We start from the raw sequence: 451,616 nt of genomic DNA, 5'->3' as shown, positions 1-451,616 counted from the left end.
AACGCGCGCAAGCATCCGTGGTGGTACGACGAGCCGTACCGCAGCATCAACCGCGATTACCTCAAGCTGAAAATGCGCCTGACCCCGTACATGTACGGCCTGGTGCACGATGCCGCGCAGACCGGCGCGCCGCCGGTGCGCGGGCTGATGTGGGAGGACCCACGCGATCCGCACGCACAGGACGAGACCTACAAGAACCAGTTCCTGCTCGGCCGCGACCTGCTGGTGGCGCCGGTGTACCGCAGCCAGGCGGCCAGCCGCGGCTGGCGGCGCGACATCCATCTGCCGGCCGGCGGCTGGATCGACTACTGGGACGGCCGCCGCGTGCAGGCCGGCGCCGATGGTCGCCAGCTCGATCGCCAGGTCGACCTGGCCACGCTGCCGCTGTTCGTGCGTGCCGGCGCGATCCTGCCGATGTATCCGGCGATGCTGTACGACGGCGAGAAGCCGCTGGACGAGGTGACCTTCGACCTGTATCCGCAGGGAGCCTCGCAGTACACGCTGTACGAGGACGACGGCAACACCCGCCGCTACCAGCAGGGCGAGTCCAGCACGCAGGCCGTGCGCGTGCAGGCGCCGGCGCAGGGCAGCGGCCCGGTGCAGGTATGGATTGATCCGGTGCAGGGCCGCTACGCCGGACAGCTGCCGCAACGCCGCTACGCCCTGCGCGTGCTCGCGCGGCAGGCGCCGCGGTCGGTGCAGGTCGGCGAACGCGCGCTGCCCGCGCTCGCCGACGCCGCGGCCTTCGCCCAGGCCAGCGAAGGCTGGTACTTCGACGCCAGGGAGCGTCGCGGCACGGTGCACGTGCGCACCGCCGTGCAGGACATCCGCCAGCCGTTGCAGCTGCGGCTGGACTTCCCGGTGGCCGCCGCTGCGGCCGACGACGCCTATCCGGCTGCGCCGGAGCTGGGCCGCGCGCTGCCCGCCGACAGCCTGCTGGTGGTCAACCGCCCGGCCGAGGAGCCCGGGCACCCGCTGGAGAACGCCTTCGACGACGACCCGGGCACCTGGTTCCGCAGCGTGCGCAACCAGGCCGTGCGCACCGGCGCGCACGAATGGGTGATCGGTTTCGGCGAGCGCAAGATGATCGACGGCATCGAGCTGGCGCCGCGCAACGACAAGAACTGGAAGCACGGCCAGGTGCGCGACTACGAGGTCTATCTGGGCGACAGCAACGGCGAGTGGGGCGAGCCGGTGGCGCGCGGTCACCTGCGCCTGCAGGAGGGCGTGCAGCGCATCGACTTCCCGGCGCACGCCGGCCGCCTGCTGCGCTTCCGCGTGCTGAGCGTGCAGAACCCCGAGGGCGACGGCGCCGACAGCAACGACCCGATGGTCGTCGCCGCGCAGCGCCGGCCGCGCGCCTTCGATGCGCTGCAGCCGCGCGACGTCGGCCCGATCGCGCTGTCCACCTTCCACATCCTCGAGCACCCGGCGCCGGAACGGCCGGCGCAGCAGCGCTATCTGTCCGAGCTGGCGTTGCCGGCGGCGCTGGCCGGTCGCGTGCGCGCCGACCAGGCCTTGCGCGGCGATGCCGGCATGCGCATGAACGGCCTGCAGTTCCACCGCGGCCTGGGCGTGGGCGCCGACAGCCGCCTCGACCTGCGCCTGCACGGCGACTGGCGCCTGCTGCGCGCCGACCTGGGCATCGACGACGCCTGCCGCAGCGCCGGCGGCCTGCAGTTCCAGGTCTGGGGCGACGGCCGCCTGCTTTACGACAGCGGCCTGGTCAGCGCACCGGGCGTGGTCAAGCCGGAACTGGACATCCGCGGCCTGTCCACGCTGAGCCTGCGCACGCTCGGCGCGCAGGGTCCGCAGCCTGCCCAGGTCTGCGCCAACTGGGCCAACGCCGTGCTGATCGGCCAGGAGGGCGACACCGCCAGCTTCGTCGCCCCATGACCGCCCCGTAACACCGCTCCTCCCCCGCCTTTCCCGACTGCGGCCGCCTGGCCGTGGCCCGGGAGCGCTTTGCCCGCCGATTCCGCGTTCGCGCCGCACCCTGCCAGGAGAGAACCCCGATGTTGCCCGCCCGTCACCGCCATCCCCGCTGTCGCCCGCTCGCTCCGTTGACCCTGGCCATCGCCGGTGTCCTGCTCGCCGCCTTGCAGCCCGCCGCCGCGCAGGACAGTCAGGCCGCCACCGACCTGGCCCGGGTCGAGGTCACCGGCTCCAACATCCGCCGCACCGACGTGGAGACCGCCTCGCCGGTGCAGGTGATCAGCAAGCAGGACATCCAGGCGATGGGTGCGCGCACGTTGCTGCAGGTGCTGGACAACCTGCCGGCAGCGCGGCCGGCGCAACAGGACGCGCGCTCGCTGTTCACCGGTTCCGATGGCGCCTCGCAGGCCAATCTGCGCGGCCTCGGCGCGCAGGGCACGCTGGTGCTGTTGAACGGCCGCCGCCTGTCGTACTACGGCGCGCCGGCCGGCTTCCAGACCCAGTTCGTCAACATCGATGCGATCCCGGCCGCGGCGATCGAGCGCATGGAAGTGCTCACCGACGGCGCCTCGGCGGTGTACGGCACCGACGCGGTGGCCGGCGTCATCAACGTGATCACCAAGCGCAACTTCCAGGGCGCGGAGATCAATTTCAGCAACGACACCTCCACCCGCATCGACTCCTACGGCGAACACCAGGCCAGCATCACCGCCGGCTTCGGCGACCTCACCGAGAACCGCTTCAACGTCTATGGCGCAGTCAACGTGTACCGGCGCGATGCGATCCCGCTGCGCGACTTCTACGACAAGCGCCCGGCGCAGTACTACGTCAACAATCCCAACTACCTGACCAACCTGCGCCTGGGCGTGGGCAGCAAGCCGGGCCAGTTCAATCCGGGCAGCTACTTCGCCTTCGACCCGGTTACCGGCCGCCGCGTGCAGGAAGCCGCACCGGGCTGCCAGAACGTGCTGACCAGCGAGGCCGCCGGCCCGCGCTGCGTGTGGGAAACCTGGTTGAACAACGAGATCGACGCCGGCGCCAAGTCAGAACGCAACACCGCCTACCTCAACGGCACCTTCCTGGTCGGCGCCAGCACCGAACTGTTCGCCGAGGCCACCTACACCGACATCGACCTGCGCGCCAACGGCGGCACCCCGCGCGCGTTCAACACCACCACCGGCAACCCCACCAGCTGGTTCTCGCGTAACACCGGCAACACCGTCAACCAGTTCCTGTACCCGTTCCTCGGGCCCAACAACGAGTACAACCATGCCAGCCCGCAGTTGAAGGCGATGATGGGCGGCGTGGTCGGCCTGCAGTACCTGCTGCAGGACGCCGGCCCCGACTACTTCGGTCAGCGCAACACCGACCAGAGCTACCGCGTGCTCGGCGGCGCGCGTGGCAGCCTCGGCGACTGGAACTGGGAAACCGCCTTCGCCACCGCCGGCACCCACTCTGTCACCTACCAGACCGTCAACCTCAACGTAAAAGGCTTCGAGAAGCCGTTCGGCCCGTTCACCATCGACCCGGGCACCGGCCGGGTGATCATCTCCGACCACCCGGCGTACAGGTTCGGCGAGATCAGCGCCGCCAACGCTGCGCTGATCCGCGAGGCCTTCCCCACCTTCGACATCGAATCGTGGACGCGCCTGCACACCCTCGACGGCAAGATCGAAGGCCCGCTGTTCCAGCTGCCGGCCGGCGAGATGCGCGCCGCGTTCGGCTTCAACGCCAGCCGCGAGACCTTCTACACCCCGGGCAACCCGGACGCGGCCAACGGCCTGATCACCCAGCAGGGCGGCTCCTGGTTCGACGGCAAGCGCAACACCTATGCGTTGTTCGCCGAGACCGTCGCGCCGATCACCGACAAGCTGGAACTCGACGCCGCGTTGCGCGCCGACAAGTACCCGAACTTCAGCACCAACCTCGCGCCCAAGGTCGGCTTCAAGTACCAGGCCTTCGAGCAACTGCTGCTGCGCGGCACCTATTCCACCGGCTTCCGTGCGCCGAGCCTGGCCGAGTCCGGCAGCGGTGGCGTCTATGCGCAGCTGGGCGGCTATCGCGACGAGGTGCGCTGCGGCGAGACCAACGCCATCGCCAACCTGCTGCTGCAGTCGCGCCGCAGCGGCGACGTGGACCTGGGCAAGAGCCTGCTCAATGCCGACTGCAGCCGCACCGTGGCGCGCATGACCCAGCCGAACCCGGACCTGAAGCCGGAGAAGGCCAAGATCGCCACGCTCGGTTTCGTCTACGAGCCGGCCAACTGGCTGTCGGTGTCGGCCGACTACTGGTTCATCTACCGCGACAACGAGATCGTCGCCCCGGACTACCGCCGCGCCGGCGACATCACCGCCATGACCCGCTCGCCGATCACCGACAGCGACCGCGCCAATCTCGCGCAGTTGGCGGCGATGTGCGCCGATCCGGCCAGCGGCGTGGCCTGCCCGGGCACGCTGCCGGGCTACAGCGTGGGCAATGTCGCCAGTGTGGTCGGGCAGTACCGCAACCGCGGCAAGACCCTGGTCGACGGCTTCGACATCGACGCGCGCAGCCGCTTCTCGCTCGGCCAGTGGGGCGGGCTGAACATCGGCCTGGCCGCCACCATCGCCAACCGCAACCGCTTCTACATGGACCAGGACAGCGGCTGGTACTACGGCGACGTGGTCGGCTACTACAACAACCCGCGCCTGCGCGCCACGCTCAACGCCGACTGGACCTACCGGCAGGTCACCACCAGCATGTTCGTCAACTACGTCGGCGGCACCAAGTGGGCCACCGACCGGATCGATGCCGAGGACAACAACCCGCAGACCTGCACTGCCGGCTACCTCAAGCTGCAGCCGAGCAAGTGCGATGGCGCGCCGTCGTGGTGGACCGCCAACCTCAGCGTCACCTGGCGCCCGGACGACGCCTGGAACCTGAGCTTCACCGTCAAGAACCTGTTCGACCGCCTGCCGTTCTACGATCCGAACAGCTTCCTGGGCGATTCCAGCGACTACGCCACCATCTTGGCCGCGGCTACAGCGTGACCATCGGCTACCGCTTCAAGTGAGCGCACCTGCAGCAGCATGCGTGCCGGCCGACGCCGGCGCGCATCCAAGAGGAGACCACACCGCATGAAACGACGCGACTTCATCGCCGCCGGCGCTGCCATCGCCGCCAGCAGCCTGCTGCCGCAGACACCGGCCTGGGCGCGCAAGCGCACCCTGCGCCTGGCCATGATCGGCACCGGCATGCGCGGCCAGGTACTGCTGACCGAACTGCTGCGCCGCGACGACGTGGACCTGGTCGCCCTGTGCGACAGCGAGCCGATCATGCTGGGCCGCGCCATGGCCAAGGTCGCCAAGGCCGGCAAGCCCGCGCCCACCGCCTACGGCCAGGACCGCGACGCCAATGCATGGAAGCGCGTGCTGGCGCACAAGGGCCTGGACGGCGTGATCGTCGCCACGCCCTGGGAGTGGCATGCGCCGATGGCGATCGCGGCGATGCAGGCCGGCGTGGCGATCGGCTGCGAAGTGGTGGCCGGCATCACCCTGCAGGACCACTGGGACGTGCTCAACGCCCAGCTCGCCACCGGCACCCCGTACATGCTGCTGGAGAACGTCTGCTACCGCCGCGACGTGATGGCCGCGCTGCAGATGGTGCGGCAGGGCCTGTTCGGCGAACTGGTGCACCTGCAAGCCGGTTACCAGCACGACCTGCGCGGGGTGAAGTTCAACTCCGGCGACCCGGACCAGCCCTACGACAGCGGCGTGGAGTTCGGTGCCAAGGGCTGGAGCGAAGCGCGCTGGCGCACCGCGCATTCGGTGCAGCGCAACGGCGAGCTGTACCCCAGCCACGGCATCGGCCCGTGCGCGATGTACGCCGGCATCAATCGCGGCAACCGCTTCACCCACCTCAACGCATTCGCCAGCAAGGCCCGCGGCCTGCACGACTACACCGTGGCCAAGAGCGGCGGCAGCACCCATCCCAGCACCAAGGTGGCGTTCAAGCTGGGCGACGTCGTCACCACCACCCTGGCCTGTGCCAACGGCGAGACCATCCTGCTGCAGCACGACACCTCGCTGCCGCGTCCTTATTCGATGGGGTTCCGCGTGCAGGGCACCAAGGGCCTGTGGATGGACCTCAACCAATCGATCCACCTCGAAGGCCGCAGTCCGCCGCACCAATGGGAAGCCTTCAAGCCCTACCAGGACCAATACGAACACCCGCTGTGGACGCGCTACGCCGCCATCGCGGCTGGCGCCGGCCACGGCGGCATGGACTGGTTCGTCATCCATGCCTTTGTCGAAGCACTGAAGGCGAGGGCACCGATGCCGATCGACATCTACGACGCGGTGACCTGGAGTGCGATCACCCCACTCTCCGAACAGTCGATCGCCAGCGGCTTCCAGACCGTGGCCTTCCCGGATTTCACCGCGGGCGCGTGGCGCCAGCGCACGCCGATCTTTGCGTTCGACGGCGCGTATTGAGCGGGATGCCGTGGTGGCATGCGGTCGCGACGCCGGGCATTGCCCGGCGTTTTCCGTTCTGGCGCTGCGGGTATCGGCGCTCGGTGCCATTGCAGCGCGAGTGGACGACGAACCCCCGCGCTTTGCCCGCAGCCGGCAGACACGCGACAATGGACAGCCGATGTCCGGCGGTTGACGGCATCGCGAAACCTACAAGAAAACATACGCCGCCGTACTGTCGGTGCTGCCTATTTCCCCCTGCCAGAGGTCATCCGTCGCGTCATGTCGAATACGCCCAAGATCCTGTACACGCTCACCGATGAAGCCCCGTACCTGGCGACGCAGTCGCTGCTGCCGATCGTCGCCGCGTTCGCCGGCACCGCCGGCATCGCCGTGGAGACCCGCGACATTTCGCTGGCCGGCCGCCTGATTTCGCAATTCCCCGAATACCTGCGCGAGGACCAGCGCATCGCCGACGACCTGGCCGAGCTGGGCCAGCTGGCGACCACGCCGGAAGCCAACATCATCAAGCTGCCCAACATCAGCGCCTCGGTGCCGCAGCTCAAGGCCGCGATCAAGGAACTGCAGCAGCAGGGCTATGCGCTGCCGGACTACGTGGACGAGCCGAAGGACGAGAAAGAGAAAGAAGCAAAGGCGCGCTACGACAAGGTCAAGGGCAGCGCGGTCAATCCGGTGCTGCGCGAGGGCAATTCCGATCGCCGCGCGCCGGCCTCGGTGAAGAACTACGCACGCAAGCACCCGCACCGCATGGGCGCATGGAGCGCCGAGTCCAAGTCGCACGTGGCGCATATGGACGCCGGCGATTTCTACGGCAGCGAGCGTTCGGCGCTGATCGAGCAGCCCGGCAGCGTCAGGATCGAACTGGTCGGCAAGGACGGCACGGTGTCGGTGCTGAAGGAAAAGACCGCGGTGCAGGCCGGCGAGTTGATCGACGCGGCGGTGATGAGCAAGCGTGCGCTGGCCGCCTTCGTGCAGGCGCAGATCGCCGATGCCAAGCAGCAGGGCGTGCTGTTCTCGCTGCACCTGAAGGCGACGATGATGAAGGTCTCCGACCCGATCATGTTCGGCGTGGTGGTCGAGGCGTTCTACCGCGACGTGCTGGACAAGCACGCCGCCACGCTCAAGCAGGTGGGCTTCGACGCCAACAACGGCATCGGCGACCTGTACGCGCGCATCGCCAGCCTGCCCGAAGCGCAGCGCACCGCGATCGAGGCCGACCTGCAGGCGCTGTACGCGCAGCGTCCGGGCCTGGCGATGGTCAACTCCGACAAGGGCATCACCAATCTGCACGTGCCCAGCGACGTGATCGTCGATGCGTCGATGCCGGCGATGATCCGCGACTCCGGCAAGATGTGGAACGCCGAAGGCAAGCTGCAGGACACCAAGGCGGTGATTCCGGACCGCTGCTACGCCGGCGTGTACCAGGCGGTGATCGAGGACTGCAAGCAGCACGGCGCGTTCGACCCGGCGACCATGGGCAGCGTGCCCAACGTCGGCCTGATGGCGCAGAAGGCCGAGGAATACGGTTCGCACGACAAGACCTTCCAGATCCCGGTCGACGGCACGGTGCGTGTCACCGACGCCGGCGGTGCGGTGCTGCTGGAGCATGCGGTGGAAGCCGGCGACATCTGGCGCATGTGCCAGACCAAGGACGCGCCGATCCAGGACTGGGTCAAGCTGGCGGTCGAGCGCGCGCGTCTGAGCGCGACCCCGGCGGTGTTCTGGCTGGATCCGCAGCGCGCCCACGATGCGCTGATGATCCAGAAGGTGGAGCGCTACCTGCAGGACCACGACCTCAACGGCCTGGACATCCGCATCCTGCCGCCGGTGGAAGCCACCGCGTTCTCGCTGCAGCGCATCCGCAAGGGCGAGGACACCATCTCGGTCACCGGCAACGTGCTGCGCGACTACCTCACCGACCTGTTCCCGATCATGGAGCTGGGCACCAGCGCCAAGATGCTGTCGATCGTGCCGCTGATGGCCGGTGGCGGCCTGTTCGAGACCGGTGCCGGCGGTTCGGCGCCCAAGCACGTGCAGCAGTTCGTCGAAGAGAACTACCTGCGCTGGGATTCGCTGGGCGAGTTCCTGGCCCTGGCCGCGTCGCTGGAGCACCTGGGCCAGCGCCACCACGACGCCGCCATCGGCGTGCTGGCGCGCACCCTGGACCAGGCCAACGGCCAGTTCCTGGACAACGACAAGTCGCCCTCGCGCAAGGTCGGTGGGCTGGACAACCGCGGCAGCCACTTCTATCTCGCCATGTACTGGGCGCAGGCGCTGGCCGCGCAGGACGAGGACGCCACGCTGAAGGCGCGCTTCGCGCCGTTGGCCAAGCAGCTGACCGAGCAGGAAGCGGCCATCGTCGCCGAGCTCAACGGCGTGCAGGGCCAGCCGGTCGACATCCAGGGCTACTACCGCCCGAACCTGGACCTGGTCAGCAAGGCGATGCGGCCGAGCAAGACCCTCAACGACGCGCTGGCGACGTTGAACGCCTGATCGCCCGAACTGGATGTGACGCAAAGGGCCGCCCCTCGGGGCGGCCCTTTGCGTTTTCGGCGCAGGAAGCGTCCGGTAGGAGCGGCTTCAGCCGCGACAGGACGTTCCCGGTAAGGCCGGTCGCGGCCGAAGCCGCTCCTGCGGCCGACCTGGGTTCGGCTCGATCCTGGCGAAGCAGACCGCTGGATGTGCCCACGAGGCGGCGCGTGGCAGGGTGCCCGACGCCCGCGTGTCGCCGCCACCTGGGTACACTGCGGGCATGCCCTCCACGCCGCTGCCGCTGCCGTCCGAACGCCGTGCCCTGGTCATCGGCCGCATCGTCTTCGAGGCGTTCGAGGACTACCACGCGCGCTTCGCGCAGATCTCTTCGCGTGCGCGCCAGCGCTTCGAGGCGCGCGACTGGAGCGCGGCGCGCGAGGATGCGATCGAACGCATCGCCCTGTACGACCAGTGCATCGCCGAATGCATGCTGCGCCTGCGCGCGGTGTTGCTGGGCCAGGCGCACGACCGCGCGCTGTGGATCCGCGCACGCGACCACTACGCCGAGCTGATCGCCGCGCTGATCGACCAGGAGCTGTACAAGACCTTCTACAACACCCTGACCCGGCGCTTCTTCCGCACCCAGGGCGTGGACGCGCAGATCGAGTTCGTGGCGCTGGACATCGAACCCACCGACGCCATCACCCACCCGGTGGCGCGGCACAACTACGTGGTGTCCGAGGCGCGGCCGGTGGATGCGTTCGTGCGCGTGCTCGGCGATTACCGCTTCGACGTGCCGTACGCGCACCGCACGCGCTGCGCCGCAGCGATCGCGGTGCGGCTGCAGGACGACCTCGCCCACTGGGGCGAGAACCCGGTGCGCGGCATCGAACTGCTGGAGACGGTGTTCTACCGCGAGCGCCGCGCCTACCTGATCGGCCGCGTGTTCGGCGAACACCGTTTCTCGCCGTGCGTGATCGCCCTGGTCAACGACGAACAGGGCCTGCGCGCCGAGGCGGTGCTGACCAAGCGCAACGACGTGGCGCAACTGTTCGGCATCTCGCGCAGCTATTTCCAGGCCGACCTGTCCACCGTCGGCGATGCGGTGGTGTTCCTGCGCAGCTTGCTGCCGCACAAGCCGATCGACGAGCTGTACACCATGCTCGGCCGCGCCAAGCAGGGCAAGACCGAACGCTTCCGCACCTTCTTCCGCCACTTTCAGGCGCATCCCAACGAACATCTGGTGCATGCCGAGGGCACGCCGGGCATGGTCATGGCGGTGTTCACCCTGCCCAGCTATCCGCTGGTGTTCAAGCTGATCCGCGACCGCTTCGCCTATCCGAAGACGATGAGCCGCGAGGAAGTGGAGGAGAAGTACGCGCTGGTGTTCAACCTCGATCGCGTCGGCCGCCTGCTCGACGCCCAGCCGTACCGCTCGCTGCGCTTCCCGCGCGCACGCTTCGCGCCGGCGCTGCTGCAGGAGTTGATGGAGGGCTGCGCACGCAGCCTGCGCGAGGACGGCGACGATCTGATCGTCGAGCTGTGTTACGTGCAGCGGCGCCTGCGCCCACTGAACCTGTACCTGCGCGAGCAGGGCGCCGAGGCCGCGCGCGAGGCCGCGCTGGACTACGCGCAGGCGATCAAGGACATGGCCCGCAACAACATCTTCCCCGGCGACATGCTGCTGAAGAACTTCGGCGTGTCGCGGCAGGGCAGGGCGGTGTTCTACGACTACGACGAACTGTGCCTGGTCACCGACTGCAACTTCCGCGACTGGCCGCAGCCGCGCAACGAGGAAGAGGCGATGTCCGCCGAACCCTGGTTTCACGTCGCCCCGCGCGATGTGTTCCCGGAGCGCTTCGCGATGTTCATGGGCCTGCCCGCGGCTTCGCTGGAGGCAGTGCGCCACGCGCACGGCGAGCTGTTCGATCCGCAGTGGTGGCGCGACCTGCAGGCGCGGCTGCGCGAGGACGACTATCCGGACGCGCCGCCTTACCCGGACGCGCTGCGCCTGGCCTGAGTTGCCGGTGGGCCGCCAGTGCGGTGTAATCGGCGCCTCATCTCAGGCAAAGGAATGCGCGATGCACCGTCGATCCCTCCGTTCGTGGTGGCGCTGGAGCGCCGTGCTGTCGCTGCTGCTGGCATTGACTGCCGTCGCCGCAGACGGGGTCGGCCCCGGCGCGGTGCGCAAGCAGATCGAGAGCAGCATGCTGGTGAGCGGCACCATCGACATCGAACCCAGCGGCACGGTGTCGGCGCTGGCGCTGGACCAGCAGGAGCGCCTGCCCGAGGGCGTGGTGGGCTTCGTCCGCAACAGCGTGATGCAGTGGAAGTTCGAGCCGGGCATGCGCGATGGCAAGCCTGTGCCGGCGCGCGCGCCGATGACCCTGCGTTTGGTTGCCAAGCTGCTACAGGGCGATGACTACCAGGTCGAGATCCGCGGCGCCGATTTCAGTCACTACGATCCCAATGACCGCAGCGTGGTGACCTCGATCCAGATGAAGCCGCCGGCCTATCCGGAAGCCGCCTACAGCGTCGGTGCCGCGGGATCGGCATACCTGGTGCTCAAGGTCGGCCGCGATGGTCGCGTCGCCGACGCCGCGGTGGAGCAGGTCAACCTGCGCGTGGTGGCGTCCGAGCGGCAGATGCAGCAACTGCGCGACGTGCTGGGCAAGAGCGCGCTGGGTGCGGCGCGCAAGTGGACCTTCCGCCCGCCGAGCGAAGGCAAGGACGTGGATGCGCCTTACTGGACCGTGCGCGTGCCGGTCGACTACGCGCTGCGCGACGATATTCCCCAGGGCGCACCGTCGTCCTATGGCCGCTGGACCAGCTACGTGCCCGGCCCGCGCCAGCGCGCGCCCTGGATCACCGGCGAGGACGCGACCGGCTTCTCGCCGGACCTGTTGCCGGCCGGCGGCGTGTACATGGCCGACGGCGCCGGCCCGCGCCTGCTGACGCCGCTGCAGGGCGGCTGAGCGGCGACGGGTCGCCTGGTCTAGGCCGGACTGCCCCGCGCAGGCCACCCGCCGACGTTAGCGCGCCGCGCGGCGGTCGTCGTCGCGGCGTCGCGTCGAGACGACCAGCACTGCCAGCAACAGTCCGGCCAGCAGCAGCGACGCACCGACCGTGCCCAGGTCCAGGCCACCCTTGCCGGCCGGCTTGCTGAGCAGATCGCCGAGGGTGGCGCCGAACGGGCGGGTCAGCACGAACGCCGCCCAGAACAGCGCCGTGCGCGAGACCCGGGTGAACGCGTAGGCCAGGGCGATCGCCGCCAGCAGCGCCGCGATCAGCAGCGCGCCGCCGGCGAAGCCCAGCCCCGAGCTGTCGGCCAGGTAATCGCCCAGCGCGGTGCCCAGCGTGTTGGAGACCAGGATCGCCAGCCAGTAGAAGACCTCGGCGCGGCCGCTGCCGATTCGCTCGACCGACAGGCTGCGTTCGCACAGCCACCAGGTCGCCAGTACCGTGACCAGCAGACTCACCAGCAGTAGCGCGCCCTGCGCGTAGCCCAGGCCCAGGCTGCGGTCCATGTAGTCCGACAGCGTGGTGCCGGCGGTGCTGGTGGTCAGGATCACCCACCAGTAGCGCCACGGCTGGAATTGGCGCGCGCGCAGCTGCGCCCACAGCGAAACCAGGAAGACCGCCAGCAGCAGCACGCTGCTCAGCGCATAGCCGATGTCCAGGGTCATCGACAGCAGGTCGCCGCCGGTCTCGCCCAGAGTGGTGGCGCAGATCTTCATCACCCAGAAGCCGAGGGTGACCGGGGCGACCTTGCTGACGGCGGTGTTGGCGGTGACGGGCATGGCGGCGGACGTGGCGGGGCGAATGCCGCCCATCTCACCCGCGCCTACGTCGAAAGACCGTCGGACCCTGTATCGGCACGTCGCCGGGCATGACCGATGGCCACAAACGCGAACGCCCCGCCGAAGCGGGGCGTTGCGGTCGAACCGGCGCTGGACTCAGCGCTTCATCGAACCGAAGAACTCGTCGTTGGACTTGGTGTTCTTCATCTTGTCCAGCAGGAACTCCATCGCCGCGATCTCGTCCATCGGATGCAGCAGCTTGCGCAGGATCCAGATCTTCTGCAGCAGTTCCGGCTCGATCAGCAGGTCCTCGCGGCGGGTGCCGGAGCGGTTGATGTCGATGGCCGGGTACACGCGCTTCTCGGCGATACGGCGGTTCAGGTGCACTTCGCTGTTGCCGGTGCCCTTGAACTCTTCGTAGATCACCTCGTCCATCTTGCTGCCGGTCTCGACCAGCGCGGTGGCGATGATGGTCAGCGAGCCGCCTTCCTCGACGTTGCGCGCCGCGCCGAAGAAGCGCTTCGGGCGGTGCAGGGCGTTGGCGTCGACGCCGCCGCTGAGCACCTTGCCGGAGGACGGCACCACGTTGTTGTAGGCGCGGGCCAGGCGGGTAATCGAGTCGAGCAGGATCACCACGTCCTTCTTATGTTCGACCAGGCGCTTGGCGCGCTCGATCACCATTTCGGCGACCTGCACGTGACGCGCGGCCGGCTCGTCGAAGGTCGAGGAAATGACCTCGCCGCGCACGGTGCGCTGCATTTCCGTCACTTCTTCCGGGCGCTCGTCGATCAGCAGCACGATCAGGTGCACGTCCGGGTGGTTGGTGGTGATCGCCGTGGCCACCTGCTGCATCAGCATGGTCTTGCCGGCCTTGGGCGGGGACACGATCAGCGCGCGCTGACCCTTGCCCTGCGGCGCCATCAGATCGAGGATGCGGCCGGAGATGTCTTCCGAGGAACCGTTGCCGCGCTCCAGGGTGAAGCGCTTGCGCGGGAACAGCGCGGTCAGGTTCTCGAACAGGACCTTGTTCTTGCTCGCTTCCAGCGGCTCGCCGTTGATGGTGTCGACGATCGACAGCGCGAAGTAGCGCTCGCCGTCCTTCGGGAAGCGGATGCGGCCGGACAGGTGGTCGCCGGTGCGCAGGTTGAAGCGGCGGATCTGGCTGGGCGAGATGTAGGTATCGTCCGGGCCGGCCAGGTAGCTGGCCTCGGCCGCACGCAGGAAGCCGAAGCCGTCCGGCAGGATTTCCAGCACGCCGTCGGCGGCGACGCCTTCGCCGTGGCGGGTCAGCACCTTCAGCAGGGCGAAGATCACGTCCTGCTTGCGCGCGCGGGCCACGCCGTCCTGGATGTTGAGCTGCTCGGCGATGTCCAGCAGCTTCTGCGCCGGCATCTTCTTCAGATCGCTCAGCGAGTAGATCGGGAAGCCTTCCGGCACGCTGGCGTGCGGGCGCGGCACGAACGGCTCGTTGCCGCCGTTGTCGCTGGGCAGGCCGTTGTCCTGGAAGCGGTCGCCGCCGCGCTGGTTGCGGTCGCGGTCGCGGCGATTGCGGAAGCGATCGCGGCGGTTGCCCTGCTGGTTGTTCTGGTTGTTCTGGTTGTTCTGGTTGTTCTGGTTCTGATTGTTGAAGCGGTTGTTGTTGCCGCCGTCGCGCGGCTCACGGCCTTCGCGCGGCTCGCCGCCTTCGGACGCCTGGCCGCCGCCGCCCTGATGGGCCGGCGCGTCGCCGCCGCCGTGGCTCTGGCCGCCGCTGGCGGCCGGGGCTGGGGCCGACTCCGGGGCCGCGGCGCGCGGCGCCTCGGTCTGGACGGGCGCAGGCGCGGGCGCGGGATTCAGCGGCAGGGTCGGCTGTGCCGGCGCGCCGTGCTCGGCGGCGCCTTCCGCACCGCTCGCGGCCTTGCTGACGCGCGGCTTGCGCACGCGCTTCTCGGCGGGGGCGTCGGCGCTCCCGGGTTCGGACATGGTGTGATCGGACAAGTGGTGTTCCTCGCTAAGAGTGCGAGCGCCCAGCGTGGGGGCATACGGGGTTGGGAGGAGGTCTGGGAGAGAATCTTCCAGAGGGGGTGCGGTGTGCGAATGCCACCGGATGCATCGACACTATCACCGCCACGCAGGCACGGCAAGCAGGCGTTCGTGGGCGATTCAGCCGCCGGCGATGCAGCGCCGGCGGGACTGCCGCGGCGCCGCTCCGGTGGCGGAGCGGTGCCGGCAGCGGGCGTCAGGCGGCGCTGCTGCCCAGGGTCTTGTCGATCATCTGGGTCAGTTGGCCCTTGCCGACCGCGCCGATCTGGGTGGCCTGGATCTGGCCGTTCTTGAACAGCAGCAGCATCGGGATCGAGCGCACGTGGTACTTGATCGCGGTGGCGCGGTTCTCGTCCACGTTGACCTTGGCGACCTTGAGGCGGCCGTCGTAGGCGTCGGCGAGGTCGTCCAGCACCGGCGCGATCATCTTGCACGGGCCGCACCACTCGGCCCAGAAGTCCACCAGGACCGGCTCGTCGGACTGCAGCACCGTGGCATCGAAATCGGCGTCGCCGACGTAAAGGACCTTGTCGCTCACTTTGGGGGTTCTCCTGGGCCAATGCGACTGGCCGGACCGGGTGGCCGCCGCATTGCGGTAAACTGGGGCATTGCGCGGCGATCTCAAGGGATTCCCCCTGTCGCGCGACCCGGCATGGAAGACGCCAGTGTGCGACGCTGCCGGGACCGATGCAAGCCGCGACCTTACGCTTCGGGCGGGGTGGCCTCACGAAGATGGAATGATGAGCGACAAACCGCTGACCGATGTGACTTTTTCCGCGTTCGACCTGCATCCTGCGCTGCTTGCAGGCCTCGAAAGCGCCGGCTTCACCCGCTGCACCCCGATCCAGGCGCTGACCCTGCCGGTGGCCCTTCCGGGCCGCGACGTGGCCGGCCAGGCCCAGACCGGCACCGGCAAGACCCTGGCGTTCCTGGTGGCGGTGATGAACCGCCTGCTCAGCCGCCCGGCGCTGGCCGACCGCAAGCCGGAGGATCCGCGCGCGCTGATCCTGGCCCCGACCCGCGAACTGGCGATCCAGATCCACAAGGACGCGGTCAAGTTCGGCTCCGAACTGGGCCTGCGCTTCGCCCTGGTCTACGGCGGCGTGGACTACGACAAGCAACGCGAACTGCTGCAGCAGGGCGTGGACGTGATCATCGCCACCCCCGGCCGCCTGATCGACTACGTCAAGCAGCACAAGGTGGTGTCGCTGCACGCCTGCGAGATCTGCGTGCTCGACGAAGCCGACCGCATGTTCGACCTGGGCTTCATCAAGGACATCCGCTTCCTGCTGCGGCGCATGCCCGAGCGCGGCACCCGCCAGACCCTGCTGTTCTCGGCCACCCTCAGCCACCGCGTGCTGGAGCTGGCCTACGAGCACATGAACGAGCCGGAAAAGCTCGTGGTCGAGACCGAGAGCATCACCGCCGCGCGCGTGCGCCAGCGAATCTACTTCCCCTCCGACGAGGAGAAGCTGACCCTGCTGCTGGGCCTGCTCTCGCGCAGCGAGGGCGCGCGGACCATGGTGTTCGTCAACACCAAGGCCTTCGTCGAGCGGGTGGCGCGTTCGCTGGAGCGCAACGGCTACCGGGTCGGCGTGCTGTCCGGCGACGTGCCGCAGAAGAAGCGCGAGACCCTGCTCAACCGCTTCCAGAAGGGCCAGCTGGAGATCCTGGTGGCCACCGACGTGGCCGCGCGCGGCCTGCACATCGACGGGGTCAAGTACGTCTACAACTACGACCTGCCGTTCGACGCCGAGGACTACGTGCACCGCATCGGCCGCACCGCGCGGCTGGGCGAGGAAGGCGACGCGATCAGCTTCGCCTGCGAGCGCTACGCGATGAGCCTGCCGGACATCGAGGCCTACATCGAACAGAAGATCCCGGTCGAGCCGGTCACCGCCGAGCTGCTGGTGGCGTTGCCGCGCACCCCGCGCGCGCCGGTGGAGGGCGAGGCCGCCGAGACCGAGGGCGAGGAGAGCATCGGCGAGATCTTCCGCGAGGCCCGCGCCCAGCGCGAGGCCGACGAGCAGCGTCGCGGCGGCGGTCGCGGCAAGCCCGGCGGCGGTCGCAGCGGCCCGGGCGGCCGTGGCGAATCGTCGCGCAGCGCCGACGGCAAGCCGCGGCGTCCGCGCACGCCGCGTCCGGCCGATGCCACCGCCGCTGCGGCCGACGGCACTGCGCCGGCTGCCGCCGCGCCGGCGCCTGCCCCCAAGCCGCCGCGCGCTGCGCCGGCCGAGGGCGCAGCGCCCGCGGTCGAAGGCGAGCGTCCGCCGCGCAAGCGCCGTCGCCGTCGCGGTGGGCGCCCGCTGGAAGGTGCCGAGGGTGCACCGGCCGGCAACGGCAGCGCCGCGCCGGCGGCCGCGGCCCCGGCCAAGCCGGTGCAGGTCGTGGCCACCCCGGTCAAGGCCGCGCGCCAGGCCGATCGCGGTGCGGCGGCGACCAACGATTCGTTCCTGACCCGCCTGGGCCGCAAGCTGCGCTCGCTGGTCTCCAGCTCCTGAGCAGGACCGGCCGTCCGCCGCGTGCGACGCGCGCGGTGGACGAACACCCCAGCCGCTCCGGCATAATCGCCGGATGAGCGTTCTGCGGTTCGACAATGTCAGCAAACAGTACGCCGGCGGCCACGCGGCGCTGGTGGACGTCAGCTTCGAGGTCGAGGAGGGCGAGATGCTGTTCGTCACCGGCCATTCCGGTGCCGGCAAGAGCACCCTGCTCAAGCTGATCCATCTGAGCGAGCGGCCCTCGCGCGGCGCCGTGCTGTTCGGCGAGCGCAACCTGCTGAAGGTGCGCGGTCGCCGCGTGCCGCTGCACCGGCGCGAGGTCGGCGCGGTCTACCAGGACCACCGTCTGCTCACCGACCGCAGCATCGCCGAGAACGTCGCGCTGCCGCTGATCCTGCGCGGCACCCGTCGCGCCGAGATCGGCAAGCGCGTGCGCTCGGTCCTCGAGCGCATGGGCCTGGGCCACCGCGAGAAGGCGCTGCCCTCGCAGCTGTCGGCCGGCGAGCAGCAGCGCGTCGGCATTGCCCGGGCGATGGTCGGCGAACCGCGGCTGCTGGTCGCCGACGAACCCACCGGCAATCTCGACCCGACCCTGGCCGCCGAGATCATGCAGCTGTTCGCTGAACTGCCGGCGCGCGGCACCAGCGTGCTGGTGGTCAGCCACGACCTGGCCCTGCTCAAGCAGATGCGCAAGCGCGTGCTGATCCTGGACCACGGCCGCCTGATCGACGACATCTCGCCGCAGGACCTGGCCGAATGAGCGCGCGCAACGCCGGCGCCGCGGCGCCCTCGCGGCTGGGCGTGTGGTGGGACCACCACCTGCACAGCATCGTCTACAGCCTCGGTCGCGCCATGCGCAAGCCGTGGGCCACGCTGCTGACCATGGCGGTGATGGCGCTGGCGCTGACCCTGCCGCTGGGCCTGTCGATCGCCCTGGACAACCTCAAGCAGTTCGCCGGCAGCGTGCAGCAGTCGCGCGACATCAACGTGTTCCTGAAGACCGACGTCGACGCCGCCGCGGCGCAGGCGCTGGCGCAGACGCTGCGCGGCCGTGGCGACGTGGCCGCGGTAACGCTGCGCACGCCGGCCGAGGGCATGGCCGAGCTGCGCGACAGCGCCGGCCTCGGCGAGGCGCTGGACGCGCTGCAGGACAACCCGCTGCCGACGCTGCTGATCGTCACTCCGGCCGCGGCCGACGACACCCCGCTGGCGACGGCGCTGACCGCGCTGCCGCAGGCCGACCTGGTCCAGCACGACGCGCTGTGGCGCAAGCGTCTGGATGGCTGGCTGCATTTTGGCGAACGCCTGGTGCAGGTGCTGTCGCTGCTGCTCGGCGCCGGTGCGGTGCTGGTGGTCGGCAACACCGTGCGCCTGGACATCCAGTCGCGGCGCGAGGAGATCGGCGTGCTGCAGCTGCTCGGCGCCAGTGACGGTTTCATCCGCCGCCCGTTCCTGTACCTGGGCGCCTGGTACGGTTTCGGCGCCGGAGTGCTGGCGCTGGGCCTGCTCGCCGCCTCCGGCATGGCCCTTGGCCAGCCGCTGGCGGCACTGGCCGACAGCTATGGCAGCCACTTCGTGCTGCACGGGCTGGATGCGCTGCACGCCGGCTTCGTGCTGCTCGGCACCCTGCTGCTGGGCTGGCTCGGCGCCTGGCTGGTGACCGGCCACTTCCTGCGCCAGACGCGGCCCACCGACACCTGAGGCGCACATGGCCGGGCACGAGCTCAAGCATCTGATCAGCGCCGCCCCCCGGGTGATGGTGGTCGATGGCTCGAAGCTGGTGCGCAAGCTGATCGCCGACGTGCTGCATCGCGAACTGCCCGACGTGACCGTGGTCGGCTGCGCCAGCATCGCCGAGGCGCGCGCCGCGCTGGAGGCCGGCCCGGTCGACCTGGTCACCACCTCGCTGGGGCTGCCCGACGGCGACGGCCTGACCCTGGCCCGCAGCGTGCGCGAAGCCGCCGGCCAGGCGTACGTGCCGGTGATCGTGGTCTCCGGCGACGCCCAGCAGCACCTGGTCGAACGCCGTTTCACCGAGTACGTCACCGACTATTTCGACAAGGCGCTCGGCCACGAGGCGCTGGCCACCTTCATCCGCGGCTACGTGCAGCCGCAGCCGGTGGCCGGCGCCACCGTGCTCTATGTCGAGGACAGCCGGGTGGTGGCCGAGGCGACCAAGCGCATGCTCGAGCGCCAGCAACTGCACGTGGTGCACGTGCTCAGCGCCGAGGACGCATTCGCGCTGCTCACCGCCGAGTCGCTGGGTCGCACCACCCGCCGCATCGACCTGGTGCTGACCGACGTCACCCTCAAGGGCGAGCTCAACGGCCGCGACGTGGTCCAGCGCATCCGCGTCGACTTCGCCTACGGCAAGCGGCGCATGCCGGTGCTGGTGATGACCGGCGACAGCAACCCGCACACCCAGTCCGAGCTGCTGCGCGCCGGTGCCAACGACCTGGTGCAGAAGCCGATCGAAGAGCGCCTGCTGGTCACCAAGGTGCTGTTCCAGTTGCGCCTGGCCCGGCTCGACGAGATCGCCGTGAGCTTTTGACCCCGATGTCCCGAACCTGGAAACGATGAGCAACAACGAAGACGAAAGCCGGATCCAGCTGGAGCCGTCATGGAAGGCGCAGGTGGGCGACTGGCTGCTGCGCCCGGAGATGCGCGAGCTGGCCACGTTCCTGCGCCAGCGCAAGGCCGCCGGCGCGCGGGTGTTCCCGCCGGGGCGGCAGATCTTCGCCGCCTTCGACGCCACCCCGTTCGAAAAGGTGGAGGTGGTGATCCTCGGCCAGGACCCGTACCACGGCTACGGCCAGGCGCACGGGCTGTGCTTCTCGGTGCTGCCGGGGGTGCCGGTGCCGCCGTCGCTGCTGAACATCTATAAAGAGATCGAGGACGACCTGGGCATCCGCCGGCCGGACCACGGCTGCCTGCTGCCGTGGGCGCAGCGCGGCGTGCTGCTGCTCAACGCGGTGCTGACGGTGGAGGAGAGCCGGGCTGGCGCCCATCAGGGCAAGGGCTGGGAGGGCTTCACCGACCACGTCGTGGAGACCCTCAATCGCGAGCGCGAGGGCCTGGTGTTCCTGCTCTGGGGCAGCTATGCCCAGGCCAAGGGCAAGGTCATCGATACCCGCCGCCACCGCGTGCTGAAGGCGCCGCACCCCTCGCCACTGTCGGCACACCGCGGCTTCCTCGGCTGCAAGCATTTCTCCGCGGCCAACGAGTACTTGAAGCGCCGGGGCGCCGCCCCCATCGACTGGAGTCTGCCGCCGCGCGCGGAGCTGGAAGCGGCGCTGCGCGGCGCCTGAACCCCGGTTGGACAGGGCGCGGCGTCCACCGCATGTGGACGCCGTTTTCGCGAACTGGATGGTAGTTTGGTGGTCAGAAGATGGAAGCCGCGATGCTTCCAGATTGTTTCAGTGGCTTGTGCTGCAGTGTCATTCCTGATTCATATGTTGCATAAATAGAACACAGGAACTTTTTACTGTACCCAGCAGTCCAATTAGTAGACTGCTAAGATGAGCCCTATGAGCCAGACTCTTACCTCCAACGCTTTGGTTGCCAACAACCTCCCGATTCCCAGTCCGCTCGGTTCGCTGGATGCCTACATCGGCGCCGTGCACCAGATCCCGGTGCTGACGTCCGACGAGGAACGCGCACTGGCGGCGCGGTACCGCGACCAGGAAGACCTGGATGCGGCCCGCGAACTGGTCCATTCCCACCTGCGCTTCGTGGTGCACGTGGCCCGCGGCTACAACGGCTACGGCCTGCCGCTGGGCGACCTGATCCAGGAAGGCAACATCGGCCTGATGAAGGCGGTCAAGCGCTTCGACCCGGACATGGGCGTGCGCCTGGTCAGCTTCGCGGTGCACTGGATCCGTGCCGAGATGCACGAGTACATCCTGAAGAACTGGCGCATCGTCAAGGTCGCCACGACCAAGGCGCAGCGCAAGCTGTTCTTCAACCTGCGCAAGTCCAAGACCCGCCTGGGCTGGATGAACGCGGCCGAGGTCACCGCGGTGGCCAAGGACCTCAACGTGTCCGAGCGCGAGGTGATGGAGATGGAGTCGCGCCTGTCCGGTCGCGACATTGGCTTCGATGCGCCGTCCGACGAGGACGACGACCACGCGCCGCCGTCGCCGGCCGCGTACCTGATGGCCAACGAGGAAGATCCCTCGCAGGCCTACGAACGCGCCGACAGCGAGGACAACCAGCTGCAGCTGCTGCGCGAAGGTCTGGCGGAACTGGATGCGCGTTCGCGCGACATCATCAAGCGCCGCTGGCTGGATGCCGACAGCAAGATCACCCTGCAGGAACTGGCCGATGAGTATGGCGTGTCGGCCGAGCGCATCCGCCAGATCGAGGCGAACGCGCTGAAGAAGATGAAGGCGCTGTTCGTTGCCTGAGTCGCCTGCGGCAATCCCTTGCAACGCGCGAAAGGGCCCGGCATCGCCGGGCCTTTGCTGTTTGTGCCTGGGCTCACTCGCGGATCGGCGACTGCTGACGCGCCCTCGATTGGCTACGACTCCGGCGGTCGTGCCACCGGCAGATGCCAGCCGTAGCGGATCGCCATGAAGCGCAGGCCGAAGCACAGCACCGCACCGACCGCCAGGCCCCAGGGCTGCGGCAGATGCAGCACCTGCGCCGCGGCGACCACGCCGCCGCCGAGCAGGGCCGCCACCGCGTACAGTTCGGCCTGCAGTACCACCGGCGTGCGCGCCACCAGCAGGTCGCGGACGATGCCGCCGCCGATGCCGCTGAGCATGCCCAGCAGGGTTGCGCTCAGCGGGCCCAGGCCGAACGCCAGCGCCTTGCTGGTGCCGTACACCGCGAACAGCGCCAGGCCCATCGCATCGAAGATCTGCACCGGATTGCGCAGGCGCTCGACCGTGTGGTGGCGGTAGAACGCCAGCAGCCCGGCCAGGCAGGCGACACCGAGATAGCGCACGTCGGCCAGCGCTGCCGGCGGGGTGGCGCCGATCAGCACGTCGCGGGCGATGCCGCCGGAGACCGCGGCCGCGCACGACAGCACCAGCACGCCGAACAGGTCCAGGCGATGGCGCACGCCGACGGTGGCGCCGCTGATCGCGAACACGAAGGTGCCCAGCAGGTCGAGCAGGAACAGGAAGGTCGCCAAGACGGGCACTGCGCTGCAGCAAAAAGGCCGGCTAGGATCGCAGCCCGGCCCTGCAGTGTCACCTGTCCTTGGATGGCGCGGCCTGTGCCTGCGTTGCCTCGGCTGCGGGCGGGTCGCCGAGGATGATGCGCGCAGCACGCTGGTAGCTCCAGTACGCCCAGGCCCAGTTGAGCAGCACCACCACGCGGTTGCGGAAGCCGATCAGGAAGAACACGTGCGCGGCCAGCCAGAACCACCAGGCCAGCACGCCGGAGAGCTGCAGCCGGCCCAGGTGCACGATCGCGGCCATGCGCCCGATGGTGGCCAGGTTGCCGTAGTCGGCGTAGCGGAACGGCACGCTGGCGGTATCGCCGCGCAGCCGCCGGCGCAGGGTGTCGGCGACGTGCCGGCCCATCTGCTTGGCGGCCGGCGCCACGCCGGGAACCGGACGGCCGTCGGCCTGCTGCACCGCGGCCAGGTCGCCGGCGACGAACAGTTCCGGATGGGCCGGCACGCTCAGGTCCGGCTGGACCTGCACGCGGCCGCTGCGGTCCAGCGGCGTCTGCAGTGTCTTCGCCAGCGGCGAGGCGGCCACGCCGGCGGCCCAGACCACGGTGCGCGCCGGCACGAAGGTGCTGCCCAGGCGATATCCGCTGGCGTCGATGTCGGCGACCGGCACGCCGGTCAGCACTTCCACCCCGAGCTTTTCCAACTGCTTCTGCGCCTTGGCCGAGAGGTGCTCGGGGAAGGAGGACAGCACCCGCGGGCCGGCCTCGATCAGCCGCACCCGCGCCTCGGCCGGGTCGATGCGGCGGAACTCGTGCTTCAGCGTGTGCCGGGCGATCTCGGCCAGGGTGCCGGCCAGTTCGACGCCGGTGGGGCCGCCGCCGACGATGGCGAAGCTGAGCCAGGCCGCGCGCGCGGCGGGGTCGGTTTCCGCTTCGGCGCGCTCGAATGCCAGCAGCAGGTGCCGGCGCAGTTGCAGCGCGTCGTCCAGGGTCTTCAGGCCCGGCGCATGCGCCGCCCAGTCGTCGTGGCCGAAATAGGCGTGGGTGGCGCCGGTGGCGACCAGCAGGTAGTCGTAGGCCAGCGTCTGGCCGTCGGCCAGGCGCACCTGCCGCGTCTGCTTGTCGATGTCGACGACCTCGCCCAGGCGTACTTCGACGTTGTCCTGGTGGCGCAGGATCTGCCGCAGCGGCGCGGCGATGTCCGGCGCCGACAGGCCGGCGGTGGCGACCTGGTACAGCAGCGGCTGGAACAGATGATGGTTACGGCGGTCGATCAGGGTGATGCGCAACGGCGTCCTGGCCAGGGCGCGGGTGGCCCACAAGCCGGCGAAGCCGCCGCCGATCACGATCAGGTGCGGCACGCGTGTGTTGTCCATGCAGGACTCCAGGAGGGGGAGAGGAAAGGAGGCGTCCGGTGTCGGCGCGACGGTCGTGGGCGCGCGTGGCGCACCGATCCACGGAAACGCGCGCGGCCAGTGGGGCGCTGCGCGATCGTCGAGGGCCGGACCTGCATGCTCGTATAGTAGCGCGATGCCAAGCGCGGTCAGCGACAGGGAGGACGCACGGTCATGCCAGCGACAGTGAAGCCGCGCGCGTCGGCGCCGCCACAGGCGCCACTGCCGTCGCGCTGGCGCAGCCTGCTGTTCTGGGCCAAGACCCGCGCGCTGCAACTGCGCCGCGCACTGCACGATCTGCGCGGCGGTCCGCGCCGGCATCGCCGCGACGCCGGCCTGGCGATCGCCGACGGCAGCTGTGCCGAATCGGTCACCGCGCTGTGGCCCGACAGCGAGGAGACCGCACCGCAACTGGTGGCTGGCAAGATCCACAACCTGCGCCTGGCCGCGCGTGCGCTGCACGGCGTGGAGGTGCCGGCCGGGGCCACCTTCAGCTTCTGGCGCCAGCTCGGCCGTGCCACCCGCCGCCGCGGCTTCGTCGCCGGCCGCGAACTGCGCGAGGGCTGCCTGGTGCCGTCGATCGGCGGCGGCCTGTGCCAGATGTCCAATGCGATCTACGACGCGGCGCTGCGGCAGGGCCTGGAGATCGTCGAGCGGCACCGCCACACCCAGGTGATTGCCGGCTCCCTGGCCGAGCGCGACCGCGACGCGGTGGTGTTCTGGAACTACGTGGACCTGCGCCTGCGCGCCGCCGCGCCGTGGCGGCTGGAGGTGTGGCTGGATGGCGAGACGCTGCACGTGCGCATCCGCGGCGGTGCCGCGGCGCCGGCGGCATTGCCGTTGCCGCCGCTGCAGCGGCGCACCGCGGCCGCCGGCGTCGGCGCCGCCAACGACTGCACCCGCTGCGGCCGCAGCGCCTGCCATCGGCATGTGGCGGCGGTGCCGGAGGGCTTGCACCGCACCTGGCTGGTCGACGAGGACTGGCCTGAGTTCGCGGAAGACCGCCGGCGCCGGCAGCAGCCGGGCGACCGGGTGCTGGCATTGCCGCGGCGCAGCGTCGCGGCAGTGCGCGCGGCGTTGCTGCGGCGCTGGTGGCTGTGGCGTGGGATGCCGTTGCCGCAGGCGCGCCAGCGCGCGCAGCGCATCCGCCTGCGGGCGCTGCGGCACCGGCTGGGCGCGCGCGACGTCGACCTGGTGGTGCCGCAGGGCCTGTTGCCGGAATTGTGGCTGGCCGACGAGCTGCAGGGTCGGCGCTGGGACGTGTGCATGACCGCCTTGCCGATGCATCTGCTGCAGGCCCGCCTGGACGCGGCCGCGCAGCGGCATCCGCACAGTCCCACCTTGCGCGATTTCCGCGCCGATCCGGCGCTGATCGAGGCCGAGCGTGCGGCGCTGGCGCAGGCGCGGCAGTGGATCACTCCGCACCGCCAATTGCTGGCGCTGGCCGGCAGCCGTGGCCTCGCGCTGCAATGGCAACGACCCGCCCTGCCGGTGGGCGCGGCTGAGCTGGCGGGCGCCTCCGCAGACACCGCGCCGCGGGTGCTGTTGGCCGCCTCGGCGCTGGCGCGCAAAGGCGCCTACGAACTGCGCGAAGCGTTGCGTGGGTTGCCGCTGCTTTTGCTGCTGCCGCCCGGTGCGCAGGAGGCACCGGACTTCTGGAATGGCATCGCGGTACAGCGGGTCGCGTCGATGGCCGAAGGCGTGCACGCGGCCTCACTGGTGCTGCTGCCTGCGTGGATCGAACAGCAGCCGCGTGGGCTGCTGCTGGCCATGGCGCTGGGCAAGCCGGTGATCGCCACCGCCGCCTGCGGCCTGTCTCCGGATGCTGGCGCATGGCGCTGCGTGGAGGCAGGGGACAGCACGGCATTGCGCGCGCAAGTGGTCGACGCATTGGGGCTGGTGGACTGAGCGAAAAGCGAAACGCGTGGGCGTCAGGGCCGCCGTCTGCTTTGCCACGGTGATCGGATGCGCGTTCGTCTGGAGCAGCTTCAGAGCCGCCCTGCTTGGCGACGCGTGCCACTGCCGCGTAAGAGCGGCTTCAGCCGCGATGAGGCATTACCGGTAATGCCCGTCGCGGCTGAAGCCGCTCCTACGGAAGCGGATTGCGTGCGTTGCCGACGATTTGCGGCCTCATGCAAGGCCGGCGCATCGCGGGCTCGACGCGCGCTGGCGCTCCAGCGATTTACGCCAGTGGTGTACTGAAGGACTTGCGCCGCACACCGCGCGCCTGCCTCAGTACAGATCCTGCGGATCCACATCCAGCGACCAGCGCACCCGCCGGGCATGTGGCAGCGCGTGGATCGCCGGCACCGCTGCGTCCAGCACGGCATGCAGCGCGCGCCGCGTGTTCGCCGACAGCAGCAACTGGGTGCGCTGGAACCCGGCGCGGCGCGGCATCGGCGCCGGCATCGGACCGAAGCGCTGCACCTCGTCCTGCGCCGGCAGCAGCGCGCGCACCGCGGCGAGGAAGGCGTTGGCGTGTTCGACCTGCTTGGCCTCGGCGCGCAGCAGCGCCAGGTGCGCGAACGGGGGGAAGCCTGCGGCCTCGCGCTGCTCCAGTTCCGCCGCGGCGAAGGCGTGGTAGCCGCCGTGCACCAGGGTCTGCAGCAGCGCATGCCCGGGGTGGTGGGTCTGCAGCCAGACCTCGCCCGGCCGTGCCGCGCGGCCGGCGCGGCCGGCGACCTGGATCAACTGCTGCGCCAGCTTCTCGCTGGCACGGAAATCGGCCGAGAACAGGCCTTCGTCGATGCCGACCACCACCACCCGGCTCAATTGCGGCAGGTCGTGGCCCTTGGCCAGGATCTGCGTGCCGACCAGGATGCCGGGCGCAGTGCCGAGCGTGGCCAACTGCGTCTCCAGCGCATCGCGGCGTTGGGTGGTGCTGCGGTCGATGCGTAGCACCGGCACGTCCGGGAATGCCTGCACCAGGCGTTCCTCGAGGCGTTCGGTGCCGATGCCCTGCGGCTGCAGCGCCAGGCTGCCGCAATCCGGGCAGGCCAGTGGCGCCGGCTGCCGTGCGCCGCAGTGGTGGCATTGCAGGCGCCGGCCGCCGGCGTGCACGGTCATCGGCGTGGCGTGCAACGGGGTGCTGCAGCGCTGGCACGGCGCGGTCCAGCCGCAGTCGTGGCACAGCAGCACCGGCGCATAGCCGCGGCGGTTCTTGAACACCAGCACCTGGCCGCCATCGGCCAGTGCCGTGCCGATCCCGGCCAGCACCTCCGGCGACAGCCCGTCCTGTAGCGGGCGCTTGCGCACGTCGAGCACGCGCACCGTCGGCGGTTTGGCGTCGCCGGCGCGGCGGGTCAGGCGCAGGTGCGCGTAGCGGCCGCCGGTGGCGTTGTGCAGGCTCTCCAGCGACGGCGTGGCGCTGCCCAGCAGCACCGGCACGTCCAGCGCCTTGCCGCGCACCAGGGCGAAATCGCGGGCGTGGTAGCGGATGCCGTCCTGCTGCTTGTAGCTGCCGTCGTGCTCCTCGTCGACCACGATCAATCCGGCCTGCGGCAGCGGCACGAACACCGCTGAGCGGGTGCCGACCACCACCTGCGCCTCGCCGCGCCAGGCGGCTGCCCAGACCCGCGCGCGTTCGTTGTCGTTGAGCCCGGAATGCAGCGCATGCACCGGCACGCCGAGGCGGGCGCGGAAGCGCGCCAGGGTCTGCGGGGTCAGGCCGATCTCCGGCACCAGCACCAGCGCCTGGCGGCCGCGCGCCAGGCAGGCGGCGATCGCCTGCAGGTAGACCTCGGTCTTGCCGCTGCCGGTGACGCCATCGAGCAGGAACGGGGCGAAGCCGGCGGCGCCGACCACCGCGTCGATCGCCGCCTGCTGCTCGACGTTGGGCACCGGCCCGGGCTGCGGCTGCGGCGCCGCGGCGCTGGCCGGCACGGCGATGCGTTCGGCGTGGCCGCGCTTGGCCAGGGCGCGGGCGGCGCTGCGCCAGTCATCCATCGCCTGGTCCAGCCGGTCCTCGTCCACGGCGCCGTCCGCCAGCAGCGCGGCGAAGCGGTGCGGGCGGGTGCCGGCGCGGGCGCGGTGGCTGGCGCCGGCCTCGGTCAGGCGCCAGGCCCAGGCGTGGGTGTCGGGCAGCGGTTCGCCGCGGCGCAGCGGCACCGGCAGGGCGGTCGCCAGCACCTCGCCCAGCGGCGCGTGGCTGTAGCGCGCCAGCCAGCGCAGCGACTCGGCCAGTTCGCCGTGCAGCAGCGGCGCCGGGTCCAGCCAGGCCAGTGCCGCGCGTAGGCCATCGGCGTCCTCCACTTGGCCGATCGCCGCGACCACCCCGCTCAGTTCGCGATTGCCGAACGGCACCTGCACCCGGCGGCCGACGTCGCCGTCGGCGACCGCGCCGCCGGGCGGCGGCAGGTAGTCGAACAGTTGCGGCAAGGGGACGGGCAGGGCGACGCGGAGCGTGGCGGCAGGGGACGGCATCCACCTAGTCTAGGGCGTGTCACCGATCCCCGAGTACGCCGCGCCTGCCAGACCCAACCCGAAGGGCCGCGGTTGCGCACGCCCGTGGCCGCGTCATCGCTCGGGCGGGGACGGACGTCCACTTCCTCGCTCTTCCTTGCCACAGGCACGCGCAACCGCGGCGCGGCATGCTCGGGGATTGGCGACACGCCCTAGCGGCCGTGGCAAGTGGCTTCCGGGCGCCAGGAGTTGCGCGCGATTGCTGCCCGCAAAGTGATAAACCGGTCGTAAATAGCCGCCGCGCTTGGAGAATCGAATTTATCCACATCCGCTGTGGATAAAGCTGTGCATGAAGGGCATGCTCCACGCCGTGAAGACGGACTCACAAGCCTCTGCCACGAGTTGGACAAAAAAGCGCCAATCGCATTTATTCTTTTCAGAACAACAACTTGGCCGTGAAACACAGATGCAACATGGTTTCGCGGGGGCTTGACAAGACCTGTCGCAGGCCAATTCCAGGCGCTGTGCACAACCCGCCGTCGCGGTGGCCGCGGATGAGCCGATCGCGGCGCGTCTGTCAAGCGCGCGGTGCGGCGGCCGCCTCGCTATCATCGCGCCGATGATGGAGTTCCGATGACCGCCACGTCCCCTTCCGACGGCGTGGCCGCACCGCCCGCCCTGGCCGCGTTTCTGCGCGGGATCGAACGCCGCGCCGCGGTCCTGGCCGACCTGCAGAGCGGCCGTCCCGAACGCGGCCTGCCCGCCCTGGCGGCCGCGATGCGGGCCTTCCGCAGCCACGCCGCGGCGCTGCCGATGGCCGACTGGCCGCTGCGGTTCTGGAAGCTGCTCGGCGCGGTGCCGACACTGCGCCAGGCCGATGCCACCGAGGGCGCCTGGCCGGCGCCGCTGGCCCATCTGCGCAGCCTGCAGCCGGCCGACCGCCTGGCGCTGCTGCTGCGCATCGTCGCCGGGCTGGACGAGCCGCTCGCCGCACAGGTGCTGCAGCTGTCCACCGAGGATTACCAGCAGGCGCTGGCGCGGGTCTGCCCGCGCGATGCCGCAGGCCGCCCGGATGCGGCAGGCTGGCGCGCGTTGGCCGATGCGGCGCAGCAATGCCTGCGCGACCTGCCGCCGGCGCGATTGCAGGCCCTGGCGCAGCTGCGCGATGCGGCGATCGCCGGCAGCACGGCGCCCGCTGCCGCGGCGGCGCCCGCATCGGCACCTGCTGCGGCCGCCGCGCGCCCGCGCCGCCGTGGTGCGCGCCCGGCCCTGCGCACGCGCCTAGCCGGGGCGGTGATCGCCGTCGTGGTCCTGGCCCTGGTCGGTACCGTGTTCTGGGATCGCCTGCCCTGGCACCGTTCCCGTGCCGCGGCCGCGGCCGGCGGCAGCGACGCGAGCCTGGCACTGGGCGATACCGGCCCGGTGCAGGTGGAAGTGCTGCCGCCGGAGTCGGACACTGCCAGCGCGCCACCGCTGCCGGCCGAGCCGCCGGCGCCGCTGCCGGAGCCGGCGATCTACGACCTGGACTTCTATGCGTGGTACGCGGCGGGTGCGCCGCCGCCGCGGATCGAGCGCAGCGCCCCCAGCGCCGCCGACCTGGCCGAGGCGGCCGACGCCACGCCGGCCGCCGCCGTGGCCACGGCCGTCACGCCCGCGGCGGCGGCGGCCACGCCACCGGCGCTGACCCCAGCGCAGTTGCGCGCACGCCAGGCCGCCTGGGACGCGCTGCCGGCGGCGGCGCAGGCGCGGTTGCGCCAGGTCGCCACGGCCTTCGCCGGCCTGCCGATCGAGCAGCAGCACAGCCTGCATGCGCAGTTCGCCGAGATGGACGCGCTTGAGCGCCACGGCTGGTTGCTCGGCCCGGAACTGGGCGCCGAGTTCTGGGCGCTGCAGCCGCTGTTGGGGTACGTGCCCGAGGCGCAGCGGCAGGCGCTGCTGGGCCTGCTGCGCAGCCTGCCGCCGGACCAGCGCGAGCATCTGGCGCTGCTGTCGCAACGCACCCCGCCGCAGGACCGCGCCGCCTTGCGTCGCGACCTGCTGGCGCAGAGTACCGACAGCCGTGGCGCCTGGCTGAAGCAGCGCGCCGCGCGCTGAGCCGCGCGCGGCAACGCAGCGCCAACACCCGGCGGCAACGCAGTCATCCGCCGCAGCGGGTAGAATGCGCGGCCTCCGCCACCCGGTGCCGGCGCTGTCTGCGCGGCCGCAGTCGGCGGGATCGCCAGAGTCTTGCAATGTTTTCGTCTTCCACCCCGGCCTCGGTCCGGGGCCGCGAATTGCGCACCACCGCGCAGCTCGCCCTGCCGCTGGTCCTGGGGCATGTCTCCACCGGCCTGATCAGCTTCGTCGACAACGTGATCGCCGGCCACCACGGCACCCGCACGCTGGCCTCGGTGACGGTCGGCACCGCGTTGCTGTGGCTGCCGATGATGATCCCGATCGGCACCCTGATCGCCCTGACCGCCTCGGTGTCGCAGCTCGACGGCGGCAAGCGCCAGGCGCAGATCGGGCCGCTGTTCCGCCAGGCGCTGTGGCTGTCGGTGGGCCTGGGCCTGCTGATGTTCGCGTTTCTGAGCGTGATGCCGATGGCGCTGCCGCAACTGGGCATCGCCCCGGAGATCGTGCCCGGCGCGCGCGACTTCCTACATGCGATCCGCTGGGGCGTGCCGGCGCTGGTGCTGTATTTCTGCATGCGCTACCTCAGCGAAGGCATGCACTGGACGCTGCCGACCATGCTGCTCGGCTTCGGCGGCCTGCTGTTGCTGGCGCCGCTTGGCTATGCGCTGACCTTCGGCCTGTGGGGCCTGCGCGAACACGGCGCCGGCGGCCTGGGCATGGCCTCGGCGATCACGATGTGGGCGCAGGCGCTGTGTTTCGCGGTCTACCTGGCGCGGTCCAGGCGCTTCGCGCCGCTGCGCCTGTTCGCGCAGTTCGAGGCGCCGGATCTGCGCGCGATCGCCGGCTTGCTGAAGACCGGGCTGCCGATCGGCGTGACCATCCTGATGGAAGGCGGCCTGTTCATCGTCACCGCGCTGCTGATCGCGCGGCTCGGCGAGGTGCCGGCGGCGGCGCACCAGATCGCGATCAACGTGGCGCAGTTGTGCTTCATGGTGCCGATGGGCGTGGCCGAAGCGACCACGGTGCGGGTCGGCCGCGCCGCCGGCGCGGGCGATGCGGTGGGCGTGCGCGGCGCGGCCTGGGCCGGCTATGCGATCGTGCTCGGCACCCAGGCGCTGTCGGCGCTGGTACTGCTGGTCGGCCACGACGCCATCGTCGGCATCTACACCAGCGACCTGGCGGTGGCGGCGCTGGCCTCCACGCTGCTGTTGTACGCGGCCACCTTCCAGTTTCCCGACGGCGTGCAGGTGCTGTCGGCCGGTGCGCTGCGCGGCCTCAAGGACACCCGCGTGCCGATGCTGCTGGCCCTGTGTTCCTACTGGGGCCTGGGCATGCCGCTTGGCGCCGGCCTCGGCCTGTGGCTGGGCTGGGGACCGCAGGGCATGTGGATCGGCCTGATCCTGGGCCTGACCGCGGCGGCGGTGATGATGGGTGCGCGTTTCCGCTGGAGCAGCGCGCGGCTGTCGGGCGCCTCGGCGGCCCCCTGACTTCAGACGCATGTGCGGCGCCTGACGCAGCCGGTATGCTGCGCAGGCGCAAGACGCCTACCTTTCGGAGTTTTCCATGAACCAACCCGTGCGTCGCAGCCCCGTCGCCAACTTCTTCGTCGGCCTGTGGGATGTGATGAACTTCACCCGCCGGTTGATCTTCAACCTGGTGTTCTTCGGTTTCCTGTTGCTGATCCTGCTGGCGATGGTGTTCGCCATGGCGCGCGGCGACGGCGGCAAGGCGCTGCGCGACCGCACCACGCTGCTGATCGCGCCGGAAGGCAAGCTGGTCGAACAGTTCAGCGCCGACCCGGTCAGCCGCGCGCTGGCCAAGGCGATGAACGACAAGGGCGCGCAGGAGATCCAGTTGCGCGACCTGGTGCGCGCGATCGAGGCGGCCAAGACCGATCCGAAGATCGAGCGTGTGGCGCTGCGCCTGGACAAGCTGCAGCCCAGCGGCTTCGCCTCGATGCGCGAGGTGGAGAAGGCGCTGCAGGACCTGCGCAGCTCCGGCAAGCAGATCGTCGCCTACAGCGACAACCTGAACCAGTGGCAGTACCTGCTGGCCGCGCAGGCCAACGAGGTCTACCTGGACCCGATGGGCTCGATGACCCTGGAAGGCCTGGGCCGCTACCGTCAGTATTTCCGCGAGGGCCTGCAGGACAAGCTCGGCGTGGACGTGCACCTGTTCAAGGTCGGCGAATACAAGTCCGCCGCCGAGCCCTACGTGCTCGACGCGGCCTCGGCGGCGTCCAAGGAAGCCGACCTGTTCTGGATGAACGATGTGTGGCAGCGCTACGTGGCCGACATCGCCAAGGCGCGCAAGCTGGCGCCGGAGCAGATCAACGCCGGCATCGACACCATGCCCGAGGGCGTGGCCGCCGCAGGCGGCGACCTGGCCAAGTTCGCCCTGCAGCAGAAGCTGGTGGACGGCCTGAAGACCCGCGAGGACGTCGAACAGTTGCTGGCCAAGCGTGGCGTCGCCGACGACGATGCCGACACCGGCTATCGCAACGTCGACCTGGACGGCTACCTGCAGCAGTTGGACCTGCGCCGTTCGCCGGTGGATTCGCGGCCGCAGGTGGCGGTGGTGGTCGCCGCGGGCGAGATCAGCGGCGGCGAACAGCCGGCCGGCCGCATCGGCGGCGAGTCGACCGCGGCGCTGCTGCGCCAGGCGCGCGACGACGACGCGGTCAAGGCGGTGGTGCTGCGCGTGGATTCGCCCGGCGGCGAAGTGTTCGCCTCCGAGCAGATCCGCCGCGAGGTGGTGGCGCTGAAGGCCGCCGGCAAGCCGGTGGTGGTGTCGATGGGCGACCTGGCCGCGTCCGGCGGCTACTGGATCAGCATGAACGCCGATCGCATCTATGCCGACCCGTCGACGATCACTGGCTCGATCGGCATCTTCGGCATGATCCCCAACATCACCCGCACCCTGGACAAGATCGGCGTGCACACCGACGGCGTCGGCACCACCCGTTTCGCCGGCGCGTTCGACATGACCCGGCCGATGGATCCGGCGGTGGGCCAACTGATCCAGTCGGTGATCAACAAGGGCTATGCCGACTTCACCGGCAAGGTCGCGCAGGCGCGCGGCAAGTCGGTCGAGGCCATCGACCAGGTCGCACGCGGCCGCGTGTGGAGCGGTGCGCAGGCCAAGGAGCGCGGGCTGGTGGACGCGTTCGGCGGCTTCAAGGACGCGGTGGCCGATGCCGCCGCGCGCGCCAAGCTGGGCGGCCCGGACAAGTACCGGGTGCGCTACGTCGAAAAGCCGGCCACGCCGTTCGCGCAGTTCGTCAGCGGGTTCGCCGGCAGCCGCCTGGGCGTGTGGATGCTGAGCGACTCGGCGCTGGGCCACGCCCTGCTGGCGCGCAGCATGCCGGAACTGGACACCCAGCTGCGCTTCGTCAAGGACGCGGCCGACACCCGTCCGGGCGCACCGGTGAAGGCGCTGGCCTACTGCTTCTGCGGTCTGTAAGCCGGCCCCGCGCCGGCAGCGGCGCGCTCATGCGAGCGCGTCGCCTGCTTCCTGCAACGCCGGCCCCCGTGGCCGGCGTTGTTCATTGCGCGGTCGCGGCGTCCAGCGCGGCGTTTTGCGTGGCCGCGGCGCGGTCGAGCGTGGCCTGGGTCTGCCTGGCGCGGTCCAGCGGCTGGGCGATGGCGCTGCGCAACGCGCTGGCCTTCGGCGGTGGCGGCGCATCGGGCGGTTGCGGCGGTGCCGGCTTGCATGCGGCCAGCAGTGCGAGCAGCGGCAATGCCAACGTCATCCTGCGCAGTGGTGCGGACATGGCGGCGACCTCCTCGAGGGTGGAGGTATCATCCTACGCCTCCCATGTGAGCAGACAGGCACGCGCATGCAGCACCGTTGGCGGCTGGACGGACAGACCGCGCTGATCACCGGCGCCAGCGCCGGCATCGGCCTGGCGATCGCGCGCGAACTGCTCGGGTTCGGCGCCGACCTGCTGCTGGTGGCGCGCGATATCGACGCGCTGGAAGCGGTGCGCGACGAACTGCGCGAGGCCTTTCCCGAGCGCGAGATCCTGGCGCTGGCCGCCGACGTCGCCGACGACGAGGACCGCCGCGAGATCCTGGACTGGGTCGAGGACCATGCCGACGGCCTGGACCTGCTGATCAACAACGCCGGCGGCAACGTCAGCAAGCCTGCGGTGGACTACACCGAGGACGAGTGGCGCGGCATCTTCGAGACCAACCTGTTCTCCGCGTTCGAGCTGTCGCGCTATGCGCATCCGCTGCTGGCGCAGCATGCGGCTTCGGCGATCGTCAACGTCGGCAGCGTGTCCGGGCTGACCCACGTGCGCAGCGGCGCGCCCTACGGCATGACCAAGGCGGCGTTGCACCAGCTCACCCGCAACCTCGCCGCCGAATGGGCCGAGGACGGCATCCGGGTCAATGCGGTGGCGCCCTGGTACATCCGCACCCGCCGCACCTCCGGCCCGTTGTCGGACCCGGACTACTACGAGCAAGTGATCGAGCGCACGCCGATGCGCCGCATCGGCGAACCGGAGGAAGTGGCGGCCGCGGTCGGCTTCCTGTGCCTGCCGGCGGCCAGCTACATCACGGGCGAATGCATTGCGGTGGACGGCGGGTTCTTGCGCTACGGGTTCTAGCGGCTGCGCGGCGGCTGTGTGCGCGCCGGGCGCCGGCCGAAAAAGGCGCAGTGCAGCAGGCCCCGGGCGTATGTCGTCGGGACTGAAGCCCCTCCTATAAGGTGGGTGCGCGCTTACCGCGGTGGATCGGCTGCGGGGTAATCCGTAGGAGTCAACTGTCATGCACCTGCGATGACAGGAGGAGCGTACGGGGCCTGATCGCGCGCGATGGCATTGAGCCAGCGCAGGAACTTGTGCATGCAGGCGACGATGGCGACCTTGGCCGGCTTGCCCGCTGCGCGCAGACGTGCGTAGGTGTTGGCCAAGGGGGATTTGGCGCGGATGCTGGCCCAGGTGGCCATGTACAGCACGCGCCGCACGTCGGCACGTCCGCCTTTGATGCGGCGCTGGCCTTTCCAGCAACCGCTGTCGTGATTGAACGGGGCCAGCCCGACCAGGGCAGCGAGCTTGCGTGGCGGCAGCGTGCCTAGTTCTGGCAGCCGCGCGGCCAGAACCGCGCGCAGGATCGTGCCGAGCCCAGGCACCTTGGGTAGGCTTGAGCAGGTCTTGCCCTGCTGCTCGATCTCCTGCGTCAACGTCTGGATCTGCTGGTTCAGCAGGGCGATCACCTCTCGGCAGCGGTGTTGCACCTTGGCGCTGGTGATGTGCTCCAGGCGCCGCCGATGGACATCACGCTGGCTCACCAGGGTGGCACGCAGATCCAGCAGTTCGCGAAGAGATTGCTGGTGCTCGGGTGCCACGGGCGTGGGCATGGTCGGGATGTGCTGGGCGGCGATGGCCAGCAGGCGCGCGTCCAGGGCATCGGTCTTGGCATGCAGGCCCAAGGCCTGGGCGAGCTTGCGCGGACGATCGGCGGCCATCCGCACCACGGGCAGGTCGGCCTGCCGCAACACTTGCAGCACGGCATGTTCGTAGCCGCCACTGGCTTCCAGCACGATCCGCTCGCAGCCCAGCTCGGCCAGGCGCTGGGCCAGCGCACGCTGCCCCTGTGGCGTATTGGGTTGGGTCCAGGTCTGCTCGTCCGGCAGGACATGAATGACCAGTTCGGCCTTGGATACATCGATCCCGACATGGCGTCGCATAGACGTTCTCCGCAGTAGACTTATGGACGAGAGCGCTCCTGCCGATGCCCATGCTTGTGGAGTTCGAGCTCGTCACTCGGGCAACTGTTCGGGCTTGTCAGGCAGGAGAACCGGAGTGCGGCGGCGCTGACTCCTACTCGTGCTTGCTGGCACTGCGGCTAAACGGCCTGCCGCACTCCGCTCTCACCTGCAACGATAGACCCTTATTTGACACAAGCGGCTTAAGCCGCGACCAGGCTTTCCCGATAACGCCCGGTCGCGGCTGAGCCCCTCCTACGCAACCAGGCGCACACCCATGCGCGAGCGAGATGGATTACGGCGCGGGCGGCTCTACGCCGCAGTTGCTGGCCTCGAGCAGGTGCTGGCGGCGTTCGAACTCCGCGTGCAGCGCTTCGGCATGCTCGGGCACGGCGAAGCGCCAGTGCGTCTCGGCTTCGGTCACGTAATTCTTCCAGGCATCGCACAATTGCTCGGCGGGCAGCGGCTGGCACTGGTCGCGTAGCACTTCGCAGGCGCTGCCGCCGGCCTGGTTGGGGCCGCCGTCCAGGTCCGTCGTGTGCAGCGGCACGCAACGCGGCGGCGGTTCGGCGACCTCGCCGATGTAGGACGATTGCTCGCGGGTGGTGCAGGTGTACAGCGATGGCGGTGGCAGCTTTGGAGGCGGTGGCGGTGCAGCCGCCGCGGTATCGGCCGGGGCCGGCGCGTCCGCAGGCGTGGCATCGTTCGTGGCGCTCGCCGGGGGCGATGATGGCGCGGGCTTGGACGCGAGCGTGGTCGGCAGTGCGGCGCTGCTCACGCCCTGCATGATCTTCTTCTGCTGGCGCATGCCCTTGGGACAGGGCTGGTTCTGGATGGTCAGGTTGTCCTGCGCGTCGGTGCAGCGATAGAACACCACCGGTTCGGCGCTCGCAGCGCCGGCACACGTCAGCACCGAAATCAGGCAGAGCGCACGGCGCATCAGGTGCCGCCGCAATCGCGTGCCAGGCGTGCGTCGATGCCGCGCTGTTCGGTCTCCATCGCGCGGCGCTCGCTCTGCAGTGCGCTGTTGTAGCGACGGATCAGCTCCCAACGGCGGTCGCTCAGGCGCGCACAGACCTCCTGCTCGGGCAGCGCCGTGCAGGTGTCGCGGATCATCGTGCTGCCGGCCGGCACGATCACGCCGGCGCCGGCGGCCACCCCCGGCGGCGGTGGTCCGGGCGGGCGCGGTGCACCGGACGGAGGCGGTCCCGGCGGGGCGGGCGAACGGCCATCGGGGCCGCGCCCGGACGGCCGCGCGTACGGGCCCTCGGCGTAACCGTAGGCCCACAGCGGCACCCAGCGCGGATTGCCGGCGTTGTCGTCGCTGGTGTAGCGCTTGCCCTCCGGGGTGACGCATTCGTACATCGGCTGCGGCGGCTGCACGGTGACGATGCGCAGTTCCCGCTGCGGCAGCGGCGCAGGCGAGGCCTCGCCACGTGCCGGATCGGTGCTGATGGTGGTGGTCGGCCGCGGCGGCGGATCGCGTGGACGCTGCATGTCCAGCACCTGCTGCTGGCGCGCGTTCTCGCAGGGCGCGTTCTGCAGGCTGACCGCGCCGGAGGCGGCGATGCAGCGGTAGATGCGCACCGAGCCGGTGCTGCCGTCGCTGCTGACCGTCTGCGTCTGTTGCGCCCAGCCGACGCCGATCCAGGGCGAGAGGCTCAGCAGCAGCAACGGGCGAAGAAAGCAGCGCATGCGCGCATCTTGCGCGCCTTGGGCGGCCAGGGAAAGGGCGGGCGAGCGGGGATTCAGGGCGCGGTGGCGCGGGTGGATGCGCAGCGGGGTCTTGTCGTGCATCGGGCAGGCCGCGGGTCGGCCAGGGCGCTTCCTGCAGCATCTCGCAGCTGCTGTACGGGGCCGCCGGCCTCGGCCAGCGCGCACTCGTGCAGTACTGGCGCGTTGATCTGTCGCTGCGAGGCTTCGCCCGACCCTCATCCGGCCCTTCGGGCCACCTTCTCCCAATGGGAGAAGGGAACAGCTAGCCCCTCTCCCGTCGGGAGAGGGGTTGGGGTGAGGGTCCGGCGCGAAGCGACTCGTGTAGTTTGAGTGCACCAGGCTGCGCCCGCACCCTCATCCGGCCCTTCGGGCCACCTTCTCCCAATGGGAGAAGGGAAGAGCTAGCCCTCTCCCGTCGGGAGAGGGATTGGGGTGAGGGTCCGGCGCGAAGCGACTCGCGTAGTTTGAGTGCACGAGGCTGCGCCCGCAACGTCATCCGGCCCTTCGGGCCACCTTCTCCCAATGGGAGAAGGGAACAGCTAGCCCCTCTCCCGTCGGGAGAGGGGTTGGGGTGAGGGTCCGGCGCGAAGCGACTCGCGTAGTTTGAGTGCACCAGGCTGCGCCCGCACCCTCATCCGGCCCTTCGGGCCACCTTCTCCCAATGGGAGAAGGGAACGGCTAGCCCCTCTCCCGCCGGGAGAGGGGTTGGGGTGAGGGTCCGGCGCGAAGCGACTCGCGTAGTTTGAGTGCACGAGGCTGCGCCCGCACCCTCATCCGGCCCTTCGGGCCACCTTCTCCCAATGGGAGAAGGGAACAGGTAGCCCCTCTCCCGCCGGGAGAGGGGTTGGGGTGAGGGTACGGTGCGCGAAGTGCACATGTGGCTCCATCGCGCCGTTGCCGCCAGGCGTCAACGCACTGGAGGGCGATGTGGGTGCTGAAGGCCAGCGCCTCAGGCGCGCAGGATCTCGCCGCTGGCGGCGTCGCGGATCGGGGTCGGCTGGGCCAAGCCGCCGGTCTCGCCATCGATCAGACCATCGAGGTCGCGCAGTACCAGCGGATCCAGCTCGCTGCGCTGTCGCGCCGGCGGCTCGCCGCCGCGGTTGGCGCTGGTCGACACCAGGGCACCGCCCCAGGCGCGGCACAGCGCGGCCACCAGCGGATGCGCGCTGATGCGCACGGCGATGCCCTGGTGCGCGCCGGTGACCCACGGCGGCGCGTGCGCGGCGGCGGGCAGGATCCAGGTGTGCGGCCCCGGCCAACTGGCCAACACCGCGGCCAGCCGGTCCGCTGGCAACGCGGACAGGTCCAGCAGCGGACGCAGCGGATCCAGTTCGGCGGCGACCACGATCAGGCCCTTGTCCACCGGCCGCTGCTTGATCCGCAGCAGGCGGGTCACGGCGGTCTCGTCGTGCGGATCGCAGCCCAGGCCCCACACCGCTTCGGTGGGGTAGGCGATCACGCCGCCCTGGCGCAGGACGGCGACGGCATGGCTCAGCGACAGGTCGGTCATGCGCGCATCATGCGGCACGTCCTCGTCTAAGGACAATGAGGGTCGGATGGGCGGGACTCGGGATTTTCGCAAGTCTCCGGCCGTTCGCCTTTCTGTGGGAGAGGGGCAGCCCCGACACCTTGCCGATAACGCGTCGGGGCTGAAGCCCCTCCCACAGACAGCCGCGGTGTCGCGGTTCTTCATGCGCTGAGAGACGCCGTGGGCACCGCGAGAAGACGGCTCAGCGGCCGCGCTCGTACTATCCGAGGTGGCGCATCGGGCCACCCTCGGTCATCCCGCAGAGCGGCTCAGCCGCCCTTGGCCACCGTCTTCTTGGCGGCCTTCTTCACCGCTTTCTTGGCGGTCTTCTTCGCGGCCTTCTTGACCGCCTTCTTCGCCGCCGGCTTGGCCGGCGCGTCGGCGGCGGCCTTCTTCGCCGCGCTCTTCTTCGGCGCGGCTTCCTTCTTGGCGGCGGCCTTCTTGGCGCCGAAGCCCTTGCGCACCGGCTTGCCGGTGTCCTCCAGTAGCTTCTGCACTTCGTCCAGGCTCAGCGTGGCCGGCTCGCGATCCTTGGGGATCTTGCCGTTGAGCTTGCCGTCGCTGATGTACGGGCCGAAGCGGCCATTCAGCACCTGGATGTCGCTGCCGGGGAATTCCTTGATGATGCGGTTGCGCGCGATCTCTTCCTTCTCCTCGATCAGGAACACCGCCCGGGCCAGATCGATGGTGTAGGGGTCGTCTTCCTTCTTCAGTGAAGCGTAGACGCTGCCGCGCTTGGCGAACGGGCCGAAGCGGCCGATGCCGACGCTGACCTCCTCGCCCTTGTCCTGGCCGAGGCTGCGCGGCATCAGGAACAGCTCCAGCGCCTCCTCCAGGGTGATGGTGTGCATGCTCTGGCCGGGACGCAGCGAGGCGAACTTGGGCTTGTCCTCGGCGTCCTCGGCGGTGCTGCCGATCGCTGCATACGGCCCGAAGCGGCCCAGGCGCACGCTCACCGGCTTGCCGGTCTTGGGGTCGGTGCCGAGCTCGCGCGCACCGCTGGCTTCGGCGCGGTCGACCGATTCCTTCTTGTCCTCGACCAGTTCCTTGAACGGCTCCCAGAAGCGCGACATCAGCGGGACCCACTCCTCCTCGCCGCGCGAGACCGCGTCCAGCTCGTCTTCGAGCTTGGCGGTGAAGTCGTAGTCCACGTACTGGGTGAAGTGGCTGGACAGGAACTTGGACACCGCGCGGCCGACGTCGGACGGGCGGAAGCTGCGGCCTTCCATCTCCACATACTTGCGGAACAGCAGGGTCTGGATGATCGAGGCGTAGGTCGAGGGACGGCCGATGCCGTACTCTTCCAGCGCCTTCACTAGCGCCGCTTCGGTGTAGCGCGGCGGCGGCTGGGTGAAGTGCTGCTCGGCCAGGATGCGTTCCAGCGGCACCCGGTCGCCGGGCTTCATCGCCGGCAGCTTGCGGCCCTCGTCCTCGTCCTCGGCGCTCTTGTTGTCCTTGCCTTCCTCGTACACGGCCAGGAAGCCGGGTACCACCACGGTGGTGCCGCTGGCGCGGAACACGTGCTCGCTGCCGGCCGACAGGTCCACGCTCACGGTGTTGAGCGTGGCCGGGATCATCTGGCAGGCCACCGCGCGCTTCCAGATCAGTTCGTACAGCTTGCGCTCGTCGTCGGTGAGGAAGCGGGCGACCTGCGACGGGGTGCGCAGCGCCGAGGTCGGGCGCACTGCTTCGTGCGCTTCCTGGGCGTTCTTGGACTTGGTCTGGTAGGTGTTGGGCTGGTCCGGCAGCGAGGCGATGCCGTAGTCGCGGGCGATCACGTCGCGGATCTCGGCCAGCGCGTCCTGCGACAGGTTGACCGAGTCGGTACGCATGTACGAGATCAGGCCGACCGTGCCTTCGTCGCCGATCGCCACGCCTTCGTACAGCTTCTGCGCCACCTGCATGGTCTTGCGGGTGGTGAAGCCGAGCTTGCGCGAGGCTTCCTGCTGCAGGGTCGAGGTGGTGAACGGCGGCGCCGGGCGGCGCTTGCGCTCCTTGCTGGCCACGTCGGTGACGTGCAGCGCGCCCTGCGCGGCCTGCTGGATGCGCAGGCGCGCGGCCTCGGCGGTGTCGCCGTCGGTGATGGTGAACTGCTCGAACTTCTGCCCGTCGAGCTTGATCAGCTTGGCGTTGAAGTGCTGCGAGGGGTGCGCGCAATCGGCGGCGATGGACCAGTACTCGCGGGCGACGAAGGCTTCGATCTCCTCCTCGCGCTCGACGATCATGCGCAGCGCCGGCGACTGCACGCGGCCGGCGGACAGGCCGCGCTGCACCTTGCGCCACAGCACCGGCGACAGATTGAAGCCGACCAGGTAGTCCAGCGCGCGCCGCGCCTGCTGCGCATCGACCAGGTCGCCAGCGATCTGCCGCGGCTGCGCCATGGCCTCCTTGATCGCGCGCGGGGTGATCTCGGTGAACACCACCCGGTGCAGCGGCTTGCCCTTGAGCAGCCCGCGCTCCTGCAGGATCTCGGCGATGTGCCAGCTGATCGCCTCGCCCTCGCGGTCCGGGTCGGTCGCCAGGTAGATGTCTTCGGCCGCCTTGGCCGCCTTGGCGATGGCCTCCACGTGCTTCTCGTTCTTGTCGATCAGCGCGTAGCGCATCGCGAAGCCGTCGTCCGGATCGACCGCGCCTTCCTTCGGGATCAGGTCGCGCACGTGCCCATACGAGGCCAGGACGTGGAAATCCTTGCCGAGGTATTTGTTGATCGTCTTGGCCTTGGCGGGCGATTCGACGATGAGCAGGTGCTTGGACATGGCGGGTCGGGCTTCGATGGGCGTGGGCGGACGCCCTGGGGGCGGTAGGGTGGCGCAATTGCTCCGGTTAGTGAAGCGTTGCGGTCTCGCAGAGAAGCCGACGCCCGGGGCGGAACCCCCGGGCGTTCAGCAACGGCGCTTATTTATTAGTGGACATGTCCGGTGCCCGCTGTCAAGCCGGCGCCGGCCGGACGGGCCGCCGCGCGGCCCCCGGAGGCCGCCGGACTCAGTGCCAGCCGCCCTTGGCGGCCATGCCGATCGCCAGGATCACCACCAGCAGCGCGCCGGCCATCAGCAGGCCGAACAGCGACAGAATCACCACGGTGACGGTGCCCAGCTTGCGCTGCTGCCATTCCGGATGGTCGGTGTAGGCCCACTTGTCCACCACCAGGGTGTCGCAGAGCATGTCGTGCAGGGCCTGCTTGCGCTCGGTGAAGGCCGCCATCAGGTAGCCGATGCCCACGGTCAGGCCGCTCAGCATGAAGCCGAAATAGCGGCCGATGCCGCGGGCCACGGTGATGCGGCTGCCATCGGTGCGCACCACCTTGATGCCGACCGCCATCTTGCCCAGCGTGGCCTGCTTGGTGGAGGCGTGGAACAGGCCGTAGTACAGGGCCGAGATCGCCAGCGGCACCAGGTACATCATCAGCAGCATGATGATGCCGGCGGCGGAGGTGAAGTTAGGCTCGCTGCCGACGCGGTTGAACCCCATGAAACCGAGGATCACCACGAACTGGATCACGTTGGAGACGATGCCGACCAGGAACGCGTCGATCAGGTAGGCGGCCACGCGCTTCCAGAAGCCGGCCTGCACCACTTCGCCGCCGCCGACCACCCGCGTGCCGCTGTCCAGCATGGCGCTGGGCGCCGCGTAGGGCGACGCCGCCTCGGCGGGCGCGGTCCAGGCGTCGGGCACGGCCGGGGGCGGGGCGGGCGGCGGCACGTCTGTGCCGATCTCCGAGGGCGGCAGCGCAGGTGCCGGGGGCGGCGCCTGGGCCAGGCCGAGCTCGTCGACGAACTCGGCCAGGGTGCGCCATTCGCTCAGGCCCTCGCGCCAGACCAGGGTGGACAGCCCGATCTCGCTGCGCTGGAAGCGCTGTTGCAGGTCGGCGGCCGCCAGCGGGCCATGGCGCTGCTGCGCCGCATCGGCGTAGTACCACTCAGTCATTCTGTTCCCCGGGAGTTGCAGTCGAAAACGGTGCGCCGGTCAGCCGCCGCGGCAGTGGACCGGCAGGACGCGATCGTCCAGGTCGGAACTGCAGTTCCAGGCGGACGTGCGCTCATCGTAGTCCAGCCACAGCGCTTTGCCATCCAGGCGCTTGGTGCCGGGCAGGTGCAGCGTGGCTTCCAGGCCGCAGTGGCCGTTGTCGAAGCGGCCGATCCGCACCTGCGCGATGGCGTCGCCGGCATAGCTCTGCGGGGTGCCGAAGCCGGTGTCGCCGTTCACCGGACAACGGTGCTCCTGCGCCGTGAATGCGCCGATCTGGTCCTTCAGCGGCGCCAGGGTGCCAAGCGCCTGTGCGACCTTCGCGCGTGCCAGATAGTCCTGATAGGCAGGCAAGGCGATCGCCGCGCCGATGCCGAGGAAGGCCACCAGCAGCACGCCGGCGACGGTGCCGACGATGGCCATGATCGCGCAGCCGGACAGGCCGCTGCGTGGCGGGGTAGCAGCGGGGCCTGCGGAAGCGGCCGCCTGGAGCGTCGGCGGCAACGGCGGCGGGGTGGGGGCGTCTGGCAGGCCCAGTTCGGCGGCGAGCGCATGCAGCGGCCGCCACTCCGGCAGGCCTTCGCGCCAGACCAGGGTGTCGCGCTGCAGGTGGCCATCGTGCAGGCGCTCCAGCAGCGCCGACGTTGGCAACGGCCCATGCCGCTCGCGGGCGGCATCGACGTAATACCAGACCGCCAATGGGGAGGTGTCTTCGTGCATCCGTGCGCGACCGTCAGCGGCTCAGTGGACCGGCTCCGGCTCGTCGACGAACATCTGCGTTTCCATCCACGCGTACGCCGCCTCGGCACCGGGTTGATTGAACAGCACCATCAGCACCACCCACTTCAGGTCGTCCAGGTCCAGTTCGTCCTGGTCCAGGGCCATGGCCCGGTCCAGCACCAGCTCGCGCTGGTCGCTGTCGAGGATGCCGTGCTGCTCCAGGAACAGCAGGAAGCCGCGGCATTCCACGTCGAGCTTGTCCAGTTCCGGGCCGTGGTAGATGCGGATCGGACCGTCGATGCGCGGCTGCGCCACGGCCGGGCGCTGGTCGGCCAGGGCGTCGAGCCAGTCGAACGCCTTGCTGATCTCGGTGGGGCTGAAACCGGCCTGGATCAGGCCATTCTGGAGGGAGTCGCGATCGCGGACCGGATCCGCGTCTTCGCTGAAATAGTGTTCGAACAGGTACAGCAGGACATCCAGAATGCTCTCTTTCATTGCCCCTCGGCCTGCGTCGCGAGACGCTGTGGAGGTGAAGAAACTAGGGTTTGCGGGTGTAACGACCGCGTTCGACCGCCACGTAGCCATCCAGTTCCATGGCCAGCAGCATGGAGGACGCCGCTGCGGCCGTCAATCCGCTGCGTGCGATGACTGAATCCATACAGATGGGGTCGTGGCCCAGCGCCTGCCACAAGCGCTGGTAGTCGGGGTCGGAGAAGGCCGGCGTGGCGCCGCGCGTGGTGCTGGCTCCCTGTGTGGGGGCGTTCAGGCGCCCGCGCAAGGCGTCGGCCAGTTCGGCGGCCAGCGGGGCGACGCCGGCCACGACCTCCTCGGCGCGTTCCACCAGCCCGGCGCCGTCGCGGATCAGTCGATGGCAGCCGCGTGCCAGCGGATTGTGGATCGAGCCGGGCAAGGCGAACACCTCGCGCCCGGCCTCCGCCGCCAGCCGCGCGGTGATCAGCGCGCCGGAGCGGGTGGCCGCCTCGATCACCAGGGTCGCCAGGCTCAGCCCGGCGATGATGCGGTTGCGCGCCGGGAAATGGCCCGCCCGCGCCGGGGTGCCGGGCGGATGCTCGCTGACCACCGCGGCGCGTTCGGCGATCTGGTTGCGCAGGGCGGCATGCTGCCGCGGATAGGCCAGGTCGGGACCGGTGCCGACCACCGCCACGGTCAGTCCGTCGGCGCGCGACAGCGCCGCCCGGTGCGCGGCGGCATCCACGCCGCTGGCCATGCCGCTGGTCACCGCGAAGCCGGCCGCGGCCAGGGCCAGGGCGAAGCCGTAGGCGTTGTCGCGGCCGCCGGCGCTGGGTGCGCGGCTGCCGACCACGGCCACCGCCGGATGCCACAGCACCATGGGATCGCCGTCCACATACAGCGCCAGCGGCGGGTTGGGCGTGCGCCGCAGCAGGGCGGGGTAGTCGGGATCGTGGCAACCGAGCAGGTGCCGGCCCGGCTGCGCCAGCCAGCGTTCGGCGGTGTCCAGCGCTGCGCGATCGGGACACTGCAGCGCGGCGATCTGCGCCGCATCCAGGCCGGCGGCATGCCAGGCGGCGGGACCGGCGGCCAGCGCCGCCGCCGGGCTGCCATGCCGCTCCAGCAACTGCCGGCGCGGGGCGCTGGTGCCGCCGGCCAGCGACAGGATCAGCAGGGCCGGATCGGCGGGTGCGTCGAAGGAGGTGGTGGCCGAATGGGACATGCGCCCAGGCTAGGCCGCAGACGCAAACGGCGCCCTCGGGCGCCGTCTGCAATCGCTGTAGGGGGATGCCCCGATGGCGGGTCAGCGCGCGTCCGGATGCTTGACGTCGTAGCCGACCCGGGTCGGCTTGATGCCGTCCATCACCAGCGCGTAGCTGACCTTGTCGAAGGTGCGGAACACCATCGCGTGCGCGGCGTACTCGTCCGGCAGCGCCACCGTGGTGCCGCTGCCGCCGGTGAAGCCGTCGTCGGCGCGCGAGGTATTGGGATGGCGCACGCGGTCGTTGACCCGGTTGCCATGGCGCCACAGCGACACCACCGTGCCGTTGTCGATGCCTTCGCGGCGGCCGCCGGAGATGGCGATCACGTCGCGCGGACCGGCCGCGCTGAACGCGTCGGCCACCGCCAGTACCCGCAGGCCGGCGGCCAGCGCCTGCTCGGACGGCGGATGCGGCACGAACTGCAGATCGTAGGGCTGCGCCTCCACCGGGATCAGGCGGTCGCCAGCGCGCACTTCGCGGGCGTTGTCCTGCAGCAGCAGGGCGGTGGCCTGGCGGCCGTCGGGGGAGACCCGGGCGACGGTGCCGATGTTGACCTGGGCCAGTTCGTAGCCGAGGGTCTCGCGGCGCTTGTCCGGCGGCACGAAGGTCTGCCACAGGTTGCCGCTGCCGGGGGTGCTGCGGCCTTCGGCGTTGAGGTCGTCGCTGAGCTTGGGCAGCAGGTAGCGCACGGTCGGACGGACCACGGCGTAGCGCTGCCCGGCCTGGGCCTGGCCGAGGCCGACCGCGTAGACCAGTTGCCCGTCGGTGGCGCGCAGGCGGTTGTCTTCGGTGCCGACCACGTAGGGCAGGTCGTCGATGCGGTCGACCACGCGCAGGTTCTTCAGGAACGGCTCCACCTGCGCCAGCGGGATCGCGTCGATCGGCGCGTCCTGGCGCGGGCCCGGCTTGACCTCGGCGTGCGCCACACGGTCCAGGTAGGCCAGGCTCAGCACGTCGCCGGGGTAGATCAGGTGCGGGTTGTGCACCTGCGGATTGGCCTGCCAGATCTCCGGCCACAGCCAGGGCTTGCCGAGGAAACGCCCGGCGATGTCCCACAGCGTATCGCCCTTGCGCACCACGTAGGTGTCGGGGTGTTCGGCGGCCATGCTGGCGGAAGCAGCGTAGGTCGCCACGGTGAGCATCGCCACGGCGACGACCGTACGGAGTCGATTGAACATGAGCGCGGAGCCTGATTCCCCAACAGGTTGGCGCACTATAGTGCAGAACCCTGGTGCGGGCGCAAGCGCCGGGCGCAGAAACGGGTAGAATTCGCAGGCCTTGCCGAATCGTCCGGCGCCCCCATCTTGGGTACCGCTATGGCCCTGCTCCCCATTCTCGAATTCCCCGACCCGCGCCTGCGCACCAAGGCAGTGCCGGTCGACGCCGTTGAGGTCACCTCCGCGGCCTTCCAGCGCCTGCTCGACGACATGTTCGAGACCATGTACGACGCGCCCGGCATCGGCCTGGCCGCCAGCCAGGTGGACGTGCACAAGCGCTTCATGGTCATCGACGTCAGCGAGGAGAAGAACGCCCCGCAGGTGTTCATCAACCCGCAGATCGTGCAGCGCGACGGCGAACAGGTGTACCAGGAAGGCTGCCTGTCGGTCCCCGGCATCTACGCCGACGTGACCCGCGCCGACGCCATCACCGTGCGCTATCTGGACCGCCAGGGCCAGCCGCAGGAACTGAGCACCGACGGCCTGCTGGCGGTGTGCGTGCAGCACGAGATGGACCACCTCGACGGCAAGCTGTTCGTCGACTACCTGTCCCCGCTCAAGCGCGAAATGGTCCGCAAGAAGCTGGCCAAGGCGCGCAAGCACGTGGCGTGAGGCCGGGAACCGGGAATGGAGAAACGGGAATCGTAAGCGCGGTGCCCGTGCCATTTCCGGGTCCGCGCGCTTTTCCCATTCCCCATTCCCCATTCCCCGGTTCCCAGCCTCCATGAAACTCGTCTTCGCCGGTACGCCGGACTTCGCCGTGCCGTCGTTGCGCGCGGCTGCGCAGCGCCATGAAGTGGTCGCGGTCTACACCCAGCCGGACCGGCCCGCCGGGCGCGGCCGTGGGCTGACCCCGTCGCCGGTCAAGCTGGAGGCGGTGGCGCGCGGCATTCCGGTACTGCAGCCGCAGACGCTGCGTTCGCCGGAGACGCTGCAGGCGCTGCGCGCGCTGCAGCCGGACCTGATCGTAGTGGTGGCCTACGGGCTGATCCTGCCCAAGGCGGTGCTGGCGATCCCGACCCATGGCTGCTGGAACGTGCATGCCTCGCTGCTGCCGCGCTGGCGCGGCGCCGCGCCGATCCAGCGCGCGATCGAGGCCGGCGACAGCGAGACCGGGGTGTGCCTGATGCAGATGGAAGCGGGGCTGGATACCGGCCCGGTGCTGCTGTCGCAGCGCACCCCGATCGGCGCCGACGAGACCGGCGGCCAGTTGCACGATCGCCTGGCCGCACTGGGCGCGCAGGTGCTGGCCGATGGCCTGGGCCTGCTGCGTGCCGGTCTGCGCCCGGTGGCGCAGCCGCAGCCGGAGGCGGGCGTCACCTATGCGCACAAGCTGGACAAGGCGCAGGCGCGGCTGGATTGGCAGCAGCCGGCGGCGCAGTTGGCGCGGCAGGTGCGCGCCTTCGATCCGTGGCCGGTCGCCGAGGCGGTGCTGGCCGGCGAGCGGGTGCGGGTGCACGGCGCGATCGCGCTGGACCTGGCCCACGGGCAACCGCCGGGCACGGTGCTGACCGCGTCCAGGCAGGGCATCGATATCGCCTGCGGCCAGGGCGCGCTGCGCCTGCGCGTGCTGCAGCGCGACGGTGGCAAGGCGATCACCGCCGCCGACTACCTCAACGCGCGGCGCGACCTGCCGGTCCTGGCGTAAGGCGTCGGCATGCCTGCGTACGCTGTGTCGGGCCTGGCAGGCGCGTCTGTAGCCGCGTCCTCGCCGGGGCGTGGACGCGCGTCCACTGCTGCCCCGCGCCTGCGCACCGTCCGCGCGGGCGACCACTGTGCGGCATGCGCACGAAGCGGCGGCACGTCCCGGAGCGCATGCCGATGACCGCGACGCCCAACGCTGCGTGGCCGCCGGGCGTGGCCCCGCGGGTGCTTGCCGCCCGCGTGCTGACCGCGGTGATCGACCGCGGCCGCTCGCTCAAGGCCGAACTGGGCGTGGCGTTGCCGACGCTGCCGGATCCGCGCGACCGCGCGCTGGTGGAGGCGATCTGTTTCGCCGTGCTGCGCCGTCGCCCGGCCTACGAGGCGGCGCTGCGCATGTGGCTGCAGAAGCAGTTGCCGCAGCGCGACGCCGAATTGCGTGGCCTGCTGCTGGCCGGCTTCGCCCAGCTCGATGCGCTGGGCCTGGCGCCGCACGCGGCGCTGTCGGCGACGGTGGAGGCGGCGCGCGCGCTGGATCGGCCGCGCCAGGCCGGGCTGGTCAACGCGCTGCTGCGGCGCGCGCTGCGCGACGGGCTGCCGGCGGTCGCTGCCGACGCGGGCTGGCCGTTGTGGCTGCGCGATGCGCTGCGCGCCGACTGGCCGCAGCAGGACGAGGCGATCTTCGCCGCCAGCCAGCAGCCGGCGCCGCTGTGGCTGCGGGTCAACCGCCAGCGCGGCACCCGCGACGCCTACCTGCAGGAACTGGCCGCGGCCGGCATCGCCGCCCAGGCCTCGCCGCTGCTGGCCGATGCGATCCGGCTGGAGACACCGCTGGCGGTGGGGGCCTTGCCGGGCTTCGCCGAGGGGCGCGTGTCGGTGCAGGACGGTGCGGCGCAACAGGTCGCCGACGTGCTGGCGCCAGCGCCGGGCGCGCGCGTGCTCGACGCCTGCGCGGCCCCCGGCGGCAAGTCCGCGCACCTGCTCGAACGCGATCCCAGTCTGCGCCTGACCGCGCTGGACGTGGACGCGCGGCGCCTGGCGCGGGTCGGCGAGACCTTCGCGCGCACCGGCGCCGGCGCGCAGGCGCAGTTGCAGGTCGCCGACGCAGCGCAGCCGCAGGATTGGTGGGACGGCGTGCCGTTCGACGCGGTGCTGCTCGACGCGCCGTGTTCGGCCACCGGCATCGTGCGCCGCCAGCCGGACGTGCTGCTGCACCGCCGGCGCGAGGACGTGGTGGCGCTGCAGGCGCTGCAGGCGCGCCTGCTCGACGCCGCCTGGCAGGTGCTGCGGCCGGGCGGGGTGCTGGTCTACGCCACCTGTTCGCTGCTGCAGGACGAGAACGCGCGGCAGGTGCAGGCCTTGCTGGCGCGGCAGCCCGGTGCGGCGCTGGAGGACCCGGGCGAAGCCTGCGGGCATGCCTCCGGCGGCGGCCGCCAGCGCTTCCCCGGCGAACAGGACTGCGACGGTTTCTACTACGCGCGGTTCCGCAAGACGGCATGAACCGGCGCCGGTATCATCGCTTCCCATGCTGAAGACCCGCGCCTCCCGAGAGTTCTGGTTGTTGGCCATCCTGGCGGTGCTGGTGCTCGGCGCCGGCCTGGGCCTGCGCGATCCGCATCCGGCCGACGAACCGCGCTTCGCGCTGGTCGCCAAGCAGATGGTGGAGAGCGGCAACTGGCTGTTCCCGCACCGCGGCACCGAGCTGTACTCGGACAAGCCGCCGATGCTGATGTGGCTGCAGGCCAGCTTCTACACGCTGTTCGGCAACTGGCGGGTGGCGTTCCTGCTGCCGTCGCTGCTGGCCGGGCTGGGCACGCTGGCCTGCGTCTACGATCTCGGCCGGCGCCTGTGGACGCGCCGCGTCGGCATGTACGCGGCCTACGCGCTGCTGTTCGCCTTCCACTTCACCTACCAGGCGAAGAAGGCGCAGATCGATCCGCTGGTGGTGTTCTTCATTACCCTGGCCAACTACGCGCTGCTGCGCCACCTGTTGCGCGGGCCGGACTGGCGGTTGTGGGCGCTGGGCTGGTTCGCCGCCGGGCTGGGCACGATCACCAAGGGCGTGGGCGTGCTGGCGCTGCTGATGCTGCTGCCGGCTGCGGCGGCGTCGCTGGCGCACTGGCGCGGCGTGCGGGTCGGCCTGCGCGATCCGCGTTTCTGGCTGGGGCCGTTGGCGTTCCTGGCGGCGGTGTCGATCTGGCTGGTGCCGATGGTCGCCACCGCGCTGTCGAGCAACGCGCCCGAGTACCGCGCCTACCTCAACGACATCCTGTTCCGGCAGACCGCCGGGCGCTACGCCAAGTCCTGGGATCACGCGCACGGGCCGCTGTACTTCTTCGGGGTGATGCCGAGCATGTGGCTGCCGGTGCTGCTGGCGTTGCCGTGGGCGATCCCCGCCTGGGCGCGGCGCCTGCGCCGGCGCGACGCGCGCTACCTGCTGCCGCTGGCCTGGTGGGCGCTGCTGGTGCTGTTCTTCTCGATCCCGACCGGCAAGCGCGATGTCTACGTGCTGCCGGCGTTGCCGATGCTGTGCCTGGCGATGGGACCGCTCATTCCAGGGCTGTTGCGCAAGCCCGGGGTCAAGCGCCTGCTGCTGGCGTTCACCGCGCTGCTGACGCTGGCGCTGGGCGGCGTGGGCGCGGCGATCCTGCTGGGGCACGGCTTCCGCGCGAAGATGATGGAAGACCGCGGCATCGACCTGGCCACCGTGCAGGTGCTGGCCTGGATCCTGCTGGCGATCGGTCTGTGGGGCGTGGCCAGCCTGGCCGCGTTCGCGCGGCGCCGCCCGGAACTGGCGACGGTCTCGACCCTGACCATGGTCTGGGTGATGGCCGGCTTGCTGGTGTACCCGCTGATCAACATGTCCAGCTCGGCGCGCGGGGTGATGGAGTCGGTGGGCCGCCGTATCGGCCCGCAGGCCGAACTCGGCCTGGTCGCCTGGAAGGAGCAGAACCTGCTGATGGCCGACCGCCCGGCCACGACCTTCGGCTTCGTGGTGCCCTGGGACGAGCAACTGCGTCGCGGCATCGCCTGGCAGGCGCAGGCGCCGCAGCGGCGCTGGCTGCTGGTGCAGGAAGCGGCGATGCTGGGCTGCGTCGACCGCAATGCGAGCATCCTGGCCGGCGTGTCCAACCGGCGCGACTGGTGGCTGGTCCCGGCCAGCGCCGTGCACGGCCACTGTGTGGTCACCCAGGACGACCGCGACCGCCTGCGCGAGCAGGACAAGGACCGCTTCGAATGAGCCGCACCCGCGCACCCCGACGGTGTGCTGCGACTGCCGGTGACGGCCAGCGCGTCGCGCGGGCCGGGGAGCGCGCATGCCGTCTCCCCTGATTCGGGTGATCAGCCGCGACAACGGCGGCGGCCTCAGTCGCGACCTGCAGGTGGTCGCCGACCTGCTGCGCGAGACCGGCCGCTACCGCGTGGAGGTGCTGGGTTTCGGCACCGTGCGCATGGCCAATCGGCTGCGCGAACTGCGCCTGTTCCTGCGCAGCCTGCTGTTCGGGCGCGCCGACCTGCAGATCTTCCTGGAGCGGGTGTATCCGCGCTGCCTGGGCAGCGGTCTGCGCAATGCCTTGATCCCCAACCCGGAGTGGTTCCGGCACAAATGGCTGCGCTGCCTGCCGCGCTTCGCCCAGGTGCTGTGCAAGACCCGCCAGGCCGAGCAGCGGTTCTCCACGATGGCGCCGACCGCCTTCATCGGCTTTTGCAGCGACGATTGCTACCGTCCTGAGGTCCCGCGCGAGCGCGCCTGCCTGCATGTGGCCGGGCGCAGTTCGGCCAAGGGCACGGCGCTGCTGCTGCAGACCTGGGCGCGGCACCCCGAGTGGCCGCGGCTGACGGTGGTGCAGAGCGCGAAGAAGTCCCACCCGATCGAGGCCGAGAACATCGACTACCTGACCGGCTACCTGGACCAGCAGGAACTGCGGCGGCTGCAGAACGCGCACCGCTTCCACCTGTGCCCCTCCGAGGTGGAGGGCTTCGGCCACTACATCATGGAAGCGCTGAGCGTGGGCGCGGTGGTGATCACCACCAACGGGGCGCCGATGAACGAGCTGGTGAGCGCCGACCGTGGCGTGCTGATCGATCCGGTCGGCGAGGGGCCGGACAATTTCGGCGTGCGCTACCGGATCGAGGCCGCTGGCCTCGAACAGGCGATGGCGCAGGCGCTGGTGCTGTCGCCGATGCAGTGCGACGCCCTGGGCACCGCCGCGCGCGGCTTCTTCGAGACGCGCCGGCGCGAGTTCGGCGAGCGCCTGCGCGCGGCCGTGGCCGATCTGCTCGGGGAGGCGCCGCCGCCCGCCGCACCGGCCAGCCGCGGCGCCGATCGCGAACAGGTCAGGCCGGGTTAGGGAAGCGCCCCGGATCATCGCCGACCACCCCCACCCCGACGGCTTCCCTCCTTGATGTCCCAGCCCATCGCGCCACGCCATGCCGTTTCCGCGTTCTCGCGCCAGTCCCTGGCCGAGCGAGGCGCGGCGCTCGCGCTGCTGTGCCTGCCGGCGCTGGTGATCAGCATGCCCAGCGGCCTGCTGCCGTTCGGCCTGCTGCTGCTGGCGACCAGCCTGCTCGCATTGCCGCAGCTGCGCCAGTCGGTCGCGCCGATGCAGCCGTCGCTGCGCTGGCTTTGGATCCTGGCGCTGCTGGTGATCGGGCTGTCGCTGTGCTCGGTGCTGTACTTCGGCCAGCCGCTGAAGGACATCGACAACCGCACCCGTTTCCTGGTGCTGCCGTGGGCGGCGCTGTGGACCTATGCGCTGCGGCCGCCGCAGCGCCTGCTGTGGTGGGGCGCGCTGCTCGGCATCCTCGCCGCCCTGGTGCTGGCCAGCGTGCAGGTACTGCAGGGCCAGCCGCGTGCCGAGGGCTGGACCAACGCCATCGTGCTGGCCGACGTGGTGCTGATGCTGATGGTGCTGGCGGTGTTCTGCCGGCCGCGCGGCCAGTGGCCGTGGGCCGCCGCCGCGGTGGTGGCCGGCGGCATCGTCATCCTGCTCAGCGGCAGCCGCGGCGTGTGGCTGGGCGTCCTGCTGCTGCTGGTGGTCAGCGCGCTGTGCCTGCGCTGGCGCGACAGCGCGACCCGGCTGATGATCCTGGGCGCGTGCACCGCGCTGGCGGCGGTGCTGGTGCTGAGCGTGCCGGCGTTGACCAAGCAGACCCGCCTGGCCGAACTGCACCACGACGTGCAGCGCTACGAACGCGGTGACAGCGATTCCTCGGCCGGCGCGCGCATCGAACGCCTGCAGGTGGCGGCGGCGACCTTCGTCGAACACCCCGTGGTCGGGGTCGGCGTGGGCCGTTTCGACAACGCCATGCTGCGCCTGCCCGACTGCCGCAAGGGCTTCGTCGAGCGCTGCCACCTGGGCCACGCGCACAACGACCTGGCCGAGTGGAGCGCGACCCAGGGCCTGCCCGGTACCGTGCTGATCCTGATGGTGTACGGGGTGCCGCTGTGGCTGCTGCTGCGCCTGTACCGGCGCCGGCCGCAGCCGCATTTCCACGGCGCGGCGGCGGCCGGGATCATGGTGGTGGTGGCCTACGTCCTGTGCGGCATGACCCAGTCGATGTTCGCGCACCAGGTGAGCACCGGTTTCTATGTCGCCCTGGTCGGCGTGCTGATCGGGCTGGCCGCGCGCGAGGCGGAGCCGGCATCGGGCGCTGAAGGCGCCACGCGAAGCCGGTAGACTGCCGATCCCGCATCGCCGGGCGGCACGGCGCCGGGCGCCGACCGCCGGCACCGCGCCTGACTTCCGGATACCGCGCGCCATGGCCGACGCTGCCGCCGCCACCCTGCCGCTGAGCCTGGTGGTGATGACCTACAACGAGGCCGACAACATCGCGCGCTGCCTGGACAGCGTGCCGTTCGCCGCCGACAAGCTGGTGGTGGACTGCGGCAGCACCGACGACACCGTGGCGATCGCCCGCGCGCACGGCGCGCGCGTGGTCGAGCAGGCCTGGCTGGGCTTCGGCCCGCAGCGCAACTTCGCCTCCACCCAGGCCGCGCACGACTGGATCCTGGTACTGGATGCGGACGAGTTCCTCTCCGACGCGCTGCGCGCCGAATGCCTGGCGCGGCTGCCGCAACTGCTCGCCGAGGACCGCGTGGACGCGGTGTGGCTGCGCCGCAGCACCTGGTACATGGGCGCGCCGATGCGCTGGTACAAACCGATGGTCGGCGAGCGCCTGGCGCGGCTGTACCACCGCGGCCGCGCGCGCTGGAGCGATGCGCGGGTGCACGAGTCGCTGCGCTTCGACGGCGCCAGCGCCGCGTTCGCACCGCCGTTCAACCACCTGCACAACCCGACCCTGGTGCACAAGCAGCTCAAGGTGCTGCGCTACGCCGAACTCAAGGCGCTCGGCTGGCGCGACAAGCGCAAGCCGGTGAGAATGTGGCAGAGCCCGTTCGTGTTCGCCGGTGCCTTCCTCAAGGATTATCTGCTGCGGCTGGCGTTCCTCGACGGCTGGCGCGGCTTCGTGGTGGCGCAGACCGCGGCCAGCTACGCGCTGTACAAGCGCATGCGCTACTACGAGATGCAGATCAACCCGGCCTCGGTGGAGCAGGCGCGGGCGCAACTGCAACGGCACGATCTGGAGCACTGATGAGCAAGCACTATCTGCTGTACGGGTCCGAGCGCTATGCGCTGGCGATCCTGCGCCCGCTGCAGGCGGCGATCCGAGCACGCGGCGACCAGGCGGCATGGTTCTTCGACGGTCCCGGCGCCGAGGACCTGAGCGCCGACGAGCGCCACCTGGCGACGGTGGAGGAGGTGCTGGCGTGGGATCCGTATGCGGTGATCACCTCCAGCAACGCGGTGCCGCATTTCTTCCCCGGGGTGAAGGTCGAGACTTTCCACGGCTTCGACGCCGGCAAGCCGCGGCACATCTATGTGCGCGGCTTCTTCGACCTGTACTGCACCACCGGCCCGCGCGACACCGCCGCGTTCGGCGCGCTGGCGCGCAAGCTCGGCCACTTCGCGGTCAAGGAAACCGGCTTCCCCAAGATCGACCCGTTCATGCGCGAGATCGGCGCGGAACTGGCGCCGGTCCGGCAGCCGCCCGTGATCCTGTACCACTCCACGTTCTCGCCGTCGTGGAGCGCGGCCGGCATCCTCCACGACGAGGTCGCGCGGCTCTCGCGCAGCGGCGAATGGCGCTGGATCGTCACCTTCCATCCGAAGATGGACCCGGCGATGGTCGCGCGCTACCGCGCGCTGGAGAGCGAGTATCTGCGTTTTGCCGACAACGACAACATCCTGGAGCTGTTCCCGCAGGTGGACATGATGTGCTCGGACACCTCGTCCGCGCTCAACGAGTTCCTGCTCACCTACAAGCCGGTGGTGACCTTCAAGAACCGGCGTCCGGGGCCGCAGCTGATCGACATCGACGATCCGGCACAGTTCGAGCCGGCGATCCGTCGCGCGCTGCAGCGGCCGCCGGAACTGATGGCGGCGATCCGCGAATTCGCCGATGGCTTGCATCCCTACCGCGACGGCCAGTCCAGCGAGCGCGTGCTGCAAGCGATCGACGACTTCGTCGCCGAGGGTGCGCGCAACCCGCGGCGCAAGCCGCTGAACCTGTGGCGCAAGCTGAAGATCCGCCGCCGCATCGGCTACTGGGGCCGCGGCGCGCGTCGCTGACGCGCACCGCCGTCGCACCGGCTCACCAGCGCAGCCGTCGCTGCGCCCAGTTGCCGGTACAGCGCCCGCGCCTGCGCGTCCGGCAGCAGCCGCACGCGCAGCGGCGGTTCGCCGTGGCGGGCGCCGGCGGTGTCCAGCCACAGCGTCGCGGTGCCGCACCAGCGGTCCAGCGGCGAACGGCTCAGGTGCAGCGTCTGCAACTTGTCCAGTTCGGCCAGCCGCCACCAGCGCCGCCACCAGCCGCCGCGCACCGCCACGTAGCGCGCGTCCAGGGCGTAGCCCATGCGCTGCGCCTGGCGCCAGGACTTGAACGCCGACCACGGTAGCCACAGCAGGCCCAATGCGGCCCAGGCGCCGAGCGTGGGCCACAGCCCGGCGCACAGCAGCGGCACCAGCAACAGTGCCGGCAGCGACAGGCGCCACCAGTGGCGCGTGGCGATGCCGTGCCAGTGCGCTGGCGGCCAGGCGATCTGCGGCAGCAGCCGCTGCAGCAGCGCATCGCAGGCGGCCGGCGTGGCCAGCGGCGCCAGTTCCGTCAGTGCGTGGTCGTGGCCGTGCCCGTGGTGCGACTGGATCACCGCGGTGTCGATGTGCAGGCTGCGCCGCCGCAGCAACCGCTGCAGCACGCTCTCGTGCAGGGTCCAGGCCTGGATCCGGCGCCGCGCCACGCTGCTGCGCAAGCGCGTCAGCAGGCCGCGCTCCACGGTCAGCCGGCGTTCGCTCTCGCTCAGCCGGAAGCCGTGGTACTGCACGATGGCCAGCCCCATCGACAAGGCGCGCATCAGCAGCAACAGCGTCGCCAGCATCAGCGCGAAGGTCACCGCGCCGGCCATCCAGCCCAGTTGCAGGTGCGTGGCGTAGCCGAACAGTTGCCGCCCGTAGTGCTCGATCGCGTTGGAGATCATGCGCTCGGGGAACAGGTGGTAGGTGGCGCCGAACGCGGTGAGCAGCACCACCATGCCGCGGTTGGAGATCAGGCCCTGGCGCAGCACCTCGGCGGTGGGCAGGGCCAGCAGCAGCTCGCTGTCCGGCACGGCGGGCGCGGCGCCCGCGTCGTCGCCGGCCTGGGCACGCTCGCCGGCAGGCGCGCGGTGGCGGATCTGCTGTTCCAGCGCCAGCGCCTGATCCAGCCGCAGCACCCGCATCTGCGCCTCGGGCTTGGTGCCGCCGGCCGATTCCAGCCGCACCTCGGCCACGCCGAACAGCCGGTGCAGCAGCGACTGGTGCACCACCACGTTGTGGATGCGCGCGAACGGGATCTCGCGCAGGCTGCGTTCCAGCCAGCCGCTGCGGATGCTCAGGCTGTCGTGGCCGATGCGGTACTGGTAGGTGAGATAGCGCAGCAGCGACACCGCCACCAGCCCGCTGCACACCGCCAGCATCACCAGGTGATCGGCGTGATCGCGGTGGCCGTCGCGGCTGCCGAACACCAGCAGCGCCAGCAACGGCAGCAGGAAGTGCCTGAGGTGCTGCAGCAGCACGAACAGCCACGACCACGGATGCAGGCGCCGCACCGGCGTGGTGCGCTCGGTGTCGGCGAGGTCGCTCACAGCGCGTCGTCGTCGTGGTCGAGCTGGTGCGCCAGGCGTTCGCGCAGGCGCTGCGCGTCGGCCTGGTCCAGGCCGGGCACGGCGACCGCGGTATGCCGGGTGCCGGCGGTGTGCACGACCAGGGTGGACAGGCGCAGCGCGCGTTCCAGCGGACCGCGGCGCAGGTCCAGGTGCTGCACGCGCGAGATCGGCACGTGCGTTTCGCTCTGCCACAGGCGCCCGCGGAATACGTCCAGGCCCTGGGCATTCAGTCGCCAGCGGATGCGCCGGTGGCGGACGAAGCCGACCCAGGCGCCGCACAGGCTGCCCACCGCCGCCGCCACGGCGCCCAGGGCCAGCGCATGCAGGCTGTGCAGGCTGAGGCCGACGATGCCGGCGGCGACCACCAGGCTCAGCCCGAGCATGCAGCCGCCGCCGAGCGCGGCCAGCCAGGCACCGCGCAACGGCACCGGTTGCCAGTCGGCCGGCGGCCAGTCCGCGGGTGCTGGGGTGGCAGCGAAAGCGCTCGGCGCGGGCGCGGCGGGGGAGTCGTCCATGGGCGGCGGTGCGATCACGTCGGGGTCTCGGGGCGCGGGCGCGCGGCGTGGCCTGCGATCCTAACGCGGCGATGGCGGGTGTGCGCTGTCCGCGGCGCGGTTTCCGTCCCGATCCGCGCAAGCGGTGGGGGTGCCGATCTGCGCCGGTGGTTCAGCGCGCCGCGCGCAGCAGCGCGTCCACGTCCAGCGCGTGGCCGGCGCGGGCCGCCTTGGTGCGCAGGTAGCCTTCGTTCTCGGCAGTAATCGTGCCGGTGACCGGGATGCGCTCGGTCACCTCGATGCCGGCCGCGCGCAGGCGCTCGGCCTTGTTCGGGTTGTTGGTGAGCAGGCGCACGCGGCCGATGCCCAGCCCGCGCAGCATCGCCACGGCGCTGCCGTAGCGGCGCTCGTCGGCGCCGAAGCCCAGTTGCGCGTCGGCGTCGATGGTATCCAGGCCGTCGTGCTGGTAGCCGTAGGCGCGCATCTTGGTGGCGATGCCGGTGCCGCGGCCTTCCTGGTCCAGGTACAGCAGCACGCCGCCGCCCAGCGCCTTGAGCTTGGCCAGGCCGTGCCGCAGCTGGTCGCCGCAGTCGCACTTGAGCGAGCCGAACAGGTCGCCGGTGAGGCAGGAGGAATGCACGCGCACCGGGACCGGCGCGCTCAGGTCGGGCTGGCCGATCACGATCGCGACCTGGTCGCGCTGCGCCACGCCGCCGCGGAACACCACGAATTCGCCGGGTCCCAGGTCGCGCAGCGGCACCTGGGTGCGGGTGACCAGGGTGTAGCTGTCGGAGGCGGCGAGGGCGCAGCCGTGTTCCAGGTCATCCAGGCGCAGCGACTGGCAGCCCTGGAAGGCGCTGCTGTCCGCGCCCAGGTCGGCCGCGACCATCGCCGGCAGCAGCAGGCCCAGGCGCGCGATCTCGGCGGCGCCGGCATCCAGCGCGTCGCCGGGCTGCCACTGCGCCGGCACCGGTCCGTCGCGCAGGTAGGCCAGCGCCGCCAGCGCGTCGTAGGACTGCCCGGCCAGGGCGATGCGCGCGCCCTGCGGCGCATCCAGGCCCAGCACCTGCGCGCGCGGCGGCGTCACGAACAGGTAGTGCCGCTGCCCGGTGGCCTCGGCGAAGCCGAGGTAGGACGGTTCGGTGCTGCTGTCCAGCGCCATCACCGCACGGGTGCGGCCGTTGCCGTCGTCGAGCAGGACCGGGCGCCCGGCACGCAACTCCGATGCCGCGCGTTCGCTGCGGATCGCGGCAGGATCGCCGAAGGCGTGCGCGGAAGGGGCGGTGGGGCTGGTCATGCACGACTCCAGATGGGGGATCGGCGGCGCCGCTTCAAGGCTGCCGCATCCGGTCGCGGCGGCACCGGCGCGGCGCCGGCAGGCGCATGGCGCCCGGCGCCATTGTCGCGCGCTTTGCCTGTACCGCCAGCCCGCGGGCGATGGAACGCACTGTGCCCGCTCGTACTCCGCCGCCGATGCAACCGGATGCAGCGTTTCCGGCAATGCCGCCGGCGCTTGGCGGGTGTGCACGCGCCGCCGGTTGCTTGCTACTGTGCGGCATCGCGTCCCTCCGGCCCCACGCCCGCATGCAACTCGTCGATTGCACCGAACCGCGCCACGCGATGGCGATCCTGGAGATCTTCAACGACGCCATCGTCAACTCCACCGCCCTGTACGACTACCGGCCGCGCCCGCCGGAGAGCATGGCGGCCTGGTTCGCGACCAAGCGCGCCGGCAACTTCCCGGTGCTGGGCCTGGAGGACGCCGACGGCACGCTGGTCGGCTTCGCCAGCTACGGCACCTTCCGCGCCTGGCCGGCGTTCAAGTACAGCGTCGAGCACTCGGTCTACGTGCACCGCGACCATCGCGGCCGCGGCGCGGGGCGACGCTTGTTGCAGGCGCTGATCGAGACTGCGGAGGCGCGCGGCGTGCATGTGCTGGTCGGCGGCATCGACGCCAGCAATGCCGGCAGCATCGCCCTGCACGAGCAACTGGGCTTCGTGCACGCCGGCACCGTGCGCGAGGCCGGCTTCAAGTTCGGACGCTGGCTGGACCTGGCGTTCTACCAGCGCATCCTCGCCGGCCCGGCGCAGCCGCACGACGATTAGCGCCGGCTCGGCACGGGTCGAGTGCCCTAGTGCGGATGGCGCTCGGTGGCGTAGGGATTGGGCTCGGCCGGGTCCGGGCGCAGGGTGTAGCGCTTGTAGGTCCACTGGTACTGCGCAGGGTCGCGCCGCGCCACCCGCTCGACGCCCGCATTGAGCGCGGTGGCCGCGCGCAGCGGGTCGGCATCGGCGATGTCCGGCGGCGCCGGCTGCACGTGCAGGGCGAACTCCAGGTCGTTGCCGACGCGCTCGCACCAGGCGAACAGCACGGTCGCGCCGGTGCGCTCGGCCAGGCGGTTGACCAGGGTCATCGTCAGCGCCGGCACGCCGAAGAACGGCGCGAACACGCCATCGCCGGCCTTGGGCTGCTGGTCGGGCAGGATGCCGACCGCGCCGCCGTCCTTGAGCGTCTTGAACAACTGCCGCACCGCCGGGCCCTCGGCGCGCACCTGGCGCACCCGCTCGCCGCTGCGGACCAACTGCAGGAAGGCATCGCCGACCGCCGACTCCGGCGCCTTGTAGACGATGGCGATGTCGCCGCGCGAGGTCAGCCACTGGTTGAGCAGCTCCCAGTTGCCGAAATGCGGCGCAGCCACGATCACCCCGCGGCCGGCGGCCAGCGCCGCGTCGTACAGCTCCTGCCCGTGGCGCAGTCGCAGTCGCGCCAGGTTCTGTTCCGGCGGCCGGGTCCACAGCGCCAGGGTCTCGAACGCCTGCCGCGCGGTCGAGCGCAGCACGTCGCGCTGCAGGGCGACGCGCTCGCTGGGCAGCAGTTCCGGATAGGCCAGCTCCAGGTTGCGCCGGACCACCCGGCTCTCGCGCGCGTCCAGGCGCAGCCACAGCCCGGCCAGGCCGTCGGCCAGGCGGCGCAGCCACGGCCACGGCAGGCGCGCCACGGCGGCGGCGCAGCGATACAGCAGGGAAGCGAGCGTGGCGGGTTTCATCGGCCCAGTTTATCCGCTCGGCGCATCTGGCCTGCCCGACGGGTGTCGCGGATCGCCGCCTGCGTGCCTTGTCGCTTTCTCAATCTCCCCCATTCGGCGATGATGCCGCACGATCGCAACCGTTCGTCGCGGCGCGACCAATCCCCAATCCCCATTCCCGCCTTATGCTCTCGCTGATCCAACGTGTCACCCAGGCCTCGGTCAGCGTCGATGGCGAGGTCGTGGGCCAGATCGGGCCCGGCCTGCTGGCGCTGGTGGCGCTGGAGCCGGGCGACGACGAGGCCAGGATCCGGCGCATGGCCGAGCGCTTGCTCGGCTACCGGGTGTTCTCCGACGCCAGCGGGCGCATGAACCGGTCGCTGCGCGACACCGGCGGCGGCCTGCTGCTGGTCAGCCAGTTCACCCTGGCCGCCGATACCGGCTCGGGCATGCGGCCCAGCTTCACCACCGCGGCGCCGCCGGCCGAGGCTGAACGCGGCTTCAACCGGTTGCTGGAGGTATGCCGGGCGCAGCACCCGCCGGGGGTGGAAACCGGCCGCTTCGGTGCCCATATGGTCGTCAGCCTGGTCAACGACGGCCCGGTCACTTTCCTGCTCCGGCCGTAGACGCCGGCGCGTTCCTGGCGGAGCCGTTCAGACTCCTCGTCCGGCAAGCGGCGGTCCGGGCTGTTATAATGCTAGGTTCACTCATTCACCTACCTGCCGGTGGCGCGAGCACTCATGGCCAACGAACGTCCTGCCCAGCAATCCGACATCAAGCAACTGATCAGCAAGGGCCTGGAACAGGGCTATCTGACCTACGCGGAAGTCAACGACCATCTTCCCGACGATCTGGTCGACCCCGAACAGATCGAAGACATCATCGGCATGATCAACGGCATGGGCATCGATGTCCATGAAGTTGCGCCCGATGCCGAAACCCTGCTCCTCAACGACGGCAACACCGGCAACCGCGAAGTCGACGACACTGCGGCCGAAGAAGCCGCCGCGGCGCTGACCGCGCTCGACACCGAAGGCGGCCGTACCACCGACCCGGTGCGCATGTACATGCGCGAGATGGGCACAGTAGAACTGCTGACCCGTGAAGGCGAGATCGCCATCGCCAAGCGCATCGAGGAAGGCCTCGGCCAGGTGCAGGCCGCGCTGGGCGCGTTCCCGCTGGCGGTGGAGACCCTGCTCGAGGACTACGAACAGCACAAGGAAGGCAAGAAGCGCCTGGCCGAGATCGTGGTCGGCTTCAACGACCTGATCGAGGAAGAGCCGGCCCCGCCGGTCGCGGTGTCCGACGACGACAGCGCCACCGATGCCGATGCCGACGAGGATGACGACGAGGACGTCGACACCGCCGAAGAAGATGCCGGCCCGACCGGTCCGGACCCGGCCGAGGTCGCGCGGCGCATGGAAGTGCTGGCCACCGAGTACGCCAAGTTCAAGAAGGCCCACGCCAAGAACGGCGCCGAGCACAAGCTGGTCACCAAGCTGCGCAACGACATCGCCGAGGTGTTCGTCACCCTGAAGCTGCCGCTGCCGCTGACCGACGTGCTGGTGCGCAAGCTGCGCGACACCATGGCCCAGGTCAAGGACCACGAGCGCCGCGTGCTGCATCTGGCCACCCACGTGGCACGCATGCCGCGCAAGGACTTCATCCGTTCCTGGGAAGGCAACCAGACCAACGTGGCCTGGGTCGACGATGCGCTCAAGCGCAAGCAGAAGTGGTCGTCGGCGCTGCGCGACGTCAAGGACCAGATCATCGCCGAGCAGGAAGCCACTGTGGCGGTGGAGCAGGCCACCTACCTGAGCCTGGCCGAGCTGAAGGAAATCAGCCGCGCCATGGCCTATGGCGAAGCCAAGGCGCGCAAGGCCAAGAAGGAAATGGTCGAGGCCAACCTGCGCCTGGTGATCTCCATCGCCAAGAAGTACACCAACCGCGGCCTGCAGTTCCTCGACCTGATCCAGGAAGGCAACATCGGCCTGATGAAGGCGGTGGACAAGTTCGAGTACCGCCGCGGCTACAAGTTCTCGACCTACGCCACCTGGTGGATCCGCCAGGCGATCACCCGCTCGATCGCCGACCAGGCGCGCACCATCCGCATCCCGGTGCACATGATCGAGACGATCAACAAGTTGAACCGCATTTCCCGGCAGATGCTCCAGCAGTACGGCCGCGAGGCCACCCCGGAGGAGCTGGCCAAGGAAATGGACATGCCCGAGGACAAGATCCGCAAGGTGATGAAGATCGCCAAGGAGCCGATCTCGATGGAAACCCCGATCGGCGACGACGAGGATTCGCATCTGGGCGACTTCATCGAGGACACCAACGTGGAGTCCCCGATCGAGAACACCACCAACATCAACCTGTCCGAGACCGTGCGCGACGTGCTCGCCGGCCTGACCCCGCGGGAAGCCAAGGTGCTGCGCATGCGCTTCGGCATCGACATGAACACCGACCACACCCTCGAGGAAGTCGGCAAGCAGTTCGACGTGACCCGCGAGCGCATCCGCCAGATAGAGGCCAAGGCGCTGCGCAAGCTGCGTCACCCGAGCCGCTCCGAGCAGCTGCGCAGCTTCCTCGACATCGACTGATCGAGCGCGGTTCGCGGCAACGAAAAAGCCCCGCCAGGTGCGGGGCTTTTTTGTGGGTGCAGATGCAGGATCGAACGGTGCGCCGCATCCTTTGTAGGAGCGGCTTCAGCCGCGACCGCTTTACCGGGAACGCCTGGTCGCGGCTGAAGCCGCTCCTACGACCGACACATACGGCGCCGGATCGCCGGCGCCCCTGTGCAGGTCGCATCCGCTTACGCGAATGCCTTGCTGCCGCGCATCACCGCCAGCACGTCGTGGCAGGCGCCCATGGTGTGGTAGTCGGTCTTGCCGGCCGGGCTCTTCTCGTCGCTGTAGCTGCGGTTGTCGCGGCTGAGGATGCGGAACCAGGCGCCGTAGCGGTGGTCGACCAGGTGGTCCCAGGAGTACGCCCACAGCGTGTCGTAGGCGGCGCGATACGCGGCATCGCCAGTGGCGGCCAGCAGCCGCGAGGCCGCGGCGATGGCTTCGGCCTGCACCCAGAAGTACTTGTCGTCGTCGCAGAAGTAGGTCGGCGCCGCGGCCACGTCCGGCACGCCGACCACCGGCGCCTCTTCGGTGCCGGAGGCGAAGCCGTAGACGATGCCGCCATGCTGCGCGTCCCAGCCGTGCGCCAGGGCGGTGTCGAACAGGTGCCGCGCGGTGGGCAGCAGCCACGCCGGCGCGGTGCCGGTGGCGGCCTGCAGGTGCCCGTGCAGCAGCACCAGCAGCTTGGACCACTCGACCTGGTGGCCGGGCTGGAAGCCCCACGGCCGGAACAGGTGCTTGGGGTTGTCGCGGTTGTAGTCCCAGTCCACCTGCCAGTCGGCGTCGTAGTGCTCCCACACCAGGCCGCCGGCCAGTGCCGCCTGGCGGCGGGTGATGTGGTCGGCCAGCAGCAGCGCGCGCTGCAGGTAGCGCGGCTCGGCGCTGGCCTCGTAGGCGGCGATCAGCGCTTCGCACAGGTGCATGTTGGCGTTCTGGCCGCGGTAGCTGGAGAACGTCCACTCCGGCGTGGCCTCGTCGCGGTACAGGCCGGCGGCGGCATCCCAGTAGCGGGTTTCCAGCAACTGCCAGGTCTCGTCCATCCACGCGTCGGTGTCCAGGCCGGCCTTCTTCGCGGTGGCGTAGGCCAGCAGCACGAAGGCGGCGCCGTAGGCGTGCTGGGTGCGGTCTTCGGCCACGCCGTCGCGCAGGGTCCACACATAACCGCCGCTGGCGGTATCGCGGTGCACCTCGCGCAGGTAGCGCAGGCCGTGGCGCGCGGCGTCCAGGTACTCGGCGGCCAGCGGCGAGTCGGCGAATTCGATCGCCGCCATCGCGTAGTTGAAGACGAAGCGGGTGCTGCTGACCAGGTGGCGATGGCCGGCGTCGTACACGCTGCCGTCGTCGCGGAAGTAGTGGAAGAAGCCGCCCGCCGGGTCGATCGCGCGCGGGTGGTAGAAGGCCATGGTGTCGGCGATGTGCGCGCGCAGGACGGCGGCGTCGGCGAAGTCGGGCAGGGGCGTGGCGGGCAGGTTCATACGGTTGGCTGGCGAGCTGGGTGAGGGAAGGGAAGACAACGGCGCACGGCGGCAGCGTGTGCGCCGCCGTGCCGGAAACGGATCAGTGGATCAGTGCATCACGCGCGCGGTCGGCGCGGTGGTCGGCGCGGTCGCCGCCAGCTCGGCCGACAGGCGCGAACCGCGCAGGCCGTACCAGACGATGTAGGCGTAGCACAGCAGCGGGATCACGAAGGCATGCTGGATGCCGATGGCGTCGGCCAGCGCGCCCTGCGCCAGCGGCACCAGGGCGCCACCGACGATGCCCATGATCAGCAGGCTGGAGGCCTTGCTGGTGAGCACGCCCAGGCGTTCGATGGCGACGGTGAAGATGGTCGGGAACATGATCGAGTTGAACAGGCCGATCGCGATCACGCTCCACATCGCCACGTGGCCGGTGCTGAGCATGGTGGCGATCAGCAGCAGCGAGGCGATGCCGGCGAAGGTCGCCAGCAGCTTGCGGGCCGGGACGAACTGCAGCAGCGCCGCGCCGGCGAAGCGGCCGACCATCGCGCCGCCCCAGTAGAACGGCAGGTAGTGGCTGGCAGCGGCTTCGGTCAGGCCGCCGGTGGTGGGGCCGGAGATGTAGTTGATCAGGAAGCTGCCGATCGACACTTCCGCGCCCACGTACATGAAGATCGCCACCACGCCCCACAGCAGGTGCGGGTGGCGCAGCGCGTCGGCGAAGCTGTGATGCGATTCGGTGCTGGCATCGTTGTCCTCACGCAGCGACGGCACCCGCATCACCAGCACGAACACCGCCAGCAACAGCAGGCCGCCGGCCAGCATCAGGTAGGGGATTTCCACCGAGCGTGCCTGCTCGATGCGATAGGCGGACAACTGCTCGGGATTCATCGCCGCCAGCTGGTCGGCACCGAGCACCGCGCCGGCCAGGATCAGCGGGCCGATCAGCCACGGGAACACGGTGGTGCCCAGCGAGTTCAGCGCCTGGGCGAAGTTGAGTCGGCTCGGCGCCTTCTCCGGCGCGCCGATCAGGCTGATGTACGGATTGGCCGCCACCTGCAGCAGGGTGATGCCGCTGGCCAGCACGAACAGCGCGGTCAGGAACAGCGGATAGGACGGCAGGCGCGCGGCCGGGTAGAACATCGCCGCGCCGATCGCCGCCACCACCAGGCCGATGACGATGCTGGCCTTGTAGCCGGTCCGCGACACCACCGCGCCGGCCGGCACCGACATCAGGAAGTAGGCGCCGAAGAAGGTGAACTGGATGAGCATCGACTGCGCGTAGTTCATCTGGAACACGGCTTTCAGATGCGGGATCAACACGTCGTTGAGGCTGGTCAGGCCGCCCCAGGTGAAGAAGATCATGCTGACCACCGCGATGGCGGCGGTGTTGGACAGCGGGCGACGGCTCATGCAGCGACTCCGGGAACGGGCGAGAGGGCGACCCGGCTGCTGGCGCGCAGGCACAGCCGGGCGGGGGCGATGGTAAGCGCAGGCAGGGCCTGGCGGTGGCGCAGCGCGTCCAGCACCAGGCGCGCGGCCTGCATGCCGCGCTCGCGCGGGGCGACGGCGACGGTGGACAGCGGCGGGGTGGCGACGGCGGCTTCGGGGATGTCGTCGAAGCCGATCAGCGCGTAGTCGCGGCCGGCGATGCGGCCACGTTCGGCCAGGCCGCTGGCCAGGCCCAGCGCGACCACGTCGTTGTAGCAGACCAGCGCGGTCGGCAGCGGGTCGCGCGCGCACAGCGCGCCGGCCTGGCGCGCGGCTTCCAGCCGGGTCGGCGCGCATTCGATCAGCCACGCCGGGTCGACCGCGATGCCGGCGGCGGCCAGCGCCTCGCGGTAGCCGGCGCGGCGCTCGGCGCAGGAACTGGACTGGCGGTGGCCGCCGAAGAAGGCGATGGTACGGTGGCCCTGCGCCAGCAGGTGTTCGGTGGCCAGGCGCGCGCCACGCCGGTTGTCCAGCGCCAGCAGCGGCCAATCGCCGTCCAGCGCACGATTGAACAGCAGCACCGGCAGGCGCGGCCCCAGCAACTGGCGCAGGCGCGCCGCGTCGGTGTTCTCGGTGGGCGAAAGGATCATCGCCGCCGGATGGTGTTCGATCAGCGAGGCCAGCACGGTCTGCTGGCGCTCCGGCGATTCGCCGGTGCTGCCCATCAGCATCACGTAGCCGGCCTCGGCCAGCGCTGCGTCGACGCCACCGGCGAACTCGGCGAAGAATGGATTGGCCAGGTCGTTGACCACCAGCGCCACCGCATTGGACGCGCGGCCGCGCAGGCTGGCCGCGCCGCGGTGGTAGACGTAGCCCTGGCGGGCGATCTCCGCCGCCACCCGCGCGCGCGTGTCCGCATGCACCAGCGGGCTGTTGCGCAGCACCAGTGACACGGTCGCCCGCGACACGCCGCAGGCAGCGGCGATGTCGGACACGGTGACGCGTTTGTCGGAGGAAGAAGGCGCCACGGCGCATTAGACCGGTTCAAAAGGTCGCTCATCCTGCGCTGTCGTCACCGGATCCGCATTTTGCAGTGCAGCAAGGCATTGCAGTGGCTTTGTGCTATCCGTTTGGATCGATTCGATACGGGGAGCCTGCCATGCGCAGCTCGAGGACGCTGGGCGGCGCTGCCGCACTGCTGCTGGCCGCGCTGTGGCCGATCGCATCCGCCGTCGCAGCGGCGGGCGGTGACGCCGGCGAGCGTGCGGTGGCCGCGGTGGACCCTTTCATCGGCACTGGCGGCGAGGGCCACACCTATCCCGGCGCCACGGTGCCGTTCGGCATGGTCCAGTTGAGTCCGGACACGCGCATCCAGCCGCGCAAGGACGCCTACGGCTGGGCGGCCGGCTACCGCTACGACGACCGCAGCCTGGTCGGTTTCTCGCATACGCATTTCTCCGGCACCGGCCACTCCGACCTGGGCGACGTGCTGCTGATGCCGATCAGCGGCGCGGTGCGGCTGGAGCGTGGCGACCCGGACACACCCGGCAGCGGCTACAGCGCGCGCTTCCGCCACGACGACGAGCGCGCCGAGCCGGGCTACTACGCGGTGACCCTGGACGACTACAAGGTGCGCGCCGAACTCACCGCCAGCGCCCGCGTCGGCGTGCACCGCTACACCTACCCGGCCGGACAGCCGGCGCACGTGCTGCTGGACCTGCGCACCAGCCTGTACGACTACCCGGGCAAGATCAGCTGGTCGCGGCTGCGCCTGCGCGCCGACGGCACCGTCACCGGCTTCCGCGAGACCCGCGGCTGGGCGCCGGGGCGGCAGCTGTACTTCGCCCTGCGCTTCTCGCAGCCGTTGCGCGGCCATGCCTTCCACAACACCGAGCAGGACATTCCCTACAAGGGCTTTCCGCCTCCGGGCGACAACGACCCCACCCAGCGCGCGCAGATCGAAGGCCGGCAACTGGTGGGATCGTTCGACTTCGGCGACGCCCTGCGCGGGCCACTACTGGTGAAGGTGGCGATTTCGCCGGTCAGCGAGGACAGCGCCATCGCCAATCTCGACGCCGAAGTGCCGGGCTGGGATTTCGACGGCGTGCGCCGCGCCGCGCGTGCGCAATGGGCGCAGGCGCTGGGCGCGGTGGAGGTCGACGCGCCGCCCGCGCAGCGCACCCAGTTCTACACCGCGCTGTACCACAGCCTGCTCGGCCCGACCCTGTTCATGGACAGCGAGGGCCGCTATCGCGGGCCGGACAACGCCGTGCACCAGGCGCAGGGCTACACCCACTATTCGACGTTCTCGCTGTGGGACACCTACCGCGCGCTGCATCCGCTGCTGACCATCGTGCAGCCGCCGCAACGCACCAACGACATCGTCAACTCGCTGCTCGCGCACCAGCGCGAAAGCCCCTACGGTGTGCTGCCGGTGTGGGCGTTCCACGGCCTGGAGACCTGGTGCATGATCGGCTACCACGCGGTGCCGGTGATCGCCGACGCGTACATGAAGGGCATCCGCGGCTACGACACCGACGCCGCGCTCAAGGCCATGGTGGCCAGCGCCAACTACGGCCCCTACGACGGCATCGCCCAGTACCGCGAACTCGGCTACGTGCCGATCGACGAGGAAGGCGAGGCCGCCTCCAAGACCCTGGAATACGCCTTCGACGACTGGACCATCGCGCGCATGGCCAAGGAGATGGGCCGCAGCGAGCTCGCCGCCGCCTTTGCCAAGCGCGCCGGCAACTGGCGCAACGCCTTCGATCCGGACACCGGCTTCATGCGCGCGCGCCAGCGCGACGGCAGCTTCCGCACCCCGTTCGATCCGGACGCCAGCGGCTACGGCACCGACTACACCGAAGGCAACGCCTGGCAGTACTCCTGGTACGTGCCGCAGGACGTGGCCGGCCTGGCGCGTGCGCATGGCGGCGACGACAAGCTGCTGGCGCGGCTGGACCAGGTGTTCGACGCCAAGGTCGATCCCAAGGTGTTCGCGCACATGGAGGACATCACCGGGCTGATCGGCTGGTATGCGCACGGCAACGAGCCCAGCCATCACGTCGCCTATCTGTATGCCTACGCCGGGCAGCCCTGGCGCACCCAGGCGCGGCTGCAGCAGATCATGCGCAGCCAGTACGCCGCGCGCCCGGACGGCCTGGCCGGCAACGACGACATGGGGCAGATGTCGGCCTGGTACGTGTTCACCGTACTAGGCTTCTACCCGGTGGCGCCGGCCAGCAACCAGTACATCCTCGGCCGCCCGTTCCTGCCGCGCGCCACCCTCGCGCTGCCCAACGGCAAGCGCTTCACGGTGATCGCCGATGGTCTGGACGATGCGCATCCCTACGTCGGTGGCGTCACGCTCAACGGGCGTCCGTTGAACCGCGCGTTCCTGCGCCATGAGGAACTCATGGCCGGCGGCGAACTGCGCTTCACCCTGCAGGCCACGCCCAACACCGCGTGGGCGGCGGCCGGCGCCGAGCGTGCCTATTCGATGAGCGAGTGAAAAGGCATCTCCAGTATTTGGGGAGGTGTCCCGTAGGAGCGGCTTCAGCCGCGATGAGGCATTACCGGTAAAGCCTGTCGCGGCTGAAGCCGCTCCTACAGGGGCTTGCGGCGAGCCTGCCGGGTGCACTGTGGGAGGGACTTCAGTCCCGAAGCATTTGCGCCATCGGGAAGCACATCACTTCGCACGTCGCGGCGGCATGACAGTTAAGTCCCAAGGGCCGGCGGCGTCCGGCTGGAGTTTAGTGGCAGTAAGTTCGGAGAAGCGTTGAAGCCGCGCCAGGGTGAGTCTGAGCATGGATGACGGCCGAGGCCTCTGCGCCGCGCTGAGTCCTCGTGCGCGACGCAAGCGCGAGCGTCAGTATCGCGTGAATTCGGCGTGACATGCGTCGCGTTTGGCGTTGCGCAGCGTGCGCCGCTACGCCCCGTCACCCCGCGTCGCATCACATGCACGCGTATTTAATGTCATCCACACATTCCATTTGCGGCGTTCGTGGTCTTGTAGCGCGGCTGCATCGCATCGCGCGGACCGGGTGCGCCGGCACCGTCGCGATGACTGCAAGCGCGACCGCGTGCAGGCCTGTCCCATTCCGATGCCGTTGCCATGCGACGGCGCGATCGGCGCTGCCGGCAACGGCGCGCAGAGGCGACGTGTCCTTCTCATTCGTCGAACGGGATCTTCCGAATGCATGTCTGCCTGCTGTCCCTCTTTCCTCCTCACGATGCGGCCGCGCTGGACGCGGCCATGGCGGCGGCGCAGGCACAGGGCTGCGATCACATCGTCTTGCCCAATCCGTTCGCGCAGGATGCACAGGGCCGTCTTCACGACCCCACAGCCGACGACGCGGCGGGCCAGACACAGTTGCGCCACTGGCTGCAGCGCGCCGAGCAGCACGGGCTGCGCGTGCTGCTGGATCTGCGCATCGACGAGATCGGCGGCGGCAGCCGCCTGCTGCAGGAACACCCACACTGGTTCCGCGCGCGCAGCTCGGCGCTGCCGGATCCGCGCGCCGAACGTGCCGCGCCGGATATTGCGGTGGGCCGCTTCGCCTCTGCGGAAGAAGGGGCGGGACTGGCGCAGTGGTGGAGCGCGCGCCTGGTCGACTGGCTGCGCAGCGGCGTGGCCGGCTTCCGCGTGCTGCAGCCAGAGCGCATTCCGGCGCCGTTGTGGCGCACGCTGATCGACGGGGTCCACGCACAGGCGCCGCAGGCGCGGCTGCTGGCCTGGACGCCCGGCTTGGGGCTGGACGCCTTGCGCGGCCTGGCTGGCGCCGGCTTCGATGCCGCGTTCTCCTCCCTGGCCTGGTGGGACGGCCGCGGCGACTGGTTCTTCGATGAAGACAGCGCACTGCGTGCGCTGGCCCGCCGCGTGGTCGCTACCGTCGACGCCGAGACGGCTTCGGATACGCCACTGCCCTTGCCGCGCGCGCAGCGGCAGCGCCTGGCCGCCGCCTTCGGTGGGACCTGGGCGATCGCCGCGCAGGACACATCGACGGAACACGGGCAGACCGCGCCTGCGCAGCACGGATCCACCGAGAGCGATGCGTCCACGCCGGTCGCATCGCTGCGTCTGCGCCCGCTGCTGCGCGACGGCGCGCTCACCGCGGTGGCGGTGGAACCGCTGGACGCCGCGCCATGGCTGGTGCTGCTCAACAGCGACCGCGACCACTTGCTGCCGGTACCGGGGCCGGCGCTGCTGCGCCTGCTCGGCGACAGCGAGGGCCTGCTCAGCGACCATGGCGAGCCGATCCAGGGCGAGCAGGGCGGCACCCTGGAAGCGGGCGAGGTGCGCATCTACCGCAGCCTGCCGGCGCGCCCGGTGCTGACCGCCGCGCGCGCACGCACACCGGCCGAGGTCGCCGCCGGCGAGGCGCGGGTGTGCATCGAGGCGGTGACGCCGTCGGTCGACGACGGGCGCTTCCCGGTCAAGCGCACCGTCGGCGACCGCGTGTGCGTGGAAGCCGATGCCTTCTGCGACGGTCATGACCGCATCGCGGTGGCGTTGCTGTGGCGCGCCGCCGATGCGCGCACCTGGTCCAGCACGCCGATGCGCGCGCTCGGCAACGACCGCTGGCGCGGCGAGTTCCCGCTGCAGCGCCTGGGCCGCTACGAATTCCGCATCGAGGCCTGGCGCGATGTGTACGCCACCACCCATGCCGACCTGGAAAAGAAGCGCGCCGCCGGCACGCTGCTGCCGGTGGACGTGCAGGAGGCGCTGGTCCAGGTCGAGGCGGCGCGCGGGCGCAGCCGCGGCGCGCTGGCCACGCGGCTGAAGGCCATCGCTACCCGCATCGCCCGCACCGATGTCCTGGCCGAGAAGGCGCAGCTGCTGCTCGAGCCCGAGACCGCCGAGGCGATGGCGCGCGCCGACGCCAAGCCGTTCCGCACCGAATACCCGATGACCTTCCGGGTCGAGGCCGAACGCCGCGCCGCGCACTTCGCCAGTTGGTACGAACTGTTCCCGCGCTCTCAGAGCGGCGATCCGCAGCGCCACGGCACCTTCGACGACGTGATCGCGCGGCTGCCGCACATCCAGGCGATGGGCTTCGACGTGCTGTACATGCCGCCGATCCATCCCATCGGCGAGAAGAACCGCAAGGGCCGCAACAACGCGGTGACCGCCGAGCCGGGCGAACCCGGCAGCCCGTATGCGATCGGTTCGGCCGAGGGCGGGCATACCGAGGTGCATCCCGAGTTGGGCGGGCTCGAGGGCTTCCGCCGCCTGCGCGCGGCCGCGGCCGCGCACGGCCTGGAGCTGGCGCTGGACTTCGCCATCCAGTGCGCCCCAGACCATCCGTGGCTGCGCGATCACCCGGACTGGTTCACCTGGCGCGCCGACGGCTCCATCCCGTACGCGGAGAACCCGCCGAAGAAGTACCAGGACATCGTCAACGTCGACTTCTACGCCAGCGGCGCGGTGCCGGCGCTGTGGAACGCGCTGCGCGATGCGGTGCTGTTCTGGGTCAACGAAGGCGTCACTCTGTTCCGCGTCGACAACCCGCACACCAAGCCGTTCCCGTTCTGGGAATGGTTGATCGCCGAGGTGCGCGGGCGCCATCCGCAGGTGGTGTTCCTGTCCGAGGCCTTCACCCGGCCCAAGCCGATGTACCGGCTGGCAAAGGTCGGCTTCTCGCAGTCCTACACCTACTTCACCTGGCGCCAGCACAAGGCCGAACTGCAGGCCTACATCGAGGAACTCAACAGCGGCGCGCCCAGCGAGTGCTTCCGTCCGCACTTCTTCGTCAACACGCCCGACATCAATCCGCTGTTCCTGCAGCACAGCGGGCGCAGCGGGCACCTGATCCGCGCCGCGCTGGCGACCACGCTGTCCGGGCTGTGGGGCATGTACCAGGGCTTCGAGCTGTGCGAGGCCACGCCGCTGCCGGGCAAGGAGGAATACCTCGACTCGGAGAAATACCAGTTGCGCGTGTGGCCCGAGCGCGCGCCGGGCGACATCGTCGAGGAGATCACCCGCCTCAACCTGCTGCGCCGCCAGCATCCGGAGCTGCAGTCGCACCTGGGCACGCGCTTCTACGTCGCGCACAACGAGCAGGTGCTGTACTTCGGCAAGTTCCTCGATGAAGCGCATCTGGCGCGCGGGCGCAGCCTGGTGCTGGTGGCGGTGAGCCTGGATCCGCATGCGGCGCAGAACGCGCAGATCGAAGTGCCGCTGTGGGAGCTGGGCCTGCCCGACCACGCCAGCGTCGCCGTGCGAGACCTGTGGGACGGCCACGACTTCACCTGGTACGGCAAGACCCAACACATCCGCCTCGATCCGTCGCGGCCGTTCTCCCTGTGGCGCATCCGCGCCGGAGTTCCTGCATGAATGTCGCCGCGCCGTCGTCTCCCCAACTCGAGCCGCGCGCACCGGCCGGCGATGCGCGCTGGTACAAGGACGCGATCATCTACCAGGTGCACGTCAAGTCGTTCTTCGACTCCAACGACGACGGCATCGGCGACTTTCCCGGGCTGATCTCCAAGCTCGACTACATCGCCGACCTGGGCGTGGACACGATCTGGCTGCTGCCGTTCTACCCCAGCCCGCGCCGCGACGACGGCTACGACATCGCCGAGTACATGGCGGTGCATCCGGACTACGGCAGCATCGCCGACTTCCAGCGCTTCGTGGAGCAGGCGCACGCGCGCGGCATCCGCATCGTCACCGAACTGGTGATCAACCACACTTCCGACCAGCATCCCTGGTTCCAGCGTGCGCGCATGGCCCCGGCCGGCTCGCCGGAGCGCGCGTTCTACGTGTGGTCCGACAGCGACCAGGACTACGCCGGCACCCGCATCATCTTCTGCGACACCGAGAAGTCCAACTGGACCTGGGACCCGGAAGCCGGCCAATACTTCTGGCACCGCTTCTACTCGCACCAGCCGGACCTGAACTTCGATAACCCGGCCGTGTTGGAAGCCGTGCTGGAAGTGATGCGTTTCTGGCTGGACCTGGGCGTGGACGGGCTGCGCCTGGACGCGGTGCCGTACCTGATCGAGCGCGATGGCACCTCCAACGAGAACCTGCCCGAGACCCACGCCATCCTGCGCCGCATCCGCGCCACGCTCGATGCCGAATACCCCGACCGCATGCTGCTGGCCGAGGCCAACATGTGGCCGGAGGACACCCAACAGTACTTCGGCGAGAACGCCGACGAGTGCCACATGGCGTTCCACTTCCCGCTGATGCCGCGCATGTACATGGCGATCGCGCGCGAGGACCGCTTCCCGATCACCGACATCATGCGCCAGACCCCGGAGATTCCGGAGAGCTGCCAGTGGGCGATCTTCCTGCGCAACCACGACGAGTTGACTCTGGAGATGGTCACCGACTCCGAGCGCGACTACCTGTGGCAGACCTATGCCGCCGACCGCCGCGCGCGCATCAACCTCGGCATCCGCCGGCGCCTGGCGCCGCTGCTGGAGCGCGACCGCCGCCGCATCGAGCTGATGACCTCGCTGCTGCTGAGCATGCCCGGCACGCCGGTGCTGTACTACGGCGACGAGATCGGCATGGGCGACAACATCCACCTCGGTGACCGCGACGGCGTGCGCACGCCGATGCAATGGTCGATCGACCGCAATGGCGGTTTCTCGCGCGCCGATCCCGCGGCGCTGGTGCTGCCGCCGATCATGGATCCGCTGTACGGCTTCCAGGCGGTGAACGTGGAGGCGCAGCAACGCGACCAGTATTCGCTGCTGACCTGGACCCGGCGCATCCTGTCGGTGCGCAAGCGCTACCGCGCATTCGGCCGCGGCACGCTGCGCTTTTTGTATCCCGGCAATCGCCGCCTGCTCGCCTACCTGCGCTGCCACGAGGACGAGACGGTGCTGTGCGTGGCCAACCTCTCGCACACGCTGCAGGCGGTGGAACTGGACCTGTCCGAGTTCGAGGGCCGGGTGCCGGTGGACATCCTCGGCGGCGGCAGCTTCCCGCCGATCGGGCGCCTGACCTATCTGCTCACCGTGCCGGCGTTCGGGTTCTATGCCTTCCAGTTGGTCGGCAACGCGACCCTGCCGGACTGGCACGTGCCGGCGCCGGTGCCGCTGCCCGATTACCAGACCCTGGTACTGCGCAGCACCGTGGACAGCGCCGGCCTGCAGTCGCATCTGCCGACGCTGGAGCGCGACATCCTGCCGGCGTGGCTCACCACCCGGCGTTGGTTCGCGGCCAAGGACCGCGCGCTGCGCAGCGTGCGCATCGCACGGCGCACGCCGCTGTCCGGCGGCGACGGCCTGACCCTGCTGGAGATCGAAGCTGAGCTGGACGACGGCGCGCACGAGCGCTACATCCTGCCGTTGGGCATCGTCTGGGAGCGCGAGCAGCCGAGCGTGCTGGCCGAGCAACTGGCGCTGGCACGCGTGCGCCACGGCCGCGAGGTCGGCTACCTGACCGATGCCTTCGCGCTGAAGCCCTTCACCCTGAGCATGCTCGCCGCGCTGCGCGACAATGCGGAACTGCGCGTGGATGGCGAGGCAGGCAATGAAGCCGGCGCCGAGCGCATCCGCTTCTGCCCGACGCCCGCATTGCAGCGCGTGAACATCCCTGCCGACCCGGAGATCCGCTGGCTGTCTGCCGAGCAGAGCAACAGTTCGCTGATCGTCGGCGACGCGGCGGTGTTCAAGCTGCTGCGCCGCGTGTCGGCCGGCATCAACCCGGAGATCGAGATCGGCGAGCGCCTCACCGCGCTGGGCTACGCCAACGCGGCGCCGCTGCTGGGCCACGTCGCCCGCGTCGAGGCCGACGGCAGCGAGACCACGCTGGCCCTGCTGCAGGGCTTCGTGCGCAACCAGGGCGATGCGTGGCGCTGGACCCTGGATCACCTGTCGCGTAGCGCCGAGGAATACGACGCGGCACAGGACGATGCCGCGCGGCTGGAGATCGTGGCGAGCTACGACGCCTTTGCGGCGATCGTGGGACGGCGCCTGGCGGAACTGCATGCCTTGCTGGCGCAGCCCACCGATGCACCGGCCTTCGTGCCGCAGAGCGTGGATGCGACCGCCGCACAGCAGGTGGTGAATGGCGTGGTGCACGAAGTGCAGGCCATGTGGGACACGTTGCTGGCGCACCGCGATGCCAACGACGACCCGGCCGAACACGCCGCGGTCGACAGCCTGCTGGCCGAACGCGCGCACCTGGATGCCTGGTTGCAGCAGGCGCCTGCGCTGCTGTCCGGCGCACTGCTGACCCGCGTGCACGGCGATTTCCATCTCGGCCAGATCCTGGTCGCGTTCGACGACGTGGTGCTGATCGACTTCGAAGGCGAGCCGGCCAAGTCGCTGGACGAACGCCGCGCCAAGGCCAGCCCGCTGCACGACGTGGCCGGCTTCCTGCGCTCGCTCGACTACGCCAGCGAAGTCTCCGCACGCGGCGAGGAGGGCACCGCCGCGCGTGTGGGCGTCGGCCTGGATACTGCGCAGGAGGCGTTCCTGGCCGCGTTCCGCAGCCGCGCCAGCGCCGCCTTCCTGACCGCCTACCGCGCCGTGCTCGATGCCAGCCCGCATCCGTGGGTGGCGCCGGCCGCATTCGAGGCCACCACCTTGCTGTTCCAGATCGAGAAGGCCTGTTATGAAATTCGCTACGAGGCCGCCAACCGCCCGGCATGGATCATGGTGCCCATACAGGGACTGTTTCGCATACTCGACCGCTTTCCCGCGCCCCAGGAGTCGATTCGATGAGTGATGCCGTCCACGTCTGGGACGACGCGACGCAACGTGCCTTCGCCACCGCGCGCCATGGCGACCCGTTCGCCGTGCTGGGTGTGCATCGCCTCGGCAACGCGCGGGTGCTGCGCAGCTACCAGCCGGGCGCCGATGCGGTGGTGGCGGTGCTGGAGGACGGCAGCGAAGTGCCGCTGCAGCACGGGCCGGAGGGCTTCTTCCACGCCGAGCTGCCGCACGAAGGCCGCTACCGCCTGCGCATCCGCTGGCCCGGCGGCGAGCAGGACACCGCCGACGCCTACGCCTTCGGCCCGCAGCTCAGCGACTTCGACCTGCACCTGATCGCCGAAGGCCATCACCTGCACCTTGCCGATGCGCTGGGCGCCAACGTGGTCGAGGTCGACGGCGAACGCGGCACCCGCTTCGCGGTGTGGGCGCCGAACGCCTCGCGCGTGGCGGTGATCGGCGACTTCAACAGCTGGGACGCGCGCCGCCACCCGATGCGCCTGCGCCACCAGGCCGGCGTGTGGGAGCTGTTCGTGCCCGGCGTCGGCCCCGGCGCGCGCTACAAGTTCGCCCTGCGCGGCCCGCGCGGCGAAGAACTGCCGGCCAAGGCCGACCCGGTCGCGCGCCAGGCCGAACTGGCGCCCGGCACCGCCTCCATCGTCGCCGACCCCGCGCCGTTCCAGTGGCGCGACGACGCCTGGATGGCCACCCGCGCGCGCCGCCACGCCCCGCAGGCGCCGATCAGCGTGTACGAAGTGCACGCCGGCTCGTGGATGCACGCCACCGACGGCAGCATGCTCGACTGGGACGCACTGGCCGAGCGGCTGATTCCCTACGTGGCCGACATGGGCTTCACCCACATCGAACTGCTGCCGGTCACCGAGCATCCGTTCGGTGGCTCCTGGGGCTACCAGCCGCTGGGCCTGTTCGCGCCCACCGCGCGCTTCGGCAGCCCGGAGGGCTTCGCCCGCTTCGTCGATCGCTGCCACCGCGAGGACATCGGCGTCATCGTCGACTGGGTGCCGGCGCATTTCCCCACTGACGCGCACGGCCTGGCCCACTTCGACGGCACCGCCCTGTACGAACACGCCGACCCGCGCGAAGGTTTCCACCGCGACTGGAACACCCTCATCTACAACCACGGCCGCCGCGAAGTCTCCGGCTTCCTGATCGCCAGCGCGTTGGAGTTCCTGCAGCGTTACCACGTCGACGGCCTGCGCGTGGACGCGGTCGCCTCCATGCTCTACCGCGACTACAGCCGCAACGCCGGCGAGTGGGTGCCCAACATCCACGGCGGCCGCGAGAACTACGAAAGTATCGCCTTCCTGCGTCGGCTCAACCAGGTGGTGGCCGAGCAGGCACCCGGTGCCATGACCATCGCCGAAGAATCCACCGCCTGGCCCGGCGTCACCGCCGACCTCGCCCACGGTGGCCTGGGCTTCGACTACAAGTGGAACATGGGCTGGATGCACGACAGCCTGCACTACATCGAACTGGACCCGATCTACCGCCGCTACCACCACGGCGAGATGACCTTCAGCATGGTCTACGCGTATTCCGAGCGTTTCATGTTGCCCATCTCCCACGACGAAGTGGTGCACGGCAAGCGCTCCCTGCTTGGGCGCATGCCCGGCGACGACTGGCAGCGCTTCGCCAACCTGCGCGCCTACCTCGGCTACATGTACACCCACCCCGGGCGCAAACTGCTGTTCATGGGTTGCGAAATCGCCCAGCCCACCGAGTGGAACCACGACGCCGCGCTGCCCTGGCACCTGCTCGACCAACCCAACCACCGCGGCATCCAGCGCCTGGTCCGCGACCTCAACCGCCTCTACGCCGAGCACCCCGCACTGCATGCCCGCGACGACGAACCGGAAGGTTTCGCCTGGGTCATCGGCGACGACGCCGGCAACAGCCTGTTCGCCTACCTGCGCAAGGCCCGCAGCGGCGACACCCCGCTGCTGGTGGTGGCCAACCTCACCCCGCAGGTGCATCACGGTTACCGCATCGGCGTCCCCCGCGGCGGCCGCTGGCGCGAGCTGTTGAACTCCGACAGCGAAATCTACGGCGGCAGCAACATCGGCAACGGCGGCAGCGTGCGGGCCGAGAACGTCGGTGCGCATGGGCATCCGGCGTCGCTGGTGCTGACCATTCCGCCGCTGGCGGTGCTGGTGCTGGGAGTGGAGGAATAGGGCGAGAAAGCAGAAGGGGCCGCGGCGAGTGGGCGGAAACAGCCGGCTTTTCGGAGAGAAGCCGGCTGTTGTGGGAGGGACTTCAGTCCCGACGCTTTCCCGACCCACTGTCAGCACCTGAGCCGCAACCCCATGAGGATGCCAAGGATGCGCACCGATCAGGTGCAATCCTTGCCGCCTAACGCGCTGAGGCCACAGGCCGAGCGCAATTCTCGGCCCCGTCTACCGCCCCGGGCAGACAGCCCACCGCCCCGACCGGTAAACTCACGCCCGTCTCGGCGCCTTCCTCTGCATGCACGCCAGAGGCGCCAAGCCGGCGGCCGACGCATCGCCCGCCCGCTCCGGACGCTTCCGGGCCTATAGCTCAACGGTTAGAGCAGAGGACTCATAATCCTTTGGTTCCAGGTTCGAATCCTGGTGGGCCCACCAAAAACAAGTCCAAGGATGTCCAGATCGCCCCAGGGCCCGCAGGAAATTACCTGTAAATAGCTACTTACAGTCCGCTGAAGTCCAGCGGTGTCCAGTTGCATCCGGCAATAAAGTGAGTCAGGCTGTGAGTCGCAGAGCGGCAGTGGGTCGCTCCGACTCACAAACTTCTGACTCACATGCTCACGGACGCCAAGCTTCGCGCGCTGAAACCCCGGGAGACCGCCTTTCGAGTGGCCGACTCGAACGGCCTGTGCATAGAGGTGCGCCCCACCGGCTCAAAGGCGTGGCGCTACCGTTATCGCTATGCCGGCAAGCCAAGCATCGTGACCATCGACGAATACCCGGCCATGTCACTGATGCAGGCACGCGCGGAGCGCGACAAGCTGCGCGTGCTGCTGAAGGGTGGAGCCAACCCGGCCCATGTCGCGCGCGTCGAGCGAGCCGTCCAGGCCGAGCGCATGAACACCACGTTCGGCGCCATCGGACTGGAGCTGCTGACCAAGCGCGCAAAGGAAGGCCTGAGTCCCGGCTCGGTCAAGCGCGAGCGCCGGCTGATCGAGAAGGATCTGGCATCCATTACCGACATGCCCATCACCGAAGTGAGCGCCCCCATCCTGCTGGCTGCCCTGCGGAAGCTGGAGCAGCGCGGTGTCATTGAGACTGCTCATCGGGCCCGTGCCCATGCCGGCCGAGTGTTCCGCTACGCCATCGCCACGGGCCGCGCCGAAAGGAACCCGGCCGACAACCTGGCCGGCGCCCTGGAGCAACCCCAGACCAGGCACTTTGCCAGTCTCACGGACCCCGAGCAGATTGGCCATCTTTTGCGCGCACTGTGGGCCTACCAAGGCGCCGCGGTGACGCAGGCAGCCCTCAAACTTGCTCCCATGCTCTTCGTGCGTCCCGGCGAGCTGCGGCATGCCAAGTGGGCCGATATCGACCTGGGTGCCGCCGAGTGGCGCTACATCACCAGCAAGACCAAGACGCCACATATCGTTCCACTGTCAAGCCAGGTCGTGACCGTGCTGCAGGATTTGTGGCCGCTCACCAAGCGCAGCGACTACGTGTTCCCTGGCGTCCGCAGCTCTGACAGGCCGATGAGCGAGAACACAATCAATGCTGCCTTGCGCAACCTTGGCTTCGATGGCGAGACCATCGTCGGTCACGGCTTTCGCGCGATGGCGCGCACCGTCCTGGATGAGGTGCTGGGCTTCCGCCCCGACTACATCGAGCACCAGCTTGCGCATGCCGTACGCGATCCGCTGGGACGTGCCTACAATCGCACCGCACACCTTCCAGAGCGCAAGAAAATGATGCAGGCGTGGGCTGATTACCTGGATGGTTTACGGAACTCCGGGGAGAAGGTCGTGCCTATTCGCAAGAAGATGGCGTGAGTTGACGTTGGATTCGGGCCTCGTGCTGGCGTTCTTTTTCGCGGCACCGAGTGCTTTTCCAGATACTTCAATTGAAGCGAGAAAGGGAACTGATGTCGCGGTATAGTGAGATTCCGGTGATCGATTTGTTCGCCGGGCCAGGAGGCTTGTGCGAAGGATTTTCGTCCATCCTTGACGAAAATGGCGTGCGGCGTTTCTCCGTCAAGGTATCCGTGGAGAAGGACCCGATCGCCCATCGGACGCTGCTGCTGCGGGCAATCTTCCGCAAGTTCCCCAAGGGCAAGGTCCCCGACTGCTACTACGACTACGTTCGCGGCAAGATCACCCGCGAGGCGTTCCTTGACCACCCCGATATCAAGGATGCTGCCGAACACGCCGCCAGGGAGGCGCGCTGCGCGGAACTCGGCGTTACGCCGGCCAAGGAGGTGGACGGCTGGATCCGAGAGGTTCTGGGTACGCGGACCGACTGGGTACTTATTGGCGGCCCCCCGTGCCAGGCGTACTCGATGGCGGGGCGGTCGCGCCTGCGCCGTAAGGACCCGAAGAAGTTCGAGGCCGACGCCAAGCACTTCCTCTACACCGAATATCTGCGGATCATCCAGGAGTTCGCCCCCGCCGTCTTCGTAATGGAGAACGTCAAGGGAATGCTCAACTCCACGAACTCGGGCAAGCGCATTTTCGAAAAAATCCTCGCCGACCTCAAATCGCCGCGGGGGAACCTCAGCTACGAGGTCCGCTCGCTCGTGGTCCACAAGACCGAAGGGGAGGAGCTCGACCCCAACGACTATGTGATCGAGGCTGACGATTACGGCATCCCGCAGAGCCGCCACCGTGTCATCCTCTTCGGTATCCGCTCCGACGTGGCCGAGGCAACACCAGCGCTGGCCGAGAGCCCCGAGCGCTTCCTGCTCACGAAGGTGGAGAAGAAGGTGGGCGTGAGCGCCGCACTCGCTGGCTTACCGCCTCTGCGCAGTCGCCTGTCCAGGGAGCCGGATTCGCAAGAGGCTTGGGTAAGAGCCCTGCGGGAAGCGCCGTCATCGCTCAAAGGCTGGCGTATTCCAGTACGCAGCGATATCGAGGCGGCCATGGAAAAGTTCATCAAGGAAGCTGAGAAGCAGACAACCTTCGGCGCGAGCTTCATCCCCAAGGATGTGGCTCCAGGCGAGGCAATGCCCAGGCCGCTGCGGGAGTGGTTTCTGGATAACAAGCTTGGAGGCGTCCTGCAACACGAAACACGCAGCCATATGCGATCTGACCTGCACCGCTACCTGTTCGCAGCGTGTTTCGCAGCCACGCAGAACTACCCTCCTGACCTGCGCAACTTTCCGCCAAATCTCCTTCCCGACCATGTGAACGTGGACGAGGAGACGATCCCATTCAAGGATCGTTTTCGCGTGCAGATGGGCAAGTTTCCATCGTCCACGGTAGTGGCGCACATCAAGAAGGATGGGCATTACTACATCCATCCGGACCCTGCGCAATGTCGTAGCTTGACGGCGCGCGAGGCAGCCCGCCTGCAGACCTTTCCAGACAACTACTTCTTCGAGGGAAACCGCACCGAGCAATACGGGCAGATCGGCAACGCGGTCCCGCCACTGCTGGCCAAGCAGATCGCTGAGATCATCTACGCCTTCATGTCGTCGCCGCGCAAGTAGGCGGCGAGCGCAGCCTCAGCACTCGACTCGAAAGTCCCGCGACTTGGCCAGGTTCCACGCTTGGTTCCACACGCGCCGTGCAACTCATGCCGCCTTCGCTTGCTGGGCCCATCCCGTGGCGAAGGAAGACCGCGTAGATGACCATGTTGGCGTCGCAGAAGTCGTGCGAATGGCATACGTCTGGCGCCACCGTCTCAGCTTCGACCACTGGCCCGTTATAGCGCGCGGACGGACCCTTCACCGCCATCGCCCAAGCTCTCGTCGTCGTCAGTCCGATTCCACAAATCTTGAATGTGGAGCGTCGAGCCCGTCATGCTCAAAGCGGCCGGCAGCGGCTGGACATTGGGAACACGCGCGTGTTCTTCGATGAGGCGCTCGTGAACATCGCGCATGGACCAAGCGGAAGGGCCAATCTCCATACGCGCGCGAACAAACTGCGGCCACGTCGCCATCGCCAGACCGGGCGCTTCCGTCTTGACGCCGTAGCCTTGCGTGCGGACCGACGACCTTGAAATGGCGAAGAGCAGCGTGCTTCTGGCGGCCTCGCCTCGCTTTTGCTTCAACCGCAGCGACATGTCGAGCGCCGAGACGCCGTTTTCATTAAGCCATGACTTGACCTTGCCCGACCAGTCCACCAGCTCGGCAGAGAGATTGGCGGCTTTGCTGCGGAGCTGGCGCACGTCGTTGGTCGAATAGTCCTGCCACTTCAACTGGAAAAGGCCCACGTCGCCGGTTTGCTTGTCGTAGATGATCGCGTCGATGTCCGTGAGGACCGCGCCGCCGCGGCGGAGTTTGAGGTTCCCAGGGAAGCGGATGTATCGCTTGCCGCCGAACATCCCATAGAGATGCTCGCGCATCCACTCCTCGCGGTCGGCGGCGATGGCGTGCTCTGTCCGCGGGTCCAGCCAGTGATGCTGGGTCTTGGCGGCAGTGAAAGGGTTTCGGGTGAGGCACGACACCGGCCGCAAGATGAACCCATTGCCCAGATCAAAGAGCAAAGGGATCAAGGGCGTCGAATGGTCTGCAAGCTTCTTGGCTTGCTCCGCTGTCATCGCCAAAGCATTGAAAGCGGCATGGACCACTTGCTCAGGCCTGCCGCTCATGAAAGAGATTGACTCTTCGAGGGCATCCCTCGTACCCCAAATGGTCAGGCTTTGCGCGACGGACACTTGAGGGAAAAGCTTCTTGGCGACCGAAACGTAGCCGAAGTGCTTGGCGTGTAGGCTGATGAGCGCTGCGCCGACGCCGGCAATGTCGCCGCCGGTGATGGAGCCCAGCTTTGCGTCGGGATGGATGCCAGAGTCCTCGCGCCAAGGCGTCGCCAGAGCCAGAGCCTTGGCCATGTAGTGCTTGTCTACCTCGATGCGGGCGTCATAGGCCACCATCACCCCATAGCCTGTGTCCCATGGCCTCACGAGCGGCTTGATGAGCTCCTCGATGTCGGGCCGGAGCCAACGCCTCACCGGCGCGTTGACCAAGGCCACGTAGTTGCCTGGCATGTCGGGGAAGCGTATGGCATCTCGCATGGAGGCCATCGTCCAGCCGGCGCTTGACGATGGCAATCGGGCCTCGGAAGTCTTGAGGCGGTCAGACTCTACGAAGTCGGCGAATTGCGCGCGCGCGTCCTCGGTCATGCGCATGCGGAAGTCTTCGCTGTCCCGGGCAATCTCCATGATGCCGCGCTCGCCCATGTCGGCCAGGCGGCGCGCGAGCGACACCTTGCCGAACTCTTGCATGAGGCCGGCGGCGAAGCCGCGAGACTCGCGCGTGCTCTCCATCATCGGGAACGCGCCGGGTTGATCCAGCGGTTCGAAGAGCTCTGCGACGGCCCTGTTCCATCCCCAATACATCAGGTCCAGAGACTGCCCGGTTTTCGCGTCTTTTACGCTGTCTGGATAGGCGGTGATGCTCCAGTAGTCCATCGCGCGGACAACCTCGATGAACAAGATGAACCTGCCCAGGCGGTCGCTCGGCAGCCGCTGCAGGATCGCCGACAGGTGGGCATCTGCCAGAGCTCTGAGCGCTTCGACGGCTGACTCGGTCATGCTCAGCCTCGCGTCGGCGCGCCGATTTCGCCGAAGGGTTCGCCACCCTCGATCCACGAGCTCATGGCGGCTTGCAGGCCCGCGGCGGCTTCTGTGTCGCGCGTCGAGCATTCCCAGACGCACATCACCCGCCAGCCGAGTGCTCGCAGATTCTCGACCGCGCGGCGGTCGCGCGCTACATTCGCCTCAAGCTTGGCCTTCCAGAACTCCGGCCGCGTAGCCGGCATCCTGGCGAATCGGCATCCCTGATGCATGTGCCAGAAGCAGCCGTGGACGAACACGGCCACCTTGCGTCCCGACATCACGATGTCGGGAGCGCCAGGCAGGTCGCGCCGATGAAGCCGAAAGCGGTAGCCCGAGGCAAAGAGCATCCGGCGGATGATCAGCTCGGGCTTGGTGTTCTTGCCCTGGATGCCGGCCATCATCCGGCTGCGGTCAGCGGGAGATACGACATCAACCATGAGCTTGTCCTGAGAGGGGAGAGCGTCGCATGGCGATTGGCGGTCCGCAGGCCTACTTCACTTCAGGGATGTTGGTGGCCGGGGCCGAATAGCTCGCACTCATCACGGCCTCCTTGCACTCGGGTCGCTTGGCCCACTCGGAGACCATCTTGCCGCCGGAAGACGAGTGCAGCACATCGTTGACCTCCTTGGCCCAGATGGCGATTTGCGCGAGCAGCTCGGGAGACGCCGCCTGCTTGGCCCAGATGCGCTCGAGGTCGATGCGGTCGCCGAGCTTCTCGGCCACCAGCGACACCGTGTAGGCCGTCACGTTGGCCTGGAAGGCCTGGAACATCGGCCGCAAGAGCTTCTGCGCGTCGCGGTAAATCTTGGCCTTGGCGATCATGGTCTTGAAGTCGGCGACACTGGGCAGCGGCGCCTCTTGGCCGTCGGCTGGCGTCAGGCCCGCCATGAACCTGTCGAAATTCTTCTGCGAGCCGAGGCTGACGATGTCGGGCTTCTTGTCCCAGGCGGTGATGTATTTGGCCAGGTCGGTCTTGGTGATGCGGCGCGCCGGCGGGATGGCCTCCTTCAACGCTCGGAGCTTGGCTGGCGTGGTTCCTTCGCGGGCCAGCAGGGTGTTGTAACTGCCTGAGGCGCGTTCGTAGAACCACTGGCCCACGCCATCGGGGCAGTAGACCGAGCGCGAGAGCTTCTCGATCTCGACGTGGAAGGGTTTGTTGGCTGACAGGTCCGATTGCCGTACGGCGTTCTGACTGTTGGCAAAGCGCGAGATGTCGGAGACGAGCGCCTCTTCCTTGGCCGAGTCCTGGGCACGCATGACGATGATTTTGGCGGGCACCCGCACGCGGCTGAGATCCGTGTCTGGATACTTTTTCTTGGCGAAGTAGATCGACGCGGTGGTCTGGCCGCCGTTGACGATTTGCAGGCCCTTGAGCCAGGCGATGCCGGCCGAGCCGTCGCCGGGTTTGCCTAGTCGCATCTCGTCGGCCACGATGACGATGCCGTTGTTGTAAGCCATGAATCGCTCGGGCGCTGAGCGCAGCGTGTTCTGGATGCCTGCGTTGACGCCCTTGCCCTTGACGCTCAGGAACGACCGCACATTGGCCTCAAGCAGGCGCGCGCCGAACTTCTCGTAGAGCAAGCGCAGCGCCTCGGCCGGGACGGCTGTCAGGGCGTAGTCGTAGTCATCGTTTTCGCCAGGCACGAACACGCAGGGCAGGGGCGCGCCCGAGACTTCGGTGAAATCGACCAACAGCTCGTCGCGCGGCTTGCCCTCGGACCAGTGGCGATGCAATCGCTCGATATCCATCACTTCCAGGCGCACGGCTTTGCCGCCTATGTCGCGGGTCTTGAAGCTCTTGGACTTGGCGACGCGGTCGGTGATGACGTAGACGCGGATCTGCTCCAGGTCGTCGTAGATGGCCTGCAGCGTCTCGGCCAGCGAGCGCACGTCGCTGGACGGATCGAGCTTGGGCGCCATCTTGCCCTCGGCGCACAGTGTCAGAAAGCGTAGACACTGCTCGACGGCGGTCTTGGTTTCCGAGTCCGGCACGGGCGTTGGGACATCGACGTTGGCGTAGAGGCTCACGAACAAGTCGAGCTGGTCGCCTTCTTCGGACAGCGAATAGCCGCTCAGGCGCAGGTTTGCGTTGCCGACCTTGCCCTCGAAGTGGCACTCGACCGGCTCGAACGTCATGCCGATGTCCGACATGTGGTCCATCACGATCCCGGAGAATACCAGCTCCTCATACAGCGCGCCGTCTCGCATTTGCGATCGGACGGTGGCCTGCGTTTCGCGCAGGAATTCAGGCAAATTCATTCTTGGATCGCTCCCAGCTTCTTCAATGCGCCCTCGGTGCCGACGTTGTCACCCGGTGCCTTGTCGAGGTCGATTTCATACATGGCCTTCATGATGCCACCAGGCACCGAGCCCGCGGTCATGCGGGGGAAGTTGGCTCCGACCTCCACGACGCGGGTGCCGGCCTGCTCGAACTTCCTTGGATAGCGGTCGGCGTGTGAGTCGAAGTAGCCGGCCGCGAGCAGTCGCTCGGACAGCAGCCTCTCGGCCTCGCCGTCGCCCTTGATCGACTGCCGCATGGCCTCGACGATCCCCGGCAGGTTCTGTCCGCTCTCCGACTGGCGCAGGCGCGCGCCGGCCACAAAGAGGGGTTGGCGCGAGGAGTCGTCGAGTTGTTCGAGCGAGCCGATCCTGGCAGGGAAGCCCGTAGCCGAGAGCGTCGCTTTGACCTCCAAGGCTCCGGCGCCGATCTCGAAGTCCTGGATGCCGTCGAATGGCCCAACCCACGATTCCATGGCCGTGACCGGCGCGACGCCCGCCTCGATGATGGCCCGCAGCAGCACGAGCTCGCCGATGAGGCCAACCTCAGCCTCGGGGCTCAGCGCTTGGCTGCCCTTGCGCATGAACTCCTGCCAAGCTCCGACGCGGCCGATGAATACGCGCAGGAGTTTGTTTTCGTCGGAGCCGGCCGCGACCGAGTCGTCCATAGCGCCCACTACATCGCACGCCATGGACGCGAAGAGCTCCGCGCTGCCGGTCGACTTACGGGTCAGCGCGAGCCACAGCTTGCCACTGCTGTCGGGGTGCGCGCGCTCGACGGCAAAGCCCTGGCCCTCGGGCAGCTTGTCGGCGGCGGCGAGCTTCGCGCTGGGAAAGCACACCAGAACTGCCTCGGCGTTGTCCGGCGAGCGCCTGCCGGCCCGAAGCTGCAGCGGCCCTGCGGAGGGCAGGGCGATGGCTTGCCAGCCGGGCTCGGCATCGACGCTGGTGAGTGACGACCAAGCCACCAGGAATTCGTTACTCGGACGGGCCATATTGCTGATTCCAGTAGAGGAGATTCACTTCGTATTCCACCCGGATACCGCTCTCGGCCGCTGGGAAGGAGATGGCAAAGGCCATGATGGGCTTTTCCCAGCCAGGCACGATGAGGTTCTCGGGAGCCTTGGCCTTTCCCTTGTAAGGCGACAGTGTGTAGAGCAGCAGCAGACCGCGGTCGGCTTCGCCGCCGAGCCGGTCGCGCGCCTCGCGGATGCCTTTGCCGCTGGGGCTCGTGGGTGGGTTGATGCGGCCCCTCGCCGGATCGGGCTTCCACGCTGCGCGGGTGCGGGCAAGGGCGTCGCGCCAGACGTCGTCGCCGATGTCGATGCCCTCATCTTTCGGATCGGTCAGAACGCCGATGGCGAACATCGTCGGGTCCTTCGTGCCCGGTGGCTCGGGATCGTCCGTCTTGCGCGTTTGAAGTGACTTAGGCTCGAAGCCGCCGGGGAAGACATGGGGCTCGCCAACGCCGTCGCCGCCGGACAGCAGGGCGACACTCCACTTCTTCAGCTTGCCGATGTCGAGCATCTTTGTGATGAAATCGGAGAGCACCGCAGCCTTGGCGCTTGTGGCGTTTGGGTGTGTTGTGTACGCAGCCAGGAATGCCAGGACTTGGGACACATCCACGTCCTTCCAGAGACGTGCGCCGGGCCAGAAGTCAGGCTCGCCGTCGCGATCGTATCTCGGAGCATCCTCGAACTCGGTGCCAAGGCCCGCCACCAGCGCGTCGGCCGCGTTGAGGTTTGCTTGTTGGATCCCCGCGTTGCGGTGGAAGAGGATGGTCTGCGGCCGCGTGCCACTGTAGGTCAGCGACAGCGTCTCCGCGTTGCGCATCTTCAATGGCGAAGTGACCGTGAGAATCTCGTGCGACATGACCTTCAGGCCGTATTGCTCGGGCGTGAGCTTGGCCTTGGCCATGAAGTCAAACTCTTCGCGCAGCTCCTCTGAGGCCTCAGCGATATGTCCGAACCACTTGACAAGGTCCGGCGACGTGTAGAGCCGGCAGAGGTCCAGGTATCCCGGGCGGTAGCCGAACCAGCGACCCATCTGCATAAGCGTGTCGTACATCTTCGTTGTGCGAACAAAGTAGCTGGTGCAGAGGCCTTCGAGGGTCAGGCCCCGCGCAAGCTTGTCGCCCCCGACAGCGATGACCTTGAGCGCAGCACCCGGCGTGGCGTAGTCGAGCGCATCCTTGGCCGTGCCGTTGATTGAGCGGACGACGATGTCGTCGAGTACGTCAGGAAGCTTGGCGAGTACTTCATCCCAAGAAGGCATTGGAGGAGGTAACTCTTCGGGCGTCGAGAGTTCGGCGACCTTATCGCGGGTCGGAACGAAGTCTTTGTCCCAGAGCTCGCGCATCTGCGCGAGCAGTTCCTTGGTGTCGCTACCACGGGTGATCTTTTGTCGCATCCGGCGCACAACCTCCTCGACTTGCTCGCGCACATGGCCCTGCACCGAAACATAGCGGGTGACATGGATCAGCATGGAGCTGTGCTCGAGTCCTTGGCCGCGCAGTTCACGCGCTGCGCAGGCCAGGACGAAAGATTGGATGGCGTCGCGCAGGGACCTGGGGATGGTCTCCTGGCCGTTGTGGACCGGAACGTGGGTCTTCTTGTGCTTGGGCGGCATCCATCCGGCCTCGGCTTCCGGATCGTAGTGGTCGAGGATGCTGCGCGAGAGCGGCAGCGCGCCGACGCGGCCTTCCTTGGTGAGCTTGCCGAACATGCGGGCTGGGCCGACGTAGTTCGACGGCGCCGCTAGGTTGATGATGAAGGCCTTCGGAAAGAGATCGGGGCCTTCGGCGATGGTCGCGCCTTTGTGGTGGATGTAGATGTTGGCAAAGGGCGTGGCCGTGTAGCCCACATAGGCCTTGCGGCTGAACGAGTGCAGGACCCGGCGGATGAGGCTGTTGATGGTCTTGGGCGAGTGCTCCTCGTCCGGCGTGCCGTCTTCGTTGAAGAGCTGCTCGCCTGTGTCCACCGACGCGTTGTCCGCCTCGTCATCGATCACCAGCAGCGGCAGCTTGGTCACGAGTCTCCAGTCCTTGCCGTCCGGGATCGGATGCTGGAGCGGGAGCGAGTAGGAGAGTGGGTGATACGTGTCGGCCACCCGCTTCTGAATCCACTTGAGCAGCTCGGTCAGCACCGTCTTTTGCTTCTTGACCACGAACACCCAGGGGCGCTCCTCAGGCGAGATGCCGTTGAAGTGCTTGGCGATGGCCTTGCTGAAATCCCCGTTCTCCGCGCGCGTCGTCGCCGAGTTGGTCTTGAGGTCTTCGCCGAACGCGGCCACGCCGATGGAGGCTCCGGGATCGCCGCCTTGCGTCGTCTCGTAGCCCAGGAAGCCCTCTTCAAGACGAATCTGGGTTTGCGAGCGCAGGTTGTTGTGCAGTCCCGCGAGCACGATGATGATCTTGTAGCCGGCGTCGGCGGCCTTGTTGATGAGGCCAGTGTAGTTGCTGGTCTTGCCAGACTGCACATGCCCCACGACCAGCCCGCGCCGATCCCACGGGTCGGCCCGCAGCGGGTCTTCGAGGAGGCCCAGGATGTCGCTGGTGGATTCGTCGAGGCCATCGACCACCACGTCCGAAAGCTTCGACTCCTGATAGTCGCGGTAGCGGCGCCAGTAGTGCCAATCCTTCTTGCGGGCAGCGTTGAGCCACTCGATGTGGCCGGCGTCATCCTTGAGAGTGGTGGCCTTGCCCATGCGGTGACTGAACCGCTGGATCAGCGTGGAAACCACCTTGGCCTCGTTGAGCGGCACGGGCGGATCGCTGGCGAACATCGCGGCGGCGAGCTTCACCTTCTCGGCGATGTAGGCCGGCGTGATCCTGGAGGAGTCCTTCTCCGCCTTCACCAGCCGCTGCGCGGTGGCGATGACATCTTCCAGCAACTGTGCCCGTGCTGCTGCCTCTTCTGCTGCAGTCATTTCTTATCCCCTAGTTTTGCGATGAGCGCCGGATACTTCTGGAACGGCTCTGTGCGCAACATCGACCTCCGTGCCTCGTCGATACTCAGGCCCTTGCGTTCAATCAGGTCGTCAAAGAGCACGCTTGCGACCTCAATCACTGCCGCGCTGGGCTCTCCCTCAAAGCCGGTGCGCGGAGTCTCCTTGTCCTCGGCGGTGTCCAGCCAGATACGCTGCACTGGCACGGTTTCCTCGATCACCCGAAGCATCGACCTGATCAAGGGGGCGAGCGTCCCAGCGCTTTCCATGACGGCAGCAACCGATGGATGCGCCTCATCGATTCGGTAGCGCATGCCGGCCTTGACCCGGTCGACGCGCCAGGCCTGTTCAATAGGAACGTTGCCCTTCGCGGGCGCAGGTGTACCGCGGTAGGCGAACACACGCCTTGCTCGGTCGCGGGTGTTCTCAGCCAATGACGTCAGCCAAGGTCGTAGTGATACTGGCGGACGAGCCATTGATTTGCGGACGTCGATCTTCCAGTCGGCGTCCGCGGTGTTTGGTATGTCCAGGCGAATGCGCGCCAGGCGGTGAGCTTCCTCGCGATTCCACGCGCGCGAGTTGCCAAGGCCCAGCCAGCCCCCAGCGACCAGCAGGCGCTCGTTGCGATAGACGTAGAAGCCCTGCTGCGCGGTCCATCCGGAGGGGCCAGCGCTATCTTCAAATTCCTTGCCCGTCAGCTTGTCGCGGTGTGGAAGGACATGAGCCTGCACAGTGACCGTTCCATAGGCGGTGGAATGGTGGGCGATCGGAGACGACCAAGGCTTCGCCGGGTGCCCAGACATGAAGGGATCCCATGGCGCCACGGCGCGCCCGTTGATGAGTAATCTGAGCTTAGGCCTTGATCCTTGCAGCAAACGGTGGAAGACCATCGCCAGATGCGACTCGATCGCGTCGATGAGGTCGTGGAAATCTTCAGAGGTGTAGCCGGTGGTGACGATGCGGTCCAGCGTCTCCCACAGCACAAGGGTCCCGGCCCTTCTGCCCTTCAGGCTTGAGATAAAGGGCTTGGACCCTTTTGCCGGACCTTCGAACAGAAGCCAGCCGCCATCGGGATCTGCTGCGAGCTCGTCGAGGTCCCAGCGCAGGCAGCTCATGGCACCACCTTTGACGGTGGCGACGGTGAGCCGGCGGCACTGTGAGAAGGATGCGGTTTTCAGACCCATGCCGAAGCGCCCGAGGTCTTGCGCCGAGCGTGCGTCCAGGGGGTTCTTGTCGCCAAGGCGCATGGCGCTTTCAAGCTCGGCATCACTCATGCCACGCCCATCGTCAAGGATGGTGATCCTGCTTTGAGCGCCTTCCCAGGCGAAGTCGAGCCGAACCTCGGTGGCGCCGGCCGAAATGCTGTTGTCGATGATGTCAGCCAACGCCGCGCCGGCAGAATAGCCGAGCCCCCGCAGGGACTCGAGCATCGCCATCGCGCGCGGCGGCGCACTTCTTGTCTTGCTGCTCATCGCCAATAATCCTTCTTTGGCCATATGCGCTCAGGAGTGGCCGCTTTCATGGTCTAGCCGCCTTACTGTGGTCAGCTTCGGCCGAACCGCCTGGGATTAGTGCGCGCTCCTCAGGCTCGGACGCTAGGCTAAGACCGAGCTCGGTCAGGAACTGTTCGAGGCGCGCCGGGTGACGGAGCCGCCCAAGGGCCTTGGCCTCGATTTGCCGAATGCGTTCGCGTGTCACGCCGTAGCACGCTCCAACCTCTTCAAGCGTCATCGAGTCGAGGAGGCCGATGCCATAGCGCATGCGCACAACATTCGCTTCCTTGAGCTTCAGTGTGCTCAGGAATCGGTCTACAGAATCGCCGAATTGGATATCCTCGACAAATTCAGCAGCATCGCGCACGGCGAATTGTTCTTTGGCGTGGACAGCAATGAGGTTGTCGATATCAGGCAGATCATGGAGAGGAAATGGCTCCAGATCCATGCTGGCGAGTGCCTCGACTTTGTGAATCGGCATTTCGACGAGCGCAGAGATTTCTTCGAGAATTGGAGCGTGTCCATGGCGGAGCTCGAAATCCTTGGCAGTCTGCGCAATCCGCCTGATTTTCTCGTGCACGTGTACGGGAAGGCGGATGATATTGCCCTTGTCGGCCAAAAAGCGCCCGACATGCTGGCGAATCCACCAGGTCGCATAGGTCGAGAATTTGAAGCCTCTTCGCCAGTCGTATCGATCCACGGCCTTGATGAGCCCCATGTTTCCCTCCTGCAGCAGGTCGTCGAGCGGTTGACCGCTGGACAGATACTTCTTGGAGATGGAGTACACCAGCTTCAGGTTGGCGACCACCATCTGGTCGCGCGCGTGCCGGTAATTCGTCATCGCCTGGGTAAATGCAAGGGCAGCATCGGCCTCGCCAGCCAGGTCCGAGTTGGCGAGCTCCATGAGAAAACCTCGAGTCAGGCCAAGCGAAGCTAGAACCCGTCGGCAGGATTCCCACGTTGGTGTGTTCTGTCTCTCGTCGACGGCCAGCCCCGACAGGAGCTGCGCGTTGGCGCAAAAATCCGCAAGCTCGTTGGTGTCTTCCTTGGTGTCCAGCCCGGACTGCAAGTATCGCTCGTCTTCGGTGCCTGTAGCCTCGCCCTCGAGATCAGGCAATTCCAGCGCTGCTTCCAGGCTGACGGCTGCGTCGATATCGGCAATGGGCACGGCTCCAGCTTCCAGCAGATCGGCCTGCGAGGCAAAGTGCATGCTTCGAAGGGGCCTCGCGCCTTCAGCTACCTGGCGGGCTGCATCCAGTAGGGTTGCGACGCCCGAGGGCCATGCCGCCAGCGCGTCAAGCGCCTTCTCGACACCAAGTTCCATGGCTTGACCCAGCGCGACTTCTGCTTCAGCCGTGAGCAGAGATTGCCGCCTGAGATCCCGCTGGTAAAGACGTAAGGGCTCATTGCGGCGCGCGGCCAGGTTATCCAGGAACGCCAGGGCTTCGGCGACTGCCTCCTCTTCGTTGGGTTCCTCATCGGGCGCGATGAAGACCTCAAAGCTCTCGTGGGGAGCTGAACATTCAAAGCGCTCGTCGGCTTCTGCGCCGAGGTCGTTGATGACCATGGTCAGCAATTTGCCGGCTTCGACATTGGGGTTGCCATCGTTGTTGTTTATCAAGTCCTCAATGGAAAAACGCGGAACGCTCCCTTCGCGGACGGCGCGAAGCAAGACCAGGCGCAGTCGTTCACGGGCCTCGGCATCATCGGGCCTGGGTAGAGGGGTCGCGCAGTCGGGAAGAAACGCCTCGAAGTCGTCCCAGTCGGCGGACGTATCGATGGGCTGATGCTCAGTGATTGCCGCCTGGATTTCAACGGCGGCTATCGCGAGGGCCGGATCACCCTCGGGAGGGGCTTGTTCTTCTTCAGCTTCCCAACCGCTCAGATCGAAATCGGAGCCATCGTCAACAGCAACCAATGCAATTCCTGTCGCGGCAGCTTCCAGTGGCGTGGTTTCGACACGTGCAGTGTTCTTGTTGATTTCGGGTACGGCGAAGTCGAGGAGCGAAACATGGTCAGCCGTATGCTCAGGCTTGCCAGGGGCAACATCAACGCGCTCGAAAGCCGCCTCAATGGCCGAGGCGGCTTCAGTTGCTCCAGCCGCCTCGGCGATGCTGAGGGCGTTACGCCCCAGCGGATCAAGCAAGCCAGCGTCGGCGCCAGCGGCGAGCAACATCTTGCAAATCGCAGGCTTGTTGCGAGCCGCCGAAAGCATCAGAGGCGTTTGCCCCTTCTCGTCGCGCGCGTTGAGGTTATCTCCACGTTCGATGTGGATTCGGACTGCGCTTTCGACACCTGCCACGATTGCCATTCTGAGAAATCGGCTCATTGGGCGGGCATCTTGGACAGTCATGTCCGTCATGCGCATACCTCTACCCGGATTGTCCCAACGGAAATTTCCGAGCCTGGTTGAGGATGTCGTCCCTCCAGTTCGAAATTTTTGCCGTGTCCGAACGGCGTATTCATTCTTGAGGCCGCCATGGCTCTACTAGGTTGAACTTTTGCAAATTCTAACTGAATCTCCCAGCATGCCAGGTAGCAAGAACTGATGGCCGTGATGGGTGTTCGTAGCGTTTGATCTGCGACGGGCCCGTGCCGCCACCGGGTCCCATGCGATCCTCTGGCGCGCGTTGAGAGAGCCGGTTGAGCTTTTCAAGAGGTTGCCGGGAGGCCTCGGGAAAGCAAGATGTCTACTCATGCAGTGCGCACGACTTGTACAGTTGCCCTGACATGAGCCACGGATGGTCGAATGGCCGCTGGAAAGGACATTGCCAAGGGAGCTTTGCTGAGCGTTGGATACTACGCCGCGTTCTTGCTGGCTTGGCGATGCTCCGTGGATCAGTGGTACTTGCCGGCAGGCTTGCGCGTTGCCAGCCTGCTGTTCCTGCCTGTGCGGCGATGGCCATGGTTACTGGCGGGGGACGCGGCGGCTCTGCTGGTGCTGCGCGTGCCGAGGGTTGAGGACTGGGGTGCCAGCGCTATCTGGGCCTACCTGAGTCCGTTCCTCTTGATGCCCGCGGTCTCGCTGCTTCCCATCACAGCACGCTTCCATATTACCGATTTGACGCGCAAGGACTGCTGGCTGCTACCGCTCGCGCTGGTGACCGCATTGTGGAGCACGCTGTGCAACATGGCGCTCAATACCGCGCTGGGCGGCCCATCGGGGCCGGCGCCGATTGACACGCTGATCCGGTACTGGCTGGGCGACTACCTGGGCACATTGATGTTCGTTCTACCGGCGCTACTTTGGGTGCGCCGCGACGAAGCCTTGCGCCAGCGGCCGCATTTGCTGCATGAAGGCCTGGCGTCCGTCACGGTAGTGGTGCTTCTGTTCGTCGCTATCACCCTCATCAGCGACACCGTGCTGCGGCAGTTCCTCAGAGTGTTGCTGGTTGTGCCCGCCATCGCGCTCACCCTGCGCCACGGGTGGCGCGGAGCGGCACTGGGCGTGGTACTGGCGAACGTCGCGGTGGCCCTATCGCTGCCCAAGACCGTCGAAGCTGGCGTGCACGACCCACAGGCTTTCGCTGTGCAGATACTGCTCGCGGTCACCGCCACCGGCCTGTTTGCGTTCGGCTCGCGCATCTCTGCCGCCTACCGGCAAGTGCGCGATTTCGGGCGGGTGCGGGAGCAGGCAATGGAATTTGCACAGGCCGGCTATCTGTCTGCCGAGCGCACGTTACGCAAACGGGTGGTCGACTACACCGACCTCACCGTGCAGATCAATCGGATGCGCAGGGATGTCGTGGAGTACCTGCGTTCCCAGGGGCACCACGCGGCGGCAATGCAGATGACGCGCACCGGGGTGATCCAGGCGCAACTGCTCGATGAGTACGTCACGGCCCTCTATCCGCTGGGCATCGAAACGCATGGCTTGTACCACACGTTGCGCTCGGTCAGCTTCGCCAACCTGTGCAACACGGAGTTCCGCTGGCGGATGCGCGGCGATCCGCGACAGCTTTCGCTGGGACTGCAGCTGGTGGCCTATCGCTGCGTGCTCAACGCCGTGGAAACGTTGCCCGTTGCGCGAACCCACCTGATCCAGGCGCGGGTATGGCGGGTACGGGGCATGCAGGGGATCGTCGTGCGCATCACCGCCGATGCGTCCGTGCTCAACGCTGTCCGCCGCGAACACCCCGAGTCTGATCGGGAACTGTTGGTCCGGCTCAAGACGCATGGCGGCACCTGCCGGCGCCGCCATGCGTTGGCCTTGAGCTTTCTCGTCTCCGAGCGTGTGGGCGTTGGGATCAATCTCGCGAAGTGACCACCCAGGCATCGCCCTTCGCATCCGATCGCAACCAGACCACGAGATCCCCGGTCTGGTAGACCACGCGCCCCGGTGCGTCAGGCGTGGCCGACAGCGACACGCGGGCCAAGTCCTTGCCCATGGGAAGCACCCACAACGTCTCGTTGATTCGCCCGACCGCGGCCCGGACCACGCCGGTGGCGTCGTTGATCTGCAGATAGGTCACGCCGTCGCGTTGGAACTCGTAGATCCGCCACGCCGAATCGGTGGCGAGGTTGGCCGCGCGGGGCGCGCTTTCACCCAGCCCGGTGGCCGCCGGCACGCCGTGCCCACCCGAGGGGCAGCACGATTGCGCATGGGCCTGGAAGGACAGGGCCGCTCCTGCGACGACGACAACCAATGCCAGGGTCTTTGCTTTCATCTCCATCACACTGTTCCTTTTCCCCTGCTGGGGAATGTCCGCCTGCAGTTCAGGCACGACCACGGTACGTGGTCCGCGCTTCGGCGCGGTTGACAAGCGCAGTGGCTCAGTGTGAATTGGATTGACGCAGGGTGATGACCCGATATTGGCCTTGGTTGCCGTAGCGCTGCCCCTTCTTCTCGAAGTCGGCGCACAGTCTGTCTTCGCCGCAGGGCACTAGGTCGGCCCGTGCGACGCGATCCAGGTACGCTATTTCCGCCCGGCGTTGTTCGGCCTCGGCCAGTGTCGCCTTGGCGCTGTAGAGCACGTACCCCACGCTGCACAATCCCATGACGGCCGCCGCCAGCATGGCAATGGATCCCATCCACATGCGGCGCATTGCCGTGGCTTCCAGGGAGTGCTGCGCTTGCGCGTAGCGCTGGGTGGCTTGCTGCAGCGTCTGGCGCGCAGCGGTCAGCGTGCGATCGAATCGCTCGGCCGCCGGATCCAGTGCCACCGAGAGCGCCTGTTGCGTCAAGTGCGTCAGCCGTGGCAGCGCGTTCTCCACCACGCGATTGACGCTCCGGTCGGCGTTGCCGACCGCGCCATTGAGCACCTGCAGCTGCCGGGAGATCTGGTCTTGCAGGCTTTGTTCCCGTACTTGCATCGTTGCGATCAATGCCGCCATGGCCTTGATCGTTTCCTGCAGCGCCTCGTTGGAAGTTCCGCTTTCCGGTAGCGCGGGCGTGCTTGGCGTATCCATCGTGTCCCTCTTGAAAATTCCACTCACCGCAGGATCGGGCTGCGATTACCCGCCGCCTCCGCCGCCTCCTCCCCCACCACCGCCGCCACTGCCTCCACCACCACCGCCCCCTCCATCACCGCCGCCACCGCCCCCTCCCGGTGCGCCACCTTGCATCATCGGCCCGCTGGCGAACTGCGGCAGGGTCATCACCATCACAGGACCACGGCTGGTCTGCACCTCGGCCGACGTGTCCAATCCCAGCGACTGCATCGCCGTGACCTTTTCCGTCGCTTCCTGCATGGCCTTGGCCTCCAGATGCTCATGGCCCTGTTGCAGCAGGGCATGAGTGAGGGGACTGTTCGAGATCCGGTTCAAGGCCTGCTCGATGGCCGCGTCGTTCTTGGAATCGATGGCATGCAGTAGATCGTCCACATCACGATCGCCAGTGATCTCCTTGCGCTGGGGCAACTGGGGATCGTCCGCCTCGCCGGGCCTTTGCCCCGCGGCAGAAGCGGCATCGCGCCGCGCCGTGGCCGGCTGCGGCTCGAACGCTGCGTGCTCGGTTGGTGCAGGGGCGCGCGCATCCTGCTGACGGCGAGCATCAAGGTCTGCGAGGGGACGATCGTCTCCCCGCTCCCTACGCTCCTGCCTTTCCTGTTCCAGGCACTTTTCCTGCTGGAGGTCTTTTTCGAGCTGTATCCGGAGTGCGCGCATCGTTTGCAGCGTCTCCTCCCAGGTTTCGGCTCTTTCCTCCGGCACAGGAGCGGCGCGCGCATTCTGTCCATCCGCTGGTGCATCGCGGCGCTGCTCGCGGGCGGTTTCGTCGCCTTCGATGCCGCCGCTGGCGCGGTCGGCACCGCGCGTTCCCGAGGAAGACGCGAGTGCGAGTCCGTGGTCGACCACTGGCCTGTCCGATGGTGGCATCGTGAGCGTTGGCATGCGCGGGTCTTCGGTGCGCTCCGCAGCGAGCGGCAGGGCCATCGACGCATCCAACGCTGTCTCCGTGGCCTGGGCGTGTCGCTCCTGCACAGGCGCTTCCAAGGCCTCATCGCGCCGTTGCAGTGGAGCGTCCTCGTGCAGGGCCGACGCGTATGCGCTCGGCAAGCGCTGCTCGGGTGGCTCCTGCGCATCGGTGGGGTGCATGGCCGATGCGTGCGCGATCACCGGCGCTGCCGGATGCTGTGCATCTTGTGCGCGACCTTCCTGGGCTTGGTGTTCGTGCGTACCTTGCGAAAATGCCTCGGCCTCCTGGGGTTGCCGAGACGGCGCCGGTTGCTCGTCGGTGTCTTGGGCGAAGCGCTCCTGGGCACCAAGTGGCTCCTGGGTGCGCGACTTGGCATCCTGGACGTGTCGCTGTTCCTGCCCGGGCGGCAGCGCGTTATTGGCTTGGCGCCGCTCCGGTCCGTGCGGCAGCGGCATGGCGTCCTGCGACGGGCGCGGCGCCTGCCCGTGCGGAAAGGCTTCCTGGGCCTGTCGCTGCTCCTGCGCTGCCGGCGCGGCCTCGGCCTGGCGTCGTTCCTGCTCGCGCGGCAACGCATCCTGGGTGGGACGCTGTTCCTGCTCACGCTGTTGGTCGGTTTCGGCCTGGCGTTGCTCCCGTTCGCGCTGTTGCGTTTCCTGGGCCTCGCGTTGCTCATGCTCGCGCTGCTGGGCTTCCTGGGCCTGGCGCTGTTCCTGCGTGCGTTGCTGGATTTCCTGCGTCTGGCGTTCTTGTTGTTCGCGCTGCTGCAGGTCCCGGCTTTGACGGTCGAGCGCGGTATGCGCCTCAAGCGCCTGGGCCGCATGCGCTTGTTCCTCGTGGGACGCCTGCGCCAGTGCGTGCTCGCGCGCCTGCCCGGCCTGCTGCTCTTGGGCCTGGCGCTCCTGCTGTTCGCGCTCCTGGCGTTGCTGCGCGGCGCTTGCCGCCTGGGTCTGTGCCTGCATGTCGAGCGCATGCTGCGGGCTGGAAGACGGGTTGGAGGACGCGCCATCCGAGTCTGCCGACCCGTCGGAGGTGCGCGCCGTCGACGCCAGCCGCGACGCCGGAGTGTCGGAGGTCGGTAGGGCTGGCTGGTGCGCCCGCACCTCTTGCAGCGCCAGCCGGATGTCCTCGGTGCTGGTGACTGCCGCGATGCGATCCACCCCGTCGGCGCCGCGCTGGAGATGGGCGATCGGGCTGTCGGCACCGAATACCCCACCGGGGCCGCGCTGCAGCTGCAGCGCGCCATCGCCGGAGAGTCCTTGCGACTCGCGTGTGCGCTGGGTGGCGAGATCGATGGCCTCGCGCCAGTCCGGATGGAGTTCCGTTCCGACGATGCGGTACCGGTAGAGCGTGTGCTCGGCTTGCAAGGCCTGCGGCGAGGGTGGCGACTGCCGGATGGCTGCCAGGGCCTGAGCGTGTTCGGCCAGGGCCGGTTGCAGCATAGCCCGTGCGGTGTCCAGCTCCAGTGCCCGATTGCCATCGGCGGGGACGCCATCGGCGGACCAGTGGCCCTCTGCATCGCGGCGGTACTGCTGGCCGTTCGAGGTGGTCAAGGCATCCGGATCGGGCAATGCCCGTTGCACGGCCGGCGACATCGGATAGCCATCAGCGGCCCAGCCGCTGCGGTGGTAAGCCAGTTCATAGCGCGCGGCGATGGCGCCGGGACTGTTGGCGACGTTGCGCGCGACGACGGCCGCGGCCTGGGCGTCCAGCTCGGCCGCCCGCGGCGGCGACGCGGTTTCCGACTGGTAGATGCCGCGGTCGTTGGCACCAGAGACGCCGATCTTGGCCTGGCGATGCCACTGACCATCGGCTGCGCTGCGCGTCCAGTCTGCCGGGGCCAGGCTGGGGAGGTCGCTGTCGTTGGCCGGCAGGCGGCAGGGATCGTCCGGTTCCGGCGCATCCTTGAGCGCCAGCGCCGCCGCGGCGTTGGTGGCGAGGTAGTTCAGCTCGCGCGCCTTCTCGTAGCTGGCCATGATCGGCATGGCGGTCGGATTGTTCACCCCGTCAGGGGTGGTGTCGGCCATGCCCTCGCGCGACCAGGCGCGGCCGTCGAACGACCAGTGCGTCCCATCGCGGTCCGTCTGTTGGTAGATCTTGCGGTTGTCCAGCAGGTCGGCGGCTTTTTCCCCGGCCTTGCTCATGAAGTACGCGTCGGCCGCGATCAATACCATCGGCCCGGCGCCGGAGCTTCCGAGTGCATAGGCAGCTGCGGTGCCGCCGGCCCAGCCGCCTGCGTTGCGGCCTGCGAAGTGGGCCAGTTCCGATTGGGCCGCGAGCGGGTTGTCCTGGCCGTACAGTTCGCCGGCACGGCGCGCAGTGATAGCGGTGTCCGCGGCGCTGGCGAGCAGCCCGGCACCGCGCAGCAGTTGGCCGGCCGAGTGGTCGCCCGCCAGGAGTTCGACGGTGGCGAAGCCGCGTTGCGACAAGGGCTTGTACGTGTTCGGTGTGGCGCCCGCCAGGTGGTAGGCGCCTCGCGGAACGCCACCGATGCCTGGCAGATCGTCCCCCAGCACCTGCTTGACCAACACGGTATTCGGCGCGGACAAACTCACGTTCCCCGCTTGTTCGGCGTGCGTCACCGCCATGCGGAATTCCGCGCGGCCGGCGATCTCCCTGGCGGCAGGTTCGCCTGGCGCGGCGACCAGATTGGCCGAGCCGGTGCGCGCAGCCCCGATTACCTTCACGATCCGGTGCTCCGAGTGCGTGATCGCAGCCCATTCGGATTCGACGGCACCCATCGAACGAAGTGTCTTCAACTGATCCGCGTGTTCGGCACGGTATTGATCGAGGTCGGAAAGCGTCCTGCGATTCTGCGCGTTGGCCTCGTCCTTGGTCAGCCTGTCCGGCGTCGTCGTGTAGGCATCGCCGTTGATCAGGGCAATCTTGAGGGTGTCCTGCAGTTCATTGACCTGGGCGGCCACGCGCCTCAGCGCGGCGGGATCGCTGTTCAGCGCAGCACGGCCGTCGGGAGAATTTCGGATATCGTCCAGATTGCGGGTGATTCCATCCGTATAAGAACTACGCGTCCTCCCTCGGTGCGGCGAGGTTTCGAGATCGTCGGCTAGCTCGCCATCCACTGGCAGATACAGGCGGTTGACCGATGCGTCTTGGTCGATCAGTCCATGTTCGACCAACGTCTTGAGCAAGACATGTTGGCGGAAAAGGCTCTGCTCAAGGACGTGATGGCTCTGCAGCATGACACTAGTGGATGGCACGTCTTGCGACTCCCAAGCACTCGAGGGGCAACACGAGTCAGCAACCGGCGGCGTCTATGAGCCGAACGCCGCGCGTCCTTGGCGATTTGCCGAAACCACTGTCAAGCAAGGCATCACGCAAGACCTGGTCACAAAAAGCATCCGCTGTATAGGGCGTCCGGAAGACGTGCGCGGATCCAATCACTTCTTTCTTGAATGCAAAGTCGGCGCCGCCAGCAATGCTGTAATACTTCCCGTTCGGATATCCCGTCAGGACCTTGACCGTTGATGCTGCCTCGTCGATCGCATCCAGCATCCTGACCACCTCGCACAGGTAATGCGGCGGTGCATGCGAACCATCTTCCAGCAGGAACTCACACGGCACGAATGCAAACCCTTCGGGGTCCACCGCTTGGAACACATGTTTAAGCGGCTCAGACACCAGCCAATAGTCCTTGAATCCACTGTCCAGGTCGCGCGGCATGTCGCCCATCCGATGGTCGTAGCGCAAGCGCGGTGCTTCCTGCAGCATGGCCAGTCCGCCGCTTTCCGGGGGGCTGCTCAGATAGGCTGGAAACGGCACGGCCTTTTCGTTCACGAACTCCACTCCATGCCCCCGACCACCGCCTCGCATGTCTGGTTGAAGGATGTAGAACTCGCCCTTCTCTGGTTTGTTTTGGGTTGTCATTTGAGTTTCAGCCGGTTCCTTGCATGGGCCGAGCAATCGACCGTTTCTCTCCATCGTCGGCCATTCAACTATCGCTAGGAAGTTGGGTGAGCGTGCCTAGGATGCCAGTTCAAGTGGCGATGCGCATTAGGAAAAGTCTGACGGCCTCACTTGCACTGAGCCAGCGCCGTGATCCGGTACTTCTCCGCGAAGCTCTGTGGGTCGCCGTTGAGAAAGCCCCCGGGTTCAGGATGTCGAAGCCATTCGGGCGCCGCTGGGGCCAAGCTTGGGAAGTCGCTGTCGTTGCTCGTCCCATGGTCAACAAACCATGATGCTGGCGCAGATCTGGATCTGCTGGGCGATCCTTATAAGCCCGCGATTCGACGAAATTTCAAACCCATATCACCTCCTTGAAGCTGGTTGGTACCGGCTTCGCGTATGACGCTGCGCCGGTAGCGTCCTTGCAGGAGCAAATGAGCATGAGGAGCAAGGTCGAGCTGATCTATTGCGTGATGGTCGTGGCTACGGCTGTTCTTGCTGGTGTCATGAAATGCACGGCGGCTGCGGCCTGCAGCAGATGTGGTGACTTGTTCGATTCGTTCGACTGATCCCCAACCCACCCTGGTACCTCGCACAAGACCCGGCATCGTCCGGGCCTTGTGCGTTTGTGCCGTCAACAACGAGGAGACAGAAATGCACTTGATCGAAACGATGGCCTACGCCGGAGAGATACCCTGGCACGGCTTGGGTAACCGGCTGGCACCGCGGCAGCCCATCGATGTATGGAAGCGGCAGGCGGGCATGGACTGGAAGATAGAGGAGGCGGAGGTGCGCTACGTTGCTGGTAGCCACAACCTTGGCGTGATCCATGCCTTCCCGGAGCAGAAGGTGCTTTACCGCTCGGATACGCGTTTACCCCTGTCGGTGGTGTCCAAGCGCTTCCAGGTCGTGCAGCCGGGCCAGATCCTGGAGTTTTATCGGGATCTGACCTCCAGCAACGGCTTCGAACTGGAAACGGCCGGGGTGCTGCGCGAGGGCCGCAAGTTCTGGGCGCTGGCCCGGACTGGACAGAGTGCGACGCTGAAAGGACGGGACAAGGTAAATGGCTACCTGCTGCTGGCTACCGCCTGCGACGGCACGTTGGCGACCACGGCGCAGTTCACGTCGGTCCGGGTGGTCTGCAACAACACCCTGTCCATCGCACTGGGCAACGCCTCCGGAGCCATCAAGGTGCCGCACCGCAGCCAGTTCGATCCGGACGTGGTGAAGCGCCAGCTGGGCATCACTGTCTCGTCCTGGGATGGCTTCGTTGCCCGGATGAAGGCACTGGTGGAAAGACCGGTGGATCCGGACTCGGTGGAAGGACTGTTGCGCCGGGTGCTGACCTATACCGGGCCGGACGGCAAGGCCACTGTGGTCAACGAGCAGGCCATGGCCAATGTGCGCTCGCTGTACGAGGGCGGCGGACGTGGTGCACTGATGGCCTCCAGCCGCGGGACGGCCTGGGGCCTGCTCAACAGCGTGACCGAGTTCGTCGATCACCATCGCCGCGCGCGTAGCGATGATCACCGCCGGGACGCGGCTTGGTTCGGACCCGGTGCCCAGCTCAAGCAACGGGCCTGGGACGAAGTGATGAAGCTGGTGGCCTGATGCGCACCCGGTCAGGCTTGCGTACGGTCGCTGTTGCCCGGGCAGCTCCGTCCGAAGGGGCTGCCCGGATACGGGAGGACCAGGCCATCGCCCGCGCGTTGCGCATTCTGGAGCAGCGGGTCGGGGAGTCCGGACGCTTGCTGAGTGACCCGATGACCTGTAGTGCGTTCTTCCGGCTACGGCTGGGCAGTGAGGAGCGCGAGCACTTCGAGGCCGCCTTCCTCAATACCCGACATCGGCTGATCGCAGTGGAGCGCTTGTTCTCCGGCACGGTGGATGGGGCGGAAGTACACCCGCGCGTCGTGGTGCAGCGGGCGCTGGCGCTGAACGCATCAGCGGTGTTACTGGCCCACAACCATCCCAGTGGCAACACCGAGCCCTCTGCGGCCGACCGCGCGCTGACGGCGCGGCTGAAGGCCACCCTGGGGCTGGTCGACGTTCGCCTGCTGGATCATTTCGTGGTCACCGCCAGCGAGGCGATATCGATGGCAACCCGGGGATGGGTCTGACGGCCCATAGTCAGAGATGGCATAACGCCCGGCCCATGGGGGCCGGGCGCGGAGCTGTGTGAATTCGTCCCTCGCGCGTGTCAGTCCTTTTCAGCCAGCGCCTTGAATGCCTTGGGCTGCTCCCGCTTGGGTAGCTGTAGCACCTTCAGCAGCTTGGATAACAGGGCGGGATCCTGGACCAGCGCGGGGATCAACGTGGCCAGCGCATCCCTCCGTTCCTCATCGGCCTTGGACAGCGCCAGGATGGCATCAGCCATGGCCGCATTGTCAGCCAACAGGTAGGCCACCGGCACATCCAGCACCTGCGCCAGCGTGCCCAGGTTGTCGAAGCCGATGGCGGTGACCTGATGCTCGTAGCGGTTGATCCGCGACGAACCCTTGTCCTTACCCAGGCCCATGCGATCCCCGAGCGCGCGCTGGCTCAGGCCACGCAACTGCCGCGCCTGCAACAGGCGAGCAGCAAACAAGGCGCGTGGCGAGGAATCGGGCACCGGACAACGAAAAAGCGGGGATGGCCCGAATCATGACGAAGCCTCTATCGGTGTGGCAGACTCTATCTAGCAAATAGAGGGTGGGTGTCAAGCCAACAGGGAGGCCGCCCCAGTGCGGCAAGCAATACGGAACAGGGGGGGGCAGTCAGGTGGCGACGCCATCAATTCCGCGTTCTCGGCACTGACCGCGGATCAACGCTCAACTGAGATTGCAAACCACCGCCTTCGAGACGCGTGGGCGGGCGCTTCGTACTTGCGTGAGGCCAATCGGGCAGATCCATCAACTCAAACCATCTTGAACAAGGAGAGCTTGACCATGAAGAAGTACCCACTGGGCCTTGCCCTGATTGGCATGTCGGTCGTGTTGACGGGATGTGGCTCGCAGGCCGACTGCACCAGCAGCGAGGTGCAGGAAACCTACCTGGGCATGGTGGGCAATCTAAACGATCAGGATGCTGTGGAAATCCTCAAATCATCGGTGTTCAAGAGCGTCGTTACCCAGGACGTGGACAAGGACACTGGATATCGCGCCTGCGCCGCAAAAATCGTCATGGAAAGTGAAGCGGGCACCCGCGAGCGGAGTATCAGCTATCAGATCGAACAGGTCGAATCCGGGGATGCCAACTTCAAGGTCTACGCGGACAGGACCGATCTTGGGCAGGTCTCCTACATGGCGACAGTGCTTGCCAAGGAGAATCGTGCCAACAAGAAGACGAAAGAATTGACCGACGCGGCTGTAGCAAATCCATACATTCTGGCCACCGAGCAGGATGCTCGAGCGGCTGGAATTTCGGTTGGGCATCGGTTCTTCGGGAATCGCGTAGATGAGTCATCGGTGCGTGTCACCCCGCTGGACATCGATGGAGATGGCGTCGTGGAATTCCTGACGGCGATGAAGATCAACTACGCAAGTGGCGATTCGAAGTGGTACGCCTTCGCGTCACATCAATATCCCAAGGGGCCAGGGAAGAAGAACGCGGTTGAGTTTGCCGGTGAGGGTGCAGTAGAGGCGCTTGGCATGGAGCCGTCGAGCTACGAAATGCAGGGGAAGAGCTTGGTCGTCACGATGGCTGATGGCTCGAAGGAGTCGCTTGCTTACCACACGAGCACCGAGGCCTACCGACTTTACATCCAGATGAATGGAGGTAATCCTTCGGCTCCTGTCAGGCCTTCCGCCATGTCCGTGGCGGCGGCTCCGGGCACGGCCCCGACGGCCGCTACGGCCTCGGGCGCCGTGCCCAGTGTAGATGTCATCGACGCTGCGATCGCCGCGCAGGCCAGGCAGGACGGGGGCAGCGAGTACAAGGAAGCCCGAAAGTCCGTCGAAGCTGACTTGACCGGGGACGGCAAGCCAGAGGTGGTGCTGCTGTACACGTTGGAAGGCCAGGGAGGCAGCAATGGTGCCGTGAGCTACCTGGCGGCGTTCCAGCGTCAGGAAAGTGGTCAGCTGCACTTGGTCAGCACGACATCGGTCGCAGGCCTTGGTGTGGCGGCGCAGAGCCTGCGCGTAGAGGATGGCACGGCGCACGTGACGCTGCTTGCGCCGGGTCCTGACGATCCGGACTGCTGCCCGTCGATGAAGGAGGAGGCACTCTACGTCCTTCATGGAAGCAAGTGGTTACAGGTACAGCCATCGCTCTGATGTGCATAGATGCCCAAGTGAAGAGAGCGAATGCTCTCTTCACTTGGCGCTCGGAACTCCCTTCTTTTTTCTACAGACTTCCACATCCCAAGTACGTCGGACGCGCGACTAGGGACCGAACGCGGCGCAGCTGACCTTCGCCATGGACCTCGACCTGCTTCCTGCGCACCAACCAGTCCATGGCCCGCAGGAAGCGCAACGGCGCCAGATCAGCGACGCGTTCCACCTCGTCGAAGAACGACTCGTCGCTGGAGCGTAGCCGGCGTGCATTCCATACAGATTCCAGAACCCGCCTGGCATCCTCAGCACGGGTCGCTTTTCGAGGCGCACGCGCGCTGTCCACTGAGGCCGCCTTCTGCGCGGGAATAGAGCGAACTGCCTGTACAAACACCATGTAGTGCTGGGTGAGAGACCAGTCCACGATCGTCCAGGCACGCTCCACCATCTCCAGGCTGATCTGGCCAGCTTCCCCGCACACGACATGGAACACGGCCGCCAGGCGCAGCGTGTTCTCCCAAGCACGGGATACCGACGGCCCGATCGCCTTATAGTGGGCGGGGCAGAAATGCTTGATCTGCTCTTTCAGCATGCGCATTCGCACGGCTGCATCCTTGCTCAGTTCGACGGCCACCCGAGGGCTATCACCTGGGCACTGCTGCGCCAAGTTGATCAGTTCCTTAAGGGCGGCCTGTAGGCGGTCGTTGTGATCGGCGCCACTATCGCGCAGGGTCAACGGCGGCTGCGGGGTAGGGAAGCGCTCCTTGTCATGGCAGGCGAGCAGGAAGCGCGCCCACAGGCCCTGCTCGTATGTACGCCCACCGTCCTTGAGCAGATCCTGGTGGGGGGCCATAAGCACGAAAATACATTTAAATGTTGTCTGCTCTTGAAAAAGTGGTACTAGAAGTGCACTTGACCCCGCTCTTTGATTGAGATGCCGGTTTGGGTCGGGGTAAGCCCCGCACACCCTCGACATGCGTACATCGATCTGGTCGTGATGATCATCAGCGGTGAGGAAATTGGGTTCGTGCCAGGCAGAACTGTCCGACAGTGTCACGCGATGAGGCAGTGCCACATATCGCTGGCACTAGGCTGCCGCATCTCTAGGCCTTGGGGGACTGTCCCTTGGCTACAGATAGGCCATGGATAGCAGCAGGGCGGCCATGACCCGATGCGGCTCTCCGATAAGAAGACAGGTTCTAGGTTCACTTCTTGCGTAGAGACCTATCTCTGAGTGCGAGCTGGCGTACTCAGTAGGCGCTGAACGTGCGCTTCTGGCCGCACTTAGCCGAGTGCTTCCGACCTGAAGCGGACGTCGACCAAGGCAACTTCTAGAGCCTACGGTGAGGCGCAGGCACACCGAGACTTGAAACACATCCGTCGGCGTTGTCGAATAGGAGTGTTTAGGCGTTTTGTTTCCGGCCGGCTGAGCGGCTCCTGCCTCTCGGTAATGTGCGCTAGCCTAGACTTGGCCATCCTAGTGCTAGCAGTTCTAGCAGGCAGGTTGTCCACCGGTTCCGGCAATGCATGCTTAGACGCTTAGGCGAATCACGGGAAATTTGCGTCCTTTGCGGACTGTCCCACTTCAAGTGCAGAAAGTTCCGCTCGGAATTTCTCATGGTCGGCAAGACCGAGGGTGAGGTTCAGTCTTTTGCCAGAGCTTGCGTTGTAGCCAAGGTCGAGCGCAAAAATGTGCGAACGGGTCCAAGTAACTCAGGGCGACGTCCCCCCGCTTTCAGTAGCGGGGCTCTTTAGAGTCCGGGTTTCATCGTAGCGGCTTTGGCTGCTAGCTGTTGGGCATAGGCGGCCGGGGGCAGGCCGCCCAAGATCTTCTTCGGTCGCTCCTCGTTGTATTCCCGTCGCCAGGTCTCGATCTCGGTGCGGGCGTGCAGCAGCGTCGGGAACCAGTGCTCGTTGAGGCATTCGTCGCGCAGGCGGCCGTTGAAGCTCTCGATGTAGGCGTTCTGGTTCGGCTTGCCTGGCTGGATCAAGCGCAGCTGCACACCGCGCTCGTGGGCCCACGTCACCATCGTCTTGCCGCAGAACTCCTTGCCGTTGTCGGTGCGGATCACCTGCGGCAGACCCCGTGTCAGCGCCAGCCGATCCAGCACCCGGGCCACGCCGTGACCAGAGATGGCCCGCTCCACCTCGATCGCCACTGCCTCGTGCGTGGCATCGTCGACGATGGTCAGGGCCTTGAGCACCCGGCCCTCGGCGGTGCGGTCGAACACGAAGTCCATCGACCAGACCTGGTTGGCGGCTTCAGGCCGAAGCAACGGCTGGCGCTCGCCCAGCAGCACCTTCTTCCGCTTGCGCCGGCGCACCTGCAACCTGGCCTCCTGATACAGCCGTTCCACCCGCTTGTAGTTCACCGGCCACTGCTCCTGCCGCAGTTTCAGATAGATCATCCCGACGCCGTAGCGCTTGTGCCGCTGCGCCAGCGCCAGGATCCGCTCGCGCAGCTCGACGTTGCGATCCGGACGCGGGACGTAGCGCAGCGCGCTGGCGCTCATCCGCACCACGGCCAGAGCCCGTCGCTCCGTGAGCCCGCGCTCCATCAGCTGCCGCACCAGCATCCTGCGCGCCGGTGCGGTCACCACTTTTTTCGCAGGGCATCCTTGATGACGTCGTTCTCGAACAGCTGCTCGGCCAGCAGCTTCTTCAGCCGCGTGTTCTCCGCCTCCAGCTCCTTGAGCCGCTTGGCCTCCGGCACGCTCATGCCGCCGAACTTGCTGCGCCACAGGTAGTAGGACGCCTCGCTGAACCCGTGCCGCCGGCACAGGTCCTTCACCGCCACGCCGGCTTCGGCCTCACGCAGAAAGCCGATGATCTGCTCTTCGGAAAAGCGCTTCTTCACGTCCAATCTCCGTCTCGTTGGGGATTGGACTCCAAATCGCCGTGCTACTCAAAACTGGGGGGACGTCGAGGGAAGAAATAATGAAGATTCGGCATATCGAAATCGCTAATTTCCGCAAGCTCCAAGCGGTCCGCGTCGACCTCACGGACGACACCACCCTTCTCGTTGGAGCCAACAACAGCGGAAAGTCCTCTGCGATGCTTGCGTTGCGTCGATTCCTTGTCTCGCATAAGAGCACATTCAGGCTGCTCGATTTTACCCTCTGTCACTTCCCCACGATTGATGCGATGGGAAAGGCATGGGAAGCCGCCCCTGCGGGGAGTCAACCACCGGTGGTTGATCCGTGGATGGCTATGGTCCCGATGCTTGACCTATGGCTGTCTGCAAAAAACGGTGAACTCCACTTCGTCAAGGACCTCATTCCATCCTTCAGTTGGCGTAGCGGGCTTGTAGGTGTGCGGTTCCGGCTCGAGCCGAAGGACATCATCGCGCTGTACAACGATTTCCGGTCGGAACGCGAGCGGGTTCATGCGCTGGAGGCAGAGGCCGCCAAAGATGCTGGCAAGGCGGCGTTGACGCTCTGGCCGAAGGACCTTACCGATTTCCTCACCAGGCGGCTTGGCGCGCATTTCGAAATGCGCTGGTACCGCCTTGATCCGGCCAAGCTCGTCGAGCCGGACAAGGTGACACGAGAGGCGGTGCTCCAACCCCTCGGGCCGTCGACCGTGCCTATGGAGGCCAACCCGCTTGCCGGTCTGGTTCGGATTCACGAAATCAATGCCCAGCGCGGATTCGGTGAACTGGACGGAAGCGAAAGCGAGGATTCAACATCGGCGGGACGGTCTGGACGACGGTTGTCCGAGCAGCTGCGGGCTTATTACAAGCGGCACCTCGACCCGGAACAGTCACCCGGACCAACAGATATTGAGGCCCTCCGGGCGATGGACGCGGCCCGCGTCGCGTTCGATGTTAGGCTCGCTGCGAGCTTCAGGCCGGCGTTCCAGGAAGTCGAATCGCTAGGGTATCCGGGGGCCAACGACCCGACGATACATGTGGCGACACAGCTGAGTGCGGCCGACGGAATCAATCACGAATCGGCCGTGCTCTTCGAACTCGACTCTGTTGGTGGCGCGGCCGGCGCGCCACCGCTTCGGCTTCCTGAGACCTCCAACGGACTCGGATACCAGAACCTCATCTCGATGATCTTTCGCTTGATGAGTTTTAGGGACGCCTGGCTGCGCAAGAGTAAGGCAGCGCTCGCATCTGACGATGTGGTCGTCGAGCCAATCCACCTCGTGATGATTGAGGAGCCGGAGGCGCATCTTCACGCTCAGGTGCAGCAGGTGTTCGTACGCCACGCCTATCATGTGCTTACCAATGATCCGTTGTTGAAGAAATTTCCCGGCCTCTCGACGCAGTTGGTGGTGAGTTCGCATTCGAGCCACATAGCTCACGAACTCCCGTATGCGTCACTCCGGTACTTCAGGCGCCTTCCGGCAGGGATGCATGGAAAACAGGTGCCGGTGTCGACTGTTTCGAACCTCGAGGCCGTCTTTGGGGATGACACCAACACGAAACGGTTTGTCACCCGCTATCTGCGCTCACAGCATGCGGACGTGTTCTTCGCGGACGCGTTGATACTCGTCGAGGGCGCCGCCGAACGAATTCTGCTCCCGCACTTTATTCGCAACCGATTTTTGCAGCTTCACCAGGCATACGTCACCTTGCTGGAGGTAGGCGGCAGTCACGCCCACCGTTTGCGTCCGTTGCTCGACGCTCTGGGAATCCCGTGCCTTGTCATCACCGACATCGACGCGTTGAGCGGCAAGGCTTCCGTGCAGGTCAAGCGCAACGCAGGGCAGGTTACGGGAAACCCGACACTGCGAAACTGGTTGAAGTCAAAAAACAAGAAGAGTGGGATTGATGGCCTGCTTGACCTATCAGAGGCTGATAAAGTCATAGTTTCCGACGACCTCTACTCCATTCGCATGGCCTACCAGACGCCGGCCTATGTAGCAGTGCCAGCCGGGGCTGCGCCGCATGAGGTGTTGCCAGGAACATTCGAGGACGCGCTGATCTTCGCCAATCTTGCGCATTTTTCAGCCGCAAAGGGCAAAGGAATGATAGGTGCGGTGGTGCGGGAAGTTGCAAAGGCAGTAAGTGGCGACGCCCTCGCCGCTGGGTTGTTTAATGTCATCGGTGATGGCGACAAGGCCGGGTTCGCACTCGGCGTCCTTTATGACACCAAATTTGAGGCCCTCATTCCTCCGTCCTATATCGAAGAGGGCCTTTCTTGGCTTCAGGAGCGCATCGTCAAGAAAAAACACGAGATGCTTCTGGTGTCCGTTCCTGTAGAGGACGGCGCGCATGAGTGAGGTGCCCGACAGCTTGGTCGACAACGAGGTCGACGTGGTCATTGACCAGTGCTTGCATCTGGATGCCCCGCAGAGCTTCTTCATGTACGCCGGGGCCGGCTCCGGCAAGACGCGCTCCCTTGTTGATGCAATTGGAAAACTCCGGCTGCGCGAACGCGAGCGGCTGGTGTACAAGGGACAACGGATCGCGGTCATTACCTACACAAATGCCGCACGCGACGAGATTCTCCGGCGAATTGAATTTGACGCTCTGGTCGACGTCTCGACCATTCACAGTTTTGCCTGGCGCCTCATTAAGGGTTTCGACGATGAAATCAGGACATGGCTGAAGGTTTCTATTGCCAAATCGATGGCGAAACTTGCAGATGCAATGGGGCGTGCACGTGAAGAGAACAAGACATTTCTCAAGAACAAGGCCGATTTCGAGCGAAAGGAAAAGCGTCTCGAAGCGCTCGATTCGGCGCTGTCGTTCCACTACAGCGCATCAGGGACAGAGCGCCTGCGGGGGTCCCTGACGCACCAAGAAGTTATCGGCATGGCCGGAGACTTCCTGCAAAAACACCCGCTGCGCGAAGTCCTCGTCGACCTCTATCCAGTCGTTCTCATTGATGAGAGTCAGGACACGCACGAGGAAGTTATGGAGGCGCTTCTCTCGATCCAAGCACACGCAAGCGACCGGTTCGCCCTCGGGCTTCTCGGTGACACGATGCAGCGAATCTACACTCATGGCATGCCTCGTCTCGAGGAGGTGGTACCAAGAGAATGGGCGAGGCCTGCAAAGGTGATGAATCACCGGTCGGCCGAGCGCATTGTCCGTCTCGTTAACACTATCCGCTCGGAGGTAGATGGGCAGAGGCAACGCGCTCGCCATGACAAGCCCGGTGGATTTGTGAGGATCTTTATCACCGGCCTTGGTGCAACCAAGACACTTGAGCTCGAGGAGGAGGTGGCTTGCAGGATGGCTGAGATCACCGGCGCTGCCGAGTGGGGGCTCGGGCCTGAACACCGCAAGACTCTCGTTCTCGAACATCGTATGGCGTCCCGGCGGCTCGGATTCGATGACGTTTTCGGGCCTTTGTATGAGACCGAAACACTGAGGACATCGCTCCTGGACGGTGTGCTGGGACCTGTCAATTTTCTTTTAGACGACGTTCTACCTATTGTGGACGCGGGCCTCTCCGGTGACGAGTTCGCACTGGTCGACAGCATTCGGACACGCTCCCCCCTCTTTGATGGTAAAGCGCTTGCCGGACACGCCGACCAGTTGGATGCGGTCCGAGCCGCAGGCGATGGTGCACGTCGCTTGACCGAGCAACTGTGTGATTGCGACCCCCCACTGCGCGAGGTCATCAGCGGACTGCAGGAGAGCGGGCTGCTGGCCGTTCCAAATGAACTCCTCCAAGCCCTTAACACGCAGGAGCCTGACGACGGGGCCGCTCCCGAAGACGACCACCAGGCACAACAAATGCGCGCTTGGCGCAGAGTGCTGCTAGCACCATTCTCCCAGATTCGCGCCATGGCCCTTTATGCGAGGGGATTATCTGCATTCGATACGCACCAGGGGGTAAAGGGACTTGAGTTCCCGCGAGTGTTGGTCGTCATTAGTGACGATGAGGCGAACGGGTTTACCTTCAGTTATGACAAGGTCCTAGGCACCAGGGCCACCGATAGAGACGCAGAGAAGGAAGCCGGAGGAGGCGATTCCCAGCGCGCCCAAACACGCCGCCTTCTATATGTGACCTGCAGCCGGGCGGAGCATAGCCTGGCTCTGATGGTCTACGCCCAGAATCCTGGGGCCGTCCGTGATGAGGTCATCCGCAAAGGGTGGTTCGGTGCGGATGAGGTGGTCCTCATCTGACGGTGCGGCGAGCCGCGGTCCGATTCGGGGCAAGCACGGCCCCCCACCAGCCGAGGTCAACCGCAACAACGCGGTTTCGGGCACCGGCCAACACATCTCCCTCCTCTTCTGCGTCTTGCCACCGTTGGAGGCCGGCGTACCGGCGGTGTCAAGCAAGCTATCCCCTTTTTTTTCATTGCTCGGGAGTGATTCTCATGCTTTTACAGCGTCCGCCGGAGCAGGTCAGCTACATCAGCGCGGCGCGGGCGGGCTATCCCAAACCCGCTCGGGCGTGGTTTAGTGCCAGCAGACGTCGCAAAATCTCCTCGTCGGCCATCCCCGGGGTGTAGTCCGCCCAGCCGTAGGCTTCGGCGACAGCCTTGTCCAAGGCTTCATGCAGCAGCGTCAACCAGTTGGGCCGTCCGTTGTAAAGGTTGGTCAAGGTGCGCTTCCTCAGCTCAGGGGCCTTGTCTAACTTGTCCGGCTTGAGCACAGGCCGCATAGGAAAGCCAGCCTTCTCTTCGCCGGGAGTGCGTACCCAATCGACCCATTCTTGAGGGTTTAGCCAAGCGTCGCGTGATTCAACCAACGCCTTCACCGCCACAGCGATTCGTTGCGCGCTCAGTTCTTCCCCATATGCTTCCGCAGGAACATCCGGCGTCATGCCCTCCGGGAAGGGAAACGTTTCAAAGGAAGTCGTATGCGTGTAGCGTGGATCGTTCCCGACCCCCAGATTTGTTCCTTGTCTTAGCGCCCAGACTTCATGAATGCGGGACTGAAGAATTCCCATGGAGGTGTCGTCATCGCGTGCGACAACAACTAGTGCATCGCCAGGCACCACGCCAGCAGGTGCCCAGACGCACAAGTGGTGTTTAGAAACGCGAGGGATGGCGATGAAGCGTGGAAGCTCACTCAGAGCGGCGAACATCTGCGGGCGGGGCCAGAGCAGCAGCCACCATGGGTAGTCTGCGTTTCGCCTTGCGTACGCACGATGGAGGCGAACATTGGAGATTGCCGCAAACGGCTTCTCGAACATTGCGGCCGAGATCTCGTCCCTTGTGCCGAAGTTGACGATGAATCGGTCAAGCGGCCTCGATGTAATGTCGTCAGCAATCCAGTACGGTCTAACCACATCGGCCATCGGCTCGCCGCGAAGATTGGCCGGTTCATTCAGCAGGCTTCGCGCCTCGTCGCCCATTAGGTTGAAAGAAGCATCGGGTAGCCCCAGTTCTTCACGACGCTTGCGCTGCAAGGATGCCGACGGCGTTACACCCTGAAACGACATGCCGAGATTCTGCGTAATGCGATTGGCCTTGGTGATGTCAGCTATGTCTTTCCCGCCCGCGGTTAGGTCGGCATAGATTTCGCCTACGGGTTTTCCATTTAGCACGGCGCCCGCACGGTTGCCAAATCCTGTCATTGACACTCGTACGGCTGCGCCATTATCCCACCATTCTTCATCACTCCACGCGAGGAAGATGCGCGTGGTTTTCAAAATGCGTTGCAATACTTTACGATTTGCTCCACCACGAATCGAGTTGGTCGAAACCAATCCTGCGGCCTGCAGATCTCCGGCTTCGATCTGATCGCGCGCCTTCTCCAGCCAAAAGCATACCAAGTCCGCCCCGCCTGGCACGCGGCCGTCATAGACCTTGCGAACCAGCTTGGTGTACGCCACCCCCAACTCGCCCTGCATCTTCTTGTCACCGAGGAATGGAGGGTTGCCGACAACGACATCCGCCTTCGGCCACTTAGCCTCCGAGCCATCCGCGTTCAATAGCGCATCTCGGTTCTCGATACCGTCCAACGGCTTCAGGATGGGATTGATGCTGTGCTGCCAACCATTCTGGCGGCACCACTGAATGTCGCCGATCCAGACGGTCACCCTGGCCAGTTCGGCGGCGAACTCGTTGATTTCCAATCCGAGGATGTTGTGCGGACCCGTTTGCATGGCGACCTCACCATGCAGGCCCAATTCCTGGGCTTGCACATGCGCTTGCTTTTCTACGTCCCGCATCGCCTTCAGAGCGAGGTACAGGAAGTTGCCTGAGCCACAAGCCGGGTCGAGCACGTGGAACTGGTTGAGGCGCAGGAGGAAAGCGCGGTACAGGGCTTCGCCCTTCCGGAGGGCCTCGTTGGCACGGTATGAATTTCCGCGTCCCTTGACCATGCCGAACTTCGGCGCCAACTCGGCGATCTGCGTGCGTACCGAATCCCATTCGGTCAGCAGCGGCTCGCGCACCAGCGGGTCCACCAGCTTGGCGATGGTGCCGGTGTCAGTGTAGTGAGCGCCCAAGGGCGCGCGCTGCTCGCCTAAACCGCGCTCGAACAGGGTGCCGAAAATGGTCGGATCGATGGCCCGCCAGTCCATGTCGGAGGCCGCCCGCCGCAGGGTGTCAACGTCGGACGCTGTCAGATTAGGCGCGGCGATGTCACTGAACAGCCCTCCGTTGAACCATTGGATGTCGTGGTCGCCATACTCGCCCTTGGGCTTTCCCATGGCCTTGAAAAGCGTTTCGATCCGCTTCGCGGCCTTGATCACATCCGTGCCGGCGTTGGTCAGCAGGTTGGTGAAGATTCCTTTAGGCAGTAGCTCCTCGTCCTCGGCGAACATACAAAACAAGCATTGCACGAGGAAGTGGGCCACCTTGTCGCGGTCCTCGCCGCGATGGCGCATCGCTTCGGCCAAGTCCGCGAAACGCTTGGCGGCCTCTGCCGTGATGGCGGCAGAGGACTTCTCTGGGCGCAGCTTGCCCGGGTCGGTCCACACCCAGCGCAAGCGCTGGCGGACGGCCTCGTCGGCCAAGTCTTCGATGAGGATGGTCTCCGGCTCGTCGGGGTAGCCGGTGAATGCCTTGTGGATGACGATGCGCTCGCGGTCGCACACGATCAGTAGGGGAGGATTCTCAAGTTGCAGTGTGTAGTCCGTGAGCTGCTTCAGCGCATCTTTCAGGTTTCGGCCCGGCTTCTTGTTCTCCCACGCGAAATGGCCGCGCTTCCACACGTCAGCCCAACCATTACCTCCGCCGGACTTCTCTGCGCCACGCTCGAACTGGTATTCCCCCTTTTTGAGGGGCTCATCCACCCCAAGCAGCCGACACAGGTGCGAAAAGTGCAATTGCGCGCCTTCGCGTTCGTTGAAGTTGTGGCCCTTCCAGAGGCCGATAAACTCTTCCGGCGTCATTCCGACGGCTTCCCCATGTCCCATGAACGACTGATTATGCCTGAGACGAAGGCCCGACCCATGCAGCGCTCTGTGATGACTGTGGCTGAGCGCACTTGCAGCCTATGGGGACGACGTTCGAGCCGGTGCACAAGGCGTCCAAACGATACGTCCAACTCTGCATCAGGTCTCACGATATTTGGACTAGGTTAACTTATATACGCACCCGCGCGATTTCCTGCAGATGTCTACAATATTCCTGTTTTAAACGTTGACACCTGCTTTTGGGGCGAGCAACCATCTACCTGCTGCGGCAAATTCCGCAGCCGGGTTTGGTCTCCCGAAATCACTTGGCGACTCCCACTCAAATGGAGGACGTCATGTCCGGTAGCGCTTCCGCCCTTTCAAAGACCAAATCCCCTCGCCGCGCCGCCAAGGCTCCACCCTGCTGGCTCAAGCTCGAATCGCCCGACCCCCTGGACGCGATTGCCGCCGAGCCGCTGCCTGGCGCGTCGGCGCCGCCGTTGTGCCCCGAGACCGGCAAGGACCCAGTGCCCAGGCGCTCGATCCCGCGTCGGCCCACGCAGTGCACCATTGGCTATCGCCATTACGACGTGGAGCGCGATGGCATGCGAGTTGGGCGGCAGGTGCCCAGCCTGCGCTTGCATGGCCTGTGGCTGGAAGGCCTCGGCTTCGCGGTGGGTGGCAAGGCGCGAATCACGATGGCTAATGGCGCTCTGCTGATCACAGTAGTGCAGGTGGCGCCGCCGCCCGTGGCGAAGAAACGACGCTCGTGCAAGGTGGCGCCGTAGCCGCCAAGTTTTGAAGGTGGGTTGCCGGGGCGGAGCCATGAGCCGAAGCGTTTGACGGTGGAGATGACGCGTGCCGGTCGCGTCGTCGCTACACGTCGGTCCTTGAACGGAGGTTGCCTCCCATACGTGGGGAATCGGCCGCCCCGGTGGGCGATGCGGACGTCGTGCGGCGATTGGCCGCCATAATCACCGCAGAAAGGGCGGTGATTGTGCCAAGGAGGCCGAAGCGCCCAGGCATCGTTGCCGATGCAGTAGGCCGAGGACATCGCCTATAGGTTTCCAGCAAATTCCACCATTGCCAGGCGCGTCGGCCATCGCGCCCGGCGCGTTCGCCAGCTCAGCCCGCCTCGGCGCCCACTGCACCGCATCTCTGTCGTGATGCATGTGCCCGACCATTCGGCACCCGGCGTCTGCGCGGGAGGATCGCGCACGCATCGAACGATTTACCCGAATATCAGCTATTTGAAATTTATTCGTTTTGCAGGTATTTTGCTTTTAGCTGGATGACGGGTACCACCCCAATGTCGACACGCCACGTTCTGGTCACCGCGACGCAACTAGGCGCGACGCTGCAGGCCGCACGCAAGGCCCAGGGACTGACCCAGTCCGCACTGGCCGGCCGTCTCGGCCTGAGCCAGTCGCGCGTTTCCCATCTTGAACTGAACGCCCATGCGTTGAGCGTCGAGCAACTCTTGGCTTGGTGCGCGGCGCTGGGGTTGGAGTTGACCATCGGCACCCGCGACGACCCCGCCGCCGCCAACTCGCGGGCGGAGTGGTGAGATGGGGCGTCGATCGCACAGCCGCAGCCTCTCCATCTGGACCAATGGCGTGCGCCTGGCGCGCTGGACGCTGCCTGCGCGCGGGGACATGGAACTGCACTACGACGCGGACTGGGTTGGTGCCGACATCGGCCGGCCGCTGTCGCTGTCGCTTCCGTTCAACCTGCAGAACCAGCTGCTCAAGGGCGAGAAGGTCTTCAACTACTTCGACAACCTGCTGCCCGACAGCGATGCGATCCGCCGGCGCGTGGCGCAGCGCTTCCGTGCGCCATCCACCGATCCGTTCGATCTGCTGAGCGCGGTCGGACGCGATTGCGTAGGGGCCGTGCAGATCCTGGGCGAGGACGAGGTTCCGCAAGATGTCGAACGTATCGACGGCGTACCGCTGTCCGAAGAGGACATCGAACGGCACCTGATCGAAACCGTCTCGCCGCACGGCGTTGCCGGCCACCGCGATCCGGATGCGGACATGCGCATCTCCCTCGCCGGCGCGCAGGAGAAGACCGCGTTCCTGTGGTGGGACGGTAAGTGGTACGCGCCGCGCGGCGCCACGCCGACCAGCCACATCTTCAAGCTGCCGATGGGCCTGGTGGGCGGGCGGCGCGCGGATTTCAGCACTTCCGTCGACAACGAATGGCTGTGCCTGCGGCTGTTGAAGGCGTATGGCTTGAACGTGGCCGATGCGCGCATCGCCCGCTTCGGCCAGCAGCGCGTGCTGGTGGTGGAGCGCTTCGACCGGCGCCTGGCGCCCAATGGGCAGTGGCTCATGCGCCTGCCGCAGGAAGACTTCTGCCAGGTCGAAGGCTGCTCGCCGCTGCGCAAGTACGAGAACGAAGGCGGTCCAGGGCTCAAGGCCTTGTTCGGCACGCTACGCCAGTCGGTCGATGCCGAGGCCGACATGAAGACGCTGATGGCCGCGCAGGTGCTGTTCTGGTTGCTGCGCGCGCCCGATGGTCATGCCAAGAATTTCAGTATCCAGCTGCTGCCGCGTGGCCGCTTCCGGTTGACCAGGCTGTATGACGTGATGTCGGCCTATCCGGTCTTGGGCGACGGCCCCCATCAATGGTCGCCTTACGACATCAAATTGGCCATGGCGTTGCTTGGCAAGAACAAGCATTACGCGATGCACAGCATCCAGCGCAGGCACTTCAGCAGCACGGCGCAGCGGGTCGGCTATGGGCCGACGGCCGAGCCGCTCATCGAGGAGATCCTAGCGCACACGCCGGCCGCCATCGCCGAGGCGCGCGCGGACCTGCCGCAGGATTTCTCGCCGCGCGTTGCCGACGCCATTCTCGGCGGGCTCGCGCAGGCTGCCGCCGTGCTGGAAGGGATGGCCGCCTAGCTGGGCGAGCAACTGCCAGTGGGCAATTGCAATCCGGATGCGGTCCAAAACCTATGTAGTGCGAGATGTACTTTGGTGCCGGCTTCTCCGCCATCCAAGCCGTGTGGATGTTCGCTGGGTGTATGACAGGCGGGCTTTGCAGGGGAGTCTCCATTTTCAAGATGCGCGGGGCCGGGCCGAAAGCAATGGCGTGCGGCCGGAAACTATTCGAGTACGGAGGGCGGTGCCGCCGGCCGTTGGAACGCGGGCGCTCAGTCGCGCTCGAAGCGCTGCAGTTCGTCCAGTTGCGCCAGCGCCTTGCGCAGGCTGCCGCCGCTCAAGGAATCGTCCATCTTCCGGCCGAGCTCGGCGCGGTGCGGACGGCGCGCCCAGCGGTGGAACCACCAGGTGCCGAGCAGGCCGGCGATGCCGATGCCGTAGCCGCTCCACACCAGCGCGGGGGCCTTGGCCAGCAGATCGACATCGCCCAGGCCAGCCAAGGTCTGCAAGACCGCGATCCACAGGAACCACCACGGTAGACCGGCGGCCATGCCGCTGCGGATGTACAGCGTGCGTGCGCGCAGCAATTGCTTCTGGATGCCGAGCACCGGCTGCGCATAGTCGATGTTGCCGAGTCGCCCCAGCACCACGCCGGCCGCGACGATCGTCAGCACGCCATACGCCTGCACCAACACGCCGGCGACGATGGAGGAAGCATGTGCTGGCTGGCTCATCCACAGCAGCGACGCGAGCAGGACGAACGCCATGCCGAACAGGATCTGCATCGCCTGGCCCCAGTACAGTGGGCGCAGGCTGCCGCGCGTCCTGTCCAGTTTGCGCTCGCGCAATGCGTGCAGCTTCAACGTGTTGTCCAGTTGCAGCCGACGGTCCAGCGATTGCCAGGCCGATTTGAAGTCGTCGAGTTCCATCATGGTCTCCATGGCGTGGTTTAGCGAAATTCGTCGCGGATGCGCTGTTTCAGGCGTCCGATCTTGGTGGAGACATTGCTTTCGGTGATGCCGAGGATCTGGGCGATCTCGCGTTGCGGGCGGTCTTCGAGGTAGAGCAGCAACAGTGCGCGGTCCAGCGGTGGCTGGCGGGCGATGACGTCCTGCAGCAGGCGAAGCCGCTGTTCGTTCTCCGGGTCCGCGGCGTTGCCGTCGGCCACGTCGTGGAGGGTTTCGTCCAGCGGCATTGCGTCGTGGCGCTGCCGCAGTTCGCGGTTGCGCAGGTGGCTGATCGCCACGTTCAGCGCGATCCGGTACATCCAGGTGCTGACGCTACGCGCGGGGTCGTACGTGGGCCAGGCGTGCCAGAGCTGTGCCGCGATTTCCTGGGCCAGATCGGCCCTGTCCTCGGCACCGCGCGCATAGCTGCCGGCGACCTTGAACACGATGCCGGAATGGCGCTGCAGCAGCGCGCTGAAAGCATCTCGGGCGTCGTTCGCGGTCATGGCGGTTGCGATGGTATCCATTGGTTCACCGGCGCGGCCTTCGCGCCCTTCGCAACCATGATTCGCACCAGCGCACGGAATCTCACACCGCGCCAGCAAGAATCTTCAACTGGTCATTGCGCGGAAGGACGTTGGATCAAGCCGCGCCGCAGCGCGGCGTCGGCTTGAATGCAGCGTCAGGCTGCTTGTCGGCCAGTGGCAATGCCAAAGCTGCCGGTGCTGCAGCGCGTTGCGCTGCCCTTGTCGTCGCGACACGTCGTGTCGCCGAAAGAGTGCGTCGCGCCGCGAACCACGTTGCCCTAGTCGCTACGGGTCGTGATATTGCCGTAGGAGTCTGTGCTGCTGCGCGTCACGCTTCCGTCGTCGCCGCGGCAGGTTTTGTTGCCGTAGGAGTCCGTGGAGCAGCGAATCGTGTTGCCCCGGTCGTCACGGGTCGTGGTATTGCCGTAGGAGTCCGTGCTGCTGCGCGTCACGCTTCCGTCGTCACCACGGCAGGTTTTGTTGCCGTACGAGTCCGAGGAGCAGCGAATCACGTTGCCCTGGTCGTCACGGGTTGTGGTATTGCCGTAGGAGTCTTTGCTGGTGCGCGTCACGCTTCCGTCGTCGCCGCGGCACGTTGTGTTGCCGTACGAATCCGTCGAGCAGCGTGTTGTGTCGGCAAGTGCGCTCGACGTTGCCAGCAGTCCAGCCAAAAGTGCGAGTGTGGTCATCTTCATTTGAAACCCCCTGAGTGTGTTGAGCGATTCAGCGCTTGTCAGTGTAGCGGTTGCAGACGGTCAGGCAGATCGCTCTGTCGTCTCCGATCGCTCCTCGTCGCTGGGCGGTTCAGCGTCAATCTTCTTCGTATTCAACGTGGCGCAGTGGCGCCAGAGCGCGTGTCCATCCGCAGACGAACTGTTGCGCAGCAGCATGCAACCCCATAACAGGCGTGTTACATCTAGCCGTGTTGGATCGATCCAAAGCCGTTGATGCAGCGCATCCTTGGGGGAGACGGCGGGTAGGGATCGCGTGCGACGAGTTTGTTGACGCCTGCTCTCCAGTCCGCATGCATCTGCGGTCGTGAAGCTGTGCTGGATGCAGACTCAAGCGGCGATCCCTCTGGCGATCCGGTCCACGTTGCGCGCCTTCGCTGTGCGCCGTTGCCACCGGAAATGCGTGACGCCACGCGTCGCGGCACAACCGACCGAGAGAGTTTGGGGAGCCTGCCATGCCAATCCGTCTGCGCTTCGCGCACCTGTCTGAATCGTCTTGCAGGTGGGTGGCGTCGCTCGTTGCCTCGGCGTTGCTGTGCGCGGGAACTGGCGCGGCACGCGCGGCCGATGCCGATTTTGCGTCCTCGTTCGAGCGGGGCGAACCTGCGCCAGCTTCGGCGGCGCAGTCCGACAAAACAGGCGTGAGCGTCGCCATCGGCAACGGCCCTGAACAGCCCTACGCGGCCAAGGCCGGCATGGGTTACACCTGGCTGCATGCGCTGCACTATCGCGCCAAAGCGGCCGGGCGCGCACAACTGTTTGCGGTGGATCTGCCGGTGGAGCCGGACACGGTGCTGTCGTGGATGGTGCTGCCGGAGGTCGTCGATGGCGAGACGGTGGCGTCGACCGGCGTAACGGTGGATCTGCTGTTCGACGATGGGCGCCGCTTGTCCGAGTTGGGCGTGGAGGATCAGCACGGGGCGCTGGTCAGTGCGGCGGGGCAGGCGGCGTCGAAGACGCTGTATCCGCAGCAGTGGGCGCTCAAGCGGGTGCGGCTGGGTGAGGTGGCGGCCTTGCGTGGCAAGCGCATCCGTGCGATCGAGGTGCAGGTGCAGCCCGGCACGGGCAAGCTGGCATCGGGCTGGATCGACGATGTCGTCGTGCGCCGTGAACCGGCGCCGCAGGCGGCGCGGCGGCCCAGCGACGAGGTGGTGACCACGCGCGGCACGCAGTCCAACGGTACGTTCTCGCGCGGCAACAACATCCCGGCCACGGCGATGCCGCACGGCTTCAATTTCTGGGTGCCGGCGACCGATGCGGGGACGCTGAGCTGGCTGTACCGCTGGAACGAGCAGAACGGCGAGGACAACCGGCCGCGGCTGCAGGCGCTGTCGATCAGCCACGAGCCCAGTCCGTGGATGGGCGATCGCCAGACGTTCCAGGTGATGCCTTCGTCCACGCGCGGGGTGCCGGAGGCGGATCGCACCAAGCGCGCGTTGTCGTTCAGCCACGACCACGAGGAGGCGCGCCCGCATCTGTACCGGGTGGACTTCGACAACGGCATCCGCGCCGAGTTGGCGCCGAGCGAGCGGGCGGCGATCTTCCGCTTCCGCTTTCCCGAGGGGGGCGATGCCAATCTGCTGTTCGACAATGTCGACGCGCGCGGCGGGCTGACCCTGGATGCGGCGACGCAGACCCTGCGTGGCTACTCCGACACGCGTAGCGGCCTGTCCAACGGCGCCACGCGCCTGTTCGTGTATGCGCGCTTCGATCGCCCGTGGACCGCCAGCGGCAAGATCGCCACGGGCCGGCCGACCGGCTATGTGAAGTTCGCGCCCGGCACCGACCGCACGGTGGTGATGCGCATCGCCACCTCGCTGATCTCGGTGGAGCAGGCGCAGCGCAATCTGCAGCAGGAGATCGGCGACGCCGGGTTCGAGCTGGTGCAGGCGCGGGCGCAGGACGCGTGGGATGCGGTGCTGGGCCGGGTGCAGGTGCAAGGCGCCAGCCACGACCAGCGGGTCACGGTGTATTCCAATCTGTACCGGTTGTTCCTGTATCCGAACATCGCCCACGAGAACGTCGGCGACGCGGCGCATCCGGATTGGCGGCATGCCGACCAGAACAGTTGGTCCAAGGACAACACCGGCGGCGATGCCGAGCGCACGTCGGCGCCGATCCTGCCGGGTAAGGTCTACGTCAACAACGGCTTCTGGGACACCTTCCGCACCAGTTGGCCGGCGTATGCGCTGTTCGCGCCGGAGCAGGCCGGGACGATGATCGATGGCTTCCTGCAGCAGTACCGTGACGGCGGCTGGGTGGCGCGCTGGTCCTCGCCGGGCTATGCGGACCTGATGGTCGGCACCAGTTCCGATGTGGCGTTCGCCGATGCCTGGCTGAAGGGCGTGCGCGGGTTCGATCCGCAGGAGGCCTATGCGGCGGCGCTGCGCAATGCCACGGTGGTGCCGCCGGTGTCGAATGTCGGGCGCAAGGGCCTGGCCCGCTCGATGTACCGCGGCTATGCGGCCAACGACGTGCACGAAGGGCTGTCGTGGACGCTGGAGGGGGCGCTCAACGACTTCGGCCTGGCGCAGATGGCGCAGGCACTGGCGAATCAGGAACAGGATGAGCAGCTGGCTCAGCGCTATCGCGAAGAAGCCGAATACTTCCGGGCCCGCGCCACCGATTACGTGTTTCTGTTCGACCCGGCCACCCGCTTCTTCCGCGGGCGTACGCCGGCCGGCCAGTGGAGCACGCCTGCGTCGAAGTTCGATCCGCGCGTGTGGGGTGGCGATTACACCGAGGCCAATGCCTGGACCTTCGCCTTCACCACGCCGCACGACGCGGCCGGGCTGGCCACGCTGCTGGGCGGCGAGGATGCCATGGCCGCGCGCTTGGACGAACTCTTCGCCACGCCGGAGACCGCGGACAAGCGCTTTGCCGGCAGCTACCGCGGCGTCATCCACGAGATGACCGAGGCACGCGACGTGCGCATGGGCATGTACGCGCACAGCAACCAGCCCTCGCACCATCTGCCTTGGATGTATGTCGCGGCAGGGCAGCCGTGGAAGACCCAACGCCTCACCCGCGAGGTGCTGCGCCGGCTGTACCTGGGCAGCGAGATCGGCCAGGGCTATCCGGGCGACGAGGACAACGGCGAGATGTCGGCGTGGTACCTGTTCGCCATGCTCGGGCTGTATCCGCTGCGGATGGGCGCGCCGGAGTACGTGATCGGCTCGCCGGCGTTCCCGCGCGCCGAGGTCGAGCTCGGCAACGGCCGTAAGCTGGTGGTGATCGCGCGCAACAACAGTGCGCGCAACGTGTACGTGCAGTCGCTCACGCTCAACGGCAAGCCGTGGAACACCGCCTGGCTGCGCCACCAGGACATCGCCGACGGCGCCACGCTGGAGTTCGTGATGGGGGCGACGCCCTCGCGCTGGGGCAGCGGCGCGGACGCGCTGCCGCCGTCGCTGACGCCGCCGGGCAGTGCGCCGCGCGGGCTGGAGGATGTGGCGTCGCAGGCCGTGGCGGTGTCGTCGGAAGGGCAACCCAAGGCCACGGTCTTGATCGACGACGATGCGACGACGGCGCTGCCGCTGCCGGCCGGGCGCAGTGTCGACCTGCGCTTCGACACACCGATGCCCGCCACGTACTACACGCTGACCAGCGGCGATGCCGCGGTGTCCGGCCTGACGTGGACGCTGGAAGGGCGCAACGGCGATGGCGCGTGGACCACGCTGGACCAGCGGCGTGTGCAGGCATTCGCCTGGGCGCGACAGCTGCGGCCGTTCCGCATCGCCACGCCGGGCGCGTACAGCGCGTACCGGCTGCGCCTGGACGCGGGCGAAGGCGTGACGCTGGGCGAGATCGAGCTGCTGCGGCCGGTGACACGGCAGGCCATGCCATGAACACGCGACAGCCCCGCGCCTGCGCACTGCGCATCGCCCACTGCAGCACTCATCGAACGCATTAGCGCTGTTGCGCGGCAGCATGCGCTGCGCGAGGCGCTGTGATACTTAGTTTTCCAACGGATTAGAACGATCCAATTAAACGGGATCGTCGCGAGGGGAGGGACCGCACGACCGGCATGCCGCGATGGCGCCGGATGTCTTCATTACAACGATGCACGCATGTTCGCTCGGTCTGGATCGAGCGACACCCATGCGCGCCGCAAGCCGATCAATCTTTGGGAGAGGATGATTGACATGAATTGCAAGCCCTATGCACGCCACCGCAGCGCCTTGTCTGCGGGTATCGCCATCGCGCTGCTCGCCAGCGCCGCGCCCACCACCGCGTTCGCCCAGCAGGCCGACGGCACGCCGGTCCCCAAGGGGCAGGCCGAGGTCAAGGCCACCGACCTGGACGCGGTGACGGTCACCGGCTACCGCTACGCGATCGAGAAGAGCCTGGAGCAGAAGCGCAACGCCAACGCCGTGGTCGATGTGATCACCGCCGAGGACGTGGGCAAGTTCCCCGACAAGAACGTGGCCGATGCGCTGCAGCGTGTGCCCGGCGTGGTCATCACCCGCGACGGTGGTGAGGGCAAGAACGTCAGCGTGCGCGGCCTGTCCTCGGAGCTGGTGCTGACCGAATTGAACGGCAACTACATCGCCACCGCCGAATCCAACGGCGACCCGACGCGCTCGTTCAACTACACGCTGCTGCCGTCGAACCTGCTGGGCAGCGCCGAGCTGTACAAGACGCCGGAAGCGCGCATCGACGAAGGTGGCATCGGCGGGACCGTGATCCTGCAGACGCGGCGCCCGCTGGAGCTGGAGCCCAATTCCGGCTTCCTCTCTGCCGAGGGCGTGTGGTCGGACAGCAGCAAGAAGACCGACGGCCAGTTCTCCGGCTCGTACTCGTGGCACGACCAGGACAACCGCTTCGGCGTGTTCGTCGGCTACACGCAGCAGAAGCGCACCGCGCGCACGCTCAACGCCAGTACCGAGAGCTGGCAGTGGTACGGCCGCGACGAAGGCGGCCCGGCGGTCGACGTCAACGGCAATCCGTCGGACTTCAACGCCAACTGGTGGGGCGGCACCGGCTTCTGGGACCAGAACGGCAAGTACTACACCCGCTTCATGATGCCCACGGCGGTCAGCCTGGACGTCAAGCAGGAGGAGCGTGAGCGCAAGGGCGGCCAGCTGACCTTCCAGTTCAAGCCCACCGACGACCTGACCCTGACCGCGAACTACTTCCGTTTCGACCTGTCGCAGAACTCGCAGACCAATACGGTCAAGATCCCCGAGTGGAACATCGCGCGCTACTACGGCGACGGCAACTGGCGCGGCGGCCGCCTGCTCGACGGGCTGCAGTTCGATCCCAGCGGCACCATCGTCACCGGCGCCAACTACAGCCTGCATCCGGGCAAGGCCTACTACTGCAGCGAGGCGCAGGCCGCCGCCCCCGGCCTGCCGCCGGGCGGTTGGGGCTCGGACGACTGCACGGTGCCCACGCCGCAGATCACCGGCAGCTACAACATCGAAAAGTCGCTGTCGCAGACGGTGGACCTGGGCGGCGAGTGGCGCGGCGAGAAGGTGGACGTGTCGTTCAAGGCCGGCCGCACCTGGGCCAAGGGCGGACCGGAACTGCAGTTCTCGCTGCCGATCAAACCACGCCGCCAGAACGCCGACGGCAGTTGGACCAACGGCAACTTCGCCAGCGCCTGGGACCTGGCCGGCACGCCGACCATGACCTTCTCGCCGGAGCTGATGCAGAACCTGCGCGACGGCATCCTGCAGGTTGACCTGGGTTCGACCGGTTCGTCCTGGACCCGCAACACCAACCAGCAGCAGTACGCGCAGATCGATACCACCTGGCACATGGACGGCGAGTTCTTCGACTCGCTGCAGTTCGGCCTCAAGCGCCGCGACGGCGGCATCCACCGCAACACCGGCAACAACTACTGGGTGTGCCCGGGCACCGACCCGAGCGACTACAACAACCGCTACTGGAACGGGCGCTGCAACGCGCTGGCCACGCAGTTCTCGCCGGACCTGCTGTTCCCGCTGGACAACCTGGCCGGCGGGGTGAAGTCCAGCGCGTTCCCGGCGATCAACTTCCCCGGCTACATCGGCTACTTGAACCAGACCTACGGCGCGATGCAGACGCGTAACGAAGACAACTTCGTCTACAACGTCGACGAGAAGATCTATTCGACCTACCTGCAGCTCAACTTCCACACCGAGCGCCTGCGCGGCAACGTCGGCGTGCGCGTGGCACGCACCGGCCAGCATGCCGATTCCACCGACAAGGTGACCGCCTACAACGATTATTTCTTCGATGGTGCCGACGGCAACCCGCTGGCCTGCCAGCAGGGCGCGGCCATGCCTGCGGGCGCGCCGGCCGATACCTACTGCGGTACCGAAGGCTACTGGCGGCTGTCCGACACCGAACAGCGCACCGAGTCGTTCGTGGTCAGTGCGCTGGACCGCAAGTACACCGACGTGCTGCCGAGCTTCAACCTGGCCTACGACCTGACCGAGAACCTGCTGCTGCGCGCGGCAGCGTCGAAGGTGATCGCGCGGCCCAGCTACAACGCCATCGCCGCGCCCGGCAGCCTGGAGTACTACAGCCCGGAATACGTGGCCGACCGACGCCTGACCGGCGGCGCCAGCGAGCAGGGCTGGTACGGCTCGGGCAGCAACAAGAAGCTGGAGCCGTACAAGGCCAACCAGTTCGACCTCGGGCTGGAGTGGTACTTCCAGCCGGGCTCGGTGGCGGGCGTGGGGCTGTTCCGCAAGAACGTGGAGAACTTCTCGGTCGATGTGATCAGCGACGTCAACATGCTGATCAACGGCCAGACGGTCACGGTGCAGAACTACAGCACCAAGGCCGGCGGCCAGGACGCGGTCTCGCAGGGCGTGGAGCTGTACGCGCAGCACACGTTGCCCTCCGGCCTCGGCGTGCAGTTCAACTACACCTACAACGATGCCAGCAAGGCCGCGGTGCGGCTGGAGGATGGCACCGAGGTCGGCAAGACCTCGATGCCGGGCAGCGCCAAGAACCAGACCAACCTCACCGTGTTCTACGAAACCGACCGGCTGCTGCTGCGCGCCTCGTACAACCGTCGCGGCGAACTGGTGCAGGGCCTGGTCAACGGCTTGAACGTGTACGAGGAGCCGTACTACCAGATCGATCTGAACGCGGCGTACAACATCACCCCGGCGCTCAGCCTCACCGCGTCGGTGCTCAACCTGACCAAGCAGGAGTCGCGCCAGCACCTGGGCGACGACACCCGGGCGCGCTTCTACACCGGCGGTTACGCCGGGCGGCTGGCGTACCTGGGGCTGACCTACAAGTTCTAAGCTAGCGCGTGTCGTGCCCATGCCTGCCGCGCGGCGGACGGCATGGGCGCGACGGTCCGGCGACGGCCGGGCCACCGTTTTCGCCGTCCACGACCGCGCCGTCGCGCCGGTCGCGGTCGATCACCACAGGATCCATCGCATGACGTGTTCCCCGTTGCCTTCCCTGCTGCGCACGCTCGCCCTGTCCTTGTTGCTGGTGACGCCGGCACTGGCCGCCGCGCCGCGGCTCAGTGCCGAGGTCAACACCTTCATCGGCAGCAAGGACGACGGCAACACCTTCCCCGGTGCGTCCGCCCCGTTCGGGATGATCCAGGTCAGCCCGATCGGCGCGCACTACGCCGGCTGGCGCTACGACGATCCGCAGATCCGCGGCTTCGGCCATTCCTTCCTGTCCGGTGCTGGCTGCTGGGAGCAGGGCGGCCAGGTCTCGGTGCTGCCGGTGACCGGGCGTATCGGTCCCGGCGGCGATTTCGATACGGGCGACCCGAAGGCGTTCGACCACACCCGCTATGGCGCGCGCTACCAGCACGACGGCGAGCGCGGCCAGGCCGGCTACTACAAGGTGCGGCTGACCGATTACGGCGGCATCGACGCCGAAGCCACCGCGCTGACCCGCGCCGCGGCCGAGCGCTACACCTTCAGCACCTCGGGCGAGGGCCACGTGCTGGTCAACATCGGCCAGGCCAACGCCCGCCACACGGTCACCGGCAGCACCCTGACCGTGGTCGGCGACCGCGTCGTGGAAGGCAAGCTGGTGACGCAGAGCTTCTGCGGCGGCCACCAGTACACCACCTGGTTCCGCCTGGAGTTCGATCGCCCATTCAAGGCCTTCGGCACCTGGGGCGAGGCCGGCGGCGTGCCGGGCTCGCGCCATGGCATGGAGGGCGAGGGCAAGCCCAGCGGCGCGTGGCTCACCTTCGACCTGAGCAAGGGCCGCGCGGTCACCGCCATCTCGGCGATCTCGCACGTGGATGCCGAGGGCGCGCGCAACAACCTGCGCAGCGAAGGCATGGCCAACGGCCGCCTGCTCGGCTTCGATGCGATGCGCGCCCGCGCGCAGCAGGCCTGGGACAAGGAACTGACCAGCGTGCGCGTGCAGGGCGCCAGCGGCGACGACCGCGTGGTGTTCTACACCGCGCTGTACCACGCGCTGCTGCAGCCGCTGACCGGCAGCGACGCCGATGGCCGTTACCGCGGCTACGACGACGGCATCCACCACGCCGACGGCTGGACCTACCACGAGTTCTTCTCGCTGTGGGACACCTATCGTGCGCAGAACCAGTTGCTGGCGTTGCTGCGGCCGCAGCGCGCCGCCGACATCGGCCGCTCGATCCTGGCGATCAATGCACAAGGTGGATGGCTGCCGCGCTGGGGCTATGCCAACTTCGAGACCAATGTGATGACCGGCGATCCGGTCACGCCGTTCCTGGTCGATCTTTGGCGCTTCGGCGCGCTGCAGGGGCGCGAGGCCGAAGCCTACACTGCACTGCGCCGCAATGCGTTCGAGATGCCGCCGTTGAACTCGCGCCACGCCGGGCGTTCCGGCAATGCCAATTACTTGGCCCAGGGTTTCGTGGAGTACGACCGCGCGTTCCCGTCCAAGGGCATGGATGTCGACCCGCACCACGGCGGCTCGGCCACGCTGGAGTACGCATTGGCCGACTGCGCGCTGTCGACGATGGCCGGTGCGCTGGGGCATGCCGAGGACGCGGCGGTGCTGAACCGCCGCGGGCGCAACTGGCGTTCGATCTGGGATCCGTCGGTGCGCGATACGCAGACCGGCTTCACCGGCTTCCCGCGGCCGCGCACCGAGGATGGGGCGTGGTACACGCCGCCGGATGGGCATTACGATCCGCGTTCGCAACACGGCTTCCACGAGGGCACGGCCTGGCAGTACCAGTGGCTGGTGCAGCAGGACGTGCCGGGCCTGGTGGAGGCGATGCACGGGCCGGAGCAGACCGCGCGGCGCCTGGATACCTTCTTCGCCTACGACGCGCTGCTGGCCGACCCGGCCGGCGCCGCGCGCAAGGAATGGGTGATGGGGCCGTACAGCTACTACAGCCAGTTCCGCTACAACCCCAACAACGAGCCGGACCTGCATGCGCCGTGGATGTACACGCTGATCGGCCAGCCGTGGAAGACCAGCACCGTGCTGCATGCGGCGCAGACGTTGTTCACCAATGCGCCCAACGGCGTCACCGGCAACGACGACCTGGGCACGATGTCGGCGTGGTATCTGTTCAGCGTGATGGGCCTGTACCCGGCGGTGCCCGGCACCGGGCAGTTCCTGCTGCACGCGCCGCGCTTCTCGCGCATCGAACTGGACGTGGGGCCGGGCCGCACGCTGCGCATCGATGCGCCGCAGGCCGGCGACGGCAAGCTGCGCTACGTCGGTGGCGTGTCGCTGGATGGCCGCGCGCACGCGCCGGTGTGGCTGGACTGGGCGCAGTTGCGCCAGGGCGGCCGCCTGCGCTTCGACCTGCGCGGCGCGCCGCAGCCGCAGGGCTGGGGCACGCAGCCGCAGGACTTGCCGGTGTCGCCGTGCGCGGCGCCGGCCACCGCCACCGCCAGCCTGGGCTGGCGCTGAGCCCATGCCGTCGCGCGGCAGCGACGCGCAGCCGATGGTTTAGGCTGCGCGTCTCGTCCGAAAGGAATCGATCCGATGCGCCAGAAGCGTCCATCCCGTGCCGGATCCGCAGGCTCCACGCCGGCCAAGGCGGCCAAGGTCGCGCCGCGCCGGGCGGCGCCGGCTGCGGCGGAGCGTGCGGACAAGGCGAACAAGGCCACGAAGACCGCACCGGCCGCCGCCGCACGCGACCGCCAGCGGGTGGTGACCGTCACCGATATCGCCGATGCGGTCGGTGTCTCGCGCGCGACCGTGTCGCTGGTGCTGCGCGGCAGTCCGCTGGTGCATGCCGACACCCGTGCGCGGGTGGAAGCGGAGCTGAAGCGGCAGCGCTATGTCTACAACCGCGGCGCCGCCAATCTGCGCCGGCGCACTTCGACCTGCGTGGCCCTGGTCATCAACGACCTGGCCAATCCGTTCTTCGCCGAGTTCGCCGCCGGCGTGGACGAGGCGCTGGGCGAGCAGGGCTACGTGACCCTGCTCGGCAGCACCGGCGAATCGCCCGCACGGCAGCAGGCCGTACTGGCCTCGCTGATGGAACACACCCCGGCCGGCGTGATCCTGTCGCCGGCCGAGGGCAGCGACGCCGCCGAACTGCACACGGTGCTGGATGCACGCGCGAACGTGCTGCTGTTCAATCGCGAACTTGCCGGCGCCGACGACTGGGGCTTCCTCGGCCTGGACAACCAGCGCGGCGCGCAACTGGCCACCGAGCACCTGATCGCGCTCGGCCACCGCCGCATCGCCTTCTACGGCGGCCATGCCGATTCCAGTTCCTGCCGGCAGCGTCGCGCCGGCCACGCGCAGGCGATGCGGCAGGCCAGGCTGCCGGTCGCCCCGGCCTGGCTGATCGAGTCCGCGCCCAATCGCCTGGAAGCGGCCGCGCGCCACGGCGAACTGTTCGCCCACGACGCACCGCCCACGGCAGCGGTCTGCTACAACGACACGGTTGCGCTGGGCCTGATGCTGGGCCTGCTCGCGCGCGGCATCCGTCCGGGCAAGGACTTCGCGATCACCGGCTTCGACGACATCCCGGAGGCTGCGGTGAGCACGCCCGCGCTGACCACGCTCGCCGCGCATCCACGTGCCCGTGGCCGCCAGGCGGCGCAGCTGGTGCTGGAGCGGCTGGACGCGGCCGTACCGCCGCGCAGGACGATCGTGCCGGTACACCTGTCGGTGCGCGAGAGCAGCGGCGCGCCGATCGCGCGCACGCGCACCTAGCGCGGCGAACGCGGCTGCGCCCGCCGCGACGATGCGCGATGGCACTCGGCGCGCGCAGTGCCATCGCGACGCCCTCTAGACAGGGCCGGGCAGATAGTGGGTCGCACCCTCACAGCGGCGCGTCCCGCGGGTTCGTGCTGAGCGAGCGCTTCGCCCCCTTCTTCCTTTCGTCGAGAGCCGTCTCATGCATCTGCAGACTGCACCGCGCCGTTCCGTGGTGGCCAACGCCTTCTACGGCCTGCTCAATCCGATTCCGTTCGGCTGCTTCGTCGCCGCGCTGATCTTCGACATCGTCTATGCCCGCAGCGGCGTGATCCTGTGGACCAAGGCGGCGGCCTGGCTGATCGCGATCGGGCTGGTCATCGCCATCGTGCCGCGCCTGATCAACCTGGTGCAGGTCTGGATCACCGCGCGGCGCTCGGTGCTGCCGGTGGAACGGCTCGACTTCTGGCTGAACCTGTTCGCCATCGTCGCGGCCATCTTCAATTCCTTCGTGCACAGCCGCGACGCGTATGCGGTGGTCCCGGCCGGGCTCTGGCTTTCGATCGTCACGGTCGCGCTGTTGGCGATCGGGCATGTGCTCATCGCCATCCGCACCACGCCGCGCGAGGGTTACGTCCATGGCTAAGCGCCTGAGCCTGTCCGTTTTCGCGCTGAGTTGCGCCATGGCCCTGGCTGCCTGCGGCGGCAAGGCCGCGCTCGAGCCCACCCAGCAGGCGGGCAACGCGCCGCCGCTGCCGCAGCCGCGCAACTTCCTGCTGCCGCCGATGCAGGTTCCCGAGGGTGTGGGCTGGAAGGAGGGGCAGGCGCCCACCGTGGCAGCGGGCCTGAAGATCGAGAAGATCGCTGGCGGCCTGCAACATCCGCGCCAGCTGTACGTGCTGCCCAACGACGACGTGCTGGTGGTGGAGGCCAATTCGCCGGGGATGGAGCCGGTCACCACGCCCAAGCAACTGATCGCGGGGCTGGTGCAGAGCCGCTCCGGCAAGAGTGCCAAGGGCGGCGACCGCATCACCCTGCTGCGCAGAACCGCGGACGGTAGGTGGGAGCAGCATGCGTTCCTGAAGGGGCTGCACTCGCCGTTCGGGGTGCAGTTGATCGGCGATACGCTGTACGTCGCCAACACCGACAACATCATGAAGTTCCCCTACGTCGCCGGCCAGACCGAGATCACCGCACCCGGCACGCTGTTCGCCGATCTCCCCGGCACGATCGAGCACCATTGGACCAAGGCATTGCTGGCCAGCCCCGACGGACGCAAGCTGTACGTCGGCGTGGGCTCCAACAGCAACATCGGCGAGAACGGGCTGGATGTGGAGTACCGCCGCGCGGCCGTCCTGGAAGTGGACGTGGCCTCGGCCAGCAGCCGCATCTTCGCTTCGGGCATCCGCAATCCGACCGGACTGCAGTGGGAGCCGCGCACCGGCAAGCTGTGGGCGATCGCCAACGAGCGCGACGAGATCGGCGCCGACCTGGTGCCCGACTACCTGACCTCGGTGCAGGACGGCGGCTTCTACGGCTGGCCGTACAGCTACTACGGACAGAACGTGGATGTGCGGGTCAAGGACCAGCGCCCGGACCTGGTGGCCAAGGCGATCAAGCCGGACTACGCGCTGGGCTCGCATGTGGCCGCGCTCGGCCTGTGGTTCTCCCGCGGCGATACGCTGCCGGCAAAGTACCGCGAAGGTGCGTTCGTGGCCGAGCACGGCAGCTGGAACCGCTCGCCGCTCAGCGGCTACCAGGTGGTGTACGTGCCGTTCCAGCAGGGCCGGCCGGTCGGCCCACCGCAGACCGTGGTCAGCGGCTTCCACTCGCAGGACGAGTCGCAGCTGTTCGGCGCCCCGGTCGGCCTGGCGCAGGACAAGGACGGCGCACTGCTGATCGCCGACGACGTCGGCAACAGCGTGTGGCGCGTGCGTTTCTGACCGATCGCACGACGCCGCCCATCGGTATATGGGTGGCGTCGTCTGTACGCGATGCCGCCTCGGTGTAGGCGCCGGCCTTGTCGGCGCGGTGCGGTATGTGGGTGGTCTAGCCGCGCAGCCGGATTGAGGAAAGGAAGAGCAGATATCTACAGCCGCACGTCCACTAGACCAAGTGCGTCGTAACACGCCTTGGCAGCGAGGCGCTCAGCGCAAGCGAATCCAGTCAAGCACCAGCAGCATGTCGATCGCCGCTGCCGCCGCCTGTTGCGCGTGTTCCGATGGCTCGATCGCCTGCGTGTCACGCAGATGGGCAAGCAGCTGCTCGGCGTCGCACGACTGCCCGGGATGCGCCAACTGGAGGCGGCGTGCGGCCTGGAACACCGTCATGAGGTCCTCGGCGTGGTCGGTGTTCCTGATCCGCGCGAACAGCTCCACTGACTTGGCGATCTCGGCATCGTAGGGCGCGTACGCCGCTGCGAACCGGGCGTGCTCCCGGAGGTACTGGGGTGAGGCGTGCAGCGCCATCGTCCGCCCCTGCGGCTGCTCCTGCAGCCAGTTGCGGTTGGCCAGGTCGGTCAGGATGGACCGGACATCGCCCTGGCGCGGCCCACGGCCGGCATTGCCGAATGCCAGCCCGGTCGGCACGCCGAGTTCGGTCATGGCCCAGCAGAGCGTCTGGAACAGCGTACGCCCGATCGGCCGCGCCTCCGATCGGGCCTGCAGCCGCCGCAGCACTTCCATGATCGCGATCCAGCCGGGCTGGGGCGCGACCCGCGCGCCGGTGCCCTCGGCCGACCCATGCGCAGGCTGCGACAGGAAGGCGGGCTCGAGCTGCGCCAGCGGCGTGCCGTACGGCGCATAGACCTCGATCTCGACCGGCAGGTGCGCGAGTCTGCGGTAGATCAGCGGACCCACCTCGCTCCAGGCCAGGCCGCCATTGCCGCAGCCCAGCGGCGGCAGGGCGAGGCTGCGCACGTCCCATTCGCGCAGATGCGCGGCGAGGTAGTCGAGGCCCGCCGCGATGTCCTGCAGCCGCGACGGCGAGCGCCAATGGCGCTTGGTGGGGAAGTTGAGAATGCGCAGGCCGCTGGCATCCTGGTAGAGATAGGGTTCGCCGATGCGCATGCGGCCTTCCCGGCAGCGCGCTGCGTAGTCTTCGAACATGGCCGGGTAGCGCCGCTTGAATTCCTGCGCGATGCCTTTGCCCATGATGCCGGCGCAATTGACCGCATTCGCGTAGACCTGGGCGTGGCTGGCGAACAGGTCGCCGATACGTGCCTTGAACATGCTGCGATCCATCGATGAAGGAATTCCCGCGGCAGTGCTGATCGGTCGCCCGCCATGGGCAGGTCGCGCTGCGTGTGCGGTGCGGCGACATGCATGGCCTGGCCCAGGACAGGCCGACGCGGCCGCGGTGATGACGCGTCAGCGCGTGTGCGCAAACCGCGTCCTGCCGCGAAGAGGTGGCCATGGCAGCAGCGGGAAGCGCGCGAGCATGCGGCGGCGGCGTCTCATGTCCTGAGATTGGCGAACCTGGGCGAACGGTGCGGGTTGCATGCGATCGCCGACGCAAGACCCTCCCATCGGTGGCAACGATCCTCGGCCGTAGGAACGGCTTCAGCCGCGACGGGTGACCGGTGATGCCTCGTCGCGGCTGAAGCCGCTCCTGAGGAGGCGGCTGCTCTGATGATGTCCTGCGCGGAACAACAAATGGGTGGCTTGCTGTGCGTATATGAATCATATACGATTCATATACATTCGCGACGTCGTGAGCCACCATGGGCATCGTCAACATCGATGACGACCTGCACGACCAGCTGCGCCGCGCCTGCACGGTGACCAGCCGGTCGATCAATGCGCAGGCCAATTTCTGGATCAAGGTCGGCATGCTGTGCGAGATGAACCCGGAGCTGTCGTTCCAGGACATCGTGGCGCGCGAACTGCGTGCGGCGGGGGTGCGGCCGCAGGCGGTGACACCGGGGCGGACGTGATCAAGCAGCCGGACGAGCTGGCGCGGCTGGCCGAGTCCGGGCGCCTGTTGGCGCAGGTGTTCGCGCGGCTGGACGGGATGTCGCTGCTGGGCCGCAGCACGCTGGAACTCAACGACCTCGTAGAGCGGATGATCGTGGACGAGCTGGGTGCGCGGCCGGCGAGCAAGGGCCACTACGGGTTCCCGTTCGTGCTCAATGCGTCCATCGACGATGTGGTCTGCCACGGTGTGCCGTCGGCCGACGCTGTGCTGCGCAACGGGCAGATCGTCAATCTGGACATCACCCTGGAGAAGCACGGCTATATCGCCGACTCCAGTACCACTTACCTGGTGGGCGAGGTGGCCTATCCGGCGCGGCGCCTGGTGCAGGCCGCGTACCAGGCGATGTGGAAAGGCATCGCCGCGGTGCGTCCCGGCGCGCGGCTGGGCGACATCGGCCACGCCATTGCGCGGCATGCGCGTGCGCACGGCTACACCGTGGTCAAGGAGTATTGCGGCCACGGCATCGGCCGCGCCATGCACGAGGAACCGCAGATCCTGCATTACGGCCATGCCGGCACCGGCCTGGAGTTGCGCGAGGGCATGGTGTTCACCATCGAGCCGATGCTCAACCAGGGGCGCGCAGCGATCCGCTCGCAGCCGGAGCAATGGCCGGTGTACACGCGCGACGGCAAGCTCTCGGCGCAGTTCGAGCACACCGTCGCGGTGACCGCCAGCGGCGTGCGGGTGCTGACCTTGCGGCCTGGGGAAGTGCCGTTGTGCCGGGTGGGGTGAGGACGGCGATCGGTAGGGTGGTGCGGGTGCGCGCGATGCTGCGCAACGCTGGGGGACGATCTCCGTGTCGTGCTTGGTCGCGTCGCGGCTGAAGCCGCTCCTACGGAGAGGGGCGGCAGCGCCGGCGCGTTGGCTCGACGCATGGGCATGCCGGTCTAGTTCTCGGCCGACGCACCGCCGCCACGCCGTGCACGCCAGCGCGCCACGCGCTCTTGCAGCCCCACCACGCAGACGAAGAACGCCGGCACGAAGAAGATCGCCAGCACGGTGCCGCTGACCATGCCGCCGAACACGCCGGTGCCGATGGCGTGCTGGGTCTCGGCGCTGGCGCCGCTGGCCAGCATCAGCGGCACCACGCCCAGGGCAAAGGCCAGCGAGGTCATCAGGATCGGGCGCAGGCGCAGGCGCGCGGCGTTGGTCGCGGCCTCCACCAGGCCCTGGCCGTCTCGGTGCAGTTGCCGCGCGAATTCGACGATGAGGATGGCGTTCTTCGCCGACAGGCCGATGATGGTGATCAGCCCGACCTTGAAGAACACGTCGTTGGGCAGGCCGCGTAGCATCACCGCGGCCACCGCGCCGAGCAGGCCCAACGGCACCACCAGCATCACCGACAGCGGGATCGACCAGCTTTCGTACAGCGCCGCCAGCACCAGGAACACCACCAGCGCCGACAGCAGCATCAGCAGCGGTGCCTGCGCCGCCGACTGCCGCTCCTGCAGCGATTGCCCGGTCCAGGCCACGGCGAAACCCGGCGGCAGTTGCGCAGCCAGCCGTTCCATCTCGGCCATGGCCGCGCCGCTGGACACACCGGGCGCGGCGCCGCCGGCGATACGCACGGCCGGGAAGCCCTGGAAGCGCATCAACTGTTGCGGGGCGTCGGTCCAACTGGCGCGCACCACTTCGCGCAGCGGCACCATGCCGCCGCCGTCGCTGCGCACGCGCAGGTCCAGCACGTCGTCCAGTTGCATGCGCGACGCGGCGTCGGCCTGCAGGATCACCTGCTGCATGCGCCCGGCGTTGGGGAAGTCGTTGACGTAGAGCGAGCCCATCGCCGCCGACAGCGTGTTGCTGACCGCGGCGAACGACAGGCCCATGGCCTCGGCCTGTTGGCGGTCGATCTCCAGGTGGATGCTCTTGCCCGGCGGCAGGCCGTCCGCATAGACATCGCTGACCACGTCGCTGCGCGCGGCCAGCTCCAGCAATTGCGCCTGTGCGGCCATCAGCGCCGCCTCGCCGCGGTTGCCGCGGTCCTGCAGGTACACGGTGAAGCCGGAGGAGGTGCCGAGCTCGTCGATGGCCGGCGGAAGCAGGCTCATCACCGTGCCTTCGGGCAGGGTCGCCATCGCCTGCTGCGCGCGCTCGGCTTCGTCGCGCGCGCTGGCGCCGTCGCGCTCGTTCCAGTCCTTGAGCATGGTGAAGGCCATCGCCGCGTTCGTGCCGGAGCCGGAGAAGCTGAAACCCAGGATCACCAGGTTGGAGGCCAGCGCCGGGCGGGTGGCGACGTGCCGCTCGAACGCCTTGACCACGTCGAGGGTGCGCTCGCTGGTGGCGCCGGTGGGCAACTGGATCGAGGTCATGAAGTAGCCCTGGTCCTCTTCCGGCAGGAACGCCGAGGGCAGCACGCGCATCGCCAGAACCAGTGCCACGCACAGTGCCGCGAACACCGCCATCACCCGCCCGCCGCGGCGCAGCAGCCAGGTCACGCGCGCGGCGTAGCCACCTGCCAGGCGTTCGAAGCCACGGTTGAACGCGCCAAAGACACCGCGCTTGGCGTGGTGGCCGGGCGCGACCGGGCGCAGCAGGGTGGCGCACAGCGCAGGCGTCAGAGTCAGTGCCAAGAATGCCGAGAACAGGATCGACACCGCCATCGCCAGGGTGAACTGCTGGTAGATCACGCCCACCGAGCCGCTGGCGAAGGCCATGGGGATGAACACCGCGGTCAGTACCAGGGTGATGCCGACCACCGCACCGGTGATCTCGCGCATCGCCTTGGTCGTCGCCTGCCGCGGCGGCAGGCCTTCGCTGGCCATGATCCGCTCGACGTTCTCCACCACCACGATGGCGTCGTCGACGATGATGCCGATCGCCAGCACCATGCCGAACATGGTCAGCACGTTGATCGAGAAACCAGCCAGCAGCATCACCGCGAAGGTGCCGAGCAGCGCGATCGGCGCGACGATCGCCGGGATCAGCGTGTAGCGCACGTTCTGCAGGAACACGTACATCACCAGGAACACCAGCACCATCGCCTCGAGCAGGGTCTTGAGCACCTGCTGGATGGACAGCTTGACGAATGGGGCGGTGTCGAACGGGATCGAGTAGGCCATGCCGGCCGGCATGCTCGCGGCCAGTTCCGCCAGTCGCGCCTTCACCGCCTGCGCGGTGCGCAGCGCGTTGGCGCCGGGCGAGAGCTGGATCGCCGCGCTGGTGGCGGCCGCGCCGTTCTCGCGGTTGGAAAAGCCGTAGGACTGCGCGCCCAGTTCCACCCGCGCCACGTCGCCCAGGGTCACCCGTGCGCCGCCGCTGTCGGCGCGCAGCACGATGGCGGCGAACTGCGCGGGCGTGGTCAGTTGCCCGGCCACGGTCAGCGGCACGGTCAGGCGTTGCCCGCGCACGGCCGGCTCGTCGCCGAGGCGGCCGGGGGCGATCTGCGCGTTCTGCTGCTCGATCGCCTGCGCCAGCTCGGTCATGGTCAGGCCGTAGGCGATCAGCTTGTCCGGATCCACCCACACGCGCATCGCCTGCTCGGCGCCGAACAGCTGCACGCGGCCGACGCCGTCGATGCGCCGCAGCTCCTGCACGATGTTGCGGGCCAGGTAGTCGTTCAGCGCCACTTCGTCGTAGCGGCCGTCGGGCGAGGTCAGGCCGACCAGCATCAGGAAGCCGGAGGCAGCCGACTCCACCTGCAGGCCGTTCTGCCGCACCGCCTGCGGCAGCCGCGGCTCCACCGCCTTGAGCCGGTTCTGCACGTCCACCTGCGCCAGCTCCGGGTCGGTGCCGGGCTTGAAGGTGGCGGTGATCTGCGCGCTGCCGGCGCTGTCCACCGAGGACTCGAAGTAAAGCAGGTTCTTGACCCCGGACAGTTCGCGCTCGATCAGGCTCACCACCGAGTCGTTGAGCGTCTGTGGCGTGGCGCCGGGGTAGACGGCCATCAGCGATACCGACGGCGGCGCCACCGACGGATAGCGCGCCACCGGCAACTGGCCGATGGCCAGGGTGCCGAACAGCACGATGAACAGCGCGATCACCCAGGCGAAGACCGGGCGTTCGATGAAGAACTGCGGCATGGCGGCGTCCCCGGCTCAGTCCGTGCCCGCGGTCGCGACCGCCGGCGGCTGCCACGCGCGTGCATGCACTCGTGCACCGGCGCTGAGCCGGTCGATGCCCTCGACCACCACCCGCTGCCCGGCCTGCAGGCCGGCGACGACGCGGTAGTGTCCCTGCACCAGCTCGCCCAGTTGCACCGTTGCGCTGCGCACGCGCGCGTCGGCGTCCAGCACCCACACCTGCGCGCGCCTGCCGACATGGGTGACCGCCTGCTGCGGCACGCGCAGCGCCTGCGCGTAGTGGGCGCGCGGCACTCTTGCGCGCACGTACATGCCCGGCAGCAGCCGCCGCTGCGGGTTGTCGACGAGGATGCGCAGCAGCACGTCGCCGGTGGCGGCATCGACGTTGATGCCGGAAAACAGCACGCGCCCGCTCAGCCCCGAGGGAGTGCCGTTGCGGTCGAGGATCTGCGCCGGCAGGCCGTCGCCGGCGGCGGCCTGCGCGCGCGCGGCCGGGTCCAGCGGGTCCTGGTCGGCGGCGGACTGGCGCACGTCGACGTAGACCTGGTCGATCTGCTGGATCACCGCCATTGGCGCGCTGTCGCTGGGCGAGACCAGCGCGCCCTCGGTGAGCAGTGCCTGGTCGATGCGGCCGGCGATCGGCGCATCGACCGTGGCAAAGGCCAGATCCAGGCGCCGCCGCGCCAGCGTCGCCTGCGCTTCGGCCACCGCCGCGGCGGCCTGCGCGCGCTGCGAGGCGGCATCGTCGTACATCTGCCGGCTGACCATGCTGGATTCCAGCAGTCGCTGCAGGCGGGCGTGCTGCACATCGGCCAGCACCTGCGCGGCCTGGGCGCGGTGCAGCGCGGCCGCCGCCGTGTCCATCTCGGCCTTGAACGGCGCCGGATTGATCTGGAACAGCGCATCGCCACGGCGCACGTCGGCGCCCTGCTCGAAGAAGCGGCGCTGCACGATGCCGCCGACCTGCGGGCGGATCTGCGCGCTGCGCACCGCGGCCACGCGTCCGGGCAGATCCACGCTCACCGTCATCGACCCCGGCTGCAGGGTCACCGCGGTGACCTGCACCGGCGCGGCCGCCGGAGGCGGTTGCGTGCCGCCACCGCAGCCGGCAAGGACCAACGCCAGCGCCCCACCGATGCCCAGAGTCCGTCCGTGTTGCTGCATGCCCATACTTCGTGCCTCGTCGCTGCCGCCGCGGATGCGGCGGACGCCAAAGCCGCGCATGGTCGCGGCCGCGGGTTGCGCGGCGTTCGATGCGATGTGGAGATATGATGGAGATCCGCCCGTTCGGGCCGACGCGCCTTCGCTGCCACCATGTCCGTTTCCTCTCCGGGCGCCGCCGTGCCCGCGTCCGCGCCGCTGGTCCTGATCGCCGAAGACGAGAGCGAGATCGCCGAGATCCTCAGCGCCTACCTGGCGCGCAGCGGGTTGCGCAGCGCCCACGCCGCCGATGGCCGCGCCGCGCTGGACCTGCACCTGGCGCTGGACCCGGACCTGATCCTGCTGGACGTGCAACTGCCGGCGGCAGACGGCTGGAAGGTGCTGGCCGAACTGCGCCACCGCGGCGAGACGCCGGTGATCATGCTCACCGCGCTGGACCAGGACATCGACAAGCTGATGGGCCTGCGCCTGGGCGCCGACGACTACGTGGTCAAGCCGTTCAATCCGGCCGAGGTGGTGGCGCGGGTGCAGGCGGTGCTGCGGCGCATCCGTGGCAACGGCACCGAGGAGGCGCGCAGCCTGCGCGTGGGCGTCTTCCATGTCGATCTCGACCAGCACGCAGCCAGCGTGCGCGTGGGCGAGCAGCGGCACGCGCTGGACCTCACGCTCACCGAGTTCAAGCTGCTGGTGCGGCTGATGCGCGCGCCGAAGCGGGTGTTCAGCCGCGCCGAATTGCTCGACGCCTGCCTGCCGGAAGGCGACACCCAGGAGCGCACCATCGACAGCCACATCAGCAAGCTGCGCAAGAAGCTGGAGGCGCTGGGCGTGCAGGGCACGCCGGCCAGCGTGCGCGGCGTCGGCTACCGGTTCGGAACCGGCGCGTGAATCGTGCCCCCGGCCTGCGCCGCCAGGTGATCCTGTCGCTGGGTGCGCTGGCGCTGTGGATCATCCTGCTGTCGGTGGTCGGCTCCTACGTGTTCTATGCCCTGGCAGCGGCGTACAAGCCGGACAGCATCTCCGACACCTGGGTACCGTCGCGCGTGGAGATGCTGTGGATCGGCGCCACCGCGGCATTGGCGGTGGCGATCGCGGTGGCGGTGGCGGTGCGGCTGTCGCGGCGCATCCTCACGCCGTTGAATTCGGTGGCGCACAGCCTGCGCGAAGTGGCCCAGGGCAATTTGAGTGCGCGCGCGAGCATGGACGCGCATGCGCTGGGCGAGACCGCGCAGCTGGTGCGCGACTTCAACGCCATGGCCGATCGCCTGCAGGCGATGACCCGCGAACGCGCGTTCTGGAATGCCGCCGTCGCCCACGAGCTGCGCACGCCGGTGACGATCCTGCGCGGGCGCCTGCAGGGCCTGGCCGAAGGCGTGTTCGCGCCGGACGTGGCGGCGTTCGAGAGCCTGCTGCGGCAGGTGGAAGGCCTGAACCGGCTGATCGAGGACCTGCGCGTGCTGAGCCTGACCGACAGCGGCCACCTGGAGTTGCAGCCGGCGCCGACCGATCTGGTCCAGGAAGTGGCGGCGGTACTGCATGCGTTCGACGCCAGCCTGGCCGCGCGCGGGCTGCTGCTGGAACCCGCGCTGACGCTGCGCACGCCGGTGCTGTGCGACGCGGTGCGCATCCGCCAGGCATTGATGGCGTTGCTGGAGAACGCGCAGCACTACGCCGAGCCGGGCCCGCTGCGGGTGGGCGTGCAGGCCGACGCGGGCCAGTGCGTGCTGTTCGTGGAAGACAGCGGCCCCGGCATCGCGCCGGAGATCGCTGCGCGCGTGTTCGATGCGTTCCGCCGCGGCGATCCCTCGCGCTCGCGCAAGAGCGGCGGCAGCGGCCTGGGCCTGGCGGTGGTCAAGGCCATCGCCGTGGCGCATGGCGGCGACGCGCTGTGCCTGCCGGCCGGCAGCGGGACGCGGTTCGAGGTGCGCTGGCCGCTGGCGTCGGCGGAGGCTGCGCCGCGCTAGGCGCGTGGCCTCAGGCTGAGGGTGCGTCGCCGGATACGCGCGCCGCGCGCCCCGGCAACATGCGGGTCAGGACACCGTCGCGCCGTACCGAGTGATGGAACAGTGCGGCGGCCACGTGCAGCAGCACCACCACCCACGCGATCCATTTGCCGATGAAGTGGTGGACCACGTCGATCGGCGCTTCGAACGCCTCCCAGCTGAGGTGCCAGGTGCGGCTGATCCAGGCGAACAGCGCGGTCTCGTTGAAGCCGGGAATGCGGAACAGGCCGACATCGGTCGGCGCGCCGGTGCCGATGTAGCCGGTCAACGGCATCACGATCAGCAGCGCATACAGGCCCCAGTGCGCCAGGTGCGCGAGGCGGTGCTCCAGCGCCGAGCCCGGCGGATCGTCCGGTTGCACGTCCAGCCAGCGCCACAGCAGCCGCGGCAGCACCAGCAATCCCACCAGCAGGCCCAGCACCCAGTGGATGTTGAGCACCGGCAGCGAGGCGTCGGAGCTGTCGTCCATGAACCAGATGACGTAGTACACCAGCGCATACGCGCCGATGAAGGCAGTCGCGGTGGTCCAGTGGAACAGCTTGGCGAGGGTGCCGAAGCGCTGTGCGGTGTTGCGCCAGTGCATGTGCGTGGTCCGGTACGGGGCGAGGTAGGGCGTTGCGCGCTCAGCGGGCGCGCAGGCTGTCGAGCAACCGGTCCAGCGCGTGGAGCGCATCGGCCAGCCGTGCATGCAGGTCGGCGTCCGGCTCGGCGATCCAGAACGCCGCCTCGGTGATCGCGCCGTAGAGCATGCGGGCCATCACCCCGGCATGCAGTGGCGCCACCGTGCCGGCGGCGATCAACGCGTCCAGCGCGTCCTGCAGCGCGGCGATACCTACCGACTGTGCCGCAGGCGGCACGTCGCCGAACACCGCGCGCGCGTCCTGCAGGATGATCCGGCGGATCTCCGGTTCCAGCGCCAGTTCCAGGTAGGTGCGGCAGCGGCGGCGGAAGCCGTCCCACGGCGTGGGCGCCGCGTCGGACACCGCCTGCAGGCGCAGGCCGACTTCGGCCTCGATCTGCTCGATGACCGCGATGAGCAGGCCGTCCTTGCTGCCGAAGTGGTGATACAGCGCGCCGCGGGTGAAGCCGGCCTCGGCGGTCAACACGTCCATCGAGGTATGCGCGAAGCCGTGTGTGGCGAACGCCTGCCGGGCCGCGGCCAGCAGGCTGGCGCGGGTGGTCTCGATCATCTCGCGGCGGCTGCGGCGCTGGTGCATGGGGGAATCTCATTCACATACGAGTTGTACGTTATTTGCGTACACAACGTATGTCAATGCGCTTGGTTGGGTTTGTGCTGGATGGCCGGGCGCTCTGGAAGTTCGCCGCCGGCACCCCGTTGCACCTTCAAGGCGTGTGGTGCGGGTGGCTTTGCCTATTCGCCGCAAACGCCGCCGAGAGGCGTGCAGCCACGACAGCGCAGACGCCGAGGCGTGTGAGTGCGATGGGGTGCAATTGGGTGCTGCCGGCGGTGTCGCGAAGGCTGCAGCAAGGGGCACCAATCGGACCGGTCAGGATCGACCGGCACATCCGGTTGTCGTGCGCACGCGACGCGCGTGGTGTGGACGTCGCGTACGCACTACCCAAGTCCTTCACTGCGTCTGTGGTCTGGTGACCGCTGTGCAACCGAATTGGAGTGTCGAATGGACACCACGCTGATGCCATGGGTCGCCGGACTGTTCGTCCTGCTCATCGCCGCGATGCTGTACCTGGTGACCCGCGCCAAGAAGAACCGCAACCGCCCGGCGCAGGATCACGCCGCCACCAAGAGCGACGTGGACAGCGCATCCAAGCGGTAGCGCGTGGCGGCAGGCGTGGCTGCGGCCATTGCCTGCATCCCGGTCAGGCGTCCGTGTCGATCGGTGCGAAGCGCGGGCGGTGCACGCCGTCCACCTCCACCTGCTCGACGAACATCGGATACGGCCGCACCCACAACTCGCCTTCGCCGTACAGCGGCCGGTACAGCACCAGCGGTTCCAGCGTCTCGCTGCTGCGGACCACGCCTAGCACCTCGTATTCGCCGCCCTTGAAGTGGCGGTAGCGGCCGAGGGCGATGGAAGGCAGCGGGCTGAGGTCGTGCATGACGGAGTTCTGTTGGGCGGGGGAGCGCGAGTGTAGCTGGCTACATCTGCGCGCTCTCGGCGTCGCGAGGGCGAATTGCGCGGACCGCGACGGTTCGCCGCTTCGTCTGGCCCACGGAAAGCATCTCTCGTAGGAGCGGCTTCAGCCGCGACGGGCGTTCCCGATCATGCCCGTCGCGGCTGAAGCCACTCCTACAGGGTGGCTCCCAGACAATCAGACAACCGGCGCTCGGGAGACCCCGTCCATCGTAGCCAGCACGCTGTACATCGGCGCGTGCGCAGCGCTCATGTTGCGCATGACCCGCAAGCAGATGACCGGCGCGTCGTTGGGCGCCCGGCCCGCGATGTCATTGCCGAGCATGTCGGGTGGACGATGTCTGCCGCTGTACGCCGTGCGCAGGTTGATCGAGCGCGCGCAAAGGTTATGGCGCCAAATCGGCGAAGTCGAACGCCTGCCCCGGCTCGGCGGCAACGAAGTCGGAGGCGGCGATGCCGGCTAGATGCAGTGCGGAGGCCAGCGCTTCGCGCGGCTCATCACGGCCTTCGTCGGTGAGCTGGAAGGTGCCCCAGTGGATGCCGAGCGCACGCCGCGCGCCGGTGTCGCGGAAGATCCGCACCGCTTCGGTCGGGTCGATGTGCTGCGGCGCCATGAACCAGCGCGGCGCGTAGGCGCCGATCGGAATCAACGCCACGTCGGGTGCACCGTGTAGGTCGCGGATCTCGCGGAAGATGGCGCCATCGCCGTAGCCGGTATCTCCCGCGAACCACACCGATCCCCGCGCGGTCTCGATGAAGAAGCCGGACCACAGCGCCATCCTGCGGTCGGCGATGCCGCGGCTGGACCAATGGTTGGCGCGGGTCAGCGTCGCCGTCGCGCCCCCGCCGATCGGCAGCCGGTCGTGCCAGTCGCCGGTGGCGATGCGCGCATCGGGCACGCGCTTGCGCAGCAGGACGTCGTTGCCCAGCGGCATCACGAACAAGGGGTTGTGCGCATCGTGCAGCATGCGCAGGGTCGCCAGGTCGAAGTGGTCGTAGTGGTTGTGGCTCAGCAGCACCGCATCGATGGGCGGCAGGTCCGCGAAACGGATACCCGGTGCCGTCACCCGCTTGGGGCCGGCGATCTGCGAAGGGCTGGCCCGCCGCGACCACACCGGGTCGGTGAGCAGGTTGAGGCCGGCGGCCTGGATCAGCAGCGTGGCGTGCCCGACCATGGTGATGCGCAGGCCGTCGTGCCGCGGCACAGGCACGGCCGGCGTCACGGCGACCTGCGTGGGCCAGCGCACCGCGCCCCTGGCCGCTTTCCAGCGCAGGACCTTGCTCAGCGCGTTGTCGATGGTGGGCTGGCCGGGGTTGAAGAAGCGTACGCCGTCGAAATGGTCGCTGACGGGGCCGCGGTAGTAGGGGTTGGCCATTGAGGCGCGATCCGGATGACGCAAGGGGAGGGAAGGTTAACCGCCAGCGGCGCAAGCGTGCGTGCGCGCCTGCCTCGGCTGCCGCGATATCGGTCCCCGGCCGGTGCCAGTGCGGCCTCACTTCGGCGTGCCCAGCCCTCCCATGTTGAGCATCACCCGCAAGCCGATCACCAGCGCGTTGTCCGGCGCACGGCGCGCCGCAGGGTTGCCCAGGATGTCGGGATGGACGATGTACTGCACGTTCGGCACCAGGAACAGTGGCGTCTGCGCGATGCGGTAGCTGTAGTTGAGTTCGAACATGAGTTCGTTGCGCGCGATGTCCGCGGCGGCGCCGCGCTTGCGCAGCACGTCGTTCATGTAGCCCTGCTGGTCCGCACTGAAGCGGTAGTAGTGCGCGATCGCGCCCATGCCGTCGCCGGGCCGCGCCGCGAGCGGGCCGCTGTAGTACAGGCCGGCGGTGACCTGCAGGTCGTAGACCTGGTGCTTGTCGAACGGTGCGGCGATGTTGCCGAAGGCGACCAGCATGCGCTTGCTTGCCATGCCCTGCGGCCGGTACAGCGCGTGTTCGCCGAGCGCGTAGGCGCCCCAGCGCCCGCCGTCGTACAGGCGCGCGGGGCCGCCGACCAGCCCGCGCAAGCCGCCGGCCTGGTTGTAGCGCAGGTCGCTGTAGTCGGCCGAGTTGTACCAGAGGCCGGCGAGGTAGCGCGGCGCACCCTTGCCCAGTGCGGGATCGGGTTCGTAGCCGACCTCGAGCGTGCCCAGCACGCCGGTGCTGTCGGCGGTGCTCCAGTCCAGGCCGTGGTTGTTCTTGCGCTGCGGGTTCAGTTCGAACGCGCCCACCGAGACATAGGTGGCCTCTGGCTTGTAGCGCAGCTTCGCGCCCCAGTTCACGTAGGGAAAGCCGACGAAGCCGCCATCGGCCTGGCTCAGCTGGAACGGGCAATCCGAGGCGCTGACGAAGCGGCAGCCGTAGCGGCTGCGCGCGAATTGCCAGGTGGTGTTCATGCGCCCGGCGACCAGTTGCCAGCGCCCGTCGGCGAAGCTCTGTTCCCAGGTCAGTTGCGCCAGTTGTGCCTGCTGCTGCGGGTACCAGTAGCCTTGTACCTTGACGCCGTTGCCGATCTGCCGCTGCGACAGGCTGTCGCCGTAGTACCAGGCGCCGGTGGCGTGCAGCGTGGCGCCGGGGATGCCGAACAGGCGTTGCAGATCCAGGTCGGCGCCGGCGACCACGCCGCCGGCATTACGGTCGCCGCGCGACAGGCCGCCGTCGACGTTGCGCGCGTAGTCGTTGGACCAGACCAGGCGTGGGGCGATGCCGAGGTCGTCGAGCCATTGCGCGGTGTCGGCGGCAATGGCGGAGGCCGGCAGGGCGGCGGCCGCAAGCAACGAGACGCAGGAAAGAGAACGGGACATGGGACGCTCCACGGACGAGACGAAGCACTCGCCGGACGTGCGCGGTGGGTGCGCGGCGACGCGGCAGTGCGCGAAGGGAAGACACCTTCCGGTCGTGGAGCCGCAGCACGGCGTCGCGTCCGTCGGCGACGGGCACGCCTGTGTGCAGACCTGTGGGGGGGCCGGCAAAGAAACGCGAGGGCAGACCGGGACGCGTTGCGCGGCGCCGAGGCGCACGCCATCGCCGCAGCGGATGGGCCGCGCAACTGCGCGGCCCATCGAGCTGGAGGCAACCCGTGCGGGTCAGCCCACCTTGCCGAGGCCGGCGGCGGCCATCGCCGCGGCGATCTCCTTGTCGGCACCCTCGGCCAGCGGCAGCAACGGCGAACGCACCGTGGCGTGGTCGAGCAGGCCGCGCGCGACCAGCGCCCACTTCAGCGCCACCGAGCCTTCCATGTGCGAGCCGCGGTGATAGACGCTCCTGGTCACCGGCAGCAAACGGTCGTGCAGTGCGCGCGCCTTGGCGTAGTCCTTGGCCTTGCCGGCGGCGATCATCTCCAGCAGCGGCTCCGGGGCGATGCAGCCGTAGCCCACCAATGCGCCATCCACGTCGAACATGGTGTGCAGCAGATACTCGTCGTGGCAGGTCAGCACCGGCACGTTGGGACGCTCCTTGCGGAACACCGGGATCTCGGTGTCCCAGCGCTTCATGTTGCGCACGCCGTTCTTCATCGCGACCACGCCGGGCAGCGCGGCGATCTCCAGTAACGTCTCCAGGTCGTAGGTGGCCTTGGTCGCGTCCGGGTACTGGAACAGGATCATCGGCAGTCCGCTGGCCTCGTGGATGGCCTTGTAGCGGTCCTGCGGCGCGCCCTTCTGGTAGCCGAAGCGCAACCAGCCGTGCGACGGATAGATCAGGCCGGCGGAGGCGCCGGCGGCAACCGCGCGCTTGGCTTCGTCGGCGGCGACGCGGGTGCCTTCCAGGGTGATGCCGGCGATGATCGGGATGCGGCCGTCGACGGCGTCGCGGAACGCGGTGATCACCTTGGCCTGTTCGTCGCGTTCCAGGAAGGTGCCTTCGCCGGCGTGGCCGAGCACGGTCAGGCCCTTGACCCCGTCGATGCCGCCGAGCCAGGCGCCGATGCGCTTGATCGCGGGATAGTCGACGGCGCCGTCGCGGGTGAACGGGGTGACCGGGGCGGGGACCAGGCCTTTCAGGTCGATGGTGCTCATGCGGATTTCCTCTTCTTCGGATCAACGGGGGATGGAATCGAACGCGGGGTCCGACGGGGGTGGTGCGGAGGTTTGTGCGATGCGCCGGCGGCAGTGCCGGCGCTGCGCTCAGGGAGACAGCTGCTCCAGCGATTTGCCCTTGGTTTCCAGGGCGAAGCGCCAGGTCACGACGGCGCCGGTCAGCAGCACGGCGGCGAAGGCGGCGAACACGTAGCGGATGCCGAGCCCGGCGATGACCGCGCCGACCAGCAGCGGCCCGCAGGCCGAACCCAGGCGCAGCCAGGCGCTGCCCAGTCCTGTGCCGATGGCGCGGATGCGGGTGGGGTAGAGCTCGGCCGAGTACAGGTACAGCGAGAAGGTGATGGTCTGCACCGCGGCATAGCCCAGCGCCGCGAACACCAGCACCTGCGGCGCGGAGGTGCCGCCGAGCGCCGCCAGCGCCAGCAGTGGCACGCCGCCGGCCACGAACGCCAGCCCATACCAGCGCTTGCGCCCGACCTTGTCGATCGACAGCGCGCACACCACCGCGGCGGCGACGCCGGCCAGCGAGGTGAAGAAGCCATAGGCGATGCTCTGCTGCAGCGACAGCCCGAAGTGCGTGCGGTACAGCGTCGGCAGCCAGGTGATGATGCCGTTGGCCACCAGGTAGGAGCAGAACCACAGGCTCCAGATCACCAGCGTGCGCTTGCGATAGACGCTGCCGAACAGCTCGCGCCAGTCCGAGCGCTGCGCCTTGGGCAGCGCAGTGCGGTCGAACGCTGGCGCCGGCAACGGGCCATGCTGGCGCTCGGCGCTGCGCTCGAGTTCGGCCACGATCGCGTCGGCCTTGGTGTAGCGGCCCTTGGACGCCAGCCAGCGCGGCGATTCGAACATGAAGAAGCGCAGCGGGATCATGATCGCCGCCGGGATCAGCCCGACCATGAACATCGCCTTCCAGCCATAGGCCGGCACCAGGAAGTAGCCGATGCCGCCGGCGGCGACCAGGCCGAGCAGGAACATCACCTCGTACAGCAGGAAGAAGCGCCCGCGCTTCTTCGAGCCGATCAGTTCGTTGATGTAGGCGCTGGCCACCGGCACCTCGCCGCCGGTGCCGATGCCCTGGACGAAGCGGAACGCGATCATCGCCGCGGCGCTGCCGGCGAACAGGCAGGCCACGTCCATCGACACGAACAGCAGGATGGTGAACAGCAATACGTGCAGGCGGCCGATGCGCTCGGCCAGCCAGCCGAAGAACACCGAGCCAAGCAGTTGGCCCAGGTAGCCGGCCGACAGGATCGTGCCGATCTGCGCCGGCGACAGCTGCCATTCCTTGGTCAGCACCGGCATCGCATAGGCGATGGCGATCACCGTGTAGCCGTCGAAGAACGTCGCGGCGCCGACGATGTTGCGCGCCCACCACACCTTGCGGGTGATCGGCAGGCGTTCGAGGCGTGCGCCGATCTCCGCCTGCGCCCCGGCGATGGACGGCGCGTGGGCGGTGGTCGTGGCGGTGGCGGCAGGGGCAGGGGTGGACATGAGCATCGTGGCTGCCTTTCGCAGGACAAGGGGCGCCTGGCGCGGGCGCCGAAGCGTCCACGCAGCGAGACGGACAGGGAGAGCCGGGCGGCGCCCGGGCGGATCAGGTGCTGGGCGCGGTCACGGCAACGCTCCCGCTGGCCTGGATCGCGAAGGCGATGTCCTTGGCGGCCAGCAACGTGGGCTGCAGGGCGGTGTCGAGCAGTTCGGCGTGGCTGGTGCGCACCGACGGCGCGGCGACGCTGATCGCGCCGAGCGGGTAGTCGTCCGCATCCAGCACCGGGACCGCCAGCACGCGCAGGCCTTCGGTCAGCATCGACTCCAGGATCACGTAGCGGTCGCGGCGAATGCAGTCGAAGGTACGCCGCATCGTGGCGATCTCCTGGGTCTGCGGACCATCCACGTCGACCCCGGTCACCCGCGTCACCTCCGCCGGCGCCAGGTGCGCCAGCATCGCCAGGCCGATCGCGGTGCGGGTGCTGGGCACCGTGGTGCCGATGCGGATGTCCACGCCGAGGCGAGTGATGCCGGCGCGCACGCGTTCGATGTAGAGCACGTCGGGGCCTTGCAGCACCGCGAAGCTGGCCGCCTCGTTGACGTCGCTGACCAGCGTGCGCAGCAGCGGCCGCACCACGCTGCGCAGGTCGCGGCGGGCGATGGCGTGGAAGCCGAGGTCGAGCACCTTCAGGGTCAGGCGGAAGCGGCGGCTCTCCGGCACGCGATGCACGTAGCCCAGCTCGACCAGGGTGTTGAGCATGCGGAAGGTGGTGCCGGGATCGAGCCGGGCCAGGGCGGCGATCTGGCTCAGCGACAGTTCCTCGTGCTCGGACGAGAACGCCTCGAGCACGCGAAAGCCCTTGGCCAGCGACTGCACCGTGCTGCGCAGCTTCTTGTCCCCGGCCTCGTCGCCGTCGTCGGGCACGGCACTGGCCGCGCGCTGGGAAATCGTCTTGATCATCTGCAGTTCCTGGGGAACCCGGGGAATCGCCAGCTTGCTCGACCCGCCCGGGGATGTCGCTTGACAAGTGAATTTCGGATTGCGAAAATTATTTCGCAATTTCAAGCCAAGACTCTGCCTGGGCGCTCGATGCGTCAAGTTGCGGCGCAGCATGTGTGGGCGGTTCACCTTGCGCGTCGACGGTCCGTGGTTTCGAAGCCTCCGAAAGACGAGTCATCGTCCGCTGGAGTTGCGTAGGCGCGAGGCCATGCGGCCGCCGCGCTGAGGTGTCGCCCGTCGCGGGGCACGTGGCGCCGCGTCTGTATCGCCAGGTAGACGAACGCGGCCGTGCGCGGCGATGTCAGCCCTGCTGGCAGACATCGGCGCGACCGCGCCGATACCGTGATGCATGGCCCGAACGACCCGACAGACGCCGCCCCCGCCGGCGCAGACATGGTGGCAAGGACTCTCGTTCAAGCGCACCGCCGCCGAGGTCTCGGCAGTGCTGGTGGTGATCGGCGCGACCTACGGCTTCGTGCAATACGTGGAGGTCAAGCCGCTGCAGCGGCAATTGGCCGAGGCGCAGGCCGCGGCCTGCAAGGCGGAGGCGGCCGCGTCGTCGGCGATCATGACGCTGCTGCCGGGCGAGAGCCGCACGCTCTTCGACGGTGCGCTGACCGTCGCCAACCTCACGCCAGCACAGGACGACGCCAAGGTGCGGCTGCGCATCGCGCCGTTGGGTGCGGCCACGGTCGACAAGCTTCAGCCGGCCCCGGGAGACCGCTTCCTGGTGCAGGCGCCGGGGCGTGGCCGCTATGCGGTCTACCTGCGTTCCAGCAGCGCGCAGTTCGTGGAACTGTCGATCCTGCGGCAACCGTGAGCGTGGCGCTGGCGCTGCCGCGCCATTCAAGAAATCCCGCGGATGGCCGCCATTGCGGATAGAGAAGCCGTTTCGCCGGAACGGCCGCCGCTCGGGGGAACGCGCATGCTGTCATTGCCACGCCTGCTGGGTCGCCACCTGGCCAAGTTCCTGTCCAAGCCGCGTCGCCACGGCTCGCAGCTCCCGACCAGCCCGCCGCAGCTGTTGCGCGCCACGCTGCGCAAGGGCGACGTGCTGCTGGTCGAGGGCAACAGCCGTTTCTCCACCGCCATCAAGTACCTGAGCCAGTCCACCTGGTCGCACGCCGCGCTGTACATCGGCGACCACGTGGCCGCGGTTCCCGGCGAGGAAGCGCCGCTGTTCTGCGATGTCGACATCAATGTCGGCGTGCGCCTGGTAGGACTGAGCGAGTTCGCCGGCCTGCATACGCGCATCTGCCGCCCGGTCGGGTTGAGCGCGCAGGAGATCGAGACCGTGGTGGAGTACATGGTCTCGCGGGTCGGCAACAGCTACGACCTGAAGAACATCTTCGACCTGGCGCGCTACCTGATCCGCACGCCGCCGCTGCCATCGTCGGTGAAGCGCCGCTTCCTGGAGCTGGGCAGCGGCGAGCCGACCCGGGCGATCTGCTCGACGCTGCTGGCGCAGGCCTTCGGCGCGATCCGCTATCCGATCCTGCCGGAGATCGACCAGGCGCCGCCGGCGGATGCCGATGCGGCGGAGGACGCGGAAGTCCTGCATCCGCGCCATCACAGCCTTACCCTGCCGCGCGATTTCGACGTCTCGCCGTACTTCAACGTGGTCAAGCCGCGCTTGCAGCACGGTTTCGATTTCCATCGCCTGGTGTGGGAGCCGCACGTCGCCGTGCCGCGCGCAGAGCCAACGCCGCTCGATGCGGCGATGGCCTGACTGAAAGCGTCTCCAGCGCAGAACTGTGGTGCGTGTTCATCTTGCGCCACCTGCTGCGGTTCAAGTTCGGATGCAGACGGGCCGATACCAGAGTCCGTTTTTAGGGTTTTTCCTGACACCATGAATCCCATCCAGTTCCTTCGTCGCCATATCGCCAACCTGCCCATGGCACGCAAGTTCGTCGTGCTGTGCACGCTGATCGCGCTCGGTGTGGTGCTGCTGGCGGTTGCGGCGGCGCGCCTGCAATATCTCGATTTGATCGACGCGCGCAAGCAGACCGTGAAGACCCAGGTCGACATGGGCCTGAGCGTGATGCAGCACTACGCCGACCTGGCCAAGCGCGGCGAGATGACGCAGGCGCAGGCGCAGGCGGCGGCCAAGGGCGCGCTCGCCGACATGAAGACCAACCACGGCGTGGACTACTTCTTCATCGTCGACCCGCAGATGCGCATCGTCATGCATCCCAAGCGCGCGGTCGGCACCGACATGAGCGGCTACAAGAGCGACGCCGGCGAGTACGTCTATCGCGATATCCAGACCGCGGTGCGCAGCGGCGACGGTTTCAGCTACTACACCGCGCCCAAGCCCGGCAAGAAAGAGCAACTGCCGAAGATCAGCTACGCCGCGCTGTACCCGCAATGGAACTGGGTGCTGGTGATGGGCGTGTACGCCGAAGACATCCAGGCCGAGGCGATGGGCTTCACCAGGATCCTCACCGTGATCGGCGCGGCGCTGGTGGCGCTGGTGGTGGGCCTGTGCTGGCTGATCGCCGGCGCCATCGTCGCGCCCTTGCGCGGCGCCACGCGGACCGCCGAGGCGATCGCCTCCGGCCGCTTCGACAATCCGATCAAGGTGGAGTCGCGCGACGAGACCGGGCAGTTGATGACCAGCATGCAGCAGATGCAGACCCAGCTGCAGCGCTTCAACGGCGAGATGCAGACCCTGGTGCGGCTGCAGCAGGGCGAGGACATCAGCCATCGCATGCCGGAAGACTTCCCGGGCGACTACGGCACGCTGGCGCACGGCATGAACACGGCGCTGTTCGAACACCTGGACGCCATCGTCGAGGCGATGGCGATCATGGACGAGTACGGTCGCGGCGACCTGCGCCGCGACATGCGCCGGCTGCCTGGGCAGCGCGCGGCGCTGCACGAGGCGCTGGACGTGGTCAAGGCGAACCTGTCGGCGGTCAACGGCGACATCGCGCGCCTGGCCGATGCGGCCGCGCGCGGCGACTTCAGCGCCCGCGGCGACGAGGCGCGCTACGCGTTCGCGTTCAAGGAAATGGTGGAGGCGCTGAACCGGCTGATGCGTCAGGCTGACAGCGGCCTGGCCGACGTCGGCCGGATCATGGGCGCGATCGCCGATGGCGACCTGTCGCAGCGCGTGGACGTGCGCTACGAAGGTGCGTTCGGCACCCTCGCCGATGCCGCCAACCGCACCGCCGAGCAACTGACCGGCATCGTGCAGGGCATCCAGCGCGCGGTCGGCTCGATCAACACCGCCGCCAGCGAGATCGCCAGTGGCAACAGCGACCTGTCGGTGCGCACCGAGCAGCAGGCGGCCAGCCTGGAAGAGACCGCCGCCTCGATGGAGGAACTGACCTCCACCGTGAAGCAGAACGCCGACAGCGCGCGCCAGGCCAACCAACTGGTGCTGAGCACCGGCGAGGTGGCCGAGAACGGCGGCCGCGCGGTCGAGGAAGTGGTGGCGACCATGGCCTCGATCAGCGCTGCGTCGGCGCGTATCGCCGACATCATCGGCGTGATCGACGGCATCGCGTTCCAGACCAATATCCTGGCGCTCAACGCCGCGGTGGAAGCCGCGCGCGCCGGCGAACAGGGCCGCGGCTTCGCGGTCGTGGCCTCGGAAGTGCGCTCCCTGGCGCAGCGTTCGGCAGCCGCCGCCAAAGAGATCAAGACCCTGATCTCCGACTCGGTGCAGGAAGTGGAACAGGGTTCGACCCTGGTCAACCGCGCCGGCACCACCATGACCGAGGTGGTCGCCTCGGTGAAGCGGGTCACCGACATCATGGCCGAGATTTCCGCGGCCAGCGCCGAGCAGAGCGCGGGCATCGACCAGGTCAGCAAGACGGTGATGCAGCTGGACGAGGGCACCCAGCAGAACGCGGCACTGGTGGAAGAAGCCAGCGCGGCGGCCAAGAGCATGGAAGACCAGGCGGCGGAACTGGCGCGCGCGGTGGCGGTGTTCCGCCTCGCCGGCAGTGCCGCGGTCAGTACGGCGCCGGTTCCCGCGGCAAGGCCGCAGCCGGCCAGGCCGGCGGTGCGTGCGGTGCCTGCCGTCGCCGCCAAGCCCAAGCCCGCGGCACCCGTGCGGCAACCGGCGACCAAGCCACGCCCGATCCAGGGCGTGCCGGCGGACAGCGCGGAGTGGGAAGAGTTCTGAGCCAGTGCGGCGTGGTGGCATCCGCCGCCACGCCGTGTTCGTCTGGTCGTTGCGGGAGCGGCTGCGGTCGCGACGGGCTTTCCAGGGAAGGCTTCGTCGCGACCGACGTCGCTCCCACATTGCATTCCGGGGTGCTGGCGAACGCGCGATGACATTGTCGTAGGAGCGGCTCCAGCCGCGACCGGGGCGTGCCCAGGAATCCTGGTCGCGGCTGAAGCCGCCCCTACAAGTGACGGCACCGCCTGGCAGTAGAGGCGCGTCCGCTAGCTTCTTCATCCACTCTTTGCCCGTCGCTACCTATGGTCGCAGCGACGGCGCGCCGGCATCGCGGCGCGTGGAGGAGAGCCGATTGCATGTTCTGGAAACGCAATAGCCTGTCGATCGTATTGCTGGCGCTGAGCCTGCTGTTCATGGCCGGCCAGGCGCTCAGCGGCCACCAGGCCTACAACGAGGAATTGCGCCAGCAGGGGCTGGCGGCCTTGCCGATGTGGGAGTACCTGCACAGCGGGCATTTCATCGGCGCGCTGTTCGAGAACTGGGAGAGCGAGTTCCTGCAGATGGGCATGTACGTGGTGCTGACGGTGAAGCTGCGCCAATGGGGCTCGGCCGAGTCGCGGCCGCTGTCGCCCGCCGAGGAAGACGACGCCGTCGCGCCCGGCCCGCCGCCGTGGCCGGTGCGCGCTGGCGGCATCTGGCTGGCGCTGTACGAGCGCTCGCTGGCGCTGGCCTTCGGCGCTCTGTTCCTGCTCAGCTTCGTCCTGCATGCGCTGGGCAGTTGGCGCCACGAGGTGGCCGAACAGGCGATGCAGCATCGGCCGCCGCCGTCCTTCTGGGAACACGTCAGCGGCGCGCAGTTCTGGTTCGAGTCGATGCAGAACTGGCAGAGCGAGTTCCTGGCCGTGTTCGCGCTGGTGGTGCTGACCATCTGGCTGCGGCAGAAGGACTCCCCGCAATCCAAGCCGGTGCATGCGCCGCATCGGCAGACCGGCGACTAAAACGGGGGGCTGCCGCGAAAGGGGCGATCACAGCCCATGCCCGGACACACGAACGCTGCGATGCTTGCGCATCGCGGCGTTCGTGTGAGGGGACCTGCAATGGCGCGTTAGCGCGCCACGCTGCCCTTGGTCGAGCCGGCGCCGGGGCCGGCGCCCAGGTCGGCGCCGGTGGTCGGGTCGCTGTCCGGTTGCGACAGCGTACGCGCCGCCAGCGCCTGCAGCGCGCTCTGTTCCAGTTCGCTCAGGCCCACGCTGGGCATGCCGCTGCCGCCATCCACGGCTACCTGGCGATTGCGGTCGGCAATGGATTCCCACTGGCTGCCGCTGTTCCAGGGACCGTGCATGTCGCCGTCGCCCTGCGACATGTCGTAATAGCGATCTGTGAAGGCCGGATCGCCCGGCAGCTTGCCCGGCGGGAAGTTCGGCTCGATGGAATACAGCGCCTTTTCGAAGGACTTCTGGTGCGCCACTTCGCGGGTCATCAGGAAGGTCAGCGCATCGACGATGCCGGGATCGTCGGTCACGTTGATCAGCCGCTCGTACACGATTTTGGCGCGGGCTTCGGCGGCGATATTGGAACGCAGGTCGGCGGTGGGTTCGCCGATGCTGTCCACATAGGCCGCGCTCCACGGCACCCCGCTGGAATTGACCAGGGCCGGACCGCCGCCATAGAGGATCTGCTGGGTCTGGCTGGTGTTGTTGTTGCGGGTGAGGTTGCGCATGTCCTCGGCTTCGGCCATGCCTTCGGACAGCACCGCCTTCGGTCCCTGGTTGAGCATGGCGATGATCGAGCCGATGATTTCCAGGTGGCTCAGTTCCTCGGTGGCGATGTCGTACAGCAGATCCTTGCGGCCGGGGTCGACCTCGCCGATGGCCTGGGTGAAATAGCGCATGGCCGCAGCCAGTTCGCCCTGCGGGCCGCCGAATTGCTCGAGCATCAGCGAGGCCAGCGCCGGGTCGGGCTGTGCCACGCGCACCGTGTACATCAGCCGCTTGTTGTGCATGAACATGAAAAATCTCCTGGAGTGCCGCCCGAACGTCGCGACGACGCGATGGCGCGTGGCCGGCGGCGCGCGTGGGGGGATGGCGTCTGGAACGCCGCGGTCCGTCTTTGCCTCAGCGGACCGCGGCTGGGGCGGTCAGGCCGCCTTGCGCTTGCGCGCTGCTTCTTCGTTGCCGCCTTGCTCGGCGAGCAGGGTCAGCTTCTCGTCTGTGGACTTCTCTTCCTTGAGCGTTTCCAGCAGCAGGGTCAGCGCATCGTCCAAGCCCAGTTGCTTGGCCATGGCGGCGAGCGTGCCGTAGGACGCGATCTCGTAATGCTCGACCTTCTGCGCGCCACCGATCAGCGCGGCATCGCGCACCGGGCCAGCCTCGATCGAGTCGATCACTTCCTTGCCTTCTTCCACCAGGCCTTCCATGGCGGCGCACTTGATCCGCTTCAGGCGCAGGTTGCCTTTCTCGACGATCTGGTCGATGCGTTCGATCTGCCCCTGGGTTTCCTCCAGGTGCGCCTCGAACGCCGCGCGTAGCGCCGGGTTGGTGGCGGCGCGCGCCAGGCGCGGCAAGGCCTTGGTCAGCTGCTTCTCGGCGCTGTAGATGTCCGACAGCTCGTGGATGAACAATTCGTCGATGGTCTTGACGGCCATTGTGGAGTCTCCGGTCGGTGATGGATGGTGGTGCTGCTGTGGGGGAATGCGCGCGCGTCTGTCGTGTACGACGGCGCTCAATGCTTGGCGGTTTCGCCTTCGGTGCGCTCGCGCTTCAGGAACGCCAGGATCGTGGCTTCCTGGTGTTCGATCAGCCATTCGGCCATGGCGATTTCCTGGTCGAGGATGGCGGCGCAGATGTCGGCGATTTCGGTCTGCCCGGCTTCCTTGGCGGCGATGACAAGTGCGCGATAGCTCGCGATCTCCATGTGCTCGAAGGCATAGCTCACGCCCAGGCTCTTGGCGACCTCGTCGCTCATCATCGAATTGCCGGCGGCATGCACCGACGCCATCACGCTCGCCACGGTGCCCTTGATCGTGGGGATCGAGCCGTCGAGGATCTCGATGCAGCGCTTGACCTGTTCGGACTGGTCGCGGGTTTCGTTGATATGCTGCTCGATGCGCGCCTTCAGCTGCGGGTAGTGCTCCAGGCGGCCGGCGGTGGCGGTGAGCATGGTGTTGGCCTCCTGCTCCATCGCATAGGCGTCCTGCAGCCACTTCAACAAGCGTTCGGTGTTGCTTCGGGTCATGGATATCGCTCCAGATGGTGTGCGCGACGTACATGCATCGCATCGCGCGTCCGTGTGTTTTTCCCCTGTGCGATCAACCTAGACCCGCCGCCGTTAGAGCAGTTGCAGTGCAGAGTGAATGCCATGCGAGATGCGGCGTGAGGAGATGTACACGGTGGCGATACGCGTGATGCGCGGGTGCTGCATGTCTTTTGCGCTCGCGCGCTCGTAGGAGCGGCTTCAGCCGCGACAGGCATTCCCAGGAAAGCCTGTCGCGGCTGAAGCCGCTCCTACAGAGGGGAGTACGCTGGAACTGTGGCCTGCTACCGAAACAGCAGCAGGCGCGATGCGTGTGCTTGCGTGAGCATCACAGCGACAACGTCGGGGGAAAGCCTCTCGCGGCCAGAGCCGCCCCTACAGCACCGCCAGCCCGCAGCGCTTTTCCCATTCCCGATTCCCGATTCCCGATTCCCGGCCTTACAGCGTCACCGCTCCGCCCGAAATCGTCAGCAGCGTGCCCGAGGTATAACTCGAGGTATCCGCGGCCAACAGCACATACGCCGAGGCCAGTTCCGCCGGCTGACCAGGACGGCCGAACGGGGTCTGTTCGCCGAACGTGCGTACCGATTCCTCGTCCATGCCAGTGGGGATGAACGGGGTCCAGATCGGGCCCGGCAGCACCGCGTTGACACGGATCTTCTTCTCGGCGAGCAGCCCGGCCAGGCCGATGGTCAGGTTGGCCAGCGCGCCCTTGGTGGCCGAGTACGGCAGGATGTTGGGTGTGGGCTTCTTCGAATTGACCGAGGCGGTGTTGATGATCGACCCGCCCTCGGGCATGTGCGGCATTGCCAGCCGCACCAGGTGGAACGGCGCGTGCACGTTGGTGGCGAAGGTCTTCTCCCACTCGTCGAGGGTGATCTCGTCGAAACTGTGGAAGTAGCGCTGGTAGGCGGCGTTGTTGACCAGCACGTCGAGACCGCCGAAGGCCTCGGCCACGGTCTTGATCAAGTTTTCGGCCTGTGCGCGGTCGCTGATGTCGCACGGATGCAGCAGTACGCGCACACCGGCGTCTTCGACCAGCTTGGCGATACGCTCGGCATCGTCCTGCTCGGCGGGCAGATAGGCGATGGCGACGTCGGCACCTTCGCGCGCATAGGCGATCGCCACCGCCGCGCCGATGCCGCTGTCGCCGCCTGTGATCAGGGTGCGCTTGCCCTGCAGCAGGCCATGGCCAACGTAGCTGTCTTCGCCGTGATCCGGTTTCGGATCCATGGCCTGGGTCTTGCCGGGGAAGGATTGCTGCTGAGCCTTGAAGGGCGGCGACGGGTAATTGGGAACGGCCATGTGCGTACCTCGTTGGGGGAGTGTCCAACGAGGGTGGGCAGGCGTCGGTAAAGCCGGGGCCAAGGCCATGTGCGCGGCATGTCACGACGCCGGCCCATGCACGCGCCGGACAGCGCGCTGCGGCAGCGGGCGCCGCCGCACTGCGAACTCAGCTGGCGGCGAGCGTGCGCGCGCCGACGATGATCATGCGCAGCATCGCGGTGATCTGCCGGATCAGTTCCGGATCCTTCTCCGGCGGCAGGTCCATCGCGGTGGCGCCCATCGCGAACACCAGCCGGGTGATTGCCTTGGACACCAGCGCCGGCTCGTGCAGCGGCGCGCCTTCCAGCGCGGCCAGGCGGATCAGGTCCACGCGCAGTTCGTCCTCGAAATAGTTCAGCTCGCGATCGACCGCGTGCTTGAACGCGTCCGAACCGACCGTGCCCTCGCGTAACAGGACGTGCAGCAGCTTGTCGTCGGCGCGCAACTGTTCCATGAAAGTCTCCACGGAACTGAGGATGATGCTGCGGCGGTTGCCGGCGGCGCGCTGCCGCGCCTGGCCGATGATGGTGCGCAGCGAGCTGCCGGCCAGGTCGATCAGCGCCACCGCCAGTTCGTCCATGTCGCGGAACTGGCGGTAGAAGCTGTTGGGGGCGATGCCGGCCTCGCGGGTCACCTCGCGCAGGCTCAGCGTGGACACGCTGCGGTGCGGCCCGATCAGTTTGAGCGCGGCGGCCAGCAGGTCCTCGCGCGAGATGGCGCCCTTGCGGGCGTTCGGCGTGTCCGCGGACGGTGGAGGGGAGAGCATCGTCATGGGCAGACCGGGCCAGGCAATGAGGGATGATAGCGTCTTCAATGAATGCACAAGTGTATAGACATCTGTCTCTGCGCCTGTATAGTGGATACCCATGAACGCTGCCCGCCGTCCCGCCAAACTCCGCCCTGCCGCCCGCGCCCTGCGCGCCTGGGTCAAGCCGGACGTGTTCGATTTCTGGTCCACCCGCCTGCATCCGCTGTGGACCTGGCAGCGCCCGCGCGCCCGGCTGGTGCAGCGCGAGGCCGCCAGCAGCGATGCGGTAACCCTGGTGATGCAGCCCAACCGCCATTGGCGCGGCCTGCGTGCCGGCCAGCACGTGGAGCTGGGGGTGGAAATCGACGGCCGCCGGTTGCTGCGCAGCTACAGCCCCACGCCGTTGCCGGGCGGGCGCCTGGCGATCACGGTCAAGACCGTCGACGGCGGCCGGGTCAGCCAGTACCTGGCTGGCGCCGCGCGCATCGGCGAGGTGTTCGAACTCGGCCAGGCCTATGGCGAGATGGTGCTGCCGATCGCGCCGCACGGCCGCTGGCTGCTGTTGGCCGCCGGCAGCGGCATCACCCCGATGCGCGCGCTGCTGCGGCAACTGGCCGACGCCGGCATGCCGGCCGACGTCGACCTGCTGTACTGGGCGCGGCGCCACGACCAGGTCTGCTTCCGCGAGGAACTGCAGGCGCTGGCTGCCGCACATCCGCGTTTCCGCCTGCAGTTGGCCATCACCGGCGAGGGCGAAACGCCTGCGCCGCGCGTGGACACGCTGCCGCTGGAGGCCCTGGGCGACCTGGGGCAGGCGCAGGTGCTGGCCTGTGGCCCGGGCGGCTTCGTGCAGGCCGCGCGTGCGCGCCTGCAGCACCAAGTGGCGCGCTTCCAGGCCGAGGCGTTCAGCCCGCCGCCGGCGCCCGCCGATGTCGAGCAGGGCACCGTGGCGGTGACCCTGGCGCGCAGTGGCCGCGTGCTGCAGCTGCCGCGCGGCCAGTCGCTGCTCACCGCGCTGGAGGCCGAAGGCCTGCGGCCCAAGCACGGCTGCCGCATGGGCATCTGCAACAACTGCGCCTGCGGCAAGCAGGCCGGCATCACCCGTGATCTGCTCAGCGGCGCCCACGCCGCCGAACCCGGTTCGCTGAAGCTGTGCGTCAACAGCGCCAGCAGCGACCTGACCCTGGACCTCTGAAGGACTTCCCCATGGCGGCTCCCCGCAACCGCGCACTCACCCCGGCCGAACTGCAGGCCTTCGGCGACGAACTGGACGCGCTGCGCACGCGCACCCTGGCCGATCTGGGCGCGCGCGATGCGCGCTACATCCGCCGCATCGTCGCCGCGGTGCGCTACACCGGCGTGGCCGGCCGCGCGCTGCTGTTCCTCGGCGCCTTCGTGCACAGCGTGCTGGTGCCGGCGTGGATCGCCGGCGTGTTGCTGCTGACCCTGTCCAAGATCCTGGAGAACATGGAACTGGGCCACAACGTGATGCACGGCCAGTACGACTGGATGGGCGATGCGCACCTGAACGGCAACACCTACGAATGGGACATCGTCGCCACGGGCGACAACTGGCGCAAGACGCACAACTTCAAGCACCACACCTACACCAACGTGCGCGGCATGGACGACGACATCGGCTATGGCCTGCTGCGCATCTTCCCCGAGCAGCGCTGGCGCCCGTTCTACCTGGCGCAGCCGTTCATCGCGGTGGTGTTCGCGCTGCTGTTCGAATGGGGCGTGGCGATCCAGGACCTGCGCCTGGGCCGCTGGCTGGCCGGCAAGATGAAGCGCGGCGAGCTGCGCCGCAGCTTCCTGCCGGTGGGGCGCAAGATGGGGCGGCAGATCTTCAAGGACTACATCCTGTTCCCGGCCCTGGCCGGCCCGTTCTTCCTGACGGTGCTGCTGGGCAACCTGGCCGCCAACGTGCTGCGCAGCATCTGGACCTTCGTGATCATCTTCTGCGGCCACTTCACCGCCGACGCCGAGACCTTCCCCAAGGAGTCGATCAAGAACGAGTCGCGCGGCCACTGGTACCTGCGCCAGCTGCGTGGTTCCTCCAACCTGGCCGGCGGCAAGCTGCTGAACGTGCTGTCGGGCAACCTCAGCCACCAGATCGAGCATCACTTCTTCCCGGACGTGCCGGCCAATCGCTACGCGGGGCTGGCGGTGCAGGTGCGCGAGATCTGCGCGCGCTACGGCCAGCACTACAACACCGGCTCGCTGCCCAGGCAGTTCGGCCAGGTGGTGTGGCGGATCCTGCGCCACGCCTTCCCGAGCCGGCCACGCCCGGTGTGCGCGCTGCAGGCGGCGACGCAACAGGCCGGCTGAGCGCCGCGCCAGGGATGGCAAAAGGCGGGGGCAACCCCGCCTTTTTCGTTGGCTCGGCACTGGCGCGGTGTGCACGTCTCGCTCACGGCGCGCTTCAGATCATCCTGGGCGCCTGCACATGCCGGGCACGGCGTTGCAGGCATCTCCCGTTGCGCGAGGGCCTGCGATGAAACCTGCCAAGCTGTTCAATGTCGTCGCCAAGAAGGCGTCCTATGCGGCCGGCACGCCATGGACGTTCTGTATCGCCGTGGCGATCGTGCTGATCTGGGGCATCAGCGGGCCGGTGTTCGGCTTCAACGACACCTGGCAACTGGTCATCAACACCGGCACCACCATCATCACCTTCCTGATGGTGTTCCTGATCCAGCACACCCAGAACGCCGACACCGCGGCGATGCAGATCAAGCTCGACGAACTGATCCGGGTCAGTGCCAAGGCCAACAACGAGCTGCTGGATCTGGAAGAACTGGACGAGAAGCGGCTGGAAGAGATCCGCAAGCAATACGAGGAGCTGGCGCGCAAGGCCAGCGAGGAATTGCGTGCGCGCAAGTCGCACCACGGCGATGGCCGCGAGACCCACGATCGCCCCAAAGGTTGAGCTGACGTCCACGTCCCTGCGACGGCGGAAGCAGCGTGTCGGCGGTGAGCGCGCGACACGCCGCTGTGCGTTGCGGGGATCAGGCCGGCACGGCGCCGTCCGGATCGTCCGTGGCCGCAGTCGCCGAGGCACGCTCGGCGCCCTGCAGGGTGTCGCCATGCGGCGGCGTGGCCCGGCCGTCATCCAGTTCGGCTGGGGGCATGGGCGAGGCCGTGTCGGCCACGGTGGTGTGGGCGTTGCGGCGATAGGCGCGGATGGCGGCATAGGCCGTGCCGGCCAGCGCAAGTTTCCAGAGTAGACCGGACATCGCAGGACTCCAGTGCGGAAGGAACGGCCAGCGTCGGTCAGCGCGGGTGGCGCAGGCGTGCAGGTCGCGTGCGTGCGGCGTGGGCGTGCAGATCGGCGTCCCGGTCGCTGCTCGCGCGGCCTTCATCGCAGCTTGCATGTCGGCTAACGCATGCCGGCCTAGCGTAAGCCGCTCACACGCTTCTGCAGGAGATCGTCATGGCCCAGCGCAATGCACCTCCCACCGGCACGCACGATGTCCGCCAGGCTGCCTACCGCGGCACGCAAGGCGATGTGTCGTCCAACAGCGGCGTGCCGCGCGTCGCGACCGCGACGTGCCGTCGCAGCCCATGCCATCGCTGCACGCACGGACACCGCAGGACCACGGCGAGGACCGCAGCGGGCGCAGCCAGCCCAACCTCGGCCAGGCCGGCACCTACGGCGCCACCGGCGAGCATGCCGGCGGCGCACACGGCAAGGCGGCCACGCCCGGCGGCTATCACGAGGACGATGGCGATGCGGCACACGACGCTGCCGCTGCACGCGGCGAAGACTAGCCGCACCGTGCGCTGAACGTACATTCTGCAGGCGCGGGCGTGTGCCGGCTGCGCCACGCGTCGGTAACGCGCGCGGTGCGACCATGCCGCTCCCCACCCGGAGATAAGCGCGTATGTCCAAGCAGACCATGGCCCGCCTGCTCGCCGAAACCCTGCACAGTGTGGGCGTGGAGCGGATCTGGGGCGTCACCGGCGACAGCCTCAACGGCCTGACCGACGCGCTGCGGCAGATGGACAGCATCGAGTGGATGCACGTGCGCCATGAGGAAGTGGCCGCCTTCGCCGCCGGCGCCGAAGCCGCAGTCAGCGGCAAGCTGGCGGTGTGTGCCGGCAGCTGCGGGCCCGGCAACCTGCACCTGATCAACGGCCTGTTCGACTGCCACCGCAGCCATCAGCCGGTGCTGGCCATCGCCGCGCACATCCCGTCCTCGGAAATCGGCCTGAGCTATTTCCAGGAAACCCACCCGCAGGAATTGTTCCGCGAGTGCAGCCACTACGTCGAACTGGTGACCAACCCGGCGCAGATGCCGGAAGTGCTGCAGCGGGCGATGCGTACGGCGATCCTGCGCCGCGGCGTGGCGGTAGTGGTGATTCCTGGCGACGTGGCGCTGCAGGAGATGCCCAAGGGCACGCCGACGACGTGGCCTGCGCTGGCCACCCCGCGCATCCTGCCGGCCGACGCCGACGTGGCGAAGCTGGCCGATCTGCTGCAGGCGAGCAAGGCCACCACCTTGCTGTGCGGCAGCGGCTGTGCCGGCGCGCACGACGAGGTGGTGGCGCTGGCCGACGCGCTGGGCGCACCGATCGTGCACGCGCTGCGCGGCAAGGAACACGTGGAGTGGGACAACCCGTTCGACGTCGGCATGACTGGCCTGATCGGCTTCAGTTCCGGCTATCAGGCCATGCTCAACTGCGACACCTTGCTGATGCTCGGCACCGATTTCCCGTACCGGCAGTTCTATCCCAAGGACGCCACCATCGTGCAGGTCGACAACGACCCGGCCGCGCTGGGGCGTCGCACGCCGTTGCAGCTGGGCATCGCCGCCGACGTGCGCGAGACCATCGCGGCGCTGCTGCCGCGGCTGCAGCGGCGCGAGGACCGCGGGTTCCTGGAGAAGTCGCTGGCCCACTACCGCAAGGCGCGCGAAGGGCTCGACGATCTGGCGGTGGCCTCGGCGCCCGGCGAGCCGCTGCATCCGCAGTTCGTCACCCGCATGGTGGATGCGCTGGCCGACGCCGATGCCATCTTCACCTGCGACGTCGGCACGCCGACGGTGTGGGCGGCGCGTTACCTGACCATGAACGGCCAGCGCCGTCTGCTCGGGTCGTTCAACCATGGCTCGATGGCCAATGCGATGCCGCAGGCATTGGGCGCACAGGCGCAGTTCCCGCGCCGGCAGGTGATCTCGCTGTCCGGCGATGGCGGTTTCACCATGCTGATGGGCGATTTCATCACCTTGGCCCAGCTCGGCCTGCCGGTGAAAGTTGTGGTCTACAACAACGGCTCGCTGGGCTTCGTGGCGATGGAGATGAAGTCGGCCGGCTATCTGGACACCGGCACCGACCTGAGCAATCCCGACTTCGCCGCGATGAGCAACGCCATGGGCATCCTGGGCCTGCGCGTGGACGAATCGGTACAACTGGAACCCGCGCTGCGCGAAGCGTTCGCGCATCCCGGCCCGGCGCTGGTGGACGTGCGCGTGGCCAGCCAGGAGCTGGCGATCCCGCCAGCGATCAAGCTGGAACAGGCCAAGGGCATGGGCCTGTACCTGCTGCGCGCGGTGATGAGTGGACGCGGCGACGAGGTGCTGGAACTGGTCAAGACCAACCTGCGCTGAGCGCGGCCCACACCGCGGCCCGCGGCGGTCGTTCGCCACGTCGGGTCGCGGGACCGCGATGACCCGGCTACGATCGCCGCGGTTCGCCCCGCCTCTTCCGTTGCGCCCAAGGTAGGCCATGCCCCGTTCGCTGCTGCGGCAACTGCTGTTGATCTGGATCGTCATCGTCGCCGCCTGCGTCGGCATGGCGGTGGTGCTGGTCGGGCTGTACCGGCACAGCGAGGGCGTGCGCGCCGAGCGTGCGCAGGCCGGGTTGCGCGAGGCGTGCACGCGCATGGTGCAGCGCTACAACGGCGCCAGCGCCGCCGCCCACGGCAGCGACGGCGCCGGCTTGGCGGCGGTGGTGTCGCAGTTGGTGCTGGCCGATGCGGCCGGCGTGGAAGGCGGCTTCTGGGACCGCCAGCGCGGCTTCCTGGCTTACGCCTACCCGACCTACGATGGGACCGAGCACAAGACCGACGTGCCCTCGGCCGAGCGCAACGTCATCGTCGCCACCGTGCAGCGCGGGGTGGAGGCGCAACACACGGTCGACTACCGCCGCGACGGGCAGCGCGAGAGCCTGCTGATCGCGGCCTGCCCGCTGGACCGTAACGCCGCGGCCTGGGCCATGACCCGCGTGGCTTCCAGCGACGCCTCGGCCAGCCTGCCGCTGGCGCTGGGGATGGCGCTGATCCTGGCGCTGGTGGTGGTGTCGGCGCTGGCGCTGGGTTGGGTGGTACGGCGCTGGAGCCAGCGCCTGCAGGGCATCCAGCAGGCCCTGGCGACGCCGGCCGAGGTGCCGCAGATCCCCAAGACCGGCGCGCCGGAACTGGACCGGCTCGGTGCCGCGGTCACCGACTACGCGCAGCGCAACGCGCAGGCGCTGGCCGAGACCCGCCGGCTCGGCGAGGAGCTGTCGCGGCACGAACGCCTGGCCGCGCTGGGGCGCATGACCGCGACCGTGGCGCACGAAATCCGCAATCCCATCGCGACCCTGCGCCTGGCGCTGGAGAACCAGATCGCCGCGCACGCGCACGGTGCCGACGACGCCCAGGCGCAGTTGATGCTGGCGCAGATCCAGCGCCTGGACGGCGTGGTGGAAAGCCTGCTCGGCATGGTCCAGCCGATCCGCCTGCACCGGCAGACGGTGGCGCTGCAACCGTGGCTGCAGGCGCTGCTGGACCCGGCCGACTGGGACGGCCAGACGCCGCCGATCGCGCAGCGCCTGCAGGCGGCACCGGAGCAGTGGATGCTCGATCCGCAGCAGGCCGCGCGCGCCCTGCACAACCTGCTGCGCAACGCCCTGCAGCACGCCGCGCCCGGCACCGAGGTGATCCTGGCGGCGCAGGCCGAGAACGACCTGCTGCAGTTGCGCGTGCGCAACCAGGGCGAGCCGGTGCCGGCGCCGGTGGCCGCGCATCTGTTCGAACCGTTCGCCAGCGGCCGCAGCGACGGCAACGGCCTGGGCCTGGCGCTGGTGCGCGAGATCGCCCGCGCCCATGGCGGCGAGGCGCACTACACGCATCGCGACGGCATCACCGAGTTCAGCCTGGAGCTGCCATGGCGCGCATCCTGATCATCGACGACGACCTGGCGTTCCTCAGCACCCTGCAGGCGACGCTGCGCTCGTTCGGCCACGACGTCGTAGCCGTGGCCGATCCGCGCGAGGGCCTGGTGCGCCTGGGCGAGGGCGGCCTCGACCTGGCCTTCGTCGATTTCCGCATGCCTGGCATGGACGGCATCGCGCTGATGCGCGCGCGCCAGGACGACGCGCAGGCCATGCGCGTGCCGCTGGTGATGCTTACCGCGCATGCTTCCAGCGGCAATACCATCGAGGCGATGAAGCTCGGCGCCTTCGATCACCTGGTCAAGCCGGTGGGCCGTGCCGACATCGCCGAGGTGGTCGAGCGCGCCCTGCGCAGCCGCGGCGACGACATGCCGGATGCCGCACCGGCGACGCCGGCGGAGGAGGACGACGCGCTGCTCGGCCACAGCGCGGCGATGCGCACCGTGCACAAGCGCATCGGCCTGGCCGCCGCCTCCGACCTGCCGGTACTGATCACCGGCGAGACCGGCACCGGCAAGGAACTGGCGGCGCGCGCGCTGCACCGTGCCAGCGCCCGCGCCGCGCAGCCGTTCGTGGCGATCAATTGCGCGGCCATCCCCGCCGAGCTGATGGAGAGCGAACTGTTCGGTTACCGCAAGGGCGCGTTCTCCGGCGCGGTGAGCGACCGCAACGGCCTGATCCGCGACGCCGATGGCGGCACCCTGTTCCTCGACGAGATCGGCGACATGCCATTGCCGATGCAGGCCAAGCTGCTGCGTTTCCTGCAGGAAGGCGAGGTGTCGCCGCTGGGCGGGCGCGGCGCGCAGAAGGTGGACGTGCGGGTGATCGCCGCCACCCACCGCGACCTGCTGCAGGCGGTGGACGCCGGGCGCTTCCGCAGCGACCTGCGCTACCGGCTCAACGTGGTGCCGATCGAACTGCCGCCGCTGCGCGAGCGCGGCGATGACATCCTGCTGCTCGCCCAGCACTTCCTCGCCGCCGGCGCCAGCGCCCCGCAGACCCTGTCGCCTGCGGCACAGGTGCGCCTGCGCGCCTATCCCTGGCCGGGCAACGTGCGCGAACTGCGCAACGCCATGCAGCGCTGCCAGGTGCTGGTGCGTGCGCCGGTGGTCGAGGCGCACGACCTGGACGAGCTGCTGGCCCAGCCCGCCGAGACGCCCACGACGCTGGACACCGAGGCGCTGACCCTGCCGCAGGCGATCGCGCAACTGGAACGGCAGATGATCCAGGCGGCGCTGACCCAGGCCCACGGCAACCGCGCCGAGGCCGCGCGCCGGCTCGGCATCCATCGCCAGCTCCTGTATCGCAAGCTCGACGAGTACGGGCTGTAGCGGCGCGCTTTGCGCGCCGCCGGGATTGGGGATCTGGGGTTGGGGATTCGTGAAAGCGCCTGACATCAGGCCGCGGCACCCGCTTTTACGAATCCCCAATCCCTAAATCCCCTTCCATCCACACCTGTCCGCAAAGCGGACAGGTGTGGATGGAACGGAGACACCACCGACGCCGTGTCGGCGACAGATCAATTTTAAAATCAATGACTTAACAGTTGGCACGGCCTCTGCATTATCTCTCCTGCGAGCGGCGCCCCTGCCGCTCAGGAGGAACTCCCATGATCCGTCGTAGCGCACTCGCTCTGTCCCTGGTGCTGGCCACCGCCGCTGCCGCTGCCACCGCGCAGGTGCCGGCGCCCCCCGCACCTCCCGCTCCGCCGGCGCCCGGCAGCGTTCCGGCGCCGCCGCCGCCGCCCGCGGCGTCCGTCGCCGCCACGCCGGTGCGCGTGGACGGCACCGTCGAGCGGTTCATCCTCAACCCCAATGGCGACGTCGATGGCCTGTGGCTGATGGACGGTACCCAGGTCAGCTTCCCGCCGCACCTGTCGGCCGACCTGCAGGCCGCGGTGCGCCGTGGCGATGCGGTGTCGGTGCAGGGCTACCGCCTGGGCAGCCTGCCGCTGCTGCAGGCCAATAGCATCACCGCACGTCGTAGCGGCAAGCAGGTGGTCGACCGTCCGCCGAACCCGATGACGCCGCCGCCGGCCCCTCCGGTGCCGCCGTCCCTGACCCCGCTGCAGGCCGATGGCCGCATCGAGCGTCTGGTCTACGGCCCGCGCGGCGACACCGCCGGCGTGCTGCTGAGCGACGGCACCGTGGTGCGCATGCCGCCGCCGGCCGCCCAGCAGTACAGCGAACTGCTGCGGCCCGGCGCGCGCCTGAGCGTCAACGGCTTCGGCGTGCTGACCCAGGTCGGCCGCTCGGTGGAGGCCACCCAGGTCGGCCGCGATCGCAATTCGCTGCAGGCGGTGTTCGCGCCGCCGGCCCCGCCTGCGCCGTCTGCCGCACCGCCGCCGCCGGCCCAGCCGGGCGCACCGGGTGCGCCGGCTACCCCGCCGCCGCCGGCTCCGCGTTGATCCGGGCGCTGCTGCATCGCGTCTGACCCCTGCGCCCGCCGTTCGCGGCGGGCGCTGCCGGCCCCCGCCGGCATCCCCTTGTTCGTCTGGAGAATGCAATGCATTGGGTCGATCCCGATTCCCTGCCGGAAACCTGTGGCACGCTCGCGCGCTTCCTGCTCAACCCCAAGGCCGACGTCGACGGCCTGCTGTTCGACGACGGCACCGAAGTGCACACCCCGCCGCACCTGTCGGCGCAATTGCTGAAGGCGCTGCGTCCGGGCGCCGGCCTCGGCGTGCGCGGACTCAAGCCGCGCGGCGCCGATGTGCTGGTGGCGCTGGCGGTGGATCCGGACGGTGCCGAGCGCATCGTCGACGAGGGCCCGCATGCCGCGCCGCATAAGCCCAAGCCGCCGGCCAAGCCCACGTCCGCGCAGGACGCGGTGCACCGCGCCGGCACCATCGCGCGGCTGCTGCACGGCCCGCACGGGCAGGTGCATGGCGCGCTGCTGGAGGACGGGCTGATCGTGCGCTTCCCGCCGCACGCGGTGCCGGAATCGGCGCGCTGGCTGGCCGCCGGCAAGCCCTTGGCGGCGCAGGGCGAACTGCTTGAGTCCGCGCATGGCCAGGTGCTGCATGCGCAGGCGCTGGGCGCCAGCGCCGCGGCGCTGCAGCCGTTGCCGCCGAAACCGAAGCCGCCCAAGCCTCATCACAAGCCGTTGCACGCGCATGCGGATGATGCTGCGCCGAAGCATGGGCCCAAGGCGAAACCGAAGCCCAAGCCCAAGCCGAAGTCCCACTAAGTGCCGCGTCGTCGCGGCGGTGCGCCCCTGGCCACCGCCGCGGCTGTGTTCCCACCGCTCCTCCAGGACACCGTCATGCCGCCCGTCGCGCCTGCGCAGCACCACGTTCTCCTGTCCCTGTCGCCGCGCTCGTCGGCGGTGCGCGCATGAGCGGCGCCGAGAAGCGCCAGCGCCCGCGCGGCACGCGCGCGCTGGAAGCGCTCAACTTCACCATGGCCGACGTGCAGGACGGGCTCGGCCCGTTCCTGAGCGTGTTCCTGCAATCCAAGGGCTGGTCGCTGGGCGCGATCGGCTCGGTGATGACCGCCGGCGGCATCGTCGGCATGCTCGCCACCACGCCGGGCGGTGCGCTGGTCGATGCGACCAAGCGCAAGCGCAGCATCGTGGTGGTCGGCTGCAGCATGATCCTGCTGGCCTCGGCGCTGTTGTGGTGGTCGCCGACCCTGCCGGGCGTCATCGCCGCACAGGTGATGACCGCGCTCGCCGCCGCCGCGCTGGGGCCGGCGCTGTCCGGCATCACCCTGGGCCTGGTACGCCAGGCCGGCTTCGATCACCAGATCGCGCGCAACCAGGTCGGCAGCCATGCCGGCAACGTGGTGGCCGCGGCGCTGGCCGGTTTGCTCGGCTGGAAATTCGGTTTCGGCGCGGTGTTCGTGCTGACCGGCTGCTTCGGCGTGCTGGCCATCGTCTCGGTGTTGATGATCCCGCGCGATGCGATCGATCACCGCGCCGCGCGCGGCATGGCCGACGCAGAAGACGACAACGGCGCCCACGTCAGCGGCTGGTCGGTGCTGCTGACCTGCAAGCCCTTGCTGGTGCTGGCCGCAGCGCTGGCGCTGTTCCACCTCGGCAATGCGGCGATGCTGCCGCTGTACGGCATGGCCGTGGTGGCCGCGCACCAGGGCGACCCGAACGCGCTGACCGCCACCACGATCATCGTCGCCCAGGCCACCATGGTGCTGGCCTCGCTGCTGGCGATGCGGCTGATCCGCGTGCGCGGGCACTGGTGGGTGCTGCTGCTGACCTTCCTGGCGCTGCCGCTGCGCGGGCTGATCGCCGCCAGCTTCATCCACACCTGGGGCGTGTTCCCGGTGCAGATCCTCGACGGCGTCGGCGCCGGCCTGCAGAGCGTGGCGGTCCCGGCGCTGGTGGCGCACCTGCTGCAGGGCACCGGCCGGGTCAACGTGGGGCAGGGTGCGGTGATGACGATGCAGGGCGTCGGCGCGGCGCTGAGCCCGGCACTGGGCGGCTGGATCGCACAGGGGTTCGGCTATCGCGCCGCGTTCCTGCTGCTGGGCGGCATCTCGCTGCTGTCGCTGGCGTTGTGGGTGGGGATGCGCAAGCACCTGGTGACGGCGAAGCGGGACGGCGCAGCCGACGAGCCGGTGCCGCCGCTGCCGGCTTAGGTCTCAGCCAAGCGCGACGCCAGGCACCACCTCGCAGGCGATCCCGGCGGCGGCCAACTGCGCTGCCAGGGCCGCGTGCGGCGGCTGCCGGAACGCATCGCCCGGCAGCAGACTGACCACCCGCTGCCCGGCGTGCGCCTGTTCGATCAGCAGCGCCAGGTGCGTTGCCGGATCCTCCGGCAGCGGCTGGCGGCTGGCATCGCGGCGCGCCAGGCTCAGCACCGCCGCACCGACCTCTGCACCGACCAGCAGCAGGTCGGCCTGGTTGAGCGCGCGCAGCGCCTTCAGCGTCAGCGCACCGGGGTCGCCGTTGCCGGTGCCGACCAGCCACACGCTGCCTTGCCGCGGTATGTCACCACTGCGCTGCAGGCTGTCGGCGAAGGCATGCTCGGCGGCCTCGCGCTGGCCGCTCTGCAGCAGGGTCTGCACCGGCCCCTCCAGCACCTGCTCGAACCAGCGGCGGCGCTGCGGCAGGTCCGGCAGGCGCGCGCGGATCGCGGCGCGGTGGCGCGCGAACAACTGCGCCAGTTCGGCGTAGGAATGGTCCAGTTCGGTTTCCCAGCGCTCGCGCAGGCGCCGCGCCAGCATCGGCGCCGCGCCGCTGGAGGAGATCGCGATCAGCAGCGGATCGCGGTCGATGATCGCCGGCACCTGGAACGTCGACAGCGCGGCATCGTCGACCACGTTGACCCACTTGCGCCGCGTCCCGGCCTGTTCGGCCAGTTGGCGGTTGAACGCGTCGTCGTCGGTGGCCGCCACCACCAGCCAGGCGTCGTCCAGCCACTGCGGGTCGAAGGCGCCATCGGCGCGCTGCAAGCGGCCCTGCGCCAGCCACTGCGCCACGGTGGGGTTGAGCGCATGCGCGTAGACCAGCACGTCGGCGCCGGCGTGCAGCAGCGCCTCGATCTTGCGCATCGCCACCTCGCCGCCGCCCACCACCAGCACACGGCGCCCTGCCAGGTCGGCGAACAGGGGATACAGCGGCATGCGGACTCCTTTGGGAACGAGATGGGCCAGGTCGCGAAGCAGCGCGTACGGCAGGCCACATTCGACTGCAACAACGTCCTGTCGACCAACGATACCGAAGGACCGTCCGTTGTAGCTATTCGGCAAACGAGTGCCGTCGCGCTTCTGCCACCCTGCCAACGCTCATGCCGCCACCAAGCGCCTAGCCGCGCTTCGCCGCGCAGCCAAGGTGCAGACGCTGGCGTATGATCCGCGCTCGTCGCCCTCCCGAACCGGCATCATGGATCGAGCCCGTCCGTCCCTTTCGTGGCCACGCGTGTCGGCGTGGTGTGTCCTTTTCGCGCTGCTGTGGCCGGTGGCGCCCACGCTGGCGCAGACCGCGCGCAAGCCCTCGGCCTACGAGCAGCGCCCAGGCCGCGACGCCGCGGCGCAGCCGGCGACCGGACCCGATTCCATGCCGCGCCTGGACAGCCGCGCGCAGTTCCTGCAGCTCGCGCGGGTCTACAACGCCGGCACCGCGCTGGAATTGCCGCACCTGCTGTTCGTGATCGACCGGCAGCAGGGCGGGCGCGTCTATTACCTCAACACGCCGCGCTTCGCGCTGCACGAGCAGTTCGTGCGCCAGCGCCTGGCGCCGCGCATGGGCAAGGCGGCGCTGAAGGCGCAGTACCGCGATCCGCAGCGGCGCTTCCTGTTCGGCACCCTGAGCTGGCAGCAGGATCTGCCGGGCTACACCTACGAGTTCTGGGAGGGCGACCTTCTCACCGCGCCCTTGTTGCAGCAGACCGACGCCGCCTTGCGCGCCTCGTTCTACGACACGTTGCGGTTCAAGACCAACTCCACGCTGCACGAACAGGTGGCCAAGTCCGCCGGGCTGGCCTTCGTGACCCAGGAGGCGCTGCTGCGCGAGCAGCGCTTCCTGCCGTTGAACACCGGCCATGCCGAGGGACGGCTGCGCATCGTGCGTTCGGAGGCGCAGTTCCGTGCGCTGACCCCGCGCGACATCCCGGTGCTGGACGAGGTGCCGATCGCGTTGGCGCCGGTCGCCGGCCTGGTCACGCAGCGCCCGTCCACGCTGCTGTCGCACGTCAACCTGCTGGCCAAGGGATGGGGCATTCCCAATGTGTACGTGCGCGACGCGCAGGCGGCGTTGCGCCAGTACGACGGCCGCTGGGTGCAACTGGACGTCACCCGCAACGACTACCGGGTGACGCCGCTTGCAGGCCCGCCGGCAGCCATGTCGTCCGCGGCCCCGCGCGCGGCGTCACGCGCGCTGCCGCGTCCGGACCTGAGCGTGGTCGCGCTCCAGCCGCTGGCGGCGCTGCGCGCCCGCGACAGCCGCGCCTGCGGGACCAAGGCGGCCAATCTCGGCACGTTGAAGGCGGTGTTGCCGCCGGCCGCACGCGTACCGGACGGCTTCTGCATCCCGTTCGCGTTCTACCAGGCGACGCTGCAGCGCCTGCAGGTCGATCAGCGCCTGCGCGACCTGCAGCGCCGTCCTGGCTTCGCCACCGACGCCGACGTGCGCCGCGCCGCGCTGGCGACCCTGCGTGCCGAGATCGCCGACGCCACGCCCGATCCGGCCTTCGTGCGTGCGCTGGAGGCGCAGTGGCGCGAACAACTGCATGGTGCCGGTGTGTTCGTGCGCAGCTCGTCCAACTCCGAGGATCTGCCCGGCTTCAGCGGTGCCGGCCTGTACACCACCGTGCCCAACGTCACCCGCGCCGACGCATTGGCCAAGGCGGTGCAGACGGTGTGGGCGTCGGTGTACAACTTCGAGGCCTACGAAGCGCGCGCCGCCGCCGGCCTGCCGCAGGACGCGGTGGCCATGGCGGTGCTGGTGCAGTTGGCCGCCCCGTCCGACAGCTCCGGGGTGATGATCACCCGCGATCCCTTCGATGCAGCGCGCCGTCATGTCACCTATGTTTCGGCCAAGCGCGGCCTCGGTATCCGCGTGGTCGAGGGCAAGCGCCAGGCCGAACAGGTGATGTATTCGAGCTGGTCCAAGGCGGTGCAGGTGCTGAGCCGCTCGGCCGAGGACACCCAGCTCGTGGCCAACGCCGCCGGCGGCGTCCGCGAGGTCCCGATCGTCGGCACCCGCCAGGTACTGACCGATACCCTCATCGCGCGATTGGCCAGGGTCGGCGCGATGACCAAGCAGGCGCTGGGCGGCGGCGATCAGGACATCGAGTGGGCCGTGGTCGGCGACGAGGTGGTGATCCTGCAGTCGCGTCCGTATGTGGATGGGAGTGCGCGCTAGGCGCCGTTTTTCAGGGCCGGTTGTCTTGGAGCTTCGGTTGCTCCCAGGCGACGATGCTGGATGAGGCGGGGTAGGCGGATTGGTGGCATTGCGTGTTCTCGACCCGAATTGGACCGATCCTCGAACCAACGAATGCCCAGAGGCTGCAATGGACACCGTCGCTCCAGCACCGGGAAATTCCCCGCAGCAGAATGCTGCGCCCATTCCCGCAGCCTCTCGCGTTGCCACCATCGACGTGTTGCGGGGCGTGGCGCTCTTCGGCGTGCTCTCGGTCAACCTGATCACCGAGTTCCGGGTTTCGCTATTTCAGCAGTTTCTTCCGCCGACCATGGAGGGATCCGGCCTGGATCGGATGGTGGATGCGATTGTCAGCGCCGGCATGGAATCGAAGGCCTTTGCTCTGTTTTCCCTGTTGTTCGGCATTGGGCTTGCCATTCAATTCCAGCGGCTCGCCACCAACAGCCAGTGTCTATCGCTGCTGGTCAGGCGGCTGCTTGTTCTGCTGGGGTTCGGCGTCCTGCATCTGTGCTTCATCTGGAATGGCGACATCCTCACCGAATATGCGCTGGTCGGCTTGCTTGCCCTGCCGTTTCTTTATGTATCGAACAGGACGCTCGTCGCCGCATGCGCAGCGGCGTTGCTGGTGTATGCAGCAATGCCGCTCTGGCTTCCAGAGAGTTTCCTGGGGCCCGATGAAGCGGGACTTCGGCAGTACGTCCATGTCGCTTCGTCGGTCTATGCGAGCGGAACCTGGAGCGAAATCGTCCGCTTCAATATCGCCGAGATACCGCGCATTGTTCCCTTGCACGTGCTGGTCGTCCCGCGGACGTTCGCGTTGTTCCTGCTTGGCGTGTTTGTGTGGCGGACCGGCCTGCTTCGCAGTCCCGAAAGGCATCGTCGCGCACTCCTCGCTATCGCTGCGCTTGGCCTCGTCCTTGGCTTTGGCATGAATTTTCTGGAGTTGCCCGACTCAGGGTCTTCCTGGCGCTCCTTGGCGCTCATCGTCTCGGCTCTGAGAACGCTGGGTCCGGTCGTGCTTGCCATCGGCTATGGCGCTACCTGCGTGGCCCTTTGTACGTTCGCCGGGGTCGGCCGTGTGCTGGCGGTGCTTGGCCCTCTCGGTCGAATGGCCTTCAGCAACTACCTGGCCCAGTCGTTGGTCTTCGGCTGGATCTTCTTTGGATACGGGCTGGGTCTGTTCGGACGCCTGAGCGCATCGCACGCAATGCTGCTGGGGATCGCTGTTTATCTTGTCCAGGTGATTGCCAGCCATTGGTGGCTGAAGCGGTTTCGGTTCGGCCCCATGGAGTGGTTGTGGCGAACGCTCATGTATGGCGTTCGCCAACCCTGGCGGGTCGCGAGGGCATAGCCGCGCGCGAAGTTGCCATGCGGGTTGCCGGCCGTTACGGCGACGTCCTTGCGCAACGCTGTAGGAGCGGCTTCAGCCGCGACAAGCGAAGCCTAGAAGTCTCGGCATCGCATGCGCTTCGGAACCGGCGCGTCCTGAAGCAACGCTGCATCGCGAATACGGATGGCCGCTGGCTGCGGGGACGGTCGCGGCTGAAGCCGCTCCTACAGTGCAGGCATGCGGCTTCTCGTGGCCTGCGGGTATCGGCTATGCCTGCAGCCGCGGCCGAAGCCGCGACTGCAGGAGCCGGCACTGGCTTTATCGAAGGGGGAGCTAACCCCGGATCATCGATTGCCGTGCCAACGCGTCGCCGGCCGCTTAGCTCGCGGCCGCCGGCGGCGGCGCCGCGTTGCGATGCTGCGTCGCGGAGGACTTGCTGTCGCGCTCGGCCGCCAGCAGGGTCAGCGAGCGGCCGAGGCCGTGCCATTGCGAACCGCCGGGCAGGCCGTGTTCGCCGTTGCGCTCGGCGGTGTCGATCAGCACGCGCCAGTGTTCGCCTTCGACCAGCGGCAGGGTGAACGGCACGTCCTCGACCGCGCCGTTGACGATCATCAGCAGGGTCACGTTGGACGCGGCCTGGCGCAGGCCGCTGGACGGGGCGCGGCCGTCCAGGCGCATCATCAGCGCGCGGGCGTGCGGATCGTGCCAGGAGGCCTCGGTCATTTCCTCGCCGTCCGGCGCCAGCCAGGTCACGTCCTTGATGCCCAGTTCTTCGTCGTAGGCGCCGTCGAAGAAGCGTGCGCGGTGCAGCAGCGGGTAGTGCGCGCGCAGGTGGGTCAGGCGCGAGACGAAGGCGCTGAGCTGGTGCGCGCGCGGGCCGGTTTCCCAGTTCAGCCAGGTCAGTTCGTTGTCCTGGCAGTAGGTGTTGTTGTTGCCGCCCTTGCTGCGGCCGAACTCGTCGCCGGCCAGCAACATCGGCGTGCCCTGCGACAGCAGCAGGGTGGCCAGCATGTTGCGCATCTGCCGCAGGCGCAGGGCGTTGATCTGCTCGTCGTCGGTCTCGCCTTCCACGCCGTAGTTGGCGGAAATGTTGTTGTCCGAGCCGTCGCGGTTGTGCTCGCCGTTGGCTTCGTTGTGCTTGTGGGAATAGCTGACCAGGTCGTGCAGGGTGAAGCCGTCGTGCGCGGTGACGAAGTTGACCGAGGCGGTCGGGCGGCGACCGCGATGATTGAACAGGTCGGCCGAGCCGGTCAGGCGCGTGGCCAGTTCGGCCAGCTGGCCTTCGTCGCCGCGCCAGAACGCGCGCACGTTGTCGCGGAACTTGTCGTTCCACTCCGACCAGCCCGGCGGGAAGCCGCCGACCTGGTAGCCGCCGGGGCCGACGTCCCACGGCTCGGCGATCAGCTTGACCTGGCTCAGCAGCGGGTCCTGGCGGCAGGCGTCGAGGAAGCCACCCTTGGGATCGAAGCCGTGGTGCTCGCGGCCGAGGATGGTGGCCAGGTCGAAGCGGAACCCGTCCACGTGCATCTCCGAAACCCAGTAGCGCAGCGAGTCGTTGACCATGCGCAGCGCGCCGGCGTTGGTCAGGTCGAAGGTGTTCCCGGTGCCGGTGTCGTTGATGTAGAAGCGGCGGTCCTCGGCCAGGCGGTAGTAGCTGGCGTTGTCGATGCCCTTGAACGAGAGCGTCGGCCCCAGTTCGTTGCCTTCGGCGGTGTGGTTGTAGACCACGTCCAGGATCACTTCCAGCCCGGCGCTGTGCAGCCGCGCCACCATCTGCTTGAACTCGGACACGGTGCGCGTGGCCATGTAGCGCGGGTGCGGGGCGAAGAAGCCGATGGTGTTGTAGCCCCAGTAATTGCGCAGACCCTGCTTGAGCAGATATTCGTCGTCGACGAAGGCGTGCACCGGCAGCAGCTCCACCGCGGTCATGCCCAGGCGCTTGATGTGCTCGACCACCTCGTCCACCTTCAGCCCGGAGAAGGTGCCGCGCCAGGCCTCGGGCACGGACGGGTGGCGCATGGTGGTGCCGCGCAGGTGGGTCTCGTAGATCACCGTGCTGTCCCACGGCGTCTGCGGGCGTTGGTCCTTGCCCCAGGTGAAGGCCGGATCGATCACCGCGCACTTGGGCATGTAGGCGGCGCTGTCGCGGCGGTCGAAGCTGAGGTCGGCATCCTTGTGGCCGATGGTGTAGCCGAACAGGGCCGGCGCCCATTTCAATTCGCCGACCAGTTGCTTGGCGTAGGGATCGAGCAGCAGCTTGTTGGGATTGAAGCGATGTCCGGCGTCGGGCGCGTACGGGCCGTACACGCGGTAGCCGTAGAGCTGGCCCGGGCGCGCGTCGGGCAGGTAGCCGTGCCAGATCTCGTCGGTGTACTCGGGCAGGGCGATGCGTTCGATCTCGCGGCCGCGATCGTCGAACAGGCACAGCTCCACCTTGGTGGCGTGCGCCGAATACAGCGCGAAGTTCACCCCCAGGCCGTCCCAGGTGGCGCCCAGCGGATACGGCAGGCCCTCGCGGATACGCGAACGGCGGGTGAGCTTGCGCACGGGCATGAAGGATCCTTAGGAAGAAGTGCTGCCGTTGCCGGCGCTGCGCCGCGGTGCCGGCGGCGGCAGCGCTTCGTCGTCGGCCTCGGCGGCCGCTTCCGCGGCCACCAGGCGCTCGGCCATGGCCCAGTGGCGGGCGGCGTGGCCGTCGGGTCGCCCTTCGGCTTCCCAGATTTCGTGTGCGAGTTGGCGGATGCGGCGTTGGCGTGTTTCTGCGTCCATGGCTTCTTGCGGGATCAGGGGGAGGCGACCAGCACGGCGATCGGGAATGCGGCGAACAGGGCCGACACCGGAACGGCCGACGTGGCGTCGACGGTAGCACCGGCCAGCACCGGACGATACTGTGCCTGCGGCAGTGTCAGAACCGTGTCACGCCAGTCCAGTTGCGGCCGCAGCGGCGCGTCCGGGCGCAGCGCCTGCGCGGCCGCACTCAGCCGCGGCACCACCACTACCAGCGAGGTGCCTTCGTGCTCGCGCACGAAGCCGAGCACGTGCGGCGCCTGTGCGCCCTGCGCCTGCAGCGGCGTGTAGCTGCCGTGCGCGAACAGCGCCGGATGCGCGCGCCGCAGTTGCAGCAATTGCCCGGTCAGCCAGGCCTTGACGTGGCCGCTGTGCCAGTCCTGCAGCAGCGCGTCCGCTGCGGTGGCGTCACCCAGCCAGGCCTGGCGCAGCGCGTAGTCCACCGGGCGGCGGTTGTCCGGGTCCACCAGCGACAGGTCCCAGCCTTCGCTGCCCTGGTACAGGTCGGGCACGCCGGGCAGGGTCAGGCGCAGGGCGGTCTGCACCAGGCTATTGAGCGCGCCGGCCGGGGCCAGCGCCGCGGCCGCCTGCGCCAACGCCTCGCGCAGCGCGGCACCGGCCGGCTGCAGTAGCGCCGCGTCGAGCAGGGCGCGCGCATTGCGTTCGTAGTCTTCGTCCGGCCAGGTCCAGTGGGTGCGCAGCTTGGCTTCGCGCGCGGCCTTGAGCTGCCAGGCGCCGATGCGTTCGGCGTAGTCGCGCAGGCCGTCGGCGTCGTCCACTGCCAGCTCCAGCGGCCACGCCGCCACCAGCATCTGCCACAGCATCAGCAGGTCACCCGGCAGCGGCGCGGCGCTGCCGGCCGGCAGCAGGTCGGCCGACAGCGCCTGGAACCGCGCCACCTGCGCCTCCCACCACGGCGCCTGTGCGCTGAGCACGGCCAGGCGCATGCGGACGTCTTCGCCGCGCTTGTGGTCGTGGGTGGCGGTGGCCAGCAGCGCGCGCGGATAGCGCTGCGCGCGCACGGCGTTGGCCGCGTGGAACGCCTCCGGCGTCATCGCGAACACGTCCGGCTCGCTGCCGACCTCGTTGCGCGAGAGCAGCACGCCGTGGCGGTAGAAAGAGGTGTCTTCCACCGACTTGGCGTTGAGCGGCGCCGACAGTTGCTCCAGGCGCCGGCGCACGATCCGCCGCAGCGCCACCTGCGCCTTGCCGGTGCCGCGGCCATCGCGGCTCCAGCGCTCGATCGCATCGATCGCCGCGCACACCCGCGGCTCGGCGCCGGCACGCGCACGCTGCGCGGCCTGGGCCAGGCGCGCTGCGTCGTTGTCGTCCAGGCCATCGGCCCCGGCATAGGTGCGGTACACCTCGAACTGCCGCAGCAAGGCCATCAACCCGTGCGCCAGCATCTGCGGGCTGAACTCGCGGGTCAGCGGATCCAGGTGCGCGGCGGCGGCCAGCGCCTGCACGGTGCGCACGAACTCGGCCTGCAGCGAACCCTGCAGGATCTCGTCGCGCGCGGCGCGCTGCTCCTGGCCGAAGTCGCCACTGCGCCCGCTCCAGCGCCGCCACAGTGCGGTCAGCGGTTCGGCGCCGGCCGGGTCGTGCAGCACCGCGGCGACCTGGTCCATGAAGTCGTAGCCGGTGGTGCCGTCGCAGGGCCAGTCGGGGCGCAACTGCTCGTGCGGCGCCAGGATCTTTTCCAGGTACAGGGCGATGCCACCCGGGGCAATGCCACGGCGGCGGCCGGCGCGGTCCAGTTGCGTGCGCAGCCGCTGCACGTAGCCGGTGGGGTCGGCCAGGCCATCGACGTGGTCGACCCGCACGCCATCGAGATGGCCCTCGGCGACCAGCCGCAACGGCAGCTCGTGGACTGCGGCGAACACGTCGTTCTGCTCCACCCGCAACGCCGCCAGCGAGGTGATGTCGAAGAAGCGGCGGTAGTTGAGCATGTCGTTGCCGACCCGCCACCAGGCCAGGCGATAGCACTGGCGTTCGATCAGCCGGTGCAGGGCATCGTCGCCCAGCCGCGCGGCGTCGTTGAGCCGGGCCGCCCAGGCCGGGCGCGCGCTGGCCGGTTCCTGGGCGATGGCGCCGTCCAGGCGGATCGGGAAGCGCTGGTCGTGGTGCAGCAGGACGACGCTGCCGTCCTCGGCCACCTGCAGTTGCAGCGCGCCTTCGCCGAGCGCCTGCGCATAGGGGCGGTCCAGCACCGGCAACCACAGCTTGCCGTCGCGCCCGGGCGCGCGCCAGTCGATGTCGAACCAGCCGGCATGACGGCTGCGCCGACCGTGCGTGAGCACGTCCCACCACCACGGATTGCTCGGGTGGGTGGCCATGTGGTTGGGCACGATGTCCAGGATCAGGCCCATGCCGTGGCTGCGTGCGCGCTCGGACAGGTGCAGCAGCGCCGGCTCGCCGCCGAGCTCGGGATTGACCTGGCGCGGGTCGGTGACGTCGTAGCCGTGGGTGGAACCGGGCACCGCGGTGCCGATCGGCGACAGGTACAGGTGGCTGATGCCCAGCCCGGCGTAGTACGGCACCTGCGCGGCGGCGTCGAGCAGGGTGAAACCGGCATGCAACTGCAGGCGGGCGGTGGCCCGCAGGGGAATCATGCGCATGCGTCGGCTCCTTGCGCGGCGATGGCGGTGGATTGGCGGGTCTGGGCGAAGGCGTCCAGGCGCGTGGCGAGGGTGGCGGCGGATGCGGCGGCATCGGGTGCGGGCAGGCGCCGGCGCCAGTTCGGGTGGCCGTCGACGGTGCCGGGCAGGTTGGGTTGCTGGTCCAGGCCCAGCGCGTCCTCGGCCGGCAGCAGCGCCAGCGGCGAGGGCGTGGCAGCGACGAAGCGCAGCGCGCCCAGTTCCGGGTCGGCGGCCTCCGCGGGCGGCAGCGCCGCGGCGACCGCCTGGTCCATGCGCGCGACATCGTCGGTGCGCGCCTGGTGGTCGGCATGTTGCTGCGTGGCGTCGCTCAACTGCAGGCGCCGGCGCCAGTCGATGTCCTCGCCGCGACGCCAGCCGCGCAGGGTCGGCAGGTCGTGGGTGGTGGTGGTGGCGAGCGCGTCGGGGCGCCACTGCGCCGGTGGCAGGAACGCGCCATCGCGGTCGCGGGTGAACAGCAGCACGTCGATGCCCATCACCCCGCGCTGCGACAGCTCGGCGCGGATGCCGTCCGGCACCACGCCCAGGTCTTCGCCGATCACGATCGCGCGATTCCGCCAGGATTCCAGCGCGAGCAGGCGCAGCAGGTCGTGCAGCGGATAGCGCAGATAGACGCCGGTGGACGAAGGTGCGCCGCGCGGAATCACCCACAGCCGCAGCAGGCCGAGGATGTGATCGATGCGCACGCCGCCGCGATCGCGCATCACCGCGCGCAGCAGTTCGATGAACGGCGCGAAGCCATTGGCGCGCAGCGCGGTCGGCGCATAGCCGCAGATGCCCCATGCCTGGCCGTCGCCGTTGAAGGCGTCCGGCGGCGCGCCCAGTTCCAGCCCCTGCAGCACCGCCTGCGGCCACGCCGCGGCCTCGGCGCCCTGCGCGTCGAAGCCCACCGCCAAGTCGGCGATCAGGCCGATGCCCATGCCGTCGGCGCGCGCCTGGCGCTGCACGTCGGCCCAACTGCGCGCGGCCAGCCACTGCGCAAAGCGGTGCAGGCCCGGATCGGCATCGCCGAAATCCTGCGCGGCGAACGCGGCATGCGCATGCAGGGCGTTGCCGCCGTCGCGCTCGAACGCGGCCAGGTCGGCGCGCAGCGCCGCGTCGGCTTGGCCGAAGTCGGCGTGCAGCTGGCGCAGCCACTGCCACTTCAACGCCGCCGAGGCCGGCCAGTCGATCAGCGGCCGCGCCTGCGCCTCGGCGAAGCCCTGCGCCAGCCCGGTCGCGTCCAGCGCGCGCTGCGCTGCCGCGACGCCGAGCACGCGCGCCGGCGCCGCCTGCAGCGGATCGAGAAAGCGGCGGTCGCTGGGCGAATACGGGCTGTAGTGCGCGCCGACCGGACGCGCCGCATGCACCGGGCTCAGCGCGATGGCATCGCCGCCGGCTGCGGCGATGCGCGTGGCCCAGGCGGCGGTGCCAGCGGCGTCGCCGATGCCGGCGTCATAGGCACCCGGTGCCGAATACACCTGCAGCGACAGGCCCCAGCGCCGCGGCTGTGTTGCGCCCATCGCGTCGGCGACGCCGTAGCAGCGCGATGGCGCCACCGCCAGGGTGGTGCGGCGATCGCCGTGCTGCAGGGTCCAGTAGCCGGCGGCGTCGGGTGCGACGAGGCGGCCATGCGCGTCGCAGTGGCCGTGCAGTGTCTGCCCGTCCTCGCTCTGGAGCTGGTACGCGGCACCGGCCGCGGCGCCGACCTCGACCGGCGCGCCGGCGTCGGCGGTCAGCAGCGGCGGCAGCGCGGCATCGGCCTGCAGCCGGCGCAGGCTGTCGCGGCAGGCGGCGGCGTCGCGCGCGTCCAGGCCCAGCGCGCCGAGCACGTGGCGCAGGGTGGCGTCGGCGACCGTACGCGGCGTGTCGCTGGCGTCGATCCAGTCGACCAGCAGGCCGGCGGCGTCGGCCAGGGTGTGCAGGGAGGTGTCGGTCATGGGCAGGGCGAACCGGGCAGCAGGGCGGAGGAAGCGGTATCCGCCGCGGTCCCGCCCGCGCGCGCCGACGGCGCGTGCGCGGCGGTGGGCAGCGAACGAGGTGGCCAGCGTGCCGGGGACGCTGTCGCGATGGCGTCGCGACAGCGGGCGCTCATGCGGCGTTGCCGGGCCGGTAGCGCGCGACGAAGGCGTTGGGCGGCAACTGCGCGGCGTCGTCGCCGGCGTTCTCCGCATGCACGGTGCTGCCGGGCAGGTCCAGCGCCACCGGCGCGTCGCCGAAGTTGGCCGCCACGTGCCATTCGCCGTCACCCAGGCGCCAGCCCGCCGCGATCGCCTTCGAGCCGATCACCCGTGCCCCCAGCGCGCTGGACTGGGCGAGGGCGGGCACCAGGTGCTGGCGGCGCAACGCCATCAACGCCGCGAACCAGTCGCGCCAGCGCGCACCGTCGCCGTGGGTGGCGTCGCTGATGTCGGCGATGGACGCCTGGAAGGTGCCCGGTGCGTTGGGATCGGGAATGGTGGCACGCTGTTCCGGATCGGCGAAGGCGGCGAAATGCGCGAACTCGCGGCGGCGGCCCTCGCGCACCGCCTCGTCCAGCGGCGGCGCGAAATCGGTGAAGAACTGGAACGGGGTGCGGCTGCCCCACGGCTCGCCCATGAAGAACAGCGGGATCATCGGGGTCAGCGCGGTCAGCGCCAGCGCCGCGCGCAGCGCCGGTTCGCTTACCTGGGTGATCAGCCGGTCGCCACGGGCGCGGTTGCCGATCTGGTCGTGGTTCTGCGCAAAGATCACGAACTTGTGCGGCGGCAGGTGGCCGCTGGGCTCGCCGCGCGCGTGGCCGCGGTGGTCGGCCTGGCCCTGGAAGGCGAAGCCTTCGCCGAGCACCCGCGCCAGGTGCTGCGCCGGCGCGTCGGCGAAGCCGGCGTAGTAGCCCTCGTGTTCGCCGGTCAGCAGCACGTGCAGGCTGTTGTGGAAGTCGTCGTCCCACTGCGCGCTGTAGCCGCGCTGCAGCACGCCGGCCTGGTTGGCCTCGTTCTCCAGCACCAGGTGCACGTGGCGCCCGTCGGCGACGCTGGCCATGATCGCCTCGCGCAGGGTGTCCAGGAAGGCGTTGGGCACGATCGCATGCACCGCATCCAGGCGCAGGCCGTCGAAGCGGTACTCGTGCAGCCACATCAGCGCGTTGTCGATGAAGTAGCGCTGCACCGGCGGCAGGCGGAAGTCGATGGCCGCGCCCCATGGCGTGGGTGCGTCCTCGCGGAAGAAGGTCGAGGCGTATTGGCCCAGGTAATTGCCGTCCGGGCCGAAGTGGTTGTAGACCACGTCCAGGAACACGCTCAGGCCCAGCCCGTGGGCCTCGTCGATCAGCGCCTTGAGTTCGTCCGGATGGCCGTAGGCCGAGGCCGGCGCGTACGGCAGCACGCCGTCGTAGCCCCAGTTGTGGCGGCCGGGGAATTCGGCCAGCGGCATCAGTTCGATCGCGGTCACGCCGAGCGCGGCCAGCGTCGGCAACTGCGCGCGCAGCCCGGCGTAGCCGCCGCAGGTGCCCACGTGCAGTTCGTAGAACACGGTCTCGGCCCAGGGCCGGCCGCGCCAGTCGCCGTGGCGCCAGGCATGGCCATCGGTGGCCAGCACCGCGCTGGGACCGTGCACACCGTCGGGCTGCCAGCGCGAGGCCGGATCCGGCACCGGCGTGCCGCCGTCGATGGCGTAGCGGTAGCGGGTACCGGGCGCGCAGGCCAGGGTGGCGGCGAAGTAGCCGTCGCCGATCGCCTCTAGCGGCTGCCGCCGATCGTCGCCGAACACCAGCTCCACGCGCTCGGCATCCGGCGCCCACAGCGCGAAGGCGACCTCGCCGTTGGCGCCTGGCCAGGCGCCGGGGCGCAGGACTGCGCGTGGTACAGCGGAGGAATCGGTCGAGACAGCGGTCGTGGCCATGGTCAAAGGTCCGGTTGCAGCCAAAGGGTGGACAGCGGCGGCAGCGTCAGCGCCAACGCCTGCGCATGCCCGTGCATCGGCTGCGGCAGGGTCGACAGCACGCCGCCGTTGCCCTGGTTGGAGCCGCCGTAGTAGCCGCTGTCGCTGTTGAGAAGCTCGCGCCAGCGTCCGCTGCGCGGCACCCCCACGCGGTAATCGTGGTGGACGTTCGGCGTGAAGTTGCTGACCGCCAGCAACGGTGGCGCGTCGCCGTCACGGTCGTGGCGGACGAAGGCGAAGACGCTGTTGCGGTGGTCGTCGGCGATGCTCCATTCGAAGCCGTCGCTGCTGCGGTCGCTGCGGTACAGCGCCGGTAATGCGCGCAATTGCCGGTTGAGGTCGGCGACCAGCCGGGCAATGCCAAGATGCTCGGGCTGTTGCGCCTGCGCCCAGTCCAGCGGCTGGTCGTGGTCCCAGTCCTGCCATTGACCGAACTCGCAGCCCATGAACAGCAACTTGCGCCCGGGATGCGCCCACATGAAGGCCAGGTAGGCGCGCAGGTTGGCGAAGCGCTGCCAGGCGTCGCCGGGCATGCGCGCCAGCAACGAGCCCTTGCCGCGCGCCACCTCGTCGTGCGACAGCGGCAGCACGAAATGCTCGGAGAACGCATACACCAGGCCGAAGCTCATCTCGCTGTGGTGGTGTTGCCGGTACAGCGGATCGCGCTGCAGGTAGCGCAGCGTGTCGTGCGCCCAGCCCATGTTCCACTTGTGGCTGAAGCCCAGCCCGCCCTGCTGGGTGGGCGCGGTGGCGCCCGGCCAGGCGGTGGATTCCTCGGCGATGGTGCGCACGCCGGGGAAACGCTGCGCAATCTCGTCGTTCAGCCGGCGCAGGAAGGCGATCGCCTCCAGGTTCTCGCGGCCGCCGTGGGCGTTGGGGATCCATTCGCCGGCGTTGCGGCCGTAGTCGCGGTACAGCATCGCCGCCACCGCATCCACGCGCAGGCCGTCGACGTGGAAGCGCTCGATCCACTCCAGCGCGCTGCCGATCAGGTAGGCCACCACTTCCGGGCGGCCGTAGTTGTAGACCAGCGTATTCCACTCGCGATGCACGCCTTCGCGCGGGTCGGCATGTTCGTACAGGGCGCTGCCGTCGAAGCGCTGCAGGCCGTGCGCATCGTCGGGGAAGTGCGCGCCGACCCAGTCCAGCAGCACGCCGATGCCGGCCTGGTGGCAGGCATCGACGAAGCGCGCGAAGCCCGCGGCGTCGCCATGGCGCGCGGTGGGCGCGTACAGGCCCAGCGGCTGGTAGCCCCAGGAGCCGCCGAACGGATACTCGGCGATCGGCAGCAGTTCGATATGGGTGAAGCCGAGTCCGCGCACGTAGGGAATCAGTTCGGCGGCCAGTGCATCCCAGTGCAGCGGCTGGCCGTTGCCGTCGTGGCGCCAGGAGCCGGCATGCAGTTCGTAGATGCTCAGCGGTTGCGCGCTGCCGGCCTGGGCCTCGCGCTGCGCCAGCCAGGCCGCGTCATTCCAGGTGTGGCTGTCGGCGTATGGCACCACCGACGCAGTGGACGGCGCCGGCGCGCTGCTGCGCGCTACCGGATCGGCCTTGCGCGGCAGCACGCTGCCGTCGGCGGCCTGCAGCTCGTATTGATAATGCTCGCCGCCGTGCAGCCCGGGCACGAACAGTTCCCAGACCCCTGCCTCGGGATGCAGGCGCAACGGATGCCGGCGCGCGTCCCAGCCGTTGAAGTCGCCCACCAGCGCGACCCGCCTGGCCTGCGGCGCCCACACCGCGAAGCGCACGCCTTCCACCTCGCCGATGCGGGTGTGGTGCGCGCCCAGCGCGGTGCGCAGGGCGGCGCCGTCGCCGGCGGCCAGATCCTGCAGCCAGGCCGGATCGAGCGTCGGCCCGAAGGCATAGGCGTCGTCGCATTCCTGCACGGCGTCCGGCCACACGATGCGCAGCCGGTAGGGCATGGGCTGTTTCAGCTCGCCTTCGAACAGGCCGTCGGCCTGCGGGTGGGCGCGCATCCGCGCGATCAGCTTGCCCTGCGTATCGAGCAGGCCCAGCGCCTCGGCGCCGGGCGCCAGCACGCGGACCCGGACCGAGCCGTCTGCCTGTGGATGCGGACCGAGCCAGGCGAAGGCGTCGATCGCCTCGCCACGTGCCAGCGCCTGCAGCGCAGGGCCGTCGCCGTCGTCTTCCGCGTCCGCCACCGGGTCCCGGCCGGCAGCCGGGTCCACGGCGTGTTCCCGATCGCTCATGCGGCGGCCATGGCGCTCGCGGTGGCCGGCACCGCGGCGTTGGCCACGGCCGGAACGTGGCTGGCCGTGGCCAACGCCGCGGCGGTGCGCTCGTACAGCGCCATGTACTTGCGGCCGGCCAGTTCCCAGCCGCTGGGCCGCAGCATCGCCGCGCGGCGCATCGCCTGCAGCAGGCCCGGCAGGCGGAAGGTGCGGAACACCCGCTGCAGGCAACGGCGCAGGCCGTCGGCCGAGGCTTCCTCGAACAGGAAGCCGGTGACGCCGTCGTCCACGGTGTCGATCAGGCCGCCGGTGGCGTGGGCGATCGGCAGGCTGCCGAAACGCTGCGCGTACATCTGGCTCAGCCCGCACGGCTCGAAGCGCGAGGGCATCAGCAGGAAGTCGGAGCCGGCGAACATGCGCCGCGCCAGCCGCTCCTCGAAACCGATGTGCGCGCCGACGTGGCCCGGGTAGCGCCGTGCCAGCGCCGCCACCGCCTGCTCGATCTGCGGCTCGCCGCCGCCGATGATCACGATCTGGCCGCCAGCGGCGACGATCTGCGGCGCCACCTCGCAGATCAGGTCCAGGCCCTTCTGGTGCACCAGCCGCGAGACCACCGCGAACAGCGGGCCATCGCTGTCGAGCAGGCCGAACGCCTGGCGCACCTGCGCCGCGTTCTCGCGCTTGCCCTGGATCTGGCCGACACCGAAGTGCGCCGGCAGGTGCGCGTCGGTGCGCGGGTCCCAGCTGGCGTCGATGCCGTTGACGATGCCGCTCAGGCGGCCGCTGGCGGCGCGCCGCGCCAGCAGCCCGTCCAGGCCGCAGCCCTGCGCCGGGCCGGTGATCTGCGCGGCGTAGCTGACGCTGACCGTGTTGACGTGGTCGGCGTGGACGATGCCCGCGCGCAGGAACGACATCTGCCCGTAGAACTCCAGGTCCTGCAGGCCCTCGGCAGGGATGCCCAGGGCGCCGGCCATGGCGTACGGGAACAGGCCCTGGTAGGCCAGGTTGTGGATGGTCAGCAGGCACGGCGTGCGGCCGCCGGACCAGCGCACGTAGGCGGCGGCCAGCGCGCACGGCCAGTCGTTCAGGTGCAGCAGCTCCGGCGTCCAGTCCAGCCCGGCCTGGCCGCCGGCGATCTGCGCGGCGGCGTGGGACAGGGTGGCGAAGCGCAGCGCGTTGTCTTCCCAGTCGCGGCCTTCGCTGGACACGTAGGGCGAACCCTGGCGCTCGAACAATTGCGGGCACAGCAGCACGTAGACGCACAGGCCGTCCGGGCGCTCGGCCCGGCCCAGCGCGCAATCCGGCAGTCCCGCGTGCGCGGCGATGCGGCCGACGATCTCCAGCGGGCCGGTGGTGCGCAGGACCGCCGGATACCCGGGAATCAGCACGCGGATGTCGCAACTGCCGCGCAGCGCGCGCGGCAGGGCCGCAGCGACGTCGCCCAGGCCACCGGCCTTCACGAAATCGGCCATTTCCGAGGTCACGAACAGGCTGGTGCGGCGCGGCGCCAGGTTCAGCTTGACGGTCACCTCGGCATTGCGGACGAAGCGGCCGCGCGCATCGCGGTAGCGGCGGCGCGGCGCGTGCAGCACCGGATGGGTATCGCGTTGTCTCTCGGTCAGGTCGGCGGGGGTGGGGGGCGACATGGCGGTTCCGTCTGGGAAGGGGGAGGACGGGGCACACGGAAAGCGACGGCCGCCGCGCGTCCTGGCAGGCGCGCGACGTGAAGCAAGGAAAGAGGTACAGCAGCGTCGAAACGGGACAACGATGTTGCAGTGCGATAATGCAGGAGCAAAGTACGAATGGCGCGATAAAAGAGGCGTGAAGTGCGCGCTTGTCTACGGCGACGCGACGAACGGCGCGCATAGTCGATGTCGCCGAACGCCAGATGCCGCAAGCGCTGGATCGCGGCATCGGCGCCTATGAATCGTTTAGCTTCCAGTGCCGCCCTTGTGTCGTGCTTCGGTGCGACCGGGGGTCACCTCCGTTGTGCGAGCTTCATGCGATCTATGGTGCAGTGTGCTCATGACAGTCCTGAAACCGCAGATGCGCCGCGAGCTGGACGGCTTCGTCCTCGACGCCTTGCTGCGTCCGTGCGCCGACGGCGTGCTCGAACCGCAGATCCGGATCACCGGTGACGATGGGGTGGTGCGCGGCCGGCACGCGTTCGACGGGGTGTACTTCCGCGATGCGCACGCCGGCGCCTATTTCGTCGCCGAGCGCCTGGCGGCGATCCGTTCGGCGCGGTACGGAAAGCTGGTGTTCGCCTGATCCGCACGCCGGGCTTGTGCTGCGTGCGTCGCGGCCAAGTACACTGGCACGCGTTCCGCTCAGTGTTCGGTTTGCAGCCGATCCAACGCCGCCAGCAAATCGGTGCGGCGATACGGCTTGGGCAGGAAGCCGGTCCGCGCCGGCAGCATCCCGGGCCCGGGCGTATGCATGCCGGAGGTCAGCAGGGCGGGGATGGCGATGCCGCGGCGGCGCAACTGGCGCACCATGCTCAGGCCGTCGCAGCGGGGCATCTGCACATCGCTGAAGATCAGCGCCACGTCGGGGTGCCGTGCCAGCACCTCCAGCGCCTCCTGCGCGGTCGCCGCCGACAGGACCCGGTAGCCGTCGGCAGCGAGCATGGCGGCGGCCAATTCCCGGATCGTCTGGTCGTCCTCCACCAGAAGAATGGCGGTGGAGACGGATGTCGCGCGCATAATGCCGTTATCGCCCCGTGATTGAACCCTGTCAGATTCACGATTCGTCAGTGAAGCGCTGGTGACGTCCTGTGAATCCCGATATTCTCGACCTTACTTACTGCGAGACGCAGCTTGACCACGCACGCCCACTATCGGCAGATCGTCGAGCTCTCCCACGACTGCATCAAGGAAGTCGGTCGCGACGGGATCGTGCGCTCGATCAATCCCCACGGTCTTGTGCTGCTCGGGGTGTCCGACCCCGCCGACATCGTCGGCCACCCTTGGGCAGAGCTCTGGCCCGAGGACATGCGTTCGCTCACCCAGGCCGCCTTCGCCGCGGCGCTGGATAACGAGCAGCGCGAATTCTGGGCCGAACGCCCGTCGCTGGATGGACGGCGGCGCTGGTGGCACGTGATGGTCAGTCCGCAGGCCAACGCCTCGGCGCGGGTCGAGAGCGTGCTGGTGATCAGCCGCGACGTGACCCAGCAGTACCAGATCGAACAGGCCTTGCGCGCGCTGGGCGATCTGGCGCCGGTCGATGCCGAGGAGGTGCCGCTGGGAGCGGCCGATGCCGCCGCACTGGGGCGCCACTGGCAGGCCGAGCAGTCGCAGTTGCGCGGGCAACTGGATATCGCCCTGGCCGCGCAGCGCGTGGCCGAGCGCGCCATGACCCAGGCGCAGAAGGGCGAGGCGGTCGGGCAGATGCTGGCCGGCGTGGTGCACGACTTCAACAACATGCTGCATACCGCGATGACCTCGGTGAGCATGGTGGCCGACCACCCGCAGCGCCTGCAGCCGGACCAGCGCCGCCTGCTCGGCATCGCCAGCGAGGCGCTGCAGCATGGCGCGGGCATGACCCGGCGCCTGCTCGGGTTCGCCCGCGCGCACCCGGTCAAGCCGGCCTGGCTGGACCTGAACGCGTTGGTGACGCACATGCAGCCGCTGCTGGCGCAGGCGCTGGGCGGCGAGATGCGCCTGCAACTGCTTGCATGCACCGAGGTGGCGACGACCTATGCCGACCGCAGCGCGGTCGAGCAGGCGGTGATGAACCTGGCCCTGAACGCGCGCGACGCCAGTCGCCCCGGCGACGTGGTGACGATCCGCTGCGGTGCGCTGGAGGTGCCGCCGTCGCGCGCGGCGGCGATGCGCCAGCCCGGCCGCTACGTGACCCTGGCGGTCGGCGATCAGGGCGAAGGCATGTCCGAGAAGGTCAAGTCGCGCCTGTTCGAGGCGTACTTCACCACCAAGCCCGAGGGCAAGGGCACCGGCCTGGGGTTGGCGCAGGTCTACGGCCTGGTGCGCCAGGCGGGCGGCTTCGTCGACGTGGAATCGGAACTTGGCCGCGGCACCACCATCACCCTGGCGTTTCCGTTCGTGGCGCAGCCGCCTGGCGACGAGGGCGATGACGAGGGCGCGTCAGGGGCGCCGCCGACGACGGCTGGCTAACCCCATTACCCTGCCGCACGCGCCGGCAGCCGCTCGCTGACGTGCACCGCAAACGCCTCGCGCAGCAGCCGCAGCGCCCGTTGCTGGCGCCCGCCGTCCAGCGCCGCGCAACACGAGGGCGGCACCTGCACCTGGAAATCGCGCATGCGCGCATCGATCGCGGTGGCCAGCACGCAGGCATCGGTGGCGATGCCGGTGACCAGCAGGTGGGTGGTCTGCAGCCGCGCCAGCAGCAGCGCCAGGGCCGAGCCGAGGAAGGCGGAGTGCTTGGGCTTGAGCACGTAGTAGTCCTGCGGGCGCGGCGCCAGGCAGGCGGCGATGCGCGCGCCGCGCTGCTTCGGGTCGGCGCACAACGTCCACAGGCCCTCGAAATCGGTGCGCCAGTCGGCGAAGTTGTCGTTGGCGAACAGCACCGGCCAGCCGCGGCGATGGAAGCGTGCACGCACCTGGGCGATGCGCTCGGCCACCGGCAGCGCCGCAGCGGCCAGGCGCGCGCCGCCGGGGAAATCGAAGCGGCTGATCATGTCCACGATCAGCAACGCCGGTTGCCCGGGCTGCGTCGGTGCCGGCGCGGCCGTCGATGGCCGTTGCGGGTCGTCAGGGGTGTCAGTGCGTCGCCGGGCCGGGTGCCGCATGCGCCGATCCTCCATTGCCGGACAGGGCTTCATGGTCGGCGCGCGCGGTGAAACCAGGGTGAGCGCGAGTGAAGGCGTGGCTGAACGGACGGGCGGGCAGCGCCGCCACGGCGCCAATGGCCGCCTTCGCGAAAGCTTACTATTTAAGGTTTACATTGACGGGCGTCTTTGCCCGTCGACAGGAGAGCACGTGGTAGCAACCGGCGTACACAACCAGGCACGCGTGGCCGCGGCGGCATCCGCCGCGCCGGCCGCCCGCGGCACTTCCCGATGGCGCTGCGGCGCCGGACGCGATCGGCGGATCGCATGAGCGCGGTCGCCCCCACAACGGCCGTGCACGTCGATACTCCCCTGGATGCCGGCCAGGCGGTGCTGCCGCCCGAAGCGCCGCTGGCCATGCCGCTGCAGTCGCTGCAGGAAGGCAAGCTGCGCAACAAGCGCCTGCCCAGCACCCCGATGGGAATCGGCTGGCGACGTTTCTATGTGTTTGGCACCACCGCAGCGATGACCGCCTACGCCAGCTGGCTGATCTGCAAGGTACTGCTGATCGGCGGCGTGAGCGTGCTCGAAGCCTGCCTGATGGTGCTGTTCATCCCGTTGTTCGCCTGGATCGCGCTGTCCTTCGTCAGCGCCCTGGCTGGCTTCTTCACCCTGGTGTTCGGCAAGGGCCGCAAGCTCGGCATCGACCCCGACGCGCCGCTGCCGGTCGTGCGCAACCGCACCGCGCTGCTGATGCCCACCTACAACGAGGACCCGCACCGGCTGATGGCCGGCCTGCAGGCGATCTACGAATCGGTGGAGGCCACCGGCCAGATCGAGCGCTTCGATTTCTTCATTCTCAGCGACACCACGCGCCCGGCGATCGGCGCGGAGGAAGAAAAGGTGTACGCCGAACTGGTGGAGCGCGTCGGCGGCCACGGCCGGCTGTTCTACCGGCGCCGCGCCAGCAACGCCGGGCGCAAGGCCGGCAACATCGCCGACTGGGTGCGCCGCTTCGGCGGCGCCTATCCGCAGATGCTGATCCTGGACGCCGACAGCCTGATGACCGGCGACAGCATCGTGCGCCTGGCCGCCGGCATGGAGGCCAACCCCGATGTCGGCCTGATCCAGACCCTGCCGGAAGTGGTCAACGGCAATACGCTGTTCGCGCGCATGCAGCAGTTCGGCGGCCGCGTCTACGGCCCGGTGATCGCCTTCGGCGTGGCCTGGTGGCACGGTTCGGAAAGCAACTACTGGGGCCACAACGCGATGATCCGCACCGAGGCCTTCGCCGCGCAGGCCGGCCTGCCGTCGCTGCCCGGGCGCAAGCCGTTCTGCGGCCACGTGCTCAGCCACGATTTCGTCGAGGCGGCGCTGATGCGCCGCGGCGGCTGGGCCATGCACATGGTGCCGTACCTGCAGGGCAGCTACGAGGAAGGCCCGCCGACGCTGACCGACCTGCTGGTGCGCGACCGCCGCTGGTGCCAGGGAAACCTGCAGCACTCCAAGGTGGTGCGCGCGCGCGGCCTGCACTGGGTCAGCCGCATGCACATGCTGATCGGCATCGGCCATTATTTCACCGCGCCGATGTGGGGCATGCTGATGCTGATCGGCATCGCCATTCCGCTGCAGAACGGCGGGTTCGACCTGGTCGCCTCGGTGATCTCGCCGTTCTCGCCGGCGCGCTACTGGCATCAGCAGGATTCCACGCGGGTGGCCTGGGTGTTCGCGGTGACCATGTTCGTGCTGCTGGCGCCCAAGGTGATGGGCTATTTCGCGATGCTGCTCAAGCCCGGCGAACGCCGTGGCTGCGGCGGCGGGGTGCGCGCCTTCGTGAGCATGCTGCTGGAAACGCTGCTGGCCGCGCTGATGGCGCCGGTGGTGATGTACGTGCAGTCGCGTGGCGTGGCCGAGGTGCTGGCCGGCAAGGACTCGGGCTGGGACGCGCAGCAGCGCGACGACGGGCGCATTTCGTGGTCGGCGCTGTTGCGCAGCTACGGCGGACTCAGCGCGTTCGGCCTGCTGATGGGCGGTATGGCCTATGCCGTGTCGCCGTCGCTGGCGGCATGGATGGCGCCGGTGGTGATCGGCATGGCGCTGGCGGTGCCGGTGGTGGCGATCAGCTCCTCGCGCGCCGCCGGCCTGTGGCTGCGCAAGTTGCGCATCCTCGCCATTCCCGAAGAGTCGCAGCCGCCGGCGGTGCTGCTGCGCGCCGCCGAACTGCGCCGCGAGGCCGCCGCACGCCGGGCCGAGGCCGAGGCGCAGGCCCAGGGCTGAGGCCGGCATACTATCCCGCCTCATTCATCGGGAACCGACATGCTGGAGACAGTGGAACACGAGACCGGCGCCGCGCCGACCTGGACCGTCCTGTGGCTGCACGGCCTGGGCGCCGACGGCAACGACTTCGCCCCGCTGGTGCCGGAGCTGGTGCGGCCGCACTGGCCGGCGCTGCGTTTCGTGTTCCCGCACGCCCCGGTGCGGCCGGTGACGGTCAACAATGGCGTGCGCATGCGCGCCTGGTACGACATCGTCAGCATGGACTTCTCCAACCGCGCCGACAGCGCCGGCGTCGCCGAATCGGTGGCCCAGGTCGAGGCGCTGATCGCACGCGAGGACGCGCGCGGCGTGCCGGCCGAGCGCCTGCTGCTGGCCGGCTTTTCCCAGGGCGGGGCCATCACCCTGGCCGCCGGCCTGCGCCGCGAGCGGCCGCTGGCCGGTCTGATCGGCCTGTCCACCTATCTGCCGGAACTGGAGAGCGTCGCCCGCTGGCACGCCCCGGCGGCCCTGCGGCAACCGCTGTTCATGGCCCACGGCCAGGGCGATCCGGTGATCCCGCAGCCCTACGCCGAGCGCACCGCGCAGACCCTGCAGGCGCTGGGCATGCCGGTGCAGTGGCGACGCTACCCGATGGCGCATCAGGTCTGCGCCGAGGAAATCGCCGACCTGGGCGACTGGATGGACGCCTGCCTCACCGGCAACTGAGGATGCCGGCCGCGTGGCGGCGTGGTGCGATACCCGTGGCGGGCGCCCTGAACCGGGGCTAGTATCGGCCGCAGCGCACGCCAGTCGAGTGAGGGAGACCTGGGTGAAGGTGCTGATCGCCGACGACGAACCCCTGGCGCGCGAACGCCTGCGCACGCTGCTGGCCGCGCATGCCGGCGTGGAAGTGGTGGCCGAAGCCGACAACGGCATGGACGCGCTGCACGCCTGCGCCGCGGCGCGACCGGACCTGGTGCTGCTGGACATCGCCATGCCCGGGCTCGACGGCCTGGAGGCCGCACGCCACCTGGCCACCTTCGAGCCACGCCCGGCGGTGGTGTTCTGCACCGCCTACGATGCGCATGCGCTGTCTGCGTTCGAGGCGGCGGCGATCGACTATCTGATGAAGCCGGTGCGCGCCGAGCGCCTGGCCGCGGCCCTGCAGCGCGCCCGCACCTTCATGGCCGGCCGCGTCAACGGCGATGCGGCCGCGCCAGCGCCGCAGCGGCGCAGTCACCTGTGTGCGCGCCTGCGCGGCAGCCTGCGGCTGATCCCGGTCGACGACATCCGCTATCTGCAGGCCGAGGAAAAGTACGTGGTGGTGCACCACGCCCGCGGCGAGGACCTGATCGAGGAATCGCTGCGCGCGCTGGAGGAGGAATTCGCCGAACGCTTCGTGCGCATCCACCGCAACTGCCTGGTCGCGCGCCACGAACTGGTGGAACTGCGCCGGCTCGGCGAGGGCCAGGTGCAGGCGGTGCTGCGCCATGGCAAGCAGCCGCTGGAGGTCAGCCGGCGCTGCGTGGCGCAGCTGCGCAAGGAGATCCACCAGCGCTGATGCCGCATGGACCGCGCGCGTGCAGCGGCGGACCGCGGCTTTCCGCGATAATGTGCGCATGAAGATCCTGCGCATCGCTACCCGCAAGAGCCCGCTCGCCCTGTGGCAGAGCGAGCATGTCGCCGCCTGCCTGCGCCGCGCGCACCCGCACCTGGACGTGGTGCTGGTGCCGATGAGCACCCGCGGCGACGAAGTCCTGGACCGCTCGCTGGCGGCGATCGGCGGCAAGGGCCTGTTCCTGAAGGAACTGGAGCTGGCGATGCTGCGTGGCGAGGCCGATTGCGCGGTGCATTCGCTCAAGGACGTGCCGATGGAACTGGACCGGCCGTTCGTGCTGCCGGCGATCCTGCCGCGCGCCGATCCGGCCGATGCGCTGATCTCCAACCTCTACGCCTCGCTGGACGCGCTGCCGCTGGGTGCGCGCGTCGGCACCTCCTCGCTGCGGCGGCAGGCGCAACTGCGCGCGCGGCGCCCGGACCTGGAACTGCTGGACCTGCGCGGCAACGTCAACACGCGCCTGGCCAAGCTCGACAACGGCGGCTACGACGGCATCGTGCTGGCCTGCGCCGGCCTGCAGCGGCTGGGCCTGGAGGGGCGCATCACCCAGCGCCTGCAGGCGCCGGACTGGTTGCCGGCGCCGGCGCAGGGCGCGATCGCGGTGGAATGCCGCGAGGACGCCAGCGCCGCGCTGGCGCTGTTCGCCGCGCTGGACGACGCGCCGACCCGCCGCTGCGTGGAGGCGGAGCGGGCGATGAACCGCGCCCTGCACGGCAGCTGTCACGTCCCGGTGGCCGCCTTCGCGCAATGGCGCGGCGAGGACCTGCTGCTGCAGGGCCTGGTCGGCGGCGTTGCCGACGGGCGCCTGGTGCGCGCGGAACTGCAGCGCAGCGCCCAGGATCCGGAGGCGCTGGGCCAGGCCGTGGCCGAGGCTCTGCTCGGCGCCGGCGCGCGCGAACTGCTGGATGTCGATCTGCCGGCCTGAGGGTGCCCACCGCTCCGTGCGATTCCCCGTAGGAGCGGCTTCAGCCGCGATGGGCGTTCCCGGGAAGGCCGGTCGCGGCTGAAGCCGCTCCTACGCGCGCTGCAAGCCAGCGAGCACGGTCGGCAGGTTGTTGAGGCCCCAATGCTCGACATAGCGGCCGTTCTCGACCCGGACGATGTCGATCACCTCGATGCTGACCGTCTTTCCAGTCGGTTCCACCCCGAACAGCGTCCCGGTGTGCCTGCCCGACACGGTCTTGCGGGTCGTCACCTTGTCGCCCTCGGCGACCTGGTCGTGGATCGTCACCGTCAATCCGGCCAGTGCGGGCCGGAGAATGTCATGGAAGGTGCTCCACATGCTCTCGCTTCCTGCAGGAGCGCCGGGCGGAGCGGAGCGATTGACGAACCCCGGCGCCATCAGCGCCTCGAATGCGGCGCGATCACCGCCTTCGATCACCTCTTTGTTGAAGCGGCGAACCACCGTCTTTGGATCGGATACGGTCATCACAGCCTCCGTTTCGAACACGGCCATACAGTGGTACTGGACATCCTAACGGTCGCGGGGGCGGTGCTGCTTCCCGATGGCGCATCCTTCAAAAGGACGCGCCCGGTGAACTCCACCATTGGGCAAGGGTGTTCACACGTCCTGCAGGGCTGGCAGATCGAGTAACGGGCCGTCACGCCTTTCGGAATGGGCGAAACCGCGCGGCGACCGGCACCGCCCTGTCGCCGAACCCGGCATCCCTGCCTTTACCAATTCCCTCTCACGACTTCCCACTCCCCGCTCACTTGAACTTGTAGACCAGGTTCATTGTGGCCAGGGTATCGGTCTTCTTCTTGTCGTCGCTGACGTCGCTGTTGTAGCGCGCCTGCCAGCCGGCCTTCAGCGCCAGGCGCTCGTTCATGCTGACCGAAATGCCCAGATCGTTCTGCGCGAAGGTGTTGTACGCGCCGGATTCGACCAGCAGGGTGTTGCCCAGTTCGGTATTGCTGGTCAGGCCATACTTGAAGTCGACCAGGCCGCGGCCGATCAGGCCGGTCTCGGTGCGGTTCTCGACCACGTCGTGGGCGCGGCGCACGCCGGGACCGATCTGCACGTCGATGCTGCGGCGGTCGCCGTCCATGATCCGGGTGCCGTAGCCGATGCCGATCGTCGCCAGGCGGTCGTAGGTGGCGAAGTCGTCGCGCTCGTAGCGCAGCGAGGCGGTCAGCTGGCGGTGCTCGCCGAGTTGCAGCGCGCTGCCGGCGCTGCCGGTGTAGCGGTTGGAGGTGGTCTGGCGCTTGCGCGTGGTGGTGCCGTCGGGATTGGTGTCGACGTACTCGGCGCTGGCGTGCAGGGCGAGCAGGTCCAGGCTGTGGATCCAGTCGCCGTCCACGTACTGTCCCTTCAGGCGGCCGTTGAGGCTTTCGTTGCTGCTGTTGCCGTGCGAGGACGCGAAGCCCAGTTCGCCCGATCCGCTCCACGGCGAACTGGCCGGGTCCGTGGCTGTCGGTGAGGTGGCGACGTCGGCGGCCCAGGCCGGGGACGTGCTCAGCAGCAACATGGCGATGGCGGATACGAGGGTGGTGCGGCGGGACATGGCTTCTCCGGGGATGAGGACGCAGCCTTCGGCTAACGAAATGGAAACGATTTCATCATACCGGATCCACATGACACCCCGGCCGGCCGGGGACGCCGGCTTCATCGGCGGTTCGGGCGCTGCATCGGCCGCCATGCCGGCAGGCGTTTTCCGCCCGCGACTCAGACATAATCGGGACCATGGACCGCTACGAACGCATCAACGCACTGCACCGCCTGCTCAAGTCCGCGCGCTACCCGGTGACGGTGGCGCGGCTGCAGGACGAACTGGGCTGCTCCCGCGCCACCGTCTACCGCGATCTGGCCTTCCTGCGCGATGCGCTGATGGCGCCGGTGGAGGGCGACGGCGAGGCCGGCTTCCGCTACGAATCCGGCGAGAGCGACCGTTTCGAGCTGCCGGGCCTGTGGCTGAGTTCGGAGGAGCTGCACGCGCTGCTGGCCTCGCAGCAACTGCTGGCGCGCACCGGGGGCGGGGTGCTGTCCTCGGTGCTGGCGCCGCTGCAGCAGCGCATCGAGAGCCTGCTCGCCGCCCAGGCCGGGGCGACCCACTGGCCGGTGGAGCGGGTGCGGGTGATCCCGCATCGCGGCCGCAAGCTCGACGAAGCCAGTTTCCGCACCGTCGCCTCGGCAGTGCTGGAGCGCAAGCGCCTGTCCTTCGACTACCGCGCCCGCTCCACCGACGAATCGACCAAGCGCACGGTGTCGCCGCAGCGCATCACCCACTACCGCGACAACTGGTACCTGGACGCCTGGGACCATGGCCGCGACGCGGTGCGCAGCTTCGCGGTGGACCGCATCAACCATGCGCGCCTGCTCGACCAGCCGGCGCAGGACGTGGCCGATGCCGAGCTGGATTCGCAGCTGGCGGCCAGCTACGGCATCTTTTCCGGCGCGCCCAAGGGCTGGGCCACCATCGTGTTCAGCCCCAAGGCCGCGCGCTGGGTCGCCGACGAGCATTGGCATTCCAAGCAGCAGGGCCGGTTCCTGGCCGATGGCCGCTACGAACTGAAGGTGCCCTACAGCGTCTCGCGCGAACTGCTGATGGACGTGCTGCACTACGGCTCCGATGCGGAGATCGTGGAGCCGCGCTCGCTGCGCGAGCAGGCCAAGGCGCTGCTGTCGCTGGCGCTGAGCAACTACAGCGACGACTGAGGCGCCGCTGTGCGCGGCGCGATGGCCCGTGCAGGAATGGCTTCATCTGCGACCGGCGTGGCCGACATGGCACGTCGCGGCGGAAGCCGCTCCTACGGGGAAATTGGCGTCGCCGCCGAGGCGTGCACTGGTGCGGGAGGCAGTCGCTTGTCGCGCAACGCAGCGGCCGCCGTCGTAGGAGCGGCTTCAGCCGCGACCGTGGCAGTGCCGCACCATGCCCGTTGCATCCTGGAGGTCTCCCCGCTACGCCGCATCCAGCGGCGCGCCGCCGCCCAGGATCACGCCGATGTTGCGCTCGATCCAGTCCACCAGCGCGTGCACGTGGGCCGCGGCTTCCGCGCCGAGCGGGGTCAGGTCGTACTCCACGTGCGGCGGCACCACCGGATAGGCGGTGCGCTGCACCAGGCCGTCCGCCTCCAGCGCCTGCAGGGTCTGCGACAGCATCTTCTCGCTGACGCCTTCCAGGCTGCGGCGCAGGTCGCCGAAGCGATGGGTGCCCTTGCGCAACGCCACCAGCACCAGCACGCCCCAGCGGCTGGTGACGTGGCTCAACACGGCGCGGGAAGGGCAGTTCTGCGCGAACACCTGGCCGCGCAGCAGGCTTGCGTCCGCGCAACTGCGCGGCGCTTCGTCGAGAGGTTCGGAGAGGACGCTGGCCACGCGATGCACCTGTCTGTGGGGGAGGGCGCTGCCGATCATACGGGCCGCGGCGGGCGCTTCGCTGAGCGAAGGATGATCGTGGTGACGGTGCAGGCCACGCCGGTGCGATGGCGTGGCGGCGTGGGGGGGATCGCGATGGCGTTGTTCGAGCGGCTGGACCGGGCTCGGGCGTGCCGGAGTGCGTCGGTGCGGCGCGGTCGCGTGCGCGCGGCGCGTTGCCCGACTCTGGTGGCTGCCTCAGGGCTTGTTCGGCACTTCGAAGCCGAGCTTGCCGACCTGGTCGCGGCGCTGCGCCACGCGCTTGAGCTTGTCGATGTTGACCCCGTACTGGTGGTCCAGCTTGTCGACCAGTTCGCGGTACTGCTTGTGGCTCATGTCCGGCGAGCGTGCGAACACCCAGGCCAGGTCGCGGCCGGGGTAGTCGATCAGCGCCCAGGAATAGTCCGGCGCCACTTCCAGGATGCGGTACTTGGTGGGCACCATCCTGAAGAACCAGGTGGTCCAGCGGCGGTTGCCGGTGCCCTCCTTGACCGTGGCGCGCGAGTTGAGCTCCTTGACCGGCTCGTCGAAGCCGTTGCGGTACTCGTAGCGCACCGCGATCTTGCCGTCTTCCTTGAGGGTGTACTCGTCGCTGCTGGCGACGTGGCCGCGCTCGGCAAAGTAGGGGATGTGGGCGATCACGTACCAGCGGCCCATGAAGCGCTGCAGGTCGATCGGCGGCTGCGCCGGCTCCTGTTCCGGATCCGGCGCCTTGGCGCGGGCCGTCGGCAATGGGACGGCCATGCCCAGCAGCAGCACGGAAGCGAACAGGGAAAGCAGGCGCATAGGAGATTCCGGGGCGAAGGGCGAACGCCGGTGAAGTATGCGCGTGCGCCATGTCAATGATGCGTCGCAGCCCCTGAGATGTCCCGGCGGCACCCTGCACGCCTCGACTTCCAGGAGCTGCCGTCATGCCGATCGTTCCGTCCTCCCCGCGCCGCCACGTCCCGCACCCCGGCCTGCGTCGCCTGCTGCGCCAGGCGATCCTGGCCGGGCTGGCCCTGGTCCTGGTATGGCCGGCCGCGCGCGGCCACAGCGAATGGCTGGGCTGGCGGCCGCTGTGGTTGCTGGGCATGCCGCTGAGCGCCTGGTGGGCCCTGCACCGCTTCCCGTTGCCGCCGCTGCGCCGCCTGTGGGGGCAGTGGCGGGCCCGGCCGCGGGCGCAGGCACGGCGGCGCGGACCGGCGGCGCGCGCGGCGCGTCCTGCCTGACCTTCGGCAGGGGAGGGCGGCGAGGACCCCATGCTACGGTGCGGCGCTGTCCTTCCCGGATCCGAACCAATGTCCCCACTCGCACATGCCTGCCTGCTCGCCGGCCTGCTCACCGCCGGCACCGCCGCGGCCAAGGAAACCGCGATGCCCCAAGATCCCTATGCCTGGCTCGAAGACGTCACCGGCACCAAGGCGCTGGACTGGGTCAAGGCGCAGAACGCCAAGACCGAGGCGCGGCTGACCGAGACCCCGGCGTTCAAGGCCCGCGAGACCGGCATCCGCGAGGTGCTGGATTCGGACGCCAAGATCCCGGCCGTGCAGAAGATCGGCCCGTACTACTACAACCTGTGGAAGGACCGCGCCCACGAGCGCGGCCTGTGGCGTCGCACCACGCTCGAGGAATACCGCAAGCCCGAGCCGAAGTGGGAGACGGTGCTGGACCTGGACGCACTGAACAAGGCCGAGGGCGAGAACTGGGTGTGGCATGGCGCCAACTGCCTGCGCCCGGACTACACGCGTTGCCTGATCGCGTTGTCGCGCGGCGGCGCCGACGCCGACGTGACCCGCGAGTTCGACCTGGGCAGCAAGCAGTGGATCAAGGACGGCTTCTTCCGTCCCGAGGCCAAGGGCGGGCTGAGCTGGATCGATGCCGACACCGTCTATCTGTACACCGACTTCGGCCCCGGCTCGCTGACCAGCTCCGGCTACCCGCGCATCGTCAAGCAGTGGAAGCGCGGTACCCCGATGAGCAGCGCCACGCTGGTCTACGAGGGCAAGCCGGACGACATGTACATCGCCGCGATGCACGACGACACGCCCGGCTACGAGCGCGATTTCGTCAGCCGCACGCTGGCCTTCTACAACGACGAGATGTACCTGCGCGGCGCCGACGGCCGCCTGACCAAGATCGACGTGCCCAACTCGGCCAACAAGGGCGTGCACCGCCAGTGGCTGACCCTGGAACTGCGCGATCCGTGGACGGTGGGTGGCACGACCTACCCGGCCGGTGCGCTGCTGGCGACCAGGTTCGACGACTTCATGGCCGGCAAGCGCGACTTCCAGGTGCTGTTCACGCCGACCGAGACCGCCTCGCTGGCGTCCTTCGCCTGGACCAAGTCGCGGCTGGTGCTGAACGTGCTCGACGACGTCAAGAGCCGGCTGTGGGTGCTGACCCCGGGCGAGGGCGAGTGGGCGCGCACGGCGTTCCCGGTCGGCGACCTGGCCTTCGGCAGCACCAGCGTCGATGCGGTCGATGCCGACGAGAACGACCAGGTGTGGCTGACCTCCACCGACTTCCTGACCCCGACCACGCTGATGCTGGCCGACGTGCAGCGCGGGCCGAAGAGCATCGAGACGCTGAAGGCGATGCCGAGCTTCTTCGACGCGTCCAAGGACGAGATCGAGCAGCACTTCGCGGTGTCGAAGGACGGCACCAAGGTGCCGTACTTCCTGGTCCGGCCCAAGCAGCTCAAGGCCGACGGCAGCGCGCCGACCCTGCTGTACGCCTACGGCGGCTTCGAGATCTCGATGACCCCGTTCTACTCCGGCAGCCTCGGCCGCGCCTGGCTCGACCAGGGCGGCGTGTACGCGCTGGCCAACATCCGCGGCGGCGGCGAGTACGGCCCGCGCTGGCACCAGGCGGCGCTGAAGCAGAACCGGCACAAGGCCTACGAGGACATGGCGGCGGTGGCGCAGGACCTGGTCGCGCGCAAGATCACCTCGGCCAAGCACCTGGGCGTGCAGGGCGGCAGCAACGGCGGGCTGATGGCCGGCAACATGTTGATGCAGTACCCGCAGCTGTTCGGCGCGGTGGTGGTGCAGGTGCCGCTGCTGGACATGAAGCGCTACAGCCACCTGCTGGCCGGCGCCTCGTGGATGGCCGAGTACGGCAACCCGGACACCGACGACTGGAAGTTCATCCAGACCTTCTCGCCGTACCACCTGTTCGACCCGAAGAAGGCCTATCCGCCGGTGATCTTCCTGACCTCCACCCGCGACGACCGCGTGCATCCGGGCCATGCGCGGAAGATGGCGGCGAAGATGATCGACGCCGGCAAGGACGTGACCTACTACGAGAACATCGAAGGCGGTCATGGCGGTGCAGCCAACAATGCGCAAGCTGCGCACATGCAGGCGCTGGCGTACAGCTTCCTGTGGGAGCGGTTGTCCAAGTGAGTGGTGCGGTCCGCGTCCCGGTCGGGGCGCGGATCACCGCACGGGTTCCTGCGTGTCGCATGCGGAGGCGTGGTCATGATGGTCAGTCTGGTGCTCGCGCTGGCGGCCAGCCAGTGCACGGTCGAACACGCGCATTACGCGTTGCGCCACGATCCCACGCTCACGGCGCGTTTCGTGGCGGTGGACAGCGGACCGGACTGGCCTGCACACCTGGCGCTGCGCCTGCACTCCACGCGCAGCGGCCACGATCATTGGTTCCTGCCTGCCGACGGCGGCAGCGATGGACGCCAGACCCTGGTGTCCATCGCCGATCCGACCCAGCCCGGCTGGCAGCCGCCTTCTCCCGACGGCGGTGACCGCCCGCTCGGCGAGGCCGAGTATCTCGGCGCCGATGCTGCGTACGATCTGCTCGATGGCGTGCCGCGCCGCGGCACGCCGGCGCCTGCGCATTTCCTGGTGCCGGACTTGCGGCAACTGCTGTGGTACCGGGCACCTGCACAGCAGCGCGAGCCGAGTGCGCGGCAGTTCTTCGACCTGGTGGGATGCGACGCCTGACGCGATGCGTCAACGCACCCAGCGCCCCAACCCGCGCGCGATCCGCGCCACCGCTTCCTGCAGCCGCGGCAGGTTCTGGGTATAGGCGATGCGCACGTGCTGGCCGGCACGGTGTCGGCCGAAATCCACGCCTGGGGTGAACGCGACGTGCTCGGTCTCCAGGAAGTGCGCGCAGAAGGTCTGCGCGTCGTCGGTGAACCCGGAGACGTCGGCGTACAGGTAAAACGCGCCTTCCGGTTCGACGTCGATGCGGAAGCCGAGCGCACGCAGCGCCGGCAGCAGATAGTCGCGGCGCTGGGCGAACTCGGCGCGGCGTGCTTCCAGGATCTGCAGCGTTTCCGGCAGGAAGCAGGCCAGCGCCGCGTGCTGGGCGATGCTGGGCGCGCTGATGTACAGGTTCTGCGCCAGCTTCTCCAGCGACGGCACTGCCGCGCGCGGCGCCACCAGCCAGCCGAGGCGCCAGCCGGTCATGCCGAAGTACTTGGAGAAGCTGTTGAGCACGTAGGCGTCGTCGTCGACCTCCAGCACGCTGGGTGCCTCGATGCCGTAGCTCAGGCCATGGTAGATTTCGTCCACCACCAGGTGCCCGCCGCGGGCACGCAGCGTCTGCGACAGTGCGGCCAGTTCGGCGCGCGACAGCACGGTGCCGGTGGGGTTGGCCGGCGAGGCCACCAGGGCGCCGACGCTGTCGGCGTTCCAGTGCCGCTGCAGCAGCTCCGGGGTCAACTGGTAGCGGCTGTCCGGGCCCACCGGCACCAGCTGCGCGGCGCCTTCGACCAGGCGCAGGAAATGGCGATTGCATGGGTAGCCGGGGTCGGCCATCAGCCAGTGGCGGCCGGGGTCGACCAGCAGCGCGCTGGCCAGCAGCAGCGCGCAGGAGCCGCCGGGGGTGATCAGGATGCGCGCCGGGTCCAGGTCGACGTCGTGGCGCTGCCGGTAGAAGTCCGCCAGCGCCTGGCGCAGGGCCGGCAGGCCGCGCGCAGCAGTGTAGCGGGTATGGCCGGCAGCCAGCGCGGCCTGGCCGGCAGCAATGATCGGCGCGGCGGTGGTGAAGTCCGGCTCGCCGATTTCCAGGTGGATCACGTCGTGGCCGGCGTGTTCCAGTTCGTTGGCGCGGGCCAGCAAGGCCATCACGTGGAAGGGTTCGATCTCGCGGCTGCGCTGGCTGTAGCCGGACGCGGCGGGCGAGGCGCTGAGGGTGTCGCCGGGAAGGGAAGCCATGCCGCCGATGATAGAGGAGCGTGCTTTCGCGCGTGTTAGCGATGTCCGGCGGGTTTGCGAAGCGGCGGTGCCGTGCCGCATCGCACCCATGCCGCTCTGCACGCTTGCCACGGCGCAGCGTTGCAGGGAGACTCGGCCGGCACTGCGCGGCGCCCGCCCGCTGCCGCCGTCCCGGGTCGGGCGGCGCGTCCCGTTGCGTTACCGCCGCCGGAGCCCCATTAGATGCCTCACCGCCCCTTGCTAGCGAGCCTCGTCCTGCTCATGACCGCCTCCTTCGCTTCCTCCGCCTCCGCCGCCGCGGCCACCCCGCCGCATCCGGCCAAGCAGCCGCACACGGTCAAGGCGCCGTTCGGCGCCGTCCGCCAGGACGCCTATTACTGGCTGCGCGACGACGCGCGCAAGAATCCGCAGATGCTGGCGTATCTCAATGCCGAGAACGCTTACGCGGACCAGGTGCTGAAGCCGCTCAAGCCGCTGGAAGACCGGCTGTACGAGGAGATCGTCGGCCGCATCAAGCAGGACGACAGCAGCGTGCCGTACCGCGAGCGCGGCTACTGGTATTACACCCGCTACGAGAGCGGCAAGGATTACCCGATCCAGGCGCGCCGCAAGGGCAGCATGGAGGCGCCGGAAGAGATCCTGCTCGACGTCAACAGCATGGCCGCCGGCAAGGGCTATTTCAGCGTCGGCGACGCCGCGGTCAGCCAGGACAACCGCATTCTGGCCTGGACCGAGGACGACGTCGGCCGCCGCCAGTACGTGGTGCGCTTCAAGAACCTGGACACCGGCGAGGTCTACGCCGACCGCATCCCCGGCGTGTCGCCGGACGTGGTCTGGGCCGACGACAACAAGACCCTGTTCTACGTCGAGAACGACCCGGAGACGCTGCTGACGGTGCGGGTCAAGAAGCACGTGCTGGGCACCCCGGCCGCGCAGGACGTCCTGGTCTACGAGGAAAAGGACGACAGCTTCTACATGGGCGTGGGCCGCACCCGCGACGACAAGTACATCGTCATCGGCGTCGAAAGCACCGTGTCCTCCGAGCAGCGCTACGCGCCGGCCGCCGATCCGCAGCGCTTCACCGTGCTGGCGCCGCGCGAGCGCGACGTCGAGTACCACGCCGACCACTTCGACGGCCGCTGGGTGATCCGCACCAACTGGAAGGCCAAGAACTACGCGCTGATGACCGCGCCCGACGGCGCCACGTCGCGCAGCCAGTGGCAGAGCTGGCTGCCCTACGACGAGAAGGTGTTCATCGACGGCTTCGAGCTGTTCGACGGCTTCACCGCCATCGCCGAGCGCTCCGACGGCCTGGAGCGGATCCGCCTGCACTTCGCCGACGGCAAGGAGGAGTACGTCAAGGCCGACGAGCCGGCGTATTCGATGGGTCTGTCGATCAACGCCGAGCCCGACACGCCGTGGCTGCGCTACAGCTACACCTCGCTGACCACTCCGGCCACCACCTACGAACTCAACACCCGCACCGGCGAGCGCAAGCTGCTCAAGCAGCAGCCGGTGATCGGCTACGACGCCAGCAAGTACCAGACCGAACGCGTCTGGGTGACCGCGCGCGACGGGGTCAAGGTGCCGGTGTCGCTGGTCTACAAGAAGGGTTTCAAGAAGGACGGCAGCGCCGCGCTGTACCAGTACGCCTACGGCAGCTACGGCATGTCCACCGACCCGGCGTTCAACCTGCCGGTGGTGAGCCTGCTCGACCGCGGCGTGGTCTACGCCATTGCGCACATCCGCGGCGGCCAGGAGATGGGCCGCGACTGGTACGACCAGGGCAAGCTGCTGCACAAGAAGAACACCTTCACCGACTTCATCGACGTCACCCGCGGGCTGGTGCAGCAGGGCTACGCCGCGCCTGACCGCGTGGCCGCGGCCGGCGGCAGCGCCGGCGGCCTGCTGATGGGCGCGGTGGCGAACATGGCGCCCAAGGACTACCGCGTCCTGGTGGCGCAGGTGCCGTTCGTGGACGTGGTCACCACCATGCTCGACCCGAGCATCCCGCTGACCACCAACGAGTACGACGAGTGGGGCAATCCCGAGCAGAAGACGTACTACGACTACATGCTCAGCTACTCGCCCTACGACAACGTCACCCGCCAGGCCTACCCGGCGATGTACGTCGGCACCGGCCTGTGGGATTCGCAGGTGCAGTACTGGGAGCCGGCCAAGTGGGTGGCCAAGCTGCGCGAGAACGACACCGGCAGCCAGCCGATCGTGTTTCGCGTCAACATGGAAGCCGGTCACGGCGGCAAGTCCGGCCGTTTCCGTCGCTACCGCGAAATGGCCGAGTCCTATGCCTTCATGCTGGACCAGATGGGCGTGGAGCAGCCGGCCAAGTGAGGGCCGAACGCCTCGGCTGGCCTGTGGGCTGGCCGAGGCGCAGGTGGGGTGGCTGGCGTGAGGCCGGCCCATCCCGATGTTTGGTTGGATGGCGGATGGCCTGTGGCTTCACGCGTCACGGCTGAAGCCGCTCCCACCGTGAGCATGGCGGCCGAGTCGGACCAGAAGGGTCGATGGCGGATGCGCCATGCCATGCAGCAGCGCTGACGGCTTGGCACTGCCTTGTGGGAGGGACTTCGGTCCCGACTGCGCGGAGGTCGGACAAGCCGAAGGCTTCGCGCGTCGCGGCTGAAGCCGCTCCTACGGTGGACGGTGGACGGAACGCCTGATCGCCGCGAGAGAGCCGGCAGTGGTGCTGGCGGCTTGGTCACTCTTTGTGGGAGGGACTTCAGTCCCGACTGCAAAAAGTCGGACGCACCGGTGGCTTCTTCCATCGCGGCCGAAGCTGCTCCCACAGCCGCTGCCGCACGGCTACCTCGGTCGCGTCGACAGACGGTTGGCGCCTGCCCGCGCCAGCGCAGGCTTATCATGCCGCCATGCGCACGCACTCCCGTTTCCGCTGGGCCTGGTGGCTGCTGGCCTATGCCAGCCTGGCGACCGGCATCGTCGGCATCTTCGTGCCGGGCTTGCCGACCACGGTGTTCGTGCTGATCGCCGCCTATGCTGCCGCGCGCGGTTCGCCGCGGCTGCGCCGGCGCCTGCTGCGCGATCCGCGCTTCGGCCGCAGCATCCGCGACTGGGAACGGCATGGCGCGGTCAGCCGCCGCGGCAAGTGGATGGCGACGCTGACCATGGCCGCGTGCGCGCTGGTGCTGCTGCTGTTCGTGCACCGGCTGTGGGTGCAGGTGCTGGCGATCGGCTGCATGAGCGCGGTGGCGCTGTGGCTGTGGTGGCGGCCGGAACCGCCGCGCGCGTGAGCGCGCCGCGGCCTGCGACCGCGGCACAGCCGGTTCATGGCGGTATGGCTATACTCGGGGCATGAGCACATCGTCCTCTTCTCCGATCCGTCTCGTCCTCTCCGCCGCTGCGCTGCTGGCCCTGGCCGGCTGCGGCAACAAGGGCCCGCTGGTGATGCCGCAGAAGCCGGTGCCGGTGGAAGCCGCACCCGCTACGCCCGCACCGGACGCGACGCCGCCGGCGACCACCGATCCCGCCGGGCAGGCGCAGCCGGTGGACGGGCAGCGCCCGCCGGCCAACGACACCACCACGCCCACCAATGGGAATGAGTGAGGCCCGCCACGCCGCGCGCCTGCGTTTCAGCAAGATGCAGGGCGCGGGCAACGATTTCGTGGTGCTCGACCTGCGCGACGGCACCCCGCCGCCGGATGCCGCACTGGCGAAGCGTCTGGCCGACCGCCACTTCGGCGTCGGTTGCGACCAGATCCTGACCATCGAGGCGCCGCGCGATGTCGCGGCCGTGGCCAGCTACCGCATCTGGAACACCGACGGCAGCGCCGCCGGACAATGCGGCAACGGCGCGCGCTGCGTCGCGGCCTGGCTGGTACGCGACGGCAGTGCGCCCGCTACGGACGATTTCGTCATCGAAAGCCCCGCCGGCAGTCACCACATCACCCGCAGCGCCACCGGCGAATTCGCCGTGGCGATGGGCGTGCCGCGCTTCGCGCCCGAAGACGTGCCGCTGGTCGGCTTCCCGCGCGCACGCGAGGAGTACGTGCTGCCGCTGCAGGGCGGCAGCGTGCGCTTTGGCGCGGTGTCGATGGGCAACCCGCACGCGGTGCTGGAAGTGGGCCTGGTCGATGCGGCGCCGGTGGAGCGCCTGGGGCCGTTGCTGCAGCAGCACGCCTCGTTCCCGGATTCAGTCAACGTCGGTTTCGTGCAGGTGATCGACCGCGGCCACCTGCGCCTGCGCGTGTACGAGCGCGGTGTCGGCGAGACCCTGGCCTGCGGCAGTGGCGCCTGCGCGGCCGCCGCGGTGATGATGCAGCGCGGCCGGGTCGAGCGCGACGTGCGCGTCAGCCTGCCCGGCGGCGAGCTGCGCGTGCAGTGGCCGGACGACAACGCACCGGTGGTGATGTCCGGGCCGGCGACGTTCGTCTTCGATGGAGAATGGATCCGATGAGCCACAGCCACGACAAGCTCGGTGCGCACGAGGTGGCGGCGTGGCTGCGGCGCCATCCCGGCTTCCTCAAGCAGTTTCCCGACCTGGCGCTGACCCTGGTGGTACCGCGCGACGACGGCCCGACCGCGTCGCTGGCCAGCTACCAGCTGGAAGTGCTGCGCGACAAGAACCGCGAACTGTCGCGGCGGCTGGCCGATCTGGCCGCCAATGCGCAGGTCAACGAACGGCTGGCGGTGCGCACCCATCAGTTGACCCTGGCGTTGATGCGTCAGCACAGCGCTGCCGACAGCGTGCGCGCGATGGCCGCATCGCTGCAGGAGGATTTCCAGGGCGACCTGGTCAGCATCGTGCTGCTGCAGCCCTTGCCCGGCCTGGAGCAGGCGCCGTGGCTGCAGGTGCTGGCGGCCGACGATGCGCGGCTGGCGCCGTTCCGCGATTGCCTGAAGGACGGCGAGCCGATCTGCGGCCGCCTGCAACCGGAAAAGCAGGCGCTGCTGTACGGCGAGCGCGTGGACGAGGTGCAATCCACCGCGCTGCTGCCGCTGCCGGGCCTGGGCCTGATCGCGGTCGGCAGCCGCGACCCGAACCGGTTCTATCCCGGCATGGGCACCTTGTTCCTGCGCATGATGGGCGAAGCGCTGGCGGTGGCGTTGCAGCGATGAGCCGGGCCGGGACGCGGAGCCCCGGGCCCGCAACCCGGGATGACCTTGCCGCCGCTGCGGTGCGCCTGCGCTGCGCCGCCGCCGTGGTCCGTCCCGCGCGGCGTCCCGCCGCTGCTGTCGCGACATGGCAGCGGGCACGCCAGCAAAACTCCCTCGCAAGGCGATCGCCTTGCGCTGCGAGGACGGCGACCCGACATCCGGCGCACCTCGGTCGCGGCGCATGATCCCGGCCTTCCTCGCCTACCTGCAGGTCGAGCGGCGCATGTCCGCGCATACCCTGGACGCGTACCGGCGCGACCTGGCGGCACTGGAGGCGTGGGCGGCGGCCAACCTGCTCGGCGAACCGGCCGCGCTCGATGCCGCGCAACTGCGCAACTTCATCGCCGCCGAACACCGTCGCGGGCTGTCGCCCAAGAGCCTGCAGCGGCGCCTGTCGGCGTGCCGCAGTTTCTATGCGTGGCTGCTCAAGCACGGTCACATCGCCACCAGCCCGGCCGCGGCACTGCGCGCGCCGAAGGCACCGCGCAAGCTGCCGCAGGTGCTCGACGCCGACGAGGCGGTGCGCCTGGTCGAAGTGCCGACCGATGCGCCGCTGGGCCTGCGCGATCGCGCACTGCTGGAGTTGTTCTATTCCTCCGGCCTGCGCCTGAGCGAACTGTGCGCGCTGCGCTGGCGCGATCTGGATTTCGTCGCCGGCATGGTCAGTGTGCTGGGCAAGGGCAACAAGCAGCGGCTGGTGCCGGTCGGCTCGCACGCGCGCAGCGCGCTGCTGGCGTGGCGCGAGGAGAGCCGGGGCGAGGCTGCTGCGCCGGTGTTCCCGGGCCGTGGCGGGGCACCGATCGGTGCGCGTGCGGTACAGATCCGCATCAAGCAACTGGCCGGGCGCCAGGGCCTGTTCAAGCATGTGCATCCGCACATGCTGCGGCACAGTTTCGCCAGCCACATCCTGGAATCCTCCGGCGACCTGCGTGGCGTGCAGGAACTGCTCGGCCATGCCGACATCGCCACCACGCAGATCTACACCCACCTGGATTTCCAGCACCTGGCCAAGGTCTACGACGCGGCCCACCCGCGCGCCAAGCGCAAGTCCTGAGCGCTGCATCGCGGCCAGCACCGCACTGCGCTTGTTCTCGATCAAGGCACACCGGCCCACTCAGTACGACACTGCGCTCCCACGTCGCGAGGGCGCACCGATGGCCAAACCCTTCCCGTTGGCGCCGCGCCACCCCGAACCGCTGTGCTGGGGCTGCGACCGCGATTGCGCGGCAAACGATCTGGCCTGCGGCAATGGGGCCGGACGCACCCCGCATCCGATCGAGACCGAGGGCGAAGATTGGCATCTTGCCTGGGGCATCGCCGTCGATCCGGCGCGGCCGGCGCATGCCTGGCTCGGCGATGACCCATCGGCTCGCGGCGACGCTTGAACCGCGCGCCGCCAGCCCCCACACCTGAGTCATCGCTCCGGAGGCCGCATGGATCCCAGTCAGAACCCCAATGTTTTCCACGCCACCACGATCCTGTCGGTACGCCGCGATGGCCGCGTCGCCGTGGCCGGCGACGGCCAGGTGACCCTGGGCCATACCGTGATGAAGGGCAATGCGCGCAAGGTGCGCCGGCTCGGCCGCGAGGGCCAGGTGCTGGCCGGCTTCGCCGGCGCCGCTGCCGATGCGTTCACCCTGTTCGAGCTGTTCGAGGCCAAGCTGGAGAAGCACGGCCAACTGACCCGCGCCGCAGTCGAACTGGCCAAGGATTGGCGCACCGAGCGCCGCCTTGGCAAGCTCGAGGCGCTGCTGGCGGTGGCCGACAAGGAGACCTCGCTGATCATCAGCGGCACCGGCGACGTGATCGAACCGGAGGACGGCATCATCGCCATCGGCTCCGGCGGCTCCTACGCCCTGTCGGCCGCACGCGCGCTGCTCGGCCACACCACGCTGGACGCGCGCACCATCGCCGTCGAAGCACTGAACATCGCCGGCGACATCTGCATCTACACCAATCGCAATGTGGTGGTGGAAGAGCTGTGAATCGGGAATGGGGACTGGGGAATCGCAACAGCGGTTCTCGTCTCCGTTAACGATGACGCCTGCTTTCCCATTCCCGATTCTCCATTCCCGATTCCCTCTTCGATTTCCCGACCATGACCGATACCCATAGCACCATGACCCCGCGCGAGATCGTGCAGGAACTTGACCGCCACATCGTCGGCCAGCACGAGGCCAAGCGCGCGGTAGCGATCGCGCTGCGCAACCGCTGGCGGCGCATGCAGTTGCCCGATGCGCTGCGCAACGAAGTGATGCCGAAGAACATCCTGATGATCGGTCCCACCGGTGTCGGCAAGACCGAGATCGCGCGGCGCCTGGCGACGCTGGCCAATGCGCCGTTCGTCAAGGTCGAGGCCACGCGCTTCACCGAGGTCGGCTACGTCGGCAAGGACGTGGAGCAGATCGTGCGCGACCTGGCCGATACCGCGGTCAAGCTGTACCGCGAGCAGGCCAAGACCCGCGTGCGCACGCAGGCCGAGGAGCGCGCCGAAGACCGCATCCTCGATGCGCTGCTGCCGCGGCGCAGCGCCGGCATCGGCTTCGATCCGGAAGCCGCGCGCAACGAACCGTCGGCGCAGGACAGCGACACCCGCAGCAAGTTCCGGCGCATGCTGCGTGCCGGCGAACTGGACGAGCGCGAGATCGAACTGGATGTCGCGGTCAACGTCAGCATGGACATCATGACCCCGCCGGGCATGGAGGAAATGGGCCAGCAGCTGCGGCAGATGTTCTCCAACCTGGGCGGCGGCAAGTCGCAGTCGCGCAAGCTGACCATCAAGGCCGCGCGGCCGCTGCTGATCGAGGAAGAGGCCGGCAAGCTGGTCAACGAGGACGACGTGCGCGCCGCGGCGATCGAGGCCTGCGAACAGCACGGCATCGTGTTCATCGACGAGATCGACAAGGTGGCCAAGCGCAGCGAGGCCGGTGCCACCGGCGGCGACGTCTCCCGCGAAGGCGTGCAGCGCGATCTGCTGCCGCTGGTGGAAGGGTCCAACGTCAGCACCAAGTACGGCACGGTCAAGACCGACCACATCCTGTTCATCGCCTCCGGCGCGTTCCATCTGGCCAAGCCCAGCGATCTGATTCCGGAGCTGCAGGGTCGCTTCCCGATCCGGGTGGAGCTGTCGGCGCTGTCGAAGGACGACTTCATCCGCATCCTCACCGAGCCGAAGGCGGCGCTGACCAAGCAATACGAAGCGCTGCTGCTGACCGAGGGCGTGAGCCTGCGCTTCACCGACGACGCCATCGCGCGCCTGGCGGAGATCGCGTTCCTGGTCAACGAGCGCCAGGAGAACATCGGTGCGCGGCGCCTGCACACCGTGCTCGAGCGCCTGCTCGACACGCTGAGCTACGAAGCCCCCGACCGCGATGGACAGAGCGTCACGGTGGACGCGGCCTATGTCGACGCGCACCTGGGCGAACTGGTACAGGATCCGGACCTGAGCCGGTACATCCTGTAGGCCCAGGCGCGATCCACAACGGCAGGCGCCTTGCTGGCTTCTGCCGTTGTGCCACCCAATCCAAGGCGACATGGCGTTGCTGCGTTCGTCTTCCACCGCGACGAGGCGTCACTGGTGAACCGGTCGCGCCTGCGGTGGTTCCCCGTTGGCGACCGCATGTCGCCGCTGCACATGTTCCTGGCCGGCTGGTCCCATCCCGACGCGGTGATGCGCGCGGGTGCATCGGGAGAGTCTTTTCCTCACAGACGCGCATGGAGCGCGGCGGACGCCAGCACGTCCGTGTTTCCGGCATGCCGACCCGTCGACCCGCGCCGCCCGGCAGGGGGCGAGCCTCCACCCGGCGTGCGGACGCTGTAGGATCGGCGCGGACGACGGACTCAGGCACGGGGAATCGCATGGCAGTGCAGGTGCTGGTGGTGAAGGAATCGGCGCAGGGCGAACGCCGCGTGGCGGCCACGCCGGAGACGGTCAAGAAACTGGTCGCGCTGGGCGCGCAGGTGCGGGTCGAGCCGCAGGCCGGCGTATCGGCCGGGTTCGTCGATGACGCGTATCTCGCCGCCGGCGCCAGCCTGGCCGATGCCGACAGCCCGGCGCAGGCGGATCTGGTGCTGTGCGTGCAGCCGCTGCCGGCGCTGGCGCTGGAGCAGTTGAAGGAGGGCGCCGGCGTGGTCGGCATCCTGCAGCCGCAGGCCGATCCGGCGCGCGCGGCGGCGCTGCAGGCACGGCAACTGGTCGCCTTTCCGCTGGAGCGGCTGCCGCGCACCACCCGTGCGCAGGCCATGGACGTGCTCAGTTCGCAGGCCGGCATGGCCGGCTACAAGGCCACCCTGATCGCCGCGCAGCTGGCGCCGCGCTTCTTCCCGATGCTGACTACCGCGGCCGGCACCATTCGCCCGTCCAAGGTGCTGATCGTCGGTGCCGGCGTGGCCGGCCTTCAGGCCATCGCCACCGCCAAGCGCCTGGGGGCGCAGGTGGAAGGCTTCGACGTGCGCCCGGAAACCCGCGAGCAGATCGAGTCGCTGGGCGGCAAGTTCCTCGACCTGGGGGTGAGCGCCGCCGGCGAGGGCGGCTACGCGCGGCAACTCACCGACGACGAACGCGCGGAGCAGCAGCGTCGCCTGGCCGAGCACCTGAAGGGCATCGACGTGGTGGTGTGTACCGCCGCGGTGCCGGGGCGGCCGGCACCGAAGATCCTTAGCGCGGCGATGGTCGCCGGCATGAAACCGGGGAGCGTGGTGGTCGACCTGGCCGCCGAGACCGGCGGCAACTGCGAACTGACCCTGCCGGGCGAGACCATCGAGCACGCCGGGGTGACCATCGCCGGTCCGCTGGACCTGGCCAGCATGGGCGCGGTGCATGCCAGCGAGATGTACGCGCGCAACGTCTACAACTTCGTCGCGCTGTTCCTGAAGGACGGCGCGATCGCCTACGACTGGAACGACGAACTGCTGGCGAAGACGCGCTGGACGGCATGAGCGCGGCCGCGATGGTCGGGCGCCGGCTCGGTCGGCGCTGATCTGCGGGCACGGTCGCCCGTGTAGGGGCGACGGGCGCCACCGAAAACGCCGCATCGCGACTGGAGGGCGACTTCCGTAGGAGCGGCTTCAGCCGCGACGCCCTTCCCGGTAAACCCGGTCGCGGCTGAAGCCGCTCCTACGCGAGGTGCTTTCTGCGGCGCTGGAGTCCATGCGCCGTACCCGGCGATGCGAGGACGCGCGCGCATGCGCATCAGGCTTGGACCGGCGCCGCGGTTCGCTTACCTGGAAGCATCCGGCGGCGGCCGCTCGTCCGGGCCGGCATTGGCACGGATCCAGGCAGCGCGTTGCGCCGGCGTCATCGCTTCCCAACGGTCGCGCAGCGCCTTGCGCTGCTCCGGCGGCAGCGCACGCATGCGGTCGAACAGCACCCGCGCCTCCTCGCGCTGTCGCGGGTTCATGTCCTCGTAGCGGCGGGCACCCTTGCGCGCTTGCTCGCGTTGTTCCGGGGTCATCGACTGCCAGCGCTGCGCATGCTCGAACATGCGCCGGCGTTGCTGCGGGGTGTCGTTCCAGCGCTGGCGCAGCGGCGCGATCAGTAACTCGCGCTGCTGCGGGCTCAGGTGTTCCCAGTCGGGCAGCGGCGGGCCGGTATCGTCGTCGCGATCTGCGGCGAAAGGCGGTGGCGGGGGCGGCGCGGCGAAGGCCGGGGCGGCGCTTCCGGCCAGCAGCGCCAGCACCAGGGAATATCGGATCAGGCGAGTCATCGGGTTCATTCCATTGCGAGCGAGGTATCGGACCCCAGCCACAGGTACAGGTCGGGATTTTCGTCCAGCATCGCGGTCGCACTCGCGGCCTGGTCGCTGTCCGTGCTTGCGCTGGCGCCCGTCGGCGTGGGTGCCACTGCGGTCGTGCCGGCGACGACGCTGGCGGTGGTGATCGGCAACGACGGCGCCGGGCGCAGCAGCAGGTGCACGCCCAGCGCCGCACCGAGCAGCGCCGGCACCGCCGCCAGCAGCCAGCCCCGGTGCAGGAATGGCGCCGTGCGCGTCTGGCTGGCCTGCTGGCGCGCGGCGCGCAGCCGCGCCAGGGTCGGCGCGGGCAGGGCCTGCAAACTGGCCTGGTGGACGGTACGCAGGCGCGCGTCGAAGTCCGCGGAGCGGATGGGATCGGATGTCATCGGACGTCCTCCAGTTGTTTCTGCAGCGCCTCGCGGGCGCGCGACAGATGGGTTTTTACCGAGCCTTCCGAGCAGCCCATCGCGCGTGCGGTGGTGGCCACGTCCAGCTCCTCCAGCACGCGCAGGGTGAAGGCCTCGCGCTGCCGGGCCGGCAGTGCGCGCAGCGCCGTCACCAGGCGCGCATGGGTCTGCCGACGCTCGTGCTGCTCGGACGGATTGGGGCCGTCGTCGGCCCAGTCCGGCGGGCTGTCCGCGTCGCGTTCGCTGGTCGGCGCCCAGAAGCGCAGGCGGAAATTGCGGCGGCGCTGCAGGTCGATGATGCGCCGGCGCAGGATGCTCCAGAACAGCGGCGTCCATTCCTGCGCCGGGCGCTCGCGGTAGGCCAGCAGCTTGATCATCGCGTCCTGCACCGCATCCAGCGCGTCCTCGCGCTGGCGCAGGCCGGCTTCGGCGAAGCGGAACGCGCGCGGCCCGATCTCGGCCAGGAACGCATCCAGCGACGCCGGCAGCGGGCGCTGCGCGGTGTCGGCATCGGTCGACGGCGGTGCGAGGGCGGGCGTGCTCACCAGCACAGCTTAGCTTCCTGGCGGGGGGATGCCGTGGTTAACGCGCCGCGGCGGCCGCGGTTGACCGGCCGGACGCCGCGGGCCTGGTGGCACGGCACGGCGGCATCGCACAGCGGTTCAGCAGACGGTTATGATGCGGCGGACGGGCGCGGCGCCCGGGAGAACAGTGCGATGAGCGACGGGTTCGTGGCCTTGTACATCTTCATGCTGGCGGCCATCGCCGGGCATGTGATCATCTCGCGGGTGCCGGTGATCCTGCACACCCCGCTGATGTCCGGTTCCAACTTCATCCACGGCATTGTGCTGATCGGCGCGATGGTGGTGCTGGGCCATGCCGACACCACCCTCGAAAAGGTCATCGGCTTCGTCGCGGTGCTGCTCGGCGCCGGCAATGCCGCCGGCGGCTACGTGGTGACCGAGCGCATGCTCGACATGTTCAAGTCCAGCAAGCCGGACGCCGCCAAGACCAAAGCCAAGGATTGAATGCGCGGCAGTGGCGCCTCGCCGCGGCGCTGGCCGTGGCCGCCTTGCTCGCGTTGCTCGGCATCGCGCTGGTCTTTCTTTCCTACTTGCTGCCGCTCGGGCAGATGTCCTTTTTCGGAGCACGCCTGCTGATGGAACTGTTGCCGATCCTGATCAAGAGCAGCTACCTGGTCGCCGCCACCCTGTTCCTGCTCGGCCTGCAGCGCATGGCCTCGCCCAGGACCGCGCGCAGCGGCATCCGCTGGGCCGGCTTCGGCATGCTGCTGGCGACCGCCGCCACCTTCCTGCTGCCGGGCCTGCACAACCTGCCGCTGATCGTGCTGGCGATCGCGCTCGGCACCGCCGCGGCATGGATCTCGGCCAAGAAGGTCGCGATCACCGACATGCCGCAGATGGTCGCGCTGTACAACGGCATGGGCGGCGGCTCCGCGGCGGCGATCGGTGCGGTGGAACTGCTGCGCTTCTCGTTCCTGATGCGCCGTGACACCACCCACTGGAGCGAGGCTGCGATCGCCGCGCTGGCCGCACGCCAGCCCGACGCCACCACGCTGGCGCTGGCGGTGATCGGCTCGGCGATCGGCGCGGTGTCGCTGTCCGGCTCGATCATCGCCTGGGCCAAGCTCGACGGGCGCCTGGACAAGCGCGTCACCTTCCCCGGGCAGCAGGCGTTCAACCTGCTGGTGTGCGTGGCGATGCTGGCCGTTGGCGCGTGGGCCGCGATCAGCCTGAGTCCGCTGGCGATCGTGCTGTTCTTCGTGCTGGCACTGGCCCTGGGCGTGCTGATGACCCTGCCGATCGGCGGCGCCGACATGCCGGTGGTGATCTCGCTGTACAACGCCTTCACCGGCCTGGCGGTGGCGTTCGAGGGCTACGTGCTCGGCAACGAGGCGCTGATCATCGCCGGCATGATGGTCGGCGCGGCCGGCATCCTGCTGACCCGGCTGATGGCCAAGGCGATGAACCGGCCGATCCGCGGCGTGCTGTTCTCCAACTTCGGCGGTGGTGGCCAGGCGCAGGCGATCGCCGGCAGCCAGAAGCCGATCGAGGCCGGCGACGTGGCGGCGATGATGGCCTATGCCGAGCGCGTGGTGATCGTGCCCGGCTACGGCATGGCGGTGGCGCAGGCGCAGCACAAGATCTGGGAACTGGCGCAGCGGCTGATCGAGCGCGGGGTCAAGGTCAAGTTCGCGATCCATCCGGTGGCCGGGCGCATGCCCGGGCACATGAACGTGCTGCTGGCCGAGGCCGGCGTGCCGTACGACCTGATCGCCGACATGGACGACATCAACCCCGAGTTCGCCAGCACCGACGTGTCGCTGGTGATCGGCGCCAACGACGTGGTCAACCCGGTGGCCAAGACCGACCCGGCCAGCCCGATCTACGGCATGCCGATCCTGGACGTGGTCAATTCCAGGAACGTCATCGTCATCAAGCGCGGCAAGGGCACCGGCTTCGCCGGCATCGAGAACGCGCTGTTCTATGCCGACAACACCCGCATGCTCTACGGCGACGGCGCCGAGGCGGCCGGCGCGCTGGTCAGTGAACTGAAGGCGCTGGACGGCGGCGGCCACTGAGCCGTTGCAGGCGGGTAAGCCGGAGTCGTAGGAGTCAACTGTCATGCACCTGCGATGACAGGAGGAGCATATGGCGCGTGATCGCGCACGATGGCGTTGAGCCAGCGCAGGAACTTGTGCATACAGGCGACGATGGCGACCTTGGCCGGTTTGCCGCCTGCGCGCAGGCGCGCGTAAGTGTTGGCCAAGGGGGATTTGGCACGGATGCTGGCCCAGGTGGCCATGTACAGCACGCGCCGCACGTCGGCACGTCCGCCTTTGATGCGGCGTTGGCCTTTCCAGCAGCCGCTGTCGTGATTGAACGGGGCCAGCCCGACCAGGGCAGCGAGCTTGCGTGGCGGCAGCGTGCCTAGTTCTGGCAGCCGCGCGGCCAGAACCGCGCGCAGGATCGTGCCGAGCCCAGGCACCTTGGGTAGGCTCGAGCAGGTCTTGCCCTGCTGCTCGATCTCCTGCGTCAACGTCTGGATCTGCTGGTTCAGCAGGGCGATCACCTCTCGGCAGCGGTGTTGCACCTTGGCGCTGGTGATGTGCTCCAGGCGCCGCCGATGGGCATCGCGCTGGCCCACCAGGGTGGCACGCAGGTCCAGTAGTTCGCGAAGAGACTGCTGGTGCTCAGGTACCACGGGCGCGGGCATGGTCGGGATGTGCTGGGCGGCGATGGCCAGCAGGCGCGCGTCCAGGGCATCGGTCTTGGCATGCAGGCCCAAGGCCTGGGCGAGCTTGCGCGGACGATCGGCGGCCATCCGCACTGCCGGCAGGTTCGCCTCTCGGAGCACCTGCAGCACGGCATGTTCGTAGCCGCCACTGGCTTCCAGCACGATCCGCTCGCAGCCCAGCTCGGCCAGGCGTTGGGCCAGCGCTCGCTGCCCCTGTGGCGTATTGGGTTGGGTCCAGGTCTGCTCGTCCGGCAGGACATGAATGACCAGTTCGGCCTTGGATATATCGATTCCGACATAGCGCCGCATAGACGTTCTCCGCAGTAGACTCAGGCACGAGAGCACTCCTGCCGACGCCCATGCTTGTGGAGTTCGAGCTCGCGACTCGGGCAACTGTTCGGGCTGATGAAGCAGGAGACACGGGGTGCGGCGGCGCTGACTCCTACTCGTGCTTGCTGGCACTACGGCTAAACGGCCTGCCGCACTCCGCTCTCACCTGCAACGATAGACCCTTATTTGACACAAGCGGCTTCAGCCGCGACCGGACCTTACCGGTAACGCCCATCGCGGCTGAAGCCGCTCCTACAAAGAGCGATGCGCTTCAGCGCGAGGGCGGATGATCGGGATGCCCTCAGGCCGCGCCACGCCAGCGGCGTCCGCCGCGCTCCCGGCCTTGGCTCAGCGCGCGCTGAAATACGCCGCGGCCACGCCGATGCCCAGCCACAGCAGATCGCCGGGGCTGTTGGCCAGCAGGGTCAGGGTCCAGGCGTAGTGGGCGCCCATCTTCAGCGACGAATCCCACACGTTCAGGCCCAGCCCGGCGCCCATCTGCGCGGCGGCAATGCCCCAGTTGGCGGCGATGATCACCAGGACCGTGGCGACCATCGCCACCGCGATGCGCAGCGGCCCGCGCGGCAGGCCGCCCAGGCGCAGCATCCAGGCGATCTCCAGCGCCACCACCACGGCCATCCAGCCGGCCTGGCGACCCAGCGACAGCGCCACCAGCAACCAGGCGATCAGTGCGGTGAAACAGCCCATGACGAGCAGCAGGGGCCACAGCCAGTGCGAGGACCTGGCCGGCGTGGAGGAAGGCGGCATTCGATGTTCCCGGAGAAGACGTACAGGATACTTCCGGCGCGCGCCCTGCGCACTCGGATAAACTGCACGACTTGCACCGGCGGGGCCTGGCCCCATATCGCCCCCATGTACTCACGCAGCAGCGAACCTGTCCAATTCGAACGCGATTGCGCCGCGGTGATGGTGCCGCAGGGCGACGCGGTGACCTTGCCGGCCGGCAGCTATGGCTATATCACCCAGGCCCTGGGCGGCAGCTACACGGTGTTCGTGGAGGGCAACCTGTTCCGCATCGCCGGCAAGGACGGCGACGCCATCGGCAAGGAGCCGCCGCCGGGGCTGGAACTGCCCGAGGGCGCCGGCGACGAGCAGGTGGAAGCCCTGATCTGGCAGCAGCTGCGCACCTGCTTCGACCCCGAGATCCCGTTCAACATCGTCGATCTGGGGCTGATCTACGACGTGACCATGCACGCGCGCGACGATGGCCAGCGCACCGTCGAGGTCAAGATGACCCTGACCGCGCCCGGCTGCGGCATGGGCGAGATCCTGGTCGATGACGTGCGCAGCAAGCTGGAAATGATCCCGACCATCGCCGAGGCCGACGTCGAGCTGGTGTTCGATCCGCCGTGGGGCCGACATATGATGTCCGAGGCCGCGCGCCTGGAAACCGGCATGCTCTGACCCGCGCGCGACGCCTCGCGCGTCGCGACGGAGCCCGATCGGGCGCCGCCGCTGCCGTCCCCGCGACGCTGCGGCCCTGGCCATCCCTCGACTACCACAGGAATTCCCGGTGTCCGCTACCGAGCCGTCCACGCAGTTCCGCCTGACCCCGTCCACCGCCGCGCGCAGCGCCGAGGCGCGCGCGCAGATCCTCGCCGCGCCGGGCTTCGGCAACTATTTCACCGACCACATGGTCGCCATCGAATGGAGCCGCGAGCAGGGCTGGCACGACGCCGAAGTGCGTGCCTACGGCCCGCTGGCGCTGGACCCGGCCGCGTCGGTGCTGCATTACGGCCAGGAGATCTTCGAAGGCATCAAGGCCTACCGCCATGCCGACGGCTCGATCTGGACCTTCCGCCCGGAGGCCAACGGCAAGCGCCTGCAGCGCTCGGCGCAGCGCCTGGCGCTGCCGGAGCTGCCGGTGGACCTGTTCGTGGAATCGCTGCGGCAGCTGATCGCGGTCGACGCGGCCTGGGTGCCGTCGGCGCCGGAGACCAGCCTGTATTTCCGTCCGTTCATGATCGCCAACGAGGCCTTCCTGGGCGTGCGCGCCGCGCAGAAGGCCGGCTACTACGTCATCGCCAGCCCGGCCGGCGCCTATTTCGCCAAGGGCGTGGCGCCGGTGGCGATCTGGCTGTCCACCGACTACGCGCGCGCCGCCAAGGGCGGCACCGGCGCGGCCAAGTGCGGCGGCAACTACGCTGCCTCGCTGCTGCCGCAGCAGCAGGCGCAGGCGCAGGGCTGCTCGCAGGTGCTGTTCCTCGACCCGGTCGAGGGCAAGTACATCGAGGAACTGGGCGGGATGAACGTGTTCCTGGTGATGCGCGACGGCAGCCTGGTCACCCCGGCGCTGTCGGGCAGCATCCTGGAAGGCATCACCCGCGACAGCATCCTGCAACTGGCCCGCGACCGCGGCATGCAGGTGGTGGAGCGGCAGGTGAGCATCGACGAGTGGCGCGACGGCGTGGCCTCGGGCGAGATCGCCGAGGTGTTCGCCTGCGGCACCGCTGCGGTGGTGACCCCGATCGGGCAGCTCAAGGGCAAGGACTTCGCGGTGGGCGACCTGACCGCCCCGACCGGCCCGGTGACGCTGTCGCTGCGCCAGGAACTGACCGACATCCAGTACGGCCGCGTCGCCGACCGCCACGGCTGGCTGGTGCGGCTGGGCTGAGCCGAACGCCCAACGCTGGGGCGGCTGTCGGCCGCCCTGGCGAATGGACCTCATGCCCCTTGGCGCATGATCCGACAGCATTGGCCATCACCGGCGAGGTCCGCGCTGGTGCGCCGGGGCGTGCGATGTGTCGCCGCCCCCGCTTCCGCGCCTTCCCGGGAGTCCGCTCCCCGGACATTTGGTGTCCGTCCCGATGATGGGCTGCCATGCAGGCGACCTCTGTCGTCTGTATCCACTGTCTCCTTTTTTTGTCCCGTGTGTCGCGCGGGAGCCAAAAAGCTGCCCCTGATTTGCAAAGTTTGGCGTCTTTCTATGTTGCGCCGCAGCAAAAATGAGGTGCAGTTCTCTTTGTGACTTCGACGATTGTTGCATTTCCTCGTTTTGTACAACGGATTTCCGTCACGTCCTGCTCCATACGCGCTTGTACTGAGCTAGCGTCGATGAATGGTCGGCAACACGCCATCCGACCGGGCTCGCAACGCACGCCAGGTTCAGGTTTCGACCGGACCGGTGCGGCGCGGAACACCGCCATCAGGCGGCTACTCAACCGAAAGGAAGTCCGAATGTCCGAAATGTCGCATCGTGGGTCGCGCCAGCGTCCGTGGCTGGTCGTGCTGGGCGCCTCCGCTCTCACCTCGCTGCTGTTGGCCACCCCCGCCTTCGCCGGTGACGTGAACCTCTCCGGCCTGTCTTCCGAACCGACCGTACAGCGCTTCATCGTCAAGACCCGCGATGCCGCGCCGGTCAGCATTTCCAGCGCGTCCGCCGCCGCTGCGGCGCCCTCGGCGGCGCTGCGCGCGACGCTGCAGTCGGCCGCCGCCGCGCTGCCGGCCAAGAACGGCCGTGCGCTCGGCCTGACCCCCCTGCGCCGCCTGGCGGTCGGGCCGGAAGTGGTCAAGGCCAGCCGTCCGCTGGACCGCGCCGAGGCCGAGACGCTGATGCGGCAGATCGCCGCCGACCCGAACGTCGAGTACGTCGAGGTCGACCAGCGCATGACCATCGCGCTGACCCCGAACGATCCGCGCCTGGGCGACCAGTGGGCCTTCGGCACCACCAACGCCGGCATCAACGTGCGCCCGGCCTGGGACAAGGCCACCGGCGACGGCGTGGTCGTGGCGGTGATCGACACCGGCATCACCAGCCACCCCGATCTCAACGCCAACGTCCTGCAAGGCTACGACTTCATCAGCGATGCGGATGCCGCACGCGACGGCGACGGCCGCGACAGCAACCCGGCCGACGAAGGCGACTGGGCTGCCGCCGGCGAGTGCTACTCCGGTTCGCCCGCCTCCAATTCCAGCTGGCACGGCACCCACGTGGCCGGCACCATCGCCGCGGTCACCAACAACGGCACCGGCGTGGCCGGCACCGCGTTCAAGGCCAAGATCCTGCCGGTGCGCGTGCTCGGCAAGTGCGGCGGCTACACCTCCGACATCGCCGATGCGATCACCTGGGCCTCCGGCGGCACCGTCAGCGGCGTGCCGGCCAACCAGAACCCGGCCGAAGTGATCAACATGTCGCTGGGCGGCAGCGGCACCTGCTCGACCACCTACCAGAACGCCATCAACGGCGCGGTCGGTCGCGGCACCACGGTGGTGGTGGCGGCGGGCAACAGCTCGACCAACGTGTCCAGCTCGGTGCCGGCCAACTGCAACAACGTGATCGCGGTGGCCGCCACCACCTCGTCGCGGGCCAAGGCCAGCTACTCGAACTACGGCGCGGGCATCGACATCTCCGCACCGGGCTCGAGCATCCTGTCCACGCTCAACGACGGCACCACCACTCCGGGCAACCCGAGCTACGCCTCCTACAACGGCACCTCGATGGCGACCCCGCACGTGGCCGGTGTGGTCGCGCTGATGCAGTCGGTGGCGCCGACCGCGCTGACCCCGGCGCAGGTGGAGAGCACCATCAAGAGCACCGCGGCCAGCTTCTCCTGCACGCAGGGTTGCGGCGCGGGCCTGCTCGACGCCAACGCGGCGGTGACCGCAGCGGCGAATGGCGGCAGCGGCGGTGGCGGCAGCGATACCGTGTTGCAGAACGGCGTGGCGGTCACCGGGCTCAGCGCCAGTTCCGGCTCCTCGCTGAACTACACCGTGAACGTGCCGTCCGGCAGCAGCACGCTGACCGTGACCATCTCCGGCGGCAGCGGCGATGCCGATCTGTACGTGCGCCTCGGCAGCGCGCCGACCGACTCGACCTACGCCTGCCGTCCGTACCTCACCGGCAACAACGAGACCTGCACCATCAGCGCCCCGTCGACCGGCACCTACTACGTCCGGGTCAAGGCCTACAGCACGTTCTCCGGCGTCAGCCTGAAGGCCGCGTACTGAGGCACTCCGTCGCGGCGGCCGCGTCACGGCCGCCGCGTACCTCCCGGTGCCGGATCGCAGCGGTTGGCGAGGATGCCGATGCTGCCACTCTCGGTCGCCCCGCGCTTCGGCGCGGGGCTTTTTTATGCGTCACCCGGCGGCAATGCCGATGATCCGCTGCGCAGGCAGTCCGAGGATGCCGCTGCATCGTCGGTGTTCTTTCGCAGTGGCGGGCAAGCCACGTTGTCGCCTCCGCCGTTGTTTGCATTCCCGCCAAAGATCCGGCGGGTGATCGATCCCATCAGCCTTCGCGCCAGCGCCAGCGATTGCCATCCTGCTCCACCCGGCCTGCGCCGCTACCGGCGAAATGCGCGCTGAAGAGGAGGGTTCTCCCCTGTGACGCATTCGTCAGCAGCGCTTCGCGGGTGCGTATTGCCTGCGCCCGATCCGCGCAGAACACCGAGCTCCATTGCGGTGCCGCGACTTGCACCGGGCTGTGCATCACATCGCCGGAAAACAGCGCACGCTCTCCGCCGGACTCCAACTCGATGGCCATGTGTCCCACGCTATGTCCCGGTGTAGGCCAGAAACGGAACCCGCCCAGCACGGTCCCCCCTGTGCGCCCCACCGTCTGGACCTGCCCAGCCGAAAGCACCGGCTGCACACTGTCCTCAAACACCATGCGGCGCGCTTCAGCGGCAGGGGTGTCGAAGAAGGCCAGCTCTTCGGCTGGCATCACATGCAGGGCGCGTGGAAACGTTGGCCGCCACCGACCTCCTTGCGCCAAGGAAGTATCCGGTTCCCATACCGTGTTCCAACCCACGTGGTCCACATGCAGGTGGGTGTGCAACACGGCGTCAACTTCGTCAGGTGCCACACCCACTGCGGCCAGCCGCTCCAGAAACGGATTGTCCAGGCGATCAAAAAGCGCACTGAACGGGCGGCTCTTGCCGTTGCCAATGCCGGTGTCGATGAGTACGGTGCGCCCCTGCCAGCGTACCAGCCAGCTACGGATCACCAGCTCGGCCAGCATGGGGCGCTGAGCCTGCTGCGCGGCCAGCAGGCCCGCATCGCCATCCGGAAACAACATCGACAGATCCAGGCCGCCCAACACGGTTTCGTCGATGGACTGCACCCGCGCCTCGCCAATCTTGAATTCCTGGGACAGCGCTATGCTGGCGCGAGCGTCCGGTACTTGACGGCTGGAGTTCGATGGATTTTTCATGGGCCTACGATAGGCACTGCAGCCAGCCCAATAAAGATCCATTCCGGCCGATACTGTGCCGCCACGGACACAATCCATGCATCTCGATCCGAACAGCGCCGGCGATTGGTTGATTTTCGTGAAGGTGGTCGAGCGCGGAAGCATCACCGCCGGTGCCGATACCTTGGCACTCCCCAAGACATCCGTCAGCCGACGGCTTCGTGCCCTGGAAGAGCGGTTGGGGGTACAGCTCCTGCAGCGCACCACGCGGCGGATGGAGTTGACCGAAGCGGGACGTGCCTTCTACACCCACTGTCAGCCCTTGGTGACCCGGCTTCAAGAGGCCGAGGCTGCTGCCCGCGAGCTGCAATCCATCCCGCGTGGGACGCTACGCATCACGGCCAGCCTGGGGGTGATGCCGGAGTTGATCGGACCGCTATTGCCGGCTTTCCAGCAGCAACATCCGGAGGTGATCCTTGACGTGGCGCTGAGCCACCACGTCGAGAACATGCCTTCGCCGGACTTTGATCTGGCACTTCGGCTTGGGCCTCTGCCCGATTCCGGCCTGGTGACACGGCGCGTCACCAGCCTGTCCAACCATATCTATGCGAGTCCTGCCTACGTGGCGCAATGGGGCGCCCCACAGGTGCCGGAGGATCTTGCCACTCACCGAGCGCTTGTCAGCCGTTTCGCGCAAAACGCGCTTGCCGATGCTGCCGCGCCTTGGGTCTGGTCGCTGCAAAGCGAGGGGTCTCCACTTCATCTCTACCCCGTCCGGCCCGTCATGGTGGCCGACGATCTGGAGCCACTCAAGCCGGCACTGCTGGCTGGTCAGGGGCTGATGCTAGTCACCGATGCGCGGGTGCACGCCCTGGTGAAGCAGGGCCGCTTGGTCCGGGTGATGCAGGACTGGCGCGGTCGCTGCCCAGAACTGCATGCCGTGTTTCCCCATGGACTGATCCAGCCGGCCAAGGTCAGGGCCTTCGTGGCCTTTCTGGTGGAGCGGCTGGCGGAGCCTATCGGCGAAAGCGGTGTAGAAGCCGCTTTCGCGGACACTTGTTGAAAGGACCGATCCTGGCCCTGGCGCGCGTTCACGACACACGCCCATCCGGTGTCAGGTTGTTTAACTTTCGCCGATTTTTTTCTGTTGGGTTGCGGGTAAACGTAAAGTACTTATCGCGCAAACAGCATGCAGTAGTGCCAATATCCAGAGAATCTGCAGGTAAGCGTCACCCCCCTGCGGCTCGGCGGCCAGCCGCCATGCCAGCAACTGGGCGCAGACTGTCGCCATGACCGGGCCACCCAGCCGCTGAACCACGTTGAGGGCCGTGGTTGCCATCGGCAACTGCGACCGTTCAACGGCTGTGTAGGCGGCAGTGGTGGAGGGGATGCCGACTGCACCTTGACCCGCGCCAATCAGGGACAGCCCCAGCAGGAGGAAAGCCAGATGCGCAGAACCTGCCGCAGCCAGGATGAACAGCCCTGCACCAACCGCTGCAAGCAGAGCGCCGCCGGTGGCGACCGCCCGGTATCCGAGGCGGCCGGTCAGCCAGCCCATGCAGGCGAACGCGCCCATCATGCCCACGCCCAGCGGCGCCAGCATCCAGCCCACATCGGCCGGCGGGCGCCCCGTGGCATGTACGAAGTACAGCGGAATCAGCACCTGGGTGGCGATGATGGCGCCATTGAGCAGGAATTGCGTCCATGCCGATGCGCGGAATACCGGCTGGGCGAACAGCGTGAGATCAAGCAGGCTGCTTTCGGCGCGGCGGCTGTGCCAGAAAAAGCCAACCAACAGGGCGAGCGCGAACGCCACCATGGTGGCTCCGGCCGGGGTGTCGAGCCGTTCCAGGCCGGACAAGGCCAAGGCGATGCCCGGTGCAATCAAGGCCAGGCCCAGCCAGTCCAGGGGTGGCGCCTGCGGGCCACGCGTTGCTTCGGCCGGCAGAAAGCGCCAGGCCATCAGGATGGCGATCAGGGTAATCGGCACGTTCATCCAGAACAGCCAGTGCCAGGATGCGTGGGTCAGCACCGCGCTGGCGACCAGCGGCCCCAGCAGTGGTGCCAGCACGATGGTGGCTGCCGCATAGCCGGAAACACGCGCCAATTGCTCGCCGGCGCTACGTGCCATGGTCAATTGCGCCAGGGGGGCCAACATCCCCGCGCTCAGGCCTTGGAGCACACGCAGTACCACCAGCGACGAAGCCGACCAGGCCAGTCCGCACAGCAGGGACGTCAGCATGAAGGCGGCAAAGCAGGCGAGGTACAGACGCCGGATACCCAGCCGCTGGACCAGCCAGCCCGTCAGCGGCAACACCATTGCGATGGCCAGCAGGTAGGCGCTGGTCGCCCACTGGATCTGCCCTAGTGTGCTATCGAACTCCGCCGCCAGGCTGGAGAGGGAAACGTTGACGACCGTGGAATTGAGCAGTGCCAGGAAGGCGCCCAGGATTGCGACGGCAACGATCTTCCATAGCCCAGTGGGGACGGTGGCAGGCCTGACAGCGTTCTTTTCCGCGCGAAGCATCAAAATCAATCCAGCCCCGTCTTGCCCAATGCCCAATACGCCTTGGCATGCCAGCGTGATGGACGGACACCGTGCTGTTTGAGCGCACGTTGCACGTGCTGGATGGCCGAGGCGCGTCCCGTCAGCACGAAGACGGCCTCGGTGTGGGCCTGCGCCGTCGCATGCGCCTGGATCGCCGACAGGTGTGCCTCATCGGCCTGGCGCTGGACGAGCAACGCGTCTGCCAGGCCAAGACGCTCGATGATCGGTTTGCATTCTTGTGGATTGCCCGCCTCCAGCAGCACCGTCAGTTGACGCTCCGGATGGGCGTGCCGCAACGCCGCAGCCAGGCCGAAGGCGGTTTCGTCGCCGACCAGGACGATGGGCGCATGGCCGCTGCCGAGATCGACCGAACGGCGCGGCCCGATGATCTGGCAAGGCGCCCCTGGTGCAGCGGTCCTGGCCCAGTCGCTGCCGGGCGCAGCGCCGTGCAGGAAGACCAGAAAGCGCGTGCTGCCGCGCACGCTGTCCCAGGCGATCGGTGTGTAGGTGCGTGCCACGCGCATGCCGCCCAGCGCGACCTGAATCTTCTGGCCGGCCGTCCAGGCGACCTCGCGCAGGGCATCCCCTTGCAGCTCGATCAGGCGAAAACGATCGGACCAGACGTCGACGGCGCTGATTTCGGCATCCTTGCCCAGCCAGCGCAGCAGCAGCTTCTCGACCCGGCCAGGCGACGGCGCACCGGGCGCGTTATCGGGTGGGACGATCGCCTCCATGAGGCCCCTCCTGTGAATCACATTTGATCCGTCTCTGGCGTGTCATGGTGGCGTTCAGTAGGCGAAATGAATCTGCGCGCGTTGGCGCGTCGGTGCCTCGATCTCGTCCAGTACGGCACGGGCGAAATCGATGCCGCTGATCGCCGACTTGCCATTGTCGTCTTGCAGCACCACATCGTCGCCGACCCGGTAGCGGCCCAGGTCCTCTCCTGGCGTGAGGGCGCTGAACTCCAGGCCCGGGCATGCAAAAAGCCAGTCCACGCCACTGGTATCGGCCAGCAGCAGGTTCAGCACATCCAGGTTTTCCCGCGCCTCGGGCAGTACTTCGGGCGGGAAGCCTTCGGGGTTTTCGATGATGCGCGGCAGGCCGGGCGCGGGCCTCAGGCAGGAAAAGCCGCCCACCACGACGAAACGCGCACCGGCCCTGGCGGCCTGTTGTGCCAATTGACCGTAGAGGCTGGGCAGCTTCCCGAACGTGTCGCCGCGCGGCGACAGCGCGGCCACGACCACGTCGGCGCCTGCGACCGCCGCCAACGCTTCGGGCCCGGTTGCCGCTGAGGCCAGGTAGCGAACCCCGTCGATTTTCGCGGCAGGGGCATTGCGGCTGATCACCGTGACCGCATGGCCACGTCGAGCCGCTTCGCGCGCGATGGCCGAGCCTGCGTATCCGGTTCCGCCGATGACGGTGATGTTTCGACTTTTCATTGGAGATTTCTCACGTCTTGATAGGAGCTTGGTTTGTCGCCGTGGTGGCCTGCCGCCTACATCGACAGGTCCATGTCCACCGGATGCCCGGCGTTCTCGCCGCCGTCGGCGACGAACTCGGCACCGGTGGAGAACGACGCTTCATCGCTGGCGACGAAGGCGATCAGACGAGCGATCTCGACCGGATCAGCCGCGCGGTGCATCGGGATCGGCAGGGTCGGCAGCGAGGGCAGCGGCGCCAGGATCGGCGTTGCGGTCAGGCCGGGATGAACCGAATTGACCCGGATCTTGTACGGCGCCAGATCGAGCGCCACGGACTTGGTCAGGCCGGTCACGCCGAACTTGCTGCTGACGTAGGCCGCCAGGTTCGGAAAGCCGCGCAGGCCGGCAATGGAGGCCAGGTTGACGATGGCGCCGCCACCAGCCTGCTTCATCGGTGCGATCACCGCCTTGATGCCATTGAACGTACCGGTCAGGTTGATGCCGATCAGCCGGTTCCAGTCCTCGTGACTGAAATCCTCGATGGGCGCGCCCTGAGCGATGCCGGCGTTGTTGAGCAACACGTCCAGCTTGCCGAATCCGGCCAGTGCCAGCGCCACCGCCGCATCCCATTGCGCCGGCTGCGTGACGTCCAGATGCACGAAACGCACGGCATCGCCCAACTCGCGGGCCAGCGCCTGCCCCTCGGCGTCCAGCAGATCGCCGATGACCACGCGCGCGCCTTCCTGCACGAATACGCGCGCGGTGGTCGCACCGATACCACGCGCGCCACCGCTGATGAGGGCGACCTTGCCTTCAAGCCGTTTCATCTTGGAATCCTTCATGGGGTGTATCAATGAAAACCGTCTTCAGCCTTCAACGGCGCGACCATGGATAGTGGCCGGCTGTGTCGTCGACGTAATCCGGATCGATATAGATGCCGATGCGGCTCACCAGCCGGCCCCGGAAGTCGTAGATCACGCTGAAGCGGCCCGCCGCCCAGGCCTTGCCGTTATGCAGCTTGCCTTCGCTCAAGCCCTCGATGCACACGCGCGCCTGGCCATCGCGCTCGCCGACCAGGAACTGGAAGGTCTCGGGCCGATGACGGATCGCGGCGACGTAGCTGCCCAGTGCCTGAAAGAACGGGCCCAGATTGGCCTTGCCCTGCGCCGTACCCCACTTGGGAAAGGTCAATTCCACGTCGTCGGTCATGAGCGAAAAGAAATCGCCCTGGGCATCCATGGTGGTCAGAAAGGTACGGGCCAGTTCGATGGCTTCTTCGCGGTTGGGGTGTTCGCTCACTGCAGTTCTCCTCGGATATGCGAAAGGAATCGCTCAAGCCGTGGCCGCGATGCGTTCGACCTGTGCGCTGGCCTGGGCTATCGCGCCATTGACGGCATCGGGGCCATAGGCGACGCCCTCGATGCGGATCTGCTCGACATCGGTCATCCCGACGAAACCCAGTAGCTGCTTCAGATAACCGGACTGGAAGTCCATCGCCGCCATCGGCCCTTCGGCGTAGTGACCGCCTGCGGCCGTGACCAGATAGACCTTCTTGCCGGTGATCAGCCCCTGTGCGCCGGCTTCGCTGAACTTGACGGTGACGCCGGGCCACAACACGTAGTCGAACCAGGCCTTGAGCTGGGTGGGGGGCGCGAAGTTGATCATCGCCGAGCCGATCACCACGACGTCGGCGGCCTGCAGTTCATCGATGAGTTCCTGCGCCAGGCCTACGGCGCCAGCCTGCTCGGGCGTGCGCGCCTCGGCCGGTGCGACACGGCCCTGGACGTAGGCAGGGCCGATGTGCGGCAGCGGTGCGGTGGACAGATTCCGTACGGTGACAGTGCCTTTGCCCTCTCGGCTCAGTGCCTGCGCCAGTTCATTGGCAAAACGGGTGGACAGCGACTGGTCCCCACTGGGGCTGGAGGTGATCAGGAGAATGCGGCGCATGAAAGATCCTTCGTTCCTTTTAATGACTTGGTAACAAATGGGGTGTCAGTTACCATTGGGAACCTGGATGGTATGACTGGCGCTCAGTCCCTACAAGAAGGCACACCCATGACACCAAGGTACATCTATTTACCTGATCCCAGCGAAGGCGGCTGCCGCGCGACGCGCGAGATTCTGGAACGCATTGGCGACAAATGGACGCTCTACGTCGTCGGTGCGTTGCGCGGCGGTCCGCGGCGCTTCAACGAACTCAAGCGCGAGGTGGACGGCGTCTCGCAGCGCATGCTGACGCTGACCCTGCGCGGACTGGAGCGCGACGGCCTGGTGACCCGCACCGTCTTCCCCAGCATTCCACCACGGGTGGATTACGAGCTGACGGAGCTGGGGCGCACGCTGTTGGAGCCGGTTGCGGTGCTGATCCATTGGGTCAACAGCAGCCGACCGGCGATCGAGGCGGCACGGGAACACTTTGATGCCGGCAGCCAGCACACGCCACTGTCGTGAGTTCGGTCCCAGGCTCTTCTCAGCACCCGCTCCGGCGGCAGGCCCAGCGCCTGCGCGGCCTGCAGGCCCTTGGCGCCGGCTTCGGCTTCGTCGTCGTAGGGATGCAGCCGGTAGACGATGCCGGCCGCATCCAGCGCCTTGGTCGCGCGCGTGGCCCTGGACATCGCGGTCGCTCAGGCGGCCTCGAAGCGGTTCGCCGCCACGTTCTTGCGCACCTTCTGCGGATCCCAGATGCGCCCGTTCATGGCGATGTAGACGCCGGCCGGCAGCGACTGCACCGCGCCGACCGCGCAGCCGATGTTGAACTCGGCGTCGGAGCCGCGGAAGCGCGCCGGGTTCAGCGCGCCGGTCATCACGATGGTCTTGCCCTCGATCGCCTGCAGCACCTTGCCGGTCTGCACCATCGAGTCGGTGCCGTGGGTGATCAGCACATGCCGCGCCGACTGCGCGGCGATGGTGGCGCGGATCAGTTCGCGGTCGTCGTCGGTGATGTGCAGCGAATCCTTGCGGATGATCGGGATGACGGTGAAGCGGAAGGTCACGCCCAGTTCCTTGAGGATCTGGCCGATCTGCGGGTCGCCGATCTGGTAGTCGGACTTGTCGTCGAAGTAGATCTTGTCGATCGTGCCGCCGGTGGTGACGATCAGGAGTTCTTCCATTGCCGTTCCTAGAAGCGTGTCGGGACGCGGCGGTGGCCGCGCAGGCCGTCCATGATACCGGGCGCGGCGGGGCGGCCGCTCAGTCGCGCCCGGCCGCGCCGCGGCGGTGGGCGAAGCGTGCGCGGATGCCTGGTGCGCTGGACAGGCCCACCACCAGCAGTGCCAGCAGCAGTTCGGCCCAGCCGTAGCCGCGCTGCGGCGGGTGGCTCCAGGCGGTCATCACCCCGTGGCTGAACCACAGCAGCGCGCCGACGCCGCTCCAGAAGCGCGCCAGCGCCGAGCCGCGCAGCACGCCCACGGCCAGCAGCAGCGGCGGTAGCGCGAACACCAGCAGGGCGGCCAGGCGGTGGCGATCGTCGTGGAACCAGGCCGCGAACAGCACCGCCAGCGCCAGCAGCGTCGCCCCCAACGCCACCCGCAGGCGCCCGCCGCTCATGGCGCCGCCAGTCGCTGCGCGATCCCGGCCAGGCGCCGGCCGAGCGCACGCGCCAGTTGCGCTTCTTCCTCGCTGGGCTGCGGATCGTCGTCGGCGCCGGCGACGTGGCTGGCGCCATACGGCGTGCCGCCGCTGCGGGTGCTGCTGAGCAGCGGTTCGGTGTAGGGAATGCCGACGATCAGGCAGCCGTGGTGCAGCAGCGGCAGGTGCATCGACAGCAGGGTGGCTTCCTGGCCGCCGTGCAGCGACGCGGTCGAGGTGAATACCGCCGCCGGCTTGCCGGCCAGCGTGCCGCTGGCCCAGTCGGCACCCAGCCCGTCGATGAAGTGCTTGACCGGCGCGGCCATGTTGCCGAAGCGGGTCGGGCTGCCCAGCGCCAGGCCCACGCACTCGCGCAGGTCGCTGGCATCCACGTACGGCGCGCCGCTGTCGGGCACCGGCGGTGCACTGGTCTGGGTGACCGCGGCCACCGGCGGTACCGTGCGCAGGCGCGCGGCCATGCCCGGCACCTCGCCGACGCCGCGCGCGATCTGCCGCGCCAGGCGCGCCACCGAGCCGCCGCGGCTGTAGTACAGGACCAGAATCTCGGCCATGCGGCCCTCTCGTGGATCGGAACGGCCGCCAGTATCGACGATGCCGGTGTCCATGCGCATCGGGTACCCTTGCCCGATGCAGCCGCTGGACACCGTCAACCTCTGGGCCGATCGCCTGCGCGACCGCGCGCGCATGCGCAGTTTCGCCGGCTTCCTGTGGCGGCGCTTCATCGACGACCGGCTGTTCCAGGCCGCGGCCTCGCTGGCCTACACCACCATCTTCGCGCTGGTGCCGCTGGCGGTGGTGGTGTTCGGGGTACTGTCGGCGTTCCCGGTGTTCGACAAGTGGAGCGACCAGCTCAGCGACTACATCTTCTCCAACTTCGTGCCGGCCGCGGCGCGTTCGGTGGAGTCCTACCTGCGGCAGTTCTCGGCCAGCGCCGGGCAACTGACCACTGCCGGCGTGATCGCGCTGGTGGTCTCGCTGCTGATCACCCTCAACAGCGTGGAACAGACGTTCAACCAGATCTGGCGGGTGGTGTCGGCGCGGCCGCAGCTGACCCGCTTCCTGGTGTACTGGACCGTGCTGACCCTCGGTGCGCTGCTGGCCGCGGCGTCGCTGGCGGTGTCGGCGCGCTTCTTCGCGCTGCCGCTGTTCAAGACCAGCGAGGGCCGGCTGCTGGCGCAGGTGGTGCTGAGCGTGGCGCCTGTGCTGATCGAGTTCGTGTGCATCACCCTGGTGTACCGGGTGGTGCCGCACCACACGGTCAAGCTGCGCCACGCGGTGCCCGGCGCGCTGCTGGCGGTGCTGCTGCTGGAACTGGTGAAGTGGGGTCTGAGCCTGTACCTGGGCAGCTTCCAGTCGTACCAGCGCATCTACGGCACGGTCGCGTTCGTGCCGATTTTCCTGCTGTGGATCTACCTGAGCTGGATCGCGATCCTGCTCGGCGCCTCGGTGTCCTCCTCGATCGCCGCCTTCCGCTACCAGCCGGCCTCGATGCGCCTGCCGGCCGGCTACGAGATCTATGGCCTGCTGCGCCTGCTCGGGCGTTTCGCGCAGGCGCGCAAGCAGGGCAGCGGCCTGCAGGAGGACCAGGTCCTGCAGTTGGAGCCGATGCTGACCGACTCGCTGATGCAGCAACTGCTGTGCGAACTGGAGCGCATCCGCCTGCTCCGCCGCACCGAGCAGGGCGACTGGCTGCTGGCCCGCGACCTGAGCGACCTGCCGGTGGCCGAGCTGTACGAGAATTGCCAGTTGCGCATCCCTGTCGTCGAGACCTACCTGCCGTGCCGCGACGACGCCCTGGGCCAGGCGGCGTGCCGCGCGCTGGACGAACTGCGCCTGCCGTTGCGCGACGTGCTCAAGCGTCGCGTCGGCGACCTCTACACCGAGATCGGAGACCTTGCATGACCGCCATGCGCCTGTTGTTCCCGCTGTTCGCCGCCGCCGCCCTGCTGGCCGGGTGCGACCGCCAGCCCACGCCGAAGCCGGCCGATGGCGCCGCGACCACTGCACCGTCCTCCGCGCCGAAGGCGCCGTCTGCCCCGGCCGCGCCGGAAGCGCCCGCCGCACCGGCGGCCGGACCGTCGGTGGTGCAGGAGACCCGCCCCGAGCCGACCCTGAAGATGAAGGCGGTGGACGGCCGCGAGTACGACCTGGCCGCGCACCGCGGGCAGTGGGTGGTGGTGAACTTCTGGGCGACGTGGTGCGCGCCGTGCCTGAAGGAGATGCCGGAGCTGTCGGCCCTGCACGTGATGCGCGACAACATCGAGGTGGTGGGCCTGGCCTACGAGGACATCGAGCCGGCGGAGATGCAGGCATTCCTGAAGCAGCACCCGGTCGCCTACCCGATCGTCATCGTCGACACCTATGCACCGCCGGCCGACTTCGCCACCCCGCGCGGCCTGCCGATGACCTACCTGATCGCGCCCGACGGCAAGCTCGCCAAGCAGTTCCTGGGGCCGGTCACCGCCCACGACATCGAAACCGCGATCGCCGCCGCCGGTGGCCCGGCGCCTGGGCAGGGCAAGGGGAAGGCGGCGGGGTGAGGGTGTGGGTGGCCTGGGTGGCGCGGCCGCCGCCCGGGATTGGGGATTCGGGATTGGGGATGCGCACTTCCGTGCGTGCGCATGGTGTCGCTGTCCGACCGCCGCTGGCCGCGGGGCCGCCGTAGGAGCGGCTTCAGCCGCGACTCGGAAAGCCGACCCGTGCTGGCGCTGCGGGTGCGCCCGCACCGCCCTCCGATGCGTCAGAAGCGCGAGAGCTTTCCTTGTGGGAGGGACTTCAGTCCCGACGCCTTGTGCGATGAGAGGCTTGGACGGCTTCACCCGTCGCGGCTGAAGCCGCTCCTACCGGAGGCAGGACCTGCTTTGCATTCGGTGAGCCGCGATCCAGCGTAGGGCGGCTTCAGCCGCGACCCGTTCCCACCGAATCGGCTAACTGCGCCGCCCAACAACGTGCGATCACACGATGACTGCACGCCGCACGCTTCACCCAATCCCGATTCCCTAATCCCCATTCCCGACGTCATACGACGGAATCGGCTGCAGCAGCCCGAACTTTTCCTTGTGCAGCTTGTGCTTCAGCGGCGGCAGGTCCAGGTCCGGTTCGTGCAGGCGGGTTTCCGGCAACTGGTCGAGCAGGTGCCGGATCAGGGTCAGGCGGCCGCGCTTCTGGTCGTTGAAGTCGACCAGGGTCCACGGCGCGTAGTCGCGGTGGGTGGCTTCCAGCATCGCCTCGCGCGCGCGGGTGTAGTCGGCGTACTGGCTGCGCGATTTCAGGTCCACCGGCGACAGCTTCCAGCCCTTCAGCGGGTCGTGCAGGCGCTCGGCGAAGCGCTTTTCCTGCTGCGCCTGGTCCACGCACAGCCAGTACTTGAACAGGCGGATGCCGTCGTCCACCAGCATCCGCTCGAACATCGGAGTCTGGCGCAGGAAGGCGTGGTACTCGGCGTCGCTGCAGTAGCCCATGACCCGTTCCACGCCGGCGCGGTTGTACCAGCTGCGGTCCATCAGCACGATCTCGCCGGCGGCCGGCAGGTGCGCGATGTGGCGCTGGAAATACCACTGCGTGGCTTCGCGGTCGGTCGGCTTGGGCAGGGCGACCACGCGGCACTGGCGCGGGTTCAGGTGTTCGGCGATGGCCTGGATCGCGCCGCCCTTGCCGGCGGTGTCGCGGCCTTCGAACAGCACCAGTACGCGCTCGCCGCTGTGCTGCACCGCCTGCGCCATCGCGGTCAGTTCCAGCTGCAGCGGTTGCATCAGGGCCTTGTACTGCTTGCGCTTGAGGTGACTCATTTGCTGCTCCGCTTGCGGGTACCGGTACCGGCCATGCTGCGCGCCACTTCCAGCAGCGCGCCCTGCTGGCGGGTGTCGAGGGCGCGGTAGGCCTGCAGCAGATCGTGTTCGCCGCGGGTGCGCGCCGGGTCCAGCTGGCTGGCCAGTTCGCCGAGCAGCGCACCGGCGGGAACGCCGAAGGTGCGTGCCAGGGCGGTGAGCTGGGCGCGTCCGGGCAGCTTCTCGCCGGCCATCCAGGCCTTGACCGTGGCCGCGCCGGCGCGCGGGATGGCCGCGGCGATGTCCGCGGCGCTCATGCCGCTGGCCTTGGCCAGCAGGCGCAACGTGGTGTCCAGGGGCATGCGGGAGTCCAGGTCATTCCTTCAGCCGCGGGCGCAGCGTGGCCAGATTGCAGGGACGGGTGCGGGCATCCAGTTGCGCGGCGATGATCCGCTCCCAGGCGGTGCGGCAGGCCGAGGTGGAGCCGGGCAGGCAGAACAGGAAGGTGGCGTTGGCCAGGCCGGCGAAGGCGCGCGACTGCAGCGAGGAGGTGCCGATCTCCTCGACGCTGATCGCACGGAACAGCTCGCCGAATCCGGGCATCTCCTTGTCCAGCAGCGGCAGCAGCGCCTCGGGCGTGGAATCGCGGCCGGTGAAGCCGGTGCCGCCGGTGACCAGGATGCCGTCCACCTGCGGGTCGGCGATCCAGGCCGAGACCGTGGCGCGCATCCGGTAGCGATCGTCCGGCAGCAGTGCCCGCGCATGCAGGCGATGACCGACGCCCTGGAGGGCGGCGACCAGGTAGTCGCCGGAGCTGTCCTGGTCGAGGGTGCGCGTGTCCGAGACGGTCAGCACGCACAGGTTCAAGGCGATGAAGTCGGCGTTGGCGCTCATGCCGGCAGCCTAGCCGCTCGCCCGGCCGGCGTACAGCCTGCCTGCGCCGGCGCTTCAGCTACCGTGGCACGGGGACCACCGCGCGCTGGGGGTAAGCCGGCGCGCGCCATCCAGATGCAGGCCCATACGGGTGGGCGCTGGTTGAGGCCGAAGCCGACGCCTAATCGCGATCGAGTCGCTTCATGCTGAGGATCGGGGTATTGACCAGGCGATTGCCAGCGGTGAATTGCAGGACGGTTGCGCCCTCCACGTGGATCCAGGCGTCTTTGCTGCGGATATGCAGAAATGTGGTGTCCTTTTCGGCGAACCCATCGGGATCCGCGCGCAGGAACACGGTGCCGTTGCCGTTCGCTGCGCCGGTCATCCGGACGGCGGTGTTGTTGGTGATTGTGGCGGTGTCGGCGTTGCGCGCGACGCCGATCAGCACTTCGAAGGCCATGGTCGAATCTCCTCATTGGATCAAGCAAGGGGGGCGGGCCCAGCAGGGCACGTCGATTGCCGCGCGATGCAGCGCGACCGGGCCACTATGGTGGGCGTGGGAGAAGGTGGCGCTCGGGGGCAATGCTGATTGCCGAAGGGCAGACGCCTGATCGCAAAAGGATTTGAATCTTTGGCGTTCATCCGGGGTAGGTGAGCCGCTTCGATGCGGATCGCGTGCCTTGCTCGCCAATTGTCACGCCAGGAGCAATGTGCGAGGTCGGAAGCGGCTGACGCTCGCGGCACAGTCTGCCGCCAGCGGCAGGCGTTCGGGTTCGCGCTGCAGTGCGCGACGCTGCGCATCCGCGCTGTGCCACTCGGTGCACTCAAGCAGGGTGCGGCCGTCGTCGGACAGGTACAGATGCGCGGCGATCAACCCGCGCAGCGCGTGCGGGCCATCCTGCAGGGCGGCGAAGGCGGCGTCGGCACGGCCCTGTGCCTGCGCCGCATCGCGTGTCGGCACGCGTGCGACCACCACACAGGATGTTTCTCGGTGCGGATCGGACACGCCGCAGCGGATGCGCCGGTAGCGACGCAGCGTCCGCCGCAGTGCAGGCAGGCGCGCGTGCAGCAGCCCATGCAGTTCGGGTGCCGCGTCGCAGCAGCAACGCGCGTACAGCAGGTCGGGGGTGTCGCCCAGGGATTCCATCCAGGTCAGGGCCTGCAGGCGGTGGTCGCACAGGCCGCGCACGCGTTCAAACAGCGCGGTCCGGTCGGGTATGGGCGCCTCGGCGAGCAGCATGCTGTGCGATGGCGTGGGAGGAAGGGGCAGTGAAGTGGGGAACGACAGCGACATCGCGGGATCTGCATGGGGAGCGTGCGCGCAGTGTCGGACCTCAAGTTGACTTGAGGTCAAGCAGCGAGGCTGATCCGAGTGGAAGTGGACATGCATACCTTGCGTCTCGCACTCGCTGCCGGCGCGATCTGCCGCGGCGCAGCCTCCTCATCATGGTGCGTATCGTGGCATTGCACGCGTCGAGTGATTCAAGGATGCGATATCGAGGGGGGCATCGGCTAGTCCGATGGCGCTAGGCAACGGGCTTCAGTGCCTTGCCCGATGCCTGCGGTGGCGGTGCAGCGCATCCGCAAGCGATCGATCAGGCCGAGGCTCCGCCTTGCCAACCGTGGCGGGCCGCGGTGTCGCGCAGCAGCGCGGCGAAGTCGTCGGCAAATCCCTGCATGTCGAACAGGCCGCTGTCCGCACGCCGTGCGTGCAGTCGCTCGCGCAATGCCTGCAGCGCCGCGGGATCGCGCCCCAGGCGCACTGCGGTGGCGACGAACGCCGCATCGTCGGCGGCGTTCATCTCGTCCAGGCCGAGATGATGGTTGAGGCTGCCGGCCACGCGCGCGGCGAAGGTGCTGCCGGGGCAGGTCAACACCGGGCAGCCGGCCCACAAGGCATCGGAGGCGGTGGTGTGGGCGTTGTACGGATGCGTGTCGAGGAACAGGTCGGCGTGCCGGTAGCGCGCCAGATACTCCGGGTGCGCGAGCTTGGGCATGAAGCGCAGGCGCGTCGGGTCCACGCCGGCCGCCGTAGCGGCCGCACGCAGCCGGTCATCGGCCTGGCCAGGGCCGGACAGCAGCCACAGCACGCTGTCGGGCACCTGCCGCAGCACCTCCAGCATCCGCGCCATGCTGCGTGGGCCGAGCTTGTAGCTGTTGTTGAAGCAGCAGAACACGGTGCCGCGCTCGGGAAGGCCGCAGTCGCGGCGTGAGGGCGGGGTGCCGACGGTGCGGGTGTCGTCGGAGGGCTGGAAGGCGCGCGGCAGCCGCAGCACCCGCTCGCTGCAGTGCGCGGCCAGCGCCGGCGGTAGCGCATAGGCATCGCCGATCACGTAGTCGATCCATGGCGCGCCGGAGGTGCCCGGGTAGGCCAGCCAGTTCAATTGCACCGGTGCAGGACGCAACGCCAGCACCTCCGGCGTGCCGCCGCCCCCCCAGCCGCGCAGATCGAACAGCAGATCGATGCCGGCGTCGCGGATCTGTTGCGCGGTCTGCCGATGCGGCTGCCCGGCCACGTTGTGCCAAGCGTGTGCAGCCGCCTGCAGGCGCGCACGCAGCGCGCTGCGGTCGTCGCCGTTGAGCGCGAACAGGTGCACCTGCAGATCGGCGTGCGCGCGCAGGCGCTCGAACAGGGCGACGGTCAGCAGGCCGGTGGGATGCGCGCCGAAGCCGTTGGACAGGAAGCCGATACGCAACGCGCCATCGCGGCGCACCTGTGCAGCCGGCAGCGGCGCGACGGTACGTGCCAGCGCCTGGGCACGGTTGCGCGCGCAGCGCAGTTGTTCGTCCGCGCCCGCGTCCTCGTTGAGGAAGGCGAACGGTTCGATCGCCGGGTGCCCTTGCCGCACCGCGCTGCGCACCTGTTGCGACAGTGCGTCCAGCCCGCGCCAGTCGCACAGCTTGCGGCGCCAGTTCAGCAGGTAGGCGGCGATCGAAGGCTCCTGCGGCAGCAGGGCATGCGCATGCGCGTACGCCTGCGCCGCGGCTTCGGCCTCGCCGTTGTCCTCCAGCGCGTGGCCCAGCCACACCGCGATGCCCGGGTGCTGCGGCGCTTGCTGCAGCGCCTCGCGCAACGCGTGCGCGGCTTCGGCATGGCGGCCCTGGGTCCAGCGCACCCGGCCCAGGCGCGCCAGCGCCTCCGGATGACCGGGGCGCAACTGCAGCGCGCGCAGCGCGGCCTGCTCGCCGGCCGCCACCGCGCCTGCGCCGAGTTCGGCGTCGGCGAGCATTACCCAGGCCAGGAAGTCCTGCGGATCGCGCCGCACTGCGGCCTGCAGTTGCAGGCGTTCGTCGGCGCCGCCGTTCATGCCACCGTGGCGGCCGCGACCGACCGCGGGCGATGCGCGCTCATGGCGCCAGCGCCTTGGCGTAGTGCTGCGCGCTCAGCTCCTGCTGCCAGCCGCAGGCGCGGTACAGGGCCTGCGCGGCGAGATTGTCCTGCGCCGTCTCCAGCACGATGCGCGCTGCGCCGTCGTTCGCGGCGTGGCGGTCGGCGGCGTGCAGCAGCGCCTGCGCCACGCCGTGGCGGCGGTGCGCGGGCGTCACGTACAGATCGTTGAGGATCCACAGCCGTGCCGCCCGCACCGAAGAGAAGGACGGATACAACTGCACGAAGCCCGCGGCCTGCGCGTCGCGTTCGGCCAGCAGCACGACCGACTCGGCGCGGGCCATGCGCGCGGCGAGAAACGCGTGCGCAGTCACCGCATCCGGCGCCTGCCCGTAGAACTGCCGGTAGGCATCGAACAGCGCCGCCAGGACCGGCAGGTCGTGCGTATCCGCCTGGCGCACGCGCACGCTCATGGGCTGTCGCTCAGGCGCGCCAGTTCGTCGACCTGGTGCTCGTGGCTCAGGCGCCCGATCAGTGCATCGAGGTCGCCCTCGATGACGTTCGGCAGGTCGTACAGGGTCAGGCCCTCGACACGGTGGTCGGTGATGCGGCCCTGCGGGAAGTTGTAGGTACGGATGCGCTGGCTGCGGTCGCCGCTGCCGACCTGCAGCTTGCGGTCCTGCGCCTCGGCCGCGGCCTGCTTGCTGCGCTCGGCCTCCAGCAGCTGCGCCTTGAGCCGCTTCAGCGCCTTGTCGCGGTTGGCGTGCTGGCTGCGCTCGGTCTGGCATTCCACCACCACGCCGCTGGGCACATGGGTGATGCGGATCGCCGACTCGGTCTTGTTGACGTGCTGGCCGCCAGCGCCGGAGGAACGGAAGGTGTCGATCTTCAGGTCGGCCGGGTTGATCGCGATCTCCTCCACGTCGTCGGTCTCGGGAATGATCGCCACCGTCGCCGCCGAGGTGTGGATGCGGCCCTGCGACTCGGTCGCCGGCACGCGCTGCACGCGGTGCGTGCCGGATTCGAACTTCAGCTTGGAGTAGGCGCCGCGGCCGACGATGCGCGCCACGACTTCCTTGTAGCCGCCGTGCTCGCCGGGGCTGTCCGATTCCACTTCCACCTTCCAGCCCTGGCGTTCGGCGTAGCGGGCGTACATGCGGAACAGGTCGCCGGCGAAGATCGCCGCCTCGTCGCCGCCGGTGCCGGCGCGCACTTCCAGGAACAGGTTGCCGTCGTCGCGCGGATCGCGTGGCACCAGCAGCAGCGCCAGTTCCGCGTCCAGCTCGGCCAGGCGCGCCTGCGCGGCGGCGATTTCCTCCTCGGCCAGCTCGCGCAGTTCCGGATCGGCGCGCATCGCCTCGGCCGAGGCCAGGTCGGCCTTGGCCGCGGCCTCGGCGGCCAGCGCGGCGGCGACCGGCTCCAGTTGCGCGAACTCGCGCGAGTAATCGCGGAAGCGCGTGTTGTCGCTCACCACCTCGGGGTCGGACAGCAGGCGTTCGAGTTCTTCGCGACGCTCGGCCAGCGCCTCCAGCTTACGGCGCAGGGTCGGTGTCATCGGTCTTCAGGATCGGGTGGAAATAGCCCGGCTTCTCCGGGAACAGGCGCTCGGCGGCGCGCGCCAGCTCGGCGTCGCCGCGCAGCGCCGCCTCGCGCAGCGCGGCGGTGGGCGGGTGCAACAGGCGGTTGGTCAGGGTGTTGGCGAGGAACTCCAGCACCTCGTCGGCCGGCTTGCCGTGCGCCAGTTGCTGCCGCGCCTTGGCCAGCACGTCGTCGCGGGTGCTGTCGCCGTGCGCGCGCAGGCGTTTGAGCGGCGCCTGGCGGGTGCTGGCCTGCAGCGCGTCCATGTAGCGCACCACCTGCAGGTCGATGATCGCTTCGGCCGCCTCGGCGGCCTCGCGGCGGCCGCGACGGTTGTCCTCGACCGCGCGCTCCAGGTCGTCGACGGTGTACAGGTAGGCGTCGGCCAGGTCGGCCACGGCGGCCTCGATGTCGCGCGGCACCGCCAGGTCGAACAGCAGCATCGGCTTGTGCTTGCGCGCGCGCAGCGCCTGTTCGACCTGCGCCCGCGTCACTACCGGCTCGCGTGCGGCGGTGGCCGAGAACACCACGTCGGCTTCGTGCAGGTGGCGCTCCAGCTCGCTCAGCGGCAGCGCCACGCCGCCGTGGCGGCTGGCCAGCTCCTGCGCGTGGGCGAGGGTGCGGTTGGCGATCAGCAGGCGCCGCACGCGGCCCTCGCTGAGATGCTTGGCGGCCAGCTCGATGGTCTCGCCGGCGCCGACCAGCAGCACGGTCGATTCGCTGAGCCGGGCGAAGGAGCTTTGCGCCAGGCGCACCGCGGTGGAGGCGACCGAGACCGGATTGGCGCCCACGCGTGTGTCGGTTCGCGCGCGTTTGGCGACCGAGAAGGTCTGCTGGAACAGCCGGTCCAGGCGGCTGCCCATCGCCCCGTGCTCGCGCGCCAGCGACCAGGCGTCCTTCACCTGGCCGAGGATCTGCGGCTCGCCCAGTACCATCGAGTCCAGTCCGGTGGCGACCCGGAACAGGTGCCGCACCGCGTCCGCATCCTGGTGCTGATAGAGATAGCCGTGCAGGCCGGCGGCATGCGCATCCAGCCAGTCGGCCAGGTGCTGCGCATCGCCGGCGATGGCGTACAGCTCGGTGCGGTTGCAGGTGGACAGCAGCGCCGCCTCGGCGACGTCGGGCAGCGCGCGCAGCGATTGCAGCGCGCGCGGCAATGCGTCGCCGGCGAATGCCACCCGTTCGCGCAGGTCGACCGGCGCGGTCTGGTGGTTCAATCCGAGCACCCACAACGTCATCTGTTCAGTTGCTTGCGATAAGCTGCTGGCCATTCAGGGCCCCATTTTACGGCCCGGCCGCTTCCGATGCCCGCATTGATTCGCATCCGTACCATTCTGCTGCTGTCCGCAATCGCCGCCGTGGCCGCACCGGCCGCGGCCAAGGCGCAGAGTCCCGCCCAGGACGTGATGACCCCGGTGCTGGCCGGCGAGTTCGCCCTGCAGGCCGGGCAACTGGCCGACGCCTCGCGCTGGTACCTGCAGGCCGCCAACGACAGCCCCGGCGACGCCGGCCTGGCCGAACGCGCCACCCGCATCGCGATGCTCGCCAACGACAGTGCCGCCGCCACCCAGGCCCTGGCGCTGTGGCGACAGCGCGCGCCCGAGTCGCTGGCCATGCGCAGTGCCGAGGCCTCGCTGGCCCTGCGCAGCGGCAACCTGCGCCAGGCGCGCAGCCTGCTGGTGGCCCTGCTGCGCGACAAGGACCCGCGCGGCTGGCGTTTCGCGCTGATCGCCCTGGTCAGCGGCAACCGCGATCCGGAGGTGGCGGCCAAGGCCCTGGATCAGTTGCTCGACGCCAATGCCATCCCCGACCAGCTCGAGGCCTGGCAGGAGTTCGGGCGCCTGGCGCTGCGCCTGGACCAGCCCAAGCTGGCCGAGCGCATCGTCGACCAACTGGTCAAGCGCTTCCCGCAGGAGCCGCGGGTGGCGCTGCTGCATGCCACGCAGTTGCAGCAGGCAGGCAAGACCGAGCAGGCGCGTGCGCTGCTGCAGGGCGTGGAGCCCAAGGTGGAGGGCGACCCGGAACTGCGCACCGCACTGGCCTATGCCTACGATGCCATCGGTGACACCGCTGCCGCAGCGCGGGTGCTGGCGCTGGGGCCGCAGACCACCCAGAACTACGGCCTGCGCGCCTCGATGCTGGCCAAGCTGCAGGACAATGCGGCGTTGACCGCGCTGTACGACGAACTGCGCAAGGGCGCCGACCGGCCCGATCCGGAGCGGCGCCTGCTGCTCGGCAAGATCGCCGAGTTCCTCAAGCGCAACCAGGAGGCGGTGGACTGGTACCGCGGCGTGCCGGGTGGCCCGCTGCGCAGCGAGGCGCGGCTGCGCGCAGCCGGCGCGTTGTACGCGCTCGGCCAGAAAGACGCGGCCTTTGCCGAGGCGCGCGCGCTGCAGGACGACGCCGAGGCCGACGATGCCGCGCGCCGCGACGCCTACGTGCTGGAGGCGGAACTGCGGCAGCGCAGCGGCGACGACGCCGGCGAGCTGCAGGTGTTCGAGCGTGGCCTGGCCGCGTACCCGGACGACAACGCGCTGCTGTACGCGCGCGGGCTGTCGTGGGAACGCCGTGATCGCATCGATCGCGCCGAGGCCGACCTGCGCAAGATCCTGGTCACCGAGCCGGAGAACGTGGCCGCGCTGAACGCGCTCGGCTACACCCTGGCCGACCGCACCAAGCGCTATCGCGAGGCGCTGCAACTGATCGACCGCGCGCGCACCGCCGATCCCGACAATGCCGCGATCATCGACAGCTATGGCTGGGTGCTGTACCGGCTCGGCAAGACCCAGGAGGCGCTGGTGCAACTGCGCCGCGCCTGGAGCCTGGTGAAGGATCCGGAGATCGCCGCGCACATCGGCCAGGTGCTGTGGGAGCAGGGCAAGCACGACGAGGCCAACAAGTACTTCGACGAGGCGCGCAAGCTCGATCCGGACAATCGCGCGCTGCGCCGGGCCCTGGAACAGGTGACACCGTGAGGGCTGGTCTGCGCACCGCCTGGGCGCTGGCCGCCGGGCTGCTGCTGGCCGGTTGCAGCGCGGTGCCGACCCGTACGCCGGCGCCGGTCGCCGTCGCTGCGCCCGATGCCGCCGCGCAACAGGCCGAGGCGGCGCGCGCGCAGTGGTTGCAGGCGCATCCGGACTGGTCGTTCCAGGGCCGGGTGGCGATCACCAAGGGGCGCAACGGCGGCAGCGGCCGCATCGACTGGACCCAGCGTCAGCGGCAGTACGAAGTGCAGCTCAGTGCGCCGGTGACCCGGCAGAGTTGGCGCCTGATCGGCGACAGCCACTCCGAGGCCGGGCGCCTGGAAGGGCTGGAAGGCGGGCCGCGCGACGGCGAGAACGCCGAGCAGTTGCTGCTGGAGGCGACCGGCTGGGAGATCCCGGTCAACCTGCTGCCGGACTGGGTGCGTGGGCTGGTGGCGGCCGACGCGCAGGCGCCGGAGCGGGTCGACTACGACGCGCAGGGCCGGCCGCACACCCTGCAGCAGATGGGCTGGGAGATCGAATTCCAGGACTGGTACCCGCCCAGCGATGGCCGTCCGGCGCTGCCGCGGCGCATCGAGGCGCGCAACGGCGATGCCAAGGTGCGCCTGCTGGTCGACGCCTGGAGCGTGCCTGCGCCATGAGCGGAGCCGAGGATGGGGGCTGGTCGTCCTGGCCGGCCCCGGCGAAGCTGAACCTGTTCCTGCAGATCACCGGCCGCCGGCCGGACGGCTACCACCAGTTGCAGACCGTGTTCCGCCTGCTGGATTGGGGTGACACGGTGCACCTGCGGCCGCGCGCGGACGGGGTGGTGGCGCGCATTGGCCCTTCCGTGGCCGGCGTCGCCGAGGCCGACGACTTGCTGGTGCGGGCTGCTCGGCTGCTGCAAAAAACAGCGAATGTTGCGCAAGGTGTCGATATCCGCGTCGAAAAGCGCATTCCGGCAGGCGGTGGCTTCGGCGGCGGCTCGTCCGATGCGGCGACCGCGCTGGTGGCGCTGAACGCGCTGTGGCGCGCCGGGCTGGACGAGGGTGCCCTGGCCGAGCTCGGCCTGTCGCTGGGCGCGGACGTGCCGGTGTTCGTGCGCGGACGCGACGCCTGGGCCGAGGGCGTGGGCGAGCAACTGACCCCGATCGCCCTGCCGCCAGCCTGGTACGTGCTGGCCGATCCGGGCGTGCACGTGCCCACCGCGGCGCTGTTCCAGTCCCCGGATTTGACGCGGGATGCTGCGCCCGCGAAAATAGCGGACTTCGTTTCAGGTTTCCTGCTCGGTAACGCGTTCGAGCCGGTCCTGCTTCGCCGCGAACCGGCCGTCCAGGCCACGTTCCAGGCGCTTGCGCGGATCGGCACGCCACGCCTGACCGGGTCGGGAAGCGGTTGTTTCGTCGAGTTCGCCGATCGCGCTGCCGCCGTGCGCGCGCTGGCGGACTTGCCGGACGGGATGCGCGCCTGGGTGGCAGGCGGCGTCCCGCGTTCGCCGCTGCTCGACGCGCTGGAGGCTTGACACAGGTTTACGCAGGGGCGTCGCCAAGAGGCCCAAGGCACCAGGTTTTGATCCTGGCATTCGTAGGTTCGAATCCTACCGCCCCTGCCATTTAGGTATGCAGATCCCTCTGCAAAAGCCCGCACCTCCATGTGCGGGGATTCAACAGGTAGAAGCATCGCTCCTCCTGGCTTCCTGATCCACGTCGTTATCGTCGCCACACGCTCTTTGCAGCCACCCGAGAGACCCCTCATGCAAGACCAACGCAACCTGCTGGTGTTCTCCGGCAACGCCAACAAGCCCCTGGCCAAAAGCATCTGCCGCGAGTTGGGCGTGCGCCCCGGCAAGGCGATGGTCTCCAGCTTCTCCGACGGCGAAGTGCAGGTGGAGATCGAGGAGAACGTGCGCCGGCAGGAAGTGTTCGTGATCCAGCCGACCTGCGCGCCCAGCGCAGAGAACCTGATGGAGCTGCTGGTGATCATCGACGCGCTCAAGCGCGCCAGCGCCGCCAGCGTCACCGCGGTGGTGCCGTACTTCGGCTATTCGCGGCAGGATCGGCGCATGCGCTCCTCGCGCGTGCCGATCACCGCCAAGGTCGCGGCGAAGATGTTCAGCGCGGTCAACGCCGACCGCGTGCTGACCGTGGACCTGCACGCCGACCAGATCCAGGGCTTCTTCGACATCCCGGTCGACAACGTCTACGCCTCGCCGCTGCTGCTCGCCGACATCTGGCGCGCCTACGGCACCGACAACCTGATCGTGGTGTCGCCGGACGTGGGCGGCGTGGTGCGCGCCCGCGCGGTGGCCAAGCGCCTGGACGATGCGGACCTGGCGATCATCGACAAGCGCCGCCCGCGCGCCAACGTGTCCACGGTGATGAACATCATCGGCGACGTCGAGGGCAAGACCTGCGTGCTGGTCGACGACATCGTCGACACCGCCGGCACCCTGTGCGCCGCCGCGGCCGCGCTGAAGGAGCGCGGCGCCCTGAAGGTCGCCGCGTACTGCACGCACGCCGTGCTGTCCGGCCCGGCGGTGAGCAACATCACCAATTCGCAGCTGGACGAACTGGTGGTCACCGACACCATCCCGCTGTCGGAGGCCGCCCGCGCCTGCGGCAAGATCCGCCAGCTCAGCGTCGCCGAACTGCTGGCCGAAACCATCCGCCGCATCGCCTTCGGCGAGTCGGTGAGTTCGTTGTACGTGGATTAAAGGCTGGGAATGGGGAATCGGGAATAGGGAATGGGCGAAGCGCGGCATTGCGCTGTTGCGATTCCCCATTCCCGGTTCCCCACTCCCGGCTTCACAGACTCTTCTGGTCGCGGAAGAGTCCTTCAAACCGCCGCGAGGCGGTTCATTCAACCAAGGTAGTAAACGCAAATGGCAACCACGCATGAAATCAAGGTGCAGCGCCGCGAAGTCGAGGGCAAGGGTGCGAGCCGCCGCCTCCGTCGCGACGGCCTGATCCCGGCGATCGTCTACGGTGGCGATCTGAAGCCGGTCAACATCCAGCTCGACCACAACGAAGTCTGGCTGGCCAGCCAGAACGACTGGTTCTATTCGTCCATCCTCAGCCTGAGCCTGAACGGCGACATGCAGAAGGTGCTGCTGCGCGATATGCAGCGTCACCCGTTCAAGCAGCTGATCATGCACATCGACTTCCAGCGCGTGAACGACAACGAAGCCCTGCATGCCTCGGTGCCGCTGCACTTCATCAACGAGGACGTGTCCCCGGCCGGCAAGTCGGCCGAAGTGGTCGTCACCCACGAGCTGAACGAAATCCAGGTCGTGTGCCTGCCGAAGGACCTGCCGGAGTTCGTCGAAGTCGACCTGGCCGCGCTGTCGGTCGGCGACGTGATCCACCTGTCCGACCTGAAGCTGCCGGCCGGCGTCGAGCTGCCGGAACTGAAGCTGGGCAAGGAGCACGACGTGGCGGTGGTCATCGCCAAGCACGGCCGTGTCGAGGAAGAGCCGGAAGCCACCGACGCGGCGGCCGCCGCCGAGCCGGCCAAGAAGGACGGCAAGTAATCGCCTGCGCAGCGTCCGGGCCATCGGTCCGGACGCTGCGGCGATGCATTGCGCATGACTGGTCTGCGTCTGATTGTCGGCCTGGGCAACCCCGGTGCCGAACACGCGAACACCCGGCACAACGCCGGGTTTCGTTTTGTCGACGCGTTGGCCGAGCGGGCCGGCGCGCGCTGGAGCGTGGACGCCAAGCTGTTCGGCGAGACCGCCAAGGTCGAGGTCGCGGGGCAGTCGGTGTGGCTGCTGAAGCCGGCCACCTTCATGAACCTCAGCGGCAAGTCGGTGACGGCGGCCTTGCGCTTCTGGAAGATCGAACCGGCGCAGGCGCTGCTGGCGCACGACGAACTGGACCTGGCGCCGGGCACGGCGCGGCTCAAGTTCGACGGCGGCCACGGCGGCCAGAACGGACTGCGCGATACCATCCGCCTGCTCGGGCATGCCGGCTTCCACCGCCTGCGCATCGGCATCGGCCATCCCGGCCACAAGGACAAGGTGGTGCCGTGGGTGCTGGGACGCGCCGGCAAGGACGACCAGGTCCTCATCGACCGCGCCATCGACGACGCCATCGACGTGCTGCCGCTGGCCGTGCAGGGCGACTTCAACGAGGCGATGAAGCGGTTGCATACGCAGGGGAAATAGGGAATGGGGAATGGGGAATGGAAAGGCGGCTATGCTTTCCGATTCCCTATTCCCGATTCTCCATTCCCGGATTACACACATGGGCATCAAATGCGGCATCGTCGGCCTGCCCAACGTCGGCAAGTCGACCCTGTTCAATGCGCTGACCAAGGCGGGCATCGCCGCGGCCAACTTTCCGTTCTGCACCATCGAGCCGAACGTGGGCGTGGTGCCGGTGCCGGATCCGCGCCTGAACGCGCTGGCGGCGATCATCAATCCGCAGAAGGTCGTGCCGACCGCGGTCGAGTTCGTCGACATCGCCGGCCTGGTCGCCGGTGCGGCCAGCGGTGAGGGCCTGGGCAACAAGTTCCTGGCGCACATCCGCGAGGTCGATGCGATCACCCACGTGGTGCGCTGCTTCGAGCATGGCGACATCATCCACGTGAACAACAAGGTCGACCCGGTCTCCGACATCGAGACCATCGACACCGAGCTGGCCCTGGCCGACCTGGACAGCGTGGAGAAGGCGCTCAATCGCGCCGAGCGTTCGGCCAAGGGCGGCGACAAGGACGCGGCCGCGCGCAAGCCGGTGCTGGCCAAGCTGCAGGCCGCGCTGGCCGAGGGCAAGGCCGGCCGCAACGCCGGCCTGGACGAGGAGGAGAAGGCGCTGGTGCGCGATCTGTTCCTGCTCACCCTCAAGCCGGTGATGTACATCGCCAACGTGCTGGAAGACGGTTTCGAGAACAATCCGCACCTGGACGCGGTGCGCGCGCATGCCGCGGCCGAGGGCGCCGAGGTGGTGCCGGTGTCGGCGGCGATCGAGGAAGAACTGTCGCAGCTGGACGACGCCGACCGCGACGCGTTCCTGGCCGACCTGGGCCTGAGCGAGCCGGGCCTGAACCGGGTGATTCGCGCCGGCTACACCCTGCTGGGGCTGCAGACCTATTTCACCGCCGGGGTGAAGGAAGTGCGCGCCTGGACGGTCAAGGCCGGGTCGACCGCGCCGCAGGCCGCGGCGGTGATCCACACCGACTTCGAGAAGGGCTTCATCCGCGCCGAAACCATCGCCTACGACGACTTCATCAAGTACAAGGGCGAGGCCGGCGCCAAGGAAGCCGGGCGCCTGCGCCTGGAGGGCAAGGAGTACCGCGTGCAGGAAGGCGATATCCTGCATTTCCGCTTCAACGTCTGATGCGTGCGCGTGTCCTGGCCGGGCGCGCGTGAGCCACGACGATTTCCTGCGACATCGCGTCAAAATACTGTTGACAAGGCGAGGATGTCAGGGAAGAATAGCGGGCTGTTTCACCCCTCTCTGATTTCGGCTTCGCAGCCGGGTTCGAGTGGGTAAGTTGGAGGGATACCCAAGCGGCCAACGGGGGCAGACTGTAAATCTGCTGGCTTACGCCTTCGGTGGTTCGAATCCACCTCCCTCCACCAGTTATTTTGTTGTGGCAGTGCGGCATCCCGTAGCGGGAGTAGTTCAACGGTAGAACCTCAGCCTTCCAAGCTGATGGTGCGGGTTCGATTCCCGTCTCCCGCTCCATTGAACGCGCTTGTGTCACAATAGAACAACGCTCACGTAGCTCAGTCGGTAGAGCACCTCCTTGGTAAGGAGGAGGTCGAAGGTTCGATTCCTTTCGTGAGCACCATATTCAGTCGTCAAATCTTTCTACGATCACCGAGAAGAAGCAGCCATGGCCAAGGGTAAGTTCGAGCGCACCAAGCCGCACGTCAACGTCGGCACCATCGGTCACGTCGACCACGGCAAGACCACGCTGACCGCGGCGCTGACCAAGATCGGCGCAGAGCGCTTCGGCGGCGAGTTCAAGGCGTACGACGCGATCGACGCGGCGCCGGAAGAGAAGGCGCGCGGCATCACGATCTCGACCGCCCACGTGGAATACGAATCCCCGACGCGCCACTACGCGCACGTGGATTGCCCGGGTCACGCGGACTACGTCAAGAACATGATCACTGGTGCGGCGCAGATGGACGGCGCGATCCTGGTGTGCTCGGCCGCTGACGGCCCGATGCCGCAGACCCGCGAGCACATCCTGCTGTCGCGCCAGGTCGGCGTGCCGCACATCGTGGTGTTCCTGAACAAGGCCGACATGGTCGACGACGCCGAGCTGCTCGAGCTGGTCGAGATGGAAGTGCGCGAGCTGCTGAGCAAGTACGACTTCCCGGGCGACGACACCCCGATCATCCACGGTTCGGCCCGTCTGGCGCTGGAAGGCGACCAGAGCGAAATCGGCGTGCCGGCGATCCTGAAGCTGGTGGACGCGCTGGACTCGTTCATCCCGGAGCCGCAGCGCGACGTGGACAAGCCGTTCCTGATGCCGGTGGAAGACGTGTTCTCGATCTCGGGCCGCGGCACCGTGGTGACCGGTCGTATCGAGCGCGGCATCATCAAGGTGGGCGACGAAATCGAAATCGTCGGCATCCGTGCGACGCAGAAGACCACCGTGACCGGCGTGGAAATGTTCCGCAAGCTGCTGGATCAGGGCCAGGCGGGCGACAACGCGGGCCTGCTGCTGCGCGGCACCAAGCGTGACGACGTGGAGCGCGGCCAGGTGCTGTGCAAGCCGGGTTCGATCAAGCCGCACACCGACTTCGAAGCCGAAGTGTACGTGCTGTCGAAGGACGAGGGCGGCCGTCACACCCCGTTCTTCAAGGGCTACCGTCCGCAGTTCTACTTCCGCACCACCGACATCACCGGTGCGGTGCAGCTGCCGGAAGGCGTGGAAATGGTGATGCCGGGCGACAACGTCAAGATGGTGGTGACGCTGATCAACCCGGTGGCGATGGACGAAGGCCTGCGTTTCGCGATCCGCGAAGGCGGCCGCACCGTCGGCGCCGGCGTGGTGGCCAAGATCATCAAGTAATGCCCTCTGGCGGCTGCGGCCGCCAGGCTCGACGGCAGGACGGCGGCCTCGGCCGCCGGAATCCGACGAGGTGCAGGCGGCTCCGGCCGCCGGGTTCAGCGAAGGGCGGGCCGGAACCTTCGGTCCGCCTTCGCCGTCTCAGGGAAGTGCAGTCGTTCTTACTACACGCCAGTAGCTCAATTGGCAGAGCAGCGGTCTCCAAAACCGCAGGTTGGGGGTTCGAGTCCCTCCTGGCGTGCCAATCTGCCGCTCCCTATCCAGTGACCTCGGTCGCATAGCAGCAAGAGTCGGATGAACAGCAAGATCGAGCATTCCAAAGGCCCCGCCGCATCTTCCGGCGGCGATATCGTCAAGTACGTCATCGCTGCGCTGCTGGTGGTCGCCGGCCTGTTTGTCTGGTTCTGGTTCGGTGAGCCGAGTCGCGCGACGCAGTTGGGTAGCTGGTCCGGACCGCTGCGTGCGCTGGCGGTGGTGATCGGCCTGGTGGCCGGTGCCGCGGTGTTCCTGCTGACGGCGAAGGGTCGCGAAGGCTGCGAGTTCCTGTCCGAGTCCCGTTTCGAACTGCGCAAGGTGGTGTGGCCGACCCGTCAGGAAGCCATTCGCACCACCTGGGTGGTGATCGTGGTGGTGATCATTCTGAGTCTGCTGCTGGGCGGGTTCGATTTCCTGATCCAGAAGCTGATGCAGTGGTTCGTGAGTCGTTGAGGAGAGTGCAGCAGTGAAGCGTTGGTATGTCGTTCACGCCTATTCAGGCTTCGAGAAGTCCGTGGCGCAAGCGCTGCGCGACCGTATTGCGCGTGACGAGATGCAGGAGCGCTTCGGCGACGTGCTGGTCCCCACCGAGGAGGTGATCGAGATGCGCTCCGGCCAGAAGCGCCGTTCCGAGCGCAAGTTCTTCCCGGGCTACGTGCTGGTCCAGATCGAGACCCACGACGAAGGCGGCATCCCGCGCATCGACAACGAAAGCTGGCACCTGGTCAAGGAAACGCCGAAGGTGATGGGCTTCATCGGCGGCACCGCCGATCGTCCGCTGCCGATCCGCGACGAAGAGGCCGATGCGATCCTGCAGCGCGTTCAGGATGGCGTGGAGAAGCCGCGTCCGAAGGTGTTGTTCGAGCCGGGCCAGATGGTCCGCGTCACCGACGGTCCGTTCAACGACTTCAACGGCGTGGTCGAGGAAGTCAACTACGAGAAGAGCCGCCTGCGCGTTGCGGTGCTGATCTTCGGCCGTTCCACCCCGGTGGAACTGGAATTCGGCCAGGTCGAGAAGGCCTGAGCCCGCGCCGGCGCGGCTGCGCCGGGCGCCAAAATCTCTGCTATACTGCGCGGCTCCCTGTCCAGGCAAGCCGCCGGGCAGAACGGAAGCCGCCGCGAGGCGGCTTTCTGTGCACTTCAAAAACGTGATGGCGGGACACGTGATTTTCCCGTCGCGATGGGGAGCCTGCGGTTTAGGCGCTAGCACCCGGAGACACTAAAATGGCAAAGAAAGTCGTCGGTTACATCAAGCTGCAGGTGAAGGCCGGTCAGGCCAACCCCTCGCCGCCGGTCGGTCCTGCGCTGGGTCAGCGCGGCCTGAACATCATGGAATTCTGCAAGGCGTTCAACGCCGCCACGCAGAAGCTGGAGCCGGGCCTGCCGACTCCGGTCATCATCACGGCCTACTCGGACCGTACCTTCACCTTCGTCACCAAGAGCACCCCGGCCAGCGTGCTGCTGAAGAAGGCCGCGGGCGTCAGCTCCGGCTCCAAGCGCCCGAACACCGAGAAGGTGGGCAAGGTGACCCGCAAGCAGCTCGAAGAGATCGCCAAGGCGAAGGAAGCCGACCTGACGGCGGCGGAGCTGGAAGCGGCGGTACGCACGATTGCGGGTTCCGCCCGCAGCATGGGCCTGACGGTGGAGGGTTAAGCAATGGCACAGACCAAGCGACAGAAAGCGATCCGTGCTGCCGTGCAGCCGGGCAAGGCGTATTCGATCGACGAAGCGCTGAAGATCGTCAAGACCACCAGCAAGGCCAAGTTCGTCGAAGCCGTCGACGTGGCCGTGCGCCTGGGCGTGGACGCCAAGAAGTCCGACCAGCAGGTGCGCGGTTCCACCGTGCTGCCGGCCGGTACCGGCAAGAGCGTGCGCGTGGCCGTGTTCGCCCCCGCCGGCGCCAAGGCTGACGAGGCGCTGGCCGCCGGTGCCGACGCCGTCGGCATGGACGACCTGGCCGAGAAGATGCAGGGCGGCGACCTGAACTACGACGTGGTCATCGCCACCCCGGACGCGATGCGCGTCGTCGGCAAGCTGGGTACCCTGTTGGGCCCGCGCGGCCTGATGCCGAACCCCAAGGTCGGCACCGTGTCCGCCAACCCGGCCGAAGCGGTGAAGAACGCCAAGTCGGGTCAGGTGCGCTACCGCACCGACAAGGCCGGCATCATCCACTGCACCATCGGCAAGGCCAGCTTCGAAGACGAAGCGCTGAAGAACAACCTGCAGGCGCTGCTGCTGGACCTGGTCAAGGCCAAGCCGGCGACCTCGAAGGGCACCTACCTGCAGAAGATCTCGGTGAGCTCGACCATGGGTCCGGGCGTCACCATCGATCAGGCGTCGCTGTCCCTGAAGTAATCGCAACACGGCGCCGCCCGTCAGGTGCGGCGCCGGTTTCACCCTTTTGAAGGCGTCGCCCGGGGCAACCCGACGCGAAGCCGTCAAAGACCGCAGGCGCGGTCTGCGCAAACCGACGACGGGCACGGAAGCTCGACACGGCAAGGAGTCGCCGTCGGTACAGCGGGATCGCTTAATCAGCCCCTCGGGGCCAGCCGGCGTAGATGGTGCCGCCTTTCTGGAGTTTTTCTGGTGCAGGCCAGCCCGGTGTTCCGGGCGCGCTCACTCCAGGTCTGGAACGGCCACCAACTGGGATGCCATGCGGCATCCCCGGCATCCAGGAAGGAGGCCGCCCAGGACCGCAAGCGGCAGGAGCCGCGAGCGGAGTAAGTTTGAAGCAGGGATTCGGGATTCGGGATTGGGGATTGGCAAGAGCGGCGGTATCGCTCCTGACGCATCCCAGGTCGCGCATTTCAACTCCCGGCTTTAACGGAGGAGTGCAATGGCTCTCAATCTGTCCCAGAAGCAAGAAGTCGTCGCCGAACTGGCCGACGTCGCCGCGAAGGCCCACTCCTTGGTTGCTGCCGAGTACGCCGGCATCACGGTCTCGCAAATGACCGCGATGCGCAAGAAGGCGCGCGAAACCGGTGTGTACTTGCGTGTTGTCAAGAACACCCTGGCTGCGCGTGCCGTTGCCGGTACCGAATACGAGTGCGTCCAGGACGCGCTGGTCGGTCCGCTGCTGTATGCGTTCTCGACGGAAGAACCCGGCGCTGCCGGTCGTCTGATCAAGGAATTCGCCAAGGGTAACGACAAGCTGCAGGCCAAGGTCGTGTCGCTGGGTGGTCAGCTGTATCCGGCCGCTCATCTCGAGGTGTTGGCGTCGCTGCCGACCCGCGAGCAGGCGCTGGCCATGCTGGCACGCGTGCTGGCCGAGCCGGCGAGCATGTTCGCCCGTGCGGTCAAGGCCGTGGGCGACAAGCAGGGTGGCGGCGACGCCGCGCCTGCCGACGCCGAAGCGGAAGCCCCGGCCGAAACGGCTTAAGTTCGCGACACCTGAAACGGTTCACTAGAACCTCATCCAGAAAAAATTCCAAAGGTAATCACAATGTCCCTGTCTAACGAGCAGATCGTCGACGCAATCGCCGAAAAGACCCTCATGGAAGTGATGGAGCTGGTCAAGGCCATCGAAGACAAGTTCGGCGTCTCCGCCGCTGCCCCGGTCGCCGCTGCCGGTCCGGCCGTGGCCGCCGCCCCGGTCGAAGAGCAGACCGAGTTCAACGTCATCCTGATCGACGCCGGCGCCAAGAAGGTCGACGTCATCAAGGCCGTCCGCGCCATCACCGGCCTGGGCCTGAAGGAAGCCAAGGACCTCACCGAGGCCGGCGGCGTCCTGAAGGAAGCCGTGTCGAAGGAAGACGCCGACAAGTTCAAGAAGGACCTGGAAGCCGCTGGCGCGAAGGTCGAAGTCAAGTAAGCAGTCCCTTGCATCGCCAGCCGTTCAAGGCGATGCACTGAAGGCTGGGGGCGAAAGCCCCCGGCCTTTGGCCGTTTCAGGCGGGAACCGGGAATCGGGAATGGAGAATCGGAACAGCCACGCGACGTGCGCTCCACGATTCCCCTTTCTCCACTCCCCATTCCCCGCTTCACCACCGAGTTGGTAGTTGGAAGTAGCGGGAGAAGGCGTGCTGGTGCCGGCAATACCAGCGACTTCCAACTGACAATTTATGTTCACTCAGGGCCGCGGACGCGTGGCCCGCATCAGCCAAGGTGATACCTCATGACGTCTTATTCGTTCACCGAAAAGAAGCGTATCCGCAAGGACTTCGGCAAGCAGCGCTCGATCCTCGAAGTGCCGTTCCTGCTCGCCATCCAGGTGGATTCCTACCGCGAATTCCTGCAGGAGAACACCGACCCGAACAAGCGTTCGGACCACGGCCTGCACGCGGCCCTGAAATCGGTGTTCCCGATCTCCAGCTACAGCGGCAACGCGGCGCTGGAGTACGTCGGCTACAAGCTCGGCGAACCGGTGTTCGACGAGCGTGAATGCCGCCAGCGCGGCATGAGCTACGGCGCGCCGCTGCGCGTGACCGTGCGCCTGGTGATCTACGACCGCGAGTCCTCGACCAAGGCGATCAAGTACGTCAAGGAGCAGGAGGTCTACCTCGGCGAAATCCCGCTGATGACCGACAACGGCACCTTCATCGTCAACGGCACCGAGCGCGTCATCGTCTCGCAGCTGCACCGTTCGCCGGGCGTGTTCTTCGACCACGACCGCGGCAAGACCCACAGCTCGGGCAAGCTGCTGTACAGCGCCCGCATCATTCCGTACCGCGGCTCCTGGCTGGACTTCGAGTTCGACCCGAAGGACGCGCTGTTCACCCGTATCGACCGCCGCCGCAAGCTGCCGGTGTCGATCCTGCTGCGCGCGCTCGGCTACTCGAACGAGGAGATGCTGTCCGAGTTCTTCGAGATCAACACCTTCCACATCGACCCGAAGGAAGGCGTGCAGCTGGAGCTGGTGCCCGAGCGCCTGCGCGGCGAGACCCTGAACTTCGACCTGGCCGACGGCGACAAGGTCATCGTCGAAGCCGGCAAGCGCATCACCGCGCGCCACGTCAAGCAGCTCGAGGCCTCCGGCATCGCCGCGCTGGCCGTGCCCGACGAGTACCTGGTCGGCCGCATCCTGTCGCACGACGTGGTCGACGCCTCGACCGGCGAACTGCTGGCCAGCGCCAACGACGAGATCAGCGAAGATCAGCTGACCGCGTTCCGCAAGGCCGGCGTCGACGCCGTGGGCACGCTGTGGGTCAACGACCTGGATCGCGGTCCGTACCTGTCCAACACCCTGCGCATCGATCCGACCAAGACCCAGCTCGAGGCGCTGGTCGAGATCTACCGCATGATGCGTCCGGGCGAGCCGCCGACCAAGGACGCCGCGCAGAACCTGTTCCACAACCTGTTCTTCACCTTCGAGCGCTACGACCTGTCCACGGTCGGCCGCATGAAGTTCAACCGCCGCGTCGGCCGCAAGGAAGTCACCGGCGAGTCGGTGCTGTACGACAAGAAGTACTTCGGCGAGCGCAACGACGAGGAGTCCAAGCGCCTGGTCGCCGAGCACGGCGACAGCTCCGACATCCTGGACGTGATCAAGGTCCTGACCGAGATCCGCAACGGCCGTGGCGTGGTCGACGACATCGACCACCTGGGCAACCGTCGCGTGCGTTCGGTCGGCGAAATGGCCGAGAACGTGTTCCGCGTGGGTCTGGTCCGCGTCGAGCGCGCGGTCAAGGAGCGCCTGTCGATGGCCGAGTCCGAAGGCCTGACCCCGCAGGAACTGATCAACGCCAAGCCGGTGGCTGCCGCGATCAAGGAGTTCTTCGGCTCCTCGCAGCTGTCGCAGTTCATGGACCAGAACAACCCGCTGTCGGAAGTGACGCACAAGCGTCGCGTCTCCGCGCTGGGCCCGGGCGGTCTGACCCGCGAGCGCGCCGGCTTCGAAGTGCGCGACGTGCATCCGACCCACTACGGCCGCGTCTGCACCATCGAAACCCCGGAAGGCCCGAACATCGGCCTGATCAACTCGCTGGCGGTGTACGCCCGCACCAACCAGTACGGCTTCCTCGAGACGCCGTACCGTAAGGTCGTGGACGGCCAGATCACCGACGAGGTCGAGTACCTGTCGGCGATCGAAGAGAACGAGTACGTCATCGCCCAGGCCAACGCGCTGCACGACGCCAAGAGCCGCCTGACCGAGCAGTTCGTGCCGTGCCGCTACCAGGGCGAGTCGCTGCTGAAGCCGCCGGCGGAAGTGCACTTCATGGACGTGTCGCCGATGCAGACCGTGTCGATCGCGGCCGCGCTGGTGCCGTTCCTGGAGCACGACGACGCCAACCGCGCGCTGATGGGCGCGAACATGCAGCGCCAGGCCGTGCCGACGCTGCGTGCGCAGAAGCCGCTGGTCGGTACCGGCATCGAGCGCGCCGTGGCGCGCGACTCGGGCGTGACCGTGAACGCGCGTCGTGGCGGCGTGATCGAGCAGATCGACGCCGGCCGCATCGTGGTCAAGGTCAACGAGGCCGAGATCGGCGGCGGCACCGACGCCGGCGTCGACATCTACAACCTGATCAAGTACACCCGTTCCAACCAGAACACCTGCATCAACCAGCGTCCGCTGGTCAACGTGGGCGATGTGATCGCGCGCGGCGACGTGCTGGCCGACGGCCCCTCGACCGACATCGGCGAGCTGGCCCTGGGCCAGAACATGCTGATCGCGTTCATGCCGTGGAACGGCTACAACTTCGAAGACTCCATCCTGCTCTCCGAGCGCGTGGTGGAAGAGGATCGCTACACCACGATCCACATCGAAGAGCTGACCTGCGTGGCGCGCGACACCAAGCTGGGGCCGGAGGAAATCTCCGCCGACATCCCCAACGTGTCCGAGCAGGCGCTGAACCGTCTGGACGAGAGCGGCGTGGTGTACATCGGTGCGGAAGTGCGCGCCGGCGACATCATGGTCGGCAAGGTCACGCCGAAGGGCGAGAGCCAGCTGACCCCGGAAGAGAAGCTGCTGCGCGCGATCTTCGGCGAGAAGGCCTCGGACGTGAAGGACAGCTCGCTGCGCGTGCCGCCGGGCATGGACGGCACCGTCATCGACGTGCAGGTGTTCACCCGCGACGGCATCGAGAAGGATAAGCGCGCCCGCCAGATCGAGGAAAACGAGATCAAGCGGGTCAAGAAGGACTTCGACGACCAGTTCCGCATCCTGGAAAGCGCGATCTATGCGCGTCTGCGTGGCCAGCTGATCGGCAAGGTCGCCAACGGCGGTCCGAATCTGAAGAAGGGCGACACCATCAGCGACGCCTACCTGGACGGCCTGAAGAAGTCCGACTGGTTCGCGCTGCGCATGAAGGACGAGGACGCCTCCGAGGCGATCGAGCGCGCGCAGAAGCAGATCCAGGCGCACGAGAAGGAATTCGAGCGTCGCTTCGCCGACAAGCGCGGCAAGATCACCGCCGGCGACGACCTCGCCCCGGGCGTGCTGAAGATGGTCAAGGTGTTCCTGGCGGTGAAGCGCCGCATCCAGCCCGGCGACAAGATGGCCGGTCGCCACGGCAACAAGGGTGTCGTGTCGATGATCCAGCCGATCGAGGACATGCCGTACATGGCCAACGGCGAGACCGTGGACATCGTGCTGAACCCGCTGGGCGTGCCGTCGCGTATGAACATCGGCCAGGTGCTGGAAGTGCACCTGGGCTGGGCCGCCAAGGGCCTGGGTCGCAAGATCCAGAACATGCTCGAGGCCCAGGCCAAGGTGGCCGACCTGCGCAAGTTCCTGGCGCAGATCTACAACCACGACCAGAAGCTGGGCGAGGACCGCGTGGATCTGGACCAGTTCAGCGACGCGGAACTGCTGGCGTTGTCGAAGAACCTGACCGACGGCGTGCCGATGGCCACCCCGGTGTTCGACGGTGCGACCGAGGCCGAGATCAAGCACATGCTCGAACTCGCCGACCTGCCGATCAGCGGCCAGACCCAGCTGTACGACGGCCGCACCGGCGAGGCGTTCGATCGCCACACCACGGTCGGCTACATGCACATGCTGAAGCTGAACCACCTGGTCGACGACAAGATGCACGCGCGCTCCACCGGCCCGTACTCGCTGGTCACCCAGCAGCCGCTGGGCGGCAAGGCGCAGTTCGGCGGCCAGCGCTTCGGCGAAATGGAAGTCTGGGCGCTGGAAGCCTACGGCGCGGCCTACACCCTGCAGGAAATGCTGACGGTGAAGTCCGACGACGTGCAGGGCCGCAACCAGATGTACAAGAACATCGTCGACGGCGAGCACGAGATGGTCGCCGGCATGCCGGAGTCCTTCAACGTGCTGGTGAAGGAAATCCGCTCGCTGGCGATCAACATGGAACTGGAAGACTGAGGGCAGGGAATGAGGAGTCGGGACTAGGAAACCGCCCGGGCGTTTGCCCACAGGCCGCCGGCGTTTCCTGTCCCGCCTCCCCGCTTCCAACGATTCCCTATTCGCTATTCCCGATTCCCGGAGAAATCAAATGAAAGACCTGCTCAACCTCTTCAACCAGCAGCGCCAGACGCTGGACTTCGACGCGATCAAGATCGCGCTGGCCTCGCCGGACCTGATCCGTTCGTGGTCCTTCGGCGAAGTGAAGAAGCCGGAAACCATCAACTACCGGACCTTCAAGCCCGAGCGCGACGGCCTGTTCTGCGCCGCCATCTTCGGCCCGATCAAGGACTACGAGTGCCTGTGCGGCAAGTACAAGCGCATGAAGCACCGCGGCGTGGTCTGCGAGAAGTGCGGCACCGAAGTGACCCTGGCCAAGGTGCGCCGCGAGCGCATGGGCCACATCGACCTGGCCTCGCCGGTCGCGCACATCTGGTTCCTGAAGTCGCTGCCGTCGCGCATCGGCCTGATGCTGGACATGACCCTGCGCGACATCGAGCGCGTGCTGTACTTCGAAGCCTACGTGGTGACCGAGCCGGGCCTGACCGCGCTTGAGCGCCGCCAGCTGCTCACCGAAGAGCAGTACCTGACCGCGCGCCAGGAGCACGGCGACGACTTCGACGCCGCCATGGGCGCCGAGGCCGTGTACGAACTGCTGCGCACCATCGATCTGCAGTCGGAAATGACCCGCCTGCGCGAAGAGATCGCCAGCACCGGTTCGGAAACCAAGCTCAAGCGTCTGACCAAGCGCATCAAGCTGATCGAGGCCTTCATCGAGTCCGGCAACCGTCCGGAGTGGATGGTGATGACCGTGCTGCCGGTGCTGCCGCCGGATCTGCGTCCGCTGGTGCCGCTGGACGGCGGCCGCTTCGCGACCTCCGATCTGAACGACCTGTACCGCCGCGTCATCAACCGCAACAACCGCCTGCGCCGCCTGCTCGAGCTGAACGCGCCGGACATCATCGTGCGCAACGAAAAGCGCATGCTGCAGGAATCGGTCGATGCGCTGCTGGACAACGGCCGCCGCGGCCGTGCCATCACCGGCACCAACAAGCGCCCGCTGAAGTCGCTGGCCGACATGATCAAGGGCAAGCAGGGCCGGTTCCGCCAGAACCTGCTCGGCAAGCGCGTGGACTACTCCGGCCGTTCGGTGATCGTGGTCGGCCCGACCCTGCGCCTGCACGAGTGCGGCCTGCCGAAGAAGATGGCGCTGGAGCTGTTCAAGCCGTTCGTGTTCGCCAAGCTGCAGCGTCGCGGCCTGGCCACCACCATCAAGGCCGCCAAGAAGCTGGTCGAGCGCGAAGAAGCCGAGGTCTGGGACATCCTGGAAGAGGTGATCCGCGAGCACCCGGTGCTGCTGAACCGTGCGCCGACCCTGCACCGCCTGGGCATCCAGGCGTTCGAGCCGGTGCTGATCGAAGGCAAGGCGATCCAGCTGCACCCGCTGGTCTGCACCGCGTTCAACGCCGACTTCGACGGTGACCAGATGGCCGTGCACGTGCCGCTGTCGCTGGAAGCGCAGCTGGAAGCGCGCGCGCTGATGATGTCCACCAACAACATCCTGTCGCCGGCCAACGGCGAGCCGATCATCGTGCCGTCGCAGGACGTGGTGCTGGGTCTGTACTACATGACCCGCGCGCTGGAGAACAAGAAGGGCGAGGGCATGGTCTTCGCCAACATCGCCGAAGTGAAGCGCGCCTACGACAACCGTGCGGTCGAACTGCACGCCAAGGTCAAGGTCCGCATCACCGAGACGGTGATCGACGAGGACGGCAACCGCACCAAGAAGGCCTCGATCGTGGACACCACGATCGGGCGTGCGCTGCTGGCCGAGATCCTGCCGGAAGGCCTGCCGTTCGCGCTGGCCAACACCGAACTGACCAAGAAGAACATCAGCCGCCTGATCAACTCCAGCTACCGTCAGCTGGGTCTGAAGGACAGCGTGGTGTTCGCCGACAAGCTGATGTACACCGGCTTCGCCTACGCGACCCGCGCCGGCGTGTCGATCGGCATCGACGACATGCTGATCCCGTCGGAGAAGAAGGGCATCCTCGGCGAAGCCGAGCAGGAAGTGCTGGAAATCCAGGAGCAGTACCAGTCCGGTCTGGTCACCGCCGGCGAGCGCTACAACAAGGTCGTGGACATCTGGTCGCGCACCAACGAGCGCATCGCCAAGGCGATGATGGACACCATCGGCACCGAGAAGGTGGTCAACGCCAAGGGCGAGACCATCGACCAGAAGTCGATGAACTCGCTGTACATCATGGCCGACTCAGGCGCGCGTGGTTCGCAGGCGCAGATTCGTCAGCTGGCCGGCATGCGCGGCCTGATGGCCCGCCCGGACGGCTCGATCATCGAGACGCCGATCAAGGCAAACTTCCGCGAAGGCCTGAACGTGCAGGAGTACTTCAACTCCACCCACGGTGCCCGTAAGGGTCTGGCCGATACCGCGCTGAAGACCGCCAACTCCGGTTACCTGACCCGCCGCCTGGTCGACGTGGCGCAGGACGTGGTGATCACCGAGCCCGATTGCGGCACCACCGACGGCCTGACCATGACCCCGATCGTGGAAGGCGGCGACGTGGTCGAGCCGCTGCGCGACCGCGTGCTCGGCCGCGTGGTGGCCGAGGACGTGTTCCTGCCGGGCAACGACGAGGATCCGATCGTCACCCGCAACACCCTGCTCGACGAGCAGTGGGTGGCCAAGCTGGAAGAGGCCGGCGTGCAGTCGGTCAAGGTCCGCTCGACCATCACCTGCGAATCGGCGTTCGGCGTGTGCGCGCGCTGCTACGGCCGCGACCTGGCCCGTGGCCACCTGGTCAACATCGGCGAAGCGGTCGGCGTCATCGCCGCGCAGTCGATCGGCGAGCCGGGTACCCAGCTGACCATGCGTACCTTCCACATCGGCGGCGCGGCTTCGCGTGCGGCGGCGGTGGACAACATCACGGTCAAGACCACCGGTTCGATCAAGTTCAACAACCTCAAGTCGGTCGAGCACGCCAACGGCTCGCTGGTGGCGGTGTCGCGTTCGGGCGAACTGTCGGTGCTCGACGGCCACGGCCGCGAGCGCGAGCGCTACAAGCTGCCGTACGGCGCCACCATCACCGCCAAGGACGGTGATGCGGTCAAGGCCGGCCAGTCGGTGGCGAACTGGGATCCGCACAACCACCCGATCGTGTCGGAAGTGGCCGGTTTCATCCGCTTCATCGACTTCATCGACGGCGTCACCGTCATCGAGAAGACCGACGAACTGACCGGCCTGGCCTCGCGCGAGATCACCGATCCGAAGCGTCGCGGCACCCAGGCCAAGGACCTGCGCCCGATCGTGCGCATCGTCGACGCCAAGGGCAACGACCTGACCATCCCGGGCACCGATCTGCCGGCGCAGTACCTGCTGCCGCCGCGCTCGATCGTCAACCTGCAGGACGGCGCGCCGGTCGGCGTGGGCGACGTGGTCGCCAAGATCCCGCAGGAAGCGTCCAAGACCCGCGACATCACCGGTGGTCTGCCGCGCGTGGCCGACCTGTTCGAAGCGCGCAAGCCGAAGGATCCTGCGATCCTGGCCGAGCGTTCGGGCATCATCAGCTTCGGCAAGGACACCAAGGGCAAGCAGCGCCTGATCATCAAGGACACCGACGGGTCGGAGCACGAAGAGCTGATCCCGAAGTACCGCCAGATCATCGTGTTCGAAGGCGAGCACGTGGCCAAGGGCGAAACCGTGGTGGACGGCGAGCCGAGCCCGCAGGACATCCTGCGTCTGCTGGGCGTCGAGCCGCTGGCCGCCTACCTGGTCAAGGAAATCCAGGACGTGTACCGCCTGCAGGGCGTGAAGATCAACGACAAGCACATCGAGGTCATCACCCGGCAGATGCTGCGCAAGGTCGAGATCACCGACCAGGGCAACAGCAAGTTCCTCAATGGTGAGCAGGCCGAGCGCCAGCGCGTCATCGAGGAGAACGCCCGCCTGGCGACCCGCAACGAGCTGCCGGCCAAGTACGAGCCGGTGCTGCTGGGCATCACCAAGGCCTCGCTGGCGACCGAGTCGTTCATCTCGGCTGCGTCGTTCCAGGAGACCACCCGCGTCCTTACCGAGGCGGCGGTCCGCGGCACCAGCGACACGCTGCGCGGCCTGAAGGAAAACGTGATCGTGGGTCGCCTGATCCCGGCCGGTACTGGCCTGGCGTACCACAACACGCGCCGCCGCAACGCCAGCGGCCTGACCGAGTCGGAGATGCAGACCCTGTCCGGCGGCAGCGCCGAGCCGGCGGTCGAGACCTCCGCCCCGGCGGCTGCCGGCAGCGAAGAGTAAGCAACACGCCGGACCGGTCCCGCCCGCGGGGCCGGTCTACCACGCGAAAGGGGGCGCAGCGGAAACGCCCCGTATTCCGGCCCCGGATGGGCCAGCAAGTAAAAATTCCGTTGTGTTGACGGCGCTTTGACTTGCCCGCTATACTTTCCTGTCTCGGCAGGCCGTCCTTCGGCCTGCCTTCGTTTTCACGCATCCAGGCCCGACGGCCTCAATCAGAAGAATCCACTGATGGCGACGATCAACCAGCTGGTCCGCAAGCCGCGGCAGGCGACCACCTACAAGAGCGCCTCTCCGGCGCTGGACAAGTGCCCGCAGCGCCGTGGCGTCTGCACGCGCGTGTACACCACCACCCCGAAGAAGCCGAACTCGGCCCTGCGCAAGGTCGCCAAGGTGCGCCTGACCAACCAGGAAGAGGTCATCAGCTACATCGGCGGCGAAGGCCACAACCTGCAGGAGCACTCCGTGGTCCTGATCCGCGGCGGCCGCGTCAAGGATCTGCCGGGCGTGCGCTACCACACCGTGCGCGGTTCGCTCGACGCCGCCGGCGTTGCCAAGCGTCGCCAGGGTCGTTCCAAGTACGGCGCCAAGCGCCCGAAGAGCTAAGGGAAAGTACACATGTCTCGTAAAGGTAATACGCCGCAGCGCGCCGTTCTCCCGGATCCCAAGCACGGGAGCGAAACCATCGCCCGCTTCATCAACATGGTGATGCTGAGCGGCAAGAAGTCGGTCGCCGAAAAGATCGTGTACGGCGCGATGGACGTGATCGGCGAGAAGAACCCCAACGCCATCGAGCTGGTGCAGAAGGCGCTGGACAACGTCGCTCCAGCGGTCGAAGTCAAGTCCCGCCGCGTCGGCGGTGCCACCTACCAGGTGCCGGTCGAGGTGCGTTCCTCCCGTCGCATGGCGCTGGCGATGCGCTGGCTGATCGACTCGGCGCGCAAGCGCGGCGAGAACTCGATGCCGCGCAAGCTCGCGGCCGAGCTGGTCGATGCTTCGGAAAACCGTGGCGGCGCCATCAAGAAGCGCGAAGAGACTCACCGCATGGCGGAAGCGAACAAGGCATTCGCGCACTATCGCTGGTGACCTTCCGGGCCTTGGAAACGGGGCCCGCTGGCACCATCTGAGTGCCGCTAGCCGCGCCGTTGCGCGTGGCACAAATCCGAAGGCCGCCGCAAGGCGGCGTTCGGCCATCCGAAATCCAAGAAATTTGAGAGGCTCCCTGTGGCCCGTACCACTCCCATCGAGCGTTACCGCAACTTCGGCATCATGGCTCACATCGATGCCGGCAAGACCACCACCTCCGAACGCATCCTGTTCTACACCGGCGTCAGCCACAAGATCGGCGAGGTGCATGACGGTGCCGCGACGATGGACTGGATGGAGCAGGAGCAGGAGCGTGGCATCACGATCACCTCCGCGGCCACCACCGCGTTCTGGACCGGCATGGACAAGTCCATGCCGCAGCACCGCTTCAACATCATCGACACCCCCGGGCACGTGGACTTCACCATCGAAGTCGAGCGCTCGCTGCGCGTGCTCGACGGCGCGGTGTTCGTGCTGTGCGCGGTCGGCGGCGTGCAGCCGCAGTCCGAGACCGTGTGGCGTCAGGCCAACAAGTACGCGGTGCCGCGTCTGGCGTTCGTCAACAAGATGGACCGCACCGGCGCCAACTTCGACAAGGTCGTCGAGCAGCTGAAGGCCCGCCTGGGCGCCTACCCGGTGCCGATGCAGGTGCCGATCGGCGCCGAAGACGGCTTCGAGGGCGTGGTCGACCTGGTCAAGATGAAGGCGATCCACTGGGATACCGCCTCGCAGGGCACCGTGTTCGAATACCGTGACATCCCCGCGCACCTGGTCGACAAGGCCACCGAGGCGCGCGCGTTCATGGTCGAGGCCGCGGCCGAAGCCAACGAAGACCTGATGGACAAGTACCTCAACGAGGGCGACCTGTCCGAGGCCGAGATCCTGGGCGGTCTGCGCGAGCGCACCCTGAAGGTGGAAGTGGTGCCGGTGTACTGCGGTACCGCGTTCAAGAACAAGGGCGTGCAGGCCATGCTCGACGGCGTGATCCAGCTGCTGCCGTCGCCCAGCGACCGTCCGCCGGTCAAGGGCATCGACGAGGACGAGAAGGAAGACAGCCGTCCGGCCACCGACAACGCCCCGTTCTCGGCGCTGGCGTTCAAGATCATGACCGACCCGTTCGTCGGCTCGCTGACCTTCTTCCGCGTCTACTCGGGCACGCTGAACTCCGGCGACCAGGTGTACAACCCGGTCAAGTCGAAGAAGGAGCGCGTGGGCCGCATCCTGCAGATGCACTCCAACAACCGCGAAGAGATCAAGGAAGTGCGCGCGGGCGACATCGCCGCGGCGGTGGGCCTGAAGGACGTCACCACCGGCGACACGCTGTGCGCGCAGGACCACATCATCACCCTGGAGCGCATGGTGTTCCCGGAGCCGGTGATCTCGATGGCGGTCGAGCCGAAGACCAAGTCCGACCAGGAAAAGATGGGCATCGCGCTGAGCCGTCTGGCGCAGGAAGATCCCTCGTTCCGCGTCAACACCGACGAAGAGTCCGGCCAGACCATCATCCGCGGCATGGGCGAGCTGCACCTGGAAATCATCGTCGACCGCATGAAGCGCGAGTTCAACGTCGAAGCCAACGTCGGCAAGCCGCAGGTGGCCTACCGCGAGACCATCCGCAAGGCGGTCAAGCAGGAAGGCAAGTTCGTGCGTCAGTCCGGCGGTAAGGGCCAGTACGGCCACGTCGTGCTCGAGATCGAGCCGCAGGAACGCGGCCAGGGCTACACCTTCGAGAACGCGATCGTCGGCGGCGTGGTGCCGAAGGAATACATCCCGGCGGTGGACAAGGGCATCCAGGAAGCGGTGGCCAACGGCGTGATGGCCGGCTACCCGATCGTGGACGTCAAGGTGCGCCTGATCGACGGTTCGTACCACGACGTCGACTCGTCGGAAATGGCGTTCAAGATCGCCGGCTCGATGGGCTTCAAGGAAGGCTTCAACAAGGCCAACCCGGTGCTGCTGGAGCCGATCATGAAGGTCGAGATCGTCACCCCGGAGGATTACCTGGGCGACGTGATGGGCGACGTGAGCCGTCGTCGCGGCATCCTGCAGGGCCAGGACGACAGCCCGTCGGGCAAGGTGATCAACGCGATGGTGCCGCTGGGCGAAATGTTCGGCTACGCCACCACGCTGCGCTCGATGTCGCAGGGTCGCGCCACCTTCTCGATGGAGTTCGACCACTACGCCGAAGCGCCGGCCAACATCGCCGACTCGGTCATCAAGAAGAACTGAGATTAGAGCGACGGGGTGCGTGCCGCGGACCCGATCCGCGCCGCATCCCGCTCGCTCGTCCCCCAATACGAATCACGAGGTAGAGAAGACATGGCAAAGGGTAAGTTCGAGCGCACCAAGCCGCACGTCAACGTCGGCACCATCGGTCACGTCGACCACGGCAAGACCACGCTGACCGCGGCGCTGACCAAGATCGGCGCAGAGCGCTTCGGCGGCGAGTTCAAGGCGTATGACGCGATCGACGCGGCGCCGGAAGAGAAGGCGCGCGGCATCACGATCTCGACCGCCCACGTGGAATACGAATCCCCGACGCGCCACTACGCGCACGTGGATTGCCCGGGTCACGCGGACTACGTCAAGAACATGATCACCGGTGCGGCGCAGATGGACGGCGCGATCCTGGTGTGCTCGGCCGCTGACGGCCCGATGCCGCAGACCCGCGAGCACATCCTGCTGTCGCGCCAGGTCGGCGTGCCGCACATCGTGGTGTTCCTGAACAAGGCCGACATGGTCGACGACGCCGAGCTGCTCGAGCTGGTCGAGATGGAAGTGCGCGAGCTGCTGAGCAAGTACGACTTCCCGGGCGACGACACCCCGATCATCCACGGCTCGGCCCGTCTGGCGCTGGAAGGCGACCAGAGCGAGATCGGCGTGCCGGCGATCCTGAAGTTGGTGGACGCGCTGGACTCGTTCATCCCGGAGCCGCAGCGCGACGTGGACAAGCCGTTCCTGATGCCGGTGGAAGACGTGTTCTCGATCTCCGGCCGCGGCACCGTGGTGACCGGCCGTATCGAGCGCGGCATCATCAAGGTGGGCGACGAAATCGAAATCGTCGGCATCCGTGCGACGCAGAAGACCACCGTGACCGGCGTGGAAATGTTCCGCAAGCTGCTGGATCAGGGCCAGGCGGGCGACAACGCGGGCCTGCTGCTGCGCGGCACCAAGCGTGACGACGTGGAGCGCGGCCAGGTGCTGTGCAAGCCGGGTTCGATCAAGCCGCACACCGAGTTCGAAGCCGAGGTGTACGTGCTGTCGAAGGACGAGGGCGGCCGTCACACCCCGTTCTTCAAGGGCTACCGTCCGCAGTTCTACTTCCGTACCACCGACATCACCGGTGCGGTGCAGCTGCCGGAAGGCGTGGAAATGGTGATGCCGGGCGACAACGTCAAGATGGTGGTGACGCTGATCAACCCGGTGGCGATGGACGAAGGCCTGCGCTTCGCGATCCGCGAAGGCGGCCGTACCGTCGGCGCCGGCGTGGTGGCCAAGATCATCAAGTAATGCCCTCTGGCGGCGCAGGCCGCCGGTGACATCGCCAGCGACTGCGGTCGCCGGCATCGCGAAGGGTCGGCGTATGCCGGCCTTTCGTCGTTTCGGGCCATGCAGAAATCTTGCGATTTGCTGCGCCGCGGTGTTGCGGAGGCGTGAAGTCGTCGCTATAATGCGCGGCTAGGCGTTCCTGGGTAGGGCGCCGGTAAGACAGCGAAAAGAGAGGCAGGACGCCGCTCGTGTTCGCAGGACCGGGAAGGTCGCGTCGCATGGAGCACTCAACAACCCCGGGTTGTTGACGTTGCTCTAGCTGCGCATTATACTTTTCCGTCTGGGCAGGCCGGGTCGACTGGTCTGCCCCAGTTTTTGGGGCGGAGGAATGCCCCCGCCGAGCCGGATGCTCTGCGGTACGACATCAGGAAACAACCGGGGCAGGTATCCCAGAGGCCTTGCCCGTCGCTCTTTTAACGAAGGAACCCACCGTCATGGCGGACCAAAAGATCCGGATTCGGCTGAAAGCGTTCGATCATCGTTTGATCGACCGTTCGGCCAGCGAGATCGTCGAGACGGCCAAGCGGACCGGCGCGCAAGTGCGTGGCCCGATCCCGCTGCCGACCAAGATCGAACGCTACACCATCCTCGTTTCCCCGCACGTCGACAAGGACGCGCGTGACCAGTACGAGACCCGCACGCACAAGCGCGTGCTCGACATCGTCGACCCCAACGACAAGACCGTGGACGCGCTGATGAAGCTCGAACTCGCGGCTGGCGTCGATGTCCAGATCAAGTTGACCTGAGGACTACGACCATGACGAAGAAGTATTCGTTGGGCTTCGTGGGCCGCAAGGCCGGCATGAGCCGCGTCTTCACCGAAGACGGCCGCTCCATCCCGGTCACCCTGATCGAAGCGACCCCGAACCGCATCACCCAGCTCAAGACTGTCGAAGCCGACGGCTACAGCGCCGTGCAGATCACCGTGGGCGCCCGTCGCGCCGCGCTGGTCAACAAGCCGGCGTCCGGCCATTTCGCCAAGGCGAAGGTCGAAGCGGGTCGCGGCCTGTGGGAGTTCCGCGTCGAGGACGCGCAGCTGGGCGAGTTCGCCGTCGGCGGCGAAATCAAGGCGGACATCTTCGCCGTCGGCCAGAAGGTCGACGTCCAGGGCGTCACCAAGGGTAAGGGCTTCCAGGGCACCATCAAGCGGCACAACTTCCGCATGGGCGATGCCACCCACGGTAACTCGCTGTCGCATCGCGCGCCGGGTTCGCTGGGTCAGCGCCAGACCCCGGGTCGCGTTTTCCCGGGCAAGAAGATGTCCGGCCACATGGGCGCGGTGCAGCAGAGCACGCAGAATCTGGAAGTGGTCAAGGTCGACGTCGAGCGTGGCCTGATCGCCATTCGCGGCGCTGTGCCTGGCGCTGCCGGTGGCGACGTGATCGTGCGTCCGGCTAGCAAGGCATAAGGAGAGATGGCGATGGAACTCGTTATCACGGGTAGCAACAACAAGGTCTCGGTCTCTGACGCCGTGTTCGGCCGCGATTTCAGCGAGGATCTGGTTCACCAGGTCGTCGTCGCCTATCGCAACGCCGGCCGCGCCGGCACCAAGGCGCAGAAGACGCGTTCGGAAGTCAACGGCACTACCAAGAAGTCGAAGAAGCAGAAGGGCGGTGGCGCTCGCCACGGCGCGCTGACCGCTCCGATCTTCGTCGGCGGTGGCGTGACCTTCGCGGCCAAGCCGCGCAGCTTCGAGCAGAAGGTCAACCGCAAGATGTACCGCGCGGCCATCTGCGCGATCCTCTCGGAACTGAATCGCCAGGGCCGCCTGATGGTCGTCGACGCGTTCGACGTCGAGGCCAGCAAGACCAAGGGCCTGGTCGAGAAGCTGAAGGGTCTGGAAGTGGGCAAGCGCCCGCTGATCGTGACCGAAGAAGCGTCCGAGCATCTGTACCTGTCCGCCCGCAATCTTCCCTACGTGGAAGTGCGCGACGTGCAGGGCCTGGATCCGGTGTCGCTGGTCGGGGCCGATACGGTCGTGATCACCGCCGATGCGGTCAAGAAGGTCGAGGGGTGGCTGGCATGAGCAGCAACGAAAAAATCTTCAGCGTGCTGCGCGCTCCGCGTGTCTCCGAAAAGACCGCGCGCCTGCAGGAACTCTCCAATCAGTACGTCTTCGAGATTTCGAACGAAGCCACCAAGGCCGATGTCAAGGCCGCGGTCGAGCAGCTGTTCGACGTCAAGGTCGAGTCGGTCAACGTGTTGAACGTCAAGGGCAAGAACAAGTCCTTCCGTTCGCGCAGCGGTCGTCGCGGCGATTGGCGCAAGGCGTACGTGCGTCTGGCCGAAGGCCAGTCCATCGACGTAACGGCCAAGGCCTGAGGTACATCCCATGCCATTGATGAAATTCAAGCCCACCTCCGCAGGCCGTCGTTCGGCCGTGCGCGTGGTCACGCCCGATCTGCACAAGGGCGCCCCGCACGCTGCACTGGTGGAAAAGCAGAGCAAGTCCGGTGGTCGTAACCACCACGGCCGCATCACCACCCGCCACGTCGGCGGTGGCCACAAGCAGCACTACCGCGTCATCGACTTCAAGCGCAACAAGGAAGGTATCCCGGCGCGCGTGGAGCGGATCGAATACGATCCCAACCGCACCGCCCATATCGCCCTGCTGTGCTACGCCGACGGCGAGCGCCGCTACATCATCGCGCCGAAGGGCCTGAAGGCCGGCGACCAGGTGATCGCGGGTTCGGATGCGCCGATCAAGACCGGCAACACCCTGCCGCTGCGCAACATCCCGGTCGGTACCACCGTCCACGGGATCGAGCTGAAGCCGGGCAAGGGCGCGCAGATCGCGCGTGCCGCCGGCGCCGCGGTGCAGCTGGTCGCGCGTGAAGGCATCTACGCCACCCTGCGTCTGCGCTCCGGCGAAATGCGCAAGGTGCCGTCCGAGTGCCGCGCCACCATCGGCGAAGTCGGCAACGACGAGCACAACCTCGAGAAGCTGGGCAAGGCGGGCGCCAAGCGCTGGCGTGGCGTGCGTCCGACCGTTCGCGGTGCGGCCATGAACCCGGTCGACCACCCGCACGGTGGTGGTGAGGCGAAGGCCGGTCAGGGTAATCCGCATCCGGTCACCCCGTGGGGTGTCCCGACCAAGGGTTACAAGACGCGCCATAACAAGCGCACCGAACAATTCATCGTCCGCGATCGTAGGGGCTAATCGACCATGGCACGTTCACTCAAGAAGGGCCCGTTCGTCGATCACCACCTCGTCAAGAAGGTGGAGGCCGCGGCCGGTAGCAAGCGTCCGATCAAGACCTGGTCGCGTCGCTCGATGATCCTGCCGGAGATGGTGGGTTTCACCATCGCCGTGCATAACGGCAAGAACCACGTTCCGGTGCTGGTCAACGAGAACATGGTCGGCCACAAGCTCGGCGAATTTGCCGTCACCCGGACCTTCAAGGGTCACGGTGGCGACAAGAAGTCGGGCCGGTAAGGAGAGATGACGATGGAAGCGAAAGCAATCCTGCGCACCGCGCGCATCTCCCCGCAGAAGGCCCGCCTGGTCGCCGACCAGGTCCGTGGTCTTTCCGCCGAGCGGGCGGTCAACCTGCTGAAGTTCTCGGACAAGAAGGCTGCCCACCTGATCAAGAAGGTGGTGGAGTCGGCGATCGCCAATGCCGAGAACAATCAAGGCGCGGATGTCGACGAGCTGAAGGTCAAGACCATCATGGTTGATGAAGGTCCGACCCTGAAGCGTTTCATGGCGCGGGCGAAAGGCCGCGGTACCCGCATCCTCAAGCGCACCAGCCACATCACTGTGGTTGTGGGCGCCGCCAAGTAAGCGGAAAGGAAAAGACGATGGGTCATAAAGTTCATCCGATCGGAATCCGCCTGGGTATCGCCAAGGACTGGAATTCCAAGTGGTACGCCAACAAGGCTGAGTTCGCCGGTTACCTGGCAGCCGACCTCAAGGTCCGCGAAATGCTGCGCAAGAAGCTGGCGCAGGCGGGCATCAGCAAGATCCTGATCGAGCGTCCGGCCAAGACCGCGCGCGTGACGATCCACACCGCCCGCCCGGGCGTGGTGATCGGCAAGCGCGGTGAGGACATCGAGAAGCTGCGCAAGGAAGTGAGCGAGATGATGGGCGTCCCAGCCCACATCAACGTCACCGAAGTGCGCAAGCCGGAGCTGGATGCGCAGCTGGTCGCCGAGTCGATCGCGCAGCAGCTGGAGCGTCGCATCATGTTCCGCCGCGCGATGAAGCGCTCGGTCGGCAACGCGATGCGCCTGGGTGCCCTGGGCATCAAGGTCAACGTCGCCGGCCGTCTGAACGGTGCGGAAATCGCCCGTTCCGAGTGGTACCGCGAGGGCCGCGTGCCGCTGCACACGCTGCGTGCCGACATCGACTACGGCTTCGCCGAAGCCAAGACGACCTACGGCATCATCGGCATCAAGGTCTGGATCTACAAGGGCGAGATCTTCGATTTCTCCCAGGTTGGCCAGGAAAAGCAGGACGATTCCCCGCGCAACGATCGTAACGATCGCGGCGACCGTGGCGACCGTCCGTCGCGTCCGGCCCGTGAAGCGAGGTAACGGCAATGTTGCAACCCAAGCGAACCAAATACCGCAAGATGCACAAGGGTCGTAACGACGGCCTAGCGTGGAGCGGAAACGCCGTCAGCTTCGGCGAGTACGGGCTGAAGGCCACGGCGCACGGTCAGTTGACCGCGCGCCAGATCGAAGCGGCGCGCCGCTCGATCAGCCGCTACGTCAAGCGCGGCGGCAAGATGTGGATCCGCGTGTTCCCGGACAAGCCGATCACCAAGAAGCCGATCGAAGTGCGAATGGGCTCCGGTAAGGGTAACGTCGAGTACTGGGTCGCGCAGATCCAGCCCGGTCGCATGATCTATGAAATCGAAGGCGTCGGCGAAGATGTCGCGCGCGAGGCGTTCCGCCTGGCCGCTGCCAAGCTTTCGGTGACCACCACCTTCGTGACCCGGACGGTACGCTGATGGACATCAAACAACTCCGCGAGAAGTCGGCCGACGATCTGAAGGCCCACCTGACCGATCTGCGCAAGGAGCAGTTCGCCCTGCGCATGCAGCAGGTCACCGGGCAGCTGCCGAAGACTCACGAAACCCGCCGGGTGCGCCGCGAGATCGCTCGCGTCAAGCACCTGCTCGGCAGCACGAAGTAAGGATGGCCGCGATGAGCGACAATAACGAAAGCAAGACGCTGCGCACGGTCGAAGGCCGTGTGGTCAGCAACAAGATGGACAAGACCGTCACCGTGCTGGTGGAGCGTCAGGTCAAGCATGCGCTGTACGGCAAGTACATCAAGCGCTCGACCAAGCTCCACGCCCACGATGCCGACAACGCCTGCAACGAAGGCGATGTCGTGCGCGTGACCGAGATTGCGCCGATGTCCAAGACCAAGAACTGGCGGGTGGTGGAAATCGTCACCCGCGCGGCCGAATAAGGGAGATCTGAATCATGATCCAGATGCAGAGCTACCTCGACGTCGCCGACAATTCCGGTGCCAAGGAAGTGATGTGCATCAAGGTGCTCGGCGGCTCCAAGCGCCGCTACGCGCACATTGGCGACATCATCAAGGTCACCGTCAAGGACGCGATCCCGCGCGGCAAGGTCAAAAAGGGCGAAGTCTACGACGCCGTCGTCGTGCGTACCCGCAAGGGCGTGCGTCGTCCGGACGGTTCGTTGATCCGCTTCGATGGCAACGCCGCGGTGTTGCTCAACAACAAGCAGGAGCCGATCGGTACGCGCATCTTCGGGCCTGTGACCCGCGAGCTGCGTTCCGAGAAGTTCATGAAGATCGTCTCGCTCGCTCCCGAAGTGCTGTGAGCGGAGGACATACACATGGCTAACCGTATCAAGAAGGGCGACCAGGTCGTCGTCACCACCGGCAAGGACAAGGGCAAGCAGGGCGAAGTCGTCCGCGTCGACGGCGACCGCGTGGTCGTCTCCAACGCGAACATCGTCAAGCGCCACACCAAGCCGAACCCGCAGGCGGGCGTCGCCGGCGGCGTGGTCGAGCGCGAAGCGTCGATCCATATTTCCAACGTTGCGATCCTCAACCCGGCCACGGGCAAGGGCGACCGCGTTGGCTTCAAGGTGCTGGAGGATGGACGCAAACTGCGTGTGTTCCGCTCCAGCGGTGAGGCGCTCGACGCCTGAGGAATGACACAATGACTTCCCGTCTCGAAAAGATCTACAAGGAAGAAGTGGTACCGGCTCTGATGAAGAAGTTCGGTTACACCAATCCGATGGAAGTGCCGAAGCTGGTCAAGGTCACGCTGAACATGGGCGTGGGCGAAGCCGCGACGAACAAGAAGATCCTGGAAAACGCCGTCGCCGACATGGCCAAGGTCTCCGGCCAGAAGCCGGTGGTGACCAAGTCGCGCATCTCGGTCGCTTCGTTCAAGATCCGCGATGGCTGGCCGATCGGCTGCAAGACCACGCTGCGTCGCGCCAAGATGTACGAGTTCCTGGACCGCCTGATCAACATCTCGCTGCCGCGCGTGCGTGACTTCCGTGGTGTCTCGGGGCGTTCGTTCGACGGCCGCGGCAACTTCAACATGGGCGTGAAGGAGCAGATCATCTTCCCGGAAATCGACTTCGACGCCGTCGACGCGATCCGCGGTATGGATATCGCCATCACCACCACCGCCAAGACCGACGCCGAAGCCAAGGCGCTGCTCGAAGCGTTCAAGTTCCCGTTCCGTAACTGATTGACAGCCGGGATTCGGGATTCGGGATTCGGGATGGAAGGGCGCTGCGCCCGTCACATCCCGGATTCTGGAAATCTCCAATCCCCACTCTCGAATCCCGAGGATTTACAGATGGCAAAGACCTCCATGGTCAACCGCGACATCAAGCGCAAGAAGCTGGCGAAGAAGTTCGCCGACAAGCGTGATGCGCTGAAGAAGATCATCGCCTCCGGCACCGCCTCGTACGACGAGAAGGCCGAGGCCGTGACCAAGCTGCAGAAGCTGCCGCGCGATTCGTCGCCGAGCCGCCAGCGCACCCGTTGCGAACTGTCCGGTCGCCCGCGTGGCGTGTACGGCAAGTTCGGCCTGGGCCGCAACATGCTGCGCAAGGCGACCATGAACGGCGACGTTCCGGGCCTGCGCAAGGCCAGCTGGTAATTCCAGCGGCACCGGTCCCGTCCGCGGGGCCGGGCAGGGCGGTTTAGCCGCCCGCGTGTCGTTCAGACAATGAGTCCGACGCAAGTCGGACTTTTTGTCGTATACTCCCGCTCCTTGCCTCGCGGCAGGGACGGGTATGGCAGCCGCCGCGGGTTCCTCCGGCGGCTGCGCGCTTCACCCCCTGCGTCATTCCACCGCTCCACCACACAAGATTTTCGCGAAAGCGGATATCGGTGCACTCAAAGGTAGACACCATGAGCATGACTGATCCCATCGCCGACCTGCTGGTCCGCATCAAGAATGCGGCCGCGGTTGGCAAGCCGACGGTGAAGATGCCGTCCTCCAAGATCAAGGTTGCGATCGCGGAAGTGCTGAAGGCCGAAGGCTACATCAGCGATCTGCGCGTCAACGCGATCGAGAACAACAAGTCCGAACTGGAAATCGTGCTGAAGTATTTCGAGGGCCGTCCGGTCATCGATACGCTCAAGCGCGTTTCGCGTTCGGGTCTGCGCCAGTATCGCGGCAAGACCGAGCTGCCGAAGGTTCTCGGCGGTCTGGGCGTTGCCATCATTTCCACGTCCAAGGGCATCATGACCGATGCGCAGGCCCGTCAGGCCGGCGTCGGTGGCGAAGTCCTGTGCTTCGTGGCCTAAGGGAAGGAGCACTCACATGTCCCGCGTAGCCAAGAAGCCGATCTCCCTCCCGAAGGGCGTCGAACTCACCGTCCAGGCCGATCAGGTCAGCGTCAAGGGCCCGAAGGGCACCCTGTCGCTGCCGAAGCCGGCCGGCGTCGAAATCAAGCAGGAAAACGGTGTCGCCACGCTGTCGGCGAACGATCCGTCGCACATCGCCATCACCGGCACCGTTCGCGCCATCCTGGCGAACATGGTGCAGGGCGTGTCCGCGGGCTTCGAGCGCAAGCTCGAGCTGGTGGGCGTCGGCTACCGTGCCACGATGCAGGGCAAGGACCTGAGCCTGGCGCTCGGTTTCTCGCACCCGATCGTGTTCAGCGCGCCGGAAGGCATCACCCTGGCCGCTCCGACCCAGACCGAGATCCTGGTGCAGGGCGCCGACAAGCAGCGCGTCGGCGAAGTCGCCGCCAAGATCCGCGGTTTCCGTCCGCCGGAGCCCTACAAGGGCAAGGGTGTGAAGTACGCCGGTGAAGCCATCATTCGCAAGGAAGCCAAGAAGGCCTAAGGCAGGTCCTTCTGCGAGGAGCCCGGCCTCCATGGCCGGACTCTTCAATGCAAAAGCCTGTTCCCCTTCAGCTTTCCTAGGACACATACCATGAGCATCAACAAGAACATCGCCCGCCTGCGTCGCGCCAAGTCGACCCGTGCCCACATCCGCGAGCTCGGCGTCGCCCGCCTGTCGGTGCTGCGCACCGGCCAGCACCTGTACGCGCAGGTCTTCACCGCCGACGGCTCCAAGGTCCTCGCCGCGGCGAACACCCTGCAGGCCGACGTCAAGGACGGCCTGAAGAACGGCAAGAACAGCGACGCCGCCGCCAAGGTCGGCAAGCTGATCGCCGAGCGCGCCAAGGCCGCGGGCGTCGAGAAGGTCGCTTTCGACCGCTCGGGCTACCGCTACCACGGCCGCATCAAGGCGCTGGCCGACGCCGCGCGCGAAGGCGGCCTGCAGTTCTGATCCTTGCGGGCGCGGCGATGCCGCGCCCGTCCCGCCGATGCGGGCTGCATCGGACCTTGGCGCGCCTTCTGCGCGCGTCCGGGGAACACGGCTCCAGACCACAACCACAAGCGGCAACGAAGCCGTAAATCTTTTCCTCTATCAAGGACATCACAATGGCTGAAGAACAGCGTGCACCGCGGGGTCGTGATCGCGACCGCAACCGCGAAGAGAAAGTCGACGACGGCATGATCGAGAAGCTGGTCGCGGTCAACCGCGTCAGCAAGACGGTCAAGGGCGGTCGCCAGTTCACCTTCACCGCGCTGACCGTGGTCGGCGACGGCAACGGCAAGATCGGCTTCGGTTACGGCAAGGCGCGCGAAGTGCCGGTCGCGATCCAGAAGTCGATGGAGTATGCGCGCAAGGGCATGCTCAACATCGATCTGAACAACGGCACCCTGTGGCACCCGGTGAAGTCCGGCCACGGTGCGGCGCGCGTGTTCATGATGCCGGCCTCGGAAGGTACCGGCGTGATCGCCGGCGGCGCGATGCGCGCCGTGCTGGAAGCGGTGGGCGTGAAGAACGTGCTGGCCAAGGCCGTCGGCTCGCGCAACCCGATCAACCTGGTGCGCGCCACCCTGCGCGGCCTGGAAGACATGCAGTCGCCGGCCCGCATCGCGGCCAAGCGCGGCAAGAAGGTGGAGGATCTGACCCATGGCTAATGAATCCACCAAGACCGTCAAGGTGCGCCTGGTGCGCGGCCTGCGTGGTACCCAGTCGCGTCACCGCCTGTCGGTGCGTGCCCTGGGCCTGAACAAGCTCAACGATGTGCGCGAACTGAAGGACAGCCCGCAAGTGCGCGGCCTGATCAACAAGGTTCAGTACCTCGTCCAGGTTGAGGAGTAATCGACCATGACTTTGCATCTGAATGATCTGAAGCCCGCGCCGGGCGCGCGCACCGAGCGCACCCGCGTCGGTCGCGGCATCGGCTCCGGCCTGGGCAAGACCGCCGGCCGCGGCCACAAGGGTTCGTTCGCGCGCAAGGGCGGCGGCAAGATCAAGGCTGGCTTCGAAGGCGGCCAGACCCCCATGCAGCGCCGTCTGCCGAAGATCGGCTTCCGTTCGAAGATGGCCAAGGACACCGCCGAAGTGCTGTCCTACCAGCTCGACAACCTGCCGGCCGGCGAGATCGATTTCGCCGCGCTGCGTGCCGCGAAGCTGGTCCCGAGCACCGCGAAGAAGGCCAAGGTGGTCCTGAAGGGCGAACTGACCAAGAAGTTCGTGCTGAAGGGCGTTGCCGCGACCGCCGGTGCCAAGGCGGCAATCGAAGCTGCCGGCGGCAGCGTGCAGGAGTAACACGCAGATGGCGCAGGCTGGCATGGGGAATCTCGGCGGCGGGCTCGGCAAGTTCACGGAACTTCGCCAGCGCCTGTTGTTCGTCATCGGCGCATTGATCGTCTACCGCATCGGCTGCTACGTGCCGGTGCCGGGCGTCAATCCCGAAGCCATGCTTGCGCTGATGCAGGCGCAGGGCGGCGGCATCGTGGACATGTTCAACATGTTCTCGGGCGGCGCCCTGCACCGTTTCAGCATCTTCGCGCTGAACGTGATGCCGTACATCTCGGCATCGATCGTGATCCAGCTGGCCACGCACATCTTCCCGTCGCTGAAGGCGATGCAGAAGGAAGGCGAGTCGGGCCGGCGCAAGATCACCCAGTATTCGCGCATCGGCGCGGTGCTGCTGGCGGTGGTGCAGGGCGGCAGTATCGCCTTGGCGCTGCAGAACCAGACCGCACCGGGTGGCGCGCCGGTGGTGTACGCCCCCGGCATGGGCTTCGTGCTCACCGCGGTGATCGCGTTGACCGCCGGCACCATCTTCCTGATGTGGGTGGGCGAGCAGGTGACCGAGCGCGGCATCGGCAACGGCGTCTCGCTGATCATCTTCGCCGGCATCGTCGCCGGCCTGCCGGCGGCGGCGATCCAGACCGTGGAGGCCTTCCGCGACGGCAATATGAGCTTCATCGCCCTGCTACTGATCGTGCTGACCATCCTCGCCTTCACCCTGTTCGTGGTGTTCGTCGAGCGCGGGCAGCGGCGGATCACGGTGAATTACGCGCGCCGCCAGGGCGGCCGCAACGCGTACATGAACCAGACCTCGTTCCTGCCGCTGAAGCTCAACATGGCCGGCGTGATCCCGCCGATCTTCGCCTCCAGCATCCTCGCCTTCCCGGCGACGCTGTCGATGTGGTCGGGCCAGGCCGCCTCCAACAGCACCTTCGGCAGCGTGCTGCAGCGCATCGCCAATGCGCTCGGCCCGGGTGAGCCGGTGCACATGATCGTGTTCGCTGCGCTGATCATCGGCTTCGCGTTCTTCTACACCGCGCTGGTGTTCAACTCGCAGGAAACCGCGGACAACCTGAAGAAGTCCGGCGCGCTGATTCCGGGCATCCGTCCGGGCAAGGCCACGGCCGATTACGTGGACGGCGTGCTGACCCGCCTGACCGCGGCCGGTTCGGTGTACCTGGTGATCGTGTGCCTGCTGCCGGAAGTGATGCGTGCCCAGCTCGGCACCTCGTTCCACTTCGGCGGCACCTCGCTGCTGATCGCGGTCGTGGTGGTGATGGACTTCATCGCGCAGATCCAGGCGCACCTGATGTCGCACCAGTACGAAAGCCTGTTGAAGAAGGCCAACCTCAAGGGCGGCTCGCGCGGCGGCGGTTTTGCCCGCGGTTGATTGCTATACTGTTTGAATCCTTCCGCGAAGACGCCCCGGCTCCCGGGCGCAGTCTTCCGACTTGAAGGGCGGCCCGTGCAGCGGTCTCGTGCGCGGGTGAGACGTGGTGGTCCTGCGCTGGAGTAGCGCGGGCGGCAGGGCGGAGGTTTCTCCCTGTCAACGACGTCCGGCGCCGGAGCATGGGCACACTCCCCATGCCGGGCTTGCGGAACCTTGCGGTTCCTCGGGCTTCCATGTAACCCGAGACCTTGCTAGACTTATAAGTTCACTTTTTGATCCATCCTGCCGGATGGCGCCGTGGTGCGCCGTCGGGCCATCACTCAGTTGGAGAACCGCGTCATGGCGCGTATTGCAGGCGTCAACCTGCCAGCCCAGAAGCACGTCTGGGTCGGGTTGCAAAGCATCTACGGCATCGGCCGTACCCGTTCGAAGAAGGTCTGCGAAGCCGCAGGCGTGACCTCGACCACCAAGATCCGCGACCTGTCCGAGCCGGAAATCGAGCGCCTGCGTCTCGAAGTCGGCAAGTACATCGTCGAAGGCGACCTGCGTCGCGAAATCGGCATCGCCATCAAGCGACTGATGGACCTGGGCTGCTACCGCGGCCTGCGTCACCGTCGTGGCCTGCCCCTGCGCGGTCAGCGCACCCGTACCAACGCCCGCACCCGCAAGGGTCCGCGCAAGGCGATCAAGAAGTAAGGGACCGACATGGCTAAGCCCGCAGCAGCAAAGACCAAGAAGAAGATCAAGCGCGTCGTCACCGACGGCGTCGCCCACGTCCACGCTTCGTTCAACAACACCATCGTGACCATCACCGACCGTCAGGGCAATGCGTTGTCCTGGGCGACCTCCGGTGGCGCCGGTTTCCGCGGTTCGCGCAAGTCCACGCCGTTCGCGGCGCAGGTGGCCGCCGAGAAGGCCGGGCGCGCTGCGCTCGACTACGGCGTGAAGTCGCTGGAAGTGCGCATCAAGGGCCCGGGTCCGGGTCGCGAGTCCGCCGTCCGTTCGTTGAACAACGTCGGATACAAGATCACCAACATCATCGACGTGACGCCGATCCCGCACAACGGGTGCCGTCCGCCGAAGAAGCGTCGCGTCTAAAGGAGCGATAAGAAATGGCTCGTTATATCGGTCCTACCTGTAAGCTCGCGCGCCGCGAAGGCGCCGATCTTTCCCTCAAGAGCCCGGCGCGTGCGCTGGACTCCAAGTGCAAGCTGGAGCAGAAGCCCGGCCAGCACGGCGCGACCGCCCGCAAGGGCAAGCTGTCCGACTACGCCACCCAGCTGCGCGAAAAGCAGAAGGTCAAGCGTATCTACGGCCTGCTGGAGCGTCAGTTCCGCAACTACTACAAGAAGGCCTCGACCAAGAAGGGCAACACCGGCGAGAACCTGCTGCAGCTGCTGGAAACCCGCCTGGACAACGTCGTCTACCGCATGGGCTTCGCCGTCACCCGTCCGGCCGCGCGCCAGCTGGTGTCGCACCGTGGCGTGCTGGTCAACGGCAAGTCGGTGAACCTGGCCTCGTACCAGGTCAAGGCCGGCGACGCGATCGCCCTGTCGGAAAAGGCGCAGAAGCAGCTTCGCGTGCAGGAAGCGCTGACCGTTGCCGAAACGCATGACCTGAACCCGTCGTGGGTCGAGGTCGATTCGAAGAAGTTCAGCGGCATCTTCAAGGCCGTGCCGGACCGTGCGGACCTGCCTGCCGACATCAACGAAGCGCTGATCGTCGAGTTGTATTCGAAGTAATCACATCGGAGAGCCTCCGGTCCACGGAGGCTCGTCAGGAGAACCCGCAACATGACGGTTACCGCCAACCAGGTTCTGCGCCCGCGTGGGCCGCAGATCGAACGCCTTACCGACAACCGCGCCAAGGTCGTGATCGAGCCCTTGGAGCGCGGGTATGGGCATACGCTGGGCAACGCCCTGCGTCGCGTGCTGCTGTCCTCGATTCCCGGCTTCGCGATCACCGAAGTCGAGATCGACGACGTGCTGCACGAGTACACCACGGTCGAAGGGCTGCAGGAGGACGTGCTGGAAGTCCTGCTGAACCTCAAGGACGTGGCCATCCGCATGCATACCGGTGACAGCGCCACGCTGTCGCTGTCCAAGCAGGGTCCGGGCACGGTCACTGCCGCCGACATCAAGACCGACCACAACGTCGAGATCCTCAACAACGACCATGTGATCTGCCACCTGACCAAGGATACGGCGATCAACATGCGTCTGAAGATCGAGCGTGGCTTCGGCTATCAGCCGGCCGCCGCGCGTCGCCGTCCGGACGAAGAGACCCGCACCATCGGCCGCCTGGTCCTGGACGCCTCGTTCTCGCCGGTGCGCCGCGTCGCCTACGCGGTCGAGTCGGCCCGCGTCGAGCAGCGTACCGATCTGGACAAGCTGGTCCTGGACATCGAAACCAACGGCACGATCGATGCCGAGGAAGCCGTGCGCACCGCCGCCGACATCCTCAGCGACCAGCTATCGGTGTTCGGCGACTTCACCCATCGCGACCGTGGCGCGGCCAAGCCGGCCAGCAACGGCGTGGATCCGGTGCTGCTGCGTCCGATCGACGATCTGGAACTGACCGTGCGTTCGGCCAACTGCCTGAAGGCCGAGAGCATCTACTACATCGGCGATCTGATCCAGAAGACCGAAGTGGAGCTGCTCAAGACCCCGAACCTGGGCAAGAAGTCGCTCACCGAGATCAAGGAAGTGCTGGCACAGCGTGGCCTGTCGCTCGGCATGAAGCTGGAGAACTGGCCGCCGGCCGGCGTCGCCCAGCACGGCATGCTCGGCTGAGTTTTGCGCATCCGGCCGGTGCCGCAAGGCATCGGCCGCGTGTCGTTCGCTTCATCCGCATCACCACGTCGACGGGTCGCCAAGCCCGCGGCGTCGCCCGGTCAGGGACGGCCGGCACGGACCATCCGCAGTCCACATTCAACGCCAGGACGGCGACAGCGATCTCCAACAGTCCCACTCTTCCATAGGAATCCCAACCCATGCGTCACCAGAAATCCGGCCGCAAGTTCAGCCGCACCAGCGCCCACCGCGAAGCGATGTTCAAGAACATGGCGGCGTCGCTGATCAAGCACGAGCTGATCAAGACCACCCTGCCGAAGGCCAAGGAACTGCGCCGCGTCGCCGAGCCGCTGATCACCCTGGCCAAGGTCGACAACGTCGCCAACCGCCGCCTGGCCTTCGCGCGCCTGCGCGACAAGGAAGCGGTGGGCACCCTGTTCACCACGCTGGGCCCGCGCTACCAGGCGCGCCCGGGTGGCTACCTGCGCATCCTCAAGTGCGGCTTCCGCGCCGGCGACAACGCGCCGATGGCGTACGTCGAGCTGGTCGACCGCCCGGCCGTGGCCGAGGAAGTGGCCGAGTAATCGGTTCGCACCTGCAGCAGCAAGAAGCCCGGCATGTCCGGGCTTTTTTGCTTTTGGGGCGGGGATTGGGGAGTCGGGAGTCGGGATTGGTAGCGCCGTTGTCGCCGGGCTGCCGAACGGTTGCAAAAGCGCCGGGGCGCATGGTGATGGAGCGCACGATCGCGGATAATGCGCGGATCGTCGATGCGAGTTCGAGTCCGATGAATCCGTTACGTTGGGGTTTCCGCGCGCAGTTCCTGCTCGGCTTTCTGATCTGCGCCGGCTTGCTGGGCTATGCGATCTTCGTGCAGCTGCAGCTGGGCATCGAGCCGTGCCCGCTGTGCATCTTCCAGCGCATCGCCTTCGCCGCGCTGGGCGTGCTGTTCCTGCTCGGTGCCCTGCATGGGCCGCGCAGCGCCGGCGGGCGCAAGCTCTACGGCGTCCTGGCGTTCCTGGCCGCGCTCGTGGGTGCCGGCATCTCCACCAAGCACGTCTCGGTGCAGCTGTTCCCGGATCCGATGGCGTCCTGTGGCCCGCCGCTGAGCTTCCTGCGCGAGACCATGGGGCCGTTCGAGGTGCTGCGCCGGGTGCTGACCGGCACCGGCGACTGCGGCAACATCGACTGGCGTTTCCTTGGCCTGTCGATGCCGATGTGGTGCCTGATCTGCTTCGTGCTGCTGGCCGTGTTCGCGCTCTATGCCGGGTTCAAGAGCCGCAAGCGCACGCTGATCTGAGCGTGCACCTGCTGCGCGTCGATCGCCCGGCCTGACCGGGCGCCTGGCGGCAGCGTTGCTGGGCGGTGCCGCGGTTACGCTGGGAAGGGATGGCGCTGGCTGCCGTCGCGTACAGGTCGCCCTGCGATCCTGCCGGCCTACCTGGCTGGCTCCTCCGTCGCTGGCGCGAGACCGGCCTGCGCAGGCACCTTCGCCGCCTGCGGCAGGACCTGGGCGAGAAACGCCGCCACCGGTGTTGCCCACACCGACGGATCGGCCCGGGCGAAGGTCTTGTGGCCGTCGTCGCCGAATGGCGGCAGATCGACGAAGCTCACCGGCGGCGTCGAGCCGGCGCGGTAGGCGGCATACATGCGGTGCGCCAGTTCGCGTCGGAAGAAGTGATCGTTCTCGGCGTACAGCCACAGCTGCGGCAGCGTGTTGGCCGCGCCCAGGGTCTTCTCCGCCTCGATCAGGCGGTCCTCGCCGGCACAGATGACCTCCTTGCCGTTGCTGCCGCGCCCGCCGGCGAAGCTGATGACGCCGCGCACGCCCGGCGGCGGCGCATCGGCCAGCGCCACCGCGCCGAGGCCGCCGGCGGACTGGCCGACCACGACGATGCGCTGCGGGTCCACGTCGGGCAGGCGTGCGGCGGCGTCGACGATCGCCGCCTCGGCCGCAGCGATCCTGTGCCCGGCGACGACGAAATCGACGTCGTGGCAGTTTCCTGCGCCTTCCAGGTAGCTGCCGCTGGAGCTGCCGTAGCCGGGCCGCAGCGCCAGCACCACCATGTAGCCGCGGGCGACGAACCAGCGCGCGGCGCGGGCGAAGCCGAGGCGGGTGTCGGCGAGCTTGCGCTTGTCCGCCGGCGTGCCGTGGTGGATGACGATCAGCGGGAACGGACCGTGGCCCGAGGGGCGATACACGCGTGCGGCGAGATCGTAGTCGACGCCTTCCACGACCACCGGCATCCGGAAGTCCGTGACGCGTTCGGCATGCACCGGCAACGGCGCAGCGCAGGCGAGGAGGGTGGCCGCGAGGGCGGCGAACGGGTGGTTGCGCATGTGCCTGGACGGGCGTGGCAACGCGTCGTGGCGGTTCATGTGCGATCGGCGTGCCGTGTGGCGCTGCCTTCGCTGGGCGATCCCACGGCCACGACGCGGCGCGCGGCTTCGCTGTCCTGCCAGACGTGCCTTGGTCGGGTGGTCCGGAGGCATCTTACCCGGCGATTGGCGGCGGCCCCTCGACCGACCGGGAGCCGCTTCCAGGCGGTCGCTGCGCCTGCATCGGTCCGCCACAACCACCGTCGTCCACTGTGTTGCGGCCTGCGGCACACGTCGATCGACATGCCGCAGGCCGCCGTCAGGCACTTGCTCAGAAGTCCTGCTGCAGGCTCAGGTAGACGCCACGGCGCGGCGCCCACTGCGGCGCGAATACGCCGATGCCGCCGCCGTCGCGCAACTGGTAGTGGCGGTCGAGCACGTTGAGCACCGCCAGTTGCGCGTGCAGCGGGTGGCTGCTGGCCAGGGCGAAGTCGTGGCCGGCGCTGAGGTTGAGCTGGAAGTACGCCGGCAGCTCGCCGCCGTTGGGCACGCCGTCGGCGTCGGTGCGCAGGCCGCTGCCGAACAGGTAGTCGGCGCCGATGCGGCTGTCCTCGGCCAGGGCGTAGTTGATGCCGCCGGAGGAGGTCAGCTTCTGGTCGTGGTCCAGGTGGATCCAGTGGTCGTTGGCGTAGGCCAGCGCGTCCGGGTCGAAGTTGTACAGACTGGTCATCACCTGCTTGCCCATGGCCTTGCTGTAGGCGGCGTTGAAGTAGGCGTTGATCGGGCCGTTGCTGTAGTCGGCGCTGAACTCGGCGCCGCGGATGCGGCCGTAGCGGTAGTTGAAGGTGGAGTAGACGTAGGCGGCGCCGAACTGGCCTTCGTCCTGCAGGCGGTCGGCCTTGCGGTAGTAGGTGTCCAGGCCCAGGGTCAGGTGGTCGCCGACCATCTGCGAGATGCCCAGGTCGTAGTAGTCGCTGCGCTCGCTCAGCGGCTTGGTCGAGGCGCCGTTCGGCGACTGCTGGTTGGTGGTGCCGTCGTACAGGGCGATGTCGCTGGTGGAGATCAGCTCGGTGGCCGGCGGGGTGAAGTAGCGCGCATAGCCGGCGTGCAGGGTGGTGCTGTCGCTGGCGTGCCAGACCACGCCCAGGCGCGGGCTGAGCTGGCCCTCGGTGGTGCCGAAGGCCTTGTAGCGGTCGCCACGCACGCCGTAGTTGATGGTCCAGGCGTCGCTCGGCTGCCATTCGTCCTGCAGGTAGACCGCGTAGGTGCTGGCGTGGAAGCGGCTGCTGTCGGGAATGAACAACGGCACGTCGCTGCTCTGGCTGCCGTCGTCGTTGGCCGGGAACACATAGGCGTTGTTGCTGGCGTTGGCGTGTTCGAAGTTGCCGTACACGCCGTAGCGCAGGGTGTGGGTGCTGCCCCACGGCGTGGAGAAGTCGGCCTGCAGGGTGCTGGCGCGGTTGGCGCGCTGCACCTGCGAGGCGATGCCGTTGAAGATCAGGTCGCCGGCGATGTCGGGGGAGAAGGCCACGCTGCTGTAGCGCTGGCCGGCCGATAGCTGGTAGCTGGTGTCGCCGAGCGCGCCCTGCAGCACCAGGGTGCCGAAGCGGGTGTTCTCGCGCTGGTTCTCGTCGAGCTGGGAGGAATCGAAGGTACTGGTGCCCTGGTAGGTGAACGCCGGCGTCTGCCCCGGGTTGTTGGGGATCTGGAAGCGATTGTTGGCGTAGCCGACCAGCAGGCTGAGCCGGGTGTTCTCGTTCAGCAGGTAGCTGAGGTCGGCGAAGCCCTTGCCCTGGTGGGTCTTGTCGTGGATCGGATTGTCGCTGTCGGTCGGGTTCTCCATGCCGATGCGGTTCTGCAGGTAGTTGCCGCTGGCGAACCAGCTGAAGCGGCCGTCGCTGCCCCACCACGAGGCGTTGGGGTTGAGCGTGCCGTAGGAGCCGGCGGTGATGCCGACGCTGCCGCCGTTGCCCAGTTCCACCCCGTTCTTGGTGGTGATGTCGACCACCGCCGCGGTGCGGTCGCCGAACTGCGCCGGCAACGCGCCATCGAGCAGGCGGATGTTCTTGATCGTGCGCGGGTCCAGGGTCTGGCCGAAGCCGGAGATCGACTCGGGGATCATCACGCCGTTGATGCGGTACTGCAGGTTGGCGTGGTCGCCGCGCACGTGCACGCCGCCGTAGGAATCCTGGACCACGCCCGGCGCCTGCAGCAGCACCTGGTTGAGCGGGGTTGAGGCGCCCAGCGGCAGGCGCGCGATGTCCTCGGCGCTGATCGCGTACTGGCTGCTGCCGATGTCCGGCGACAGCGCGTTGCGCGCGGCTTCCAGCTTGGCGGTGACCGTGACCGGGTCGAGATCGACGGTCGGTTCGGCGGCAGCGGTGCTGTCGGTGGCGTCCGCGGCGAAGACGAGGCCGGGGGCGAGCAGCAAGACCAGGGCGATGGCGGAGGAGAGGGGGCGAGGTGTCATGGCGAGGCGGACCGAAGGGAAGGAATTGTTACTTAATAACAGTGTGCTTTCGCAAAAACGCCGGCGTAGGCCGGAAGTCATGGTGGCGTCGCGGTGTTGCTTGCCGTTCATGTCGCGGCGCTGCCATCGTGACCGGGTGCGGCGCTATGCGGCGCGCCCCGGCTCTGCGAACATCGCACACTGCCAAGGAGTCCTTTCATGAATCTGTCCGCCGCCGCCGTGTCCGCCTCCTCCTCGCCGTCCTGGTCACCTGCCAGTTGGCGTGAGCGGCCTGCGCTGCAGATGCCGGTGTATCCTGACCCGCAGGCGCTGGAAGCCGCGCTGGCGGAACTGCGGCACTTGCCGCCGCTGGTCACGTCCTGGGAGATCTTCGCGCTGAAGAAGCAGCTGGCCGAGGCGCAGGAGGGCAAGCGCTTCCTGCTGCAGGGCGGCGATTGTGCGGAGAACTTCAACGATTGCGAATCCGGCACCATTTCCAACAGGCTCAAGGTGCTGCTGCAGATGAGCCTGGTGCTGGTGCACGGCCTGCGCCTGCCGGTGGTGCGGGTCGGCCGCTATGCCGGGCAGTACGCCAAGCCGCGCTCGGCCGATACCGAGACCCGCGACGGCGTGACCCTGCCCAGCTACCGCGGCGACGTGGTCAACGGCCCGGAGTTCACCGCGCAGGCGCGGGTGCCGGATCCGCGGCGCATGATCACCGCGCACTCGCGTTCGGCGATGACCATGAACTTCGTGCGTGCGCTGATCGACGGCGGTTTCGCCGACCTGCACCATCCCGAGTACTGGAACCTGAGCTGGGTCGGCTATTCGCCGCTGGCCGAGGACTACCAGAAGATGGTGGCCTCGATCGGCGATGCGGTGCGCTTCATGGAGACCCTGTCCGGCGCGCAGCTGTACAACCTCAATCGCGTCGATTTCTACACCTCGCACGAGGCCTTGCTGCTGCCCTACGAGGAGGCGCTGACCCGCGAGGTGCCGCGGCAGTGGGGCTGGTTCAACCTCAGCACGCACTATCCGTGGATCGGCATGCGCACCGCGGCGCTGGACGGCGCGCACGTGGAGTACTTTCGCGGCATCCGCAATCCGATCGCGATCAAGGTCGGGCCGTCGGCGCAGCCGGACCAGTTGCTGCGCCTGATCGACGTGCTCAATCCGGAAGACGAACCGGGTCGACTGACCTTCATCCATCGCATGGGTGCGGCGCAGATCGCCGAGAAGCTGCCGCCGCTGCTGGACGCGGTGAAGTGCGACGGCCGCCGCGTGCTGTGGGTGTGCGATGCGATGCACGGCAACACCGAGAGCACCAGCAACGGCTACAAGACCCGCCGCTACCAGAACGTGCTGGGCGAGGTGGAGCAGTCGTTCGACATCCACGCCGCGGCCGGCACCCGGCTGGGCGGCGTGCATCTGGAGCTGACCGGCGAGGACGTCACCGAATGCACCGGCGGCGCGCGCGAACTGACCGAGCGCGACCTCGAGCGCGCCTACCGCTCCAGCGTGGATCCGCGCCTGAACTACGAGCAGTCGCTGGAGATCGCGATGGCGATCGTGCGCAAGCAGAACGGGCGTACCGTCACTACGCCGCTGGCTTAATCGCCTTGGTGTCGTCGGCAGCGCGCGCAGCGCGCGTCGACGCAGGCAGTGCGCAACGACCTGTGCTGCGACATTGCGCCGCGGGTTGGGACGCAACTGGTTTCTGGAACGTGCACAGGCGCGGTGCCCTCCGCGATGGCGGCTGTCGCCCGGCGCCGCCGGACCCGCTCGACATCGCGCTAATCCCCGCGCTGCCAGACTGTCGCGACTCCTCCCCCCCGACACAGGAGCGCATCTTGACCCTCGATCTTCATTGGGTGCCCTGGCGTGCCTATACGCTGCCGATCGGCGCCGCACTGATTCTCGGTTTCCTGGCCTGGTGGCTGCTGTTGCGCATCGCCCAGCGCATGCGCGGCCGCGACTACCGGCGTGCGCGCATCGTGCGCGTGATCAGCGTGCCGGTCGCCTTCCTGCTGCCGATGCTGATGCTCAGCTTCGCGCTTGAATCCACGCCGCTGGACGAGAAGGCGTTGACCGACCTGCAGCACCTGCTGCACATCGGCATGATCGGTTGCGCGACCTGGTTGCTGGTGCGCGGCGTGGCGGCGCTGGAAACGGCGATCCTGCGCAGCCATCCGATCGAGGTGGCGGACAACCTCACCGCGCGCCGCGTGCAGACCCAGACCCGGGTGCTGGCGCGGGTGGCGATGGGCACGATCATCCTGGTCGGCACCTCGATCGTGCTGCTGACCTTCCCGGCGGTGCGGCAGATTGGCACCACCTTGCTGGCCTCGGCCGGCATCATCGGCCTGGTCGCCGGTATCGCCGCCAAGCCGGTGTTCGGCAACCTGATCGCCGGCCTGCAGATCGCGCTGACCCAGCCGATCCGCCTCGACGACGTGGTCATCGTCGAAGGCGAGTGGGGCCGCATCGAGGAGATCGGCAGCTCCTACGTGGTGGTGCGGATCTGGGACGAGCGGCGCATGGTGGTGCCGCTGACCTGGTTCATCGAGAACCCGTTCCAGAACTGGACGCGCAACAGCGCCGACCTGCTCGGCACCGCATTCCTGTGGCTGGACTACCGCACGCCGATCGCACAGGTGCGCGCCGAACTGGAGCGCATCTGCAAGAGCGAGCCGCTCTGGGACGGCCGGGTCTGCGTGACCCAGGTGACCGACACCAGTGAGCGCACGATCCAGGTGCGCCTGCTGGTCAGCGCACGCAACTCCGGCGATGCCTTCGACCTGCGCTGCATCGTGCGCGAGCGCATGCTGGATTTCCTGGTACGCGAGCATGCCTACGCCTTGCCGCTGCTGCGTGCGGAAGTGGCGCCGGAGCCGGTGCGGCTATCGCATCCGCCGGTGCGCGCCAGCGATTCGGAGGCGATGCGTTCGCCGGGTGCGGAGGATGGCGTGCCGGCTGCGCCAGTTCCTGCGCAGCGCGGTACTGGGTAAGAGGCGCCGCGACGCAGGTCCCGCGAAACGCACGTCGCCGGCACGCGATGCGGTGCCGGCGACGGCCTTGCCAGGCTGGCAAGTGCGTCAGTTCGGCTGCACTTCCCAGAGCTGATTGACGTTGCCCAGGCATTCCCACATCTGCACGGTCGCGCCGTTGCGGATGCCGCCGGCCGAGTCGTCCAGGCATTTGCCGTTCAACTCGCTGCGGATCTGGCCACGGATGCGCCACGCCTGCGTGTTTGTGCCGGTGCACGCCATCATGCGCAGGGCGCCGCCGTTCTGGGTGGTATCCGCTGCCTCCAGGCAGTTGCCGCCGTAACCCACGATCGAGCCGTTCTTGCCGAGCTGCCAGGTCTGGTTCTTGGTGCCGTTGCAGTCCCAGAGCTGCACCGGCGTTCCTTGGGCGGTGCCGAAACCGGCAACGTCCAGGCAGCGTCCGGTCGAGACCCGGATCTCGCCGGTCGAGGGGTTGTACGACCAACGCTGGTTGGTGCCGCCGAGGTTGTCCCAGAGTTGCAGCCGCGCGCCGTTGTCCGACCCGAGCGCCACCACGTCCAGGACCTTGCCGCCGCTGGCGATGAGCGAGGCATTGGTGAAGTACCAGCCCTGGTTCGAGGTGTTCAGGGAATCGTAGAGCTGGATCGGCGCACCATTGGCTTGGCTCACGCCGGTAATGTCGAGCACCTTGTCGGTACCCTCGCCGCGCAGGCTACGGCTGCCGCGTTGGAACGACCACTTCTGCTGGCGAAACCCGTTGCAGTCCCAGACCTGCATGGGAGCGCCGTTGCCGGTCTGTCCATTCCTGACATCCAGGCATTTGCCCGATGGGCCCATGATCTGCCCGGGCGAACTGGAATCGTCCAGCGGCACCACGGTCTGCCGGTACTGGACGACGTTGGGCACCGTGGTGAGGAAGGCGCGGGCATTGTCGGCCTGGTCCTGTACGCCGCAGGGTTGTCCGTTGCAGGTGGTGATCGACGGCGACGAGTACACCAGGATCTCGCTCTGCCCGTTGACCGCGTAGGCCATTGTGGTGTGGAAGCTGCCGGTATCGCTGCGATGGCCGAAATTGAAGCCCGGTTCCTGGCCGGTCTCGTGCTGGTGGCCGGAGCCGAGCAAATGGCCGAACTCATGGGCGAGGGTGCCGCGGGTGCAGTAGTAACCGCCGTCCACGCCGTCGGAGATCACCGCGTAGCCCCAGCGCGAATCGGTGCCGCCGGATTGCCAGGCGACACCACAGCTCTGCTGGGCGTCATTGAAGCGCCGCACCAGGCCGACCATGTCGGCGCCGAGGCGATCGCGCGCGTCGTGCAGCGGCACCAGCGCCGCGGCGGTGGCCTGGCTGACGCCGGTGAGTTCGTTGAGGGTGCCGTCGTTCAGCGTGTTGTCCGGGTAGTCGACCTGCACGGTCCCAACCAGCCGGTAGCGCACATTGATGTTGGCGTTGGCGAAGGACAGGTTCGCCGTCTCCACCAGATTGGTGAGCACCGTGTCGATCGCCGTGATGCCGCCGCGGTAGTCGCGATAGCCGGGCGTGTAGCCGAGCAGCACGTCGATCGTGTTGGTCGAGGTGCTGCCCGCCTGCGCGTTGACCTGCGCCAGGCTGCTGTACCCGGCGATATAGCCCTGCGCAGTGTCGCCCGCGGGCAGTTGGATGACCGCATCGGCGAGCTTCCGCCCATCGGTGCGGCTGCCGGCGGAATGCAGGTCGGCGCTGACGGCCGCCATGATGTAGGGCTTGCCTTCGATCGTGGTGAGCTGGTAGGTCATGCCATCGATGGTGCCCAGCGACCCGAACACCGCGTCCTTGCCGAAGCTGATGACCGCTTCATTGCCCACCGGTTGGCCGTCCACCCGCCCGACCCAGGTCCAGATGCCGCCCTTGGCGTCGCGCCGGCTCAGATAGCTGATCTGCAGGGTCTTTCCGTCGGGCGTCGGCAATGTCATCGTGCCGTCGACGCTGGCCTTGATGGCATGCGCCTCGCTGACGGTGATCGGGTACAGGGCGAACGCGCCGTCGTGTCCGGTCGGGGTGCGGCTGGTGTAGCGGATCAGGGCGCCGCTGTCCTTCGCGTCGAACAGGGACGCGCGCTGAGTGGCTGCCATTGGCTGCGCGACGGTGGCCGCAGCGGACGCGTGCATGCCGCCCGAGGCTGCGCTGTGTTTTTGATCGATAGCGCCGCCACAGGCGCTCAGGCCGGCGCAAAGTAACGCCGCCACACTCCAACCCATCGCGTTCGCGAGTCGCATCGTTGATTCCCTTGTGTTGGTCTCCGCCATCGGCCGATTGGTGATGGCGCGCGTTCCGGGGTGCCCGGACCGTGTCAAGGGTCAGAATCGACCGGATTGGACAATTCTGTAGACAATTTTGTGGCGCGATCGCGTTGCGGGGATTGTGCACATAAGTGCGGTGGAAGACATCACAAATCCAACGGCCGGGCACGCTGGCGGCTGAGGCGCCCTGTCCTCAGGATGGCAGCGTTCCGAGACGGGATGCCCGCCGAGCCCGTGGTGCGGCGAGGCGGTCGTCAGGAGGATGTCCGTTGGGGCGTCACGGCGGTGGCCGCCGTGGCAGGGATGCGGCGCGGCTCAGGCCGGAGGATGCCGCCGGCGCCGCACCAGGTCGCGGGCGAGGATGCCGACCACGGCGAGGTTGATCGCCAGTACCGCCCACGAGGCCCAGCCGGGGTGGCGCACGATCGCGTAGACGTCGAACGGCAGGTAGATGGCCGCGGAGATGCAGCCCAGCAGCGAGGCCCAGGCCTTGGCGCGCCATAGGCCCCAGGCCTCGATGATGTGCAGCACGCCGTAGGCGAGCATGCCGGCCGCGGCCAGATGCACCGCGCCGGGGTTGATCATGGTCAGCAGCGAGGGCAGGGCGCCGTGGTCCGGGTCCAGGCTGAAACGCACGATCAACCGGTCCACCCCCGCGCGCAGCGGGGCCGGACCCATCAGTTCCAGCCCCGTGGCCGCCAGCACCGCGAGCAGGCCCTTGCCGGCCTCCAGCAGTGCGATCAGGTGCAGGCCCGGATGCGCATGCGGATCCGGGTTGTACGCCTTGTCGGCGGCCATGGGCGTGCGCTGCCGCTCAGCCCGCGCGGCCGGCGCGCTTGCGCTCGTTTTCGGTCAGGTGCTTCTTGCGCAAGCGGATCTCCTTCGGGGTGACTTCGACCAGTTCGTCGTCCTCGATGAAGTCCAGCGCCTGCTCCAGCGTGTACTTGATGGCCGGGGTCAGCTTGATCGCATCGTCCTTGCCCGAGGCACGCATGTTGGTCAGCGGCTTGGTCTTGATCGCGTTGACGGTCAGGTCGTTGTCCTTGGAGTGGATGCCGACCAGCTGCCCTTCATACACGTTGTCGCCTTCGGCGGCAAACAGGCGGCCGCGCTCTTCCAGCGGGCCCAGCGCGTAGGCGGGGGTGGCGCCCGGCGCATTGGCGATCATCACGCCGTTCTGGCGCTTGGCGATGGCGCCCTGTTCCTTCGGGCCGTAGTGGTCGAACACGTGGAACAGCAGGCCCGAACCCTGGGTCAGGGTGCGGAACTCGTTCTGGAAGCCGATCAGGCCACGCGCCGGGATCATGTAGTCCAGGCGCACGCGGCCCTTGCCGTCCGGCTCCATGTTCTTCAGCTGCCCCTTGCGGATGCCCAGCTTCTCCATGACGCCGCCCTGGTGCTGCTCCTCGATGTCCACCACCAGTTGCTCGACCGGCTCCATCAGCTGCCCGTCGATCTCCTTGATGATGACTTCCGGGCGCGACACGGCCAGTTCGAAGCCCTCGCGGCGCATGTTCTCGATCAGCACCGACAGGTGCAGTTCGCCGCGGCCGGAGACCAGGAACTTGTCGGCGTCTTCCAGCTGCTGCACCTTCAGCGCCACGTTGTGCACGGTCTCGCGCTCCAACCGGTCCTTGAGCTGGCGGCTGGTCAGGAACTTGCCGCCGGACAGGTCCTTGTTGCCGGCGAACGGCGAGTTGTTGACCTGGAAGGTCATCGAGATGGTCGGCTCGTCCACGGTCAGCGGCGGCAGCGCCTCGGGGGCTTCCAGCGCGCAGACGGTGTCGGAGATGGTCAGTTCCTGGATGCCGGAGATGGCGACGATGTCGCCGGCCTGCGCGCTGTCCTGCTCGATGCGCTCCAGGCCCAGGAAGCCCAGCACCTGCAGCACCTTGCCCTGGCGCTTCTTGCCTTCGCGGTCGATCACCGCCACCGGCATGTTCTTCTTCAGCACGCCGCGCTGGATGCGGCCGATGCCGATCACGCCGACGAAGTTGTTGTAGTCCAGCTGGCTGATGCGCATCTGGAACGGGCCGTCCGGATCCACGTCCGGCTTCGGCGCGTGCTGCATGATCGCTTCGTACAGCGGGGTCATGTCGCCGTCGCGCACGCTGTCGTCCAGCGAGGCGTAGCCGTTCAGCGCCGAGGTGTAGACGATCGGGAAGTCGAGCTGCTCGTTGGTGGCGCCGAGCTTGTCGAACAGGTCGAACACCTGGTCGATCACCCAGTCCGGACGCGCGCCGGGGCGGTCGATCTTGTTGACCACCACGATCGGCCTGAAGCCCATCGCGAACGCCTTCTGGGTCACGAAGCGGGTCTGCGGCATCGGGCCGTCCATCGCGTCGACCAGGATCAGCACGGTGTCCACCATCGACAGCACGCGCTCCACCTCGCCGCCGAAGTCGGCGTGTCCGGGGGTGTCGACGATGTTGATGCGATTGCCCTGCCAGGTGATGGCGGTGTTCTTGGCCAGGATGGTGATGCCGCGTTCCTTTTCCTGGTCGTTGCTGTCCATCACGCGCTCGGCCAGCACCGTGCGCTCGGACAGGGTGCCGGACTGCTTCAGCAGGCAGTCGACGAGGGTGGTCTTGCCGTGGTCGACGTGGGCGACGATGGCGATATTGCGAAGATTTTCGATGGACATGCGAAAGGGGGCCAGCCGGCGCCAGGAGGAAGGAAAGGAAGCCACCTAGTATACCCGGATCCCGTGGCGCCTGCCGGCGCCCGGCGGCGGTGGGCCGGGCGGGCCCGTTCAGGCGCCGGCGGCGGGCGCGGGCGAAGCCTGAACAAGGCGCCGTGTATCCTATGCGCCCCTCATGACGCCCCCGTTTCCAAGGAATCCCATGTCCCTGATCGCCCATTTCGACACCGCCCGCGGCCCGATCAAGATCGAGCTGTATCCCGACAAGGCCCCGCTGACCGTGGCCAACTTCGTGAACCTGGCCAAGCGCGGCTTCTACGACGGGCTGAACTTCCACCGCGTGATCGCCGACTTCATGATCCAGGGCGGTTGCCCGGAAGGCTCCGGCCGCGGCGGCCCGGGCTACCGCTTCGAGGACGAGACCAACAACGGCGTGCGCCACGAGCGCGGCGTGCTGTCCATGGCCAATGCCGGCCCCAGCACCAACGGCAGCCAGTTCTTCATCACCCACACCGCCACCCCGTGGCTGGACGGCAAGCACACCGTGTTCGGCAAGGTGCTCGAGGGTCTGGACGTGGTCGACAGCGTCGCCCAGGGCGACGTGATCAACAAGATCACCATCGAAGGCGATGCCGACGCGGTGCTGGCGGCCAAGGCCGACCGCGTCGCCGAGTGGAACCGCACCCTCGACGCCTGATCCGGCGCTGTCCGCGCGACCGGCCCTGCGGCCGGGCGCGCGGAGCCTGCGTGCTACCATTTTCCCGATTGATTGCCGCACCCGACCGCCGATGACGATGCGCCCCCTTGTGTTGTGCCTGCTGCTGCTCGCCATCGGCAGCGGCGTGCATGCCTGGTGGCGCAGCGCGGACCCGGCGCCGTCGGCCGCACTGGCCGCGGGCGACCCGCGGCGGCTGACCGGCGACGACGGCATCGTCATGCTCGCCGCCGACTGGTGCGGCTACTGCCGCCGGCAACAGGCCGATTTCGCCCGCGCCCAGGTCCGCTACACGGTCCTGGACGTAGAGCAGGAGGCCGGCCGCCAGGCCGCCGCCGCGCTGGGCCTGGAAGGCGTGCCGATCACCGTGATCGGCCAGCATGTGGTCGAAGGCTACGACACCGCCGCCCTGGACCTGCACCTGCAGCCGCTGGGCTATCGCGTCTACTGATCCACCCCACCCACTTTCTTAGCAGAGGAATCCCCCATGAAAGCACCCGTTCGTGTTGCCGTGACCGGCGCCGCCGGCCAGATCGGTTATGCCCTGCTGTTCCGCATCGCCTCCGGCGAAATGCTGGGCAAGGACCAGCCGGTGATCCTGCAGTTGCTGGAACTGCCGATGGAGAAGGCCCAGGCCGCGCTGAAGGGCGTGATGATGGAGCTGGAAGACTGCGCGTTCCCGCTGCTGGCCGGCATGGTCGGCACCGACGACGCCGAAGTGGCGTTCAAGGACGCCGACATCGCCCTGCTGGTCGGCGCGCGTCCGCGCGGCCCGGGCATGGAGCGCAAGGACCTGCTGCTGGAGAACGCCAAGATCTTCACCGCGCAGGGCGCGGCGCTGAACAAGGTGGCCAAGCGCGACGTCAAGGTGCTGGTGGTCGGCAACCCGGCCAACACCAACGCCTACATCGCCATGAAGTCGGCGCCGGACCTGAACCCGAAGAACTTCACCGCCATGCTGCGCCTGGACCACAACCGCGCGCTGAGCCAGCTCTCGCTCAAGCTCGGCAAGCCGGTCGGCGGCATCGAGAAGCTGGTGGTGTGGGGCAACCACAGCCCGACCATGTACCCGGACTACCGCTTCGCCACCGCCGACGGCGCCTCCATCGCCGACGCGATCAACGACCAGGAATGGAACGCCGGCACCTTCATCCCGACCGTGGGCAAGCGCGGCGCGGCGATCATCGAAGCGCGCGGCCTGTCCTCGGCCGCCTCGGCCGCCAACGCCGCCATCGACCACGTGCGCGACTGGGTGCTGGGCAGCAACGGCAAGTGGGTGACGATGGGCGTGCCGTCCGACGGTTCCTACGGCATCCCGGAAGGCGTGATCTTCGGGTTCCCGGTCACCACCGAGAACGGCAAGTACAGCATCGTCAAGGATCTGCCGATCGACGACTTCAGCCAGAAGTATGTCGACAAGACCCTGGCCGAGCTGGAAGAAGAGCGCAGCGGCGTGGCCCACCTGCTGGGCTGATCGCCAACGCGATCGCGTCGTCACGGAACGCCGGGCCCCGCCCGGCGTTTCGCGTTGTGGGAAGACCGAGATGATGAATCTGATCCACTGGCGGCTGTACGTCGCCGTCGTCGAGTGCGGCAGCATCAGCGCCGGCGCCGCGCGCTGCGGCATCACCCAGTCCGGTGCCAGCCAGGCCATCGCGCAGATGGAGCACGTGCTGGGCGCGGCGCTGCTGCTGCGCGAGCGCGGTCGGATTAGTCCGACGCCGTTCGGTGCGCGTGCGCTGGAGCATGCGCGGGCAATGCTGGCCGAGCTGGGGCATGTGCAGGCGCTGGCCAGGGCGCAACGTGCGCCCGCCGCGCCGTCGCTGCGGGTGGCTGGATTCGCCTCGTCGCGGCCGTGGCTGGCGCCGCGCCTGCGCGCGTTCGAGCAGGCGCATCCGGACACGGGCGTGGTCTGGCTGGAAGGCAGCGACGAGGAGGTCGAGGCCTGGCTGGCGGCGGGCACGGTCGACCTGGGCGTGGTGCTGGATCCGGCGCCGGAGCGCGACGCCACCGTGTTCGGCCGCGATGAATGGCTGGCGGTGCTGCCGCCGGCGCTGGCGCGTCCGCAGGCGCGCGATATCGCCCTGGCGGAACTGCTGGCGCTGCCGTTCGTGCTGGCCACCGGCGGCTGCTGGCTGCACGCGCAACGCCTGGCCGAACGCGCCGGGCTGGCCATCGCCGACCTGCGCCTGCAGGTGCGCGACTGGTCCAGCGCCTGGGCGCTGGTGCGCGATGGCGCGGGCGCCAGCCTGCTGCCGGCGTCGGTGCTGCCGGCCGAGCGCGACGGTGTGCAGGTGCTGCCCTTGCAGCCGCGGCTGCAGCGCCGCTTCGCGTTGGTCGCCGCTGCGCAACCGGCACCGGCCGCACTGCGATTGCGCGAGTTCCTAGACGAAGCCATCAGCGGCGCTACTGACCCGCACTGACATTCTTGTTTCTCTGCAGGCCGCCATGCCGCGCACACTGCGCGCGCCGACTGTCCGGCGCCCCTGCGAGACCGTTCCGATGCTCCTCTATGCCGCTCCTGGCGCCTGTTCCCTGGCGCCGCACATCGTGTTGCGCGAACTGCAGCTGCCGTTCCGGTTGGTGCGGGTGGACAACCGCAGCAAGCGCACCGACGAGGGCGAGGATTACCTCGCGATCAACCCCAAGGGCTACGTGGCCGCGCTGCAACTGGACGACGGCCAGGTGCTGACCGAAGGGCCGGCGATCCTGCTGTACCTGGCCGATCGCTGTCCGCAGGCGGCGCTGGCGCCGCCCGCAACCGCAGACGCGTTGTCGCGCTACCGTCTGTACGAGTGGCTGGCCTTCATCAACAGCGAACTGCATGCCGGCAGCGTGCCGCTGTTCGATGCCGCGCTGGCGCCGGAGCGGCGCGCCGCGGTCGCCGCCCGGCTGCTGCAGCGCTATGCCCATGCCGAGGCCGCGCTGCGCACGCAGCTGTACCTGCTCGGCGAGCGCTTCGGCGTGGCCGACGCCTATCTGTTCACCGTGCTCGGCTGGCTGCCGCGGTTCGGCCTGTCGCTGGACGCGCTTCCGGCGTTGGCCGCCTATGTCGCACGCATCGCGCAGCGTCCCAGCGTGGTCGCGGCCCTGGCCGCCGAGCAGGCGTTGGCGCCGGCCTGAGCGCGGCGCGCGGGCGGGCAGGGCATGACCTTCGGCGCTCGGCTGCGGCGCGGCGGCCGTGCTAAGTTGCCGGGGTCATTCGAAAGGGGATTTCGACCATGCTCATGCCGTTCCGCTGGATCGGCGCGCTGGCGCTCGCCAGTGCGTTGCCCGTCGTCGCCCACGCCGCCACCGCCGACAGCGGGTATCGGCAACCGCCCGAGCCGCTACTCGGGGTGATGCGCGCGCCGCTCAATCCGTCGCCGCGGCTGGATCCGACCGGCCGCACCCTGTTGCTGGTGGAACGCCAGGCCTACCCGCCGATCGCGCGTGTCGCCGAGCCGTACCTGAAACTGGCCGGGGTGCGCGTGGAACCGCGCACCCATGCCCGCCACGACATGTCCAACGGTTACGGCATCCGCGCCTGCCTGGACGGCTTCAGCCTGGTCGACGTGGCCAGCGGCAAGCAGACCGCGGTGCCCCTGCCGGCCGGCGCCTGCCCGGCGCAGCCGGTGTGGTCGCCGGACGGGCGCCGCTTCGCCTTCAACAACACCGCCGCCGACCGCGTCGAGCTGTGGCTGGGCGACGTCGCCACCGGCGCGGTGCGCCGCATCGACGGCGTGCAGCTCAATCCGGTGCTGGGCGGCGAGATCCAGTGGCTGGGCGGCAGCGACACGCTGCTGGTACGTGCGGTGCCGCAGGATCTGGGGCCGGCGCCGGTGAAGGCGGCGGTGCCGCCGGGGCCGAAGGTCAAGGAAGCGATCCGCGGCAAGGGCGAGAGCAGCACCTACGAGGCCCGCGACACCCTGTCCAGCCCCGAGGACGAGGCGCAGTTCACCTACTACGCCACTTCGCAACTGGTCACCGTGGACGCCGCCAGCGGCAAGCTGCGCACGGTCGGCAAGCCGGCGGTGTACTCGGTGGTCGATGGTGCGCCGGACGGCCGCCACGTGCGCGTGGAGCGCTTGCAGCGCCCGTATTCCTACGTCACCACCTACGGCCGCTTCGCCCACGACGTGGCGGTGCTGGATCTGGCCGACGGCAGCGAGCGGGTGCTGGCGAACCTGCCGGTGGCCGACCGGGTGCCGGTACACGGGGTGCCGACCGGGCCGCGCGCCTACAGCTGGCGCGCCAATCAGCCGGCGACGCTGGTCTGGGCCGAGGCGCTGGACGGCGGCGACTGGAAGACGAGCGTTCCTGCCCGCGACAAGCTGCTGACCCTGGCGGCGCCGTTCACCGGCAAGCCGCGCGAACTGGCCAAGGTGACACAGCGCTACGCCGGCCTGAGCTGGTTCGTGCAGGGTGGCCAGGTGCTGCTGGACGAGGACGACGAGAACCGCCACTGGCGCCGCACCACCCTGCTCGACGCCGACCGCCCCGGCAGCGCCGGGCGGGTGCTGTTTGACCTGTCCACCGACGATCTGTACGCCGATCCCGGCACGCCCGAGCTGCGCCGCCTGGCCAACGGCGAGTACGTACTGCGCGAGGACAACGGTGCGCTGTTCCTGAGCGGGCAGGGCGCCACCCCGGCCGGCGACCGGCCGTTCCTGGACCACTACGACCTGGCGAGCGGCAAGACCCAGCGCCTGTTCCGCAGCGGCACCGACGTCGACGAGGCCTTCGCCGGGTTCGCTGGCGACGACACCACCCGCCTGCTCACCTGGCGGCAGTCGCCGAGCGACCCGCCGAACGTGTACCTGCGCACGCTGGGCCAGCCGCAACCGGCCGCGGCAGCCGGCGAGGCGGTGGTCGCCTCCACCCTGGCGCCGGTGACCCGCTTCCCCGACCCGACCCCGCTGGTACGGCAGATCAAGAAGCGCCTGGTGACCTACAAGCGCAAGGACGGGGTGGAACTGTCCTTCACCCTGTACACGCCGCCAGGCTACAAGGAAGGCACGCGGGTGCCGGCGATCCTCTACGCCTATCCGCTGGACTACGCCGATGCGTCCAAGGCCGGCCAGGTCAGCGGCGCCAACGATCGCGACTTCACCCGCCTGCATTCCTACCAGCTGCTGTTGCTGGCGGGTTACGCGATCATCGACGATGCCGCGTTCCCGATCGTCGGCGACCCCAAGACCGCCTACGACACCTACCTGCAGCAGCTGGTCGACAACGCCCAGGCGGCGGTGGACAAAGCGGTGGAGTTGGGCGTGGTCGACCGCGACCGCATCGGCGTCACCGGGCACAGCCACGGCGCGCTGATGGCGGCCAACCTGCTGGCGCACACCGACCTGTTCCGCGCCGGCGTGGCGACCAGCGGCAGCTACAACAAGACCCTGACCCCGTTCGGCTTCCAGAACGAGCGGCGCTCGTTCTGGGCCGCTCCGGAGGTGTACGCGCAGGCCTCGGCGTTCTTCCACGCCGACAAGATCAACGAGCCGCTGCTGCTGGTGCACGGCATGGACGACGCCAACCCCGGCACCGAGACCACCCAGGCCCCGCGCATGTTCCAGGCCATCCGCGGCCTCGGCGGCACCGCGCGGCTGGTGCTGCTGCCGTTCGAACCGCACTGGTACACCGCGCGCGAGTCCAACGAGGACGTGGTGGCGGAAATGCTGGAGTGGTTCGACCGCTACGTGAAGCAGGCGCCGCCGCGTGCGGCGACGGACAAGGCGAAGACGCAGTAGCCGGCCGACCTGGGAGCACACGATGAAATGGCGTTTTCTTTGTGCGCCAGTGCTGCTGGCGCTCACCGCATGCGGTGCCGTCGACACGGTGAAGAATGCGTATGCGCATTCGCAGGAGGTAGCTGCCGACCTGGAGAAATCGGTCGGCAGCAAGCCCGCGGTCGGCTTCAACTGGGCGAACGGCTCGCTGGTCCAGGTCACGGTCAACTTCCAGGGCGTGCCGCACAAGCCGCTGGCGCAGATCGTGCAACTCAGCAAGGATTCGGTGGCCACGCGCTTCGAGCAGGCGCCGGGGAATGTGGTGGTGACGTTTACGGTGTCGGGGAAGTAGATCCGTCTCCGGCGATTCGTCCAGCCGACGCCGCGTTGCGGCGCGGCTAGATCCAGGCGTGAGGCGAGCCATGTCCAGTCCCTGCTACCCCGGTACAACGACACCTGTTCGTCGTGGCGACCTGGTCAAGTGGCGTAATGACGAACGCCCGTCGCGAGTGCTCTTTGTCATCAGCACCGACGACTTTCCACCCGAAGAAGACGTCGCATCAAGAGCGTGGTTCCAGTCGGAGTTCGGCGAAGGCATCATGATCGACACGCCGACCGCGGGTTGGGTGCTCGAATCGGAAGACTGTGCGAACCTGGAATTGCTGCATGCGGTCGATGAGCGCGCCTGACGAAGCGCGCCCGATCCGAGGTGTCTCGCAGCACTGGTGAATCGTGGTGAAGGAATTTTGCATGCATCGCACCGATGACGCGGTTGAGATCGAGCGACTTGTCAACGTGTTGGTCCCAGAAGGGTACTTCGCATACTGCAGGTGGGATGGCACGGTGCCGCTCTTGTTCGCGCTCGGCGAAAAGAAGACGCACTCGGTGGACGTGCGCCGTCGTGGGCAGCACGTGGCCGTGCATTACTGGTTCGGGTATCCCGACGACGACTTCATTCGCGAAGAACGGTTCCAGACCTTTGCTGAGACCGTGGCGCCGGTGAGGGCTTGGCTCGCCAGGGATACCCCGAGCTGACACGGCGTCGCGTCAGCTTCGTTCAAGGGTGTGACAGCGCGCGCTGCACTGAAGCTGGATCCGCGTTGTCCGTCTAGGCCCGTTCGACCAAGGTCGGAACGACGCCCTCCCCGCCGAAGGACTATGCTCGGAGCCGGTGCACCGGCCTTGGGAGGGGCGGCATGGACTACGCGACGCTGTACCGACGTTCGATCGAGCGGCCCGAAGAGTTCTGGGCCGAGCAGGCCAGGGCGATCCACTGGGAGCGCCCGCCGCAGACGATCCTGGAATACGACACGCCGCCGTTCCGGCGCTGGTTCGCCGGCGGGCTGACCAACCTGTGCCACAACGCGGTCGACCGGCACCTGCCGGCGCGCGCCGCGCAGTTGGCGCTGGTGGCGGTGTCCAGCGAAACCGGGCAGACCCAGGAAATCACCTATGCGCAGCTACACCGCGAGGTCAACGCCTTCGCGGCGGTGCTGCAGCGGTTGGACGTGCAGCGTGGCGACCGCGTAGTCATCTACATGCCGAACATGGCCGAGGCGGTGTACGCGATGCTGGCCTGCGCGCGCATCGGCGCGGTGCACTCGGTGGTGTTCGGCGGCTTCGCCGCGCACAACCTGGCGCTGCGCATCGACGATGCGCGGCCCAAACTGCTGATCGCCGCCGATGCCGGCAGCCGTGGCGGCAAGCGCATCCCCTACAAGCCGCTGGTCGATGCGGCGTGCGCCGAAGCCAGCGCGCCGCCGCCGAAGGTGCTGATCGTCTCGCGCGGGCTGGATCCGGCGCAGCCGCGCGTGCCCGGGCGCGACGTCGACTATGCCGAGTTGCGTGCCGACGTCGGCGATGCGCAGGTGCCGGTGGTGTGGCTGGAATCCAACGAACCCAGCTACCTGCTGTACACCTCCGGTACCACCGGCAAGCCCAAGGGCGTGCAGCGCGATGTCGGCGGACATGCGGTGGCGCTGGCGCTGTCGATGCGCACGGTGTTCGACTGCGGCCCGGGGCAGACCATGTTCTCCACCTCCGACGTGGGCTGGGCGGTGGGGCATTCGTACAACGTGTACGGTCCGCTGATCGTCGGTGCGACCTCGATGTTGTACGAAGGTCTGCCGGTGCAGCCGGATCCTGGCGTGTGGTGGGCGCTGTGCGAGAAATACCGGGTGCGCACCATGTTTTCCTCGCCCACGGCGATCCGCGTGCTGAAGAAACATCCGGCGCGCTACCTGCGCGAGCGCGACCTGAGCGCGCTGCGCTATCTGTTCCTGGCCGGCGAGCCGCTGGACGAGCCGACCGCGCTGTGGATCGGCGAGGCGCTGGGCAAGCCGGTGATCGACAATTACTGGCAGACCGAGACCGGCTGGCCGGTGCTGACCCTGTTGCCGGGCGTCGAACTGCGGCCGGTCAAGCCGGGTTCGCCGGGCTTTCCCAATCTCGGCTATCGCACGCGCATCGTCGACGAGCACGGTGTCGAGGTGCCGGCAGGACGCAAGGGCGTGCTGGTGATCGAGCCGCCGTTGCCGCCGGGCTGCATGACCACGGTGTGGAACGACGACGCGCGCTTCCTGCGCAGCTACTTCAGCCACTTCGACACGCTGCTGTACAGCTCGCTGGACTGGGCGATCCGCGACGAGGACGGCTACACCTTCATCCTCGGCCGCACCGACGACGTGATCAACGTCGCCGGGCATCGGCTGGGCACGCGCGAGATCGAGGAAGCCATCGCCGGCCACGCCGACGTGGCCGAAGTGGCTGTGATCGGCATGCACGACGAATTGAAGGGGCAGGTGCCGGTGGTGTTCGCGACGCTGAAGCAGGCTGCGCCGGATGCCGCGGCAGTGGTCGAGGAACTGCGCCAGTGCGTGGTGGAGCGTCTTGGCGCGGTGGCGCGGCCGGCGCAGGTGTATCTGGTGCAGGCACTGCCGAAGACGCGCTCGGGCAAGCTGTTGCGGCGTTCGTTGCAGGCGCTGGCCGAGCAGCGCGATCCGGGCGATCTGTCCACGCTGGACGATCCCGGCGCGCTGGAGGAAATCCGTCGCGCCTTGCGCGGCTGACGTGCGACCTGCGACGCCGGCGCAGGCGCGCCGGCGTTCGCTGCGCCGATCAGCTCAGCCCTTCGGCCTGCAGCGCCGCCTGCACCTGCGGGTCCGCGGACATGCGTTCGAAATGCAGCTGCAGATTCGGGCCGAGCGCGATCTGCTGCGCGCGCGCCCAGCGCAGGGTGACGAACAGATACGCATCTGCGATGGAACGGCGCGCGCCGCCCAGCCAGGTCTGCTGTTCCAGCGAGGCTTCCACGCGCGCGTACAGCGTGCGCACGCGCTCGCGTGCATGCTCCTGGGTGCGGGCGATCACCGCGGCATCGTCGAGATAGCGGGTGCTGCCGAACAGCGGATGGAAGGCCGGGTGCAGATCGGCGTTGAGGAAGGCCAGCCAGCGCTGCACCTCGGCGCGACTGCGCGGGCTGCCGTCGCCGGCCAGGTGTGCGTCGGGCGCGAGATCGGCGATGTAGTTGAGGATCGCCGAGTTCTGGGTGAGCACCCAGTCGTCGATCTGCAGCGCGGGCACCGCGCCGGCCGGATTGATCGCCAGATATGCGGGCGCCTTCATCGCGGCGGCGTCGAGCAGCTTCAGCTCGAACGGCAATCCGGCCCAGCGCAGCGCGATGTGATCGGCCAGCGAACAGGCGCCGGGCTTGGAATAGAGTTTCATGGCAGGCGGCTCCACATCGGTGAGAACGCCAGAGCGTACCCGCTGCGCGGGGCGCTTGGCGATCATGGCGCGCCATGCGTGGCGCGCGGGAGCCTGCGTCAGGACGTACCTGCGCGGCGAACGCTTACGACGCGTTGCGCGGGCGCAGCTTCTGCACGCGATAAAACGTGTGGTCGCCGATGGTCGCGACCTGGTAGGCATTGCGCCAGCTCGGGCTGGCGATCGCGTGCGCGGCGAAGTGGCTGGCGCCGGGCACGATCTCTTTGCGCTGGCCCTGCGGCAATGCCCAGTTGCGCTCGGCGTCGAAGGAGACCTTGACCGCATCGGCCCAGGCGTCGTCGTTCTTCAGTTCGGTACCCGGCTTCACCAGGCCCGGCGCGAACTGCTTGCGTGCGGTGACCACCTCGCACATGGAATCGCCCCACAGGCCGCTGTCCAGGCGACGCAGCGCGACTTCGGCGACGGCTTGCTGTCCGCGCAGCGTCTGGTCGCGCGCTTCCAGGTACACGGTGGTGCTGAGGCAAAGCGAATCGGCAGCGGGTTGCGGCAACAATTGCGAGAGCCAGAGGATCCAGGCCAGTTTCATCGTACTCCTTGCTCCGTATGGGCCGTGGTCGTGGCGCTGCGCCGGGATGGCGCGGCAAGCGATGCGGCTTGGCGTCATGGGGAGGCGGCCTGTCACGGGCCGCCCGGGTGCCGGCAATCTGAAGTCCGGCGGGACCCGCCAAGATGGGCGGATCGGAAGAGGGGCGCACAATAGGCGCCGCTTCCCGAATCGCAACTGAACCCCGTGCCTTGACAGGGTTCACATCTCGCTCTGCGGCAATGCCGTCGCGTCTGGCTACGCGACGGCATGCTGCAGCGCCGCAATGGCTACATCACACTCAGGGGAATTGTTTGCGCTGCATCAGCATCGCGTACACCTTCACCACCGGATCGGCGTGTCCGCTCAATTGCGCCAGACGTTGGTCGCGATCCGGCCAACGCTGCGCTTGCTCGGCGAGCACGTGCAGATCGCCGAACCAGGTGTCGTGATCGCGTGCGTAGTAGGGGCCGCTCAGCAACGTGGCAAGCAGGCGCATGCCGCGGTCGCGCGCCGCGCCGGCCGGTGCATACTCGAGATAGCGCAGCAACTCGCGCAGGCGCGCGCGCTGCACGCGGCCGCTGTCGTCGCTGGCTGCGGCCTGCTGCAGCACGCCGTGGTCGAGCTGGTCGAGGAATTCCATCGATGCCTTTTCCGTGGCGGGATCGCCCGCACTGGCGGTGGGATCCAGCAATTGCGCGCGGATGTTGTAGCCGGCCTGGCGGATCAGCGAGATCGCATCGGCATCGACCGTCATCGCGGGCACCGGCGGCGCCGGCATGATGCGTTCGGCCGGCAGTTCGGCGACGAAGCGCTGCTCCAGCAGCCAATGGTTGCCGAGCAGGCTCGACGGGCAGCGCGTATGCGCCAGGTGTGCGGCGACATAGCCACGATAGGCGGCGTGCAGCCGTTCGCGCAGCGCGCTGTCGGACAGTTGCTGCAGCAACAGCGGCATGTCGCCGGCCAGGCTGAGTTCGGTGGCGGTGAAGCCGGCATCGTCGCCGCGGATGCGTTCGAACATCCGCACCAGGCTGTCGGCGAGCTGTGCCTGTCCCGCGCTGTCCAGCGGCGCACCGGCGAGCGCCATCTTCAGCGCCGGGGCGGTGTCGGTTTCGCGTTGCGCCGCGTCCACGCGAGCGGCGAGTGCACTGGCGCGTGCTGTCGGTTGTGCCGGCTGCAGTGCGCTGGCCAACGCATAGGTCGGGCTGGGATCGTCGAGATAGTCCGCATCGCAACTGCCGGCGTGCGGCGTCGGCAGCGCGGCGAACAACGCCTGCGCCTGCGCCGGTGTGGCGCGCTGCGCGGCACGCGTCTGCAGCGACAGCCGGTCCAGTCCCGCGGTGCGCGGTGCGCGCAATTCGTCGTCGCGCTCCTCGTCGACGTTGCCGACGCGGGCCAGGCCGGGCATGCGCCGTTGTGCGCGTTCGGCAAGCTCTGCAGCCTGTTGCGTCAGCCTTTGCGCGGCGGCGGTCCGATCGCCGTCGCCGCGCAAAGGCAGATCGGGGGATGTGGCGAGGCGCAGCAGCACATCGGCCTGGAAGTCGGCCGGCAGTGCCTGCGCTGCGGCCAGCACAGCGCTGGCGGGCGGCCCGGGCACGGTGCTGCCGGCGGCCGGCGTGGCGTGCATCGGCAGTGGCGTCTGCGCGCTGGTGTTGCCGGCGCGCGGATGCGTGGCGAGGGACGCGGGCGCCGCTTGTGCGCCATGCGCGGTCGCTGCGCGTTGCAGCAGCGGGACGCTCGCAGCGGCGGCCAGCAGCGCGAGAAGCAGATAACGGGGGCGGGAAAGAGAACGCATGGGAAACTCCTGAAAGCGTCGGACGGACTGCACGGCGCGGTGGCGCCGTGCAGGGCCGGGGAGCGGCGAACTCCCCGGCGCGACCATGCGATGGTCAGTTGTAGCGCGTGGTATCGCGCGGCACGTTGGCGCGGATCACGCTGAGCGGATCGTCGGTGATGATGCTGGTGAAGCCGGCGGTGACCTGCCCGCGGAAGTCCGGACGATCGTCTGCGGCCTCGTTGCCGAAGTACTTGGTGCGCGACAGGTAGTCGCTGAGCGACGCACAGCAGGTGCCGTTGCTGCGCACGTAGTGCTGGCCGTCATGGCTGCTCAGGCGGTACTCGGGCACTGGCGAGAACGCGCCGATCGCGCGCTTCTGCGCCTGGTTGTCGGCCAGCAGCTCGGCGGTCGGGTCGCCGCGGCGCGGCTGCTTGTTGCCGATCTCCAGCCAGGCGAAGCCGTTCTGGCCGCGCACCTGGTCGATCCAGGCGTTGACCCGGCAGAACGGCGTGTTGGGGCTGATCGTGCCGCACAGGCCCAGGTAGCCGCCGTCGGCGAGGTTGTCCATGTCGCCAGCGTAGACGGTCGGCGCGAACGCCACACCCTTGGTGTAGCGGGTGATGTCGCTGGGATTGCGTGCCAGCAGCGAGGCGCTGAACTTCAGCACCACCTGGTTGTCCATGCGGAACGCATGCACCTGATCGGCAGCACGCGAGACCGCGTCCAGGGTCTTCAGGTCCAGCACCACCACCATGTGATTGGCGCTGGTGACCACGGTGTTCAGCGCCGAGGCCAGCGAGGTCGGCCGGTAGTTGGTCTTGGCGAAGTTCTTGTCGCGCAGGAACGAATTGATCAGCTCATGCCCGGTGAGGGTGCGGATGTCCGGATTCCAGCCGGAGGGATTGGTCGCGTTCTGGAAGATGTAGAACGGCGGATCGTGGTCGACCACGCGGCCGGCGTTCTGGTCGTGGAACAGCCACAGCAGGCCGTCGGCGTCCTGCTTGACGTCCAGTTCGATCGCTTCGATGTTGTTGTTGTAGGTGCTGAGGATCGAGCAGGTGGAGTTCTCCGGGCAGCCGTTGCTGACCACGCCGCGGTGCGCGATCACCGCGACATCGGCGCGGTTGCCCTGGTACGGGCTCTTCATCGCGCTGAGGATGCGCTGCGGGTTCCAGTTGTTGGCGGCCGACGCCGCGCCGGACAGGGCGGCCAGCGACGCGCAGGCCAGGGCCAGGGCGAGGGCCTTGGCGGGTTTCTTGGGCAGTTTCATGTGCTCTCTTCCGTTCGGGGTTGATGGAATGAAGTGAAGCAAGCGCAGCGCACTGCAAGCGACGGACGCATGGGCGTGGTCGTCTGCAGCGCAATGCTCGAAGCGACGGGCATCGTCCTGGCGTTGCATGCCACCCGTCTGAAACTGAGCTCCTGGCGACACCCCGCGTGGGCACCGCGGGGCGTCGCCGGGATTTGGACCGAGACCGGCTACCGTGGCGTGTCCGCGCCGTGCAGGTAGCGTTGCAATGCCAACGGTTCGTCGGTTTGGATCATGCTGACGCCATGCGTGCGCAGCCCGCCCCAGACCGCGGCCGGATCGCGCAGCGCGCGCTGGTCGGTGTAGTTGGCCGACAGCCGCATCGGCCTGCCGCTGGCGATGTCGTTGGTCATGGTGTTGACGAACAGGCGCGTGTGCGGCGCCAGTTCCCGCTGCGCGATGTCCAGCACCCCCTGGTCGTCGAACATCAACTGCACCACCGCCGGCTGCAAGCTGGCGGCGCGGCGCAGGGCCTGCTCGGGCGGCAGCGTCGAGGCGCGCTGCAGGTACAGCGCCTGCACCGCGATGTCGGCCTTGCGCGCGCGCTGCAGCACCGCTGCGGGAACGTCCAGCGGCACGTTAAGCAGCACGTCGCGTTGCGCGCCGGCCGCCTCCACCGCGTCGATCACCTGATCCAGTGCCGCGGCCTTGATGTCCAGGTTCACCAGCACTTTGCCGCGCGCCGCGGCCAGGGCCTGCGCCAGCGTCGGCGGATGCCGCGCGGTGAGCGTGCTGTCGCGCCCGCCGCCCCGGCTGCGCACGCGCAAGGCGGCGATCTGCGCCGCCGTCAGATCGGCCACCGCGCCGTGCCCGTCGGTGGTGCGGTCCACGGTGTCGTCGTGCATCAGCACCAGCGCACCGTCGCGGCTTGTGCGCACGTCGATCTCGACCATGTCCACGCCGCGCGCGATGCATGCGGCGATGCCGTCCAGGGTGTTCTCGGACGCGAACGTCCAGCAGGCGCGGTGCGACACCACCAGCGCCGGTCCGTGCGGGTCGCGCAGGCGCTCGGGCAGGCTCGGTGTCGCCGCCAGGGCCAGCACCGGCAACGACAGCGCTGCGCTCATCAGCAGTCTCCGGTAGCGCATGCTCACCACCTCCAGGTCAGCGACGCGTTGTAGTTGCGGCCGAAGATCGGCCGCGCGTAGATCGCGTCGGCGGTGCCCTGGCCGGACAGCGTGTCCACGCGCGCATTGCCTTCGGTCAGGCCGAGCGCGTTGCTGACGTTGGCGGCGTGCAGCTGCAGTTCCAGGTGCTCGGTCAGCCGCGCGAACAGGCCCAGGTCGTAGGTGGTGTAGGCGGGCAGGGCGGTGGCATTGGTGTAGTCCACATAGCGCTGGCCCATGCGATAGGAGGTGGCCGACAGTTCGACCGGTCTGCCATCGATGTCGACGTACAGGGTCGGGCTGAGCGAGGCCATGAACTTGGGAATGCGCGAGATCTGCCTGCCGTCCAGGTCGCCGTAGCTCAGGCCGGTGGTCGCGTTGCTCAGGCCGCGCGTCTGCGGATCCTGCAGCGTCGCCGAGCCGGTGATGCCGAACAGCGCCGACGGCCGCCAGGTGAACTCCGATTCCAGGCCCAGCGTGCGGGTCTTGCCGACCAGTGCCAGGCTCTGCACCGCACCGCTGCCGTCGAGCACGATGGCGCTGATCGACAGATCGTTGAAGCGGCTCCAGAAGCCGACCGTGGAGAACGAGAAGGTGTCGCCGAAGCTGCCGCGCAGGCCGGCTTCGGCCTGGTCGATGTCGGTGACGTCGGCGTTCTGGGTCTGGTAGACGTTCTGCAGCCGCGGCAGGCGCTGCGACTGGGTGTAGCGGGCGAAGGTCTGCAACTGCGCGGTGAGCGCGAACTCGGCACCGAGCGTCCACTGCGTGGCGTGGCGATGATCGGTGCGCGGACTGAACGCGCCGCTGAGGCCGCCGACGTTGTCGTCGGCCAGCGTGGTCGGATCGCCGAGATTGCGCGTGGTGGTGGCATAGACGCCGCCGTTGGCGTTATAGCGGGTGTAGCGCACGCCGGCATCCAGGCCGAGGCGGCCGAAGCGCACCGAATCCCACAGGTACGGCGACAGGTAGGTGCCGTTGGCGAAACCGCTGGTGACGCCGTTGCCGTAGCGCACGAAGCCGTTCTGGGTGACCGAGCCGACCACGTTGCCGGTGGCGTCGTAGGCCAGCACGTCCAGCCGCTGCGCGTTGTTCTGCAGCGTGGTCAGCACCGTGTTCTGCAGCCGGTCCTGGCGGTACTCGAAGTGCTGCACGTCGAGGCCGGCGGTGAGCGTGTGCTGGCCCAGCGCGGTGTCGTCGAACGCCTTGCTCAGGCGCAGGTCGTCGGACAGCGTGCGCAGATGAGTGCGCGCGTTCCACAGGCCGCTCTCCAGCACCAGGCCGTCGGCTGCGGCCGGATCGTAGGCGGCACCGTTGCGGGTGGTGACGTAGCCGACCCGCGCCACCCGCGCGCCGAAGCCACTGCGTGCACGGCCGAGTTGCGTGTTGAGGTAGGCGCCGGCGTCGTAGGGTGCCGCGCCGGAGAACAGCGCGGTGTAGTCCACCTCCGCATCGACGAAGCGCATGCGGTTGTTGAGGGTCAGGCCGTCGCCCAGGTCCCATTCCAGGTGCGTGCCGAGTTGCTTGACCTTGCTGTGGATGCCGTCGGCCAGGTCCAGGTTGCGCGCCAGCGGTGTAGTGCCGTCGAAGGTCAGGGCCGTGGTGTGGCGCAGGTCGTTGGACAGCAGCGTGCCGTCCAGCGGGTCGAGCAGCGCCGACAGCGACTGCGACGGATTGCGCGGGTCGGCCAGCGGGATCGGGTTGTAGAAGGCGGTGCGGTCGTTCAAATACTTGGCGTCGACGTCGAGCACCGCATCGCCCATCAGGAAGGTCAGGTTGCCGCGTAGCTGGCCGCCCTGGTCTGCGGTGTAGCCGGCGCGGCGCAGGCCGTCGTCGCTGCGGTGGTAGCCGCCGATGCTGTACAGCACGTTCTCGCTGAGCGGGCCGGCACTGTAGGCGTCCTCGCGGCGCAGGCCGTCGCTGCCGACGGTCATGCGCACCGCGCCTTCGGGCGTGGCGGTGCCGTGGCGGGTGATGGCGTTGACCGTGCCGCCCGGCGCATTGGTCGCGAACAGCGGCGAGGTACCGCCGCGCACCACTTCCAGGCGCTCGGTCATCATGTCCAGCGCGAACAGGGTGTCGACGTTGAAGAAGCTTTCCTGCGGCTCGTCGAACAGGGTCAGGCCGTCTTCCTGGTATTGCACGTAGTACCAGCCGCCCGCCGGCAGGCCGCGCACGTAGAGGTTCTGGCCGCCACCCTGGCCGCCGGAGGGTTCGGCGGAGAAGCCGGGGACCGCCCGCAGCATGTCCACGCTGCTGCTCGGGGTGCTGCGCTCCAGGCGTTCCTTGGACACCACGCTGATCGCGAACGGCGCGTCCTTCTGCGACTGGCCCTGCGGCGTGCCGGTGACCACGATCTGGTCCAGCGTGGTGGTGGCGTCGGCCGGCGGCGCGGGCGCGTCCTCGGCGTGAACGGCAGCGGCGCTGCCGAGGATGGCCGCGAGCGCCAGTGCCAGCAGGCTCGGGTGCGGGTGAACGGTACGCATGAAGACCCCCATTAAAAGAATGTGGGGGTAATACTATTTACCATGTATGAAACTTCTATGTCCACGTGCTAGGTTGTCGCGGTCGTGCATCCATCACGCTTTGCGCCTGCCTATGCCGCATCCCGATTTCCCGCCGCGCGTCAGCGCCGGCGGCCGCCAATTGCTCGACCGTGTGTTCAAGACCGGGGTGCAGACCCAGGCAGCGCTGAGCCGCGACCTGAACCTGTCGCAGCCCACCGTGGCGCGCCTGCTGCAGGGGTTCGTGCAGGACCGCATGGTCCAGCTCAGCGCCCGTGCCGCCGAAGGCCGCGGCAATCCCAGCGTGGACGTGCGGCTGGCGCCGGACTACGCCTATGCCTTCGGCATCGGCCTGATGGGCGACGTGGTGGCGCTGGCGCTGGTGGATTTCGCCGGCAACGTGCGCGGCCAGCGCCGCATCGGCCTGGCCGACATGCGCCGCGCGCCGGTGCTGGCGCAGTTGCAGCGGTTCCGTGCCGAGTTGCTGGCCGAGAGCGGGGTGGACCCGGCGCGGGTGGTCGGCATCGGCATGGCGATCTCGGCGTTCTTCACCGGGCAGGGCCGGCAGATGGCCGGGCCGCCGGCGCTGGAGGACTGGACCCAGGTCGACCTGGTGCCGATCCTGGAAGAGGCCCTGGGCGGCGCGGTCACGCTGGAGAACGACGGCGCCGCGGCGGCGGTGGCCGAAAGCCTGTACGGGGTCGGTCGCGACTGCCGCGACTTCGTCTATCTGCACCTGACCAACGGCTTCGGCGGCGGCATCATCGCCGATGGCCGGCTGTTCCGCGGCTACCGCGGCAATGCCGGCGAGTTCGGCGGCATCTGGACCGTCGGCGGCATGGCCTATCCGAACCTGGACGCGCTGTTGTCGCTGGTGCGCGCCGCCGGCCAGGACTACGCCGGGGTCGAGCAGATGCTCGGCGCGATCGACGCGCACACGCCGGGCGTGGACACCTGGCTGGACATGGCCGAGGCACCGTTCTCGCAGCTGTGCGCCTACCTGGCCTACGCGCTGGATCCGCAGGCGATCGTGATCGGCGGGCGTCTGCCGGCCGCGATCGCGCAGCGCCTGATCGAGCGTATCCGCATCCCGCGCGCGCCCAACCGGCATGGCCTGGCGCCGCCGCTGCCGCAGTTGTGCATTGCGCGCACCGTCGGCGACGCAGTGACCCTGGGCGCGGCGTTGATGCCGCTGCAGCAGGCGTTTTTCGCCTGAGGCCTGCAGCGGCGGGCGCAGTGCGTCGCGCCGTGCTGTGGATGCTGCTGCTGGCCAGGCGCTCGCTCGCGGCGCATCGCGGCGGCGTCGACCGTGCGCCGCGGTCTCAGCCGCTGCTCGCGTTCGCCGCCAGGCCGGCGCCGAGCGGAGGCGATCGGCCGCGCCCGGTGAGCCATGCCAGCAGCAGGCACAACGCCCCGCACAGCAGCGGGCCGGCCGCCATCGCCCAGCACAGCAGCAGGCAGTGCCCGTCGCGGTAGTCCAGCGCATCCAGCAGCACGCCGATCAGCACCACCCCGGCGGCCAGCGCGACCTGCGCGGCCGCGGTCAGCGCGGCGAAGCACAGTGCGTGCTCGGCAACCGCCCGGGTCGCGGTGCATTGCGCATGCCAGGCCCACACCAGTTGCCCGCCGCTGCCGCCGATGGCGCCGATGCAGGCGGCCGCGGCCAGGCTCAGCAGTGGCTGCGCCGGCAACGCCAGCGCAAACAACGGGGCGCACAGCAGCAGCGCGCCGCCGAGCCAGGCCAGGCGTTGCGTCGGCGTGCGCTGCCGGCCCCAACGCGCGGCCAGCGGTTGCACCAGCACCGTGCCGAGCGCGTAGGCGATCAGGACCGCACTGCCCCAACCGGGCGAGAGCAGGCCGTAGGCAGCCACGTACGGGGCGAGCTTGGTGAACGCGGGCAGGGTCAATGAGACCGCCGCGATCAGCGCCAGCGGCTGCCAGGGAATCGCGCGCCAGGAGGGCGCTTGGTCGCTTGCTGCCACGGCCTGGGTGTCGGCGGGTGCCGGGTGGACGGCGACGTGGCGCAGCACGCGCTGCAACTGCCAGGCGCACAGCATCGCCACGGCCGCCAGCACCGCGCTGGCCTGCAGCGCCAGGCTGCCGCCATCGGCGCCGCGCGCCAGCACGGCGCCGACCACGCTGCTGATCAGCAGCGCCGCGGCGCCGCTGCCTGCCAGGCGCAGCGCACTGGCGCCGTCGTGGCCGCGCCAGGGCCACTGCGCCAGGCTCAGCAAGGTGTTCTGGGCCACGTCGCAGGCGGCGTAGGCCAACCGGAACAACAGGCTCACCGCCAGCACGTAGCCCAGCCGCCACGGCGGCGGCAGCAATGGGGTGGCGAACACCAGCAGCAGCGCCAGCGCCGCGGCGGCCAGGCCATGCCATTGCAGGCGCCCGGCGCTGCCCACGTCGCGCAGGCGCCGACGCAGGCCCCAGCCGGCGCCGAGGCCGATCGCCGCGCTGAGCAGCAGGCCCAACGCCAGCACCACACCGGCCGCGATCGCGCGCAGGCCGGCGTGTTCGGTCAGCGAATAGATCAGCAGCAGCTCGCCGGCGTACCACAGCAGGCTCTTGCCGAAATGCGCGCCGGCGTATGCCGCCAGGGCCGCCTGCGGCAGGCGGGGCAGGGCGGGCAGGGGCGAGGGACGCGGCATGCCCAGGCTTATAGCCGCGCGATGCGACAGCACCAAGACCGCTGCCCTGGCCGGCGGCCTCCCGACGGCCAGCGCGAGGCGCGCCCTACAGTTGCGCCGCCAGCCGGCTGCCCTGGGCGATGGCGCGCTTGGCGTCCAGTTCGGCGGCGACGTCGGCGCCGCCGATCAGGTGCGCGCTGCGGCCGGCGGCCTGCAGCGCCGCCTGCAGGTCGCGCCGCGGTTCCTGGCCGGCGCAGACCACCACGGTTCCGACCGGCAACACTTGCTCGGCGCCGTCCACGCGGATGCGCAGGCCGCTGTCGTCTACACCCAGGTATTCGACGCCGCCGAGCATGGTCACGCCCTTGGCCTTGAGCGTGGCGCGATGGATCCAGCCGGTAGTCTTGCCCAGCCGCGCGCCCGGCCGGCCCGGGCTGCGCTGCAGCAGCCATACGCTGCGCGCCGGCGGCTCCGGGCGCGGCTTGCACAGCGCGCCGCGGCCTTCGAACTGCGGGTCAACGCCCCACTCGGCCATCCAGCGCGCCGGGTCCAGCGCGGTCGATGTACCGGCGTGCACCAGGAACTCGCCGACATCGAAGCCGATGCCGCCGGCGCCGATGATCGCCACCTTGTCCGCCGCCTGCACCCGGCCCTGCAGCACGTCCAGATAGCTGACCACGCTGGGATGGTCGGCGCCGGGGAACTCCACGGTGCGCGGCACGATGCCGGTGGCCAGCACCACCTCGTCGAAGTCGGCCAGCAGCGCCGCATCGGCGGTGGTGTGCAGGCGCAACTCCACGCCGGTGGCGTCGATCTGGTGGCGGAAGTAGCGCAGCGTCTCGTGGAATTCCTCCTTGCCGGGAATCCGCTTGGCCACGTTGAACTGGCCGCCGATCTCGCTGGCGCTGTCGAACAGGGTGACGCGGTGGCCGCGTTGCGCGGCCACGGTGGCGCAGGCCAGGCCGGCCGGGCCGGCGCCGACCACGGCGATACGCTTGGGCGCGCGGGTCGGCAGGTAGTTCAGTTCGGTCTCGGCGGCCGCGCGCGGATTGACCAGGCAACTTGCGGTCTTGTTCTCGAACACGTGGTCCAGGCAGGCCTGGTTGCAGGCGATGCAGGTGTTGATCGCCTGCGCCTGGCCGCGCTGCGCCTTGTTCGCCCATTCCGGGTCGGCCAGCAGCGGCCGCGCCAGCGACACCATGTCGGCGCCGCCGCCGGCGAGGATGCGCTCGGCCACGTCGGGCATGTTGATGCGGTTGGTGGCGATCAGCGGCAGCCGCACGTGCGGCTTGAGCTTGGCGGTCACCGCGGCGAACGCCGCGCGCGGCACCGAGGTGGCGATGGTGGGCACGCGTGCTTCATGCCAGCCGATGCCGGAGTTGATGAGGGTCGCGCCGGCGGCCTCGATCGCCTGCGCCTGCAGCACGATCTCCTGCCAGTCGCTGCCGTCCTCGACCAGGTCCACCAGCGACAGCCGATAGACGATGATGAAGTCCGGCCCGCAGGCGGCACGGATGCGGCGCACGATCTCCACCGCGAAGCGCATGCGCTTGGCGGCGTCGCCGCCCCAGGCGTCATTGCGGCGGTTGCTGCGCGGAGCGATGAACTCGTTGATCAGATAGCCTTCCGAGCCCATCACTTCGACGCCGTCGTAGCCGGCCTCGCGCGCCAGCTTGGCGGCATGGGCGTAGGCATCGATCTGGCGTTCGACGCCGCGCGCCGACAGCGCACGCGGGGTGAACGGGTTGATCGGCGCCTTCAGTTTCGACGGCGCCACCGACAAGGGGTGGTAGGCGTAGCGTCCGGCGTGCAGCAGTTGCAGGCAGATCTTGGCGCCATGCGCGTGCACCGCGGCGGTGACCTGCCGGTGAGGGCGCACCTCCCACGGCCACGACAGCTTGCCGCCGAACGGTTTCAGCCAGCCGACCACGTTCGGGGCGAAGCCGCCGGTGACGATCAGGCCGACGCCGCCGGCGGCGCGCTCGGCGAAGTACGCGGCCAGTTTGGGGAAGTCGCGGGCACGGTCTTCCAGGCCGGTGTGCATGGAGCCCATCAGGATGCGGTTGCGCAGCTGAGTGAAGCCCAGGTCCAGCGGGGCGAACAGGTGCGGGTAGGCGGTGGGGGTGGGGTCGGGCTGGCCGGGGGCGGGCGACATGGCGTGGATACGCAGGCGTACGGAAGGGCGCAGGGTGCCGTGAAACCTGGCTGGCGGCAAGAGGGGCGTTGCCTTGAGCCGCCTTTACATCCTTCCGGGATTTTGAAGCATGACGCTTGGAAGCAAGAGCAACAGCTTCCGCTGACGCGGGTTACTTTTCTTTGCTTGTGCAAAGAAAAGTAACCAAAAGAAAGCACACCCCGCAGCGCGCCCTCCGCGCTATCGCACTCCGGGTCCGCAGCCACGACGGGCATTTTCCGACGGCACATCCATGTGCCGGCGGAAAACGACGCGCATCCTGCGCGTCGCCCTTCGGGTATTCGCCCGCCATGTCTGCCGCGCCGAGGGGACCCGGTAGATCAAGAGAACGGCAAAGGCAGAAGCACAGCAACAGCAACAGCAGGAGCGGTTGCGGTCAGTGGGGCAGCCAACCATCGCCACGTGCACGAAGCAGAGCCGTCGCATCAATGTTCCGATCGCTGCGCCACTCAGCCCCAGCCGACCAGGGCCAGTTTGCCGATGGTGCTGCCCGACTCCAGGCGCCGGTGCGCCTCGCGCAGGGTGATGGCGTTGATCGGGCTCAGTGTCTCGGTCAGGGTGGTGCGCAGTTCGCCCGCGTCCACCAGGCTGGCGGTGCGCGCCAGGATGCGGTGCTGTTCGATCATGTCGTCGGTGCGGAACCGGGCGCGCGCGAACATCATTTCCCAGTGGATGCCGATGCACTTGGCCTTGTACGGGTCGCCGATGTGCAGCGGACCGCTCGGTTCGACGATCAGGCCGACGTGGCCCTGCGGCGCCAGCAGCTCGCCCAGCGCCTGCCAGTAGCGGTCTGTGTCGGCCAGGTTCAGCGCCGCGTCCACCTTGTCGATGCCCAGCGCCTGCAATTGCGGCGCCAGCTCCTGGCGATGGTCGATCACGTGGTGCGCGCCGAGTTGCAGGCACCAGTCGCGGGTCTGCGGGCGCGAGGCCGTGGCGATCACCTCGAAGCCGGCATGCCGCGCCAACTGGATCGCGATCGAGCCGACCCCGCCGGCGCCGCCGATCACCAGCAGGCGGCGGCCGCGGTTGCGCGCGTCGTCGAAGTCGAACGGCATGCGCTGGAACAGCAACTCCCAGGCGGTCAGCGTGGTCAGCGGCAGCGCCGCGGCCTGGGCGAAGTCCAGGGTGGCCGGCTTGCGCGCGACGATGCGCGCATCCACCAGTTGGTACTGCGCGTTGCTGCCGGCACGGGTGATGTCGCCGGCGTAGTAGACCTCGTCGCCCGGCTCGAAGCCGTCGACCTCGGGCCCGACCGCCTCGACCACGCCGGCGGCGTCGTAGCCCAGCACCTTGGGCTGTCCGTCGCTCGCGCCCTTGGCGCGGACCTTGGTGTCCACCGGATTGACCGACACCGCTTCGACCCGCACCAGCAGGTCGTGGCCGCCGGGCGCGGGGGGCGTCGGCAGGTCGAGGTCGTGCAGCGACTGCGGATCGTCGATCGGCAGGGGATGGAGGGTGGCGACCGCTTTCATGGAGGCTCCTGGAGGTGAGGGAAAGGAGGGCACGGCCGCGGCTCAGACCGGCCGCGGGTTGCGCTCGGCGAAGCCGCGCTGGTGCCAGGACGGATACGCCGGCACCGCGGCGCTGGCTGCATCCAGTTGTTGCAGGTGGGCGGCATCGAGGGTCCAGCCGACCGCCCCCAGATTCTGCCGCAACTGCTCCTCGGTCCGTGCGCCGATGATCACGCTGCTGACCGTTGGCCGCTGCAGCAGCCAGTTCAGCGCGATCTGCGGCACGCTTTTGCCGGTCTCCGCGGCGATCGCCTCCAGCGTGTCGAGGACGCGGTACAGGCGCTCGTCCTCCACCGGCGGGCCGGCCTCGGTGACCGCCTTGTCGTGCAGGCGGCTGCTGTCCGGCAGCGGCTGGCCGCGACGCAGCTTGCCGGTCAGCCGGCCCCAGCCCAGCGGGCTCCACACCAGCGCACCCACGCCCTGGTCCAGGCCCAGCGGCATCAGTTCTTCCTCGTAGTCGCGGCCGATCAGCGAGTAGTAGGCCTGGTGCGCGACATAGCGCGACCAGCCGTGGCGGTCGGCCACCGCCAGCGACTTCATCAACTGCCAGCCGGAGAAGTTGGACACGCCGAGGTAGCGGATCTTGCCGGCACGCACCAGGTCGTCGAGCGTGGACAGGGTTTCCTCCACCGGCGTGTGCGCGTCGAAGCCGTGCAACTGGAACAGGTCGAGATAGTCGGTGCCCAGGCGGGTCAGCGCCGCCTCCACTGCGCGGATCAAATGGAAGCGCGAGGAACCGACGCTGTTGGGCGACGTGCGGTCGAAGCGAAAGCCGGCCTTGGTCGAGAGCAGCACCTGGTCGCGGCGGCCCTTGATCGCCGCGCCCAGCACCGATTCGGCGGCGCCGCCGGAGTAAACGTCGGCGCTGTCGAACAGGGTGACGCCGGCTTCCAGGCAGATGTCGATCAGGCGCCGCGCCTGGTCCACGTCCGAATTGCCCCAGGTGGCGAAGAACGGATCGGTGCCGGCGAAGGTGCCGGTGCCGAAGCTGAGCACGGGAACCTTGAAGCCGGATGCGCCGAGATGACGGTATTCCATGGAGAACTCCTGATGGCGAAGGGGGAAAGTGGGGAGAGAGAAGGCGTCAGCGCGCCGCGGCGTCGGTGTCGACGGCGTCGGTCGCAGCGGAGGTGGAATCGGCTGCGGTGGCGCCGAGCAATTGCGCGGCGGCCTCGGCCATGGCCGTGTAACCTGCATCGCCGGGATGCAGGTGATCGCCCGAGTCGAAATCCGCACGCATCCGCGTGGGATGCGCGGGGTCGCGCAGCAGCGCATCGAGATCCAGGATCGCGTCGAAACCGTTGCCGGCGCGCAGCCAGGCGTTGACCTGCTGGCGCACGGCCTCCTTCTGCGGGCTGTAGTAGCCGGGGATCGGCGAGTCCGGCAGCGCGCCCTCGAACGGGGTCAAGGTGGCGCCGATCACCCGCAGACCGCGCGCCTGCGCGCGCTGCAGCAATTGCCGGTAGCCGGCGATCAGATCCTCGGCCGGCACCGGCGCATCGTCCGGCGCGAACGGCGTGCCGTACCAACTGACGTCGTTGATGCCCATCAGCAGGATCACGGTGTGCACGCCGGGCTGCGCCAGCACGTCGCGGTCCAGCCGCGCCAGCGCGTTCTGGCCCATGCGGTCGCGCAGCACGCGCCCGCCGGAGATGCCGGCGTTGAGCACTGCCCACCGCTGCGCGGCGAGCCGCGTAGCCAGCTGGTCCGGCCAGCGCCGGTCCTGTCCCGGCGTCGAGGCGGCCCCGTCGGTGATCGAATCGCCCAGCGCCACCACCGCGCCGGCGGCATCGGCACGGCGCACCTGGATGCCGCTGACGAACAGCCGCACCGGCAGCGCGCTGGCGCCGGCCAGCGTGTCGTCGGCGGTGCGCTCGCCCTCGGCCAGCCAGGCGCTCTGCAGGCCCTCCCAGTGGAAGGTGGACGGCGCGGTCGGCTGCGGCAGGTACAGGCTGATGCTGAGCCGGGCCAGGTCCGGCACGCTCAGCGCCACCGGGTCGCTGAGCACCGGCGCGCCCGGCGGCACGGTCACCTCGGTCCTGCCGCCGAAGCGCAGCGGCCGCTGCGAGCCCGGCAGGATCGCCGCGCCGTCGCCGTCGCCGTCGCCGGCCAGCGCCAGCGACGCGGCGCCGATGTGCAGCGGCGCATCGCCATAGGCGTTGCTCAGTTCCACCCGCACCTCGCTGCCGCCCAGGCTCACCCGCGCCACCTGGCGCACGGTCTGCCGCCACAGGTGGAACGGCGTCTGCGTCGGGAACGGGAAGTCCGCGCTCCACAGCGGCTGCGGGCTGGCCTGCCAGGTCGCGATCCAGTCGCGCGGCGCCGCATCCGCCATGATCGCCGTGCCCAGCAGCGCCGCCGCCAGCGCGGCCGTCGCCATCGGCCGGCTCATGCCGCACCGCCGGCGGCGCAACCCGCGCCGTGATTGGCGGCAGGTGTGGCGGTGGCCGGCGACAGCCGCAGCGCGCCCAGCGCCACCGCCAGTCCGGCCAGGGTCAGCAGTGCCGCCACCCAGGGCAGTTGCGACAGGTTGCCGCCATGGCCGAGCACCAGGCCGCCGAACCAGGCGCCCAGTGCATTGCCCAGGTTGAACGCACCGATGTTCAGGCTCGAGGCCAGATGCCGGCCGGCCTCGCCGGCCTTGCCCAGCACCCACACCTGCAGCGGCGCCACCGTGGCGAACGCGGCCACGCCCAGCAGACCGATGCCCAACGCCATCGCCGGCGCCGAGGGCAGGGCGAGGGTCAGCGCCGCCAGCACCACCGCCAGCACGCCCAGGCTCAGCGGCAGCGCCTGCCGCGGGCGGCGGTCGGCCAGGCGTCCGCCGAGCACGTTGCCGACGATCATGCCCACGTCGAACACCAGCAGCAGCGGCGACACCGCACTGTCGGCCACCCCGGTGACCTGGGTCAGCAGCGGCTGCACATAGGTGTACACGGCGAACACGCCGGCATAGCCCAGCACCGTCGTCGCCAGGCCGAGCAGCACGGGCGCGCGGCCGACCGCGCGCAGTTCCTCGCGCAGCGGCACGGTCGCCGGTGCGGCGCGATCGGCCGGCACCAGCGCGGCGATCACCACGGTGGCCAGCGCGCCGATCCCCGCCACCGCCCAGAACGTGGCACGCCAGCCGTCATGCAGGCCCAGCCAGGCGCCGGCCGGCACCCCGAGCAGGGTGGCGACGGTGAGGCCGGTGAACATGGTCGAGATCGCCGAGGCCTTGCGCTGCGGCGGCACCAGGGTGGTGGCGACCACCGCGCCGACGCCGAAGAAGGTGCCGTGCGCCAGCGAGGTCACCACCCGCGCCGCCATCAGCGCCGCGTAGTTCGGCGCCAGCGCGCAGGCCAGGTTGCCGGCGGTGAACACCAGCATCAGCGCCAGCAGCACGCGCTTGCGCGGCCAGCGCCGGCTGGCCACGGTCAGCAGCGGCGCGCCGAGGAACACGCCCAGCGCATAGCCGGAGATCAGCAGCCCGGCGGCCGGAACGCTGACCCGCAGGTCGGCGGCGACCTGCAGCAGCAGGCCCATGATCACGAACTCGGTGGTGCCGATGCCGAAGGCGCCGGCGGTCAGCGCGTACAGCGCGAGCGGCGTGCGCCCTGCAGCGGGTTGCTGGGGAGATGGAGCGAGCGAGGCGGCCATGCGGCGGCTCCGGAAGTGGCGGGAGGACGGCAGCCTAGGCCTGCATGTCTTCAGCAAAAACAGTAAAAATATTGAACGACTTTCAATGGAATCCACATAATGGACCGGATCGGCGACATCGCCCTGTTCCTGCGCGTGCTCGACCTCGGCTCGATCAGCGCCGCCGCGCGTAGCCTGGACCTGTCGGTGGCGGTGGCCAGCCAGCGGCTGCAGCGGCTGGAACGCGCGCTCGGCGTGCGTCTGCTCCACCGGACCACGCGGCGCCTGCACCCGACCCCGGAAGGCCTGCAACTGGCCGAGCAGGGGCGGCCGCTGGTCGAGGACCTGGAATCGCTGGCCGGCGGTCTGCGCCAGGCCGGCGCCAGCGCCGCCGGCACCCTGCGGGTGACGATGTCGGCCGCGTTCGGGCGCCTGTATGTCTCGCCCGTGCTGCCACGCTTCATGGCCCTGCATCCGCAGGTGCGGCTGAGCGTGCACCTGAGCGACAACGTCGTGGACCTGGTCAGCGAAGGGTTCGATCTGGCGATCCGCATCGGCACCCTGCGCGACTCCAGCCTGGTCGCGCGGCGCCTGGCCGGCAATCGACGCATGCTCTGCGCCTCGCCCGACTACCTGCGCCGCCACGGCACCCCGGCCACGCCGGCCGACCTGGCCGCGCACGCCTGCCTGCTGCTGACCGGCAGCGACGGCCGCCAGGACACCTGGCGGCTGCAGGGACCCGACGGCGAGATCGCGGTGCGCGTGGCAGGGCCGCTGGAGACCAACTTCGGCGAGGTGCTGCGCGATGCCGCGGTCAACGGCCAGGGCATCGCCCTGCATTCGGAATGGCACGTGGCCGAGGACCTGCGGCAGGGACGGCTGTGCCAGGTGCTGGCCGACTACCCGCTGACCGAGACCGGCATCTACGCGGTGATGCCGCAGCGGCGGCTGGTGCCGCCACGGGTGCGCGCCTTCGTCGAGTTCATGCAGGCGGAGTTGGCAGACCCGCCGCCGTGGGCGCGGCCGGGGTGAGACCTGGGTCGCCCTGCGAGTCCTTGTCTACGACCGCAAACGGTCACGCGCCTGGCGCATTGCGGGATTTCATCAAGCTGTATAGGGTGTATCCACGGCCTGGCAGCGGCTGGCGTTGACTTTCACATGTTACGTGCTCGTTAACGCCATCTTCACTATGCCGCGCATAATGTGCGCGGCGATGGCGTGCGGAAACGGCCGTCTGGATGTGACGAGACATCTGTACAGAACCATGCCTCTACCGGTTTCTATCTCCCCGAAACAAGGAGTTGTATTAATGAACAAGAAAATTCTCACCGCCGCGTTGCTGGGCGGTCTGGCCGTCGCCCAGGCAGCGTCCGCGCAGGAATTCGACGACCGCTGGTACCTGACCGGTTCGGCTGGTTTCAACTTCCAGGACAAGGACCGCACCACCAACGATGCGCCCTTCGTCACCCTGGGCCTGGGCAAGTTCATCAACCCGAACTGGTCGCTGGACGGTGAGCTGAACTATCAGAACCCGAACTTCGACAAGAACCAGGACCTGAACTGGAGCCAGTACGGCATCTCGTTCGACCTGCGTCGTCACTTCATCCAGGAAGGCCGCGGCTGGAACCCGTACCTGCTGTTCGGCCTGGGCTACCAGCGCTCGGAAGAAGAGTTCGACACCGGCGGTCCGGTCTCCCCGGGCCAGCGCAAGGACGGCAACTTTGCCGCCAAGGCCGGCGTCGGTCTGCAGACCACCTTCGACAAGCGCGTTGCCGTGCGTGCCGAAGTGGCCTACCGCGCTGACTTCGACGACAAGAGCGTTGCCGCTCCGTCCGAGAACTGGTTCGGCGACGTGCTGGCTTCGGTCGGCGTCGTGATCCCGCTGGGCCCGCCGCCGGCTGCCCCGGTCGCCCCGCCGCCGCCGCCGGCCGCTGCGCCGAGCTGCGCCGATCTGGACGACGACGGTGACGGCGTCAACAACTGCGACGACAAGTGCCCGAACTCCCAGCCTGGCCAGACCATCGGTCCGGACGGCTGCCCGGTGCCGGTGTCGATCGACCTGAAGGGCGTCAACTTCGACTTCAACAAGGCGAACCTGCGTCCGGACGCCGTGGCGATCCTGGGCGAGGCCACCGAGATCCTGAAGCGTTACCCCGACCTGCGCGTCGAGGTTGCCGGTCACACCGACTCGAAGGGTACCGAAGCCTACAACCAGAAGCTGTCCGAGCGCCGCGCCCGCGTCGTGTACGACTACCTGGTGAAGAACGGCGTGGACGCTTCGCGTCTGGTCGGTCCGATCGGCTACGGCGAGAGCCGTCCGATTGCCCCGAACACCAACCCGGATGGTTCGGACAATCCGGAAGGCCGCGCCAAGAACCGTCGTACCGAGCTGAACGTCCAGAACTAATCGGACGCTTCCAGTCTCAAGCAAAGCCCGGCCTCGCGCCGGGCTTTGTTTTTGTGGGGTGGGGATGTATGTCGGTGTCGTTGTAGGAGTCAACTGTCATGCACCTGCGATGACAGGAGGAGCGTACGGGGCCTGATCGCGCGCGATGGCATTGAGCCAGCGCAGGAACTTGTGCATGCAGGCGACGATGGCGACCTTGGCCGGTTTGCCGCCTGCGCGCAGGCGCGCGTAAGTGTTGGCCAAGGGGGATTTGGCGCGGATGCTGGCCCAGGTGGCCATGTACAGCACGCGCCGCACGTCGGCACGTCCGCCTTTGATGCGGCGCTGGCCTTTCCAGCAACCGCTGTCGTGATTGAACGGGGCCAGCCCGACCATGGCAGCGAGCTTGCGTGGCGGCAGCGTGCCCAGCTCTGGCAGCCGCGCGGCCAGAACCGCGCGCAGGATCGTCCCGAGCCCAGGCACCTTGGGTAGGCTCGAGCAGGTCTTGCCCTGCTGCTCGATCTCCTGCGTCAATGTCTGGATCTGCTGGTTCAGCAGGGCGATCACCTCTCGGCAGCGGTGTTGCACCTTGGCGCTGGTGATGTGCTCCAGGCGCCGCCGATGGGCATCACGCTGGCTCACCAGGGTGGCACGCAGGTCCAGCAGTTCGCGAAGAGACTGCTGATGCTCGGGCGCCACGGGCGTGGGCATGGTCGGGATGTGCTGGGCGGCGATGGCCAGCAGGCGCGCGTCCAGGGCATCGGTCTTGGCATGCAGGCCCAAGGCCTGGGCGAGCTTGCGCGGACGATCGGCGGCCATCCGCACTGCCGGCAGGTTTGCCTCTCGGAGCACCTGCAGCACGGCATGTTCGTAGCCGCCACTGGCTTCCAGCACGATCCGCTCGCAGCCCAGCTCGGCAAGGCGCTGGGCCAGCGCACGCTGCCCCTGTGGCGTATTGGGTTGGGTCCAGGCCTGCTCGTCCGGCAGGACATGAATGACCAGTTCGGCCTTGGATACATCGATCCCGACATAGCGCCGCATAGACGTTCTCCGCAGTAGACTCAGGGACGAGAGCGCTCCTGCCGATGCCCATGCTTGTGGAGTTCGAGCTCGTCACTCGGGCAACTGTTCGGGCTTGTCAGGCAGGAGAACCGGAGTGCGGCGGCGCTGACTCCTACTCGTGCTTGCTGGCACTGCGGCTAAACGGCCTGCCGCACTCCGCTCTCACCTGCAACGATAGACCCTTATTTGACACAAGCGGCTTCAGCCGCGACAGACGTCCCGGAAATGCCTGTCGCTGCTGAAGCCGCTCCTGCAGGATGCACAAAGCGTTCAAGCTGAACTTTTTCAGCAATCCCAATTATTTAGCGCATGTAGTGCCGGTAACAGTTGAAAGCACGCCGGGGCCTGCCTACACTCGCTCGTTGACTCGCCTGAATGGAAAAAAACCGATGCTGCGTATCGTGACGGCCAGCCTGCTCGCGCTTGCCCTGATTCCTGCGGCCCACGCCGCACCGGATTGCTCCGGCGATCTGCTGCCCAAGCCGCTGGCGCTGCCGGCGACGGTCGCCGCACCGGTCGCTTCGGAACTGTTCAGCCGCAACGTGCAGTTGGGCATGCCCAGCGGCGTGCTGACCCAGTCCTACAGCAGCGACCAGTCCCTGGACCGCGTGCTGCTGCGCTTGCGCGCCGAAGGTTGCCAGAGCCTGGCCAATGCCACACCTGGCGCGGTGAAGCCGAACGATCCGGCCGCCTACAAGCCGGCCACCGCGTTCGACAACACCCCTTGGCGGTTCGACATGAGCCAGAACGGCAAGCGCATGACCGCCGAGGAGTTCGATGCCTGGATGAAGGCGCGTGGCGTGCGCGTGGTCAAGGCGCGTCCGGCGCCGGCACCGGCTGCCGCCGAAGCGCCGGCACCGGCTCCGGCCGAGGCCAACAAGCAGTAAGTCCGGTGCGCGGCCGCCCGCGGCCGCGCCCGTCGACGCCGTGCGAGGGGTGAAGCCGCCGCGTTCCCGCCGTCCGCCGTCGCCCCAGGCGGCGCCCGCGCGTTCGCGCCCGCCGGCGCGCGACGCCACGCCGGCCGCGCCGCGGCACGGCCTGGCCCGCACCCTGTCCAAACTGGGCCTGTGCTCGCGCACCGAGGCCGCGCGCTGGATCGCCGCTGGCCGCGTCGCCGTCGACGGGCGCATCGTCACCGATCCCGAATTCCCGATCCTGCAGGGCCGCCACCGGCTGGCCCTGGATGGCGCGGCCCTGACCGATACCAAGCGCCTGTACCTGATGCTCAACAAGCCGCGCGGGCTGGTCACCAGCGCGCAGGACGAACGCGGCCGCGACACCGTCTACCGCTGTTTCGATGGCGCCGGGCTGCCGTGGCTGGCCCCGGTCGGGCGCCTGGACAAGGCCAGCGAGGGCCTGCTGCTGTTCAGCAACGACCCGCAGTGGGCGGCGCGGGTCACCGATCCGGTCAGCGGTCCGGACAAGACCTATCACGTGCAGGTGGATGCGATCCCCGACGCGGCGCTGCTGGCGCGGATGTGCGTCGGCGTGGTTGCCGAAGGCGAGGCGCTGCGGGCCAAGCAGGTGCGCCTGCTGCGCCAGGGCGAACGCCATGCCTGGCTGGAAGTGGTGCTGGACGAAGGCCGCAACCGGCAGATCCGGCGGCTGCTCGCCGCGCTGGGCCTGGACGTGCTGCGGCTGGTGCGGGTGGCGGTCGGCGAGCTGGCGCTGGGCGAGCTGGGCAAGGGCGCATGGCGCGAACTCAGCGCCGCCGAAGTCACGGCGTTGGCGCCGGCGGCGGACGCCAGCGCGCCAGCCGCGCGCTGAGCAGGGCGGCGACCACCTCGCGGGCGCGCGCGTCCTGCGGCCCGCGCGCATCGTGGTGGCGGCCCTTGGCGTGATTGCAGCCGGCACAGGCCAGTGCCAGGTTGCGCGCATCGTTGGGGTCGTCGCCGACCTGGGCGCACAGCGCCGCGGCGGCACGGCGCCCGAACCAGGCCTGCGGCACCACATGTTCGAGCGAGCAGTGGCCCAGTGGTTCGCCGTCACCGCGCAGATCCAGGCGCCGCCGGCAATGCAGGCAGCGGCTGTGCCAGCCGCCGGCCGCAGGCTGCGCCTGGGCGTCGGTCTGCGCCGCCAGCAACAGCCGTTGGCGCAGCGCGGCGCGCATCTCAGGCGGTGATGACGCCCAGTTCGCGGCCGATGCGGGTGAACGCGTCGATCGCACGGTCCAGGTGCTCGCGGGTGTGCGCGGCGCTGATCTGGGTGCGGATCCGCGCCTGGCCCTTGGGCACCACCGGGAAGAAGAAGCCGATGGCGTAGATGCCTTCCTCCAGCAGCCGTTCGGCGAAGCGCTGCGCCAGCGGCGCGTCGTACAGCATCACCGGGCAGATCGGATGGGTGCCGGGCTTGATGTCGAAACCGGCGGCGGCCATGCGCTCGCGGAAGTAGGCGGTGTTCTCGACCAGCTGCGCGCGCAGGTCGTCGGCGGCGTCGAGCATCGCGAAGGCCTTGCTCCCGGCGGCGACCACGTGCGGCGGCAGCGAGTTGGAGAACAGGTAGGGCCGCGAGCGCTGGCGCAGCAGTTCGATCACCTCGTGGCGGCCGGTGGTGAAGCCGCCCAGCGCCCCGCCCATGGCCTTGCCCAGGGTGCCGGTGAAGATATCGATCCGGTCCAGCACGCCCTTGACCTCGGCCGAGCCGCGGCCGCTGGCGCCGAGGAAGCCGGTGGCATGGCATTCGTCGATGTGCACCAGCGCGTTGTATTTCTTCGCCAGCGCAGTGATCTCGTCCAGCGGAGCGATGAAACCGTCCATCGAGAACACGCCGTCGCTGGTGATCAGCTTGGTCTTGCAGCCGGCGGCGTCGGCCGCCTGCAGCTGCGCTTCCAGGTCGGCCATGTCGCAGTTGGCGTAGCGGAAGCGCTTGGCCTTGCACAGGCGCACCCCGTCGATGATCGAGGCGTGGTTGAGCGCGTCGGAGATGATCGCGTCCTGCTCGCCCAGCAGCGGTTCGAACAGGCCGCCGTTGGCGTCGAAGCAGGCGGCGTAGAGGATGGTGTCCTCGGTGCCGAAGAACGCGGCGATCTGCGCCTCCAGTTGCTTGTGCAGGTCCTGGGTGCCGCAGATGAAGCGCACCGAGGCCATGCCGAAGCCGTGCGTGTCCAGCGCGTCCTTGGCGGCCTGGATCAGTTCGGGATGATCGGCCAGGCCCAGGTAGTTGTTGGCGCAGAAATTGAGCACGCGGCGGCCGTCGGCGAGGACGATTTCCGCTGCCTGCGGGCCGACGATGATACGCTCGGACTTGAACAGGCCCTGGGCGCGGATCGCGTCCAGTTCCTCGGCGTAGTGCTGGGTGAGGCGGGAGTCGGTCATGACGGGCACGCGCGGCGAAAGAAGTGGCGATTTTACCGCGGTGCCCGCAGGCGTCGGTGTCGTCATGCGCAAATGGCATGAGCCGCTGCCCGGAAGTCATTTCACCCGTCGCCTGCCGCTGCGCAGCATGCGTCATGGTCCGCGGCGGGCATTGGCCGCGGCGTTTACCTGTGGGTTTCCCGGAGAACCGTCCATGTCCAGCCTTCCGTCGCGCCGCTGGCGCCTGCTCCTTGCGCTCGCGTTGTGCGCGCTCGCCGGGGCCGCGGCCGCCGCCGAGACGCAACTGCTCAACGTGTCCTACGATCCCACCCGCGAGCTGTACCGGGACTACAACGCCGCCTTCGCCAAGCACTGGGCGCAACTGCATCCCGGCGAGCAGGTGGCGGTGGAGACCTCGCACGGCGGCTCCGGCAAGCAGGCGCGCGCGGTGATCGACGGCGTCGAGGCCGACGTGGTGACGCTGGCGCTGGCCTACGACGTCGATGCGATCGCCGCCAAGAGCAAGCTGATCGATGCGAACTGGGCCACGCGGCTGCCCGACAACAGCGCGCCGTATACCTCCACCATCGTGTTCCTGGTGCGCAAGGGCAATCCGAAAGGCATCAAGGACTGGCCCGACCTGCTGCGCAGCGGGGTGTCGGTGATCACCCCCAATCCCAAGACCTCCGGCGGCGCGCGCTGGAACTACCTGGCCGCCTGGGCCTACGCCGACCACATCTTCAAGGGCGACCGCGAACGCATCCTCAACTACATGCGCGCGCTGTTCCGCAACGTGCCGGTGCTGGACACCGGCGCGCGCGGCGCCACCACCACCTTCGTCCAGCGCGGCATCGGCGATGTGCTGCTGGCCTGGGAGAACGAGGCGTTCCTGGCGCAGCAGGAACTGGGCCAGGACAAGTTCGAGATCGTCGTGCCGAAGCTGTCGATCCTGGCCGAGCCGTCGGTGGCGCTGGTCGACAAGAATGTGGACAAGCACGGCACCCGCGCGGTGGCCGAGGAATACCTCAAGTACCTGTACTCGCCGGAAGGACAGAAGATCGCGGCCAGGCACTACTACCGGCCGCGCCATCCCGAATATGCCGACCGCGCCGACCTGGCGCGGCTGCCGAAGGTGCGCCTGGTGACCATCGATCAGGCATTCGGATCCTGGGCCAAGGCGCAGGCCACGCACTTCGACGATGGCGGCCTGTTCGATCAGATCCAGGCGAGCAAGTGACGCGATGGCCGTGACCGCCGATGCCGTTCCCCGCGCCCCGCGCCAGCGCCGGGTGATGCCCGGGCTGGGGTTGAGCCTGGGCATCACCCTGACCTGGCTGGGGCTGGTGGTGCTGATCCCCTTGCTCGCGTTGCTGCTCAAGACCAGCGGGCTGGGCTGGGAGGGCGTGTGGCGGGTGTGGAGCGAGCCGCGGGTGCTGGCGGCGTTGCGCCTGAGTTTCGGCACCGCGCTGGCCGCGGCCGCGTTCAATGCGGTGATGGGCACCTGGGTGGCCTGGGTGTTCGTGCGCTATCGCTTTCCCGGCAAGCGCCTGTTCGACGCGATGATCGACCTGCCGTTCGCGCTGCCGACGGCGGTGGCCGGCATCGCCCTGACTGCGCTGTACGGCAGCAACGGCTGGATCGGCCGTTGGCTGGAGCAGCCGGCGCAGGCGCTGGCGGCCAGCCTGCCGGTGCTGGCCTGGTGGTGGTCGCGGCTGGCACTGTTGCTGGTGTTGTCGGCCATCGGTTACGCGCTGCTGCGGCGCAGCCAGGCGCTGCTGCCGGCACCGCTGCGCGCACTGCAGCGCCTGTTCGGCACGGTCGCGGTGCTCAGCCTGGCCGCGCTGGGCCTGGGTGGCCTGCTGATCGGCTATGCCGCGCTGATGCACAGCAGCGGCGCAGGCGGGATCAAGGTCGCCTACACGCCGCTGGGCATCGTCGTGGCCCTGGTGTTCGTGGGGCTGCCGTTCGTGGTGCGGATCGTGCAGCCGGTGCTGGCCGAGGCCGAGCGCGAACTGGAAGAGGCCGCGGCCACGCTCGGTGCCGGGCGCTGGCAGACCGTGCGCCGGGTACTGCTGCCGACGCTGTGGCCGGCGGTGCTGACCGGGTTCGCGCTGGCGTTCGCGCGCGGCGTCGGCGAGTACGGCTCGGTGATCTTCATCGCCGGCAACCTGCCCAACGCCACCGAGATCGCGCCGTTGCTGATCACCATCCGTCTGGAAGAATTCGACTACGGCGGCGCCAGCGCGATCGCCGCGGCGATGCTGCTGTTGTCGCTGCTGTCCTTGTTGCTGGTCAACGCGGCGCAGGCCTGGTTCGCGCGGCGCGGCCGGGCGGTGGCGTGATGGCGTCGGTGGTGGCCGCGCTGGCGGCACGCGTCCCCGGGCAGGCCGATGCGGTTGCCGTCCAGGCGCACGTGCAGGCCTCGGTGGTCGACGAGCCGCGCTGGGTGCGGCGGCTGCTGATCGGCGGTGCGCTCTGCTTCCTGCTGGCGTTCCTGCTGCTGCCCTTGCTGCTGGTGTTCGTCGAGGCGTTGCGCGGCGGCGCCGGCGTGTTCTGGCGTGCGATCTCCGATCCGGATGCGCTGGCGGCGATCGGGCTGACCCTGCTGGTGGCGGCGATCGTGGTGCCGTTGAACCTGGTGTTCGGCGTGGCTGCGGCGTGGGCGGTCAGCAAGCACCGCTTCCCCGGCAAGCGCCTGTTGGTGAGCCTGATCGATCTGCCGTTCTCGGTGTCGCCGGTGGTCGCGGGCCTGCTGTTCATTCTGCTCTTCGGCCGCAACGGCTGGGCCTGGCCGCTGATCGACGAGGGCGTGCGCCTGCACCTGCCGCTGTTCGGCGAGGTCCTGCTGCACCTGCCGCGGATCGTGTTCGCCCTGCCGGGCATCGTGCTGGCGACCACCTTCGTCACCTTCCCGTTCATCGCCCGCGAGCTGATGCCGCTGATGGAGCAGCAGGGCGACGACGAGGAACTGGCGGCGCTGAGCCTGGGCGCCAGCGGCTGGCAGACGTTCCTGCGGGTGACCTTGCCGAACATCCGCTGGGGCCTGCTGTACGGCGTGCTGCTGTGCAGTGCGCGGGCGATGGGCGAGTTCGGCGCGGTGTCGGTGGTCTCCGGGCATATCCGCGGGCGCACCAACACGCTGCCGCTGCATGTGGAGATCCTCTACAACGAATACGCCTACAGCGCCGCCTTCGCCTGCGCCAGCCTGCTGGCGCTGACCGCGCTGCTGACGCTCGCCGTGAAGTCCTGGCTGCACTGGCGCCATGGCGCGGCGCTGGCCGCCACTCACCGACATTGAGGTTGCAATGCTGCACTGGCGCCATGGCGCGGCGCTGGCCGCCACTCACCGACATTGAGGTTGCAATGAGCATCCGCGTACAGCACCTGAGCAAGCGCTTCGGCGACTTCGCCGCGCTCGACGACATCAGCCTGGACATCCGCCAGGGCGAACTGCTGGCGTTGTTGGGGCCGTCCGGTTCCGGCAAGACCACGCTGCTGCGGGTGATCGCCGGACTCGAACACGCCGATCGCGGACGCGTGCTGATCCACGGCGAAGACGCCACCGCGTTGTCGGTGCAGGCGCGCCGGGTCGGCTTCGTGTTCCAGCACTATGCCTTGTTCAAGCACATGAGCGTGTACGAGAACGTCGCCTTCGGCCAGCGTGTGCGCCGCGAGGCGCGCTGGACCGAGGCGCGCATCCGCGCGCGGGTGCAGGAGCTGTTGGCGCTTGTGCAGTTGCACGACCTGGAGCGGCGCTACCCGGCGCAACTGTCCGGCGGTCAGCGCCAGCGCGTGGCGCTGGCGCGCGCGCTGGCGATCGAGCCGCGCGTGCTATTGCTCGACGAACCGTTCGGCGCGCTGGATGCACAGGTCCGTCGCGACCTGCGGCGCTGGTTGCGCGAGCTGCACGAACGCACCGGCCTGACCACGGTGTTCGTCACCCACGACCAGGAAGAGGCGCTGGAACTGGCCGACCGCGTGGCGATCCTCCACCGCGGGCGGATCGAGCAGGTCGGCAGCCCGGCGCAGGTCTACGAGCAGCCGGCGTCGCCCTTCGTGTACGGCTTCGTCGGCGCGGTGAACCGGCTGCCGGCGCGCCTGCACGACGGGGCGGTGCAGGTCGGCGGGCTGGCCTTGCCGGCGCCGTCGACCCCGCTGTCCACCGGCCCGGTCGAGCTATATGTGCGGCCGGAAGACCTGGCGCCGGGCAGCGAGGGCTGGGCGGCGACGGTGCTGTCGATCCAGCGCAGCGGCCCGCGCCTGCGCCTGCGTGCGCAACTGGCGCATGGCCACGACGAGGTGGAGGTGGAACTGCCGGCGGGCGAGGGCGCATCCGACTATGCGCCGGGCCAGCCGCTGCACCTGCGCGCGCGCCGCTACGGCGTCTTCGCCCGGCCGGATTGAGGCGCCATCGCGCCATTTTCAGCGGCCGCTGACACGCTTGCGTGCCGGTGCCCCTGGCGTCTGTCCGCTCGGTCGCGGCCTGACCACCACGGCACCGGCCGCCCCTCCTGTCTGGCGGGCCCGTGACCGCGATCGGCGGACCGCGGATGTCCGCGCCTGACCCGGACCGGCGGCTGCGTGTCCGGTCATGTCGCGCGGCAGACGAAAAGTTGTTGCGCTGCAAGATCAAAGCGGTTAAAAAACCGTGAAGGCGCCTCTGCGCCAGCGCTGCAACCCCATCCCTCGTCAACCACAGGAGAATGACCGGTGAACAAGACCACTCTCGCCCTGGCCGTCGCACTGGCCGCTTCGCCGCTCACCGTCCTGGCCCAGGACGCGCCCACCTCGCCGATCACTGGCTCCTACGGCGTGGTCAGCGACTACGTGTTCCGCGGCGTCTCCCAGACCGACAAGGGCCCGGCGTTCCAGGCCGGCCTCACCTACACCTCGCCGTTCGGCCTGTACGTGGGCGCCTGGGGGTCCAACGTCGATTTCGGCGCGGGCGATCCGGATTGGGAAACGGACGGCTTCGTCGGCTACAACGTCGATTTCTCGCCGGACTGGAACTTCGATGTGATGGTCAACCGCTACGGCTACCCGGGCGCCGGCCGGTTGAACTACAACGAACTGATCACCAAGACCAAGTTCCTCAAGACCTACACGCTGACCGTGGCGTACACCGACAACGTGTACAACCTGGACAAGGACAGCTTCTACTACGCGCTGGACGGAAACTGGTCGCTGCCGCAGGGCTTCAGCGTCGGTGCGCACGTCGGCCGCACCACCTACGAAAGCGCGCTGACCGCGTACCAGGACTACACCGACTACAACGTCAGCGTGGGCAAGATGGTCGGCCCGCTGGCGCTGAGCGTGGGCTACTACGACACCGACAACAAGGGCCCGGAGAACTTCACCGAGCGCCTGGCCGGTCACCGCGTGGTGGTCTCGGGCACGATCGCGTTCTGATCGCGTCGCTGCCGCGATGAACGACGAAGGGCGCCGCAAGGCGCCCTTTGTCATTTCCAGCGCCGCCGCGTTGCCGCGGTGCGCGCATTACCAGCTCAGCACGACCTTGCCGGCCTTGCCTTCTTCCATCAGGTCGAAGCCCTTCTGGAATTCGTCGATGGTCAGCTGGTGGGTCAGCACCTTGCCCAGCGGGAAGCCGGACAGCACCAGTTGGGTCATCTTGTACCAGGTCTCGTACATCTTGCGGCCGTAGATGCCCTGCACGGTCAGGCCCTTGAAGATGATCTTGTCCCAGTCGCAGCCGGCGCCGCGCGGCATGATGCCGAGCATGGCGATCTTGCCGCCGTGGTACATGCAGTCGAGCATGTCGTTGAACGCGCGCGGATTGCCGCTCATCTCCAGGCCCACGTCGAAGCCTTCCATGTGCAGGTCGGCCATCACGTCCTTGAGCGAGGTGTTGGCGACGTTGACCACGCGGGTCGCGCCCATGTCCGCGGCCAGCTTCAGGCGGAAGTCGTTGACGTCGGTGACCACCACGTTGCGCGCGCCGATGTGCTTGCAGATGCCTGCGGCGATGATGCCGATCGGGCCGGCGCCGGTGATCAGCACGTCCTCGCCGATCACGTCGAACTCCAGCGCGCAGTGCGCGGCGTTGCCGTAGGGGTCGAAGAACGCGGCCAGCTCGGACGGGATCTGGTCGGGGATCGGCCACAGGTTGGAGGCCGGCATCACCATGTACTCGGCGAAGGCGCCGTTGACGTTGACGCCGATGCCGACTGTGTTCGGGCACAGGTGCGGACGCCCGCCGCGGCAGTTGCGGCAGTGGCCGCAGACGATGTGGCCTTCGGCCGAGACGCGCTGGCCGACCTCGTAGCCGGTGACCGCCGAGCCGAGCTGGGCGATGCGGCCGACGAATTCGTGGCCGATGGTCAGGCCGGGCTTGATGGTGCGCTGGCTCCACTCGTCCCACAGATAGATGTGCAGGTCGGTGCCGCAGATCGCGGTCTTTTCCAGCTTGATCAGCACTTCGTTGGGGCCGGGGACCGGCACCGGCACCTGTTCCAGCCAGATGCCCTTGGCGGCGTCGCGCTTGACCAGCGCCTTCATTGTTTGCGCCATGTCGGTGCAGATTCGATGGGAAGAGGGCGCGCAGTATAAGCGCCCGGCCGATGCGCCCATGTTGCGGCGCGGTCAGGGTGCCATTGGTCACGGTCCGGGCTATTGGTTGCAGCCGTTACACTCTAACGTCTGTCATCAAGGAAACCGCTCGATGCGTTCGAATTCGTTGGCTGTCGCCATCGCCGCCGTGGCCGCCCTGTCCGGCGCTCCCGCCGCCCATGCCGGCGAGGGCATGTGGGTCCCGCAGCAGTTGCCGGACATCGCCGGGCCGCTGCAGCAGGCCGGCCTGAAGCTGTCGCCGCAGCAACTGTCCGACCTCACCGGCGACCCGATGGGCGCGGTGGTCTCGCTCGGCGGCTGCACCGCCAGCTTTGTCTCGCCGCAGGGCCTGGTGGTGACCAACCACCACTGCGCCTACGGCGCGATCCAGCTCAACTCGACCCCGCAGAAGAACCTGATCCGCGACGGCTTCAGCGCCGCCAGCCAGGGTGCGGAGCTGAGCGCCGGTCCCAACGCGCGCATCTATGTGCTGGACCGCATCACCGACGTCACCGCGCAGGCCAAGGCGGCGATGGCCGCCGCCGGCAACGATGCGCTCAAGCGCACGCAGGCGCTTGAGGAGTTCGACAAGGCCCAGGTCGCCGCCTGCGAGGCCGACGCCGGCTACCGCTGCGAGCTGTACAGCTTCTCCGGCGGCAACACCTACCGCCTGGTCCGCACCCTGGAAATCCGCGACGTACGCCTGGCCTACGCGCCGCCGTCGGGCATCGGCAAGTTCGGCGGCGACGTCGACAACTGGATGTGGCCGCGCCACACCGGCGATTTCTCGTTCTACCGCGCCTATGTCGGCAAGGACGGCAAGCCGGCCGCCTACGCCAAGGACAACGTGCCGTACCAGCCCAAGCACTTCCTGAAGTTCGCCGACCAGCCGCTGGGCGCCGGCGATTTCGTCATGGTCGCTGGCTATCCGGGCCGTACCAACCGCTATGCGCTGGCCTCCGAGTTCGATGCCACTGCGAGCTGGGGCTATCCCACCGCCGCGCGCCAGTACCGCGACCTGATCGCGCTGGTGGAGCAGGCCGGCAAGCAGAACCCGGACATCCAGGTGAAGTACGCCGCGACCATGGCCAGCTGGAACAACGTGGCCAAGAACTACGAAGGCCAGTTGGAAGGTTTCAAGCGCATCGACGCGGCGGCCAAGAAGCACGCCGAGGAAGACGCGGTGCTGGCCTGGCTCAAGCGCCAGGGCGGCGAGGGCAAGGCCGCGCTGCAGGCCCACGCGCAGCTGCTGGCGCTGGGCGAGCAGGCCAAGGCCACCCGCGACCGCGACCTGGTGCTGCGGCAGATGCAGCGGACCGGAACGCTCGGCAGCGCGATCATGCTGTACCGCCTGTCGATCGAACGCGCCAAGCCGGATGCCGAGCGCGAGCCGGGCTACCAAGAGCGCGACCTGCCCGAGCTCGAGGGCGCGATGAAGCAGATGGAGCGCCGCTATGTCGCCGCCATGGACAGCCAGCTGCAGCGCTACTGGTTCGAGCAGTACCTGAAGCTGCCGAAGGCGCAACGCCTGCCGGCGCTGGACCAGTGGCTTGCCGGTGCCGATGCGCAGGCCGCCGCCACGCGCCTGGCCGGTACCCAGTTGGGCAGCACCGATGCGCGCCTGAAGTGGCTGCATGCCGATCGCGCCGCGTTCGAGGCCAGCGACGACCAGGCGCTGCGCTACGCGGTGGCGCTGATGCCGACCCTGCTGCAACTCGAGCAGGACCAGAAGCGCCGCGATGGCGAGGAGTTGCTGGCGCGGCCGCGCTACCTGCAGGCCGTGGCCGACTACAAGAAGAGCCAGGGCGAGTTCGTGTATCCGGACGCCAACTCCTCGCTGCGCATCACCTTCGGCAACGTCAAGGGCTATGCGCCCAAGGATGGCGTGGAATACACCCCGTTCACCACGCTGGAGGGTGTGGTCGCCAAGGACACCGGCACGGAGCCGTTCGATTCGCCCAAGGCGTTGCTGGACGCGGCCAAGGCCAAGCGCTACGGCGGCCTGGAAGATAAGCGGCTGGGCACGGTGCCGGTGAACTTCCTGTCCGACCTGGACATCACCGGTGGCAACTCCGGCTCGCCGGTGATGGACGCGCACGGCAAGCTGGTCGGCCTGGCCTTCGACGGCAACTGGGAGTCGGTGAGTTCCAACTGGGTGTTCGACCCGGCGATGACCCGGATGATCGCGGTCGATGCGCGCTACCTGCACTGGATCATGCAGGAAGTCATGCCGGCACCGCGGCTGTTGAAGGAGTTGAACCTGGCCAAGTGAGCCAGGTCCCGGCGGGCGGCGGCCACGGCCGCCGTCCGTGTGTCCGCCCCGCCAGGCCGGGGCGAGGCACGGGGATGCAGCGCAGGGTTTCCGGCGACGGAGCGGGTATCATGCCGCTCCGTTTTCGTTTGCGAGACGGGCCCTTCCTCCCCCCAAGGATTCCAGCGCATGCGCATTCTGCTCGCCCGCCATGGCGAAACCCCGTGGAACGCCGAAGGCCGCTACCAGGGCCAGATCGACATCCCGCTGTCGCCGGTCGGCGACGCGCAGGCGCAGGCGTTGGGCGCACGCCTGCGCGAGGTGCCGCTGACCCGCGCCGTGGCCTCGCCGCTGTCCCGGGCGCAGCGCACCGCGCGCTTCGCGCTGGGCCCTGAGCGCGAGGCGCTGCTGCAGACCGATCCGGACCTGCAGGAGATCGCCCATGGCGAGTGGGAAGGCCTGCTGGCCAGCGAGATTCACGACAAGGATCCGGCGCGTCTGCGCGCCTGGCGCGAGGAGCCGGACACGGTGCTGATGCCGGGTGGCGAGTCGCTGCGGCAGGTGCTGGAGCGTTCCTGGCGCGGCCTGACCCGCGCCGCCGAGGGCCTGGGCGAGCACGACACGCTGCTGGTGGTGGCGCACGATGCGGTCAACCGGGTGATCCTGTGCCGGGTGCTGGGCCTGCCGATCGCACGGCTGTGGAGTTTCCGCCAGGCGCCGACCACGCTGAACCTGCTGGAAGGGCCGGACGTGGAGCATCTGGAAGTGGTGCGCTTGAACGATTGCGCGCACCACACGCCGTTCTTCGGCGAGGCGAAGCATCGGGCGCTGTAGGACCGACATGATGCGCGTATAGCGTGCGTCGTCTCGTCGACGAGTTGATCCGTCCCGCTTCCGATGCGGTTCGCTTGGCCGTTGCCGTTGCCGTTGCCGTTGCCGTTGCCGTTGCCGTTGCTGGGCTTTTGCTGTCGTTTTTGCTTTGCTTTTCGGGATCCCGTGAGCCGCGGCACTTGGCCTGGGCGAAAACCCCGAAGGGGCGGCGCGCAGGAAGCGCGCCGTTTTTCGCCGGCACATGGATGTGCCGTCGAAAAATGCCCAGGCCAAGTGCGGACCCGGAGCGCGCAGCGCGGAGGGCGCGGCGCCCGGGTGTGCTTTCTTTTGGTTACTTTTCTTTGCACAAGCAAAGAAAAGTGACTCGCGCGTCAGCGCGAAAGCTGTCGCTTCCAAAGCTGTTGCTTCTGACGAAGGCGAGCGAACGCGCTTGCCTGAAAGGCTAGAAATACACAAATGAACACCCTCCCCGAATGGCTCGCCTACATCGAGCGCCAGCACCCCCAGGACATCGCCATGGGCCTGGAGCGGGTGCGCGCCGTGGCAGCGCGCATCCGCCTGACCAAGCCGGCCAAGCACGTCATCACCGTCGGCGGGACCAACGGCAAGGGCTCGACCGTCGCCTTCGTCGAGGCCATCGCGCGTGCCGCCGGTTGGCGGGTGGGCAGCTACACCTCGCCGCACCTGCTGCGCTACAACGAGCGCGTGCGCATCGACGGCGAAGAGGCCGGCGATGCCGACCTGGTGACGGCCTTTGAGGCAGTGGAGGCCGCTCGCGGCGATACTGCGCTGACCTACTTCGAGTACGGCACGCTGGCGGCGCTGTGGCTGTTCCAGCAGGCCAGGTTGGACCTGGCCGTGCTGGAAGTCGGCCTCGGCGGCCGGCTGGATGCGGTGAACCTTGTCGATGCCGACGTCGCGGTCATCACCACCGTGGACATCGACCACACCGACTGGCTCGGCAACGACCGCGAGGCGATCGGTGCGGAAAAGGCCGGCATCGCGCGGCCGTGGAAACCGCTGGTGCTCGGCGAGATCGATCCGCCCTCCAGCGTGCTGCGCCGCGCTTATGCGATCGGCGCCAATGCGCTGCGCGCCGGCAGCGACTTCTTCCACGAGCCGATCGATGCCGAACGCTGGCGCTGGCGCGATGTCGGCACCGAACTGCAGTTGCCGCTGCCGCAGTTGCGCGCGCCGGTGCAGCGCGCCAACGCCGCCACCGCCATCGCCGCCCTGCGCGCGCTGCGCCGGTCGCTGCCGCGCAACGCCTACGCCGAGGGCATCGCCGCCGCGCGCCTGCGCGGGCGCCTGCAGCCCTGCGTGCGCGACGGGGTGGAGGTGCTGGTCGATGTCGGCCACAACCCGCAGGCCGCGCGCGAACTGGCCGCCGCGCTGCAGGCGCAGCCGGTCGCCGGCCGCACCTGCGCGGTGTTCGCGGCGCTGGCCGACAAGGACGCCGCCGGGGTGGTGGAGGCGCTGGCCGCGCAGGTCGACGCCTGGCACCTGGCCGGCCTGGGCGGCAGCCGCGGCCAGAGCGCTGCGCAGTTGCGCACGCGGCTGGCGGGCACGGCCGCCGCCGAGGCCGGCACCGCCGAGAGCGTGGCGCAGGCGCTGCAATCGGCGCTGGCGCAGGCGCAGCCGGGCGACCGAGTGCTGGTGTTCGGCTCGTTCCATACCGCCGCCGAGGCGCTGCACTGGCTGCATTCAGCCGCCTGATCCCGCCTCCGCGCGGGCCGACCTTATAATCGGCACGGCACTCCGCCACGCCGCCCCCTCAGCCTTTCCGTGGATACCGTCCTGAAACAGCGATTGATTGGCGCCCTTGTCCTGGTAGCGCTCGCCGTGATCTTCCTGCCGATGCTGGTGAAGGGGCCTGCGCCCGACAGCGGCGTGGCCAACGTTCCGCTGAAGGCGCCCGAGGCGCCGGCCGACGGCCAGTTCGAGACCCGCGAGCTGCCGCTGGTGACCCCGGGCGACGCGCCCAGCGGCGGGGCGGTGGGCATGGCCAAGGCGCCCGGCGCCGCCACGGCGCCAGCCGCCGCGCCGGCGCCGGTCCAGAACAATCCCGATGCCGCCGACCTGGCGGATCCGGCCGCCGGCAGCGCCGCGCAGCCGTTGCCGCCGAGCACGGCCGCCGGCAACTACGCGGTGAACTTCGGTGCCTACGCCACCGCCGCCGATGCCGATGCGGTGATCGCACGGCTCAAGCAGGCGCAACTGCCGGGCTTCCGCGAGCAGGCCACGATCGGCGGGCGCCAGGCCTGGCGGGTGCGGATCGGGCCGTATGCCGATCGCGCCCAGGCCGAATCGGTGCGCCTGCAGGCGGTCAAGGTCCGCAACGACGTCAATGCCCAGGTGGTGACCCTGGATGCGGCGCCGAGCAACGCCACCCCGGCCAGCGCCGCGCCGGCCGCCGCCAGCAACGTCGCCGCCGCCGCGCCCGCCGCCCCGGCCAGGACCGAGGCGCTGCCGCCGGAGCCGGCCAAGCCTGTCGCCGCCACCAAGCCGGCGACGCCGCCGGCGCCCAAGCCGGAGCCGGCCAAGCCGGCCGTGACCAAGCCCGAACCCACCAAGCCGGCGGCGACCCCGGCCACCGCGGCGGCGGCCAAGCCGGCGCCGAGCGTGCCGGCCGCGCCGGCGGCCTCCGGCACCGGCTTCGCCGTGCAGTTGGGCGCCTTCGGCAAGGCCGAGGACGCCAATGCCCTGCGCGACAAGGTGCGCGCGGCCGGCTTCAGCGCCTTCGTCGAACAGGTGCGCACCGACAAGGGCGCGCTGAACCGGGTGCGGGTCGGCCCGGTCGCCAATCGCGCCGACGCCGAGCAGTTGCGCGCCCAGGTCGCGGCCAAGGTCGGCATCAGCGGTATGGTACGTCCACATCCTTGATCGGGCTTCGGCCCATGGAGTAGCACGATGGTCCAGGGAAGGCAGGCGCGACGCGCGATCGGCGCGATGCAGCGGCTCGGCCGCGGGAGGCGCGCATGATCGACATGGTGCTGTTGACGGTGATCCTGGTCTCGGCGCTGCTCGGCGCCCTGCGCGGGTTCGTCGGCATCGTGGTCGGCACGCTGTCCTGGTTCCTGGCCGGCTGGGCCACGTTCCAGTTCGGCGGCACTGCCGGGCAGTGGCTGGCCAACGGGTCCCGGCCGAGCATGAGCTACTACCTGGGCGGCTACGCGCTGACCTTCGTGACAGTGATGGCGGTGGTCGCCATCGTCGGCATGGTGATCCGCACGGCGGTGCGCTCGACCGCGCTGTCGGGCACCGACCGCGCGCTCGGCTTCGGCCTGGGCGCGGCGCGCGGCGGCTTCTTCGCCGCGGTGCTGGCGTTCCTGATGAGCTTCACACCGCTGACCCGCGAGCCGGACTGGCAGCGCTCGATGGTGCTGCCGGTGCTCAGCCCGGGCGTGGGCTGGATGCGGGCGCAGCTGCCGGACTGGCGCATGCCGCAGATGCCGCAGCTGAACCTGTCGCAGATGCCGCAACTGAACGTGTCGCAGATGAATTTGGGCAACATGCCCGCGGCAGGCGATAATGCCGCGTTGGGCAACGCCCTGCAGGCCAGTGGGCTGCAGGAGATGATGTCCAAGGCCCTGGGGCGTCCCGGGGTGCGGTCCGCGCAGCCCGGGGGCGATCCGTCGCAACTGATGCCCGCGAACATCGATCCGGCGCAGGCGCGTCCGGCGCAATCCGACCCGGCACGGGTCGAATCCAACGGCCAGGCACGGCCACCTTCCCAATAGCGGCGTCCCCGCCGCGGAGAGCGTTGACATGTGTGGCATCGTCGGAATCGTCGGCAACCAGAACGTGGCCGGGCAACTCTATGACGGCCTGGCCGTGCTGCAGCACCGCGGCCAGGACGCGGCGGGCATCGCCACCGCCGACGGCACCCGCCTGCGCGTGCAGAAGGCCAACGGCCTGGTCCGCGACGTCTTCGACGAGAAGCGCATGGCGGTGCTGGAAGGCCGTGTCGGCATCGCCCATTGCCGCTATCCGACCGCCGGCTCGGAGGGCATGGACGAGGCGCAGCCGTTCTACGTGAACTCGCCGTACGGCATCGCGCTGGCCCACAACGGCAACCTGGTCAATACCGAGGCCCTGCGCCAGCAGGTGTTCGAAGCCGATCGCCGCAACATCAACACCGACTCGGACAGCGAAGTGCTGCTGAACGTGTTCGCCTACGAACTGGACGCGCAGCGCATGCTGACCCCGGAAGCGGCGATCCGTGCGGTGGCCGGCGTGCACCGCCGCTGCAAGGGCGGCTACGCCGTGGTCAGCGTGGTGCTGGGGCTGGGCCTGGTCGCGTTCCGCGATCCGCACGGCATCCGCCCGCTGGTGCTGGGCAAGCGCGAGGGCGTGGAGGGCGACGAATACATCGTCGCCTCCGAATCGTCGGCGCTGGACATCCTCGGCTTCACCCGCGTGCGCGACGTGCGCCCCGGCGAGGCGCTGGTCATCACCGGCCGCGGCGAGCTGTTCTCGGAAGTGTGCGCCTCGCCGACCGACCACACCCCGTGCATCTTCGAGTACGTGTACTTCGCGCGCCCGGACTCGATGATCGACAACGTCTCGGTGCACAAGGCGCGCATGCGCATGGGCATGAAGTTGGGCGAGAAGATCCTGCGCCTGCGCCCGGACCACGACATCGACACCATCATCCCGATCCCGGACACCTCGCGCGACGCCGCGCTGGAGATCTCCAACGTGCTCGGGGTGAAGTACCGCGAGGGCTTCGTCAAGAACCGCTACATCGGCCGCACCTTCATCATGCCGGGGCAGGGCGAGCGGGTGAAGTCGGTGCGCCGCAAGCTCAACCCGATCCACCTGGAATTCCGCAACCGCGTGGTGCTGCTGGTCGACGACTCGATCGTGCGCGGCACCACCAGCCGGCAGATCGTGCAGATGGCGCGCGACGCCGGCGCGCGCAAGGTGTACCTGGCCAGCGCCGCGCCGCCGGTGCGCTACCCCAACATCTACGGCATCGACATGCCCGCCGCCGACGAACTGGTGGCGCATGGCCGCAGCGAGCAGGAGATCCAGGAGTTCCTCGGCTGCGACTGGCTGATCTACCAGGACCTGGAAGACCTGGAAACCGCGGTGCGCGAGGGCAATCCGGAGCTGAAGACGTTCGATTCCTCGTGCTTCAACGGCCAGTACACCACCGGCATCGAATCCGGCTATTTCGAGCGGATCATGCAGCTGCGTTCGGACGAGGCCAAGCGCAAGCGCCGTGCCTGAGTCCCGCGGCGCCCGCGCCCGCACGTGGCCCCTGTTCGCGCTGGCGGGCCTGGCCGCGCTGTGCGGCGGCTGCGCCGGCGACGACGCCACGCGGCCGGTGCGCACGCTGGATGATCCGCGCCTGCGCGACGGCAGCGTGCCGAGCGCGCAACTGACCGCGCTGCAGCTGTACATGACCCCGGACCAGCTGGCGCTGCTGCAGCCGGACTACCGCGCGCCGCTGGCGATCGTCGGCGCGCAGCGCATCGGTGACGACCTGCTGCTGCTGCGCCTGCGCGCGCAGCGCTCCTCCGACGATGTGCGCGCCGATGCGCCGCAGTGGGGATATGCGGTCGACTGCCGCGACGGCACTTCGCGCCTGCTCGCCGCCGGCATCGGCGTCGATGCCGGCTGGCCGTCGGGCGCACCGCTGGCGCAGATTCCGGAACCGGCGGCGGCCGACCGCCGCAGCGCCTTCGCCCTGGCCTGCGCGCACCGCGTGGACTGCGTGTTCAAGGTGGCCGGCAACCGTTGCGAGCAGGCCCAGCGTACCTGGCTGGAACGGCGCGAGGCGGCCGCGCATCCGCCGGCGGCGGCGCCGTGAGTGGCGACCTGTACCAGGCGGCGCGCGCCTGCCTGGACGCGGCCGACCCCGACGACAAGGTCGCGCTGACCCAGCGCCATGCCGCGGCTTGGCGTAATGGCGATGTGGCGATGCCGGCCGTGGCGCCGGCACCCGAGCCGATCCGCATGCCGGGGCGGCCGCCGCGGCCGCTGCTGGTGCATCCGCGCGAACTGCCGCGGCGCGGTCTCGGCAGTGCCGAGGGCCGCGCCGCCTTCATCCACGCCATCGCCCATATCGAACTCAACGCCATCGACCTGGCCTGGGACGCGGTCTACCGCTTCCGCGGCCTGCCGCCGGCGTTCTACGCCGACTGGGTGGCGGTGGCGGACGACGAGTCGCGCCATTTCGTGCTGCTGCGCGACCGCCTGCGCGCGCTGGGCCACGCCTATGGCGACTTCGCCGCGCACAACGGCCTGTGGGAGATGTGCGAGAAGACCGCGCACGATGGCTTGGCGCGTATGGCATTGGTGCCGCGCGTGCTGGAGGCGCGCGGCCTGGATGTGACCCCGGGCATGATCGCCAAGCTGCGCGCGCTCGGCGACGACGCCACCGCCGACATCCTGGAGATCATCCTGCGCGAGGAAGTGGCGCACGTGGCCGCCGGTTCGCGGTGGTACCGCTGGTACTGCGCCCAGGCCGGGATCGAGCCGCGCGTCCGCTTCGCCGCCCTGCTGCGCGAATACGCCGGCGGCTACCTGCATGGTCCGTTCAACCTGCAGGCGCGCCTGCTGGCCGGGTTCGACGAGGACGAATTGCTGGCCCTGCAGCAGCAGGCCGGTTAAGGCGGCGGGATTTTTTCGGGACGGTGCGTGCGCTGCGAGAAGGCACGCGCACGCACGGCGTGAGCGCCGGGCGGCGCTTTTTGTGATCTCCATCTCCGAGTTGCGACCCGGCTGCATTTGTTGCTTGCGCTGAACGGTGGCTGAGCGGCTAATCGAACTCCCCCGTGCGGCCTCCCCCGATCTGGCCGTGCGCGGGGCGACGTTCGTCCCTACTCACCACCCAGGAGTCCGACATGAAGTCGATGTGCAGCCTGACCGCGATGCTTGCCCTGTGTGTCGCCGGTTCCGCCTCCGCAGCCGGAACGCCCCTGTTCCAGAGCAGCCAGTACGTCTCCAAGTCCATCGCCGGCGAGCCGGCGCTGAACCGCCTGCTGGCCAATCCCGCTACCGGTGCGGTGCAACGGGTCGGCGTGAATGCCGCCGCGGTCACCGCCGGGCAGAAGCAACTCGAGCTGGACCTGCTGGGCCAGCGCATCACCGCCACGCAACTGAAGACCGAGCAACTGGAAGGCGGAAACAGCATCTGGTACGGCAATCTCGGCAATGCCGCGGTGGCCCGCACCCGTGCGCTGTCCGGCCTGGATCCGCTGAACTCGGCGATCCTGGTACGCAGCGGCGACACCATCACCGGCAGCATCCGCAGCAACGGCACGCTGTTCCACCTGCGTCCGGTCGCCGGCGGCGGCCATGTGCTGGTGGAAGTCGACGAACGGCGCATGCCGGCCGAGCATCCGGCCGATTACGCGCTGCTGCCGACCGTGCAGATGCCGCAGTCGGTGATCGACGAACGCGTGACCGCCGCCGGCGCCTCGTCCGGCTCGCCCGCGACCATCCGCGTGCTGGTGGTGGCGACCAACAAGGCGGTGACCAGCTATGGCGGCAACATGCAGTCGCTGGTGCAGCTGGCAGTGGCCGAGTCCAATCAGGGCTATACCAACAGCAACGTCGGCATCACCATGCAACTGGCCGGCTACGAGACCACCAACTACACCGAGTCCGGCGACTTCAACACCGACCTGACCCGTTTCCGCGGCACCAGCGACGGCTACATGGACAGCATCCATACCTCGCGCAACAACACCGCGGCCGACGTCGGCGTGCTGATCATCGACAACTCCGCCTATTGCGGCCTGGCCTCGGGCATCGGCTCCACCGCCGCCACCGCGTTCGCCGCCGTGTACTGGGATTGCGCCACCGGCTACTACAGCTTCGCCCACGAGATCGGGCACCTGCAGAGCGCGCGCCACGACGTGGCCACCGACTCCAGCACTTCGCCGTACGCCTACGGCCACGGCTATCGCTACGGCAACAGCTGGCGCACGATCATGGCCTACGACTGCACCAGCAGCTGCCCGCGGCTGAACTACTGGTCCAACCCGAACGTGTCCTACAACGGCGTGCCGATGGGTAACGCCAGCACCGCCGACAACCAGCGCGTGCTGGTCAACACCAAGGCGACGGTGGCCGGGTTCCGCTGAGCCGGCGCGCGCGTGGCGCAGGCCGCCTGCCTGCGCCACGCGCGGCGAAGACGGCCGGAGCGGGCGCGGCGGCGCCCGCTTCGGCTATGCTGGGAAGCGGTGCCGGCACGGCCGGTAGCGACCGACTTCCTGGGAACGACGATGTTCAAGCGCATGCGACTGCCGGCCGCGCTGCTGCTGGCGATGCTGAGCGCGGGCTGCGGCCCCGCCCCCGATCGGCAGACCGACACGCCGTCGCCGACCGCCAAGACCGAGGCGCCACGGGCCACCCCGCCGGCCGCGCCCGCCGACACCTTCGACGACCAGCGCGCGATCGACCTGTTGCAGGCGCGCCTGTCCGCCGATCACGCCTATCCAGACCTGCAGTGCCTGGGCTACGCCGTCGAGGACGACGCGAGCGCGGACGACACGGCGGCCGCTGCGGGTGCGGCTGCCGTCGCACCGGCGGCGATCGAGATCGCGGTGCGCGAGAAGCACGGCGACGGCTGCCCAGGCGACCCGCAGACCGAACCGGTCCGCGACCGTTTCCGCGTCGAGCGCTCCGGCGCGATCGGCTGGTACGACGTGGTCGACGGCGACTTCGTCGATTACGCGCAATGGCGGCAGCAGCGTGCCGGCGGCGGTCTGCCCTGAGTGCTGGTGTTCGCACCGTGCTATAGGCGTGGCTGCGCCGGCGCGCGGCGAGGAAGTGCGGATGGACGGGTACTGGCCCGACGCTGGCTGGTGTCGACGCTGCACGCGCTGCCGGCCCGATCGCGGCCGCGCCGGACCTTGGCGCTAGAGCTGTTGCAGCTTGCAGCCCTGCGCATCGACGCGCAGCACCGAACCCTGTTCGTACCAGTCGCCGAGCACGATGCGGGTGCAAGCGCGACCGTCCACGTCCAGCGCATGCACCGCCGGGCGATGGGTGTGGCCATGGATCATCTTCGCCACGCCGTAGCGGGCGAAGGTGGCGGCGACTTCGGCCGGGGCCACGTCGGTGACGGTCTCGAACTGCGCGCTGTCGTCCTGTTTCAACTCGGCCTGGCGCGCCTGGCTGGCGGCGCGCGCCTGCTGCGCGTAGGCGATGCGCGCGGCCAGCGGCTGCGCCAGGAACTGCTGCTGGAAGGCCGGATCGCGGGTCTGCGCACGGAACGCCTGGTAGGCGGTGTCGTCGGTGCACAGCAGGTCGCCGTGCAGCAGCAGGGTCGGCTCGCCGTACAGGTCGATCACGCAGGGATCGGGCAGCAGGCGCAGGCCGGCGCGCTGCGCGTAGTCGGCGCCGAGCAGGAAGTCGCGATTGCCGTGCATGAAGAACACCGGCACCCCGGCCTGGTGCAGCGCGTGCAGCTCCAGCGCCACCGCATCGGCCGCTTCGGACGGGGTGTCGTCGCCGATCCAGGCCTCGAACAGATCGCCGAGGATGTACAGCGCCTCGGCCTGGCGCGCCTCCCCGCGCAGGAAGTCGAGGAACAGTGCGGTGATCGCCGGCCGTGCCGGGTCCAGATGCAGGTCGGAGATGAACAGCGTGGTCATTTGGCCATTGTAAGGCCGGGAGTGGGGAATCGGGATTGAGGAATGGTGAGTGTTCGCGAGCGCAGGCGTTGCTACGCTTTCGAAGGGTCGGGATTGGGATTCGGGAACGGGAATTGGGGATTCGAAGGGTGCGCTAACGCAGGCGTTGTTGCGCTCTCGTAGGAGCGGCTTCAGCCGCGACCTTGTCCGGAGCCAGGAGTGAGGAGAGGGCATGGAGCCGGACGGCGCCGGCTGTTTCCATTCCCTATTCCCGGTTCCCCATTCCCAGCCTCATACCAACCACAACGACACGCCCGCCAACAACGCACCGATGCCGGTGGCGGCGAGTACGTCGCTGGGGTAGTGCAGGCCCAGGACCACCCGCGACAACGCCACGCAGACGATGAAGGGCACCAGCAGCGGTGCCAGCCAGGGGTAGTAGGCAAGGGCGACGATGCCGAAGGACACCGCGTGCAGGGTGTGGCCGGAGGGGAAGCTGAACTCGTCCAGCGGCGCCACCCAGGCGCGGATGCGCAGGTCGGCGGCGTACGGGCGCGGGCGCCGGGTCCAGCGCTTCAGACCTTTGTACAGGCTCAGCGCGACCACGCCGGTGGCGGCCATGTGCGCGGAGGCGAATACGCCGTCCATGCCGTCGCACAGCACCAGCAGGGTCATCAGCGCGTACCAGAACACGCCGTCGCCGAGCCGGCTGATCACCGCGAAGAAACGCCGCACCGAACGCCGCCGGCACCAGTGGTTGGCGCGCCGGCACCAGCGGGTCTCGTGCCCGCGCAGGATCTCAAGCCGCGTCGACATGCGTCCTCCGGGTGTTCGCCAGTTCGGTGAGCAGTGCGTCGAAATCGGCCACCACGCGCTCCGGGCGCAGTTGCTGCATCGATGCGCAGGCCGCCTCGCCCAGCCGGCGGCGCAAGGCGTCGTCGCTGCCCAGGCGCAGGGCGGCGGCGATGAACGCCGCGTCGTCGGCCACCGCCGCGCCGTTGAGGCCGTCGCGCAGGTACTCGCGTGCCGCGCCGTAGTCGAAGGCGACCGTGGCCACGCCACTGGCCATCGCCTCCAGGGTCACGTTGCCGAAGGTCTCGCTGCGGCTGGGGAACAGGAACAGGTCGCCGCTGGCGAAATGCCGCGCCAGCGCGTCGCCGCGCTGCACGCCGCAGAAGATGAAGTCGGGATTCTCCTGCGCCAGACGCTCGCGCAGCGGGCCGTCGCCGACCCAGACGAAGCGCGCACGCGGGCGCAGCTGCTGCAACTGGCGGAACGCGCGCACCGCCAGCGGCAGGTTCTTCTCCGAGGCGATGCGGCCCACGTACAGCACCGCACAATCCTCGTCCTGCAGGCCCCACTGCTGGCGCAACTGCGCATCGCGGCGCTGCGGCTCGAACTGCTTGCTGTCCACTGCGCGCGCCAGCAGGCGTACGCGCTCGAAACCCTGGGTGGCGAGGAAGTCGCGCAACTCGCGGGTCGGCACCAGCGTCGCCTGGGCCTGGTTGTGGAAGCGCCGCATCCAGCGCAGCGCGGTCGACTGCAGCCACGCCGCGCCGTACTGCGGCAGGTATTCGTCGAAGCGGGTATGGAAGCCGGTGGCGATCGGAATGCCCAGGCGGCGCGCGCTGCGCAGCGCCGACCAGCCCAGCGGGCCCTCGGTGGCGATGTACACCGCATCCGGCGGCGCCGCCTGCCACAGCTTGGTCAGGCGCCGCGGCGCCGGCAGGCCGAACTTCAGCCCCGGATAGCGCGGCAGCGCCGCACCGCGCACCAGCCGCAGATCCGCCGGGTCGGCATCGCCGACCTGGCGCGGACGCACCACGTCGACGGTATGGCCACGTGCGCGCAGCCCCAGTTCCAGCCCCTGCACGGTCAGCGCAACGCCGTTGACCTCAGGGGGATACGTCTCGGTGACGATCGCGTAGCGCATGCGGGGGCTCCGGTTTGACTAAGCCTCGCGCACCGCAGTGAAGCGAACATGTCCAGCGCATGTAGGAACGATGACGCTAAAAGCCGGGATTCGGGATTCGGGATTCGGGATTCGGGATTCGGGATTCGGGATTTTCGCAAGTTCGTCGCCGTGCCGCTTTTCTGTGGGAGGGGCTTCAGCCCCGACGCCTTACCCATACCGCGTCGGGGCTGAAGCCCCTCCCACAAAAAAAGCCGCGGTGTCGCGGCTTCAGGGAGGACGGCTTTTCTTTCAAAAACCGGAACTTTTTTCATCAAATCGCTTGACCGCGATTTGACCGCGGACAGCATGCTGCCATCCCGAATCCCGAATCCCGAATCCCGAATCCCGAATCCCGAATCCCGAATCCCGAATCCCGAATCCCGAATCCCGAATCCCGAATCCCGAATCCCGAATCCCGAATCCCGAATCCCGAATCCCAGCCTTCAAGCCACAAACGGCCGGAAATTGATCCCCAGCCCCGCCATGCCCTCGACCTCGCCGATCAGGTCGGCGCGCTGCAGCGGCCGCGACTCGATCCACGGCTGCGACAGGATCAGGTGCAGGTTGGCGCCGTCGGCCTTCAGTTCCAGCGCCGGGATCGGGTCCGCTTCGTGCGCGCGGTGCAGCAGCACCGCCAGGCGCAGCAGCGCGGCCTTGCGCTTGGCGCTGAGCAGCAGGCGGTCGGGCAGCGCGTCGAACGCGGTCTTGGAGACGTTGCGGCGGTGCGTGCGCACCAGCGTGGCCAGCACCTGCTGCTCCTGCCGCGAGAAGCCGGCGATGTCCGAGTGCTCCAGCACGTAGGCACCGTGCACGTGGTACTGGCTGTGCGCGATGGCCTGGCCGAGTTCGTGCAGGCGCGCGGCCCAGCCGAGCATGCGCGCGTCGTCGGCATCCAGCGCCCAGTCGCCGGCGACCTGCTCGAACAGCGCCATCGCGGTGTGCTCCACGCGCGCGGCCTGCGCTTCGTCGATGCCGTAGCGCTGGGTGAGCGCGGCGATCGCGGTTTCGCGCGGATCGTTCTCGCCGCCGCGGCCGAGCATGTCGTAGAGGATGCCTTCGCGCATGGCCGCCTTGCTCACCATCAGCCGTTGCAGGCCCAGCGCCTGGAACGCCGCTTCCAGCACCAGCACGCCGCCGGCGATGATCGGCCGGCGGTCGGCGGACAGGCCCGGCAGGTCGATGTCCTCGATGCGCTTGGCCAGCAGCAGGCGGTCGCGCAGTTGCGGCAGCGCCTCGGCGGTGATCGCGCCCTTGGTCAGCTTCATCGCCGCGCAGATCTCGCCGATCGCCTTGTGCGTGCCGGACGAGCCCAGCGCCTCGTGCCAGCCCAGCGCACGGTACTGCCCGGCGAACTGCTGGAACTCGGCGCCGATCTCGGTCAGCGCGTCCTTCCACTTCTTCTTGGACAGCTTGCCGCCCGGGAAGAAGCGCCGCGTGCTGGCGATGCAGCCGGCCTGCAGGCTCTCGCGTTCCAGGGTCTGGAAGCCGCTGCCGATGATGAACTCGGTGGAGCCGCCGCCGATGTCGATCACCAGGCGGCGTTCGTTCGGCTTGGGCGGCTGCGCATGGGCCACGCCCAGGTAGATCAGGCGCGCTTCCTCGCGGCCGCTGACCACTTCGATCGGATGGCCGAGCGCGGTTTCGCCGGGAATCAGGAAGGTCTGCGGCGAGCGCAACTGGCGCACGGTGTTGGTGGCCAACGCACGCACCCGCAGCGAGGGCAGGTCGCGGATGCGCTGGCCGAAGCGCGCCAGGCATTCCAGCGCGCGCTGTCGCGCCTCGGCGGACAGCCCGCCCTTGTTGTCCAGGCCGTCGGCCATGCGCACGGTCTCGCGCAGGCGGTCCACCACCCGCAGCTGCCCGAGCTGATAGCGGGCGATGACCATGTGGAAACTGTTGGAACCCAGGTCGATGGCGGCCAGCAGGTCGCCGTCGCGCAGCGGCGGATGAGTGGGGGAAGTGGCAGGCATGGCGGAATGGTAGCCGATGCGCGGCGCACGCCGTGGAGACGGCGCCGCGCTGCGCTCAGAGCCCGTCGAGCAGGGCCAGTTGCGCCGAATGCGGCGGCTGGTCCTGGCCCGGAGCGAGCTTGTGGTAGTTGCCGGTCGCGTCCAGTTCCCAGGCGTTGAGATTGTCGGCCAGATAGTTCTGCAGCACCTCGCGGTGGATGCGCTTGACCAGGTCCGGATCGAGGATCGGGAAGCCGGTCTCCACGCGCCGCAGCAGGTTGCGTTCCAGCCAGTCGGCGCTGGCGCAGAACAGTTCCGGCGCGCCGTCGTTGCCGAACCAGTAGACCCGGCTGTGCTCGAGGAAACGACCCACGATCGAGCGCACCCGGATGTTGTCGGACACGCCCGGCACGCCGGGGCGCAGGGTGCAGGCGCCGCGTACGATCAGGTCGATCTTCACGCCCGCCTGCGAGGCCGCATACAGCGCGCGGATCACCTGCGGCTCGTTGAGCGCGTTCATCTTGGCGATGATGCGGCCCGGACGGCCCGCATGCGCCAGTTTGGTCTCGCGCTCGATTCGGTGCAGCACGCCCGGGTGCAGGGTGAAAGGCGATTGCAGCAGGCGCTTGAGGCGGATCTTCGGCGCCAGACCGGACAACTGCTGGAACAGCAGATGCACGTCGTTGCCGATGTCCACGTCGGCGGTGATCAGGCTCAGGTCGGTATAGGCGCGCGCGGTGCCGCTGTGGTAGTTGCCGGTGCCCAGGTGCACGTAGCGGCGCAGCTTGCGGCCCTCGCGGCGCACGATCAGCAGCATCTTGGCGTGGGTCTTGTAGCCGACCACGCCGTACACCACCTGTACGCCGGCTTCCTGCAGGCGGTCGGCCAGGCCCAGGTTGGCCTCTTCGTCGAAGCGCGCGCGCAGCTCCACCACCACGGTGACGTCCTTGCCGTTGCGCGCGGCCAGCACCAGCGCATCGACGATCGCCGAGTCCTTGCCGGTGCGGTACAGGGTCTGCTTGATCGCCAGCACGTTGGGGTCGACCGCGGCCTGCTTGATCAGGTCCAGCACCGCGGTGAAGGCGTCGAACGGGTGGTGCAGCAGCACGTCGCCGGCGGCGGCGATCTCGAAGATGCCTTCGCTGTCGCGCAGCGTGCGCGGGTTCATCGGCGGATACTTCAGGTCCGGGCGCTGCACCAGGTCGTAGACCTGGTTGACCCGGCTCAGGTTGACCGGGCCATTGATGCGGTAGACCGCGTTTTCCGGAAGCTCGAAGTTCTGCAGCAGGGTGCGCACGATCGACTTGGGGCAGTCCTCGGCGATCTCCAGCCGCACCGCCGGCCGGTAGCCGCGGTTGACCAGTTCGTCGCGCAGCGCCAGCGCCAGGTTCTCCACTTCCTCCTCGTCCACCACCAGTTCCGAGTTGCGGGTGACGCGGAACTGGTAGGAGCCCATCACCTCCATGCCCGGGAACAGCTCGTCGACGAAGGTGGACAACACCGAGGACAGGAACACGAAGCTCTGGCCGCCCTCGGCCAGGCTTTCCGGCAACTGGATGATGCGCGGCAGCGAGCGCGGCGCGCGCACGATCGCCAAGTGGCCGACACGGCCGAACGCGTCGGTGCCCTTGAGCACCACCACGATGTTCAGCGACTTGTTGAGGATCTTCGGGAACGGATGCGCCGGGTCCAGGCCCAGCGGCGACAGCACCGGCATGATCTCGTTGCGGAAGTAGGCGCGCAGCCAGCGCTTCTGTCGCGCGTTCCAGGAATGCCGGCCGAGAACGCCGATGCCGGCGTCCTTCAGCGCCGGACGCAGCACCTCGTTCCAGCAGCGGTACTGCTGGTCGACCAGTTGCGCGGCGCGGTCGTGGATCGCGTTGAGGATGGCGTTGGGGCTCATGCCGTCCGGCGCCGGCGGCAGCCCGAACTCCTGGGCATGGCGCACGGTGGCGGCGCGGATCTCGAAGAACTCGTCCAGGTTGGTGCAGGAGATGCACAGGAAGCGCAGCCGCTCCAGCAACGGCACCTGCGGGTCCTGCGCCTGTGCCAGCACCCGGAAATTGAAATCCAGTTGCGACAGTTCGCGGTTGAGGTACAGCGCCGGATCGCGCAGCGGATCGCTGGGAACGTCCGGTGGCGGCGTGGGCGGCAGGGCGGCGGCGCGGGGCATGGCGATACTCGTTAGGCGGAGGTCAGGGTGGCATGGTCGTGCCGCGGATGCACGCGCCCGGCGCCGAAGTGACAGGAGAAGGTGCTGCCCTTGCCGACTTCGCTCTCGATCTCCAGCCGCGCCTGGTGCAGGCCGAGCACGTGCTTGACGATCGACAGGCCCAGGCCGGTGCCGCCGCTCTCGCGCGAACGGCTGCTGGAGACCCGGTAGAAGCGCTCGGTGATCCGCGGCAGGTGATGCGCGGGAATGCCGTAGCCGCTGTCGCGCACCGACAGCACCGCACCGTCGCCCTCGCGGGCGAAGGTGATGCGGATGGTGCCGCCGGCCGCGGTGTAGCGCACCGCGTTGGTGACCAGGTTGGAGAAGGCGCTGTGCAGCTCCTTGTTGGAGCCGACCAGGTCGCAATCGGCCTCGTCGTGGACCTCGATGCGGTGCCGGCCCTGGCTGTGCGCCTCGGCCTCGCGGCGCAGCGTGGCCAGCATCGGCGCCATCGCGATCGACTCCTCGTTGGCGTGCTCCTGCGATTCCAGCCGCGACAGGGTGAGCAGGTCCTCGACCAGTTGGGTCATGCGCTGCGACTGCTTGCGCATCTCGGCGATCATCGGCCCCGAATCCGGGAAGTCCTCCGGATCGAGCATGTCCAGATAGCCATGGACCACGGTCAGCGGCGTGCGCAGTTCGTGCGAGACATTGGCGACGAAATCGCGGCGCACCTGCTCCAGTTGCAGCAGCTTGCTGACGTCGCGGGCGACCAGCAGCCAGTGGTCCTCGGAATAGGGAATCAGGCGCAGGTTCAGGCGCAGGCGCTCGTCGACCGGCGAGGGCATGTCCAGCATCGGCTCGGCGTTGCGACCGGCGCTGAGCCAGTGCGCCAGCGGCATCGGCTGCAGCCGCTCCACCACCGGCGCGCCGAGGTCGCCGGGATGGCGCAGGCCGAGCAGGGTGCCGGCCGCCTCGTTGAACCACTGGATGCGCTGGCTGTTGCGGTCCACCACCACCACCGCGTCGGGCAGCGCCGCGGCGGCGGCGCGGTAGGCGCGCAGCATGTCCAGCAGGCGCCGCTTGCGCACGCGCATTTCCGCCTGGCTGCGGTACAGCAGCCGGTCCAGTTCGTTCCACACCCCGGTGCCGGCCGGCGGCTCCCAGCGCTGGCGCGCGGTCAGCCGCCGCAGCACCCGCCGCAGTCGCCAGTAGTGCCAGCCCATCACCCCCAGCGACATCAGGGTCAGCGCCATCCACACGTGGCCGCCGATCCAGCCGGCCAGCAACGCCAGCAGCAGCATGCCGGCGAGCGTGCCGAGGGTCTTCAACCAGGCGGAGCGGATGTGGCGGGGCATCGGGAACGCACTCTGTCGCAAAGGATCGTGATCCGTCCGCCGTTATAGCAGGCCAAGCTGGCGGTCAGATGGACGCAGAGAAGCGATAGCCGGAACCGCGGACGGTCTGCACCATGTTTTCCACCGCGAACGGCTCCAGCGTCTTGCGCAGGCGGCGGATGTGCACGTCGATGGTGCGCTCTTCCACGTAGACGCTGCCGCCCCAGACGTGGTCGAGCAACTGCGCGCGGCTGTACACGCGCTCGGGATGGGTCATGAAGAAGTGCAGCAGGCGGTACTCGGTCGGGCCGATCGGCACCGGGGCGTCCCCGGCGAACACCCGGTGCGCGGCGCCGTCGATGCGCAGGCTGCCGACCGAGACGCTGCCGTCCTCGTCGTCCTCGCGGGTGCGACGCATCACCGCGCGGATCCGCGCCAGTAGCTCGCGCGCGGAGAACGGCTTGACCACGTAGTCGTCGACGCCGGCCTCCAGGCCGCCGACCCGGTCGTTCTCCTCGCCGCGGGCGGTGAGCATGATGATCGGCACTTCGCGGGTCATCGCATCCTTGCGCCAGCGCCGGGCCAGTTCCAGGCCGCTGGTGCCGGGCAGCATCCAGTCCAGCAGGATCAGGTCCGGGACCCGGTCGGCGATCGAGGTCTGCGCCTCGCGGGCATCGCCGGCATGCACCGGCTCGAAGTCGCCCTTGCGCAGGGCGAACGCGACCATGTCGCGGATGGCCGGTTCGTCGTCGACGATCAGGATGCGTTTCTGCACAACGGCACCGTGGAACTGGGGAGGAAGGTCGCCAGTAGACTACGGTTTTATTACGTTTAAATGACGTCTGCCATGGGCGCGTTTCAGCGCCGTTGCATGTCCGGGTCCTGCACGCCCTGGCGGTGCAGTTCCAGCACCGTTGGAGTGATCGCGGCGATGCGCGCGTCGATGCGCGCGCGCGCCACATAGTCCAGGTCGCTGCGCTTCTTCAGGTTGTTGAGCTGGATCAGCGCCTGCTCCGGGTGCCCGTTCAGGTAGGCGGCCTCGGCATAGGCCTCGCCGGCGCGGGTCTCGTCGCCGGCCAGTTCGCAGGCGCGGGCGAAGGTGCGCTGGAACACCGGATCCTCCGCGGCCGCCCCCAGGAGCGGCCGCAGCACCGCCTGCGCGCGCTGGCCGGCCTGGCGGCCGCCCTGTTCGTTGAGGGCGGTGGCATAGCTCAGCGCCACCGCGCGGTTGCTGGGCATCCGCTTGACCAGCGCCTCGAAGCGCTGGTCGGCGGCCTGGGGCCGGCCGGCCTTGGCCTCGGCCTCGGCCACCGCCACGGTCAGCCACCAGTTGTCCGGATGCGCCTGCAGCAGGCCGTCCAGCGTCTGCGCCACGTCCTGTGCGCCGCCGCCGGCGCGCAGCCGGGCCAGCGCCAGGCCGTAGCGCTGGGCATCGCTCAGGCCCTGCTTGCTGCCCTGGCGCAGGCCCTCGTACTCGCGGATCGCATCGGCAGGGGTGTTGGCGCTGAACACCCGCAGCCGCTCGCGGGCCCACTCGAACTGGCCGCTGGGGCCGCGCGCGTAGTTGGCGAACGGCAACTGCAGGCCGCCCGGCAGCAGCGGATTGCTGGGCGCGCCCAGCGGCTGGCTCAGCGACACGTCGTTCGGGTCGACCCGCTCCTGCAGGGTGCCGCCGGGCACGCTGGTGGTCACGGTCAGGGTGTTCTTCTTCATCTGCTCGGCGCGCTCGCGCGCCTCGCTGATGCGGGTGGTGGTGACCGGGTGGGTCATCAGGAAGTCGGGGGTGCTGTAGCCGCCCTGGTTGCCGCGCATCGCCAGCGACATGCGCTCGAAGAAGCCGGCCATCGCATCGACGTCATAGCCGCTGCGCGCCAGGGTGCGGATACCCAGGCGGTCGGCCTCCGATTCGTTGGAGCGGGTGTAGTCGATCTGCCGCTGCTGCATCAGCCCCAGGCCGCTGGCGATCGCCGCCTGAGTGGCGTCGCCGCTGGAGCGCCCGCCGGCCTGCTGCGCGGCGACCACCGCGGCGAGCATGCCGAGCAGGATCGGGATCTGGTCGCGCTGCGCCCGCTCCACCCCGCGCAGCACGTGCTGCTGGGTGACGTGGGCGATCTCGTGCGACAGCACCGCAGCCACCTCGTCCTCGCGCTCGGCGGTCAGCACCAGGCCGGCATTGACCGCCACGTAGCCGCCGAGGGTGGCGAAGGCGTTGATCTGGCGGTCGCGCAGCATGAAGAAGGTGAACTTCTGCTGCGGCTGGTCGCTGTTGGCGCCGAGCCGGGTGCCCATGGTCTGCAGCCAGTCGTCGATCAGCGGGTCCTCGAGCACGTAGCCGTAGCTGCGCAACTCGGCCAGCATCATCTTGCCGTACTCGGCCTGGCGCGCCGGGGTCAGCAGCTCGCCGGCGGAGGAGCCGATGTCCGGCAGCTTGTTCTCCTGGGCCGGCGCCACGGCGCGGGCGGTGGCCAGGGTGATCGCGAAGGCGAGCGGCAGCAGGCGCAAGACGGGCTCCAAGAGGACAGGCGGACGCCGGGTGGCGGCCGGGACGGCGGTGAATCCGGGATGATTCGCAGTGTTGCGGCAGCGGCCTCGAAAATCCACCCGGCCGCTACCATAGTGGCTTGGACCCTCTACACCGCCCGGAGTTTCCCGTGGACAACCCAACTGCCGACACCGGCCACGCCGACGGCCCGCCGATCACCCTCTATTCCACCGCGATCTGCCCGTATTGCGTGGCGGCCAAGAACTTCCTCAAGAGCAAGGGCCGCACCTGGAACGAGGTGCGGATCGACCTGGACCCGGCCGAGCGCGAGAAGATGGTCGCCCTGGCGCGGCGCACCAGCGTGCCGCAGATCTTCGTCGGCGACGTCCACGTCGGCGGCTACGACGACATGATGGCGCTGCACCGCGCCGGCAAGCTGGAACCGTTGCTCGACGGCCACGCCCCCGAGGCGCAGGCATGAGCGGCGCCGCGACGGGCGAGGGCGGCGCGTCCGGGCAGGACCGCGTCCGCGAGTTCACCGAGTTCCGCCAGCGCATGAACCATCGCATCCTGGCCGAGCCGAACCAGGTGGTGCGGCGCTTCTTCGCGCTGGACACCCAGACCTACCAGGCCGGCGCTCTGGACGTGAAGACCAAGGAACTGCTCGGCCTGGTCGCCTCGCTGGTGCTGCGCTGCGACGACTGCATCAGCTACCACGTGGCCCAGTGCAAGGAGGCCGGGGTCAGCCGCGAGGAGTTCTTCGAGACCTTCTCGGTGGGCCTGGTGGTCGGCGGATCGATCGTGATTCCGCACCTGCGCCGCGCGGTGGACTTCCTCGACACGCTGGAGGCCGGCGAGGCCGCCGCCCCGGCGCAGCACGCGCACGACTGAGCCCGCCGCGGCCTGTCGACGGCCGCCGGCACCGCGCCGGCGGCCGTCCGGTTTTGGGCGCCTTCACCGGCTTCGGGCATAATTACCGCTGAAACCTCCTTGCGCCTGCAGTCCCGGCTCCCGGGCGGCGCTCCCCCTTCTTGTACGGAAACCGCAACCCTATGACGCAGACAATCACGGTCATCCGTGGCGATGGCATCGGCCCGGAGATCATGGACGCCACGCTGTTCGTGCTCGACGCGCTGAACGCCGGCCTCACCTACGAATACGCCGACGCGGGCCTGGTGGCGCTGGAGAAGCACGGCGATCTGCTGCCGGCCGCCACGCTGGAGTCGATCCGCAAGAACAAGGTGGCGCTGAAGAGCCCGCTGACCACGCCGGTGGGCGAGGGCTTCAGCTCGATCAACGTGGCCATGCGCCGCCAGTTCGACCTGTACGCCAACGTGCGTCCGGCCAAGTCGTTCCCGAACACCAAGTCGCGTTTCGGTGCCGGCGTGGACCTGATCACCGTGCGCGAGAACACCGAAGGCGCCTACCTGAGCGAAGGCCAGGAAGTGTCCGCCGACGGCGAGACCGCGCTGTCGATGGCCAAGGTGACCCGCAAGGGCTCCGAGCGCATCGTCCGCTATGCCTTCGACCTGGCCCGCGCGACCGGCCGCAAGAAGGTCACCGCGGTGCACAAGGCCAACATCATCAAGTCCACCTCCGGCCTGTTCCTGAAGGTGGCGCGTGAAGTGGCGGCGAACTACCCGGAGATCGAATTCCAGGAAATGATCGTCGACAACGCCTGCATGCAGTTGGTGATGCGTCCGGAGCAGTTCGACATCATCGTCACCACCAACCTGTTCGGCGACATCCTGTCGGACCTGTGCGCCGGCCTGGTCGGCGGCCTGGGCCTGGCCCCGGGCGCCAACATCGGCGTGGACGCGGCGATCTTCGAAGCCGTGCACGGCTCGGCCCCGGACATCGCCGGGCAGGGCAAGGCCAACCCGTGCGCGCTGCTGCTGGGCGCGGCGCAGCTGCTGGACCACATCGGCCAGCCGCAGAACGCCGAGCGCCTGCGCAACGCCATCGTCGCCACCCTGGAAGCCAAGGATGGGCTGACCCCGGACCTGGGCGGCAGCGGCAACACCATGGGCTTCGCCCAGGCCATCGCCCGCCGCCTCTGAGCGCGCCGGAAGATCGCACAAAAAGAAAGGGCGCCCAGGGCGCCCTTTCTTTTGCTTGCAGGTTGTCTGAAGCCGCTTCAGCTCATCGATCAAGGGAAGTCGCTCTTGCGATTCCCCAATCCCGATTCCCGACTCCCGGCTTCAATTCCGCGACTGCAGCTTCGACAGCAGGCGCAGGAACTCCAGGTACAGCCACACCAGCGTCACCATCAGGCCGAACGCGCCGTACCACTCCATATACTTGGGTGCGCCCTGTTCGACGCCGCTTTCGATGAAGTCGAAGTCCAGCACCAGGTTCAGCGCCGCCACCACCACCACGAACAGGCTGAACAGGATGCCGACCGTGCCGGAGGCGTGGATGTAGGGGATCTGGATGTTGAAGAAGCCCAGCACCATGGTCGCCAGGTACACGAGGACGATGCCGCCGGTGGCCGCGACCACGCCCAGCTTGAAATTCTCGGTGGCCTTGATCATGCCGCTGCGGTAGGCGAACAGCATCGCGAACAGGGTGCCGAAGGTCAGCAGCACCGCCTGCAGCACGATGCCGTTGAATCGGTGCTCGTAGACCGCCGAAATCGAGCCGAGGAAGAAACCTTCCACCAGCGCGTACAGCGGCGCGGTGATCGGCGCCCAGTTCTTCTTGAAGATGGTGATCATGGCCAGGATGAAGCCGCCGATGGCGCCGCCCAGCGCGTAGCCGACCACGCCCGGGGCGATCGTCTCGTTGCCCGCGGCGTCGACCGAGATCGACTGGCTCCAGGCGAACACGGCGGTGATCACGCTCAGCATCAACAGCACGCCGGTCTTGTTGGCGGTGCCGTTCAGGGTCATCACGCCGCTGTCGCGGGCGACCACCGCGCCGCTGCCGAGGTCGAGGAAGGTGGAGTCCTTCAATGCGGGATTGCCGCTGCGAAACATGCTGTTTTCTCCTTCGAAAGTGGCGCTCGGCCGGTGCCGATGGCAAGCCGTGAGCATAGCGCAGGCGATGTTGCGCGCATGCGACGTTGACAGCGGGCCACAAGCTTCCCACAATAGCCGACCTTTCCGGCCTTGGCCGCGAGGGATGTTCCGCCGGGGTATAGCGCAGTCTGGTAGCGCGCCTGCTTTGGGAGCAGGATGTCGGGGGTTCGAATCCCTCTACCCCGACCAATCCGATGTCCAACGGCGGAAAGGAATGCGACAATCCAGCCAGGGCGCCCGTAGCTCAACTGGATAGAGCACCGGCCTTCTAAGCCGGCGGTTACAGGTTCGATTCCTGTCGGGCGCGCCAACACCGGCGCCGGGCGGGAGATTCAAGGTTTCAATGGTGGCTGTAGCTCAGTTGGTTAGAGTACTGGATTGTGATTCCAGATGTCGGGGGTTCGAGTCCCCTCAGCCACCCCATTGAATCGCGTGACCCGATGCTTCGCGGGGTGTTGCAACGAAGCAAAAAAGCACATAGAATGTGTGACTCAGTTTCAGGGCCGTTAGCTCAGTTGGTAGAGCAGTTGACTCTTAATCAATAGGTCCAAGGTTCGAATCCTTGACGGCCCACCAAATAAAACAGCCACTTAGCGCAAGCCAAGTGGCTGTTTTTCTATGCGCCGGGAAAATTCCCGGGAAAAATACGCCGGGAACGCACTACTTGCGCGTGGGTGGCGGCACCAGCGGCAGGTCGTGGGCATACCGGTTCGTCGTCTCCGGGTTGGCGTGGCCCGCGGCGTCCTGCTTGTTGGCCTGGTTGCCGGCGGTGTTGGTGATGCCGCGGTGCTTGAGGCCGTGCAGGCCGAACCGCGTTTCGGCGTCGATCACCTTCTCCTTGAGCGCCATGGGGGTCATGCGCTGCCAGGCACTGTCGAGGAACGATTTCCGCAGGGGCGTGCCGGACTGGCTCACCAGCAGCTGGCGCCGCTCGGGCTTGAGCTGCACCGGCGCCTTGTGTGCTTCCATGACCTTCGCGCGGTAGTTGGCTAGCCAGGCCCAGGTCGCGCGCAGCTCGTCGTTCCAGAGCGTGACGTTGTCGCGCGACCCCTTCCGCCGCTCGCTGCGCACCCCGTCTTCCTGAGCATGGGCATCCGTCAGGTCTGTGACCTCGATCCCCCCGCAGGCGCAGGTTGTAAGCGAGCCTCATCACGGCAGCCAGATAGGGGGGGGGGGGGGCACGCTGCCCAAGGTGTGTGCCTTCCGCCGTCCGCGCTCCTCGACGAACGCGAGCAGGGTGGCGAACACCTCCGGCTCGGGCGTGCGATGGTCGGCCTTCTCCTTGACCTAGCGCACGCCCCTTGGCCAGGTTGTGCGTGCACAGGCCGTGCCGGATGCCCCAGCCGAACGTCCCGCGCAGATAGCGCAGGACGTGATTGGCCTTACTTGGCCTCGCCTCGACCGCCGGCTGCAGCTTGGATGCTTCCCGGCCAGCCGCCAGGGTCTCGACCAGGCGCTGAATCATCGGGACCGTCATGCGCGCAATCTGCAACTGCCCGAACGGCGATCCATCCTTGAGGACGTAGGTGCAGGCGACTTCGCTGCACCAGCGGTAGTCGCGCTTCGTTTCGGCCGACAGCTCCGCGAACTCGGTCGAGGCCTCGAATCGGGAGCGCAGGTAGGAGAGGGTACCTCGGGCGTGCTCGCATGTGGTCGCCTCGACGATCGCGTGCAACTCGGAGAGGCGGGCGTCGGCATAGGCTTTGGTGCGCTTGAGCAGCCGGCCGCCCTCCGGGTGCGGCGGTAATAAAAACGGTTCATCTCCCAAGTGAGTGGAGAGAGGCGCACGGCCGACCCGGCAGACTTGCTGATGTCTAAGGCAACAAACTGGGGGCCGGCCATGGCCGACGGGGATTGTATGTCCCAGCTGGGAGGCTGGGTGGGATATCGGGTTGAGCACTGGCGGCACGAGCAACGCGGAGAGCGCCGCTGGCTGGTGCTGGAACTGACACCCAGGCCTGACCATGTTCATCGCTGCAGCGGCTGTGGCGAGGAAGTCGAGGCGATCCACGACCGCACGGTCCGCCGGATCCGCGATCTGCCGGTATTTGACGACCCGGTAGAGTTGGAGGTCGAGCGGCTGCGGCTGGCATGCCCGCGGTGCGGCCCGAGGCTGGAACAGTTGGATTGGCTTGATGCTCATTCCCGGGTGACGCGGCGGCTGGCCGGCAGCGTGGCCCGGCTGTGTGCAGCGACATCGGTTCGGCATGCCGCCCGCTGGCACGAGATCGACTGGAAGACGGCCAAGGCGATCGACTTCCGGGCGCTGGAGCGACGCGTGGGGCCGGTGGACCTGGATGGCGTATGCCGGATTGCGATGGATGAGTTCGCGATCCAGAAGGGCCACCGCTACGCCACGGTGGTGGTCGATGTGGGGCGCAAGCGGGTGCTGTGGGTGGGCCGCGGACGCTCCCGGGCCGAGGTCAGGCCGTTCTTCGAGTTGCTCGGGCCGGAAGATCGAGGCGGTGGCGATGGACATGAACGCCGCTTACGACCTGCAGGTGCGGCAGCACTGCCCAAACGCGCGCGTGGTCTACGACCTGTTCCACGTGGTCGCCAAGTACGGTCGCGAGGTGATCAGCCGGGTACGGGTGGATGCAGCCAACCAGCTGCGCCATGACAAGCCCGCGCGCCAGGTGGTCAAGCGCGCACACTGGCTGCTGCTGCGCAACCCGGCGAATCTGAAGGACACCGAACAGATGCGCCTGGCCGAGGTGCTGGACGCCAACCGGTCGTTGCTTGCGGTCTACGTGATGAAGGAGCAACTCAAGGCGCTGTGGAACGCGGCCTCGGCCTGGGCCTGGCGCAGTGCCTGGAAACAGTGGCTATGCCACGCCCAGGAGAGCGGCATCCCGGCGTTGATGCACTTCGCCAAATGCCTGCGCCCCTACTGGCGCGGCATCCTCAGTCGGGTGCGCTGGCCGATGCACACCGGCTTGGTCGAGGGCATCAACAACCGCATCAAGGTCATCAAACGCATCGCCTATGGCTACCGCGACGACGCCTACTTCTTCCTAAAGATCCGCGCTGCCTTCCCGGAGTTGGGTGAAGAACCATAAAAAAGGGGCGTATTCGCCCCTTTTTTAATCTGCCTTCTTTTTTTTGCTAGATTTCTTAGCTTTTTCCTGTTTTTCTGTAGCTTTTGCCTCAAGAGCCGGCTTTTCACTTATTCTGTTGGCTCGCTCTTTGAGGTCAGCGATTTTTTCTGGAGAATAGCTGAATATTTTCTCCAGAATTTGATCTATCTCATTTTCTTCAAACTGAATCTCGACGTCTTGAGGCTCAATAATGACGCTTTCAATAGGGGCTACTCCATAGGGGGCCCGCGAAGTAACGAAAGCGAGTAACTCCCTAGCTCCGGAATAGAGGATTCTGGCTATATTTGCAGCAATTACTCCAGGGTTGAACGCGCTTTTGTAGGCCGCTGCGCATCCAGCCGCATCGATCGAGAACATCGTAAATGCCTCGATGTCGACCTCATACGGATAGAGTTTGTTGTGCTGCGACAAGCTGAGGCGAGCAAAGTGGCGTCCGTCGAGTTCATAGAACACACTCGCCTCAACTTTAACGGGCAATGCAACATCCAGCAGCTTGCTCTCTGCCGAAGGATTGGCACGCACGCTGATCGCAGGATACTCAGTTTTTTCAAGCTGCAGCGGACTGGGTTTCATCGTTAGCTGCTTTCTCAGTGGCTGCATCTAATAGTAAACGAATATAGGTTGATGATTGGGTGTGGCCAGCGCTGAGGGATGCCTGAGCGTTCGCCCAACTGCTCGCAGTGGGAGAAGGACGCTTGCGGCTCTCAAGCGTGGCGAAATCATTCGCAGCGAATTTGAGTATAGCCGCCGACTTGCTTGCCCGCGCTTTTTTTGCCTCAAGGCAAAAGTAGCGAGAGCCGTCGTCATCTTTCTCTTCCTTGAGACCAAACGCTTTCTCGCCAACGGAAATGACGATATCAATCTTTCCGCCCAGAGCCTCAACATACTCATGGAACGTCGACAGCAGAAAATCATTACGACATTCAAACTTGGAAACTGCTGCTTGCGACTTGTTCAGGCGCTTAGCTAGAGCGCTTTGACTTATTGAGGCCTGCTCGCGCAGTGCTGCTAGAGGTAGAGCGAACACGGCATCGGACAGATGCGACATGAACTCGGTGTCGTCTGTTAGGCCGCGTTTCGCGAGGTAGTCGCGGAAGCTTGTCATTGGGGTCCCCTTTTTCTTTTTCGCACTTTGCCGGGCTGTTGGCGCTTCGCTACCTTGCCGCGTTCTGACTCTGAGGCTTGCGCCTTGGCTTTGAGGGCCTGCTCATGCTCCTTCATCAGACGGTCGGCGGTGGAGACGTGGTCGTCATAGAACGCTTCGAAACCATATTCGGCCTTATCTGCGGCAACCAAGAGGCAGGCATGCCTCCTCGTATCAAATGCGTACAGGATCCTGTAGCAATGTTGACCGTAGCGGATGCGAAGCTCTCTTAACTTCCAGTTGTTAGGGCTCCGAATGAGCTTTGAGTGGGGCTCCGGCAAGCGAGAGCCGGCTTGCTCAAGAAGGCTGATGACACTAGAGACACGTGCAAGTTCAGCGGGAGCCAAGCCATTCAGGAACTCCTCGACCTGAGGGAATAGGTCTACTGTCCAGTTGGGCATTATAACCTCAATGTTATGAGCCCGCAATAGCGCGCTTCCATGGAAGTCAAGGCTCGCCCCTCATCTGGTGTTCATCTAGGTCCTAGCCCCCCCCCGATCTTAGACCAGATCGGGTCTCAACTGGCATGCCCAACTTGCTTACAACTAGTGCCCCAAGCCGAAGCGGCGATCGTAAACCGGTTGTGGCGTTCGGTCTGACGCTGAGGCACGGCTCCGGGTGACTTGGCGCGCGCAGTCGTCGCCCCGCCACGCCTGCGGTCTTCATGCGCCTGTTTTTCTGCGGCCCTGCGCCGCCCGGGCGGGCGCGCCGCTGCTGGCGCTCAGGGCGGTTCCAGTAGGGCGTCTGCCCCTGCGGAACCCTGCGCGGGTGGCCCCTTCGTAGCGCCCTCCTGCGCGCCGCAGCGGCTACCCGCCTGATCGCCGGAATTTCAAGATGACATCGGGAAGAGGTAACCACGTAATTCGATGGGTCAGTTCAAGCTTAAATAATTGATTAAAAAAATATGACGTTACCCGTCGAGGTAATCTGAGGTAATCCGCCGAATCGGAAAATTAATGTCATTGATTTAAAGGGACTTTTTTAGAGGGTCAGACTACCTCTGCAAAAGGTAATTCGGCTACCTCAATATTACCCCTGAATACCTTTGAAAAATCAATCTATGTCTTTGAATATATTGAACAATTCCAAGTATTTTTATGCAAGTTACCTAAATTACCTTTCTCCGATGATCACCTGAAAAATTGAGATATGGTCCGGCCTGACGGGGCTTGCCACAGCCGCTGCTATCGCCGGCACTCTCGTCGCGGCAGGCTGGTGGTGGCCATGCTGACGCACCTCGATCGCTACGATGCCGCTGGAGGCGACCGCTGGCCAGGAGGGACATTCGGTCGGCAGCGCTGCACCGGATCGCCATTGCCACGCCGGCCGGCGCCGGCGCGAGCTGCTGGTCGACCACCAGGTGGTGGCCACGCGCGATCGCCACGGCATGGTCGCGCGGGTGCGGTAGCAGGGGTGAGCGGGGGGCGCGGCGAGGTAGTTTTGGCCGGGAAAATTGTGCGCCGGTGCCGCATACCGCAAGGGTCTTGCCTGGCCTCACCGGGAAAAAAAGCGAGCCCAAGTCTTTGTTTTTTAAGCTTGCTAGTCCTAACTCTTAATCAATAAGTCCAAGGTTCGAATCCTTGACGGCCCACCAAAACGAAAGGCACCTGCTCCGGCAGGTGCCTTTTTCTTTGCCGGCCGGCCTGCAACAATGTGCCGGTAGGCGTCATCCGGCGCCACAGCGCGAAAGTGGCGGAATTGGTAGACGCCCTGGTTTTAGGTACCAGTGCCGCAAGGCGTAGGGGTTCGAGTCCCCTCTTTCGCACCATCCAGCCCCCAGCGGCCCCTCGCGGCGATGGCGGGTTCGGCGTCGCCGCCGCGGCCTTCCGGCCCTGCGCTGGCAGGCGCCGCGGGAATAGGCGAAACTATCCGGCTGCGGCGGCTGTCCCGTGCCCGCGCCAACCCGTACTTTTCTACATCGTGCCGAGAGCCGTGGGCTCCCGGTGGCAGGAGTCCACATGCAAGCTTCGATCGAAACCACCGGTACCCTGGAACGGCGTCTGACCTTCACCCTGCCGGAGGATCGCCTGGAAACCCATGTCGGCGGCCGCCTGCGCGAAGTCGCGCGCACCGCGCGGATCAAGGGCTTCCGTCCGGGCAAGATTCCGGCCAAGGTGATCGAGCAGCGCTTCGGGCCGCAGATCCGCGCCGAGGCGCTGGACGGCCTGCTGCGCGAGACCTTCGACTCGGCCGTGCGCGAGCACGAACTGCGTCTGGCCGGCAATCCGCGCATCGACCGCGCCGGCGACAACGAGCTGCAGTTCGTGGCCACCTTCGAAGTGGTGCCGGACTTCGGCGACATCGACGTGTCCACGCTGCAGGTGATCCGCCACACCGCCGAGGTCACCGACGCCGACATCGAGCAGATGATCGAGAACCTGCGCCTGCAGCGTCGCACTTGGCAGCCGGCCGCACGTCCGGCGCAGGACGGCGACCTGGTGACCCTGGAGACCTGGTCGCAGGTCGGCGACGAGCGTCTGCCGGCCGAGGGCGTGGAGAAAGGCAGCAGCGTGATCGGCTCGGGCGTCATGTTCCCGGCGATCGAGCAGGGCCTGGTCGGCCTGTCCAAGGGCGAAGAGAAGACGCTGACCGTCGACTTCCCGGCCGACTGGCGCGTGCCGCAGTTCGCCGGCAAGCAGGTCCAGGTGCACGTGAAGGCGGTCGACGTGGCCGCGCCGGTGCTGCCGGAGGTGGACAAGGAGTTCATCAAGAGCTTCGGCGTGAAGAGCGGCGATGCCGAGCAGTTCCGCAAGGACATCCGCATCAACCTGGAGCGCGAGCTCAAGGGCGCGCTGATGAACCGCCTGCGTCGCGAAGTGGGCGAGCAGCTGATCGCCGCCTACGCGTCGGTGGAGATGCCGCCGCGCCTGGTCGAGAACGAGGCGCGCGCCATGCTGGCGCAGCAGGTCGAGCAACTGCGCCGTTCCGGTCGCGACCCGGGCCAGGTGCCGGACGACGCCCACCAGGGCTTCATGGACGCCGCACGCAAGCGCGTGCTGGTCGGCCTGCTGGTCGGCGAGGTCGCCCGCCGCAACGAACTGCGCCTGGACCCGAAGCGGGTCTCGGAGACGCTGCGCCTGATCGCCTCGACCTACGAAGAGCCGGAGCAGGTCATTGAGATGTACCGCAACGATCCCCAATTGATGGGGGGACTGCAGAGCCGCGTGATGGAAGAGCAGGTGATCGACTGGATCGCCGAGCGCGCCCAGCACACCGAGCAGGCGATGTCGTTCCAGGACGCGATCCGTCAATAAGACGACGCGTCGCCGCGTTGCGCAGCCGACCTGCGCGACGCGGATCCCGTTTCACCTCCCCGCGGCGGCGGGGCGCAACACGATGCGAAGCCCTGCACACCCCCGTGCAGGGACGGACCCCGAGCAGCAGGAGATCACCGCGTGGACAATGTGACCAAGGCCTTGAATCTGGTTCCGATGGTGGTCGAACAGACCAGCCGCGGCGAGCGCGCCTACGACATCTATTCGCGCCTGCTGAAGGAGCGCCTGATCTTCCTGGTTGGCCCGATCGACGACCACATGGCCAATGTGATCGTGGCCCAGCTGCTGTTCCTGGAAGCGGACAATCCGGAGAAGGACATCAGCATCTACATCAACTCGCCGGGCGGCGTGGTCACCGCCGGCATGGCGATCTACGACACCATGCAGTACATCAAGCCGGACGTGAGCACCATCTGCGTTGGCCAGGCCGCCTCGATGGGCGCGCTGCTGCTGGCGTCGGGCGCGGCCGGCAAGCGCTATGCGCTGCCGAACTCGCGGGTGATGATCCACCAGCCGCTGGGCGGCTTCCAGGGCCAGGCCACCGACATCGACATCCACGCCCGCGAGATCCTGACCCTTCGCGCGCGGCTGAACGAAATCCTGGCCAAGCACACCGGCCAGTCGCTGGAGACCATCGCCCGCGACACCGAGCGCGACAACTTCAAGAGCGCCATCGACGCGCAGGCCTACGGCCTCGTCGACCAGGTCCTGGAGCGTCGTCCGGATGAGTCCATCCAGCCGGCATAAGGCTTGCATGTACTGCAAAACGCAGCGTATTCCGCAGGGCCGGGGTCGGGCTAGCGTCCTCCCGGCCCTGTGCTATTCTCGAAATCGAACCCCCGTTCATCGGGTGGGGTAACTGGGTAAGCGAAGCAATGAGCGAAGACCGGCAAGGCCGTTCCGGCGACAGCAACAAGATCCTGTACTGCTCGTTCTGCGGCAAGAGTCAACACGAGGTCCGTAAGCTGATCGCCGGGCCCAGCGTGTTCATCTGCGACGAATGCGTCGAGTTGTGCAACGACATCATCCGCGAGGAGCTCGAGGAGAAGGCGCAGTCGGCACGCAGCAGCCTGCCCAAGCCGCGCGAGATCCTCGAAGTGCTCGACCAGTACGTGATCGGCCAGCAGCGCGCCAAGCGCACGCTCGCCGTGGCCGTGTACAACCACTACAAGCGCATCGAGAGCCGGCAGAAGAACGACGAGGTCGAACTGGCCAAGTCCAACATCCTGCTGGTCGGTCCGACCGGTTCGGGCAAGACGCTGCTGGCCGAAACGCTGGCGCGCCTGCTCAACGTGCCGTTCACCATCGCCGATGCGACCACGCTGACCGAAGCCGGCTACGTCGGCGAGGACGTGGAGAACATCATCCAGAAGCTGCTGCAGAAGTGCGACTACGACGTCGACAAGGCGCAGCAGGGCATCGTCTACATCGACGAGATCGACAAGATCTCGCGCAAGAGCGAAAACCCGTCGATCACCCGCGACGTGTCCGGCGAAGGCGTGCAGCAGGCGCTGCTGAAGCTGATCGAAGGCACGGTCGCCTCGGTGCCGCCGCAGGGCGGGCGCAAGCATCCGCAGCAGGAATTCCTGCAGGTGGACACCAAGAACATCCTGTTCATCTGCGGCGGCGCGTTCGCAGGCCTGGACAAGGTGATCCAGCAGCGCTCCAACGACGCCGGCGGCATCGGCTTCGGCGCCAAGGTCAAGAGTTCCGAGCGCAAGCGCGAGGTCGGCAAGATCCTGGCCGAGGTCGAGCCGGAAGACCTGATCAAGTTCGGCCTGATCCCCGAGTTCGTCGGCCGCCTGCCGGTGGTCGCCACGCTCGAGGAACTGGACGAGCCGGCGCTGATCAAGATCCTCACCGAGCCCAAGAACGCCATCACCAAGCAGTTCAAGAAGCTGTTCGAGATGGAAGGCGTGGAACTGGAGTTCCGCCAGGACGCGCTGCTGGCCATCGCCAAGAAGGCGCTCAAGCGCAAGACCGGCGCGCGCGGCCTGCGCACCATCGTCGAGTCGGTGCTGCTGGACACGATGTACGAGCTGCCGTCGCAGGAGAACGTCAGCAAGGTGGTGGTGGACGAGTCGGTGATCGAACACAAGTCCGAGCCGTACCTGATCTACCAGACCCCGCCGGCGGCGCCCAAGGTCGCCTCCGCGGAGTGACTTCCGGACGGGGCGGGCGCAGCGACCGGTCGCGGCCTCCCTGTGCTCCGGTAAGTTGCTGAACCAAAAGGGGGTTTCTTCCTCCCCTTGCATCGTCCAGCCGATGGCCCCATAACGGGGCCATCGGCGTTTTTATGGCCGCCCGCATCGCGTTCCCGCCTCCCAAATCGGAATCCTCATGGCCCAGTCCCAATCCGAAGTCCTCGACCTGCCGGTCCTGCCATTGCGCGACGTCGTGGTCTTCCCGCACATGGTCATCCCGCTGTTCGTCGGTCGCGACAAATCCATGCGCGCGCTCGAGCACGCGATGGAGGCCGACAAGCGCATCCTGCTGGTCGCGCAGAAATCCGCCGAGACCGACGACCCGGCGGCGGCCGACCTCTACAACGTCGGCACGCTGGCGCAGGTGCTGCAACTGCTGAAGCTGCCCGACGGCACCATCAAGGTGCTGGTCGAAGGCCTGTCGCGGGTCAGCGTCGACAAGGTCGCCGAGCGCGATGGTGCGCTGCAGGGCGAAGGCCGCGAGATCGATGCCGCCGAATCGCGCGAGGAGCGCGAGGTCGAGGCGATCGCGCGCTCGCTGATGTCGTTGTTCGAGCAATACGTCAAGACCAACCGCAAGCTGCCGCCGGAACTGCTGCAGACCCTGTCCGGCATCGACGAGCCCGGCCGCCTGGCCGACACCATCGCCGCGCACATCGGCGTGCGCCTGGCCGACAAGCAGCGCCTGCTGGAAACGCTGGAAGTGGGCGAGCGCCTGGAGATGCTGGTCGGCCTGGTCGATGGCGAGATCGACGTGCAGCAGCTGGAAAAGCGCATCCGCGGCCGGGTCAAGTCGCAGATGGAGAAGAGCCAGCGCGAGTACTACCTCAACGAGCAGATGAAGGCGATCCAGAAGGAACTGGGCGACCTCGACGATGCGCCGGGCGAACTGGAGGAGCTGGCGCGCAAGATCGCCGAGGCCGGCATGCCCAAGCCGGTGGAGACCAAGGCCAAGGCCGAACTCAACAAGCTCAAGCAGATGTCGCCGATGTCGGCCGAAGCCGCGGTGGTGCGCAACTACCTCGACTGGCTGCTGGGCGTGCCGTGGAAGAGGCGCAGCAAGGTGCGCAAGGACCTGAAGGTCGCGCAGGAAACCCTCGACGCCGATCACTACGGCCTGGAGAAGGTCAAGGACCGCATCCTCGAGTACCTGGCGGTGCAGTCGCGGGTGAAGCAGATGAAGGGGCCGATCCTGTGCCTGGTCGGGCCGCCGGGCGTGGGCAAGACCTCGCTGGGCCAGTCCATCGCCAAGGCGACCAACCGCAAGTTCGTGCGCATGTCGCTGGGCGGCGTGCGCGACGAGGCGGAGATCCGCGGTCATCGCCGGACCTACGTCGGTTCGATGCCGGGTCGCATCGTGCAGAACCTCAACAAGGTCGGCAGCAAGAACCCGCTGTTCGTGCTCGACGAGATCGACAAGATGTCGATGGACTTCCGCGGCGATCCCTCCTCGGCGCTGCTGGAAGTGCTCGACCCCGAGCAGAACAACGCCTTCAACGACCACTACCTGGAAGTGGACCTGGACCTGTCCGAAGTGATGTTCGTGGCGACCTCCAATTCGCTGAACATCCCCGGCCCGTTGCTGGACCGCATGGAAGTGATCCGCATCCCCGGCTACACCGAGGACGAGAAACTCAATATCGCCGCGCGCTATCTGGTGCCCAAGCAGCTCAAGGCCAATGGCCTGAAGCAGGACGAGCTGGAGATCGGCGCCGACGCGATCCGCGACATCGTGCGCTACTACACGCGCGAATCCGGTGTGCGTAACCTCGAACGCGAAGTCGCCAAGATCTGCCGCAAGGTGGTCAAGGAGATCGCGCTGGCCGGTCCGCAGCCGGCCGCCCCGGCGAAGAAGGCCGCAGCGAAGAAGGGTGCCGTGCGCAAGGACAAGGCGCGCGTGAGCGTCGGCTCGAAGAACCTGGACAAGTACCTGGGCGTGCGCCGTTACGACTTCGGCCGTGCCGAGGAGCAGAACGAGATCGGCCTGGTGACCGGCCTGGCCTGGACGGAGGTCGGCGGCGATCTGCTGCAGATCGAATCGACCCTGGTTCCGGGCAAGGGCGCGGTGATCCTGACCGGCCAGCTTGGTGACGTGATGAAGGAATCGGCGTCGGCCGCGCTGTCGGTGGTGCGCTCGCGCGCCGAGCGGCTCGGCATCGAGGCGGACTTCCTGCAGAAGCACGACGTCCACCTGCACGTGCCGGACGGCGCCACGCCGAAGGACGGCCCCAGTGCCGGCATCGCGATGGTGACCTCGCTGGTGTCGATGCTGACCAAGGTGCCGGTCAAGTCGGAGGTGGCGATGACCGGCGAGATCACGCTGCGCGGCCGCGTCTCGGCGATCGGCGGACTCAAGGAGAAGCTGCTGGCCGCACTGCGCGGCGGCATCCGCACCGTGCTGATCCCCGAGGAGAATCGCAAGGATCTGGCCGACATCCCGGAGAACGTCACCCGCGATCTGAAGATCGTGCCGGTGAAGTGGATCGACGAAGTGCTGGATCTGGCACTGGAGCGTCCGCTCGCGCCCAAGCCCGCCGCCGATGCCGAACAGGCACCGTCGCGGCGCAAGCAGAAAGCATCCTCGAACCCGCGCGTCAAGCACTGACGCGCGCTGAACCGTACCCGCGCAAACGGCTCAAACCCGCGCCGTTGTTGGCTTTTCGGCTTGCGCGGGTAGGGACCCGCTGGTATAAATGCAGCGCTTGCGAGCACCGCGAACGGGCGTGCTTGGTAGTGCAAAACATATCCATCGGGGTCTCGCCCAGGCGAGGCAGGCCACGCCGACACCCGATCCTCAATCCGCGGTCTTCTGCCGCACATGGAGTCATCAAGAAATGAATAAAGCCGAACTGAACGACGCGATCGCCGCTGCCGCCGATATCTCCAAGGCCGAAGCCGGTCGTGCCATCGACGCCTTCGTGTCGGAAGTGACCAAGGCCCTGAAGAAGGGCGACAGCGTCACGCTCGTGGGCTTCGGCACCTTCCAGGTGCGCGACCGTGCCGAGCGCACCGGCCGCAACCCGAAGACCGGCGACTCCATCAAGATCGCCGCGTCGAAGAATCCGACGTTCAAGGCTGGTAAAGCGCTGAAGGATGCCGTAAACTAATCGACTCGCTAGGGTGCTTAGCTCAGCGGTAGAGCGTCTCCTTTACACGGAGAGGGTCGGGGGTTCGAAACCCTCAGCACCCACCAGAGCACCAAGCGACAGGTTTCAAAAGCGGAGTGGTAGTTCAGTCGGTTAGAATGCTGGCCTGTCACGCCGGAGGTCGCGGGTTCGAGTCCCGTCCACTCCGCCAGTTGTACCGAAGCCCCCGAGCGATCGGGGGTTTCGTTTCTCGCAGTCGCCGCCACGCGCCAGCGTCGGCCCGGCAGCTCCGGGAAAGCGGGCCTCGCGCCCGCCTCCGTTCAAACGCGGAGTGGTAGTTCAGTCGGTTAGAATGCTGGCCTGTCACGCCGGAGGTCGCGGGTTCGAGTCCCGTCCACTCCGCCATTTGTACGCGAAACCCCCGAGCGATCGGGGGTTTCTTTTTTTCCGCAGCGCGCTGGCGTTCGCCCCCGATTGCCGCCGCGGCGCATGAGCGGGCGCGGGTTGCCGGGCCGCCGGTTCTGCCGCAAGGCGTGAAGCGGGTTAAACTGCGCGGCTCGCCAATAGGCCGTCGGTTCCCAATGCTGCAGAAACTTCGCGAAAAGACCTCGGGCTGGATCGCCACCGCGATCATCGGTCTGTTGATGATTCCGTTCCTGTTCGTCATCGACAACAGCTACCTCGGTGGCGTCGGTGCCAACAATGTCGCCAAGGTGCAGGCGCCGCCGTCGTGGTGGTCGTCGGCGCCGTCGTGGTGGCCGGTGTCGCTGCTGTGGCAGCACCACGAAGTGAGCACGGAACAGTTCCGTACCCGCTTCGAGCAGGCGCGCATCCAGGCGCGCGAGCAGCAGGGCGAGAACTTCGATCCGCGTGCGTTCGAAAGCATCGACAACAAGCGCAAGCTGCTCGATCAGCTGATCGACGAGCAGGTAGCGAAGTTGTCGGCCGAGCGCGCCGGCGTGGTCATCGGCGATGCCGCGGTGCGCGATTACATCAGCTCCATGCCTGCGTTCCAGAACGACGGCAAGTTCGATCCGGAGCGCTACCGCCTGGCCCTGGCCTCGGGCACGCCGCCGCGCACGCCGACCATGTTCCAGCAGTTGGTGCGCGATGCGCTGCAGCAGTCGGTGATTCCGTCGGGCATCGCCGAATCGGCGTTCGCCACCAAGCAGGAGACCGATCGCCTGCTGAAGATGCTGGGCGAGACCCGCGACGTGGAGATGGCGCTGTTGCCGGAGATGCCGGCCGACACCGCGCCGGTCAGCGACGCGCAGGTGCAGCAGTGGTACGACTCGCACAAGTCCGACTTCAAGCAGCCGGAAACCGTGACGATCGAGTATGTCGACCTCAACGCGGCCAGCCTGCCGCCGGTCAAGCCGGCCGACGAGGCGACGCTGCGCAAGCGCTACGACGACGAGAAGGCGCGCTTCGTCGAGCCCGACCAACGGCTGGCCTCGCACATCCTGATCAGCGCCGGCAAGGACGCGGCCTCGCAGAAGGCGGCCGAGGCCAAGGCCGCCAAGCTGGCGGCCGAAGCCAAGCAGCCCGGCGCCGATTTCGCCGCGCTGGCCCGCGCCAACTCCGACGATCCCGGTTCCAAGAATGCCGGCGGCGATCTGGGCTGGGTGGAGAAGGGCGTGATGGTGAAGCCGTTCGAGGATGCGCTGTTCGCGATGAAGCCCGGCGAGATCGTCGGTCCGGTGAAGAGCGAATTCGGCTATCACGTGATCCAACTGCGCCAGGTCAAGGGCGGTCAGGGCAAGTCGTTCGAGCAGGTGCGCGACCAGCTCGCCAGCGAGCAACTGAAGGCCGACAGCGAGAAGGCCTTCAGCGACCTGAGCGGCAAGCTGGTGGACCTGGTCTACAAGAACCCGACCGCGCTGGCCTCGGCGGCGAAGGAAGTGGGCCTGCCGGTGCAGACGCTGGGGCCGTTCTCGCGCGCCAATGCCAGCGGCATCGCTGCGCAGCCGGCGGTGCTGCGTGCCGCGTTCTCCGACACCCTGGTGCAGGACGGCACGGTCAGCGACCCGATCAACCTGGGGCCGAACCACAGCGTGCTGATCCGCGTGACCCAGCACCAGCCGGAGCAGATCCAGCCGCTGGCCAAGGTGCACGAGCAGGTCGTCGCCGCGGTGCATGCCGATCGCACCGCCAAGGCGGCCGCCGCCAAGGCCGACGCGCTGCTGGCGCGCCTGCGCAAGGGCGAGACCCTGCAGGCCCTGGCCGGTCCGGAGAAGCTGCAGATCAACCCGATGCCGGGGCTTCCGCGCAACGTGCCGATGCCGAGCGCACAGGCCAGTCAGGCGATCTTCAGTGCGCCGCAGCCGGCCGAGGGCAAGCCCTCGGTGGGCAAGGTCGAGCTGCCTGCCGCGCCGGGCACGGTGGGCAAGCGCTATGCGCTGTTTGCCGTCACCAAGGTCACGCCGGGCGATCTGAGCAAGGTGCCGGCCGAGCAGCAGACGATGTTCCAGCAGCAGCTGGCGCGCATCGAAGGCGAGGCCGATGCCAAGGCCTACGTCGATGCGATGCGCAAGCACTTCAAGATCAGCGTGCAGGAGTCGCAGCTGTAACAGCTGCGTCGTCGGCGCACGGTGTCACGCAACAGGCCCGGCATTGCCGGGCCTGTTGCGTTTCAGGGTGGCATCAAGGTGTGCGTCTTGCCGCGCACAGCGGTGCGGCAACGCGCGCGCAAGCACAGGGCGTGCGCCGGCTGGCAGGTTGGTGGGTGGGCACGAAGAGCGGCAGCGGCCGCCATCGCTTGGCCCGAGGCGCTGTGCAAGCTGGCTGTGATCGAGGCAAAGCGTCCTGCCCGTCGGGCAATGCGCCCGTTGCCGCAGGTGCTGTGCGCGGTGAGGCGCCAGGCTCGCAGAGGTTCGCATCGTGTCAGGCGCGGCTCGGGTCGTGGTCATTCCCGCGACGCGGCTGCATGTCCTCGGGCGTTACAGCGTGTTCCGGACGTCGTCCCGCCGAAGCGGGAGCGCTCAGTCCTCGTAGCTCAGCACCATGCCAGGACGCAGCACGCTGCGCGCGGACAGGCCGTTCTTCATCAGCAGCGCCTGCACGGTGATGCCATAGCGCTTGGCGATATTCCAGGCGGTGTCGCCGTCGCGCACGGTGTGGGTATGGCGGGAGCGTGTGCCAGCGCGGGTGGCGCGGCTCGGCGCGGGGCTGTCGTCGGCGCTGGCCACGGTGGCGACAACAGGAGCGTCGTCCTGCGTGGGCGGTGCGGTGTCCTGCTGGGCCAGCACGGGGCCGCCCACGCTGCGTGGCGCCAGCACCGGCAGTGCGCGCTTGGCGCCGCGGCCGTTGCCCAGGGCCGGATTCAGCCGGGCGAGCTGGTTGCCCTGCAGCGCCTGGCGCCGGGCCCACTCGTCCAGCGCCATGCCGGCGGGCAGGGTCTGCGCCTGCAGGATCGGCACGTCGCGGTCCAGCGAGGCCATCCATTCGTCGCGGGTCTGCGCCTGTTCCAGCACGCAGGCCAGCGCGTGCAGTTTCTCGACGTAGGCATAGGTGACCGAGGACAGCCCGGGCAGCTTGTCCGGCTGCGCGTTCTGCGCGTTCATGCCGGCGCGGCGCATCGACTGCAGCACGCGGTACTCGCCGGCGTTGTAGGCCATGATCGCCAGGCGCCAGTCGCCGCCGAACATGCCGTGCAGGGTCTTCAGGTAGCGCACCGCGGCGCGGGTGGAGTCGACCGCGGACAGGCGGCCGTCGTAGCCGTTTTCCAGCGGAACATCGTGGTTGCGCGCGGTGCCGGGGATGAACTGCCACAGGCCGGCGGGGCCGCCGCTGTTGCGCGCGGCCGGGCGGTAGCCGCTCTCCACGAACGGGATCAGCGCGAACTCGGTCGGCAGGTTGGCCGCGCGCAGTTCGTCGACCACGTAGCCGAACAGCGGCAGCACTTCCTCGTCCTCGTCGGCCAGACGCGAGGGGGCGCGCGAGAACTGCTGCTGCCAGCGCGCATCGGTGGCGCCGGCGTCGCAACGCGCGTCGGCCAGGCCGTCGCGGAAGCGGGCGAGGATGTCGTGCCCGTTACGGGTGGTGGGCGGCGGCAGTGCCGCCGGATCCGTCGGCAGACCATTCAGGCCGGCCACGGTCTGCTCGAGTGCCGCCGCAAGCGGGGTCGCGGCCGCCGCGGGGGGCGCCGCCGACGCCATCGCCAGCGTCAGCGCCGCCATCAACGCCAGCGCCCTCATGCGCGGAAATCGTCTTTCCAGCGCCTCAGTTCGGCGAAGACTTCCACCTCGTCGGACACCCCCCAGCCGAGCCGGGCGCCGATCGCCTGCTGGATCGCCGCCGAGGCGGTACGCAGGAACGGATTGGTCGCCAGTTCGCTGGCGAGGGTGACGGGAACGGTGGGTCGGGCAGCGTGACGCATGGCCTGGGCTTCCTGATGGCGCTGCCGCAGGGCAGCGTTGGTGGGATCGACCGTGACGGCGAATGCCGCATTGGCCAAGGTGTATTCGTGTCCGCAGCAGACCAGCGTCTGCCCCGGGAGGGCGGACAGGCGCTGCAGCGAACCCAACATCTGGGAGGGCGTACCTTCGAACATGCGCCCACAGCCCAGGCTGAACAGCGTATCGCCGCTGAACAGGTGACCGTGGCCGACATAGGCCAGGTGCGAGCGGGTGTGGCCGGGGACGGAGAGGGTATCGAACTGCCAGTCCAGCACCTTCACGACATCGCCGTCGCCGACCCGCTCGCACGAAAATCCGGCGATCCGCGGGTCGTCCGGCGCGTACACCGGGATGTCCGGCCAGCGTTCGCGCAGCGCCGCCACGCCGCCGATATGGTCGTCGTGATGGTGGGTGAGCAGGATGGCGGCCGGCTGCAGGCCTTGTGCAGCGGCCTCCAGGACCGGTTCGGCCTGGCCGGGATCGACCAGCAACGCACGCCCGCCGTCCGTGGCGATCGCCCAGATGTAGTTATCCTGGAATGCGGGCAGGGCGATCAGTCGCATAGAATTGGCACCATGCCTGCCGTGTCGCTCCCTCGTCAAGCCAACGTCTCATCCTGGTTTGATACGGCCGGGGCGCAGGCGCTGCTCCAGGCCGAGCAGCCGCTGATCCTCGACGCCCTGCTCAAGCGCCCCGCGCAGCCCTGGCTGTGGCTGGCGCCGGTACCGCTGCCGCCTCCCGGGCGCGAGCTGCCGGGGCGGGGCGTGCGCCTGCACCGCAGCCCTCGCGGCTATGCCGGCGACCTGGTGTGCACGCTGCCGCTGCCGCTGCCGTCGGAGAGCGTCAACGCCATCGTCCTGCAGCACGTGCTCGCCGCCGACGCGGCGGAGCTGCTGGAGGAATGCGAGCGCATCCTGATGCCGGGCGGCCGCGTGTGGCTGTTCGCGCTCAACGCGATGAGCCCGTACCGGCTGCGCTGGCGCCGCCAGGGCCTGGTGGCGCGCCCGCCGGGCAGTTGGCGCGGCCTGCTGGAACAGGTCGGCCTGCCCTGCGTGGAGCAGTTGCGCTATCTCGGGCCGGTGTGGCCGACCCGCGGTGGCGTCGGCCCGGCCACCTCCACCGCGCCGCTGCGCGCGGTCTGCATGCTGCACGCGGAAAAACGCACCGCGGCCGGCATCGGCCCCATTCCATTGCGCGCGCCGGTCCGCTGGCGCGGCTCGGTCGCTTCGATCTGAACACGGAGTTTCATGAAGACTGTCGACATCCATACCGATGGCGCCTGCCTCGGCAATCCCGGCCCCGGCGGCTGGGCCGCGCTGCTGCGCTACAAGGGGCTGGAGCGCGAGGTGGCCGGCGCCGAGGCGCACACCACCAACAACCGCATGGAACTGATGGCCGCGATCATGGCCCTGGAGACGCTCAACGAGCCCTGCCAGATCGTGCTGCACACCGACTCGCAGTACGTGCGCCAGGGCATCACCGAGTGGATGCCGGGTTGGGTGCGGCGGCAGTGGAAGACCGCCGGCGGCGATCCGGTCAAGAATCGCGACCTGTGGGAACGGCTGCACGCCGCGGCGCAGCGGCATACGATCGACTGGCGCTGGGTCAAGGGCCACAACGGCGATCCGGACAACGAGCGGGTCGACCAGCTGGCACGCAACCAGGCCCTGCACGTGCGCGCCGGTGGCGCCGTGGTCGCGCCTTGATCCCGTCTTCCTTTTCCGCTACGAGTCCCATGCGTCAGATCATCCTCGATACCGAAACCACCGGCCTGGAATGGAAGAAGGGCAACCGCGTCGTCGAAATCGGCGCGGTGGAACTGCTCGAACGCCGCCCCAGCGGACGCAACTTCCATCGCTATTTGCGCCCGGACTGCGATTTCGAACCCGGCGCGCAGGAAGTCACCGGCCTGACCCTGGATTTCCTTGCCGACAAGCCGGAATTCCACGAGGTGGTCGACGAATTCCTGGAGTTCATCGACGGCGCCGAGCTGATCATCCACAACGCCTCGTTCGACCTGGGCTTTCTGGATTACGAACTGTCGCGGCTGGGCGAGTCCTACGGTCGCATCCTCGACCGCGCCACGGTGATCGACACCTTACTGCTCGCGCGCGAGCGGTTCCCCGGCCAGCGCAATTCGCTGGACGCGCTGTGCAAGCGGCTGGGCGTGGACAATTCGCACCGGCAACTGCACGGCGCGCTGCTCGATGCGCAGATCCTCAGCGACGTGTACATCGCGCTGACCTCCGGCCAGGAGGAGATCGGTTTCGCCCTGGCCGAGGACGGCGCCGCGCATGCGGCGGCGCAGGGTCCCGCATTCGACATGACCATGCTGCTGCCGCGGCCGCGGGTGGTGCCGACGGCCTCGGAACTGGAGGCGCACCAGGCGCGGCTGGAGAAGCTGCGCAAGAAGGCCGGCCGCGCGCTGTGGGACGACGCCGAGCCGGTCGTGGCGGACGCGGTGGCCGGCTGAAGGGTGCCTCGAATGACGGCGGGATTGCTGTAGGAGCGGCTTCAGCCGCGATGGGGCTTTTACTGGGAACGCCCCATCGCGGCTGAAGCCGCTCCTACAGGGTAGCCTGGCCGGCTTGAGCGTGAAGAATGCAAGTGCCCAGCAGTGCCCTGACGTCGTTTGCGCGACCGGAGCCACCGCCGCGCCGCGCCGAATTCAGTGACAGCGCACCAGGATTGCAGTGATGTTGTCCGAGCCGCCTTCGTCCAGCGCGGCGGCGACCAGCATGTCCACGCACTCCTGCGCGCTGCAGTCGTCGTGGCCCAGCGCGTTGGCCAGGCCGGCATCGTCCACTTCCTCGGTGAGCCCGTCGCTGCACAGCAGCAGGCGCATGCCCGGGCGCAGTTCGCCGGTCATCGTGGCCACGTTGAGGTGCTGCGGATCGGTGACGCCCAGCGCCTGGGTGACCACGTTGCGGTGCGGATGCGCGCGGGCCTGCTCGGCGGTGAGCGCGCCCTGCGCGATCAGTTCCTGCACGTAGCTGTGGTCCTGGCTGAGCTGGGCCAGCTTGCCGTCGCGCCACAGATAGGCGCGGCTGTCGCCGACCCAGGCGACCTCGAAGCGGTTGCCCTGCACCCGCGCGGCCACCACTGTGGTGCCCATCGGCAGGGTGTCGTTGCGGCGCTGCGAGGCGCGGATGATTTCCTCGTCGGCGATGCGGATGGCCTGCGCCAGCGCGGTGCCGCCGCGCACTTCACGGACGATGGCCTCGCGCGCCAGGGCGCTGGCGACCTCGCCGCAGGCGTGGCCGCCCATGCCGTCGGCCACCAGCCACAGCCCCAGTTCGTGGTCGCCGTAGTAGGTGTCCTCGTTGAGGTCGCGGCGCAGGCCGACGTGGGTGAGGTGTCCGAATTCGATCATTGCGCGCCTGCGGCCGGCCGGTGTTTTCTGGGGTCGACGGGCATCATCGCGGTCGCGCGCGGATCAGGCAATCGCCGCGCGCGGCGCCAAGCAGGCGGGGTTCATCGCCCCGCGCCGCCGGGCGCTTGCGGGGCCTCCGCGCCGGGCCGCTTGTCCGCGCGCGGCGGGAACCGTATGATGCACGCCCCCGGTCCGCCGGGGACCACCCGGGAAGGTGGCAGAGTGGTTGAATGTACCTGACTCGAAATCAGGCAGGCGTTTATAGCGCCTCGGGGGTTCGAATCCCCCCCTTCCCGCCAGTTCTCGCGTCTCGCGCTTCCGCGAGGCCGCGTCTCCAGGGCATGTCCCTGCTCCGCGCCGGGCCGGCAAACGCCGCTGGCGATGCCATCCGCGCTTGGCGGTAGCCCCGATTAACCCCCGTGTCCCCGCGCCGCGATGATGCCTCAACGGTTCGTGCGCGGCGGTAAGCCAGCATGCTGTGCATCGGGCCGCCCTGTCGCAGGGCAATCACCACAGCCCCTGGGCGTGGCGTGCCCCCGTTGCGTTCGCCGCTTGGACCGATCCTGCCTCGCCACGGGTGATGCGGCCGCCTGGCTCGCCGATGCGGTGCGTCGTCGGGCCTGGATGCCGTCGCGTGCAGGCGCTCCCACCCTGCGTCGGACAAGCCGGTTCTCCCGGTTCATCCATCGTCCAGCGGCCGTGTTCGCATGCTGTCGCCCCCTGGTTTCGGCATTGGCGCAATGGACAGTCGGGTTGGCTTCGAGCGTGCGGATCGACATGCCGACGCGCGTCCCTGCGTCACCAGGGCGTTGCAGCGCGCACAGGCGATGAAAACGGCGAGTGCAGCTGGGCGCCCAGGATCGCGTCGGTGTTCCGCCGTCATCACGATGTGCATCCTGCTGTTTGCCGCGGTCGGTGCCACGGCCCAGCGCGGCGCTGCGGCGCCGCTGCCGCACTCCCCGGCGTCCGTGCGCGCGGCAGGGTTCGGGCTCAGCGAACGCCCGGATGCCTATGTCGTCGACACCGGTGCGGGGTTGACCTTTGCCGTGCGGCGCATCGCCGGCCGCAGTGGATTGCAGAGCGCGGGCGGCCTGTGTTCGCTGCGCTGGCATGGCGTCGAGTACCAGGATCCGGCCAAGGACAGCCACGTCAACTCGGGTTTCGCCGGCCTCTACGCGGATGCCGGGCCGGTCGCCGTCGAGGCGCGACAGCTCGATGCCGACACGATCCGGGTGACGGTGCGCTCGGGCGATCTGGTCCACTATTACCTGGCCCGGCGCGGCGAGCCGCGCATCTACATGGCCGACCGCTTCGGCAGCGAACCGAAGCCCGGGCTGCTGCGCTTCGTCGTGCGCGTGCCCTGGGCGCTGCTCCCGCATGGTCCCGAACCCGCAGACCTGCACGGGACCGACCGGACCATCGAGGCGCACGATGTGTTCGCTCGCCCGGACGGGCAGACCCGCTCGAAGCACTACTCCAACATGCGGCTGCTCGACTGGCGCTACTTCGGCGCGACCGGTGCGCATGTCGGGATGTGGATGGTGCGCGACGACAACGAGGGCGGCTCCGGCGGCCCGTTCTACCGCAGTCTGCTGGACCAGGGCACCGTCGACCAGGAACTGACCTACATCGTCAATTACGGCGAAGGCCAGACCGAGCCGTTCCGCACCGGCGTCCTCGATGCCTATACGCTGGTCTTCACCGATGGTGCGCCGCCGGGGCCGGTCGATACCGGCTGGTTCGCCGGTGCAGGCCTGGACGGCTACGTGCCGCCGGCGGCGCGCGGCGCGGTGGCCGGTACGGCACGCGGCCTCGATCCCGCCTTTGCCTACACGGTCGGTTTCGCCTCGGCGCAGGCGCAGTACTGGACCGGCGTCGGCGCGGACGGGCGTTTCGAACGCAGCGGCATGCTGCCGGGCGTCTACCGGGTGACGCTCTACAAGAACGAACTGGCCGTCGCGCAGGGCGAGGTCACCGTGGCGGCAGGCCGTGCCGTGGCGACCGGGACGCTGCGCGCCGACGATCCGGACGCCGTGCCGGCGTTATGGCGGATCGGGCGCTGGGACGGCTCGCCGCGCGAGTTCTTGAATGGCGACAAGGTGACGACCATGCACCCGTCGGACGTGCGCATGGCGAACTGGCGGACCGCGCCGTTCACGGTCGGTGCGTCGTCGGCGGCGCAGGACTTTCCTGCGTATCAATGGCAGGACGTGAACAACGCGCTGCACGTGCGCTTCGTGCTCGCGCGCCTGCCGGCGGCGGCGCCGACGTTGCGCATCGGCATCACCACCGCCGCGTTTCATGGGCGCCCGGTACCCGCGATCGGCGGGTGGCAGGCGGCGGTTCCCACGGCGTCGCAGCAACCGACCTCGCGCACGCTGACGGTCGGCACCTATCGCGGCAACAACACCGTCTATCGCTTCGTCATCCCGTTGTCGGCGTTGAAGGTCGGGAGCAACGACCTGACGTTGAGCGTCGCCAGCGGTCAGCAGGGGCAGGGTTTCCTCAGTCCGGGCGTTGCGTACGATGCGATCGATCTGATCCAGGACGTGCCGGCGGGCGTCGCTGCGGCGCGCTGACGTCCATGCGCCGCTCCAGGCGGGCGCGCCGCCGCGACGCAGCGCCGACGCCGTCTTAAGGCAGAGCCGTTACACTGGCGCGACTTCTGTTTTTGGTGTCTGCCATGTCCGAAATCCTGGTGCCCGTGTCCTTCGGCGAATTGCTCGACAAGATCGCCATCCTGCAGATCAAGTCCGAGCGCATCGAGGATCCGAGCAAGCTGGCCAATGTGCGCGCGGAACTGTCGGCGCTGGAAAAAACCTGGATGGCGCATCCGGCGGCCGGCGGCGACGTGGCGCGCCTGCGCGCGGAGCTGAAGGCGGTCAACGAGCGCCTGTGGGTGATCGAGGACGAGATCCGGATCAAGGAGAAGGCGCAGGCCTTCGACGAGGAGTTCATCCAGTTGGCGCGCAGCGTGTACTACGAAAACGACGAACGCGCCCGGCTCAAGAAGGACATCAACCTGGCGCTGGGCTCCAGCTACGTGGAAGAGAAGTCCTACCAGGACTACCGCAACGCGTCGGCGTGAGGGCGTTTACCGGGAGGCGTTGCCGCCTCCCGGAACGCCGCGCTTCTCAGTCGCGCGCGACCAGCAGGCCGGTCAGGCGCCGCACCAGCGGCAGGACCAGCAGCAGGGTGGGGAAGGCGACCAGCCAGGACAGCGCCCAGGCGCCGAGCCAGAGCGTGCCGACACCGGGCGCGAGCCCGACGCTGCGCAGGGTGCTGATCATCGAGACGATGCAGGTCATCAGCACCGACAGCAGCAGCGGGGTCACCCAGGCGGCGTGGCGCGGGGACAGCTTGCGGGAAAACAGCGGGGGACGTGACATTGCGGACTCTCCGTAAGCCGGTCGATCAAAGGCGCCACCCGCCAATGGCCTGCCAGGCCCGGGCGGGAAACAGCCCCGGACGGATCCGGCGCAGTTGGCGCGTTGATTGACGTAAACGCTTACGGCGGCTCCTGCAGGCCGGGTCGGCGGCAGGACGCGCGGCGGATGGTAGAGCGACGTCAGCGCCGCCGCAACCGGCCTCAGTGGCCGTGGTCGGCGCGGTAGCGCTCGAATGCGGCAATCGCATCGTCCACGCCGATCAGTTCCATCACGCCGTCGAATTCGATCTTGCTGCCCCACTTCAACTGTGCGGCTGGCTTGCCCAGGTATTTGCGCGCAGCCGCGTCGTACTTGTCCACGCAGTAGCGGATATCCGAATACGGGCCGCTGCGGCGCGGATTGCTGGCCGCGTGCAGGCCCAGCACCTTGGTCCCCATGGCGTTGGCGATGTGCATGGGGCCGGAGTCGGGTGTCATCACCAGTGCGGCGCGCTGCAGCAGCGCCGGCAGTTGCTTGAGCGTGTCGCTGCCGACCAGGTCGAGCACCGGCGTGCGCGCCGCCGCGACGATGGCGTCGGCGGTGCCGCGCTCCAGGTCGCTGCGGCCGCCGCACAGCACCACCCGCCAGCCCTGCGCGGCGGCATGGTCGGCCACCGCAGCGTAGCGCTCGGCATACCAGTTGCGACGCTGGTGGCTGGAGCAGGGCGAGATCAGCAGCGCCGGCCGGCCGTCCTCGGGCCATTGCGCGCGCGCCCAGGCATGGGCGTCCTCGGGCACCGGCAGGTCCCAGCGCACCTCGGTCTGGCGCAGGCCCAGCGGCTCGCAGAAGCTGCCGATCGCCTCCAGCACGTGGATGCCGGGGCGGTCGGGAATGCGCTCGTTGACGAACAGGCCGTGCAGATCCTTGGAGCGGCTGCGGTCGTAGCCGATGCGGCGGCGCGCCGGCACGAACGCCGACAGCACGTTGGCGCGCAGCGCCACCTGCATCTGCAGCAGCGCATCGAAGCCGTGTGCCGGCAGTTCGCGGCGCAAGGCGCGCATGCCGGCCAGGCCGCTGCGCTTGTCGTAGGGGTGGAACACCACGCCCGGCAGGCCGTCCAGCAGCTTGTGCCCGGCCTTGTCGATGATCCAGTGCAATGCCGGCGCCTGCGGCCAGGCGCGCTGCAGGGTCCGCACCAGCGGCACCACGTGGGTCACGTCCCCCAGCGCCGACAGGCGCAACAGGCACAACGAAGGGAGCGTTGCCGGCATGGTGTTGTTAGACTCGCTGGATGGTTGCATTCGACGCCACCGAAGCGCTGACGCCGTACCGCGAGGGCCGCGGCTACGGGGCCATTCTGTTCGACCGCGAACGACTGCGGCAAGCCGAACCGACGCTGTTCTCCGCCGCCGCCTGGGGCGAACGTGCACGCCCGGTGGATGCCGGCGGCCGCGGCGGCGCCTGGTTCGTCGATGCGCCGTTCGGCAGCTGCGTGTTGCGCCAGTACCGCCGCGGCGGGCTGGTCGCCAAGCTGGTCCGCGACCGCTACCTGTGGACCGGCGCCGACCGCACCCGCAGCTTTGCCGAGTTCCGGCTGATGCGCGCGCTGATCGCGCGCAAGCTGCCGGTGCCGCGGCCGCTGGCGGCCTGTTATTTGCGCCAGGGGCTGCGTTACCGCGCGGCGATCCTGATGGAGCGGCTGGAGGGTGTGCGCTCGCTGGCCGATCGTGCGCATCTGGCCGGTCGCGGCGCGCCGTGGGAGGAGGCGGGGCGGCTGATCGCGCGCTTCCATCGCGCCGGCCTCGACCACGCCGACCTCAACGCGCAGAACATCCTGTTCGACGGCAACGGCCGCGGCTGGCTGATCGATTTCGACCGCGGCGTGCTGCGCATTCCCGCCACCCGCTGGCGCGAACGCAACCTCATGCGCCTGCGCCGTTCGCTGCTGAAGCTGCGCGGCGAGCGCAGCGTCGATGCGGTGGAGAAGGACTACGCGCGCCTGCGTCGCGCCTACGATCTGGCCTGGGAGCGCGGCTGCTGATGACGGACTGGGCGCTGCGCTTCCAGGGCGTGGGCAATGCCTCGGCGGTGGCGCTGGGCTCGCCGATGGCCACCATCGAGCGCGATGGCCGGCCGTGGCTGACCATCGACTGCGGCGGCGAGGGCCTGACCGCCTACCAGGCGCACTACGGCGCGATGCCGCAGGCGCTGTTCGTCACCCACGTGCACCTGGACCACGTCGCCGGCTTCGAGCGGCTGTTCGTGGACAGCTATTTTTCCGCGCGCCGCGGCAAGGTGCGGCTGTATGTGTCGGCCACGGTGGTGCCGCTGTTGCACCGGCGGGTGGCCGACTATCCGAACGTGCTGGCCGAGGGCGGCGCCAACTTCTGGGATGCGTTTCAGCTGATCGTGGTGGGCGATGCGTTCTGGCACGAGGGCGTGCGCCTGGAGGTGTTCCCGGTGCGTCACCACTGGCCGGAGACTGCTTACGGCCTGCGCCTGCAGGGCGCGCTGGTGTGGAGCGGGGATACCCGGCCGATCCCGGAAATGCTGAACCGGTATGCCGACGACGGCGAACTGGTGGCGCACGACTGCGGCCTTCACGGCAACCCGTCGCATACTGGGGTCGACGACCTGGAGCGGGAATACCCCGCCGAGCTGCTGCAACGGACCATGCTCTACCACTACGCCAGCGACGACGATGCCGAGGCCCTGCGCGCGCGTGGCCACCGCGTGGCGCGGCCGGGCGAGCGCGTGGCGTTGTCCGCGCCGCGTGCGCCGCAGGTACCGGCGGGATGAGCGCGCTGCCGCGCCCGCCGTTCGCGTCGGCGACGACGGCGGACCGGCGCGGGCGGCCGTTGCGCGACCTGCGCCTGTCGGTGATCGAGGCCTGCAACTTCCGCTGCGGCTACTGCATGCCGGCCGACAAGGTGCCGGACGACTACGGATTCGACGCCGCATCGCGGCTGTCGTTCGCGCAGATGGAGACGGTGGCGCGGGCCTTCGTCCGCAACGGCGTCAACAAGCTGCGCCTGACCGGCGGCGAGCCGCTGCTGCGCCGCGATCTGCCCGAGCTGGTGCGGCGGCTGGCGCGCATCCCCGGCGTGGACGATCTGGCCATGACCACCAACGGCGCGCTGCTGGCGCGGCATGCGCAGGCCTTGCGCGAGGCCGGCCTGCGCCGGGTCACGGTCAGCCTGGATGCGATCGAGCCGGCGGTGTTCCGGCAGCTGTCCGGCGGCCGTGGCGAGATCGCGCAGGTGCTGGAGGGCATCGACGCGGCGGTGGCGGCCGGGCTGGGGCCGGTCAAGCTCAACTGCGTGGTCCAGCGCGGCATCAACGACGACCAGGTGCTGCCGTTGCTGTCGCATTTCCGCGGCAGCGGCCACGTGCTGCGCTTCATCGAATACATGGACGTGGGCACCTGCAACGCCTGGCGTCGCGAGCGGGTGGTGCCGGCCGCCGAGTTGCGCGACCGCATCGCCGCGCGCTGGCCGCTGCAGGCGCTGGCGCCGCATTATTCCGGCGAGGTCGCCGCGCGCTATGCGTTCGCCGATGGCGGCGGCGAGATCGGCTTCGTCACCTCTGTCAGTGCGCCGTTCTGCGGCGATTGCCACCGCGCCCGGGTTTCCGCCGACGGACATCTCTACACCTGCCTGTTCGCGGGCGAGGGCACCGACCTGCGGCCGGCGCTGGCCGGCGGCGAGGAGGCGCTGGCCGAGCGCGTGCGTGCGTTGTGGGAGCGCCGCGACGATCGCTACAGCGAACTGCGCGGCGCGGTGTCGGCCACGCGCGGCAAGCACGTCGAAATGTTCCTGATCGGCGGTTGAGCGATGGACGCCGCAGTGCAAGACGCGCTGGTCGCGCTGGAGCTGGAATTGCTGGAGCCAGCGGTGCGCGCCTCGGCCGAGTGCGTGGCCGAACTGCTCGACGACGCCTTCGTCGAGTTCGGCGCCTCCGGGCGCCGCTTCGATAAGCTGGCGGTGCTGCAGGCGTTGGAGATGGAGTCTGGTGAATTCCGCTACCGAGCCTTCGACATCGACGCGCAACTGCTGGCCCCGGACCTGGCGCACCTGCGCTATCGCAGCGAACGCAGCGGCGGCGGCGAACCGCTGCGGCATGCGCTGCGCAGTTCGCTTTGGCAGTATCGCGACGGCCGATGGCGCATGCTGTTCCACCAGGGCACGCCGATTCCCGGCGGCGCCTGAAGATCGCGCCGTGGGAGCGGCAGCGCAGTCCATGACCAAGAAGACCTCCGCCACGTCCACGCGCGCAGCCGCGCCGGCGCTGACCCACCTAGATCCGCAGGGGCTGCCGACCATGGTCGACGTCTCCGCCAAGACCGCCACCGCGCGCGTGGCAGTGGCCGAGGCGCAGGTGCGCTTTCCCGCGGCCGTGGCCGCGCAATTGCGCGCCGATGCGTTGCGCAGCGCCAAGGGCGGCATCGTCGACACTGCGGTGATCGCCGGCACCATGGCGGTCAAGCGCACCCACGAACTGATTCCGTTCTGCCATCCGCTGCCGATCGACGGCTGCCGCTTCGCCATCGACTGGCGCACGCCGCAGGTGCTGGGCATCGAATGCACGGTGCGCACCGTGCACCGCACCGGCGTGGAGATGGAGGCGCTGACCGGCGCCAGCGTCGCTGCACTGACCGTCTACGACATGTGCAAGGCGCTGACCCACGCGATGACCATCGGCCCGGTGCGGCTGGTCGGCAAGCGTGGCGGCAAGCGCGACGTCGGGAGCGTGGCATGAGCGCAGAGGTGAGCGTGCTGTACTTCGCCAGCCTGCGCGAGGCCGCGGGCCTGGAGCGCGAACAGGTGCGCACCGATGCGCCCGACCTGCGCGCGCTGTATGCCGAACTCGATGCCCGCCATAGCTTGCGCTGGCCGCTGGATCGGTTGCGGGTGGCGGTGGACGGCGCCTTCGTCGGCTGGGACGAGGCGGTGCGCGACGGCAGCGAAGTGGTGTTCATCCCGCCGGTCTCGGGAGGCTGAGCCATGTCCACCGAACCGCGTTTCCGGCTGGACGACCACCCGCTCGACATCGCCACGCTGCGCGCCCCGCTGGCGCACGCCCAGGCTGGCGCCTACGCCAGCTTCGAAGGCTGGGTGCGCGATCACAACGACGGCCGCGCGGTCGACGGCCTGCACTACGAGGCCTATGCCGCGCTGGCCGAGGCCGAGGGCCAACGCATCGTCGACGAGGCGCTGGCCCGCTTCGCCATCCTCGACCTACGCTGCGTGCATCGCGTCGGCGAACTGGCGATCGGCGACCTGGCGGTGTGGGTCGGTGTGGTCGCCGCGCACCGTGGCGCGGCGTTCGACGCCTGCCGCTACGTCATCGACGAGGTCAAGGCGCGCGTGCCGATCTGGAAGCGCGAACGCTATCGCGAGGGCGATGCGGGGTGGTTGCATCCGGAGGCGCAGGTGTCGCAACCCTAGTAGCGGCGCGCGCGACCTGGTTTCGATCGTGTCTTCGTAGAGGAGGGTGGTAACCCCGCCGGCTGACCTCGGCGCCCGCGTCGATCGATACGCGCCGAAGTAGCGCCGCCGGTGCAGGGATGCCTGCGCCGTCGCCACGGCCAGTGCCAACGACTAGCCAGGGTCACGGAGCTAGCCGGGCGCGGTGTGTGCCGCAAGGACGCTCATGCTCGGCAGGGCGCATCGCACAGACGAGAATGTGTCCATGCGGCACGGCGGCGTTGCAGGAGGAGGGTGGTAACCCCGCCGGCTGACCTCGGCGCCCGCGTCGATCGATACCGTTGCTGCCTTCCGGCCCTGGCGGGGTTTTCGACCTAGCGTCGCGAGGGGCCGACGGGGCCACCATAGAGACGAAACCGCGCCAGTGGCGCGGTCTTTCCCTTTGAGTTCTTACGCCATGGGCGGAGCAACTCTGCGAGGGAAGCGCATTCGAATCTGGCGGAGAGAGGGGGATTCGAACCCCCGAAGCGCGGTTTAGACGCTTACACACTTTCCAGGCGTGCTCCTTCAACCACTCGGACACCTCTCCGGGTCTTGCGCGGGCCATGCGGTCCGGGCAAGGGCGGGAATTCTAGCCGTCATGGCCGCCGTTCACAAGGCGAGCCGCCGCGACCGCGCTGACCGGCGTCACCTTTGCCCTGTTCATCGTCGCACGCAGCCCTGCGCCCGAGGCGGCGCGCGTCGGGACGGCGGTTGAGCGGGCGACTGAACGATCGCGGTGGCCCGGCGTGGCACAATGGTGGTTCAGATGAAGACGGTCGCCTGATGTCCTATCTCGTTCTCGCCCGCAAGTGGCGCCCCAAGCGTTTCGCCGAGTTGGTGGGGCAGGAGCATGTGGTCCGCGCGCTCACCAACGCGCTGGACAGCGGCCGGGTGCACCACGCGTTCCTGTTCACTGGCACCCGCGGTGTCGGCAAGACCACCATCGCGCGCATCTTCGCCAAGTCGCTGAACTGCGAGCAGGGCACCAGCGCCGACCCGTGCGGTCAGTGCGCCGCCTGCCTGGACATCGACGCCGGGCGCTACATCGACCTGCTGGAGATCGACGCCGCGTCCAACACCGGCGTGGACGACGTGCGCGAGGTGATCGAGAACGCGCAGTACATGCCCTCGCGCGGCAAGTTCAAGGTCTACCTGATCGACGAAGTGCACATGCTCTCCAAGGCGGCGTTCAACGCGCTGCTGAAGACCCTGGAAGAGCCGCCGGAGCACGTGAAGTTCCTGCTCGCCACCACCGACCCGCAGAAGCTGCCGGTGACGGTGCTGTCGCGCTGCCTGCAGTTCAACCTCAAGCGCCTGGACGAGGAGCAGATCCAGGGGCAGATGACCAAGATCCTGGCCGCCGAGCAGATCGAGGTGGATGCCTCGGCGATCGTGCAACTGGCCAAGGCCGCCGACGGCAGCCTGCGCGACGGGCTGTCGCTGCTCGACCAGGCCATCGCCTACGCCGGCGGCGCGCTGCGCGACGACGTGGTGCGGACGATGCTGGGCACGGTCGACCGCACCCAGGTCGGGGCGATGCTGGACGCGCTGGCCGATGCCGACGGGCAGCGGCTGCTGCAGGTGGTGGCCGGCCTGGCCGAGTTCTCGCCCGACTGGGGCGGGGTACTGGAGGCGCTGGCCGAGGCCCTGCACCGCATCCAGGTGCGGCAGCTGGTGCCGGGCGCGGCCACGCCCGCGCTGGATGGTCTGGACCCGGCGCCGCTGGCCGAGCGCCTGCGGCCGGAGATCGTGCAACTGTGGTACCAGATGGCGCTGAACGGGCGCCGCGACCTGTACCTGGCGCCGAGTCCGCGCGCCGGGTTCGAGATGGCGCTGCTGCGCATGCTGGCGTTCCGGCCGATGGGCGCCGCGGCGCTGCCGGCCGGCAGCGCGACCGGCGCGGCGGCGCAAGGACACGGCACTGCGCCGGCCGCTGCGGCCAGTGCGCCTGCTGCGATGGCGGCACCGGCCGCGGTGGCTGCCGCTGCCCCGGCGGCGCCTGCCGTTGCCGCGCCGGTTCCCGCTGCGCCTGTGACGGCTGCGCCCAGCGTCGCAGCGGCGCCGCTGGATCCGCCCTGGGATCCGCCAGCAGCACGCCCGGCGCCGTCCGCGCCCGTCGCGACGCCGGCGCCAGCGGTGGTCCCGGCCGCCGCCGCCGAACCGGAAATGGCGATGGTGCCGCCGCTGGCACCGCCGCCGCGCACCCATGCCCCCGTGTCCGACACGCCGCGTGCGCTGCACAGCGCCGAGGACTGGCTGGAGCTGGTCGCCGATTGCGGCCTGAACGGCCCGTCGCGGCAACTCGCCGCCAATGCCGCATTCGTCAGCCATGCCGAGGGCGTGCTGCGCCTGTCGCTGTCGCCGGGCTTCGAATACCTGCAGTCGGAGCGCTCGCTCGGCGAACTGGCCGCGGCCCTGGCCGATGCGCTGGGCCAGCGCCCGAAGATCGTCATCGAAAGCGGCATCGCGGTCGATGCCGAAACCCTGCATGAGCGCTCGCACCGGCAACGCGGTGAGCGCCAGAACGCGGCCGAGGCCGCGTTCATGAACGACCCGGCGGTGCAGGCGCTGATCCAGCAGCAAGGCGCGCGGGTCGTCCCCGATTCCATCCGTCCCTACGATGAGTGAACCACGATGCGCGGCAATATCGCCCAACTGATGCAACAGGCGCAGAAGATGCAGGAAAACCTGCAGCGCGCCCAGGAAGAACTGGCCAAGCTGGAAGTCACCGGCAGCGCCGGCGGCGGCATGGTCAACGTGACCCTGACCGGCGCCAAGGAGTGCCGCAAGGTGCGGATCGATCCGAGCATCCTCGCCGACCAGGAAATGGCCGAGGACCTGATCGCCGCCGCCTTCAACGATGCGTCCAACAAGATCGATGCCGAGTCCAAGGCGCGCATGGGCGCGGCCACCGCCGGCATGCCGATCCCCCCGGGCATGAAGCTGCCGTTCTGAGGGGCCGGGATTCGGGATTGGGGATTCGCGGTTTTTCGCGAGTGCGCTGCCTCTCCTGCTTCGGTGAATTCCTCTTGTAGGAGCGGCTTCAGCCGCGACCGGTCAGATCAAGCCGTCGCGGCTGAAGCCGCTCCTACGAAAACATCGCGTGACAGCGATGTTTCTTTTACGAATCCCCAATCCCCACCCCCGAATCCACAACCACAATGAGCTCGCCGCTGCTCGAACAACTGATCGATGCGTTCCGCGTGTTGCCTGGCGTCGGCCAGAAGACCGCGCAGCGCATGGCCTACCACGTGCTCGAGCGCGAGCGCGAAGGCGGGCAGCGCCTGGCCGAGCGGTTGCACGAGGCGATCGAGCGCATCGGCCATTGCGCGCAGTGCCGCGATTTCAGCGAAACCGAGGTCTGCGCGATCTGCGCCAGTCCCGCCCGCGATCGCCAGCAGCTGTGTGCGGTGGAATCGCCGGCCGACCGCCTGGCGATCGAACACGCCACCGGCTACCGCGGGCTGTACTTCATCCTGCAGGGCCGGCTGTCGCCGCTGGACGGGATCGGCCCGCGCGAACTGGGCCTGGACCGGCTGGGCGCGCGGCTGGCGCAGGGCGAGGTGGCCGAGTTGATCATCGCCACCAACTCCACGGTCGAGGGCGAGGCCACCGCGCATTACCTGGCGCAGTTGGCGCGCCAGCACGGCGTGCGGCCGAGCCGGCTGGCGCAGGGCCTGCCGCTGGGCGGCGAGCTGGAGTACGTGGATCGAGGCACGCTGTCGCACGCCTTCGGCAGCCGCAGCGAAGTGCCGCGCGCCGGCGCCGGCGAGTAAGCGCCGCACGCGGCTGCGGCGCGACGCCGAATTGGGCTATAACGGCGGCCCCTTCTTTCGTTCCGGGCGCCCTCCATGGACACCATCTTCGGCAAGATCATCCGTCGCGAAATTCCGGCCAGCATCGTCTACGAGGACGACGCCGTGCTCGGCTTCAAGGACATCGCGCCGCAGGCGCCGGTGCATGTGCTCTTCATCCCCAAGCAGGTGGAGATTCCGACCCTGGACGACCTGGCGCCGGAGCAGGCGACCCTGGTCGGCCGGCTGGTGCTGGCTGCGGCCAGCTATGCGCGCGAGCAGGGCCTGGCCCAGGACGGCTATCGGGTGGTGATCAACTGCCGCGAGCACGCCGGGCAGACCGTGTTCCATCTGCACCTGCATCTGCTCGCCGGCGCGCCGCTGGGACGCTTCGGCACGCCCTGAGTCGCGTGGCCGGCGCCAACCGGCAGGTATAAAAAAACGCCGCTGGGATCAGCGGCGTTTTTCATTGCGGCAGAAACGCAGGGCTTACCACCAGCCCCAGCGCGGGCCCCACGGACCCCACGGGCCGCCCCAGGGGCCGTACGGGTAGGCGGGCACCACTTCGACCTGGCGCACCACCGGCCACAGGTAGACCACGTCCGCGTCCATCTTCGGCAGGCGGTAGTCGTAGTCGCCGATGCGGGTGTTGTCGTAGCCGGACACGTGGCCGATGAAGGTCACCTCGCGGCCGGGCTCGAACACTGCCGGATCGTAGAAGCCGGCGCGGCAGGCGATGAAGCGGCCATCACTGGCATCGGCCGCATTGCTGTCCGGGCGGCCGCTGGCATTGAGCGGACGCGACAGCATCTGGAAGCAGGTCTGGCCCTGGCCGGGCGTGGTCTTGATGATCTTGCCGCCCCAGCGCACCGGTGCGCCGGCCTGCTGGCCGGCGACCGAGTCGCGCGGGCTGACGGGCGCGAACTGGCCCTGCAGCGGCTTGGGAGCGGTGGCGCAGGCGCCGAGCGCCAACGCAGCGATCACGGGGAACAGCAGGCGAATCTTCATCGGGATGCTCCAGTGGGCGGACGGTGCCTGCGCAGGTCGCGCAACAATGAAGCGCTGTCCGAATCAGCGCCAGCGTAGCGCGCATCGGCGAAACGCCGGCTGAGCGGGATCAGGCTCGCATCGCCGGTTTCCCGCTGCACGCGCGCGGCCCAGGTCAGCGCCGGTTCGTGCGGGTCGCGGCCCAGCCCGCGCCGGGCGTAGCGTCGGCCCAGCGCCCGCCAGACCCGCAGCAGCGGATCGCGTTCGCGCTCACCGCGGGCCAGCCACCAGGCGATCGCACCCAGCAGCACCGCGGCGAATCCGGCGAACAGCGCCACCAGTTGCCCGGGTTCCAGGCGGGCGATGCCGAACTGGCTGAGCAGACGCTGCTGGCGGTTGGCATCGAACGACAGCACCAGGTCGTTCCAGCCGCGCCGCGCCCAGTCGGCGAGGTCGCGCCAGCGCCAGTCGCCGGCGCCGCCCTGCGCGCCGGCGCCGCCATCGAGCCGGTCCTCCAGGGTGTCGTAGATGCGTTCCGGCGCTACCGCCGCGGTCGGGTCCACCCGCACCCAGCCGCGTTGCGGCAGCCACACCTCGGCCCAGGCGTGCGCGTCCATGCGCCGCACCACCCAGTAGTCGCCGAACGGGTTGCGGGTGCCGCCGGCATAGCCGGTGACCACGCGCGCGGGAATGCCGGCGCCGCGCATCAGCACCACGAACGCCGAACTGAAGTGCTGGCAGAACCCGGCCTTCTGCTGGAACAGGAACTCGTCCACGCCGTCGCGGCCGGGTGGCGGCGTCTCCAGGGTGTAGGCGAAGTCGCGGCGGATCCATTGCAGGGCGCGGGCGACGATCGCCGCATCGTCGGCACCGGCCTGCTGCCGCCACTGCCGGGCCAGCGCCAGGGTGCGCGGGTTGTAGCCCGGCGGCAGCGCCAGCGCGCGCTGCCGTTGCGCCGGCGCGAGATCGGGCTCGACCCGCTGCGGCAGTGCCGACCGCAGCCGCCAGCGGGTCAGGGCGCTGAGCGGGCGCTCGGTCTGCAGCACGGCGTCGGCCGTCAGCCGGGTGCCGGGCGGCGCCTGCCGCGGCAGGTCCAGGGCGACCAATTGCCGGCGGTCGGTCGGTTCCACCTCGAGCTGGTAGTCCCAGCCGCCGGGTGCGAGCTGAATCATCGGTGCCGGCGCGAAGGCGTTGTCGCGCAGCGCACGCCAGGTCTGGCCATCGAAATCCCACAACACCGGGCCGCGCCAGTAGCGCTGCGCCGGCGCCGGCACCGGGCCGAAGAACTGCACGCGCAACGCCGGGGTGTCGTCGGCCAACAGGTCCAGCCACTGCCCCGGACTCATCGTGTCCGACAGGCCGGGCCGGCCCAGCGCACGTTCCGGCACGCCCCACAGCGGCGAACCCAGGCGCGGGAACAGCCAGAACGCGGCCAGCGCCAGCGGCAGGCCCAGCGCCAGCAGGCGGCCGACGCCGCGCAGTTGTCCGCGCAAGGGGCGGCGCGCGCTGTGTCCTTCCTGGTCGGCCAGGCGCTGCATGCACAGCAGGGCCGCGATCACCGCGGCCAGCCCCAGCGCCATCGTCACCGGCCCCTGGTCGAGCAGGAAGGCGGCGAACGGCGCGAACAGGGCGAAGCCGAGCAGGCTGCGCGCATCGCGCAGGCTCTTCAGTTCCGAGGGTTTGATCGCCAGCATCGCCGCCAGCAGCGCGCAGCCGGTATCGCGGCCGAAGCGCAGGCCGACCTGCCAGTACAGCGCCGCGAGCATGACGGCGACCAGGACCAGGCGCAGCAGCGCCGGCAGCGGCCGCCACGCCGAACTGGCGCCGATCAGCAGCGCCGACAGCGCGATCAGCCCGGCCAGCGTCGCGGGCAATTGCAGCAGCAGCGGCAGCAAGGCCAGCAGCGCCGCGCCCAGCGCCCAGGCGCGGCTGGCGGCATGCAGCGTCGGCGAGCGCGGCTCAGCCATGCGGCAGCAGCGCCAGCGCGCGCAGGCACAGATGCCGGTGCTGCGGCCCGCGGCCCGGCCCCAGCGCCGGTTGCCCCGGCAGCAGCAGGCGGTAGCGGCGGCCGTCGCGTTCGGCTTCCTCGACCCAGCGCGCCAGCCGTGCGATACGGCGTTCGTGCGGCAGGGCCGGCAGCGTGCGCCAGTCCAGCACCACGTCCACGCCGATCGGGCGTTCGTACTCGCGCACCAGCAGGGTGTCGCGGCGCGCCGAGTGCTTCCAGGCGATCGCCCGCGGTGCGTCGCCGGCCCGGTAGGGACGTAACTGGTGCAGTTCCTCGCCGAGCGCGTGCAGGCGGGTCTGGGTCGGGGTGCCGGCGCCTGCAGGCAGCGGCGGGCCGTCGGCTTCCGGTTGCGGATAGACCAGCAGCGGGGTGTCCGGCCAGAACCAGGCCCAGGCGCGCAGCAGGCCCAGCGGCTGGGTGGTGGAGACCTGGATGCGTTGCAGGTCGAGCCAGCCGCGACGCTCGGTGGGCACCTCCAGGTCGGCCTCGTTGCGATCGTCGCGGTGCAGGTCGAGGTAGGTGTGCGCGGCGCCGTGGCGCACGCGCAGGCCGCGCCGTCGGCGGCCGTCGGCGGTGGCCAATGCCAGCCGCAGGCGCAGCGGTTGCCCGGCAGCGACCGGCTCGGCCGACAGTGCCTCCAGGCGCAGTCCGGACAACTGCAGATGGGCGACGATGGCGCTGGCCATTGCCGCCGCGCCGAGCAGCATCGCCAGCAGCAGCGCCGGGTTGTTGTTGTAGTTCAGCGCGCCGAGCAGCATCGCCGCCAGCAGCAGCGCCAGGAAGCCGCCGAATGGCGTGGGCAGGATGTAGATGCGGCGCCGGTCCAGATGCACCGGCAGCGCTTCCGGCGCGCGCGGCGCGGCCAACTGCGCCAGTCGCTGCCGCCAGTCGCGCCCCCCGCCCGGCATCGGTGTCAGTCCACCGCGACGCTGTGCAGGATCGCCTTGGCCTTGGCCAGGGCCTGGCCGGAGGCCGATTCCTGTTCGGCCACCAGGCGATGCTCGGCCACGGCCACGAACAGCGCCTGCACGTCCTCGGGCAGCACATGGCCGCGGCCGAGCAGCAGCGCATGTGCCTTGGCCGCGCGCAGCAGGGCGATGCCGGCGCGCGGCGACAGGCCCACGCGCACGCCCGGATGCTGGCGGCTGCGCGCCAGCAGCGCCTGCACGTAGCCGACCAGCGCCTCGCTGGCATGGATCTGCTCCACGCCCTGGCGCAGGGTCGCCATGTCGGCCTCGCCGAGCAGCGGCTGCGCCTGCGCGATCAGGTCGCGGCGGTCGCTGCCGCTGAGCAGCGCGCGTTCTGCCTCGGCGTTGGGATAGCCCAGCGCCAGCCGCAGCAGGAAGCGGTCCAGTTGCGAGTCGGGCAGGGGGAAGGTGCCGGACAGGTCCACCGGGTTCTGCGTGGCGATCACGAAGAACGGCGACGGCAGCGGATGGGTGGTGCCGTCGAGGGTGACCTGCTGTTCGGCCATCGCTTCCAGCAGCGCGCTCTGCGTGCGCGGCGGCGCGCGGTTGATCTCGTCGGCGAGCAGCACGTGGGTGAACACCGGGCCGGGATGGAACTGGAACTGGCGCGATTGCGCGTCGTACACCGACACGCCGAGCACATCGGCCGGCAGCAGGTCGGAGGTGAACTGCACGCGCTGGAAGCCCAGTCCCAGGCTCGCGGCCAGCGCATGCGCCAGCGTGGTCTTGCCCAGGCCGGGCAGGTCCTCGATCAGCAGATGTCCGCCGGACAGCAGGGCGACAAACGCCATGCGCACCTGTTGCGGCTTACCCAGGACCAGCGCGTTGACCTGCTGCTGGGCGCGCGTGAGCGCCTCGCGCAACGTATCGGTTAGCATTTCCGGCAAGCGGGGCGGACTAGGCATCGCATTCTCGCAACGGTTTCAGGGAGTTTACGGGCAATGCAAGGGGAACAACGTGCACGCAGCGTCTTCATCGTGCTGTGGACGCTCGTCACTGCCGCCAAACTGCTGGTCGCCGCGCGCCTGCCGTTGTTCGTGGACGAGGCATTCTATTGGCAGGAAGGCCAGCACCTGGCGCTGGCCTACTCGGACCTGCCCGGGCTGACCGCGTGGCTGGCGCGGCTGGGCGTGGCGCTCGGCGGCGATCATCTGCTGGCGCTGCGCGCGCCGTTCCTGCTGCTGGGGGCGGCCGTGCCGTGGCTGATCGCACGCATCGCCACGCGCTGGTTCGGCGCAGTGGCGGGCTGGCGCGCCGGCAGCCTGGCCTTGCTGATGCCGCTGTCCGGCACCCTGGGCATCCTGGCGCTGCCGGACGTGCCGATGGCGCTGGCGACGATCCTGTGCATCGACGCCACCGCGCGGCTGCTGCGCCAGACCGAGGCGTTGAGCGCGGTGGAACTGGCGCTGGGTTTGGTCATCGGCGCGCTGAGCCATTACCGCTTCGTCGGCGTGATCGGCGTCGGCGCGATCGCGCTGCTGCTGATCCCGCAGGGCCGGCGCATGCTGCGCGATCCGCAGGTCTGGGTCGCGCTGGCGCTGGGCATGGTCGCCTGGCTGCCGCTGCTGGCCTGGAACGCGGACAACGGCGAGGCCGGTCTCAAGTTCCAGTTGGTCGACCGCCATCCCTGGAGTTTCCAGCCCGCCGGCATCGCCTTCCTGCTGATCCAGTTGCTGCTGGTCACGCCGCTGCTGGCGGTGGCGATGACCAAGGTGGCGCTGATGGCCACGCGCGGCGGCAGCAGCGGCACGCGCGTGCAGTGGCGGTATTTCGGCCTGCTCGGCGGCGTGTCCACGCTGGGCATCTTCCTGCTCGGGTTCTTCACCGACGCCGAGCGGGTCAGCTTCCACTGGCCGCTGCCGGGCTATCTGGCGCTGCTGATCGCCACGCCGGTGATCCTCAACGGCTGGAGCAAGCCGCTGCGCCGCGCGACCTGGCTGCTGGCCGGGCTGGGCCTGGTCGGTGCGTTCGGCTACTACCTGGCGGTGTCGGTGCCGGCGGTGCGCGAGCACACCGCCGGCGACAAGTACTACCCGCGCAACTTCGCCGGCTGGCGGCCGTTGGCCGGCGCGGTGCGTCGCGAACTGGCGAGCATGCCGCCCGGCACCAAGGTGCTGGCGGACAACTTCAAGGTCGGCGCAGAACTCGGCTTCGAACTGCGCGATCCCAACATCCAGGTGCTACCGCATCCGTTGAACGACAAGCACGGGCGCAGCGCGCAACTGCAGCAGTGGGGCCTGCTCAACGACGGCCACCGCGACGGTCCGCGGTTGCTGGTGCTCTCGCCCAGCGACATGAAGTACCGGCTGCTGCTGCAGCGCTACCACGCGGTGTGCGACCTGGTCGGCCCGCTGCCGCCGCCGCGGGTGGTGTCCAGCGACCACGGCAGCCAGCGTTTCCTGCTGTTCGCGCTGCCGGCGCAGCGTGCGAGCGGGCCTTGCACCACGCCGGCGATGGCCTGGTTCAACACCCCGGACGTGGACGCCAGCGTCGGCCGCCGCTTCGACGTGTCCGGCTGGGCGTTCAAGGACGGGGTGGGGATCGACCGGATCGAGGTGCTGCTCGACGGCAAGGTCGCGGCGCAGGCGCACTACGGCGACGTCTACGACGTGACCAGGTTCTGGAAGATCTCCACCGATCCCAACCATCCGAACATCGGCTTCCGCGCCACCGTCGATGCCAGTGGCCTGGCGCCGGGCACGCACTGGCTGGGCCTGCGCCTGCATGGCCGCGACGGCAGCGTCGAGGACTGGTGGGAACAACCGATCGTGCTGCGCCCGCACTGAGCTAGGATGGCGCGCCTTTCCGCCGCCGCGCAGGACCGCACGCCGCTCATGTCCAGTTTCCCCTCCGATCGCCCCGCGGCCGCGCCGCGGATCGCGGTGCTGGTGCCGTGCCACAACGAAGCGGCCACCATCGGCCAGGTGGTGGCCGATTTCGCCACGCATCTGCCTGGTGCGCAGGTCCACGTGTTCGACAACAACTCCAGCGACGCCACCATCGCCCGGGCGCGGGCGGCCGGCGCGGTGGTGCGCGAGGTCGCGCTGCAGGGCAAGGGCAACGTGGTGCGGCGCCTGTTCGCCGACATCGAGGCCGACGTCTACGTGCTGGTCGACGGCGATGCGACCTACGATGCGGCGATGGCGCCGGCGCTGGTCGAGCGGCTGCTGCGCGACGGTCTGGACATGGTGGTGGGCGCGCGCCGCAGCGATGCGGCGGCCGCCTACCGCGCCGGCCATCGCACCGGCAACGTGCTGCTGACCCGCTGCGTGGGCTTTCTGTTCGGGCGCAGCTTCGACGACATGCTGTCCGGCTACCGGGTGTTCTCGCGGCGCTACGTGAAGTCGTTTCCCGCGCATGCCGCCGGCTTCGAGACCGAGACCGAACTGGCGGTGCACGCGCTGCAGCTGCGCATGCCGGTGGCGGAGGTGGACACCGCCTACGGTGCGCGTCCGGAAGGATCGCAGAGCAAGCTGCGCACCTGGCACGACGGCACCCGCATCCTGTTGACCATCCTGCGCCTGTTCAAGGCCGAGCGACCGTTGCTGTTCTTCTCGCTGGGCTTCGGCGCCTGCGTGCTGCTGGCGCTGGCGCTGGCGGTGCCGTTGTTGCAGACCTACCTGCAGACCGGCCTGGTGCCGCGTTTCCCCACCGCGATCCTGTGTTCGGCGCTGGTGTTGCTGGGCGTGCTGCTGCTGGCCTGCGGGCTGATCCTGGATACGGTCACGCGCGGCCGCATCGAGGCCAAGCGCCTGGCCTACCTGGCGATCCCGGCCTGGCCGGTGGATGCGCAGGGCGCGCAGCGGAGCGACGGCGCATGAGCACGACCGTTGCTGCGGCGGCCGTGCCGCGCCCGACCCGCCGCCAGCGCCTGCTGGCCGCACTGGATCGCCGCTTCGCCTTCCACAGTCGCGGCAACGTGATCGCGGCGGGCGTGGCGGTCGCGGTGCTGGGCGGACTGCTGTCGCTATGGCTGGGCCAGGACGCCAACTGGGACCTGCGCAACTACCACCTGTACAACGGCTACGCCGTCCTGCATGGCCGCCTCGGCATCGACCTGGCGCCGGCGCAGATGCAGAGCTACTTCAATCCGCTGCTGGACGTGCTGCATTACGCGCTATTCGTCGGCTTGCCCGCCCCGCTGGCCGGGTTCGCGATGGGCGTGCTGCACGCACTGGCGTTCCTGCTGCTGGCCGGCATCGTCTGGCAGGTGCTGGACCCGCGGCTGGACCGCGCGCGGCTGGTGCCATGGCTGGCGCTGGCCGGGCTGTGCAGCGCCGCGTTCCTGTCCGAGTTCGCCGGCACCATGGGCGACAACACCAGCGCGCTGCCGGTGCTGGGTGCGCTGCTCGCCGCGCTGCACGCGCAACGCCGCCAGCAGGCCGCGGGGCAGGGCGTGGCGCGGGGCTGGTGGGTGCTGGCCGGCGCCCTGCTCGGGCTGGCGATGGCCTGCAAGCTGACCAATGCGCTGTTCGCGCTGGCCCTGGGCGTGGCCGCGCTGGTCGCCGGCGGGCGCCCGCGGCAGCGGATCGGCGGCGCCGCGGTGCTGACCGCGGTGACGCTGCTCAGCTTCGCGCTGCTGGCCGGGCCGTGGCTGCTGCGGGTCTGGCAGACCTTCGGCAATCCGCTGTTTCCGCAGTTCAACAGCCACTTCCTGGCGCCGCTGGCGCAGCCGGTGGCGGTCAGCGACACGCGCTGGTTGCCGAAGACGCTGTGGGAGTGGCTGACCTGGCCGCTGCAGTTCTCGCTGGCGCCGAACCGGGTCAGCGAGGTGCGCCTGCGGCAACTGGTATGGCCGCTGCTGTATCTGCTGGGCCTGGTCGAGCTGCTGCGCTGGATGCTGCGGCGTCCGCGCACCTCCGCGCCGGCGGAGGTGGTCGCGCCGGCCTGGCGTGCGGTGTTGGTGTTCGTGGTGGTGGCCTTCCTCGCCTGGCAGGCGGCCTTCAGCATCCAGCGCTACCTGGTGGTGCCGGAGCTGCTGGCGCCGCTGCTGCTGTGGGTGGGGCTGCGGCGGCTGCTGCCGGCGCGCATCGCCGCGCCGGCGGTGCGCTGGACCCTGATCGCCTGTGCGGCCTTTGCGCTGTACGGCTGGGGCGAGTGGGGGCACGAGCGCTGGGCGCGCGAGGCGTTCCGGGTGCAGGCGCCGCCGATGCCGCAGCCCGAGCGCAGCCTGGTGCTGCTGGTCGGCGATGCCCCGGAGTCCTGGCGCATTCCGTTCCTGCCCGGGCAGGCGGCCTACGCGTCGGTCGCCTCCAATTTCCCGGAAACGCCGGCCTACGCCGCACGGGTCCGCGAGATGCTGGCGGCGCGCGGGCAGGGCTATGCGATGCTGCCGGCGGAAGTGGATCGCAACGTCGAGCGCCTGCAGCGGCTCAATGCGGTGGCCGCGCGCCTGGGTCTGGATCGCGGCCCCGACTGCGCGCTGATGCGGCGCCTGGCGCATCGCCCGGTGCGCGCGGGCGTGGACGTGGACGCCGGCCGCTGCCGCTGGGTACTGCTGCCGGAACGGGCCGTGGATGTCGCCGCCGCGGACCGCCAGACCCAGGCACTGGCGACGCAGCAACTGGCGCGCTATGGCCTGGCTCTGCAGCCGGGGTCTTGCCAGCTCTATGCGTCCTGGGTCGGCCAGGCGCGTTTCCCGTACCAGTGGTGCCGGCTGCAGTGAGCTAGGGCAGCACGAAGCCGGCCTCGCGCAGCAACTCGGACAGCGCAATCAACGGCAGGCCGATCAGCGCGGTCGGATCCTGGGTCTGGATCGCGCGGAACAGGCTGATCCCCAGGCCTTCGCACTTGAAGCTGCCGGCGCAGTCCAGCGGCTGTTCGGCGGCGACGTAGCGGGCGATGGCATCGGCCTGCAGGTTGCGGAACCGGACCTCGGTGAGATCGCAGGCATGCAGGGTGCGCGCGCCGCGCTGCAGGCACACCGCCGTGTGGAAGCGCACGCTGCGCCCGGACATGGCCGCCAGTTGCGCGTGCGCCGCGGCCACCTCGCCGGGCTTGCCCAGCGGCTGGCCGTCCAGTTCGGCGACCTGGTCCGAGCCGATCACCCAGGCCTCTCCGGCAGTGGCCGCGACCGCCGCCGCCTTGGCCGCCGCCAGCCGCTGCGCCAGCGCCAGCGGCGCTTCGCCGGGCAGCGGGGTCTCGTCGACCTGCGGGCGGGCGCAGTCGAAGGGCAGGCGCAGCCGCTGCAGCAGTTCGCGGCGGTAGGCGGAAGTGGAAGCCAGGATCAGCGGCGGCATTGGCGGTGGGCAGGGCGGCGGTGGCCGGGGCCGGCAGTCTGCGGCGGCCGGCGCGGGCCGGCAAGGCAACCCGGGGCCGGGCGGGGGCGGTTTGACAGCGGCCCCGGCAGTCCTTAACATTCTGCGGCTTATGTCCGCGAACGTGCCCGAACTGTTGGATGCCTGGCGGATGGTCGCAGCGCGCAGGGTCTTCGAAGACCGCCTGCCGCTCTCGGCGATGACCCGTCTGCAAGGCAGCCTGGCCGACACCGAAGGCGAATGCCGCTACACGCTGGAATTCGGCCGCGACGCTGTACTGCAAGTGTCCTATGTCGAACTGAAGATCGAAACCGAGCTGCCGCTGATCTGTCAGCGCAGCCTGCAGCGCTTCCTGCTGCCGGTGTCGAGCGTGCAGCGGCTGGGGCTGATCCGCAGCGAGGAAGAAGAAGCCGCGCTGCCGCCGGATCACGAGGCCTTGCTGGTGCCGGAAGACGGCATGCTGCGGCCGGCCGATCTGGTCGAGGACGAGCTGGTGCTGGCGGTGCCGCTGGTGCCGGTGGCGCCCGGAAGCGAGGCGGTCGATCGCGACTGGCCGGCGACCGAGGAAGAAACGAGCAAGGTCAACCCGTTCGCGGCGTTGGCGGCGCTGAAGAAACAGTAGCGGTCGGTCCGCCTGCCGCTGCCTGAGGTTGTTGCCGGACGCGCGCGTCCTGCGCGACGTAATGACGACAGATGTAAACGAACCGAGTTTGGAGCAATCCCATGGCTGTGCAGAAATCCCGTGTCACCCCGTCCCGCCGCGGCCAGCGCCGTTCGCATGACGCCCTCAGCGCCAAGCAGCTGTCGACCGATCCGACCAGCGGCGAGATCCACCTGCGCCACCACGTCACCGCCGACGGCTACTACCGTGGCAAGAAGGTGATCGCCACCAAGACCGCGCAGGTCGAAGAAGATTGATCCGTGCCCGTCCACCGCGCTGCGGCGGACGGAGTCACCCATCTTCACAGGCCGCGCCGCACCGGGGCGGCCTGCGTAACAGGCAACAGGAACCAGCATGAGCAAGCGGATCTATTCCAGGATCGCGGGCACCGGCAGCTATTTGCCTGAAAAAGTGTTGACCAACGACGATCTGTCGCACATGGTCGACACCAGCGACGAATGGATCCGCAGCCGTACCGGCATCCGCGAGCGGCACATCGCCGCCCCCGGCCAGACCGCCGGCGATCTGGGCTACGAGGCCGCGCTGAAGGCGATCGAAGCCGCCGGCATCGATGCCGCCCAACTCGACATGATCGTGGTCGGCACCACCACGCCGGACCTGATCTTCCCGTCCACCGCCTGCCTGATCCAGGCCCGCCTCGGCGTGGTCGGCTGCCCCGCGCTGGACGTCAACGCCGCCTGTTCCGGCTTCGTCTACGCGCTCAGCGTGGCCGACAAGTTCATCCGCAGCGGCGACGCCAAGACCGTGCTGGTGATCGGCACCGAAACCCTCAGCCGCATCGTCGACTGGACCGAGCGCACCACCTGCGTGCTGTTCGGTGACGGCGCCGGCGCGGTGGTCCTGCGCGCCGACGAAGACACGGGCATCCTCAGCACCCATCTGCATGCCGACGGCAGCAAGAAGGAACTGCTGTGGAATCCGGTCGGCATCGCCACCGGACTGGGCGACGGCACCGGCGATCCGGCCGCCGGCGGCATCCAGATGAAGGGCAGTGAGGTGTTCAAGTACGCGGTCAAGGCGCTGGACGCCGTGGTCGACGAGACTCTCGAGGCCAACGGCCTGGACAAGCACGACCTGGACTGGCTGATCCCGCACCAGGCCAACCTGCGCATCATCGAAGCCACCGCCAAGCGCCTGGAGCTGCCGATGGAGCAGGTGGTGGTGACGGTGGACATCCACGGCAACACCTCGTCCGCCTCGGTGCCGATGGCGCTGGATGTGGCGGTGCGTTCGGGCCGCGTGCAGCGCGGCCAGTTGCTGCTGCTGGAAGCCTTTGGCGGCGGCTTCACCTGGGGCTCGGCGCTGCTGCGCTACTGAGCCTGTTCCCGCGCCCGGCGCCGTTGGCGGCGTCGCGGCGCGCGATCTTGATCCGATGCCGGGCGTCGTGCGTCGTCTCCACGACGCGCGGTGATGCGCTGGCTCTCATGACGTCAGTACGTCTGCCGCGTGCACCACGATACGCAGGTGCGGTGCGCCTGCCCGCGCGACCTGCGCTTGGATGCGTCGCGTCCTTGCGATCTCGCATCGCCGACCATGCCCGCTCACTTGCGGAAAGCGCGATCGCCCAGCGTGCCGGTCAGTGCATGCGCGCCCCTCGCGCTGTCGCCTGGATGCCCAATGCTGCTCATGGGGGCGCTGCCTGCGCCGAGATGCGCTCCATCGCCTTGCCTGACCCGCGCGAGCGCAACGCCTTGCGCCCTTGCGCGTCCTGCTCGCCACCTGTGCCGTTCCTACGCGTCGCGTGCGCTTCCTGCCTGATACCGCGCACCACCAAGCCAGGGGTTGCCGCTGCGATGCGGCACGCCAGCCGCCATTTCACATACGCCCGGGTACAGACGCCCGGCCGGTTTCGCCCGTATCATCGCCGCTCGATTTTCGCAGGGCCAACCGCGTGACCGATTCCACACTCGCCTTCGTTTTCCCCGGCCAGGGTTCGCAATCGCTGGGCATGCTGGCCGAACTGGCCGAATTGCATCCGCAGCTGCGCGACAGTTTCGCCGAAGCCTCCGAGGGCGCCGGCGTGGACCTGTGGGCGCTGAGCCAGGGCGGCCCGGAAGAGATGCTCAACCGCACCGAGTACACCCAGCCGGCGCTGCTGGCCGCGAGCGTGGCGCTGTGGCGGCTGTGGCTGGCCGAGGGCGGGGCGCGTCCGGCGCAACTGGCCGGGCACAGCCTCGGCGAATACAGCGCGCTGGTCGCCGCCGGCGCCCTGTCGCTGCACGACGGCGCGCACCTGGTGCGGCTGCGCGGGCAACTGATGCAGGACGCCGCGCCGGCCGGCGTGGGCGCGATGGCCGCCGTGCTCGGCGCCGAGGACGCGCTGGTCGAAGAGGTCTGCGCGCAGGCCGCCGGCAGCCAGGTGGTGGTGCCGGCCAACTACAACTCGCCGGGCCAGGTGGTGATCGGCGGCGATGCCGCGGCGGTCGACCGCGCGCTGGCGCTGCTGGCCGAGCGCGGCGTGCGCAAGGCGGTGAAGCTGGCGGTCAGCGTGCCGTCGCACACCCCGCTGATGCGCGAGGCGGCCAACCGCCTGGCCGAGGCGATGCGCGGACTGGCCTGGCAGGCGCCGCAGCTGCCGGTGGTGCAGAACGCCGACGCGCAGGTGCACGAGGGTGTCGAGGCGATCCGCCAGGCGCTGGTCGAGCAGTTGTACCTGCCGGTGCGCTGGACCGGCTGCGTGCAGGCGCTGGCCGCCGGTGGCGCCACCCGCCTGGCCGAGTGCGGCCCGGGCAAGGTGCTGACCGGGCTGGTCAAGCGCATCGACAAGTCGCTCGACGGCCGTGCCCTGGGCACGCCCGCCGAGTTCGCCGGCGCGCGCGAGGCCTGGGCCTCCTGATCGCCGGCCGCCGCGCGGTGCGTGTCGCGCCCGCGCCGGCCTCCTTCTCCTTCCCCGGCGCCATGCGCCGTCCGTCTCCAAGGAAACCCAGATGAGCAAGCCATTGCAGGGCGAGATCGCGCTGGTCACCGGCGCCAGCCGCGGGATCGGCGCGGCCATCGCCGACGAACTGGCCGCACAGGGCGCCACCGTCATCGGCACCGCCACCTCCGACGCCGGCGCGCAGGCGATCGGCGCGCGCCTGGCCGCCCACGGCGGCCACGGCCGCGCGCTGGACGTCACCGACGGCGCCGCGGTCGATGCGCTGATCGAGGCGATCGCCAAGGAATTCGGCCCGGTCTCGATCCTGGTCAACAACGCCGGCATCACCCGCGACAACCTGCTGATGCGGATGAAGGACGACGACTGGCAGGCGATCATCGACACCAACCTGACCAGCGTGTTCCGCACCTCCAAGGCGGTGCTGCGCGGCATGATGAAGGCGCGCAAGGGCCGCATCGTCAACATCGCCTCGGTGGTCGGCGTGACCGGCAATCCGGGCCAGGCCAACTACGCCGCGGCCAAGGCCGGCATCATCGCCTTCTCCAAGTCGATGGCCAAGGAAATCGGCTCGCGCGGCATCACCGTCAACGTGGTCGCGCCGGGCTTCATCGATACCGACATGACCAAGGCGCTGCCGGAGGCGCAACGTACCGCGCTGCTGGAGCAGATCGCGCTCGGCCAACTCGGCCAGCCGTCCGACATCGCCAACGCGGTGGCGTTCCTGGCCGGTCCCGGCGCCGGCTACATCACCGGCGAAACCCTGCACGTGAACGGCGGGATGTACATGCCGTGAGCCTGCGGCGCAATGGACGCGCCTAAGTGGCTGATCGGCCGGCATTTGTGCAGCGCTGCAAGGGCCAGCCGGTTTCCACTACACTATCCAACGCGGCCATCGCAGCCCGATGGCGTTTTGTGAGTCCCTCACAGGAGCACCGCACATCCGTGTGCGGGGATCCTAAAACTCGAACCACCACTACTCCATCTGGAGCGATATCCCAATGAGCACCATCGAAGAACGCGTCAAGAAAATCGTCGTCGAACAGCTCGGCGTCAAGGAAGAAGAAGTCACCAACAACGCATCGTTCGTCGATGACCTGGGTGCCGACTCGCTGGACACCGTCGAGCTGGTGATGGCCCTGGAAGAAGAGTTCGAGTGCGAGATCCCGGACGAAGAAGCCGAGAAGATCACCTCGGTGCAGCAGGCCATCGACTACGTCAAGGCGCACGTCAAGAGCTGAGGCTGCGTTCGCGATCGCCATCGGCGCCTGCGTGGGCCCGATGCGCGTGACAATCCCATGGGGCCGCGCATGCGGCCCTGTGTTTTTACAGCGTCAAGGCCGCGCGTATCGCGGTGAGGAGATTTCGCAATGAGCCGTCGTGTCGTCGTAACCGGCATGGGCCTGGTGTCGCCGTTGGGCAATGACCTGGCCAGCAGTTGGGAAGGGATCGTCAACGGACGCTCCGGCATCGGCCCGATCACCCAGATCGATGCGTCTCAGTTCACCACCAAGATCGCCGGCGAGATCAAGGATTTCGATCCGACCAAGTTCATCTCGTCCAAGGACGCGCGCAAGATGGATTCGTTCATCCATTACGGCGTGGGCGCCTCGTTCATGGCGCTGGACGATTCCGGCCTGGAAATCACTGAGGCCAATGCCGAGCGCATCGGCGCGATCCTCGGCTCGGGCATCGGCGGGCTGCTCGGCATCGAGGAGCAGACCATCAAATTCCACGAGGGCGGCGCGCGCAAGATCTCGCCGTTCTACGTGCCCAGCACCATCATCAACATGCTGCCGGGCCAGGTGAGCCTGATCAAAGGGCTGAAGGGGCCGACCTTCTCCGCGGTCTCGGCCTGCGCCACCTCCAACCATTCCATCGGCACCGCGATGCGCATGATCCAGCACGGCGACGCCGACGTGATGCTGGCCGGCGGCGCCGAGCGCGGCTCCTCGCCGACCTCGGTGGGCGGCTTCTGCTCGATGAAGGCGATGTCCACCCGCAACGACGATCCCGCCGCCGCCTCGCGCCCGTGGGACAAGGAGCGCGACGGCTTCGTGCTCGGCGACGGCGCCGGCGTGCTGGTGCTGGAAGAGTACGAACACGCCAAGGCGCGCGGCGCGCGCATCTACGCCGAGCTGGTCGGTTTCGGTGCCAGCTCCGACGCCTTCCACATGACCGCCCCGAGCGAGGACGGCGAAGGCGCCGCGCGCAGCATGGTGGCGGCGATGAAGGACGCCAAGCTCAACCCGGACCAGATCGACTACCTCAACGCGCACGGCACCTCCACGCCGTTGGGCGACCTGGCCGAGACCCTGGCGATGAAGCGTGCGCTGGGCGATCACGCCTACAAGACCATGGTCAGCTCCACCAAGTCGATGACCGGCCACCTGCTCGGCGCCGCCGGCGGTGCCGAAGCGATCTTCTCGGTGATGGCGATCCATGCCGGCATCATCCCGCCGACCATCAACCTGCACGAGCCGGGCGAAGGCTGCGACCTGGACTACGTGCCGAACGTGGCGCGCGAGAAGCAGATCGACGTGGCGATGTCCAATGGGTTCGGCTTTGGTGGGACCAACGGGACGTTGGTGTTCAAGCGGGTCTGAGGGGGCGTAGCCCCTCGGGATTCGGGAGTGGGGATTCGGGATTGGGAGAAGCCGGCGCCTGATTGATGTAGCGCTTTCCTCCCTGACACGGGTGCGCGGCATGTCCGCGCTGCCATTCCCCGGCGCCGCATCGCCCGGTGGCGCCCGCGCCGCCTCACGTTTTCATTCTTCCAGCGGATCTTCGATGCTGCGTACCGTTCCCTTGTCGGCCGAGGTCGATCTGCTGGCGCTGCATCGCCTGGCGCCTGATCGGTATCCGGTGTTGCTGGAATCGGCGGCGTCGGGCACGGCGCAGGGGCGCTGGGACCTGTTGCTGGTCGCCGACGGGCAGGGCTTGCGGCTGGATCGCGACGGGGTCACCCGCGCGCTGGATGGTGCGGCGGTCGCCGGCGATTTCCTCGATGCGCTGGACGCGCGCTGGCAGGCCGAGCGCTGCGAACGCGACGAGCCGCGCTGGCCGTTTCGTGGCGGCTGGGCGTTGCTGCTGGACTACGAACTCGCTGCGCAGGTGGAGCCGGTGCTGCAGTTGCCGCCCTCCGCCGCGGCCACGCCCGCGGCGCTGGCCTTGCGTTGTCCCGCCGCGCTGCTGCGCGATCACGTCACCGGCGACTGCGTGGCGCTGGCCGAGCCCGCGCATGCGGCGTTGCTGGACGCCCTGCTCGCCGATCTGCAGGCGCTGACCGCGGCCGCACCGGCGCCGGCCTGGCAGGCGCCGCTGGCGATCGAGGAAGACCCGCCGCAGCGCTTCGTCGACGGCGTGCGCCGCATCCTCGACTACCTGCGTGCCGGCGACGTGTTCCAGGTCAATCTGTCGCGCCGCTGGTCGGCGCGCTTCGCCGCGCCGCTGGCGCCGGCGGCGCTGTACGCGCAACTGCGCCGCGCCAATCCCGCACCGTTCGCCGGCCTGTTCGTCGGCCACGGCCGCGCCGTGGTCAGTTCCTCGCCGGAACGGCTGGTGTCGGTGCGTGGCGACGTGGTCGAGACCCGGCCGATCGCCGGCACCCGCGCACGCGCGCCGGGCGACGACGAGGCCGCGCGCATTCGCGAACTGGTCGGGCACCCCAAGGAGCGCGCCGAGCACGTGATGCTGATCGACCTGGAGCGCAACGACCTGGGGCGGATCTGCGCGCCGGGCAGCGTCGAGGTCGACGAACTGATGACCGTGGAGAGCTACGCCCACGTGCACCACATCGTCAGCAACGTGCGCGGCCGGCTGCGTGCGGGCACCACGCCGGGCGAGACGATCCGCGCCACCTTCCCGGGCGGTACCATCACCGGCTGCCCCAAGGTGCGCTGCATGCAGATCATCGCCGAGCTGGAGCAGACTCCGCGCGGCGCCTACACCGGCGCGTTCGGTTGGCTCAACCGCGACGGCGACATGGACCTGAATATCCTGATCCGCACCGCCGAGGTGGACGGCGCGCAGGTGCAGTTCCGCACCGGCGCCGGCATCGTGTTCGATTCCGACCCGGAGCGCGAACTCGACGAGACCCGGGCCAAGGCGCGCGGCCTGCTGCGCGCGCTGGAGCCATGAGCGGGGCCGCGCGATACCGGGCCATGCCGGCCGCGCGGTATCCTGCACGCCATTGAATTCGCTCCGAGGTGGTCGTGGCTTGGGCTAAACGCGGGTGTCTGACCCTGCTGGGAACATTGCTGGTGCTGGCACTGCTGGTGGCCGCGGCCGGCGCCTGGTGGTGGCACAGCTATCGCGCCTTCGCCGAGCAACCGCTGCAGGCGTCCCAGCCCAGCGTGGAGGTGGCGCGCGGCGCCTCGCTCAACGGCGTGCTGCGCAAGCTGCGCGCCGCCGGCGTGACCCAGGGCAGCGACCTGCAGTGGCAGGTGCTGGCGCGCGAACTGGGCGTGGCCGGCAAGCTCAAGTTCGGCGAATACGCACTGCAGCCGGCGCTGAGCCCGCGCGAGCTGCTGCTGCGCATGCGCAAGGGTCAGGTGATCCAATACCGCTTCACCATCGTCGAAGGCTGGAACGTGCGCCAGTTGCGCAGCGCCTTGAACGCGGCCACGCCGCTGGTGCACACCACCGCCGACCTCAGCGACAGCGAACTGATGGCCAAGCTCGGCCAGCCCGGCCAACACCCGGAAGGCCTCTTCCTGCCCGAGACCTACCTCTACCAGCGCGGCGACACCGACCTGCAGCTGCTGCGCCGCGCGCATGCGGCGATGGACAAGGCCCTGGCCGAGGCCTGGGACGCGCGCGCCAAGGACCTGTCGCTGCAGTCGCCGGAGCAGGCGCTGATCCTTGCCTCGATCGTGGAGAAGGAAACCGGCCTGGCCGCCGAGCGCCCGCAGATCGCCGGCGTGTTCGTGCGCCGCCTGCAACTGGGCATGAAGCTGCAGACCGACCCGAGCGTGATCTACGGCATCGGCAGCGCCTACGACGGCAACATCCGCAAGCGCGACCTGGAGACCGATACGCCGTACAACACCTATACCCGCACCGGCCTGACCCCGACCCCGATCGCCATGCCCGGGCGCGAGGCGCTGCGTGCCGCCACCAATCCGGCGCCGGGCGACAGCCTGTACTTCGTGGCCATCGGCGACGGCAGCGGCGCGCATGCGTTCTCCGCCAACTACGCCGAGCACAACGCGGCGGTGGCGCGCTACCTGCAGCGTTTGCGCCAGGCGCGCAGCGACGCGGCGGTGTCGCCATGAGCGAGGCCGTGCTGCGCCACCATCGCTTCGTCAGCCTGGAAGGCGGCGAGGGCGCCGGCAAGACCACCGCGATCAACGCGATCCGCGATGCGTTGCAGGCGCAGGGCCACGAAGTGGTGCTGACCCGCGAACCGGGCGGCACGCCGCTGGCCGAGCGCATCCGTGCGCTGCTGCTGGACAAGACGCCCGGCGAAGTCGCCGAGCCGCTGGCCGCCGAGACCGAGCTGCTGCTGGTGTTCGCCGCGCGCGCGCAGCACGTGCGCGAGGTGATCCGGCCGGCGTTGCAGCGCGGCGCCTACGTGGTCAGCGACCGCTTCACCGATTCCAGCTACGCCTACCAGGGCGAAGGCCGCGGCCTGGACCGCGCCTGGATCACCGACCTGGAACGGCGCGCAGTCGGCCTGCAGCCGGGCCTGACCCTGCTGCTGGACCTGGACGTGCAGATCGGCCGCGCCCGCACCAGCGGCCGCGATCTGTGGCCGGACCGGATCGAGAGCGAGCAGGACGATTTCTTCCAGCGCGTGCGTGCCGGCTTCCGTCAGCGCGCCGCGCAGGACCCCCAGCGCTTCCGCGTCATCGACGCCAGCCAGCCGCCGCAGGCGGTCGCCCAGGCAGTCGCCGCCGCGCTGGCGGCGTGGGTGCAGCAGCAACAGGAGCCGACGCCATGAGCGACGCACCGTTCGCGCCGTGGCAGCAGCGCGCCTACGACCAGACCGTGGCTGCGCTCGACGCCGGCCGCCTCGGCCACGGCCTGCTGATCTGCGGGCCGGAAGGCCTGGGCAAGCGCGCGGTGGCGCTGAAGCTGGCCGCGCACGTGCTCGGCCAGGGCGAGCCGGCCGCGGCCCTGCGCAGCGCGCAGCTGATCGCTGCCGGCACCCATCCCGACCTGCAACTGATCTCGTTCATTCCCAACCGCACCGGCGACAAGCTGCGCACCGAGATCGTCATCGAGCAGGTGCGCGAGATCTCGCAGAAGCTGGCGCTGACCCCGCAGTACGGCGTTGCCCAGGTGGTGGTGGTGGACCCGGCCGACGCGATCAACCGCGCCGCCTGCAACGCCTTGCTGAAGACGCTGGAAGAGCCGCAGCCCGGCCGCTATCTGTGGCTGATCAGCGCGCAGCCGGCGCGCCTGCCGGCGACCATTCGCAGCCGTTGCCAGCGTCTGGAGTTCAAGCTGCCGCCGGCCGACGAAGCGATCGCCTGGCTGCTGGCGCAGGATTTCCCGGAGAAGACCGCGCGCGAAGCGCTGGACGCCGCGCGCGGCCATCCCGGCCTGGCCGCGCACTGGCTGCGCGAGGACGGATTGAAGCTGCGCCGGCAGGTGGCCGCGGACCTGGAACAGGTCGCCGCCGGCAAACTCGGCGCGCTGGACGCCGCGCAGCGCTGGAGCGGCGACGCACTCGCCGAGCAGCGCCTGGGCCATGCCGCCGACCTGGCGCTTGCCCAGGCGTCGCAGGCCGGCTTGACCGACCCGGCGCGATTGCACAAGCTGGCCGCGTGGTTCGACGCCGCCAATCGCACCCGCGATCTGCTGCGGACCACCGTGCGCGCCGACCTGGCGATCGCGGAACTGTTGCTGGCCTGGCGCGATGGCGATCGCCCGGCCCGGAGAGGGGCACAACGATGAGCGCGATGAGCGGACGCCAGGGCATCCTGTCGCTGGCGGTGAAGGACAAGGCGGCGCTGTACAACGCCTACATGCCGTTCGTGAAGAACGGCGGCATCTTCGTGCCCACCCCCAAGCGCTACTTCCTCGGCGACGAAGTGTTCCTGCTGCTGACCCTGCCCGATTCCAGCGAGCGCCTGCCGGTCGCGGGCAAGGTGATCTGGGTGACCCCGGTCGGCGCCCAGGGCAACCGCGCCGCCGGCATCGGCGTGCAACTGCCGGACAACAGCGAAGGCGAGACCATCCGCACCAAGATCGAGACCCAGCTAGCCGGCATCCTCAACGCCGACAAGCCCACCCAGACCATGTAGCGGCCGCGCGGCGACGCCGCGCAACGGACCTCGCAAGGACCCATTGACGCCGCGCGCCACAGCCCTATAATGTGCGGCTCGCGACACGGGCGGTTAGCTCAGCGGTAGAGCATTGCCTTCACACGGCAAGGGTCGCAGGTTCGAACCCTGCACCGCCCACCACGAATTTGAGTGTCAATGAAAAAGCCGGCCTAGTGCCGGCTTTTTTTGTGCCAGCTATGGCCCTGCTAATGCAGGGCTAGCCATGCTCCGTGGAGCAATGCGGAAAGCATGATCCCGAATGCAATTAACGCGGTACCTGCTGCTAGGCAAATCACCACAGCCCAGGCTGGCTGCAAGTAGCGCATCAGACTTGCCATCTTTTCCTTATGATCGCGCATGTGCGATTCGAACTCGGAAGGATTGTTTACTGCGCGAGCAAGCGAAATGTTGATCTTCGATCGAAAGATCATTCCAAAGACTTCCCAGCCCACAAACGCTGAAACGGAGAGTGCAAGGAAGATGGCTGATGCAAATGATGTCAAATGTGTAAATTTCCCAGATCCATTTCCGCTCATCTGTGCCCAAAGAGCAAATAGCGCGGCGTAGCCTACGACCATGATGACGTTGGTGTAACTGGCGGCAGCGGCCATGCTTTCGCGCAAGAGGTCTTTTTGCGCATTAACTAAATCGCCGCGATACATTTCTCTGTGCCAGTGCATGATTGCCAGAAAATCTGACTCCAGCACTCCAGCGGCCACCCAGACGTTGAAGCGATCGCTACCCTGGTAGAAGTGACGCTTCTCATAGACTGACTTAGCACCGGTTCCAGGCTCCACCCATTCGGATATAGATTCCCAATCCCCAGGGACATCCTTCCCGTTCGCAATGCCGCCCATCAGCTTTGACAGAGTGTGGTCCATTTTTCTCCCCAGTTTCCCTTGAAGCCTAACAACAAAAACCAAGCGAGCTTCTTGGCTGCTTCAATGGTTGATGTGTGGAAATCTAATATATAGGCATCGCTCTGGGCGGCTGTACTACCCTTAATAGTGATAGCGTAGCTGCGCTATCAGCAGGATGCTGCTCTCGACCTTGTAGACGATCCTGTGTTCGTCGTTGATGCGTCGCGACCAGTAGCCTGCAAGTGCATGGCGTAGCGGTTCGGGTTTGCCGATGCCCTGGAAGGGATCGCGTTGAATGGCCTTGATCAGGTCGTTGATGCGCTTGAGCATCTTTTTGTCGGCCTGTTGCCAGTAGAGATAATCCTCCCAGGCGTTGTCCGAGAACTGCAGCGTCACTCGCTCAGTTCCCGCGCCTTGCCGCGACCGGATTCGAGTTGGGCGATGGATTCCAGCAAGCGCTGCGCGTTCTTCGGGCTGCGCAGCAGATAGGCGGTTTCCTCCATCGCCTTGTAGTCCTCCAGGGACAGCATGACCACGGCTTGCTCGCGGCTGCGCGTGATGATCACCGGCTCGTGGTTGTTGACCACGCGGTCCATGGTGTCCGCGAGAGCGGCACGTGCGGCGCTGTAGGTGATGGTATCCATGATGGCTCCGAGTTGTACAATAAATTGTACGCTGGCGTGTATCCTTGTCAACGGGCATCCCTTGACCGGATGCGTGGAGATTCTGGGTGGAGTCACCAAGCGATGACCACTTGGATGCGACCGGCTCACGATCCGATCACAACATCGCTCGATACTGCAGGCATGCCCGAAGGCCCCTCGATCGTCATCCTCAAGGAAGAAGCCGCTGCGTTCGCCCGGCGCAAGGTGTTGCGGGTCTCCGGCAACAGCAAGCTGGACCTGGAGCGTATGCGTGGTCGCAAGATCCTGTCGCTGCGCAGTTGGGGCAAGCATTTCCTGATCGAGTTCGATGCGTTCAGTGTGCGCATCCATTTCCTGCTGTTCGGCAGCTATCGGATCAATGCGCGCAAGGACGCGTCGGCGCGCTTGAGCCTGGGCTTCGTCAAGGGCGAGGAGCTGAACTTCTATGCGTGTTCGATCAAGTTCATCGACGGTCCGCTGGATGCGGCCTACGACTGGACCGCGGACGTCATGAATCCCGATTGGGATGCGGCGCAGGCGCGGCGCAAGTTGCGGCAGCGGCCGCGTGCGCTCGCCGCCGATGCCTTGCTGGATCAGGACGTGTTCGCCGGGGTCGGCAACATCATCAAGAACGAGGTGCTGCACCGCATCCGTGTGCATCCCGAGAGCGAGATCGGTGCGTTGCCACCGCGCAAGCTGGCCGAGCTGGTGACGCAGGCGCGCGAATACAGCTTCGATTTCTATCGCTGGAAGAAAGCCTACGAACTGAAGAAGCACTACCAGGTGCACACCAAGACGGTGTGTCCGCGCGACGGTCATTTGCTCACTTATCGCAAGCAACTTGGCAAGGCGCAGCGGCGCGCGTTCTTTTGCGAGCATTGTCAGCGGCGGTATGCGCTGGATGATGGGCTCCAGACCGACATGTTCAAGTAATCCTGCTATCGCCAGCGAAGAGTGGATCGTGTCGGCGGCTGAAGAGGCATGTACCTTGGCTGCAGTGTCCGCATTGGATGAAGTGGCGAAGACCTCGTCGTCGGTGCCGGCGGCCCGACGTCCCCCCGCTTTCAGTAGCGGGGCTCTTTAGAGTCCGGGTTTCATCGTAGCGGCTTTGGCTGCTAGCTGTTGGGCATAGGCGGCCGGGGGCAGGCCGCCCAAGATCTTCTTCGGTCGCTCCTCGTTGTATTCCCGTCGCCAGGTCTCGATTTCGGTGCGGGCGTGCAGCAGCGTCGGGAACCAGTGCTCGTTGAGGCATTCGTCGCGCAGGCGGCCGTTGAAGCTCTCGATGTAGGCGTTCTGGTTCGGCTTGCCTGGCTGGATCAAGCGCAGCTGCACACCGCGCTCGTGGGCCCACGTCACCATCGTCTTGCCGCAGAACTCCTTGCCGTTGTCGGTGCGGATCACCTGCGGCAGACCCCGTGTCAGCGCCAGCCGATCCAGCACCCGGGCCACGCCGTGACCAGAGATGGCCCGCTCCACCTCGATCGCCACTGCCTCGTGCGTGGCATCGTCGACGATGGTCAGGGCCTTGAGCACCCGGCCCTCGGCGGTGCGGTCGAACACGAAGTCCATCGACCAGACCTGGTTGGCGGCTTCAGGCCGAAGCAACGGCTGGCGCTCGCCCAGCAGCACCTTCTTCCGCTTGCGCCGGCGCACCTGCAACCTGGCCTCCTGATACAGCCGTTCCACCCGCTTGTAGTTCACCGGCCACTGCTCCTGCCGCAGTTTCAGATAGATCATCCCGACGCCGTAGCGCTTGTGCCGCTGCGCCAGCGCCAGGATCCGCTCGCGCAGCTCGACGTTGCGATCCGGACGCGGGACGTAGCGCAGCGCGCTGGCGCTCATCCGCACCACGGCCAGAGCCCGTCGCTCCGTGAGCCCGCGCTCCATCAGCTGCCGCACCAGCATCCTGCGCGCCGGTGCGGTCACCACTTTTTTCGCAGGGCATCCTTGATGACGTCGTTCTCGAACAGCTGCTCGGCCAGCAGCTTCTTCAGCCGCGTGTTCTCCGCCTCCAGCTCCTTGAGCCGCTTGGCCTCCGGCACGCTCATGCCGCCGAACTTGCTGCGCCACAGGTAGTAGGACGCCTCGCTGAACCCGTGCCGCCGGCACAGGTCCTTCACCGCCACGCCGGCTTCGGCCTCACGCAGAAAGCCGATGATCTGCTCTTCGGAAAAGCGCTTCTTCACGTCCAATCTCCGTCTCGTTGGGGATTGGACTCCAAATCGCCGTGCTACTCAAAACTGGGGGGACGTCGGGCCGACGCGCATGCGTGAGGCAGGGCAATGGGGCGTCGCCGTCCGCCACGCACGCTGATCGTTCTTCGTCAGGAGCGCAGCGCCACGGCCTCGCCCTCGCACCGGCGGATGCCCAGTTCGGCGAGCAGGCCGGCCCAGCCGAGATCGGTGACCACTAGTGCGCGCGAGCCGTCGACGCGACGCAGCCAGTGTCTGGCGCAGAACTGATCGAGCAGGGCGGCGCCCAGGGCGCCGGCGAGGTGGTGGCGGCGTTCGGTCCAGTCCAGGCAGCGCCGGGCCAGAGCGCGGCGGCCCTGGGCGAGATGCGCCAGGTCCACGTCCATGCGCGCGAACCATGCCGCGCCTTCGGGGGAGACGGCGTAGCGGGTGGTGTCATCGTCGCCGGTCAGCCAGGCGCGCTGTTCCAGTGTCTCGGTGACGGCTACGCCGAGACGCCCGGCGAGGTGGTCGTAGCAGAAGCGTGCCAGGCGCAGCGGTTGGGCGTCGCGATGCGGGGTGCGGCGGCGTGATGTCTGTGGTGGCGCGAGAGTGGCCAGCGTCTCGAGCACGGTGGCGACGTGCGCGTTGGCCAGGCGGTAGTAGCGATGGCGGCCTTGGACCTCGACCGCCAGCAGGCCGCCGTCCAGCAGCTTTGCCAGGTGCGCGCTCGCGGTCTGCGGGGTGACGCCGCCGGCGAAGGCCAGTTCGCCGGCCGGCAGTGCGCGTCCATCGACCAACGCCATCAGCATGGCGGCGCGGGCCGGGTCGGCGATCAGGAACGCGGTCGCTGCCAGCTTGGGGTGTTCCAGATGCATCGTCACGCTCCCGAGGGACGTGGTGATCATAGGACTGGCCACGCCGCGACGTTTCGATGCGCGCCGAAACGATGCCGGTGGCGGATTCCTAGACTGCACGGATTCTCACCGGAGCCTGCCGATGCAGACGAACGAAACGCTGCCGAACCCCGTTGAAAGCGATGCGCACCTTGTGTTCGAACGCTGGCACCGGCATGTGGTCGCGCGCGATTTGCCGGCGTTGATGGCGCTGTATGCGCCGGATGCGCAGTTGGAATCGCCGTTGGCCTATGTGGCGTCGGCGGCGCGGCAGGACGGGCGGCTGCAGGGCCGCGATGCCATCGCGGCGTTCTTTGCCGCGTCCTTCGCCCAGCCCGAGAACGGCCTGGGGCGCTGGTACCGCAGCGGCCGCCGGCATGTGTCGGGGCGGCAATTGGTCTGGGAGTATCCACGCGAAACCCCGCAGGGCGACCAGGTCGATCTGGTGGAAGTGATGGACCTGGACGCCGCCGGATTGATCGCCTGCCACCGCGTGTACTGGGGCTGGAAGGGCGTGCAGACGTTGCTGGCTGCGATGGGCAGGCAGTCCTGAACTTGCGGGTGTTGCGGTAGCGAGCGCAACTGCACGTGCGCAGGCATCGCGTCCATCCGCGCGCCGCCGCGGCACCACCTCAATGAAAATCCCGGCTGCGGATGTCCAGGCCGAGCAGCATGGGCGTCAGGTCTTCGAGATGGCCGGCGATCAGGTGGCGGACCTTGCCTTCGGTTTCGACGCGGCCGCGAACCAGCAGCAGCCGCGATTCGAGCAGGGCCTGGCGCTGGCGCTCGGCCAGGCGTCGCCACACCACCACGTTGACCAGGCCGTGCTCGTCCTCGAGGGTGACGAAGGTGACGCCGCTGGCGGTCTGCGGGCGCTGGCGCATGGTCACCAGACCGGCGATGGCGACAGGGCTGGCATGCGGCAGTGCGCGCAGTTCGCCGGAATGGCGGTAGCGGCGCGCACGCAGCTGCGCGCGCAGCAGGGTCAGCGGATGTTTGCCCAGGGTGGTGCCGAGCGTCGCGTAGTCGGCGCGGATGTCTTCGCCCTGGCTGGGCAGCGGTAGCGCGACCTGCTGTTCGGGCGTCGCTGCGAGCGCTTCGAACAGCGGGCGCTGCGCTTCGACGCCGGCCACGGCCCAGCGAGCGCGATGGCGATGGCCGGCCAGCGCTTTCAACGCGCCGGCGTCGGCGAGCGCGGCGCGGGCCTTGTCGTCGAGCGCGGCGCGGTGACAAAGGTCGGCGAGGTCGTGGAACGGCGCCTGCGCGCGCGCCTGCTGCAGGCGCAGCGCGGCGTCCTCGGCCAGGCCGCGGACCAGGCGCAGGCCCAGGCGGATCGCCGGCTGCACCTGCGGGTCGCGGCTGTACGCTTCCAGGCTGCAGTCCCAGTCGCTGTAGCGCACGTCCACCGGCCGCACCTGCAGGCCGTGGCGGCGCGCGTCCTGCAGCAATTGGTCGGGGCTGTAGAAGCCCATCGGCCAACTGTTGATCAGCGCGCAGGTAAACGCCGCCGGCTCGTGGCACTTGAGCCAGCAACTGGCGTAGGTGAGCAGGGCGAAACTGGCGGCGTGGCTTTCGGGAAACCCGTAGCTGCCAAAGCCCTTGATCTGCTCGAAGATGCGTGCGGCGAATTCGGCGCTGTAGCCTCGCTCAAGCATGCCTTCCAGCAGCTTGTCGCGATGCGGTTCCAGCCCGCCGTGGCGTTTCCAGGCCGCCATCGAGCGGCGCAGCTGATCGGCTTCGCCAGGTGTATAGCCGGCAGCGTTGACCGCCAGTTGCATGACCTGTTCCTGGAACAAGGGAACGCCAAGGGTGCGCTTGAATACCTCACGCAGTTCCTCGGGCAAGGCATCGGGCTCTTCCTCGCCGCTACGCCGGCGCAGATACGGATGCACCATGCCGCCCTGGATCGGGCCGGGGCGCACGATCGCCACCTGGATGACCAGATCGTAGAACTCTTTCGGCTGCAGCCGCGGCAGCATCGCCATCTGCGCGCGCGATTCGATCTGGAACACGCCGATGGTGTCGGCGCGCTGGATCATCGCGTAGGTCTGCGGATCTTCGGCGGGAATGGTGGCGAGCGTGTAGTCGCGGCCGCGGTGTGTGCGCAGCAGGTCCAGGGTGCGCCGCAACGCGCTGAGCATGCCCAGCGCGAGCACGTCGACCTTCATCAGCCCGACCAGTTCCAGATCGTCCTTGTCCCACTGGATCACCGTGCGCTCGGCCATGGTCGCGTTCTCCACCGGCACCAGGGTGTGCAGCGCATGCTCGGAGATGACGAAGCCGCCGGGATGCTGCGACAGGTGCCGCGGGAAGCCGATCAGTTGGCTGGCGAGCACCAGCAGCCGCCGCATCACCGGCGTGTCCGGGTCGAAACCGCGTTCGCGCAGCAGCTCCTGCGCCGACTCCACCGGATCGCGCTGGCCCAGTGCGGAAGACAGTGCATCGACGGTGTCGCTGGGCAGGCCCAGTGCGCGCGCCACGTCGCGCACCGCGCTGCGCGTGTGGTAGCTGATCGCCACCGCGGCCAGTGCGGCGCGCTCGCGGCCGTAGTGGCGGAAGATGTACTGGATCACTTCCTCGCGGCGGTCGTGCTCGAAATCGATGTCGATGTCCGGCCGCTCCTTGCGCTCTTCGGAAATGAAGCGCTCGAACAGCATGCCGATGCGGTCCGGATCGATCGCGGTGATGCCCAGCGCGTAGCACACCGCCGAGTTCGCCGCCGAGCCGCGGCCCTGGCACAGGATGTCCTTTGAGCGCGCGAAGCGCACCAGATCGTAGACGGTGAGGAAGTAGGATTCGTACTGCAGCCGCTCGATCACGCCGAGTTCGTGTTCGATCAGGCGCCGCGCCTTGTCCGGCACGCCGTGCGGCCAGCGCTCGGCCGCGCCGCGTTCGGTGAGAATGCGCAGCCATTGCGTGGGCGTGTGCCCGGGTGGCACCAGTTCGTGGGGGTATTCGTACTGCAGGTGCCTGAGGTTGAACGTGCAGCGCTGCGCGATGCGCACTGTTTCGGCCAGCAGTTCCGGCGGATACAGCGTCGCCAGCGTGGCGCGTGGGCGCAGGTGGCGTTCGCCGTTGGGATACAGGTGGGCGCCGGTTTCGTGCAGCGGCAGGCGCTGGCGGATCGCGGTCAAGGTGTCCTGCAACGCGCGGCGGCCACGCGCATGCATGTGCACGTCGCCGCTGGCCACGGCGGGTAGTTGCAGGCGCTGCGCCAGGTCCAGCCGCGCCTGCAACAGCGCGGCATCGTCGGGGCCGCGCAGCAGTTCCACCGCCAGCCACAGTCGCTGCGGAAAACGTGCCTGCAGCCAGGCGCCGTCCGCGGCGTCGTCGCCGTCGCCGCGCGGCAGCCACAGGCACAGCAGGCCGGCGCCGTCTTCGGTGATGGCCAGGTCCTCGCGCAGCGCATGGTAGCTGCCCTTATCGGCGCGGCGCCGGGCCAGGGTGATCAGCCGGCACAGTCGCTGGTAGCCATGCAGCGTCTCGGCCAGCAGCACCAGCTTGGGCCCGTGTTCGAACTGGATCTCGCTGCCGACGATGAGGTGCAGGCCCATGTCCCGGGCCGCCTGCCAGGCGCGCACGATGCCGGCCAGGCTGCATTCGTCGGTGATCGCCAGGGCGCGGTAGCCGTGGTGCAGCGCGCGTTCGCACAGTTCCCAGGGGTGCGAGGCGCCGCGCTGGAAGCTGAAGTTGGACAGGCAATGCAGTTCGGCGTAGTCGGGCAGCGTGAGGTCCGCGGGAGTGGACGGCGCGCTGGTGGCAGGCGCGCTGGCTTGCGCAGGCGCAGGCGTCGGCAGCAGCCGCAGGCGCGGCGGCATGCGTGGATGCGGCGGGGTGTGGCTCATGCGAACCAGCCGTGCAGCATCAGTGCGTCCGGCGCGTCGGCCGGGGCGAAGGCCCAGGCGCGCTGGCCCTGGCGGGTGCGCACGACGTAGTAATCGCGGCGCACGTCGCCGTCGTCCCACCAGCCGCTCTCGATGCGTTCCGGCCCGGCCAGGCGTTCGGGCGCGCGTTCGCGCAGCGGCACCGGCCGTGGCAGCAGCCAGCCGGGGCGTGGCGGCGCGTTGGTGGCGGCTGTGGCCGTGCTGCGCGCCGTGCTGGATTCGGCGCGCCAGGCCAGTTCCGGGCGATGGTCGGCATGCGCGCGCAGGCCGTGCACGGCGTCGTCGCCCAGGCGCGCACGCAGGCGTTCGCGCAGTTGCTCCCACGGCAGCGCCTGCTGCGCGCGTTCGTCGAACAGTTCGCGCGCGGCCGGCACGAACGGCGGCAGTTCGTCGGCGCACAGGCGCAGTGCCTGCACCGGCGCCGGCACGCTGGCCTGCTGCAGGCGCCCGCGCGCCAGTTCGAACAGCATCGCCGCATCGCGCTCGGCGGCGAGCAGGCCCACCGGCACCACGCTTGGCTCCAGGTCCTCGTGTTCCAGCAGCAGGCGGAAGCGCTGCACGCCGCCATCGCGCCCGGCCAGGAACGCGGCCAGATCCTGGGTCAGCCGGCGCAGCGGGAACAGCAGCGCCTGGTTGGATTCGGTGGCATAGCCCAGTTCCACGCGCGCATCGAAGCGATCCGGCGGCAGGTAGTACTGCAGCGGCAGCGGCGCCTGCCCGCGCAACGCGTCCAGGTGTTGCAGCAGGGCCGGTGGATAGCGCCGCGCCAGCCCGGTGCGCGGTAGCGCGAACAGCTGCTGCAGGCGGCGCAGGCCCATCCGCGCGAAGCCGTCGGCCAGGGCCGGCGGCAGCCCGGCGCGGGCGATCGGCAACTGCCCCAGCGCGCGCTGCAGCGCGGCGTTGTCGAGCAGGGCGATGCCGTCGTGCGCATTGACCAGCGCGCGCGCGGCCAGCGGGTGCGGCGCGACCACGATGCGGTGGCGGAAGCCCAGCGCGGTCAGTTCCTCGCGCAGTCGCGCCTCGAAGCGCGGCCATGGCCCGAACAGGCCGAGGCTGGCCTCGATCTCCAGCAGCAGCGCGCCGGGGTAGTCGGTGCTGACCAGCGAACTGAAGCGGTACGCCCAGGCGGCGAGGAACTGCTGGCTGCGGCGGCTTTCCTCGGCATCGTGCAGGGCGGTGGCGAAGCGGTCGCACAGCGCCTGCGCGGTAACCAGCGATTGCCCGGGGCGCAGGCCGCGGGCGCGCGCGGCGGCGTTGACCGCCTTCAGCGTGCGCCGCTGCGGCGGACCGTCGAGCAGCGCCAGCGGTTCGTCCGGCGTCGGCCAGCGGCGCAGGACGGTGTCCAGCGCCAGTTGCGGCAACAGGATGCAGGCCCAGCGCATGGTGGCGGCCTCACCCGGTCGCCAGGGCGGACAGCGCGATCGGCTGCGCCGGTGGCAATCCGCCGCGGCACTTGAGCACGCGCAGTTGCGCCGGCGCGGCGTCTAGGGCGATGCGCAGCGCGGCCGGCGACGGATTGGCGGCGGCCTTCAGCGGCCGGTAGGCGAAGCCCAGGGTGCGTCCGGTCTCGGCGGCCACCTGCAGCCGGCGCAGGGTCTTGTCGCCGGCCAGCCCCGGCCAGCACAGCACCGCCGCGCAACTGCCGGCGCGCAGGCACTGCTCGGCGGCCCAGGCCGCGTCGGCGCCGGCGCGGACGATCTGCACCTGCGCCAGCGCCACCCCGGCTTGGGCCCAGGCGGCGGGGTAGGGCAGGTACGGCGGGTCGACCAGCACGATACGGCCGCCGCCCTGCGACAGCCGCGCCAGCGTCGGCCACAGCAGCTGCAGTTCGCCGATGCCGTCGGCGGCGTGCAGCAACTCGGTCAGCGCCATCTCCGGCCAGCCACGCGCGGGCAGCACCGCATCCAGCGCGGCGTGCCCGGTGGGCTGCGCGCTGGGCGGCAGCGCCGTCGGCTGGCCGCGCCAGACCCGGCGCTCGGCCAGCAGGCGATCGAGGGCGACGACGGCGGCCATCAGCCGGGCCGGATCAGGCCGCAGTAATGCCCTTCGATGGCGAAATCCTGCCCCGGAGCGACCACGATCGGCGCATAGGCGGGATTGCGCGGCAGCAGCGCGATGCCCTCGCCATCGGCGCGGTAGCGCTTGATGGTGAGTTCGCCGTCCAGCCGCGCCACCACGATCTGGCCGTTGCGCGCGTCGGCGGCGCGGCGCACCCCGACCAGGTCGCCGTCGAGGATGCCGTCGTCGATCATCGAATCGCCCTGCACCCGCAGCAGGTAGTCCGGGCGCAGCGCGAACACCGCGCGGTCCAGTCGCAACTGCTGGTCCAGGCCGATGTCGGCACCGATCGGCGCGCCGGCGGCGACCCGACCCAGCACCGGCAACTGCAGCAGTTCGCTGCGGTTGCCGGCCTGCGCCGGGCGCAGGCTGCGCGCCTGCTGCGGCACCTGCTCCAGCAGTCCGGCCTCGACCAGCGCCTGCACGTGCTTGCGCGCAGCATTGCGCGAGGCGAAGCCGAAGCGTTCGGCGATCTCGGCCAGGCTCGGCGGCCGCCCGTCCCGCTCGATGCAGGCGTGGACGTAGGCGAGGATGGCGGCGCGCTGCGGGGACAGGGTGGTCATGGTGTACATTTGTACACCGCTGGCGCGACCTTGGCGAGATGGGCTGCTGAACGGGTTGGGCGTCTCCCGACGTGTCAGCTGCGTCCGGCCGCATCCTCCGGCATCGCCCCGGTGTAGCGGGCGCGTGGTCGGATCAGCTTGCCCAGGGCCTGCTGCTCCAGGGCGTGGGCCAGCCAGCCGGCTTGGCGGGCGGCGGCGAACAGCACCAGGGCGTGCGCCGCCGGCAGGTCGTGGACGAAGCAGAGCGCGGCCAGCAGGCAGTCGATGTTCGGGCGCTGGCCGCTGCAGTCCTGGGCGGCGGCGATCACCGCGTCCACGTGCTGCATGCGTGCGCTGCCCGCGCAACGTTCGCGCAGCAGGCGCAGCACTTCGGCCGCGCGCGGGTCGCCGTCGGGATACAGGGCGTGGTGGAAGCCGGGAAGGTCGTCGCCGCGCTGCCAGCGTTCGGTGATCAGGGCGGCGGCGCTGGGCGCGTCCTGGGCGTCGCGCAGCAGGGCGTGGGCGCGGGCGGTGGCGCCGCCGTGGCGCGGGCCGGACAGCGCGGCCAGGCCGGCGCTGACGGTGGCGTGCAGCGGCGCGCCGGTGGAGGCGACCACGCGGGCGGCGAAGGCGGAGACGTTGAGTTCGTGGTCGGAGCACAGCAGCAGCGCGGCGCGCACCAGTTCGGCGAAGTCGGCGTCGCCGGGACGCCAGTGGTCGGCGATCAGGCGATGCAGCGGGCGCGCGTCCGGCGCGGTGCCGACCAGCAGCGCGGCGTTCTGCCGCAGCAGGGTGGCAGCGATCTCACGGCGCACGCCGGGGGCGGCGTTGAGCGATTGGCGCAGGTCCAGGGCCAGCAGCGGGATGCAGGCCATGGCACGCTCCAGCGGCGGCAGCGCGGCATGCCCGGCCAGCGGCGCCAGCACCGCCGGCCACGGCGCAACCGGCGCGCTGGCGAACGGGTCTTCGCCGTCGGGGCAGTCCCACAGCAGCCGCGCGACGTCCTCCAGGCTGGCGCCGGCGCGGACCATGGCCACCGCCGAGCGTCCGCGGTAGTAGGGGCCGTCCGGGCGGATCAGCGAGATCCGCGTCTCCAGCACCGGCAGGCCGCGGTCCAGGCTCTGCGCGGCACCACGCGCAGCGCCGCGGCCGGCGCGCTTGCGCTGCGCCAGCCGCTCCACTTCGGCGCGCAGGTAGGCGCGGCTGCGGTGGTCGGCGCCGGCGCGCGAGCTGAGCAGGCCGCGGCTGACGTAGGCATACAGGGTGGCGCTGCTGATGCCCAGCAGGGCGCAGGCCTGCGCGGCGGAGATCAGGTTGCGGTCAGGGCTGTTGGACATGAAGGGACGATAGGTTGATTCATTGAATCAAGATTGATCCATGCCGGCGAGAGTGCCAGATTGGCGCCCATCGCGGAACGCCCGGCGGGGCGCCGCCGCCTCTTCGTCAGGAGCCGCCCATGTCCCTCGTTTCCCCCGGCGCCGGTTTCCGCGCCGCCCTGGCCGCCGAAGCGCCGTTGCAGGTGATCGGTGCGATCAACGCCAACCATGCGCTGCTGGCGCAGCGTGCCGGCTACAAGGCCATCTACCTGTCCGGCGGTGGCGTCGCCGCCGGCTCGCTGGGCCTGCCGGACCTGGGCATCAACACCCTGGAGGACGTGCTGATCGATGTGCGTCGCATCACCGACGTGTGCCCGCTGCCGCTGCTGGTGGACATCGACACCGGCTTCGGCCCGAGCGCGTTCAACATCGAACGCACGATCAAGGCGCTGATCAAGGCCGGCGCGGCCGCCTGCCACATCGAGGACCAGGTCGGCGCCAAGCGCTGCGGTCACCGCCCGGGCAAGGAGATCGTCAGCCAGGGCGAGATGGTGGACCGGGTCAAGGCCGCGGCCGACGCCAAGACCGATCCGGACTTCTTCCTGATCGCGCGCACCGACGCGATCCAGACCGAGGGCGTGGACGCGGCGATCGAACGCGCCATCGCCTGCGTGGAGGCCGGCGCCGACGGCATCTTCGCCGAGGCCGCCTACGACCTGAACACCTACCGCCGTTTCGTCGACGCGGTGAAGGTGCCGGTGCTGGCCAACATCACCGAGTTCGGCAAGACCCCGCTGTTCACCCGCGACGAACTGGCATCGGCCGGCGTGGCGATCCAGTTGTTCCCGCTGTCGGCATTCCGCGCCGCCAACAAGGCCGCCGAGGACGTGTACACCGCGATCCGCCGCGACGGCCATCAGCAGGCGGTGCTGGAGCGCATGCAGACCCGCGAGGAGCTGTACGAGCGCATCGGCTACCACGCCTTCGAGCAGCGCCTGGATGCGCTGTTCGCCGGCAAGGGCGCATGATCGGCGGCGATTTTCCTGCCCGGGCCTGCCCATGAATACCCACGCCAGCGCTGCCTCGTTCCTGCGCAGCCGCATCGACCGCCGCCAGACTGCGCGGCATCTGCTGCAGACCGAACTGGACACGCTGTCCGAGGCCGAGCGCGAGGTGGTGGAGCGCTTCATCGCCAAGCGCCACGTGGCCCGCGACATCGTCACGCAGGCCGACCGCGACCGCTCGCTGGGCGAGCGCGTCGCCGACCGCGTCGCCGCGATCGGCGGCAGCTGGAGTTTCATCATCGGCTTCTGCGTGGTGCTGCTGGGCTGGATCGTGCTCAACAGCCTGGTGCTGGCGCACGCCTTCGATCCGTATCCCTACATCCTGCTCAACCTGTGCCTGTCGTGCCTGGCCGCGATCCAGGCGCCGGTGATCATGATGAGCCAGAACCGCCAGGCGGCGGTGGACCGCCTGCATGCGCAGAACGACTACGAAGTGAACATCAAGGCCGAACTGGAAATCCTGCAGGTGCACGAGAAGCTCAACCAGCTGCGCGAGCAGGACTGGGCGACGCTGGTGGAATTGCAGAACCGCCAGATCCTCATGCTGCAGCAACTGCTCGAGCGCGCTGGCGTCACGCCGCCGCCGCCGGCCCCCTGATCCACCGCACTCATCCGACCGCAACACCGGGAGATTCGCCATGAACGACACCGCTCCGCAGACTGCCCCCGCCTTCAAGCCAAAGAAATCGGTGGCCCTGTCCGGCACCGCCGCCGGCAACACCGCGCTGTGCACGGTGGGCCGCAGCGGCAACGACCTGCACTACCGCGGCTACGACATCCTGGACCTGGCGCGCAGCAGCCAGTTCGAGGAGATCGCCTACCTGCTGGTGCACGGCAAGCTGCCCAGCAACAGCGAGCTGCGCGGCTACAAGGCCAAGCTGCGCTCGCTGCGCGGCATCCCGGCCGCGGTCAAGGCCGCGCTGGAGCAGTTGCCGCCGTCGGCACATCCGATGGACGTGATGCGCACCGGCGTGTCGGTGCTGGGCTGCGTGCAGCCGGAGAAGGACGACCACAACCATCCCGGCGCGCGCGACATCGCCGACAAGCTGATGGCCAGCCTCGGCTCGATGCTGCTGTACTGGTACCACTACAGCCACAACGGCCGGCGCATCGAGGTGGAGACCGACGACGATTCGATCGGCGGCCACTTCCTGCGCCTGCTGCACGGCTTCAAGCCGCACGAGGAATGGGTGCAGGCGATGCACACCAGCCTGATCCTGTACGCCGAGCACGAATTCAACGCGTCCACCTTCGCCTGCCGGGTCATCGCCGGCACCGGCAGCGACATGTACAGCGCCATCGCCGGCGGCATCGGCGCGCTGCGCGGACCCAAGCACGGCGGCGCCAACGAGGTCGCCTTCGAGGTGCAGAAGCGCTACGACACCCCGGACGAGGCCGAAGCCGACATCCGCGCGCGGGTCGAGCGCAAGGAAGTGATCATCGGCTTCGGCCACCCGGTGTACACGGTGTCCGATCCGCGCAACCAGGTCATCAAGGACGTGGCGCGCGAGCTGTCCGAGGCGCAGGGCAGCCGCAAGATGTACGACATCGCCGAGCGCCTGGAGACGGTGATGTGGGACATCAAGAAGATGTTCCCGAACCTGGACTGGTTCAGCGCGGTCAGCTACCACATGATGGGCGTACCGACGGCGATGTTCACCCCGCTGTTCGTGATCGCCCGCACCGCCGGCTGGAGCGCGCACATCATCGAGCAGCGCATCGACGGCAAGATCATCCGCCCCAGCGCGAACTACGTGGGGCCGGAGGATCAGGCATTCGTGCCGATCGATCAGCGCAAGTGATGCGCCTGCACGCCTCGACCCCGAGTGACACTCCCCTCTCCCGTCGGGAGAGGGGCCGGGGGTGAGGGTACGGGCGGCTAGGGACGTCTGCTATGGAAGTCTTTTCCTCCAGACAACTCTCTAGCGCCCGTACCCTCATCCGCCCTCATGAGAAATCTGGTTGCACCAGGCTTCGCCCGTACCCTCATCCGCCCTCATGAGGAATCGGGTTGCACCAGGCTTCGCTCGTACCCTCATCCGCCCTCATGAGGAATCGGGTTGCACCAGGCTTCGCTCGTACCCTCATCCGCCCCTTCGGGGCACCTTCTCCCGAAGGGAGAAGGGGGCCTGTCTTCGCTTTTTTCTACTGTAGCCAGCCATGAACAGCCACTACCGTAAATCCCTGCCCGGCACCGCGCTGGACTACTTCGATGCGCGCGCCGCGGTCGATGCGATCAGTCCGGGCGCCTATGCCGGCCTGCCCTATGTGGCGCGCGTGTTCGCCGAGAACCTGGTGCGCCGCTGCGATCCGGATCTGTTGCACGATGCCTTGCTTCAGTTGATCGAGCGCCGTCGCGACCTGGATTTCCCGTGGTTTCCGGCGCGGGTGGTGTGCCACGACATCCTCGGCCAGACCGCGCTGGTTGACCTGGCCGGACTGCGTGATGCCATCGCCGAGCAGGGCGGCGATCCGGCCAAGGTCAATCCGGTGGTGCCGGTGCAGTTGATCGTCGATCACTCGCTGGCGGTGGAGTGCGGCGGCGACGATCCGCAGGCTTTCGCCAAGAACCGCGCGATCGAGGATCGCCGCAACGAGGACCGCTTCCACTTCATCGACTGGAGCAAGCGCGCGTTCCGCAACGTGGACGTGATCCCGCCGGGCAACGGCATCATGCACCAGATCAATCTGGAGAAGATGTCGCCGGTGATCTACGTGCACGACGGCGTCGCCTTCCCCGATACCTGCGTGGGCACCGACAGCCACACGCCGCACGTGGACGCGTTGGGCGTGATCGCGATCGGCGTCGGCGGGCTGGAAGCGGAGAGCGTGATGCTCGGCCGCGCCTCGTGGATGCGCCTGCCGGACATCGTCGGCGTGGAGCTGAGCGGCAAGCCGCAGCCCGGCATCACCGCCACCGACGTGGTGCTGGCGCTGACCGAGTTCCTGCGCCAGGAGCGTGTGGTCGGCGCGTACCTGGAGTTCTTCGGCGAAGGCGCCGCCGCGCTGACCATCGGCGACCGCGCCACCATCTCCAACATGTGCCCGGAATACGGCGCCACCGCGGCGATGTTCTACATCGACCAGCAAACCCTGGACTACCTGCGCCTGACCGGGCGCGAGGAAGCGCAGGTGGCGCTGGTGGAGCAGTACGCGCGCACCACCGGGCTGTGGGCCGATGCGCTGGGCACCGCGCAGTACGAGCGCGTGCTGCGCTTCGACCTGTCGCAGGTGGTGCGCAACATGGCCGGCCCCAGCAATCCGCACAAGCGCGTGGCGACCACCGAACTGGCCGCGCGCGGCATCGCCGACGCCAGCAAGCTGGCCGCCGGCCAGGCCGAGCAGGCGCAGGGGCGCATGCCCGACGGCGCGGTGATCATCGCCGCCATCACCAGTTGCACCAACACTTCCAACCCGCGCAACGTCATCGCCGCCGGCCTGCTGGCGCGCAATGCGCGTGCGCGCGGCCTGGCCCGCAAGCCGTGGGTGAAGACCTCGCTGGCGCCGGGTTCCAAGGCGGTGCAGCTGTACCTGGAAGAGGCCGGCCTGCTGCCGGACCTGGAGGCGCTGGGATTCGGCATCGTCGCCTTCGCCTGCACCACCTGCAACGGCATGAGCGGCGCGCTGGATCCGCGCATCCAGCAGGAGATCGTGGCGCGCGACCTGTACGCCACCGCGGTGCTGTCGGGCAACCGCAACTTCGACGGGCGCATCCATCCCTACGCCAAGCAGGCGTTCCTGGCCTCGCCGCCGCTGGTGATCGCCTACGCCATCGCCGGCACGGTGCGCTTCGATATCGAGAAGGACGTGCTGGGTGCCGACGCCGACGGCCGCGAGGTGCGGCTGAAGGACATCTGGCCCAGCGACGCCGAGATCGATGCGGCGGTACGTGCCGCGGTGAAGCCGGAGCAGTTCCGCCGCGTCTATGCGCCGATGTTCAACGTGCGCGTGGAGCAGGGCGCGCCGGTGGCGCCGCTGTACGCCTGGCGCCCGCGCAGCACCTACATCCGTCGCCCGCCGTACTGGGAAGGCGCGCTGGCCGGCGAACGCACGCTGCGCGGCATGCGCGCGCTGGCGGTGCTCGGCGACAACATCACCACCGACCACCTGTCGCCGTCCAACGCGATCCTGGCCGACAGCGCCGCCGGCGAATACCTGGCGCACATGGGCGTGCCGGAGGAGGACTTCAACTCCTACGCCACCCATCGCGGCGACCACCTCACCGCGCAGCGCGCCACCTTCGCCAACCCGAAGCTGATCAACGAAATGGCGGTGGTCGATGGCAAGGTGCAGCAGGGCTCGCTGACCCGGCTGGAACCGGACGGGCAGGTGCTGCGCATGTGGGAGGCGATCGAAACCTACATGGCGCGCAAGCAGCCGCTGATCGTGATCGCCGGCGCCGACTACGGCCAGGGCTCCTCGCGCGACTGGGCGGCCAAGGGCGTGCGCCTGGCCGGGGTCGAGGCGATCGTCGCCGAGGGCTTCGAGCGCATCCACCGCACCAACCTGATCGGCATGGGCGTGCTGCCGCTGCAGTTCCTGCCAGGCACCACGCGCACGACCCTGGGCATCGACGGCAGCGAGACCTTCGACGTGGTCGGCGCGCGCACGCCGGGCGCCACGCTGACCCTGCGCATCGTCCGCAAGGACGGCGCCGCGGTGGAGGTGCCGGTGCTGTGCCGGCTGGACAGCAACGAGGAAGTGTCCATCTACGAGGCCGGCGGCGTGCTGCAGCGCTTCGCCCAGGATTTCCTCGAGGACGCCCGCAGCGCCTGAGCCGGCTGCCGCTGTCATCGGGCGCGTGCCATGCTGGCCGCGCCCGCCACCGCCGAGGAGACCGCCATGACCACGTCCGCCACCACCACCGGCACCGTCCACTTGCATCGCGTGCTGCGCGCGCCGGCCGAGCGCGTCTATCGCGCCTTCCTGGAGCCGGCGGCGCTGGCCAAATGGCTGCCGCCGCACGGCTTCGTCGCCACCGTGCACGCGCTGGACGCGCGGGTGGGCGGCAGCTTCCGGATGAGTTTCACCAACCTCGGCACCGGCACCAGCAGTTCCTTCGGCGGCACCTACCTGGAACTGGTGCCCGGCCAGCTGATCCGCCACACCGACCGCTTCGACAACCCGGACCTGCCCGGCGAGATGATCGTGACCGTGCGGCTGCGGCCGGTGGCCTGCGGCACCGCGCTGGAGATCGTGCAGGAGGGCATCCCGCCGCAGATCCCGGTGGAGTTCTGCCATCTCGGCTGGCAGGAGTCGCTGACCCTGCTGACGCAGCTGGTCGAGCCCGAGATTCCCGATTCGCCCTGATCCGCCGTCTCTTCTTTTCGTACGCACCCGGAACCGCCATGGCCCACGCTCCGCAACTCCGCATCCCCGCCACCTACATGCGCGGCGGCACCTCCAAGGGCGTGTTCTTCCGCCTGCAGGACCTGCCCGCGGCGGCGCAGACGCCGGGCCCGGCGCGCGATGCGCTGCTGCAGCGGGTGATCGGCAGCCCCGATCCCTACGCCAAGCAGATCGACGGCATGGGTGGGGCCACCTCCAGCACCAGCAAGACCGTGATCGTGGCGCCGAGCACGCGCCCGGACCACGACGTGGACTATCTGTTCGGCCAGGTGGCGATCGAGCGCGCGTTCGTGGACTGGAGCGGCAACTGCGGCAACTTGTCGGCCGCGGTGGGGCCATTCGCGATCGCCGCCGGGCTGGTGGATCCGGCGCGGATTCCGCGTGATGGCGTGGCCACGGTGCGGATCTGGCAGGCCAACATCGGCAAGACCATCGTCGCGCAGGTGCCGATGACCGACGGCGCGGTGCAGGAGACCGGCGATTTCGAACTGGACGGGGTGACCTTCCCGGCGGCGGAGATCGCGCTGGAATTCCTTGACCCGGCCGCCGACGAGGACGGCGCCGGCGGTGCCATGTTCCCCACCGGCCACCTGGTCGACACGCTGGAGGTGCCCGGCGTCGGCAGCTTCCAGGCGACCCTGATCAACGCCGGCATTCCCACCATCTTCCTCGATGCGCAGGCGCTGGGTTACCAGGGCACCGAACTGCAGGACGCGATCAACGGCGATGTGCAGGCGCTGCAACGCTTCGAAACCATCCGCGCGTACGGCGCGCTGCGCATGGGCCTGATCGCCACGCTGGAAGACGCAGCGACCCGCCAGCACACGCCCAAGGTCGCCTTCGTCGCGCCGCCGGCCGACTACATCGCCTCCAGCGGCAAGCCGGTGGCGGCTGCCGACATCGACCTGCTGGTGCGGGCGATGTCGATGGGCAAGCTGCACCACGCGATGATGGGCACCGCGGCGGTGGCGATCGGCACCGCCGCGGCGATCCCCGGCACCCTGGTCAACCGCGCCGCCGGCGGCGGCGAACGCACGGCGGTGCGCTTCGGTCACCCCTCGGGCACCTTGCGGGTCGGCGCCGAGGCGCGCCAGGTGGACGGCCAGTGGACCGTCACCAAGGCCTTGATGAGCCGCAGCGCGCGCGTGCTGATGGAAGGCTGGGTGCGGGTGCCGGAGACGCCGGCGGGCTGAGCCGGCAGGCCGTGCGCAGGCGCAGCTCCGCACGGCGCTGCCAACGCTGATGGGTCCGCTCAACTGCAGTCCGCGTTGAGCGACGGGTAGGCCGTGTTGAGCAGCCACTTGCCGCTCGTGGCCTTCGAGTTGGCGTACCAGAAGCAGACCTTGACCGGCTTGAACTTGCGCCAGTTGGTGCAGATGCCGTCCCCGTCCGCGGAGGTGCAGGCCCATCCCGCGGTGATGCCGACACTGGCCGCATCGACGATGTCCTTCGGGCCGCCACTGGTGCCGCAGTCGACGTGCTTGCCGGTCGTGGCGGCTGCCCACTTGCTGAAGGCGCCCTGGAACGTCGCCCAGTTGGCGAACGCCGATTTCCCGAGCTGACTCTGCGCGCCGCTGGGCGGCAGCGGCGTCGTGGCGTTCTGCATGTGCAGGCCGACATGCCCGCCAGTGCCGCCAGCGTCGCGATTGGCGGTGTCCGACGCGGTGCTGGCCACGATGTTGTCGACCGTGGTGCAGGTCTTGGCCTGGGCGGAACAGGTGAGCAGCGTCGCGCAGAGCACGGAGACGAGGGACAGGGATCGGGGTGTGAACATCGGGGTCTCTCCAGGGCAGCGCGGATGCGCGTTCTTCAGACGTCGGCAGCGGTCGCTGTGTGAAGCGGCGCGCGGCATGCGATGCGATTTCGTGCGGCCCGGGTGGGCTTGCGGCAGCGGGATGGACTTTTGCGCTGCTGGCGTTCCGGCCGCGGGCGCATGACGTGCGGTTTGGCGTGGTCGCTTGGAAGAGCGGTGTGCCATGGATCGAGCGTCGTCGCGGCGTGTTGCTGCCACCGGTGCGCCAACGCGGCCTGGAGCCTGAAGGCTTCGCGCGTCGGGACTGAAGTCCCTCCCACAGGGCATCTCGGCGGTTCCGTGCTCTGCCGCCAGCGCTACGGCCACGGCCACCGCGTGTTTGCTTGTCCTTGTGGGAGGGACTTCAGTCCCGACGCGACCAAAAGCGGCTGTGGCCATGCGAGAAGGGAAGACGGCCGGGGCCGGCAGGCGAGCCGTCGCCAGCCCCCGCTTTTGCCAATTCCGACTCCCCAATCCCAAATCCCCACCCCAGCAGATGACGCCGGCCGCCACAGCTTGTATATTTTGTGTTAATTATGCTGCGGCGCGGCAAGGACTCGGCGCGCTCCCGATTACGCCCACCCATCCCGGAGTTCCCATGTCTGCCAGTTGGTCGCTGCGCGCCAGTGCGCTTGCCGTTGCCGTCGTTTCCGCGCTTTCGTTCCCCGCCGCCGCCCAGCAGGCGGACAGCACCGACGGGGTCGCCCGTCTGGACACGATCAAGGTCACCGCCGAGCGCCGTGCCGAGGACTCCAAGGACGTGCCGGTGTCGGCCAGCGTGCTGCGCCCGGAATACCTGGACGCCATCGCCACCAGCGGCTCGGACGTGCGCGTGCTGGCCGGCAAGGCGCCCAGCCTCAACGTCGAGTCGTCCAACGGCCGCGTGTTCCCGCGCTTCTACATCCGCGGCTACGGCAACACCGACTTCAACACCTACGCCTCGCAGCCGGTATCGCTGATCTATGACGACGTGGTCGCCGAGAACGCGTTCCTGAAGGGCTTCCCGATCTTCGACCTGCAGAGCCTGGAAGTGCTGCGCGGTCCGCAGGGCACGCTGTTCGGCCGCAACACCCCCGCCGGCGTGGTCAAGTTCAACTCGGTCAAGCCGACCATCGGCGCCAACGACGGCTACGCCAGCCTGTCCTACGGCACCTACGGCACCATGACCATGGAAACCGGCCTGAGCGTGGCGATGGGCGACAAGTGGGCCGCGCGCCTGTCGGCGCTGGGCCAGCGCCGCGGCGACTGGGTCGACAACACCGTCGACAACCGCTCCTTCGAAGGCTACATGGATTCGGCGGTGCGCCTGCAGGTGCTGTTCCAGCCGGGCGAGGACTTCAGCGCGCTGTTCAACGCGCACGCGCGCCACCTCGACGGCACCGCGCGGCTGTTCCGCGCCAACATCTTCCAGCCGGGCACCAACCAGCTGGTCGCCGGCTTCGACCCGGACAAGGTGTCCATCGACGGCAAGAACACCCAGGAACTGCAGACCTACGGCGGCAGCGCCAACCTGACCTGGGACCTGGGCGACATCGTGCTGCACTCGATCACCGGCTACGAGGGTATCGGCAAGTACTACAGCCGTGGCGACATCGACGGTGGCTATGGCGCGGTGTTCGCGCCGCCGTCCGGCCCCGGGGTGATCCCGTTCCCGGTGGAGACCGCCGGCGGCATCAAGAACCTGGACCAGTACTCGCAGGAACTGCGTGCCGAGTCGCAGTACGCCGGGCCGCTGAACTGGCAGGCCGGCCTGTACTACTTCAACGATTCGGTGGAAGGCGAGAACTACACCTACAACACCCTGGCCGGCGGCACCCTGGCCAGCTACCAGCTGACCCGCCAGCGCAACACCTCGTGGGCGGCGTTCGGCTCGCTGAACTACGCGGCCACCGAGCGCCTGAACCTGCGCGCCGGCATCCGCTACACCTACGACAAGAAGACCTTCGACGTGCTCGCGCTGGACCGCGTGACCCTGCAGCAGCCCTCCAGCGGCAGCACCGACAATTCCAAGGTCACCGGCGACCTCAGCGCCACCTACACCATCAACGACAACGTCAACGTCTACGGGCGCGCCGCCCGCGGTTTCCGCGGCGCCAGCTTCGGCGTGCCGTCTGCCACCGCACCGCTGACCGTGGCCGCGCCGGAGACCGTGGACTCCTACGAGATCGGTATCAAGTCCGACCTGTTCGACAAGCGTGCGCGCCTGAGCTTCGACGTCTACGACTTCAAGGTGAAGAACCAGCAGCTGACCGCGGTCGGCGGCGCCTCCAACGACGTGCGCCTGCTCAACGCCAAGGCCTCCAAGGCGCGCGGCGCCGAGTTCGACTTCGAAGCGCTGCTGACCCAGAACCTGCGCATGACCTTGGGCGGCGCCTACAACTGGACCCGCATCGAGGATCCGACCCTGTCGGTGGGCGTGTGCCGCACCTGCACCGTGACCGATCCGATCAACGCCTCCGGCCGCGCGCTGATCGACGGCAACGTGCTGCCGCAGGCGGCCAAGTGGATGGGCAACGCGACCCTGCGCTACGGCATCCCGGTCGGCGACGACGCCGAGTTCTTCTTCTTCACCGACTGGTCCTACCGCAGCGAGATCAACTTCTTCCTGTACGACTCGCGCGAGTTCGTCGGCCAGCCGCTGCTCGAGGGCGGTGCCAAGATCGGCTACAACTGGGGCGCCGGCGCATACGAGGTCTCGGTGTTCTGCCGCAACTGCACCAACCAGATCCGCGCCACCGGTGCGATCGACTTCAACAACCTCACCGGCTTCATCAACGATCCGCGCATCGTCGGCGCGCAGTTCCGCGCCAACTTCTGATCGGCGGCCTCGCCGTTGCAACACCGGCCGCCGGCTATCATGCCGGCGGTTCTTTTTTTGGGAGACGCGCATGCGCGTGCTGAAGCAATGGGCGGGGTCGGCGCTGCTGATCGCGGCGACCTGGGCGGCCGATGCGGTGGCGGCGCCAGCGCCAACGACGAGCGCACCGGTGCAGAAGGTGGTGGTGTCCACCGACGTCGGCGACGACATCGACGATGCGTTCGCGCTGGCGCTGCTGTTGCGCAGCCCGGAGCTGCAGGTGCTGGGCATCGCCTCGGCCTGGGGCGACACCGGCCTGCGCGCGCAACTGCTGCAGCGGCTGCTGCAGCAGGCCGGGCGCAGCGAGATTCCGCTGGCGATCGGCCAGCGCACCGACAGCACCATCCCCTTCAGCCAGGCGCGCTGGGCAGCCAAGGGCACGCTGCCGCGCAAGGCGCCGGACGCGGCGCAGTTCATCCTGGACCAAGCGCGGCGGCATCCCGGCGAAGTCACCCTGCTGGTGCTCGGCCCGCTGACCGACGCGGCGCGCGCGCAGCAGCGCGACCCGGCCGGTTTCGCCCAGCTCAAGCAGGTGGTGCTGATGGGCGGTTCGGTGCGCGTGGGCTACGGCAAGTCGCGCTACCGCCCGCCGAATCCGCCGGCGGCAGAATACAACATCGCCGCCGACATCCCCGCTGCGCAGCGCGTGTTCGGCGCCGGCGTGCCGATCGTGATGCTGCCGCTGGACGCCACCCAGGTGACCCTGGAGGAGCCGGAGCGGGTGGCGCTGTTCGCCCATGGCGAGCCGCTGACCGACGCACTGGCGCAGCTCTACTACCAGTGGCGCGACACCGACCAGCCCTGGGCCAGCGCCACCCCGACCCTGTTCGACGTGGTGCCGGTGGCGCAGTTGCTCGACCCGGGCCTGTGCCCCACCGTGCCGCTGCGCATCGTGGTCGACGACAAGGGTTATACCCGTGAGACGCCGGTAGCGGACGCATCGGGCGCCGCAGCCAACGCGCAGGTCTGCCTGGCGCTGGACCGGCCGCGGCTGATCGCGCTGTACATGCAGCGGTTGCTGCGCTGATGTGTCGTCGCGATGAGCGGAGCCGCTGGCTGATCCGTTGCTCTGCAGTCGGGACTGAAGTCCCTCCCACATGAGGCTTGCGCCATGAGTGTTGTCGGCAGCGCCATCCGATCGGCCCCCTGTGGGAGGGACTTCAGTCCCGACGCGTGGAGCCATCGGTACACCCAGCGCCGTCGCGTCTCGACCGAAGTCCCTCCTACATGACCTCGAAGGGAGGGTGCGCGGATACTCATCCAGGGGGTAGGAGCGGCTTCAGCCGCGACGGGCTTTCCCGGGAACGCCGGTCGCGGCTGAAGCCGCTCCTACAGGGGCTCCATGGCGATCGGTGGTGCCGTGGCGGGACGGACGTACGCACCGACGGCGGCCTGCCGCGAAAACGCCGACGGATGGTGCACCGTCGCCCCTCCTGACTGTCGCGCCGGCGCTTTATACTCGCGCCACATTCACGGAGCGAACGCATGCACACGGATTCGAAGCGGCGCTGGGCGGGCCTGCGCGCGGGGTTGATGGGGACGTTCTTGCTGCTGGGCCTGGCGCTGGCGCTGGGCGGCTGCAAGCGCAACGAATCCGGGCAGCTGCCCGAAGCCAGCGGCGAGCCGGTGAAGGGACAGAAGGAGGCGATGAAGGGCTTCGGCCTGGTTCGCGCCTATCCCGACCAGAAGGGCGACGGGCTGTCGCTGGCGCTGGAGTTCTCGCGGCCGCTGGTCGGCACCCAGGATTTCGACAAGCTGCTGCGCTTCGAGGAGAAGGTCGGCACCGACGAGAGCGCCTGGTCGCTGTCCGACGACGGCAAGACCCTGCGCTATCCCTACGTGGAGGCGGCCAAGGACTACACCGTGGTGATCTCGGCCGACCTGCTGGCCGCCGACGGCAGCCGCCTGGGCAAGCCGCTCAAGCAGAAGGTCTACACCGGCGAACTGACCCCGGCGGTCGGCTTCGCCTCGCAGGGCAGCGTGCTGCCGGCGCGCGAGAGCCGCGGCCTGCCGGTGGTCTCGCTCAACGTGCCGGAAGTGGACGTGGAGTTCATGCGGGTCAAGGACAGTGCGCTGCCGGCGTTCTTCGCCCAGTACCAGCGCGGCGGCCGCCGCGGCACCTGGGAGCTGGACAGCGACTACGGCGACCACACCCCGATCTCGCAACTGGCCGACTCGGTCTATACCAACCGCTTCGTGCTCGGCGGCGACAAGAACGAGCGCGCGCTGACCTATCTGCCGATCCAGGAGATCAAGGAACTGCAGGCGCCCGGCCTGTACTTCGCGGTGCTGCGCCGCCCCGGCAAGTTCGACAACGAGTACGACACCGCCTTCTTCACCGTCAGCGACATCGGCCTGCACGCACGCGCCTACAAGGACAAGCTGTTCGTCCACACCGCCTCGCTGCAGAGCGGCGAGCCGCTGAAGAAGGTGGAACTGCGCGTGCTCAACGCCGACGGCGAGCTGTTCCTGAAGGGCCAGACCGACGACAACGGCAACGCACTGCTGAACTACACGCTCGACGCCGGGCAGGTGCTGGTGGCGCGCAGCGGCACCGACCTGTCGATGCTGCCGTTCAACCAGCCGGCACTGGACCTGAGCGAGTTCGCGGTGGCCGGGCGCGAGAACGCCTGGTTCGACGTGTTCGCCTGGTCCGGCCGCGACCTGTACCGCCCCGGCGAGACCGTGCGGGTGTCGGCGCTGCTGCGCGACAACGACGGCAAGCCGGTGCCGACCACCGGCAAGGGCGCGCAGCCGGTGTTCCTGCGGCTCAAGCAGCCCGACGGCAAGATCTTCCGCGAGACCCGGCTGCAGCCGGGCGAGCAGGGCTATTTCAGCTTCGAGCAACTGATCCCCGCCGATGCGCCGACCGGGCGCTGGCAGGTGGAGTTCCGCACCGACCCGACCAGCAAGGAAGCGGTGCAGGGCATGACCCTGCGCATCGAGGAGTTCCTGCCCGAGCGCATGAAGCTGGACCTGGACAGCGCGCAGAAGACGCTCAAACCGGGCGAGCCGTTCAAGCTGCAGGCCACCGCCGCCTACCTGTACGGCGCGCCGGCGGCGGGCAACCGCTTCACCGCCAAGCTGGCGGTGGCGGTCGAGCAGCATCCGGTGGAGGCGCTGCCGGGCTACTTCTTCGGCGACCCGACCCTGCAGTTGCCGCGCGAAGCCAAGGACGTGGTCGACACCGAGTTCGGCGCCGACGGCAAGCTCAGCGAGGACCTGGCGCTGCCCGACGAGGCCAAGCCGACCAGCACCATCGCCGCGCTGGTCTCGGCCAGCGTGTACGAGACCGGCGGCCGCACCGTCACCCGCACGCTCAAGCGCGTGCTGTGGCCGGCGCCGGCACTGGTCGGCGTGCGCCCGCTGTTCGACGACAAGGACGGCGCCGACGCCAACGCCAATGCGCGCTTCGAACTGATGCGGGTGGATGCGCAGGGCAAGCCGCAGCCGGCCAAGGGCCTGAAGGTGACCCTGGTGCGCGAGCTGCGCGACTACCACTGGGCGTTCACCGACAACCGCTGGGACTACGACTTCACCCGTCGCTTCGAGAACAAGCAGACGCTCACCGTCGATGCCGGCGCGAGCGCCGCCAAGTTCGATTTCCCGGTGGAGTGGGGCGAGTACCGGGTGGACGTGTTCGACCCGGCCACCGGCCTGACCACGCGCTATCCGTTCCATGCCGGCTGGAGCTGGAACGACGACAACCGCGGCCTCGACGCGCGCCCGGACAAGGTCAAGCTGGCGCTGGACAAGACCGGCTACAAGGCCGGCGACACGCTCAAGGTCACCCTGACCCCGCCGCATGCCGGACCCGGCCTGCTGATGGTCGAGAGCGACCGCATGCTGTACGTGCAGGACATCGACGTGAAGCCGGGCAGCAGCTTCGAGATCCCGGTGACCAAGGACTGGGAGCGGCACGACGTCTACGTCACCGCGCTGGTATTCCGCGGCGGCTCGGCGCCGAGCAAGATCACCCCGGCGCGCGCGGTCGGCGTGGCCTACGTGCCGATGGACCGCAAGGCCCGGCGCGTGGCGGTGGGCCTGGTCGCGCCCAAGCAGATGCGCCCGGAGCAGCCGCTGCCGGTGACGGTGAGCGTGCCGGAACTGGCCGGCAAGCAGGCGCACGTGACCATCTCCGCGGTGGACGTGGGCATCCTTAATATCACCCGCTTCCCGGTGCCCGACGCCAACGCGCAGTTCTTCGCGCAGCGGCGCCTGGGCGTGGACGCCTACGACATCTACGGCCGGGTCATCGAGAGCTTCGAGGGCGGCACCGGCAAGCTGCGCTTCGGTGGCGACATGGCGCTGGCGGCATTGCCGCAGGCCAAGCGTCCGACCGCGCGGGTGCAGACGGTAGACCTGTTCTCCGGCCCGGTGCAGCTAGACGCCAAGGGCAACGCCCGCGTGCAGTTGCCGGTGCCGGACTTCAACGGCACCCTGCGCGTGTCGGCGCTGGTCTATTCGGACGAGCGCTACGGCAACCGCGACGTGGAGACCCTGGTGCGCGCGCCGATCGTGGCCGAGGCCAGCATGCCGCGGGTGATGGCGCCGGGCGACCGCAGCACGGTGACCCTGGACGTGCAGAACTTCACCGGCCAGCCCGGCGAGTTCAAGGTGCGGGTGGATGGCGAAGGTCCGCTGGCGATCGCCGACAACGCGCGCAGCGCCAAGCTGGGCAAGGACGGCAAGGCCACGCTGAGCTTCCCGTTGGTGGCGCAGGAGGGCTACACGGTGGCCAAGGTGCGGGTGCGGGTGGAAGGCAATGGCTATGCCGCCGACCGCCGCTACGACCTGCCGGTGCGCGCGGCGTGGCCGTCGGTGCTGCGCACGCAGACCCGGGTGCTCGACCCGTTGGCGCCGGTGACGCTGGGCGCCGGCGATGCCGAAGGCCTGATGGCCGGCTCGGTCAATGCGCGCATGCTGGTCAGCGCCTTGCCGCCGATCCCGTTCGCCAGCGCCCTGCAGGGCGCGCTGGAATACCCCTACGGTTGCGCCGAGCAGACCACCAGCAAGGGCTACGCCGCGCTGCTGCTCGACGATGCCACCGCACGCCTGCTCGGGGTCAAGGGCCTGGATGCGGCCACGCGCCGCGCGCGCATGGAAGGCGCGTTCGGGCGGCTGGCCTCGATGCAGGTCTCCAGCGGCCACTTCTCGATGTGGGGCGACGACGGCTACGTCAATCCGGGGCTGACCCCGTACATCGCCGAGTTCCTGCTCGACGCCAAGGACGCCGGCTTCGCGGTGCCCGACAACGTGCTGCAGAAGGCGTTGAACCGGCTCAGCGAGGACCTGCTGTCCGGCGGCAACAACTTCTACGGCCAGGACCGCCGCGAGAACCTGAAGTTCGCCAACCAGGCCTGGTCCGGCTACGTGCTGGCGCGGGTCAACCGTGCGCCGCTGGGCACGCTGCGCGCGCTGTACGACAACGACCGCGGCAAGGCGCTGACCGGTCTGTCGCTGGTGCACCTGGGCGTGGCGCTGTCGTTGCAGGGCGACAAGAAGCGCGGCGAAGCGGCGATCGCCGCTGGTTTCGCCAAGGACAGCGCCGACCGGCCGCGCTACTTCGGCGACTACGGCAGCGTGGTCCGCGACGACGCGCTGATGATCGCGCTGCTGCACGAGCGCGGCCTGGCCAAGCCCGAGTACGACGCGCGGGTGATGGCGCTGGGCCGCGAGCTGGACGCGCGCCGCCGCGGTGGCTGGCTGTGGCTGAGCACGCAGGAGCAGGTGGCGCTGGCGCGCATGGGCAAGGCCTTGCTCAACAGCCAGACCGCGCAGGTGTCCGGGCAGTTGAGCATCGGCGACAGCAGCGAGGCGATCGCCCCGGCCAAGGCGTTCGGCCGCCAGTTCGGCGAGGCCGAGCTGGCGCGCGGCGTGCACTTCGTGCCGCAGGGCCAGCCGCCGCTGTACGCCAGCCTGGAAATCGCCGGCGTGCCGCGCACCCCGCCGGCGGCCGACGACAGCACGCTGAAGGTGGAGCGCAGCTTCTATGGCACCGACGGCAAGCCGTGGACGCCGCAGCCGCTGAAGGAGGGCGAGGCGCTGATCGTGCGCGTCACCATCACCTCCGACACCAGCATGCCCGACGCGTTGCTGACCGACCTGCTGCCGGCCGGC

The 451,616-nt window shown here is 68.5% G+C and carries 380 protein-coding genes, 17 tRNA genes, 1 other RNA gene and 7 pseudogenes (2 of these 405 only partly in view); 249 read left to right on the top strand and 156 right to left on the bottom strand.

Going from position 1 to position 451,616, the window contains the following annotated elements; genetic code table 11:
* From AC1G9L_RS18645 to AC1G9L_RS18620, 6 genes and pseudogenes are all read left to right on the top strand, one after another.
* A protein-coding gene (locus AC1G9L_RS18645; protein ID WP_481069685.1) for a TIM-barrel domain-containing protein crosses the window boundary here: on the top strand, positions 1–1,896 show its 3' portion. 1,467 nt of this gene lie to the left of the window's left edge; only the last 1,896 of its 3,363 coding nucleotides appear in the window; its start codon lies off the left edge, out of view; its stop codon occupies positions 1,894–1,896.
* A 119-nt stretch (positions 1,897–2,015) separates the two neighbouring features.
* Positions 2,016–4,987: pseudogene (locus AC1G9L_RS18640) on the top strand (TonB-dependent receptor domain-containing protein).
* Between the two features lie 64 nt (positions 4,988–5,051).
* Positions 5,052–6,407 (top strand): Gfo/Idh/MocA family oxidoreductase, encoded by a 1,356-nt coding sequence (locus tag AC1G9L_RS18635; RefSeq protein WP_019799702.1) that lies wholly within the window; start codon positions 5,052–5,054, stop codon positions 6,405–6,407.
* A gap of 261 nt (positions 6,408–6,668) precedes the next feature.
* The gene (locus AC1G9L_RS18630) at positions 6,669–8,900 is read left to right on the top strand and encodes an NADP-dependent isocitrate dehydrogenase (RefSeq protein ID WP_019799701.1); all 2,232 of its coding nucleotides are present in this window, start codon (positions 6,669–6,671) and stop codon (positions 8,898–8,900) included.
* Between the two features lie 259 nt (positions 8,901–9,159).
* Positions 9,160–10,899: a bifunctional isocitrate dehydrogenase kinase/phosphatase gene (gene aceK, locus AC1G9L_RS18625; protein WP_019799700.1), complete on the top strand. Its 1,740-nt coding sequence runs from the start codon at positions 9,160–9,162 to the stop codon at positions 10,897–10,899.
* 61 nt (positions 10,900–10,960) lie between these two features.
* Positions 10,961–11,854, top strand: a complete 894-nt coding sequence (locus tag AC1G9L_RS18620) for an energy transducer TonB (protein WP_481069684.1) — start codon at positions 10,961–10,963, stop codon at positions 11,852–11,854.
* Between the two features lie 57 nt (positions 11,855–11,911).
* Here the strand turns inward: AC1G9L_RS18620 and AC1G9L_RS18615 are convergent, their stop codons facing one another.
* From AC1G9L_RS18615 to trxA, 3 genes are all read right to left on the bottom strand, one after another.
* Entirely contained in the window at positions 11,912–12,712 is an 801-nt protein-coding gene (locus tag AC1G9L_RS18615) for a COG4705 family protein (RefSeq protein ID WP_481069683.1), read from the bottom strand.
* 123 nt (positions 12,713–12,835) lie between these two features.
* The gene (rho, locus tag AC1G9L_RS18610; protein WP_481069682.1) at positions 12,836–14,656 is read right to left on the bottom strand and encodes a transcription termination factor Rho; all 1,821 of its coding nucleotides are present in this window, start codon (positions 14,654–14,656) and stop codon (positions 12,836–12,838) included.
* Positions 14,657–14,897: 241 nt separating this feature from the next.
* On the bottom strand, positions 14,898–15,239 hold the full coding sequence (gene trxA / locus AC1G9L_RS18605) for a thioredoxin TrxA (RefSeq protein WP_010341563.1): 342 nt from the start codon (positions 15,237–15,239) through the stop codon (positions 14,898–14,900).
* A 202-nt stretch (positions 15,240–15,441) separates the two neighbouring features.
* Between trxA and rhlB the strand changes: the two genes are divergently transcribed.
* The 6 genes from rhlB to rpoH all read left to right on the top strand — a co-directional run bounded on the left by rhlB (position 15,442) and on the right by rpoH (position 21,608).
* Positions 15,442–17,202, top strand: coding sequence for an ATP-dependent RNA helicase RhlB (rhlB, locus tag AC1G9L_RS18600; RefSeq protein WP_481069681.1), 1,761 nt, complete (start codon positions 15,442–15,444; stop codon positions 17,200–17,202).
* A 73-nt stretch (positions 17,203–17,275) separates the two neighbouring features.
* The gene (ftsE, locus tag AC1G9L_RS18595) at positions 17,276–17,962 is read left to right on the top strand and encodes a cell division ATP-binding protein FtsE (RefSeq protein ID WP_017909423.1); all 687 of its coding nucleotides are present in this window, start codon (positions 17,276–17,278) and stop codon (positions 17,960–17,962) included.
* Positions 17,959–18,903, top strand: a complete 945-nt coding sequence (ftsX, locus tag AC1G9L_RS18590; protein WP_017909424.1) for a permease-like cell division protein FtsX — start codon at positions 17,959–17,961, stop codon at positions 18,901–18,903. Before ftsE ends, ftsX begins: the two co-directional genes overlap by 4 nt.
* A gap of 7 nt (positions 18,904–18,910) precedes the next feature.
* Positions 18,911–19,753: a response regulator gene (locus AC1G9L_RS18585; RefSeq protein ID WP_019800711.1), complete on the top strand. Its 843-nt coding sequence runs from the start codon at positions 18,911–18,913 to the stop codon at positions 19,751–19,753.
* Between the two features lie 25 nt (positions 19,754–19,778).
* Complete coding sequence (ung, locus tag AC1G9L_RS18580) at positions 19,779–20,510, top strand: uracil-DNA glycosylase (protein ID WP_019800710.1); 732 nt, start codon at positions 19,779–19,781, stop codon at positions 20,508–20,510.
* A 219-nt stretch (positions 20,511–20,729) separates the two neighbouring features.
* Positions 20,730–21,608, top strand: a complete 879-nt coding sequence (rpoH, locus tag AC1G9L_RS18575) for an RNA polymerase sigma factor RpoH (RefSeq protein WP_481069680.1) — start codon at positions 20,730–20,732, stop codon at positions 21,606–21,608.
* Between the two features lie 113 nt (positions 21,609–21,721).
* Here the strand turns inward: rpoH and AC1G9L_RS18570 are convergent, their stop codons facing one another.
* Positions 21,722–22,339: a trimeric intracellular cation channel family protein gene (locus AC1G9L_RS18570; protein ID WP_019801572.1), complete on the bottom strand. Its 618-nt coding sequence runs from the start codon at positions 22,337–22,339 to the stop codon at positions 21,722–21,724.
* Between the two features lie 58 nt (positions 22,340–22,397).
* On the bottom strand, positions 22,398–23,702 hold the full coding sequence (locus tag AC1G9L_RS18565; protein WP_481069679.1) for an NAD(P)/FAD-dependent oxidoreductase: 1,305 nt from the start codon (positions 23,700–23,702) through the stop codon (positions 22,398–22,400).
* Positions 23,703–23,894: 192 nt separating this feature from the next.
* Here AC1G9L_RS18565 and AC1G9L_RS18560 point away from each other — a divergent pair, with 192 nt between their 5' ends.
* Positions 23,895–25,628, top strand: a complete 1,734-nt coding sequence (locus AC1G9L_RS18560; protein WP_481069678.1) for a VanW family protein — start codon at positions 23,895–23,897, stop codon at positions 25,626–25,628.
* A gap of 324 nt (positions 25,629–25,952) precedes the next feature.
* On the opposite strand, the gene AC1G9L_RS18555 is transcribed toward AC1G9L_RS18560, so the two are convergent.
* The gene (locus AC1G9L_RS18555) at positions 25,953–28,142 is read right to left on the bottom strand and encodes a primosomal protein N' (RefSeq protein ID WP_481069677.1); all 2,190 of its coding nucleotides are present in this window, start codon (positions 28,140–28,142) and stop codon (positions 25,953–25,955) included.
* A 612-nt stretch (positions 28,143–28,754) separates the two neighbouring features.
* Here AC1G9L_RS18555 and AC1G9L_RS18550 point away from each other — a divergent pair.
* From AC1G9L_RS18550 to sppA, 3 genes and pseudogenes are all read left to right on the top strand, one after another.
* Positions 28,755–29,714: pseudogene (locus AC1G9L_RS18550) on the top strand (hypothetical protein); the annotation flags it as partial.
* Positions 29,715–30,352: 638 nt separating this feature from the next.
* Positions 30,353–31,723 (top strand): MATE family efflux transporter, encoded by a 1,371-nt coding sequence (locus AC1G9L_RS18545; protein WP_481069676.1) that lies wholly within the window; start codon positions 30,353–30,355, stop codon positions 31,721–31,723.
* 76 nt (positions 31,724–31,799) lie between these two features.
* Positions 31,800–33,698, top strand: coding sequence for a signal peptide peptidase SppA (gene sppA / locus AC1G9L_RS18540; RefSeq protein WP_019800812.1), 1,899 nt, complete (start codon positions 31,800–31,802; stop codon positions 33,696–33,698).
* An 82-nt stretch (positions 33,699–33,780) separates the two neighbouring features.
* Here sppA and AC1G9L_RS18535 read toward each other — a convergent pair whose 3' ends face one another.
* Positions 33,781–34,008, bottom strand: coding sequence for a hypothetical protein (locus AC1G9L_RS18535; RefSeq protein WP_234006612.1), 228 nt, complete (start codon positions 34,006–34,008; stop codon positions 33,781–33,783).
* Between the two features lie 66 nt (positions 34,009–34,074).
* Here AC1G9L_RS18535 and AC1G9L_RS18530 point away from each other — a divergent pair, with 66 nt between their 5' ends.
* Positions 34,075–34,848 (top strand): SDR family oxidoreductase, encoded by a 774-nt coding sequence (locus tag AC1G9L_RS18530; protein WP_019801928.1) that lies wholly within the window; start codon positions 34,075–34,077, stop codon positions 34,846–34,848.
* A gap of 158 nt (positions 34,849–35,006) precedes the next feature.
* Here the strand turns inward: AC1G9L_RS18530 and AC1G9L_RS18525 are convergent, their stop codons facing one another.
* The 10 genes from AC1G9L_RS18525 to AC1G9L_RS18480 all read right to left on the bottom strand — a co-directional run bounded on the left by AC1G9L_RS18525 (position 35,007) and on the right by AC1G9L_RS18480 (position 46,786).
* A complete protein-coding gene (locus tag AC1G9L_RS18525; protein ID WP_481069675.1) occupies positions 35,007–35,930 on the bottom strand; it encodes an IS110 family transposase in 924 nt (307 codons plus the stop codon).
* A 313-nt stretch (positions 35,931–36,243) separates the two neighbouring features.
* Entirely contained in the window at positions 36,244–36,888 is a 645-nt protein-coding gene (locus AC1G9L_RS18520; protein WP_019801344.1) for a hypothetical protein, read from the bottom strand.
* On the bottom strand, positions 36,888–37,643 hold the full coding sequence (locus AC1G9L_RS18515; RefSeq protein WP_481069674.1) for a DUF4124 domain-containing protein: 756 nt from the start codon (positions 37,641–37,643) through the stop codon (positions 36,888–36,890). Before AC1G9L_RS18515 ends, AC1G9L_RS18520 begins: the two co-directional genes overlap by 1 nt.
* 970 nt (positions 37,644–38,613) lie before the next feature.
* A complete protein-coding gene (gene tsaC, locus AC1G9L_RS18510; RefSeq protein ID WP_209032178.1) occupies positions 38,614–39,174 on the bottom strand; it encodes an L-threonylcarbamoyladenylate synthase type 1 TsaC in 561 nt (186 codons plus the stop codon).
* Positions 39,175–39,461: 287 nt separating this feature from the next.
* The gene (locus AC1G9L_RS18505; protein ID WP_019800585.1) at positions 39,462–41,948 is read right to left on the bottom strand and encodes a DNA topoisomerase I; all 2,487 of its coding nucleotides are present in this window, start codon (positions 41,946–41,948) and stop codon (positions 39,462–39,464) included.
* 226 nt (positions 41,949–42,174) lie between these two features.
* On the bottom strand, positions 42,175–43,116 hold the full coding sequence (locus tag AC1G9L_RS18500) for an RDD family protein (RefSeq protein WP_481069673.1): 942 nt from the start codon (positions 43,114–43,116) through the stop codon (positions 42,175–42,177).
* A 39-nt stretch (positions 43,117–43,155) separates the two neighbouring features.
* Entirely contained in the window at positions 43,156–43,875 is a 720-nt protein-coding gene (locus AC1G9L_RS18495; RefSeq protein ID WP_481069672.1) for a pilin, read from the bottom strand.
* A gap of 21 nt (positions 43,876–43,896) precedes the next feature.
* Positions 43,897–44,370 (bottom strand): DUF494 family protein, encoded by a 474-nt coding sequence (locus AC1G9L_RS18490; protein ID WP_010340686.1) that lies wholly within the window; start codon positions 44,368–44,370, stop codon positions 43,897–43,899.
* 43 nt (positions 44,371–44,413) lie between these two features.
* A complete protein-coding gene (gene dprA / locus AC1G9L_RS18485; RefSeq protein ID WP_481069671.1) occupies positions 44,414–45,568 on the bottom strand; it encodes a DNA-processing protein DprA in 1,155 nt (384 codons plus the stop codon).
* Between the two features lie 81 nt (positions 45,569–45,649).
* Complete coding sequence (locus AC1G9L_RS18480) at positions 45,650–46,786, bottom strand: LysM peptidoglycan-binding domain-containing protein (protein ID WP_481069670.1); 1,137 nt, start codon at positions 46,784–46,786, stop codon at positions 45,650–45,652.
* Positions 46,787–46,924: 138 nt separating this feature from the next.
* Between AC1G9L_RS18480 and def the strand changes: the two genes are divergently transcribed.
* From def to AC1G9L_RS18440, 8 genes are all read left to right on the top strand, one after another.
* On the top strand, positions 46,925–47,437 hold the full coding sequence (gene def, locus AC1G9L_RS18475; protein WP_019801680.1) for a peptide deformylase: 513 nt from the start codon (positions 46,925–46,927) through the stop codon (positions 47,435–47,437).
* A gap of 112 nt (positions 47,438–47,549) precedes the next feature.
* Entirely contained in the window at positions 47,550–48,473 is a 924-nt protein-coding gene (gene fmt / locus AC1G9L_RS18470) for a methionyl-tRNA formyltransferase (protein WP_010340690.1), read from the top strand.
* 173 nt (positions 48,474–48,646) lie between these two features.
* Entirely contained in the window at positions 48,647–49,966 is a 1,320-nt protein-coding gene (gene rsmB / locus AC1G9L_RS18465; RefSeq protein WP_481069669.1) for a 16S rRNA (cytosine(967)-C(5))-methyltransferase RsmB, read from the top strand.
* Between the two features lie 25 nt (positions 49,967–49,991).
* The gene (locus tag AC1G9L_RS18460) at positions 49,992–51,707 is read left to right on the top strand and encodes a glycosyltransferase family 39 protein (protein WP_019800942.1); all 1,716 of its coding nucleotides are present in this window, start codon (positions 49,992–49,994) and stop codon (positions 51,705–51,707) included.
* A 76-nt stretch (positions 51,708–51,783) separates the two neighbouring features.
* Positions 51,784–52,818, top strand: a complete 1,035-nt coding sequence (locus AC1G9L_RS18455; RefSeq protein WP_481069668.1) for a glycosyltransferase — start codon at positions 51,784–51,786, stop codon at positions 52,816–52,818.
* A 54-nt stretch (positions 52,819–52,872) separates the two neighbouring features.
* Positions 52,873–54,147 (top strand): O-antigen ligase family protein, encoded by a 1,275-nt coding sequence (locus AC1G9L_RS18450; protein ID WP_481069667.1) that lies wholly within the window; start codon positions 52,873–52,875, stop codon positions 54,145–54,147.
* Positions 54,148–54,229: 82 nt separating this feature from the next.
* The gene (locus AC1G9L_RS18445; RefSeq protein ID WP_019802251.1) at positions 54,230–55,063 is read left to right on the top strand and encodes a glycosyltransferase; all 834 of its coding nucleotides are present in this window, start codon (positions 54,230–54,232) and stop codon (positions 55,061–55,063) included.
* On the top strand, positions 55,063–56,100 hold the full coding sequence (locus AC1G9L_RS18440; protein ID WP_481069666.1) for a CDP-glycerol glycerophosphotransferase family protein: 1,038 nt from the start codon (positions 55,063–55,065) through the stop codon (positions 56,098–56,100). Before AC1G9L_RS18445 ends, AC1G9L_RS18440 begins: the two co-directional genes overlap by 1 nt.
* Here AC1G9L_RS18440 and AC1G9L_RS18435 read toward each other — a convergent pair.
* From AC1G9L_RS18435 to ribA, 3 genes are all read right to left on the bottom strand, one after another.
* On the bottom strand, positions 56,073–57,650 hold the full coding sequence (locus tag AC1G9L_RS18435) for a PH domain-containing protein (protein ID WP_481069665.1): 1,578 nt from the start codon (positions 57,648–57,650) through the stop codon (positions 56,073–56,075). The genes AC1G9L_RS18440 and AC1G9L_RS18435 overlap by 28 nt on opposite strands.
* Positions 57,647–58,186 carry a PH domain-containing protein gene (locus tag AC1G9L_RS18430; RefSeq protein WP_040900815.1) on the bottom strand — a complete coding sequence of 180 codons (540 nt, stop codon included), beginning with the start codon at positions 58,184–58,186 and terminating at the stop codon, positions 57,647–57,649. Before AC1G9L_RS18430 ends, AC1G9L_RS18435 begins: the two co-directional genes overlap by 4 nt.
* 151 nt (positions 58,187–58,337) lie before the next feature.
* Positions 58,338–59,462, bottom strand: coding sequence for a GTP cyclohydrolase II RibA (gene ribA / locus AC1G9L_RS18425; protein ID WP_481069664.1), 1,125 nt, complete (start codon positions 59,460–59,462; stop codon positions 58,338–58,340).
* A gap of 287 nt (positions 59,463–59,749) precedes the next feature.
* On the opposite strand from ribA, the gene AC1G9L_RS18420 reads away from it, so the two are divergent.
* Positions 59,750–60,271, top strand: a complete 522-nt coding sequence (locus AC1G9L_RS18420) for a GNAT family N-acetyltransferase (protein WP_010340701.1) — start codon at positions 59,750–59,752, stop codon at positions 60,269–60,271.
* A 26-nt stretch (positions 60,272–60,297) separates the two neighbouring features.
* Here AC1G9L_RS18420 and AC1G9L_RS18415 read toward each other — a convergent pair whose 3' ends face one another.
* Positions 60,298–61,212, bottom strand: a complete 915-nt coding sequence (locus AC1G9L_RS18415) for a lauroyl acyltransferase (RefSeq protein WP_481069663.1) — start codon at positions 61,210–61,212, stop codon at positions 60,298–60,300.
* A 164-nt stretch (positions 61,213–61,376) separates the two neighbouring features.
* Here AC1G9L_RS18415 and dtd point away from each other — a divergent pair, with 164 nt between their 5' ends.
* Together dtd and rpoD are read left to right on the top strand one after the other, a co-directional pair.
* Positions 61,377–61,817, top strand: coding sequence for a D-aminoacyl-tRNA deacylase (gene dtd, locus AC1G9L_RS18410; RefSeq protein ID WP_019801266.1), 441 nt, complete (start codon positions 61,377–61,379; stop codon positions 61,815–61,817).
* Between the two features lie 114 nt (positions 61,818–61,931).
* Complete coding sequence (gene rpoD, locus AC1G9L_RS18405; RefSeq protein ID WP_010340704.1) at positions 61,932–63,794, top strand: RNA polymerase sigma factor RpoD; 1,863 nt, start codon at positions 61,932–61,934, stop codon at positions 63,792–63,794.
* 212 nt (positions 63,795–64,006) lie between these two features.
* Here rpoD and AC1G9L_RS18400 read toward each other — a convergent pair whose 3' ends face one another.
* The 3 genes from AC1G9L_RS18400 to AC1G9L_RS18390 all read right to left on the bottom strand — a co-directional run bounded on the left by AC1G9L_RS18400 (position 64,007) and on the right by AC1G9L_RS18390 (position 67,734).
* Positions 64,007–65,293, bottom strand: coding sequence for an AGE family epimerase/isomerase (locus AC1G9L_RS18400; RefSeq protein ID WP_019800109.1), 1,287 nt, complete (start codon positions 65,291–65,293; stop codon positions 64,007–64,009).
* A 90-nt stretch (positions 65,294–65,383) separates the two neighbouring features.
* The gene (locus tag AC1G9L_RS18395; RefSeq protein ID WP_019800108.1) at positions 65,384–66,688 is read right to left on the bottom strand and encodes a sugar MFS transporter; all 1,305 of its coding nucleotides are present in this window, start codon (positions 66,686–66,688) and stop codon (positions 65,384–65,386) included.
* Positions 66,685–67,734 carry a LacI family DNA-binding transcriptional regulator gene (locus AC1G9L_RS18390; protein ID WP_481069662.1) on the bottom strand — a complete coding sequence of 350 codons (1,050 nt, stop codon included), beginning with the start codon at positions 67,732–67,734 and terminating at the stop codon, positions 66,685–66,687. Before AC1G9L_RS18390 ends, AC1G9L_RS18395 begins: the two co-directional genes overlap by 4 nt.
* A gap of 131 nt (positions 67,735–67,865) precedes the next feature.
* Between AC1G9L_RS18390 and AC1G9L_RS18385 the strand changes: the two genes are divergently transcribed.
* The 7 genes from AC1G9L_RS18385 (at position 67,866) to AC1G9L_RS18355 (ending at position 83,047) form a co-directional block, all read left to right on the top strand.
* The gene (locus AC1G9L_RS18385) at positions 67,866–70,217 is read left to right on the top strand and encodes a GH92 family glycosyl hydrolase (protein WP_019801507.1); all 2,352 of its coding nucleotides are present in this window, start codon (positions 67,866–67,868) and stop codon (positions 70,215–70,217) included.
* A 684-nt stretch (positions 70,218–70,901) separates the two neighbouring features.
* Positions 70,902–74,042: a maltotransferase domain-containing protein gene (locus tag AC1G9L_RS18380; RefSeq protein ID WP_481069661.1), complete on the top strand. Its 3,141-nt coding sequence runs from the start codon at positions 70,902–70,904 to the stop codon at positions 74,040–74,042.
* Positions 74,039–77,392, top strand: coding sequence for a maltose alpha-D-glucosyltransferase (gene treS / locus AC1G9L_RS18375; RefSeq protein WP_019799057.1), 3,354 nt, complete (start codon positions 74,039–74,041; stop codon positions 77,390–77,392). The genes AC1G9L_RS18380 and treS overlap by 4 nt, the downstream gene beginning before the upstream one ends.
* A complete protein-coding gene (gene glgB, locus AC1G9L_RS18370) occupies positions 77,389–79,572 on the top strand; it encodes a 1,4-alpha-glucan branching protein GlgB (protein ID WP_481069660.1) in 2,184 nt (727 codons plus the stop codon). The genes treS and glgB overlap by 4 nt, the downstream gene beginning before the upstream one ends.
* Before the next feature lie 353 nt (positions 79,573–79,925).
* Positions 79,926–80,001 (top strand) — tRNA-Ile (locus AC1G9L_RS18365).
* 176 nt (positions 80,002–80,177) lie between these two features.
* Positions 80,178–81,392: a tyrosine-type recombinase/integrase gene (locus tag AC1G9L_RS18360; protein ID WP_481069659.1), complete on the top strand. Its 1,215-nt coding sequence runs from the start codon at positions 80,178–80,180 to the stop codon at positions 81,390–81,392.
* Between the two features lie 116 nt (positions 81,393–81,508).
* Positions 81,509–83,047, top strand: coding sequence for a DNA cytosine methyltransferase (locus AC1G9L_RS18355; RefSeq protein ID WP_481069658.1), 1,539 nt, complete (start codon positions 81,509–81,511; stop codon positions 83,045–83,047).
* Positions 83,048–83,262: 215 nt separating this feature from the next.
* Here the strand turns inward: AC1G9L_RS18355 and AC1G9L_RS18350 are convergent, their stop codons facing one another.
* From AC1G9L_RS18350 to AC1G9L_RS18320, 7 genes are read right to left on the bottom strand one after another with little or no spacing between them, the layout of a single operon-like run.
* Entirely contained in the window at positions 83,263–85,092 is a 1,830-nt protein-coding gene (locus AC1G9L_RS18350; RefSeq protein ID WP_019800655.1) for a hypothetical protein, read from the bottom strand.
* A gap of 2 nt (positions 85,093–85,094) precedes the next feature.
* Complete coding sequence (locus tag AC1G9L_RS18345; protein WP_019800654.1) at positions 85,095–85,553, bottom strand: DNA mismatch endonuclease Vsr; 459 nt, start codon at positions 85,551–85,553, stop codon at positions 85,095–85,097.
* A 52-nt stretch (positions 85,554–85,605) separates the two neighbouring features.
* Positions 85,606–87,375, bottom strand: a complete 1,770-nt coding sequence (locus tag AC1G9L_RS18340) for an AIPR family protein (RefSeq protein ID WP_481069657.1) — start codon at positions 87,373–87,375, stop codon at positions 85,606–85,608.
* Complete coding sequence (locus AC1G9L_RS18335; protein WP_019800652.1) at positions 87,372–88,388, bottom strand: PD-(D/E)XK motif protein; 1,017 nt, start codon at positions 88,386–88,388, stop codon at positions 87,372–87,374. The genes AC1G9L_RS18340 and AC1G9L_RS18335 overlap by 4 nt, the downstream gene beginning before the upstream one ends.
* Entirely contained in the window at positions 88,372–91,320 is a 2,949-nt protein-coding gene (locus AC1G9L_RS18330; protein WP_019800651.1) for a Z1 domain-containing protein, read from the bottom strand. The genes AC1G9L_RS18335 and AC1G9L_RS18330 overlap by 17 nt, the downstream gene beginning before the upstream one ends.
* A complete protein-coding gene (locus AC1G9L_RS18325) occupies positions 91,317–92,810 on the bottom strand; it encodes an ATP-binding protein (protein ID WP_481069656.1) in 1,494 nt (497 codons plus the stop codon). Before AC1G9L_RS18325 ends, AC1G9L_RS18330 begins: the two co-directional genes overlap by 4 nt.
* A gap of 46 nt (positions 92,811–92,856) precedes the next feature.
* Positions 92,857–95,160 (bottom strand): sigma-70 family RNA polymerase sigma factor, encoded by a 2,304-nt coding sequence (locus tag AC1G9L_RS18320; protein WP_481069655.1) that lies wholly within the window; start codon positions 95,158–95,160, stop codon positions 92,857–92,859.
* A 420-nt stretch (positions 95,161–95,580) separates the two neighbouring features.
* Here AC1G9L_RS18320 and AC1G9L_RS18315 point away from each other — a divergent pair, with 420 nt between their 5' ends.
* On the top strand, positions 95,581–97,095 hold the full coding sequence (locus AC1G9L_RS18315) for an MASE1 domain-containing protein (protein ID WP_019800648.1): 1,515 nt from the start codon (positions 95,581–95,583) through the stop codon (positions 97,093–97,095).
* Here the strand turns inward: AC1G9L_RS18315 and AC1G9L_RS18310 are convergent.
* The 4 genes from AC1G9L_RS18310 to AC1G9L_RS18295 form a co-directional block, all read right to left on the bottom strand.
* Complete coding sequence (locus tag AC1G9L_RS18310) at positions 97,079–97,504, bottom strand: hypothetical protein (RefSeq protein WP_019800647.1); 426 nt, start codon at positions 97,502–97,504, stop codon at positions 97,079–97,081. The genes AC1G9L_RS18315 and AC1G9L_RS18310 overlap by 17 nt on opposite strands.
* A 100-nt stretch (positions 97,505–97,604) precedes the next feature.
* The gene (locus AC1G9L_RS18305; protein WP_481069654.1) at positions 97,605–98,240 is read right to left on the bottom strand and encodes a hypothetical protein; all 636 of its coding nucleotides are present in this window, start codon (positions 98,238–98,240) and stop codon (positions 97,605–97,607) included.
* A gap of 45 nt (positions 98,241–98,285) precedes the next feature.
* Positions 98,286–102,383: a hypothetical protein gene (locus AC1G9L_RS18300; protein ID WP_481069653.1), complete on the bottom strand. Its 4,098-nt coding sequence runs from the start codon at positions 102,381–102,383 to the stop codon at positions 98,286–98,288.
* A 55-nt stretch (positions 102,384–102,438) separates the two neighbouring features.
* On the bottom strand, positions 102,439–103,068 hold the full coding sequence (locus AC1G9L_RS18295) for an imm11 family protein (RefSeq protein WP_481069652.1): 630 nt from the start codon (positions 103,066–103,068) through the stop codon (positions 102,439–102,441).
* 672 nt (positions 103,069–103,740) lie between these two features.
* Here AC1G9L_RS18295 and AC1G9L_RS18290 point away from each other — a divergent pair.
* Both AC1G9L_RS18290 and AC1G9L_RS18285 read left to right on the top strand, forming a co-directional pair.
* Positions 103,741–104,697 carry a DUF932 domain-containing protein gene (locus tag AC1G9L_RS18290; protein WP_481069651.1) on the top strand — a complete coding sequence of 319 codons (957 nt, stop codon included), beginning with the start codon at positions 103,741–103,743 and terminating at the stop codon, positions 104,695–104,697.
* On the top strand, positions 104,697–105,206 hold the full coding sequence (locus AC1G9L_RS18285) for a JAB domain-containing protein (RefSeq protein ID WP_481069650.1): 510 nt from the start codon (positions 104,697–104,699) through the stop codon (positions 105,204–105,206). The genes AC1G9L_RS18290 and AC1G9L_RS18285 overlap by 1 nt, the downstream gene beginning before the upstream one ends.
* Positions 105,207–105,286: 80 nt before the next feature.
* Here the strand turns inward: AC1G9L_RS18285 and AC1G9L_RS18280 are convergent, their stop codons facing one another.
* Positions 105,287–105,697 carry a helix-turn-helix domain-containing protein gene (locus AC1G9L_RS18280; RefSeq protein WP_481069649.1) on the bottom strand — a complete coding sequence of 137 codons (411 nt, stop codon included), beginning with the start codon at positions 105,695–105,697 and terminating at the stop codon, positions 105,287–105,289.
* A 316-nt stretch (positions 105,698–106,013) separates the two neighbouring features.
* Here AC1G9L_RS18280 and AC1G9L_RS18275 point away from each other — a divergent pair, with 316 nt between their 5' ends.
* Positions 106,014–107,339, top strand: coding sequence for a hypothetical protein (locus AC1G9L_RS18275; RefSeq protein WP_481069648.1), 1,326 nt, complete (start codon positions 106,014–106,016; stop codon positions 107,337–107,339).
* A gap of 70 nt (positions 107,340–107,409) precedes the next feature.
* Here the strand turns inward: AC1G9L_RS18275 and AC1G9L_RS18270 are convergent, their stop codons facing one another.
* Together AC1G9L_RS18270 and AC1G9L_RS18265 are read right to left on the bottom strand one after the other, a co-directional pair.
* Entirely contained in the window at positions 107,410–108,189 is a 780-nt protein-coding gene (locus AC1G9L_RS18270) for a DUF3987 domain-containing protein (protein ID WP_019799780.1), read from the bottom strand.
* Between the two features lie 898 nt (positions 108,190–109,087).
* Positions 109,088–110,193 (bottom strand): IS3 family transposase gene (locus AC1G9L_RS18265; protein WP_481069175.1). Its coding sequence is split into 2 segments (ribosomal slippage): positions 109,088–109,935 and positions 109,935–110,193, totalling 1,107 coding nucleotides; the frame shifts between segments, so codons are not numbered across the junction.
* 80 nt (positions 110,194–110,273) lie between these two features.
* Here AC1G9L_RS18265 and AC1G9L_RS18260 point away from each other — a divergent pair.
* Together AC1G9L_RS18260 and AC1G9L_RS18255 are read left to right on the top strand one after the other, a co-directional pair.
* Positions 110,274–112,568, top strand: a complete 2,295-nt coding sequence (locus AC1G9L_RS18260; protein ID WP_481069647.1) for an AAA family ATPase — start codon at positions 110,274–110,276, stop codon at positions 112,566–112,568.
* On the top strand, positions 112,561–114,426 hold the full coding sequence (locus AC1G9L_RS18255; RefSeq protein WP_019799050.1) for a UvrD-helicase domain-containing protein: 1,866 nt from the start codon (positions 112,561–112,563) through the stop codon (positions 114,424–114,426). The genes AC1G9L_RS18260 and AC1G9L_RS18255 overlap by 8 nt, the downstream gene beginning before the upstream one ends.
* 250 nt (positions 114,427–114,676) lie before the next feature.
* On the opposite strand, the gene AC1G9L_RS18250 is transcribed toward AC1G9L_RS18255, so the two are convergent.
* The gene (locus AC1G9L_RS18250; RefSeq protein WP_017911464.1) at positions 114,677–117,589 is read right to left on the bottom strand and encodes a class I SAM-dependent DNA methyltransferase; all 2,913 of its coding nucleotides are present in this window, start codon (positions 117,587–117,589) and stop codon (positions 114,677–114,679) included.
* A 359-nt stretch (positions 117,590–117,948) separates the two neighbouring features.
* Between AC1G9L_RS18250 and AC1G9L_RS18245 the strand changes: the two genes are divergently transcribed.
* From AC1G9L_RS18245 to AC1G9L_RS18235, 3 genes are all read left to right on the top strand, one after another.
* On the top strand, positions 117,949–118,380 hold the full coding sequence (locus AC1G9L_RS18245) for a SymE family type I addiction module toxin (RefSeq protein ID WP_481069646.1): 432 nt from the start codon (positions 117,949–117,951) through the stop codon (positions 118,378–118,380).
* 521 nt (positions 118,381–118,901) lie between these two features.
* Positions 118,902–119,159: a helix-turn-helix domain-containing protein gene (locus tag AC1G9L_RS18240; RefSeq protein WP_019799048.1), complete on the top strand. Its 258-nt coding sequence runs from the start codon at positions 118,902–118,904 to the stop codon at positions 119,157–119,159.
* 1 nt (position 119,160) lies between these two features.
* Complete coding sequence (locus tag AC1G9L_RS18235; protein WP_481069645.1) at positions 119,161–120,501, top strand: type II toxin-antitoxin system HipA family toxin; 1,341 nt, start codon at positions 119,161–119,163, stop codon at positions 120,499–120,501.
* Positions 120,502–120,752: 251 nt separating this feature from the next.
* Here AC1G9L_RS18235 and AC1G9L_RS18230 read toward each other — a convergent pair whose 3' ends face one another.
* From AC1G9L_RS18230 to AC1G9L_RS18220, 3 genes are all read right to left on the bottom strand, one after another.
* Positions 120,753–121,409 (bottom strand): serine/threonine protein kinase, encoded by a 657-nt coding sequence (locus AC1G9L_RS18230; protein WP_481069644.1) that lies wholly within the window; start codon positions 121,407–121,409, stop codon positions 120,753–120,755.
* A 20-nt stretch (positions 121,410–121,429) separates the two neighbouring features.
* Entirely contained in the window at positions 121,430–121,933 is a 504-nt protein-coding gene (locus AC1G9L_RS18225; RefSeq protein ID WP_026143219.1) for an RNA polymerase sigma factor, read from the bottom strand.
* Between the two features lie 299 nt (positions 121,934–122,232).
* Positions 122,233–122,649 (bottom strand): hypothetical protein, encoded by a 417-nt coding sequence (locus AC1G9L_RS18220; RefSeq protein ID WP_019799045.1) that lies wholly within the window; start codon positions 122,647–122,649, stop codon positions 122,233–122,235.
* Positions 122,650–123,140: 491 nt separating this feature from the next.
* Here AC1G9L_RS18220 and AC1G9L_RS18215 point away from each other — a divergent pair, with 491 nt between their 5' ends.
* The 6 genes from AC1G9L_RS18215 to AC1G9L_RS18190 all read left to right on the top strand — a co-directional run bounded on the left by AC1G9L_RS18215 (position 123,141) and on the right by AC1G9L_RS18190 (position 135,704).
* On the top strand, positions 123,141–126,533 hold the full coding sequence (locus AC1G9L_RS18215) for a GH92 family glycosyl hydrolase (protein ID WP_481069643.1): 3,393 nt from the start codon (positions 123,141–123,143) through the stop codon (positions 126,531–126,533).
* 297 nt (positions 126,534–126,830) lie between these two features.
* Positions 126,831–129,932 carry a TonB-dependent receptor gene (locus AC1G9L_RS18210; protein WP_019799043.1) on the top strand — a complete coding sequence of 1,034 codons (3,102 nt, stop codon included), beginning with the start codon at positions 126,831–126,833 and terminating at the stop codon, positions 129,930–129,932.
* Positions 129,933–130,071: 139 nt separating this feature from the next.
* A complete protein-coding gene (locus AC1G9L_RS18205; protein WP_481069642.1) occupies positions 130,072–132,519 on the top strand; it encodes a GH92 family glycosyl hydrolase in 2,448 nt (815 codons plus the stop codon).
* A gap of 75 nt (positions 132,520–132,594) precedes the next feature.
* Positions 132,595–133,779: a LacI family DNA-binding transcriptional regulator gene (locus tag AC1G9L_RS18200; protein ID WP_481069641.1), complete on the top strand. Its 1,185-nt coding sequence runs from the start codon at positions 132,595–132,597 to the stop codon at positions 133,777–133,779.
* 184 nt (positions 133,780–133,963) lie between these two features.
* Positions 133,964–134,407: a DUF2231 domain-containing protein gene (locus AC1G9L_RS18195; protein ID WP_019799066.1), complete on the top strand. Its 444-nt coding sequence runs from the start codon at positions 133,964–133,966 to the stop codon at positions 134,405–134,407.
* Positions 134,400–135,704 carry a PQQ-dependent sugar dehydrogenase gene (locus AC1G9L_RS18190; RefSeq protein WP_481069640.1) on the top strand — a complete coding sequence of 435 codons (1,305 nt, stop codon included), beginning with the start codon at positions 134,400–134,402 and terminating at the stop codon, positions 135,702–135,704. Before AC1G9L_RS18195 ends, AC1G9L_RS18190 begins: the two co-directional genes overlap by 8 nt.
* 204 nt (positions 135,705–135,908) lie before the next feature.
* Here the strand turns inward: AC1G9L_RS18190 and AC1G9L_RS18185 are convergent, their stop codons facing one another.
* Positions 135,909–136,991 (bottom strand): macro domain-containing protein, encoded by a 1,083-nt coding sequence (locus AC1G9L_RS18185; protein WP_481069639.1) that lies wholly within the window; start codon positions 136,989–136,991, stop codon positions 135,909–135,911.
* Between the two features lie 491 nt (positions 136,992–137,482).
* Here AC1G9L_RS18185 and AC1G9L_RS18180 point away from each other — a divergent pair, with 491 nt between their 5' ends.
* Together AC1G9L_RS18180 and map are read left to right on the top strand one after the other, a co-directional pair.
* Positions 137,483–137,695: a ParD-like family protein gene (locus AC1G9L_RS18180; RefSeq protein ID WP_010340731.1), complete on the top strand. Its 213-nt coding sequence runs from the start codon at positions 137,483–137,485 to the stop codon at positions 137,693–137,695.
* Positions 137,692–138,468, top strand: coding sequence for a type I methionyl aminopeptidase (gene map, locus AC1G9L_RS18175; RefSeq protein WP_019799069.1), 777 nt, complete (start codon positions 137,692–137,694; stop codon positions 138,466–138,468). The genes AC1G9L_RS18180 and map overlap by 4 nt, the downstream gene beginning before the upstream one ends.
* A 155-nt stretch (positions 138,469–138,623) precedes the next feature.
* Here the strand turns inward: map and AC1G9L_RS18170 are convergent, their stop codons facing one another.
* Positions 138,624–141,755: a multidrug efflux RND transporter permease subunit gene (locus AC1G9L_RS18170; RefSeq protein ID WP_481069638.1), complete on the bottom strand. Its 3,132-nt coding sequence runs from the start codon at positions 141,753–141,755 to the stop codon at positions 138,624–138,626.
* 15 nt (positions 141,756–141,770) lie between these two features.
* Positions 141,771–142,919, bottom strand: coding sequence for an efflux RND transporter periplasmic adaptor subunit (locus tag AC1G9L_RS18165; protein ID WP_481069637.1), 1,149 nt, complete (start codon positions 142,917–142,919; stop codon positions 141,771–141,773).
* A 150-nt stretch (positions 142,920–143,069) separates the two neighbouring features.
* Here AC1G9L_RS18165 and AC1G9L_RS18160 point away from each other — a divergent pair, with 150 nt between their 5' ends.
* Together AC1G9L_RS18160 and AC1G9L_RS18155 are read left to right on the top strand one after the other, a co-directional pair.
* Complete coding sequence (locus AC1G9L_RS18160) at positions 143,070–143,801, top strand: response regulator (protein WP_481069636.1); 732 nt, start codon at positions 143,070–143,072, stop codon at positions 143,799–143,801.
* Positions 143,798–144,877: an ATP-binding protein gene (locus AC1G9L_RS18155; RefSeq protein WP_481069635.1), complete on the top strand. Its 1,080-nt coding sequence runs from the start codon at positions 143,798–143,800 to the stop codon at positions 144,875–144,877. Before AC1G9L_RS18160 ends, AC1G9L_RS18155 begins: the two co-directional genes overlap by 4 nt.
* A gap of 10 nt (positions 144,878–144,887) precedes the next feature.
* Here the strand turns inward: AC1G9L_RS18155 and AC1G9L_RS18150 are convergent, their stop codons facing one another.
* Both AC1G9L_RS18150 and AC1G9L_RS18145 read right to left on the bottom strand, forming a co-directional pair.
* Complete coding sequence (locus AC1G9L_RS18150) at positions 144,888–145,499, bottom strand: cytochrome b/b6 domain-containing protein (protein WP_019799504.1); 612 nt, start codon at positions 145,497–145,499, stop codon at positions 144,888–144,890.
* A 40-nt stretch (positions 145,500–145,539) separates the two neighbouring features.
* Positions 145,540–146,133 carry a TetR family transcriptional regulator gene (locus tag AC1G9L_RS18145; RefSeq protein WP_019799503.1) on the bottom strand — a complete coding sequence of 198 codons (594 nt, stop codon included), beginning with the start codon at positions 146,131–146,133 and terminating at the stop codon, positions 145,540–145,542.
* Between the two features lie 423 nt (positions 146,134–146,556).
* Here AC1G9L_RS18145 and AC1G9L_RS18140 point away from each other — a divergent pair, with 423 nt between their 5' ends.
* Positions 146,557–146,712, top strand: coding sequence for a hypothetical protein (locus AC1G9L_RS18140; RefSeq protein WP_019796750.1), 156 nt, complete (start codon positions 146,557–146,559; stop codon positions 146,710–146,712).
* 43 nt (positions 146,713–146,755) lie between these two features.
* Here the strand turns inward: AC1G9L_RS18140 and AC1G9L_RS18135 are convergent, their stop codons facing one another.
* The 6 genes from AC1G9L_RS18135 to AC1G9L_RS18110 form a co-directional block, all read right to left on the bottom strand.
* The gene (locus AC1G9L_RS18135) at positions 146,756–146,995 is read right to left on the bottom strand and encodes a DUF1653 domain-containing protein (protein WP_019799501.1); all 240 of its coding nucleotides are present in this window, start codon (positions 146,993–146,995) and stop codon (positions 146,756–146,758) included.
* A 421-nt stretch (positions 146,996–147,416) separates the two neighbouring features.
* Positions 147,417–148,406 carry an MBL fold metallo-hydrolase gene (locus tag AC1G9L_RS18130; protein WP_019799499.1) on the bottom strand — a complete coding sequence of 330 codons (990 nt, stop codon included), beginning with the start codon at positions 148,404–148,406 and terminating at the stop codon, positions 147,417–147,419.
* Between the two features lie 117 nt (positions 148,407–148,523).
* On the bottom strand, positions 148,524–149,819 hold the full coding sequence (locus AC1G9L_RS18125; RefSeq protein ID WP_481069634.1) for a carbohydrate porin: 1,296 nt from the start codon (positions 149,817–149,819) through the stop codon (positions 148,524–148,526).
* A 282-nt stretch (positions 149,820–150,101) separates the two neighbouring features.
* Positions 150,102–151,031, bottom strand: a complete 930-nt coding sequence (locus AC1G9L_RS18120; protein ID WP_019799497.1) for a dihydrodipicolinate synthase family protein — start codon at positions 151,029–151,031, stop codon at positions 150,102–150,104.
* Between the two features lie 108 nt (positions 151,032–151,139).
* Entirely contained in the window at positions 151,140–152,546 is a 1,407-nt protein-coding gene (locus AC1G9L_RS18115) for an MFS transporter (RefSeq protein ID WP_019799496.1), read from the bottom strand.
* 103 nt (positions 152,547–152,649) lie between these two features.
* On the bottom strand, positions 152,650–153,504 hold the full coding sequence (locus tag AC1G9L_RS18110; RefSeq protein WP_019799495.1) for an IclR family transcriptional regulator domain-containing protein: 855 nt from the start codon (positions 153,502–153,504) through the stop codon (positions 152,650–152,652).
* 388 nt (positions 153,505–153,892) lie between these two features.
* On the opposite strand from AC1G9L_RS18110, the gene AC1G9L_RS18105 reads away from it, so the two are divergent.
* The 4 genes from AC1G9L_RS18105 to AC1G9L_RS18090 all read left to right on the top strand — a co-directional run bounded on the left by AC1G9L_RS18105 (position 153,893) and on the right by AC1G9L_RS18090 (position 158,673).
* Positions 153,893–154,363, top strand: coding sequence for a hypothetical protein (locus AC1G9L_RS18105; protein WP_481069633.1), 471 nt, complete (start codon positions 153,893–153,895; stop codon positions 154,361–154,363).
* A 105-nt stretch (positions 154,364–154,468) separates the two neighbouring features.
* Positions 154,469–155,272 (top strand): YiiX/YebB-like N1pC/P60 family cysteine hydrolase, encoded by an 804-nt coding sequence (locus AC1G9L_RS18100; RefSeq protein ID WP_019799493.1) that lies wholly within the window; start codon positions 154,469–154,471, stop codon positions 155,270–155,272.
* Between the two features lie 120 nt (positions 155,273–155,392).
* Positions 155,393–157,678, top strand: a complete 2,286-nt coding sequence (locus tag AC1G9L_RS18095) for a methyl-accepting chemotaxis protein (RefSeq protein WP_481069632.1) — start codon at positions 155,393–155,395, stop codon at positions 157,676–157,678.
* 353 nt (positions 157,679–158,031) lie between these two features.
* Positions 158,032–158,673, top strand: a complete 642-nt coding sequence (locus AC1G9L_RS18090) for a DUF6766 family protein (RefSeq protein ID WP_019800759.1) — start codon at positions 158,032–158,034, stop codon at positions 158,671–158,673.
* A gap of 107 nt (positions 158,674–158,780) precedes the next feature.
* On the opposite strand, the gene AC1G9L_RS18085 is transcribed toward AC1G9L_RS18090, so the two are convergent.
* The 5 genes from AC1G9L_RS18085 to fabR all read right to left on the bottom strand — a co-directional run bounded on the left by AC1G9L_RS18085 (position 158,781) and on the right by fabR (position 163,025).
* Complete coding sequence (locus tag AC1G9L_RS18085) at positions 158,781–159,683, bottom strand: manganese catalase family protein (RefSeq protein WP_010340751.1); 903 nt, start codon at positions 159,681–159,683, stop codon at positions 158,781–158,783.
* 129 nt (positions 159,684–159,812) lie between these two features.
* A complete protein-coding gene (locus AC1G9L_RS18080) occupies positions 159,813–160,319 on the bottom strand; it encodes a DUF892 family protein (protein ID WP_019800758.1) in 507 nt (168 codons plus the stop codon).
* Positions 160,320–160,396: 77 nt separating this feature from the next.
* A complete protein-coding gene (locus AC1G9L_RS18075) occupies positions 160,397–160,909 on the bottom strand; it encodes a DUF892 family protein (protein WP_019800757.1) in 513 nt (170 codons plus the stop codon).
* Positions 160,910–161,365: 456 nt separating this feature from the next.
* Positions 161,366–162,232 carry an SDR family oxidoreductase gene (locus AC1G9L_RS18070; protein WP_019800756.1) on the bottom strand — a complete coding sequence of 289 codons (867 nt, stop codon included), beginning with the start codon at positions 162,230–162,232 and terminating at the stop codon, positions 161,366–161,368.
* A gap of 148 nt (positions 162,233–162,380) precedes the next feature.
* Entirely contained in the window at positions 162,381–163,025 is a 645-nt protein-coding gene (fabR, locus tag AC1G9L_RS18065) for an HTH-type transcriptional repressor FabR (protein ID WP_019800755.1), read from the bottom strand.
* 94 nt (positions 163,026–163,119) lie between these two features.
* On the opposite strand from fabR, the gene AC1G9L_RS18060 reads away from it, so the two are divergent.
* The 3 genes from AC1G9L_RS18060 (at position 163,120) to AC1G9L_RS18050 (ending at position 165,930) form a co-directional block, all read left to right on the top strand.
* Entirely contained in the window at positions 163,120–164,196 is a 1,077-nt protein-coding gene (locus AC1G9L_RS18060) for a ferredoxin reductase (protein ID WP_481069631.1), read from the top strand.
* Between the two features lie 11 nt (positions 164,197–164,207).
* A complete protein-coding gene (locus AC1G9L_RS18055; RefSeq protein WP_019801411.1) occupies positions 164,208–165,332 on the top strand; it encodes a fatty acid desaturase in 1,125 nt (374 codons plus the stop codon).
* Between the two features lie 166 nt (positions 165,333–165,498).
* Positions 165,499–165,930: a low affinity iron permease family protein gene (locus tag AC1G9L_RS18050; protein WP_019801410.1), complete on the top strand. Its 432-nt coding sequence runs from the start codon at positions 165,499–165,501 to the stop codon at positions 165,928–165,930.
* A gap of 79 nt (positions 165,931–166,009) precedes the next feature.
* Here AC1G9L_RS18050 and AC1G9L_RS18045 read toward each other — a convergent pair whose 3' ends face one another.
* Positions 166,010–166,237 (bottom strand): hypothetical protein, encoded by a 228-nt coding sequence (locus AC1G9L_RS18045; protein WP_019801409.1) that lies wholly within the window; start codon positions 166,235–166,237, stop codon positions 166,010–166,012.
* A 328-nt stretch (positions 166,238–166,565) separates the two neighbouring features.
* Here AC1G9L_RS18045 and AC1G9L_RS18040 point away from each other — a divergent pair, with 328 nt between their 5' ends.
* From AC1G9L_RS18040 to AC1G9L_RS18010, 7 genes are all read left to right on the top strand, one after another.
* A complete protein-coding gene (locus tag AC1G9L_RS18040; protein ID WP_019801408.1) occupies positions 166,566–166,772 on the top strand; it encodes a hypothetical protein in 207 nt (68 codons plus the stop codon).
* Positions 166,773–166,900: 128 nt separating this feature from the next.
* Positions 166,901–168,610, top strand: coding sequence for a ubiquinone-dependent pyruvate dehydrogenase (gene poxB, locus AC1G9L_RS18035; RefSeq protein ID WP_481071183.1), 1,710 nt, complete (start codon positions 166,901–166,903; stop codon positions 168,608–168,610).
* Between the two features lie 118 nt (positions 168,611–168,728).
* Complete coding sequence (locus AC1G9L_RS18030; protein WP_019801406.1) at positions 168,729–170,165, top strand: ATP-binding protein; 1,437 nt, start codon at positions 168,729–168,731, stop codon at positions 170,163–170,165.
* Positions 170,150–171,487 (top strand): sigma 54-interacting transcriptional regulator, encoded by a 1,338-nt coding sequence (locus tag AC1G9L_RS18025; RefSeq protein ID WP_019801405.1) that lies wholly within the window; start codon positions 170,150–170,152, stop codon positions 171,485–171,487. Before AC1G9L_RS18030 ends, AC1G9L_RS18025 begins: the two co-directional genes overlap by 16 nt.
* Before the next feature lie 278 nt (positions 171,488–171,765).
* Positions 171,766–172,563, top strand: coding sequence for a hypothetical protein (locus AC1G9L_RS18020; protein ID WP_481069630.1), 798 nt, complete (start codon positions 171,766–171,768; stop codon positions 172,561–172,563).
* Positions 172,564–172,661: 98 nt separating this feature from the next.
* Positions 172,662–173,345 carry a hypothetical protein gene (locus AC1G9L_RS18015; protein WP_481069629.1) on the top strand — a complete coding sequence of 228 codons (684 nt, stop codon included), beginning with the start codon at positions 172,662–172,664 and terminating at the stop codon, positions 173,343–173,345.
* 146 nt (positions 173,346–173,491) lie between these two features.
* Positions 173,492–174,751, top strand: a complete 1,260-nt coding sequence (locus AC1G9L_RS18010) for an MFS transporter (protein WP_481069628.1) — start codon at positions 173,492–173,494, stop codon at positions 174,749–174,751.
* 3 nt (positions 174,752–174,754) lie between these two features.
* On the opposite strand, the gene AC1G9L_RS18005 is transcribed toward AC1G9L_RS18010, so the two are convergent.
* On the bottom strand, positions 174,755–175,738 hold the full coding sequence (locus tag AC1G9L_RS18005) for an NAD(P)-dependent oxidoreductase (protein ID WP_481069627.1): 984 nt from the start codon (positions 175,736–175,738) through the stop codon (positions 174,755–174,757).
* A gap of 259 nt (positions 175,739–175,997) precedes the next feature.
* Here AC1G9L_RS18005 and AC1G9L_RS18000 point away from each other — a divergent pair, with 259 nt between their 5' ends.
* Both AC1G9L_RS18000 and AC1G9L_RS17995 read left to right on the top strand, forming a co-directional pair.
* The gene (locus tag AC1G9L_RS18000; protein ID WP_481069626.1) at positions 175,998–177,977 is read left to right on the top strand and encodes a PEP/pyruvate-binding domain-containing protein; all 1,980 of its coding nucleotides are present in this window, start codon (positions 175,998–176,000) and stop codon (positions 177,975–177,977) included.
* A gap of 148 nt (positions 177,978–178,125) precedes the next feature.
* Entirely contained in the window at positions 178,126–179,346 is a 1,221-nt protein-coding gene (locus AC1G9L_RS17995) for a DUF418 domain-containing protein (protein WP_481069625.1), read from the top strand.
* Positions 179,347–179,703: 357 nt separating this feature from the next.
* Here AC1G9L_RS17995 and glgX read toward each other — a convergent pair whose 3' ends face one another.
* From glgX to glgA, 7 genes are all read right to left on the bottom strand, one after another.
* On the bottom strand, positions 179,704–181,878 hold the full coding sequence (glgX, locus tag AC1G9L_RS17990; RefSeq protein ID WP_481069624.1) for a glycogen debranching protein GlgX: 2,175 nt from the start codon (positions 181,876–181,878) through the stop codon (positions 179,704–179,706).
* 9 nt (positions 181,879–181,887) lie between these two features.
* On the bottom strand, positions 181,888–182,094 hold the full coding sequence (locus tag AC1G9L_RS17985; protein ID WP_010341051.1) for a DUF2934 domain-containing protein: 207 nt from the start codon (positions 182,092–182,094) through the stop codon (positions 181,888–181,890).
* Between the two features lie 14 nt (positions 182,095–182,108).
* Entirely contained in the window at positions 182,109–184,724 is a 2,616-nt protein-coding gene (gene treY, locus AC1G9L_RS17980) for a malto-oligosyltrehalose synthase (RefSeq protein ID WP_481071181.1), read from the bottom strand.
* Positions 184,721–186,688 carry a 4-alpha-glucanotransferase gene (gene malQ, locus AC1G9L_RS17975; protein ID WP_481069623.1) on the bottom strand — a complete coding sequence of 656 codons (1,968 nt, stop codon included), beginning with the start codon at positions 186,686–186,688 and terminating at the stop codon, positions 184,721–184,723. Before malQ ends, treY begins: the two co-directional genes overlap by 4 nt.
* A 151-nt stretch (positions 186,689–186,839) precedes the next feature.
* On the bottom strand, positions 186,840–188,627 hold the full coding sequence (treZ, locus tag AC1G9L_RS17970; protein ID WP_481069622.1) for a malto-oligosyltrehalose trehalohydrolase: 1,788 nt from the start codon (positions 188,625–188,627) through the stop codon (positions 186,840–186,842).
* Between the two features lie 2 nt (positions 188,628–188,629).
* A complete protein-coding gene (locus AC1G9L_RS17965; protein ID WP_481069621.1) occupies positions 188,630–190,876 on the bottom strand; it encodes a 1,4-alpha-glucan branching enzyme in 2,247 nt (748 codons plus the stop codon).
* The gene (gene glgA, locus AC1G9L_RS17960) at positions 190,873–192,504 is read right to left on the bottom strand and encodes a glycogen synthase GlgA (protein ID WP_481069620.1); all 1,632 of its coding nucleotides are present in this window, start codon (positions 192,502–192,504) and stop codon (positions 190,873–190,875) included. The genes AC1G9L_RS17965 and glgA overlap by 4 nt, the downstream gene beginning before the upstream one ends.
* 379 nt (positions 192,505–192,883) lie before the next feature.
* On the opposite strand from glgA, the gene AC1G9L_RS17955 reads away from it, so the two are divergent.
* Entirely contained in the window at positions 192,884–193,129 is a 246-nt protein-coding gene (locus tag AC1G9L_RS17955; protein ID WP_019802396.1) for a hypothetical protein, read from the top strand.
* Positions 193,130–193,188: 59 nt separating this feature from the next.
* Here AC1G9L_RS17955 and AC1G9L_RS17950 read toward each other — a convergent pair whose 3' ends face one another.
* Positions 193,189–193,563, bottom strand: coding sequence for a response regulator (locus tag AC1G9L_RS17950; protein WP_481069619.1), 375 nt, complete (start codon positions 193,561–193,563; stop codon positions 193,189–193,191).
* Between the two features lie 114 nt (positions 193,564–193,677).
* Here AC1G9L_RS17950 and AC1G9L_RS17945 point away from each other — a divergent pair, with 114 nt between their 5' ends.
* On the top strand, positions 193,678–194,991 hold the full coding sequence (locus AC1G9L_RS17945) for an ATP-binding protein (RefSeq protein WP_019802398.1): 1,314 nt from the start codon (positions 193,678–193,680) through the stop codon (positions 194,989–194,991).
* 5 nt (positions 194,992–194,996) lie between these two features.
* Here the strand turns inward: AC1G9L_RS17945 and AC1G9L_RS17940 are convergent, their stop codons facing one another.
* Positions 194,997–195,626 (bottom strand): cysteine hydrolase family protein, encoded by a 630-nt coding sequence (locus AC1G9L_RS17940; RefSeq protein WP_481069618.1) that lies wholly within the window; start codon positions 195,624–195,626, stop codon positions 194,997–194,999.
* A 306-nt stretch (positions 195,627–195,932) separates the two neighbouring features.
* On the opposite strand from AC1G9L_RS17940, the gene mdoH reads away from it, so the two are divergent.
* From mdoH to hemC, 4 genes are all read left to right on the top strand, one after another.
* On the top strand, positions 195,933–197,882 hold the full coding sequence (mdoH, locus tag AC1G9L_RS17935) for a glucans biosynthesis glucosyltransferase MdoH (RefSeq protein WP_481069617.1): 1,950 nt from the start codon (positions 195,933–195,935) through the stop codon (positions 197,880–197,882).
* A 39-nt stretch (positions 197,883–197,921) separates the two neighbouring features.
* Positions 197,922–198,587, top strand: a complete 666-nt coding sequence (locus AC1G9L_RS17930; protein ID WP_019802401.1) for a dienelactone hydrolase family protein — start codon at positions 197,922–197,924, stop codon at positions 198,585–198,587.
* An 88-nt stretch (positions 198,588–198,675) separates the two neighbouring features.
* Positions 198,676–199,422, top strand: coding sequence for a response regulator (locus AC1G9L_RS17925; RefSeq protein ID WP_019802402.1), 747 nt, complete (start codon positions 198,676–198,678; stop codon positions 199,420–199,422).
* Positions 199,423–199,480: 58 nt separating this feature from the next.
* The gene (gene hemC, locus AC1G9L_RS17920) at positions 199,481–200,404 is read left to right on the top strand and encodes a hydroxymethylbilane synthase (RefSeq protein ID WP_420008971.1); all 924 of its coding nucleotides are present in this window, start codon (positions 199,481–199,483) and stop codon (positions 200,402–200,404) included.
* Positions 200,405–200,494: 90 nt separating this feature from the next.
* On the opposite strand, the gene AC1G9L_RS17915 is transcribed toward hemC, so the two are convergent.
* Both AC1G9L_RS17915 and AC1G9L_RS17910 read right to left on the bottom strand, forming a co-directional pair.
* On the bottom strand, positions 200,495–200,908 hold the full coding sequence (locus AC1G9L_RS17915; protein WP_029561845.1) for an ester cyclase: 414 nt from the start codon (positions 200,906–200,908) through the stop codon (positions 200,495–200,497).
* Between the two features lie 280 nt (positions 200,909–201,188).
* Complete coding sequence (locus AC1G9L_RS17910) at positions 201,189–201,983, bottom strand: DUF481 domain-containing protein (RefSeq protein WP_019801577.1); 795 nt, start codon at positions 201,981–201,983, stop codon at positions 201,189–201,191.
* Positions 201,984–202,162: 179 nt separating this feature from the next.
* Between AC1G9L_RS17910 and AC1G9L_RS17905 the strand changes: the two genes are divergently transcribed.
* A complete protein-coding gene (locus AC1G9L_RS17905; protein WP_010341069.1) occupies positions 202,163–203,134 on the top strand; it encodes a helix-turn-helix transcriptional regulator in 972 nt (323 codons plus the stop codon).
* 243 nt (positions 203,135–203,377) lie between these two features.
* Here the strand turns inward: AC1G9L_RS17905 and AC1G9L_RS17900 are convergent, their stop codons facing one another.
* Positions 203,378–203,794, bottom strand: a complete 417-nt coding sequence (locus AC1G9L_RS17900; RefSeq protein WP_029561846.1) for a winged helix-turn-helix transcriptional regulator — start codon at positions 203,792–203,794, stop codon at positions 203,378–203,380.
* A 237-nt stretch (positions 203,795–204,031) separates the two neighbouring features.
* Positions 204,032–204,619 carry a lipocalin family protein gene (locus AC1G9L_RS17895; RefSeq protein ID WP_019801578.1) on the bottom strand — a complete coding sequence of 196 codons (588 nt, stop codon included), beginning with the start codon at positions 204,617–204,619 and terminating at the stop codon, positions 204,032–204,034.
* A 125-nt stretch (positions 204,620–204,744) separates the two neighbouring features.
* On the opposite strand from AC1G9L_RS17895, the gene AC1G9L_RS17890 reads away from it, so the two are divergent.
* The 3 genes from AC1G9L_RS17890 (at position 204,745) to AC1G9L_RS17880 (ending at position 207,774) form a co-directional block, all read left to right on the top strand.
* On the top strand, positions 204,745–205,044 hold the full coding sequence (locus AC1G9L_RS17890) for a hypothetical protein (protein ID WP_104609526.1): 300 nt from the start codon (positions 204,745–204,747) through the stop codon (positions 205,042–205,044).
* Between the two features lie 69 nt (positions 205,045–205,113).
* Positions 205,114–207,219, top strand: coding sequence for a prolyl oligopeptidase family serine peptidase (locus tag AC1G9L_RS17885; RefSeq protein ID WP_019799815.1), 2,106 nt, complete (start codon positions 205,114–205,116; stop codon positions 207,217–207,219).
* Between the two features lie 75 nt (positions 207,220–207,294).
* Positions 207,295–207,774: a hypothetical protein gene (locus tag AC1G9L_RS17880; protein WP_019799814.1), complete on the top strand. Its 480-nt coding sequence runs from the start codon at positions 207,295–207,297 to the stop codon at positions 207,772–207,774.
* Between the two features lie 9 nt (positions 207,775–207,783).
* Here the strand turns inward: AC1G9L_RS17880 and AC1G9L_RS17875 are convergent, their stop codons facing one another.
* A complete protein-coding gene (locus tag AC1G9L_RS17875; protein WP_019799813.1) occupies positions 207,784–208,995 on the bottom strand; it encodes a pyridoxal phosphate-dependent aminotransferase in 1,212 nt (403 codons plus the stop codon).
* Between the two features lie 261 nt (positions 208,996–209,256).
* Between AC1G9L_RS17875 and AC1G9L_RS17870 the strand changes: the two genes are divergently transcribed.
* The 10 genes from AC1G9L_RS17870 (at position 209,257) to AC1G9L_RS17825 (ending at position 219,066) form a co-directional block, all read left to right on the top strand.
* Positions 209,257–211,347, top strand: a complete 2,091-nt coding sequence (locus tag AC1G9L_RS17870; protein ID WP_019799812.1) for a prolyl oligopeptidase family serine peptidase — start codon at positions 209,257–209,259, stop codon at positions 211,345–211,347.
* Positions 211,348–211,883: 536 nt separating this feature from the next.
* Complete coding sequence (locus AC1G9L_RS17865) at positions 211,884–212,264, top strand: YbaN family protein (RefSeq protein WP_017910007.1); 381 nt, start codon at positions 211,884–211,886, stop codon at positions 212,262–212,264.
* A gap of 61 nt (positions 212,265–212,325) precedes the next feature.
* A complete protein-coding gene (lptM, locus tag AC1G9L_RS17860; RefSeq protein WP_010341226.1) occupies positions 212,326–212,577 on the top strand; it encodes an LPS translocon maturation chaperone LptM in 252 nt (83 codons plus the stop codon).
* Positions 212,570–213,427: a diaminopimelate epimerase gene (dapF, locus tag AC1G9L_RS17855; RefSeq protein WP_019800160.1), complete on the top strand. Its 858-nt coding sequence runs from the start codon at positions 212,570–212,572 to the stop codon at positions 213,425–213,427. The genes lptM and dapF overlap by 8 nt, the downstream gene beginning before the upstream one ends.
* Positions 213,424–214,089 carry a DUF484 family protein gene (locus tag AC1G9L_RS17850; protein WP_481069616.1) on the top strand — a complete coding sequence of 222 codons (666 nt, stop codon included), beginning with the start codon at positions 213,424–213,426 and terminating at the stop codon, positions 214,087–214,089. Before dapF ends, AC1G9L_RS17850 begins: the two co-directional genes overlap by 4 nt.
* Before the next feature lie 220 nt (positions 214,090–214,309).
* A complete protein-coding gene (gene xerC, locus AC1G9L_RS17845) occupies positions 214,310–215,182 on the top strand; it encodes a tyrosine recombinase XerC (protein ID WP_010341230.1) in 873 nt (290 codons plus the stop codon).
* Between the two features lie 100 nt (positions 215,183–215,282).
* On the top strand, positions 215,283–215,513 hold the full coding sequence (locus AC1G9L_RS17840) for a DUF3079 domain-containing protein (RefSeq protein WP_481069615.1): 231 nt from the start codon (positions 215,283–215,285) through the stop codon (positions 215,511–215,513).
* A 48-nt stretch (positions 215,514–215,561) separates the two neighbouring features.
* Positions 215,562–216,113: an ATP-dependent protease subunit HslV gene (gene hslV, locus AC1G9L_RS17835; RefSeq protein ID WP_010341232.1), complete on the top strand. Its 552-nt coding sequence runs from the start codon at positions 215,562–215,564 to the stop codon at positions 216,111–216,113.
* Positions 216,114–216,226: 113 nt separating this feature from the next.
* Positions 216,227–217,591, top strand: coding sequence for an ATP-dependent protease ATPase subunit HslU (gene hslU, locus AC1G9L_RS17830; RefSeq protein ID WP_017912058.1), 1,365 nt, complete (start codon positions 216,227–216,229; stop codon positions 217,589–217,591).
* Between the two features lie 395 nt (positions 217,592–217,986).
* Positions 217,987–219,066, top strand: coding sequence for an NAD(P) transhydrogenase subunit alpha (locus AC1G9L_RS17825; protein WP_019800163.1), 1,080 nt, complete (start codon positions 217,987–217,989; stop codon positions 219,064–219,066).
* Positions 219,067–219,347: 281 nt separating this feature from the next.
* Here the strand turns inward: AC1G9L_RS17825 and AC1G9L_RS17820 are convergent, their stop codons facing one another.
* From AC1G9L_RS17820 to AC1G9L_RS17810, 3 genes are read right to left on the bottom strand one after another with little or no spacing between them, the layout of a single operon-like run.
* Positions 219,348–219,833: a DUF3106 domain-containing protein gene (locus AC1G9L_RS17820; protein ID WP_481069614.1), complete on the bottom strand. Its 486-nt coding sequence runs from the start codon at positions 219,831–219,833 to the stop codon at positions 219,348–219,350.
* Positions 219,834–219,838: 5 nt separating this feature from the next.
* Positions 219,839–220,246 (bottom strand): hypothetical protein, encoded by a 408-nt coding sequence (locus tag AC1G9L_RS17815; RefSeq protein WP_481069613.1) that lies wholly within the window; start codon positions 220,244–220,246, stop codon positions 219,839–219,841.
* Entirely contained in the window at positions 220,243–220,818 is a 576-nt protein-coding gene (locus tag AC1G9L_RS17810; RefSeq protein ID WP_010341237.1) for an RNA polymerase sigma factor, read from the bottom strand. The genes AC1G9L_RS17815 and AC1G9L_RS17810 overlap by 4 nt, the downstream gene beginning before the upstream one ends.
* Before the next feature lie 165 nt (positions 220,819–220,983).
* On the opposite strand from AC1G9L_RS17810, the gene AC1G9L_RS17805 reads away from it, so the two are divergent.
* The gene (locus tag AC1G9L_RS17805) at positions 220,984–221,295 is read left to right on the top strand and encodes an NAD(P) transhydrogenase subunit alpha part 2 (protein WP_019800723.1); all 312 of its coding nucleotides are present in this window, start codon (positions 220,984–220,986) and stop codon (positions 221,293–221,295) included.
* Positions 221,296–221,426: 131 nt separating this feature from the next.
* On the top strand, positions 221,427–222,869 hold the full coding sequence (locus tag AC1G9L_RS17800; RefSeq protein WP_481071179.1) for an NAD(P)(+) transhydrogenase (Re/Si-specific) subunit beta: 1,443 nt from the start codon (positions 221,427–221,429) through the stop codon (positions 222,867–222,869).
* 41 nt (positions 222,870–222,910) lie between these two features.
* Here AC1G9L_RS17800 and AC1G9L_RS17795 read toward each other — a convergent pair whose 3' ends face one another.
* Together AC1G9L_RS17795 and AC1G9L_RS17790 are read right to left on the bottom strand one after the other, a co-directional pair.
* Entirely contained in the window at positions 222,911–223,834 is a 924-nt protein-coding gene (locus AC1G9L_RS17795; protein WP_481069612.1) for an IS110 family transposase, read from the bottom strand.
* Positions 223,835–224,203: 369 nt separating this feature from the next.
* The gene (locus AC1G9L_RS17790; RefSeq protein WP_019800955.1) at positions 224,204–224,623 is read right to left on the bottom strand and encodes a hypothetical protein; all 420 of its coding nucleotides are present in this window, start codon (positions 224,621–224,623) and stop codon (positions 224,204–224,206) included.
* A gap of 105 nt (positions 224,624–224,728) precedes the next feature.
* Between AC1G9L_RS17790 and sufT the strand changes: the two genes are divergently transcribed.
* From sufT to AC1G9L_RS17775, 3 genes are all read left to right on the top strand, one after another.
* Positions 224,729–225,280: a putative Fe-S cluster assembly protein SufT gene (gene sufT, locus AC1G9L_RS17785; protein ID WP_010341241.1), complete on the top strand. Its 552-nt coding sequence runs from the start codon at positions 224,729–224,731 to the stop codon at positions 225,278–225,280.
* Positions 225,281–225,389: 109 nt separating this feature from the next.
* Entirely contained in the window at positions 225,390–226,490 is a 1,101-nt protein-coding gene (locus AC1G9L_RS17780) for a branched-chain amino acid aminotransferase (RefSeq protein ID WP_019800954.1), read from the top strand.
* Between the two features lie 572 nt (positions 226,491–227,062).
* Positions 227,063–228,823 (top strand): S8 family peptidase, encoded by a 1,761-nt coding sequence (locus AC1G9L_RS17775; RefSeq protein ID WP_481071177.1) that lies wholly within the window; start codon positions 227,063–227,065, stop codon positions 228,821–228,823.
* A gap of 280 nt (positions 228,824–229,103) precedes the next feature.
* Here the strand turns inward: AC1G9L_RS17775 and AC1G9L_RS17770 are convergent, their stop codons facing one another.
* Positions 229,104–230,027, bottom strand: coding sequence for an MBL fold metallo-hydrolase (locus AC1G9L_RS17770; protein WP_481069611.1), 924 nt, complete (start codon positions 230,025–230,027; stop codon positions 229,104–229,106).
* A gap of 76 nt (positions 230,028–230,103) precedes the next feature.
* On the opposite strand from AC1G9L_RS17770, the gene AC1G9L_RS17765 reads away from it, so the two are divergent.
* Positions 230,104–231,069, top strand: a complete 966-nt coding sequence (locus AC1G9L_RS17765) for a LysR substrate-binding domain-containing protein (protein ID WP_019799986.1) — start codon at positions 230,104–230,106, stop codon at positions 231,067–231,069.
* Positions 231,070–231,129: 60 nt separating this feature from the next.
* Here the strand turns inward: AC1G9L_RS17765 and AC1G9L_RS17760 are convergent, their stop codons facing one another.
* The 6 genes from AC1G9L_RS17760 to AC1G9L_RS17735 are packed head-to-tail and all read right to left on the bottom strand — an operon-like array spanning position 231,130 to position 235,922.
* Positions 231,130–232,533: an MFS transporter gene (locus AC1G9L_RS17760; RefSeq protein WP_481069610.1), complete on the bottom strand. Its 1,404-nt coding sequence runs from the start codon at positions 232,531–232,533 to the stop codon at positions 231,130–231,132.
* Between the two features lie 5 nt (positions 232,534–232,538).
* Entirely contained in the window at positions 232,539–233,288 is a 750-nt protein-coding gene (locus tag AC1G9L_RS17755) for an SIP domain-containing protein (protein ID WP_019799984.1), read from the bottom strand.
* A gap of 54 nt (positions 233,289–233,342) precedes the next feature.
* The gene (locus AC1G9L_RS17750; RefSeq protein ID WP_481069609.1) at positions 233,343–233,993 is read right to left on the bottom strand and encodes an NAD(P)-dependent oxidoreductase; all 651 of its coding nucleotides are present in this window, start codon (positions 233,991–233,993) and stop codon (positions 233,343–233,345) included.
* A 56-nt stretch (positions 233,994–234,049) separates the two neighbouring features.
* Positions 234,050–234,802: a glucose 1-dehydrogenase gene (locus tag AC1G9L_RS17745; protein ID WP_481069608.1), complete on the bottom strand. Its 753-nt coding sequence runs from the start codon at positions 234,800–234,802 to the stop codon at positions 234,050–234,052.
* A 46-nt stretch (positions 234,803–234,848) separates the two neighbouring features.
* Positions 234,849–235,274: a hypothetical protein gene (locus AC1G9L_RS17740; protein ID WP_019799981.1), complete on the bottom strand. Its 426-nt coding sequence runs from the start codon at positions 235,272–235,274 to the stop codon at positions 234,849–234,851.
* Positions 235,275–235,307: 33 nt separating this feature from the next.
* Complete coding sequence (locus AC1G9L_RS17735; protein WP_019799980.1) at positions 235,308–235,922, bottom strand: NAD(P)H-dependent oxidoreductase; 615 nt, start codon at positions 235,920–235,922, stop codon at positions 235,308–235,310.
* A gap of 72 nt (positions 235,923–235,994) precedes the next feature.
* Here AC1G9L_RS17735 and AC1G9L_RS17730 point away from each other — a divergent pair, with 72 nt between their 5' ends.
* Positions 235,995–236,426 (top strand): winged helix-turn-helix transcriptional regulator, encoded by a 432-nt coding sequence (locus AC1G9L_RS17730; protein WP_481069607.1) that lies wholly within the window; start codon positions 235,995–235,997, stop codon positions 236,424–236,426.
* A 19-nt stretch (positions 236,427–236,445) separates the two neighbouring features.
* Here AC1G9L_RS17730 and AC1G9L_RS17725 read toward each other — a convergent pair.
* The 4 genes and pseudogenes from AC1G9L_RS17725 to wrbA form a co-directional block, all read right to left on the bottom strand.
* Positions 236,446–236,590 (bottom strand): annotated as a pseudogene (locus AC1G9L_RS17725) (Cys-tRNA(Pro) deacylase); the annotation flags it as partial.
* Between the two features lie 9 nt (positions 236,591–236,599).
* Positions 236,600–237,085 carry an asparaginase domain-containing protein gene (locus tag AC1G9L_RS17720; protein ID WP_010341245.1) on the bottom strand — a complete coding sequence of 162 codons (486 nt, stop codon included), beginning with the start codon at positions 237,083–237,085 and terminating at the stop codon, positions 236,600–236,602.
* A 79-nt stretch (positions 237,086–237,164) separates the two neighbouring features.
* Complete coding sequence (locus AC1G9L_RS17715) at positions 237,165–237,521, bottom strand: DUF2069 domain-containing protein (RefSeq protein WP_481069606.1); 357 nt, start codon at positions 237,519–237,521, stop codon at positions 237,165–237,167.
* Complete coding sequence (gene wrbA / locus AC1G9L_RS17710) at positions 237,518–238,114, bottom strand: NAD(P)H:quinone oxidoreductase (protein ID WP_481069605.1); 597 nt, start codon at positions 238,112–238,114, stop codon at positions 237,518–237,520. The genes AC1G9L_RS17715 and wrbA overlap by 4 nt, the downstream gene beginning before the upstream one ends.
* Positions 238,115–238,190: 76 nt before the next feature.
* On the opposite strand from wrbA, the gene AC1G9L_RS17705 reads away from it, so the two are divergent.
* Positions 238,191–239,465, top strand: a complete 1,275-nt coding sequence (locus AC1G9L_RS17705; RefSeq protein ID WP_019802050.1) for a YihY family inner membrane protein — start codon at positions 238,191–238,193, stop codon at positions 239,463–239,465.
* Complete coding sequence (locus tag AC1G9L_RS17700) at positions 239,462–240,103, top strand: TlpA family protein disulfide reductase (RefSeq protein ID WP_420008989.1); 642 nt, start codon at positions 239,462–239,464, stop codon at positions 240,101–240,103. The genes AC1G9L_RS17705 and AC1G9L_RS17700 overlap by 4 nt, the downstream gene beginning before the upstream one ends.
* 459 nt (positions 240,104–240,562) lie before the next feature.
* Here AC1G9L_RS17700 and ppk2 read toward each other — a convergent pair whose 3' ends face one another.
* From ppk2 to hemA, 9 genes are all read right to left on the bottom strand, one after another.
* Positions 240,563–241,351, bottom strand: coding sequence for a polyphosphate kinase 2 (gene ppk2, locus AC1G9L_RS17695; RefSeq protein WP_019800536.1), 789 nt, complete (start codon positions 241,349–241,351; stop codon positions 240,563–240,565).
* Positions 241,348–241,692, bottom strand: a complete 345-nt coding sequence (locus AC1G9L_RS17690; protein ID WP_017911650.1) for a helix-turn-helix domain-containing protein — start codon at positions 241,690–241,692, stop codon at positions 241,348–241,350. Before AC1G9L_RS17690 ends, ppk2 begins: the two co-directional genes overlap by 4 nt.
* 13 nt (positions 241,693–241,705) lie before the next feature.
* Positions 241,706–242,224: a molybdenum cofactor biosynthesis protein B gene (gene moaB, locus AC1G9L_RS17685; protein ID WP_019800535.1), complete on the bottom strand. Its 519-nt coding sequence runs from the start codon at positions 242,222–242,224 to the stop codon at positions 241,706–241,708.
* 160 nt (positions 242,225–242,384) lie between these two features.
* Positions 242,385–242,663 (bottom strand): hypothetical protein, encoded by a 279-nt coding sequence (locus AC1G9L_RS17680; protein ID WP_019800534.1) that lies wholly within the window; start codon positions 242,661–242,663, stop codon positions 242,385–242,387.
* A gap of 234 nt (positions 242,664–242,897) precedes the next feature.
* Positions 242,898–243,593, bottom strand: coding sequence for a hypothetical protein (locus AC1G9L_RS17675; RefSeq protein WP_481069604.1), 696 nt, complete (start codon positions 243,591–243,593; stop codon positions 242,898–242,900).
* A 205-nt stretch (positions 243,594–243,798) separates the two neighbouring features.
* Positions 243,799–245,511 (bottom strand): O-linked N-acetylglucosamine transferase, SPINDLY family protein, encoded by a 1,713-nt coding sequence (locus AC1G9L_RS17670; RefSeq protein ID WP_481069603.1) that lies wholly within the window; start codon positions 245,509–245,511, stop codon positions 243,799–243,801.
* A gap of 40 nt (positions 245,512–245,551) precedes the next feature.
* Entirely contained in the window at positions 245,552–246,004 is a 453-nt protein-coding gene (locus AC1G9L_RS17665; protein WP_481069602.1) for an N-acetyltransferase family protein, read from the bottom strand.
* Complete coding sequence (prfA, locus tag AC1G9L_RS17660) at positions 246,001–247,086, bottom strand: peptide chain release factor 1 (RefSeq protein ID WP_481069601.1); 1,086 nt, start codon at positions 247,084–247,086, stop codon at positions 246,001–246,003. The genes AC1G9L_RS17665 and prfA overlap by 4 nt, the downstream gene beginning before the upstream one ends.
* On the bottom strand, positions 247,064–248,347 hold the full coding sequence (gene hemA / locus AC1G9L_RS17655) for a glutamyl-tRNA reductase (protein WP_481069600.1): 1,284 nt from the start codon (positions 248,345–248,347) through the stop codon (positions 247,064–247,066). Before hemA ends, prfA begins: the two co-directional genes overlap by 23 nt.
* 66 nt (positions 248,348–248,413) lie before the next feature.
* On the opposite strand from hemA, the gene AC1G9L_RS17650 reads away from it, so the two are divergent.
* The 53 genes from AC1G9L_RS17650 (at position 248,414) to AC1G9L_RS17390 (ending at position 290,156) form a co-directional block, all read left to right on the top strand.
* Entirely contained in the window at positions 248,414–250,084 is a 1,671-nt protein-coding gene (locus AC1G9L_RS17650) for a tetratricopeptide repeat protein (protein WP_481069599.1), read from the top strand.
* Positions 250,081–250,734, top strand: a complete 654-nt coding sequence (gene lolB / locus AC1G9L_RS17645) for a lipoprotein insertase outer membrane protein LolB (protein ID WP_481069598.1) — start codon at positions 250,081–250,083, stop codon at positions 250,732–250,734. Before AC1G9L_RS17650 ends, lolB begins: the two co-directional genes overlap by 4 nt.
* Positions 250,731–251,594, top strand: a complete 864-nt coding sequence (gene ispE / locus AC1G9L_RS17640; protein WP_019799054.1) for a 4-(cytidine 5'-diphospho)-2-C-methyl-D-erythritol kinase — start codon at positions 250,731–250,733, stop codon at positions 251,592–251,594. The genes lolB and ispE overlap by 4 nt, the downstream gene beginning before the upstream one ends.
* A 13-nt stretch (positions 251,595–251,607) precedes the next feature.
* A tRNA-Gln gene (locus tag AC1G9L_RS17635) sits at positions 251,608–251,684 on the top strand.
* Between the two features lie 141 nt (positions 251,685–251,825).
* Positions 251,826–252,785, top strand: a complete 960-nt coding sequence (locus AC1G9L_RS17630) for a ribose-phosphate diphosphokinase (RefSeq protein ID WP_010341263.1) — start codon at positions 251,826–251,828, stop codon at positions 252,783–252,785.
* Between the two features lie 168 nt (positions 252,786–252,953).
* Entirely contained in the window at positions 252,954–253,601 is a 648-nt protein-coding gene (locus AC1G9L_RS17625) for a 50S ribosomal protein L25/general stress protein Ctc (protein WP_019799055.1), read from the top strand.
* A gap of 54 nt (positions 253,602–253,655) precedes the next feature.
* Positions 253,656–254,237 carry an aminoacyl-tRNA hydrolase gene (pth, locus tag AC1G9L_RS17620; RefSeq protein WP_017907367.1) on the top strand — a complete coding sequence of 194 codons (582 nt, stop codon included), beginning with the start codon at positions 253,656–253,658 and terminating at the stop codon, positions 254,235–254,237.
* A 79-nt stretch (positions 254,238–254,316) separates the two neighbouring features.
* Positions 254,317–255,408 (top strand): redox-regulated ATPase YchF, encoded by a 1,092-nt coding sequence (gene ychF / locus AC1G9L_RS17615; RefSeq protein ID WP_010341267.1) that lies wholly within the window; start codon positions 254,317–254,319, stop codon positions 255,406–255,408.
* A 159-nt stretch (positions 255,409–255,567) separates the two neighbouring features.
* Positions 255,568–255,653: transfer RNA gene (locus tag AC1G9L_RS17610), tRNA-Tyr, on the top strand.
* Positions 255,654–255,685: 32 nt separating this feature from the next.
* Positions 255,686–255,759, top strand: a tRNA-Gly gene (locus AC1G9L_RS17605).
* A 30-nt stretch (positions 255,760–255,789) separates the two neighbouring features.
* A tRNA-Thr gene (locus AC1G9L_RS17600) sits at positions 255,790–255,865 on the top strand.
* Between the two features lie 45 nt (positions 255,866–255,910).
* Positions 255,911–257,101, top strand: coding sequence for an elongation factor Tu (gene tuf / locus AC1G9L_RS17595; protein ID WP_048490041.1), 1,191 nt, complete (start codon positions 255,911–255,913; stop codon positions 257,099–257,101).
* Positions 257,102–257,266: 165 nt separating this feature from the next.
* Positions 257,267–257,342: transfer RNA gene (locus tag AC1G9L_RS17590), tRNA-Trp, on the top strand.
* Positions 257,343–257,392: 50 nt separating this feature from the next.
* Positions 257,393–257,806, top strand: coding sequence for a preprotein translocase subunit SecE (gene secE, locus AC1G9L_RS17585; protein WP_019799062.1), 414 nt, complete (start codon positions 257,393–257,395; stop codon positions 257,804–257,806).
* Between the two features lie 13 nt (positions 257,807–257,819).
* On the top strand, positions 257,820–258,377 hold the full coding sequence (gene nusG, locus AC1G9L_RS17580) for a transcription termination/antitermination protein NusG (RefSeq protein WP_010341344.1): 558 nt from the start codon (positions 257,820–257,822) through the stop codon (positions 258,375–258,377).
* Between the two features lie 200 nt (positions 258,378–258,577).
* Positions 258,578–259,006: a 50S ribosomal protein L11 gene (rplK, locus tag AC1G9L_RS17575; protein WP_010341342.1), complete on the top strand. Its 429-nt coding sequence runs from the start codon at positions 258,578–258,580 to the stop codon at positions 259,004–259,006.
* Positions 259,007–259,009: 3 nt separating this feature from the next.
* On the top strand, positions 259,010–259,708 hold the full coding sequence (gene rplA / locus AC1G9L_RS17570) for a 50S ribosomal protein L1 (protein ID WP_010341341.1): 699 nt from the start codon (positions 259,010–259,012) through the stop codon (positions 259,706–259,708).
* A gap of 481 nt (positions 259,709–260,189) precedes the next feature.
* Entirely contained in the window at positions 260,190–260,732 is a 543-nt protein-coding gene (rplJ, locus tag AC1G9L_RS17565) for a 50S ribosomal protein L10 (protein WP_010341340.1), read from the top strand.
* A gap of 63 nt (positions 260,733–260,795) precedes the next feature.
* Positions 260,796–261,164, top strand: coding sequence for a 50S ribosomal protein L7/L12 (gene rplL / locus AC1G9L_RS17560; protein ID WP_010341338.1), 369 nt, complete (start codon positions 260,796–260,798; stop codon positions 261,162–261,164).
* 303 nt (positions 261,165–261,467) lie between these two features.
* A complete protein-coding gene (gene rpoB / locus AC1G9L_RS17555) occupies positions 261,468–265,619 on the top strand; it encodes a DNA-directed RNA polymerase subunit beta (protein ID WP_010341337.1) in 4,152 nt (1,383 codons plus the stop codon).
* 130 nt (positions 265,620–265,749) lie between these two features.
* On the top strand, positions 265,750–269,967 hold the full coding sequence (rpoC, locus tag AC1G9L_RS17550) for a DNA-directed RNA polymerase subunit beta' (RefSeq protein WP_010341336.1): 4,218 nt from the start codon (positions 265,750–265,752) through the stop codon (positions 269,965–269,967).
* Positions 269,968–270,195: 228 nt separating this feature from the next.
* A complete protein-coding gene (gene rpsL / locus AC1G9L_RS17545; RefSeq protein WP_003469157.1) occupies positions 270,196–270,570 on the top strand; it encodes a 30S ribosomal protein S12 in 375 nt (124 codons plus the stop codon).
* Positions 270,571–270,582: 12 nt separating this feature from the next.
* Positions 270,583–271,050: a 30S ribosomal protein S7 gene (gene rpsG, locus AC1G9L_RS17540; RefSeq protein ID WP_010341334.1), complete on the top strand. Its 468-nt coding sequence runs from the start codon at positions 270,583–270,585 to the stop codon at positions 271,048–271,050.
* A 138-nt stretch (positions 271,051–271,188) separates the two neighbouring features.
* Positions 271,189–273,279, top strand: coding sequence for an elongation factor G (fusA, locus tag AC1G9L_RS17535; protein ID WP_010341333.1), 2,091 nt, complete (start codon positions 271,189–271,191; stop codon positions 273,277–273,279).
* A 90-nt stretch (positions 273,280–273,369) separates the two neighbouring features.
* Positions 273,370–274,560 carry an elongation factor Tu gene (tuf, locus tag AC1G9L_RS17530; protein WP_043093035.1) on the top strand — a complete coding sequence of 397 codons (1,191 nt, stop codon included), beginning with the start codon at positions 273,370–273,372 and terminating at the stop codon, positions 274,558–274,560.
* Positions 274,561–275,033: 473 nt separating this feature from the next.
* On the top strand, positions 275,034–275,345 hold the full coding sequence (rpsJ, locus tag AC1G9L_RS17525) for a 30S ribosomal protein S10 (RefSeq protein WP_010341589.1): 312 nt from the start codon (positions 275,034–275,036) through the stop codon (positions 275,343–275,345).
* An 11-nt stretch (positions 275,346–275,356) separates the two neighbouring features.
* Entirely contained in the window at positions 275,357–276,007 is a 651-nt protein-coding gene (gene rplC / locus AC1G9L_RS17520; protein ID WP_010341590.1) for a 50S ribosomal protein L3, read from the top strand.
* A gap of 12 nt (positions 276,008–276,019) precedes the next feature.
* On the top strand, positions 276,020–276,625 hold the full coding sequence (gene rplD, locus AC1G9L_RS17515) for a 50S ribosomal protein L4 (protein WP_481069597.1): 606 nt from the start codon (positions 276,020–276,022) through the stop codon (positions 276,623–276,625).
* Positions 276,622–276,921, top strand: a complete 300-nt coding sequence (rplW, locus tag AC1G9L_RS17510) for a 50S ribosomal protein L23 (protein ID WP_010341592.1) — start codon at positions 276,622–276,624, stop codon at positions 276,919–276,921. The genes rplD and rplW overlap by 4 nt, the downstream gene beginning before the upstream one ends.
* Before the next feature lie 10 nt (positions 276,922–276,931).
* Entirely contained in the window at positions 276,932–277,759 is an 828-nt protein-coding gene (gene rplB, locus AC1G9L_RS17505; protein ID WP_010341593.1) for a 50S ribosomal protein L2, read from the top strand.
* Between the two features lie 6 nt (positions 277,760–277,765).
* On the top strand, positions 277,766–278,035 hold the full coding sequence (rpsS, locus tag AC1G9L_RS17500; protein ID WP_010341594.1) for a 30S ribosomal protein S19: 270 nt from the start codon (positions 277,766–277,768) through the stop codon (positions 278,033–278,035).
* 12 nt (positions 278,036–278,047) lie between these two features.
* Positions 278,048–278,383, top strand: a complete 336-nt coding sequence (gene rplV, locus AC1G9L_RS17495; protein ID WP_003470663.1) for a 50S ribosomal protein L22 — start codon at positions 278,048–278,050, stop codon at positions 278,381–278,383.
* 17 nt (positions 278,384–278,400) lie between these two features.
* Positions 278,401–279,135 carry a 30S ribosomal protein S3 gene (gene rpsC, locus AC1G9L_RS17490; protein WP_010341595.1) on the top strand — a complete coding sequence of 245 codons (735 nt, stop codon included), beginning with the start codon at positions 278,401–278,403 and terminating at the stop codon, positions 279,133–279,135.
* Positions 279,136–279,140: 5 nt separating this feature from the next.
* Positions 279,141–279,554: a 50S ribosomal protein L16 gene (rplP, locus tag AC1G9L_RS17485; protein WP_003470657.1), complete on the top strand. Its 414-nt coding sequence runs from the start codon at positions 279,141–279,143 to the stop codon at positions 279,552–279,554.
* On the top strand, positions 279,554–279,739 hold the full coding sequence (gene rpmC, locus AC1G9L_RS17480; protein ID WP_010341597.1) for a 50S ribosomal protein L29: 186 nt from the start codon (positions 279,554–279,556) through the stop codon (positions 279,737–279,739). Before rplP ends, rpmC begins: the two co-directional genes overlap by 1 nt.
* Before the next feature lie 11 nt (positions 279,740–279,750).
* Positions 279,751–280,020: a 30S ribosomal protein S17 gene (gene rpsQ / locus AC1G9L_RS17475; protein ID WP_010341599.1), complete on the top strand. Its 270-nt coding sequence runs from the start codon at positions 279,751–279,753 to the stop codon at positions 280,018–280,020.
* Between the two features lie 14 nt (positions 280,021–280,034).
* A complete protein-coding gene (rplN, locus tag AC1G9L_RS17470; protein WP_003486699.1) occupies positions 280,035–280,403 on the top strand; it encodes a 50S ribosomal protein L14 in 369 nt (122 codons plus the stop codon).
* A 15-nt stretch (positions 280,404–280,418) separates the two neighbouring features.
* Entirely contained in the window at positions 280,419–280,736 is a 318-nt protein-coding gene (rplX, locus tag AC1G9L_RS17465) for a 50S ribosomal protein L24 (protein ID WP_010341604.1), read from the top strand.
* Between the two features lie 11 nt (positions 280,737–280,747).
* Complete coding sequence (gene rplE / locus AC1G9L_RS17460) at positions 280,748–281,290, top strand: 50S ribosomal protein L5 (RefSeq protein WP_010341606.1); 543 nt, start codon at positions 280,748–280,750, stop codon at positions 281,288–281,290.
* Positions 281,291–281,401: 111 nt separating this feature from the next.
* Positions 281,402–281,707 (top strand): 30S ribosomal protein S14, encoded by a 306-nt coding sequence (gene rpsN / locus AC1G9L_RS17455; protein WP_010341607.1) that lies wholly within the window; start codon positions 281,402–281,404, stop codon positions 281,705–281,707.
* Between the two features lie 254 nt (positions 281,708–281,961).
* The gene (gene rpsH, locus AC1G9L_RS17450; protein WP_010340446.1) at positions 281,962–282,360 is read left to right on the top strand and encodes a 30S ribosomal protein S8; all 399 of its coding nucleotides are present in this window, start codon (positions 281,962–281,964) and stop codon (positions 282,358–282,360) included.
* Positions 282,361–282,376: 16 nt separating this feature from the next.
* Positions 282,377–282,904 carry a 50S ribosomal protein L6 gene (rplF, locus tag AC1G9L_RS17445; protein ID WP_017908703.1) on the top strand — a complete coding sequence of 176 codons (528 nt, stop codon included), beginning with the start codon at positions 282,377–282,379 and terminating at the stop codon, positions 282,902–282,904.
* A gap of 90 nt (positions 282,905–282,994) precedes the next feature.
* Positions 282,995–283,354: a 50S ribosomal protein L18 gene (gene rplR / locus AC1G9L_RS17440; protein ID WP_010340448.1), complete on the top strand. Its 360-nt coding sequence runs from the start codon at positions 282,995–282,997 to the stop codon at positions 283,352–283,354.
* Positions 283,355–283,509: 155 nt separating this feature from the next.
* Positions 283,510–284,055, top strand: a complete 546-nt coding sequence (gene rpsE, locus AC1G9L_RS17435) for a 30S ribosomal protein S5 (protein WP_010340449.1) — start codon at positions 283,510–283,512, stop codon at positions 284,053–284,055.
* Positions 284,048–284,239, top strand: a complete 192-nt coding sequence (gene rpmD / locus AC1G9L_RS17430; protein ID WP_010340450.1) for a 50S ribosomal protein L30 — start codon at positions 284,048–284,050, stop codon at positions 284,237–284,239. Before rpsE ends, rpmD begins: the two co-directional genes overlap by 8 nt.
* 6 nt (positions 284,240–284,245) lie before the next feature.
* Complete coding sequence (rplO, locus tag AC1G9L_RS17425; RefSeq protein WP_010340451.1) at positions 284,246–284,689, top strand: 50S ribosomal protein L15; 444 nt, start codon at positions 284,246–284,248, stop codon at positions 284,687–284,689.
* 7 nt (positions 284,690–284,696) lie between these two features.
* Complete coding sequence (secY, locus tag AC1G9L_RS17420; RefSeq protein ID WP_010340452.1) at positions 284,697–286,067, top strand: preprotein translocase subunit SecY; 1,371 nt, start codon at positions 284,697–284,699, stop codon at positions 286,065–286,067.
* A gap of 339 nt (positions 286,068–286,406) precedes the next feature.
* Complete coding sequence (gene rpsM / locus AC1G9L_RS17415; protein ID WP_010340453.1) at positions 286,407–286,763, top strand: 30S ribosomal protein S13; 357 nt, start codon at positions 286,407–286,409, stop codon at positions 286,761–286,763.
* Between the two features lie 9 nt (positions 286,764–286,772).
* The gene (rpsK, locus tag AC1G9L_RS17410; RefSeq protein WP_003470632.1) at positions 286,773–287,165 is read left to right on the top strand and encodes a 30S ribosomal protein S11; all 393 of its coding nucleotides are present in this window, start codon (positions 286,773–286,775) and stop codon (positions 287,163–287,165) included.
* Between the two features lie 14 nt (positions 287,166–287,179).
* Positions 287,180–287,809 carry a 30S ribosomal protein S4 gene (rpsD, locus tag AC1G9L_RS17405; protein ID WP_010340454.1) on the top strand — a complete coding sequence of 210 codons (630 nt, stop codon included), beginning with the start codon at positions 287,180–287,182 and terminating at the stop codon, positions 287,807–287,809.
* A gap of 51 nt (positions 287,810–287,860) precedes the next feature.
* Complete coding sequence (locus AC1G9L_RS17400; RefSeq protein ID WP_019799689.1) at positions 287,861–288,859, top strand: DNA-directed RNA polymerase subunit alpha; 999 nt, start codon at positions 287,861–287,863, stop codon at positions 288,857–288,859.
* Positions 288,860–289,059: 200 nt separating this feature from the next.
* The gene (rplQ, locus tag AC1G9L_RS17395; RefSeq protein WP_010340456.1) at positions 289,060–289,443 is read left to right on the top strand and encodes a 50S ribosomal protein L17; all 384 of its coding nucleotides are present in this window, start codon (positions 289,060–289,062) and stop codon (positions 289,441–289,443) included.
* Positions 289,444–289,643: 200 nt separating this feature from the next.
* Positions 289,644–290,156, top strand: a complete 513-nt coding sequence (locus tag AC1G9L_RS17390) for a disulfide bond formation protein B (RefSeq protein ID WP_267118846.1) — start codon at positions 289,644–289,646, stop codon at positions 290,154–290,156.
* Positions 290,157–290,293: 137 nt separating this feature from the next.
* On the opposite strand, the gene AC1G9L_RS17385 is transcribed toward AC1G9L_RS17390, so the two are convergent.
* Positions 290,294–291,235, bottom strand: coding sequence for an alpha/beta hydrolase family protein (locus AC1G9L_RS17385; RefSeq protein ID WP_481069596.1), 942 nt, complete (start codon positions 291,233–291,235; stop codon positions 290,294–290,296).
* Between the two features lie 271 nt (positions 291,236–291,506).
* Positions 291,507–293,645: a TonB-dependent receptor gene (locus AC1G9L_RS17380; protein ID WP_420008998.1), complete on the bottom strand. Its 2,139-nt coding sequence runs from the start codon at positions 293,643–293,645 to the stop codon at positions 291,507–291,509.
* Positions 293,646–293,843: 198 nt separating this feature from the next.
* On the opposite strand from AC1G9L_RS17380, the gene AC1G9L_RS17375 reads away from it, so the two are divergent.
* Both AC1G9L_RS17375 and AC1G9L_RS17370 read left to right on the top strand, forming a co-directional pair.
* Positions 293,844–295,238 carry a class II 3-deoxy-7-phosphoheptulonate synthase gene (locus tag AC1G9L_RS17375; RefSeq protein ID WP_481069595.1) on the top strand — a complete coding sequence of 465 codons (1,395 nt, stop codon included), beginning with the start codon at positions 293,844–293,846 and terminating at the stop codon, positions 295,236–295,238.
* Between the two features lie 236 nt (positions 295,239–295,474).
* Positions 295,475–296,632, top strand: coding sequence for a mechanosensitive ion channel family protein (locus AC1G9L_RS17370; protein WP_481069594.1), 1,158 nt, complete (start codon positions 295,475–295,477; stop codon positions 296,630–296,632).
* 87 nt (positions 296,633–296,719) lie between these two features.
* On the opposite strand, the gene AC1G9L_RS17365 is transcribed toward AC1G9L_RS17370, so the two are convergent.
* The 3 genes from AC1G9L_RS17365 to typA all read right to left on the bottom strand — a co-directional run bounded on the left by AC1G9L_RS17365 (position 296,720) and on the right by typA (position 301,553).
* Positions 296,720–298,885, bottom strand: coding sequence for a ricin-type beta-trefoil lectin domain protein (locus tag AC1G9L_RS17365; protein ID WP_481069593.1), 2,166 nt, complete (start codon positions 298,883–298,885; stop codon positions 296,720–296,722).
* A gap of 339 nt (positions 298,886–299,224) precedes the next feature.
* Positions 299,225–299,707: a DUF2127 domain-containing protein gene (locus AC1G9L_RS17360; RefSeq protein ID WP_010340463.1), complete on the bottom strand. Its 483-nt coding sequence runs from the start codon at positions 299,705–299,707 to the stop codon at positions 299,225–299,227.
* Between the two features lie 16 nt (positions 299,708–299,723).
* Positions 299,724–301,553 (bottom strand): translational GTPase TypA, encoded by a 1,830-nt coding sequence (typA, locus tag AC1G9L_RS17355; protein ID WP_019799400.1) that lies wholly within the window; start codon positions 301,551–301,553, stop codon positions 299,724–299,726.
* 199 nt (positions 301,554–301,752) lie between these two features.
* Between typA and AC1G9L_RS17350 the strand changes: the two genes are divergently transcribed.
* The 10 genes from AC1G9L_RS17350 (at position 301,753) to prpE (ending at position 311,041) form a co-directional block, all read left to right on the top strand.
* Complete coding sequence (locus AC1G9L_RS17350) at positions 301,753–302,247, top strand: peptidylprolyl isomerase (RefSeq protein WP_010340465.1); 495 nt, start codon at positions 301,753–301,755, stop codon at positions 302,245–302,247.
* 91 nt (positions 302,248–302,338) lie between these two features.
* A complete protein-coding gene (locus AC1G9L_RS17345) occupies positions 302,339–302,716 on the top strand; it encodes a glutaredoxin family protein (protein ID WP_244667634.1) in 378 nt (125 codons plus the stop codon).
* 36 nt (positions 302,717–302,752) lie between these two features.
* On the top strand, positions 302,753–303,739 hold the full coding sequence (locus tag AC1G9L_RS17340) for a malate dehydrogenase (protein WP_481069592.1): 987 nt from the start codon (positions 302,753–302,755) through the stop codon (positions 303,737–303,739).
* Between the two features lie 70 nt (positions 303,740–303,809).
* The gene (locus tag AC1G9L_RS17335; protein WP_481069591.1) at positions 303,810–304,688 is read left to right on the top strand and encodes a LysR family transcriptional regulator; all 879 of its coding nucleotides are present in this window, start codon (positions 303,810–303,812) and stop codon (positions 304,686–304,688) included.
* Between the two features lie 79 nt (positions 304,689–304,767).
* Positions 304,768–305,388 carry a glutathione transferase GstA gene (gstA, locus tag AC1G9L_RS17330; protein WP_481069590.1) on the top strand — a complete coding sequence of 207 codons (621 nt, stop codon included), beginning with the start codon at positions 304,768–304,770 and terminating at the stop codon, positions 305,386–305,388.
* A gap of 98 nt (positions 305,389–305,486) precedes the next feature.
* Positions 305,487–307,994: a S9 family peptidase gene (locus AC1G9L_RS17325; protein ID WP_481069589.1), complete on the top strand. Its 2,508-nt coding sequence runs from the start codon at positions 305,487–305,489 to the stop codon at positions 307,992–307,994.
* A gap of 22 nt (positions 307,995–308,016) precedes the next feature.
* Complete coding sequence (locus tag AC1G9L_RS17320) at positions 308,017–308,325, top strand: hypothetical protein (protein WP_420009006.1); 309 nt, start codon at positions 308,017–308,019, stop codon at positions 308,323–308,325.
* 70 nt (positions 308,326–308,395) lie between these two features.
* A complete protein-coding gene (locus AC1G9L_RS17315) occupies positions 308,396–308,662 on the top strand; it encodes a hypothetical protein (protein WP_481069588.1) in 267 nt (88 codons plus the stop codon).
* Between the two features lie 61 nt (positions 308,663–308,723).
* Positions 308,724–309,008: a hypothetical protein gene (locus AC1G9L_RS17310; RefSeq protein WP_019798986.1), complete on the top strand. Its 285-nt coding sequence runs from the start codon at positions 308,724–308,726 to the stop codon at positions 309,006–309,008.
* A 161-nt stretch (positions 309,009–309,169) separates the two neighbouring features.
* Positions 309,170–311,041 (top strand): propionate--CoA ligase, encoded by a 1,872-nt coding sequence (prpE, locus tag AC1G9L_RS17305; protein ID WP_019798987.1) that lies wholly within the window; start codon positions 309,170–309,172, stop codon positions 311,039–311,041.
* Positions 311,042–311,090: 49 nt separating this feature from the next.
* Here prpE and AC1G9L_RS17300 read toward each other — a convergent pair whose 3' ends face one another.
* The 6 genes from AC1G9L_RS17300 to AC1G9L_RS17275 form a co-directional block, all read right to left on the bottom strand.
* Complete coding sequence (locus tag AC1G9L_RS17300; protein WP_019798988.1) at positions 311,091–311,699, bottom strand: glutathione binding-like protein; 609 nt, start codon at positions 311,697–311,699, stop codon at positions 311,091–311,093.
* Positions 311,700–311,823: 124 nt separating this feature from the next.
* Positions 311,824–312,285, bottom strand: a complete 462-nt coding sequence (locus AC1G9L_RS17295) for a cell wall hydrolase (protein WP_010340474.1) — start codon at positions 312,283–312,285, stop codon at positions 311,824–311,826.
* 298 nt (positions 312,286–312,583) lie between these two features.
* Complete coding sequence (locus tag AC1G9L_RS17290) at positions 312,584–314,077, bottom strand: hypothetical protein (RefSeq protein ID WP_481069587.1); 1,494 nt, start codon at positions 314,075–314,077, stop codon at positions 312,584–312,586.
* A gap of 94 nt (positions 314,078–314,171) precedes the next feature.
* A complete protein-coding gene (locus AC1G9L_RS17285) occupies positions 314,172–315,329 on the bottom strand; it encodes a glycerophosphodiester phosphodiesterase family protein (RefSeq protein ID WP_019799722.1) in 1,158 nt (385 codons plus the stop codon).
* Positions 315,330–315,538: 209 nt separating this feature from the next.
* On the bottom strand, positions 315,539–316,435 hold the full coding sequence (locus AC1G9L_RS17280) for a glycerophosphodiester phosphodiesterase family protein (RefSeq protein ID WP_481069586.1): 897 nt from the start codon (positions 316,433–316,435) through the stop codon (positions 315,539–315,541).
* 23 nt (positions 316,436–316,458) lie between these two features.
* Positions 316,459–318,957: a TonB-dependent receptor gene (locus AC1G9L_RS17275; protein ID WP_481069585.1), complete on the bottom strand. Its 2,499-nt coding sequence runs from the start codon at positions 318,955–318,957 to the stop codon at positions 316,459–316,461.
* Positions 318,958–319,069: 112 nt separating this feature from the next.
* Here AC1G9L_RS17275 and AC1G9L_RS17270 point away from each other — a divergent pair, with 112 nt between their 5' ends.
* Positions 319,070–320,191 (top strand): ROK family protein, encoded by a 1,122-nt coding sequence (locus tag AC1G9L_RS17270; protein WP_019800918.1) that lies wholly within the window; start codon positions 319,070–319,072, stop codon positions 320,189–320,191.
* Between the two features lie 106 nt (positions 320,192–320,297).
* On the opposite strand, the gene AC1G9L_RS17265 is transcribed toward AC1G9L_RS17270, so the two are convergent.
* From AC1G9L_RS17265 to AC1G9L_RS17240, 6 genes are all read right to left on the bottom strand, one after another.
* Positions 320,298–321,626 carry an MFS transporter gene (locus AC1G9L_RS17265; RefSeq protein WP_481069584.1) on the bottom strand — a complete coding sequence of 443 codons (1,329 nt, stop codon included), beginning with the start codon at positions 321,624–321,626 and terminating at the stop codon, positions 320,298–320,300.
* A gap of 85 nt (positions 321,627–321,711) precedes the next feature.
* The gene (locus AC1G9L_RS17260) at positions 321,712–323,760 is read right to left on the bottom strand and encodes an oxidoreductase (RefSeq protein WP_481069583.1); all 2,049 of its coding nucleotides are present in this window, start codon (positions 323,758–323,760) and stop codon (positions 321,712–321,714) included.
* A gap of 488 nt (positions 323,761–324,248) precedes the next feature.
* Complete coding sequence (locus AC1G9L_RS17255) at positions 324,249–325,271, bottom strand: zinc-binding alcohol dehydrogenase family protein (RefSeq protein WP_019802133.1); 1,023 nt, start codon at positions 325,269–325,271, stop codon at positions 324,249–324,251.
* A 42-nt stretch (positions 325,272–325,313) separates the two neighbouring features.
* A complete protein-coding gene (locus AC1G9L_RS17250; RefSeq protein ID WP_019802132.1) occupies positions 325,314–326,348 on the bottom strand; it encodes an aldo/keto reductase in 1,035 nt (344 codons plus the stop codon).
* Positions 326,349–326,394: 46 nt separating this feature from the next.
* Positions 326,395–327,702, bottom strand: a complete 1,308-nt coding sequence (locus tag AC1G9L_RS17245; RefSeq protein WP_481069582.1) for an SGNH/GDSL hydrolase family protein — start codon at positions 327,700–327,702, stop codon at positions 326,395–326,397.
* Complete coding sequence (locus tag AC1G9L_RS17240; protein ID WP_481069581.1) at positions 327,699–328,949, bottom strand: MFS transporter; 1,251 nt, start codon at positions 328,947–328,949, stop codon at positions 327,699–327,701. The genes AC1G9L_RS17245 and AC1G9L_RS17240 overlap by 4 nt, the downstream gene beginning before the upstream one ends.
* A gap of 99 nt (positions 328,950–329,048) precedes the next feature.
* Between AC1G9L_RS17240 and AC1G9L_RS17235 the strand changes: the two genes are divergently transcribed.
* Positions 329,049–329,960 (top strand): LysR family transcriptional regulator, encoded by a 912-nt coding sequence (locus AC1G9L_RS17235; protein WP_371181068.1) that lies wholly within the window; start codon positions 329,049–329,051, stop codon positions 329,958–329,960.
* A 277-nt stretch (positions 329,961–330,237) separates the two neighbouring features.
* Positions 330,238–331,335 carry an OmpA family protein gene (locus AC1G9L_RS17230; protein ID WP_481069580.1) on the top strand — a complete coding sequence of 366 codons (1,098 nt, stop codon included), beginning with the start codon at positions 330,238–330,240 and terminating at the stop codon, positions 331,333–331,335.
* Positions 331,336–331,431: 96 nt separating this feature from the next.
* Here the strand turns inward: AC1G9L_RS17230 and AC1G9L_RS17225 are convergent, their stop codons facing one another.
* Positions 331,432–332,355, bottom strand: a complete 924-nt coding sequence (locus tag AC1G9L_RS17225; protein ID WP_481069579.1) for an IS110 family transposase — start codon at positions 332,353–332,355, stop codon at positions 331,432–331,434.
* Between the two features lie 410 nt (positions 332,356–332,765).
* Here AC1G9L_RS17225 and AC1G9L_RS17220 point away from each other — a divergent pair, with 410 nt between their 5' ends.
* Positions 332,766–333,263 carry a hypothetical protein gene (locus tag AC1G9L_RS17220; protein ID WP_019801306.1) on the top strand — a complete coding sequence of 166 codons (498 nt, stop codon included), beginning with the start codon at positions 332,766–332,768 and terminating at the stop codon, positions 333,261–333,263.
* 49 nt (positions 333,264–333,312) lie between these two features.
* Positions 333,313–334,143, top strand: a complete 831-nt coding sequence (locus AC1G9L_RS17215) for a pseudouridine synthase (protein ID WP_481069578.1) — start codon at positions 333,313–333,315, stop codon at positions 334,141–334,143.
* Here AC1G9L_RS17215 and AC1G9L_RS17210 read toward each other — a convergent pair.
* Both AC1G9L_RS17210 and kbl read right to left on the bottom strand, forming a co-directional pair.
* The gene (locus AC1G9L_RS17210) at positions 334,094–334,486 is read right to left on the bottom strand and encodes an HNH endonuclease (RefSeq protein ID WP_209031972.1); all 393 of its coding nucleotides are present in this window, start codon (positions 334,484–334,486) and stop codon (positions 334,094–334,096) included. The genes AC1G9L_RS17215 and AC1G9L_RS17210 overlap by 50 nt on opposite strands.
* Position 334,487: 1 nt before the next feature.
* Positions 334,488–335,690 carry a glycine C-acetyltransferase gene (kbl, locus tag AC1G9L_RS17205; protein WP_019801262.1) on the bottom strand — a complete coding sequence of 401 codons (1,203 nt, stop codon included), beginning with the start codon at positions 335,688–335,690 and terminating at the stop codon, positions 334,488–334,490.
* 193 nt (positions 335,691–335,883) lie between these two features.
* On the opposite strand from kbl, the gene AC1G9L_RS17200 reads away from it, so the two are divergent.
* From AC1G9L_RS17200 to AC1G9L_RS17175, 6 genes and pseudogenes are all read left to right on the top strand, one after another.
* Entirely contained in the window at positions 335,884–336,906 is a 1,023-nt protein-coding gene (locus tag AC1G9L_RS17200) for a sulfate ABC transporter substrate-binding protein (protein WP_019801261.1), read from the top strand.
* A 4-nt stretch (positions 336,907–336,910) separates the two neighbouring features.
* A pseudogene (locus tag AC1G9L_RS17195) lies at positions 336,911–337,324 on the top strand (ABC transporter permease); the annotation flags it as partial.
* 240 nt (positions 337,325–337,564) lie between these two features.
* Positions 337,565–338,011 (top strand): annotated as a pseudogene (locus tag AC1G9L_RS17190) (ABC transporter permease subunit); the annotation flags it as partial.
* Positions 338,012–338,097: 86 nt separating this feature from the next.
* Positions 338,098–338,967, top strand: a pseudogene (cysW, locus tag AC1G9L_RS17185) (sulfate ABC transporter permease subunit CysW); the annotation flags it as partial.
* 65 nt (positions 338,968–339,032) lie between these two features.
* Positions 339,033–340,073: a sulfate/molybdate ABC transporter ATP-binding protein gene (locus AC1G9L_RS17180; protein WP_481069577.1), complete on the top strand. Its 1,041-nt coding sequence runs from the start codon at positions 339,033–339,035 to the stop codon at positions 340,071–340,073.
* 306 nt (positions 340,074–340,379) lie between these two features.
* Entirely contained in the window at positions 340,380–341,078 is a 699-nt protein-coding gene (locus AC1G9L_RS17175; RefSeq protein WP_010341358.1) for a TorF family putative porin, read from the top strand.
* Positions 341,079–341,165: 87 nt separating this feature from the next.
* On the opposite strand, the gene tdh is transcribed toward AC1G9L_RS17175, so the two are convergent.
* Positions 341,166–342,197, bottom strand: coding sequence for an L-threonine 3-dehydrogenase (gene tdh / locus AC1G9L_RS17170; protein ID WP_029561876.1), 1,032 nt, complete (start codon positions 342,195–342,197; stop codon positions 341,166–341,168).
* A 151-nt stretch (positions 342,198–342,348) separates the two neighbouring features.
* On the opposite strand from tdh, the gene AC1G9L_RS17165 reads away from it, so the two are divergent.
* The 10 genes from AC1G9L_RS17165 to AC1G9L_RS17120 all read left to right on the top strand — a co-directional run bounded on the left by AC1G9L_RS17165 (position 342,349) and on the right by AC1G9L_RS17120 (position 354,050).
* Complete coding sequence (locus tag AC1G9L_RS17165; protein ID WP_481069576.1) at positions 342,349–344,508, top strand: S46 family peptidase; 2,160 nt, start codon at positions 342,349–342,351, stop codon at positions 344,506–344,508.
* Between the two features lie 168 nt (positions 344,509–344,676).
* Positions 344,677–345,321, top strand: coding sequence for a histidine phosphatase family protein (locus tag AC1G9L_RS17160; protein ID WP_481069575.1), 645 nt, complete (start codon positions 344,677–344,679; stop codon positions 345,319–345,321).
* A gap of 453 nt (positions 345,322–345,774) precedes the next feature.
* The gene (gene folC / locus AC1G9L_RS17155; RefSeq protein WP_481069574.1) at positions 345,775–347,034 is read left to right on the top strand and encodes a bifunctional tetrahydrofolate synthase/dihydrofolate synthase; all 1,260 of its coding nucleotides are present in this window, start codon (positions 345,775–345,777) and stop codon (positions 347,032–347,034) included.
* Between the two features lie 69 nt (positions 347,035–347,103).
* Positions 347,104–348,201 (top strand): SPOR domain-containing protein, encoded by a 1,098-nt coding sequence (locus AC1G9L_RS17150; protein WP_481069573.1) that lies wholly within the window; start codon positions 347,104–347,106, stop codon positions 348,199–348,201.
* A 95-nt stretch (positions 348,202–348,296) separates the two neighbouring features.
* The gene (locus AC1G9L_RS17145) at positions 348,297–349,058 is read left to right on the top strand and encodes a CvpA family protein (RefSeq protein ID WP_019801304.1); all 762 of its coding nucleotides are present in this window, start codon (positions 348,297–348,299) and stop codon (positions 349,056–349,058) included.
* Between the two features lie 28 nt (positions 349,059–349,086).
* A complete protein-coding gene (gene purF / locus AC1G9L_RS17140) occupies positions 349,087–350,553 on the top strand; it encodes an amidophosphoribosyltransferase (RefSeq protein ID WP_010341100.1) in 1,467 nt (488 codons plus the stop codon).
* Complete coding sequence (locus AC1G9L_RS17135) at positions 350,546–351,136, top strand: hypothetical protein (RefSeq protein WP_481069572.1); 591 nt, start codon at positions 350,546–350,548, stop codon at positions 351,134–351,136. The genes purF and AC1G9L_RS17135 overlap by 8 nt, the downstream gene beginning before the upstream one ends.
* Positions 351,133–351,939 carry a ferritin-like domain-containing protein gene (locus AC1G9L_RS17130; RefSeq protein ID WP_481069571.1) on the top strand — a complete coding sequence of 269 codons (807 nt, stop codon included), beginning with the start codon at positions 351,133–351,135 and terminating at the stop codon, positions 351,937–351,939. The genes AC1G9L_RS17135 and AC1G9L_RS17130 overlap by 4 nt, the downstream gene beginning before the upstream one ends.
* A gap of 233 nt (positions 351,940–352,172) precedes the next feature.
* Complete coding sequence (locus tag AC1G9L_RS17125) at positions 352,173–353,417, top strand: M12 family metallo-peptidase (RefSeq protein ID WP_019801851.1); 1,245 nt, start codon at positions 352,173–352,175, stop codon at positions 353,415–353,417.
* Positions 353,418–353,558: 141 nt separating this feature from the next.
* Complete coding sequence (locus AC1G9L_RS17120) at positions 353,559–354,050, top strand: hypothetical protein (protein WP_481069570.1); 492 nt, start codon at positions 353,559–353,561, stop codon at positions 354,048–354,050.
* A gap of 144 nt (positions 354,051–354,194) precedes the next feature.
* Here the strand turns inward: AC1G9L_RS17120 and lpxH are convergent, their stop codons facing one another.
* From lpxH to AC1G9L_RS17080, 8 genes are all read right to left on the bottom strand, one after another.
* Positions 354,195–354,932, bottom strand: a complete 738-nt coding sequence (lpxH, locus tag AC1G9L_RS17115) for a UDP-2,3-diacylglucosamine diphosphatase (RefSeq protein ID WP_010341106.1) — start codon at positions 354,930–354,932, stop codon at positions 354,195–354,197.
* A gap of 270 nt (positions 354,933–355,202) precedes the next feature.
* Positions 355,203–355,727 (bottom strand): phosphatase PAP2 family protein, encoded by a 525-nt coding sequence (locus tag AC1G9L_RS17110; RefSeq protein ID WP_019801805.1) that lies wholly within the window; start codon positions 355,725–355,727, stop codon positions 355,203–355,205.
* Positions 355,711–356,844 carry a glycosyltransferase family 4 protein gene (locus tag AC1G9L_RS17105; RefSeq protein WP_481069569.1) on the bottom strand — a complete coding sequence of 378 codons (1,134 nt, stop codon included), beginning with the start codon at positions 356,842–356,844 and terminating at the stop codon, positions 355,711–355,713. The genes AC1G9L_RS17110 and AC1G9L_RS17105 overlap by 17 nt, the downstream gene beginning before the upstream one ends.
* A gap of 464 nt (positions 356,845–357,308) precedes the next feature.
* Positions 357,309–358,835 carry an exopolyphosphatase gene (gene ppx / locus AC1G9L_RS17100; RefSeq protein ID WP_010341110.1) on the bottom strand — a complete coding sequence of 509 codons (1,527 nt, stop codon included), beginning with the start codon at positions 358,833–358,835 and terminating at the stop codon, positions 357,309–357,311.
* A 55-nt stretch (positions 358,836–358,890) separates the two neighbouring features.
* The gene (gene ppk1 / locus AC1G9L_RS17095) at positions 358,891–360,987 is read right to left on the bottom strand and encodes a polyphosphate kinase 1 (protein WP_019801328.1); all 2,097 of its coding nucleotides are present in this window, start codon (positions 360,985–360,987) and stop codon (positions 358,891–358,893) included.
* Between the two features lie 11 nt (positions 360,988–360,998).
* Positions 360,999–362,324, bottom strand: coding sequence for a phosphate regulon sensor histidine kinase PhoR (phoR, locus tag AC1G9L_RS17090; protein WP_010341113.1), 1,326 nt, complete (start codon positions 362,322–362,324; stop codon positions 360,999–361,001).
* Between the two features lie 64 nt (positions 362,325–362,388).
* Positions 362,389–363,078, bottom strand: a complete 690-nt coding sequence (phoB, locus tag AC1G9L_RS17085) for a phosphate regulon transcriptional regulator PhoB (protein WP_010341114.1) — start codon at positions 363,076–363,078, stop codon at positions 362,389–362,391.
* An 83-nt stretch (positions 363,079–363,161) separates the two neighbouring features.
* Positions 363,162–364,805 (bottom strand): M48 family metalloprotease, encoded by a 1,644-nt coding sequence (locus AC1G9L_RS17080; protein WP_481069568.1) that lies wholly within the window; start codon positions 364,803–364,805, stop codon positions 363,162–363,164.
* A 149-nt stretch (positions 364,806–364,954) separates the two neighbouring features.
* On the opposite strand from AC1G9L_RS17080, the gene grxC reads away from it, so the two are divergent.
* The 3 genes from grxC (at position 364,955) to AC1G9L_RS17065 (ending at position 366,845) form a co-directional block, all read left to right on the top strand.
* The gene (gene grxC / locus AC1G9L_RS17075; RefSeq protein ID WP_019802020.1) at positions 364,955–365,266 is read left to right on the top strand and encodes a glutaredoxin 3; all 312 of its coding nucleotides are present in this window, start codon (positions 364,955–364,957) and stop codon (positions 365,264–365,266) included.
* Positions 365,263–365,676 (top strand): carboxymuconolactone decarboxylase family protein, encoded by a 414-nt coding sequence (locus AC1G9L_RS17070; RefSeq protein WP_019802019.1) that lies wholly within the window; start codon positions 365,263–365,265, stop codon positions 365,674–365,676. The genes grxC and AC1G9L_RS17070 overlap by 4 nt, the downstream gene beginning before the upstream one ends.
* Positions 365,677–365,837: 161 nt before the next feature.
* The gene (locus AC1G9L_RS17065) at positions 365,838–366,845 is read left to right on the top strand and encodes an isocitrate dehydrogenase (RefSeq protein WP_019800438.1); all 1,008 of its coding nucleotides are present in this window, start codon (positions 365,838–365,840) and stop codon (positions 366,843–366,845) included.
* 141 nt (positions 366,846–366,986) lie between these two features.
* Here the strand turns inward: AC1G9L_RS17065 and AC1G9L_RS17060 are convergent, their stop codons facing one another.
* Positions 366,987–367,763: a Bax inhibitor-1/YccA family protein gene (locus AC1G9L_RS17060; RefSeq protein ID WP_481069567.1), complete on the bottom strand. Its 777-nt coding sequence runs from the start codon at positions 367,761–367,763 to the stop codon at positions 366,987–366,989.
* A gap of 154 nt (positions 367,764–367,917) precedes the next feature.
* Here AC1G9L_RS17060 and AC1G9L_RS17055 point away from each other — a divergent pair.
* The 4 genes from AC1G9L_RS17055 (at position 367,918) to AC1G9L_RS17040 (ending at position 368,381) form a co-directional block, all read left to right on the top strand.
* Positions 367,918–367,994: transfer RNA gene (locus AC1G9L_RS17055), tRNA-Pro, on the top strand.
* 44 nt (positions 367,995–368,038) lie between these two features.
* A tRNA-Arg gene (locus AC1G9L_RS17050) sits at positions 368,039–368,115 on the top strand.
* 36 nt (positions 368,116–368,151) lie between these two features.
* A tRNA-His gene (locus tag AC1G9L_RS17045) sits at positions 368,152–368,228 on the top strand.
* A 77-nt stretch (positions 368,229–368,305) separates the two neighbouring features.
* Positions 368,306–368,381: transfer RNA gene (locus tag AC1G9L_RS17040), tRNA-Lys, on the top strand.
* An 84-nt stretch (positions 368,382–368,465) separates the two neighbouring features.
* Here AC1G9L_RS17040 and AC1G9L_RS17035 read toward each other — a convergent pair.
* On the bottom strand, positions 368,466–368,876 hold the full coding sequence (locus AC1G9L_RS17035) for a hypothetical protein (RefSeq protein WP_019800436.1): 411 nt from the start codon (positions 368,874–368,876) through the stop codon (positions 368,466–368,468).
* A 769-nt stretch (positions 368,877–369,645) separates the two neighbouring features.
* Between AC1G9L_RS17035 and AC1G9L_RS17030 the strand changes: the two are divergent.
* Positions 369,646–370,864, top strand: a pseudogene (locus tag AC1G9L_RS17030) (ISL3 family transposase).
* A 24-nt stretch (positions 370,865–370,888) separates the two neighbouring features.
* On the opposite strand, the gene AC1G9L_RS17025 reads toward AC1G9L_RS17030, so the two are convergent.
* The 3 genes from AC1G9L_RS17025 to AC1G9L_RS17015 are packed head-to-tail and all read right to left on the bottom strand — an operon-like array spanning position 370,889 to position 372,448.
* Positions 370,889–371,476 carry a hypothetical protein gene (locus tag AC1G9L_RS17025; RefSeq protein WP_481069566.1) on the bottom strand — a complete coding sequence of 196 codons (588 nt, stop codon included), beginning with the start codon at positions 371,474–371,476 and terminating at the stop codon, positions 370,889–370,891.
* Positions 371,451–371,951: a helix-turn-helix domain-containing protein gene (locus AC1G9L_RS17020; protein ID WP_481069565.1), complete on the bottom strand. Its 501-nt coding sequence runs from the start codon at positions 371,949–371,951 to the stop codon at positions 371,451–371,453. Before AC1G9L_RS17020 ends, AC1G9L_RS17025 begins: the two co-directional genes overlap by 26 nt.
* Positions 371,952–372,004: 53 nt before the next feature.
* Positions 372,005–372,448, bottom strand: a complete 444-nt coding sequence (locus AC1G9L_RS17015; protein ID WP_481069564.1) for a type II toxin-antitoxin system RelE/ParE family toxin — start codon at positions 372,446–372,448, stop codon at positions 372,005–372,007.
* Positions 372,449–373,296: 848 nt separating this feature from the next.
* Here AC1G9L_RS17015 and AC1G9L_RS17010 point away from each other — a divergent pair.
* The 11 genes from AC1G9L_RS17010 (at position 373,297) to AC1G9L_RS16960 (ending at position 383,182) form a co-directional block, all read left to right on the top strand.
* Positions 373,297–373,455 carry a hypothetical protein gene (locus AC1G9L_RS17010; protein WP_019800434.1) on the top strand — a complete coding sequence of 53 codons (159 nt, stop codon included), beginning with the start codon at positions 373,297–373,299 and terminating at the stop codon, positions 373,453–373,455.
* A 275-nt stretch (positions 373,456–373,730) separates the two neighbouring features.
* Positions 373,731–373,815: transfer RNA gene (locus tag AC1G9L_RS17005), tRNA-Leu, on the top strand.
* 190 nt (positions 373,816–374,005) lie between these two features.
* Positions 374,006–375,301 (top strand): trigger factor, encoded by a 1,296-nt coding sequence (gene tig / locus AC1G9L_RS17000; protein WP_019800433.1) that lies wholly within the window; start codon positions 374,006–374,008, stop codon positions 375,299–375,301.
* Positions 375,302–375,442: 141 nt separating this feature from the next.
* The gene (gene clpP / locus AC1G9L_RS16995) at positions 375,443–376,069 is read left to right on the top strand and encodes an ATP-dependent Clp endopeptidase proteolytic subunit ClpP (protein WP_010341121.1); all 627 of its coding nucleotides are present in this window, start codon (positions 375,443–375,445) and stop codon (positions 376,067–376,069) included.
* Positions 376,070–376,197: 128 nt separating this feature from the next.
* Positions 376,198–377,484, top strand: a complete 1,287-nt coding sequence (gene clpX, locus AC1G9L_RS16990; protein WP_019800432.1) for an ATP-dependent Clp protease ATP-binding subunit ClpX — start codon at positions 376,198–376,200, stop codon at positions 377,482–377,484.
* A 178-nt stretch (positions 377,485–377,662) separates the two neighbouring features.
* Positions 377,663–380,131 carry an endopeptidase La gene (lon, locus tag AC1G9L_RS16985; protein WP_019800431.1) on the top strand — a complete coding sequence of 823 codons (2,469 nt, stop codon included), beginning with the start codon at positions 377,663–377,665 and terminating at the stop codon, positions 380,129–380,131.
* A gap of 229 nt (positions 380,132–380,360) precedes the next feature.
* Positions 380,361–380,633 carry an HU family DNA-binding protein gene (locus AC1G9L_RS16980; protein ID WP_010341124.1) on the top strand — a complete coding sequence of 91 codons (273 nt, stop codon included), beginning with the start codon at positions 380,361–380,363 and terminating at the stop codon, positions 380,631–380,633.
* Positions 380,634–380,644: 11 nt separating this feature from the next.
* A tRNA-Val gene (locus AC1G9L_RS16975) sits at positions 380,645–380,719 on the top strand.
* Between the two features lie 27 nt (positions 380,720–380,746).
* Positions 380,747–380,823, top strand: a tRNA-Asp gene (locus AC1G9L_RS16970).
* Positions 380,824–380,940: 117 nt separating this feature from the next.
* Positions 380,941–381,017: transfer RNA gene (locus AC1G9L_RS16965), tRNA-Asp, on the top strand.
* Between the two features lie 176 nt (positions 381,018–381,193).
* Positions 381,194–383,182, top strand: a complete 1,989-nt coding sequence (locus AC1G9L_RS16960; protein WP_010341126.1) for a peptidylprolyl isomerase — start codon at positions 381,194–381,196, stop codon at positions 383,180–383,182.
* A 411-nt stretch (positions 383,183–383,593) separates the two neighbouring features.
* Here the strand turns inward: AC1G9L_RS16960 and AC1G9L_RS16955 are convergent, their stop codons facing one another.
* A complete protein-coding gene (locus AC1G9L_RS16955) occupies positions 383,594–384,808 on the bottom strand; it encodes a lytic transglycosylase domain-containing protein (RefSeq protein ID WP_481069563.1) in 1,215 nt (404 codons plus the stop codon).
* Positions 384,805–385,572, bottom strand: coding sequence for a hydroxyacylglutathione hydrolase (gene gloB, locus AC1G9L_RS16950; RefSeq protein WP_019801521.1), 768 nt, complete (start codon positions 385,570–385,572; stop codon positions 384,805–384,807). Before gloB ends, AC1G9L_RS16955 begins: the two co-directional genes overlap by 4 nt.
* Before the next feature lie 12 nt (positions 385,573–385,584).
* Here gloB and AC1G9L_RS16945 point away from each other — a divergent pair, with 12 nt between their 5' ends.
* From AC1G9L_RS16945 to dnaQ, 3 genes are read left to right on the top strand one after another with little or no spacing between them, the layout of a single operon-like run.
* Positions 385,585–386,244 (top strand): class I SAM-dependent methyltransferase, encoded by a 660-nt coding sequence (locus AC1G9L_RS16945; protein ID WP_209031997.1) that lies wholly within the window; start codon positions 385,585–385,587, stop codon positions 386,242–386,244.
* A gap of 12 nt (positions 386,245–386,256) precedes the next feature.
* Positions 386,257–386,715 carry a ribonuclease HI gene (rnhA, locus tag AC1G9L_RS16940; protein WP_010341132.1) on the top strand — a complete coding sequence of 153 codons (459 nt, stop codon included), beginning with the start codon at positions 386,257–386,259 and terminating at the stop codon, positions 386,713–386,715.
* Between the two features lie 29 nt (positions 386,716–386,744).
* Positions 386,745–387,482 carry a DNA polymerase III subunit epsilon gene (gene dnaQ, locus AC1G9L_RS16935; protein ID WP_019801186.1) on the top strand — a complete coding sequence of 246 codons (738 nt, stop codon included), beginning with the start codon at positions 386,745–386,747 and terminating at the stop codon, positions 387,480–387,482.
* 195 nt (positions 387,483–387,677) lie between these two features.
* Here dnaQ and AC1G9L_RS16930 read toward each other — a convergent pair whose 3' ends face one another.
* Positions 387,678–388,382, bottom strand: coding sequence for a PP2C family protein-serine/threonine phosphatase (locus AC1G9L_RS16930; RefSeq protein ID WP_017907821.1), 705 nt, complete (start codon positions 388,380–388,382; stop codon positions 387,678–387,680).
* Between the two features lie 208 nt (positions 388,383–388,590).
* On the opposite strand from AC1G9L_RS16930, the gene AC1G9L_RS16925 reads away from it, so the two are divergent.
* The 3 genes from AC1G9L_RS16925 (at position 388,591) to AC1G9L_RS16915 (ending at position 391,470) form a co-directional block, all read left to right on the top strand.
* Positions 388,591–388,681 (top strand) — tRNA-Ser (locus AC1G9L_RS16925).
* Between the two features lie 588 nt (positions 388,682–389,269).
* Positions 389,270–390,961 (top strand): rhamnogalacturonan lyase B N-terminal domain-containing protein, encoded by a 1,692-nt coding sequence (locus AC1G9L_RS16920; protein WP_019801187.1) that lies wholly within the window; start codon positions 389,270–389,272, stop codon positions 390,959–390,961.
* A gap of 104 nt (positions 390,962–391,065) precedes the next feature.
* Complete coding sequence (locus tag AC1G9L_RS16915) at positions 391,066–391,470, top strand: DUF6165 family protein (RefSeq protein ID WP_019801188.1); 405 nt, start codon at positions 391,066–391,068, stop codon at positions 391,468–391,470.
* A gap of 46 nt (positions 391,471–391,516) precedes the next feature.
* Here AC1G9L_RS16915 and AC1G9L_RS16910 read toward each other — a convergent pair whose 3' ends face one another.
* The gene (locus AC1G9L_RS16910) at positions 391,517–391,771 is read right to left on the bottom strand and encodes a DUF2798 domain-containing protein (protein WP_019801189.1); all 255 of its coding nucleotides are present in this window, start codon (positions 391,769–391,771) and stop codon (positions 391,517–391,519) included.
* Positions 391,772–391,971: 200 nt separating this feature from the next.
* Positions 391,972–393,021 carry a glycosyltransferase family 9 protein gene (locus tag AC1G9L_RS16905; RefSeq protein ID WP_481069562.1) on the bottom strand — a complete coding sequence of 350 codons (1,050 nt, stop codon included), beginning with the start codon at positions 393,019–393,021 and terminating at the stop codon, positions 391,972–391,974.
* Between the two features lie 20 nt (positions 393,022–393,041).
* Here AC1G9L_RS16905 and AC1G9L_RS16900 point away from each other — a divergent pair, with 20 nt between their 5' ends.
* The 7 genes from AC1G9L_RS16900 to AC1G9L_RS16870 are packed head-to-tail and all read left to right on the top strand — an operon-like array spanning position 393,042 to position 397,197.
* The gene (locus AC1G9L_RS16900; protein ID WP_019799319.1) at positions 393,042–393,791 is read left to right on the top strand and encodes a 3-deoxy-D-manno-octulosonic acid kinase; all 750 of its coding nucleotides are present in this window, start codon (positions 393,042–393,044) and stop codon (positions 393,789–393,791) included.
* A complete protein-coding gene (locus AC1G9L_RS16895; RefSeq protein ID WP_481069561.1) occupies positions 393,791–394,549 on the top strand; it encodes an MBL fold metallo-hydrolase in 759 nt (252 codons plus the stop codon). Before AC1G9L_RS16900 ends, AC1G9L_RS16895 begins: the two co-directional genes overlap by 1 nt.
* Positions 394,546–395,580, top strand: coding sequence for a GTP 3',8-cyclase MoaA (gene moaA / locus AC1G9L_RS16890; protein ID WP_481069560.1), 1,035 nt, complete (start codon positions 394,546–394,548; stop codon positions 395,578–395,580). Before AC1G9L_RS16895 ends, moaA begins: the two co-directional genes overlap by 4 nt.
* A 3-nt stretch (positions 395,581–395,583) precedes the next feature.
* On the top strand, positions 395,584–395,958 hold the full coding sequence (locus AC1G9L_RS16885) for a DUF4440 domain-containing protein (RefSeq protein ID WP_019800254.1): 375 nt from the start codon (positions 395,584–395,586) through the stop codon (positions 395,956–395,958).
* Between the two features lie 31 nt (positions 395,959–395,989).
* On the top strand, positions 395,990–396,508 hold the full coding sequence (gene moaC / locus AC1G9L_RS16880; protein WP_019800255.1) for a cyclic pyranopterin monophosphate synthase MoaC: 519 nt from the start codon (positions 395,990–395,992) through the stop codon (positions 396,506–396,508).
* Positions 396,505–396,750: a MoaD/ThiS family protein gene (locus AC1G9L_RS16875; protein ID WP_019800256.1), complete on the top strand. Its 246-nt coding sequence runs from the start codon at positions 396,505–396,507 to the stop codon at positions 396,748–396,750. The genes moaC and AC1G9L_RS16875 overlap by 4 nt, the downstream gene beginning before the upstream one ends.
* 3 nt (positions 396,751–396,753) lie before the next feature.
* Positions 396,754–397,197 carry a molybdenum cofactor biosynthesis protein MoaE gene (locus tag AC1G9L_RS16870; protein ID WP_019800257.1) on the top strand — a complete coding sequence of 148 codons (444 nt, stop codon included), beginning with the start codon at positions 396,754–396,756 and terminating at the stop codon, positions 397,195–397,197.
* A gap of 279 nt (positions 397,198–397,476) precedes the next feature.
* Here the strand turns inward: AC1G9L_RS16870 and ffs are convergent.
* Together ffs and AC1G9L_RS16860 are read right to left on the bottom strand one after the other, a co-directional pair.
* Positions 397,477–397,573, bottom strand: an RNA gene (gene ffs / locus AC1G9L_RS16865) — signal recognition particle sRNA small type.
* 99 nt (positions 397,574–397,672) lie between these two features.
* Positions 397,673–397,765 (bottom strand) — tRNA-Ser (locus AC1G9L_RS16860).
* Positions 397,766–398,001: 236 nt separating this feature from the next.
* On the opposite strand from AC1G9L_RS16860, the gene dnaX reads away from it, so the two are divergent.
* The 4 genes from dnaX to AC1G9L_RS16840 all read left to right on the top strand — a co-directional run bounded on the left by dnaX (position 398,002) and on the right by AC1G9L_RS16840 (position 401,417).
* Positions 398,002–399,846 (top strand): DNA polymerase III subunit gamma/tau, encoded by a 1,845-nt coding sequence (gene dnaX / locus AC1G9L_RS16855; RefSeq protein ID WP_481069559.1) that lies wholly within the window; start codon positions 398,002–398,004, stop codon positions 399,844–399,846.
* Between the two features lie 6 nt (positions 399,847–399,852).
* Positions 399,853–400,173: a YbaB/EbfC family nucleoid-associated protein gene (locus tag AC1G9L_RS16850; protein WP_017909282.1), complete on the top strand. Its 321-nt coding sequence runs from the start codon at positions 399,853–399,855 to the stop codon at positions 400,171–400,173.
* Positions 400,174–400,379: 206 nt separating this feature from the next.
* Entirely contained in the window at positions 400,380–400,994 is a 615-nt protein-coding gene (gene recR / locus AC1G9L_RS16845; protein WP_019802203.1) for a recombination mediator RecR, read from the top strand.
* Between the two features lie 75 nt (positions 400,995–401,069).
* Positions 401,070–401,417: a histidine triad nucleotide-binding protein gene (locus AC1G9L_RS16840; protein WP_010342491.1), complete on the top strand. Its 348-nt coding sequence runs from the start codon at positions 401,070–401,072 to the stop codon at positions 401,415–401,417.
* An 84-nt stretch (positions 401,418–401,501) separates the two neighbouring features.
* Here the strand turns inward: AC1G9L_RS16840 and AC1G9L_RS16835 are convergent, their stop codons facing one another.
* From AC1G9L_RS16835 to AC1G9L_RS16820, 4 genes are read right to left on the bottom strand one after another with little or no spacing between them, the layout of a single operon-like run.
* On the bottom strand, positions 401,502–402,020 hold the full coding sequence (locus AC1G9L_RS16835) for a Slp/YeaY family lipoprotein (protein WP_019802204.1): 519 nt from the start codon (positions 402,018–402,020) through the stop codon (positions 401,502–401,504).
* Positions 402,017–403,966 carry a transglutaminase TgpA family protein gene (locus AC1G9L_RS16830; RefSeq protein ID WP_481069558.1) on the bottom strand — a complete coding sequence of 650 codons (1,950 nt, stop codon included), beginning with the start codon at positions 403,964–403,966 and terminating at the stop codon, positions 402,017–402,019. The genes AC1G9L_RS16835 and AC1G9L_RS16830 overlap by 4 nt, the downstream gene beginning before the upstream one ends.
* Positions 403,959–404,915 carry a DUF58 domain-containing protein gene (locus tag AC1G9L_RS16825; protein WP_481069557.1) on the bottom strand — a complete coding sequence of 319 codons (957 nt, stop codon included), beginning with the start codon at positions 404,913–404,915 and terminating at the stop codon, positions 403,959–403,961. The genes AC1G9L_RS16830 and AC1G9L_RS16825 overlap by 8 nt, the downstream gene beginning before the upstream one ends.
* Before the next feature lie 5 nt (positions 404,916–404,920).
* Positions 404,921–405,880 (bottom strand): AAA family ATPase, encoded by a 960-nt coding sequence (locus AC1G9L_RS16820; protein ID WP_481069556.1) that lies wholly within the window; start codon positions 405,878–405,880, stop codon positions 404,921–404,923.
* 36 nt (positions 405,881–405,916) lie between these two features.
* On the opposite strand from AC1G9L_RS16820, the gene AC1G9L_RS16815 reads away from it, so the two are divergent.
* Genes AC1G9L_RS16815 through AC1G9L_RS16805 form a run of 3 tightly spaced genes read left to right on the top strand, consistent with a single transcriptional unit; the run spans position 405,917 to position 410,640 of the window.
* On the top strand, positions 405,917–407,761 hold the full coding sequence (locus AC1G9L_RS16815) for an ArnT family glycosyltransferase (protein WP_019801464.1): 1,845 nt from the start codon (positions 405,917–405,919) through the stop codon (positions 407,759–407,761).
* Positions 407,762–407,809: 48 nt separating this feature from the next.
* Positions 407,810–408,796 carry a glycosyltransferase family 2 protein gene (locus AC1G9L_RS16810; RefSeq protein WP_420009060.1) on the top strand — a complete coding sequence of 329 codons (987 nt, stop codon included), beginning with the start codon at positions 407,810–407,812 and terminating at the stop codon, positions 408,794–408,796.
* Positions 408,793–410,640 carry a hypothetical protein gene (locus AC1G9L_RS16805; RefSeq protein ID WP_481069555.1) on the top strand — a complete coding sequence of 616 codons (1,848 nt, stop codon included), beginning with the start codon at positions 408,793–408,795 and terminating at the stop codon, positions 410,638–410,640. Before AC1G9L_RS16810 ends, AC1G9L_RS16805 begins: the two co-directional genes overlap by 4 nt.
* Before the next feature lies 1 nt (position 410,641).
* Here AC1G9L_RS16805 and AC1G9L_RS16800 read toward each other — a convergent pair whose 3' ends face one another.
* Positions 410,642–411,214 carry a Maf family protein gene (locus AC1G9L_RS16800; protein ID WP_481069554.1) on the bottom strand — a complete coding sequence of 191 codons (573 nt, stop codon included), beginning with the start codon at positions 411,212–411,214 and terminating at the stop codon, positions 410,642–410,644.
* 130 nt (positions 411,215–411,344) lie between these two features.
* Between AC1G9L_RS16800 and AC1G9L_RS16795 the strand changes: the two genes are divergently transcribed.
* The 13 genes from AC1G9L_RS16795 (at position 411,345) to AC1G9L_RS16735 (ending at position 422,204) form a co-directional block, all read left to right on the top strand.
* Positions 411,345–411,854 (top strand): YceD family protein, encoded by a 510-nt coding sequence (locus AC1G9L_RS16795; RefSeq protein WP_010342480.1) that lies wholly within the window; start codon positions 411,345–411,347, stop codon positions 411,852–411,854.
* A 101-nt stretch (positions 411,855–411,955) separates the two neighbouring features.
* Complete coding sequence (gene rpmF / locus AC1G9L_RS16790; protein WP_010342479.1) at positions 411,956–412,150, top strand: 50S ribosomal protein L32; 195 nt, start codon at positions 411,956–411,958, stop codon at positions 412,148–412,150.
* A gap of 97 nt (positions 412,151–412,247) precedes the next feature.
* Positions 412,248–413,231, top strand: coding sequence for a beta-ketoacyl-ACP synthase 3 (locus tag AC1G9L_RS16785; RefSeq protein ID WP_019801497.1), 984 nt, complete (start codon positions 412,248–412,250; stop codon positions 413,229–413,231).
* Between the two features lie 574 nt (positions 413,232–413,805).
* A complete protein-coding gene (gene fabD, locus AC1G9L_RS16780) occupies positions 413,806–414,750 on the top strand; it encodes an ACP S-malonyltransferase (protein ID WP_043092930.1) in 945 nt (314 codons plus the stop codon).
* Positions 414,751–414,841: 91 nt separating this feature from the next.
* Complete coding sequence (gene fabG / locus AC1G9L_RS16775; RefSeq protein ID WP_010342476.1) at positions 414,842–415,585, top strand: 3-oxoacyl-ACP reductase FabG; 744 nt, start codon at positions 414,842–414,844, stop codon at positions 415,583–415,585.
* A gap of 205 nt (positions 415,586–415,790) precedes the next feature.
* Positions 415,791–416,030 (top strand): acyl carrier protein, encoded by a 240-nt coding sequence (gene acpP, locus AC1G9L_RS16770; RefSeq protein WP_010342475.1) that lies wholly within the window; start codon positions 415,791–415,793, stop codon positions 416,028–416,030.
* 129 nt (positions 416,031–416,159) lie between these two features.
* A complete protein-coding gene (gene fabF / locus AC1G9L_RS16765; protein ID WP_267084661.1) occupies positions 416,160–417,395 on the top strand; it encodes a beta-ketoacyl-ACP synthase II in 1,236 nt (411 codons plus the stop codon).
* Positions 417,396–417,579: 184 nt separating this feature from the next.
* On the top strand, positions 417,580–418,929 hold the full coding sequence (locus AC1G9L_RS16760) for an aminodeoxychorismate synthase component I (RefSeq protein ID WP_481069553.1): 1,350 nt from the start codon (positions 417,580–417,582) through the stop codon (positions 418,927–418,929).
* Between the two features lie 68 nt (positions 418,930–418,997).
* Positions 418,998–420,065, top strand: coding sequence for an endolytic transglycosylase MltG (gene mltG, locus AC1G9L_RS16755; protein ID WP_481069552.1), 1,068 nt, complete (start codon positions 418,998–419,000; stop codon positions 420,063–420,065).
* Positions 420,062–420,733, top strand: a complete 672-nt coding sequence (gene tmk / locus AC1G9L_RS16750) for a dTMP kinase (RefSeq protein ID WP_019801343.1) — start codon at positions 420,062–420,064, stop codon at positions 420,731–420,733. The genes mltG and tmk overlap by 4 nt, the downstream gene beginning before the upstream one ends.
* A complete protein-coding gene (locus tag AC1G9L_RS16745) occupies positions 420,730–421,692 on the top strand; it encodes a DNA polymerase III subunit delta' (RefSeq protein WP_481069551.1) in 963 nt (320 codons plus the stop codon). Before tmk ends, AC1G9L_RS16745 begins: the two co-directional genes overlap by 4 nt.
* Entirely contained in the window at positions 421,689–422,042 is a 354-nt protein-coding gene (locus tag AC1G9L_RS16740; protein ID WP_010342469.1) for a PilZ domain-containing protein, read from the top strand. The genes AC1G9L_RS16745 and AC1G9L_RS16740 overlap by 4 nt, the downstream gene beginning before the upstream one ends.
* 87 nt (positions 422,043–422,129) lie before the next feature.
* Positions 422,130–422,204 (top strand) — tRNA-Val (locus AC1G9L_RS16735).
* A 65-nt stretch (positions 422,205–422,269) separates the two neighbouring features.
* On the opposite strand, the gene AC1G9L_RS16730 is transcribed toward AC1G9L_RS16735, so the two are convergent.
* From AC1G9L_RS16730 to AC1G9L_RS16720, 3 genes are all read right to left on the bottom strand, one after another.
* Positions 422,270–422,944, bottom strand: coding sequence for a hypothetical protein (locus AC1G9L_RS16730; RefSeq protein WP_481069550.1), 675 nt, complete (start codon positions 422,942–422,944; stop codon positions 422,270–422,272).
* 120 nt (positions 422,945–423,064) lie between these two features.
* Positions 423,065–423,319, bottom strand: a complete 255-nt coding sequence (locus tag AC1G9L_RS16725) for a Txe/YoeB family addiction module toxin (protein ID WP_019800274.1) — start codon at positions 423,317–423,319, stop codon at positions 423,065–423,067.
* Entirely contained in the window at positions 423,316–423,567 is a 252-nt protein-coding gene (locus tag AC1G9L_RS16720) for a type II toxin-antitoxin system Phd/YefM family antitoxin (protein ID WP_017907919.1), read from the bottom strand. The genes AC1G9L_RS16725 and AC1G9L_RS16720 overlap by 4 nt, the downstream gene beginning before the upstream one ends.
* Before the next feature lie 162 nt (positions 423,568–423,729).
* On the opposite strand from AC1G9L_RS16720, the gene AC1G9L_RS16715 reads away from it, so the two are divergent.
* Positions 423,730–424,500 carry a DNA-formamidopyrimidine glycosylase family protein gene (locus tag AC1G9L_RS16715; RefSeq protein ID WP_019800273.1) on the top strand — a complete coding sequence of 257 codons (771 nt, stop codon included), beginning with the start codon at positions 423,730–423,732 and terminating at the stop codon, positions 424,498–424,500.
* A 147-nt stretch (positions 424,501–424,647) separates the two neighbouring features.
* Here AC1G9L_RS16715 and AC1G9L_RS16710 read toward each other — a convergent pair.
* Positions 424,648–425,753 (bottom strand): IS3 family transposase gene (locus AC1G9L_RS16710; protein ID WP_481069175.1). Its coding sequence is split into 2 segments (ribosomal slippage): positions 424,648–425,495 and positions 425,495–425,753, totalling 1,107 coding nucleotides; the frame shifts between segments, so codons are not numbered across the junction.
* A gap of 137 nt (positions 425,754–425,890) precedes the next feature.
* On the bottom strand, positions 425,891–426,616 hold the full coding sequence (locus AC1G9L_RS16705; protein ID WP_481069549.1) for an ArsR/SmtB family transcription factor: 726 nt from the start codon (positions 426,614–426,616) through the stop codon (positions 425,891–425,893).
* A gap of 121 nt (positions 426,617–426,737) precedes the next feature.
* Between AC1G9L_RS16705 and AC1G9L_RS16700 the strand changes: the two genes are divergently transcribed.
* The gene (locus AC1G9L_RS16700) at positions 426,738–427,187 is read left to right on the top strand and encodes a nuclear transport factor 2 family protein (RefSeq protein ID WP_019801723.1); all 450 of its coding nucleotides are present in this window, start codon (positions 426,738–426,740) and stop codon (positions 427,185–427,187) included.
* A 79-nt stretch (positions 427,188–427,266) separates the two neighbouring features.
* On the opposite strand, the gene AC1G9L_RS16695 is transcribed toward AC1G9L_RS16700, so the two are convergent.
* The 5 genes from AC1G9L_RS16695 to AC1G9L_RS16675 all read right to left on the bottom strand — a co-directional run bounded on the left by AC1G9L_RS16695 (position 427,267) and on the right by AC1G9L_RS16675 (position 434,455).
* Positions 427,267–430,479 (bottom strand): error-prone DNA polymerase, encoded by a 3,213-nt coding sequence (locus AC1G9L_RS16695; protein ID WP_481069548.1) that lies wholly within the window; start codon positions 430,477–430,479, stop codon positions 427,267–427,269.
* Positions 430,476–431,900, bottom strand: coding sequence for a Y-family DNA polymerase (locus tag AC1G9L_RS16690; protein WP_481069547.1), 1,425 nt, complete (start codon positions 431,898–431,900; stop codon positions 430,476–430,478). The genes AC1G9L_RS16695 and AC1G9L_RS16690 overlap by 4 nt, the downstream gene beginning before the upstream one ends.
* Positions 431,901–431,910: 10 nt before the next feature.
* Positions 431,911–432,531, bottom strand: a complete 621-nt coding sequence (gene imuA / locus AC1G9L_RS16685) for a translesion DNA synthesis-associated protein ImuA (RefSeq protein WP_481069546.1) — start codon at positions 432,529–432,531, stop codon at positions 431,911–431,913.
* Positions 432,531–433,139 (bottom strand): transcriptional repressor LexA, encoded by a 609-nt coding sequence (gene lexA, locus AC1G9L_RS16680; RefSeq protein WP_481069545.1) that lies wholly within the window; start codon positions 433,137–433,139, stop codon positions 432,531–432,533. Before lexA ends, imuA begins: the two co-directional genes overlap by 1 nt.
* A gap of 74 nt (positions 433,140–433,213) precedes the next feature.
* On the bottom strand, positions 433,214–434,455 hold the full coding sequence (locus AC1G9L_RS16675; RefSeq protein ID WP_481069544.1) for a citrate/2-methylcitrate synthase: 1,242 nt from the start codon (positions 434,453–434,455) through the stop codon (positions 433,214–433,216).
* A gap of 119 nt (positions 434,456–434,574) precedes the next feature.
* On the opposite strand from AC1G9L_RS16675, the gene prpB reads away from it, so the two are divergent.
* The 6 genes from prpB (at position 434,575) to prpF (ending at position 442,040) form a co-directional block, all read left to right on the top strand.
* Positions 434,575–435,462 (top strand): methylisocitrate lyase, encoded by an 888-nt coding sequence (gene prpB / locus AC1G9L_RS16670; protein WP_019800601.1) that lies wholly within the window; start codon positions 434,575–434,577, stop codon positions 435,460–435,462.
* Positions 435,463–435,493: 31 nt separating this feature from the next.
* Positions 435,494–436,096, top strand: a complete 603-nt coding sequence (locus AC1G9L_RS16665; protein ID WP_019800602.1) for a DUF1003 domain-containing protein — start codon at positions 435,494–435,496, stop codon at positions 436,094–436,096.
* Positions 436,097–436,136: 40 nt separating this feature from the next.
* Complete coding sequence (gene prpC, locus AC1G9L_RS16660; protein ID WP_019800603.1) at positions 436,137–437,300, top strand: bifunctional 2-methylcitrate synthase/citrate synthase; 1,164 nt, start codon at positions 436,137–436,139, stop codon at positions 437,298–437,300.
* A gap of 358 nt (positions 437,301–437,658) precedes the next feature.
* Positions 437,659–440,274: a Fe/S-dependent 2-methylisocitrate dehydratase AcnD gene (acnD, locus tag AC1G9L_RS16655; RefSeq protein WP_019801489.1), complete on the top strand. Its 2,616-nt coding sequence runs from the start codon at positions 437,659–437,661 to the stop codon at positions 440,272–440,274.
* Positions 440,275–440,304: 30 nt separating this feature from the next.
* Positions 440,305–440,808, top strand: a complete 504-nt coding sequence (locus AC1G9L_RS16650; RefSeq protein WP_019801488.1) for an SRPBCC domain-containing protein — start codon at positions 440,305–440,307, stop codon at positions 440,806–440,808.
* Positions 440,809–440,846: 38 nt separating this feature from the next.
* A complete protein-coding gene (prpF, locus tag AC1G9L_RS16645) occupies positions 440,847–442,040 on the top strand; it encodes a 2-methylaconitate cis-trans isomerase PrpF (RefSeq protein WP_481069543.1) in 1,194 nt (397 codons plus the stop codon).
* A 59-nt stretch (positions 442,041–442,099) separates the two neighbouring features.
* Here prpF and AC1G9L_RS16640 read toward each other — a convergent pair whose 3' ends face one another.
* Complete coding sequence (locus tag AC1G9L_RS16640; RefSeq protein ID WP_481069542.1) at positions 442,100–442,699, bottom strand: hypothetical protein; 600 nt, start codon at positions 442,697–442,699, stop codon at positions 442,100–442,102.
* 538 nt (positions 442,700–443,237) lie between these two features.
* Between AC1G9L_RS16640 and AC1G9L_RS16635 the strand changes: the two genes are divergently transcribed.
* The 3 genes from AC1G9L_RS16635 to AC1G9L_RS16625 form a co-directional block, all read left to right on the top strand.
* Positions 443,238–445,457, top strand: coding sequence for a TonB-dependent receptor (locus tag AC1G9L_RS16635; protein WP_010342442.1), 2,220 nt, complete (start codon positions 443,238–443,240; stop codon positions 445,455–445,457).
* A 76-nt stretch (positions 445,458–445,533) separates the two neighbouring features.
* The gene (locus tag AC1G9L_RS16630; RefSeq protein ID WP_481071175.1) at positions 445,534–446,523 is read left to right on the top strand and encodes a nucleoside hydrolase; all 990 of its coding nucleotides are present in this window, start codon (positions 445,534–445,536) and stop codon (positions 446,521–446,523) included.
* Between the two features lie 506 nt (positions 446,524–447,029).
* Positions 447,030–451,616, top strand: partial view of an alpha-2-macroglobulin family protein gene (locus AC1G9L_RS16625; protein WP_481071173.1) — the 5' portion only. It continues 303 nt past the right edge of the window; only the first 4,587 of its 4,890 coding nucleotides appear in the window; the start codon lies at positions 447,030–447,032; its stop codon lies off the right edge, out of view.

It is taken from the genome of Xanthomonas sp. NCPPB 1132 (genome assembly GCF_056629235.1).
The sequence above is the reverse complement of the archived record's forward strand: the minus strand, read 5'-3'. Positions and strand labels throughout refer to the sequence as shown.

What these genes read in the sequence shown, in the direction of transcription:
- AC1G9L_RS18635 (WP_019799702.1), top strand. Translation starts at nt 5,052, where the DNA reads ATGAAACGACGCGACTTCATCGCCGCCGGCGCTGCCATCGCCGCCAGC.
- AC1G9L_RS18630 (WP_019799701.1), top strand. Translation starts at nt 6,669, where the DNA reads ATGTCGAATACGCCCAAGATCCTGTACACGCTCACCGATGAAGCCCCG.
- aceK (WP_019799700.1), top strand. Translation starts at nt 9,160, where the DNA reads ATGCCCTCCACGCCGCTGCCGCTGCCGTCCGAACGCCGTGCCCTGGTC.
- AC1G9L_RS18620 (WP_481069684.1), top strand. Translation starts at nt 10,961, where the DNA reads ATGCACCGTCGATCCCTCCGTTCGTGGTGGCGCTGGAGCGCCGTGCTG.
- AC1G9L_RS18615 (WP_481069683.1), bottom strand. Translation starts at nt 12,712, where the DNA reads ATGGGCGGCATTCGCCCCGCCACGTCCGCCGCCATGCCCGTCACCGCC.
- rhlB (WP_481069681.1), top strand. Translation starts at nt 15,442, where the DNA reads ATGAGCGACAAACCGCTGACCGATGTGACTTTTTCCGCGTTCGACCTG.
- ftsE (WP_017909423.1), top strand. Translation starts at nt 17,276, where the DNA reads ATGAGCGTTCTGCGGTTCGACAATGTCAGCAAACAGTACGCCGGCGGC.
- ftsX (WP_017909424.1), top strand. Translation starts at nt 17,959, where the DNA reads ATGAGCGCGCGCAACGCCGGCGCCGCGGCGCCCTCGCGGCTGGGCGTG.
- AC1G9L_RS18585 (WP_019800711.1), top strand. Translation starts at nt 18,911, where the DNA reads ATGGCCGGGCACGAGCTCAAGCATCTGATCAGCGCCGCCCCCCGGGTG.
- ung (WP_019800710.1), top strand. Translation starts at nt 19,779, where the DNA reads ATGAGCAACAACGAAGACGAAAGCCGGATCCAGCTGGAGCCGTCATGG.
- rpoH (WP_481069680.1), top strand. Translation starts at nt 20,730, where the DNA reads ATGAGCCAGACTCTTACCTCCAACGCTTTGGTTGCCAACAACCTCCCG.
- AC1G9L_RS18565 (WP_481069679.1), bottom strand. Translation starts at nt 23,702, where the DNA reads ATGGACAACACACGCGTGCCGCACCTGATCGTGATCGGCGGCGGCTTC.
- AC1G9L_RS18560 (WP_481069678.1), top strand. Translation starts at nt 23,895, where the DNA reads ATGCCAGCGACAGTGAAGCCGCGCGCGTCGGCGCCGCCACAGGCGCCA.
- AC1G9L_RS18555 (WP_481069677.1), bottom strand. Translation starts at nt 28,142, where the DNA reads ATGCCGTCCCCTGCCGCCACGCTCCGCGTCGCCCTGCCCGTCCCCTTG.
- AC1G9L_RS18545 (WP_481069676.1), top strand. Translation starts at nt 30,353, where the DNA reads ATGTTTTCGTCTTCCACCCCGGCCTCGGTCCGGGGCCGCGAATTGCGC.
- sppA (WP_019800812.1), top strand. Translation starts at nt 31,800, where the DNA reads ATGAACCAACCCGTGCGTCGCAGCCCCGTCGCCAACTTCTTCGTCGGC.
- AC1G9L_RS18535 (WP_234006612.1), bottom strand. Translation starts at nt 34,008, where the DNA reads ATGTCCGCACCACTGCGCAGGATGACGTTGGCATTGCCGCTGCTCGCA.
- AC1G9L_RS18530 (WP_019801928.1), top strand. Translation starts at nt 34,075, where the DNA reads ATGCAGCACCGTTGGCGGCTGGACGGACAGACCGCGCTGATCACCGGC.
- AC1G9L_RS18525 (WP_481069675.1), bottom strand. Translation starts at nt 35,930, where the DNA reads ATGCGACGCCATGTCGGGATCGATGTATCCAAGGCCGAACTGGTCATT.
- AC1G9L_RS18520 (WP_019801344.1), bottom strand. Translation starts at nt 36,888, where the DNA reads ATGCGCCGTGCGCTCTGCCTGATTTCGGTGCTGACGTGTGCCGGCGCT.
- AC1G9L_RS18515 (WP_481069674.1), bottom strand. Translation starts at nt 37,643, where the DNA reads ATGCGCTGCTTTCTTCGCCCGTTGCTGCTGCTGAGCCTCTCGCCCTGG.
- tsaC (WP_209032178.1), bottom strand. Translation starts at nt 39,174, where the DNA reads ATGACCGACCTGTCGCTGAGCCATGCCGTCGCCGTCCTGCGCCAGGGC.
- AC1G9L_RS18505 (WP_019800585.1), bottom strand. Translation starts at nt 41,948, where the DNA reads ATGTCCAAGCACCTGCTCATCGTCGAATCGCCCGCCAAGGCCAAGACG.
- AC1G9L_RS18500 (WP_481069673.1), bottom strand. Translation starts at nt 43,116, where the DNA reads ATGACTGAGTGGTACTACGCCGATGCGGCGCAGCAGCGCCATGGCCCG.
- AC1G9L_RS18495 (WP_481069672.1), bottom strand. Translation starts at nt 43,875, where the DNA reads ATGCACGAAGACACCTCCCCATTGGCGGTCTGGTATTACGTCGATGCC.
- AC1G9L_RS18490 (WP_010340686.1), bottom strand. Translation starts at nt 44,370, where the DNA reads ATGAAAGAGAGCATTCTGGATGTCCTGCTGTACCTGTTCGAACACTAT.
- dprA (WP_481069671.1), bottom strand. Translation starts at nt 45,568, where the DNA reads ATGTCCCATTCGGCCACCACCTCCTTCGACGCACCCGCCGATCCGGCC.
- AC1G9L_RS18480 (WP_481069670.1), bottom strand. Translation starts at nt 46,786, where the DNA reads ATGTTCAATCGACTCCGTACGGTCGTCGCCGTGGCGATGCTCACCGTG.
- def (WP_019801680.1), top strand. Translation starts at nt 46,925, where the DNA reads ATGGCCCTGCTCCCCATTCTCGAATTCCCCGACCCGCGCCTGCGCACC.
- fmt (WP_010340690.1), top strand. Translation starts at nt 47,550, where the DNA reads ATGAAACTCGTCTTCGCCGGTACGCCGGACTTCGCCGTGCCGTCGTTG.
- rsmB (WP_481069669.1), top strand. Translation starts at nt 48,647, where the DNA reads ATGACCGCGACGCCCAACGCTGCGTGGCCGCCGGGCGTGGCCCCGCGG.
- AC1G9L_RS18460 (WP_019800942.1), top strand. Translation starts at nt 49,992, where the DNA reads ATGCTGAAGACCCGCGCCTCCCGAGAGTTCTGGTTGTTGGCCATCCTG.
- AC1G9L_RS18455 (WP_481069668.1), top strand. Translation starts at nt 51,784, where the DNA reads ATGCCGTCTCCCCTGATTCGGGTGATCAGCCGCGACAACGGCGGCGGC.
- AC1G9L_RS18450 (WP_481069667.1), top strand. Translation starts at nt 52,873, where the DNA reads ATGTCCCAGCCCATCGCGCCACGCCATGCCGTTTCCGCGTTCTCGCGC.
- AC1G9L_RS18445 (WP_019802251.1), top strand. Translation starts at nt 54,230, where the DNA reads ATGGCCGACGCTGCCGCCGCCACCCTGCCGCTGAGCCTGGTGGTGATG.
- AC1G9L_RS18440 (WP_481069666.1), top strand. Translation starts at nt 55,063, where the DNA reads ATGAGCAAGCACTATCTGCTGTACGGGTCCGAGCGCTATGCGCTGGCG.
- AC1G9L_RS18430 (WP_040900815.1), bottom strand. Translation starts at nt 58,186, where the DNA reads ATGGACGACTCCCCCGCCGCGCCCGCGCCGAGCGCTTTCGCTGCCACC.
- ribA (WP_481069664.1), bottom strand. Translation starts at nt 59,462, where the DNA reads ATGACCAGCCCCACCGCCCCTTCCGCGCACGCCTTCGGCGATCCTGCC.
- AC1G9L_RS18420 (WP_010340701.1), top strand. Translation starts at nt 59,750, where the DNA reads ATGCAACTCGTCGATTGCACCGAACCGCGCCACGCGATGGCGATCCTG.
- AC1G9L_RS18415 (WP_481069663.1), bottom strand. Translation starts at nt 61,212, where the DNA reads ATGAAACCCGCCACGCTCGCTTCCCTGCTGTATCGCTGCGCCGCCGCC.
- dtd (WP_019801266.1), top strand. Translation starts at nt 61,377, where the DNA reads ATGCTCTCGCTGATCCAACGTGTCACCCAGGCCTCGGTCAGCGTCGAT.
- rpoD (WP_010340704.1), top strand. Translation starts at nt 61,932, where the DNA reads ATGGCCAACGAACGTCCTGCCCAGCAATCCGACATCAAGCAACTGATC.
- AC1G9L_RS18400 (WP_019800109.1), bottom strand. Translation starts at nt 65,293, where the DNA reads ATGAACCTGCCCGCCACGCCCCTGCCCGACTTCGCCGACGCCGCCGTC.
- AC1G9L_RS18395 (WP_019800108.1), bottom strand. Translation starts at nt 66,688, where the DNA reads ATGAGCCGTCGCCCGCTGTCCAACACCGCCGCCATCGCGGTGGTCAGC.
- AC1G9L_RS18385 (WP_019801507.1), top strand. Translation starts at nt 67,866, where the DNA reads ATGCGCAGCTCGAGGACGCTGGGCGGCGCTGCCGCACTGCTGCTGGCC.
- AC1G9L_RS18380 (WP_481069661.1), top strand. Translation starts at nt 70,902, where the DNA reads ATGCATGTCTGCCTGCTGTCCCTCTTTCCTCCTCACGATGCGGCCGCG.
- treS (WP_019799057.1), top strand. Translation starts at nt 74,039, where the DNA reads ATGAATGTCGCCGCGCCGTCGTCTCCCCAACTCGAGCCGCGCGCACCG.
- glgB (WP_481069660.1), top strand. Translation starts at nt 77,389, where the DNA reads ATGAGTGATGCCGTCCACGTCTGGGACGACGCGACGCAACGTGCCTTC.
- AC1G9L_RS18360 (WP_481069659.1), top strand. Translation starts at nt 80,178, where the DNA reads ATGCTCACGGACGCCAAGCTTCGCGCGCTGAAACCCCGGGAGACCGCC.
- AC1G9L_RS18350 (WP_019800655.1), bottom strand. Translation starts at nt 85,092, where the DNA reads ATGACCGAGTCAGCCGTCGAAGCGCTCAGAGCTCTGGCAGATGCCCAC.
- AC1G9L_RS18345 (WP_019800654.1), bottom strand. Translation starts at nt 85,553, where the DNA reads ATGGTTGATGTCGTATCTCCCGCTGACCGCAGCCGGATGATGGCCGGC.
- AC1G9L_RS18340 (WP_481069657.1), bottom strand. Translation starts at nt 87,375, where the DNA reads ATGAATTTGCCTGAATTCCTGCGCGAAACGCAGGCCACCGTCCGATCG.
- AC1G9L_RS18335 (WP_019800652.1), bottom strand. Translation starts at nt 88,388, where the DNA reads ATGGCCCGTCCGAGTAACGAATTCCTGGTGGCTTGGTCGTCACTCACC.
- AC1G9L_RS18330 (WP_019800651.1), bottom strand. Translation starts at nt 91,320, where the DNA reads ATGACTGCAGCAGAAGAGGCAGCAGCACGGGCACAGTTGCTGGAAGAT.
- AC1G9L_RS18325 (WP_481069656.1), bottom strand. Translation starts at nt 92,810, where the DNA reads ATGAGCAGCAAGACAAGAAGTGCGCCGCCGCGCGCGATGGCGATGCTC.
- AC1G9L_RS18320 (WP_481069655.1), bottom strand. Translation starts at nt 95,160, where the DNA reads ATGAGCCGATTTCTCAGAATGGCAATCGTGGCAGGTGTCGAAAGCGCA.
- AC1G9L_RS18315 (WP_019800648.1), top strand. Translation starts at nt 95,581, where the DNA reads ATGGCCGCTGGAAAGGACATTGCCAAGGGAGCTTTGCTGAGCGTTGGA.
- AC1G9L_RS18310 (WP_019800647.1), bottom strand. Translation starts at nt 97,504, where the DNA reads ATGGAGATGAAAGCAAAGACCCTGGCATTGGTTGTCGTCGTCGCAGGA.
- AC1G9L_RS18305 (WP_481069654.1), bottom strand. Translation starts at nt 98,240, where the DNA reads ATGGATACGCCAAGCACGCCCGCGCTACCGGAAAGCGGAACTTCCAAC.
- AC1G9L_RS18300 (WP_481069653.1), bottom strand. Translation starts at nt 102,383, where the DNA reads ATGCTGCAGAGCCATCACGTCCTTGAGCAGAGCCTTTTCCGCCAACAT.
- AC1G9L_RS18295 (WP_481069652.1), bottom strand. Translation starts at nt 103,068, where the DNA reads ATGACAACCCAAAACAAACCAGAGAAGGGCGAGTTCTACATCCTTCAA.
- AC1G9L_RS18290 (WP_481069651.1), top strand. Translation starts at nt 103,741, where the DNA reads ATGCACTTGATCGAAACGATGGCCTACGCCGGAGAGATACCCTGGCAC.
- AC1G9L_RS18285 (WP_481069650.1), top strand. Translation starts at nt 104,697, where the DNA reads ATGCGCACCCGGTCAGGCTTGCGTACGGTCGCTGTTGCCCGGGCAGCT.
- AC1G9L_RS18275 (WP_481069648.1), top strand. Translation starts at nt 106,014, where the DNA reads ATGAAGAAGTACCCACTGGGCCTTGCCCTGATTGGCATGTCGGTCGTG.
- AC1G9L_RS18270 (WP_019799780.1), bottom strand. Translation starts at nt 108,189, where the DNA reads ATGGCCCCCCACCAGGATCTGCTCAAGGACGGTGGGCGTACATACGAG.
- AC1G9L_RS18260 (WP_481069647.1), top strand. Translation starts at nt 110,274, where the DNA reads ATGAAGATTCGGCATATCGAAATCGCTAATTTCCGCAAGCTCCAAGCG.
- AC1G9L_RS18255 (WP_019799050.1), top strand. Translation starts at nt 112,561, where the DNA reads ATGAGTGAGGTGCCCGACAGCTTGGTCGACAACGAGGTCGACGTGGTC.
- AC1G9L_RS18250 (WP_017911464.1), bottom strand. Translation starts at nt 117,589, where the DNA reads ATGACGCCGGAAGAGTTTATCGGCCTCTGGAAGGGCCACAACTTCAAC.
- AC1G9L_RS18245 (WP_481069646.1), top strand. Translation starts at nt 117,949, where the DNA reads ATGTCCGGTAGCGCTTCCGCCCTTTCAAAGACCAAATCCCCTCGCCGC.
- AC1G9L_RS18240 (WP_019799048.1), top strand. Translation starts at nt 118,902, where the DNA reads ATGTCGACACGCCACGTTCTGGTCACCGCGACGCAACTAGGCGCGACG.
- AC1G9L_RS18235 (WP_481069645.1), top strand. Translation starts at nt 119,161, where the DNA reads ATGGGGCGTCGATCGCACAGCCGCAGCCTCTCCATCTGGACCAATGGC.
- AC1G9L_RS18230 (WP_481069644.1), bottom strand. Translation starts at nt 121,409, where the DNA reads ATGGAACTCGACGACTTCAAATCGGCCTGGCAATCGCTGGACCGTCGG.
- AC1G9L_RS18225 (WP_026143219.1), bottom strand. Translation starts at nt 121,933, where the DNA reads ATGACCGCGAACGACGCCCGAGATGCTTTCAGCGCGCTGCTGCAGCGC.
- AC1G9L_RS18220 (WP_019799045.1), bottom strand. Translation starts at nt 122,649, where the DNA reads ATGAAGATGACCACACTCGCACTTTTGGCTGGACTGCTGGCAACGTCG.
- AC1G9L_RS18215 (WP_481069643.1), top strand. Translation starts at nt 123,141, where the DNA reads ATGCCAATCCGTCTGCGCTTCGCGCACCTGTCTGAATCGTCTTGCAGG.
- AC1G9L_RS18210 (WP_019799043.1), top strand. Translation starts at nt 126,831, where the DNA reads ATGAATTGCAAGCCCTATGCACGCCACCGCAGCGCCTTGTCTGCGGGT.
- AC1G9L_RS18205 (WP_481069642.1), top strand. Translation starts at nt 130,072, where the DNA reads ATGACGTGTTCCCCGTTGCCTTCCCTGCTGCGCACGCTCGCCCTGTCC.
- AC1G9L_RS18200 (WP_481069641.1), top strand. Translation starts at nt 132,595, where the DNA reads ATGCGCCAGAAGCGTCCATCCCGTGCCGGATCCGCAGGCTCCACGCCG.
- AC1G9L_RS18195 (WP_019799066.1), top strand. Translation starts at nt 133,964, where the DNA reads ATGCATCTGCAGACTGCACCGCGCCGTTCCGTGGTGGCCAACGCCTTC.
- AC1G9L_RS18190 (WP_481069640.1), top strand. Translation starts at nt 134,400, where the DNA reads ATGGCTAAGCGCCTGAGCCTGTCCGTTTTCGCGCTGAGTTGCGCCATG.
- AC1G9L_RS18185 (WP_481069639.1), bottom strand. Translation starts at nt 136,991, where the DNA reads ATGTTCAAGGCACGTATCGGCGACCTGTTCGCCAGCCACGCCCAGGTC.
- AC1G9L_RS18180 (WP_010340731.1), top strand. Translation starts at nt 137,483, where the DNA reads ATGGGCATCGTCAACATCGATGACGACCTGCACGACCAGCTGCGCCGC.
- AC1G9L_RS18170 (WP_481069638.1), bottom strand. Translation starts at nt 141,755, where the DNA reads ATGCCGCAGTTCTTCATCGAACGCCCGGTCTTCGCCTGGGTGATCGCG.
- AC1G9L_RS18165 (WP_481069637.1), bottom strand. Translation starts at nt 142,919, where the DNA reads ATGCAGCAACACGGACGGACTCTGGGCATCGGTGGGGCGCTGGCGTTG.
- AC1G9L_RS18160 (WP_481069636.1), top strand. Translation starts at nt 143,070, where the DNA reads ATGTCCGTTTCCTCTCCGGGCGCCGCCGTGCCCGCGTCCGCGCCGCTG.
- AC1G9L_RS18150 (WP_019799504.1), bottom strand. Translation starts at nt 145,499, where the DNA reads ATGCACTGGCGCAACACCGCACAGCGCTTCGGCACCCTCGCCAAGCTG.
- AC1G9L_RS18145 (WP_019799503.1), bottom strand. Translation starts at nt 146,133, where the DNA reads ATGCACCAGCGCCGCAGCCGCCGCGAGATGATCGAGACCACCCGCGCC.
- AC1G9L_RS18140 (WP_019796750.1), top strand. Translation starts at nt 146,557, where the DNA reads ATGGACACCACGCTGATGCCATGGGTCGCCGGACTGTTCGTCCTGCTC.
- AC1G9L_RS18135 (WP_019799501.1), bottom strand. Translation starts at nt 146,995, where the DNA reads ATGCACGACCTCAGCCCGCTGCCTTCCATCGCCCTCGGCCGCTACCGC.
- AC1G9L_RS18130 (WP_019799499.1), bottom strand. Translation starts at nt 148,406, where the DNA reads ATGGCCAACCCCTACTACCGCGGCCCCGTCAGCGACCATTTCGACGGC.
- AC1G9L_RS18125 (WP_481069634.1), bottom strand. Translation starts at nt 149,819, where the DNA reads ATGTCCCGTTCTCTTTCCTGCGTCTCGTTGCTTGCGGCCGCCGCCCTG.
- AC1G9L_RS18120 (WP_019799497.1), bottom strand. Translation starts at nt 151,031, where the DNA reads ATGAGCACCATCGACCTGAAAGGCCTGGTCCCCGCCCCGGTCACCCCG.
- AC1G9L_RS18115 (WP_019799496.1), bottom strand. Translation starts at nt 152,546, where the DNA reads ATGTCCACCCCTGCCCCTGCCGCCACCGCCACGACCACCGCCCACGCG.
- AC1G9L_RS18110 (WP_019799495.1), bottom strand. Translation starts at nt 153,504, where the DNA reads ATGATCAAGACGATTTCCCAGCGCGCGGCCAGTGCCGTGCCCGACGAC.
- AC1G9L_RS18105 (WP_481069633.1), top strand. Translation starts at nt 153,893, where the DNA reads ATGGCCCGAACGACCCGACAGACGCCGCCCCCGCCGGCGCAGACATGG.
- AC1G9L_RS18100 (WP_019799493.1), top strand. Translation starts at nt 154,469, where the DNA reads ATGCTGTCATTGCCACGCCTGCTGGGTCGCCACCTGGCCAAGTTCCTG.
- AC1G9L_RS18095 (WP_481069632.1), top strand. Translation starts at nt 155,393, where the DNA reads ATGAATCCCATCCAGTTCCTTCGTCGCCATATCGCCAACCTGCCCATG.
- AC1G9L_RS18090 (WP_019800759.1), top strand. Translation starts at nt 158,032, where the DNA reads ATGTTCTGGAAACGCAATAGCCTGTCGATCGTATTGCTGGCGCTGAGC.
- AC1G9L_RS18085 (WP_010340751.1), bottom strand. Translation starts at nt 159,683, where the DNA reads ATGTTCATGCACAACAAGCGGCTGATGTACACGGTGCGCGTGGCACAG.
- AC1G9L_RS18080 (WP_019800758.1), bottom strand. Translation starts at nt 160,319, where the DNA reads ATGGCCGTCAAGACCATCGACGAATTGTTCATCCACGAGCTGTCGGAC.
- AC1G9L_RS18075 (WP_019800757.1), bottom strand. Translation starts at nt 160,909, where the DNA reads ATGACCCGAAGCAACACCGAACGCTTGTTGAAGTGGCTGCAGGACGCC.
- AC1G9L_RS18070 (WP_019800756.1), bottom strand. Translation starts at nt 162,232, where the DNA reads ATGGCCGTTCCCAATTACCCGTCGCCGCCCTTCAAGGCTCAGCAGCAA.
- fabR (WP_019800755.1), bottom strand. Translation starts at nt 163,025, where the DNA reads ATGACGATGCTCTCCCCTCCACCGTCCGCGGACACGCCGAACGCCCGC.
- AC1G9L_RS18060 (WP_481069631.1), top strand. Translation starts at nt 163,120, where the DNA reads ATGAACGCTGCCCGCCGTCCCGCCAAACTCCGCCCTGCCGCCCGCGCC.
- AC1G9L_RS18055 (WP_019801411.1), top strand. Translation starts at nt 164,208, where the DNA reads ATGGCGGCTCCCCGCAACCGCGCACTCACCCCGGCCGAACTGCAGGCC.
- AC1G9L_RS18050 (WP_019801410.1), top strand. Translation starts at nt 165,499, where the DNA reads ATGAAACCTGCCAAGCTGTTCAATGTCGTCGCCAAGAAGGCGTCCTAT.
- AC1G9L_RS18045 (WP_019801409.1), bottom strand. Translation starts at nt 166,237, where the DNA reads ATGTCCGGTCTACTCTGGAAACTTGCGCTGGCCGGCACGGCCTATGCC.
- AC1G9L_RS18040 (WP_019801408.1), top strand. Translation starts at nt 166,566, where the DNA reads ATGCCATCGCTGCACGCACGGACACCGCAGGACCACGGCGAGGACCGC.
- poxB (WP_481071183.1), top strand. Translation starts at nt 166,901, where the DNA reads ATGGCCCGCCTGCTCGCCGAAACCCTGCACAGTGTGGGCGTGGAGCGG.
- AC1G9L_RS18030 (WP_019801406.1), top strand. Translation starts at nt 168,729, where the DNA reads ATGCCCCGTTCGCTGCTGCGGCAACTGCTGTTGATCTGGATCGTCATC.
- AC1G9L_RS18025 (WP_019801405.1), top strand. Translation starts at nt 170,150, where the DNA reads ATGGCGCGCATCCTGATCATCGACGACGACCTGGCGTTCCTCAGCACC.
- AC1G9L_RS18020 (WP_481069630.1), top strand. Translation starts at nt 171,766, where the DNA reads ATGATCCGTCGTAGCGCACTCGCTCTGTCCCTGGTGCTGGCCACCGCC.
- AC1G9L_RS18015 (WP_481069629.1), top strand. Translation starts at nt 172,662, where the DNA reads ATGCATTGGGTCGATCCCGATTCCCTGCCGGAAACCTGTGGCACGCTC.
- AC1G9L_RS18010 (WP_481069628.1), top strand. Translation starts at nt 173,492, where the DNA reads ATGAGCGGCGCCGAGAAGCGCCAGCGCCCGCGCGGCACGCGCGCGCTG.
- AC1G9L_RS18005 (WP_481069627.1), bottom strand. Translation starts at nt 175,738, where the DNA reads ATGCCGCTGTATCCCCTGTTCGCCGACCTGGCAGGGCGCCGTGTGCTG.
- AC1G9L_RS18000 (WP_481069626.1), top strand. Translation starts at nt 175,998, where the DNA reads ATGGATCGAGCCCGTCCGTCCCTTTCGTGGCCACGCGTGTCGGCGTGG.
- AC1G9L_RS17995 (WP_481069625.1), top strand. Translation starts at nt 178,126, where the DNA reads ATGGACACCGTCGCTCCAGCACCGGGAAATTCCCCGCAGCAGAATGCT.
- glgX (WP_481069624.1), bottom strand. Translation starts at nt 181,878, where the DNA reads ATGCCCGTGCGCAAGCTCACCCGCCGTTCGCGTATCCGCGAGGGCCTG.
- AC1G9L_RS17985 (WP_010341051.1), bottom strand. Translation starts at nt 182,094, where the DNA reads ATGGACGCAGAAACACGCCAACGCCGCATCCGCCAACTCGCACACGAA.
- treY (WP_481071181.1), bottom strand. Translation starts at nt 184,724, where the DNA reads ATGATTCCCCTGCGGGCCACCGCCCGCCTGCAGTTGCATGCCGGTTTC.
- malQ (WP_481069623.1), bottom strand. Translation starts at nt 186,688, where the DNA reads ATGACCGACACCTCCCTGCACACCCTGGCCGACGCCGCCGGCCTGCTG.
- treZ (WP_481069622.1), bottom strand. Translation starts at nt 188,627, where the DNA reads ATGGCCACGACCGCTGTCTCGACCGATTCCTCCGCTGTACCACGCGCA.
- AC1G9L_RS17965 (WP_481069621.1), bottom strand. Translation starts at nt 190,876, where the DNA reads ATGAGCGATCGGGAACACGCCGTGGACCCGGCTGCCGGCCGGGACCCG.
- glgA (WP_481069620.1), bottom strand. Translation starts at nt 192,504, where the DNA reads ATGTCGCCCCCCACCCCCGCCGACCTGACCGAGAGACAACGCGATACC.
- AC1G9L_RS17955 (WP_019802396.1), top strand. Translation starts at nt 192,884, where the DNA reads ATGACAGTCCTGAAACCGCAGATGCGCCGCGAGCTGGACGGCTTCGTC.
- AC1G9L_RS17950 (WP_481069619.1), bottom strand. Translation starts at nt 193,563, where the DNA reads ATGCGCGCGACATCCGTCTCCACCGCCATTCTTCTGGTGGAGGACGAC.
- AC1G9L_RS17940 (WP_481069618.1), bottom strand. Translation starts at nt 195,626, where the DNA reads ATGCGGCACCCGGCCCGGCGACGCACTGACACCCCTGACGACCCGCAA.
- mdoH (WP_481069617.1), top strand. Translation starts at nt 195,933, where the DNA reads ATGAGCGCGGTCGCCCCCACAACGGCCGTGCACGTCGATACTCCCCTG.
- AC1G9L_RS17930 (WP_019802401.1), top strand. Translation starts at nt 197,922, where the DNA reads ATGCTGGAGACAGTGGAACACGAGACCGGCGCCGCGCCGACCTGGACC.
- hemC (WP_420008971.1), top strand. Translation starts at nt 199,481, where the DNA reads ATGAAGATCCTGCGCATCGCTACCCGCAAGAGCCCGCTCGCCCTGTGG.
- AC1G9L_RS17915 (WP_029561845.1), bottom strand. Translation starts at nt 200,908, where the DNA reads ATGACCGTATCCGATCCAAAGACGGTGGTTCGCCGCTTCAACAAAGAG.
- AC1G9L_RS17910 (WP_019801577.1), bottom strand. Translation starts at nt 201,983, where the DNA reads ATGTCCCGCCGCACCACCCTCGTATCCGCCATCGCCATGTTGCTGCTG.
- AC1G9L_RS17905 (WP_010341069.1), top strand. Translation starts at nt 202,163, where the DNA reads ATGGACCGCTACGAACGCATCAACGCACTGCACCGCCTGCTCAAGTCC.
- AC1G9L_RS17895 (WP_019801578.1), bottom strand. Translation starts at nt 204,619, where the DNA reads ATGCGCCTGCTTTCCCTGTTCGCTTCCGTGCTGCTGCTGGGCATGGCC.
- AC1G9L_RS17890 (WP_104609526.1), top strand. Translation starts at nt 204,745, where the DNA reads ATGCCGATCGTTCCGTCCTCCCCGCGCCGCCACGTCCCGCACCCCGGC.
- AC1G9L_RS17885 (WP_019799815.1), top strand. Translation starts at nt 205,114, where the DNA reads ATGTCCCCACTCGCACATGCCTGCCTGCTCGCCGGCCTGCTCACCGCC.
- AC1G9L_RS17880 (WP_019799814.1), top strand. Translation starts at nt 207,295, where the DNA reads ATGATGGTCAGTCTGGTGCTCGCGCTGGCGGCCAGCCAGTGCACGGTC.
- AC1G9L_RS17875 (WP_019799813.1), bottom strand. Translation starts at nt 208,995, where the DNA reads ATGGCTTCCCTTCCCGGCGACACCCTCAGCGCCTCGCCCGCCGCGTCC.
- AC1G9L_RS17870 (WP_019799812.1), top strand. Translation starts at nt 209,257, where the DNA reads ATGACCGCCTCCTTCGCTTCCTCCGCCTCCGCCGCCGCGGCCACCCCG.
- AC1G9L_RS17865 (WP_017910007.1), top strand. Translation starts at nt 211,884, where the DNA reads ATGCGCACGCACTCCCGTTTCCGCTGGGCCTGGTGGCTGCTGGCCTAT.
- lptM (WP_010341226.1), top strand. Translation starts at nt 212,326, where the DNA reads ATGAGCACATCGTCCTCTTCTCCGATCCGTCTCGTCCTCTCCGCCGCT.
- dapF (WP_019800160.1), top strand. Translation starts at nt 212,570, where the DNA reads ATGAGTGAGGCCCGCCACGCCGCGCGCCTGCGTTTCAGCAAGATGCAG.
- AC1G9L_RS17850 (WP_481069616.1), top strand. Translation starts at nt 213,424, where the DNA reads ATGAGCCACAGCCACGACAAGCTCGGTGCGCACGAGGTGGCGGCGTGG.
- xerC (WP_010341230.1), top strand. Translation starts at nt 214,310, where the DNA reads ATGATCCCGGCCTTCCTCGCCTACCTGCAGGTCGAGCGGCGCATGTCC.
- AC1G9L_RS17840 (WP_481069615.1), top strand. Translation starts at nt 215,283, where the DNA reads ATGGCCAAACCCTTCCCGTTGGCGCCGCGCCACCCCGAACCGCTGTGC.
- hslV (WP_010341232.1), top strand. Translation starts at nt 215,562, where the DNA reads ATGGATCCCAGTCAGAACCCCAATGTTTTCCACGCCACCACGATCCTG.
- hslU (WP_017912058.1), top strand. Translation starts at nt 216,227, where the DNA reads ATGACCGATACCCATAGCACCATGACCCCGCGCGAGATCGTGCAGGAA.
- AC1G9L_RS17825 (WP_019800163.1), top strand. Translation starts at nt 217,987, where the DNA reads ATGGCAGTGCAGGTGCTGGTGGTGAAGGAATCGGCGCAGGGCGAACGC.
- AC1G9L_RS17820 (WP_481069614.1), bottom strand. Translation starts at nt 219,833, where the DNA reads ATGACTCGCCTGATCCGATATTCCCTGGTGCTGGCGCTGCTGGCCGGA.
- AC1G9L_RS17815 (WP_481069613.1), bottom strand. Translation starts at nt 220,246, where the DNA reads ATGACATCCGATCCCATCCGCTCCGCGGACTTCGACGCGCGCCTGCGT.
- AC1G9L_RS17805 (WP_019800723.1), top strand. Translation starts at nt 220,984, where the DNA reads ATGAGCGACGGGTTCGTGGCCTTGTACATCTTCATGCTGGCGGCCATC.
- AC1G9L_RS17800 (WP_481071179.1), top strand. Translation starts at nt 221,427, where the DNA reads ATGGAACTGTTGCCGATCCTGATCAAGAGCAGCTACCTGGTCGCCGCC.
- AC1G9L_RS17795 (WP_481069612.1), bottom strand. Translation starts at nt 223,834, where the DNA reads ATGCGGCGCTATGTCGGAATCGATATATCCAAGGCCGAACTGGTCATT.
- AC1G9L_RS17790 (WP_019800955.1), bottom strand. Translation starts at nt 224,623, where the DNA reads ATGCCGCCTTCCTCCACGCCGGCCAGGTCCTCGCACTGGCTGTGGCCC.
- sufT (WP_010341241.1), top strand. Translation starts at nt 224,729, where the DNA reads ATGTACTCACGCAGCAGCGAACCTGTCCAATTCGAACGCGATTGCGCC.
- AC1G9L_RS17775 (WP_481071177.1), top strand. Translation starts at nt 227,063, where the DNA reads ATGTCGCATCGTGGGTCGCGCCAGCGTCCGTGGCTGGTCGTGCTGGGC.
- AC1G9L_RS17770 (WP_481069611.1), bottom strand. Translation starts at nt 230,027, where the DNA reads ATGAAAAATCCATCGAACTCCAGCCGTCAAGTACCGGACGCTCGCGCC.
- AC1G9L_RS17765 (WP_019799986.1), top strand. Translation starts at nt 230,104, where the DNA reads ATGCATCTCGATCCGAACAGCGCCGGCGATTGGTTGATTTTCGTGAAG.
- AC1G9L_RS17760 (WP_481069610.1), bottom strand. Translation starts at nt 232,533, where the DNA reads ATGCTTCGCGCGGAAAAGAACGCTGTCAGGCCTGCCACCGTCCCCACT.
- AC1G9L_RS17755 (WP_019799984.1), bottom strand. Translation starts at nt 233,288, where the DNA reads ATGGAGGCGATCGTCCCACCCGATAACGCGCCCGGTGCGCCGTCGCCT.
- AC1G9L_RS17750 (WP_481069609.1), bottom strand. Translation starts at nt 233,993, where the DNA reads ATGAAAAGTCGAAACATCACCGTCATCGGCGGAACCGGATACGCAGGC.
- AC1G9L_RS17745 (WP_481069608.1), bottom strand. Translation starts at nt 234,802, where the DNA reads ATGAAACGGCTTGAAGGCAAGGTCGCCCTCATCAGCGGTGGCGCGCGT.
- AC1G9L_RS17735 (WP_019799980.1), bottom strand. Translation starts at nt 235,922, where the DNA reads ATGCGCCGCATTCTCCTGATCACCTCCAGCCCCAGTGGGGACCAGTCG.
- AC1G9L_RS17730 (WP_481069607.1), top strand. Translation starts at nt 235,995, where the DNA reads ATGACTGGCGCTCAGTCCCTACAAGAAGGCACACCCATGACACCAAGG.
- AC1G9L_RS17720 (WP_010341245.1), bottom strand. Translation starts at nt 237,085, where the DNA reads ATGGAAGAACTCCTGATCGTCACCACCGGCGGCACGATCGACAAGATC.
- AC1G9L_RS17715 (WP_481069606.1), bottom strand. Translation starts at nt 237,521, where the DNA reads ATGAGCGGCGGGCGCCTGCGGGTGGCGTTGGGGGCGACGCTGCTGGCG.
- wrbA (WP_481069605.1), bottom strand. Translation starts at nt 238,114, where the DNA reads ATGGCCGAGATTCTGGTCCTGTACTACAGCCGCGGCGGCTCGGTGGCG.
- AC1G9L_RS17705 (WP_019802050.1), top strand. Translation starts at nt 238,191, where the DNA reads ATGCAGCCGCTGGACACCGTCAACCTCTGGGCCGATCGCCTGCGCGAC.
- AC1G9L_RS17700 (WP_420008989.1), top strand. Translation starts at nt 239,462, where the DNA reads ATGACCGCCATGCGCCTGTTGTTCCCGCTGTTCGCCGCCGCCGCCCTG.
- ppk2 (WP_019800536.1), bottom strand. Translation starts at nt 241,351, where the DNA reads ATGAGTCACCTCAAGCGCAAGCAGTACAAGGCCCTGATGCAACCGCTG.
- AC1G9L_RS17690 (WP_017911650.1), bottom strand. Translation starts at nt 241,692, where the DNA reads ATGCCCCTGGACACCACGTTGCGCCTGCTGGCCAAGGCCAGCGGCATG.
- moaB (WP_019800535.1), bottom strand. Translation starts at nt 242,224, where the DNA reads ATGAGCGCCAACGCCGACTTCATCGCCTTGAACCTGTGCGTGCTGACC.
- AC1G9L_RS17680 (WP_019800534.1), bottom strand. Translation starts at nt 242,663, where the DNA reads ATGGCCTTCGAAGTGCTGATCGGCGTCGCGCGCAACGCCGACACCGCC.
- AC1G9L_RS17675 (WP_481069604.1), bottom strand. Translation starts at nt 243,593, where the DNA reads ATGCATGTCCACTTCCACTCGGATCAGCCTCGCTGCTTGACCTCAAGT.
- AC1G9L_RS17670 (WP_481069603.1), bottom strand. Translation starts at nt 245,511, where the DNA reads ATGAACGGCGGCGCCGACGAACGCCTGCAACTGCAGGCCGCAGTGCGG.
- AC1G9L_RS17665 (WP_481069602.1), bottom strand. Translation starts at nt 246,004, where the DNA reads ATGAGCGTGCGCGTGCGCCAGGCGGATACGCACGACCTGCCGGTCCTG.
- prfA (WP_481069601.1), bottom strand. Translation starts at nt 247,086, where the DNA reads ATGACACCGACCCTGCGCCGTAAGCTGGAGGCGCTGGCCGAGCGTCGC.
- hemA (WP_481069600.1), bottom strand. Translation starts at nt 248,347, where the DNA reads ATGACGTTGTGGGTGCTCGGATTGAACCACCAGACCGCGCCGGTCGAC.
- AC1G9L_RS17650 (WP_481069599.1), top strand. Translation starts at nt 248,414, where the DNA reads ATGCCCGCATTGATTCGCATCCGTACCATTCTGCTGCTGTCCGCAATC.
- ispE (WP_019799054.1), top strand. Translation starts at nt 250,731, where the DNA reads ATGAGCGGAGCCGAGGATGGGGGCTGGTCGTCCTGGCCGGCCCCGGCG.
- AC1G9L_RS17630 (WP_010341263.1), top strand. Translation starts at nt 251,826, where the DNA reads ATGCAAGACCAACGCAACCTGCTGGTGTTCTCCGGCAACGCCAACAAG.
- AC1G9L_RS17625 (WP_019799055.1), top strand. Translation starts at nt 252,954, where the DNA reads ATGGCAACCACGCATGAAATCAAGGTGCAGCGCCGCGAAGTCGAGGGC.
- pth (WP_017907367.1), top strand. Translation starts at nt 253,656, where the DNA reads ATGACTGGTCTGCGTCTGATTGTCGGCCTGGGCAACCCCGGTGCCGAA.
- ychF (WP_010341267.1), top strand. Translation starts at nt 254,317, where the DNA reads ATGGGCATCAAATGCGGCATCGTCGGCCTGCCCAACGTCGGCAAGTCG.
- tuf (WP_048490041.1), top strand. Translation starts at nt 255,911, where the DNA reads ATGGCCAAGGGTAAGTTCGAGCGCACCAAGCCGCACGTCAACGTCGGC.
- secE (WP_019799062.1), top strand. Translation starts at nt 257,393, where the DNA reads ATGAACAGCAAGATCGAGCATTCCAAAGGCCCCGCCGCATCTTCCGGC.
- rplK (WP_010341342.1), top strand. Translation starts at nt 258,578, where the DNA reads ATGGCAAAGAAAGTCGTCGGTTACATCAAGCTGCAGGTGAAGGCCGGT.
- rplA (WP_010341341.1), top strand. Translation starts at nt 259,010, where the DNA reads ATGGCACAGACCAAGCGACAGAAAGCGATCCGTGCTGCCGTGCAGCCG.
- rplJ (WP_010341340.1), top strand. Translation starts at nt 260,190, where the DNA reads ATGGCTCTCAATCTGTCCCAGAAGCAAGAAGTCGTCGCCGAACTGGCC.
- rplL (WP_010341338.1), top strand. Translation starts at nt 260,796, where the DNA reads ATGTCCCTGTCTAACGAGCAGATCGTCGACGCAATCGCCGAAAAGACC.
- rpoB (WP_010341337.1), top strand. Translation starts at nt 261,468, where the DNA reads ATGACGTCTTATTCGTTCACCGAAAAGAAGCGTATCCGCAAGGACTTC.
- rpoC (WP_010341336.1), top strand. Translation starts at nt 265,750, where the DNA reads ATGAAAGACCTGCTCAACCTCTTCAACCAGCAGCGCCAGACGCTGGAC.
- rpsL (WP_003469157.1), top strand. Translation starts at nt 270,196, where the DNA reads ATGGCGACGATCAACCAGCTGGTCCGCAAGCCGCGGCAGGCGACCACC.
- rpsG (WP_010341334.1), top strand. Translation starts at nt 270,583, where the DNA reads ATGTCTCGTAAAGGTAATACGCCGCAGCGCGCCGTTCTCCCGGATCCC.
- tuf (WP_043093035.1), top strand. Translation starts at nt 273,370, where the DNA reads ATGGCAAAGGGTAAGTTCGAGCGCACCAAGCCGCACGTCAACGTCGGC.
- rpsJ (WP_010341589.1), top strand. Translation starts at nt 275,034, where the DNA reads ATGGCGGACCAAAAGATCCGGATTCGGCTGAAAGCGTTCGATCATCGT.
- rplC (WP_010341590.1), top strand. Translation starts at nt 275,357, where the DNA reads ATGACGAAGAAGTATTCGTTGGGCTTCGTGGGCCGCAAGGCCGGCATG.
- rplD (WP_481069597.1), top strand. Translation starts at nt 276,020, where the DNA reads ATGGAACTCGTTATCACGGGTAGCAACAACAAGGTCTCGGTCTCTGAC.
- rplW (WP_010341592.1), top strand. Translation starts at nt 276,622, where the DNA reads ATGAGCAGCAACGAAAAAATCTTCAGCGTGCTGCGCGCTCCGCGTGTC.
- rplB (WP_010341593.1), top strand. Translation starts at nt 276,932, where the DNA reads ATGCCATTGATGAAATTCAAGCCCACCTCCGCAGGCCGTCGTTCGGCC.
- rpsS (WP_010341594.1), top strand. Translation starts at nt 277,766, where the DNA reads ATGGCACGTTCACTCAAGAAGGGCCCGTTCGTCGATCACCACCTCGTC.
- rplV (WP_003470663.1), top strand. Translation starts at nt 278,048, where the DNA reads ATGGAAGCGAAAGCAATCCTGCGCACCGCGCGCATCTCCCCGCAGAAG.
- rpsC (WP_010341595.1), top strand. Translation starts at nt 278,401, where the DNA reads ATGGGTCATAAAGTTCATCCGATCGGAATCCGCCTGGGTATCGCCAAG.
- rplP (WP_003470657.1), top strand. Translation starts at nt 279,141, where the DNA reads ATGTTGCAACCCAAGCGAACCAAATACCGCAAGATGCACAAGGGTCGT.
- rpmC (WP_010341597.1), top strand. Translation starts at nt 279,554, where the DNA reads ATGGACATCAAACAACTCCGCGAGAAGTCGGCCGACGATCTGAAGGCC.
- rpsQ (WP_010341599.1), top strand. Translation starts at nt 279,751, where the DNA reads ATGAGCGACAATAACGAAAGCAAGACGCTGCGCACGGTCGAAGGCCGT.
- rplN (WP_003486699.1), top strand. Translation starts at nt 280,035, where the DNA reads ATGATCCAGATGCAGAGCTACCTCGACGTCGCCGACAATTCCGGTGCC.
- rplX (WP_010341604.1), top strand. Translation starts at nt 280,419, where the DNA reads ATGGCTAACCGTATCAAGAAGGGCGACCAGGTCGTCGTCACCACCGGC.
- rplE (WP_010341606.1), top strand. Translation starts at nt 280,748, where the DNA reads ATGACTTCCCGTCTCGAAAAGATCTACAAGGAAGAAGTGGTACCGGCT.
- rpsN (WP_010341607.1), top strand. Translation starts at nt 281,402, where the DNA reads ATGGCAAAGACCTCCATGGTCAACCGCGACATCAAGCGCAAGAAGCTG.
- rpsH (WP_010340446.1), top strand. Translation starts at nt 281,962, where the DNA reads ATGAGCATGACTGATCCCATCGCCGACCTGCTGGTCCGCATCAAGAAT.
- rplF (WP_017908703.1), top strand. Translation starts at nt 282,377, where the DNA reads ATGTCCCGCGTAGCCAAGAAGCCGATCTCCCTCCCGAAGGGCGTCGAA.
- rplR (WP_010340448.1), top strand. Translation starts at nt 282,995, where the DNA reads ATGAGCATCAACAAGAACATCGCCCGCCTGCGTCGCGCCAAGTCGACC.
- rpsE (WP_010340449.1), top strand. Translation starts at nt 283,510, where the DNA reads ATGGCTGAAGAACAGCGTGCACCGCGGGGTCGTGATCGCGACCGCAAC.
- rpmD (WP_010340450.1), top strand. Translation starts at nt 284,048, where the DNA reads ATGGCTAATGAATCCACCAAGACCGTCAAGGTGCGCCTGGTGCGCGGC.
- rplO (WP_010340451.1), top strand. Translation starts at nt 284,246, where the DNA reads ATGACTTTGCATCTGAATGATCTGAAGCCCGCGCCGGGCGCGCGCACC.
- secY (WP_010340452.1), top strand. Translation starts at nt 284,697, where the DNA reads ATGGCGCAGGCTGGCATGGGGAATCTCGGCGGCGGGCTCGGCAAGTTC.
- rpsM (WP_010340453.1), top strand. Translation starts at nt 286,407, where the DNA reads ATGGCGCGTATTGCAGGCGTCAACCTGCCAGCCCAGAAGCACGTCTGG.
- rpsK (WP_003470632.1), top strand. Translation starts at nt 286,773, where the DNA reads ATGGCTAAGCCCGCAGCAGCAAAGACCAAGAAGAAGATCAAGCGCGTC.
- rpsD (WP_010340454.1), top strand. Translation starts at nt 287,180, where the DNA reads ATGGCTCGTTATATCGGTCCTACCTGTAAGCTCGCGCGCCGCGAAGGC.
- AC1G9L_RS17400 (WP_019799689.1), top strand. Translation starts at nt 287,861, where the DNA reads ATGACGGTTACCGCCAACCAGGTTCTGCGCCCGCGTGGGCCGCAGATC.
- rplQ (WP_010340456.1), top strand. Translation starts at nt 289,060, where the DNA reads ATGCGTCACCAGAAATCCGGCCGCAAGTTCAGCCGCACCAGCGCCCAC.
- AC1G9L_RS17390 (WP_267118846.1), top strand. Translation starts at nt 289,644, where the DNA reads ATGAATCCGTTACGTTGGGGTTTCCGCGCGCAGTTCCTGCTCGGCTTT.
- AC1G9L_RS17385 (WP_481069596.1), bottom strand. Translation starts at nt 291,235, where the DNA reads ATGAACCGCCACGACGCGTTGCCACGCCCGTCCAGGCACATGCGCAAC.
- AC1G9L_RS17380 (WP_420008998.1), bottom strand. Translation starts at nt 293,645, where the DNA reads ATGACACCTCGCCCCCTCTCCTCCGCCATCGCCCTGGTCTTGCTGCTC.
- AC1G9L_RS17375 (WP_481069595.1), top strand. Translation starts at nt 293,844, where the DNA reads ATGAATCTGTCCGCCGCCGCCGTGTCCGCCTCCTCCTCGCCGTCCTGG.
- AC1G9L_RS17365 (WP_481069593.1), bottom strand. Translation starts at nt 298,885, where the DNA reads ATGCGACTCGCGAACGCGATGGGTTGGAGTGTGGCGGCGTTACTTTGC.
- AC1G9L_RS17360 (WP_010340463.1), bottom strand. Translation starts at nt 299,707, where the DNA reads ATGGCCGCCGACAAGGCGTACAACCCGGATCCGCATGCGCATCCGGGC.
- typA (WP_019799400.1), bottom strand. Translation starts at nt 301,553, where the DNA reads ATGTCCATCGAAAATCTTCGCAATATCGCCATCGTCGCCCACGTCGAC.
- AC1G9L_RS17350 (WP_010340465.1), top strand. Translation starts at nt 301,753, where the DNA reads ATGTCCCTGATCGCCCATTTCGACACCGCCCGCGGCCCGATCAAGATC.
- AC1G9L_RS17345 (WP_244667634.1), top strand. Translation starts at nt 302,339, where the DNA reads ATGACGATGCGCCCCCTTGTGTTGTGCCTGCTGCTGCTCGCCATCGGC.
- AC1G9L_RS17340 (WP_481069592.1), top strand. Translation starts at nt 302,753, where the DNA reads ATGAAAGCACCCGTTCGTGTTGCCGTGACCGGCGCCGCCGGCCAGATC.
- AC1G9L_RS17335 (WP_481069591.1), top strand. Translation starts at nt 303,810, where the DNA reads ATGATGAATCTGATCCACTGGCGGCTGTACGTCGCCGTCGTCGAGTGC.
- gstA (WP_481069590.1), top strand. Translation starts at nt 304,768, where the DNA reads ATGCTCCTCTATGCCGCTCCTGGCGCCTGTTCCCTGGCGCCGCACATC.
- AC1G9L_RS17325 (WP_481069589.1), top strand. Translation starts at nt 305,487, where the DNA reads ATGCTCATGCCGTTCCGCTGGATCGGCGCGCTGGCGCTCGCCAGTGCG.
- AC1G9L_RS17320 (WP_420009006.1), top strand. Translation starts at nt 308,017, where the DNA reads ATGAAATGGCGTTTTCTTTGTGCGCCAGTGCTGCTGGCGCTCACCGCA.
- AC1G9L_RS17315 (WP_481069588.1), top strand. Translation starts at nt 308,396, where the DNA reads ATGTCCAGTCCCTGCTACCCCGGTACAACGACACCTGTTCGTCGTGGC.
- AC1G9L_RS17310 (WP_019798986.1), top strand. Translation starts at nt 308,724, where the DNA reads ATGCATCGCACCGATGACGCGGTTGAGATCGAGCGACTTGTCAACGTG.
- prpE (WP_019798987.1), top strand. Translation starts at nt 309,170, where the DNA reads ATGGACTACGCGACGCTGTACCGACGTTCGATCGAGCGGCCCGAAGAG.
- AC1G9L_RS17300 (WP_019798988.1), bottom strand. Translation starts at nt 311,699, where the DNA reads ATGAAACTCTATTCCAAGCCCGGCGCCTGTTCGCTGGCCGATCACATC.
- AC1G9L_RS17295 (WP_010340474.1), bottom strand. Translation starts at nt 312,285, where the DNA reads ATGAAACTGGCCTGGATCCTCTGGCTCTCGCAATTGTTGCCGCAACCC.
- AC1G9L_RS17290 (WP_481069587.1), bottom strand. Translation starts at nt 314,077, where the DNA reads ATGCGTTCTCTTTCCCGCCCCCGTTATCTGCTTCTCGCGCTGCTGGCC.
- AC1G9L_RS17285 (WP_019799722.1), bottom strand. Translation starts at nt 315,329, where the DNA reads ATGAAACTGCCCAAGAAACCCGCCAAGGCCCTCGCCCTGGCCCTGGCC.
- AC1G9L_RS17280 (WP_481069586.1), bottom strand. Translation starts at nt 316,435, where the DNA reads ATGAGCGCAGCGCTGTCGTTGCCGGTGCTGGCCCTGGCGGCGACACCG.
- AC1G9L_RS17275 (WP_481069585.1), bottom strand. Translation starts at nt 318,957, where the DNA reads ATGCGTACCGTTCACCCGCACCCGAGCCTGCTGGCACTGGCGCTCGCG.
- AC1G9L_RS17270 (WP_019800918.1), top strand. Translation starts at nt 319,070, where the DNA reads ATGCCGCATCCCGATTTCCCGCCGCGCGTCAGCGCCGGCGGCCGCCAA.
- AC1G9L_RS17265 (WP_481069584.1), bottom strand. Translation starts at nt 321,626, where the DNA reads ATGCCGCGTCCCTCGCCCCTGCCCGCCCTGCCCCGCCTGCCGCAGGCG.
- AC1G9L_RS17260 (WP_481069583.1), bottom strand. Translation starts at nt 323,760, where the DNA reads ATGTCGCCCGCCCCCGGCCAGCCCGACCCCACCCCCACCGCCTACCCG.
- AC1G9L_RS17255 (WP_019802133.1), bottom strand. Translation starts at nt 325,271, where the DNA reads ATGAAAGCGGTCGCCACCCTCCATCCCCTGCCGATCGACGATCCGCAG.
- AC1G9L_RS17250 (WP_019802132.1), bottom strand. Translation starts at nt 326,348, where the DNA reads ATGGAATACCGTCATCTCGGCGCATCCGGCTTCAAGGTTCCCGTGCTC.
- AC1G9L_RS17245 (WP_481069582.1), bottom strand. Translation starts at nt 327,702, where the DNA reads ATGAGCCGGCCGATGGCGACGGCCGCGCTGGCGGCGGCGCTGCTGGGC.
- AC1G9L_RS17240 (WP_481069581.1), bottom strand. Translation starts at nt 328,949, where the DNA reads ATGGCCGCCTCGCTCGCTCCATCTCCCCAGCAACCCGCTGCAGGGCGC.
- AC1G9L_RS17235 (WP_371181068.1), top strand. Translation starts at nt 329,049, where the DNA reads ATGGACCGGATCGGCGACATCGCCCTGTTCCTGCGCGTGCTCGACCTC.
- AC1G9L_RS17230 (WP_481069580.1), top strand. Translation starts at nt 330,238, where the DNA reads ATGAACAAGAAAATTCTCACCGCCGCGTTGCTGGGCGGTCTGGCCGTC.
- AC1G9L_RS17225 (WP_481069579.1), bottom strand. Translation starts at nt 332,355, where the DNA reads ATGCGGCGCTATGTCGGGATCGATGTATCCAAGGCCGAACTGGTCATT.
- AC1G9L_RS17220 (WP_019801306.1), top strand. Translation starts at nt 332,766, where the DNA reads ATGCTGCGTATCGTGACGGCCAGCCTGCTCGCGCTTGCCCTGATTCCT.
- AC1G9L_RS17210 (WP_209031972.1), bottom strand. Translation starts at nt 334,486, where the DNA reads ATGCGCGCCGCGCTGCGCCAACGGCTGTTGCTGGCGGCGCAGACCGAC.
- kbl (WP_019801262.1), bottom strand. Translation starts at nt 335,690, where the DNA reads ATGACCGACTCCCGCCTCACCCAGCACTACGCCGAGGAACTGGACGCG.
- AC1G9L_RS17200 (WP_019801261.1), top strand. Translation starts at nt 335,884, where the DNA reads ATGTCCAGCCTTCCGTCGCGCCGCTGGCGCCTGCTCCTTGCGCTCGCG.
- AC1G9L_RS17180 (WP_481069577.1), top strand. Translation starts at nt 339,033, where the DNA reads ATGAGCATCCGCGTACAGCACCTGAGCAAGCGCTTCGGCGACTTCGCC.
- tdh (WP_029561876.1), bottom strand. Translation starts at nt 342,197, where the DNA reads ATGGCGCAAACAATGAAGGCGCTGGTCAAGCGCGACGCCGCCAAGGGC.
- AC1G9L_RS17165 (WP_481069576.1), top strand. Translation starts at nt 342,349, where the DNA reads ATGCGTTCGAATTCGTTGGCTGTCGCCATCGCCGCCGTGGCCGCCCTG.
- AC1G9L_RS17160 (WP_481069575.1), top strand. Translation starts at nt 344,677, where the DNA reads ATGCGCATTCTGCTCGCCCGCCATGGCGAAACCCCGTGGAACGCCGAA.
- folC (WP_481069574.1), top strand. Translation starts at nt 345,775, where the DNA reads ATGAACACCCTCCCCGAATGGCTCGCCTACATCGAGCGCCAGCACCCC.
- AC1G9L_RS17145 (WP_019801304.1), top strand. Translation starts at nt 348,297, where the DNA reads ATGATCGACATGGTGCTGTTGACGGTGATCCTGGTCTCGGCGCTGCTC.
- purF (WP_010341100.1), top strand. Translation starts at nt 349,087, where the DNA reads ATGTGTGGCATCGTCGGAATCGTCGGCAACCAGAACGTGGCCGGGCAA.
- AC1G9L_RS17125 (WP_019801851.1), top strand. Translation starts at nt 352,173, where the DNA reads ATGAAGTCGATGTGCAGCCTGACCGCGATGCTTGCCCTGTGTGTCGCC.
- AC1G9L_RS17120 (WP_481069570.1), top strand. Translation starts at nt 353,559, where the DNA reads ATGTTCAAGCGCATGCGACTGCCGGCCGCGCTGCTGCTGGCGATGCTG.
- lpxH (WP_010341106.1), bottom strand. Translation starts at nt 354,932, where the DNA reads ATGACCACGCTGTTCATCTCCGACCTGCATCTGGACCCGGCACGGCCG.
- AC1G9L_RS17110 (WP_019801805.1), bottom strand. Translation starts at nt 355,727, where the DNA reads ATGTCGACGCGGCTTGAGATCCTGCGCGGGCACGAGACCCGCTGGTGC.
- AC1G9L_RS17105 (WP_481069569.1), bottom strand. Translation starts at nt 356,844, where the DNA reads ATGCGCTACGCGATCGTCACCGAGACGTATCCCCCTGAGGTCAACGGC.
- ppx (WP_010341110.1), bottom strand. Translation starts at nt 358,835, where the DNA reads ATGCCTGCCACTTCCCCCACTCATCCGCCGCTGCGCGACGGCGACCTG.
- ppk1 (WP_019801328.1), bottom strand. Translation starts at nt 360,987, where the DNA reads ATGCCCCGCGCCGCCGCCCTGCCGCCCACGCCGCCACCGGACGTTCCC.
- phoR (WP_010341113.1), bottom strand. Translation starts at nt 362,324, where the DNA reads ATGCCCCGCCACATCCGCTCCGCCTGGTTGAAGACCCTCGGCACGCTC.
- AC1G9L_RS17070 (WP_019802019.1), top strand. Translation starts at nt 365,263, where the DNA reads ATGAGCGGCGCCGCGACGGGCGAGGGCGGCGCGTCCGGGCAGGACCGC.
- AC1G9L_RS17065 (WP_019800438.1), top strand. Translation starts at nt 365,838, where the DNA reads ATGACGCAGACAATCACGGTCATCCGTGGCGATGGCATCGGCCCGGAG.
- AC1G9L_RS17060 (WP_481069567.1), bottom strand. Translation starts at nt 367,763, where the DNA reads ATGTTTCGCAGCGGCAATCCCGCATTGAAGGACTCCACCTTCCTCGAC.
- AC1G9L_RS17025 (WP_481069566.1), bottom strand. Translation starts at nt 371,476, where the DNA reads ATGAAACCCAGTCCGCTGCAGCTTGAAAAAACTGAGTATCCTGCGATC.
- AC1G9L_RS17020 (WP_481069565.1), bottom strand. Translation starts at nt 371,951, where the DNA reads ATGTCGCATCTGTCCGATGCCGTGTTCGCTCTACCTCTAGCAGCACTG.
- AC1G9L_RS17015 (WP_481069564.1), bottom strand. Translation starts at nt 372,448, where the DNA reads ATGCCCAACTGGACAGTAGACCTATTCCCTCAGGTCGAGGAGTTCCTG.
- AC1G9L_RS17010 (WP_019800434.1), top strand. Translation starts at nt 373,297, where the DNA reads ATGCCGCTGGAGGCGACCGCTGGCCAGGAGGGACATTCGGTCGGCAGC.
- tig (WP_019800433.1), top strand. Translation starts at nt 374,006, where the DNA reads ATGCAAGCTTCGATCGAAACCACCGGTACCCTGGAACGGCGTCTGACC.
- clpX (WP_019800432.1), top strand. Translation starts at nt 376,198, where the DNA reads ATGAGCGAAGACCGGCAAGGCCGTTCCGGCGACAGCAACAAGATCCTG.
- lon (WP_019800431.1), top strand. Translation starts at nt 377,663, where the DNA reads ATGGCCCAGTCCCAATCCGAAGTCCTCGACCTGCCGGTCCTGCCATTG.
- AC1G9L_RS16980 (WP_010341124.1), top strand. Translation starts at nt 380,361, where the DNA reads ATGAATAAAGCCGAACTGAACGACGCGATCGCCGCTGCCGCCGATATC.
- AC1G9L_RS16960 (WP_010341126.1), top strand. Translation starts at nt 381,194, where the DNA reads ATGCTGCAGAAACTTCGCGAAAAGACCTCGGGCTGGATCGCCACCGCG.
- AC1G9L_RS16955 (WP_481069563.1), bottom strand. Translation starts at nt 384,808, where the DNA reads ATGAGGGCGCTGGCGTTGATGGCGGCGCTGACGCTGGCGATGGCGTCG.
- gloB (WP_019801521.1), bottom strand. Translation starts at nt 385,572, where the DNA reads ATGCGACTGATCGCCCTGCCCGCATTCCAGGATAACTACATCTGGGCG.
- AC1G9L_RS16945 (WP_209031997.1), top strand. Translation starts at nt 385,585, where the DNA reads ATGCCTGCCGTGTCGCTCCCTCGTCAAGCCAACGTCTCATCCTGGTTT.
- rnhA (WP_010341132.1), top strand. Translation starts at nt 386,257, where the DNA reads ATGAAGACTGTCGACATCCATACCGATGGCGCCTGCCTCGGCAATCCC.
- dnaQ (WP_019801186.1), top strand. Translation starts at nt 386,745, where the DNA reads ATGCGTCAGATCATCCTCGATACCGAAACCACCGGCCTGGAATGGAAG.
- AC1G9L_RS16930 (WP_017907821.1), bottom strand. Translation starts at nt 388,382, where the DNA reads ATGATCGAATTCGGACACCTCACCCACGTCGGCCTGCGCCGCGACCTC.
- AC1G9L_RS16920 (WP_019801187.1), top strand. Translation starts at nt 389,270, where the DNA reads ATGTGCATCCTGCTGTTTGCCGCGGTCGGTGCCACGGCCCAGCGCGGC.
- AC1G9L_RS16915 (WP_019801188.1), top strand. Translation starts at nt 391,066, where the DNA reads ATGTCCGAAATCCTGGTGCCCGTGTCCTTCGGCGAATTGCTCGACAAG.
- AC1G9L_RS16910 (WP_019801189.1), bottom strand. Translation starts at nt 391,771, where the DNA reads ATGTCACGTCCCCCGCTGTTTTCCCGCAAGCTGTCCCCGCGCCACGCC.
- AC1G9L_RS16905 (WP_481069562.1), bottom strand. Translation starts at nt 393,021, where the DNA reads ATGCCGGCAACGCTCCCTTCGTTGTGCCTGTTGCGCCTGTCGGCGCTG.
- AC1G9L_RS16900 (WP_019799319.1), top strand. Translation starts at nt 393,042, where the DNA reads ATGGTTGCATTCGACGCCACCGAAGCGCTGACGCCGTACCGCGAGGGC.
- AC1G9L_RS16895 (WP_481069561.1), top strand. Translation starts at nt 393,791, where the DNA reads ATGACGGACTGGGCGCTGCGCTTCCAGGGCGTGGGCAATGCCTCGGCG.
- moaA (WP_481069560.1), top strand. Translation starts at nt 394,546, where the DNA reads ATGAGCGCGCTGCCGCGCCCGCCGTTCGCGTCGGCGACGACGGCGGAC.
- AC1G9L_RS16885 (WP_019800254.1), top strand. Translation starts at nt 395,584, where the DNA reads ATGGACGCCGCAGTGCAAGACGCGCTGGTCGCGCTGGAGCTGGAATTG.
- moaC (WP_019800255.1), top strand. Translation starts at nt 395,990, where the DNA reads ATGACCAAGAAGACCTCCGCCACGTCCACGCGCGCAGCCGCGCCGGCG.
- AC1G9L_RS16875 (WP_019800256.1), top strand. Translation starts at nt 396,505, where the DNA reads ATGAGCGCAGAGGTGAGCGTGCTGTACTTCGCCAGCCTGCGCGAGGCC.
- AC1G9L_RS16870 (WP_019800257.1), top strand. Translation starts at nt 396,754, where the DNA reads ATGTCCACCGAACCGCGTTTCCGGCTGGACGACCACCCGCTCGACATC.
- dnaX (WP_481069559.1), top strand. Translation starts at nt 398,002, where the DNA reads ATGTCCTATCTCGTTCTCGCCCGCAAGTGGCGCCCCAAGCGTTTCGCC.
- AC1G9L_RS16850 (WP_017909282.1), top strand. Translation starts at nt 399,853, where the DNA reads ATGCGCGGCAATATCGCCCAACTGATGCAACAGGCGCAGAAGATGCAG.
- recR (WP_019802203.1), top strand. Translation starts at nt 400,380, where the DNA reads ATGAGCTCGCCGCTGCTCGAACAACTGATCGATGCGTTCCGCGTGTTG.
- AC1G9L_RS16840 (WP_010342491.1), top strand. Translation starts at nt 401,070, where the DNA reads ATGGACACCATCTTCGGCAAGATCATCCGTCGCGAAATTCCGGCCAGC.
- AC1G9L_RS16835 (WP_019802204.1), bottom strand. Translation starts at nt 402,020, where the DNA reads ATGAAGATTCGCCTGCTGTTCCCCGTGATCGCTGCGTTGGCGCTCGGC.
- AC1G9L_RS16830 (WP_481069558.1), bottom strand. Translation starts at nt 403,966, where the DNA reads ATGGCTGAGCCGCGCTCGCCGACGCTGCATGCCGCCAGCCGCGCCTGG.
- AC1G9L_RS16825 (WP_481069557.1), bottom strand. Translation starts at nt 404,915, where the DNA reads ATGCCGGGCGGGGGGCGCGACTGGCGGCAGCGACTGGCGCAGTTGGCC.
- AC1G9L_RS16820 (WP_481069556.1), bottom strand. Translation starts at nt 405,880, where the DNA reads ATGCCTAGTCCGCCCCGCTTGCCGGAAATGCTAACCGATACGTTGCGC.
- AC1G9L_RS16815 (WP_019801464.1), top strand. Translation starts at nt 405,917, where the DNA reads ATGCAAGGGGAACAACGTGCACGCAGCGTCTTCATCGTGCTGTGGACG.
- AC1G9L_RS16810 (WP_420009060.1), top strand. Translation starts at nt 407,810, where the DNA reads ATGTCCAGTTTCCCCTCCGATCGCCCCGCGGCCGCGCCGCGGATCGCG.
- AC1G9L_RS16805 (WP_481069555.1), top strand. Translation starts at nt 408,793, where the DNA reads ATGAGCACGACCGTTGCTGCGGCGGCCGTGCCGCGCCCGACCCGCCGC.
- AC1G9L_RS16800 (WP_481069554.1), bottom strand. Translation starts at nt 411,214, where the DNA reads ATGCCGCCGCTGATCCTGGCTTCCACTTCCGCCTACCGCCGCGAACTG.
- AC1G9L_RS16795 (WP_010342480.1), top strand. Translation starts at nt 411,345, where the DNA reads ATGTCCGCGAACGTGCCCGAACTGTTGGATGCCTGGCGGATGGTCGCA.
- rpmF (WP_010342479.1), top strand. Translation starts at nt 411,956, where the DNA reads ATGGCTGTGCAGAAATCCCGTGTCACCCCGTCCCGCCGCGGCCAGCGC.
- AC1G9L_RS16785 (WP_019801497.1), top strand. Translation starts at nt 412,248, where the DNA reads ATGAGCAAGCGGATCTATTCCAGGATCGCGGGCACCGGCAGCTATTTG.
- fabG (WP_010342476.1), top strand. Translation starts at nt 414,842, where the DNA reads ATGAGCAAGCCATTGCAGGGCGAGATCGCGCTGGTCACCGGCGCCAGC.
- acpP (WP_010342475.1), top strand. Translation starts at nt 415,791, where the DNA reads ATGAGCACCATCGAAGAACGCGTCAAGAAAATCGTCGTCGAACAGCTC.
- fabF (WP_267084661.1), top strand. Translation starts at nt 416,160, where the DNA reads ATGAGCCGTCGTGTCGTCGTAACCGGCATGGGCCTGGTGTCGCCGTTG.
- AC1G9L_RS16760 (WP_481069553.1), top strand. Translation starts at nt 417,580, where the DNA reads ATGCTGCGTACCGTTCCCTTGTCGGCCGAGGTCGATCTGCTGGCGCTG.
- tmk (WP_019801343.1), top strand. Translation starts at nt 420,062, where the DNA reads ATGAGCGAGGCCGTGCTGCGCCACCATCGCTTCGTCAGCCTGGAAGGC.
- AC1G9L_RS16745 (WP_481069551.1), top strand. Translation starts at nt 420,730, where the DNA reads ATGAGCGACGCACCGTTCGCGCCGTGGCAGCAGCGCGCCTACGACCAG.
- AC1G9L_RS16740 (WP_010342469.1), top strand. Translation starts at nt 421,689, where the DNA reads ATGAGCGCGATGAGCGGACGCCAGGGCATCCTGTCGCTGGCGGTGAAG.
- AC1G9L_RS16730 (WP_481069550.1), bottom strand. Translation starts at nt 422,944, where the DNA reads ATGGACCACACTCTGTCAAAGCTGATGGGCGGCATTGCGAACGGGAAG.
- AC1G9L_RS16720 (WP_017907919.1), bottom strand. Translation starts at nt 423,567, where the DNA reads ATGGATACCATCACCTACAGCGCCGCACGTGCCGCTCTCGCGGACACC.
- AC1G9L_RS16715 (WP_019800273.1), top strand. Translation starts at nt 423,730, where the DNA reads ATGCCCGAAGGCCCCTCGATCGTCATCCTCAAGGAAGAAGCCGCTGCG.
- AC1G9L_RS16705 (WP_481069549.1), bottom strand. Translation starts at nt 426,616, where the DNA reads ATGCATCTGGAACACCCCAAGCTGGCAGCGACCGCGTTCCTGATCGCC.
- AC1G9L_RS16700 (WP_019801723.1), top strand. Translation starts at nt 426,738, where the DNA reads ATGCAGACGAACGAAACGCTGCCGAACCCCGTTGAAAGCGATGCGCAC.
- AC1G9L_RS16695 (WP_481069548.1), bottom strand. Translation starts at nt 430,479, where the DNA reads ATGAGCCACACCCCGCCGCATCCACGCATGCCGCCGCGCCTGCGGCTG.
- AC1G9L_RS16690 (WP_481069547.1), bottom strand. Translation starts at nt 431,900, where the DNA reads ATGCGCTGGGCCTGCATCCTGTTGCCGCAACTGGCGCTGGACACCGTC.
- imuA (WP_481069546.1), bottom strand. Translation starts at nt 432,531, where the DNA reads ATGGCCGCCGTCGTCGCCCTCGATCGCCTGCTGGCCGAGCGCCGGGTC.
- lexA (WP_481069545.1), bottom strand. Translation starts at nt 433,139, where the DNA reads ATGACCACCCTGTCCCCGCAGCGCGCCGCCATCCTCGCCTACGTCCAC.
- AC1G9L_RS16675 (WP_481069544.1), bottom strand. Translation starts at nt 434,455, where the DNA reads ATGTCCAACAGCCCTGACCGCAACCTGATCTCCGCCGCGCAGGCCTGC.
- prpB (WP_019800601.1), top strand. Translation starts at nt 434,575, where the DNA reads ATGTCCCTCGTTTCCCCCGGCGCCGGTTTCCGCGCCGCCCTGGCCGCC.
- AC1G9L_RS16665 (WP_019800602.1), top strand. Translation starts at nt 435,494, where the DNA reads ATGAATACCCACGCCAGCGCTGCCTCGTTCCTGCGCAGCCGCATCGAC.
- prpC (WP_019800603.1), top strand. Translation starts at nt 436,137, where the DNA reads ATGAACGACACCGCTCCGCAGACTGCCCCCGCCTTCAAGCCAAAGAAA.
- acnD (WP_019801489.1), top strand. Translation starts at nt 437,659, where the DNA reads ATGAACAGCCACTACCGTAAATCCCTGCCCGGCACCGCGCTGGACTAC.
- AC1G9L_RS16650 (WP_019801488.1), top strand. Translation starts at nt 440,305, where the DNA reads ATGCTGGCCGCGCCCGCCACCGCCGAGGAGACCGCCATGACCACGTCC.
- prpF (WP_481069543.1), top strand. Translation starts at nt 440,847, where the DNA reads ATGGCCCACGCTCCGCAACTCCGCATCCCCGCCACCTACATGCGCGGC.
- AC1G9L_RS16640 (WP_481069542.1), bottom strand. Translation starts at nt 442,699, where the DNA reads ATGCCGCGCGCCGCTTCACACAGCGACCGCTGCCGACGTCTGAAGAAC.
- AC1G9L_RS16635 (WP_010342442.1), top strand. Translation starts at nt 443,238, where the DNA reads ATGTCTGCCAGTTGGTCGCTGCGCGCCAGTGCGCTTGCCGTTGCCGTC.